The organism is Pseudomonas baltica, assembly GCF_014235765.1.
Lineage (GTDB): Bacteria > Pseudomonadota > Gammaproteobacteria > Pseudomonadales > Pseudomonadaceae > Aquipseudomonas > Aquipseudomonas baltica.
Genome location: NZ_JACMYH010000001.1, coordinates 165,632 through 627,004 on the forward strand (window position 1 = coordinate 165,632; position 461,373 = coordinate 627,004).

At 62.6% G+C, this 461,373-nt stretch carries 394 protein-coding genes, 1 tRNA gene, 4 pseudogenes and 2 riboswitches (2 of these 401 only partly in view); of the genes and pseudogenes, 192 read left to right on the plus strand and 207 right to left on the minus strand.

The genetic code is table 11. The features are described 5' to 3' along the window. A protein-coding gene (locus H7993_RS00895; RefSeq protein ID WP_342345024.1) for an undecaprenyl-diphosphate phosphatase crosses the window boundary here: on the plus strand, positions 1-82 show its 3' end. The gene continues 758 nt to the left of window position 1, outside the view; only the last 82 of its 840 coding nucleotides appear in the window; its start codon lies beyond the left edge, outside the window; the stop codon is at positions 80-82. 83 nt (positions 83-165) lie between these two features. Continuing rightward, entirely contained in the window at positions 166-348 is a 183-nt protein-coding gene (locus H7993_RS00900) for a hypothetical protein (protein ID WP_122477426.1), read from the plus strand. Positions 349-393: 45 nt separating this feature from the next. Here H7993_RS00900 and H7993_RS00905 read toward each other — a convergent pair whose 3' ends face one another. The 3 genes from H7993_RS00905 to H7993_RS00915 form a co-directional block, all read right to left on the minus strand. After that, positions 394-2,823: a TonB-dependent siderophore receptor gene (locus H7993_RS00905; protein WP_425311985.1), complete on the minus strand. Its 2,430-nt coding sequence runs from the start codon at positions 2,821-2,823 to the stop codon at positions 394-396. Between the two features lie 85 nt (positions 2,824-2,908). Then, positions 2,909-3,865: a FecR domain-containing protein gene (locus H7993_RS00910; protein ID WP_185793120.1), complete on the minus strand. Its 957-nt coding sequence runs from the start codon at positions 3,863-3,865 to the stop codon at positions 2,909-2,911. Beyond that, positions 3,862-4,377, minus strand: a complete 516-nt coding sequence (locus tag H7993_RS00915; protein ID WP_185793121.1) for a sigma-70 family RNA polymerase sigma factor — start codon at positions 4,375-4,377, stop codon at positions 3,862-3,864. Before H7993_RS00915 ends, H7993_RS00910 begins: the two co-directional genes overlap by 4 nt. 282 nt (positions 4,378-4,659) lie before the next feature. Between H7993_RS00915 and H7993_RS00920 the strand changes: the two genes are divergently transcribed. Then, the gene (locus tag H7993_RS00920) at positions 4,660-5,880 is read left to right on the plus strand and encodes a GGDEF domain-containing protein (protein WP_185793122.1); all 1,221 of its coding nucleotides are present in this window, start codon (positions 4,660-4,662) and stop codon (positions 5,878-5,880) included. Between the two features lie 16 nt (positions 5,881-5,896). Here the strand turns inward: H7993_RS00920 and H7993_RS00925 are convergent, their stop codons facing one another. Beyond that, positions 5,897-6,139 carry a hypothetical protein gene (locus H7993_RS00925; RefSeq protein WP_122477434.1) on the minus strand — a complete coding sequence of 81 codons (243 nt, stop codon included), beginning with the start codon at positions 6,137-6,139 and terminating at the stop codon, positions 5,897-5,899. 50 nt (positions 6,140-6,189) lie between these two features. Further along, on the minus strand, positions 6,190-7,050 hold the full coding sequence (locus H7993_RS00930) for a DHH family phosphoesterase (protein ID WP_122477435.1): 861 nt from the start codon (positions 7,048-7,050) through the stop codon (positions 6,190-6,192). Between the two features lie 64 nt (positions 7,051-7,114). Here H7993_RS00930 and H7993_RS00935 point away from each other — a divergent pair, with 64 nt between their 5' ends. Together H7993_RS00935 and H7993_RS00940 are read left to right on the plus strand one after the other, a co-directional pair. After that, positions 7,115-7,468 (plus strand): hypothetical protein, encoded by a 354-nt coding sequence (locus H7993_RS00935; RefSeq protein WP_185793123.1) that lies wholly within the window; start codon positions 7,115-7,117, stop codon positions 7,466-7,468. A 55-nt stretch (positions 7,469-7,523) separates the two neighbouring features. Further along, positions 7,524-8,369 (plus strand): NAD-dependent protein deacetylase, encoded by an 846-nt coding sequence (locus H7993_RS00940; protein ID WP_185793124.1) that lies wholly within the window; start codon positions 7,524-7,526, stop codon positions 8,367-8,369. Here the strand turns inward: H7993_RS00940 and H7993_RS00945 are convergent. Continuing rightward, on the minus strand, positions 8,361-9,278 hold the full coding sequence (locus H7993_RS00945; protein WP_185793125.1) for a ZIP family metal transporter: 918 nt from the start codon (positions 9,276-9,278) through the stop codon (positions 8,361-8,363). The two genes, H7993_RS00940 and H7993_RS00945, sit on opposite strands and share 9 nt — an antisense overlap. Positions 9,279-9,466: 188 nt before the next feature. Here H7993_RS00945 and H7993_RS00950 point away from each other — a divergent pair, with 188 nt between their 5' ends. The 3 genes from H7993_RS00950 (at position 9,467) to H7993_RS00960 (ending at position 11,340) form a co-directional block, all read left to right on the plus strand. After that, positions 9,467-10,003, plus strand: a complete 537-nt coding sequence (locus H7993_RS00950; RefSeq protein WP_185793126.1) for a DUF3455 domain-containing protein — start codon at positions 9,467-9,469, stop codon at positions 10,001-10,003. Between the two features lie 96 nt (positions 10,004-10,099). After that, on the plus strand, positions 10,100-10,636 hold the full coding sequence (locus tag H7993_RS00955; protein ID WP_185793127.1) for a sigma-70 family RNA polymerase sigma factor: 537 nt from the start codon (positions 10,100-10,102) through the stop codon (positions 10,634-10,636). A 26-nt stretch (positions 10,637-10,662) separates the two neighbouring features. After that, positions 10,663-11,340 (plus strand): anti-sigma factor, encoded by a 678-nt coding sequence (locus H7993_RS00960; RefSeq protein ID WP_185793128.1) that lies wholly within the window; start codon positions 10,663-10,665, stop codon positions 11,338-11,340. Positions 11,341-11,356: 16 nt separating this feature from the next. Here the strand turns inward: H7993_RS00960 and H7993_RS00965 are convergent, their stop codons facing one another. Together H7993_RS00965 and H7993_RS00970 are read right to left on the minus strand one after the other, a co-directional pair. Continuing rightward, on the minus strand, positions 11,357-11,647 hold the full coding sequence (locus tag H7993_RS00965) for a YkgJ family cysteine cluster protein (RefSeq protein ID WP_185794146.1): 291 nt from the start codon (positions 11,645-11,647) through the stop codon (positions 11,357-11,359). Between the two features lie 110 nt (positions 11,648-11,757). Then, positions 11,758-13,659: a DNA topoisomerase III gene (locus tag H7993_RS00970; protein WP_185793129.1), complete on the minus strand. Its 1,902-nt coding sequence runs from the start codon at positions 13,657-13,659 to the stop codon at positions 11,758-11,760. Positions 13,660-13,815: 156 nt separating this feature from the next. On the opposite strand from H7993_RS00970, the gene H7993_RS00975 reads away from it, so the two are divergent. Next, on the plus strand, positions 13,816-16,182 hold the full coding sequence (locus H7993_RS00975) for a DNA polymerase II (protein WP_185793130.1): 2,367 nt from the start codon (positions 13,816-13,818) through the stop codon (positions 16,180-16,182). Between the two features lie 2 nt (positions 16,183-16,184). Here H7993_RS00975 and H7993_RS00980 read toward each other — a convergent pair whose 3' ends face one another. The 4 genes from H7993_RS00980 to H7993_RS00995 form a co-directional block, all read right to left on the minus strand. Beyond that, on the minus strand, positions 16,185-16,703 hold the full coding sequence (locus tag H7993_RS00980; protein WP_185793131.1) for a sigma factor-like helix-turn-helix DNA-binding protein: 519 nt from the start codon (positions 16,701-16,703) through the stop codon (positions 16,185-16,187). Positions 16,704-17,070: 367 nt separating this feature from the next. After that, a complete protein-coding gene (locus H7993_RS00985) occupies positions 17,071-17,538 on the minus strand; it encodes an Lrp/AsnC family transcriptional regulator (protein ID WP_122477453.1) in 468 nt (155 codons plus the stop codon). 111 nt (positions 17,539-17,649) lie between these two features. Then, entirely contained in the window at positions 17,650-18,516 is an 867-nt protein-coding gene (locus H7993_RS00990; protein ID WP_185793132.1) for a pirin family protein, read from the minus strand. Between the two features lie 68 nt (positions 18,517-18,584). Then, complete coding sequence (locus H7993_RS00995; RefSeq protein WP_185793133.1) at positions 18,585-19,958, minus strand: aldehyde dehydrogenase family protein; 1,374 nt, start codon at positions 19,956-19,958, stop codon at positions 18,585-18,587. A 100-nt stretch (positions 19,959-20,058) separates the two neighbouring features. On the opposite strand from H7993_RS00995, the gene ptrR reads away from it, so the two are divergent. Further along, complete coding sequence (gene ptrR / locus H7993_RS01000) at positions 20,059-20,946, plus strand: putrescine utilization regulator PtrR (RefSeq protein ID WP_185793134.1); 888 nt, start codon at positions 20,059-20,061, stop codon at positions 20,944-20,946. A 245-nt stretch (positions 20,947-21,191) separates the two neighbouring features. After that, positions 21,192-22,586: a Si-specific NAD(P)(+) transhydrogenase gene (gene sthA / locus H7993_RS01005; RefSeq protein WP_049859964.1), complete on the plus strand. Its 1,395-nt coding sequence runs from the start codon at positions 21,192-21,194 to the stop codon at positions 22,584-22,586. A 42-nt stretch (positions 22,587-22,628) separates the two neighbouring features. On the opposite strand, the gene H7993_RS01010 is transcribed toward sthA, so the two are convergent. After that, positions 22,629-23,351, minus strand: a complete 723-nt coding sequence (locus tag H7993_RS01010; RefSeq protein ID WP_185793135.1) for a glycerophosphodiester phosphodiesterase family protein — start codon at positions 23,349-23,351, stop codon at positions 22,629-22,631. Between the two features lie 27 nt (positions 23,352-23,378). After that, positions 23,379-23,966: a PilZ domain-containing protein gene (locus H7993_RS01015; RefSeq protein WP_122477463.1), complete on the minus strand. Its 588-nt coding sequence runs from the start codon at positions 23,964-23,966 to the stop codon at positions 23,379-23,381. A 95-nt stretch (positions 23,967-24,061) separates the two neighbouring features. On the opposite strand from H7993_RS01015, the gene H7993_RS01020 reads away from it, so the two are divergent. The 4 genes from H7993_RS01020 (at position 24,062) to queF (ending at position 28,211) form a co-directional block, all read left to right on the plus strand. After that, positions 24,062-25,312, plus strand: coding sequence for a lipoprotein-releasing ABC transporter permease subunit (locus tag H7993_RS01020; RefSeq protein ID WP_122477464.1), 1,251 nt, complete (start codon positions 24,062-24,064; stop codon positions 25,310-25,312). A 7-nt stretch (positions 25,313-25,319) separates the two neighbouring features. Further along, positions 25,320-26,003 (plus strand): lipoprotein-releasing ABC transporter ATP-binding protein LolD, encoded by a 684-nt coding sequence (lolD, locus tag H7993_RS01025; RefSeq protein WP_185793136.1) that lies wholly within the window; start codon positions 25,320-25,322, stop codon positions 26,001-26,003. 29 nt (positions 26,004-26,032) lie between these two features. Next, on the plus strand, positions 26,033-27,277 hold the full coding sequence (locus H7993_RS01030) for a lipoprotein-releasing ABC transporter permease subunit (protein ID WP_185793137.1): 1,245 nt from the start codon (positions 26,033-26,035) through the stop codon (positions 27,275-27,277). A gap of 103 nt (positions 27,278-27,380) precedes the next feature. Beyond that, positions 27,381-28,211 carry an NADPH-dependent 7-cyano-7-deazaguanine reductase QueF gene (queF, locus tag H7993_RS01035; RefSeq protein ID WP_185793138.1) on the plus strand — a complete coding sequence of 277 codons (831 nt, stop codon included), beginning with the start codon at positions 27,381-27,383 and terminating at the stop codon, positions 28,209-28,211. Between the two features lie 48 nt (positions 28,212-28,259). Here the strand turns inward: queF and H7993_RS01040 are convergent, their stop codons facing one another. Continuing rightward, positions 28,260-28,523 carry a DUF4404 family protein gene (locus H7993_RS01040; RefSeq protein ID WP_122477471.1) on the minus strand — a complete coding sequence of 88 codons (264 nt, stop codon included), beginning with the start codon at positions 28,521-28,523 and terminating at the stop codon, positions 28,260-28,262. 270 nt (positions 28,524-28,793) lie between these two features. Here H7993_RS01040 and H7993_RS01045 point away from each other — a divergent pair, with 270 nt between their 5' ends. Next, positions 28,794-29,495 (plus strand): MlaA family lipoprotein, encoded by a 702-nt coding sequence (locus tag H7993_RS01045; protein ID WP_122477473.1) that lies wholly within the window; start codon positions 28,794-28,796, stop codon positions 29,493-29,495. Positions 29,496-29,551: 56 nt separating this feature from the next. Here the strand turns inward: H7993_RS01045 and H7993_RS01050 are convergent, their stop codons facing one another. Further along, positions 29,552-29,854, minus strand: a complete 303-nt coding sequence (locus H7993_RS01050; RefSeq protein WP_122477474.1) for a PilZ domain-containing protein — start codon at positions 29,852-29,854, stop codon at positions 29,552-29,554. A 287-nt stretch (positions 29,855-30,141) separates the two neighbouring features. Here H7993_RS01050 and rssB point away from each other — a divergent pair, with 287 nt between their 5' ends. Further along, positions 30,142-31,326: a two-component system response regulator RssB gene (gene rssB / locus H7993_RS01055; protein ID WP_185793139.1), complete on the plus strand. Its 1,185-nt coding sequence runs from the start codon at positions 30,142-30,144 to the stop codon at positions 31,324-31,326. After that, complete coding sequence (gene rssC / locus H7993_RS01060) at positions 31,323-31,805, plus strand: anti-sigma factor antagonist RssC (RefSeq protein ID WP_122477478.1); 483 nt, start codon at positions 31,323-31,325, stop codon at positions 31,803-31,805. The genes rssB and rssC overlap by 4 nt, the downstream gene beginning before the upstream one ends. Before the next feature lie 77 nt (positions 31,806-31,882). Here the strand turns inward: rssC and tal are convergent, their stop codons facing one another. The 3 genes from tal to H7993_RS01075 all read right to left on the minus strand — a co-directional run bounded on the left by tal (position 31,883) and on the right by H7993_RS01075 (position 36,644). Further along, on the minus strand, positions 31,883-32,812 hold the full coding sequence (tal, locus tag H7993_RS01065) for a transaldolase (RefSeq protein ID WP_122477480.1): 930 nt from the start codon (positions 32,810-32,812) through the stop codon (positions 31,883-31,885). Between the two features lie 180 nt (positions 32,813-32,992). Then, positions 32,993-34,003 (minus strand): tRNA dihydrouridine(20/20a) synthase DusA, encoded by a 1,011-nt coding sequence (gene dusA, locus H7993_RS01070; RefSeq protein ID WP_185793140.1) that lies wholly within the window; start codon positions 34,001-34,003, stop codon positions 32,993-32,995. Between the two features lie 469 nt (positions 34,004-34,472). After that, complete coding sequence (locus H7993_RS01075; protein ID WP_185793141.1) at positions 34,473-36,644, minus strand: TonB-dependent siderophore receptor; 2,172 nt, start codon at positions 36,642-36,644, stop codon at positions 34,473-34,475. Positions 36,645-37,038: 394 nt separating this feature from the next. Between H7993_RS01075 and H7993_RS01080 the strand changes: the two genes are divergently transcribed. The 4 genes from H7993_RS01080 to H7993_RS01095 are packed head-to-tail and all read left to right on the plus strand — an operon-like array spanning position 37,039 to position 39,974. Further along, positions 37,039-37,704 carry an amino acid ABC transporter permease gene (locus tag H7993_RS01080; protein ID WP_185793142.1) on the plus strand — a complete coding sequence of 222 codons (666 nt, stop codon included), beginning with the start codon at positions 37,039-37,041 and terminating at the stop codon, positions 37,702-37,704. Further along, a complete protein-coding gene (locus tag H7993_RS01085; RefSeq protein WP_185793143.1) occupies positions 37,685-38,344 on the plus strand; it encodes an amino acid ABC transporter permease in 660 nt (219 codons plus the stop codon). Before H7993_RS01080 ends, H7993_RS01085 begins: the two co-directional genes overlap by 20 nt. Beyond that, positions 38,341-39,102, plus strand: coding sequence for an amino acid ABC transporter ATP-binding protein (locus tag H7993_RS01090; protein ID WP_122477586.1), 762 nt, complete (start codon positions 38,341-38,343; stop codon positions 39,100-39,102). The genes H7993_RS01085 and H7993_RS01090 overlap by 4 nt, the downstream gene beginning before the upstream one ends. Further along, positions 39,099-39,974: a transporter substrate-binding domain-containing protein gene (locus tag H7993_RS01095; RefSeq protein ID WP_122477588.1), complete on the plus strand. Its 876-nt coding sequence runs from the start codon at positions 39,099-39,101 to the stop codon at positions 39,972-39,974. The genes H7993_RS01090 and H7993_RS01095 overlap by 4 nt, the downstream gene beginning before the upstream one ends. A gap of 19 nt (positions 39,975-39,993) precedes the next feature. On the opposite strand, the gene H7993_RS01100 is transcribed toward H7993_RS01095, so the two are convergent. The 4 genes from H7993_RS01100 to H7993_RS01115 form a co-directional block, all read right to left on the minus strand. Continuing rightward, positions 39,994-40,212, minus strand: coding sequence for a hypothetical protein (locus tag H7993_RS01100; protein ID WP_185793144.1), 219 nt, complete (start codon positions 40,210-40,212; stop codon positions 39,994-39,996). Positions 40,213-40,327: 115 nt separating this feature from the next. Further along, positions 40,328-42,571, minus strand: a complete 2,244-nt coding sequence (locus H7993_RS01105) for a putative bifunctional diguanylate cyclase/phosphodiesterase (RefSeq protein WP_185793145.1) — start codon at positions 42,569-42,571, stop codon at positions 40,328-40,330. 214 nt (positions 42,572-42,785) lie between these two features. Further along, positions 42,786-43,991, minus strand: a complete 1,206-nt coding sequence (locus H7993_RS01110; protein ID WP_425311953.1) for an acetyltransferase domain-containing protein — start codon at positions 43,989-43,991, stop codon at positions 42,786-42,788. Positions 43,992-44,219: 228 nt separating this feature from the next. Beyond that, positions 44,220-44,912, minus strand: coding sequence for a type 1 glutamine amidotransferase domain-containing protein (locus H7993_RS01115; RefSeq protein WP_185793147.1), 693 nt, complete (start codon positions 44,910-44,912; stop codon positions 44,220-44,222). Between the two features lie 214 nt (positions 44,913-45,126). Between H7993_RS01115 and H7993_RS01120 the strand changes: the two genes are divergently transcribed. Further along, positions 45,127-45,408, plus strand: a complete 282-nt coding sequence (locus tag H7993_RS01120) for a hypothetical protein (protein WP_244646807.1) — start codon at positions 45,127-45,129, stop codon at positions 45,406-45,408. Here H7993_RS01120 and H7993_RS01125 read toward each other — a convergent pair. Together H7993_RS01125 and H7993_RS01130 are read right to left on the minus strand one after the other, a co-directional pair. Then, positions 45,359-46,477 carry an HPP family protein gene (locus H7993_RS01125; protein WP_342345025.1) on the minus strand — a complete coding sequence of 373 codons (1,119 nt, stop codon included), beginning with the start codon at positions 46,475-46,477 and terminating at the stop codon, positions 45,359-45,361. The genes H7993_RS01120 and H7993_RS01125 overlap by 50 nt on opposite strands. Before the next feature lie 2 nt (positions 46,478-46,479). After that, positions 46,480-48,477, minus strand: a complete 1,998-nt coding sequence (locus H7993_RS01130; protein WP_185793149.1) for a peptidase U32 family protein — start codon at positions 48,475-48,477, stop codon at positions 46,480-46,482. Between the two features lie 195 nt (positions 48,478-48,672). Between H7993_RS01130 and H7993_RS01135 the strand changes: the two genes are divergently transcribed. Both H7993_RS01135 and H7993_RS01140 read left to right on the plus strand, forming a co-directional pair. After that, complete coding sequence (locus H7993_RS01135) at positions 48,673-49,098, plus strand: HhH-GDP family DNA glycosylase (RefSeq protein ID WP_185793150.1); 426 nt, start codon at positions 48,673-48,675, stop codon at positions 49,096-49,098. Positions 49,099-49,109: 11 nt separating this feature from the next. Beyond that, entirely contained in the window at positions 49,110-49,838 is a 729-nt protein-coding gene (locus H7993_RS01140; RefSeq protein WP_425311986.1) for a DUF72 domain-containing protein, read from the plus strand. Positions 49,839-50,367: 529 nt separating this feature from the next. Here the strand turns inward: H7993_RS01140 and H7993_RS01145 are convergent. Continuing rightward, positions 50,368-51,522: a MalY/PatB family protein gene (locus tag H7993_RS01145; protein WP_185793152.1), complete on the minus strand. Its 1,155-nt coding sequence runs from the start codon at positions 51,520-51,522 to the stop codon at positions 50,368-50,370. Between the two features lie 214 nt (positions 51,523-51,736). On the opposite strand from H7993_RS01145, the gene H7993_RS01150 reads away from it, so the two are divergent. Further along, a complete protein-coding gene (locus H7993_RS01150; RefSeq protein WP_122715619.1) occupies positions 51,737-52,765 on the plus strand; it encodes a hypothetical protein in 1,029 nt (342 codons plus the stop codon). Positions 52,766-52,881: 116 nt separating this feature from the next. Here the strand turns inward: H7993_RS01150 and H7993_RS01155 are convergent, their stop codons facing one another. Then, complete coding sequence (locus H7993_RS01155) at positions 52,882-53,232, minus strand: helix-turn-helix domain-containing protein (RefSeq protein ID WP_185793153.1); 351 nt, start codon at positions 53,230-53,232, stop codon at positions 52,882-52,884. Further along, positions 53,232-53,531, minus strand: a complete 300-nt coding sequence (locus tag H7993_RS01160) for a type II toxin-antitoxin system HigB family toxin (RefSeq protein ID WP_185793154.1) — start codon at positions 53,529-53,531, stop codon at positions 53,232-53,234. The genes H7993_RS01155 and H7993_RS01160 overlap by 1 nt, the downstream gene beginning before the upstream one ends. 285 nt (positions 53,532-53,816) lie before the next feature. Between H7993_RS01160 and H7993_RS01165 the strand changes: the two genes are divergently transcribed. From H7993_RS01165 to H7993_RS01245, 17 genes are all read left to right on the plus strand, one after another. Continuing rightward, positions 53,817-55,916, plus strand: coding sequence for a TonB-dependent receptor family protein (locus tag H7993_RS01165; protein WP_185793155.1), 2,100 nt, complete (start codon positions 53,817-53,819; stop codon positions 55,914-55,916). A gap of 94 nt (positions 55,917-56,010) precedes the next feature. Further along, the gene (locus tag H7993_RS01170) at positions 56,011-56,652 is read left to right on the plus strand and encodes a GNAT family N-acetyltransferase (protein ID WP_185793156.1); all 642 of its coding nucleotides are present in this window, start codon (positions 56,011-56,013) and stop codon (positions 56,650-56,652) included. Between the two features lie 227 nt (positions 56,653-56,879). Then, positions 56,880-59,075: a TonB-dependent receptor family protein gene (locus tag H7993_RS01175; protein WP_185793157.1), complete on the plus strand. Its 2,196-nt coding sequence runs from the start codon at positions 56,880-56,882 to the stop codon at positions 59,073-59,075. Between the two features lie 429 nt (positions 59,076-59,504). After that, complete coding sequence (locus H7993_RS01180; protein WP_240998762.1) at positions 59,505-61,652, plus strand: TonB-dependent receptor family protein; 2,148 nt, start codon at positions 59,505-59,507, stop codon at positions 61,650-61,652. A 14-nt stretch (positions 61,653-61,666) separates the two neighbouring features. Beyond that, complete coding sequence (locus tag H7993_RS01185) at positions 61,667-63,385, plus strand: ABC transporter substrate-binding protein (protein ID WP_185793158.1); 1,719 nt, start codon at positions 61,667-61,669, stop codon at positions 63,383-63,385. After that, complete coding sequence (locus H7993_RS01190) at positions 63,382-64,317, plus strand: ABC transporter permease (RefSeq protein ID WP_185793159.1); 936 nt, start codon at positions 63,382-63,384, stop codon at positions 64,315-64,317. The genes H7993_RS01185 and H7993_RS01190 overlap by 4 nt, the downstream gene beginning before the upstream one ends. Before the next feature lie 49 nt (positions 64,318-64,366). After that, the gene (locus H7993_RS01195; protein WP_185793160.1) at positions 64,367-65,653 is read left to right on the plus strand and encodes an acyl-CoA dehydrogenase family protein; all 1,287 of its coding nucleotides are present in this window, start codon (positions 64,367-64,369) and stop codon (positions 65,651-65,653) included. Between the two features lie 20 nt (positions 65,654-65,673). Further along, the gene (locus tag H7993_RS01200) at positions 65,674-67,005 is read left to right on the plus strand and encodes an LLM class flavin-dependent oxidoreductase (RefSeq protein WP_185793161.1); all 1,332 of its coding nucleotides are present in this window, start codon (positions 65,674-65,676) and stop codon (positions 67,003-67,005) included. A gap of 33 nt (positions 67,006-67,038) precedes the next feature. Next, positions 67,039-68,091 (plus strand): NADP(H)-dependent aldo-keto reductase, encoded by a 1,053-nt coding sequence (locus tag H7993_RS01205; RefSeq protein ID WP_122799810.1) that lies wholly within the window; start codon positions 67,039-67,041, stop codon positions 68,089-68,091. A 27-nt stretch (positions 68,092-68,118) separates the two neighbouring features. After that, entirely contained in the window at positions 68,119-69,009 is an 891-nt protein-coding gene (locus tag H7993_RS01210; protein ID WP_185793162.1) for an ABC transporter permease, read from the plus strand. Next, positions 69,006-70,664, plus strand: coding sequence for a dipeptide ABC transporter ATP-binding protein (locus tag H7993_RS01215; protein WP_185793163.1), 1,659 nt, complete (start codon positions 69,006-69,008; stop codon positions 70,662-70,664). Before H7993_RS01210 ends, H7993_RS01215 begins: the two co-directional genes overlap by 4 nt. A gap of 261 nt (positions 70,665-70,925) precedes the next feature. Next, entirely contained in the window at positions 70,926-72,749 is a 1,824-nt protein-coding gene (locus H7993_RS01220; protein WP_244646809.1) for an ABC transporter ATP-binding protein, read from the plus strand. 474 nt (positions 72,750-73,223) lie between these two features. Beyond that, a complete protein-coding gene (locus tag H7993_RS01225) occupies positions 73,224-74,891 on the plus strand; it encodes an ABC transporter substrate-binding protein (protein ID WP_185793164.1) in 1,668 nt (555 codons plus the stop codon). After that, complete coding sequence (locus tag H7993_RS01230) at positions 74,888-75,880, plus strand: ABC transporter permease (RefSeq protein WP_185793165.1); 993 nt, start codon at positions 74,888-74,890, stop codon at positions 75,878-75,880. The genes H7993_RS01225 and H7993_RS01230 overlap by 4 nt, the downstream gene beginning before the upstream one ends. Then, positions 75,877-76,740 (plus strand): ABC transporter permease, encoded by an 864-nt coding sequence (locus tag H7993_RS01235; RefSeq protein ID WP_185793166.1) that lies wholly within the window; start codon positions 75,877-75,879, stop codon positions 76,738-76,740. Before H7993_RS01230 ends, H7993_RS01235 begins: the two co-directional genes overlap by 4 nt. Beyond that, the gene (locus H7993_RS01240) at positions 76,737-78,449 is read left to right on the plus strand and encodes a dipeptide ABC transporter ATP-binding protein (RefSeq protein WP_185793167.1); all 1,713 of its coding nucleotides are present in this window, start codon (positions 76,737-76,739) and stop codon (positions 78,447-78,449) included. The genes H7993_RS01235 and H7993_RS01240 overlap by 4 nt, the downstream gene beginning before the upstream one ends. A gap of 46 nt (positions 78,450-78,495) precedes the next feature. Next, the gene (locus tag H7993_RS01245) at positions 78,496-79,716 is read left to right on the plus strand and encodes an acyl-CoA dehydrogenase family protein (RefSeq protein WP_185793168.1); all 1,221 of its coding nucleotides are present in this window, start codon (positions 78,496-78,498) and stop codon (positions 79,714-79,716) included. A gap of 157 nt (positions 79,717-79,873) precedes the next feature. On the opposite strand, the gene H7993_RS01250 is transcribed toward H7993_RS01245, so the two are convergent. Then, on the minus strand, positions 79,874-80,974 hold the full coding sequence (locus tag H7993_RS01250) for a sigma-54 interaction domain-containing protein (RefSeq protein WP_185793169.1): 1,101 nt from the start codon (positions 80,972-80,974) through the stop codon (positions 79,874-79,876). Between the two features lie 474 nt (positions 80,975-81,448). On the opposite strand from H7993_RS01250, the gene H7993_RS01255 reads away from it, so the two are divergent. The 4 genes from H7993_RS01255 (at position 81,449) to H7993_RS01270 (ending at position 84,255) form a co-directional block, all read left to right on the plus strand. Continuing rightward, complete coding sequence (locus H7993_RS01255) at positions 81,449-82,261, plus strand: energy transducer TonB (RefSeq protein ID WP_185793170.1); 813 nt, start codon at positions 81,449-81,451, stop codon at positions 82,259-82,261. An 80-nt stretch (positions 82,262-82,341) separates the two neighbouring features. Next, a complete protein-coding gene (locus H7993_RS01260) occupies positions 82,342-83,067 on the plus strand; it encodes a MotA/TolQ/ExbB proton channel family protein (protein ID WP_122477649.1) in 726 nt (241 codons plus the stop codon). 1 nt (position 83,068) lies between these two features. Continuing rightward, positions 83,069-83,470: an ExbD/TolR family protein gene (locus tag H7993_RS01265; protein ID WP_122477651.1), complete on the plus strand. Its 402-nt coding sequence runs from the start codon at positions 83,069-83,071 to the stop codon at positions 83,468-83,470. A 326-nt stretch (positions 83,471-83,796) separates the two neighbouring features. Next, entirely contained in the window at positions 83,797-84,255 is a 459-nt protein-coding gene (locus H7993_RS01270) for a YfcE family phosphodiesterase (RefSeq protein ID WP_185793171.1), read from the plus strand. Positions 84,256-84,265: 10 nt separating this feature from the next. On the opposite strand, the gene lldD is transcribed toward H7993_RS01270, so the two are convergent. Next, entirely contained in the window at positions 84,266-85,399 is a 1,134-nt protein-coding gene (gene lldD / locus H7993_RS01275) for an FMN-dependent L-lactate dehydrogenase LldD (protein ID WP_122477655.1), read from the minus strand. Between the two features lie 255 nt (positions 85,400-85,654). Here lldD and uvsE point away from each other — a divergent pair, with 255 nt between their 5' ends. Beyond that, positions 85,655-86,674, plus strand: coding sequence for a UV DNA damage repair endonuclease UvsE (gene uvsE, locus H7993_RS01280; protein ID WP_185793172.1), 1,020 nt, complete (start codon positions 85,655-85,657; stop codon positions 86,672-86,674). 148 nt (positions 86,675-86,822) lie between these two features. Further along, complete coding sequence (locus H7993_RS01285) at positions 86,823-89,180, plus strand: glycoside hydrolase family 65 protein (protein WP_185793173.1); 2,358 nt, start codon at positions 86,823-86,825, stop codon at positions 89,178-89,180. A 24-nt stretch (positions 89,181-89,204) separates the two neighbouring features. On the opposite strand, the gene H7993_RS01290 is transcribed toward H7993_RS01285, so the two are convergent. Then, positions 89,205-89,903, minus strand: a complete 699-nt coding sequence (locus tag H7993_RS01290; RefSeq protein ID WP_185793174.1) for an SOS response-associated peptidase family protein — start codon at positions 89,901-89,903, stop codon at positions 89,205-89,207. Positions 89,904-89,998: 95 nt separating this feature from the next. Between H7993_RS01290 and H7993_RS01295 the strand changes: the two genes are divergently transcribed. Both H7993_RS01295 and umuC read left to right on the plus strand, forming a co-directional pair. After that, positions 89,999-90,427 (plus strand): LexA family protein, encoded by a 429-nt coding sequence (locus tag H7993_RS01295; RefSeq protein WP_122477662.1) that lies wholly within the window; start codon positions 89,999-90,001, stop codon positions 90,425-90,427. Next, the gene (gene umuC / locus H7993_RS01300) at positions 90,414-91,691 is read left to right on the plus strand and encodes a translesion error-prone DNA polymerase V subunit UmuC (protein ID WP_185793175.1); all 1,278 of its coding nucleotides are present in this window, start codon (positions 90,414-90,416) and stop codon (positions 91,689-91,691) included. The genes H7993_RS01295 and umuC overlap by 14 nt, the downstream gene beginning before the upstream one ends. Positions 91,692-91,748: 57 nt before the next feature. Here umuC and norR read toward each other — a convergent pair whose 3' ends face one another. Next, positions 91,749-93,335: a nitric oxide reductase transcriptional regulator NorR gene (gene norR / locus H7993_RS01305; protein WP_185793176.1), complete on the minus strand. Its 1,587-nt coding sequence runs from the start codon at positions 93,333-93,335 to the stop codon at positions 91,749-91,751. A gap of 123 nt (positions 93,336-93,458) precedes the next feature. On the opposite strand from norR, the gene hmpA reads away from it, so the two are divergent. Further along, a complete protein-coding gene (gene hmpA / locus H7993_RS01310; protein ID WP_185793177.1) occupies positions 93,459-94,646 on the plus strand; it encodes an NO-inducible flavohemoprotein in 1,188 nt (395 codons plus the stop codon). A gap of 55 nt (positions 94,647-94,701) precedes the next feature. Continuing rightward, complete coding sequence (locus H7993_RS01315) at positions 94,702-95,784, plus strand: NAD(P)H-dependent flavin oxidoreductase (RefSeq protein WP_185793178.1); 1,083 nt, start codon at positions 94,702-94,704, stop codon at positions 95,782-95,784. A gap of 43 nt (positions 95,785-95,827) precedes the next feature. Here H7993_RS01315 and H7993_RS01320 read toward each other — a convergent pair whose 3' ends face one another. Further along, the gene (locus H7993_RS01320; protein ID WP_122477671.1) at positions 95,828-96,865 is read right to left on the minus strand and encodes an LLM class flavin-dependent oxidoreductase; all 1,038 of its coding nucleotides are present in this window, start codon (positions 96,863-96,865) and stop codon (positions 95,828-95,830) included. A gap of 72 nt (positions 96,866-96,937) precedes the next feature. Further along, positions 96,938-97,423 carry a flavin reductase family protein gene (locus H7993_RS01325; RefSeq protein WP_122477673.1) on the minus strand — a complete coding sequence of 162 codons (486 nt, stop codon included), beginning with the start codon at positions 97,421-97,423 and terminating at the stop codon, positions 96,938-96,940. 237 nt (positions 97,424-97,660) lie between these two features. Between H7993_RS01325 and H7993_RS01330 the strand changes: the two genes are divergently transcribed. Further along, positions 97,661-99,064, plus strand: coding sequence for a purine-cytosine permease family protein (locus H7993_RS01330; protein ID WP_122477675.1), 1,404 nt, complete (start codon positions 97,661-97,663; stop codon positions 99,062-99,064). Positions 99,065-99,149: 85 nt separating this feature from the next. Here H7993_RS01330 and H7993_RS01335 read toward each other — a convergent pair whose 3' ends face one another. The 5 genes from H7993_RS01335 to ribBA all read right to left on the minus strand — a co-directional run bounded on the left by H7993_RS01335 (position 99,150) and on the right by ribBA (position 104,322). Beyond that, positions 99,150-100,304 (minus strand): ABC transporter ATP-binding protein, encoded by a 1,155-nt coding sequence (locus tag H7993_RS01335; protein WP_122477677.1) that lies wholly within the window; start codon positions 100,302-100,304, stop codon positions 99,150-99,152. A gap of 9 nt (positions 100,305-100,313) precedes the next feature. Next, positions 100,314-101,123 (minus strand): ABC transporter permease, encoded by an 810-nt coding sequence (locus tag H7993_RS01340; protein ID WP_122477679.1) that lies wholly within the window; start codon positions 101,121-101,123, stop codon positions 100,314-100,316. A gap of 6 nt (positions 101,124-101,129) precedes the next feature. After that, the gene (locus H7993_RS01345; RefSeq protein ID WP_122477681.1) at positions 101,130-102,068 is read right to left on the minus strand and encodes an ABC transporter permease; all 939 of its coding nucleotides are present in this window, start codon (positions 102,066-102,068) and stop codon (positions 101,130-101,132) included. Further along, a complete protein-coding gene (locus tag H7993_RS01350; RefSeq protein ID WP_185793179.1) occupies positions 102,053-103,078 on the minus strand; it encodes an ABC transporter substrate-binding protein in 1,026 nt (341 codons plus the stop codon). The genes H7993_RS01345 and H7993_RS01350 overlap by 16 nt, the downstream gene beginning before the upstream one ends. Positions 103,079-103,173: 95 nt before the next feature. Further along, complete coding sequence (gene ribBA, locus H7993_RS01355; RefSeq protein ID WP_122477684.1) at positions 103,174-104,322, minus strand: bifunctional 3,4-dihydroxy-2-butanone-4-phosphate synthase/GTP cyclohydrolase II; 1,149 nt, start codon at positions 104,320-104,322, stop codon at positions 103,174-103,176. Between the two features lie 88 nt (positions 104,323-104,410). Here ribBA and H7993_RS01360 point away from each other — a divergent pair, with 88 nt between their 5' ends. After that, complete coding sequence (locus H7993_RS01360; RefSeq protein ID WP_122477686.1) at positions 104,411-104,713, plus strand: DUF1330 domain-containing protein; 303 nt, start codon at positions 104,411-104,413, stop codon at positions 104,711-104,713. Here the strand turns inward: H7993_RS01360 and H7993_RS01365 are convergent. The 6 genes from H7993_RS01365 to H7993_RS01390 all read right to left on the minus strand — a co-directional run bounded on the left by H7993_RS01365 (position 104,710) and on the right by H7993_RS01390 (position 109,579). Continuing rightward, a complete protein-coding gene (locus tag H7993_RS01365) occupies positions 104,710-105,273 on the minus strand; it encodes an NUDIX hydrolase (RefSeq protein WP_185793180.1) in 564 nt (187 codons plus the stop codon). The genes H7993_RS01360 and H7993_RS01365 overlap by 4 nt on opposite strands. Positions 105,274-105,278: 5 nt before the next feature. Continuing rightward, complete coding sequence (locus H7993_RS01370) at positions 105,279-106,031, minus strand: GntR family transcriptional regulator (protein ID WP_122477690.1); 753 nt, start codon at positions 106,029-106,031, stop codon at positions 105,279-105,281. 125 nt (positions 106,032-106,156) lie between these two features. Then, complete coding sequence (locus H7993_RS01375; protein WP_185793181.1) at positions 106,157-106,642, minus strand: flavin reductase family protein; 486 nt, start codon at positions 106,640-106,642, stop codon at positions 106,157-106,159. Positions 106,643-106,653: 11 nt separating this feature from the next. After that, positions 106,654-108,135: an aldehyde dehydrogenase gene (locus H7993_RS01380; RefSeq protein ID WP_122477694.1), complete on the minus strand. Its 1,482-nt coding sequence runs from the start codon at positions 108,133-108,135 to the stop codon at positions 106,654-106,656. Next, a complete protein-coding gene (locus H7993_RS01385; protein WP_122477695.1) occupies positions 108,132-108,965 on the minus strand; it encodes an alpha/beta fold hydrolase in 834 nt (277 codons plus the stop codon). The genes H7993_RS01380 and H7993_RS01385 overlap by 4 nt, the downstream gene beginning before the upstream one ends. A 23-nt stretch (positions 108,966-108,988) precedes the next feature. Then, complete coding sequence (locus tag H7993_RS01390) at positions 108,989-109,579, minus strand: amino acid synthesis family protein (RefSeq protein WP_185793182.1); 591 nt, start codon at positions 109,577-109,579, stop codon at positions 108,989-108,991. 351 nt (positions 109,580-109,930) lie between these two features. Between H7993_RS01390 and H7993_RS01395 the strand changes: the two genes are divergently transcribed. Next, positions 109,931-111,274 (plus strand): MFS transporter, encoded by a 1,344-nt coding sequence (locus H7993_RS01395; protein WP_185793183.1) that lies wholly within the window; start codon positions 109,931-109,933, stop codon positions 111,272-111,274. Between the two features lie 59 nt (positions 111,275-111,333). Here H7993_RS01395 and H7993_RS01400 read toward each other — a convergent pair whose 3' ends face one another. Beyond that, a complete protein-coding gene (locus tag H7993_RS01400; protein WP_185793184.1) occupies positions 111,334-112,233 on the minus strand; it encodes a LysR family transcriptional regulator in 900 nt (299 codons plus the stop codon). A 98-nt stretch (positions 112,234-112,331) separates the two neighbouring features. Between H7993_RS01400 and H7993_RS01405 the strand changes: the two genes are divergently transcribed. From H7993_RS01405 to H7993_RS01425, 5 genes are all read left to right on the plus strand, one after another. Then, complete coding sequence (locus H7993_RS01405; RefSeq protein ID WP_185793185.1) at positions 112,332-112,958, plus strand: RraA family protein; 627 nt, start codon at positions 112,332-112,334, stop codon at positions 112,956-112,958. Between the two features lie 16 nt (positions 112,959-112,974). Next, positions 112,975-113,844, plus strand: a complete 870-nt coding sequence (locus tag H7993_RS01410) for an NAD(P)-binding domain-containing protein (RefSeq protein ID WP_185793186.1) — start codon at positions 112,975-112,977, stop codon at positions 113,842-113,844. A gap of 178 nt (positions 113,845-114,022) precedes the next feature. Further along, positions 114,023-114,874 (plus strand): LysR family transcriptional regulator, encoded by an 852-nt coding sequence (locus H7993_RS01415; RefSeq protein ID WP_185793187.1) that lies wholly within the window; start codon positions 114,023-114,025, stop codon positions 114,872-114,874. 110 nt (positions 114,875-114,984) lie between these two features. Continuing rightward, positions 114,985-115,980 (plus strand): aldo/keto reductase, encoded by a 996-nt coding sequence (locus tag H7993_RS01420; RefSeq protein WP_185793188.1) that lies wholly within the window; start codon positions 114,985-114,987, stop codon positions 115,978-115,980. 39 nt (positions 115,981-116,019) lie between these two features. Further along, entirely contained in the window at positions 116,020-118,095 is a 2,076-nt protein-coding gene (locus H7993_RS01425; RefSeq protein ID WP_244646811.1) for a hybrid sensor histidine kinase/response regulator, read from the plus strand. A 9-nt stretch (positions 118,096-118,104) separates the two neighbouring features. On the opposite strand, the gene H7993_RS01430 is transcribed toward H7993_RS01425, so the two are convergent. From H7993_RS01430 to H7993_RS01455, 6 genes are all read right to left on the minus strand, one after another. Next, on the minus strand, positions 118,105-119,103 hold the full coding sequence (locus H7993_RS01430; protein ID WP_185793189.1) for a lysylphosphatidylglycerol synthase domain-containing protein: 999 nt from the start codon (positions 119,101-119,103) through the stop codon (positions 118,105-118,107). Further along, positions 119,100-120,338: a cardiolipin synthase ClsB gene (gene clsB, locus H7993_RS01435; RefSeq protein WP_185793190.1), complete on the minus strand. Its 1,239-nt coding sequence runs from the start codon at positions 120,336-120,338 to the stop codon at positions 119,100-119,102. Before clsB ends, H7993_RS01430 begins: the two co-directional genes overlap by 4 nt. After that, positions 120,335-121,117: an endonuclease/exonuclease/phosphatase family protein gene (locus H7993_RS01440; RefSeq protein WP_122477706.1), complete on the minus strand. Its 783-nt coding sequence runs from the start codon at positions 121,115-121,117 to the stop codon at positions 120,335-120,337. Before H7993_RS01440 ends, clsB begins: the two co-directional genes overlap by 4 nt. 196 nt (positions 121,118-121,313) lie before the next feature. Next, entirely contained in the window at positions 121,314-121,739 is a 426-nt protein-coding gene (locus H7993_RS01445) for a VOC family protein (protein ID WP_122477711.1), read from the minus strand. A gap of 122 nt (positions 121,740-121,861) precedes the next feature. After that, the gene (locus H7993_RS01450; RefSeq protein ID WP_185793191.1) at positions 121,862-122,725 is read right to left on the minus strand and encodes a LysR family transcriptional regulator; all 864 of its coding nucleotides are present in this window, start codon (positions 122,723-122,725) and stop codon (positions 121,862-121,864) included. A gap of 194 nt (positions 122,726-122,919) precedes the next feature. Next, positions 122,920-123,888, minus strand: a complete 969-nt coding sequence (locus tag H7993_RS01455; RefSeq protein WP_185793192.1) for an AraC family transcriptional regulator — start codon at positions 123,886-123,888, stop codon at positions 122,920-122,922. A gap of 102 nt (positions 123,889-123,990) precedes the next feature. On the opposite strand from H7993_RS01455, the gene H7993_RS01460 reads away from it, so the two are divergent. Further along, positions 123,991-125,241, plus strand: coding sequence for an MFS transporter (locus tag H7993_RS01460; protein ID WP_185793193.1), 1,251 nt, complete (start codon positions 123,991-123,993; stop codon positions 125,239-125,241). Between the two features lie 6 nt (positions 125,242-125,247). Here H7993_RS01460 and H7993_RS01465 read toward each other — a convergent pair whose 3' ends face one another. The 3 genes and pseudogenes from H7993_RS01465 to H7993_RS20745 form a co-directional block, all read right to left on the minus strand. Next, entirely contained in the window at positions 125,248-125,604 is a 357-nt protein-coding gene (locus tag H7993_RS01465) for a type II toxin-antitoxin system RelE/ParE family toxin (RefSeq protein WP_185793194.1), read from the minus strand. 2 nt (positions 125,605-125,606) lie between these two features. Continuing rightward, entirely contained in the window at positions 125,607-125,897 is a 291-nt protein-coding gene (locus H7993_RS01470; RefSeq protein ID WP_122477720.1) for a type II toxin-antitoxin system ParD family antitoxin, read from the minus strand. 246 nt (positions 125,898-126,143) lie between these two features. Next, positions 126,144-126,347, minus strand: a pseudogene (locus tag H7993_RS20745) (His-Xaa-Ser system radical SAM maturase HxsB); the annotation flags it as partial. A gap of 376 nt (positions 126,348-126,723) precedes the next feature. Here H7993_RS20745 and H7993_RS01475 point away from each other — a divergent pair. Beyond that, positions 126,724-126,972, plus strand: coding sequence for a hypothetical protein (locus tag H7993_RS01475; RefSeq protein WP_185793195.1), 249 nt, complete (start codon positions 126,724-126,726; stop codon positions 126,970-126,972). Then, positions 126,969-127,703, plus strand: a complete 735-nt coding sequence (locus H7993_RS01480) for an ATPase (RefSeq protein WP_185793196.1) — start codon at positions 126,969-126,971, stop codon at positions 127,701-127,703. Before H7993_RS01475 ends, H7993_RS01480 begins: the two co-directional genes overlap by 4 nt. Positions 127,704-127,741: 38 nt before the next feature. Here the strand turns inward: H7993_RS01480 and H7993_RS01485 are convergent. From H7993_RS01485 to H7993_RS01495, 3 genes and pseudogenes are all read right to left on the minus strand, one after another. Continuing rightward, positions 127,742-128,575 (minus strand): annotated as a pseudogene (locus tag H7993_RS01485) (hypothetical protein); the annotation flags it as partial. A gap of 280 nt (positions 128,576-128,855) precedes the next feature. After that, positions 128,856-129,245: an SDR family NAD(P)-dependent oxidoreductase gene (locus tag H7993_RS01490; protein WP_244646813.1), complete on the minus strand. Its 390-nt coding sequence runs from the start codon at positions 129,243-129,245 to the stop codon at positions 128,856-128,858. 195 nt (positions 129,246-129,440) lie between these two features. After that, a complete protein-coding gene (locus H7993_RS01495; protein ID WP_122477722.1) occupies positions 129,441-130,355 on the minus strand; it encodes a LysR family transcriptional regulator in 915 nt (304 codons plus the stop codon). A gap of 231 nt (positions 130,356-130,586) precedes the next feature. Between H7993_RS01495 and H7993_RS01500 the strand changes: the two genes are divergently transcribed. The 5 genes from H7993_RS01500 (at position 130,587) to H7993_RS01520 (ending at position 138,629) form a co-directional block, all read left to right on the plus strand. Further along, a complete protein-coding gene (locus tag H7993_RS01500) occupies positions 130,587-131,600 on the plus strand; it encodes a zinc-dependent alcohol dehydrogenase family protein (protein WP_122715562.1) in 1,014 nt (337 codons plus the stop codon). A 332-nt stretch (positions 131,601-131,932) separates the two neighbouring features. Continuing rightward, positions 131,933-133,246, plus strand: coding sequence for a hypothetical protein (locus tag H7993_RS01505; RefSeq protein ID WP_185793197.1), 1,314 nt, complete (start codon positions 131,933-131,935; stop codon positions 133,244-133,246). Further along, the gene (locus H7993_RS01510) at positions 133,243-134,646 is read left to right on the plus strand and encodes an aminotransferase-like domain-containing protein (RefSeq protein ID WP_185793198.1); all 1,404 of its coding nucleotides are present in this window, start codon (positions 133,243-133,245) and stop codon (positions 134,644-134,646) included. The genes H7993_RS01505 and H7993_RS01510 overlap by 4 nt, the downstream gene beginning before the upstream one ends. 84 nt (positions 134,647-134,730) lie before the next feature. Then, entirely contained in the window at positions 134,731-136,383 is a 1,653-nt protein-coding gene (locus H7993_RS01515) for a VRR-NUC domain-containing protein (RefSeq protein ID WP_185793199.1), read from the plus strand. After that, entirely contained in the window at positions 136,380-138,629 is a 2,250-nt protein-coding gene (locus tag H7993_RS01520) for a helicase C-terminal domain-containing protein (RefSeq protein ID WP_122477731.1), read from the plus strand. Before H7993_RS01515 ends, H7993_RS01520 begins: the two co-directional genes overlap by 4 nt. Positions 138,630-138,724: 95 nt before the next feature. Here the strand turns inward: H7993_RS01520 and nuoN are convergent, their stop codons facing one another. The 23 genes from nuoN to cspD all read right to left on the minus strand — a co-directional run bounded on the left by nuoN (position 138,725) and on the right by cspD (position 166,015). Beyond that, on the minus strand, positions 138,725-140,209 hold the full coding sequence (nuoN, locus tag H7993_RS01525; RefSeq protein ID WP_122477733.1) for an NADH-quinone oxidoreductase subunit NuoN: 1,485 nt from the start codon (positions 140,207-140,209) through the stop codon (positions 138,725-138,727). Between the two features lie 7 nt (positions 140,210-140,216). Continuing rightward, complete coding sequence (gene nuoM / locus H7993_RS01530; RefSeq protein ID WP_185793200.1) at positions 140,217-141,749, minus strand: NADH-quinone oxidoreductase subunit M; 1,533 nt, start codon at positions 141,747-141,749, stop codon at positions 140,217-140,219. A 39-nt stretch (positions 141,750-141,788) separates the two neighbouring features. Then, complete coding sequence (nuoL, locus tag H7993_RS01535) at positions 141,789-143,642, minus strand: NADH-quinone oxidoreductase subunit L (RefSeq protein ID WP_185793201.1); 1,854 nt, start codon at positions 143,640-143,642, stop codon at positions 141,789-141,791. Beyond that, the gene (nuoK, locus tag H7993_RS01540) at positions 143,639-143,947 is read right to left on the minus strand and encodes an NADH-quinone oxidoreductase subunit NuoK (RefSeq protein ID WP_043190115.1); all 309 of its coding nucleotides are present in this window, start codon (positions 143,945-143,947) and stop codon (positions 143,639-143,641) included. Before nuoK ends, nuoL begins: the two co-directional genes overlap by 4 nt. A gap of 4 nt (positions 143,948-143,951) precedes the next feature. Beyond that, entirely contained in the window at positions 143,952-144,449 is a 498-nt protein-coding gene (gene nuoJ / locus H7993_RS01545) for an NADH-quinone oxidoreductase subunit J (RefSeq protein WP_049860090.1), read from the minus strand. A gap of 9 nt (positions 144,450-144,458) precedes the next feature. Continuing rightward, positions 144,459-145,007 carry an NADH-quinone oxidoreductase subunit NuoI gene (gene nuoI / locus H7993_RS01550; RefSeq protein WP_122477739.1) on the minus strand — a complete coding sequence of 183 codons (549 nt, stop codon included), beginning with the start codon at positions 145,005-145,007 and terminating at the stop codon, positions 144,459-144,461. Positions 145,008-145,018: 11 nt separating this feature from the next. Further along, on the minus strand, positions 145,019-146,026 hold the full coding sequence (gene nuoH / locus H7993_RS01555; RefSeq protein ID WP_122477741.1) for an NADH-quinone oxidoreductase subunit NuoH: 1,008 nt from the start codon (positions 146,024-146,026) through the stop codon (positions 145,019-145,021). Continuing rightward, positions 146,023-148,740, minus strand: a complete 2,718-nt coding sequence (nuoG, locus tag H7993_RS01560; protein WP_185793202.1) for an NADH-quinone oxidoreductase subunit NuoG — start codon at positions 148,738-148,740, stop codon at positions 146,023-146,025. Before nuoG ends, nuoH begins: the two co-directional genes overlap by 4 nt. Before the next feature lie 130 nt (positions 148,741-148,870). After that, on the minus strand, positions 148,871-150,229 hold the full coding sequence (gene nuoF / locus H7993_RS01565) for an NADH-quinone oxidoreductase subunit NuoF (protein ID WP_122477744.1): 1,359 nt from the start codon (positions 150,227-150,229) through the stop codon (positions 148,871-148,873). Then, positions 150,226-150,723, minus strand: coding sequence for an NADH-quinone oxidoreductase subunit NuoE (gene nuoE, locus H7993_RS01570; protein WP_122477746.1), 498 nt, complete (start codon positions 150,721-150,723; stop codon positions 150,226-150,228). Before nuoE ends, nuoF begins: the two co-directional genes overlap by 4 nt. A gap of 2 nt (positions 150,724-150,725) precedes the next feature. Further along, on the minus strand, positions 150,726-152,513 hold the full coding sequence (nuoC, locus tag H7993_RS01575) for an NADH-quinone oxidoreductase subunit C/D (protein ID WP_185793203.1): 1,788 nt from the start codon (positions 152,511-152,513) through the stop codon (positions 150,726-150,728). A gap of 79 nt (positions 152,514-152,592) precedes the next feature. Next, entirely contained in the window at positions 152,593-153,267 is a 675-nt protein-coding gene (locus H7993_RS01580) for a NuoB/complex I 20 kDa subunit family protein (RefSeq protein ID WP_122477749.1), read from the minus strand. A gap of 10 nt (positions 153,268-153,277) precedes the next feature. Then, on the minus strand, positions 153,278-153,691 hold the full coding sequence (locus tag H7993_RS01585; protein ID WP_043190089.1) for an NADH-quinone oxidoreductase subunit A: 414 nt from the start codon (positions 153,689-153,691) through the stop codon (positions 153,278-153,280). Positions 153,692-154,394: 703 nt separating this feature from the next. Further along, positions 154,395-155,720: an isocitrate lyase gene (aceA, locus tag H7993_RS01590; protein ID WP_122477751.1), complete on the minus strand. Its 1,326-nt coding sequence runs from the start codon at positions 155,718-155,720 to the stop codon at positions 154,395-154,397. 283 nt (positions 155,721-156,003) lie between these two features. Next, a complete protein-coding gene (locus H7993_RS01595; RefSeq protein WP_185793204.1) occupies positions 156,004-156,759 on the minus strand; it encodes a secretin N-terminal domain-containing protein in 756 nt (251 codons plus the stop codon). A 224-nt stretch (positions 156,760-156,983) separates the two neighbouring features. Further along, positions 156,984-157,409: a GNAT family N-acetyltransferase gene (locus H7993_RS01600; protein WP_185793205.1), complete on the minus strand. Its 426-nt coding sequence runs from the start codon at positions 157,407-157,409 to the stop codon at positions 156,984-156,986. Continuing rightward, on the minus strand, positions 157,402-158,571 hold the full coding sequence (locus tag H7993_RS01605) for a ribosomal protein uL16 3-hydroxylase (RefSeq protein ID WP_122477757.1): 1,170 nt from the start codon (positions 158,569-158,571) through the stop codon (positions 157,402-157,404). Before H7993_RS01605 ends, H7993_RS01600 begins: the two co-directional genes overlap by 8 nt. Positions 158,572-158,655: 84 nt before the next feature. Continuing rightward, positions 158,656-160,026 (minus strand): adenylosuccinate lyase, encoded by a 1,371-nt coding sequence (gene purB / locus H7993_RS01610; protein ID WP_122477758.1) that lies wholly within the window; start codon positions 160,024-160,026, stop codon positions 158,656-158,658. Between the two features lie 89 nt (positions 160,027-160,115). Next, positions 160,116-160,736 carry a high frequency lysogenization protein HflD gene (gene hflD, locus H7993_RS01615; protein ID WP_122477760.1) on the minus strand — a complete coding sequence of 207 codons (621 nt, stop codon included), beginning with the start codon at positions 160,734-160,736 and terminating at the stop codon, positions 160,116-160,118. After that, the gene (mnmA, locus tag H7993_RS01620; RefSeq protein WP_185793206.1) at positions 160,733-161,854 is read right to left on the minus strand and encodes a tRNA 2-thiouridine(34) synthase MnmA; all 1,122 of its coding nucleotides are present in this window, start codon (positions 161,852-161,854) and stop codon (positions 160,733-160,735) included. The genes hflD and mnmA overlap by 4 nt, the downstream gene beginning before the upstream one ends. A gap of 58 nt (positions 161,855-161,912) precedes the next feature. Beyond that, positions 161,913-162,353: an NUDIX hydrolase gene (locus H7993_RS01625; protein WP_185793207.1), complete on the minus strand. Its 441-nt coding sequence runs from the start codon at positions 162,351-162,353 to the stop codon at positions 161,913-161,915. Positions 162,354-163,064: 711 nt separating this feature from the next. Continuing rightward, on the minus strand, positions 163,065-165,293 hold the full coding sequence (locus H7993_RS01630) for an NADP-dependent isocitrate dehydrogenase (protein WP_185793208.1): 2,229 nt from the start codon (positions 165,291-165,293) through the stop codon (positions 163,065-163,067). A gap of 437 nt (positions 165,294-165,730) precedes the next feature. Continuing rightward, positions 165,731-166,015 carry a cold shock domain-containing protein CspD gene (gene cspD, locus H7993_RS01635; RefSeq protein WP_185793209.1) on the minus strand — a complete coding sequence of 95 codons (285 nt, stop codon included), beginning with the start codon at positions 166,013-166,015 and terminating at the stop codon, positions 165,731-165,733. A 229-nt stretch (positions 166,016-166,244) separates the two neighbouring features. Between cspD and clpS the strand changes: the two genes are divergently transcribed. Together clpS and clpA are read left to right on the plus strand one after the other, a co-directional pair. Then, complete coding sequence (gene clpS, locus H7993_RS01640) at positions 166,245-166,607, plus strand: ATP-dependent Clp protease adapter ClpS (protein ID WP_043190060.1); 363 nt, start codon at positions 166,245-166,247, stop codon at positions 166,605-166,607. Positions 166,608-166,636: 29 nt separating this feature from the next. Next, positions 166,637-168,907 (plus strand): ATP-dependent Clp protease ATP-binding subunit ClpA, encoded by a 2,271-nt coding sequence (gene clpA / locus H7993_RS01645; RefSeq protein WP_122477768.1) that lies wholly within the window; start codon positions 166,637-166,639, stop codon positions 168,905-168,907. A 140-nt stretch (positions 168,908-169,047) separates the two neighbouring features. Here clpA and infA read toward each other — a convergent pair whose 3' ends face one another. The 4 genes from infA to H7993_RS01665 form a co-directional block, all read right to left on the minus strand. Continuing rightward, the gene (infA, locus tag H7993_RS01650; RefSeq protein ID WP_002553999.1) at positions 169,048-169,266 is read right to left on the minus strand and encodes a translation initiation factor IF-1; all 219 of its coding nucleotides are present in this window, start codon (positions 169,264-169,266) and stop codon (positions 169,048-169,050) included. Positions 169,267-169,365: 99 nt separating this feature from the next. After that, entirely contained in the window at positions 169,366-170,073 is a 708-nt protein-coding gene (locus tag H7993_RS01655) for an arginyltransferase (RefSeq protein ID WP_185793210.1), read from the minus strand. A 58-nt stretch (positions 170,074-170,131) separates the two neighbouring features. After that, the gene (gene aat / locus H7993_RS01660) at positions 170,132-170,812 is read right to left on the minus strand and encodes a leucyl/phenylalanyl-tRNA--protein transferase (RefSeq protein ID WP_185793211.1); all 681 of its coding nucleotides are present in this window, start codon (positions 170,810-170,812) and stop codon (positions 170,132-170,134) included. A 150-nt stretch (positions 170,813-170,962) separates the two neighbouring features. Continuing rightward, a complete protein-coding gene (locus H7993_RS01665; RefSeq protein ID WP_185794219.1) occupies positions 170,963-171,238 on the minus strand; it encodes a hypothetical protein in 276 nt (91 codons plus the stop codon). Here H7993_RS01665 and H7993_RS01670 point away from each other — a divergent pair. The 6 genes from H7993_RS01670 to cysG are packed head-to-tail and all read left to right on the plus strand — an operon-like array spanning position 171,217 to position 178,775. Continuing rightward, a complete protein-coding gene (locus H7993_RS01670; protein WP_244646815.1) occupies positions 171,217-173,697 on the plus strand; it encodes a DNA translocase FtsK in 2,481 nt (826 codons plus the stop codon). The two genes, H7993_RS01665 and H7993_RS01670, sit on opposite strands and share 22 nt — an antisense overlap. Before the next feature lie 37 nt (positions 173,698-173,734). Beyond that, on the plus strand, positions 173,735-174,358 hold the full coding sequence (gene lolA, locus H7993_RS01675; protein ID WP_122477774.1) for an outer membrane lipoprotein periplasmic chaperone LolA: 624 nt from the start codon (positions 173,735-173,737) through the stop codon (positions 174,356-174,358). Positions 174,359-174,379: 21 nt separating this feature from the next. Next, positions 174,380-175,705, plus strand: coding sequence for a replication-associated recombination protein A (locus tag H7993_RS01680; protein WP_122477775.1), 1,326 nt, complete (start codon positions 174,380-174,382; stop codon positions 175,703-175,705). Next, positions 175,702-176,076, plus strand: coding sequence for a fluoride efflux transporter CrcB (crcB, locus tag H7993_RS01685; RefSeq protein WP_122477777.1), 375 nt, complete (start codon positions 175,702-175,704; stop codon positions 176,074-176,076). Before H7993_RS01680 ends, crcB begins: the two co-directional genes overlap by 4 nt. Before the next feature lie 26 nt (positions 176,077-176,102). Then, the gene (gene serS, locus H7993_RS01690) at positions 176,103-177,383 is read left to right on the plus strand and encodes a serine--tRNA ligase (RefSeq protein ID WP_185793212.1); all 1,281 of its coding nucleotides are present in this window, start codon (positions 176,103-176,105) and stop codon (positions 177,381-177,383) included. Next, the gene (gene cysG / locus H7993_RS01695; RefSeq protein ID WP_122477780.1) at positions 177,384-178,775 is read left to right on the plus strand and encodes a siroheme synthase CysG; all 1,392 of its coding nucleotides are present in this window, start codon (positions 177,384-177,386) and stop codon (positions 178,773-178,775) included. Between the two features lie 43 nt (positions 178,776-178,818). Here cysG and H7993_RS01700 read toward each other — a convergent pair whose 3' ends face one another. Next, positions 178,819-179,121, minus strand: a complete 303-nt coding sequence (locus H7993_RS01700; RefSeq protein ID WP_185793213.1) for an RcnB family protein — start codon at positions 179,119-179,121, stop codon at positions 178,819-178,821. A gap of 389 nt (positions 179,122-179,510) precedes the next feature. Between H7993_RS01700 and H7993_RS01705 the strand changes: the two genes are divergently transcribed. After that, positions 179,511-181,976 carry an autotransporter outer membrane beta-barrel domain-containing protein gene (locus tag H7993_RS01705; protein ID WP_185793214.1) on the plus strand — a complete coding sequence of 822 codons (2,466 nt, stop codon included), beginning with the start codon at positions 179,511-179,513 and terminating at the stop codon, positions 181,974-181,976. An 84-nt stretch (positions 181,977-182,060) separates the two neighbouring features. Here H7993_RS01705 and H7993_RS01710 read toward each other — a convergent pair whose 3' ends face one another. The 3 genes from H7993_RS01710 to H7993_RS01720 all read right to left on the minus strand — a co-directional run bounded on the left by H7993_RS01710 (position 182,061) and on the right by H7993_RS01720 (position 185,318). Further along, positions 182,061-183,242 carry an acetyl-CoA C-acetyltransferase gene (locus H7993_RS01710; RefSeq protein WP_185793215.1) on the minus strand — a complete coding sequence of 394 codons (1,182 nt, stop codon included), beginning with the start codon at positions 183,240-183,242 and terminating at the stop codon, positions 182,061-182,063. Positions 183,243-183,427: 185 nt separating this feature from the next. Continuing rightward, positions 183,428-184,432 (minus strand): GTP 3',8-cyclase MoaA, encoded by a 1,005-nt coding sequence (gene moaA / locus H7993_RS01715; RefSeq protein ID WP_185793216.1) that lies wholly within the window; start codon positions 184,430-184,432, stop codon positions 183,428-183,430. 163 nt (positions 184,433-184,595) lie between these two features. After that, positions 184,596-185,318, minus strand: coding sequence for a pirin family protein (locus H7993_RS01720; protein WP_122477788.1), 723 nt, complete (start codon positions 185,316-185,318; stop codon positions 184,596-184,598). 269 nt (positions 185,319-185,587) lie between these two features. On the opposite strand from H7993_RS01720, the gene H7993_RS01725 reads away from it, so the two are divergent. The 3 genes from H7993_RS01725 to H7993_RS01735 are packed head-to-tail and all read left to right on the plus strand — an operon-like array spanning position 185,588 to position 187,678. Further along, the gene (locus H7993_RS01725; protein WP_122477789.1) at positions 185,588-186,373 is read left to right on the plus strand and encodes a sulfite exporter TauE/SafE family protein; all 786 of its coding nucleotides are present in this window, start codon (positions 185,588-185,590) and stop codon (positions 186,371-186,373) included. Between the two features lie 45 nt (positions 186,374-186,418). After that, a complete protein-coding gene (locus tag H7993_RS01730; protein ID WP_185793217.1) occupies positions 186,419-186,922 on the plus strand; it encodes a GNAT family N-acetyltransferase in 504 nt (167 codons plus the stop codon). Between the two features lie 57 nt (positions 186,923-186,979). Further along, the gene (locus H7993_RS01735) at positions 186,980-187,678 is read left to right on the plus strand and encodes a dihydrofolate reductase family protein (RefSeq protein WP_185793218.1); all 699 of its coding nucleotides are present in this window, start codon (positions 186,980-186,982) and stop codon (positions 187,676-187,678) included. A gap of 17 nt (positions 187,679-187,695) precedes the next feature. Here H7993_RS01735 and prpF read toward each other — a convergent pair whose 3' ends face one another. The 10 genes from prpF to H7993_RS01785 form a co-directional block, all read right to left on the minus strand. Continuing rightward, on the minus strand, positions 187,696-188,880 hold the full coding sequence (prpF, locus tag H7993_RS01740; RefSeq protein WP_185793219.1) for a 2-methylaconitate cis-trans isomerase PrpF: 1,185 nt from the start codon (positions 188,878-188,880) through the stop codon (positions 187,696-187,698). A gap of 10 nt (positions 188,881-188,890) precedes the next feature. Then, positions 188,891-191,506: a Fe/S-dependent 2-methylisocitrate dehydratase AcnD gene (gene acnD, locus H7993_RS01745; protein ID WP_185793220.1), complete on the minus strand. Its 2,616-nt coding sequence runs from the start codon at positions 191,504-191,506 to the stop codon at positions 188,891-188,893. A 162-nt stretch (positions 191,507-191,668) separates the two neighbouring features. After that, the gene (gene prpC, locus H7993_RS01750; RefSeq protein WP_122477797.1) at positions 191,669-192,796 is read right to left on the minus strand and encodes a bifunctional 2-methylcitrate synthase/citrate synthase; all 1,128 of its coding nucleotides are present in this window, start codon (positions 192,794-192,796) and stop codon (positions 191,669-191,671) included. 41 nt (positions 192,797-192,837) lie between these two features. Further along, entirely contained in the window at positions 192,838-193,725 is an 888-nt protein-coding gene (gene prpB, locus H7993_RS01755) for a methylisocitrate lyase (RefSeq protein ID WP_185793221.1), read from the minus strand. After that, positions 193,722-194,474, minus strand: a complete 753-nt coding sequence (locus H7993_RS01760; RefSeq protein WP_244646817.1) for a GntR family transcriptional regulator — start codon at positions 194,472-194,474, stop codon at positions 193,722-193,724. Before H7993_RS01760 ends, prpB begins: the two co-directional genes overlap by 4 nt. 130 nt (positions 194,475-194,604) lie before the next feature. Then, the gene (locus tag H7993_RS01765; protein WP_185793222.1) at positions 194,605-195,681 is read right to left on the minus strand and encodes an alkene reductase; all 1,077 of its coding nucleotides are present in this window, start codon (positions 195,679-195,681) and stop codon (positions 194,605-194,607) included. Between the two features lie 33 nt (positions 195,682-195,714). Further along, complete coding sequence (locus H7993_RS01770; protein WP_185793223.1) at positions 195,715-196,278, minus strand: type 1 glutamine amidotransferase domain-containing protein; 564 nt, start codon at positions 196,276-196,278, stop codon at positions 195,715-195,717. A gap of 147 nt (positions 196,279-196,425) precedes the next feature. Further along, on the minus strand, positions 196,426-198,153 hold the full coding sequence (gene ggt / locus H7993_RS01775) for a gamma-glutamyltransferase (protein WP_185793224.1): 1,728 nt from the start codon (positions 198,151-198,153) through the stop codon (positions 196,426-196,428). Positions 198,154-198,229: 76 nt separating this feature from the next. Continuing rightward, entirely contained in the window at positions 198,230-198,952 is a 723-nt protein-coding gene (locus H7993_RS01780; protein WP_185793225.1) for a GNAT family N-acetyltransferase, read from the minus strand. 47 nt (positions 198,953-198,999) lie between these two features. Further along, positions 199,000-199,425 carry a 3-isopropylmalate dehydratase gene (locus tag H7993_RS01785; protein ID WP_185793226.1) on the minus strand — a complete coding sequence of 142 codons (426 nt, stop codon included), beginning with the start codon at positions 199,423-199,425 and terminating at the stop codon, positions 199,000-199,002. Positions 199,426-199,620: 195 nt separating this feature from the next. Between H7993_RS01785 and H7993_RS01790 the strand changes: the two genes are divergently transcribed. Both H7993_RS01790 and H7993_RS01795 read left to right on the plus strand, forming a co-directional pair. Continuing rightward, positions 199,621-200,505: an EamA family transporter gene (locus H7993_RS01790; RefSeq protein WP_197975811.1), complete on the plus strand. Its 885-nt coding sequence runs from the start codon at positions 199,621-199,623 to the stop codon at positions 200,503-200,505. Positions 200,506-200,536: 31 nt separating this feature from the next. Further along, positions 200,537-201,070: a DUF4174 domain-containing protein gene (locus tag H7993_RS01795; protein WP_122477809.1), complete on the plus strand. Its 534-nt coding sequence runs from the start codon at positions 200,537-200,539 to the stop codon at positions 201,068-201,070. Positions 201,071-201,114: 44 nt separating this feature from the next. On the opposite strand, the gene H7993_RS01800 is transcribed toward H7993_RS01795, so the two are convergent. Continuing rightward, a complete protein-coding gene (locus H7993_RS01800) occupies positions 201,115-201,936 on the minus strand; it encodes an aldo/keto reductase (RefSeq protein WP_122477810.1) in 822 nt (273 codons plus the stop codon). A 74-nt stretch (positions 201,937-202,010) separates the two neighbouring features. Continuing rightward, positions 202,011-202,907, minus strand: coding sequence for a LysR family transcriptional regulator (locus H7993_RS01805; RefSeq protein WP_122477812.1), 897 nt, complete (start codon positions 202,905-202,907; stop codon positions 202,011-202,013). A gap of 129 nt (positions 202,908-203,036) precedes the next feature. On the opposite strand from H7993_RS01805, the gene H7993_RS01810 reads away from it, so the two are divergent. The 4 genes from H7993_RS01810 to H7993_RS01825 all read left to right on the plus strand — a co-directional run bounded on the left by H7993_RS01810 (position 203,037) and on the right by H7993_RS01825 (position 206,306). After that, complete coding sequence (locus tag H7993_RS01810; RefSeq protein WP_122477814.1) at positions 203,037-203,735, plus strand: CoA transferase subunit A; 699 nt, start codon at positions 203,037-203,039, stop codon at positions 203,733-203,735. Between the two features lie 38 nt (positions 203,736-203,773). After that, positions 203,774-204,430 (plus strand): 3-oxoacid CoA-transferase subunit B, encoded by a 657-nt coding sequence (locus H7993_RS01815; protein ID WP_185793227.1) that lies wholly within the window; start codon positions 203,774-203,776, stop codon positions 204,428-204,430. Between the two features lie 60 nt (positions 204,431-204,490). Next, positions 204,491-205,909: a short-chain fatty acid transporter gene (locus H7993_RS01820; RefSeq protein WP_122477817.1), complete on the plus strand. Its 1,419-nt coding sequence runs from the start codon at positions 204,491-204,493 to the stop codon at positions 205,907-205,909. A 166-nt stretch (positions 205,910-206,075) separates the two neighbouring features. Next, entirely contained in the window at positions 206,076-206,306 is a 231-nt protein-coding gene (locus H7993_RS01825; RefSeq protein WP_163007557.1) for a hypothetical protein, read from the plus strand. Between the two features lie 30 nt (positions 206,307-206,336). On the opposite strand, the gene H7993_RS01830 is transcribed toward H7993_RS01825, so the two are convergent. The 3 genes from H7993_RS01830 to H7993_RS01840 all read right to left on the minus strand — a co-directional run bounded on the left by H7993_RS01830 (position 206,337) and on the right by H7993_RS01840 (position 208,366). Continuing rightward, positions 206,337-206,564: a hypothetical protein gene (locus H7993_RS01830; protein ID WP_185793228.1), complete on the minus strand. Its 228-nt coding sequence runs from the start codon at positions 206,562-206,564 to the stop codon at positions 206,337-206,339. Positions 206,565-206,598: 34 nt separating this feature from the next. Further along, positions 206,599-206,934 carry a hypothetical protein gene (locus H7993_RS01835; RefSeq protein WP_185793229.1) on the minus strand — a complete coding sequence of 112 codons (336 nt, stop codon included), beginning with the start codon at positions 206,932-206,934 and terminating at the stop codon, positions 206,599-206,601. Positions 206,935-207,070: 136 nt separating this feature from the next. Continuing rightward, positions 207,071-208,366, minus strand: coding sequence for an Nramp family divalent metal transporter (locus tag H7993_RS01840; protein ID WP_185793230.1), 1,296 nt, complete (start codon positions 208,364-208,366; stop codon positions 207,071-207,073). A gap of 209 nt (positions 208,367-208,575) precedes the next feature. On the opposite strand from H7993_RS01840, the gene H7993_RS01845 reads away from it, so the two are divergent. Beyond that, complete coding sequence (locus H7993_RS01845; RefSeq protein ID WP_425311956.1) at positions 208,576-209,118, plus strand: hypothetical protein; 543 nt, start codon at positions 208,576-208,578, stop codon at positions 209,116-209,118. A gap of 52 nt (positions 209,119-209,170) precedes the next feature. Here the strand turns inward: H7993_RS01845 and H7993_RS01850 are convergent, their stop codons facing one another. The 3 genes from H7993_RS01850 to H7993_RS01860 form a co-directional block, all read right to left on the minus strand. Further along, positions 209,171-210,559, minus strand: a complete 1,389-nt coding sequence (locus H7993_RS01850; protein WP_185793231.1) for an MFS transporter — start codon at positions 210,557-210,559, stop codon at positions 209,171-209,173. Between the two features lie 526 nt (positions 210,560-211,085). Then, on the minus strand, positions 211,086-212,501 hold the full coding sequence (gene mapR, locus H7993_RS01855; protein ID WP_185793232.1) for a GntR family transcriptional regulator MpaR: 1,416 nt from the start codon (positions 212,499-212,501) through the stop codon (positions 211,086-211,088). Positions 212,502-212,600: 99 nt separating this feature from the next. Beyond that, positions 212,601-212,774, minus strand: coding sequence for a hypothetical protein (locus tag H7993_RS01860; RefSeq protein ID WP_163007558.1), 174 nt, complete (start codon positions 212,772-212,774; stop codon positions 212,601-212,603). A 208-nt stretch (positions 212,775-212,982) separates the two neighbouring features. On the opposite strand from H7993_RS01860, the gene H7993_RS01865 reads away from it, so the two are divergent. The 3 genes from H7993_RS01865 (at position 212,983) to glgB (ending at position 220,669) form a co-directional block, all read left to right on the plus strand. Then, a complete protein-coding gene (locus H7993_RS01865; protein WP_185793233.1) occupies positions 212,983-215,010 on the plus strand; it encodes an alpha-1,4-glucan--maltose-1-phosphate maltosyltransferase in 2,028 nt (675 codons plus the stop codon). A gap of 95 nt (positions 215,011-215,105) precedes the next feature. Next, positions 215,106-218,429, plus strand: coding sequence for a maltose alpha-D-glucosyltransferase (treS, locus tag H7993_RS01870; RefSeq protein ID WP_185793234.1), 3,324 nt, complete (start codon positions 215,106-215,108; stop codon positions 218,427-218,429). Further along, positions 218,426-220,669, plus strand: coding sequence for a 1,4-alpha-glucan branching protein GlgB (gene glgB, locus H7993_RS01875; protein ID WP_185793235.1), 2,244 nt, complete (start codon positions 218,426-218,428; stop codon positions 220,667-220,669). Before treS ends, glgB begins: the two co-directional genes overlap by 4 nt. Positions 220,670-220,741: 72 nt before the next feature. On the opposite strand, the gene H7993_RS01880 is transcribed toward glgB, so the two are convergent. The 9 genes from H7993_RS01880 to glgA form a co-directional block, all read right to left on the minus strand. Then, positions 220,742-221,350, minus strand: coding sequence for a class I SAM-dependent methyltransferase (locus H7993_RS01880; protein ID WP_185793236.1), 609 nt, complete (start codon positions 221,348-221,350; stop codon positions 220,742-220,744). Next, on the minus strand, positions 221,347-222,105 hold the full coding sequence (locus H7993_RS01885; protein ID WP_185793237.1) for a PIG-L deacetylase family protein: 759 nt from the start codon (positions 222,103-222,105) through the stop codon (positions 221,347-221,349). The genes H7993_RS01880 and H7993_RS01885 overlap by 4 nt, the downstream gene beginning before the upstream one ends. Further along, positions 222,102-223,109, minus strand: coding sequence for an acyl-CoA dehydrogenase family protein (locus tag H7993_RS01890; protein ID WP_185793238.1), 1,008 nt, complete (start codon positions 223,107-223,109; stop codon positions 222,102-222,104). The genes H7993_RS01885 and H7993_RS01890 overlap by 4 nt, the downstream gene beginning before the upstream one ends. Continuing rightward, positions 223,106-225,268 (minus strand): glycogen debranching protein GlgX, encoded by a 2,163-nt coding sequence (gene glgX / locus H7993_RS01895; RefSeq protein ID WP_122477839.1) that lies wholly within the window; start codon positions 225,266-225,268, stop codon positions 223,106-223,108. The genes H7993_RS01890 and glgX overlap by 4 nt, the downstream gene beginning before the upstream one ends. A gap of 222 nt (positions 225,269-225,490) precedes the next feature. Further along, positions 225,491-225,841, minus strand: a complete 351-nt coding sequence (locus H7993_RS01900) for a DUF2934 domain-containing protein (protein WP_185793239.1) — start codon at positions 225,839-225,841, stop codon at positions 225,491-225,493. Between the two features lie 14 nt (positions 225,842-225,855). Further along, the gene (locus H7993_RS01905; RefSeq protein WP_185793240.1) at positions 225,856-228,645 is read right to left on the minus strand and encodes a malto-oligosyltrehalose synthase; all 2,790 of its coding nucleotides are present in this window, start codon (positions 228,643-228,645) and stop codon (positions 225,856-225,858) included. Further along, complete coding sequence (malQ, locus tag H7993_RS01910) at positions 228,642-230,726, minus strand: 4-alpha-glucanotransferase (RefSeq protein ID WP_185793241.1); 2,085 nt, start codon at positions 230,724-230,726, stop codon at positions 228,642-228,644. The genes H7993_RS01905 and malQ overlap by 4 nt, the downstream gene beginning before the upstream one ends. After that, positions 230,723-232,516: a malto-oligosyltrehalose trehalohydrolase gene (gene treZ, locus H7993_RS01915; RefSeq protein ID WP_185793242.1), complete on the minus strand. Its 1,794-nt coding sequence runs from the start codon at positions 232,514-232,516 to the stop codon at positions 230,723-230,725. The genes malQ and treZ overlap by 4 nt, the downstream gene beginning before the upstream one ends. Before the next feature lie 35 nt (positions 232,517-232,551). Next, entirely contained in the window at positions 232,552-234,114 is a 1,563-nt protein-coding gene (gene glgA, locus H7993_RS01920) for a glycogen synthase GlgA (RefSeq protein ID WP_122477847.1), read from the minus strand. 640 nt (positions 234,115-234,754) lie between these two features. On the opposite strand from glgA, the gene gnd reads away from it, so the two are divergent. Genes gnd through nudC form a run of 5 tightly spaced genes read left to right on the plus strand, consistent with a single transcriptional unit; the run spans position 234,755 to position 240,795 of the window. Continuing rightward, positions 234,755-235,732 carry a phosphogluconate dehydrogenase (NAD(+)-dependent, decarboxylating) gene (gene gnd, locus H7993_RS01925; RefSeq protein ID WP_122477848.1) on the plus strand — a complete coding sequence of 326 codons (978 nt, stop codon included), beginning with the start codon at positions 234,755-234,757 and terminating at the stop codon, positions 235,730-235,732. After that, a complete protein-coding gene (gene zwf / locus H7993_RS01930) occupies positions 235,729-237,237 on the plus strand; it encodes a glucose-6-phosphate dehydrogenase (protein WP_185793243.1) in 1,509 nt (502 codons plus the stop codon). The genes gnd and zwf overlap by 4 nt, the downstream gene beginning before the upstream one ends. Then, positions 237,234-238,061, plus strand: a complete 828-nt coding sequence (locus H7993_RS01935; RefSeq protein ID WP_185793244.1) for a Cof-type HAD-IIB family hydrolase — start codon at positions 237,234-237,236, stop codon at positions 238,059-238,061. Before zwf ends, H7993_RS01935 begins: the two co-directional genes overlap by 4 nt. 57 nt (positions 238,062-238,118) lie before the next feature. Further along, the gene (locus H7993_RS01940; protein ID WP_185793245.1) at positions 238,119-239,933 is read left to right on the plus strand and encodes a glycoside hydrolase family 15 protein; all 1,815 of its coding nucleotides are present in this window, start codon (positions 238,119-238,121) and stop codon (positions 239,931-239,933) included. Between the two features lie 31 nt (positions 239,934-239,964). Then, positions 239,965-240,795 carry an NAD(+) diphosphatase gene (gene nudC / locus H7993_RS01945; RefSeq protein ID WP_185793246.1) on the plus strand — a complete coding sequence of 277 codons (831 nt, stop codon included), beginning with the start codon at positions 239,965-239,967 and terminating at the stop codon, positions 240,793-240,795. Here nudC and H7993_RS01950 read toward each other — a convergent pair. Next, positions 240,763-241,554, minus strand: a complete 792-nt coding sequence (locus H7993_RS01950; RefSeq protein WP_185793247.1) for a TSUP family transporter — start codon at positions 241,552-241,554, stop codon at positions 240,763-240,765. The two genes, nudC and H7993_RS01950, sit on opposite strands and share 33 nt — an antisense overlap. Before the next feature lie 255 nt (positions 241,555-241,809). Beyond that, entirely contained in the window at positions 241,810-243,879 is a 2,070-nt protein-coding gene (tkt, locus tag H7993_RS01955) for a transketolase (RefSeq protein WP_185793248.1), read from the minus strand. Positions 243,880-244,106: 227 nt separating this feature from the next. On the opposite strand from tkt, the gene hemB reads away from it, so the two are divergent. Then, positions 244,107-245,081 carry a porphobilinogen synthase gene (gene hemB, locus H7993_RS01960; RefSeq protein WP_185793249.1) on the plus strand — a complete coding sequence of 325 codons (975 nt, stop codon included), beginning with the start codon at positions 244,107-244,109 and terminating at the stop codon, positions 245,079-245,081. 9 nt (positions 245,082-245,090) lie between these two features. On the opposite strand, the gene H7993_RS01965 is transcribed toward hemB, so the two are convergent. Next, positions 245,091-245,513: a DUF4174 domain-containing protein gene (locus tag H7993_RS01965; RefSeq protein ID WP_185793250.1), complete on the minus strand. Its 423-nt coding sequence runs from the start codon at positions 245,511-245,513 to the stop codon at positions 245,091-245,093. A 127-nt stretch (positions 245,514-245,640) separates the two neighbouring features. Here H7993_RS01965 and H7993_RS01970 point away from each other — a divergent pair, with 127 nt between their 5' ends. The 17 genes from H7993_RS01970 (at position 245,641) to H7993_RS02050 (ending at position 272,055) form a co-directional block, all read left to right on the plus strand. Next, positions 245,641-245,970: a hypothetical protein gene (locus H7993_RS01970; protein WP_185794152.1), complete on the plus strand. Its 330-nt coding sequence runs from the start codon at positions 245,641-245,643 to the stop codon at positions 245,968-245,970. Positions 245,971-246,184: 214 nt separating this feature from the next. Beyond that, positions 246,185-247,123 (plus strand): hypothetical protein, encoded by a 939-nt coding sequence (locus tag H7993_RS01975; protein WP_185793251.1) that lies wholly within the window; start codon positions 246,185-246,187, stop codon positions 247,121-247,123. A 318-nt stretch (positions 247,124-247,441) separates the two neighbouring features. Further along, positions 247,442-248,362 (plus strand): aldo/keto reductase, encoded by a 921-nt coding sequence (locus H7993_RS01980; RefSeq protein WP_185793252.1) that lies wholly within the window; start codon positions 247,442-247,444, stop codon positions 248,360-248,362. Positions 248,363-248,374: 12 nt separating this feature from the next. Beyond that, positions 248,375-249,676, plus strand: coding sequence for an NTP/NDP exchange transporter (locus H7993_RS01985; RefSeq protein ID WP_185793253.1), 1,302 nt, complete (start codon positions 248,375-248,377; stop codon positions 249,674-249,676). Between the two features lie 82 nt (positions 249,677-249,758). Beyond that, positions 249,759-251,738, plus strand: a complete 1,980-nt coding sequence (locus tag H7993_RS01990; protein ID WP_185793254.1) for a putative bifunctional diguanylate cyclase/phosphodiesterase — start codon at positions 249,759-249,761, stop codon at positions 251,736-251,738. A gap of 178 nt (positions 251,739-251,916) precedes the next feature. Next, positions 251,917-253,194: a serine/threonine transporter gene (locus tag H7993_RS01995; protein WP_185793255.1), complete on the plus strand. Its 1,278-nt coding sequence runs from the start codon at positions 251,917-251,919 to the stop codon at positions 253,192-253,194. 88 nt (positions 253,195-253,282) lie between these two features. Beyond that, positions 253,283-253,777 (plus strand): hypothetical protein, encoded by a 495-nt coding sequence (locus H7993_RS02000; protein WP_122477871.1) that lies wholly within the window; start codon positions 253,283-253,285, stop codon positions 253,775-253,777. Between the two features lie 251 nt (positions 253,778-254,028). Further along, the gene (locus H7993_RS02005) at positions 254,029-254,292 is read left to right on the plus strand and encodes a DUF1652 domain-containing protein (RefSeq protein WP_185793256.1); all 264 of its coding nucleotides are present in this window, start codon (positions 254,029-254,031) and stop codon (positions 254,290-254,292) included. Positions 254,293-254,418: 126 nt separating this feature from the next. Beyond that, the gene (gene tpx / locus H7993_RS02010; RefSeq protein WP_185793257.1) at positions 254,419-254,919 is read left to right on the plus strand and encodes a thiol peroxidase; all 501 of its coding nucleotides are present in this window, start codon (positions 254,419-254,421) and stop codon (positions 254,917-254,919) included. Between the two features lie 432 nt (positions 254,920-255,351). Next, a complete protein-coding gene (locus H7993_RS02015) occupies positions 255,352-256,647 on the plus strand; it encodes an MdtA/MuxA family multidrug efflux RND transporter periplasmic adaptor subunit (protein ID WP_185793258.1) in 1,296 nt (431 codons plus the stop codon). Beyond that, a complete protein-coding gene (locus H7993_RS02020; RefSeq protein WP_185793259.1) occupies positions 256,644-259,799 on the plus strand; it encodes an MdtB/MuxB family multidrug efflux RND transporter permease subunit in 3,156 nt (1,051 codons plus the stop codon). The genes H7993_RS02015 and H7993_RS02020 overlap by 4 nt, the downstream gene beginning before the upstream one ends. Further along, positions 259,796-262,903, plus strand: coding sequence for an efflux RND transporter permease subunit (locus H7993_RS02025; RefSeq protein WP_185793260.1), 3,108 nt, complete (start codon positions 259,796-259,798; stop codon positions 262,901-262,903). Before H7993_RS02020 ends, H7993_RS02025 begins: the two co-directional genes overlap by 4 nt. Further along, complete coding sequence (locus tag H7993_RS02030; protein WP_122477882.1) at positions 262,900-264,339, plus strand: efflux transporter outer membrane subunit; 1,440 nt, start codon at positions 262,900-262,902, stop codon at positions 264,337-264,339. Before H7993_RS02025 ends, H7993_RS02030 begins: the two co-directional genes overlap by 4 nt. Before the next feature lie 169 nt (positions 264,340-264,508). Further along, complete coding sequence (locus H7993_RS02035; protein ID WP_185793261.1) at positions 264,509-266,599, plus strand: putative bifunctional diguanylate cyclase/phosphodiesterase; 2,091 nt, start codon at positions 264,509-264,511, stop codon at positions 266,597-266,599. A gap of 26 nt (positions 266,600-266,625) precedes the next feature. Continuing rightward, complete coding sequence (locus tag H7993_RS02040) at positions 266,626-267,372, plus strand: SDR family oxidoreductase (RefSeq protein WP_185793262.1); 747 nt, start codon at positions 266,626-266,628, stop codon at positions 267,370-267,372. 421 nt (positions 267,373-267,793) lie between these two features. Further along, entirely contained in the window at positions 267,794-270,628 is a 2,835-nt protein-coding gene (locus H7993_RS02045) for a bifunctional diguanylate cyclase/phosphodiesterase (protein ID WP_244646880.1), read from the plus strand. A 29-nt stretch (positions 270,629-270,657) separates the two neighbouring features. After that, positions 270,658-272,055: an FAD/NAD(P)-binding protein gene (locus H7993_RS02050; RefSeq protein ID WP_185793264.1), complete on the plus strand. Its 1,398-nt coding sequence runs from the start codon at positions 270,658-270,660 to the stop codon at positions 272,053-272,055. A gap of 346 nt (positions 272,056-272,401) precedes the next feature. Here the strand turns inward: H7993_RS02050 and H7993_RS02055 are convergent, their stop codons facing one another. Then, the gene (locus tag H7993_RS02055) at positions 272,402-273,508 is read right to left on the minus strand and encodes a Gfo/Idh/MocA family protein (RefSeq protein WP_185793265.1); all 1,107 of its coding nucleotides are present in this window, start codon (positions 273,506-273,508) and stop codon (positions 272,402-272,404) included. Between the two features lie 108 nt (positions 273,509-273,616). Then, positions 273,617-273,702: transfer RNA gene (locus H7993_RS02060), tRNA-Leu, on the minus strand. A 239-nt stretch (positions 273,703-273,941) separates the two neighbouring features. On the opposite strand from H7993_RS02060, the gene H7993_RS02065 reads away from it, so the two are divergent. The 3 genes from H7993_RS02065 to H7993_RS02075 all read left to right on the plus strand — a co-directional run bounded on the left by H7993_RS02065 (position 273,942) and on the right by H7993_RS02075 (position 279,168). Next, on the plus strand, positions 273,942-276,212 hold the full coding sequence (locus tag H7993_RS02065) for an ATP-binding protein (RefSeq protein ID WP_185793266.1): 2,271 nt from the start codon (positions 273,942-273,944) through the stop codon (positions 276,210-276,212). 3 nt (positions 276,213-276,215) lie between these two features. Beyond that, positions 276,216-276,677, plus strand: coding sequence for a response regulator (locus tag H7993_RS02070; protein ID WP_122477893.1), 462 nt, complete (start codon positions 276,216-276,218; stop codon positions 276,675-276,677). A 112-nt stretch (positions 276,678-276,789) separates the two neighbouring features. Next, positions 276,790-279,168, plus strand: coding sequence for a hybrid sensor histidine kinase/response regulator (locus H7993_RS02075; RefSeq protein WP_185793267.1), 2,379 nt, complete (start codon positions 276,790-276,792; stop codon positions 279,166-279,168). Positions 279,169-279,186: 18 nt separating this feature from the next. On the opposite strand, the gene csrA (H7993_RS02080) is transcribed toward H7993_RS02075, so the two are convergent. Next, a complete protein-coding gene (csrA, locus tag H7993_RS02080) occupies positions 279,187-279,381 on the minus strand; it encodes a carbon storage regulator CsrA (protein WP_185793268.1) in 195 nt (64 codons plus the stop codon). A 209-nt stretch (positions 279,382-279,590) separates the two neighbouring features. Between csrA (H7993_RS02080) and H7993_RS02085 the strand changes: the two genes are divergently transcribed. Further along, positions 279,591-279,908 carry a hypothetical protein gene (locus H7993_RS02085; protein ID WP_163007559.1) on the plus strand — a complete coding sequence of 106 codons (318 nt, stop codon included), beginning with the start codon at positions 279,591-279,593 and terminating at the stop codon, positions 279,906-279,908. An 87-nt stretch (positions 279,909-279,995) separates the two neighbouring features. Here H7993_RS02085 and csrA (H7993_RS02090) read toward each other — a convergent pair whose 3' ends face one another. The 3 genes from csrA (H7993_RS02090) to H7993_RS02100 form a co-directional block, all read right to left on the minus strand. Next, positions 279,996-280,193 carry a carbon storage regulator CsrA gene (gene csrA, locus H7993_RS02090; RefSeq protein ID WP_122477900.1) on the minus strand — a complete coding sequence of 66 codons (198 nt, stop codon included), beginning with the start codon at positions 280,191-280,193 and terminating at the stop codon, positions 279,996-279,998. Positions 280,194-280,449: 256 nt separating this feature from the next. Next, entirely contained in the window at positions 280,450-282,267 is a 1,818-nt protein-coding gene (locus tag H7993_RS02095) for a glycoside hydrolase family 15 protein (RefSeq protein ID WP_185793269.1), read from the minus strand. Further along, a complete protein-coding gene (locus H7993_RS02100) occupies positions 282,260-283,060 on the minus strand; it encodes a glucose 1-dehydrogenase (RefSeq protein ID WP_122477903.1) in 801 nt (266 codons plus the stop codon). Before H7993_RS02100 ends, H7993_RS02095 begins: the two co-directional genes overlap by 8 nt. A 153-nt stretch (positions 283,061-283,213) precedes the next feature. Between H7993_RS02100 and H7993_RS02105 the strand changes: the two genes are divergently transcribed. Then, positions 283,214-283,357 (plus strand): hypothetical protein, encoded by a 144-nt coding sequence (locus tag H7993_RS02105; RefSeq protein WP_163007541.1) that lies wholly within the window; start codon positions 283,214-283,216, stop codon positions 283,355-283,357. Between the two features lie 60 nt (positions 283,358-283,417). Here the strand turns inward: H7993_RS02105 and H7993_RS02110 are convergent, their stop codons facing one another. Beyond that, entirely contained in the window at positions 283,418-285,922 is a 2,505-nt protein-coding gene (locus H7993_RS02110; protein ID WP_185793270.1) for an excinuclease ABC subunit UvrA, read from the minus strand. 81 nt (positions 285,923-286,003) lie between these two features. Then, positions 286,004-287,041, minus strand: a complete 1,038-nt coding sequence (locus H7993_RS02115) for a DNA topoisomerase IB (RefSeq protein WP_185793271.1) — start codon at positions 287,039-287,041, stop codon at positions 286,004-286,006. 230 nt (positions 287,042-287,271) lie between these two features. Between H7993_RS02115 and H7993_RS02120 the strand changes: the two genes are divergently transcribed. The 8 genes from H7993_RS02120 (at position 287,272) to H7993_RS02155 (ending at position 298,967) form a co-directional block, all read left to right on the plus strand. Then, entirely contained in the window at positions 287,272-287,772 is a 501-nt protein-coding gene (locus H7993_RS02120) for a CS1 type fimbrial major subunit (protein WP_122477908.1), read from the plus strand. Between the two features lie 82 nt (positions 287,773-287,854). Then, positions 287,855-290,377 (plus strand): TcfC E-set like domain-containing protein, encoded by a 2,523-nt coding sequence (locus H7993_RS02125; RefSeq protein WP_185793272.1) that lies wholly within the window; start codon positions 287,855-287,857, stop codon positions 290,375-290,377. Beyond that, positions 290,374-291,555: a hypothetical protein gene (locus H7993_RS02130; protein WP_185793273.1), complete on the plus strand. Its 1,182-nt coding sequence runs from the start codon at positions 290,374-290,376 to the stop codon at positions 291,553-291,555. Before H7993_RS02125 ends, H7993_RS02130 begins: the two co-directional genes overlap by 4 nt. A gap of 17 nt (positions 291,556-291,572) precedes the next feature. After that, complete coding sequence (locus H7993_RS02135) at positions 291,573-292,304, plus strand: molecular chaperone (protein WP_122477911.1); 732 nt, start codon at positions 291,573-291,575, stop codon at positions 292,302-292,304. A gap of 126 nt (positions 292,305-292,430) precedes the next feature. Then, entirely contained in the window at positions 292,431-293,057 is a 627-nt protein-coding gene (locus H7993_RS02140; RefSeq protein WP_185793274.1) for a response regulator transcription factor, read from the plus strand. Between the two features lie 366 nt (positions 293,058-293,423). Beyond that, positions 293,424-294,050 (plus strand): response regulator transcription factor, encoded by a 627-nt coding sequence (locus H7993_RS02145; RefSeq protein ID WP_185793275.1) that lies wholly within the window; start codon positions 293,424-293,426, stop codon positions 294,048-294,050. After that, on the plus strand, positions 294,050-297,670 hold the full coding sequence (locus H7993_RS02150) for a transporter substrate-binding domain-containing protein (protein ID WP_185793276.1): 3,621 nt from the start codon (positions 294,050-294,052) through the stop codon (positions 297,668-297,670). Before H7993_RS02145 ends, H7993_RS02150 begins: the two co-directional genes overlap by 1 nt. 88 nt (positions 297,671-297,758) lie before the next feature. Continuing rightward, entirely contained in the window at positions 297,759-298,967 is a 1,209-nt protein-coding gene (locus tag H7993_RS02155; protein WP_163007560.1) for an EAL domain-containing protein, read from the plus strand. A gap of 471 nt (positions 298,968-299,438) precedes the next feature. Here the strand turns inward: H7993_RS02155 and modC are convergent, their stop codons facing one another. From modC to tusD, 11 genes are all read right to left on the minus strand, one after another. Continuing rightward, positions 299,439-300,518, minus strand: a complete 1,080-nt coding sequence (gene modC, locus H7993_RS02160) for a molybdenum ABC transporter ATP-binding protein (RefSeq protein WP_185793277.1) — start codon at positions 300,516-300,518, stop codon at positions 299,439-299,441. Between the two features lie 4 nt (positions 300,519-300,522). Continuing rightward, the gene (modB, locus tag H7993_RS02165; protein WP_122477920.1) at positions 300,523-301,203 is read right to left on the minus strand and encodes a molybdate ABC transporter permease subunit; all 681 of its coding nucleotides are present in this window, start codon (positions 301,201-301,203) and stop codon (positions 300,523-300,525) included. Continuing rightward, positions 301,203-301,952: a molybdate ABC transporter substrate-binding protein gene (gene modA, locus H7993_RS02170; RefSeq protein WP_185793278.1), complete on the minus strand. Its 750-nt coding sequence runs from the start codon at positions 301,950-301,952 to the stop codon at positions 301,203-301,205. The genes modB and modA overlap by 1 nt, the downstream gene beginning before the upstream one ends. Positions 301,953-302,067: 115 nt before the next feature. Beyond that, positions 302,068-302,910, minus strand: coding sequence for a bifunctional DNA-binding transcriptional regulator/O6-methylguanine-DNA methyltransferase Ada (ada, locus tag H7993_RS02175; RefSeq protein WP_185793279.1), 843 nt, complete (start codon positions 302,908-302,910; stop codon positions 302,068-302,070). A gap of 73 nt (positions 302,911-302,983) precedes the next feature. After that, positions 302,984-303,634, minus strand: a complete 651-nt coding sequence (gene alkB, locus H7993_RS02180; protein WP_185793280.1) for a DNA oxidative demethylase AlkB — start codon at positions 303,632-303,634, stop codon at positions 302,984-302,986. A gap of 5 nt (positions 303,635-303,639) precedes the next feature. Beyond that, entirely contained in the window at positions 303,640-304,647 is a 1,008-nt protein-coding gene (locus H7993_RS02185; RefSeq protein ID WP_185793281.1) for a glutathione S-transferase family protein, read from the minus strand. A gap of 262 nt (positions 304,648-304,909) precedes the next feature. Then, entirely contained in the window at positions 304,910-305,926 is a 1,017-nt protein-coding gene (locus tag H7993_RS02190; RefSeq protein ID WP_185793282.1) for a glycosyl transferase family protein, read from the minus strand. After that, a complete protein-coding gene (locus H7993_RS02195; protein WP_185793283.1) occupies positions 305,923-306,258 on the minus strand; it encodes a TusE/DsrC/DsvC family sulfur relay protein in 336 nt (111 codons plus the stop codon). Before H7993_RS02195 ends, H7993_RS02190 begins: the two co-directional genes overlap by 4 nt. Continuing rightward, positions 306,255-306,548 (minus strand): sulfurtransferase complex subunit TusB, encoded by a 294-nt coding sequence (gene tusB / locus H7993_RS02200; RefSeq protein WP_185793284.1) that lies wholly within the window; start codon positions 306,546-306,548, stop codon positions 306,255-306,257. Before tusB ends, H7993_RS02195 begins: the two co-directional genes overlap by 4 nt. Beyond that, positions 306,548-306,907 (minus strand): sulfurtransferase complex subunit TusC, encoded by a 360-nt coding sequence (gene tusC / locus H7993_RS02205; protein ID WP_122477932.1) that lies wholly within the window; start codon positions 306,905-306,907, stop codon positions 306,548-306,550. The genes tusB and tusC overlap by 1 nt, the downstream gene beginning before the upstream one ends. 1 nt (position 306,908) lies before the next feature. Beyond that, positions 306,909-307,301, minus strand: coding sequence for a sulfurtransferase complex subunit TusD (gene tusD / locus H7993_RS02210; RefSeq protein ID WP_185793285.1), 393 nt, complete (start codon positions 307,299-307,301; stop codon positions 306,909-306,911). An 837-nt stretch (positions 307,302-308,138) separates the two neighbouring features. Here tusD and H7993_RS02215 point away from each other — a divergent pair. Then, complete coding sequence (locus tag H7993_RS02215) at positions 308,139-308,423, plus strand: hypothetical protein (RefSeq protein WP_185793286.1); 285 nt, start codon at positions 308,139-308,141, stop codon at positions 308,421-308,423. A 12-nt stretch (positions 308,424-308,435) separates the two neighbouring features. On the opposite strand, the gene H7993_RS02220 is transcribed toward H7993_RS02215, so the two are convergent. Further along, complete coding sequence (locus H7993_RS02220; RefSeq protein WP_185793287.1) at positions 308,436-309,971, minus strand: sensor domain-containing diguanylate cyclase; 1,536 nt, start codon at positions 309,969-309,971, stop codon at positions 308,436-308,438. A 205-nt stretch (positions 309,972-310,176) separates the two neighbouring features. On the opposite strand from H7993_RS02220, the gene H7993_RS02225 reads away from it, so the two are divergent. Next, positions 310,177-311,136 carry a 2-hydroxyacid dehydrogenase gene (locus tag H7993_RS02225; protein WP_185793288.1) on the plus strand — a complete coding sequence of 320 codons (960 nt, stop codon included), beginning with the start codon at positions 310,177-310,179 and terminating at the stop codon, positions 311,134-311,136. Positions 311,137-311,252: 116 nt separating this feature from the next. Here H7993_RS02225 and H7993_RS02230 read toward each other — a convergent pair whose 3' ends face one another. Beyond that, positions 311,253-311,513 carry an Ogr/Delta-like zinc finger protein gene (locus H7993_RS02230; protein WP_122477941.1) on the minus strand — a complete coding sequence of 87 codons (261 nt, stop codon included), beginning with the start codon at positions 311,511-311,513 and terminating at the stop codon, positions 311,253-311,255. Positions 311,514-311,815: 302 nt separating this feature from the next. Between H7993_RS02230 and H7993_RS02235 the strand changes: the two genes are divergently transcribed. Beyond that, positions 311,816-312,196: a helix-turn-helix domain-containing protein gene (locus tag H7993_RS02235; protein WP_185793289.1), complete on the plus strand. Its 381-nt coding sequence runs from the start codon at positions 311,816-311,818 to the stop codon at positions 312,194-312,196. A 5-nt stretch (positions 312,197-312,201) separates the two neighbouring features. Here H7993_RS02235 and H7993_RS02240 read toward each other — a convergent pair whose 3' ends face one another. From H7993_RS02240 to H7993_RS02275, 8 genes are all read right to left on the minus strand, one after another. Next, complete coding sequence (locus H7993_RS02240; RefSeq protein ID WP_185793290.1) at positions 312,202-312,552, minus strand: hypothetical protein; 351 nt, start codon at positions 312,550-312,552, stop codon at positions 312,202-312,204. A gap of 195 nt (positions 312,553-312,747) precedes the next feature. Next, the gene (locus H7993_RS02245; RefSeq protein ID WP_185793291.1) at positions 312,748-314,199 is read right to left on the minus strand and encodes a SulP family inorganic anion transporter; all 1,452 of its coding nucleotides are present in this window, start codon (positions 314,197-314,199) and stop codon (positions 312,748-312,750) included. Between the two features lie 117 nt (positions 314,200-314,316). Then, the gene (locus tag H7993_RS02250; RefSeq protein WP_185793292.1) at positions 314,317-315,153 is read right to left on the minus strand and encodes an aldo/keto reductase; all 837 of its coding nucleotides are present in this window, start codon (positions 315,151-315,153) and stop codon (positions 314,317-314,319) included. Positions 315,154-315,230: 77 nt separating this feature from the next. Next, the gene (locus H7993_RS02255) at positions 315,231-316,487 is read right to left on the minus strand and encodes a dihydrolipoamide acetyltransferase family protein (RefSeq protein ID WP_185793293.1); all 1,257 of its coding nucleotides are present in this window, start codon (positions 316,485-316,487) and stop codon (positions 315,231-315,233) included. Further along, a complete protein-coding gene (locus H7993_RS02260; protein ID WP_122478262.1) occupies positions 316,488-317,537 on the minus strand; it encodes an alpha-ketoacid dehydrogenase subunit beta in 1,050 nt (349 codons plus the stop codon). Positions 317,538-317,547: 10 nt separating this feature from the next. Continuing rightward, the gene (locus H7993_RS02265; RefSeq protein ID WP_185793294.1) at positions 317,548-318,780 is read right to left on the minus strand and encodes a thiamine pyrophosphate-dependent enzyme; all 1,233 of its coding nucleotides are present in this window, start codon (positions 318,778-318,780) and stop codon (positions 317,548-317,550) included. A 284-nt stretch (positions 318,781-319,064) separates the two neighbouring features. Then, the gene (locus H7993_RS02270) at positions 319,065-320,258 is read right to left on the minus strand and encodes an NAD(P)-dependent oxidoreductase (RefSeq protein WP_244646886.1); all 1,194 of its coding nucleotides are present in this window, start codon (positions 320,256-320,258) and stop codon (positions 319,065-319,067) included. A gap of 176 nt (positions 320,259-320,434) precedes the next feature. Next, complete coding sequence (locus H7993_RS02275; protein WP_122477953.1) at positions 320,435-321,517, minus strand: glycosyltransferase; 1,083 nt, start codon at positions 321,515-321,517, stop codon at positions 320,435-320,437. Between the two features lie 803 nt (positions 321,518-322,320). On the opposite strand from H7993_RS02275, the gene H7993_RS02280 reads away from it, so the two are divergent. The 8 genes from H7993_RS02280 (at position 322,321) to H7993_RS02315 (ending at position 331,739) form a co-directional block, all read left to right on the plus strand. Continuing rightward, positions 322,321-323,868, plus strand: coding sequence for an MBOAT family O-acyltransferase (locus H7993_RS02280; RefSeq protein ID WP_185793295.1), 1,548 nt, complete (start codon positions 322,321-322,323; stop codon positions 323,866-323,868). A gap of 38 nt (positions 323,869-323,906) precedes the next feature. Next, a complete protein-coding gene (locus H7993_RS02285; RefSeq protein ID WP_185793296.1) occupies positions 323,907-325,829 on the plus strand; it encodes an HAD-IIIC family phosphatase in 1,923 nt (640 codons plus the stop codon). Continuing rightward, positions 325,822-326,073: an acyl carrier protein gene (locus H7993_RS02290; RefSeq protein WP_122477958.1), complete on the plus strand. Its 252-nt coding sequence runs from the start codon at positions 325,822-325,824 to the stop codon at positions 326,071-326,073. The genes H7993_RS02285 and H7993_RS02290 overlap by 8 nt, the downstream gene beginning before the upstream one ends. A gap of 3 nt (positions 326,074-326,076) precedes the next feature. Next, positions 326,077-327,090, plus strand: coding sequence for a hypothetical protein (locus H7993_RS02295; RefSeq protein ID WP_185793297.1), 1,014 nt, complete (start codon positions 326,077-326,079; stop codon positions 327,088-327,090). 132 nt (positions 327,091-327,222) lie between these two features. Next, entirely contained in the window at positions 327,223-329,589 is a 2,367-nt protein-coding gene (locus H7993_RS02300; RefSeq protein WP_185793298.1) for an ATP-binding protein, read from the plus strand. Between the two features lie 91 nt (positions 329,590-329,680). Then, positions 329,681-330,085 carry an antitoxin Xre-like helix-turn-helix domain-containing protein gene (locus H7993_RS02305; protein ID WP_122715433.1) on the plus strand — a complete coding sequence of 135 codons (405 nt, stop codon included), beginning with the start codon at positions 329,681-329,683 and terminating at the stop codon, positions 330,083-330,085. Then, on the plus strand, positions 330,079-330,771 hold the full coding sequence (locus H7993_RS02310) for an RES family NAD+ phosphorylase (protein ID WP_185793299.1): 693 nt from the start codon (positions 330,079-330,081) through the stop codon (positions 330,769-330,771). Before H7993_RS02305 ends, H7993_RS02310 begins: the two co-directional genes overlap by 7 nt. A gap of 98 nt (positions 330,772-330,869) precedes the next feature. Next, entirely contained in the window at positions 330,870-331,739 is an 870-nt protein-coding gene (locus H7993_RS02315; RefSeq protein WP_185793300.1) for an EthD domain-containing protein, read from the plus strand. Positions 331,740-331,831: 92 nt separating this feature from the next. Here the strand turns inward: H7993_RS02315 and H7993_RS02320 are convergent, their stop codons facing one another. Then, complete coding sequence (locus tag H7993_RS02320) at positions 331,832-334,240, minus strand: DUF3772 domain-containing protein (protein WP_185793301.1); 2,409 nt, start codon at positions 334,238-334,240, stop codon at positions 331,832-331,834. 237 nt (positions 334,241-334,477) lie between these two features. On the opposite strand from H7993_RS02320, the gene pstS reads away from it, so the two are divergent. The 6 genes from pstS to H7993_RS02350 all read left to right on the plus strand — a co-directional run bounded on the left by pstS (position 334,478) and on the right by H7993_RS02350 (position 339,675). Further along, positions 334,478-335,509, plus strand: a complete 1,032-nt coding sequence (gene pstS, locus H7993_RS02325; RefSeq protein ID WP_122477972.1) for a phosphate ABC transporter substrate-binding protein PstS — start codon at positions 334,478-334,480, stop codon at positions 335,507-335,509. Between the two features lie 76 nt (positions 335,510-335,585). Next, the gene (pstC, locus tag H7993_RS02330; protein ID WP_122477973.1) at positions 335,586-336,551 is read left to right on the plus strand and encodes a phosphate ABC transporter permease subunit PstC; all 966 of its coding nucleotides are present in this window, start codon (positions 335,586-335,588) and stop codon (positions 336,549-336,551) included. Next, complete coding sequence (gene pstA / locus H7993_RS02335; RefSeq protein WP_185793302.1) at positions 336,551-337,444, plus strand: phosphate ABC transporter permease PstA; 894 nt, start codon at positions 336,551-336,553, stop codon at positions 337,442-337,444. Before pstC ends, pstA begins: the two co-directional genes overlap by 1 nt. 76 nt (positions 337,445-337,520) lie before the next feature. Beyond that, positions 337,521-338,282, plus strand: coding sequence for a phosphate ABC transporter ATP-binding protein PstB (gene pstB / locus H7993_RS02340; protein ID WP_010210300.1), 762 nt, complete (start codon positions 337,521-337,523; stop codon positions 338,280-338,282). 44 nt (positions 338,283-338,326) lie between these two features. Continuing rightward, positions 338,327-339,028: a hypothetical protein gene (locus tag H7993_RS02345; protein WP_185793303.1), complete on the plus strand. Its 702-nt coding sequence runs from the start codon at positions 338,327-338,329 to the stop codon at positions 339,026-339,028. A 92-nt stretch (positions 339,029-339,120) separates the two neighbouring features. Continuing rightward, complete coding sequence (locus tag H7993_RS02350) at positions 339,121-339,675, plus strand: HAD family hydrolase (protein ID WP_240998767.1); 555 nt, start codon at positions 339,121-339,123, stop codon at positions 339,673-339,675. A gap of 1 nt (position 339,676) precedes the next feature. On the opposite strand, the gene H7993_RS02355 is transcribed toward H7993_RS02350, so the two are convergent. Further along, a complete protein-coding gene (locus H7993_RS02355) occupies positions 339,677-341,644 on the minus strand; it encodes a sigma 54-interacting transcriptional regulator (protein ID WP_185793304.1) in 1,968 nt (655 codons plus the stop codon). A 229-nt stretch (positions 341,645-341,873) separates the two neighbouring features. Between H7993_RS02355 and H7993_RS02360 the strand changes: the two genes are divergently transcribed. The 4 genes from H7993_RS02360 (at position 341,874) to H7993_RS02375 (ending at position 345,523) form a co-directional block, all read left to right on the plus strand. Beyond that, complete coding sequence (locus H7993_RS02360; protein WP_185793305.1) at positions 341,874-342,755, plus strand: DUF1932 domain-containing protein; 882 nt, start codon at positions 341,874-341,876, stop codon at positions 342,753-342,755. 10 nt (positions 342,756-342,765) lie between these two features. Continuing rightward, complete coding sequence (locus H7993_RS02365) at positions 342,766-343,470, plus strand: RraA family protein (RefSeq protein WP_185793306.1); 705 nt, start codon at positions 342,766-342,768, stop codon at positions 343,468-343,470. Positions 343,471-343,554: 84 nt separating this feature from the next. Next, positions 343,555-344,916: a CitMHS family transporter gene (locus tag H7993_RS02370; protein WP_185793307.1), complete on the plus strand. Its 1,362-nt coding sequence runs from the start codon at positions 343,555-343,557 to the stop codon at positions 344,914-344,916. Positions 344,917-345,130: 214 nt separating this feature from the next. Beyond that, positions 345,131-345,523: a VOC family protein gene (locus H7993_RS02375; RefSeq protein ID WP_185793308.1), complete on the plus strand. Its 393-nt coding sequence runs from the start codon at positions 345,131-345,133 to the stop codon at positions 345,521-345,523. 329 nt (positions 345,524-345,852) lie between these two features. Here H7993_RS02375 and H7993_RS02380 read toward each other — a convergent pair whose 3' ends face one another. Beyond that, entirely contained in the window at positions 345,853-346,749 is an 897-nt protein-coding gene (locus tag H7993_RS02380; RefSeq protein ID WP_122477989.1) for a carbohydrate kinase family protein, read from the minus strand. 23 nt (positions 346,750-346,772) lie between these two features. Next, complete coding sequence (locus H7993_RS02385; RefSeq protein WP_122477991.1) at positions 346,773-347,669, minus strand: AraC family transcriptional regulator; 897 nt, start codon at positions 347,667-347,669, stop codon at positions 346,773-346,775. Positions 347,670-347,956: 287 nt separating this feature from the next. Between H7993_RS02385 and H7993_RS02390 the strand changes: the two genes are divergently transcribed. Both H7993_RS02390 and H7993_RS02395 read left to right on the plus strand, forming a co-directional pair. Beyond that, entirely contained in the window at positions 347,957-349,267 is a 1,311-nt protein-coding gene (locus tag H7993_RS02390; RefSeq protein ID WP_122477992.1) for an ABC transporter substrate-binding protein, read from the plus strand. Between the two features lie 34 nt (positions 349,268-349,301). Continuing rightward, the gene (locus H7993_RS02395; protein ID WP_185793309.1) at positions 349,302-350,075 is read left to right on the plus strand and encodes an L-iditol 2-dehydrogenase; all 774 of its coding nucleotides are present in this window, start codon (positions 349,302-349,304) and stop codon (positions 350,073-350,075) included. 31 nt (positions 350,076-350,106) lie between these two features. Here the strand turns inward: H7993_RS02395 and H7993_RS02400 are convergent, their stop codons facing one another. The 3 genes from H7993_RS02400 to H7993_RS02410 all read right to left on the minus strand — a co-directional run bounded on the left by H7993_RS02400 (position 350,107) and on the right by H7993_RS02410 (position 354,027). Beyond that, positions 350,107-352,233, minus strand: coding sequence for a TonB-dependent siderophore receptor (locus tag H7993_RS02400; protein ID WP_185793310.1), 2,127 nt, complete (start codon positions 352,231-352,233; stop codon positions 350,107-350,109). Positions 352,234-352,329: 96 nt separating this feature from the next. After that, positions 352,330-352,740 (minus strand): DUF7693 family protein, encoded by a 411-nt coding sequence (locus tag H7993_RS02405; RefSeq protein ID WP_244646821.1) that lies wholly within the window; start codon positions 352,738-352,740, stop codon positions 352,330-352,332. 324 nt (positions 352,741-353,064) lie between these two features. Further along, positions 353,065-354,027 (minus strand): DNA replication terminus site-binding protein, encoded by a 963-nt coding sequence (locus H7993_RS02410; RefSeq protein WP_185793311.1) that lies wholly within the window; start codon positions 354,025-354,027, stop codon positions 353,065-353,067. Between the two features lie 112 nt (positions 354,028-354,139). Between H7993_RS02410 and H7993_RS02415 the strand changes: the two genes are divergently transcribed. After that, positions 354,140-354,286 (plus strand): DUF2256 domain-containing protein, encoded by a 147-nt coding sequence (locus tag H7993_RS02415; protein ID WP_185793312.1) that lies wholly within the window; start codon positions 354,140-354,142, stop codon positions 354,284-354,286. A 20-nt stretch (positions 354,287-354,306) separates the two neighbouring features. Here the strand turns inward: H7993_RS02415 and H7993_RS02420 are convergent, their stop codons facing one another. Then, complete coding sequence (locus H7993_RS02420; protein ID WP_122478000.1) at positions 354,307-355,326, minus strand: substrate-binding domain-containing protein; 1,020 nt, start codon at positions 355,324-355,326, stop codon at positions 354,307-354,309. Positions 355,327-355,531: 205 nt separating this feature from the next. Here H7993_RS02420 and H7993_RS02425 point away from each other — a divergent pair, with 205 nt between their 5' ends. The 4 genes from H7993_RS02425 to H7993_RS02440 all read left to right on the plus strand — a co-directional run bounded on the left by H7993_RS02425 (position 355,532) and on the right by H7993_RS02440 (position 359,909). Further along, positions 355,532-356,707: a Gfo/Idh/MocA family protein gene (locus H7993_RS02425; protein WP_244646823.1), complete on the plus strand. Its 1,176-nt coding sequence runs from the start codon at positions 355,532-355,534 to the stop codon at positions 356,705-356,707. Then, complete coding sequence (locus H7993_RS02430; protein ID WP_185793313.1) at positions 356,704-357,780, plus strand: sugar phosphate isomerase/epimerase family protein; 1,077 nt, start codon at positions 356,704-356,706, stop codon at positions 357,778-357,780. Before H7993_RS02425 ends, H7993_RS02430 begins: the two co-directional genes overlap by 4 nt. 52 nt (positions 357,781-357,832) lie before the next feature. Then, positions 357,833-359,059 carry a nucleoside permease gene (locus H7993_RS02435; RefSeq protein WP_185793314.1) on the plus strand — a complete coding sequence of 409 codons (1,227 nt, stop codon included), beginning with the start codon at positions 357,833-357,835 and terminating at the stop codon, positions 359,057-359,059. Between the two features lie 217 nt (positions 359,060-359,276). Then, entirely contained in the window at positions 359,277-359,909 is a 633-nt protein-coding gene (locus H7993_RS02440; protein WP_185793315.1) for a dTMP kinase, read from the plus strand. Between the two features lie 5 nt (positions 359,910-359,914). On the opposite strand, the gene H7993_RS02445 is transcribed toward H7993_RS02440, so the two are convergent. The 9 genes from H7993_RS02445 to H7993_RS02485 form a co-directional block, all read right to left on the minus strand. Beyond that, on the minus strand, positions 359,915-360,898 hold the full coding sequence (locus H7993_RS02445) for a M14 family metallopeptidase (protein WP_185793316.1): 984 nt from the start codon (positions 360,896-360,898) through the stop codon (positions 359,915-359,917). Positions 360,899-360,981: 83 nt separating this feature from the next. Next, entirely contained in the window at positions 360,982-362,292 is a 1,311-nt protein-coding gene (locus H7993_RS02450) for an MFS transporter (RefSeq protein WP_185793317.1), read from the minus strand. A gap of 296 nt (positions 362,293-362,588) precedes the next feature. Further along, on the minus strand, positions 362,589-363,488 hold the full coding sequence (locus H7993_RS02455; RefSeq protein ID WP_185793318.1) for a LysR family transcriptional regulator: 900 nt from the start codon (positions 363,486-363,488) through the stop codon (positions 362,589-362,591). An 81-nt stretch (positions 363,489-363,569) separates the two neighbouring features. Next, complete coding sequence (locus tag H7993_RS02460; protein ID WP_185793319.1) at positions 363,570-364,730, minus strand: acyltransferase family protein; 1,161 nt, start codon at positions 364,728-364,730, stop codon at positions 363,570-363,572. 355 nt (positions 364,731-365,085) lie between these two features. Then, the gene (locus tag H7993_RS02465) at positions 365,086-366,000 is read right to left on the minus strand and encodes a LysR family transcriptional regulator (protein ID WP_122478024.1); all 915 of its coding nucleotides are present in this window, start codon (positions 365,998-366,000) and stop codon (positions 365,086-365,088) included. A gap of 28 nt (positions 366,001-366,028) precedes the next feature. Then, entirely contained in the window at positions 366,029-368,239 is a 2,211-nt protein-coding gene (gene paoC / locus H7993_RS02470; RefSeq protein ID WP_185793320.1) for an aldehyde oxidoreductase molybdenum-binding subunit PaoC, read from the minus strand. A 15-nt stretch (positions 368,240-368,254) separates the two neighbouring features. Beyond that, positions 368,255-369,235, minus strand: a complete 981-nt coding sequence (locus tag H7993_RS02475; protein ID WP_185793321.1) for an FAD binding domain-containing protein — start codon at positions 369,233-369,235, stop codon at positions 368,255-368,257. Then, complete coding sequence (gene paoA, locus H7993_RS02480; protein ID WP_185793322.1) at positions 369,232-369,900, minus strand: aldehyde dehydrogenase iron-sulfur subunit PaoA; 669 nt, start codon at positions 369,898-369,900, stop codon at positions 369,232-369,234. Before paoA ends, H7993_RS02475 begins: the two co-directional genes overlap by 4 nt. Positions 369,901-370,814: 914 nt before the next feature. Next, positions 370,815-371,977, minus strand: a protein-coding gene (locus tag H7993_RS02485) for an IS3 family transposase (protein WP_185793323.1) whose coding sequence is annotated in 2 segments (ribosomal slippage) — positions 370,815-371,725 and positions 371,725-371,977 — 1,164 coding nt in all. Because the reading frame shifts where the segments join, the coding sequence is not laid out codon by codon here. Positions 371,978-372,964: 987 nt separating this feature from the next. On the opposite strand from H7993_RS02485, the pseudogene H7993_RS20850 reads away from it, so the two are divergent. Together H7993_RS20850 and H7993_RS20855 are read left to right on the plus strand one after the other, a co-directional pair. Beyond that, positions 372,965-373,651 (plus strand): annotated as a pseudogene (locus H7993_RS20850) (PAS domain-containing protein); the annotation flags it as partial. A gap of 102 nt (positions 373,652-373,753) precedes the next feature. After that, positions 373,754-374,221 (plus strand): annotated as a pseudogene (locus tag H7993_RS20855) (methyl-accepting chemotaxis protein); the annotation flags it as partial. A 1,097-nt stretch (positions 374,222-375,318) separates the two neighbouring features. Here H7993_RS20855 and H7993_RS02495 read toward each other — a convergent pair. Further along, on the minus strand, positions 375,319-377,814 hold the full coding sequence (locus H7993_RS02495) for a mechanosensitive ion channel family protein (RefSeq protein ID WP_185793324.1): 2,496 nt from the start codon (positions 377,812-377,814) through the stop codon (positions 375,319-375,321). A 193-nt stretch (positions 377,815-378,007) separates the two neighbouring features. Here H7993_RS02495 and H7993_RS02500 point away from each other — a divergent pair, with 193 nt between their 5' ends. Then, positions 378,008-378,208 carry an OprD family outer membrane porin gene (locus H7993_RS02500; RefSeq protein WP_244646888.1) on the plus strand — a complete coding sequence of 67 codons (201 nt, stop codon included), beginning with the start codon at positions 378,008-378,010 and terminating at the stop codon, positions 378,206-378,208. Between the two features lie 40 nt (positions 378,209-378,248). Here H7993_RS02500 and H7993_RS02505 read toward each other — a convergent pair whose 3' ends face one another. The 10 genes from H7993_RS02505 to H7993_RS02550 form a co-directional block, all read right to left on the minus strand. Further along, positions 378,249-378,719: an Lrp/AsnC family transcriptional regulator gene (locus tag H7993_RS02505; RefSeq protein WP_122478066.1), complete on the minus strand. Its 471-nt coding sequence runs from the start codon at positions 378,717-378,719 to the stop codon at positions 378,249-378,251. Positions 378,720-378,746: 27 nt separating this feature from the next. Next, complete coding sequence (locus H7993_RS02510; protein WP_185793325.1) at positions 378,747-380,045, minus strand: NAD(P)/FAD-dependent oxidoreductase; 1,299 nt, start codon at positions 380,043-380,045, stop codon at positions 378,747-378,749. Positions 380,046-380,111: 66 nt separating this feature from the next. Next, positions 380,112-380,951: a transporter substrate-binding domain-containing protein gene (locus H7993_RS02515; RefSeq protein ID WP_122715385.1), complete on the minus strand. Its 840-nt coding sequence runs from the start codon at positions 380,949-380,951 to the stop codon at positions 380,112-380,114. A 97-nt stretch (positions 380,952-381,048) separates the two neighbouring features. Then, positions 381,049-381,819 carry an amino acid ABC transporter ATP-binding protein gene (locus tag H7993_RS02520; RefSeq protein WP_185793326.1) on the minus strand — a complete coding sequence of 257 codons (771 nt, stop codon included), beginning with the start codon at positions 381,817-381,819 and terminating at the stop codon, positions 381,049-381,051. Between the two features lie 18 nt (positions 381,820-381,837). Continuing rightward, positions 381,838-382,803 (minus strand): amino acid ABC transporter permease, encoded by a 966-nt coding sequence (locus H7993_RS02525; RefSeq protein ID WP_185793327.1) that lies wholly within the window; start codon positions 382,801-382,803, stop codon positions 381,838-381,840. Between the two features lie 183 nt (positions 382,804-382,986). Next, positions 382,987-384,036, minus strand: a complete 1,050-nt coding sequence (locus tag H7993_RS02530) for an AraC family transcriptional regulator (protein ID WP_342345027.1) — start codon at positions 384,034-384,036, stop codon at positions 382,987-382,989. A gap of 129 nt (positions 384,037-384,165) precedes the next feature. Continuing rightward, a complete protein-coding gene (locus tag H7993_RS02535) occupies positions 384,166-385,353 on the minus strand; it encodes an acetyl-CoA C-acyltransferase (RefSeq protein ID WP_185793328.1) in 1,188 nt (395 codons plus the stop codon). Positions 385,354-385,385: 32 nt separating this feature from the next. Further along, complete coding sequence (locus tag H7993_RS02540) at positions 385,386-386,147, minus strand: SDR family NAD(P)-dependent oxidoreductase (protein WP_185793329.1); 762 nt, start codon at positions 386,145-386,147, stop codon at positions 385,386-385,388. A 15-nt stretch (positions 386,148-386,162) separates the two neighbouring features. Continuing rightward, the gene (locus tag H7993_RS02545; protein ID WP_185793330.1) at positions 386,163-387,803 is read right to left on the minus strand and encodes an AMP-binding protein; all 1,641 of its coding nucleotides are present in this window, start codon (positions 387,801-387,803) and stop codon (positions 386,163-386,165) included. 129 nt (positions 387,804-387,932) lie between these two features. After that, on the minus strand, positions 387,933-388,913 hold the full coding sequence (locus tag H7993_RS02550) for a DNA-binding protein (protein ID WP_185793331.1): 981 nt from the start codon (positions 388,911-388,913) through the stop codon (positions 387,933-387,935). An 87-nt stretch (positions 388,914-389,000) separates the two neighbouring features. Here H7993_RS02550 and H7993_RS02555 point away from each other — a divergent pair, with 87 nt between their 5' ends. Together H7993_RS02555 and H7993_RS02560 are read left to right on the plus strand one after the other, a co-directional pair. Then, the gene (locus H7993_RS02555; protein ID WP_185793332.1) at positions 389,001-390,080 is read left to right on the plus strand and encodes a site-specific integrase; all 1,080 of its coding nucleotides are present in this window, start codon (positions 389,001-389,003) and stop codon (positions 390,078-390,080) included. Between the two features lie 138 nt (positions 390,081-390,218). Continuing rightward, positions 390,219-390,542: an RcnB family protein gene (locus H7993_RS02560; RefSeq protein WP_163007563.1), complete on the plus strand. Its 324-nt coding sequence runs from the start codon at positions 390,219-390,221 to the stop codon at positions 390,540-390,542. Positions 390,543-390,682: 140 nt separating this feature from the next. On the opposite strand, the gene H7993_RS02565 is transcribed toward H7993_RS02560, so the two are convergent. Then, positions 390,683-391,150: an Lrp/AsnC ligand binding domain-containing protein gene (locus tag H7993_RS02565; RefSeq protein WP_185793333.1), complete on the minus strand. Its 468-nt coding sequence runs from the start codon at positions 391,148-391,150 to the stop codon at positions 390,683-390,685. A 182-nt stretch (positions 391,151-391,332) separates the two neighbouring features. On the opposite strand from H7993_RS02565, the gene H7993_RS02570 reads away from it, so the two are divergent. From H7993_RS02570 to aroQ, 3 genes are all read left to right on the plus strand, one after another. Beyond that, positions 391,333-392,475: a cysteine desulfurase family protein gene (locus H7993_RS02570; RefSeq protein WP_185793334.1), complete on the plus strand. Its 1,143-nt coding sequence runs from the start codon at positions 391,333-391,335 to the stop codon at positions 392,473-392,475. A gap of 259 nt (positions 392,476-392,734) precedes the next feature. Beyond that, positions 392,735-393,082: a hypothetical protein gene (locus H7993_RS02575; RefSeq protein WP_122478087.1), complete on the plus strand. Its 348-nt coding sequence runs from the start codon at positions 392,735-392,737 to the stop codon at positions 393,080-393,082. A gap of 212 nt (positions 393,083-393,294) precedes the next feature. Beyond that, positions 393,295-393,747 carry a type II 3-dehydroquinate dehydratase gene (aroQ, locus tag H7993_RS02580; protein WP_122478089.1) on the plus strand — a complete coding sequence of 151 codons (453 nt, stop codon included), beginning with the start codon at positions 393,295-393,297 and terminating at the stop codon, positions 393,745-393,747. Between the two features lie 237 nt (positions 393,748-393,984). Here the strand turns inward: aroQ and H7993_RS02585 are convergent, their stop codons facing one another. Beyond that, positions 393,985-395,703, minus strand: a complete 1,719-nt coding sequence (locus H7993_RS02585) for a thiamine pyrophosphate-dependent enzyme (protein WP_185793335.1) — start codon at positions 395,701-395,703, stop codon at positions 393,985-393,987. Between the two features lie 166 nt (positions 395,704-395,869). Between H7993_RS02585 and copC the strand changes: the two genes are divergently transcribed. Continuing rightward, positions 395,870-396,229, plus strand: a complete 360-nt coding sequence (gene copC, locus H7993_RS02590) for a copper homeostasis periplasmic binding protein CopC (protein WP_185793336.1) — start codon at positions 395,870-395,872, stop codon at positions 396,227-396,229. Between the two features lie 2 nt (positions 396,230-396,231). After that, a complete protein-coding gene (gene copD / locus H7993_RS02595) occupies positions 396,232-397,083 on the plus strand; it encodes a copper homeostasis membrane protein CopD (protein WP_185793337.1) in 852 nt (283 codons plus the stop codon). Between the two features lie 135 nt (positions 397,084-397,218). On the opposite strand, the gene H7993_RS02600 is transcribed toward copD, so the two are convergent. Continuing rightward, a complete protein-coding gene (locus tag H7993_RS02600; protein WP_043189662.1) occupies positions 397,219-397,434 on the minus strand; it encodes a TOBE domain-containing protein in 216 nt (71 codons plus the stop codon). A 139-nt stretch (positions 397,435-397,573) separates the two neighbouring features. Further along, positions 397,574-398,116 carry a DUF4946 domain-containing protein gene (locus tag H7993_RS02605; RefSeq protein WP_122478094.1) on the minus strand — a complete coding sequence of 181 codons (543 nt, stop codon included), beginning with the start codon at positions 398,114-398,116 and terminating at the stop codon, positions 397,574-397,576. 104 nt (positions 398,117-398,220) lie between these two features. On the opposite strand from H7993_RS02605, the gene H7993_RS02610 reads away from it, so the two are divergent. Together H7993_RS02610 and H7993_RS02615 are read left to right on the plus strand one after the other, a co-directional pair. Then, the gene (locus H7993_RS02610) at positions 398,221-399,243 is read left to right on the plus strand and encodes a GlxA family transcriptional regulator (RefSeq protein ID WP_185793338.1); all 1,023 of its coding nucleotides are present in this window, start codon (positions 398,221-398,223) and stop codon (positions 399,241-399,243) included. 77 nt (positions 399,244-399,320) lie between these two features. Further along, on the plus strand, positions 399,321-400,445 hold the full coding sequence (locus H7993_RS02615; RefSeq protein ID WP_185793339.1) for a mechanosensitive ion channel family protein: 1,125 nt from the start codon (positions 399,321-399,323) through the stop codon (positions 400,443-400,445). Positions 400,446-400,448: 3 nt separating this feature from the next. On the opposite strand, the gene H7993_RS02620 is transcribed toward H7993_RS02615, so the two are convergent. Continuing rightward, positions 400,449-402,272: a monovalent cation:proton antiporter-2 (CPA2) family protein gene (locus H7993_RS02620; protein WP_185793340.1), complete on the minus strand. Its 1,824-nt coding sequence runs from the start codon at positions 402,270-402,272 to the stop codon at positions 400,449-400,451. Between the two features lie 105 nt (positions 402,273-402,377). Further along, positions 402,378-402,601, plus strand: a riboswitch (cobalamin riboswitch). 130 nt (positions 402,602-402,731) lie between these two features. Here H7993_RS02620 and H7993_RS02625 point away from each other — a divergent pair. Genes H7993_RS02625 through H7993_RS02645 form a run of 5 tightly spaced genes read left to right on the plus strand, consistent with a single transcriptional unit; the run spans position 402,732 to position 405,846 of the window. Continuing rightward, positions 402,732-402,926: a CbtB domain-containing protein gene (locus tag H7993_RS02625; RefSeq protein WP_122478101.1), complete on the plus strand. Its 195-nt coding sequence runs from the start codon at positions 402,732-402,734 to the stop codon at positions 402,924-402,926. Between the two features lie 11 nt (positions 402,927-402,937). Continuing rightward, positions 402,938-403,621, plus strand: coding sequence for a CbtA family protein (locus tag H7993_RS02630; protein ID WP_185793341.1), 684 nt, complete (start codon positions 402,938-402,940; stop codon positions 403,619-403,621). A gap of 5 nt (positions 403,622-403,626) precedes the next feature. Then, complete coding sequence (locus H7993_RS02635) at positions 403,627-404,052, plus strand: cobalamin biosynthesis protein (RefSeq protein WP_185793342.1); 426 nt, start codon at positions 403,627-403,629, stop codon at positions 404,050-404,052. A 34-nt stretch (positions 404,053-404,086) separates the two neighbouring features. Then, positions 404,087-404,833 carry a precorrin-4 C(11)-methyltransferase gene (cobM, locus tag H7993_RS02640; RefSeq protein ID WP_122478107.1) on the plus strand — a complete coding sequence of 249 codons (747 nt, stop codon included), beginning with the start codon at positions 404,087-404,089 and terminating at the stop codon, positions 404,831-404,833. Positions 404,834-404,847: 14 nt separating this feature from the next. Beyond that, the gene (locus tag H7993_RS02645) at positions 404,848-405,846 is read left to right on the plus strand and encodes a GlxA family transcriptional regulator (RefSeq protein WP_122478274.1); all 999 of its coding nucleotides are present in this window, start codon (positions 404,848-404,850) and stop codon (positions 405,844-405,846) included. Positions 405,847-405,922: 76 nt separating this feature from the next. Here H7993_RS02645 and nfuA read toward each other — a convergent pair whose 3' ends face one another. Continuing rightward, a complete protein-coding gene (gene nfuA, locus H7993_RS02650; RefSeq protein WP_185793343.1) occupies positions 405,923-406,507 on the minus strand; it encodes a Fe-S biogenesis protein NfuA in 585 nt (194 codons plus the stop codon). Positions 406,508-406,584: 77 nt separating this feature from the next. Then, a complete protein-coding gene (locus H7993_RS02655; RefSeq protein ID WP_185793344.1) occupies positions 406,585-407,607 on the minus strand; it encodes an acyltransferase family protein in 1,023 nt (340 codons plus the stop codon). Positions 407,608-407,881: 274 nt separating this feature from the next. Here H7993_RS02655 and metH point away from each other — a divergent pair, with 274 nt between their 5' ends. Further along, positions 407,882-411,574 carry a methionine synthase gene (gene metH / locus H7993_RS02660; RefSeq protein WP_185793345.1) on the plus strand — a complete coding sequence of 1,231 codons (3,693 nt, stop codon included), beginning with the start codon at positions 407,882-407,884 and terminating at the stop codon, positions 411,572-411,574. A 221-nt stretch (positions 411,575-411,795) separates the two neighbouring features. Here metH and otnC read toward each other — a convergent pair whose 3' ends face one another. Continuing rightward, on the minus strand, positions 411,796-412,434 hold the full coding sequence (otnC, locus tag H7993_RS02665) for a 3-oxo-tetronate 4-phosphate decarboxylase (protein ID WP_185793346.1): 639 nt from the start codon (positions 412,432-412,434) through the stop codon (positions 411,796-411,798). After that, positions 412,431-413,720, minus strand: a complete 1,290-nt coding sequence (gene otnK / locus H7993_RS02670; protein ID WP_185793347.1) for a 3-oxo-tetronate kinase — start codon at positions 413,718-413,720, stop codon at positions 412,431-412,433. Before otnK ends, otnC begins: the two co-directional genes overlap by 4 nt. A 241-nt stretch (positions 413,721-413,961) precedes the next feature. Between otnK and H7993_RS02675 the strand changes: the two genes are divergently transcribed. From H7993_RS02675 to H7993_RS02695, 5 genes are all read left to right on the plus strand, one after another. Beyond that, positions 413,962-415,335 (plus strand): homoserine dehydrogenase, encoded by a 1,374-nt coding sequence (locus H7993_RS02675; protein ID WP_185793348.1) that lies wholly within the window; start codon positions 413,962-413,964, stop codon positions 415,333-415,335. Between the two features lie 74 nt (positions 415,336-415,409). After that, a complete protein-coding gene (locus H7993_RS02680) occupies positions 415,410-416,759 on the plus strand; it encodes a GntT/GntP/DsdX family permease (protein ID WP_185793349.1) in 1,350 nt (449 codons plus the stop codon). A gap of 41 nt (positions 416,760-416,800) precedes the next feature. Next, a complete protein-coding gene (locus tag H7993_RS02685) occupies positions 416,801-417,610 on the plus strand; it encodes a DeoR/GlpR family DNA-binding transcription regulator (RefSeq protein ID WP_185793350.1) in 810 nt (269 codons plus the stop codon). Between the two features lie 74 nt (positions 417,611-417,684). Continuing rightward, positions 417,685-418,116 carry a DUF1810 domain-containing protein gene (locus tag H7993_RS02690; protein ID WP_185793351.1) on the plus strand — a complete coding sequence of 144 codons (432 nt, stop codon included), beginning with the start codon at positions 417,685-417,687 and terminating at the stop codon, positions 418,114-418,116. Between the two features lie 330 nt (positions 418,117-418,446). Continuing rightward, complete coding sequence (locus H7993_RS02695) at positions 418,447-419,628, plus strand: MFS transporter (RefSeq protein WP_185793352.1); 1,182 nt, start codon at positions 418,447-418,449, stop codon at positions 419,626-419,628. On the opposite strand, the gene H7993_RS02700 is transcribed toward H7993_RS02695, so the two are convergent. Continuing rightward, positions 419,622-420,659: an alpha/beta hydrolase family protein gene (locus tag H7993_RS02700; protein WP_185793353.1), complete on the minus strand. Its 1,038-nt coding sequence runs from the start codon at positions 420,657-420,659 to the stop codon at positions 419,622-419,624. The genes H7993_RS02695 and H7993_RS02700 overlap by 7 nt on opposite strands. 246 nt (positions 420,660-420,905) lie before the next feature. Between H7993_RS02700 and H7993_RS02705 the strand changes: the two genes are divergently transcribed. After that, entirely contained in the window at positions 420,906-421,667 is a 762-nt protein-coding gene (locus H7993_RS02705; protein ID WP_185793354.1) for an OBAP family protein, read from the plus strand. A 23-nt stretch (positions 421,668-421,690) separates the two neighbouring features. Here H7993_RS02705 and H7993_RS02710 read toward each other — a convergent pair whose 3' ends face one another. Both H7993_RS02710 and H7993_RS02715 read right to left on the minus strand, forming a co-directional pair. Continuing rightward, on the minus strand, positions 421,691-422,068 hold the full coding sequence (locus H7993_RS02710; RefSeq protein ID WP_122478275.1) for a DUF1294 domain-containing protein: 378 nt from the start codon (positions 422,066-422,068) through the stop codon (positions 421,691-421,693). Positions 422,069-422,120: 52 nt separating this feature from the next. Then, the gene (locus H7993_RS02715; protein ID WP_122478277.1) at positions 422,121-422,951 is read right to left on the minus strand and encodes an undecaprenyl-diphosphate phosphatase; all 831 of its coding nucleotides are present in this window, start codon (positions 422,949-422,951) and stop codon (positions 422,121-422,123) included. 242 nt (positions 422,952-423,193) lie between these two features. Between H7993_RS02715 and pnuC the strand changes: the two genes are divergently transcribed. Then, positions 423,194-423,757 carry a nicotinamide riboside transporter PnuC gene (pnuC, locus tag H7993_RS02720; protein WP_185793355.1) on the plus strand — a complete coding sequence of 188 codons (564 nt, stop codon included), beginning with the start codon at positions 423,194-423,196 and terminating at the stop codon, positions 423,755-423,757. Beyond that, positions 423,754-424,281 (plus strand): AAA family ATPase, encoded by a 528-nt coding sequence (locus H7993_RS02725; protein WP_185793356.1) that lies wholly within the window; start codon positions 423,754-423,756, stop codon positions 424,279-424,281. Before pnuC ends, H7993_RS02725 begins: the two co-directional genes overlap by 4 nt. A gap of 7 nt (positions 424,282-424,288) precedes the next feature. Here H7993_RS02725 and H7993_RS02730 read toward each other — a convergent pair whose 3' ends face one another. Further along, positions 424,289-425,218 carry a sigma 54-interacting transcriptional regulator gene (locus tag H7993_RS02730; RefSeq protein ID WP_185793357.1) on the minus strand — a complete coding sequence of 310 codons (930 nt, stop codon included), beginning with the start codon at positions 425,216-425,218 and terminating at the stop codon, positions 424,289-424,291. Between the two features lie 211 nt (positions 425,219-425,429). Between H7993_RS02730 and H7993_RS02735 the strand changes: the two genes are divergently transcribed. After that, positions 425,430-426,122 (plus strand): DUF421 domain-containing protein, encoded by a 693-nt coding sequence (locus H7993_RS02735; protein WP_122478126.1) that lies wholly within the window; start codon positions 425,430-425,432, stop codon positions 426,120-426,122. Between the two features lie 2 nt (positions 426,123-426,124). Here H7993_RS02735 and H7993_RS02740 read toward each other — a convergent pair whose 3' ends face one another. From H7993_RS02740 to H7993_RS02780, 9 genes are all read right to left on the minus strand, one after another. Continuing rightward, positions 426,125-426,856 carry a VWA domain-containing protein gene (locus H7993_RS02740; protein ID WP_185793358.1) on the minus strand — a complete coding sequence of 244 codons (732 nt, stop codon included), beginning with the start codon at positions 426,854-426,856 and terminating at the stop codon, positions 426,125-426,127. Continuing rightward, positions 426,781-427,788: a magnesium chelatase ATPase subunit I gene (locus tag H7993_RS02745; protein ID WP_122478279.1), complete on the minus strand. Its 1,008-nt coding sequence runs from the start codon at positions 427,786-427,788 to the stop codon at positions 426,781-426,783. The genes H7993_RS02740 and H7993_RS02745 overlap by 76 nt, the downstream gene beginning before the upstream one ends. A gap of 13 nt (positions 427,789-427,801) precedes the next feature. Next, positions 427,802-431,554: a cobaltochelatase subunit CobN gene (gene cobN / locus H7993_RS02750; RefSeq protein ID WP_185793359.1), complete on the minus strand. Its 3,753-nt coding sequence runs from the start codon at positions 431,552-431,554 to the stop codon at positions 427,802-427,804. Positions 431,555-431,557: 3 nt separating this feature from the next. Further along, a complete protein-coding gene (gene cobW, locus H7993_RS02755; RefSeq protein ID WP_185793360.1) occupies positions 431,558-432,622 on the minus strand; it encodes a cobalamin biosynthesis protein CobW in 1,065 nt (354 codons plus the stop codon). 90 nt (positions 432,623-432,712) lie between these two features. Beyond that, positions 432,713-432,908: riboswitch (cobalamin riboswitch) on the minus strand. A gap of 31 nt (positions 432,909-432,939) precedes the next feature. Beyond that, positions 432,940-433,695 carry an ABC transporter ATP-binding protein gene (locus tag H7993_RS02760; RefSeq protein WP_122478131.1) on the minus strand — a complete coding sequence of 252 codons (756 nt, stop codon included), beginning with the start codon at positions 433,693-433,695 and terminating at the stop codon, positions 432,940-432,942. After that, a complete protein-coding gene (locus H7993_RS02765) occupies positions 433,692-434,732 on the minus strand; it encodes a FecCD family ABC transporter permease (protein ID WP_122478133.1) in 1,041 nt (346 codons plus the stop codon). Before H7993_RS02765 ends, H7993_RS02760 begins: the two co-directional genes overlap by 4 nt. Then, positions 434,729-435,757, minus strand: a complete 1,029-nt coding sequence (locus H7993_RS02770; protein WP_185793361.1) for an ABC transporter substrate-binding protein — start codon at positions 435,755-435,757, stop codon at positions 434,729-434,731. The genes H7993_RS02765 and H7993_RS02770 overlap by 4 nt, the downstream gene beginning before the upstream one ends. A 219-nt stretch (positions 435,758-435,976) precedes the next feature. After that, positions 435,977-437,149 (minus strand): HlyD family secretion protein, encoded by a 1,173-nt coding sequence (locus tag H7993_RS02775; protein ID WP_185793362.1) that lies wholly within the window; start codon positions 437,147-437,149, stop codon positions 435,977-435,979. Beyond that, positions 437,146-438,807, minus strand: coding sequence for an MFS transporter (locus tag H7993_RS02780; RefSeq protein WP_185793363.1), 1,662 nt, complete (start codon positions 438,805-438,807; stop codon positions 437,146-437,148). Before H7993_RS02780 ends, H7993_RS02775 begins: the two co-directional genes overlap by 4 nt. Before the next feature lie 174 nt (positions 438,808-438,981). On the opposite strand from H7993_RS02780, the gene H7993_RS02785 reads away from it, so the two are divergent. From H7993_RS02785 to H7993_RS02795, 3 genes are all read left to right on the plus strand, one after another. Beyond that, the gene (locus tag H7993_RS02785; RefSeq protein WP_185793364.1) at positions 438,982-440,037 is read left to right on the plus strand and encodes a tetratricopeptide repeat protein; all 1,056 of its coding nucleotides are present in this window, start codon (positions 438,982-438,984) and stop codon (positions 440,035-440,037) included. 135 nt (positions 440,038-440,172) lie between these two features. Further along, positions 440,173-441,657, plus strand: coding sequence for an ATPase domain-containing protein (locus H7993_RS02790; RefSeq protein WP_185793365.1), 1,485 nt, complete (start codon positions 440,173-440,175; stop codon positions 441,655-441,657). Between the two features lie 2 nt (positions 441,658-441,659). Next, complete coding sequence (locus tag H7993_RS02795) at positions 441,660-443,687, plus strand: response regulator (RefSeq protein ID WP_185793366.1); 2,028 nt, start codon at positions 441,660-441,662, stop codon at positions 443,685-443,687. A 1-nt stretch (position 443,688) separates the two neighbouring features. Here H7993_RS02795 and H7993_RS02800 read toward each other — a convergent pair whose 3' ends face one another. The 5 genes from H7993_RS02800 to H7993_RS02820 form a co-directional block, all read right to left on the minus strand. Then, the gene (locus tag H7993_RS02800; RefSeq protein ID WP_342345028.1) at positions 443,689-446,067 is read right to left on the minus strand and encodes a UvrD-helicase domain-containing protein; all 2,379 of its coding nucleotides are present in this window, start codon (positions 446,065-446,067) and stop codon (positions 443,689-443,691) included. A 383-nt stretch (positions 446,068-446,450) separates the two neighbouring features. After that, positions 446,451-448,091 (minus strand): phosphoglucomutase (alpha-D-glucose-1,6-bisphosphate-dependent), encoded by a 1,641-nt coding sequence (gene pgm / locus H7993_RS02805; RefSeq protein WP_185793367.1) that lies wholly within the window; start codon positions 448,089-448,091, stop codon positions 446,451-446,453. Between the two features lie 148 nt (positions 448,092-448,239). Then, a complete protein-coding gene (gene garD / locus H7993_RS02810; protein WP_185793368.1) occupies positions 448,240-449,793 on the minus strand; it encodes a galactarate dehydratase in 1,554 nt (517 codons plus the stop codon). A gap of 87 nt (positions 449,794-449,880) precedes the next feature. Beyond that, positions 449,881-451,242 carry an MFS transporter gene (locus tag H7993_RS02815; protein ID WP_122478149.1) on the minus strand — a complete coding sequence of 454 codons (1,362 nt, stop codon included), beginning with the start codon at positions 451,240-451,242 and terminating at the stop codon, positions 449,881-449,883. 326 nt (positions 451,243-451,568) lie between these two features. Continuing rightward, positions 451,569-452,309 (minus strand): FadR/GntR family transcriptional regulator, encoded by a 741-nt coding sequence (locus H7993_RS02820; protein WP_122478282.1) that lies wholly within the window; start codon positions 452,307-452,309, stop codon positions 451,569-451,571. A gap of 214 nt (positions 452,310-452,523) precedes the next feature. Here H7993_RS02820 and H7993_RS02825 point away from each other — a divergent pair, with 214 nt between their 5' ends. The 7 genes from H7993_RS02825 to H7993_RS02855 all read left to right on the plus strand — a co-directional run bounded on the left by H7993_RS02825 (position 452,524) and on the right by H7993_RS02855 (position 458,480). Next, a complete protein-coding gene (locus H7993_RS02825; protein WP_122797656.1) occupies positions 452,524-452,886 on the plus strand; it encodes a YkgJ family cysteine cluster protein in 363 nt (120 codons plus the stop codon). A 136-nt stretch (positions 452,887-453,022) separates the two neighbouring features. Next, positions 453,023-453,874: an STAS domain-containing protein gene (locus H7993_RS02830; protein ID WP_122478153.1), complete on the plus strand. Its 852-nt coding sequence runs from the start codon at positions 453,023-453,025 to the stop codon at positions 453,872-453,874. Positions 453,875-453,878: 4 nt separating this feature from the next. Then, positions 453,879-454,241 (plus strand): STAS domain-containing protein, encoded by a 363-nt coding sequence (locus tag H7993_RS02835; protein ID WP_122478154.1) that lies wholly within the window; start codon positions 453,879-453,881, stop codon positions 454,239-454,241. Further along, positions 454,238-454,642 (plus strand): anti-sigma regulatory factor, encoded by a 405-nt coding sequence (locus H7993_RS02840; protein ID WP_185793369.1) that lies wholly within the window; start codon positions 454,238-454,240, stop codon positions 454,640-454,642. Before H7993_RS02835 ends, H7993_RS02840 begins: the two co-directional genes overlap by 4 nt. Beyond that, positions 454,633-455,649 (plus strand): ATP-binding protein, encoded by a 1,017-nt coding sequence (locus tag H7993_RS02845; protein ID WP_185793370.1) that lies wholly within the window; start codon positions 454,633-454,635, stop codon positions 455,647-455,649. The genes H7993_RS02840 and H7993_RS02845 overlap by 10 nt, the downstream gene beginning before the upstream one ends. Beyond that, a complete protein-coding gene (locus tag H7993_RS02850; RefSeq protein ID WP_122478158.1) occupies positions 455,642-456,517 on the plus strand; it encodes a sensor histidine kinase in 876 nt (291 codons plus the stop codon). Before H7993_RS02845 ends, H7993_RS02850 begins: the two co-directional genes overlap by 8 nt. Further along, positions 456,507-458,480 carry a response regulator gene (locus tag H7993_RS02855; protein ID WP_185793371.1) on the plus strand — a complete coding sequence of 658 codons (1,974 nt, stop codon included), beginning with the start codon at positions 456,507-456,509 and terminating at the stop codon, positions 458,478-458,480. The genes H7993_RS02850 and H7993_RS02855 overlap by 11 nt, the downstream gene beginning before the upstream one ends. 390 nt (positions 458,481-458,870) lie before the next feature. Here H7993_RS02855 and H7993_RS02860 read toward each other — a convergent pair whose 3' ends face one another. From H7993_RS02860 to H7993_RS02875, 4 genes are all read right to left on the minus strand, one after another. Beyond that, the gene (locus H7993_RS02860; protein WP_185793372.1) at positions 458,871-459,329 is read right to left on the minus strand and encodes an REP-associated tyrosine transposase; all 459 of its coding nucleotides are present in this window, start codon (positions 459,327-459,329) and stop codon (positions 458,871-458,873) included. Between the two features lie 84 nt (positions 459,330-459,413). Next, a complete protein-coding gene (locus tag H7993_RS02865) occupies positions 459,414-460,259 on the minus strand; it encodes a glycosyltransferase family 2 protein (protein ID WP_206682951.1) in 846 nt (281 codons plus the stop codon). A 15-nt stretch (positions 460,260-460,274) separates the two neighbouring features. Further along, positions 460,275-460,925 (minus strand): glycosyltransferase, encoded by a 651-nt coding sequence (locus tag H7993_RS02870; RefSeq protein ID WP_185793373.1) that lies wholly within the window; start codon positions 460,923-460,925, stop codon positions 460,275-460,277. Between the two features lie 107 nt (positions 460,926-461,032). After that, a protein-coding gene (locus tag H7993_RS02875) for a PQQ-dependent sugar dehydrogenase (protein ID WP_122478163.1) crosses the window boundary here: on the minus strand, positions 461,033-461,373 show its final stretch. 805 nt of this gene lie beyond the right edge of the window; the window shows 341 of its 1,146 coding nt (coding positions 806-1,146); the start codon falls outside the window, past its right edge; the stop codon is at positions 461,033-461,035.

Genomic DNA, 461,373 nt, shown 5'->3' on the forward strand with positions numbered 1-461,373 from the left:
CATGCCATTCGTGTACTACCGCATCGCGCTTGGCCTGGGCGTCATCGGGCTTCTGAGCATGGGCGCGCTCAGCGCTGTGTGACTTGTTGCGACGCGCAGGATGCGCCCTCGCTTCAAGCTGGCAAAGCTATGTGGTTCAATGGAAAGAAATCAGGAGGATCCGTTATGGGCAAGAATGCCAACAAGCCTTTCTACATCGCCGCTGTCCCTTTGCTTGCAGTCGGTTGCGTCTTTGCCGCGCTTGGCGCATCGGGTCAGGAAGCGTTCGGATGGACAGCAATCGGGCTGCTCGTGCCCGGCATCGTCATGCTGATCACAGGCGCCATGCGTAGGCGTCGAGCTGCCTGAGAGTTCATCGGACAGCCCGTGCAGTCAGAACGGCGTGGGCTGTCGTCAGAAGTCCCATCGGGTGGTGATCATCACGTTCCTGGGCTCGCCATAGACGGCCGAGTTATAGAAGCCGATGTTGGTGTAGTAGTACTTGTCGAACAGGTTGTTGAGATTGACCGTGGTCGATAACGCCGGAGTGATCTGGTACTTGGCCATGAGGTCCACCACCCAGTATTGCTTCTGGGCGAAGGTTTCGTAGGTATCGCGCGGCGAATTCCAGATCTCTTGCCACGCCTTGCTCTGCCAGCGTCCACCGCCGCCCACTGTCCACTGGTCGAGCGTACCGGGCAGATTGTAGGTAGTGAACAAGGTGAACTGGTTTTCCGGCTCGAACGTCGAGATTTTCACGCCACTGTCGTCGCGTACCACTTTATGGGTAAAACCGGCCTGCATCTGCCAACCTTGCGCCAGCTCCCCGGAGACTTCGAGTTCAAAGCCCTTGGTTTGCGCATCGGTACCCTTGAACGCGTAGTTGGAAGGCGTTGGGGTGAGGTTGTTGTAGTCGTCATCGGGCACTGACCGATTGCTTTCCTTGACTTGAAAGTAGGCCAGGCTGGCATTCAGCCGGCCTTCGAAAAACTCGCCCTTGATGCCCACTTCGTAGTTCTCGCCTTCATCGGGCTCGAGCAACTTGCGGTTTCGATCCAGGTTGTAGGAATCCTGCGCCATGAAGATGTCGGTGTAGCTGGCATACACCGACAACTGTTCGTCCAGGTCGTAGATCACCCCTGCATAAGGGATCAGTCGGCCGCTTTCGCGATAGGTGTCGGTATTGCCTGTCACGGTGTAGTTGACCAGGCGCCCGCCGAGAATGAAATGCAGATCGTCGGTCGCGTTCAAGCGCGTGGTCAGGTAGACGCCGGTCTGCCGAACGACATCGTCGCTGATCTGCTGCGCGGCGCCCCAGGCCGGTTTGTCGACGTTGCCGTGCCAGTTGAAAAAGTCGAGCTGGTTGCCGTTGGGATAGGTCACGTCCCAGAAGCCCTTGCCATCCCAATGCGCCTTGCTGATCGAACCGCCCAGAACCACCTCGTGTTCGCGGCCCAGGAACTGGAAAGGACCGCTGACATAGGCGTCGGCTGAATCGCTGCTGGTTTCGCCACGGTAGCGCTGGCCATTGAGCCGGGCCGTGCCGTCGACGGCTGGGGCATCGCCCTGGATCGAGCCCAGTTGTGCGTCATAGCCGTTGATCTTGTGGTCCAGTTGCAACTTGGTTACCCAACCATCACCGAACTGGTGCTCCAGCGTCGCGAATACCGTGCGCGTGTATTGCTTCCAGCTGCTCCAGTCGGCTGCGTTGCTGAAGGAGCGCTTGACGTCGTTGCGCTCGCCGGCGGCGTTGAGCAAAGGGAAGCTGCCAGACCAGGTCGAGCCGCGCGGATCATTGTTCTGGTAGTCGCCGCCCACGGTCAGCAACGTGTCCGGGGAAAGATCGAACTCCAGAATGCCGTAGTACACCTCGGCCTGGCTGCCGTAGCGGTCCATGAAGGAATTCTTGTCCTGATAGGCCGCCACGGCACGCCCGCGTACGTTGCCGGTCGACGTCAGCGATCCGCTGACGTCGACTTCGCTGCGGTAGTTGTCCCATGAGCCTGCGCCCAGGCTCAGATGCCCCTGGAAATCGGTGGTGGGCTTCTTGCGGATCAAGTTGATCGTGGCACCCAGCGAGCCTGCACCCACCAGCAGGCCGGGTGACCCCTTGAGCACTTCGATGCGGTCGTAGACCGCCATGTCGCTGAGCGAGTTGCCGGCCGAATAGCCGACATTGCGCACCGCAGATGGAATGCCATCGTACTGAAAGTTGTTGATCGAGAAACCGCGAGCGTAGTAGTTGGAGCGATCACTGTCATAGGCCGAGACGGTAATGCCTGGGGTGTGCCGCATCACGTCGTCGACATTGTCCAGCGCGAAGTCATCCATGTGCTGACGGGTGACGACGGTGACCGACTGCGGTGTCTGCCTGGGGCTCAGTACCAGCCGGGTGGCCGTGGCGATCAGGCCGGGTGTGTAGGAGCCGGTGCCTTCGGTGATATTGCCCAGTTGGTTGCCGGTGATCTGGGTGGGCGCCAGGTCGAGCCCGACACCGGCGGTCGTCAGGGCAATCAGGACGAAACCATCGCCCTGTTTCACGGCGCCGATTCCGCTGGCGCCCAGCAGCTCGTCCAAGGCCTGGTCGGTACTGAATCGACCGTGCAATCCTGGGCTGCGCTTGCTGCCCAGCAGTTGCGGATCGAACACGATGGTCACACCGGTGCTGCGGCTGAGTTCGGTCAAGGCGCTGTCCAGGCTGCCCGGCTGGATATCGATCTGTTGCAGGTCGGCTGCCTGCACCGCAGAGGCGGCGATACCGGCGAGGCTCCAGCAGATCACGGCAGGGAAGACGGTTCGACCTAACAGGCGAGGGTGGAGGCGAGGCGAGGGGCGCTGGGTCACTTTGAGGATCTCGAACGGATTGAGTGAGGCATTCACTGAGCTATGCCGTCCCAGATTCGAAATCCCATCACGGCGCATCGATGTTTCACGCTGCCTTGCCGACGTGGGACCAATAGCGGGTGATCTTTCGCACGTGCAGGCCATGGGCGCCGGCGATCAACGCCACCGACTGATCGGCGTGCAAGGTACTGAAGTTACCGCTGACAGGCAGCGCGGCAATGCGTTGTTCCCAGTTCAGGTAACCGACCCGGTAGCGTGACAGCTCGCCGAGCACCTGAGCCAATGGCAGGTTTCGAACGATCAGCATACCGTTGCGCCAGGCACCGTGGTCGGGGGCAGGCCCGGGTGTGCGCCGCAGCGTTGAGTGACTGACGAGCCACTGCTCTCCTGCGTGCATCTCGAGCGCTGCGTGCCCGGCACTCGCCTCCAGCTTGACGGTGCCCTCGGCGATTGTCAGGCACGTGTGGTCCCCGAACAGCCTGGCTTCGAAGCGTGCATGAAGCGCATCCACCCGGCAGTGCGGCGTTGTCAGCTGCAGGGGCAAACCACTGCCGGCTGTTGTCACACCCATCTCGCCGCGCAACAGGGTGACGCGTTGCACGCCTTCGAGGTCGGCTTTCACCGCGCTGTCGGTGTTGAGTTCGAGCAAGGTGCCACTGGGAAGTTTCCAGCGACGGAATTCCCCCGTGCGGGTGCTGTAGTCGGCGAGCAGGCGTTGCCAGGGCGCATACCGTTGGGTGCCACAGCCAATCGCGGCGGTGCCTGAACCCAGCACCAGCAGCTTGAGCAGTTGCCGCCGCTGCAGGCGTCCGGTGGGTAGTCGGTTCAGGGCGCTCATCGCGGCACTGGCGGGCAGCCGCGCAAAGGGCTCATTCAGACCTTGCAGGCGTTGCCAGGCCAGGGCATGCCGGGCGTCGGCCGCCAGCCAGTGCTGGAAGGCATCGTGGGTCGCTGCGTCGGCTGTGTTGAAGCTGATCTTGAGCGACCAGTCGATGGCCGCATCGAGTATCTGCGGCGACACCAGGGTACATGGCGTGCTCACTGCGTTTCCTGTGCGAAGGTCGCGGTGTAGCAAGCGCGCAGTGCCTGGGCGAGGTAACGCTCCACGCTTGGCACGGATACCCCAAGCTCCCTGGCGATGGCGGGACACTTCAATCCTTCGAGCTGGGCGAGGAGGAAAGCCCGGCGCACGATGGGGCGCAGGCTGTCCAGCAGGCAGTCGATGGCCACCAGCGCCTCGATCACCAGAAGTCCCGTTTCAGGAGAGGGGGCCTGTTCGCAGGGCAGTTCCGCCAGCGTTTCCAGCCAGGCCCTTTCGATATCCCGACGCCGCCACAGGTCGATGACCAGACCCCGGGCCACCGTTCGCAGGTAGGCACGCGGCTGCTCCATGGTTTGCACGCTACGACGCTGCAGCAAGCGCACGAAGGTATCCTGCGCCAGATCGGCGGCGTCGGCGGTATTGCGCAATCGGCCATACAACCACGCCCGGAGCCAGGAATGGTGATCCTGATAGAGTCTTTCCAAGCCTGGGCCGGTGTGCGAAAGGTGCATGCAGGATCTCGTGGAGCATCAGATGATAAAGTCTCGCATTATCATCTGATGACCCGCAGTTTGAAACCTGCGATTTGAATCTTCGTCTCTTCGCCGGGCACATCCAGGAAAACTGATCCCTGACCAGAACAGCGGACGCAGTAAAAGACCGCACACGCCCGACCGCTGGTGCAACCCGACGACCGTTCATTCCATTGGCGCCAAACTAATGCCCCACAATAATGGCACTAAGATATCATGGGGTAGTCTAGTAAAATTCTGAATCATATTTTCCGGTGCCCCATGCAAGCCGTTCAAGCTCAACCGGCTCATTCCCCCGAACCGCACACCATGGCACTGGTCGAGCAGGCCATCGCAAGCGGCATGGGTGGTCTGACGTTCGACCGTGAACTGGAGCGTCGCTACGAGGCCGATACCCAACGCCAGCGCCTGCAGTTCCTGACGTCCACCGGTATCTGCGGTGCAGTGATCTACAACCTGTTCCTGATCAGCGACTGGTTGGCCCTCGAAGATGTGTTCGCCTATGTGGCTGTAGGGCGCCTGCTGCTGATCACCCCAATGATCATTGCCATCCTGCTGCTGGCCCAACGCCTGACCTCACGTCGAGCGCTGGAGACGGTGTCGGCGCTGGCCACGGTATTGTCCTCGTTGATGCCGCTGGTGGTGATGATCTACAGCGACAGTCCCTATCGCCTGCACTATCAGTTAGGCATGCTGTTGTTGATGGTGTATTGCACGATGATTCAACAGTTACCATTTCGCTTCGCGGTGGCTGCCATGGCCAGCATGCTCGGCATCCAGTTGCTGACCACTCACATCGCGGGATTCATGGACCCGGTGACATGGCGCGCCAATGCCTTCTTGTACGGCTCAACAGTGGTGCTGTTGCTGATGGCTTCGTATTTCCTCGAGCGTGCGAGCCGACTCAGCTATCTGTTTGCCTTGCGCGGGCGCCTGCTGGAAGTGCAACTGACCGAAATGGCCCGCACCGACCCACTGACTCAACTGTTCAACCGTCGGCACCAGGGCGATGTCACCGCCCAGCTGTGGCAGGCAGCAGGGACCGAAGCGACCTGCGTGACGGCGATCCTCATCGACATCGATCACTTCAAGCTCTACAACGACAGCTATGGCCACCTGCAAGGGGACAGCTGTCTCAAGCAGGTCAGTGCAACCATCAAGGAGTTGTCCCGGCAATCCAATGCCATGCCGTTCCGTTTCGGTGGCGAGGAGATGCTGGTGCTGCTGGTGGGGGCCGATAGCCAGCAGGCCAGGCAGTTGGGGCAGGACCTGTGCACGGCGGTCGCGGACCTGGGGCTTGCCCATCCCGCTCTGGGCGCCGGGGCACGCGTGACCATCAGCGTGGGAATAGCGATGGGCATCGCGCCCTACGTCACGGCGCACAACCTGATAGGTGCTGCCGACAAGGCCCTGTATGCCGCCAAGAACGCCGGGCGCAACTGCCTGCGGCAGGCTCCTTTCGAAGGCAGCGCGGCGGCTTGAACGGCAACCTGAACGGTCACTTCTGCAACGCCTGCAGGCGTGCCTCCTTGGCGTCGTCGAAAATCATGTAAAGCGCCTCGATATCGGCCGGCTTGAGTTTGCGCGACTGTTCGAGTCCCAGGATCAGGGCGATTTCAAGCGCGCCTTCGCGCTCTACATCCGCTTTGGTGCTGGCGGCATTCAACGCGCGGACCAGGCCATTAACCGAGCCTCGTACGTCCTTGGGCAGTTTCAGTAGATCCAGTCGTTCCTGCGGCATGTGACGCTCTCCAGCAAAATAGGGGTGGTCGGTGGTCATTCCACCTGTGCTCAGCGCGTCAATTCGTGGCCGTACGGTACGCGGAAGCCCGACGCATTGCGATGACCGCCACCGCCGAACTGTTTGGCGACTTCCGACACGTCCATGCCTTCATCGGTGCTGCGCAACGAAAACGAGCGACCCTTGGGGCCATCCGAGTAGCACGCGGCAAACGGCTCGCCTTGGGTCATGATGTTGCCGGCATCGCTGGCGAACAGTGAGGGTATGTTGGCCACCGGCACGTCGTGACCGCCGATCGACATTCGTCGCGCGGTGGCGCGCAGCAGATCGGCCACGGTTTTCTGTCGCTGCCGTTCGATCGCAATGCCGTCCGCCAACAGCGTCTCGACGGGCGCAGCCAGCAGCGCATCCCACACGGCAAACTCCTGCGGATAACTGAACAGATTGGACAGCACTTCGCGCGTGCCCGGCAGGTTGAACCGCCACAAGTCGCGGTCCTCGATATGGTCGATCAGGGCAGGGCGCGGCTGGCCGGCGAAGAAGTAGTCCCAGGCCAGGCCGGCACCCGAGCGGCTCATGTCGAACAGGGCATGCACGTTGCCGCCTTCTGCCTGTTCACCAAAGGCTGCGGCCGGCGGCACCTGGAGCAGGTCGGCCTGGGCGGTCTTGTGGTGATCGAGCACGAGGATCGAAAGGGCTTGGGCGGCCATCGCCATGAGCGTCTGGTAATCGTAGGCGAAGTCGACGATGAACACATGCCTGCCGGTGACATCGGGTGGCGGCTGGCCGTGTCCGGCGGCATGAAATTCGACGTCAGGCCCAAGTGCCTTGCGCACTACCCAGGCTGCGCCGAAGCCGTCGGCACAGTTTCCGTGGTAGATGCAAAGCGTGGTTGTAGGGGCTGCGATCATGTAAGGCTCCGGAAATCGACGGGTATTGCAGGCGGGCATTCTAAGCGATTGCGGGGCCCTGCGCGTGATTGCCAGCGCCGAACCGTTCAATGTCCGGCGACCGTCCATCGCCACAGCGAAGTATTTCGCCGGCCCCGGCAGTCATTGTCATTTCAAGCAGCGCATTTCACACAGGCACTTTATCGTGGAAAAAAATATGTCGATTTCAACGTCCAGTCCGGATCAGCGTCACCATGCGATGCAGGCGTTGCTCGAGGAATTTTCGTTGCGCGGGGTCGACATGCAAGCGGTTGCCGAAGCGGCGAAGCTCAGGCTCCTGGGCAGCCCGCAGTTGTGCCTGCTGCCTGCCGACTATCGCGTCCAGTGCGCCAAGGCGGTTGACGAGCTGATGGACCAGGCTACCCCCTCGGAATCCTGAACCTGCGCTTTTGCTCGGCCGTGTGGCCTCCCGCTAACTCGAGGTAATTGCAGCCATGGTCGAACTCGCCGATGACCTTTACCAGCAGATGGCGCAGGCGCCTTATCTGGTACTGACCGGGGCAGGTATCAGTACCGCGTCCGGCATTCCCGATTATCGCGACAGCGACGGGGTCAGGCGGGGCAGCGCACCGATCATGCATCAGGACTTCATCGCCAGCCCCGCCACGCGCAAGCGCTACTGGGCACGGGCGATGGTGGGCTGGCGGGGTGTGCACCAGGCCACGCCCAACGCGGCCCACCAGGCGCTGGCAGCACTGCAGGGGCAGGGCCTGATCAGCGGGGTGATCACCCAGAATGTCGACGGGCTGCACGATGTGGCTGGCAGCCGCAACGTGGTCGAACTCCATGGCAACCTGCATCGAGTGGTCTGTCTGGATTGCGGCATGCGACTGCGGCGCGATGACGTGCAGTTGCTGCTCGAAGAGCAGAATCCTTACCTGCAGGACGTGCATGCGGTACTCGCGCCTGATGGTGATGCACAACTGGCAGCACGCTTTCTCGAGGCATTCCACATGCCCCATTGTCCATGCTGTGGCAGCGATCTGCTCAAGCCTGACGTGGTGTTCTTTGGCGGAGGCGTCGAACCGGAGCAGGCTCGGGCTGCGTGGAAGGCAGTGGAAGCGGCGCCTGGCATGCTGATCGTAGGCACATCACTGATGGCCTATTCGAGCTTTCGCCTGTGTCAGGAGATGTCTCGCCAAGGCAAACGCCTGCTGGCGATCAACATGGGCCGCACTCGCGCCGATGGACTGCTCAGCATCAAGGTCACGCAGCCGTGCGAGCAGGTTCTGCCCCAGATAGCGCAAAGGCTGGTCCAGGGCAGCCAGTCGTCAACCTAACGCGGTATCCATGAACATCATTACCGCGAACCCCAGCATCAGGCCCAGCGTTGCCGGTGTCTGGTGACCATTGCGGTGGGTCTCCGGAATCACTTCGTGAGACACCACGAAAATCATGGCGCCTGCAGCCAGTCCCATGCTGATCGGGTAGGACAGCGCGAAGCCGCTCGACAGTCCGAGGCCAACCATCGCGCCCAGCGGTTCCATCAGGCCAGAGCCCATCGCCACCAAGGCAGCCTTGCCCGCGCTCAGCCCCGTTGCCCGCAGCGACATGGCCACGGCCAGGCCTTCGGGAATGTCCTGCAACAGAATCGCGCTGGTCAGCGGAATGCCTACTGCAAGGTTGCCGTCGGACAGGCTCACACCGATGGCCATGCCTTCAGGCAGATTGTGCAGAGTGATGGCCAACACGAACAGCCACACCCGGTGGATTCGTTCGGAATTGGGGCCGTGCCTGCCGGCGTTTTCATGTTCGTGGGGAATGACCTTGTCCAGTGCCAGCATCAAGCCCACGCCAAGCCCCAGGCCGAGGATCACCACCAAGGCGGCGACCGCAGAGCTGTCAGTGTGGGTATTGGCGGCTGCCAGGCCTGGCAGCAACAGCGAGAAGGTGCTCGCTGCCAGCATCATGCCGCCAGCGAAGCCGAGCATCACATCCTGTACTTTGGAGGATATTTCCCTGAGTGCCAGGGCGATCAATGCGCCCAGGGCAGTCGCTGCAAAGCCACCGGTGCCGCCCAGCAGTGCATACCAGGCATGTTGACGGTCGGCGTGCAGCAGGGCATTGACGATGCTCCATACCACCACCACCGCACTGACGGCCAGAAGCAGGCCGGTGAGGGTCCATAACCAGGGTTTGTCGCGAAAACGCTGTGGCCAGCTGTCGTTGGTGGCGGTGTTGGAAGGCATAGGGCTCTCTGGAAATTGCTGCGGGCTTAAGCATGGACCCGAATAAGCGACAGGGGTTGCGCTGCATGTGAATGGGCGTTGTAGGAAAAATCTTTTTTTAACTGCATCCAAATGCCCCGCTGATGAGTAGTACCTACAGCAGCTACACAAGGCGCTGCCGGTTCGATCACTCTTATGGAGCTTACGACATGAACAGCACACACCGTTTCTGCCTGGCCAACGTCCTCTTTGCCGCCACCTTCGCCCTGGCCACCACTGCCCACGCGCAGATGGATCTGCCTGCTCCGGTTCAGGTTCCGGCTGGCAACAAGGTCGCGATGGAAACCGTCGGCATGGGCGAAATCACTTATGAATGCCGTGACAAGGCCAATGCCGCTGGCCAGACAGAGTGGACGTTCGTTGGTCCCAAGGCCGTTCTCAATGATCGCTCCGGCAAGCAAGTAGGCACCTATTTCGGCCCGCCCGCCACCTGGCAGTCGGCAGACGGCTCCAAGGTGACCGGCACTCAGGTTGCTGTCGCACCGGCCGGTGACGGCAATCTGCCTTACCAGTTGGTCAAAGCCAATCCGGTCGAAGGCAAGGGCGCCATGCAGGGCGTGACCTACATCCAGCGCACCGCACTCAAGGGCGGCGTTGCCCCGACCAGCGCGTGTACCACCGCGCAGAAGGGTCAGAAAGAAATCGTCAAATACCAGGCCGACTACATTTTCTGGTCCGCCAAGTAAAAGTCGTATAGACACAGCGCGCGGAACGGCAAGTCCGCGCGCTTGGTCTACACTGCCGAGCGAGCTTCATTCTTCCACTTGCCATGGCGGTCTTTCTTGTCCTTGCCGGAAAATCCATTCGATTACGAAGTTGCCCTGCAGAACTGTACCCGTGGCGATCGCCAGGCACTGCACGGCTTGTATCAGCGCGAAGGCGGGCGCCTGTTGGCCGTCGCTCTGCGCATTGTCGGCGATCGAGCGTTGGCCGAAGATATCGTCCACGATGCGTTCCTGCGGATCTGGACGCAAGCCGCCAGTTTCGACGCGCAGCGAGGTTCGGCGCGGGGGTGGATGTTCACCATTACCCGGCACCTTGCGCTCAACCACATTCGCAGCAACGCGCGGTTGCGCGGGCTGAACGAGGACGATCTGCAGTCGTTGTTCACCGACGAAGCCGCAGATGCGGCACTGGGCAGTGCGCGAATCGACGGGTGCCTGGAGCAACTGGAGCCGCAGCGACGCCAGTGCCTGTACCACGCTTATCTGGATGGCTACACCCATGCCGAGATCGCCCAGCGGCTGGAAACGCCGCTGGGCACGGTCAAGGCGTGGATCAAGCGCAGCCTGGCATCACTGCGTGAGTGCATGGGATGAGCGAACGAAGCGAGACGGTAGAGCCCATGAATACTGAAGAACTGGCCAGCGAGTATGTGCTGGGAACGCTCGATGCAGAGCGGCGGGCAGAAGTCGAACGGCGATTGCCCACTGACCTGGAACTGCGCGCGGCGGTCGATGCATGGGAAGCGCGCCTGTTGCCCCTGGCTGAGCGCGTCACGCCTGTGCAGACGCCGGCGACGCTGTGGCCACGGATCCAGCACAGCCTCGACAGCGCAGGCGCGCAGCCCATCCCGATCTGGTGGAATCGCCTGGGTGTCTGGCGCGGGTTGGCGGGCGCCGGGCTGGCGGCAACGCTGGTGCTGGGCGCGTTGTTGTTCAACGTTCGCGCGCCGGTGCCGGGTCCAGCCTATGTCGTCGTGCTCATCGCGCCTCAGGACAAGGCGCCAGGTTGGGTGGTGCAGGCCAGTGACTCCAGGGAGGTCCAGCTGATTCCGTTGAACGATACGGCGGTGCCGGCTGACCGCGCCCTGCAGTTCTGGACCAAGGCCGATAGCTGGCAAGGTCCTGTCTCGCTGGGTCTGGTGGAACCGGGGCAGAGCGTACACGTAGCCCTGGACAAGCTTCCGCCGCTGGAGAACAACCAGTTGTTCGAGCTGACCCTGGAGCCCAAGTCAGGCTCGACAACCGGCAAGCCAACCGGCCCCATCCAGTTCATCGGTCGTGCGGTCAAGGTGATATGACCCGGAACCGGGCTGCTTAAGGGCGCATGCGCTCTTCTTGGCAGTCCGGCCCGCCCATGTCGAACTCGCGACAGATCAACGGGCGATTCAGGTAGATACTGCAGCTCATGGAGCGTCGGTCCAAGGCGGCACACCACCCATCGTCCAGGCGCGACATGGTTTCCGAACCCCATTCGTCCACTTCAATGAAGCGCTCCGGTACGCCGGTGTCGGTGATCAGCATGACTTCCAGGCGACAGCACTTGGCGGCGCAGCGGTCACAGCTGATGGAGGAGTCGATGTCGCTGGTTACAGCGATGTCATGCAGCGCAATCAAGGGCAGTGCCTGGCAGGAAATGATCGGCGCAGCGTACCGTTAGTTGCGCCGTTTCACAAAGCAAGCCGTGCACCTTCAGGCTTAAGGCGACGGATTGCAGGTCAGGCTGCCTTTGAAGACTTGCGCTTGCGCTTGTTTTTCCACGGCGTCGCGCCTTTTGGCGCAGGACCGCTGATGACCATGCGCAACCCGGCGCAACGCTCCACCAACTTGCTCATCCAGGCCGATTGTTTGGCGACGAAGGTTTCCAGCGACATCTCACCGCTCTGCACCATGTCCAGCGCCTGCTCCCAGATGGCAGTGGTGCCTGGGTCGGCGATGGCTCGAGGTACCGCGTCGATCAAACTGAAGGCGGCGGGTGCTGCGGCCAGAGCCTTGCCCTGCTTGGTCAGGTAGCCGCGATCCAGCAGGCCCTGGATGATGCCGGCGCGGGTGGCCTCGGTGCCGATTCCGGTGGTGTCCTTGAGTTTCTGCTTCAGGCGCGGGTCTTCGACCAGCTTGGCGACGTTTTTCATCGCCTTGATTAAATCACCTTCCGTGAAGGGTTTCGGGGGTTGGGTCCACAGGTCCTTGAGCTTCACGTCGCGTACCACGCAGCGCTGGCCCTCGATCAGCCGCGGCAATGGCTGCGGAGCCGGCGCTTCGCGACCCTTGGCAGCGCCGAGCGCCTGCGGTATGGCGCGCTTCCAGCCGGGTTCGACCACCTGCTTGCCGACCGCGCGCAACGCCTGACCGCTGCAGTCGAAGTCGGCCTGGGTGCGGTCGTATTCGTGATTGGGCAGAAACTGCGCCAGGTAGCGGGCGCGGATCAGGGTATAAACCGCGCGGTACTTGCCCTGCAGTTTGTCGAACGTAGCGGCGACGGTAGTTGGAATGATGCCGTGGTGGGCGCCGACCTTGGCGTCGTTCCAGGCGCGTGAGCGCCGCTGCGCATCGAGGTGGGGGAGCAACACTGCCAGCCCTGGGTCGGCGCGGCCCAGGGCTGCAATGATCGCCCCGGCATCACCGTGCTGGCTGACCGGCAGGTAGCCGCAGTCGCTGCGTGGATAGGTGATGACCTTGTGGGTTTCATACAGTGCCTGCGCCACGTCCAGGGTTTCCTGTGCCCCCAGCCCGAGCTTTTTCGAGCAGACCTCCTGCAAGGTGCCCAGGTCGAAGGGCAGGGGGGCGGCCTCCTTGACGCGCTCGGTACGCAGTTTGCGCAGCGTTGCGTGGCTTGCCTGGCTGAGCGCTGCAGCGGCCTGCTGCGCCAGCGCCTGGTTGAGGCAGCGTCCTTGATCGTCGCAACTGTCCGCTGGCGGTATCCACTGCGCAGTGAACTCGGTCTCCTCGCCAAGCAGTTGCACATCGATGGCCCAATAGGCGGCGGGGACGAAATCGGCGATGCTTCGGTCGCGGTCCACCACCAGGCGCAGGGTCGGGGTTTGTACCCGCCCCACGGGCAACACGCCCTGGTACCCCGCCTGACGGCCGAGCAGGGTGAACAGCCGGCTCATGTTCATGCCGATCAACCAGTCGGCCCGCGAGCGCCCCAGGGCGCTGTGATACAGGGAGAACGTCTCGGCGCCCGGCTTGAGAGCCGCCAGCGCCTTGCGAATCGAGGCGTCGTCCAGGGCCGACAGCCACAGCCGCTGCACCGGCCCGCGGTAGCGACAGTGATCGACGAGCTCGCGGGCGATCATTTCGCCTTCGCGGTCCGCGTCCGTTGCGATCACCAGAGCCTGGGCTTCACTCAACAAGCGCTTGACCGCCTTGAACTGGCTGGCCGTCTTGCGTTTCACCTGCATTTTCCATTGCTGCGGGATGATCGGCAGATCGGCCAGCACCCAGCGCTTGTAGCGCGCGTCGTAGGCGTCGGGCGGCGCGGTTTCCAGCAGGTGCCCGATGCACCAGGTCACCGTGACGGCATTGCCGATCCAGCAGCCATCACCGCGGCGCGTGGCGCCCAGCACCTTGGCGATGTCTTTTGCCTGGGAAGGTTTTTCGCAGAGAAACAGCCGCATAGGTACCTTGATGAAGAAGCCGTGCAGAGCCGTAGCATGCCAGACGTATCAAGACAGGCAAGCTTTATGTGTATGGATGTACAGTTTATGATGTTGCCTCATATGAGCTCGGCCTGCAGCCGCCGCGCCTACTTTCCTTGTTAAAGGCCCGCCGCCGTGACCCCACAACAGGGTTTCATCCTGACGCGACATTGGCGCGACACTGCCGAAGGCACCCAGGTCGAACTGTGGCTGGCGACCGATGCCGGGCCGCGGCTGGTACGCCTGCCGCTCCAGCCTTCGGTCGCCTTCCTGCCCACACTGCAGCAGGAACACGCGCGGCGTCTGCTCGAAGGCGAGGTCGGTGTGGAGCTCAAACCGCTGGCGCTGCGCGATTTCGACCAGCAACCGGTGTCGGGCCTGTATTGCCGGCAGTACGGCCAGTTGCAACGTCTGGAAACCATGCTCAGGCAAGCCGGCATAGCAGTGTACGAGGCTGACATTCGTCCACCGGAGCGCTACCTGATGGAGCGCTTCATTACGGCGGCCGTGGGCTTCGATGGACAACTGCAAGCCGACGGCCAATACCACGAGGCCAGGCTCAAGCCGGCGTCGGCCTACCGTCCACAGCTACGGCTGGCGTCGCTGGACATAGAAACCACCGCCCAGGGTGAGTTGTACTGCATCGGCATCGAAGGCTGTGGCCAACGTGATGTGTTCATGTTGGGACCGCCCAACGGCGATGCGCGCACGCTGGATTTTGCCCTGCATTACCGGCAGAGCCGGGTGGAACTGCTGCAAAGCCTGAATGCCTGGTTCGCCGAACACGACCCGGACGTGATCATCGGCTGGAACGTCGTGCAGTTCGACTTGCGCGTCCTGCACGAACACGCCAGACGCCTCAACGTACCCTTGTTGCTGGGCCGCGGTGGCGCGGAGATGACCTGGCGCGAACACGGCAGCGGCAGCGACCACTATTTCGCCGGCGCGCCGGGCCGGCTGATCATCGACGGGGTCGAAGCGCTGCGTTCGGCGACTTGGACCTTTCCCTCGTTCAGTCTCGAAAACGTGTCGCGGACGCTGTTGGGCGAGGGCAAGGACATTTCCACGCCGTACCAGCGCATGGACGAAATAAACCGCATGTTCGCCGAGGACAAACCGGCCCTGGCGCGCTACAACATCAAGGATTGCGTGCTGGTCACGCGGATCTTCGCCAAGACGCAACTGCTCACCTTCCTGCTCGAACGCGCCAGCGTCACCGGCTTGCCAGCGGACCGCAGCGGTGGCTCGATTGCCGCCTTCACCCATCTGTATCTGCCGGCGATGCACCGCCAGGGGTTCGTAGCGCCCAATATCGGCCAACGCCCACCCGAGGCCAGCCCTGGCGGTTTCGTCATGGAATCGCGGCCCGGCCTGTACGAGTCGGTGCTGGTGCTGGACTACAAGAGCCTGTATCCGTCGATCATTCGCACGTTCCTGATCGACCCGGTAGGGCTGGCGGAAGGTCTGGCCAACCCAGACGATCAACACTCGGTTCCAGGCTTTCGCGGCGCGCGCTTTTCACGTACGCGGCATTGCCTGCCCGCCATTGTCGCCAGCGTCTGGAAGGGGCGCGAGACGGCCAAGGCGCAGGGCAACGCGCCGCTGTCGCAGGCGCTGAAGATCATCATGAACGCGTTCTACGGTGTTCTGGGGTCCAGTGGCTGTCGCTTTTTCGACACACGCCTGGCGTCGTCGATCACCCTGCGCGGCCACGAGATCATGCGCCGTACCCGCGAGCTGATCGAGGCACGCGGTTACCAGGTGATCTACGGCGACACCGACTCCACGTTCGTCTGGCTCAACAGCGCCCACGACGAAGCCGAGGCCAGCCGCGTCGGCAAAGAGCTGGTGGCCGAGGTGAATCTTTGGTGGGGGCAGCATCTTCAGCGTGAATATGGAGTGAACAGCGCTTTGGAGCTGCAGTTCGAAACCCATTTTCGGCGGTTCCTGATGCCGACCATCCGGGGTGCGGAAGAGGGCAGCAAGAAGCGCTATGCAGGATTGGTCAGACGCGCCGACGGCCAGGACGAGATGGTCTACAAAGGACTGGAAAGCGTTCGCACCGATTGGTCGCCGCTGGCCCGTGAGTTCCAGAAGTCGCTGTACTCGAGAATTTTCCACTATCAGGGTTATCAGTCGTATGTTCGCGATTACGTGAAACGAACCCTGGCAGGTGAGCTGGACGACTTGCTGGTCTACCGCAAGCGACTGCGCAGGCCCTTGCACGACTATCAGCGTAACGTGCCGCCTCACGTTCGAGCGGCGCGCATCGCCGATGAACACAACCGCTCTACGGGGCGGCCCCTGCAGTATCAGCGCGGCGGCTGGATCAGCTACGTCATGACGGTGGCGGGGCCCGAACCTCTGGAAGTACGAGATTCAGCCATTGACTACGACCATTACCTGACCCGGCAGCTGCAACCTATTGCCGATGCGATCCTGCCGTTCGTCGACGACGACTTCAACACGCTGATCGGTGGCCAGCTCGGTCTGTTTCAGTAGGCTCAGAGGCTCTGGCTGATGAGCTTCATCGCCAGCGCCATGGCCAGGCCTGCTGTCACCCAGCCCCGCAGCCCCAGCCCCTGGCGTGCCTTGTGGTGCCAGCGGTCGTGGCCCAGCAGCGTGGCTGGCGCGAGCAGCTGGCGCCATTGCAGCTCGGTGGCATGGAAAGCGGACAGATGAGCGCCGTCGCTGTCCAGCCAGCGGCGGAAGTCGATGCGCTCGCTGGCGGTGGTCCATGGGCTTTGCAGCTTGACGTACCAGTGGATGGCCATGTTCTGGCCAGCAAGGAGAGGTGTACAGCAGGCACGCAGCGCGGCCTGCATCCTGGCTTCGACGTCGCCGACTGTCGTATGCAAGCGCTGGGCGATGTCCAGGTAGGGAAGTTCGTCGAGGCGGCTGTAGAGCAGGACTTGTCGAGTCCGCCTTGGCAGATCCAGCAATTGTCGATGAAGACGGTCCGGGTGTGGCTGGTCGTGAATGAGGTCTGACAGATCATGCGAGGGCGTGAGCAGCGGGGTCATCGGTGACACCTCCATTTGCGCGAAACCTGGTCATCTGTAGAGAGAAAGCGAGTTCGGACTTCCGTTTTCCGATGTTCTTTTGATATCATGCGCGCCATCTTTGCAGTAGCGCCTTCAAGTCGGTGAAGTTCGAAACCGACGGCGTGCAACGCTCTTCATTAGCCTGAAGATCCAAAAAAAAAGACCCGGCAAAAAGCCGGGTCAAAAACCGTGATTAGCCTGATGAGGAGATAATCTGAAGGTCCGACCTAAGGCCCTTCGGATTATCCAACCGATCTCTCGACCGGTTGAGCTCAATAATAATCGTTATCATTTGCATGTCGAATGATTTGTCTGTGGTTTCCTGTTTTTCTTGTGCGCCCATCCCTCACTCCAGCGGCAGTTCGGTGGTGCGCTTGACTTCGCTCATGGCGATATTCGAGTAGGCTTCCTGCACATGCGGCTTCTGCAGCAGATGGTCGCGTAAAAACCGCTCGTAGCTGGCAATGTCCTTGGCCACCACCTTGAGCATGAAATCCATGCCGCCTGCCATCGTGTAGCACTCGAGCACCTGCGGGTAGCCGATGATGGCTTCCTCGAATTCGGTCAGGTGCCGCCTGCCGTGCCCCGACAGCTTGATGCTGACGAAAATGGTCATGCTCAGGCCGAGTTTTTTCGGGTTGAGCAGGGCAACCTTGCGTTCGATCAGCCCTTCTTCCTGCATGCGGTGGATGCGTCGCCAGCAGGGTGACTGGGACAGCTCCACACGTTCGGCGACCTGGGCCGCCGAGAGGTCCGCGTCGTGCTGGAGCAGGCGTAGGATGCGCCGATCGATCGGGCTGAGGCTGGTTTGCATGAATGAGTCCGGTTCTTGTGGTTATCGGGTCGACTTCATGCAGAGTATGGCTCGTTTCCGACGTTCTGCTCCAGTCACCGTCCCTGATTCGCTCAATGCAGCGCGGCGCACTCAGCTTGCAATATGACCGAACTTGCCCGCCTGATAATCGGCAAACGCCTGCTGGATTTCCTCGCGAGTGTTCATCACGAACGGACCGTAGCTGGCCACTGGTTCGCTCAGTGGCGCGCCGTGGCCATAGAGCAGCGTGGCTGGGCCGGTGGCTTCGACCGTTACCGTGTCGTGCGTGTCACTGAGTTTGATCAGGTGATGGGATTGCAGCGGGGTCCCGGCGATCTCGGCCTCGCCGTCGACCACATAGAGAAAGACGTTTTCCCCCAGCGGTGCCGGCAGCGAGAGGCGGGCGCCGGGTTGCAGGTGCACGGTCATCAGGCACAGGCCGGTGAGGGACTCGACAGGCCCGCGCCTGGTGCCATGCCCATCGGACACATACTCGCCGGAAATCAGGCGGACCTCGGCCAGAGGCTCGGTGATCGTGGCGATGTCCGCGCCTTGCAGGCCGACATAGGCCGGGGGTGTCATTTTCAAACGCCCTGGCAGGTTGACCCACAGCTGGAGGATCTCCAGCGGGCCGCCTTCGCGCTTGAACGACTGCGGCGACAGCTCGGCATGCACCAGCCCGGAACCCGCCGTCATCCACTGCACGCCGCCGGCACCGATGATGCTTTCATGGCCGCCGCTGTCCAGGTGCGACAGCTCGCCCTTGAGGATGAACGCGACCGTCTCGAAGCCACGATGGGGATGCGGCCCGAACGGCAGCCCCTGGTTGTTGGGAGGGTAGGTCTGCGGACCGTGGTGATTGAGCAAAAGAAACGGATCGAGCTGCTCGATGCCGGGGCCAGGCAGCGGGCGACGGGTGATCAGGTCACCGATGTCGTCGCGCTGCGCGGGAAACTGCTGGAGGACGGTTCGGGTCATGGGGCCTCGGGGTGCGGAGAGTCACTGCGGTGCATGACTATGCCGCACAAGCCCGCCGCCTGAACAGCTCAGCGGCGATCAAGCCAGACCGTCTGCGCGTTGCAGAACTCGCGCAGACCGAAGTGCGACAGCTCGCGTCCGTAGCCGCTTTTCTTGATGCCACCGAAGCCCACGCGGGCATCCGAGGCACCGTAGCCGTTGATGAAGATCGCACCGGTTTCCAGGCGCTCGGTGAAATATTCGATCATCTCCACATCCCCGGTCCACACCGTTGCCGACAGTCCGAAATCACTGTCGTTGGCCAGTGCCAGCGCGTGGTGCGCATCGCGCGCCTCGACGATGGAGGCCACGGGGCCGAACAGCTCCTGATCGAAGGCGGTCATGCCCGGCTGCACGTTGGCAAGCACGGTGGGCGCGTAATAATTGCCGTCGCCGGCCAGCTTTTGTCCGCCCAGCAGCAACTGGGCGCCTTGCTCGATGGAAGCCTGTACCTGGCCATCCAGCTCGTCGCGCAGATCGAAGCGAGCCATGGGGCCGATATAGGTGTCGTCGAGCTGCGGGTCGCCCACCTTGAGGGCGCGCGTTGCGGCCACGAAGCGTTCGGTGAAGGCCGGCAGGATGCTCGACTCGACGATCAGGCGCTTGGCGGCGGCGCAGACCTGGCCGGTGTTCTGGAAGCGGCCGAGCAGGGCAGCGTTGACCGCTTCGTCCAGGTCTGCATCGGCCAGAACGATGAACGGGTCGCAGCCGCCCAGTTCCAGTACGCACTTCTTCAGCGCCGCGCCGGCTTGTGCGGCAATTGCCGAGCCTGCACCGACGCTGCCGGTCACGGTCACGGCAGCCACCCTCGGGTCGGCAATGGCCCGCGATACACCAGCGGGCTCGACGTTGAGCACAGCGAACAGGCGTTGGGGCAGGCCCGCCTGGTCGAACGCCTCCCGCAGCAGTGTGGCGCTGCCCATCACGTTCGGCGCGTGCTTGAGCAAATAGCCATTGCCGGCCAGGATCACCGGAATGGCGCCGCGCAAGACTTGCCAAAGCGGGAAATTCCACGGCATCACTGCCAGCACCGGCCCCAACGGACGGTATTCGATGCGGGCTTTCTGGCCGGGCACCTGGGTGGCCTCGGCGGCGAGCATCGCCGGGCCGTGTTCGGCGTACCACTGGCACAGTCCGGCGCATTTCTCGACTTCGGCGCGCGCCTGGGTGATGGGCTTGCCCATCTCCCGAGTGATCATCTGCGCCAGCGGCTCACTCATTTCGCGTAGCACGTCTGCCATGCGCGCGATGACTGCGGCGCGCTCACCCAGCGCGACGTAGCGCCATTGTTCGAAGGCAGCGAAATTGTCGGCCAATGTGTGCTCGAGCTGCGCCTCGCTGTCGAACGGGTAGCGTTGCAGCTCGGCGCCGGTGGCGGGATTCATGGAAATGGCATGCGTCATGGCGTTTACCTGTCGAAGGAATATGTCAGCCACGATACGGGCATGGTTAAATCATGAAAACTGAATAATAATCATCGAAACCATCTCGTTTGGAGAATTTATGGACCTCACCCAACTGGAGCTGTTTCGCGCGGTGGCCGAAGAGGGCAGCATTGCCGCCGCCGCTCAGCGGGTGCATCGAGTGCCTTCCAACCTCACGACGCGGATCAAGCAACTGGAGAGCGAGCTGGGGGTCGATCTGTTCATCCGCGAAAAGCTGCGCTTGCGCCTGTCGCCCACTGGCTGGAGTTTTCTCGACTACACGTGCCGCATCCTCGATCTGGTCGAGGAAGCGCGCCAAGCGGTCTCCGGCACCGAACCGCAGGGCTCGTTCGCACTGGGCTCGCTGGAAAGCACGGCGGCCGTGCGCATTCCCCCGTTGCTGGCGGCATACCATCATCGTTATCCCAAGGTCGAGCTGGACCTCTCCACCGGGCCGTCGGGCGACATGCTCGACAGCGTGCTCGGCGGGCGCCTGGCCGCCGCTTTCGTCGACGGCCCGCTGCGTCATCCACTGCTCGACGGCCGGGTGGTGTACGACGAGGAAATGGTTCTGGTGAGTGCGCGCAGTCATGCGCCGGTGTCCCGAGCCCAGGACGTCAATGGCGAAACCATTTATGCCTTTCGCGCCAACTGTTCCTACCGGCGGCATTTCGAGAACTGGTTCGTCGCCGACGGCGCCGCGCCTGGCAAGATCTTCGAAATGGAGTCCTATCACGGCATGCTCGCCTGCGTCAGTGCCGGCGCCGGCCTGGCCTTGATGCCGCGCAGCATGCTGGAGAGCATGCCCGGCAGCAGCAACGTCAGTGTCTGGACCCTGGCCGAAGATTTTCGCTGGCTGCACACCTGGCTGATCTGGCGTCGAGGCGCGGGCTCGGCAAACCTGGCGGCGATGCTCGAATTGCTCGACGACAGCGCCCTGGCGACCTCTACCGTCGCCAGGGCCTAGGTACCTCTCATTCCACAGGTCTGGTCGCGCAACGCGCAGGGGTTTTCGACGGCCCAGGGTGGCGAAATGTCGCAGGCAAACGTTGACGTTGCCGGCCACGGAAAATAGGCTACGCGCCGACCCAGGGTAAATGTTCGCGGTGCCTGCGCTTGCTATAGAATGCACCGCAAGTTTTTCGATGCCTGATGAGGGCACGCCAGCCGCTGGCGCCGTCGTGGCGCCCGGCCAGATTTGAAGGAGTACGCATGGCTGTCTACAACTACGACGTAGTGGTGCTGGGTTCCGGCCCCGCCGGAGAAGGGGCGGCGATGAACGCCGCCAAGGCCGGGCGCAAGGTGGCCATGGTCGACAGTCGGCGCCAGGTCGGCGGCAACTGCACCCATCTGGGTACCATTCCTTCCAAGGCGCTGCGCCATTCGGTCAAGCAGATCATCCAGTTCAACACCAACCCGATGTTTCGTGCCATTGGCGAGCCACGCTGGTTCTCGTTCCCGGACGTGCTCAAGAGCGCCGAGCGGGTGATCGCCAAACAGGTGGCCTCGCGCACCAGCTACTACGCGCGCAACCGCGTCGACGTGTTCTTCGGCACCGGCAGTTTCTCCGACGAGCAAACCGTCGAAGTGATCTGCGCCAATGGTGCGCAAGAAAAACTCATCGCCAAGAGCGTCATCATTGCCACCGGTTCGCGGCCTTACCGGCCCGCCGACATCGACTTCAGCCATTCGCGCATCTACGACAGTGATACCGTGCTGAGCATCACCCATACCCCACGCAAACTGATCATCTACGGCGCCGGCGTCATCGGTTGCGAGTACGCGTCGATTTTCAGCGGCCTGGGCGTGCTGGTCGAGCTGATCGACAACCGCGAGCAGTTGCTCAGCTTCCTCGACGCGGAAATTTCCCAGGGCTTGAGCTATCACTTCAGCAACAACAACGTGATGGTCAGGCACAACGAGGAATACGAGAAAGTCGAAGGCCTAGAGAACGGGGTCGTGCTGCACCTCAAGTCCGGCAAGAAGATAAAGGCCGATGCCTTGCTCTGGTGCAACGGCCGTACCGGCAACACCGATCGCCTGGGCCTGGAAAACATTGGCATCAAAGTCAATGGCCGCGGCCAGATCAGCGTCGACGAGGCCTACCGCACCTCGGTGCCGACGATCTATGGGGCAGGCGATGTGATCGGCTGGCCGAGCCTGGCCAGTGCTGCCCACGACCAGGGCCGCTCGGCAGCCGGCAGTGTGGTCGACAACGGCAGCTGGCGCTTCGTCAATGACGTGCCGACCGGGATCTATACCATTCCCGAGATTAGTTCGATCGGCAAGAACGAGCACGAACTGACCCAGGCCAAGGTGCCATACGAGGTGGGCAAGGCATTCTTCAAGGGCATGGCCCGCGCGCAGATTTCCGGCGAGCCGGTGGGCATGCTGAAGATTCTCTTCCATCGCGAAACCCTGCAGGTGCTGGGCGTGCATTGCTTCGGTGACCAGGCCTCGGAGATCGTGCACATCGGCCAGGCGATCATGAACCAGCCCGGCGAACTCAATACCCTGAAGTACTTCGTCAACACCACCTTCAACTACCCGACCATGGCCGAAGCCTATCGGGTTGCAGCCTACGACGGCCTCAACCGGCTTTTTTGAGCGGCTCCGGCCGGTGGCCTGAGCCGGCCGGGGAAACCGATTTCAGCGATTCTCGAGGGTGGCGCTGGCCAAACCGGGAAAGTCTGTAATCAGGCTGTCCACGCCGAAGTCGGCGAGCCTGCGCATCAATGCAGGCTCGTTGACCGTCCATACCGACACATGCAGACCCTGGCGCTGGGCCTTGAGCAGGCGCTCGGGTGTGCACAGCGTCCAGTTCAAGGCGAGCATCTCGCAGCCGTAGCCCTGGGCAACCTTGATCGGGTCCAGCCAGGCGTATTCGGCCACCAGACCGCGGGCGACGTCCGGGGTCAACTCCAAAGCGGCGCGCAGCACTTCCCGTGAGCTGGAGGTGATGGTGATCTTGTCCAGCAGATTCATGCGCTGTGCCAGTTCGCGGATTGCCAGCACAGTGCTGGCAGCGCGCGTGCGCGATGCGCTCTTCACTTCCAGTTGCCAGTGCTCGAAGGCGCATTGCTCGAACAGTTCCTCGAGGCGTGGAATGGGGCAGGGCGACACCCATCCCGGCCCACCCTTGCGCGCGTCGTAGCGGGTCAGCGCCTGGGCGTCGTGCTCGACGACCTTGCCGCCACGGCCAGTGGTGCGCTTGAGGGTCGGGTCATGGATGACCATCAGCTCGCCGTCCCTGGACAGATGCAGGTCCAGCTCGCATCGGCGCACACCGTGTTCCAGGCATTGCGTGAAGCTTGCGAGGGTGTTTTCCGGGGCTTCGCCCTTGGCACCGCGATGGCCATAGATAAGCGTCACGTTCGCTCCTTGAATGAGAGTAGTGGATCAATCGGTGGTCGCGTCTTGCCGCTCGCGCGCCTGACGTCGTTGAACCTGCTGCTTGTGCAGAATGTAACGGGCGAGCAGCTGACGCTGGGCATCGCTGATGTCGACGAACTGGGTGCCGATCTCGAACTGGTCGTTACCCACTGCGATGCAGTTGGTGACGCTTGCCTTGAGCGATAGCCCTAGCGCCTGGGGCATCAGCGCGATCCGCAACGCCAGGCGCGTATTTTCCTCCATCGGCTGTTGCTGGAAGAACGCCAGGCCGCCTTCGGACAGCACCACTGGCCGGGCCTCGCCGATACGCTCCACAAGTGTCTGCGCAACCACTTGGCCAAGCAGGTCGATACGCTTGTTCTGGGCCTTGAGCACGGCTTCCACGGCACGGTCGGCTTCGCCGAGCTGGCGCAGCAGATGCTGGGTTTCGAACTCGGCCAGGTGCATCTCGCCAAGCAGGTCGAACAGCGGCGACGCATCCTGCAACATGTCTTCACCCGCCGTCTCGCTGGCCGGGAGTATGGTGATTTCCAGTGCGATGCGGTCATCGATGCGATAGTATTCGCGGCGATCTTCTTCATCTGATGTCGACATGACGAACCCAGGGTAGAGGCGATGGTCCGAGTGTAAAGCTGCTCGTCACGCCCTGCCAGCAGGACGTCTCCTCTTTCACCCGAACAAGCCCCGACATGTTCAGACCTCTTTTCGTTTTCATTGGCGCGCGTTACACCCGTGCCAAGCGGCGCAATCATTTCGTGTCGTTCATCTCCCTCACTTCGATGATCGGACTCGCCCTGGGCGTGGTCGTGATGATCGTGGTGCTGTCGGTGATGAACGGCTTCGATCACGAGATGCGCACCCGCGTGCTGGGCATGGTGCCCCACGCCACCGTCGAATCCGGCCAGCCCATCGCCGACTGGCCGGCGCTGGCGGCTCAGGTTCGGCAAAACCCGCAGGTGGCGGCAGTTGCGCCGTTCACCCAGATGCAGGGTTTGCTGACCCACGCCGGCCAGGTGCAGAAAATCCTGCTCAATGGCATCGACCCTGCGCAGGAACACAACGTCTCGATCATCGACGCCTTCGTCAAGCAGGGCAGGGTCGATGACCTCAAGGCCGGCGAGTTCGGCCTGATGATCGGCGACAAGGCCGCGACCAAGCTGGGTGTGGGTGTGGGCGACAAGGTCACCTTCGTCGCACCTGAAGTCACGGTCACCCCGGCCGGCATGTTCCCGCGCATGAAGCGCTTCACCGTGACCGGCATCTTTCACGTCGGCGCCGGCGAGCTCGACGGCTACCTGGGCCTGGCCAACCTCGAAGACCTGGGCAAGCTGCACCGCTGGAAAGCGGGCGAGGTTCAGGGGCTGCGCTTGAAGTTCGAAGATCTGTTCCAGGCTCCGCGAGTGTCCTGGCAGATCGCCAAGCAGTTGGGGGACCAGACCTACTATGCGCGCGACTGGACCCGTACCCACGGCAATCTCTACCAAGCCATCGGCATGGAGAAAGCCATGATCGGCCTGCTGTTGCTGCTGATCGTGGCCGTGGCCGCGTTCAACATCATTTCCACGCTGGTGATGGTGGTCAACGACAAGAAGGGCGATATCGCCATTCTGCGCACCCTGGGCTCGACGCCCGGGCAGATCATGCGCATTTTCATGGTGCAGGGCACGGTGATCGGCGTGGTCGGCACCTTGATCGGCGCCGTGGTCGGCATTCTGGCGGCCTTGAACGTCAGCGCGGCCATTGCCCTGCTGGAAAAAGCCATCGGTCACAAGTTTCTCAATGCCGATGTCTACTTCATCGACTACCTGCCTTCGCAGCTCATGGCCAACGATGTGTTCATGGTCTGCGGCGCGGCATTGGTCCTGAGTTTCCTCGCCACCCTGTATCCGGCCTGGCGTGCTGCGCGTACCCAGCCGGCGGAGGCGTTACGTTATGAGTGAGTCGGGCATGAGTGAACAAGCAGTACTGAGTTGTCGCAACCTGGGTAAATCCTACGAGGAAGGCCCTGAATCCGTGGTCGTGCTGGACAACCTGCAACTGGAGCTGCACGCCGGTGAGCGCGTGGCTATCGTCGGCAGCTCCGGGTCGGGCAAGAGCACCTTGCTCAACATGCTTGGCGGGCTCGATACGCCCAGCCGCGGCAGCGTGTGGCTGGCGGGTGAAGAACTTTCGGCGCTGAACGAGCGGGCGCGCGGGTTGCTGCGCAATCGTGCCCTGGGCTTCGTCTACCAGTTTCACCACCTGTTGCCCGAATTCACTGCGCTGGAAAACGTCTGCATGCCGCTGCTGATCGGCAGGACCGCCATCCCCGAGGCGAAACAGCGCGCCACTGCGCTGCTCGAGCGGGTAGGCCTGGGGCACCGTCTGCAGCACAAGCCGGCGGAGCTGTCCGGCGGCGAACGTCAGCGCGTGGCCATTGCCCGGGCCTTGGTAAACACGCCGGGGCTGGTGATGCTCGACGAGCCCACAGGCAACCTCGACAACCACACCGCGCAAGGCATTCAGGACTTGATGCTCGAGCTCAGCGTTTCGCTGCGCACCGCGTTTCTGGTGGTCACCCATGATCTGAGCCTGGCACGACAGATGGACCGCGTACTGCGTCTGGAAGACGGGCGTCTGGTGCCGATCTAGCTTCTTCTTTTCTAACGGGTTACCTCTGCATGTTCAGACCCTTGTCAATTTTCATCGGCTTGCGCTACACCCGCGCCAAGCGGCGCAAGAACTTCATTTCGTTCATCTCCATGACCTCGATGATCGGCCTTGCCTTGGGCGTGCTGGCGATGATCGTGGTGCTGTCGGTGATGAACGGCTTCCAGCGCGAAATGAGCTCGCGCATCCTAGGCATGGTGCCCCACGCCATGATCCAGGGCGTGAAGCCGCTGGACGATTGGCGCCCCGTCGCTGCCGCCGCCATGAAAAACCCCGAGGTGCTGGCGGCCGTGCCGTTCACCGAGCTCGACGGCATGCTCTCGTACAAGGGCATGATGCAGCCGATTCAGATCAGCGGTGTCGATCCGGCCCGCGAGGGCGAGGTGTCGATCGTCGCCGACCATATCGTCCAGGGACGCCTGGAGGATCTCAAACCGGGTGAATTCGGCGTTGTCGTCGGTGAAATCACCGCCAGGCGCTTCCGCTTGAACGTGGGCGACAAGATCACCCTTATCGTTCCGGAAGTCAGTACTGCGCCGGGTGGCATCACCCCGCGCATGCAGCGTCTCAACGTGGTCGGCGTGTTCAAGGTTGGCGCCGAACTCGATGGTTCCATGGGTCTGATCAACGCGGCGGATGCGGCGGAAATGCAGCGTTGGCAGCCGGGGCAGGTGCAAAGCGTACGGCTCAAGCTGAAGGATTTGTACACGGCGCCCGAGGTCAGTGCCGCCATCGTCAAGGACCTCGGCACGGCCTACAAGGCCGACGACTGGACCCATACCCAGGGCAGCCTGTTCAGTGCCATGAAAATGGAAAAGACCATGATTGGCCTGTTGCTGCTGATGATCGTTGCGGTAGCGGCGTTCAACATCATTGCCACCCTGATCATGGTAGTGAACGACAAAGGCGCGGATATCGCCATCCTGCGTACCATCGGCGCTACGCCGAGGCAGATCATGGGGATCTTCATGGTCCAGGGTACGGTCATCGGCGTGGCCGGCACCGTGATCGGGGGTGTGCTGGGCGTAATCGCCGCAATCAACGTCAGCGCCATCGTCGGCTGGGTGGAGCGCATCAGCGGCCAGCACATCTTCACTTCGGACGTGTATTTCATCAGCAATCTGCCCTCCGAGCTGCAGGGTGGGGATGTCATGCTGATCTGCGGGGCAGGGCTGGTGCTGAGCTTCCTTGCGACTATCTACCCTGCCTATCGGGCTTCACAGATCGAACCGGCGCACGCCCTGCGCTACGAGTGATCCATGACGACCGCGGTGCGGCCTTGCAGCCGCGCCGTCGTCGCCATGCAGCAACGCGGCAAATTCGCTAAACTGCCGTCGTTCATTCAGTCAGGTTTATTTCATGCATCCCGCAGCCGAACATTCTCCCCTGGGCAAGTCCAGCGAGTACGTTTCCACCTACACCCCCTCGTTGCTGTTTCCCATTCCCCGCGCAGCAAAGTGGGCCGAGTTGGGCTTGAGCGCGGAAACCCTGCCCTATACCGGCGTGGACGTGTGGAATTGCTTCGAGCTTTCCTGGTTGCTGCCTTCGGGAAAGCCGGTCGTAGCCATTGGTGAATTCACCATTCCTGCGGATTCACCGAACATCATCGAATCCAAGTCGTTCAAGCTGTACCTGAACTCGCTTAACCAGACGGCGTTTGCGTCGATCGATGAGCTGCAGGCCGTGCTGGTGGCGGACCTTTCCGGGGCTGCCGGTAAGCCGGTGGGCGTCAAGGTGCGCCGCTTGGAAGATGTGCAGGCGGAGGGCGTGGTTCAACTGCCTGGAGTGTGCATCGACGAGTTGGACATCACGGTCAGCAGCTACGATCACCCACAGCCTGAGCTGCTGCGTTGCGACCCGAGCTCCATTGTGGAAGAAACCATCCATAGCCATCTGCTGCGGTCCAATTGCCCGGTCACCAGCCAGCCGGACTGGGGCAGTGTGTGTATTGCCTACAGCGGTCCGGTGCTGGACCACGCCAGCGTGCTGGCCTACCTGGTCAGCTTTCGTCAGCATTCGGATTTCCACGAGCAATGTGTCGAGCGGATTTTTACCGATCTGCAGCGACTTCTGCAGCCAGAAAGACTGACCGTGTTCGCCCGCTACGTACGCCGCGGCGGCCTGGACATCAACCCCTACCGCAGCACTGACACGCTGCCCGCGGCCAATGGCCGGCTGGTTCGCCAGTAAGGGTGCATCCAGCAGCCGCTTGGGCAGGCGGCTGCAGTTGTACAGTCTTCAGATACCGATGTTGCCGAGCGTCTGCACGATATTGCGCAGTGCGCCAGCCACACCAGGGTGATCGACTTCGAAGCGCTCGACGGCCAGGTTCACGCTGTCGGCGACGGAAGGGTCCGCCGTGGCATTTTCCAGCTCCATGCGCGCCTTGATCTGCTCCATCAGGACGCGCATGTCTTCACGCTCCTCGAGCGACAGCGTCTGGTTCTTTTCCAGTTGCTCGCGCAGTTCATCGAGTTGTTCCTGCAATTCGCGGGCTGGCATGACGTTCTCCTTGAGTGATAGGCACTTACATGGACCGCGCCCCGTGCGCAAAGGTCCGTGTCGGCTCGCATCATTGGAATTCCATGCCGTTCCAGACGGCCGCGCGAATGAACTTGAGGGCGGGCCTGAAGTCTGGCATGGGTACGTTCAGATTGATCGGCAGCGCTGCGTTCGCCAGCGCACTGCCTAATCCGGCCTGGACACTTTATACTGGGCCACATTTTGTTGGCGGTCGCATGCGACCCAATCGTATCTCAAGGAGTAACACGTATGCGTCTGACCGGTTCAGCTGTCATCGACCGAGTGGCTGGAGCCTGTCTGCTCCTGGGGCTTGCCGTGGCGCCCGTGGTAGCACAGGCCGCCGAAGAGGATCCATGGGAGCCGGTCAACCGTGCGATTTTCCGGGTCAACGATACCTTGGATACCTATGCGCTCAAGCCTATCGCCCAAGGCTACCAGTGGATCACCCCGCAGTTCCTGGAAGACGGCATTCATAACGTGTTCAGCAACATCGGCGACGTCGGCAACCTGGCCAACAACGTCATGCAGCTCAAGCCTGCCGCTGCCGGTACCGACACTGCGCGCCTGATCTTCAACACCACCTTCGGCCTGTTCGGCTTCTTCGATGTGGGCACCAAGATGGGCCTGCAGCGCAGCGACGAGGATTTCGGCCAGACCCTGGGCTACTGGGGTGTAAGCAGTGGGCCTTATGTAGTCCTGCCGCTGATGGGGCCAAGCACCGTGCGCGATGCGTTCGCCAAGTATCCCGATACCTATACCTCACCGTATCGCTACATCGACCACGTGCCGACCCGCAATACCACGCTGGGCGTGAACCTGGTGGATACGCGCGCGAGCTTGCTGTCGGCTGAAAAGCTGATCAACGGCGACAAGTACATCTTCTTGCGTAACGCTTACTTGCAGAACCGTGAATTCCGGGTCAAAGATGGCCAAGTGGAAGATGATTTTTAATTGTAACCAGGCATGAAAAAGGCGACCCGAGGGTCGCCTTTTTTCATGCGCGGCGTTCAGTCCATGCTCAATGTGTGCAGGCCTATGATCTGCATACCATCCTGCTTCGAGCTTTCTACGCGTATCACTTCCGCCTGGATGTCCAGATCGCTGAGCGTGGGATGGTTGGAAGGCAAATGGACGCCAACCTGATCTCCTACGCTTAATTGAGTCTGGGCTTCCAGCTGCATACCGGTGCTCGAAAGATCCTTGCATACGGCGGGAACGACAACGTCGCCGACCCTGAGGTCGACCTTTGCATCCACAGTCATGCGGATGAAATCACGTTTCTCACTGTAGTCACGATCACTGTGGCTCATGGTTTGTCCTTCGATCTAGTTGCTATTGTTAACGTTCTTATAACCCAAGGTAATAGGCCAATCGGCCCGCCCTGGCCCGTGTCGCAACACCCTTGAAACGCTTGCCGGATGGGAGTACCGTCTGCGCCTTACAAGGCACCTCTGCATCCGAATGCTCAGGGCACCCAGCGCTTGTATTCGCCTCTGCGAGAGGCTAGAAGTAAAGGTAGGCGACCCATTGCTTGCATCGCCAGTTTTTACCTTGCTGACCTACTTACGACAACCAATTTCTGGCGCCGTTTGCCCACATGCAGAAAACCAGTGCAACGCTGCTGATCATCGATGACGACGATGTGGTGCGCGCAAGCCTTGCGGCCTACCTCGAAGACAGCAGCTTCAGCGTGCTGCAGGCGAACAATGGCCTGCAGGGCCTCCAGGTCTTCGAGCAAAAACAGCCCGATCTCGTCATCTGCGACCTGCGCATGCCGCAGGTGGGCGGCCTTGAATTGATTCGCCAGGTGACCGAGCGTTCTCCCGATACTCCAGTGATCGTGCTGTCCGGTGCCGGAGTGATGAACGACGCAGTCGAAGCATTGCGCCTGGGTGCCGCCGATTACCTGATAAAGCCTCTTGAAGATCTGGCCGTGCTTGAGCACTCGGTTCGCCGGGCCCTGGATCGCTCGCGGCTGCTGCTGGAGAATCGTCGCTACCGCGAGAAGCTGGAAACGGCCAATCGTGAACTGGAAGCCAGCCTGCATCTGCTGCAGGAAGACCAGACTGCCGGCCGGCAAGTGCAGATGAACATGCTGCCTCAGAGTCCCTGGAGCACCGACGGATTCAGTTTCGAACACCAGATCATCCCGTCGCTGTACCTGTCGGGCGACTTCGTCGACTATTTTCGGGTCGACGAGCACCGCTTGGCGTTCTATCTGGCCGACGTATCCGGTCATGGCGCTTCATCGGCATTCGTCACGGTGCTGTTGAAATTCATGACCACCCGCCTCATGTTCGAATCAAGGCGCGGTGGTGCGATGCCCGAATTCAAACCGTCCGACGTGCTGGGCCATATCAACCGGGGTTTGATCAACACGCGTTTGGGCAAGCATGTCACCATGGTCGGCGGGGTGATCGACGAGCACACCGGGCTGTTGACCTACAGCATCGGCGGGCATTTGCCGCTTCCGGTGCTGTACACCCCCGAGCAAACGCAGTACCTGCAGGGACGCGGCCTGCCGGTGGGTCTGTTCAACGAAGCCACGTATACCGATCACGTCATGGCGTTGCCGGAGCAGTTCAGCCTTACCCTGCTTTCCGATGGGATACTGGACTTGCTGCCAGGCGAAACGCTTAAGGAAAAAGAAGCTGCATTGCCTGAGATCGTCAGTGCAGCGGGCGGCAGCCTGGATGGCTTGCGGCAAAAGTTTGGACTGGCCACACTCGGGGAGATGCCGGATGATATCGCCCTGATGGTGCTGAGCAGGAACCTTGCATGAGTACTGGTAGAATCCAGTTTGCTGAACAAAGCGGCACGTTCGTGTTGAAATTCGTGGGTGAGGTGCGCCTGACGCTCTGCTCGGCGCTGGATGCGACGATCGAGCGGATCTTCACCGCCCTCGATTTTTCAGCCATCGTGATCGATTTGACCGAAACCCGCAGCATCGACAGCACCACCTTGGGCTTGCTGGCCAAGTTGTCGATCATGTCTCGTCAAAAAGTCGGATTGCTGCCAACGGTGGTGACGACTCACGAGGACATCACGCGCCTGCTGCAGTCCATGGGTTTCGATCAGGTGTTCAACATCGTCGGTCGCCCGATTCCTTGCCCCGACTGCCTGACGGACCTGCCTTCGCAGGATCTGTCCGAGGATGTGGTTAGGGCCAAGGTGCTGGAAGCGCACAAGATTCTCATGGGCCTGAACGAGTCCAACCGCGAAGCCTTCCACGATCTGGTGAACGCGCTGGAACGCAGCTGAGTACCTTCGGGTGACTCGCTCGGCTATAAAAAAAGGCGACCTTGCGGTCGCCTTTTTTTGTGTGCGGCAGACTGGAATCAGGAAACCTTGGCAGTCAGCAGGGTTTCGAGTTTTTCCTGATCGCGAGCGAATTGACGAATGCCTTCAGCCAGCTTTTCAGTGGCCATCGCGTCTTCGTTCGACGCCCAGCGGAACTGCGCTTCGGTCAAAATCTGCTTGGGTTCGCCGGCATTGCCTGGCTTGAGCTTCTGCTCCAGCGTGCCTTCATCTTCAGCCAGCTTGTGCAGCAGTTCCGGGCTGATGGTCAGGCGATCACAACCGGCCAACTGCTCGATCTGGTTGATGTTGCGGAAGCTGGCGCCCATGACCACGGTCTTGTAGTCGTTGGCTTTGTAGTAGTTGTAGATGCGCGTCACCGACTGCACGCCTGGATCGTCGGAACCGGTGTATTCCTGGCCGGTGGATTTCTTGTACCAGTCGTAGATGCGACCCACGAACGGCGAGATCAGGAACACACCAGCGTCGGCGCACGCCTGTGCCTGTGCGAAGGAGAACAGCAAGGTCAGGTTGCACTGAATGCCTGCCTTTTCCAGCTTCTCGGCGGCGCGGATACCTTCCCAGGTGGAGGCCAGCTTGATCAGCACACGCTCGCGACCGACACCGGCCTTTTCGTACAGGTCGATGATCTGGCTGGCCTTGGCCAGCAGGGCCTGCTCGTCGAAAGAGAGGCGCGCGTCGACTTCGGTGGAGATGCGGCCGGGGATGGCCTTGAGGATCCCGGTACCCACGGCGACCGCGAAAGTGTCCGACGCCAGACCGACATCACCGTTGCTGTCGCTGATGGTCTTGCGCAGCATGTCCTTGTAGGCTTCCAGCGAGGCAGCCTTGAGCAGCAGCGACGGGTTGGTGGTGGCGTCGACCGGCTTGAGCTTGGAGATGGCGTCGAAGTCGCCGGTGTCGGCCACCACGGTGGTCATTTGCTTGAGTTGTTCCAGCTTGGAAGTCATGAGCGTGCTCTGTCCTGTGCGAATGAATGACGTTACCCGAGCGCTGCGTCCGGCTCAAGGGCCAAGGGCGTGCAGCAGGGGGAGGGCGGCGGAAAGACCTACGTTCGAGTGTCGCGCCGCGCGACGGTTCAATGGATCGAGTATGCGCTCCTATCGGGTCAATGATGCGTCGTTGGGCGATCAGCGCCCTTCGAGCAATGCCCCGGCCTGATCGAGCAGCGCCAGTGGGTCATCGGCCTTGTGGATGTCCACCGACAGCAGCTGGCGGAACTTGCGCGCGCCGGGAAAGCCCGTACCCAAACCGAGCATGTGCCGCGTAACGTGGTGCATGGCACCGCCTGACGCGATATGCGCGGCGATGTACGGCCGCATCTGCCGCAGCGCGTCGAAACGGCTGATCACCGGCGTGTCGCTGCCGAACAACTGTTGGTCGACCTGCGCCAACAGGTATGGGTTGTGATAGGCCTCGCGTCCCAGCATCACACCATCGAAGGTCTGCAGATGCTCGGCGCAGGCTTCCAGCGTCTTGATGCCGCCGTTGAGTATCACTTCCAGGTCCGGAAAATCCGCCTTCAAGCGCTCGGCAATGTCATAGCGCAGCGGGGGGATGTCGCGGTTTTCCTTGGGCGACAGGCCCTCAAGGATGGCGATCCGTGCGTGCACGGTAAAACTGCGGCAGCCAGCTTCGCGCACCTGCCCGACGAAATCGCACAGCGCCTCATAGCTGTCGCGCCCATTGATGCCAATGCGGTGCTTGACCGTGACCGGAATCGACACCGCATCGCGCATGGCCTTGACGCAGTCGGCCACGAGCGCAGGGTGCGCCATAAGGCAGGCGCCGATCATGTTGTTCTGCACGCGATCGCTGGGACAGCCCACGTTCAGATTGACCTCGTCGTAACCGTGCGCCTGCGCCATGCGCGCGCACGCGGCCAGATCGGCCGGCGTGCTTCCACCCAACTGCAGCGCGATGGGGTGCTCGGCATAGTCGTAGCGCAGAAAGCGCTCGTGATCGCCATTGAGCAAAGCGCCGGTGGTGACCATTTCGGTGTAGAGCAGGGTGTGCCGCGAGAGCAGGCGCAGGAAGTAGCGACAGTGGCGGTCGGTCCAATCCATCATGGGTGCCACGCTAAAGCGGCGGGAGGTCTCCAGGCTAGGCGTGGCGGGCGTTTCAGCTACATTCTGTACCATTTTACTCTGCGCGTTTTGTACCAGTTTTCGGGCGTTTTCGGACGTTTTCGTGGGGTGAGTGGTAAGTTTTACCACTGTGAGAATGACCTTAACCACTTTCGCCGGGGCCACTATTCGAGGACGAAAAAGGGCTGGCGAGGTGTTTGCTATGCAGGTCGGCTCAGTACGAAACGTGACGGGAGACAAGTCTACCAAGACACTCGGTCGTTCGTGCGAAAACAGGTCGCTTATCAAGCGCTGCAGGATGACCTTGAGGATCTGCGTTCTGAACGCCTGGCCATCGAACGTCTGTCTGGCATAGACACTGACTTGACCTTGAGCCTGGAAGAAATGAACGCCCGGTTCAGATAGGCATGTGTGCCGTACACCTGTGTTCTTCGTTTCCAGTGCGTGACAGATACAAAGCCCAATCTACCAGGCGAACCTGATACTAACCAAAGAGGCTGGTCGACGTGTCAATGACCAGCCCTTACCAGCGATAGTTGACCGAACCGATCAGCGCTCGCTCGTCGCCGTAGCGGCACGAGACGTTGCAGAACAGGTACTTCTCGTTGGCGACGTTTTGCGCCTTCATGGCCACGGTCCAGTTCTTGTCGACTTCATAGGTGACTTTCGCGTCGAACAGGGTGTAGGCGGAGACCTTCTCGTTGGCGTCCGAGCTGGACGTACGGCTGGTGCCCATGTAGCGGGCGCCGCCGCCGACCACGACCTGAGGCAGGCCCAACGCAATCAAGCGGTAGTCGGCCCACAGGTTGGCCATGTGATACGGCACGCCGTCGATGCGCGTACCTACGCGGGTCGACACCGCATCGTCGGTGATCTTCGCGTCGGTGTAGGTGTATGACGCAGTGGCGCTCAGGTTCGCGGTGATCTCCGCTTTGGCCTCAAGCTCCACACCGCGTGAGCGGGTTTCACCGAACTGCACGGTGTTGCCGGTCAGGTCGGTGCTCAGTGAGTTTTTCTGCTTGAGGTCGTAGACCGCAGCGCTCAGCAGCGATGTGGTACCGGGCGGGGTGTAACGTACGCCGATCTCGTACTGCTCGCCCTCGGTCGGATCGAACGAGGTGTTGGCGTTGGCGTTGAAGACGTTGGCCGGCAGGAACGACTGGCTCCAGCTGACATAAGGCGCCAGCCCGTTGTCCGCCTGGTAGACCAGGCCGATACGACCGGTGGCTTTCTTGTCATCGCGCGGCGTGCGAGCGCCAGTGGCGAAGCTGTAGGTTCGGCTTTCGGCCCAATCCTGACGACCGCCCAGCAGTAGAATCCACTTGTCGTCGAACTTGATCTGGTCTTGCAGGTAGACGCCGGTCTGAGCGCTGTGCAGGTCCGAGCCGGTGTTGGCAGTTGTGACGTTGGTCGCAGCGCCGTACACCGGATTGGCCGGGCTGAACATGGAGTTGGCGCCAGCGAAGCGATGAGAGTCGTAGGTCTTGTGGTAGTAGTCCACGCCCGCCAGCAGGGTGTGCTGCCAGCGGCCGCTGTCGAGGGTCCATTGCATGTTGTTGTCGCTGGTCCAGCCTTCTGAGCGCTCGCGGCGGATGCTAGCTCGGCGCGCTAGCTGGCCTCGGCTGCGCAGGGCGCCGCTGCCGGTATCAGCGATCTGCATGTAGTCCCAGCTCAGGTCCGCCTCGAAGTGGCGTAGCGAATGGCGGATTTTCAAGTCGGGTGTGAAATCGTGTTCGAACAGGTAGCCCAGACTGGTCGAGTAGTTGTTGTAGTGATCGAAGCCGCGCTCGCCGGTGAACAGGTCGCGGTCGACCTTGGGGTAGCGAGTGCTGGACGAGGTGGTCAGGTCGAAATCCAGCGGTGGTGCAAAGCCGGTACGGGTTTCCTGGTAGTTGGCCAGGACCGTCAGCGAGGTGCTCTCGTTCGGGCGCCAGGTGAAGGCGGGTGCGATGTAGCGGCGGTCGTCGTCGGTATCGGTGGTCTGGGTGCCACTGTCGCGCCAAAGGCCGGTCAGGCGATAGGAGAACTGTCCGGCGTCGTCGATCGGGCCGCCCAGGTCGAAGCTGTACTGTTTGCGCGCATGGCTGCCGTATTCGACATTGACTTCATGCAGGGGCGTGTCGGTCGGGCGCTTGGTGATGGTGTTGAGCAGACCGCCTGGCGACAGTTGGCCGTACAACACAGAAGAAGCACCCTTGACCACTTCCACGCGCTCCAGGCCGTAGGGCTCGATGCCTCCGTCATACACGCTGCCTTGCAGTTTCATCCCGTCGCGCAGGATGCCGCCGGTGCCTGAGCCGACGTTGAAGCCACGGATCACGAAGTCGTCGGCTACACGGCTGAACCCGCCTGGCTGCGCGATCACGCCTGGCGTGTAGCTCAAGGCCTCGGCCAAGGTGTCGGTCTTGCGGTTGTCCATCTCGTCGCGGGTGATGACCGAAATCGACTGAGGAATATCCTTGATCGCCGAGTCGGTCTTGCTTGCGCTGGTGCTGCGAGTCGCCACAGGTCCACGGATCTGGCCATTCGGGTTTTCCAGGGCCTGGGCATCGATGGTGGTTTCCTGCAGCTCCAGGGTGGCGTTGGATATGGCAGCGCTGGCGCTGTCGGCGGCGTAGGCCGTGCTCAGTGGCGGGCCACTGAGTAGCATCGCCAGTGTCAGCGGGTGATAGGCAAAGATTTTTTTTGCCGGCATGGGGACTCCTGTTCGTTAAACGTTGTTTGCCTGAAGGACGAAATCAGGCCGCGCCTCCGTCTCGACGATCAGCACAAGCAGAACTGTAACAAATAGGAATGGTTATTATTCATATTTTGTTGCGAATATCTGTTGGAAAGCTACACCCCTTAGATGCTCGACCCGAGGGCAGGGCGCCTCGCATTGCCCTCTTTCACTGTCACTATAAGCGCTAGTGGCGATCATGACCGTCAAGTCCGCCACGCAAGAGGGGCCTGACGATCACTGTCTAAGCTTATGTTTATTCAGTATTAATTGGATTGAAAACGGTCGATTACACTCAGCGACCGCAAGCCAGACGCAGGCGCTTTCCGATGTTCGCTTTATCTATTTCAACACGTCTGGAGGTCAACCGATGACCTTCGACTACGCGTTCGCGTTGTCCACGCTTCCCGCTTTTGCGCGCGCCGTGGGGGTCACTTTGCAAGTCGGCTTGATCGCAATCCTGAGCTCACTTGCCGTCGCGGTGCTCAACGCGGCCATCGCCACGTTTCGGGTCCCGGTGCTGCATCGGCTCGTGCCGCTGTACGTCGAGCTTGCGCGGAATACACCGCTGCTGATTCAGCTGTTCTTCATCTACTTCGCCTTACCCGCTCTGGGCGTGCGGATTTCCGGTTTCGCGGCGGCGGTCATTGCCATGACGTTCATGGGCGGTGCGTACCTGACCGAAATACTGCGCGCGGGCATCGAAGCGGTGCCCAAGTCGCAGATCGAGTCTGGCCTGTCCATCGGTCTGTCGCGCTGGCAGCTGTTGCGCCAGGTAGTGCTGCCCCAGGCAGGCATTCTCAGCTTGCCTGCGCTGTTCGCCAACTTCGTGTTCCTGCTCAAGGAGACCACGGTGGTGTCGGCCGTTGCCGTGCCGGAAATTCTCTACACCACCAAGAGTTACATCGCTCTGTATTACAAGACCTACGAGATGCTGGCAGTGATGACCGGGTTGTGCGTGCTGTTGTTCTTGCCGCTGTCGTTGCTGCTGGGCCTGCTGGAAAGGAGGCTCCAACATGGCCAGTTCGGGTCTTGAGCTGCTCTGGGTATCGGCACCTCAACTGCTGACCGGGGCCGGTCGCACCTTGGGTATTTCCGCGCTTGCGATCGTGTTCAGCAGTGTCGGCGGCCTGTTCTATGGCGTGCTGCGCAGCATGGGCAAGCGCTGGCTGGACGTGCCGCTGAGGGTCTACCTGGAGCTGTTTCGCGCCATTCCGGTACTGGTCTGGTTGTACCTGTTCTTCTTTGGCCTGCCGATCTTCTTCGGCGTCAGCCTGCCTGCGTTCTGGTGCGCGGTGCTGGTGTTGTCGCTGTGGGGCGCCAGCGAGATTGGCGAAGTCGTGCGTGGCGCGCTGCGCTCCATACCCCGCGGGCAGCGCGAGGCAGGACTGGCCATCGGCCTGGGCCTGGGCCAGTTGTACGGTCGGGTATTACTGCCCCAGGCGCTCAAGCGCCTCACGCCGCCGGTCATCAACGTCTGCACCCGTTTGCTCAAAACCAGTTCGCTGGCGGTGCTGATCGGCGTTGTCGACATCACCAAGGTGGGCCAGCAGATCATCGAGCGCACCTACGAGTCAGTGCTGATCTACGGCTTCCTGTTTGTCTTCTTTTTTATCGTCTGCTATCCGCTGTCGGCCGCTTCCCGCGTGCTTGAACGGCGCTGGAATCACGCATGAGCGCATTGATCGAACTCGCAAGCTTCAGCAAGAAATTCGCCGATACACCGGTGCTGACTGACATCGATCTGCGGGTGACCGAAGGCGAGGTGGTGGTGATCCTGGGCCCCAGCGGCTGCGGCAAGAGCACTTTGCTGCGCTGCCTGAACGGCCTGGAACTGGGCCACAGCGGTACCTTCACTTTCGATGGGCAGTTGCTGCCTGCCAATGCCGACTGGCGCCGCGTGCGTCAGCAGATCGGCATGGTGTTTCAGAGCTATCACCTGTTTCCTCACATGACCGTGCTGCAGAACGTGCTGCTGGGGCCGCTGCAAGTGCAGAAGCGCGATGCCCAGGAAGCGCGGCAGCAGGCCGAGGCGCTGCTGGCTCGGGTTGGCCTGGCCGAACGCGCCAACGCCTACCCCCGCGAGCTGTCGGGCGGCCAGCAGCAACGGATCGCCATTGTGCGGGCACTGTGCATGAACCCCAAGGTCATGCTGTTCGACGAAGTCACCGCTGCGCTGGATCCGGAAATGGTCAAGGAAGTCCTCGAGGTGATCCTCGACCTGGCGCAGGGCGGCATGACCATGCTCATCGTTACCCACGAAATGGCCTTCGCCCGCGCGGTGGCCGACCGCATTCTGTTCATGGACCGCGGCCGTATCGCGGAACAGAACGATCCCGAAACCTTCTTCAGCGCCCCGCAGACCGCACGCGCGCAGCAGTTCCTGGAAAGGTTTTCCTACGTAGAAAACATGCCGAAAAGGAAAGCATCGTGAACTTCAAAACTGCCCTGGTTCTACCCGTACTCGCTCTTGGATTGCTGGCCGGTTGCGATAAACCGGCCGAACCCAAGGCCGCCACCCCAGCCGCGACGGCGAAACCTGCCACCAGCTACCTGGAAACCATCAAGGCCCGCGACAAGCTGATCGTCGGGGTGTTCAGCGACAAACCGCCCTTTGGTTTCGTCAATGAGCAGGGCGAATACGTCGGGTTCGACACCGACCTGGGCAAGCGCTTCGCCAAGGACCTGCTGGGTGACGAGAAGAAAATCGAGTTCGTCAGCGTCGAGCCGGCCAGCCGCATCCCGTTTCTGCAGAGCGACAAGGTCGACCTGATCCTGGCCAACATGACCGTGACACCCGAGCGTAGCCAGGCGGTGGACTTCACCAACCCGAACCTGCGTGTCGCCGTGCAGGCGTTGGTGGCGGACGGCAGCAGCGTACAGAAGCTCGATGACCTGGCCGACAAGACCACCATCGTCACCACCGGCACCACGGCCGATCTGTGGTTGACCAAGAATCACCCTGACTGGAAGCTGCTCAAGTTCGAAAAGAACTCCGAATCACTGCAAGCCCTGGCCAGCGGCCGCGGCGACGCCTATGCCCAGGACAACCTCGTGCTGTTCAACTGGGCCAAACAGAACCCCGGTTACCGCGTACTCGCCCAGAAGCTGGGCGATGAGGCGCCTATCGCACCGGCGGTGAAGAAAGGCAACACCGAGCTGCGCGATTGGGTGAACGACGAATTGGCCAAGCTGGGTGAAGAGAAAGCCCTGCTCAAGCTTTATGACCAGTACGTGCGCAAGGACTTGCCAGCGGACACCGACCCTAATCTGGTCATCGTGGAGGGAGGTCGCTGGAAGCCGTGAAGGCGGCCGATCTTGCGGATCAGTTCTGCCCAAGCTTGAGATGGAAATTCTTCATGAAATTCCACGAATAGGAGGGCGGCGGAGAATAGCAGCCAGGTTGATTGGCGGGCGTGGCGTCACAGCGCACCGTGTAGCCCTTGCTGCCGATCTCGCGACCGCCTTCGCCGGTGCCTTGGTCGCTGTAGGAGGCACAGCCGCTCAGTACGCTCAGGATCAATAGTGCAGACAGTGTTTTCATTCCAGACTCCTTCCGTAGAGCGCGCAGCTTAGCCTCGATCCGTTTTCAAAAGCTATCCACCTGCGAACATGCCTCCACCGCCGCGCGCCTGATGTGATCAGGCGCGCGGTAGCTTTCAGGTATCGTTGCGCGCTGCCATCAGCTGCCGCATTTCCTCGCCGCGCAGCGGCGGGCTGAGCAGGTAGCCCTGGACGAACGGGCAGCCCAATGCCTGCAGCCGGTCCAACTGGTCCTGGGTTTCCACGCCTTCGGCGACGATGTCGACATCCAGGGCGCTGCCCAGCGACAGGATGCTGGTGACGATGGCGATGGTGCGTCGGTGGGTCATCATGCGCGTGACGAACGAGCGGTCGATCTTGATCGAGTCGATCGGGTAGCGGTCGATGTAGCCCAGCGAGCTGTAGCCGGTACCGAAGTCATCCAGCGCAATGTGCACGCCCAGCTCGCGCAGGTCGGCGAGGGCGATCGCCACGGTTTCCGGTTCGTTGAGGAAGACCGATTCAGTGATTTCGATCTGCAGGTTGTGGGCGCTGAAGGAGGTGTCCTTCAGTATTTCCGCGACCTTTGCCACGAACCCGACATGGTTGAGCTCGGCACCCGAGACGTTGACGTTGAGCTTCAGTGTGCAAGCCGCGTTGGCGTTCCAGCGCTTGAGCTCGGCACAGGCGGTCTGCATGACCCAGCGGCCCATTTCATGAATGATGCCGATGTCTTCCGCCACTGCGATGAACACGTCGGGCGGCACGTTGCCGAGCACGGGGTGCTGCCAGCGGACCAGTGCCTCGACGCCTTCGATGCGGCGTGAGCGGGCGGCGAAGATGGGCTGGTAGACCAGGTAGAACTCTTCCCGCGCAAGTGCATGCTTCAGCGCGTTGCGCATCAGCAACAAGTCGACCGCCGCTTGGCGCATGGACAGGTCGAACAGCGTCCATTTGCCTTGGCCTCGTTTCTTTGCCGCGTACATGGCGACGTCGGCATCGCGGACCAGATCTTCGGCGCTGGTGTGGGCGGCGTCGAGTGTGACGATGCCGACGCTGCAGGAGGTGAAGATCGCCTGGCCCTCGACGTCGACGGCGACTCCAAGCGCCTGGATGACCCGTTGCGCGGTCTCTATCGCAGCGTGCTTGGAGTCATTGCCGGTGTGGAGGATAGCGAACTCGTCGCCACCGATGCGCGCCAGCACGGCGTTGCCGTTGAGGCATGACTCCAGCCGCTGCGCCACGATCTGCAGCAGGATGTCGCCGGCACGGTGGCCCATGCCGTCGTTGATGTATTTGAAGCGATCCAGGTCCATGTACAGCACTGCCGCTTCGCGCTCGGCATGGTCAAGGTTGAACACTTCCTGAATCTTGGCCATGAAGTAGGCGCGGTTCTTCAGCCGGGTCAGGTCGTCATGGAAGGCGGCATAGGTCAGCTCTTCCTGGATTCGTTCACGCTCCACCAGGCGCGAGCGCAGCGCTACCTGTTCCTCGCGGTCGATCTGCGCCTGCTTGAGGCTTTCTTCGGCTTCCTTGCGCTCGGTGATGTCACGCTGCACGGACACCCAATGGGTGAACCAGCCTTTTTCGTTGGCCACCGGCACGATGCTCAGCTGCACCCAGAAGCGGGTACCGTCACGGCGCGTGTTGATCAGTTCGACTTCGATCGGCTGCCACGTGGACAGGGCGCTGCGGATCTGATCCAGGGTGCCGCGATCGGTTTCCTCGCACTGCAGGATACGCGGCGTCTTGCCGACGATATCTTTCAGGCTGAACCCGGTGGTGGCCAGGAAGGCCGGGTTGCAGTAGACGATCCGCGGGCCGGGCTGGTCGATCGGCTCGGCCTCGGTGATCAGGATCGCATCCTTGGCATGGACGACCACCGACTCGAGCAGGCGCAGACGCTCGATCACTCCGGCAGGACCGGTACTGGCGGCCACCGGCAGGGACGGCGCCGAGTGATAGAGAGCAACGGAGTGAGTCTTGAGTGCGTAGATCTGGGCGGCGCTGAGCAACTTGAACGGTGGCGTCAGCGCCAGCAGAACGATACCGACGAGCGCGTCGCTGTGGTCTTTGACGGCGATGCACACGCGGTAGGTGTCCGCCAGCGAACCAAGGAAATCCGGGATCGAGTGGATGAAAGGCGAGCCGTCGCCGATGTCGACCACGTCGCCGTAGGACATCAGCATGCGCAGCCAGGACTCGGTGGCGGCATCGACCGGCACTTCGCGCGTTGTGCCGCAGGCGGCAGTCACGTGCCAGGCGCCGGGTGCGCCTTCGATGAGCAGGGCGCCGCAACAGTGGGTGATGGCCGCTGCCGCCTGAACCAGACCTTGAAGAGCGGTGTGCTTTGAATCTTTTTCAGGGACAGCTGCGAGCATGTGAAGGACCCAGACAAGGACGAGAAACGGCGACCTCCTGTCACTCGATGTCATTTTGACATCATTGTGATAGTGATACCACGCCTTCCGGTCGGACTGCCTCAGCGTCGTTAAAGTGCATCTGTGCGTTCAAATATCGGCGCAAGAGAGCGGGGTGGCGATCAACGGTCGTCTACCCGGTTCAAGCGGTAGCGCAGGCGCGATTCGAACGCGCTCAGAAGTACTTCAGCCAGCCGATGTCGCGCCGACGCTGCTTGAGGTGCGCAAACCAACGAGTGGGAAAGTACAAGGCAATGGCCAGCACCGCAGTCCACAGCCAGATTCCGCCCAAGCTGTCGAAACCGTAGTACTTGCCCTGGTTCAAACCCCAGATCTGCACGGCGAGCAGGTACATCGCCTTGAGCACCAGCAGGTGCAGCACGTAGAAAAACATCGGTGCGCCACCGTAGCGCGACAGCACCTCGAGCACTTTCCGCCCTTCGAGGCGCTGGAACAACGCAAGCAGCAGCAAGCCTGCGCCCATGGTCGGCATCAGGTACAGCAGCGACGGCGGGTATTTGGTCAGCGACATGAAGCTCATGAAGGTACGCACGTTGTCGTCCAGCACGCTCCAGGGTTTTTCGCCGTAGCCATTGAGATAGCGAATGGCGATGAAGCCCAGGATCAGGCCAATCCCCCAATTGAGTAGCAGGCGCTGGCGTCGTGCCGGGTCGGCGCCGCGGGCGAACCAAGGGCCGGTGCAATAGCCCAGGGCGATCAGGCCGATCCACGGAAGGATGGGGTAGGTGGTGCGGGCGCGAGTGTATTCGGTGATTTCCAGAAAAGCGCGCTGGTGCAGGATCGACCAGATCTCGAAGAATGGTGAGTCGGCGGTCAGGACGATGCCGTCCAGCAGATTGTGCCCGGCGACGATGACTGCGCCCACGATCGCCAGGGCGGTGAGCGGCATGTGAATGAGTGCCGCCAGTGCGATCATGCTCAGGCCGATGGCCCAGATCACTTGCAGCCACAGGGTGGTCGGAACCAGTGTCGCGTTCCAGGCAAAGTTGACCAGGGTGAGTTCGAGGAAAACCAGGAACAGGCCGCGTTTCAACAGGAAAATCGACACTTCCCGAGGGCTGTGAGACTGCCCGTACAGCCAGGCGGAAAGGCCGGTGAGAAAGACGAACACAGGCGCGCAGACCATGCTGCTGATACGGGTGAAGAACAACTCGGGCGGGGTATTCAGCGGATCCATGGGGTCGCTGACTTGCACGTGGAGGAAGAAGGTTTCCCGGACATGGTCGACGAGCATGAAAAGCATGACCAGTCCACGCAATGCGTCGATCGCGAGCATGCGGGTGCGTGACACCGCCTGGGTCGAGGCAGCGGAAAGCGAGCCGGGGAAGGGTGGTGAAGCGGCGGCGTCGGCCATGGGCATGCATCCAAAAATAAATCGGGATGCTAATGTTACGATATAACGTGAGGATTGGAAATCGTTATGGCGAGGGGCGTCTAACCGCCTCAAATGCAAGTAAGGCGCAGTGGTGCGTCAGATAGACCGTGTAAAGCTTCGCGGGCAGAGCCCGCTCCCACAGGGGATCAGCTCATGTGTGGGAGCGGGCTCTGCCCGCGAAAGTGGTGGCGCAGGGTATCAGGCAGATACCAATCAGGCGCTTTCTTCCTGTTGCAGGCGCTTGATCAGCGCCTGTGCGGCGGCTTCGGAAGACGCAGGGTTCTGGCCAGTGATCAGGTGACCGTCTTCGACCACATAGCTGCCCCAGTCCGGCCCTTTGGAGTACTCGCCGCCATTGGCCTTGAGCATGTCTTCGACCAGGAACGGCACTACATCCGTCAGCCCGACCGCCTCTTCTTCGGAGTTGGTGAAGCCGGTGACCTTCTTGCCCTTGACGATGGAATCGCCGTCCGGCGACTTGACGTTCTTGAACACCCCAGGCGCATGGCACACAGCCGCAACAGGTTTGTTGGCGGCGTAGAAGGCTTCGATGATGGTCTTCGAATCGGTGTCTTCGGCCAGGTCCCACAGTGGTCCGTGGCCGCCTGGGTAGAACACGGCATCGAAGTCGTACGGGTCGGCCTCGCCGAGGGGAAAGGTATCCGCGAGGACTTTTTGAGCCTGCGTATCCTGAGCGAAGCGGCGGGTAGCGTCGGTCTGCGCATCCGGCTCGTCGCTCTTGGGGTCCAGCGGTGGCTGGCCACCCTTGGGCGAGACCAGGGTCACTTCGGCGCCTGCATCGATGAAGGCATAGTAGGGTGCGGCGAATTCTTCCAGCCAGAAGCCGGTTTTCTTGCCGGTATCGCCCAGTTGATCGTGGGACGTCAAAACCATCAAGATCTTCATGCAAACTTCTCCAGCAGGTATAGGGACGCAACGCATCGCATTGCCCGGTTCTGTTTTCAGAAAGCACTTGGCCGCAGACGTTCAAGACAATCCGCGTCTGGTACGCTTTGGGTCGGATGGAACGCTGGCGCATCACCCCAGTCATTTCCTTCAGGACCGACCCTTTGCGGCCTTCCAGAACGGGCTCGCGCCCACCATCGAGAGGATTTGGCCAATGGCAACTGCAACCGTGCGATACCTGTTCAACGGCGCCCCGCGCAACTGGACCCCGCCGGACGAGGTCGAACAGAGTCTTCACAGTATCGTGATGCATCTGTTGCAATTGCATTTCGGCGACGGCGAAAACAGCCTGGTGATGCCCACTGCAGAGGACACCGACGAGCAGGTTCTCGAGCAGGCGGCGCGGATGGGGCTGACCGACATCGAAGTGACGAAGGCGCCGTGCGCTAGGCCCTCACGGCCCGGTACAGCGCGCGGATCAGATCGGACTGGGTGATGATGCCGACCAGATGGCGTTCGCTGTCGATGATGGGGATATGTCGGTGGCCATTTTCCGAGAACACCGGCACCAACTCGGTCAGCAGGCGGTCCGCGCTGGCTACGCGCACTGAACGCGTCATGATCTGCCCGACGATGCTCGTCGTCGGCTGATTCCGGCGGGGTCGCAGAAGGGCGCGCAGGTGCCAGGCCACACCGTCATGGGCATCCAGATCCAGTTGCTGCATGAAATCGGCCACTGTGACAATGCCCAGCAGATGACGCTGTCGGTCGATAACCGGCAGTGCCTTGATCTTGTGTTTGCGCATCAGCGCCCAGGCATCGCGCAGCGGCATTTCCTGGCGAGCGGTGATCGGTTCGCGGCTCATGACTTCGGCGCAGCGCAGCTCACCCATGTTGCGCTGGTACGCTGATGCCTCGGCGTGCTCGAGCAGTGCCTGCAGATCGTTGCGATCGACGTCCAGCACTTGGTTGTAATGCACCAGTGCGGCGTCGAGGTCGGCATGGCTGAAACGGCTGGGGCCGGACGGCGTGCTGGTGGCGGGTACATGGGGCCATGGCCGACGTGTCAGGTTGTTGTAGATCAGCCCGGCGGCGACCAGCAGCAGCGAATCGATCAGCACCGGATTCACCGCGTAGGTGAACTGCTCGCAGCCCATCACCACCATGAGCAGCGCTGCCGCGCCGCCGGGTGGATGCAGGCAGCGGGCCGCGAGCATCAGTGCGATCGCCAGGCCAACTGCAAGGGCCGCAGCGAACGTGGGATCGGGGATCCACTTGACGCAAGCAATGCCCACCAGCGCGCTCAGGGTGTTGCCGCCCGCCACCGACCAAGGCTGTGCCAGCGGGCTTGCGGGAAGGGCAAACACCAGCACCGCGCTGGCGCCGATGGGCGCCACGATGGCCAGTCCCAGTGCGCCATGTTCGGCAGCCCAGTGTCCTTGCAGGCCCAACGCCGCTAAGGTGCAGACCACCAGCACGCCCAGTGCCGCGCCAATGCAGGCGCGCCATTTTTCTCGAGCGTTGATCGGTTGGCGGCTGGGCCAGAGTGCGCGCAGTCGAGTCACTGTCAATGCGGGGCGCGGCGGATGGTCTTCATCAAGTCCTGCGGGCTGATCTGACCGACCACATGGACCCCGCTACCCGGCAACGGCAGGTCGAGGATATGCCCCTTCATCTTGCCGATCACATGCATCTCGCACGGTTTGCAGTCGAACTTGAGCGTCAACACTTCATCGCCGTGAATCAGCTGCATGGGCGCGACCTTGGTTTTCACGCCTGTCACCCCCTTGGCCTGCTTGGGGCACAGGTTGAACGAGAAACGCAGGCAGTGTTTGGTGATCATCACCGGCACTTCGCCCAGTTCTTCATGGGCCTCGTACGCGGCATCGATCAGCTCGACCCCGTGCCGAAGGTAGAAGTCGCGGGCCTTCTGGTTGTACACGTTGGCCAGGAACGACAGGTGCGATTCCGGATAAACCGGCGGCGGCGTCGTTTCGGCCTTGCGGCTGCCACGAGGATGGGCCTGGACACGCGCGGCCGTCAGCGCCTCGATGGCCTCGCGGCGCAACGCCTTGAGCTGCGAGTTGGGAATGAAGAACGCCTGCGGCGCATCCAGTTCGATGGCCGTCGCATGGTACTGGGTGGTGCCCAGTTGACCCAGCAGGTCATGCAGCTGCTCCAGGGCCTGCTCGGGTTTGTTGGCCGGGCCGAACGGGCCTTCCAGCGCAACGTCCACGCGCACACCTTCCTCGCTGGTAGCGGTCAGTTGCAGGCGCTGCTCGGTCAGCTGAGCGAGCCAGGCCAGGCCTATGCGTCGCTCGGCGGACGTCTTCTGCAGTGCCTGCTGCCAGTTGTGGTCCAGGTTACGGTTGAGCGGGTGGTTGGGCCGTAGCTGAAACAGACCTGCAGGCATCTCATTGGGCTCGACGCGATAGCGGTAGCGCTTGTGGCCGTCCTCTTCGAACTCGCCCTTGAGCTCGGCGATGTTGGCGCGAAAGCCCACGACTTCGCGCTTGACCAGCACGTTCAGACCATCGCCGTTGGACAGTGGCTGCTCGCTGACCACCAGCATGTCGCGCTTGCCGACTTTCTCCACCAGCCCCACCGGCAGGCCGGTGAAGGTCGGCGAGTCGAACGCGCCGATGTCGATCTTGCGCTCGCTGACGAAATAATCGGTGCTGCCGCGGTGAAAAGTCTTGTCCGGGTCTGGTACGAAAAAGTGCGCAGTGCGGCCGCTGGAGGCGCGGGCCAGGTCCGGGCGGTCTTCCAATACGTCGTCCAGGCGCTGGCGGTAGTAGGCAGTGATGTTCTTCACATAGCCCATGTCCTTGTAGCGGCCCTCGATCTTGAACGAACGCACGCCGGCTTCGACCAGCGCACGAATGTTGGCGCTCTGGTTGTTGTCTTTCATCGACAGCAGGTGTTTTTCATAAGCCACCACGCGACCCTGGTCATCCTTGAGGGTGTAGGGCAGGCGGCAGGCCTGGGAGCAGTCGCCACGGTTGGCGCTGCGTCCGGTGTGGGCATGGGAGATGTTGCATTGACCGGAGAAAGCCACGCACAGGGCGCCGTGAATGAAGAACTCGATGGCCGCGTCGGTTTCCGCGGCAATCGCGCGGATCTCGCTCAGGTCCAGTTCGCGCGCCAGCACCAGTTGGGAGAACCCGGCTTGGTCGAGAAACTTGGCCCGAGCCAGGGTGCGGATGTCGGTCTGGGTGCTGGCGTGCAGTTCGATCGGTGGAATGTCCAGTTCCATGACGCCCAGGTCCTGCACGATCAAGGCGTCCACCCCGGCGTCGTACAGCTGGTGGATCAGCTTGCGCGCTGGCTCCAGTTCGTTGTCGTGCAGGATGGTGTTGAGCGTGGTGAACACTCGCGCGTGATAGCGGCGAGCGAAGGTCACCAACTCGGCGATGTCGCTCAGCTCGTTGCTGGCGTTGTGACGCGCGCCGAAGCTGGGGCCGCCTATGTAGATGGCATCGGCGCCGTGCAGGATGGCTTCGCGGGCGATGGCGACGTCGCGTGCGGGGCTGAGCAGTTCGAGGTGGTGCTTGGGCAGGGACATGTTTTTCTGGTCTGAGTCATCACGGTCAAGGCCGCCATTGTAGCGGCGAATGAGCGGGACGGCACGGTCCGCGCGTCGCGGCGCCGTTCGCGGGCGCTGGCTGGGGTCGACTGGCATGCAGGCGGATCGAACCTGTCGGCCGTGGCCAGCGTCTACCTAACCTTACCTGCATGACGCCGATGGGGGACCCAGCCGATGAGCAAGCACGCTACCGCCCATGAACTGGGTATCGACATCAACGAGCAACACGGCCTGTTCAAATGGTTGTTGGCCAGCTTTCTGATGGGCAAGCGGATCCAGGCGGACATTGCCGTGGAGGCCTATCGGGTGCTGGTCGACAAACATAACCGCGACACGCCCCGCAAGCTGAGCAATTGCACGCACCGCGAATTGGTGGCCATGCTGGGCGAGGCGCATTACGTGCGCTATGACGAAAGTACCGCAACGCGCTTGAGCGCCTTGGCGAAAAAACTGCAAGCCGAGTATGACGGTACGATCGGTGGGATGCGCGCGGCAAGCACGGATCGCCGTGACTTCGAACGCAAGCTGGAAGCGTTCGAGGGTGTCGGGCCCAAAACCGTCGAGATTTTCATGCGCGAGGCGGGCGGGGTGCTGTTTTGAACAGTCACTCCATACGGGTAGGCTGCGCCGGCTGGAGCCTGTCACGCGAACATGCCGAGCGCTTCGCGGCTGACGGTACCCATCTGCAGCGCTACGCGTCGAAGTTGAACTGTGTCGAGATCAACAGTTCGTTCTACCGTCCGCATCGGCCGCAGACCTATGCGCGATGGGCGGCTTCGGTGCCCGATGATTTCAGTTTCTCGGTCAAGGTACCCAAACAGATCACTCATGTTCAGCGGCTTGAAGAGTGCGCTGTGGCCTTGGACGAATTCCAGGCGCAGTGCGGACAGCTTGGCGACAAGCTCGGTTGCCTGCTGGTGCAGTTGCCGCCTTCGCTGGTGTTCGACGCTCAGGTTGCCGAGGACTTTTTCAGTTGCCTGCGCGAGCGATTTGTCGGGCCGGTGGTGGTCGAGCCTCGTCACCCTTCCTGGGTCGAGGCCGAGCCGCTGCTGCAGGCACAGCGCATTGCGCAGGCGGCTGTCGATCCTTCGCGCATCGCCACCGACCCCACCCCCGGTGGCTGGCGCGGCTTCCGATATTGGCGGCTGCATGGCTCGCCGCGCATCTACCACGACGCGTACGACGCCGAATATCTCTCACGCTTGCGCGTGATTCTGGCTGAGGCCGCCGCAGACGCCGAGGTCTGGTGTGTGTTCGACAACACCGCCTCGGGCGCCGCGCTCGCCAATGCATTGGATATACGGTATCCGCCCCGGCGGTGCTGTGGTGTGCCTGGGTGAATGGGTTGAAGCCGGACGCGGCTTGCGCCGCTGCTACAGGGGGTGCGTTGGGTGCGGATACGGCTGCTGTGCGTGTAGCAGCGGCGCGAGCCGCGTCGGCGGTACCTGCGGTGTGTCTGGGTGAATGGGTTGAAGCCGGACGCGGCTTGCGCCGCTGCTACAGGGGGTGCGTCGGGTGCGGATGCGGCTGCTGTGCGTGTAGCAGCAGCGCGAGCCGCGTCGGCGGTGCCTGCGGTGTGTCTGGGTGAACGCGTCGAGGCCGGACGCGGCTCGCGCCGCTGCTACAGGGGGTGCGTCGGGTGCGGATGCGGCTGCTGTGCGTGTAGCAGCGGCGCGAGCCGCGTCGGCGGTACCTGCGGTGTGTCTGGGTGAATGGGTTGAAGCCGGACGCGGCTCGCGCCGCTGCTACAGGGGGTGCGTCGGGTGCGGATGCGGCTGCTGTGCGTGTAGCTGCTGTGCGAGCCGCGTCGGCTGTGCCTGCGGTGTGTCTGGGTGAACGCGTCGAGGCCGGACGCGGCTTGCGCCGCTGCTACAAGGGGCGGTTTTGCAGGCTGCGTTCGATGCGGGCGAGGCCTTCGGTCAGCAGTGAGCGCGGGCAGCCGAAATTGAGCCGCACGAACTGTTCCAGGCCTTCGCCGAAATCCGTGCCGGCGCTCAACCCCACGCGCGCCTGTTGAAGGAAAAAGCGGTGAGGATTGTCCAGGCCCAAGGCCGAGCAGTCCAGCCAAGCCAGGTAGGTACTTTGCGGCGCATGGACGACGATGCCCGGCAGGCGCGCGCGAATCGTTTCCAGCAGATAGTCGCGGTTACCCTGCAGGTAGATTTTCAACTGCTGCAGCCACTCGCCTGGCTGCGCATACGCGGCGTGGGTAGCCTCCATGCCCAGCGGGTTGACGCTGTCGACCATGCCCACCCGCGCAGCATCGAAGCGCGCGCGCAACTCAGCATTCTGAATCACTGCGAAGGCCGTCTTCAACCCAGCCACGTTGTAGGTCTTGCTGGCTGACATGAGGGTGATGGTGCGCTCGGCGACCTCAGGCGACAGCGAGGCAATCGGGACATGACGGCGGCCGTCGAACTGCAGGTCGGCATGGATCTCGTCGCTGATGATCAACACATTCTGCGCTACGCAGGTGTCGGCGATGGCCTGGAGTTCGTCGCGCGAATAAGTCTTGCCCAGCGGATTGTGTGGATTGCTGAGAATGAACGCTGCGCTGTCGCCCAGCGACTGTTGCAGGCGGTGTGGGTCGCACGACCATTCACCTTGCGCATCGGCGGTCAGCGGGACTTCGATGCTGCGCATCTTCCAGTGCCCGGCCGCTTCGCGCAGCGGCGGGTAGTTTGGCGTATGCACCACCACACCGGCGCCTTCGGCCACCAGACCATGCAGGGCCATGTTGACCCCCGGCACCACGCCCGGCAGGACCACGATGTCCTGCGTCTGCACCTGCCAGTCATAGTGATCGCGCAGGTAATCGACCAGCACCTGACGCAGCGCTTCGGACGGCATGCTGTAACCCAGGACAGGGTGCGCCAGCCGCGCCTGCAGTCGTTCGATGACTGCCGGTGGCGCAGCAAAATCCATGTCGGCCACCCACATGGGCAGTACGTCTTCCGGGTAGCGGCTCCATTTGGTGCTGCTGGTGCCGGTGCGGTCGAACAGCGTGTCCAGGTCTGTGCTCATCATGTGCTCGGGGCTGCAATACGTGAAAATTGAAGGGCTTGTAGCGGCATACTACTCAGCGCAAAGGTGACAGGCTACCGATGGCGGACGATATGGCACATTCGTACGTAAAAAGATATTCAGGGTTTTTTTCAAACTTTTTCACTTGCGCCTGGGTCATTGCAGTAAGCGGGTGCTCGTACCCGCTCTGCCATTGACCCCAAGGACTACCATCATGATCCGCGATGACCGTATCGCTCCAGACGGCTACACCACCCCGGTCTACCATGACCACGCCACGACCGCGCCGTTGCTCAAGCGAATTTCGTGGAGTGCCATTCTGGCCGGTGTGGTACTGGCCATGGTTGTTTCGCTGTTGTTGAACCTGCTGGGCACGGCCATCGGTACGGCCACCATCGATCCGATGCAGGAAGCCAATCCGCTGTCCGGGATTGGCACCGGTGCCGGCATCTGGGTGGTCGTCAGCGCCGTCATTTCGCTGTTCGTAGGTGGTTGGGCTGCGGGTCGTCTGGCACAGCGCGAAGGCGCGTTCCACGGTCTGCTGGTATGGGCAAGCGTTTCGCTGATCACCGTCTACCTGGTGTCCAGTGCAGTCACCGGTGTCGTCCGTGGCGGCCTGAACCTGGCCGGCAGCGGCATGTCGGCGCTGGGCAGCGGTATCGCCCAGGTGGCTCCAGCGCTGGGCGACAAGATCCAGGATCAACTGCGCGCACAGGGCATCGACTTCAACCTGGACGATATCCAGGGTGAAATCGAGTTGGCCATGCGTCAGACCGGCAAAGCCGAACTGAACCCGGACAACGTCAAGCAGGAAGCTCAGGCTACTCAGCAGGATGCTCAGAACACTGCTCAGCGCAGCGCCGAGAATCCTCAGCAAGCCGACAACCAGTTGGGTGGTCTGATGGACCGCATCAAGGCCAAGGGTGACCAGGCTTGGGATGCTGCCGACCGTCAAGCACTGGTCAACCTGATCAAGGCTCGTGGCAACAAGACCGACGCCGAAGCCAACCAGATCGTCGATCAGGCTCAGGCCAGCTATCGTCAGGCTTACGCCAAGTATCAAGAGCTGAAGGCTCAGGCCGAGCAGAAAGCCCGTGAAGCTGCCGAAGTGGCTGCCAAGCGTGTTTCGCAAGGCGCCTGGATCCTGCTGATCACCCTGGTGATCTCGGGTCTGGTATCGGCCGGTGCCGGTGTACTGGGTCGTCGCACTCAGCCACCTGCCAAGGTTGTTGCTGCGGTCTAATCAACCGCCCGCAATACCACGGTTATAGAAAAGCCCGCGCTGACCTGGTCATCGCGGGCTTTTTCTTGGGCTACGAATATGCGATTCGAAGCCAGTAACATTCGACTGAAGAAAGGCTAGCCCAGTAGGCTTTCGTAGGGAATGTTCATCCCGACATGCAGGCGCTTGATCATCGCAAGACTCAAGGAGCGTTTGGCATTCAATACCTCAGACACACGCCCACTCGAGCCGATGAAGGGCTCCAGATCGCGCATACTCAGGCCTTGCTGGTCCATTCGAAATTTTATCGCTTCGATAGGATTGGACGGGCCGATAGGGTAATGCTGGTCCTCGTATTTCTCGATAAGTATCGCGAGGACTTCCAATTCGTCGGCACTAGCAGTACCGGGCTGCGCACCCCACAGCTCCTCCATGCGAACAAATGCCTTCTGAAGGTCTGTCTCGCTACGGATGGGTTTGAGATTCATCAGATGGTCTCCACGTCGATCTGGTCATACTGGGCATGAGTGCCAACGAACTTCAACCATGCAATCTGGTGGTTGTAGTCGATCGCTACGACCAGGCGATATTTGTTGCCTGCTATGTTGAAAACGACCCTGCCTGCTTTGATGATGCTCGCTGTGCCGATCTCAGCTTTTAGCGCCTGAGGGGTAAGCCAGTTGGCGTTGATCATGAGATTGTGCCACTCGATCAACGGCCGTTGCGCGTCACCGTGTCCGCTCCGCTCCCAGAATTCCCGCAATGTTCGCTTGGCAATGACTCTCATGATAAATGCGGATCTCCCTTTTTGGGAGGATTTTCTGGATCAATTGCATGAGGGTCAAGTGTTGTTCTGGTGCCGCATGTGTCCCGACCGATCCCTTTGCACCGCCGGTACTGTCGCTGAGCCAACAGCAGAAGGACAGGTTGCACGATAACGATCGCTGCGCTGCTATCGCGAGCCCAGCCTATGGGGTTTTACCTTTGGCACGATAGCTGCTGAAGCCCCCTGCGAGCGCGACTATACGAATAGAGGCTCCTTCTCTTTTCGTAGCGTTCAGGAGCTTCATTCATGGGTTCAACATCGGGCCGCAAGCCCAGTGGTTCATATCGCGCTTTTGTATCGAGCAGCGTGACATTGTTCACCGCCACCAGTTTGGGTCTGGCCCACGCGGAGGATACCCAGCTGTCCACGGTGATGGTGACGGGCGCGGCGCGCAGCGAAGCGCAAAAGGCCAAGGTCGAACTGGACAAGACCCCCGGTACCACCGCGGTCGTCGACATGAAAGAAGTCGAGAAAGGCCGTGCCTCCAATGCCGAAGACGTACTTGCGCTACAACCGGGGGTGTTCGCGCAGGCCACCAGCGGCACCGGTGCCAACAAGATTTCGATTCGCGGTTCGGGTTTGAATACCTTCTATCAGGGCTATGCCCTGGGCATCAAATTCCTCTACGACGGACTGCCGATCACCGGGCCGGGCGGCACTCAGGAAGACCTGCTGAACATGGCCGCAGTCGATCACACCGAAGTGCTGTACGGCGCCAACGCCTTCAAGCACACGGCGCTGTCGCTGGGTGGCGCGATCAACTTCGTCAGCCGTACCGGACGCACGTCCCCAGGCAACTACGCACGGTTCGAAGTCGGCAGTTTCGGCTACCGCAAGCAGCAACTGAGTACCGGTGGCGTGGTCGGCGACAGCGACTACTACGTCAGCGTGCTGCACAACGAACGCGACGGCTATCAGGACAACACGGCCAACAAGGGCCGCGACCTGATTGCCAACTTCGGCCATGTGTTCAGCCCCAAACTGGAAACGCGTTTCTTCCTGCGCTACCGCGAAGAACAGCTCACCAACGGCAACACCCTGACTCGAGCCCAGCTCAAGCACGATCCGCGCAGCAACGACGTCCCCACTGGTCGCAAGAAGGATGGCACCACCTTGCTGGGCAGCAACACCACCTACAGGTTCGACGACGACTCGACCCTGGAAGTGGGCCTGGGTTACAACGACTACCCGTTGCTCAACGGCTGGCGGTATTCGGTCTCGCCGCAGGACTGGCGCTCGAAGGACACCAGCGTGGTGCTGCGCTATCGCCGCGCCCATGATGAGCTGTTCGGCCTGCCCAGCGACAGCAGCATCACCTTCAGCAATACCCTGGCCTACCTGGGCGATGTCAAATCCCACAGCCGCAGTACCGGGCAACTGTTGCAGTACACAAAGTACACCGGCTCGCGCGACAGCGTGCTGGCGCTGGGCAACGAGTTGCAGCTCAACGACAGAACCTGGCTGTCCACGGGGCTTTCTTTCATCAACATCAAGCGCAAGGCCGAGATCGAATACACCACCGGGGTGAACACCAGCGAGTTTCCCGATGGCGTGAACTACTCCGAATGGGACACCGCTCCGCGGCTGGGCCTTCGTTACGAACTGACTCCAGACATCCAGCTGTTCGGCAACGTCAGCCGCTCCATCGACCCGCCCGTGACCTGGCAGCTGGGCAGCACCGGCTCGCCGTTCATACGCGACGTCAAACCACAGAAGGCCACCACGGCCGAGCTGGGCGTACGTGCCAGTGCCGGGATTTTCGATGGCAGCCTGACCTTCTATCGCTCGTGGATCGATGACGAGATTCTGTCCGTGGTGGTGCGTCAGGCCTCCGCCAGTCAAGACCAACTGGTGGCTTCGTCCAACGCCAGCCCGACCATTCACCAAGGCGTCGAGGCGGGCTTGAATGCACTGCTGTGGGAAGGCGACAACGGCGACACCCTGAACCTGCGCCAAGCCTACACCTTCAACGATTTCTACTATCGCCACGACAACACCTTCGGCGGCAACGAACTGCCCAGCCTGCCACGCCACGTGTACCAGGCCGAGCTTCAGTACCAGCAGGCCGGAGGCTTTTACGCCCAGCTCAACCTGCGTTCGGCCTCTAGCTATTTCGTCGACTACGCCAACAGTTTCAGCGCACCGTCCTACACCATTCTCGGCGCCCGCATAGGCTTCGAAGCCCCGAGCAGACGCTGGGACGTGTTCCTGGACATGCGCAACCTGACCGACGAACGCTACGCCACCGCAGCCAACACCACCTACGACGCCCGCGGGCAGGATTCCGCCAACTTCTATCCGGGCGATGCGTTCAATGTCACCACTGGCGTTGCGTTTCGGTTTTGATTGACCGATTCTGCATGGCGCATCGGGCGCCGAATGGCTTTGGTGCACCACTCACACGGACGTTACGCGGACCGATCCAGGACGAGGCGATCACATGCAGGAAACGGAATTCAAAGCGTTTGAACTACAAAGCGGGCAGGGCAAGGTTCAGTTCATGGATGTGCAGACACCGCTGCTGACGCCACATCTTGAAATAGTCGCCCCGAATGTTGCCCTGGCACAGCTCTTGGCGGATGCCTTGAACGCGAGTTACGAAACCCATCGTCTGTTTCTGGTTTGGAGCCGGCCACGCTGGGAGCTGACCGATACGCTGGACACCCTGCAGCGAGCGCAGAGCGATTTCGTCCGCCACGATGCGGAGAAAAAGTTCTTCCTGCTGACTCGCGAGCACCCGCAGCAACTGGTGGGGTGTATCGGCTTCACCCCCAAGGCCGATGGCTCCCACGAAATAGGCTATTGGGCGAACCGATCATTTCAGGGCCGGGGTTTGATGCGCGAGGCATTGACGGCACTGATTGCCCAGTTGCCTGGAACACGTTTGTACCTGACTACGTCTTCTGCCAACGCCGCTAGCCGCCGGCTCGCGGAGTCGGTCGGGTTTCGCCTGGTTCGTACCTTGATCGGTGATCGTCGATCTGATGTCTTCGGGGTGTGTGACACGCTGGTGTTCAAGCGTGGCGCCGCTGATTGGTTAAGAGAGTCTTCCTGCGCCGCCGATGACTGCTCGTGCAGGTAAATATCGTCAATGCCAAATGACAAACGTTAATACTGTCCAAGTGTTCGTATCTGGGCAGTCGTCCATCAGCAAGTGTGTGCTGGCAGCCACTTGGCCGCTCTAATGTACGGTTTTAACGCGTTTCAACTGCTCAATAGCTGGCACGCTCTCTGCTATCACCCTGTTGCCAATAAATAAGCACCGGCTTTTTTCAGGGCGGTGTTATATGAGTCAAGCAGGAGCAGGGAATGAACGGGGAAGTCATTGCAACAACCACGGCACGCAGTCGCTTGCCGTCGGCGCTGGGCGCTGGGGCGACATTGCTGTTTATCGGCCAACTGCATGCCGCACCAGTCAGCGAATCGGCCGAGCAGAAGCCGACCAGTCAACTGAGTACCGTAGTTGTTCAGGGTGCCAGACTGGACGAGAACCAACGCGCCGAAACGGCTTTGAAGGAAGTGGCAGGCGGGGTCAACTATGTCGATTCCGCGACCGTTGAAAAGGGGCGCGTGTCGACCAGTACCGATATCTTCGCGCTGCAGCCCGGTGTAATCGCCACCCAGGGCGGCGGCAGCAACGACGGCACACGGATTTCCATTCGTGGGTCGGGTATCAACAAGGGCGTGGGTTATTTCCGCGCCGGCATCTTTTACCTGTTCGACGGCCTGCCGGTGTCCGGGCCCGGCGGTACCCCCTACGAACTGTTCGAACCGCTGGGTCTGAGTCATACCGAAGTGCGGCGCGGCGGCAATGCTTTCGATATCGGCTCGTTGTATCTGGGGGGTGCAATCAACTACGTGACCAAGACCGGCTACAATTCCGCGCCCTTGCAAGTGCGCTACGAGGCCGGTAGTTACGGTTATCAAAAACGTCAGATCAGTTCAGGGCAAGTGCTGGGGCCGCTCGACTATTACGTCAGCCTCACCGACTCGGCGTCGGACGGCTTTCAGGATCAGACCCAAGGCAAGAGCGCCGGGTTTGTCGGCAACGTCGGCTACCAGTTTTCGCCGCAGTTGAAATCCCGTCTGTACTATCGCTACCGAACCACCGACAACGAGACGCCGGGTTATATCACCCGCGCGCAACTCAAGGACGATCCCGAGCAGGCCAACCCGGCCAGCGTGAACGTGCGCGCCCATCGCAAACAGCCGGGCTCGACCTGGGTCGCGAGCAAGACCCAGTACACCTTCGATGACGATTCCAACCTGGAAGTAGGATTGGTCTACCACGACTATCCAATCGACGCGCGACAGGGTGTCAATCGCACGGCCTGGGGCTTCAGCGATTACTCCGCCAGTTTGAAATACGACCGTCTGGACACTTTGTTCGGCAAGAACAGCATCACCCGATTCAACGTGCTGCGTACCGAGCATTTGAATGCCTATGCCAAGACCAAGGTGCGGATTCCTTCCGGTATCACCGCCAACCTGCCGTCCGGCGCGTTGGTGCGCAAGGCCGAATACGAAGGCTCCGATACCGTGTTGAGCGCCAGCAATGAAACCGAATGGATCGACAACACACTGTGGTTGAGTGCAGGACTTTCCGCCGTGGAGTTCCAGCGCAAGGCCAAGGTGTCGTATCCGGTGGGTGGCGAGGCGGACAACCCCAACAACCCCATCGAAAAGAACGACTGGGAGTTTGCGCCCAGGCTGGGGGTGCGTTACCAGATCAACCCCAGCTGGCAGCTGTTCGGTAACCTCAGTCGCACGGTTGAGGCGCAGCAATCGTGGGCCTACGTGTCCGGTGCGCAGGTGTTCACGTCCGGGCCGGCCACCGGGCTCAATTCCGGTGGGCAGAAGCTCGAACCGCAGATCGCCGATACGTTGGAGTTCGGTACCCGTGGGCAGTTGGGCAACAACACTTGGGACCTGACGTTCTATCGCTCCCATGTGCAGGACGAACTGCTCTCGGTGATCATCAGGGAGGCGACTTCCAGCGCCGATGCATTGACCTCCGAATACAACGCCAGCAAGACCATTCATCAGGGTGTGGAGCTGGGTCTGGATTCTCTGCTGTACCAGAACGACGGCGATGCGTTGCACCTGCGTCAGTCCTACACCTACAGCGACTTCTTCTACCGTGACGACGAGCAGTTCGGCAGCAATCGGTTGCCGGGTATTCCCAAGCACAACTATCAGGCTGAGCTGCGTTATGACTTCAGCAATGGCGTGTATGTGGGGGTGAACACCTACTACGCTTCCAAGACACCGATGGACTTTGCCAATACCAAGGATGCCGGCTCCTACAATCTGTGGGGCGCGATCCTGGGATGGGACTCGCCGAAGAAGGATTGGAATGTCTATCTGGACCTGCGCAACCTGACGGACGAGAAGTACGCCGCGTCCATCAGTCCGGCGTTCAATGCCGGCGGCAATGATGTGCGGGCAATCATCCCAGGGGATGGGTTCGGCGCGTATGCAGGGGTGCAGTACAGTTTCCGGTGATTCGATGCCTGCATAGGAGCGGTCATCGGCCGCGAAAAGGGCGCTGCGGTGTGTCAGGCATACCGAATCGCGCCCTTCGCGGCCACGGACCGCTCCTACAGGGTCATTTGCCTATCGCGGTAGGAGCGGTCATCGGCCGCGAAAAGGGCGCTGCGGTGTGTCTGGTGTATTGCGGGACCTTCTTCGCGGGCAGAGCCCGCTCCCATAACGATGATAAGTGTTGCTGGAACAGCAGTCATTAAGCAGTTGCGGCCATTTCAAACATCCAGCCGCTACCTGATATCAATGAAATTCCCTGTTCAGGGCACTTGGCGATTGGCACGAACACTGCAATCTACAACGTTATCGATGACGTCGCAGACCTCATCACTCGAGTCCGACTATACCAATAGAAGCTCGCCTTATATTCATTGGGTGGGAGCAACACATTTGAAGTTACATGCCTATACGCCGTCGTTGAACAGTCGGCGCAGTACCGCCTATCGCTATACCGAATTCGCTTCAGGCCTGAGTGCCTGCCTGTTGTTCACTGTCGCTCCTGCCTTCGCCGATACACCAGAGCAACGCTTGCAAACGGTCACTGTGCAGGCCGCCAAGGCGACACCGGTCGAGCAATCCCGTGCGCAGCTCAAGGAAGTACCCGGGGGCACCAGCCTGGTCGAACAGGCCGAGGTCGACAAAGGGCGCTCCGCCAGCCTCGAAGACACCCTGGCTTACCAGCCAGGGGTGTACGCGCAGTCGGCCGGTGGCAACGACGCGGTCAAGATTTCCATCCGCGGCTCCGGCGCCAACGCGTCTCCGGGTTACTTTCGCGAGGGCACCAAGTTTCTCTTCGACGGATTGGCGTTGACCGGCGCCGGCGGTACGCCGTACGAGCTGCTGGACGGGCAGGGCTTGCAGTACACCGAGATCCTGCGTGGCGCCAATGCCTTCGAGTACGGCGCCTTGTCTCTGGGTGGCGGCATCAATTTCATCACCCATACCGGCTACAGCGCGCCGGGCAGCCAGATCAAACTGGAAGGTGGCAGTTTCGGTTGGCAGAAACAGACCCTTCGCACCGGCGGTGTGGTCGGTGATGCAGACTATTTCGTCAGCGTCGACAACGCTCGACGCGATGGTTATCAGGATTACACCTTCAGCAAGTCCAAGGGAGTCGTGGGTAACTTCGGCTACCGGTTCAATCCGAAACTTCAGACGCGTCTGATCGTGCGCTACCGCGAGGAATTTCACGAGAACGCCGGTGCGCTGACGCGCGCCCAGCTCAAGCACGACAGCACCCAGACCAACGCGGCCACGCGCGCCAGCCGCGGCGACTCGACCAAACGCGGCTCAACCTGGGTAGCCAGCAAGACCACCTACACCTTCGACGACGACGCCACCCTGGAATTCGGCGTTGGGTACCACGACTATCCGCAGATCTTGAACCGTCGCAGCACGGTCAACCCCAACTACTGGGACTGGAGCGACATCAACGCATCGCTCAAATACACCCGCTACGACCAACTGTTCGGCCTCGACAGCACTACCACCCTGGGCTTCACCAGCACCGAGCACTTGAACGCAGGCGCCAAGACCTATCGCGGCGACAAGGACCTTGGGCTCCTGCAGAAAAACGTCAAGTACGACGGCTCCTTCGACCATGTGTTCACCGTCGGCAACGACCTGGGCCTGACCGATCGGTTGTACCTGACCACCGGCGTCTCGGCGATCCAGATCAAGCGCGACATCGACGTGTCTTTCAGCGATCGGCCCAACACCAGCGGCTTTCCCACGCGCTACGACTACGACGACTGGTCCCTGGCACCGCGTGCGGGACTGCGTTTTGAACTGACCCCAAACTTGCAAGTGTTCGGCAACGTCAGCCGCTCCGTCGATCCGCCCAGTTCGTGGTCGATCTCCAACTCCGGGGTGACCAACAACTACATCAAGCCGCTGGTACCACAAACCGCGAACACCGTGGAATTCGGTGTCCGCGGCCAGTCCGAGCGTTTCGACGGCAGCCTGGTGCTGTACCGCTCCTGGGTCAAGAACGAGTTGCTGACCACCCAGATTGCCGCCGCCACCGGCACCAGCGCGGCGATTGTCTCGACATCCAATGCCACCCCGACCATCCACCAAGGTATCGAAGCGGGCCTGACCACCAAGCTCTGGCAGGGCAGCAACGGTGATGTACTCAGCTGGCGCCAGGCCTACACCCTCAACGACTTTTACTACCGCCACGACCCTGCCTTCAGCAAGAACGAGTTACCGGGCCTGCCCAAGCATATCTACCAGGCCGAACTGCAATACCAGTACGCCAATGGTTTCTACGCCGGCGTCAACGTTCGCTCCGCGTCGAGTACGGCGGTGGACTACGCCAACACGTTCAACGCACCGTCGTACACGATCTTCGGCGCACGCCTGGGATACGACGCGCCGAGCAAGAAGTGGCAGGCCTACGTGGACCTGAAAAACCTCGGCGACAAGGATTACGTGACCGCCATCGTACCGGGCTACAACGCTCAGGGGCAGGACACCGCAGCGCTGTATCCGGGGGACGGCTTCGGTGCGTTCACCGGCGTGACCTACAACTTCTGATGGCTGCCCGACCCATGACCTCGACCTTCTTCGGCTGCGCCTTGATCGGCGTGCTGTTCACGCTCTCGGCCTGCTCGCCCGCTACCGATGCGCCAGCCACGCCGGTGGCGCAGGCACCGAGCACCGACGGTATCGTCAATGGCGATCTGATCAGCTACCCCGCTTCCGACTACCACGAAGAGGAACCCGGCAAGCGCGGCGGGACGCTGCGCGTGACCACGGCCGCCGACACCGGCACCTTCGACGTCCATTCGATTTCCCATGGCAACGTGCAGTGGTTGGGGCGAGTGTTGTACGACTGCCTGGTTTACCAGGACGAGGAGGGCAGGGTCTCGCCCTGGCTGGCAAAGTCCTGGGAAGTGTCCGAAGACGGCAGGACCTACACCTTTCACCTGCGCGAGGGCGTGACCTTCAGCGACGGGGAGAAATTCAATGCCCAGGCGGTGAAGATCAACCTGGAACACATGCGCGATCCCGCGACCAAGTCGCCCTTGGCGGCAGCCTATATCGCACCGTATGACCAGGGTCGAGTGATCGACGAGTACACCTTCCAGGCGACTTTGCGCGAACCCTATTCGCCGTTTCTCGACGTGCTCGCGCAGTCCTGGCTGGGGATGATTTCGCCCAAGCAGATCCTCGAAGCACCCAAGTCGATCGCCGAGCACCCCGTAGGCTCCGGGCCGTTCGTGCTGCAAAGCTATACCCGCGACCAGGGTGCGGTGTTCACCCGTCGCCCCGGCTACGACTGGTCGCCACCGGTGACTCGCCATCGAGGCGAGGCCTACCTGGATCGCATCGAGCTCAGCTTCGTGCCCGAGGCGATGATCCGCTTCACCTCACTCCAGGCTGGGCAGTCGGACCTGACGCTGGATGCGCCGCCGCAGAACGCCAAGGCCATTCGCGCCTCCACCGACCTGACCCTGCGCAGCCGAATTCGCAAGGGCAACCCGTTTCGCAGCCTGACGTTCAACGTCGAAAAGGCGCCGTTCGATGACGTGCGGGTACGTCGCGCGGTAGCCAAGGGCATCGACCGCGAGGGCCTGGCCTGGATCATCGGGTTCGGCGAATACCGGGTGAAGGCGGATTTTCTCGCCGCCAACACGCGCTACTACGACCCCACGTACAAGGATGTGCTGGCCTACGACGTCAAGGCCGCCAACGCCTCGCTCGACGACGCCGGCTGGACCGCGCGCGACGAGCAGGGCTATCGCACCCGCAACGGTGAGCGGCTGGGCGCGACTCTGCTGGCAACCGAAAGCGCGAGCTTCTCCAGCAGTGTTGCGGTGGCGATTCAGGCGGACCTGAAGAAGCTCGGTTTCGAGTTGCGCATCGAACTGCTGCCGCTGGCCCAGGTTACCGACCGCCGTTATGCCGGCAACTTCCAGGTCATGGGCGGTGGTTACTGGCACACCAACACCCCGGACGGTCTGTACATCCTGTACCACAGCGATTCCATCACTTCGGAAAAACGCATCGGCCAGAACGGCGGGCGTTTTCGCGATGCCGAACTGGATCGACTGTTGGCCGCAGCCCGACGCAGTCATGACACGGCTCGTCTCGAACGGCTGTACAGCAAGGCCCAGCAGCGCATGGCCGAACAGGTGCCGGTGGTGCCTTCGTTCGAGAGCCATGTGCTGGTCGCCTACTCGAACCGCCTTGCCGGGGTGATTTTCGACACCTCGCACAACACGGTCTTTCTGCCCAGCCTGTGGCTGCAAACGGAGGCGAAATGAACACTGCTCTGCGCAAGGTGCTCTGGCGCCTGCTGGCTGGTGTCGGCGTGCTCTGGGGAGCCGCGACCCTGACTTTTCTGGCCATCAACCTGAGTGCCGGTGACCCTGCACTGGCCATTCTCGGCGGTCCGGAATCCATGCCGACCCCAGAGATGATCGTGCGGGTACGCGCCGAATACGGCCTCGATCAGCCGCTGATCGTGCAGTACGGCCACTATATCGCTCGCTTGGCTCAAGGCGATCTGGGCGAGTCCTACCGTCTGCGCATTCCGGTCACCCGGGCTATCGGCGCACAGATCGGCGCCACCGTGCAGCTGTCGATCTGCGCGGCGCTGGTAGCCGTGATCCTGTCGGTCATCAGTGCGATCACCACGGCCAAGCGCAGCCCATGGGTGCGCTCGCTGGTATCGGGATCTGAGCTGGTGTTGTCGTCGGCGCCCTCGTTCGTCATCGGCATTCTCCTGCTGCTGGTGTTCGCCTTTCACTGGCACGTGCTGCCACCTTCGGGGTCGGGTAGCTGGCAGTCGTTGATCCTGCCGACCCTGGCGCTGGCCCTGCCGATTGCCGCCGTACTGACCCAGGTGTTGCGCCAGGAGCTGGAAGACATTCTCGACCAGCCTTTCATTGCCATGGCCCGCGCCCGCGGCATGTCCGAGACCGGTGTGCGCCTGCGCCACGCACTGCGCCATGCCCTGGTGCCGCTGGTGACCCTGGCCGGTTTCGTCTTCGCCAGCCTGCTCGGCGGGGCGGTGGTGGTGGAGCTGCTGTTCTCCCGCCAAGGCATCGGCCGGCTGATGCTCGATGCGGCCAATGCCAAGGACGTGCCCATGGTGCTGGGCATCACCCTGTTGGCAGCGGCGATCTATGTGGCGGTGAACCTGGTGGTGGACCTGGTGAACCACTGGATCGACCCGCGAGTGAAGTCCGCATGACCCGAATTTTCACGGCTGCCAGGCGGCCCGATGACGCAAGGAAAAGACCATGAGTGTTGAACAGCGTACCGGCGGTTTCCCGCTGGCCCCCGACTATGCCCGCCTGCGGGCCCCCTTTGCGCCAATCTTCACGCGCATAGAGGAGACTGCACTGGCCCGCGAACAGCAGCGCGAACTGGCCTTCGAAGCGGTGAGCTGGCTGCGCGAGGCCGGTTTTGGTGCCTTGCGTGTGCCAAGCGAGCAGGGCGGCGCGGGCGCCACCCTGCCGCAGTTGTTCGAGCTATTGATCGAGCTGGCCGAGGCGGACTCCAACCTGCCGCATATCCTGCGCGCGCATTTCGGCTTCGTCGAAGGCCGCCTGTCCCGCGATGAAGCGGAGTCCCAGGCGTACTGGCTGGCCAAGGTGGTGGCCGGTGACCTGTGGGGCGCGGCCATGGCCGAGCGCACCGACACCAGCAAACAGAGCGTGACCCTGACGGCCGACAGTGAGCAGAGCTGGCGCCTGGACGGCAAGAAGTTCTACTGCACCGGCGCCCTGTACGCCGACTGGATCGCCGTGTCGGCGCTGACCGGTGAAGACTTCGTCAGCGTCTCGGTGCCCACCACCGCGCCAGGCGTGAGCCGCGACGACGATTGGGACGGTTTCGGCCAGCGCCTGTCGGGCAGCGGCACCACGCGTTTCGACAATGTCCCGGTGCCGTCCGAGTACGTGTTGCGTCGCTATGCGGCCGGCGAGCAGCGTCCCGAGTCCTATATTTCTGCCTTCTATCAGCTGTTTCACCTGGCGACATTGGCCGGCATTGCCCGTGCGGTGCTGCGCGACGCCAGCGAGTTCGTCCAGGGCCGGACCCGTGCCTTCGGTGTGCCGGGCCAGTCCAGTCCCAAGGACGATCCACTGGTGCAGCGTGTCGTCGGCCGCCTGTCGAGCCTGGCCTATGCCGCGCAGACCCAGGTACTGGCGGTGGCGCAGGTGCTGCAGAACGTCCACGAAGCCGAACGCGCCGGGCAGGCCAGTGAAGCCCACTACACCGAGGCCGAGGTGCGCGCCTTTCAGGCTCAGCAGATCGTTCTGGAGCAGGTACTGGAAGCCACCACGTTGTTGTTCGAGGTGGGCGGTGCATCGGCCACCAGCCAGTCGCGGCGCCTGGACCGGCACTGGCGCAACGCGCGCACGCTGGCCTCGCACAACCCGGCGATCTACCGCGAACGGGCGCTGGGCAACTACTACCTCAACGGCATCAGCCCGAATGCCGCCTGGCGCGCCTCGCAGGCCGAGCACGCCGCCGCCCGATCCGAACCGGTCGCTGCTCTGCACGATGAAGCCAGCGCCGTCTGAACCGCCTTCAAGGAACCGCCATGAGCCCCAAACCGCAAATGAGCATCGGCATGAACATCCTCGGCTTCGGCTCGCACTCCGCCGCCTGGCGAATGGGCGAGGTGCCGGCCAATGCCTACCTGGATGCCGAGTACTACTGCAACATCGCGCGCATCTCCGAGCGTGGCACGCTGGACGCGATCTTCCTCGCCGACGGTCCGGCATTGGGCGGCGACGTGGCGCAGCACCCGGCCGGGCGCCTCGAGCCCACGGTGCTGCTGACGGCCGTGGCCCTGGCTACGCAACGCATCGGCGTGATTGCCACGGCATCGACCACCTATAACGACCCGTTCAACCTGGCCCGGCGTTTCTCTTCGCTGGACCATATCAGCGGCGGCCGAGCGGCGTGGAACGTGGTGACCAACGCTGGCGATGCCGCCGCGCAGAACTTTGGCCTGGCCGGTGCGCCGCTGCACGTGGACCGCTATGCACGCGCCGACGAGTTCATCGACATCACCCTCAAGCTGTGGGACAGCTGGGAGGACGACGCCATCATCGGCGATGCCGTCAGCGGCCGTTTCGCCGATCCGGCCAAGGTGCACACGCCCGATTTCGTCGGCAAACACTTTTCGGTCAAGGGTCCGCTCAACCTGCCGCGCTCGCCCCAGGGCCGGACGGTGTTGGTGCAGGCCGGCTCGTCCGAAGGTGGCAAGGCGCTGGGCTCGCGTTATGCCGATGCGATCTTCACCACCCAGACCACCCTGGAAGACGGCCAGGGCTTCTATCAGGAGATGAAACACCGCGCCCGGCAATGGGGGCGCAACCCGGCGCACCTGAAGATCATGCCAGGGCTGTCGACGGTGATCGGCAGCACCGAGGCCGAAGCCCATGCACGTTTCGATCGCCTCAACGATTTCTACGGCGAAGAAGGGCTGCTGTATCAGGTGGCCGCGCGGGTGGGGTTGAGCGTCGCCGAGTTGGACCCCGATGCGCCGTTGCCCTGGGACAGGATCGGCCCGGTGGCATCCTTCGAGCGCGGCTCGCACGGGTTTCTCGAAGCCCAGCTGAACCTGGCGCGCCGGGAAAACCTGAGCATTCGCCAATTGTCGCGGCGCATTCTGGTCGGCCACCGCTTGCTGGTCGGCACCCCGGAGCAGGTCGCCGACACCCTCGAACACTGGTTCCTGGCCGGTGCTGCCGACGGCTTCAACATCATGCCGGACATGTTTCCGTCCGGCGTCGAAATCTTCGTCGATGAGGTGGTGCCGCTGCTGCGTCAGCGCGGTGTGTTCCGCCACGAGTACACCGGCCACACCCTGCGCGATCATCTGGGCCTGCCGTATCCGGCCAGCCAGTACGCACGCAGCGCCTGAACCTTTCATGCCCGCACCGGACCGATTCGAACCATGAAATATCGCACCCTTGGCAATACCGATCTCAACGTCAGCCTGCTGGGCCTGGGCACCATGACCTGGGGGCATCAGAACAGCGAGCAGGACGCCCATCGGCAACTGGATCTGGCCCTGGCGCACGGCGTCAATCTGATCGACACCGCAGAGATGTACCCCACCCCGACCCATGCCGAAACCTGGGGCAGCACCGAGCGCTTCATCGGCACCTGGCTGCAGCGCAGCGGGCGCCGTGCCGACATCGTGCTGGCCAGCAAGATCATCGGCCCACCGCGCCAGCCGGGCACCGGCGGGCATATCCGCGACGGCCTGACCCGCCACGACCGCGCCAACATCACCGCAGCACTGGACGGCAGTCTCAAGCGCCTGCAGACCGATTATCTGGACCTCTACCAACTGCACTGGCCCGATCGCACCACCAACATCTTCGGTCAGCGTGAATACCCTTACGTCGACGACAGTGGCAGCGTCGCCATCGAAGAAACCCTGGAGGTGCTCGGTGAACTGGTCAAGGCCGGCAAGATCCGTCACATCGGTGTCTCCAACGAGACCCCTTGGGGCGTTGCACGTTTTCTGCAGCAGGCCGAGCAGCGCGGCCTGCCGCGCATCGCCAGCGTACAGAACCCCTACAGCCTGTTGAATCGGCTGTACGAAGGCGGGCTGTCGGAGTTCAGCCATCGCGAAGGGGTAGGGCTGCTGGCCTATTCGCCGCTGGCGTTCGGCACGCTTACCGGCAAATACCTGAACGGCGCGCGACCACAGGGCTCGCGGCTGACGTCGGTGTATCGCACCTTCAACCGCTACGACAGCGAGTCGGCCAGCCGCGCCATCACTGCCTACGTGCAGTTGGCCAATGACTATGGCTACACCCCTGCGCAATTGGCGCTGGGCTTCGTCGCCCGGCAGCCGTTCGTCAGCAGCGTGCTGACCGGGCAGACCAGCGAAGCGCAGTTGCAGGACAACTTCAGTGCGCTGGACATCGAGTTCACCCCGACCCTGCTGGACAAGATCGCCGAGATCCATCGCGCGACCCCCAACCCGGCGCCTTGATCGGTACCTGCCCTACGGAGAATCGCCATGGCAATCAGCTCATCACTCACGGTGCTGGGTCCGGTACCCGCAGGCACGCTGGACGCAGGCATCGATCGCCCTCGTGCGCGCACCCGGCTGCGGCCGGGACTGGTGCTGGCCGGCGCGTTCGTTCTGCTGCTGATCGTGGCAGCCATCGCCCCAGGCCTGCTGACCACGGTCGATCCACTCGACGCTGTGGCACGCCATGCGTACCGAGCGCCCGACGCCGTGCACTGGTTGGGCACCGACGAAAACGGCCGCGACGTGCTCAGCCGCCTGATCCATGGAGTGCGTCCGTCGCTGCTGCTGGGCTTGGCGGCCACGGCCATGGGTTTGGCGCTGGGCACCTTGCTTGGCCTGGTTGCAGGCCTGGGGCCGCGCTGGCTCGACGCCGCAGTGATGCGTGCGGTGGACGTGCTGCTGGCGTTTCCGGATCTGTTGCTGGCCTTGGTGATCATCACCTTTTTTGGCCAGGGCACGTTGAACCTGATCATTGCCGTCGGGATCGCCAGCGTGCCGCGCTACGCCCGCCTGGTGCGTGCGCAAACCCAGGTGGTGCGCGGTGCTGGCTACGTGGAAGCGGCGACGACGCTGGGCCTGGGTCGCGCGGCGGTGATCTGGCGACACGTGCTGCCCAATGCGATCAAGCCGATTCTGATCCTGGCCACCATCGGTATTGGCGGCAACATCACGGCCGGCGCGGCGTTGAGCTTCCTGGGTTTCGGCGCGCCGCCGCCCGCGCCGGAGTGGGGCACCATGCTCGCCATCGGCCGCAACTTCCTCGCCAACGCATGGTGGCTGGTGGCCTGGCCGGCGCTGGCGATCACCTTCACCGTCATCTCCATCACTGCCATTGGCCGTGAACTGCTGCGTCGCAGCGAAGGGAAACGCTTATGAATGCCATCGTCAATCCGCCGCAGCCGCTGCTCGACGTGCAAGACCTGCACGTGGCGTTCAGCGCCCACGCGCAACCGGTGATCCGCGGCATCAGCTTTCAGCTGGCCGCCGGTGAGTGCCTGGCGCTGGTGGGCGAGTCCGGCTCGGGCAAGAGCGTCACTTCGCGTACGCTGGCCGGACTCACCGGCGCGCATTCCGAAGTGCAGGCCCGGCGCTTGTCGTTCGCCGGGCATGATCTGCGCACGTTTCGCGAAAAGGACTGGCTGCAGTTGCGCGGCGCCCAGTTGGGTTTCGTCATGCAGGATGCGTTGGGGGCGCTGGACCCGCTGCGGCGAGTCGGTCAGGAAATCGCCGAGCCGTTGCGCCTGCACACCGAAATGAAGCGCCGGCAGCGCGAGTTGCGAGTCATCGAGCTGTTGCGTTCGGTCGGCGTTCCCGAGCCCGAACTGCGCGCACGCCAGCATCCGGGCCAGTTGTCGGGAGGGCTGCGCCAGCGCGCGTTGATTGCCTCGGCCATCGCCTGCAACCCCCGCTTGCTGATCGCCGACGAACCCACCACGGCGCTGGACGCGACCGTTCAGGCGCAGGTCATGAGCCTGCTCGAATCGCTGCGCGGCGAGGACACCGCCATGCTCATCGTCAGCCATGACCTGGCGGTAGTCGCGCGCCTGGCCACGCGCATAGCAGTGATGTACCGCGGGGTGATCGTGGAGCAGGGCAGTGTCGATCAGATTCTGCGCGACCCTCGCCATCTCTATACCCAGAGCCTGTTGGCAGCCGGTACCGCGGTGCATTTCCGCCGCGCCTACGGCGACTCGGCCGCGGCCGCTGCGACGCCTGCAGCCGGTGAAGTCCTGCTGCGAGCCGAGCACCTGAGCAAGTCTTTCCAAGGCCCGGACGGGCGTGTGCGCACGGTGGTGGCGGATGTTTCCCTGCGCCTGGAGCGCGGCCGTACGCTGGGTATCGTCGGCGAGTCCGGTTCGGGCAAGACCACCCTGACGCGAATGATTCTGGGGCTGGAGCGTCCCGACAGCGGCGACGTGTGGATCGACGGCCAGCGCTGGTCCGATCTGGACAACGCCCAGCAAGCTCGGGTCCGGCACAGCATTCAGGTGGTGTTCCAGGATCCGCTCGGCTCGTTCGATCCGCGCTATACAGTGCAACGGGTCTTGTTCGAAGCGCTGCAAGTGGCGGGGCATCCACGGGCGACCTGGGACGCTCGGGCCGAGCGTTTGCTGGCGCTGGTGAAAATGGATGCTGCGGTGCTCGATCGGCGGCCCATCGAATTGTCCGGCGGGCAGCGTCAACGCGTTGCGATCGCCCGCGCGCTGGCGGCCGAGCCACAGATTCTGGTGTGCGACGAGCCGGTGTCGGCGCTGGACGTGTCGGTGCAGGCGCAGATTCTGCAATTGCTCGACGATCTCAAACACCGGCTGGGGCTGGCGTGCCTGTTCATTTCCCATGATCTGGGGGTGATCAACCACGTCAGCGACCACGTGCTGGTGATGAAGGACGGCGAAGTGGTGGAGGCGGGCGCAGTGCGCCAGGTCCTCGACCGGCCGCAACACCCTTACACCCAAGCCCTGCTCAGCGCCGTACCGACCTTGCAGACCGGCGCCTTGCGCGCGCTCACCTATCTGCCCCTGGCGATCTGAGCCGAGCCCCTACACGGTCCGCTCGCCACACCGGACGCGGCTGGCGCCGCTGCTACACGATCCGCTCGCAACACCGGACGCGGCTCGCGCCGCTGCTACACGATTCGCTCGCCACACCGGACGCGGCTCGCGCCGCTGCTACACGATTTGCGCGTTCCTCTGTAGCAGCGGCGCAAGCCGCGTCGGCGGCATACGCGGTGCACCAGTAGAAACGCAAAACCCCAAACGCGGCTCGCGCCGCTGACACTTGGAGACTATCGTTTGAAACCCTCGTACAAGGATCGTCAACACGCCCTGCGCAGCTGGAACATCCAGTCGCTGCCGGACACGCCCTTTGCCTTTGCCCGCTTCTTCGTCGGCCATTTCCGCGGCTGGTACCTGGCGATTCTCCTTTTGCAGGTCGTGGCGGTCACCTGCACGGTGCTGGTGCCGTGGGTGCTGGGGCAGATCACCCGGGTGGTGAGCAACGCCAGCGCGGCGACCCTCGACTGGCAGACATTGAGCCAACCTCTGCTGCTGTTCGTCGGCCTGTTGCTGCTGGAAATGCTGTGCACCCGTGGCGCCACCGGTGCGCACATCCGGGTGCTGCCGCTGCAGCGACGCACCGTGACCCATGCGGTTTATGCTTACCTGCAGCGTCACTCCCATCGCTTCGTCAGCAGCGAATTCGCCGGCGCCCTGGCGCACAAGATCTCCGAAGTCTCCATGGGCGTAGGCCAGGCGCTGGCGCTGTTGCTGTTCGACCTGATTCCGTTGCTGGTCACCCTGACGCTCGCCGTGGCGGTGCTGGCTACGGCCTCGGTCTGGCTGGCGCTGTTCATGTTCGGCTGGTCGGTGGCGTTCATTGCCGTGTGCTATTTCCTGGCCAAGCGCAGCCATCCGTTGTCCCAGCAATACTCGGCGGCGCGCAGCACCAGCAACGGCAAGGTGGTGGATGCGGTGTCCAACCTGACCAACATCCGCCTGTTCGCCCGGCACTCGTTCGAGCATCGCTACCTGGGCGATTACCTGGACCGCGAGCTGAAAGCCGCAGGCCGTTCGTTTGGCTACATGGAGAAGATTCGCTGGTTCCAGTCGATCTGCGGGTTGTCGCTGAAGGTCGGCATGCTGCTGATCGCCCTGTACCTGTGGCGCCTGGGCAGCATCGACATCGCGACCTTCGTGATGGCTACCAGCCTGTCGCTGTTGATCATCACCGACGTGGCCAACCTGTCGCGGCGCTTCCTGGACTTCTTCGAGGCCACCGGCAACATCGCCAATGGCGTGCGCACCTTGATCCGCCCCCATGAGGTGGTCGACGAGCCCGATGCGCAGCCGCTCGCCGCCGTGCGCGGCGCCATCGAGTTCCGCGATGTGAGCTTCGGCTATTCACCGCAGAAACCGGTGTTCGAACACCTGCAGTTGTCGATCCCGGCGGGACAGCGGGTGGGTTTGGTCGGCACGTCCGGTTCGGGCAAGTCGTCGCTGCTCAATCTGCTGTTGCGCCTGTACGACGTCAATCAGGGCCAGGTGTTGATCGACGGCCAGGATGTGCGCAGCGTAACCCAGCATTCGCTGCATCAGCAGATCGGCCTGATTCCTCAGGAGCCGGGCCTGTTTCACCGCAGCATCGCCGAAAACATCAACTACGGTCGTCTGGATGCCAGCCCGCAGGAACTGGCACAAGCCATCCACCGCGCCGGCGCCAGCGCGTTCATCGACGGCATGGACCAGGGCGCGGATTCGCTGGTCGGCGAACGCGGTGTGAAGCTTTCCGGCGGCCAGCGCCAACGGATCGCCATCGCCCGCGTGCTGCTCAAGAACGCACCGATCCTGGTGATGGACGAGGCGACCTCGGCGCTGGACTCGATCACCGAACGTTTCATTCAGGCGAAACTCGACGAAATCATGCAGGACAAGACCGTGATCGTCGTGGCCCACCGGCTCTCGACCGTCGCCCACCTGGACCGCATCCTGGTGTTCGAGGACGGCCGTATCATCGAAGACGGCTCCCACGATGACCTGCTGGCAAAGCAGGGCCAATACTTCCGCCTATGGAGCCGCCAGGCACAGAACGCGTACGACGAAGAAGTCGCATCGGCTTAGCCTGGTAACAGCGCGGGATCACGCGTGCTGACGTGGCTTTGTCACGTGCAAGCGCGCTAGTGCCGACGTAAGCGCTGGGCAGGCCAGGCGTCTTCGCGGGCAGAGCCCGCTCCCACAGAAGTTCCCCCCTATGTGGGGGCGGGCTCTGCCCGCGAAGACATCTTCGGTAGTTAAACATCAGGTAGCGATTTCCTTGTCTCACAGCTATACCAGATCAATGACGCGGAACCCCTGTGGGAGCGGGTCTCTGCCCGCGAAGAGGGTTTTCGATTCACCGATGAATCCCGGATCTGCAACACAGACTAGGCTCCGGCGCAGCAACTGTCTGCCAGGCAACACCCATTCAACAAAATGCCTCGTCACTTCATTCACCCAGCGCTGGAAAGCCCCGCAACAACGGGGCGGAGCAGTCGGCATGGCTTGTGCAATCACCCCTTGTGAGCTTCAGCATCGACACAAGGCGCAACCCGACCCATGCCAGACATTCATTCGCGTTCCCCCGCAACACCCCCCGCAGGCATCGCGTGGGCCAGCCTGTTGGCCGTCAGCTTGCTGCTGGGCGGTTGCGACAACCATCCCACCAATGCCGCACGCACCGACACCCCCGTCAGCGGCGGCACGTTGATCTATGCCACCGACCGCGAGCCGACCTGCCTGGACCCGCATGTAGCCGGCGACATGCCGCAAGTGTTTCTCGCCCAGCAAGTCCTCGATTCACTGGTGTCGATGGATGCCGAAGGTCATATCGGGCCATGGCTGGCGAAAAGCTGGGAGATCTCTCCCGACGGCCTGACCTACACCTTCCACCTGCGCGACGACGTGCGCTTCACCGACGGCACGCCGTTCAACGCCGCGGCGGTGAAGGCCAACCTCGACCACATGGCCAACCCCAAGACCCAGTCGAGCACCGCGGGCGGCTACATCCGTCAATACCAGCGCACCGATGTCCTCGACAGCTACACCGCCCAAGTGCACCTGGCCACACCCTACGCGGCATTCCTGGAAGTGCTGGCGCAAGGTTTTCTCGGCATCGAATCCCCCGAAGCGCTACTGCGCTCGCGTGATGTGAACTGCGAAAGCCCGGTAGGCACCGGCCCCTTCAAGGTGGTGCGCTGGGACCGTCAAAGCCAGGTCGTGCTTGAACGCAACCCGCAGTACAACTCGGCGCCGCCCACGGCCCGGCACCAGGGGCCCGCGTATCTGGAGCGCATCGTCTGGAAGTTCATCCAGGAGCCGTCCGTGCGTTTCGCGTCGCTGCAGGCCGGTGAAGTGGACGTGATCGAAGCGCTGCCACCCGAATCCCACGAAGCGGCGCGGCGCAACCCGGACCTGCAACTGATCATTGCCCAGCGCCCCGGCAACCCCACCAACGGCACCCTGAACATCCGCCGTGCGCCGTTCAACGATATCAAGGTGCGCGAGGCCTTCGTGCGCAGCGCTGACATCGAAGGTGCCTTGAAAAGCGTCTACTTCGGCGAGTTTCCCCGCGCCGGTGGTCCGCTGAGCAACGCCACGCGCTTCTACAGCCCCGACTTCGAACACGCCCAGGATTACCATCCGGCACGTGCGGCACAACTGCTCGACGAAGCCGGCTGGACCGGTCGCGACGAGGACGGCTATCGCCTCAAGGACGGCAAGCGCCTGCAGGTGAGGGTGATCCTCGGCAACCGCACGCCGCCATCGGAATTCACCTTGTGGGAGCAGGTTCAGGCCACCACGCGGCAGGCCGGCATCGAACTGATCATGGAGCAGATGAGCGATGTGCAGGCGACCAAGCGCCAGGCCGATTGGGATTACGACATCCGCGTCGGCTACTGGAATACCAACACCGCCGACGTGCTGCGGATCATCTTCAGCAGCGCGTTCATCCAGCCTGCGGGTGTCGGCGGCTATCACCAGAACACCGCAGGCTTCAGCGATCTGCAGTTCGACGAGCTGGTGCAACAGGCACTGGCCACTCAGGACGCCAGCCAACGCCAGGCGTTGTACCGCCAGGCGCAAGCCGTTGCCTCCAGCCACTACCTGCAACTGACCACCTACCCGCAAAGCACTCGGCTGGGCATCTACAAGACGACCCAGGGGGTTCGTCTGGAACCCTCGCTGGCCGTGACCTACCTCTATGACGCCTGGGTGAACAAATGACCACGACCCGCGTAACCGTCGCGCCGCCGGACCCGCGCCGCCAGCGTTTGCTTCGCCTGGGCCGCCGCGCGGCCGTGCGCCTGGGCGGTGGACTGCTGGTGTTATGGGCGGTCGCGACGCTGACCTTCTTCGCCCTGCGGCTGATGCCGGGCGATCCGGTGCAAGCCATTCTGGGTGGACCCAGCGGCAACCCGACCTCGGAAACCATCGCCGAGGTCACCCGCGAGTACGGCCTGGACCGGCCCCTGGCGGTCCAGTACGGGCTGTATCTGCTGCGCCTGGTGCAAGGCGACCTGGGCGTTTCCTACTCCCAGCACATGCCGGTCACACGAGTACTCGCCGAGCAGGCTGGGGCGACGCTGGAACTGACGCTCAGCGCGCTGCTGCTGGCGTGGCTGCTGGTGCTGGCCCTGACCGTGTTCAGCGCAGGTCGCCGCAGCTGGGTCGGGCGCCTGGCGTCCCTGGCTGAAACCCTGTGCGCGGCCCTTCCGCATTTCTGGCTGGGCATCGTGCTGCTGGCGGTGTTCGCCTTCGGCCTGCGCCTGTTCCCACCGGCAGGCAGCGACGGCTGGCGGACCCTGGTGCTGCCGACGATCGCACTGGCGGTACCGCTGGCCGGGTTCATCGGCCAGGTCACCCGCGAATCCCTCGAGCTGACCCTGGAGCAACCCTTCGTGCTGACCGCGCGCACCCGTGGCCTGAGCGACGCGGCAGTGCGCTTCAAGCACGCGCTGCGCCATGCCGTCTTGCCGGGGGTGTCACTGTCGGGCTGGGCGATCGGCGCGCTGATCAGCGGTGCCGTGGTGATCGAAGTGATCTTCTCGCGCAGGGGGCTGGGCCGTCAGTTGTATCAGGCGGTGCAGCTTCAAGACTTGCCGTTGACCATCGGCATCAGCCTGGTGGTAGCCGCCGGTTACGTGCTGGCCAACATTCTCGTCGACCTGGTGTACCAGTGGATCGACCCACGGCAGAAGGAGACCCTGGCATGAGCGATCTGACCCTCGAAAGCCCGGCGCTGCCGCTGCGCAGCCAACGTCGACCGCGTCGGATTCACCTCGGTGCAAGCCTGTCCATCGCCTTCCTGGCGCTGGTGATCGTGGCCGCGCTGGTACCGCAGCTGTTCGCTCACGGCGACCCGCTGGCCATCGTCCCGCGCGACGCCTTTCATCCACCTGGGTGGGCGCATTGGTTCGGTACCGACCAATCCGGTCGCGACATCTATTCACGGGTGATCCACGGCGCGCGCCTGTCGCTGTTCGTTGGCCTGGCCGCGACGGCCCTGGCGATGAGCATCGCCATTGTCCTCGGTCTGCTGGGCGGCCTGGGCGGGCTGCGCACCGACCGCGGCGTGGGCTGGTTGCTGGAAGTACTGTTCGCCTTTCCCAGCCTGGTGCTGGCGTTGCTGTTCGTGGCCATCTTCGGCAGCGGTATCGGCCCGCTGATCATCGCCACTGGCCTGGGCGCGGCGCCCGGGTATGCGCGGATGGTCCGTGGCCAGGTGCTGGCGGTGCGCAACGCCGGCTACATCGAAGCGGCGCGCGCCCTGGGCCACCCGACCCGCCGCATCATCCGGCGACAGCTGCTGCCCAACGCCATGCGCCCACTGATCGTGACCCTGACCATGGGCGTCGGTCAGGCCATCGTCTGGGCCTCGGCGTTGAGCTTCCTCGGTCTGGGCGCGCGGCCGCCGACGCCGGAGTGGGGCACCATGCTGTCCATGGGCCGCGACTTCATTGCCAACGCCTGGTGGCTGACGTTTTTCCCCGGTCTTTTCATCGTTCTCACCACCTTGTCGACCACCGTTGCCGGTCGCTATCTGCAACAACGCCTGGAGGGTCGCCTGACATGAGCCACAAGACGCTGATCGTCGAAGGCCTGAGCGTCGAGTTCGCCGGGCAGAGTGTGGTGCGTAACCTGTCGTTCACCTTGCCGCCGGGCAAGACCCTGGCCTTGGTCGGCGAATCCGGATCGGGCAAGAGCGTCACTGCGCGCAGCCTGATCGGCCTGGCCGGGGAGGGCGCGCAGGTGCGGGCACGGCGCCTGCAATACGGCGATCTCGACCTGCTGGCCTTGAGCGACCGCCAGTGGCGTCGGGTGCGCGGCAAGGACATCGGCTTCGTTCTGCAGGATGCCTTGGTTTCGCTCGACCCGCTGCGGCCGGTCGGCAAGGAAATTCTCGAAGTGCTGCACACCCATGGTTGGGGCGACCGTGCCTCCCGTGCCGGGCGGGTGCTGCAACTGCTGGAACGGGTCGGCGTACCGGAACCGGCCCTGCGTGCCCGCCAGCGCTCTGGCGAGTTGTCCGGCGGCCTGCGCCAGCGTGCGTTGATCGCCAGCGCCCTGGCCCTGGATCCTGGGCTGGTGATCGCCGACGAGCCGACCACCGCACTGGACGCTACCGTCCAGGCGCAGATTCTCGGGGTACTGCAGGAGATCAAAGCCCAAGGCAGTTCGTTGCTGATCATCAGTCACGATCTGGCGGTGGTGGCGCAATTGGCCGACGAGGTACTGGTGCTGCAGCACGGTGAAGTGGTGGAGCAGGGCAGCATGCATCAGGTGCTGACCGCGCCGCGCCATCCCTACGCGCGCAGCCTGCTCGATGCGGTGCCGGCCGAGCATGCGCGTGGCACTCGGCTCAGCCCAGGTGAGCGTACCGCCACGATCGCCCGCACGCCGTGCCTCGATCAGCCGGTGCTGTTACACGCCCGTGGCCTGGGCAAGCGCTACGCAGGGCCTGATCAACAGGTACGCCAGGTGGTCGACGGCGTCGATTTCGAACTGCGTGCCGGCCAGACCCTGGGCATTGTCGGCGAATCCGGTTCGGGCAAGACCACCGTGGCGCGCATGGCCCTGGGGCTGCTCGAGACAGACGATGGCCAGGTGCGTTTCCTCGATCAGCCGTGGAACGGCAGCGCCGACGCACGGGTCGCCGAAAGCCAGCGCCGAGCGCTGCGGCGTGACATCAGCGTGATCTATCAGGACCCGCTCAGTTCGTTCGACCCGCGCTGGAACGTTGGGCAGATTCTTGCCGATGCGCTGGACGTGGCCGGCGTCGTCACCGCCGAACAAGCGCCGCACATCCGCCGCCTGCTGCAACAGGTGCGCCTGCCTGCCGAGCTGGCCGCGCGTCGGCCCCTGCAGTTGTCCGGTGGCCAGCGCCAGCGGGTGGCGATTGCCCGGGCCATTGCCAGCAACCCCAAGGTCATCGTCTGCGACGAGCCGGTATCGGCACTGGATGTCTCGGTCCAGGCCCAGGTGCTGGATCTGCTCGCTGATCTGCAAGCCGAGCTGGGCCTGGCCTACCTGTTCATTTCCCATGATCTGGGCGTCATCCGCCATGTCAGCGACGAGGTGCTGGTGATGCGCCATGGCCAGGTGGTCGAGCACGCGCCGGTCGAGCAGTTGTTCGAGTCGCCCCAGCACCCGTATACGCAACGCTTGCTGGGTGCGGTGCCACGGCTGCCCAGTGCCGGCGTGCCGTTGCAGGTGCCCCCACTGGAGCCGGAAAACGCCGTGCTGCTGTTCGATGAATCCCGCTTGTGGAAGATCGCCATCTGAAGGCGTCGCGCTGCTCCTTACACCCATTTCAAGACAGGAACCGTTCATGACTCAAGCTGCGAAAGTCACCCCTTCCACTGCACCCGAAGCGCCGCTGAGCGTGGCACAGTTGCTGGCACGCGCGGAGCAACTGCTGCCGGACATCGCTGCCGGCGCCGCGGCGCGCGAACGTGATCGTCAACTGCCTTACGAGGCCGTCGCGCAGATTGCCCAGGCGTTGCTCTATACCCTGCGTATTCCCGCTCGTTACGGCGGCCCTGGCGGCTCGGTCAAGGACGTCATCGGCCTGCTGGTGCGCATCGCTTCGGCAGATTCCAATGTGGCTCAAGCGCTGCGGCCAGGTTTCGCTTTCATCGAAGGGCTGCTGGTGTCCCGAGCCGAAGGCGCCGAGCAGGAACGTCAGCTCTGGTTCGCCCGTTACCTGCAAGGGGCAGTGCTGGGCAATGCCGGATGGGAAGTAGGCGGTGTCAACGGCGCGATCAGTACGCGCATCGTGCGCGAAGGCGACCACTACCGCGCCAACGGCAGCAAGTTCTACAGCACCGGGTCGCTGTACGCCGACTGGATCAGCGCGGTGGCGTTGGACGAGCACGACCAGCCAGTGTCATTCATGCTGCCCCGTGACCGCGAAGGGTTGGTGCTGCTGGATGACTTCGATGCCATGGGCCAACGCTTGACCGCCAGTGGCACGACGCGCCTGGACAACGTGCAGGTGTATGCCCATGAAGTACGCGCACGCACGGTGGAAGAGGGCAAGCGTACGCTGGTGACGCCGTTCCTGCAGTTGTTCCTGGCCTCGGTGCAGGCCGGGATCGCGCGCAATGCGCTGAACGATGCAGTGGCGTTTGCGCGCAATCATGCGCGTCCGATCAAGCACAGCAGTGCCGCTCAATCGGTGGATGATCCGTATGTTGCGTTGAGCGTGGGCGAGATTTCAGGGCGCGCCTATACGGCCGAGGCGTTGGTGCTCAAGGCTGCCGAAGCGATTGATCGCGCCTGGGGGGCCGAGCTCGACCCGGCGGCGGTGGATGAGGCGGCGATCGAGGTCGCGCAGGCGCAATACATCGCGGCCGAATGCGCGCTCAAGGCGGCGGAACGGGTATTCGATGTGGGCGGTGCCTCCACCACAGGGCGTGGTCACAACCTGGACCGGCATTGGCGCAATGCCCGCACGGTGGCCAACCACAACCCTCGCGACTGGAAGGCCGCAGCAGTGGGCACCTGGCAGCTCAAGGGCACGCCACCGCCAACCTCGGGATTGTTCTGAAAGACAGTCGACCCGACATCCACCGTAGGAGCGGTCAGCGGCCGCGAAGGCTTCACCGCGCAGTGCCTGCTACACCGCAACGTCCTTTTCGCGGCCGATGACCGCTCCTACGGTTTTCTCTGTATGCAGGAACGGTCAGCGGCCGCGAGTGGCTGGTTCAGATTGACAGCCTGAACACCCGAGCATCGGGCTGATCGGAAACAGCACGCCTTTTGTTCACCGCCAGTTCGCCCATCTTGATCAGCCTGGTGCGGGTCACGTTGCGGCTCAGGCCGAGCAGGTTGGCGGTGTGCACCTGGTTGCAATGGCTGAAACGATAGGCCGAGCGCAGCAGGGCCTCTTCGACTTTCTCGTGGAGATCGCCGACCTGCTCGTCGAACAGCCGCTGGAACAGCCGATCCAGTGAAGCCTCCACCGAATCGTCCACTGCCGGGCTGTCATCGGCGCGTTCGATGCGCATGTTCGACAAGCGCAGATCATCGCGCTCGATCACGCCGTTGCGGCAGATCAACAAGGTATGGTGAATGACGTTCTCGAGTTCGCGAATGTTGCCCGGCCAGCTGTAGTGCAGCAGCTTGTGCTCTGCTTCGGGTGACAGCGTCGCCTGTTTGTAGCCCAGACGCTTGCAGTACACATCGAGGAAGTGCCGGGTCAACGCGATGATATCGCCAGGCCTTTCGCGCAGTGGCACCAGCTCCAGGTTGACCACGTCCAGCCGGTAATAAAGATCCTCGCGAAAGTTGCCGGCATTGATGGCTTTTTCCAGCAGCACATTGGTCGCCGCCAATACCCGAACATCAATGGGGATGCTCTTGCGCGAACCCAGGCGTACCACTTCGCGCTCTTGCAGTACGCGCAGCAATTTGACCTGGATGGGCATCGGCAGGTCGCCGATTTCATCGAGAAACAGAGTCCCGCCGTTGGCCTCCTCGAACCATCCGGCTTTGGCTGTCAGCGCGCCGGTGAAAGCGCCTTTTTCGTGACCGAACAGCTCGGCTTCCACCAGCGACTCGGAAAACGCTCCGCAGTTGACGGCCACGAACGGCTTGTTACGCCGCCCACTGAGGTTGTGGATATGGCGCGCGACCAACTCTTTGCCGGTGCCGGTTTCACCGATGATCAGCACGCTCGCCTCGCTGGGCGCGACTTGCTCGAGATGCGCCAGCAAGGCCCTGGACTTCGGGTCTTCGAACACCTGGGCAGTGGCGCGAATGGAGGTGGCGAGGGCGGGCGATGGGGGGAGTGTCAAAAGCTGCATGGCGACGCCTTCAAAGTGCAGAGTAAAAAAGAATGAGTCGATCTAAAGCCACATCTGCGCTGCCTGGGCAGCCACTGCGACACTGAAGGGGATACTAAAGGATATAAAAAACGATCGTTAAATACCTTATGAGCATTAGCTTATGTCGTGACGTAAAAAACGTGACAGTCCGTCGATGCACCTGCTCGGCTTGCAAGGTCGTTGTCGGTAGAGCGCAACTGGTTAATTCTGCTGGAGAAATGAATATTTCTCGAATCAACCCGTTGTTGCCTGCGCAACAGCTAAGTTGTTCAGCTGTTCTGCAGTCAACAGTGAATTGCACGCGCTAAATCACAAACTTTCCCTTATGCCAGATAGGCAGTTTGGGATAACAAACAATTACTTTTCGAACCCGTCGAGTTTGACCATCATTCGCCCGCCGAAGAGGCCGATTGGACTTGTCTCTTCACGATCACCCGTCAACAGGAGTAACTGATGAATAACCTCAAGGCCGCCCTGGAGGTGCGGTGGCATCCGGTACCCGGCGATGTGCTCGACCTGGGCCGGGTGTTCCGCGAGCCCTTGGGCGAGCTGCGTCTGCAACGTGCGCCGAAGCGTATCCTTGGTCGTCGCGAGGGAGTGCTGCTGGGGGTGTTCGCGCTGGTGCTGCATGGGGCGGTGATCTATTGGATCGGTCAGACCCCGACACCGGCGCTGCCTACAGTGCCGCCGGAAATTCCACCCATGACGATCGAGTTTTCGCAGCCAGCGCCACTGCCGGTGGTGGAGACGCTGACGCCGCCGCCCGACCCGGTCGCACCGGTTGTCGAGCCGCCACCGCCTGTCGAGGATGAACTGGCGGCCAAGCCAGCACCACCGCCGCCGCCCAAGCCCAAACCCCAGCCCGTGGTCAAGAAGCCGGTGCCAAAGCCTGCGCCCAAACCGGTCGTGCAACCGCCTGCGCCGCCGCAACCCGTGGCCGCACCGACGCCGCCCACGCCGCCTGCACCCCCTGCGCCGCAACCGGTGACACCGGCCTCGGCCAATGCCGGCTACCTGCACAATCCGGCGCCCGAGTATCCGGCCCTGGCCATGCGTCGCAACTGGGAAGGGACCGTGCTATTGCGCGTTCACGTGCTGGCCAGCGGCAAGCCCAGCGAGGTTCAGGTACAGACCAGCAGTGGTCGCACCCAGTTGGACGACGCTGCGCTGGCAGCGGTGAAACGCTGGAGCTTCGTCCCGGCCAAACGGGGCTCCGACCCAGTCGACGGCTGGGTCAGTGTGCCAATCGATTTCAAACTGCGCTGAACAACGTTTCTTGCACCAAGCGGGCTACCTGACCAAAGGCGCGTCGCATTACTTATTGCCTTGCCACAGAGAGCCTCACCATGAATCTTCTGACAGAATCGCCATTCACTTCCGTCGAGCACTCGGTCATCTGGCTGCTCATCCTGTTCTCCGTTGCCACCTGGGGCCTGGCCTTGCTCAAAGGGCTGCAGTTCGCCCGGCTCAAGGGCCAGGATCGCAAGTTTCACAAGCAGTTCTGGGCCGCTTCCAGCCTCGATTCGGCCGCCCACCTGGCGCAGGAACAACCCGGTGCAGCGGCCCGTGTCGCACAGTCGGGCTATGCCGCCATTCAGGTCAACGAGCAGGCGCACACCGATCTGAGCCAGGCCATCAATCATCAGGATCGGCTGGAGCGTGCCCTGCGTCAGCAAATCGTGCGTGAGCGGCGCTCGCTGGAGACTGGCCTTGCGGTACTCGCCAGCATCGGCAGTACCTCGCCTTTCATCGGCTTGTTCGGCACGGTGTGGGGGATCATGTCGGCGCTCAAGGGCATCAGCGCAGCCGGTTCGGCCAGTCTGGAAACCGTGGCAGGTCCCATTGGCGCAGCCTTGGTGGCGACCGGCGTGGGGATTGCCGTCGCGGTGCCGGCGGTGCTGGTCTACAACTATTTCCTGCGGCGCCTGAAGCTGACCGCGGCAGACCTCGATGACTTCGCCCATGACTTCTACAGCCTGGCGCAGAAGCACTCCTTCCGCGTACTGCAACATCCGGCGTTGGCTCGCAGTGGTGCTGCGGCTTCCGGCCACAAAGTGAAGGAGGCATCCTGACATGGCCTTTTCGACTCAGGACACGGACGAAGTGCTCAGCGAGATCAACGTGACGCCGCTGGTGGATGTGATGCTGGTGCTGTTGGTGGTGTTCATCGTCACCGCACCGTTGCTGACCAATTCGATCCCGATCAACCTGCCCAAGACCGAAGCGGTGGCGCCTGCCGAGCAGAAGGATCCGCTGGTGGTCAGCATCGACGGGCAGGGGAAACTGTTCATCAACAAGGACGAAATCCAGCCGGACCTGCTTCAGGTCAACCTGCAGAACGCCCGGCAGAAGGACCCTGATGTGCGGGTACAGCTGCAGGCCGATGACGGCGTCAACTACGGCGAAGTGGCCCGGGCCATGGCCTCCATCGAAAAGGCGGGCATCACCAAATTGGCGGTGATCACAGCCAAGTAGCGTTATCGCCCTGTACCTGACACATCGCAGCGCCTGTTCGCGGTCACTGACCGCTCCTACAGAGGTATTGGGTCCCCCGTAGGAGCGGTCACCGGCCGCGAAGGGCTGAACGCAGGATACCTGACACGCCGCAGCGTCTGTTCGCGGCCACTGGCCGCTCCTACGGAAGTGTCGGATCCCCCGTAGGAGCGGTCACCGGCCGCGAAGGGTTCACCGCTCAGTAGTGGCAGGATTGCGGTAGGTTTTGCGGTCGATGGATGATCTTGGGGGAACCTGTCCAGGTCGTTCACAGTCCAGATCCACACGGCTCACCCAGGATATCGACAGTGAAAGTAGGCATCATTTCCGACACGCACGGCCTGTTGCGGCCCGAAGCGGTAGCGGCACTGCAGGGCTGCGAGCGCATCGTTCATGCCGGCGACATCGGCAAGGGCGACATCGTCCAGCAACTCTCCGCGATTGCCCCGGTGCAAGTGGTGTCGGGCAACAACGACGTCGGCATGGCCTGGGCCGACTCGCTCGCCGAGGTACTGCATTTCGAGCTCGAAGGCTGGCCCACCTTGTTGGTACACGACATCGCCGATGTACCCGCGGCGCTGCGCGAAGATACACGCCTGGTCATCACCGGTCATTCGCACAAACCGCTGATCCAGTGGCGCGGCGAGTGCCTGTACATCAACCCCGGCAGTGCCGGCCGTCGCCGCTTCAAGCTGCCCGTCACGCTGGTGGTGCTCGACGTACAGCCCGACGCGGTGCACCCGCAACTGGTCCACCTGCTGCCGTGATGCCTATCGCTCAACGCACCAGCGAATCCGAACCGATCTCGCTGATCGACTTGGCCCCGGTCAGCACCATGGCCACCCGCATCTCCTTCTCGATCAACCCCAGCAGATTGCTTACACCCGCGCCCCCGGCCACCGCCAGGGCGTAGATGAATGCCCGACCCAGCAGCACCGTGTCGGCCCCCAGCGCGATCATCCGTACCACGTCCAGCCCGCTGCGAATCCCCGAATCGGCCAGGATTGCCAGATCGCCCTTCACCGCATCGGCAATCGCCGGCAAGGCCCGTGCGCTGGACAACACGCCGTCGAGCTGACGCCCGCCATGGTTGGACACCACGATACCGTCGGCACCGAAGCTCACGGCGTCGCGGGCGTCCTCGGGATCCAGAATGCCCTTGATGATCATCGGCCCGTCCCAGAACTCACGAATCCACTCCAGATCCTTCCAGGAAATCGACGGATCGAAGTTGCTCCCCAGCCAACCGATGTAGTCGGCAAGCCCGGTGGGATTGCCGCGGTAGGTGGAAATATTGCCCAGATCGTGCGGACGACCGTGCAGGCCAACGTCCCAGGCCCACGCCGGGTGCGTGACGGCCTGCCACATGCGCCGCATCGGCCCGTTGGCGCCGCTCATGCCCGAATGCGCATCGCGGTAGCGAGCGCCGGGCACCGGCATGTCCACGGTGAAGATCAGCGTCTTCACCCCGGCGGCGCGGGCGCGCTCCAGGGCGTTCTTCATGAAGCCGCGGTCCTTGAGCACGTACAGCTGAAACCACATCGGCCGGGTAATGGCCGGTGCGACCTCTTCGATGGGGCAGACCGATACCGTCGACAGGGTGAACGGAATGCCCTTGGCATCCGCCGCCTTGGCTGCCTGCACCTCGCCACGACGGGCAAACATGCCGCACAGGCCGATTGGAGCGAGCGCCACCGGCATGGCCAGCGTCTCGCCGAACAGCTGGGTTTCCAGGCTCAGCTCGGACATGTTGCGCAGCACCCGCTGACGCAGGGCGATGTCCGCCAGGTCACTGACATTGCGTCGCAAGGTGTGCTCGGCGTAGGCGCCACCGTCGATGTAGTGGAACAGAAACGGCGGCAGGCGGCGTTGCGCCGCGGCACGGTAATCGGTAGAGGCAGAAATGATCATGGGCGCGCCATCTCCCGGACGTGAAGAACGGCGCAGGCAGGACTGTTCGTTGGCATGGGTCGGATTCCCTGATTGTTGTTGGAGATCTGCCGGGAGCAAGCTGAATTGGTAATACCAATTTACAATGTGTTAGCTACAGATTAAGAGTGGCGCAGGGCGTCTGTCAATTTGTGCAGTCGCGTGCACGGTTGCGGGGAAGGAACGGCGCGCGTCGTTGTCTATCGGCTACCCATTGAATGCCAGGCTCCTATCCCAATGACCATTCCGCGCATCGGCTTCGCCTGCCAATACCGACACGCGATCCGCGCCCTGACCCTCGCCGAACTGAAGCTCATCGAGGGCGCCTACAACCCTCGGACCACCACCTTGCGCTGGATGAACAGCGTTGCCACGCAAGTGGCTCACGAAAAGCTGCAAGAGGTCGTCCGCCACAATCTGCAGGCGCAACTGCAACTGCTCGACTATGTGGCGCAACTGCCCGAAGCCATGCGCATGCTGCGCCTGAGCAGCGACCTGCTGCCGTTCTACAGCCACCCGCAGGTGGCGGCGTTCTACCAGCAGCCCGAGCGCCAGGCGTGGCTGGCCGAACACTTCGCGGCCATGGGCCAGTTGGCACGCGATTCAGGCATCCGCCTGTCTTTCCATCCCGGCCAGTTCTGCGTGCTGGGCTCGGACAAGCCACCGGTGGTGGAAAACAGCCTGGCGGAATTCGAGTACCACGCCGACATGATCCGCATGATGGGCTACGGTGTGCAGTTCCAGGACTTCAAGTGCAACGTGCACATCGCCGGTCGCCTTGGCGCCGAAGGCATCCGCGCGATCTGGCCGCGCTTGTCCAGCGTGGCGCGCCACTGCATCACCTTCGAGAACGAAGAGAAAACCTACGGCGTCGACGACTGCCTGCAGCTCGCCGACCTGGCCCCCGTGGTGCTGGATATCCACCACTGCTGGATCAACGAGAACGACTACATCGACCCGAACGATTCCCGCGTGGACCGCATCATCGACAGCTGGCGCGGCGTGCGCCCGGTGATGCATTACTCGCAGCCCCAGGAGCGCCTGCAGGAACTAGGCTTCAGCGCCGAGCAGAAGCTGGAGATGCCAGCGCTGCTGCAAGTGGTGTCCAAGCGCGACCTGTATGGCCACAGCGAGCTTATGTGGAACCACTGGACCAACCTCTACGCGCTGCAGTTTCTCGAGCGCTTCGACATCATGTTCGAGGCCAAGCACAAGAATCAGGCCACCCTGGAGTTCCATCGGCGTTACATGATGTAACCACTGCGCACCCCCCAAGAGGCCGAACCTAGAGCCTGCGCATGGGTCTGCATTGAGGACTATCGACGCCTGCACACTCGAGGAATCCTTGCATGACGCTCACGCCGGTTACCGCTCTCGCCCCGTTGCACGCTCGTGGGCAACGCCCATGAAGGATCGCCCGACCCATTCCCTGGTCTTCGACCATTTCGACCTCGACGACGAACAGCGCCGCGAAGCGCTGTTCACCCTGGCCAACGGCGTGATCTCATGGCGCGCCTGTTCGCCCGAGGCCTGCGCCGTGCCACGGCCCGAAGGGCATTACCCCGGCCTGTACCGGGCGGGCTGGTACGACGATGCCGCACGCCAGGTCAACGGCACCACCACCCATACCGCGGCGTTGGTCAACCTGCCAGACCCCTTCGGCTTGACGCTGTCGCTCAATCACCAGCCGTGGTTAGAGCTTGGGCCGGACACCCTGCAGTCCTATCACCAGCATGTCGACATGCAGCGCGGTGTTCTGACCCGTCGGCTGTCGTTGCTGCTGGACGATGTTCCGGTGGAACTCGTCGAGACCCGTTTCGTCAGCCTCGCCAATGCACAACTGGCGGTGCTGCGCTGGGAGCTGCATGCCCAGAAACCGCTGACCGGCCTGCGCGTGCGTACGACGCTGGACAACAGCCGCGGCAATTATCTGATCGAACGTGACCGCGACTACGAGGGGCGTCGTTTGCACAGCCATCGCTGGGAACACCTGGCGGATGGTCGGGCAGGGGTCGTGGCGACCCTCGATGACTCGTCGCGCAAGGTCGCCGTGGCCGTGCAGACCTGCGCCCCGTGCCAATGGCAGGGGCAAGTGGCGGACGACCGTCTGGTGCAGGAAGCTGATGTCGAGTGGCCCGAGCATGGCCCGCTGGTACTGGAAAAGCGTGTCATCGTTCAAGTCGACGACGAGTTTCACGGACTGTCTAGCAGCATGGCGGCACTGCCCGACGCCAGCCATGCGCAATTGCTGGCTGCCCATGAGCAGGCGTGGCAGGACACGTGGGAATACGGGCGCATCCGCGTTGCCGATCCGGCTGTCGACCACCCCCTGCAGTTCGCCGGCTGGCATATCCAACAGACGGTTTCTCCACTGAGCATGAGCCATGACCTGGGTTTTCCGGCGCGCGGCTGGCAGGAGGGCTACTTCGGCCAGGTGTTCTGGGACGAGCTGTTCGCCTTTCCGTTGTTCGCCACCCACCGTCCGCAGCTGGCCAGCTCGTTGCTCGACTATCGCCATGCGCGTCTGCCGGCAGCACGGCGCCGAGCCGCTCGGCTGGGCTGTTCCGGCGCAATGTTTCCGTGGCGCAGCGCCCACGATGGCGAGGAACAGACCCCGCCGTTCCAGTATTACCCCCTTTCCGGCCATTGGGTGCCCGACCCGACGCACCTGCAGCGTCACATCGGCTCGGCCGTGGCCTACGACGCCTGGACGCTGTACCTGGCCACCGGTGACGAACAGCAACTGGCCGGAAAGATCGGCGACCTGATCATCGAGGTCGCGCGCTACTGGGCCAGCGTGGCGCGCTTCGATGAATCCCGGCAGCGCTACGTCATCGAAGGCGTGATCGGCCCCGACGAATACCACAACGCCTATCCCCATGCCGAGCAACCGGGCCTGGACAACAACGCCTACACCAACCTGATGGCAGTGTGGACGCTGTGCCGTGCACTGGACGTGCTGCAGCGATTGCCGACGGCGCTGCGCGAAGACCTCGTCGAACGCCTGGCACTGCGTCCCGACGAGGCATCGCACTGGGAACATGTCAGCCGCAACATGTTCTTGCCATTCACTGCCGACGGTGTGCTCGACCAATTCGAGGGCTTCGAACGATTGCAGCCCGCCCCGGATGAGTGGAAAAGCGAGGACAACCCACGCCTGGACTGGATGCTCGAAGCCCGCGGTGATCATTGCGACCACTATCAGGTCAGCAAGCAGGCCGACACCCTCATGCTGTTCTACCTATTGTCCAATGAGCAGTTGCACGCCCTGTTCGCTCGCTTGCGCTACCCGTTCGACGACGACATCGCACGGCGCACCATGGACTATCACCTGGGCCACGTCTTCCACGAATCCAGCCTGTCGAAAACCGTCTGCGCCGGTGCGCTGGCTCATACCGACAGTGATGCCTCGTGGATGTACTACCAGCACTGCCTGCGCACCGATCTGGACGCCAAGCCCGACAGCGGCGTGCGCGAAGGGGTCCACCTGGCAGCCATGTCCGGCGCCCTGGACGTCATGCAGCGACATTACCTGGGTGTGTGTCCGGCCGTGGAAGGGCTGCGGGTGTTCCCGGCGCCACCGCCTGGTCTGGGCGACGTCAGCCTGGCAGTGCAGTTTCATGGGCAGTGGGTGGATGTGACGCGTATCGATGAAGTGATCACCGTGCACTTGCGTGCGTTGTCCACCCGAGCAATCACCTTGATCCACGCGCTGGGCACGGAACAGCTCGAACCCGGCTCGTCGGTCAACGTCAGCGGCTGAGTTCAGCAGGCGGCGAGCACGGCATCAGGACGCCTCATCAATGGGCGCAATCAGCTCCGCACCCTGGTTGCGCACATTGCCAACGGCCTTGCTCACCGTATGCCATCGGAAGTCGGCCACCGGCCGGCCTTCATGCTGGGCGATCTCCAGACTGCGCTCGGCACTCACGTCGGCTTCCAGCCATTCCCGCGCCTGCTCCGGTGCCAGCACTACGGGGCGGCGATCGTGGATATCGACCATGCCTTCGTTGCTGGCATCGGTGATGATCACGAAGCCATCGCCTTCACCAGGCTCAAGCCCAGGCGTGACCTGCGCCAGGGCGGCGAAGAACATCGGTGTCTCGTCCGCAAGATGAATGAACCACGGCTGCTTCTTTTTCGGGTCGTCGGCATCCTTGACCCACTCGTACCAACCGTTGGCCGGCACCAACACACGCCCATTGGGCCACAGTTGCTTGAAGAACTTGCCGGTGGCCACGGTTTCGACCCGGGCGTTGATCGGGGCAGGGCGCTTGCCCTGAGCCCAGAACGGCGCCCAGCCCCATTTCACCGAATCGATCGACAAACCTTGCTCAGTACCCTGCAGTACCAGGGCGCGCTGCGCCGGCGCAATGTTGTAGCGTGCCTGCGGCTGTGGGTCGACATAGCTGATGACCTGCTGACGCGGGGCCAACTCGCGCAGATAGACCTCCATCGCTTCGTACATCGAGTAGCGACCACACATGGTGTTCTCCGTCAGATTGTCGCGGTCTTTGGTTGACCTCGAGGTTCTTACAAAGTTAACTGTATATTCGTACAGTATCAATACCAGGCAATCCCATGATCACCATTCTTGGCCCGCTCGCCCAGGGCAGCACTGCGCATCCGCTGTATTCGTTCAAGGTCCCGGCCGGTTTTCCCTCGCCTGCGGCCGACCACATGGAACAGCGCATCTCGCTGGACGAGCTGCTGGAAATCCGCGCACCGCACATCTACCTGGTGCGCATCCAGGGCGATAGCATGCAGGGCGCCGGAATCTTCTGCGGCGACCTGGTGATCGTGGATCGCTCGATCGAGGCCGAGCATGGCCATGTCGTCATCGCCGCAGTGAACAGCGAACCGGTGTGCAAGCGTCTGCACAAGCGGGGGCGCGAGGTGATCCTCAAGTCGGCCAATCGCGATTACCCGCCGCGCTACATCATGGAAGGCGACGAGCTGCTGATCTGGGGCGTGGTGACCTTCAGCGTACGTGCACATGAAAAGGAATGAGCCGGTCTTCGCGCTGATCGACTGCAACAGCTTCTACGCCAGTTGCGAGCGGGTGTTTCGCCCGGACCTGGCGAAGACCCCGATCGTGGTCCTGTCCAACAACGATGGCTGCGTGATCGCTCGATCCGCCGAAGCCAAGGCGCTGGTGAAAATGGCCTCGCCTTATTTCCAGATCAAGGACCTGCTGCGCCAGCATGGCATCGTGGCGTTTTCCTCCAATTACGCGCTATACGGTGATATCAGCGAACGGGTGATGTGCATCATCGAGTCCATGGTGCCGGCCCTTGAGGTCTACAGCATCGACGAAGCATTCGCCGACCTCACTGGCATGCACCAGGACTTGGATGCACTGGGCCGAGACATTCGCGAACAGGTCTATCGGCGCACTGGCATCCCCGTAGGCGTGGGTATTGCTGGCACCAAAACCCTGGCCAAGCTGGCCAACCACGCCGCGAAGAAATGGCATAAACAGCTGGGCGGCGTGCTCGACCTGCGCGAGGCGGGACGCCGCGATCGTCTGTTGAAAGTCACCCCGGTGAGTGATGTGTGGGGCATCGGGCGCAAGATGAGCGCACACCTGCAAGGCATGAACATCGCCACCGCCTGGGACCTGAGCTGCGCCGATCCTGCGCTGTTGCGCAGCCGATTCAGCGTAGTGATCGAAAAGACCGCCCGCGAGCTGGGCGGCACGCCCTGCCTGGCGCTCGAAGACCCCGATCCGCCCAAGCAGGAAATCTGCTGCAGCCGGATGTTCGGCAAGCGCCTGACCGAGATCGCGCCGATCCGCGAGGCGGTGGCCAGCTACGTGATGCGCGCTTCGGAAAAACTGCGGGCACAGCATTCGTTGTGTCGGCAGCTGCGCGTGAGCGTGCGCACCGGCATGCTCAACCCGCTGGAAGCCAAGTACGCCAACGGCGTGGTGGTGCAGCTGCCATACCCCACCGACGATGTACGCCTGTTGACCAAGGCGGCGGTGCAGGGCCTGGAATTCATCTTTCGCAGCGGCTTCACCTACAGCAAGGCGGAAATACTCCTGCTGGGCCTGTGCCAGCGCGGCGAGTTCACCGACGATCTGTTCGCCAGCGCCCAACCGGCCGCCGCCGAGCGGCTGATGCAGGTGCTCGACCAGGTCAACGGTCGCTGGGGCAGGGGCACGCTGCGCCCAGCAGCGGTGCCGACCAACCCGGACTGGGGCATGCGTAGGGAGATGATGAGCCAGAGCTATACCACGCAGATCGAGCAGTTGTGGACGGTCAGAGGGTGAGCGTTCCGTCGCGCCTGTAGTTGGGCGCGGCAAACGATGAGGTGGCCGGTGTCGTTCCTAGACGCGCCGAACACTGACACCCAGCCGAGCCGCAAGCCTTGCCAGATTGGCGCGATCCAGGCCGAGGCTCTTGGCCGCAGCGGTGATATTGCCTCGGTGCTGCATCAATGCGTTTTCCAGGAGCTCTTTCTTGTAGTCATCAACGGCGGCCTTGTAGTCGAGGGGCATCGACCGAACGGAATCGCTTGAACGCGTGGGCTCGGTTTCCAGGACTCTGGCGGTGGTCGGGAGGTCGAAATCGTCTGCCAGCAGAACGAGCATGTCTTTACGGGCTGAACCTGAAACCCGCTTTTTCGCCTTCAACACGGCTCTGGCGATCTGATGCTCCAGTTCGCGAACATTGCCCGGCCACGTGTATTGCCCAAGCGCACTTTTGGCGTGGGTAGCGAACCGCACCGGAGGCAGTGCCATGCGGTACTGGTTTTCCTCGGCGAACGCGCCGGCCAGAAGAAGGATGTCCTCCTTGCGCTCTCGCAGCGGCGGCACGCGCAGCGGATACACCGTCAGGCGATGATAGAGGTCGGCGCGAAATCGCCCTGTCCGAACTTCTTCGGCCAAGTCGCGGTTGCTCGCGGCCAGCAAACGAATATCCACCACGTGTGAGCGGTCGGAGCCCACGCGCTGCACATCACCGCCTTGCAGCACCCGCAGCAGCTTGGCCTGCACCGACAGCGGCAGCTCGCCGATTTCATCGAGGAACAGCGTGCCCCCACTGGCCATTTCGAATTTGCCGAGGCGGCTCTCGACGGCGCCTGAAAACGCGCCTTTGACGTGACCGAACAGTTCGCTTTCGACAAGGTGTTCCGGCAAGGCGGCGCAGTTGACGCTGATCATCGGCTTGTCGGCACGGTGAGAGTGGCTGTGGAGCCGACGCGCCACCAGTTCTTTGCCAACGCCCGTTTCACCAGTAATGAGTACGGTCAGCTCGCTGGGCGCCACCAGGTCGATTTCCCCCAGCAACTGTTTGAATGCCTCGCTGGTACCGATCATCCGTTGCGGTCCGCCCTGGTGGGCCAGTCGGTAGGCTTCGGCGCGCTTGCGTTCGCCCTCGAGAGTGCGCATCAGCTCGTCGAAATGCCCGGCGGCCACCACCGTGGCGGCGGCCAAGCGCGCGAACGTTTCCACGGTCTGCAGATCGTCCTCGGAAAATTGACCCACCTTCAGCGCGTCCAGGGTCAGAACACCCCAGATTTTCTCGTTGATGCGCAGGGCGCAGCCCATGCAGTCGTGCACAGGCAACGCGCTGGCGCCGATCAGGCCGTCGTAGGGGTCCGGATAAGGACAGTCGGGTGCAAACAGTATCGCTCCGGGTGCCTCGACGATCGCTTTCAAACGCGGATGGCTGTCCACCGGGTACCGTCGCGCCATGGCATCCACCGCCAGCCCATGGGCGGCTTCGGGTATCAGCACGCGATCTTCAAGGCGCAGGATGGCGACGGCATCGGTGGGTACCAATTCACGCAGTGCATCGAGCACACGCTGGTAACGGTGTTCTGCGCTGATCTGCGCGGTGAGGTCGCTCAGCAGGGGCAGAAGCGCTTGAAGAGCCCGTGAGGACTGAGTCGAAATGACCTTGCGTTTCATATTCGAGTCTTTTTAACCGAGTCTTAAAGACTCTTAAAATAGATGAAGGACTGATTTTATTGGATTTTCTGTATGGCATAGCGGTTGCTATGAGGATAGCACCCATCTGCATCCGGAGTTCACATGCTCACTCAAGCTCAGCGCGACATCATCAAGGCGACCATCCCCCTGCTGGAAACGGGGGGTGAGGCACTGGCTACGTATTTCTATAACATCATGCTGGATGGCCATCCAGAGGTCAGGCCTTTGTTCAATCAGGCGCATCAGGCAAACGGCTCGCAACCTCGGGCGCTCGCGAACGGGGTGCTGATGTATGCCCGCAAAATCGATCGCCTGGAAAACCTGGGACCGCTGGCAAGCCAGATCGTCAACAAGCACGTTGCGCTGCAGATCCTTCCCGAGCACTACCCGATCGTGGGCGCTTGCCTGTTGCGCGCGATTCGTGAAGTGCTGGGTGAAGAAATCGCCACGGATGAAGTGATAGCAGCATGGGCGGCAGCCTATCAGCAGTTGGCCGACATTTTGATCAGCGCTGAAGAACAGGTGTACGAAAACGTCGCCGCCGCACCCGGTGGGTGGCGCGGCGGGCGCATGTTCCGGGTCGCCGGCAAGGTGCCTGAAAGCAGCGAGATCACATCCTTCTACCTGGAGCCGGTCGATGGCAAACCGGTCATCGCTCACAAGCCGGGGCAATACATCAGCCTGCGCCTGAACATCGATGGGAACGAGTGCCGGCGCAGTTACTCGCTGTCGGCGCCATCCTCTGGGGTGGGGCTGCGCATCAGTGTGAAGCGCGAGCCCGATGGTGTGGCTTCCAACTATCTGTACGACCAGATCGTCGCCGGATCAGTGCTCGAGCTCTTTCCACCTTCCGGCGACTTCACACTGGCAGCGGATACCAAGCCATTGGTGCTGATCAGTGGCGGGGTGGGTATCACGCCGATGATCGCTATGGGTGAAACTGCGCTGCAGGCAGGTGATCGTCCTGTGGTATTCATCCACTATGCAAAAAATGCCCAGGCTCAAGCGTTCAGAGACCAGCTTCGTGAATGGCAGCAGCGTTTCCCACAGTTCAGGGCATACATCGTTTACAACGAGGCCAGTGCCGACTCAGCAGCACAACCTGACGCCGTCGGCATGCCTTCGGTAGAGCAGCTGCAGCAATGGCTGCCCGCTGACCGAAACGTGGAAGCCTATTTTCTGGGCCCCAAGCCGTTCATGGCGTTCATTAAGCGAAGCCTGCATGAAATGGGCGTACCGGACGGCCAGGCGCATTATGAGTTTTTCGGACCTGCAGAAGCGTTGGTCTAGCACTGGTCAGGTCGGATCGCTAACCGGCACGACCAATCGAGAGGAGGGATGAGAAATGCCGAAACCCGACATGCTGTCCGAATGGGGAATCACGCATCCGATCGTTCAAGCGCCCATGGTAGGTGTCTCGACGCCGGCATTGGCAGCGGCTGTTTCCAACGCTGGGGCATTGGGCTCCATCGGTCTGGGGGCCAGTACGCCAGAGCAGGGGCGTGAGTTGATCCGGCAGACCAGGGCGCTCACCCAGAGGCCCTTCAACGTCAACATGTTCTGCCATCGCCCGGCTGCGTTCGACCACGCCAGAAACGATGCGTGGTTGCAGTATCTTTCAAGTTTCTTTCCCGAGTTCGACGCTGCACCTCCGCCGGTCTTGAAAGAAATCTACAAAAGCTTCGTCGATGATCGAGCCATGCTCGAGATGCTCGTCGAAGAAAAACCGTCGGTCGTCAGCTTTCATTTCGGCGCGCCGCCTGTGCAGTGGATCGATGAGCTCAAGTCGGCGGGTATCTACGTCATCGGTTGCGCAACGACGTTGTCCGAAGCGCAGCAACTGGAGCGTGCAGGCGTTCAGGCGATCATTGCGCAAGGGTACGAAGCCGGCGGGCATCGTGGGGTGTTCGATGATGGGTTCGGGCAAGACCAGCAGATGGGCCTGTTCGCGCTGTTGCGCATCATCGGTGAAAGCATGGATCTGCCGGTCATTGCCGCAGGCGGGATCATGGATGGTGCCGGGATAAATGCAGCGATGATGCTCGGCGCAAGTGCCTGTCAGTTGGGAACGGCGTTCATCCTGTGTCCGGAGTCCTGTGCAACCCCAGAGCACCGGCAGGCGCTGAAAAGCGCCAAGGCGAGTCAAACACGGGTTACCAGCTATGTATCGGGCCGACCGGCCCGCGGAATTCCGAATCGTCTGTACCTGGAGTCTGGAACCGACAGCGTTCCCATGCCAGCCGAGTACCCGTTGGCCTACGATGTTGCCAAAGCCCTCCATGCAGCAGCCAGCGCCAAGGGATGCCACGATTTTGCAGCCCAGTGGGCGGGTCAGGGCGCACCGCTGGCTAGGGAGCTGCCTGCGCAAAGGCTCGTTCAGGCCCTTGTCGAAGAAATGCAGGCGGCCTCTCGCTTCAGTCATTCATGAAAAAACCGGGCAAGTGCCCGGTTCTTTCACTGACGCTTCAAGCTTATCGAAAGGCCGGCACTACTTCATTGATGAACAGCTCCAGCGACTTTTTCTTTTCTGCATGGGGCAGGCTGTTGTCGCACCAGAAGCTGAACTCGTCGACGCCCAGTTCCTGGTAGTACTTGATGCGCGCGATGATTTGTTCGGGCGTGCCGATCATGGTGTTCTTGCGGATGTTCTCCAGTTCGAACTCGGGGCGCTCGGCGAACTTGGATTCCGGGCTGGGTTCCAGGAAGCCGTTGACCGGAGTGGTCTTGTTGCCGAACCAGGCGTCGAAGGTGCGGTAGAAGCGCGAGATCGCCGTGGCGCCGACCTTCCAGCCGTCGGGGTCGTCACTGGCGTGAACGTGGGTGTGACGCAGCACCATCAGTTGCGGGCGAGGTACGTCCGGGTTGTTCGCCAACGCCGTTTCGAACTTGTTCTTGAGATCGACCACTTCCTCGTCGCCCTTCATCAACGGCGTGACCATGACGTTGCAGCCGTTGGCGACGGCGAAGTTGTGCGAGTCGGGGTCGCGCGCGGCGATCCACATCGGTGGCGTCTTGATCGGCTTCGGCACGCTGGTGGAGGTGGGAAACTTCCAGATCTCGCCATCATGGGCGTAGTCGCCTTCCCACAGTTTGCGCACCACCGGCACCATTTCGCGCAGGGCGTTGCCGCCACTGCTGGCCGGCATACCACCGGCCATGCGGTCGAATTCGACCTGGTAGGCGCCGCGAGCCAAGCCGACTTCCATGCGCCCGTTACTGATCACATCCAGCAGTGCGCATTCGCCTGCAACACGCAGCGGGTGCCAAAACGGCGCGATGATGGTACCGGCGCCCAGATGGATGGTGGTGGTCTTGCCGGCCAGATACGCCAGCAGCGGCATGGGGCTCGGGGAGATGGTGTATTCCATGGCGTGGTGCTCGCCGATCCATACCGTGCTGAACCCGCCTTTTTCGGCCATCAGGGTCAGTTCGGTCAGGTCTTCGAACAGTTGCCGGTGGCTGGTCTTGTCGTCCCAGCGCTCCATGTGCACGAACAGCGAAAATTTCATCTTGCCTACCTCGGATCTGTTGGCGGTGATTCGTCCCGGCCGGGGGCTTGCCGCAGCCTGGGTATGGGAGTGTCAGGCGAACGCGGGAAGGGCGCCCATCTTGCCGCGGCAGTAGACCAACGGGCTTTGCGGGGCGCTGGGTACCAGCAGATTCTTCACCGCGCCAACCATGATTGCGTGGTCACCACCCTCGTACTCGCGCCACAGTTCGCACTCGATGACCGCAATGGCATTCTTGAGTACCGGATTACCGAGAGCGCTCATGCTCCACTCGATCCCGTCCGCCTTGTTCTTGCCTTTGCTGGCGAAGGCATAGGCTTCGGCCTGCTGGTCGCTGGAAAGCAGATGGATGGCGAAGCGCTTGCTGCGAATCAAGTGGGGGTAAGAGTCGGCTTTGTAGTTGGGGCAGAACAGCACGAGGGCCGGATCGATCGACAGCGAGCTGAAGGCACTGGCGGTCATGCCGACCAGTTGGCCTTCGTCGTCCAGCGTGGTGATCACGGTCACGCCAGAGGGAAACGAGCCCATGACTTGTTTGTAGATTTCGGCATCGATCATCAAAGGCACCTCTCGTTTATTCGAATATTTGTTGGTCTGATGGTATACCAAAGAAATGTTTGTGCAACCCTGAATTTCAGTCGCGAGATACACAACTGGCAACGGCTTGGGGGTGGCGGGACCGAGCGATCCACTTGCGTTTTCTTGGTATACCGTAATATGGTCTGTCTATCAGAAGCGGGTCGTTGTATCGATCCGGATTCCTACAAGAACAACAACAGACTCGAGTGAAAGACTATGTCCGAGCGTTCATCGCAAGACCCATTGATCGAGAGCTACACCGTCGAGCAGGTCCCTTCCACCGAGCGCCATGGGCGGGCTCGGGACCTGTTCACACTGTGGTTCAGCACCAACATTGCGCCCCTGCCGATCGTGACCGGCGCCATGGTGGTACAGGTGTTCAACCTCAACCTCGCCTGGGGGTTGCTGGCCATCGTGCTCGGGCACTGCCTGGGTGGGCTGGTCATCGCCTTGTCCTCGGCCCAGGGGCCGCGGCTGGGCATTCCGCAGATGGTCCAGAGCCGCGGACAGTTCGGCCGCTTCGGCGCGCTGCTGATCGTGTTTTTTGCCGCATTGATCTATGTCGGCTTCTTCATCTCCAACATCGTGCTGGCCGGCAAGTCGATCCACTCGATGGTCGAGCCGATCTCCCTGCCCGTAGGCAGCGTGATCGGCGCCTTGGCCGCCACCGCCATTGGTGTGCTGGGCTACCGGTTCATCCATACCTTGAACAAGATCGGTACCTGGGTGATGGGCGGCGCACTGCTCGCCGGATTCGCCTATGTGTTCAGCCAGCCGTTGCCGGTCGACTTCCTTACCCGTGGTGGTTTCACCCTGGCGGGGTTCATCGCCACGGTGTCGTTGGGAGTGATCTGGCAGGTCAGCTTCTCGCCCTACGTGTCGGATTACTCGCGCTATCTGCCGACCGATATCGGCATCGCCAAACCGTTCTGGGCCACCTATGCCGGTGCCACCCTGGGGACCATCCTGTCGTTCAGTTTCGGCGCGGTGGTGGTGCTCGCAACGCCGCCGGGCACCGAAGCGATGACTGCCGTGGCGCAGGCCACCGGGGCGCTGGGCCCGTTGTTGATGCTGCTGTTCCTGCTCAACATCATCAGCCACAACGCCCTGAACCTGTACGGCGCGGTCCTGGCCATCGTCACCGCCGTGCAGACGTTCGTGGCCCACTGGACGCCCAGCGTGAAAGTACGCATCGTTCTGTCGGCGCTGGTGTTGAGTGGCTGCTGTCTGGTGGCGGTGGGCGCCTCGGGTGACTTCATCCAGGACTTCATCGGCTTGATCCTGGCACTGCTGCTGGTGTTGGTACCCTGGGCCTCCATCAACCTGATCGACTTCTACCTGATCAAATACGGCAACTACGACATCGAGTCGATCTTCGCCGCCGACGGCGGGCAGTACGGGCGCTTCAACTGGCACGCGATCATCGCCTACGCTTGTGGCATTGCCGTGCAGCTGCCGTTCGCCAACACCGCCTTGTATGTCGGCCCCTACGCCCACCTGGTCGAAGGTGCCGACCTCTCCTGGCTGGTCGGCATCGTGGTGACCTGCCCACTGTTCTACTGCCTGGCCACGCGCAAGCAACAGCGCGCAGAGCGGGTACGCGCCGGATACGCCAAGTAGTTCGAACCAACAGAAACAGCACCTGCAAAAAGGCCCCGATCACTCGGGGCCTTTTGCGTTGCAGGGTAGAAGGCGCGTTTCAGGCTCAGTGCGCGCCAGCCGCCTTGTTGAGGTCAGCGTCTTCCCACTGGGTGTACACGCAGGCATCCGCCGCCGCCCAGCGCACCTGGACCTGCTCACCGGCCTGCAAGGGCATGCCGGCTGCAGACAAGGCCTTGACCGTCATCGGCGTGCCACCCTGGGTCACGACGCTGCAGGTCTGGCTCTCGCCGAGAAACAGCGTCTCGGTGACCGTGGCGGCGATCTGGTTCCAGCCCGGCAGCAGCGGTTGCTCTGCAGCCTGCGCGGCGCTCAATGCCTGGGCTTTCTCGGGACGTACCATCAGCAGTACCTGCTGGCCCGTATTGGCGCCGGGTGTCAGGCGCATGCCCAGGCTGGCGCCTTCGAAGGTGCCGGAACCGTTGCTAGTGGTGGTCAGCTTGAGGAAGTTGGAGTTGCCCAGAAACGAGGCCACGAAGGCATTGGGCGGGTTCTGATAAAGGTCGTAGCCGCTGCCCAGCCCGACAATCTTGCCGTGGCTGAAGATCGCGATACGCTGCGACAGGCGCATGGCCTCTTCCTGGTCGTGGGTCACGTAGACGATGGTGATGCCCAGGCGCCGGTGCAGCTGGCGCAGCTCATCCTGCAGGTCTTCGCGCAGCTTCTTGTCCAGCGCGCCCAGCGGCTCGTCCATCAGCAGAATGCGCGGCTCGTAGACCAGGGCGCGAGCGATGGCAACGCGCTGCTGCTGGCCACCGGACAGCTGCGAAGGGCGACGGTGTGCGAAGGCCTCGAGCTGCACCAGCTTGAGCATTGCGTCGACCTTGCGATCACGCTCGGCGCGGCCCAGCTTGCGGATGTCCAGGGGGAAGGCAATGTTGTCGCGCACCGACAGGTGCGGAAACAGCGAATAACGCTGGAACACCATGCCGATACCGCGCTTGTGCGGCGGCACGTTGACCAGCGACTGGCCGCTGACCAGGATCTCGCCGGAACTGGGCGTCTCGAAGCCTGCCAGCATCGACAGGGTGGTGCTCTTGCCCGAGCCACTGGAACCGAGGAAGGTCAGGAACTCGCCGTTCTTGATGTCCAGGTCGATATTGTCGACCGCAGCGAAGTCGCCGTAATGACGGTTCAGGCCGCGGAGGCTGACCAGGGTGTCGCCGGCCTGCACGGCCTGTTGTTTGATCACAGCACTCATGTCCAGCTCCTAGGCGTTGACGGGGTTACGGCGACGAATGATTTCGGCAGCCACCATGACCAGCACCGACAGGGCGATCAGCAGCGTCGAGGCGACGGCGATCACCGGCGTCAGGTCCTGGCGCAGGGTGGTCCACATTTTCACGGGAAGAGTCTGCAGGGTGGGGCTGGCCATCATCACGCTGAGGACCACTTCATCCCAGGAAACCAGGAACGCGAACAGGCCACCGGCGACCATGCCCGGACGAATGGCCGGGAACGTGACCTTGAAGATTGCCTGCAGGCGCGACGCACCACAAATCACCGCAGCGTCCTCGATGGACTGGTCGAACAGCTTCAGCGAGTTGATGATCGAAATGATGGTGAAGGGCAGGGCGACGATCACGTGGCTGACCACGAACGAGAACACCGTGCCGGTGTAGCCCAGCTTGAGGAACAGCGCATACACGGCCACCGCGATGATCACCACTGGCACGATCATCGGCAGGGTGAACAAGGCATACAGCAACTCGCGGCCCGGAAACTTGCCACGCACCAGCGCGAAGGCCGTCGGCAGGCCCAGCAGTACCGCGAATACGGTGGTCAGTGCAGCGACTTTCAAGCTCGACCAGGCCGCCGCCATCCACTCGGGGTTGGCGAAGAACTGCAGGTACCACTTGGTGGTCCAGCCCGGTGGTGGAAACACCAGCCACTGGGATGAGCCGAACGACAGCAGCACGATGAAGACGATCGGCAACAGCAGGAACAGGCCGATCGACCCCGTGGTGAGGTACAGGCCCACGCGCAGGCGTCGACTCATGGCATTGGGGGTAAGAAGCATGATGACTTACCTCGAATTGCTGGAGCCGACCGGGGATTCCGGTTGCAGCTTCAGATAGAAATAGAACAGCACCAGGGTGATCAGCACCAACAGTGCGGCAGCAGCGCTCGCCAGACCCCAGTTGAGGAAGGATTGCACCTGTTGCACGATGAACTCGGGCAGCATCATGTTCTGCGCGCCACCCAACAGCGCCGGAGTCACGTAATAGCCCAGCGACATGACGAACACCATCAAGGCACCGGAGAACAGTCCCGAGCGGCACAGCGGCAGGAATACCCGGAAGAAGTTGGTCCACGGACTGGCGCCGCAGATGGCGCCGGCCTGCAGCACCATCGGGTCGATGGCCTGCATGGTGGCCTGCAGCGGCAGAACGATGAACGGAATCATGATGTAGCTCATGCCGATCACCACCCCGGTCAGGTTGTGCACCATCTCCAATGGCTGGTCGATGATGCCCAGGGCCATGAGCAACTTGTTGACCACCCCCGACGCCTGCAGCAGCACCAGCCAGGAGTAGGTGCGCGCCAGCAGGCTGGTCCACATCGACAGCAGCACGATGCTGAAGATCCAGCGGCCCCAGCCCCGTGGCACCAGGGTGATAACCCAAGCCAGTGGAAAGCCCAGCAATACGCTGAACAGGGTCACCAGCCCGGCCACCGAAAAGGTGTTGAACAACACCCGCGCATAGGCCGAGTTGGCGAACAGTTCGCGGTAGTTGTCCAGCCCCGGTGTCGGCTCCAGCACGCCGCGCAGCAGCAGGCCAATGAGCGGGGCGAAGAAGAACAGGCCGAGGAACACCAGCGCCGGGATCAGGTTGCTCGACCCGCGCCAGCGCTGGATCAGGCTCGGGCGCGGCTGGGCGGCACGCAGCGCACCAGGGCCGCCGGCGGCGCCCCCGGTGCTGCCGAGGGCGGAGGGCGAGGACAGCTTCACTTGACCAGCCATTCGTTCCACCGTGTCGCGATAGAGGGGCCATTCTTGGCCCAGTAGGCGAAGTCCAGAGTGATCTGGTCGTCAACGTGCGCGGTCGACAGGTTGGGCGCCAGGACCGAATCCAGGCGCTGCACGCTTTCAGTGTTGACCGGGGCGTAGGCCGTCAGATTGGAGAAATCGGCCTGGCCCTTGGCACCGGTGGCGTTGGCCACGAAGCGCATGGCCGCCTCCTTGTTTTTCGAGCCCTTGGGCACGACCAGGAAGTCGGCCATCGCCAGGTTCTGCTTCCAGCTCACGCCCACCGGAGCGCCATCCTGTTGCAGGGCGTAGACCCGACCGTTCCAGAACTGACCCATGGTGACTTCGCCCGAGGCCAGCAGCTGCTGGGACTGGGCGCCGCCGCCCCACCAGACGATGTCCTTCTTGATCGAATCGAGCTTCTTGAAAGCGCGGTCGAGGTCCAGTGGATAGAGCTTGTCGGCAGCGACGCCGTCGGCCAGCAGGGCGATCTCCAACACGCCTGGGCTGGGCCACTTGTACAGTGCGCGTTTGCCGGGATAGGCCTGGGTGTCGAACAGTGCAGTCCAGTCCTGGGGTTTGCCGGCGCCGACCTTGCCTTCGTTGAAGCCCAGCACGAAGGAGAAGTAGAACGAACCCACGCCGTAGTCGGAGACGAAGCGCGGGTCCAGCTTGGTGCGGTCGATGACCTTGAAGTCCATGGGTTCGAGCAGGCCTTCGCTGGCCGCACGCAAGGCGAAATCGGCTTCCACGTCGACCACGTCCCACTGCACGTTGCCGCTCTCGACCATGGCCTTGAGCTTGCCGTAGTCGGTGGGTCCATCCATGACCACCGCAGTGCCGCTGCTCTTGCTGAACGGATCGGCCCACGACGACTTCTGCGCGTCCTGGGTGGTGCCGCCCCAGCTGACGAAGCTCAGCGTCTCGGCTGCCACGGCAGTGCCTGCCGTGAACGCCAGCGTCGCTACGGCCAACGCCGCTATCGCACGTTTTTTGAATACCATCTTGTACGCCCTCATTTGTCATTGTTTGAGCGGGCTGTTTCCACACCCGCGTATCGGGAGCAGTCAGGTCGTGGCGACCTGGACGATCGTTTGTTTCAGATGCCGTTGCCGTCCATGGCGGATGCATCCGGTCCGGGTGCCTGGAATGCGATGCTTTCGACCACTTCGAGGTCGTAGCCCGTGAGACCTGCGTACTTGAGCGGCGGGCCCAGGTGACGCAGTTTGCCGACGCCCAGGTCTTGCAGGATCTGCGCGCCGGTACCGACTTCCGAGTAGATGCGTGTCTGCGTACGCGAATAAGGGCGCACCGGCTGGGTCAGGTGCGGTACCCGCTCGAGCAGGGCCTGGGAAGACTCGTGATTGGCCAGCACCACCACCACGCCCGCACCGTGCTCGGCGACTTTCTGCAGCGCCGCCCACAGCGTCCAGTTGGCGGGACCTGTGTACTCGGCGCCGACCAGGTCGCGCAGCGGGTCGATGACGTGCACCCGCACAAGAGTCGGATCTTCGCGGCGGATGTCGCCCATGACCATGGCCATGTGCACGCCGCCCTGGATGCGGTCTTCATAGCTGACCAGGCGGAACGTGCCGTGCACGGTAGGCAGCTCGCGCTCGCCCATGCGCGTCACCGTGTGCTCGGTGCTCAAGCGGTAGTGGATGAGGTCGGCGATGCTGCCGATCTTGATGCCGTGACGGGCAGCGAACAGCTCCAGATCCGGACGACGCGCCATGGTGCCGTCGTCTTTCATGACTTCGACGATCACCGCGGCAGGGGTGAAGCCGGCCAGCCGCGCCAGGTCGCAGCCGGCTTCGGTATGCCCGGCGCGGGTCAGTACACCGCCTTCGCGGGCGCGCAGGGGAAAGATGTGGCCCGGTTGCACCAGGTCGGCGGCAACCGCCTGAGGCGCCACTGCGGCGGCAACGGTGCGCGCCCGATCGGCGGCGGAGATACCGGTGGTGACCCCGCTGGCGGCTTCGATGGAAACCGTGAACGCGGTGCCGAACCCGCTGCCGTTGCTGGGTACCATCTGCTCCAGCCCCAGCCGCTGGCAGCGTTCCTCGGTGAGGGTGAGGCAGATCAATCCGCGTGCTTCGCGGGCCATGAAACTGATGGCCTCCGCCGTGCAGCAGTCAGCGGCGAGCAGCAGGTCACCTTCGTTTTCGCGGTCTTCGTCGTCCACCAGCAAGACCATCTTGCCTTGACGAAAGTCCTCGATGATTTCTTCGATGCTGTTGAACGCCATGCCTGCACTCTCTGGGATGACTGGTCTGGGATAACTGGCCTAATCGTGGTATACCATAATACGTACATTACCCCCTGTCGAGGTGAAAATGAAGGCTTATTGGATTGCTCATGTAGACGTTACCGATCCTGCGCAGTACGTGCTTTACACCCAGCGCGCGCCAGCGGTTTTCGCCCAGTTCGGGGGTCGCCTGCTGGCCCGTGGGGGGCGTTCGCAAGCCATGGAAGGCAGGGCCACGCCGCAGCGCAGCGTGGTGATCGAGTTCGATTCGTACGCCCAGGCGCAAGCCTGTTACGAGTCCAGGGAATACCAGGAAGCAGCCGCCCTGCGTGCGGGCGCCGCGAAGGCCGAAGTGATCATCGTCGAAGGTTGCGAGGCGGTCGCCGGCTAGCGCATGAAGTGGATGCGGCCGGTATCGTCGTTGCCTATGTAGATGCCGTAGGTACCGGTCGCGCGCTCCTGGATGTAGCGCTCCAGGATCTGCCGGATGGCAGGGTAGTAGATGCTGTCCCAGGGAATGTCCTGCGGCGCGAAGAACTGCCGTGCGGCAGTTTCCGGGCCGAATTCGTCGGTGATCTCCAGGGCCATCGCGCGAAAGATGATGTACACCTCGCTGATCCGCGGGACGCTGAAGATCGAGTACGGCGAGAGGATTTCGGCGCGCACTCCGGCTTCTTCCCACAGCTCGCGCAGGGCGCCTTCCTCGGTGGTTTCTCCGCTTTCCATGAAGCCTGCGGGCAGCGTCCAGGTGCCGGGGCGCGGCGGGATCGCGCGCTGGCACAGCAGGTACTTGCCGTCGGTTTCGACGATGCAGCCGGTAATGACCTTCGGATTGACGTAATGGATGTGGCCGCAACCGGAGCAAAAGGTCCGCTCATGGGTATCGCCCGCAGGGATTCCTAGGCTCAGGCCGCAGGCACCGCATTGGGGGCAAAACCGTGGAGTGGCCATGTCGGTCAGCGTCCGATGCGCGGTTCGTTGAGGGCTATGGGCGCGGCGATGTCGCGCACCTTGTGGTCGTCGTTGCGCTGCTGACGCAATGATTCCAGGGCGACCTTCGCAGCGGCGCGGACGTGATCGACGGACGCCTGGTGCGCCGCCATCGGATCGCCGCTCTTGATCGCGGTGACGATGCGTTCCATTTCGTCGCTACTGACGCCGCGGCGGTTTTCCTGAGACACCGAGGTGGCGCGCAGGTAGCTGATGCGGGCCTGCAACTGGCGCAACTGGGTAGCGGCGACCTGGTTGCCCGAGCCTTCGAAGAGCACGTCGTAGAAGCCCTGGACCGAGCTCAGGACGTCGGACAATGCACGCTCTTCGAGCGCCTTGCGGTTGACCGCCAACGCTTTTTCCAGGGCGCGGATGTCCCGGGCCTTGGCATTGAGGGTGAACAGCTGGACGATCAGGCCTTCGAGCACGCAACGCAGCTCATAGATGTCGCGGGCGTCTTCCAGGGTGATGATGGCCACGCGTGGACCCTTGGCGTCGGCGAATTCCACCAGGCCTTCGGATTCCAGGTGTCGCAGCGCCTCGCGCACCGAGGTACGGCTCACGCCCAGGCGCTCGCACAGATCACGCTCGACCAGGCGATCGCCCGGCAGGAGCTGGAAGTTCATGATGGCGCTGCGCAACTTGTCGAGCACGATTTCGCGCAGGGTGACGGGGTTGCGATTGACCTTGAAGCTGTCGTCGAGGGGCAGGCGTTTCATCGGGTCCGCTCTGTTGAAAAGGCAAAAAAACAGCGGCGAGTCTAGCACGCCACCCGGCCTTGCTGCCCAACGGCGACAGGCCAGGTGCCCAGGTGCGGCCGGCCTGGTGGGTCAGCGCAGGTCGATCATCCCAGGGTCGGCAATGCGCCCAGTTTGCCGCGGTGGTAAAGCATGGGCGTCAACGGCTCGCTGGGCAGGATCAGGTTCTTCACTGCACCGACGATGATCGCGTGATCGCCACCGTCGTACTCGCGCCACAGTTCGCACTCGATGATGGCCGTGGCTTTCTCCAGCAGCGGGTTGCCCAGCTCGCTGAGGTGCCAGGCGATGGCCCGCGCCTTGTCCTTGCCCTTGCTGGCAAAGGCGTAGGCCTCCGCCTGCTGGTCTGCGGACAGCAAGTGAATCGCGAAGCGCTTGCTGTCACGCAGGATAGGGTAGGTGTCCGACTCGTAGTTGGGGCAGAACAATACCAGCGCCGGGTCGATCGACAGCGCACTGAATGCACTGGCAGTGATGCCGACGATGCCGCCTTCCGGGTCCAGCGTGGTAACCACCGTCACGCCGGATGGGAACGAAGCCATCACTTCTTTGTAGATGCCGGGTTCGATCATTTCAAATTACCTCAACGCATCACGAATGGGTCGGGCATGGGTGCCTGAGACAGGTTGATCCATACCGTCTTGAGTTCTGTGTAGGCCAGCACCGAATCGATGCCGCTCTCGCGGCCATAGCCACTGTTCTTGAAGCCGCCGATCGGCGCCATGGCCGATACCGCGCGGTAGGTGTTGACCCAGATGATACCGGAACGCACGTCACGGGCCAGGCGGTGGGCACGGCCCAGGTCGCGGGTCCAGATGCCGGCGGCGAGGCCGAACTGGGAGTCGTTGGCCATGGCCAGCGCTTCTGCTTCGGTGGAGAAGCGGATGACCGACGCCACCGGACCGAAGACTTCCTCCTGCATGATCTTCATGGAGTGGTTGTCGCATTCGAACAGGGTCGGCTGGTAGTACCAACCGTCGCTGTCGGTCTGTGCGCGCTGACCGCCCATGCGCAGGGTAGCGCCTTCTTCCAGCGCCTGCGCGACCAGGCTTTCGACCACGGCCAATTGCTGGGCGGTGGCCATAGGGCCCATTTCGCTGGCTTCGTCCTGGGGGTTGCCGATCTTGATGCGCTTGGCGCGCTCGACCAGACGCTCGACGAACTCGTCGTAGATCTCGTCCTGCACCAGCAGGCGCGAGCCGGCCACGCAGCTCTGCCCCGAGGCGGCGTAGATGCCGGCCACCACGCCGTTGATGGCGCTGTCCAGGTCGGCATCGGCGAAAATGATGTTCGGCGACTTGCCGCCCAGCTCCAGGGACAGCTTGGCGAAGTTTTCGGCGCTGCTGCGTACCACATGGCGCGCGGTGGCGGCACCGCCGGTGAAGGCGATCTTGCGCACCAACGGGTGGCGGGTGAGGGCAGCGCCGGTGCTCGGGCCGTAGCCGGTGACGACGTTGACCACGCCCGGCGGAATGCCGGCTTCCAGAGCCAGGCGCGCCAATTCCAGCAAGGTGGCGCTGGCATGCTCGGAGGGCTTGAGAACGATGGTGTTGCCGGCCGCCAGGGCCGGCGCCAGCTTGATCGCCGTCAGGTACAGCGGGCTGTTCCAGGGAATGATCCCGGCCACCACGCCGATCGGTTCGTGCACCGTGTAGGCGAACAGGTCAGGCTTGTCGAGCGGCAGTGTGCCGCCCTCCAGCTTGTCTGCCAGGCCTGCGGTGTAGTGGAAAAATTCGGGCAGGTAGCCCACCTGTCCGCGGGTTTCGCGGATCAGCTTGCCGTTGTCACGGCTTTCGAGCTGAGCCAGCGCTTCCTTGTTCTCGCCGATCAGGTCGCCCAGTCGGCGCAGCAGCTTGCCCCGGGCGGTGGCGGTAAGCCCGCGCCATGCCGGCGCCTCGAACGCCCGCTGTGCGGCCTGCACGGCGCGGTCGACGTCGGCCTCGTCGGCGTCGGGCAACAGCGCCCAGGGTTGGGCCAGGGCCGGGTTGTGACTCTCGAAGGTCTTGCCGGACAGCGCATCGACCCACTGGCCGTCGATGCACATCTGAAAGCGTGAAAGGGTCATGCGACGATCCCCTGTGCCTGGTTGTCCAGGCGCTGGGCCCGGGTGAGAAAATCCAACAACATCTGGTTGACCAGCCGGGGTGATTCCACCGGCATCATATGCCTTTGCTCGTGGAGTATCGCTACCTCGGCGTGGGGAATGCGCTCGGCCATTTCCCGGGCCATCTGTGGCGTGGAGCCCGGGTCGAGCTCACCCGTGGCGATCAGCGCCGGCGCCGCGATGCTGCCGAGGTCATCGGCGCGGTACATGTCCTGGGTGGCGAACAGCTCATAGGTGGTCAGGTAGCCCTGAGGATCATTGCTGGCCAGGGTCTCGCGCAGCGCGGCAATCTGCGCCGGGTTGGCCGCCTGATACTCGCGGCTGAACCAGCGCGACAACGCCGCCTCGGCGTTCGCGTTCGGGCCATGCTCGGCAGCCTGCCCGGTGCGCGCTATCACCCCGGCGCGCTGTTCGGCGCTGCGGTTGAACACGCTGTTGAGCACCACCAGAGCCTGCAGGCGTTCGGGGTAGTGCAGGGCGAACGCCCGTGCCACCAGCCCGCCCATGGAGAAACCGATGACCGTCGCTGCGGGCACCTGCAAGTGGTCCAGCAGTTCGAGCAATTGGTCGGCATAACCGAGCAACGCCGTGCCTGGCGCAGGCAACGCACTGGCGCCATGCCCGAGCATGTCGTAGGCGATAACCCGATAGTGCGGCAGCAGCCCGACGAACTGGCCCCCCCACATTTCCTTGTTCAAGCCCACTCCATGGATGAACACCACGGGCGGGCCGTCACCCGCGGCCAGGTAACTGGTACCGGCCGCAGTGCGTTCAGCGGTAAGCCGAATCATGGAGCGCTCCTGAGTCAAGTGGGTCACTGGGCCTTTTCGGCAGCCAGCTCTTCCAGGTCGATGTAACGGTTGCCGATCCGCGGGTGCAGACGCCCGCCGTTGGCGCAGCCCAGGACGACGACGATCTCGTCGGCGCGCGGCGAATCTTCGATCTGCATTTCCAGGGTGACGTAGTGGGAGCGCAGGCCTTCGTCGTCCTTGTGCATCATCGGGATCTGGATCGAGGTGCCAGGGCCGCCGCGCTTGTTGGTGAAGCTCAGGTAGCTCTTGGCTTGCACCGCCTCGCGGTAATGGTTGCCGAAGCGCAGGGTGTGGATGACGGCCGAGGCGTGCTCGATTTCGCCGTCGGCACCGACCACCGCCGCCTTGCCGTAGGCCTCGATCTTGTCCGCGCCACCGATGCTGGCCACCAGGCGCTCGACCATCAGGGCTCCGAGGTCCGAACAGTTGGCCTTGATCTCCGGTTTCAGGTCATCGACGAAGCCGCGGCCCAGCCACGGGTTCTTCATGACCACCGCGAGGCCAACCATGGTCACGGGAGTGTCGGTGGCCTTGCCGCCTTCGATGAGGGTCTCTTCGGAGTAAGTGACGATTTTGCGGATCTCGAAGCTCATGCCTGTTTCCTTCTTGGAGGGTTTGTATCTGGTATTATGGTATACCAAGAACGAGCTTCGGCAAGTGTTTTTTTGTGGCACGGGCGGTCTCGTCTGACTGCCCGTAGAACTGGGGATAGAACCCGGCTGAAAAGCCAACCATGCTCGGCGCGCGTGGCGCAGGTGATCGGATTCAACCTCGCGTTGTTGTCGGGAAGCACGGTTGGCGGTGCATCGGCGTGAACGACGCGGGCACACTTGTGCGCCGTGTCATGCCAATAGAGAATGAATGAATGTGCTTATTTATCGCTTTTTCTATTTCGCGCAGCTGGCCAAGATTGACCATCGAACAAACATAATAAAGGAACGCTCATGGTCGAATTAGCCCACACCGAGGCCGCCGCTCGGTCGGCCAGGTCGAAGTATCGCTGGATAGTGCTGTCGGTGATCGTCGTGGTGTACATGCTGGCCGCTGCCGATCGCGCTAATATCGGCATCGCTCTGCCGTATATTCAGAAGGAATTTGGCGCCAGCAACGCGCAGGCTGGCATGCTCGTCAGTGCGTTTTTCCTGTTCTATTCACTGGGTCAGATTCCGGCAGGCTTCATCATTAGCCGGTTTGGCGTGCGGCTCGTCGCGCCGGTGTCGATCACGCTGACGTCGATCGTCACCCTGTTGATCGGAACCGCGCATAACTTCGGCATGATCAAGCTCTATCGGTCCGCCTTGGGCATCGCCGAAGCCGCACTCCCGCTGTCCATGCTCAGCACCATCAATCGCTGGTTTCCAGCGGGTGAGAAGGGCTTGGCCACGGGCGCATTCCTTTCTGCCGCCAAGATGGGCGCCGTCATAGCCCCACCCGTGGGCGCCGCCATCATCATGCTTTACGACTGGCGCACCATGTTCATCGTCTTCGCCATCCCCGGCCTGCTGCTGGCATTGATCTGGTGGTGGGTAGTGCCAAACGATCCCCGTGCCTGCAAGCGGGTCAACGGTGCCGAAGCCGATCATATCGAAGATCAGACCCCGGCCGAGAGCGGGCCCAAGCGCCGTCAGCGAGATTTCGGCGCGTTGGACAAAGTGCTGCGCTACCAGCGAGTGGCACCCCTGGCTTCCTCTAAATCGGTATTTGCCTCCTGGAACATCTGGGGCTGTGGCCTGGGTTATTTGCTGATGACAGGCGTGGTCAATGTGCTGCTGGCCTGGCTACCCAAGTACCTGAGCGAAGTAAAGCACTTCGAACTGATGCAGGTTGGCTTCATCGCCGCACTGCCGTTTGCCGGTGGAGTACTGGGCAACATCGTCGGCGGCTGGTTCTCGGACCGGATTCTGGACCGTCGTCGCAAGCCCACCATGATGATCAGCGCGGTGGCCACTTGCGTGATGATGGTGGCCTTGGTTTATGCGCCCAACGGGCTGTTGGCAGTAAGCTTGCTGTTGTTCGGCACGGGCTTCCTGCTGAACATCGGTTACTCGTCGTTTTCGGTCTATTCCATGGGCCTGACCAGCCGCTCCACTTACCCGGTTGCGGCCTCGTTGGTCAACAGCGCAGGGCAGGCGGGCGGAGCAATAGCACCCCTGGTCACCGGCTTTCTGCTGGACAGCTACAGTTGGACAGCGGTCTTCATTTTCCTGGGGATCTGCTCGCTGGCGGCCCTGGCCTTCGTGCTGACCATTGCCGAACCGGCTGATCAGGTCGAGCCCGCCGCGCAATGACAACGTTGCGTTGATCCTGGTAATACGCAATGGGGCGCCGAATGCACGGTGCCCCGGGCTCATCGTTGCAACTGGCGAGTGAAGTCGCACAGCTCTACTGCCAGCCCCGACACCTCGGTCATGAACGCTGAAGGGCGATCGTTTCGATACATCGCCTTGTAGGGCACTGGGGGTAATGTGGGGGTTGTGCGGATGATGTTAAGTTTGCCCTCGTCCACCAATGGCCGAAAGCATTCCAACGGCAGATAAGTCACACCCAAGCCTGCGGCTGTCAGTCCGAGCATGGCGGTCAGACTGTCCGAGGACAGCGTCTTGGGCAGGTCGACGCCCAAGGTACGCAGCCATTTGTTCACGAACAGTCCCGAGCCCGATTTCTTGCCTTGAACCAGCATTGGGTATTTCGCCAGTTCCGCGAGGTCCAGCACCTCATCGTGGCCTATCAGGCCCGGTGCGGCCATCCAGGCATTCTCGACCTCGCCCAAGGCGACAGAGGTCACTTCCGGCGCGGTAAAGGTGTCGGGAATGATGATCAGGTCGATCATGTCGTCCATGAGCTTTTCATGGAGGTTGCGGCTCATGTCGACCTCTGGCTCGATAATGAGTCCCGGATAATCGGTTACCAGCCGCGTCACCAATCGCGGCAGCCAAGTCCATGCGGTCAGTTCGGTCACACCCAACCTGAGCCGGCGCTTCACCACTTGGGTACCGTCCTTGAGGGAGTCGATGCGCTCGGCGAGCCCGAGCATTTCCCGCGCTATCACTAACAGTTCCTCGCCAGCGCTGGTCAACCGGGCGCCGCGTTGCGAACGGTCGAACAGCTGCATGCCGGTCGACGCCTCGAGTTCCTGAACGCGTTTGGATATGGCGGACTGAGTGGTGCTCAGGTGCTCTGCAGCGCGCTCGAAAGTTCCGAGCCGCTCTATCCAGTGTAAAGCAAGCAATTGGCGCAGGGTGATCATGTCCATTCCTTAATAGAATGATTGGATATTGAATAATATCGCTTTTTCTATTTCATAGCCTGTTTATGCTGGTGTTATCTGCCATCGGAGAACTGTCTATGACTGCCGTACTCGCCTCATCCGAACGTGAAGAACTGGTAACCGCATTTGCCCGCACCTCCACTTCGATCATCAGTGACTGTCTGGATCGTTTGCCGGGCGCAGCGTTGCGCCCCTTTCACAAGATCGAAGGGACCATGGCTGGTATCGCTTTGACGGTAAAAGTAGCCAATGGCGATAACCGAGCCATTCATCAGGCCCTTGAACTGCTCGAACCTGGCCACGTACTGGTGGTCGATGGCGGCGGCGATGTCAGCCGTGCATTGATGGGCGACATCATGGCGGCGATTGCTGAAAAACGTGGCGCGGCGGGTGTGGTGATTGACGGCGCGATTCGCGATCTGGCAACCATTGGCAAGGGTATGTTTCCGATGTTCGCGCGGGCCGGCATTCATCTGGGCCCCTACAAGAACGGACCTGGTGAGATAAACGTTCCAGTGAGCATCGATGGGATGATCGTGTCGCCGGGCGACTTCGTCGTCGGTGACCATGATGGCATTGTCGCCTTCGCCGCATCGCGCGCGGCCGAGCTGTTGAGCGCCTGTCATGCGACCGAACAAAAGGAAGCGGAAATGATGGCGCAGATCGCCGCAGGCACTTACAAGGGCGCCTACGCCGCTCACTGATTGCAGGAGATACAGCATGAAAATCGGAATTATCGGTGCAGGCGAAGTCGGACTGACCTATGCAAGACCCTGGGCGGCAGCTGGGCACGAAGTCGTTTTGTGCGATCTGAAGCCGTCCGCTGCTGCGGCGGCCTTTGCTGCGCAGGCAGGCAGCGATATCTGTACATCGGTTGCAGACATCGCGCCAAGCTGTGACGTACTGGTATCGTGCGTGTTTGGTACGGTGTCGCTGTCCGTCGCCGAGCAGGCGCTCGCGCATATGGCCAAGGACGCTTTATATGTGGACATGACCACTGCCGATCCCGCATTGATCAGGACGGCGGCGCAACGTGCCGCAGAATTCGACGTGAGTTATGTCGATGTGGCCATCCTCGGTGCGATTGCGCTGACGCACGAAAAAACCAACTTGCTGGGCGCCGGCACTGGTATCGAGCGCGCCCTGACGTTGTTCGCCTTCGCCGGCGCGCCGCTCAAACCAGTGGAGCACGGCGCAGCCGGTGATGCGGCGGCCCTGAAGATCCTCAGAAGCGTATTCACCAAAGGCTTGGAAGCCCTGACTATCGAATGTTTCATGGCCGCGGAGAAGCAAGGCGTCAGTGACAAGTTGCACGACGCTTTGAGCGACATCGATCAGGCAAGCCTGCGCGATTTTCTCGGTGCCCTGATCCGCACCCATGTACTGCATGCGCCGCGTCGCTTGAAGGAAGTCGAAGAAGCTGAGCGGCAGTTGCGTGCCGCTGACATGCCGGTCGCGGTGCTGCCGGGGGTCAGGGATCTCTTCCAGCGCACGACCGACCAGATCGCCGCGAATCCGATCGATGTGGCAACACCCACGTTGCCGCAGGCATTCGAGTGGTTGTTCAAGGTCAACGAAGTATCCAGATGACTGCGCGGTGACGTAGCTTGTGTTCCCTGTGGGAGCGGTCATCGGCCGCGAAAAGGGCCCCGTAGTTTGCCTGATGCTCCGTGGCGTCTGGTTCGCGGCCGCGGACCGCTCCTACAGGGCATTTGCGCGTTTTGAAGGGGGGTGGGGGTATCATGGGCTGATCACAGGCGAGGTATCCATGTTCGATTGGGAAGATCTGAGGCACTTTGCGGCCTTCGTGCGGGCGGGCTCGTTGACGGCGGCGGCCAGGGCGCTGGCGGTGGACCATGCCACCGTGGCGCGGCGCATTGCGTCACTGGAAACCGCGCTCAACCTCAAGCTGGTCGATCGCCGCTCGCGTGCCTACGTGCTGACCCACCAAGGGTTACGGATTGCCGAGTTCGCCGAGCAGATGAGCACCTCTTCGTTCGCTCTCGAGCATTACGCGGGCGCCGATCAGCCGGACGTGCAGGGCGAAGTGGTGCTGTCGGCACCGCCCGTATTGCTGGGCAGCCTGATTGCGCCCCACGCCGGTACCCTGCTGGCGCAGCATCCGGCGTTGTCGCTGCGCCTGGTGGGCACCAAATCGCGCACCTCGCTGGCGCGCCGGGAGGCAGACGTCGCCGTCAGCCTGGCCCGGCCGCTGGAGTCGACATTGGTGGCGAGTCTGCTCGGGCACCTGGACTATGCGCTGTACGCCAGCCCTGCCTACCTGGCGCAGGCAGCGAAGCCGCGCTTCATTGGCTACGACGCTTCGCAGGCCAAATCCCTTCAGCATCGCTGGCTGGTCGAGCAGGCCGAGGACGGCGAATTCGTGCTGTGCAGCAATGACCTGCGCGTGCAGGCACTGGCCGCCGCCGGCGCCGCGGGTATCGTCTGCCTGCCGGCGTTCATTGCCGCCGAACATGGCCTGCAACGGGTCGACCCTGAAGCGGCCACCTTGAACATCGAGGTCTGGATGGCGTTCCACGAAGACGTGCGCGCCACGCCACGCATCCAGGCGGTCAGCGAATTCGTGCGGCATTGCATGGCAGTGCTGCCACGCTTGTGAATTTCTGCATAGCTCAGGTGCGACGCCTGGGGGTTATATCCGATAGGAGTGGGCGCTAAGGTAAAGGCATCGGACCGGCATGTCGCGCGGTCCTCCGCAGGAGCCTCTCCATGAACTACGTCAAGCTGGGCAACACCGGCCTGGACATCTCCCGCCTGTGCCTGGGCTGCATGACCTTCGGCGAGCCCGATGCCGGCACCCACCCCTGGACCTTGGGCGAGGATGCCAGTCGGCCGATCATCAAGCATGCGGTGGAGCAGGGCATCAACTTCTTCGACACGGCCAACAGTTACTCGGCCGGCACTTCCGAAGTCATCGTCGGCAAATTGCTCAAGGAGTTCACCCGTCGCGAGGAAACCGTGATCGCCACCAAGGTGTTCTTTCCGGCCAACATGTGGGAAGGCTCGAAAAAGCCCAATGAGCAGGGCCTGTCGCGCAAGGCGATCATGGCCAGCATCGATGCCAGCCTGCAGCGGCTGGGCACCGACTACGTCGATCTTTATCAGATCCATCGCTGGGACTATCACACGCCCATCGAAGAAACCATGGAAGCCCTGCACGACGTGGTGAAAGCGGGCAAGGCGCGCTACATCGGGGCCTCGTCGATGTACGCCTGGCAGTTCGCCAAGGCCCAACAGGTCGCGGCCAGCCACGGTTGGAGCCGGTTCGTCTCGATGCAGAACTACCTCAACCTCATCTATCGCGAAGAAGAGCGCGAAATGATTCCCCTGTGCCTGGATCAGGGCGTCGGCCTGATGCCCTGGAGCCCGATGGCCCGCGGCCGGCTGACGCGCCCGCACGGCGTGCAGACCGAACGCACCCGCACCGACATTTCCGGGCAGTCGTTCTATGCTGCCACCGAGGTCGAGGATGGCAAGGTGATCGACGTGGTCGAGCAGATCGCCAAGGAACGCGGCGTGCCCATGGCGCAGGTGGCGCTGGCGTGGGTGTTGAACAAGCGCGGCGTGTCGGCGCCCATCGTCGGTGCTTCCAAGGCCGTGCAGTTGGACGATGCCCTGGCTGCACTGCAACTGTCGTTGAGCGAAGAGGAAACGGCGCGCCTCGAAGGCCCCTACGTGCCACACGTGGTGACCGGTTTTGCCTGACAGCGCTGGGCGCAGGTGGGTCGCCGAAGAATCGCGCGGATGCTATCGTTGCTGGGCGATCCACTGCCCGAGTTGAACATGACCCACCCGTTTCCCTTTTCCCGAGAGGGCATGAGCGAGAAAGTACGCTGCCACGACTGGGCCGGGACGCCGCTGGGGCCGATCCACAGTTGGCCTGCCGTGTTGCGCATTGCCGTCGATATGCTGCTGGCATCGCGGTTCCCCGGCTGCCTTGCCTGGGGAGCCGAGCGCATCATGTTCTACAACGATGCGTTCAAACCTCTGCTGCAAGGCAAGCCACAAGCACTGGGCTTGCCGCTCAGCACTGTCTGGAGCGAGGTCTGGGACGACATCGAGCCGATCGTGACGCGCGCCTTCGAGGGCGAAGCGACCTTCATCGAGGACTTCCCGCTGGTCATCCAGCGCAACGGCAGAGCCGAGCAGGCGTATTTCACGTTCTGCTACAGCCCGGTACGCGACGAACATGGCACCATCGTGGGCATGCTCGACACGGTCATCGAAACCACTGCAACATTGCAGGCCAGGGACAAGGCCGAGCAGGCAGCCGAAGGCTTCGAGCGTGAAGCCATGGCGCGCACGGCCGAACGCAACCGCTTCTGGGACCTTTCATCCGACATCATGTTGGTGGCCAGCCGCAGGCTCGAAATCACAGCCATCAATCCGGCCTGGTCGCGGGTGCTGGGCTGGAGCGCCGAGGACCTGGTTGGCCGGCACGCCATCGACCTGATCCACCCCGACGATCATGAAGCGGTAGCGGTCGCGATGGTGCCGCTGTATCGCGGCGAACGCCTGCATGACATGACCTGCCGCCTGCGCCACCGCGACGGCAGCTACCGTTGGATCGCCTGGGCAGCGGTGCCTGCCGAAGACTCGTTCCACTCCGTAGGCCGCGACGTGACCGAAGAGCGCGAGCGTGCGCTGCTGCTGCAGCAGGTCGAAGAGCAACTGCGCCACAGCCTCAAGATGGAAGCGGTCGGGCAGTTGACCGGCGGGCTTGCCCACGACTTCAACAACCTGCTGACCGGCATCAGTGCCAGCCTGGAACTGCTGCGTCAACGTGTCGAGCAGGGCCGCATCGGCGAGCTCAAACGTTACATCGACGCTGCACAGGGGGCCTCGGCCCGGGCCGCCACCCTGACTCATCGGCTGCTGGCGTTCTCGCGTCGTCAAACCCTGGCACCACGGGCTGTCGAGCCCAAGGCCCTGATCGCCGACCTCGAAGACCTGGTACGCCAGACGCTGGGCCCGAGCATCGAGTTCAGTGCCCAGAGTGACGACGATGTCTGGTGGGTGCGCGTGGACGCCAACCAGTTGGAAAGCGCGCTGCTCAACCTCTGCATCAACGCCCGTGATGCAATGCCGGGGGGCGGCAGCCTGTGGTTGCGCGCGCGCAATCACCATCAGTTCGCCCGAGCCCGCACCGAGAACGATCTGCAGCCGGGCCAGTACGTGTGCCTGAGTGTGACCGACAGCGGCACCGGCATGGATCCGCAGACCATCGCACGGGTATTCGATCCGTTCTTCACCACCAAGCCATTGGGTCAGGGCACCGGCCTGGGCCTGTCGATGGTGTACGGCTTCGTACGCCAGTCGGGCGGGCAGATTCGCGTCGATTCCTCACTGGGGCAGGGCACCGCAATGCACCTGTTCCTGCCGCGACACACCGGCGAGATCGGTGCGACGCTGCCGGTACTGACCGGAGCCCTGATAGACACCGAAGCCACCGGTGAAACCATCGTTTTGATCGACGACGAAGGAACGTTGCGGCAGATGGTGGGCGAGGCGTTGCGGGAGAAGGGCTATCGAGTGCTGGAAGCGGCCAATGGCGTAGAGGGCCTGTCACTGGTGCAAGGCGGCCTGAAGGCCGACCTGTTGATCACCGATATCGGCTTGCCGGGTGGGCTCGATGGTCGTCAGGTGGCGGATGCTGCCTGGGCGATGGAGCCGGGTCTGAAGGTACTGTTCATTACCGGCTATGTGGATCAGACCGCAGCCATGGACGAGTTGCCCGAAGCTGTTGCTCATGTGCTGACCAAGCCGTTCAGCCTGGACCACCTGACCCACACCGTGCGCTCGATGTTGGTCAGGCGTTAGCTCATACCGCTATCCGGCGCCGCTGCTGGCGCCCGATTCGCGGTCTTTCTCGATGGTTCGGGTGCGTTTCTCCAGCACCAGGTACACCACGCAGGCAATCGCCAGCGGCAGCAGGAAATACAGCGCCCGGTAGGCGATCAATGCGGCCAGCAGCGCACCTTTGGAGTATTGCCCTTGCAGCAGGGTGATGAAGATGGTCTCCAGCACACCCAGGCCGGCTGGGATATGGGTGATCACACCGGCAATGCTGCTGATCAGCAGGATCGCCAGAATGGTCGGGTAGCCGACTTTCTCGGGCAGCAGCGACCACACCAGCAAGCCCATCAGGCTCCAGTTCAACGCTCCCAGACAAGCTTGGGTCAGCGCCATCTTGAACGACGGCAGGAGGATCTCCTGCTTGCGTATCGTCCAGGTGCGTTTCTTCGAGAAGCGGCAGGCCGCCAGGTACGCCAGGCCAAGCAGGATGATCACCACGCCGATGATCTGCAGCCCGGTACTGCCGATCTTGAAACCTTCGGGAAGCGCCGGCAGGCCCATGGCGAACAGTGTACCGGCCACGAACAGGTAGCCCAGCCAGTTGGTGATCAGACACAGGCTGAGAATCTTGGTAATGGCCGGCACATCCAGACCCAGCTTGGAGTACAGGCGATAACGCAGGGCAATCCCACCGACCCACGAGCCCAGGTTGAGGTTGAACGCATAGCACACGAAGGCCAATGGCAGTACCTGCCGACTGGGCACTTCGTGGCCGATATAACGCTTGGCCAGCAAGTCATAGCTGGCGAACGTCAGGTAGCTGGCTGCGACGATGCCGGCACCGATCAACAAGGTACTCATCTTGTAGGAGCTCAGCGCATGCTTGACCTCCTGCCAGTCGAGGTTTTTCACCAGCATGAACACCAGCACCGGGACCAGGATGAAGCACAGCACGGTCATGATGCGCTTGGCCCATACCCACTTGCTGGATTTCGGCGAGGCCTTCGGCGCGCTCTGCGATGAAGTCGTCATACCGTCTCCTTGTGATCCAGCGACGGCGCCTGGCAATGCTGCGGTTCGACATCGATCAACGGCACCAGCTTGGGCGAGTGCGCTGGAATGAACCCCACCATGGCCGGAAAGTGGCGCAGGAAGTGGAAGGTGAGGAAGATGATCGGCGCGCGCCACCAGTACCCACGCAGAACCCGTTGCAGGCTGATCGACTTGCAGGTGCTTTCGGCCAGTTCCTGCAGGTGATCGTGCAGCCGCTGGTTGAAACGGCGGTCGTTGATGATCAGGTTGCCTTCCAGGTTGAGCGACAGGCTCAGCGGATCGAGGTTGCTGGAACCAACGGTCGACCATTCCCGGTCCACCACCGCGACCTTGCCATGCAGCGGACGCTGGCAGTACTCGCGGATGACCACGCCGTCACGCAGCAGATAGTTGTAGAGCAGGCGCGAGCACAGGCGCACCAGCGGCATGTCGGGCATGCCCTGCAGAATCAGGGTCACGTGGACACCGCGGCGGGCCGCGTTGCGCAGTTCGCGCAGAAAACGGTAGCCGGGGAAGAAGTAGGCGTTGGCGATGATGATCCGTTCACGCGCACCACGAATCGCCTTGAGGTAATGGTCCTCGATATCGGTGGTGTGCTCGTTATTGTCGCGAATGGTCAGCAGCAGCCGCGCGCTGGCGCTGTCGGCATCGGGCGACGGGCTGCGCGAGCGCCATGGCGCACGATCGCGCACGACCTTGCTGGTGCGGTCGAGCAGTGCCAGGGTGGCTCGGTGCAGGTCGGCCACGATGGGGCCTCGTACACGCACGGCATAGTCCTGCTTGGCCATTGGGTCGCCGGAGTCGGCCAAGTGGTCGGAACTGTAGTTGATGCCACCGACGAAACCGATTTCGCCGTCGATGACCGCAATCTTGCGGTGCAGCCGACGAAACAGGTTGGTGCGTACGCCCATTACCCGCGGCTGCGGGTCGAAGGCCAGCAGTTTCACGCCCGCATCGGACAGCTCGCGCAGGAACTGCGTGCTCAGCTCCGCCGTGCCGTAACCGTCCACCAGCACTTCCACACGCACACCGCGTTGCGCCGCTTCGATCAGCACCCGCTGCAAATCCTTGCCTACTTCATCTTCATAGATGATGAAGGTTTCGATCAACACTTCGTCTCGAGCCTGGCCGATAGCCTCGAACACCGCCGGGAAGAACTCCTCGCCGTTGATCAGCAACTGGATTTCATTGTTGTCACGCCATTGCTCGCTCATAGGCGAACCTCCACTGCGAGGGGCACATGATCGGAAAGATGGGACCAGGGTTTGCGCGACAGCACCTTGGGCAGGTGGGCTGTCGCGTTGCGAATGTAGATGCGGTCGAGCCTGAGCAGCGGCAGCCGGGCCGGGAACGTCTTCGCCGCGCTGCCGAAGGCTTCGACGAACACTTCGGTCATGTGGCAGCTCGCCAGGGCTTCGTCGGCACGCACGCGCCAGTCGTTGAAGTCGCCGGCGACGATGACGGCAGCTTTTGGATCAAGGCTGTCGAGCAACTGGCAGAGCAACTTCAGTTGCTGCTGGCGCTGGCCTTCGCGCAGCCCCAGGTGCACGCAGATGGTGTGCACTTCTCCATGCCCCGGTACGGCCAGCACCGAATGCAGCAGGCCACGCTCTTCGGTGCCATTGACGCTGACATCGAGGTTTTCGTGGCGCACGATGGGAAACTTGGACAGCAGCGCGTTGCCGTGGTCGCCGTCCGGGTATACCGCGTTGCGGCCGTAGGCGTACACCGGCCACATGCTGTCGGCGAGAAATTCGTATTGGGGAACGTCCGACCAGTTGTCGTAGCGCTGCCCATGGGAGCGATGCATCCCGAGCACTTCCTGCAGGAACACCACGTCGGCGCCCAGCGTGCGAACAGCCTCGCGCAACTCGGGCAGCACGAAGCGCCGGTTCAGCGGGCTGAAGCCCTTGTGGGTATTGACCGTCAGAACATGCAGGGAAGTTACCGCCACAGCGTCCTGGGGTAACGGCTGAGGATTGGGGGTGGTCATTCTGAAGCTCCTGAGGGGACGACAGGGGCACTTTGGCCCCTATGGTCCGACTCGGAAGCGATTGTGAAGGTTCAACGGTGCCATCATTGGAGACCAGGCCCATGTCGGAGCGACCTGATGCTGTAGAAAATGCGTTTCACAGACGCGCTAAAATGATCGAGGGTATTTGTGGAGCAACAGTCAGCTGAACCATGAATCACTTGGCAAACAGCTGGCTCATGTCCTTGAAGGCCTTGAACTCCAGCGCGTTGCCGCAGGGGTCGAACAGGAACATGGTGGCCTGCTCGCCGACCTGGCCCTGGAAGCGGATGTAGGGTTCGATCACGAACTCGGTTCCGCGCGCCCTCAAGCGCTCTGCCAGGGCCTCCCACTGCGCCCATTCCAGAATGATGCCGAAGTGCGGGACCGGTACGTTGTGCCCGTCTACCGCGTTGCTGTGCACGCTTTCCTGTGAAGCCGTCTTGGGATGCTCATGGATGACCAATTGATGGCCGTAGAAATCGAAGTCTACCCACTGTGCGCTCGAGCGGCCTTCGGCAAGACCGAACACCTCGCCGTAAAAGTGACGGGTGGCGGCCAGGTCGTACACGGGGATTGCAAGGTGGAAGGGCGAAAGGCTCACGGTGATTTCCTTTGGACTGGTTTTGATTTTTATCAATTCTTATCCGGAAATACCCCGAGTGAAAGCGCAAATCTTGGGTTCCGAGCTCCAATTATTCTGATGAATCAAGCGTTCGTTAAGCCTTATACCGCCTGCAAAACGCAGTCTCGAAACAGATTGAACAGCGGTGAATGCTTTTGTCGGTACTTGGCTAGCAGCACGATTTCTCTGAAAAACGTCAGCTCACGCAGCTCCAGCACTCTCACGTTCTCCGAATGTTCGAGCCATAGACCCGCTTTGGGTACCAACGAAACACCCAGCCCACTGCGCACCATCTTTACAATTGCATCCAGCTCATCCAATTCCAGGGTTTGGCGAACGTGGATCTTTTGTTCCTTGAGAAACTGGGTGACCAGGCGGCCGCCGAACGATCCGCGGTCATACCGCACGAAGGGCTGTTCTGCGAGAAGCTTGAGCGGATCATCGCCTGCTACATCCTTGGCGGTGATCAGCACGAACGCCTCGCGCGCGATCACTTCGGCCTGCAGATCCTTGGGTAGCGAGAAGGGCGGTTTGATCATGATGGCCAGGTCCAGCTCACCTGCATCCACCTGGCTGAGCAGGTTCAACGAAACGCCTGGCACCAGGTGGGTTTCAATGAACGGCGCCTGGGCTTTCAAGGCCACCAATGCCTGCGGCAGGATACCGGTCTGAACCGTGCCGATGGCGCCGATGCGCAACGAGCCCTGGAAACCATTGGCACTGTCGGCCGCGCCCATTTGCTCGAAGAGGCGCAGGATTTCTTCGCCCATTGGTATGGCGCGTTGGCCTGCCGAATTGAGGGTGGCGGAGCGGCCTGTGCGGTCGAACAGCTTGACGCCGAGTGTTTCCTCGAGACTTCTGATCTGCGCACTGACGGCTGACTGGGTCAGCCCGACCTGCTGGCCGGCGGCGGCGAACGTGCCTCGTTGGGCAACGCAGATGAAGGTCTTCAGTTCTCGGATCATGGGGTGCCTTGGTGTGTTGTCGGATGGTTGCGCGATGACGGGATATTCAGAAACTATCCTGGTCCTCGAAAAGCGTTCTGACTGTACTTCAGGGCGGCATTTACAGCCTGAAAAAGCCTATGTTGCTCGCAGTTTCGCCCCTCATTTTCACCGGGTGTAGCAGCATTCACGAGTTGCTATTTCTGTTGCTTCCACTACCTGCGTTCGGCTTGCCTCACCTTACGGCTCAGTCCAGGCGTTTTGCCGGTAATGCGTTTGAATGCGCGGCTGAACGCGGCCTGGGAGGTGTATCCCAAGCGCTGCGCCACCTCTTCGATCGGCAGCCTGTCCAAGGTTAGCCACTGGCTTGCAAGGCGCATTCGCAGCTCGGTCACGTAGCGCAGCGGCGTCATGCCAACCGTCACCTGGAAGCGCTCCGCGAAGGCTGAACGCGAGGTATTGCAGTGCTCGGCCAACTGCGCGACGGTCCAGTCCCGACCCGGTTGTTGATGAAGCGCCAGCAGTGCACCGGCGAGGCGTGGGTCGCGCAAGGCCGCGACGAGCCCAGAGGCATTGCCGCAGGCGCACTCGACCCAGCCTCGAACGACCATGGCAGCCACCACGTCGGCCAACCGCGCAAGGATACCGGCGAAACCGATACGGGCGGCGCTGACCTCGCGCTCCATGGTGGCCAGAATCGGCACCAGCCCCGGGTAACGCTGGCCGCCGGCATCGATCAGCATCAGCCCCGGCATCAACCGGCCAAGGCCATGGAGGCTGCCCAGTTCAAACTCCATGCAAGCGCTGAACAATATTGTGCTTGGCGTGGCGCTGGCATCGGTTCCGGTATCCACTTCGCTGACGGTATCACCGAGCGGTGCGCTGTCCAGACGGTCGATGTCTTGAACAGGCGCGTGCGGATGAGAAAGCAGTTGATGGGCTGCCCCATGGGAGATGAACACGGCATTGCCGGCAGATAGCGCGTAGGTGCTGCCATCCTCCATTTGCAGCACCGCATCGCCGACGGCGATGAAGTGGAACCAGGCGTGCCCGGACTTTTCCGCGAAACCCAAACCGAAAGTGGGGCCCGCCTGGATACGCCGGTACTCGACGCCACGCAATCGCATGCCGCGCAACAGTTCGTTGATGAGATCCGAGGAAAGAGCAAACTGATCTGCAGACATCGTTCAGGTGTTTCGGTCAAAAACCAGAGATTCCAGATCATAGATCATCCAGATCTCGGCGCCTAGACTTCCGCTCGTAATCAAGATTGGGAGATCTGAGCAATGACTGAAGGTGTATGCAACACCGTATCCGACCGCCATACCGGTATCGATGCGGACGTAGAGCCTGCGACGCCGGCGTGGATGGCCGTCTTCTCGTTGGCAATGGGGGTGTTCGGATTGCTGACCGCCGAGTACCTTCCGGCCAGTTTGCTGACGCTGATGGCTACCGACCTGGGCGTATCCGAAGCGCTGGCTGGCCAGGCAGTAACAGTGACCGCAGTGGTGGCACTGTTCGCTGGCTTGCTGGTGCCAGGTCTGACCCGCAGCATCGACCGGCGCTGGGTATTGCTGGGTTTTTCTACCTTGATGGTCGCCTCCAATCTACTGGTCGCCGTGTCCTCCAGCTTCGCGGTGCTGTTGTCGATGCGCATTCTGTTGGGCGTCGCCCTGGGCGGGTTCTGGAGCATGGCAGCGGCGGTAGCGATGCGCCTGGTGCCAACTGCCTTGTTGCCCCGGGCGCTGTCGATCATTTTCAGCGGCATCGCTATCGGCACGGTCGTTGCGGTGCCGCTGGGCAGCTATCTGGGCGGGCTGTATGGCTGGCGCAGCGCGTTCTTTGCAGCGGCGGCGGTGGGCATGGTGACCCTGGCTTTCCAGTCGTTCACTTTGCCGCGGCTGGCGCCGCGGCGGCCGGCAAGACTGCGTACCATTTTCGAGGTGTTGCAGCGTCCGGGCATTGCCATGGGGATGTTCGGTTGCGTGCTGGTGCACAGCGGCCACTTCGCGATGTTCACTTATGTTCGGCCGTTCCTTGAAGGCACGACCGGCATCGGCGCTCAAGGGCTGTCGCTGATGCTGCTGGGCTTCGGTGCGGCGAACTTCGTCGGCACGCTGTTGGCCGGCAAGCTGCTGGAACGAAACCCGCTGGCCACCCTGGTGCTGATGCCCGCACTGGTCGGCCTTGCAGCACTGGCATTGGTGTTGTTGCCAGCCTCGGTGCCGGGACAGGCGGTACTGCTGGCAATCTGGGGCTTGGCCTTCGGTGGTGTGCCGGTAGCGTGGTCGAACTGGGTCGCCAGCGCGGTCCCTGATCAGGCGGAAAGCGCCGGAGGCATGGTCGTGGCTTCCGTGCAATCAGCCATCGCCACCGGCGCCGCCGCTGGCGGTGCGATGTTCAGCCTCGGCGGCAGCTCAGGTGTATTCGCAGCGGCGGCTGTGGTGATGCTGCTGGCTGCGTTGCTGATTGCGCTGCGGGTGCGCGTTCCTTCTCGCCGCGGGGTTGGCCAGCGGGAGTCTGCGCTGCATCTGTGATTCTGATCAGTCGTCCAGCAAATGCAACTGCACTTCCATGGCGTCATGAAGGAGTCTGACGACCTCGATCACATGGTCGTTTGCCACACGATAGAACACGATATGGCGAGGGCTTTTCACCGTTCCGTGGGTTTGTTTGGCCTGCTGACGCGAATAGATGAGGTGATAGCTTCGAAGGCCCGGTGCAAGCTCATCGCGGTCGTGGCTGCCAATGCGATGAGGCGTGTCGGCAAGCGCTTGCAGCGCCGCGAGGATCAGCGCTTGGTAACGCTGGCGTGCTTGATCGCCGAACTGCGTCTGGGAGAGCCTGAGGATGTCGACAATGTCGGCGCGCGCCGCGTTGGAAATCCGATACTGCGGCATGCTCAGCGTTTCTCACGCGCGGGGAGGGTGGCCTCCAGGCTCAAGTCCTCGAGGTAGTGATCCAGCTCCCCTTCGTTCACCTGAGTGAAGCGACCGTGCTCAAGGTCCATGATGCCGATCGAAGTCGCCTGACGCAGGGCCTCGATTTTGGCGGTGTCTTCGGCGACGCGCTGTTCCAATAGACGCAAACCTTCTCGCATCACTTCGCTGGCATTCTGATAACGGCCGGACTGCACCAGGTCATGGATAACCTGTTCCTGGTGAGGGGTGAGCACAACGTTTCGCGTCGCCATGATGAGCTCCAGCTTTTGGTAAGAGGTTTCTTCCGCTCATTGGCATATTATGCCATTTCGCTTGCGAACACATGGCTTGAGGTTTGGAACTGACGAGCTGCGACGTATGGGGTCACCCGTTGCGTCATGCGCACAACGTCAAAAAAGTGTGGCGTAGGGGGCAAGGGCGATACCTGTCATTGGCAGTAGGCTGATCCTACTCACTCCACAATTCTTCGTAGTTGTTCCTGGCCAGGCCGGTACTTTCGATCGCCTGTTCAACCAGGACAGCAGTACTCTTTGTACGTTGTTGTCGCTATCGCCAAGCAGGCCGACAATATGCTTCAACAGCCCCATGTTCTTCTTGCAGAAGCTGCTGAACACTCGGTGGCCGATCGGGTCAGCTTGGCGGACATAGTGCTCGATCAGGTCAGCAACACCGTATGGGACAAGTGCGCAGTCATCCGAACCATGGCCTCCAGATGTGCCTCATGTGGCTATCCACCAGGATTGCAGTGCCATGGTTTGTGGAAAGCAAAAAAATCATCAGATAAACAGCCTGCCCGACGACACCTAAAGACTGTCCGGATCCCCAAAAAATATTTTGACAGGGTTCTAGAACGGCAGTGCTTCCCTTATTTGGGCGCTTCACCAAGGGCGGCACTTGCTTCAAATGCCACCGGTCATGCATCGAACGTGAAAATCTCTTGAAAGGTATGGTTCCAGACGCCATTCCTCTAGAATGGAGGCTGGCAGAAGTAGCTTTCGCCCTGTTACAAACAGGTTCACGTAGCTAAGATTCTGATTAAGTGCAGATTCTGCACGCTCTGAGAACGTGGAGCGCGATATGAAAGCCAAACGAGTGTTGAGTGACGATCTGCTGAGTCGACTGGAGGATAAGATCCCGGTCATGGCTGAAGGCGCCATTAATACCGCCTATATCAACGCCCTGGCTGCCGGCCGCAGTGTGATGGAAGTCATGAATGGCATGCTTGTTGAAACGACTGCTGACGGTAAGCACAAAGTCATTCGAGTGGCCAAGCCCAAGCACAAAGTGACTCTGGGTGGCGTCATTAAGGTGCGCCGTTGCTCATGACTGTCCCTCGGTTGAGGGTCTTTGCTGGACCCAACGGCTCCGGCAAGAGCACGATGAAAAGTGCCATCCCTTCCCACCTGATCGGTATCTACATTAACCCGAATGAAATCGAGAAGGCTGCCAAAGACAGCGGTCGTCTGGAGTTCAGTGATTTTCAACTGGAAGTTGAGGGTGATGAGGTCCTCGGTTTCATTAGGGAGCATCGGCTGGTCAGGTCTGCCCGGCTCAATGAGGAGGCGACCAACATAGGCTTTAGCAGCAACGGCCTGAATTTCCAGACGGTCGCTATGAACTCCTATTTTGCCTCCGTGCTCTCTGACTTCATCCGGAACAAGCTCCTCGAAGACCAGCTGTCTTTCACCTTCGAAACGGTGATGTCTAGCGACGACAAAATCGCCTTTATGCTCAAGGCAAGAGAGTCTGGATACCGAACCTACCTGTACTTTGTGGCAACTGAAGACCCTGACATCAATATCAACAGGGTCAGGAACCGTGTCGCGGCAGGTGGGCACCCAGTTCCCACAGAAAAAATTGTACAGCGCTACGGCCGTTGCCTCAGCCTGCTGCCTGTGGCTATTGCTGCTTCGGACCGGGCCTACATCTTCGATAACTCCGGTGCCGATCTGGTGCTGTTGGCCGAAGTTACGGATGGGACGGACCTTGAGTTCAAGGTTGATGAGGTCCCTGACTGGTTCATGGATGCCTATGTTGAAAAGGTGTCCAACGGCTAGCTGCCGGATTGGCCAAAGCTGGGAGCGCCACACCTCCCTTATATGGGCTCTATTCCTCGTGCGCTATCGATCCGTTCAGCTACCCGGTAAGCCGCTTCCAACTCCGAACAGCCATTCTCCTGCATCAGTGTCCAGCGTTCGGCTTTTTCCTCGGGCTCTGTCATGGCCAAGGCGAGGTAAAGACTGGGTGGCACGGCTCGAAACAGCGTCTCGAGCTTTTTCGACAGCACCACTCCCTCGGTGTATTTCCCCGGCTCTTTGCTGGCGGAGAGCAACAGGGCTTTCTGCGCAGGTGAAAAGCTTCTTGAACCGTGCGATTTCTTCGATTTCCGCGGGCGGCATATTCAAACAAATCCACCATTCGATCATGTTGAGCATGGTCTGCGCAGCCGTGGGGAAATCAGCAAGGTTCTGCGTCGCCAGCCAGAACCAAGCGCCGAGCTTGCGCCACATCTTCGTCCCCTTGACCACGAACGGCGCCAGCAACGGGTTCTTGGTGATGATATGACCCTCGTCGGTGACCATGATGATCGGTCGGCCCAGGTACTGGTCGCGCTCGGAGAGGTTGTTCACGGTGTTCATCAAGCTGATGTAGCTGATGGACATCTGTTCTGCGCCGCATCGAGAATGCACTCGCGGATCAAGCTGCGATCGGCTCGACTCAGGCGCGCCTCTTCTTTGGCCTCGCCGCCGGTGATCATCAGGCGGGCAGTGATTTCCAGTTCGCCGAGAACATCGCGCTGGTCTTCGTGACTGGTTACCACCTCATCGTCCAGCTCATCGATCGACAGACTCGCCACCTGATCCGGCTGCTCGACCAGGCGCGAAGCATCGGTGAACGGGGCGAGACTGACCGAGGCGCCAGGTTTCAAAGCCTTCGCCCTTGACCAACCCAGCGTCCATGCAACGATGCAGCACCTCGTTGAACAGCCAGCGAAAGAGATCGCTGCCCCGAGAGCCAGCGATACGCCAGGTTCAAATGGGCCTCTTGCCGCAGGCCAGATAGGGGAGCTACCTTTTCAACAGAATCGGCCAGCAGCGGACGTTGAAGTGCTAGCTCTGATGAGGCTGCAACTCAGCACTCACCGCCAGCACTCACTTGTCCACAGCGGGTGCCTTGCCCTTTTGCACAACCGGCATTGCGAGGCATGCTTAGAAAATCATCCCGCCTGCCACATCCAGCGTGCTGCCCGTCACCCAGGCGGAATCGTTGGAAACCGCGAACGCCACGGCACCGGCAATGTCTGCAGGTTTGCCGACACGACCCAGCGGCGTTTTGGCGATGAAAAACTCATCCATTCCTTGTGCGGATTCTGCATTACCTTCGGTGTGAACCAAGCCCGGCGCGATGCCTATCACGCGAATGCCACGGGGGCCCAGTTCCATTGCCAGTGAGCGGGTCAGGGTGTTGACCGCGCCTTTGGTGGCGCAATACACATGGACTTGGGGGTAAGGGCTGTGGGCCATTCCTGAACTGATATTGACTATGGCTGAACCGGCTTCCATCACCCGGGCAGCTGCTTGCGTAGTTAACAAAGGCATCGCTGAGTTTTCGTCCGAAAACAACCCCATTATATGGGGGCATCGGTGGGGGCATCCTTTTTAAGGAACCGAAATTTGCCCCCAATTATGCCCTCATAAGTCGTAGAATCCATTGGATTAGACAGGCGGCAGTAGACTAAAAATCTCAATAAGTAGTTGTTATAAAAGGACTTTATGGAATTCAGTAGAATTCCATCACAGGCTATCCGGATCCCCAAAAAACATCTGAATCCGCGACCTCAACCACCGCTCCCCAGGATCATTATCCTGTGACCCCCGCCAAGCCAGGTGCAGCTCGAACGACGGCGTGTCCAGCGGCAGCGGCTCGGCGCGGACGCCGCCGGCAGCGGTCAGCGAATCGGCGGTGTAGTCGGGCACTGTGGCGACGATGTCGGTACCGGCGAGCAGGGTGCTGAGGCCGTTGAACTGGGGCACGGCGAGCACGACGTGCCGTGTGCGGCCGTGCTTTTTCAACTCTTCGTCGATGAAGCCGCTCAGGTCGCCGGCGAACGACACCAGCGCATGGGGGCGGGCGCAGAACTCGTCGAGGGTCAGGTTGCCCGGCTTGGTGTCGGCGCGCAGCAGCATGGGGCGGTTGCGCCGCAGCACCTTGCGCTTGGCGTTGGCCGGCAGGTCATCGGTGTAGCTGACGCCGATGGAGATTTCCCCAGAGGCGAGCAGGGCGGGCATGAGGATGTAGTTGGCGCGACGGATCACCAGCACGATGCCGGGTGCTTCGGCGCGGATGCGCTTGAGCAGCATGGGCAGCAGGGCGAATTCGACGTCGTCGGACAAGCCGATGCGAAATACCGCGTTGCTGGTGGCCGGGTCGAAGTCGGCGGCGCGGCTGACGGCGGTGGAAATTGAGTCCAGTGCCGGCGACAGCAGGGCGAAGATCTCCATGGCCCGCGCCGACGGTTCCATGCTGCGCCCGGTGCGCACGAACAGCGGGTCGTCGAACAGGCCGCGCAGGCGTGAAAGGGCGGCACTGATGGCCGGCTGGCCGAGAAAGAGCTTCTCGGCGGCGCGGGTGACGCTGCGTTCATGCATCAAGGTTTCGAACACGATCAACAGGTTCAGGTCGACGCGACGCAGGTCGTTACGGTTCATCTATGGGCCCGCTGGAACATGAAGAAGAGGTGCAGGCGTGAATCTTAAGGGCAAAGGCTGCTACCCTGCACCGGAAAATTTCGGTTTGCGTCATGCGCGTGCCTGCCGCGCAGAGCGGCCGCAGGGTCGAATCAATGGCAAGCATGTCGACTATTAACAGGCGCTGATAGCTTAAGCGCGAATGCCCAGATAAAGTTCATGGCATTAGAGGTTTACAAGGCGAGGTTTGCGATGTCCCGCACGATCCGTTTTCATAAATTTGGTCCGGCGCAGGTCTTGACGTGCGAAGAGCATGCAGTGGCATCGCCCGCTCCGGGCGAAGTTCAGGTACGTGTCGAGGCGATCGGTATCAGCTGGTACGACGTGCTCTGGCGGCAGAACCTGGCGCCCTCGCAAGCACGCCTGCCGGCGGGCCTCGGTCAGGAAATGGCCGGCGTGGTCACGGCGCTGGGTGAAGGGGTCGAGGGTTTCGCGGTGGGCGACAAGGTCGCCAGCTTTCCCGCAGAAAGCCCCAACGAGTACCCGGTCTACGGCGAAATGATTCTGCTGCCGGCCACGGCCCTTACGCGCTATCCCGACATTCTCTCGCCGCTAGAGGCAGCGGTGCACTACACGCCGTTACTGATCGCCTACTTCGCCTATGCCGAACTGGCCCGTGCCAAGCCAGGGCAGACTGCGTTGGTAACCGACGCCAGCCACTGCGCGGGACCTTCGTTCGTGCAGTTGGGCAAAGCTTTGGGCCTGAAGGTGGTCGCCGCCACGCGCAATCCGGCCGAGCGCGATTACCTGCTGTCGCTGGGCGCCGAGAAAGTCGTGGTGACCGAGGAGCAGGACCTGCTCATGCAGATCGACAAGTTCACCGGCAATCGCGGCGTGGACATGGTTCTGGATGGGCTGGGCGGGCCGCAGATGTCGGTACTCGGCGACGTCCTGGCACCGCGTGGCAGTTTGATCCTGTATGGCCTGCAGGGCGGCAACCAGACGCCGTTTCCCGCGTGTGCCGCGTTCCAGAAGAACATCCAGTTCCATGTGCATTGCCTGGGCAACTTTCTCGGCAAGCCGGAACTGGGGATCGTCCAGGATGCCGAGGCCTTGCAGCGCGCGCTGCGTGATATCAACCAGATGACGGCTGACCGCGTGCTGGTGCCACAGATCGCCAAGGTGTATCCATTCGACCAGTTCGTCGAGGCGCACAAGGCCATGGATGAATGCCCCTGCGGCGGTCGCATCGCGCTGCAGCTGTAACCGGCCGACACGGCAGACCAGGCGTCCCTGCGCGGGACGCCTGGTTTTCAAAGCATCTGCATCGCTGATTCGCGCAGATTTGTAAGACCTTTCCACTCTTTTCTCAGACCTGTCCGATTGCGCCCGGCGTCGGCATGGGCGCCTCATGGTGCTCGTGCGGATTCGCCGTACGCCCGCCAATCTGCATTGTCCGTTGCCTGCTTTCTGTATCTTTTAATCGGAAAACGGCCCTTCATAATGCGCGCTCCATGCCCGTCTCCGGGGCTTTGCAAGCACGTTTCGAAGTGTGGCAGTCGTCCGGCGGGTTCTCGGCCAGTACTCGGAAAGCAGCCATGAGCGCAATGCACCAGCAAGCCATGAATCGCGTCTACCAGCAGGTGCTGTCGCGTTTGCTCGGTTCCTTTTCGCCAGCGCGGCGGGTGGCGGTACAGCCACTGATCCAGCGCTTGATGACCGCCGCCGGCGGCGCCCAGCGGCTGGGCGGCTATCGAGTCGTTTATAGGCTCTGCGGCAGCACGGCCGGCCATGCCGGTCTGGGGTTGCTGCGGGCAGCGCAACTGACCTTGGCTGCCCGTCATCAACCGACGTTTTTCATCCGTGCGGCGGTGAGCAGCCAGGCCCTGCTCGACGATGTCCGCAACGGCAATGTGCAGCGGGCCTGCAATGCGCTGTTTCTGCACGACGATCCGCGCATCGAACTGTTGACGTTCGCCGACGATGCCCTGCGGCCGTACGAGTATCGCCTTGCAGGCGTCGACGCCCAGCGCTCGAGCTGTCGCAGCGAATTGTTGAATGCTGCCCACGAATTCGCCCCCTCTGGATCCGCCGAGCTGCAGCATCGGGGCTATCGAACGATCGCGCGGGTTTATCAGCGACTGCTGGGCTACTCGGCCCCGGCCGATGCCATCGTGCTCGACCAACCGGTGTTGCAGCGGCGACGTTTCGTTGCCTGGGCAATGCGTGAGCGACGCCGGGCGGGCGCATCGCCCGCGACTCGCGACCATTGGCAGGGCAGTGGCTGTCTGCAAGGGCTGGGTGCTGCTGTCGTGGGTATGCCACGCGGCCAGCGCGTCGATCCTCTCGACAGGGCGCGATTGCTGGGTATGCATGATCTGCTCGGCGATCCGTCGGCGTCCGATGACGCCATGTGGCAGTTTCTGGGCTGCCAACCCGTGCGCCCGCTATTCGATCCACACGAAATCCGCCATCCGCAACTGGCCTGGCTGGCTTACCTGCACGGCCTGCGCAGCCAGTGCTTGCACGGGGGTAGCTTCGAGCAGGGGTTGGAAGCCTTCCGCAACACCGTGGGCCGAACGGCGGCGAACCAGGTCCGGCCTGCTACGCACCTGCCCAGAGCACTTGTGCAAGACGCCGCCGAGCAGATGCAGGCCCGCTTGACCACGTGGTACGGCATGACTCCAGCGGAGCTGAACTGTGCGGTGTACGCCCCGTTCAGCGATCGTGGGGCACGCCTGGAGGCATTCCTGACAGCGTGCCATCCGGGTATGCAGGTGGCTCTGCCCCACCTGCACCGCGCGCTGCGTGGTTCCAGGGTTGCAGCGCAGGTCTCGCAGTGGCTGGAATCGGTCAGCGGGCTGTCTTTGCCAATTCTGCAAGGGCTCTACCAGCGACCCAGATTGCCATGAACGGCGCTGCCAGGGACAAGGCCGGCGCGTTCGCTTATCAAGGTGTGTACCGCTACCTATTGCGTCTGATCGACGGGATCGAGCCAGGGCTGCGTGTCAAGCTCCCATCCCTCCGTGCGCTGGGGCGAACCCTGGATGTTTCGGTTTCGACCGTGCAGGCCGCCTACGGGCTGCTCGAAGCCGAAGGGCGAATCGAGCCGATCGCCAAGTCCGGTTACTACGCACGGGGCTCCACAGCCTTCGGGCCGGCGCTGGTCAGCCCCGATCTGCTCCAGCAGGTACTCGCCGGCGCCTGCCAGTCCAGTGTGGACGTATTCAGTGGCGCCGCACCACCGCCGCGTACCGATGCCCTGAAGACCCTGCTCAGGTTCGAAGTCGAACTGGCCAGGCGCTACCCGGCGGGGCTGGGGAGCATCCCCCAGCCGTGCGGTGAACTGGAGCTGCGCCATGCGCTGGCGGCGCGCTACACCCGCTGCCTGGACCACCACTGGTGCGCCGACGATGTCTACATCGGCGGTGACCTGCTCAGTGTGCTGCACATGACCTGGACCGCCATGCAGCTGCAAGGCGCGGTGGTGGTGGTATTGGTGCCGTGCGGCTGGCGCATTCTGCGCACCTTGCAGCAGGCCGGGGCGCGGGTGGTCGAGCTGGCGCTCGATGAGCGCGGCCGGGTGCCGATGCAGCGCCTGCGCGAAGTACTTGCCAGGCGCCAGGTGCGTCTGATGGTGCTCGGCGCGTCTTTCCATGGCCCGCACGGCACCTGCATCGGTGACGCCGACAAGCGCACGATTGCCAGCCTGCTGGAGCGGCACGGGGTGTGGGTGGCCGAGGACGACACCGAGGGCGACCTGTGCTTCGAAGCAGTGCTGCGTTTTCGCGAGCTGGTAGCGCCGCAACGCTTGCTGATCTTCGGCTCGCTGCAACCCGTCTTTGGTGCCGAGGCGGCTTTCGCCTACCTGCTGTCGCGGCATTGGCCGAGCCGCCTGCAGCAGTACTGCCTGCAACGCGTGACTGCGGCGCCACCCTTACGCCACAAGGCGCTTGCTCGGTTCATCGGCAGCGGCGCCTACGACGCTCAGTTGAACCTGCAACGTGAAGCCCTGCAGCAACAGGTGACAGTCTTCACCACGCTCCTGCACATGCGGCTGAACGAACGATTGCAACTGACACGCAGCGCCGGTGGCGCCTGCGTGTGGGCGCGGGCGCGCTACCCGGTGGACATGCGCGGCGTCCACGAGGACCTGCGCAGGCAGCGCCTACTGATTGCCCCGGGTGACATCTTCAGCCTGCAGGGCCATTGCCATCAACACCTGCGCCTCAATGGTTGCGGGCACTCGGCGATGCAGTGGGAGCGCTGCGCCGCAGCGCTGGCAGTGGCCCTGAAAGTGCACGAGGTGTAGTCCACCATCGGTCCATTTCCGATTGCCTTGGCTTTTTTCTGTATGTATAAACAGTGGCTTTCATGACACTGGTTTGGCGAAAACGTGGCATTTGCAGCGCTCGAAGACCCTTTCTATTACTTGGCCAATTTCCGTCGCGTACTGGCGTGGCTGGAGCAACGCTACCTGGACGTGCTGGATACCGAGGAGCTGAGCTTCATCCAGCGTTTCGACGCGCTGCCGCAGCCGTCCCAGGCGCTGTTGGTGCGCATGATCATGCGCAAGGGCGAGATGTTCCGCGCCAGTCGCCTCGAGTACGCCGAGATCGGTTGTCCAGACGAAGCAGCGCGACCGCTGCTGGCCAGCGGTTATCTCACCGATCAAGCCCCGCTGACGCTGCAGCAGGTAGGCGAGGTGCTGCTCAAGCCGGAAATCGTCAGCTGTTTCGCGACCCACCTCGCCAAGCCATCGTTGCCCAAGCCGCAACTGCTGCTGGCCCTTGCCGAACACGACTGGCCCGTGCAGCCGTTTCGGGGCTGGTGTCCAACGTTGGCCGACACGCTCTACTGCCTGACGGTGCAAGCGCTCTGTGACCGTCTGCGGTTGCTGTTCTTCGGCAATCTGCATCAAGGCTGGACCGAGTTCGTGCTGGCCGATCTGGGGGTGTATCGCTACGAGGCAGTACAGCTGGCGCCCGAGTCACGGGGGCTGACCCATCGCGACGACGTGGCGGCCGGGCTGGCGTTGCATGCGTGCAGCGAAGCAATCGAAGCCGGGCTGCCGTGCGAAGACATTCACCGTCAACTGCTGGCGGTGACCACGGACAAATCCTGGTTGCAGAGCCGTCGGCAGAAGCTGCTGTTCCGCCTGGGCTATGCCTGCGAGCGTCAGCAGGATCTGCAGCAGGCCCTGGTGGTGTACCGCAGCTGCGCGTTTGCCCAGGCCCGTGCGCGGATCATTCGCGTGCTCGAGTTGCGCGGTGAATACAGCCAGGCGCTGGAATTGGCCGAGCAGGCTAGCCTGGCCCCGCTCAATCCGGCCGAGGCGCAGCAACTGCCGCGCATGCTGCCGCGCCTGCGTCGGCACTTGGGTTTGCCTGCGCAACCCAAGCGCCAGGCCGCAAAGGTCGCGCGCCTGGACCTGACTCTGGTGCTCTGCGAACAGCGCCTGAGCGTCGAGCGGCGGGTCGCCGCGTCGCTGCACAGTGAAGATGCGCCGGTGCATTATGTCGAGAACACCTTGTTCAACGCCTTGTTCGGCCTGCTGTGCTGGAAGGCGATTTTCGCGCCGTTGCCCGGGGCATTTTTCCACCCGTTCCAGAACGGCCCGGCCGACTTGCATCAGCCCGACTTCCGCCAGCGTCGCAGTGCGCTGTTCGACGCATGCCTGGGCGAGCTGGACGACGGCCGCTACAAGCACACCATCCGCCGGACCTGGCAGGAAAAACGCGGCCTGCAATCGCCTTTCGTGCACTGGGGCATGCTCGACGAAAATTTGCTAGAGCTCGCATTGGGCTGTATTCCCGCGCAGCACCTCAAACACTGTTTCGACCGGGTGCTGGAAGACGTCAAGGCCAACCGCACCGGTATGCCCGACCTCATCCAGTTCTGGCCCGCCGAAGGTCGCTACCTGATGATCGAGGTCAAGGGGCCCGGCGACCGCTTGCAGGATAACCAACTGCGCTGGCTGGAGTTCTGTGCCCGCCATGCACTGCCGGTGCAGGTCTGCTACGTGGAGTGGGCAGGACAGCCCGCGTGAGCTACACCGTGGCCGTACGGGCCTTGTGCGAGTTCACGGCCAAGGTGGGTGACCTCGACCTGCGCTTCACACCTTCGCCGTCGGCTCAGGAGGGCATGCTCGGCCATCGCCGGGTGACTCAGGGCCGCGAGGCCGGCTACCAGAGCGAAGTCACCCTCAGCGGCCAATACCATGAGTTGCAGGTGCGCGGCCGCGCCGACGGCTATGACCCGGCACTGAACCGCCTGGAAGAGATCAAGACCCACCGCGGCGACCTCGATCTGCAGCCTGACAATCATCGCCAATTGCACTGGGCCCAGGCCAAGGTCTATGCCTGGCTGATGTGTCAGCAACTGCAGCTGACGCGCATGGACGTTGCCTTGGTGTATTTCGATGTCGATTACGACAAGCAGACGGTGTTCAGCCAGCAGTGCCAGGCGCAGGATCTGGAAGCACATTTCGAACGGCTGTGTTCGCGCTTCCTGCAATGGGCGCGTCAGGAACTCGCCCGTAGCGCCGAGCGCGACGCGGCGCTGCGTGCACTGACCTTCCCCCATGCGGCCTTTCGCGTCGGTCAGCGCGAATTGGCGGAAACCGTCTATAAGGCGGTCAGCACCGGGCGCTGCCTGATGGCCCAGGCCACCACCGGTATCGGCAAGACCCTGGCGACGCTGTTTCCGTTGCTCAAGGCGATGGTCCCGCAGCAACTGGACAAGATTTTCTTTCTCAGCGCCAAAAGCCCCGGTCGTGCCCTGGCGCTGGAGGCCGTGGCGCAATTGCATCGCCAGCCGGGGCTACCGCTTCGCACGTTGGAAATGGTCGCGCGGGACAAGGCCTGTGAGCACCCGGACAAGGCCTGTCACGGTGAATCCTGCCCGTTGGCCAAGGGCTTCTACGACCGCCTGCCGGCAGCTCGCGAAGACGCCGTGCGCTTGCAGATCCTGGATCAGGCACAGGTGCGCCAGACCGCCCTGGCGCACCGCATCTGCCCCTATTACCTGAGCCAGGAACTGGCCCGTTGGGCGGACGTGGTCATCGGCGACTACAACTATTATTTCGACCTCAATGCCCTGCTGTTCGGTCTGGCTCAAGAGCGCCAATGGCGTGTGGCAGTGTTGGTCGACGAGTCGCACAACCTGGTCGACCGCGCGCGCGGCATGTACAGCGCCACCCTCGAGCAGCGCACGCTGCAGGCCGTGCGCGCGGCGCCGCCAAGCAAGCTCAAGAGTCCGCTGCAACGTGTGAATCGGGAGTGGAACGCGCTGCACGCCGAGCAATCGGGGCCATACCAGGCGCACGCGCGTCTGCCGGACAAGTTGATCCTGGCGCTGCTGCGCTGCATCAGTCTGATTGGCGACGAGATGAATGCGCAGCCCCAGGGCATCGATCCGCAACTGCTGGACTTCTATTTCCAGGCGTTGCAGTTCACCCGCGTGGCGGAGCTGTTCGACGAGCACTATGTATTCGACGTGACTCGCCGCGACGGTTCGGGCAAGCGTGTGCAGTCGCAGCTGTGCCTGCGCAACATCGTCCCGGCGCCCTTGCTGGGGCCGCGCATCGCCGCAGCGCGCAGTGCCATTCTGTTTTCCGCCACGCTCAGCCCGCGACGCTACTATGCCGACCTGCTCGGGCTACCCAAGGACCATGCGTGGATCGACGTGCAGTCGCCGTTCAGTGCCGAGCAGTTGGAGGTGCGCATCGTCGATGACATCTCCACGCGCTTCAACCATCGGCAGGCGTCGCTGGGGCCCATTGTAGAACTGATTGCCAAGCAGTATCTGGCGCAGCCGGGTAACTACCTGGCGTTCTTCAGCAGTTTCGATTACCTGCAGCAGGTCGAGGCACTGTTGGCCGAGCGCTACCCGAACATCGAGCAATGGGCACAGGCACGCAAGATGGATGAAGGCGCACGGCGTGACTTTCTTGCCCGCTTCACCTCGACCAGTCAGGGCGTCGGTTTTGCGGTGCTTGGCGGTGCGTTTGGCGAGGGCATCGATTTGCCCGGCAAGCGCTTGATCGGCGCCTTTATCGCTACCCTTGGATTGGCCCAGTTCAACCCGGTCAACGAGCAGATCAAGGGACGCATGAATACCCTGTTCGGTTCGGGGTACGACTACACCTACCTGTATCCCGGTTTGTGCAAGGTAGTGCAGGCGGCAGGACGGGTCATCCGTGGTCAGGACGACAGGGGGGTGGTAGTGCTTATCGACGACCGCTTTGCCGAGGCGCGGGTCAAGAGCCTGTTTCCGCGATGGTGGGCGGTTTAGTTTTCGGCTATGTGTGAGCGGGCTCTGCCCGCGAAGAGGCCGCCACGGAAACATAAAAAAACCCGCCGAAGCGGGTTTTTTCATGCAGCCGATCTTCAGCCTTTTACAACCACCGAACCCAACTGGAACCCGGCATGCTGCACCAGCTCCAGCAGCGGTTGCGGGTACACCCCCAGGAGGAAGGCGAGGGCGGCGATGGCCAGCAGCATCACGCCACCAGTGCGCTGTTCCCACTTGAGCGGGGCATCGGTGCGACGCAGGTTCTTTTCCATCAGGAACAAGGTCACCATCACGCGCAGGTAGTAGAAGACGCCGATGGCGCTACCGATCACCAGCGCACCGGTCAGCCACCACAGTTGCGATTCCACGCCCGTGGCGATGATGTAGAACTTGCCGATGAAACCGGCGGTCAGCGGAATGCCTGCCAGCGACAGCATCATCACGGTCAGCACCGCAGTCAGGTACGGACGGCGCCAGAACAGGCCGCGGTACTCGTACAATGCATCGGCGTCGCGGCCGTTGTACGGCGACGACATCAGGGTGATCACGCCGAACGCACCCAGGCTGGTGATCACGTAGGTCACCAGATAGACGCCGATGGCTTCCAGGGCCAGGCCCTTGCTCGCTACCAACGCGATCAGCAGGTAACCGAAGTGGGCGATGGACGAATAACCCAGCAGGCGCTTGAGGTTGCTCTGGGTCACCGCCAGCAGGTTGCCGATCAGGATCGACGCCACCGCAATCACCGCCAGCACATCGCTGAGCACACCGCTGCTGGCTGCCGGCGACAGCTGGAACAAGCGCACCACCACGGCAAACACCGCGACCTTGCTGGCAGTGGCCAGGAACGCAGCGACAGGCGCCGGGGCGCCTTCGTACACGTCGGGTGTCCACAAGTGGAAGGGCACCAGCGACAGCTTGAACGCCAGGCCCACCAGCATCATCGCCAGGCCCAGTTGCGCCAGCGCACTCGGCACGCCGGTGGCGGCCAGGGCCAGGCCGATGCCCGAGAAGCTCAGGCTGCCGGCATCGGCGTACAGCAGCGCCATGCCGAACAGCAGGAACGCCGAGCCTGCGGCCGACAGCACCATGTACTTGATGCCGCCTTCCAGCGAGCGCTTGTTGAAGAAGGCGTAGGCAATCAGTCCGTACGTGGGTACCGAGAGCAGTTCCAGGCCGATGAACAAGCCGGCCAGGTGCTGCGCGCAAACCAGTACCAGGCCACCCAGCGCGGCCATCAGAATCAGCAGGTAAAGCTCTTCACGGTTGCCGGGATAGCCGGTGGCGCCATCACCCAGGTAGGCGTGTGCCAGGGTCACGCAGGCCAGCGTGGCCACCAGGATCAGCGCCATGTACAGCGCGGCGAAGTTGTCGACCTGCAGCAACGGCGTCACGGTCATGGGCGTCAGCTTGAGCACCGGCAAAATCGACAGCAGCGCCAGGTTCAAGCCCGCACACGAGAGCAGGAAGGTTTGCGAATGGTTGCGCCGCCAGGCGATCGCCAGCATCACCGCAACGACGGTGACGGTAGTGATCAGCAGCGGCGCAAGCGCAATAAAGTGTTGAATCGTCAGGTCCATAGCGCTCTTACCGGGCCGAAGCGAGTTGAGTGAAGGCGGTGCCGAACCACTGCTGCACACCGGTCATGGTGGCGGCGGAGGTGTCGAGGAAAGGCTGCGGGTAGACGCCAAGCAGAATCAGCAGGCCCGCAAGGCCCAGCACCATGATCAGTTCGCGGTTGTCCATGCCGGCCAGTACCGCGTCCGACTTGGAGGGGCCGAAGTAGGCTCGGTGAATCATGATCAGCGAGTACACCGAACCGAACACCAGCCCGGAGGTGGCGATGGCGGTGATCCACGGGGCGACGGTGAAGCTGCCCAGCAGGATCAGGAACTCACCGACGAAGTTGCCCGTGCCCGGCAGGCCCAGCGAGGCAGCGGCAAAGAACAGGCTGATGGCCGGCAGGTAGGCAATGCGCGACCATAGCCCGCCCATTTCACGCATGTCGCGGGTGTGCAGGCGCTCGTACAACTGGCCGCTGAGGATGAACAGCGCCGCTGCCGACAAGCCGTGGGCGAGCATCTGGATCACCGCGCCCTGCAGGGCCTGCTGGGTGCCGGAGTAGATACCGATCAGCACGAAGCCCATGTGGGAGACGCTGGAGAAGGCGATCAGGCGCTTGATGTCGCTCTGCGCGAACGCCAGGAAGGCGCCGTAGAAGATGCCCACCAGACCGAGGGTCATGGCGATCGGTGCGAACTCTGCCGAGGCATTGGGGAACAGCGGCAGGGCGAAACGCAGGATACCGTAGGCGGCGGTTTTCAGCAGGATACCGGCCAGGTCCACGGAACCTGCGGTAGGCGCCTGGGCGTGAGCATCGGGCAGCCAGGAGTGGAACGGCACCACCGGCAGCTTCACCGCGAAGGCGATGAAGAAGCCGAGCATTAGCAGGTATTCGACATGTTCCGGCAACTGCGCCTTGAGCAGGTCGCTGTAGTTGAACGTCATCACACCGGTGTTGCTGTAGTTGAACAGCACCAGGCCCAGGATCGCCACCAGCATGATCAGGCCGCTGGCCTGAGTGAAGATGAAGAACTTGGTGGCGGCGTAGATCCGGGTCTTCTTGCCATCCGAGGAACTGTGACCCCAGAGCGCGATGAGGAAATACATCGGCACCAGCATCATTTCCCAGAAGAAGAAGAACAGAAACAGGTCCAGCGCCAGGAACACACCGACCACACCGCCCAGAATCCACATCAGGTTGAGGTGGAAGAAGCCGACGTGGCGCTGGATCTCTTTCCACGAGCACAGTACCGAGAGGATACCCAGCAGGCCGGTGAGCAGGATCATCAGCAGCGACAGGCCATCCAGCGCCAGGTGCACGCTGATGCCGAAGCGCTGGATCCAGTTGAGCTTGAACTCGTAGGCCCAGACAGGTTCCGCGCCGGGTGCAGGCGCCAGTGTGTAGTCGCCATTGGCCCACAGCCAGAGGCCGAGCGCGAGTTCCAGGGACATGGTCAGCAATGCGATCCAGCGGGGCAGAGTAGCGCTGCTGCGCTCCGCTACCCAGCACAGAAGGCCGCCGATGAAGGGGATCAGGATCAGCCAGGGCAAAATCATGACGGGCTCGTTTCCTTTCGCAAAGTCACAGGATTCATATCAGACCGCCGCCAGCACGACGGCGCCGAGCACCAGCACGGCGCCAGCGGCCATCGAAGCGGCATACCAGCGCAACTGACCGGTCTCGGTACGGCTCATGGCGTTGTTGCCGCCCTTGGCCGTACGCGGGATCAAGCCAATCACCTGGTCAACCGGGTCCTTGCGCAACAGGTGGCTGATCAGCAGGTAGGGTTTGACGAACAGCTTGTCGTAGATCCAGTCGAAGCCCCAGGCGGCGAACCACCAGGCCGACAGCATCCGGCCGATGCCACTGTTGGCCACGGCCGTGGCAACGCGGCGCTTGCCGAGGAACAGCATGGCTGCCAGCAGGATACCGGCCAGGGCAATGGCGCCCGAGGCGATCTCCAGGCTGTGCTTGGCCTCGCCGCCGGCATGACCGACGCTCTGCGGCAGCACGCCCGCCAATGGCGGATGGATCCAGGCACCGATGAAGGTCGACAGCACGATCAGCACGCCCAACGGCAGCCAGTGGGCAACGCCGTGGCCGGCGTGCGCTTCGGTCTTGGCTTCGCCATGGAAGGTGATGAAGATCAGGCGGAAGGTGTACAGCGAGGTCATGAACGCACCGACCAGGCCGGCGTACAGCAAGCCGTTGTTGCCGCTGGCGAAGGCTTCCCAGAGGATCTCGTCCTTGGAATAGAAGCCGGCCGTCAGCAACGGCAGGGCCGCGAGGGCAGAGCCGCCGACGATGAAGCTGGCGTAGGCCAACGGCAGCTTCTTCCACAGCCCACCCATCTTGAAGATGTTCTGCTCGTGATGACAGGCGACGATCACCGCACCCGAGGCGAGGAACAGCAGCGCCTTGAAGAAGGCATGGGTCATCAGATGGAAGATCGCGCCGTCCCAGGCACCGACGCCCAGGGCCAGGAACATGTAGCCGATCTGGCTCATGGTCGAGTAGGCCAGGATACGCTTGATGTCGGTCTGCACCAGCGCGGCGAAGCCGGCCAGGACCAGCGTGACACCACCGATCACACCGACCAGATGCAGGATGTCCGGGGCCAGGGCGAACAGCCCGTGGGTCCGGGCGATCAGGTAGACACCAGCGGTTACCATGGTGGCGGCGTGGATCAGTGCCGATACCGGGGTAGGACCGGCCATGGCGTCTGCCAGCCAGGTCTGCAGGGGCAGTTGCGCGGACTTGCCGACGGCACCGCCGAGCAGCATCAACGTGGCCAGCACGATCCAGAAGTCACCGACCTTGAAATGTTCCGGCGCCCGCACCAGCAGTTCCTGGATATTCAGCGTGCCTAGTTGCTGGAACAGGATGAACAGGCCGATGGCCATGAACACGTCGCCGATACGGGTCACGATGAACGCCTTGAGCGCTGCGTTGCCGTTGTTGCGATTGCCATAGTAGAAACCGATCAAGAGGTACGAGCACAGGCCCACGCCTTCCCAACCGAAGTAGATGAACAGCAGGTTGTCGCCCAGGATCAGGAACAGCATGCTGGCGATGAACAGGTTGGTGTAGGCGAAGAAGCGCGAGTAGCCTTCTTCACCGCGCATGTACCAGGAGGCGAACAGGTGGATCAGGAAACCCACGCCTACCACTACGCCGAGCATTGTGATCGACAGGCCGTCCAGGTACAGGGTGAAGTTGGGTTCGAACCCGTCCACCGCCATCCAGCGCCACAGCAGTTGGGTGTACACGCCACCCTCGGGCGGCGCGACGTTGAACTGCCAGATAACGTAGGCGGCAACCACCGCCGACAGGCCGATGGAGCCGACGCCGATCAGCGCCGAGAGGTTTTCCGAGAAGCGCCCGCGCGAGAACGACAGCAGCAGGAAGCCGATCAGCGGGAATACGAAGGTCAGAAAGATCAGGTTCATCCGCGCATCTCACTGGCAGCGTCGATGTCGAGCGTGTGGAAGCGGCGATACAGCTGCATCAGGATCGCCAGGCCAATGGAGGCCTCGGCCGCGGCCAGGGTGATCACCAGGATGAACATGATCTGTCCATCGGGCTGGCCCCAGCGTGCGCCCGCCACGATGAACGCCAGGGCAGAGGCGTTCATCATGATTTCCAGACTCATCAACACGAAAAGAATGTTACGGCGGACCATCAGGCCGACCAGACCAAGGGTGAACAGGATGCCGGCGACAGCCAGGCCATGCTCGAGAGGGATAGCGGGCATCTGTTTACTCCTTTTCCGTACGGCCGAGATGGAACGCCGTCACGGCTGCAGCCAGCAGCAGCATCGACGCCAGTTCAACCACCAGCAGGTAGGGGCCGAACAGACTGATGCCGACCGCCTTGGCATCGACCGTGGTCTGGCCGATACCGGCAGCGCTGGGGTTGGCGAACAGCACGTACAGCAATTCGAGCAGCAACAAGGCGCCGAGGAATACCGGGCCAGCCCAGATACCCGGCTTGAGCCACACGCGTTCCTGCTGCACCGAGGCCGGGCCCAGGTTGAGCATCATCACCACGAAGACGAACAGCACCATGATGGCGCCGGCGTAGGCGATCACTTCGAGCACGCCGGCGAACGGCGCACCCAGGGCGAAGAAGGTCATCGCCACGGCGATCAACGAGATGATCAGATAGAGCAGGGCGTGTACGGGGTTGGTATTGGTGATCACCCTGAGGGTGGACACCACCGCGATACCCGACGCGAAATAGAAAGCGAATTCCATCTTTCTTCCTTAAGGGAGCAAGCTCTTCACGTTGATCGGCTGGGCTTCGTTCTGCGCGGCGCCCTTGGGCTTGCCGGCTACGGCCATGCCGGCTACGCGGTAGAAGTTGTAGTCAGGGTTCTTGCCGGGGCCGGAGATCAGCAGATCTTCCTTTTCGTAGACCAGATCCTGACGCTTGAACTCGGCCATCTCGAAGTCCGGCGTGAGCTGGATCGCGGTCGTCGGGCAGGCTTCCTCGCACAGGCCACAGAAAATGCAGCGCGAGAAGTTGATCCGGAAGAAGTCCGGGTACCAGCGACCGTCCTCGGTTTCTGCCTTCTGCAACGAGATGCAACCTACCGGGCAGGCCACGGCGCACAGGTTGCAGGCCACGCAGCGTTCCTCGCCGTCGGGGTCGCGGGTCAATACGATGCGGCCGCGATAGCGCGGCGGCAGGTACACCGCCTCCTCGGGGTATTGCAGGGTGTCGCGCTTACGGAAACCGTGGCCGAACACCATGATCAGGCTGCGCAGCTGCGTGCCCGTTCCTTTTACGATGTCACCGATATATTTGAACATGGGTCAATTCCTCACTGAACCGTGCCGGCGGGCGTGTTCAACAACACGATCGCGGCGGTCACCAGCATGTTGATCAGGGTCAGTGGCAGGCAGAACTTCCAGCTGAAATCCATTACCTGGTCGTAGCGAGGGCGCGGGATGGAGGCGCGCAGCAATACGAACAGCATGATGAAGAACGCGGTTTTCAGTGCGAACCAGACGAACGACAGTTGCGGCAGAATTCCGAACGGACCGTGCCAGCCGCCGAAGAACAGCGTCACCAGCAAGGCCGAGATCAGGATGATGCCGATGTATTCACCGACGAAGAACATGCCCCATTTCATGCCGGCGTATTCGATGTGGTAGCCGTCGGCCAGTTCCTGTTCCGCTTCCGGCTGGTCGAACGGATGACGGTGAGTCACCGCCACGCCGGCGACGAAGAAGGTACAGAAGCCGAAGAACTGCGGAATGATGAACCACAGGTTCTGCGCCTGGTACTCGACGATGTCGCGCATGTTGAAGGAACCGGCCTGGATCACGATGCCCATCAGCGACAGGCCCATGAACACTTCGTACGACACCGTCTGCGCGGAGGCCCGCAAGCTGCCCAGCAGGGCGTACTTGTTGTTGCTGGCCCAGCCGGCGAACAGCACGGCATACACCGACAGACCGGCCATGGCGAAGAAGAACAGCAGCCCGATGTTCAGGTCCGCAACACCCCAGGTGGGGGTGATCGGAATGATCGCGAAGGCGATCAGCAAGGCACTCATGGCCACCACCGGCGCCAGGGTGAAGATCACCTTGTCGACGAAGGGCGGGTTCCAGTCTTCCTTGAAGAACATCTTCAGCATGTCGGCGGCAATCTGGAACATGCCGAACGGACCGACCCGGTTCGGGCCGTAGCGATCCTGCCACCAGCCCAGCAGGCGACGCTCGACGAAGCTGAGCAACGCGCCGCAGACGACCACCGCCAGCATGATGACCAGGGCCTTGACCACACCGATGATGATGTCGATCACTTCAGGGGTGAACCAGGTCATTGTGCTGCCTCCTGCAGGCCTTCGACGGATGCGCCGGCAAACGCCGGCGGGATGCCCGCCAGGCCAGCGGGCAGACCCACCAGGCCTGCGCCCAGTTCTTCACTGATGCGCAGCGGCAGGCGCAAGGCCCGGCCGGCGACGGTGAGGCTCAGCAGCGCGCCATCGTTGACGCCCAGACGATCGGCCTCGGATTTGGCCAACGCGACGTAGGGAGCCGGAATCCGCTCCTGCACCGGTGCGGAGCGGGAAGAGTTTTCTTCGCTGCCGAACAGGTGATAGAACGGCACTGCCTGCCAGGTGCCGCGAGCGGGCGAGAAGGCCGCCGGCACGCTGGCGAACCAGCCCAGGCCGTCGCCCTGGCTTTCGATCAGACGTGTGCCTGGGTCACCGGCACGCAAATGGCCGCCCACTTCGTCCTGGAACTTGTTCCAGGCCTGTGGCGAGTTCCAGCCTGGCGACCAGGCGAAGGGCACCTGCTGGCGCGGCTCGACCGAGCCCGAGTAGCCTTCCATGGAGAACGAGAAGGCGGTGTCGGTATCCTGCGATGTGCGTGGCTCGTGCACGCTGATGTTGGCGCGCATGGCGGTACGGCCGCTGTAGCGCAACGGTTCGCGGGCCAGTTTCAGGCCTTTGATGCGGAACGAGGCCGACGGCGCGGCGTCGACGATGCGGGCCAGTTGCGCGGTCCTGTTGGCCACTGCAGCGGTCACGTGGTCGAGTTGGGTCCAGTCCACCGGCTGGTTCAGCAGCGTGCTGCGCAGCGCGTGCAGCCAGCGCCAACCTTCGTGGATCAGAATGCTGGAATCCAGGTAGACCGGATCGAACACCTGGAAGAACCGCTGTGCGCGGCCTTCCTGGCTGACCAGGGTGCCATCGCCTTCGGCGAAGCTGGCCGCCGGCAAGACCAGATGGGCGCGCTCGACGGTGCGGGTGTGCTGGTGATCGGCAACGATGACCACCTTGGCAGCGTTCAGCGCGGCGTCCACCTTGGCGGCATCGACACGGGTGTACAGGTCGTTTTCCAGGATCACCAGTGCGTCGGCGTGGCCATCGATCACGGCTTGCAGCGCGTTGTCGACCGAGTCGCCGCCGAGCATCGCCAGGCCCATGCTGTTGGCTTCCGGCACGATCAGGCTGAGCGAGCCGGCCTTGTCGCGACCCTTCAAGGCCTTGGCGATGTTGCCTGCGGCTTCGATCAGGGCGTTGCAACCCAGCGAAGTGCCGCTGACGATCAGCGGACGCTTGGCGGCCACCAGGGCATCGGCGATACGCTGCGCCAGCTCCAGTGCTTCGCTGTCCAGACCGGCCACGGCCGGTGCGCTGGCATCGATCGCGTGGGCCACGGCGAAGCCGATACGTGCCAGATCTTCCGGCGCGGCGTGGACGCATTCCTCGGCGACGTCGTCGAGCTTGGTGTCGCTCAGGCTGGCGATGAACAATGGATGCAGCTCATGTTGACCGATGTTCTTCACGGCAGCGTCGAGCCAAGGTTGAACGCGCATGGCCTCGGCCATCGCCTCTGCCTTGCCCTTCACCGATTGACGCAGCGCCAGCGCCATGCGCGCGGCGGTCTGGGTCAAGTCTTCGCCCAACACGAACACCGCGTCGTGGTCTTCGACCTCGCGCAGGCTCGGGATCGGCAACGGGCTGTTCTGCAGCACCTGCAAGGCCAGGCGGATGCGCGACAGCTCGCCGGCTTCGATGCCGCTGTAGAAGTGCTTGGCACCGACCAGTTCCAGCAGGGCGTAGTTGCTTTCCAGGCTGGCCCGTGGCGAGCCGATGCCGACGATGTTGCGGCCGCGCAGCAGCTCGGCAGCCTTGTCCAGCGCCTCGTCGAGGCTCAGCTTGCGGTTGCCTTCGGCCAGCAGCGGTTGCCGTGGGCGGTCGGTGCGGTTGACGTAGCCGTAGCCGAAGCGGCCACGGTCGCACAGGAAATAGTGGTTCACCGAACCGTTGTAGCGGTTCTCGATGCGGCGCAGCTCACCGTAGCGCTCGCCCGGGCTGATGTTGCAACCGCTCGAGCAGCCATGGCAGATGCTCGGGGCAAACTGCATGTCCCACTTGCGGTTATAGCGCTCGGAGTGCGTCTTGTCGGTGAACACACCGGTCGGGCAGACCTCGGTGAGGTTGCCGGAAAACTCGCTTTCCAGGGTGCCGTCCTCGACCCGTCCGAAGTAGACGTTGTCGTGGGCGCCGAACACGCCCAGGTCGGTGCCGCCGGCGTAGTCCTTGTAGAAACGCACGCAGCGATAGCAGGCGATGCAGCGGTTCATCTCATGCGCGATGAACGGGCCCAGTTCCTGATTCTGGTGGGTGCGCTTGCTGAAACGATAGCGACGCTCATTGTGACCGGTCATCACGGTCATGTCTTGCAGATGGCAGTGACCGCCTTCCTCGCAGACCGGGCAGTCGTGCGGGTGGTTGGTCATCAGCCATTCGACGACGCTGGCACGGAATGCCTTGGATTCGTCGTCTTCGATGGAGATCCAGGTGTTGTCGGTGGCAGGGGTCATGCACGACATGACGATACGACCACGGGTGTCGTTCTCGTCGGTGTACTGCTTGACTGCGCACTGGCGGCAGGCGCCGACGCTGCCCAGCGCCGGGTGCCAGCAGAAATACGGGATGTCGAGGCCCAGCGACAGACAGGCCTGCAACAGGTTGTCTGCGCCATCGACCTCGAGCGCTTTGCCGTCTACGTGGATAGTGGCCATGGTTCAAGTTCTTCGTTGGCCCGTTGTCAGCGGGCGTGGCTAATGGAAATCTTGTCGTTCGCCCGGCGCAGCCGGAAAGGGCGCGTCAACGGGCGATACCGGCGGCACGGGCCGCCGGGCGTGCTGTTGGTCAGGCGCCGGCCATGGTGGGTGTGGCCACCTGGGTCAGGCTGCCCGGCGTGACGGGCTTGATGCCCGCCTCGAACTCGGCACGGAAATATTTGATCGCGCTGCCCAAGGGCTCCACGGCGCCGGGCGCGTGCGCACAGAACGTCTTGCCGGGGCCGAGAAAACCGACCAGGCCCAGCAGGGTTTCGATATCCCCCGGCTGGCCGTTGCCGGTCTCGATGGCGCGCAGCAGCTTGACGCTCCACGGCAGGCCGTCGCGGCAAGGGGTACAGAAGCCACAGGACTCGCGCGAAAAGAACTCTTCCATGTTGCGCAGCAGCGAGACCATGTTGACGCTGTCGTCCACGGCCATGGCCAGGCCGGTGCCCATGCGGGTACCGACCTTGCCGATGCCGCCGGCGTACATCTGCGCGTCGAGGTGCTCGGGCAGCAGGAAACCGGTACCGGCGCCGCCTGGCTGCCAGCACTTGAGCGTGAAACCGTCGCGCATGCCGCCGGCATAGTCTTCGAACAACTCGCGGGCGGTGATGCCGAACGGCAGTTCCCACAGGCCGGGGTTCTTGACCTTGCCGGAGAAGCCCATCAGCTTGGTGCCGTGGTCTTCACTGCCCGGCATGGCCAGCGCCTTGTACCAGTCGATGCCGTTGCCGACGATGGCCGGCACGTTGCACAGGGTTTCGACGTTGTTCACGCAAGTCGGCTTGCCCCACACGCCCACGGCGGCGGGGAAGGGCGGCTTGGACCGCGGGTTGGCGCGGCGGCCTTCCAGCGAGTTGATCAGCGCGGTTTCTTCACCGCAGATGTAGCGGCCGGCACCGGTGTGCACGAACAGTTCGAAGTCGAAGCCCGAGCCCAGGATGTTCTTGCCCAGCAGGCCGGCGGCTTTCGCTTCCTGTACGGCACGATTCAGGTGCTTGGCAGCGGTGGTGTATTCGCCGCGCAGGAAGATGTAGCCACGGTAGGCCTTCAGCGCGCGCGCGGAAATCAGCATGCCTTCGATCAGCAGATGAGGCTGCTGCTCCATCAGCATGCGGTCCTTCCAGGTGTTGGGCTCCATTTCATCCGCGTTGCACAGCAGGTAGCGGATGTCCATGGATTCGTCTTTGGGCATCAGGCCCCATTTGACGCCGGTGGGGAAGCCCGCACCGCCGCGGCCCTTGAGGCCGGAATCCTTTACCGTCTGCACGATGTCGTCCTGCGACATGTCGGCAAATGCCTTGCGCGCGGCGCTGTAGCCGTCCTTGGCCTGGTACTCGTCGAGCCAGATCGGCTCGCCGTCGTCACGCAGGCGCCAGGTCAGCGGATGGGTTTCAGCGGCGCGGGCAATGGTATTGGCCGGGCCGAACGAGGTGAGCTTCATACGTAGCCCTCCAGCAGTTGGGCCACGCCAGCGGGCTGGACATCGCCAAAGGTATCGTCGTCGATCATCAGCGCCGGGGCCTTGTCGCAGTTGCCCAGGCAGCACACCGGCAGCAGGGTGAAGCGGCCGTCGGCGGTGGTCTGGCCCAAGCCGATGCCCAGCTTGCTCTGGATTTCGCTGACCACCGATTCATGCCCGCCGATGTAGCAGACCATCGAGTCGCAGACGCGAATGATGTGGCGGCCCACCGGCTGGCGGAAAATCTGGCTATAAAAGGTGGCCACGCCTTCGACGTCGCTGGCCGGAATGCCGAGCAGTTCGCCGATCGCGTACAGCGCGCCATCAGGCACCCAGCCGCGTTCCTTCTGGACGATCTTGAGGGCTTCGATGGACGCCGCGCGCGGGTCCTCGTAGTGGTGCAGCTCGTGCTCGATGGCCGAGCGCTCGGTTTCGCTCAGGGCGAAACGGTCTGTCTGGATGAGCGTGCTGTTCATGCTTAACGGTCCACGTCGGCCATAACGAAATCGATGCTACCCAGGTACGCGATCAAGTCCGCGACCATGCTGCCCCTGATCACCGAAGGGATCTGTTGCAGGTGCGGGTAGCTTGGGGTGCGTATGCGGGTACGGTAGCTCATGGTGCCGCCGTCGCTCGTCAGGTAATAGCTGTTGATGCCCTTGGTCGCTTCGATCATCTGGAAGGATTCGTTGGCCGGCATCACCGGGCCCCACGAAACCTGCAGGAAGTGCGTGATCAAGGTTTCGATGTGCTGCAGCGTGCGCTCCTTGGGCGGCGGCGTGGTCAGCGGGTGATCCGCCTTGTACGGGCCTTCGGGCATGTTGCGCATGCATTGGTCGATAATGCGGATGCTCTGGCGCATCTCTTCGACGCGGACCATGCAGCGGTCATAGGCATCGCCGTTGTGCGCGAGCGGCACTTCGAACTCGAAGTTCTCGTAGCCCGAATACGGACGCGCCTTGCGCAAGTCGAAATCGCAGCCGGTTGAACGCAGGCCGGCACCGGTGACGCCCCACTCCAGGGCTTCCTTGGTGTTGTAGGCGGCGACACCGATGGTACGGCCCTTGAGGATGCTGTTCTGCAATGCAGCCTTGGTGTATTCGTCGAGGCGCTTGGGCAGCCATTCGACGAAGTCCTTGACCAGCTTCTCCCAGCCGCGCGGCAGGTCGTGAGCCACGCCACCGATGCGGTACCAGGCCGGGTGCAGGCGGAAACCGGTGATGGCTTCGATCACCGTGTAGGCCTTCTGGCGGTCGGTGAAGGTGAAGAACACCGGGGTCATGGCGCCGACGTCCTGGATGTAGGTACCCAGGAACAGCAGGTGGCTGGTGATGCGGAAGAACTCGGCCATCATGATGCGGATGGTGTCGACCTTCTGAGGCACCTTGATGCCGGCCAGCTTCTCGACGGCCAGCACGTAGGGCAGGTTGTTCATCACCCCGCCCAGGTAGTCGATGCGGTCGGTGTAGGGGATGAAGCTGTGCCACGACTGGCGCTCGGCCATTTTCTCGGCACCACGGTGGTGGTAGCCGATGTCGGGCACGCAGTCGACGATCTCTTCGCCGTCCAGCTGCAGGATGATGCGGAATGCACCGTGCGCGGAAGGGTGGTTGGGGCCCAGGTTGAGGAACATGTAGTCCTCGTTGGTCCCGGAGCGTTTCATGCCCCAGTCCTCGGGCTTGAAGCGCGCCGCTTCCTCTTCCAGCTGCTGCTTGGCCAGGGTCAGGCTGTAGGGGTCGAACTCGGTCGCGCGCGCCGGGTAGTCCTTGCGCAGTGGGTGACCTTCCCAGGTCGGCGGCATCATGATGCGCGACAGGTGAGGGTGACCGGCGAAGTCGATGCCGAACATGTCCCAGACTTCACGCTCGTACCAGTTGGCGTTGGGCCAGATACCGGTGATGGTCGGCAGGTTCAGGTCGCCTTCGTTCAAGGCCACCTTGAGCATGACGTCGCTGTTACGCTCGACCGACAGCAGGTGGTAGAACACCGTGAAGTCGCCCGCGCCAGGGATGGCGCGGCGATGGGTGCGCAGGCGCTCGTCCACGCCGTGCAGGTCGTAGAGCATGCTGTACGGCTTGGACACGTTGCGCAGGAACGTGAGGATCTCGACCAGCTTGGCACGGGCCACCCACAGCACCGGCATGCCGGTACGGGTTTCCTGGGCGAGGAACGCCTCGGGGCCAAAGCGCTGGTTCAGTTCGACGACCACATCTTGGTCGTCAGCCTTGTAGGGCGGGATATACAGAGCGGTGTCCGCTGTTGTCATGGTCTCGGTCGCTATCGGTCAACTACGGTGTGAAGCCAGGGGTTCTCGGCCTGCATCGGCAGGCGTGACAAACGCTGGATCAGACTTCGTCGGGGCTGCGCAGGTGGGTTACCGCAATACGCTGTTCGCGGCGCTGTTCCTTCTGCGACGGCATCTCGGCGCGGTAGACGCCTTGATCACCGACGACCCAGGACAACGGGCGACGCTCCTGGCCAATCGACTCCTGCAACAGCATCAGGCCTTGCAGGAATGCTTCAGGGCGCGGCGGGCAGCCAGGCACGTAGACGTCCACGGGGAGGAACTTGTCGACCCCCTGGACCACCGAGTAGATGTCGTACATGCCACCGGAGTTGGCGCACGAACCCATGGAGATGACCCACTTGGGCTCGAGCATCTGCTCGTAGAGGCGCTGGATGATCGGCGCCATCTTGATGAAGCAGGTGCCGGCGATGACCATGAAGTCGGCCTGACGCGGCGAGGCCCGAATGACTTCGGCGCCGAAGCGGGCGATGTCATGGGGTGCCGTGAAGGCCGTGGTCATTTCCACGTAGCAGCACGAAAGACCGAAGTTGTACGGCCACAGGGAGTTCTTGCGACCCCAGTTGACCGCGCCGCTGAGGACGTCTTCGAGTTTGCCCATGAAGATGTTCTTGTGAACCTGATCTTCTAGGGGGTCGGAAACAGTTTCCCTGGTGCCGATGGGATACTGCTCGTTGGGAGCATCGGGGTCGATCCGGGTGAGATTGTATTGCATTGCCAAAGCCTCATTGTTTCAGCTTCGCCTGCCGCTTGCGACGAGCTTCCGGTGCCCAGTCAAGGGCGCCCACTCGGAACAGGTAGACAAGACCTGCCAACAGAATTGCTATGAAAACGAGAGCTTCGACGAATCCGGTCCAGCCGCTTTCGCGGACGGACACAGACCAGGCAAAGAGAAAAAGGGCTTCGATATCGAAGATCACGAACAGCATCGCGACCAGATAGAATTTGGCGGAAAGGCGCAGACGGGCGCTGCCGACCGGCAGCATGCCGGATTCGAAAGGTTCGTTCTTGCTGCGTCCGAAGGCTTTGCTGCCCAGCAGGCTGGAGAGCCCGAGCATGAACGCACACAGACCGGCAACACCGAGAAGGAAGATGGCAAAGCCCCAGTTGTGGGCGATGAGTCCTGTCGAATCGGGCATGCTGGTTTCCTTGGCAGGGGCCGGGGCCTCTGGGTTGAATGAAGTGTCGCAGTGACGATATGTCGCAGCAGAATCAATCGCGATGATTTTATGGGTAAAAGCCGGGCAAGTAAATTTCGGATCGCAAATTAATTCGTATCATTACGCACATAGGCTTATTCAATGTAGCTCACTGAGAGGATTTAGGTGGGTGAAACACGAAAATATCAAGCAGGCCAAGCTTTTACCGTGAGTACGTGAATATCTTAATGATAACTAATATCATTTAGCGTCTTGGATTGACCGTGCAAGTTGGCTCAATTAACTGTGCGCAGTGTTTTACCCGCTTATTCGGTTGCCGGCATTGCGCTGGATCAATCGGACGCATAAAAAAGCCGCCGGCAACTGCATGCGGCGGCTTTGGATTCAACACCCATCCCTGTGGAAGCGACGATGACCCTGTGGGAGCGGGTTCTACCCGCGAAGGCCATGCTGCGGTCTGGCGGGTACACCGCGCCGAGTTCTTCGCGGGCAGAGCCCGCTCCCACAAGGAGCGACGGTGACCCTGTGAGAGCGGGTTCTATCCGCGAAGGCCATACTGCGGTCTGGCGGGTACACCGCGCCGAGTTCTTCGCGGGCAGAGCCCACTCCCACAGTTACCTCGCCGCACAGGCATTTTGACCCACAGACGCTGCTCCCTCGCGAGAGCAGCTTGCCTGGGGGATCAGTGGAACTGCTCTTCCTCGGTCGAGCCGGTCAGGGCGGTGACCGACGAAGCGCCGCCCTGGATCACGGTGGTCATGTCGTCGAAGTACCCGGTACCCACTTCCTGCTGGTGGGCGACGAAGGTGTAGCCCTTTTCGGCATCGGCGAATTCCTGCTCCTGCAGCTTCACATAGGCCGTCATGTCGTTGCGCGCGTAGTCGTGCGCCAGGCTGAACATGCCATGCCACATGTTGTGGATCCCGGCGAGGGTGATGAACTGATGCTTGTAGCCCATTGCCGACAGCTCGCGCTGGAATTTGGCGATGGTTGCGTCGTCCAGGTTCTTCTTCCAGTTGAAGGAAGGCGAGCAGTTATAGGAAAGCAGCTGGTCCGGGTACTCGCGCTTGATGGCCTCGGCGAAGCGACGCGCCTCATCGAGGTCCGGCTTGGCGGTTTCGCACCAGATGAGATCGGCATAGGGCGCGTAGGCCAGGCCGCGGGCGATTGCCTGATCGAGGCCGGCACGTACCTTGTAGAAGCCTTCGGGTGTGCGGGTGCCGGTCACGAACGGCTGGTCGTAAGGGTCGCAGTCCGACGTCAGCAGGTCCGCTGCGTTCGCATCGGTGCGCGCCAGGATGATCGTCGGCACACCAGCGACATCGGCGGCCAGGCGCGCAGCGGTGAGTTTCTGAACGGCTTCCTGGGTCGGCACCAATACCTTGCCGCCCATGTGCCCGCATTTCTTCACCGAGGCCAACTGGTCCTCGAAGTGAACGCCGGCGGCGCCCGCTTCGATCATGTTCTTCATCAGTTCATAGGCATTGAGCACGCCGCCGAAGCCGGCTTCGGCATCGGCCACGATTGGCGCGAAGTAGTCGATATAGCCTTGGTCGCCCGGATTCTTGCCAGCCTTCCATTGGATCTGGTCGGCACGTCGGAACGAGTTGTTGATGCGCTTGACTACGGTCGGCACCGAGTCCACCGGGTACAGCGACTGGTCGGGGTACATCGATTCGGCCGAGTTGTTGTCTGCTGCAACCTGCCAGCCGGACAGGTAGATGGCCTGGATGCCGGCCTTGACCTGCTGCACGGCTTGGCCGCCGGTAAGTGCGCCCATGCAGTTGACGAAATCTTTGTCGGGGCGGAATGAAGGCTTGGCGCCCTGGGTCACCAGGTCCCACAGTTTTTCTGCGCCCAGGCGGGCCAGCGTGTGTTCGGGTTGGACCGAGCCGCGCAGGCGCACCACATCGGCGGGCGAGTAGTTGCGCGTCACACCTTTCCAGCGCGGATTTTCGGACCAGTCTTTTGCAAGGGCCGCTTCTTGTTGTTCGCGTGTCAGTGCCATGGAGATAAACCTCGTGCATAGGTTCGATGATGGGGTTGCTGCGCCAGGCGCTGCTTGTGCCGAACTGCCGGTCGGCCTTCACCGTGCGGTGCGTTTGCCAGCGTGGCAAAGGCGCGGATCAGTGAAGGCGAGGCCATCATGCCCCATGGATTTTCTGCACGTCAAACGTTTTGTAGTGAAATCTACGAAGCACTACATAAAGGCCGATTTCGCGACTGTGGAGTCAGTTTTCGAGGCTGCGGTCGCTGATTCGCGACAGGGGTGGCGCTGTCGTGCCTCAGGCTCAGTCAAGGGTGTCGACCTTTACTCGAACGGTAGTGTCGTTACGCCCCTGGGTGCTGTATTGCCGGGCGATGCCCTGTTGGTTGATGCTCGAATGCTCGTTCATGCCGGCCACCGTGATCCACTCGCCGAGCCGGCCGCTGAGGGTCGATTGCGTACTTTGCACGTTGACCACGTCGGCCCTTTCCTGGCTCAGTCGGTCGTTGTTTGTAGCGATTTTGAGGTGCACTACATCACCGGTCAGGCTGGCTGTCACGTAGAAACCCTGGGTGACATCGCGGTACTCGGTCTGCGCTTGCAGGCGACCGTAGGCGTCGGTGCCTGCAGTGGTCAGGGGTACGCTTTGGCCGATCTGGATGAGTGCCGGGCTGCCTTCGCTGGCCTGAACCTGCTGCACTCCGCCGCTGCGGTTGTCGGTGCCGTACTGGATGATGCGCGTGCTGCCACCGCCGTTGACGCGATAGCCGCGCTGGTTGGCGGTGTTGCTGTCGCTGGTGTCGACACTGATCAGCAGCCGTCGCGCCGGCTTGTCCAATTGCTCGAGCAATGCAGTGAGCTCGTCCAGCTTGTCGGGCTCGGCGTTGACCACCAGTTGGTTGCCATAGGCCGCGACGGTGCCTTCACGGCCCACCAGTTGTTGGGCGATGGGGAGGATATCGGCACTGGTGCGATAGTGAAGGGGCATGACCTGGGTAGCCGCTTGGGCACTGGGCATCAGGCACAACAGCAGGCTGGCGAGCAGAAGGTGCAGCGGCATGTCCGTGATCTCCGCATTGGATGTGCGGACAAGTATGGCATGCGCGCTGAATGTACAGGATGCAGCGTATCAGCCGAACCACGTCGCCGCTTTCGCGGTCGCTGACCGCCCAAAGGCGGATGCGAGCCTCCGTAGGAGCGGTCAGCGGCCGCGAAAGGGTCCCCGCAGTCCAGCAGGCGTATCACCATGCGCCGTTCGCGGCCGACGGTCACGCTCACACGTGGTCAGCTTGGACTGCGAACCATGTCCACATGGGGCAGGCCGGCTTCGAGAAACTCACCGCTGACGACGCGAAAGCCATGGTGTTCGTAGAACGCCGTGGCATGCACCTGAGCGCTGAGTTTCTGCTCGTGCAGGCCCAGTGCATTGGCATGGGCGATGACCGCTTGCAGCAACTTGTCGCCCACCCTCAGGCCGCGCCAGTCCTTGAGCACGGACACCCGGCCGATTTCACCGTCGGCGAGCAGGCGGGCAGTGCCCACCGCATAGTCGCCTTCGACAGCCAGGAAATGCACCGCGCTCAGATCGTCCTCGTCCCATTCCAGCTCGGCCGGAATCGCCTGCTCGGCGATGAACACCGCCTCGCGAATGCGCCGGATGTCGCGATTGTCCTTGTGCCAGTCAGCCACGCGCACGCCAATGCTATTCATCGATGGCGAACCCCAGGCTCCCTTGCTTCACCAGCTCGCAGAGCAGCGCGCGACCCTGTTCGTCGTGCATCCAGGGGCCCAGGTTGTCGATGTGCAAGGCGTCGGCCGCGCAGATCAGCTTCAACAGATCGCGCAGTTCGCCGGGCAACAAGCGGCTTTGGCCACTGGCGAACAACAACAGGTCTGCGTCGACTTCCGACCAGGCCAGGCGGGCGCTCGGGTTACGCACCAGCAGCGCACCCTGTTCCAGTTCGGCAAGCAGATCGGCCTCGGCCATGTCTTCGCCGGCGACCAGCTCCGGATAGCGCGGCTCGGTCATGAACTGGCCAAACCAGGTCAGCAACAGGCGCTCGTCGCTCATGTGCTCGGCCAGCAGGCGCTTGAGCCGATCCAGGGCGTCGTGCTGGATCTGGTGCGGGTCGGCCGCAGGCACGGCATCGGCGTCGCTGTAGCGCTCTTCGTCCGGCAGGAACTGGCTGAGGAAGTCGGTGAAGTGAGTCAGCACTTCGGCAGCGCTCGGTGCACGGAAACCGACCGAATAGGTCATGCAATCGTCCACGGCAACGCCGCAATGGGCCAGGCGCGGCGGCAGATAGAGCATGTCGCCGGGCTCCAGGGTCCACTCTTCGCTCTGCTGGAAGTCGGCCAGGATGCGCAGATCCGGATGATCGAGCAGCGGGCTCTGCGAATCGCACATCTGCCCGACCTTCCAGTTGCGCTTGCCCAGGCCCTGCAGCAGAAACACATCGTAGTTGTCGAAGTGCGGGCCCACACCACCGCCTGGTGCGGCAAAGCTGATCATGACGTCATCGATGCGCCAGCTGGGCAGGAAGCGGAAGTGCTCGAGCAGCTCGGCGACTTCCGGAACGAACTGGTCAACAGCCTGGACCAGCAGGGTCCACTCGGTTTCAGGCAGCTTGCTGAATTCATCCTCGGCAAAGGGCCCACGGCGCATTTCCCACGGCTGGGCGCCGTGTTCGATGACGATCCGCGACTCGACTTCTTCCTCGAGCGCCAGGCCGGCGAGTTCATCGGCGCTCAGCGGATTTTCGAAATCGGTGAAGGCCTGGCGTACCAGCAGGGGTTTCTTCTGCCAGTAGTCGCGCAGGAATTCAGCGGCAGTCAGGCCGCCCAGTATTTGAAGTGGGGTATTAGCTTTCATGTGTAACCTGCTGAATTATATTGCTTTTATAACTGGAATAAAAACGCCCGGCGAGGCCGGGCGTCAAAGCGTCGGTAGCGAATGTCAGACGCGCTTGGCCTGCGCTGCTGCATTGCCTATGTAATTCGCCGGGGTCAGTTGTTTGAGTTCGGCCTTGGCTTCTTCAGGCATGTCCAGCCCGTCGATGAAGGTCTGCAGAGCTTGTGGGCCGATGCCCTTGCCGCGGGTCAGTTCCTTGAGCTTCTCGTACGGATTCTCGATGTCGTAGCGGCGCATGACCGTCTGAATGGGCTCGGCCAGCACTTCCCAGCAAGCGTCCAGATCTTCAGCTATTTTCTGAGTATTGATCTCTAACTTGCTGATTCCCTTGAGACTTGCTTCGTAGGCGATCACGCTGTGGGCGAAACCGACACCGAGGTTGCGCAGCACGGTGGAGTCGGTCAAATCGCGCTGCCAGCGCGAGATCGGCAGCTTGCTGGCCAGGTGCTGGAACAGCGCGTTGGCGATACCCAGGTTGCCTTCGGAGTTCTCGAAGTCGATCGGATTGACCTTGTGCGGCATCGTCGAGGAACCGATTTCGCCAGCGATGGTGCGCTGCTTGAAATAGCCCAGGGAGATGTAGCCCCAGATATCACGATCGAAATCGATGAGGATGGTGTTGAAGCGGGCGATCGCGTCGAACAGCTCGGCAATGTAGTCATGCGGCTCGATCTGCGTGGTGTAGGGATTGAAGCCCAGGCCCAGTTCGTCTTCGATGAAGGCGCGGGCATTGGCTTCCCAGTCGATCTGCGGGTAGGCCGACAGGTGCGCGTTGTAGTTGCCCACCGCGCCGTTGATCTTGCCCAGCAGGGGCACGGCTGCCACCTGCGCGATCTGCCGCTCCAGGCGGTACACCACGTTCGCCAGCTCCTTGCCCAGGGTCGTCGGCGAAGCCGGCTGGCCATGGGTGCGCGACAGCATCGGCACGTCGGCGAAGCGATGGGCCAGCTCGCGGATCGACCCGGCGATCTGGCGCATCAGCGGCAGCATCACATCGTCGCGGCCTTCGCGCAGCATCAGCGCGTGGGACAGGTTGTTGATGTCCTCGCTGGTGCAGGCGAAATGGATGAACTCGCTGACCTTGGCCAGTTCCGGCAGCTTGGCCGCCTGCTCCTTGAGCAGGTACTCGATGGCCTTGACGTCGTGGTTGGTGGTGCGCTCGATTTCCTTGACGCGCTCGGCGTGCTCCAGGGCGAAATCACTGGCAAGCACATCCAGTACGGCGTTGGCCTCTGCCGAGAAAGCCGGTACTTCGGCGATTTGCGGGTGCGCGGCCAGGCGCTGCAACCAGCGCACCTCGACCAGGGCGCGGAAGCGAATCAGGCCGTACTCGCTGAAAATGGTGCGAAGGGCCTGGGTTTTGCCGGCGTAGCGGCCGTCTACAGGGGAAACCGCAGTGAGCGAAGAAAGCTGCATGGGTATTCTCGGACAGTCGGGCTTTGAAAAGGGCGCGAATTATACATGAAAAAAGCCGGTTGGGCGGCCCGGGCCAACCCTCCGGTCGTTCATCCGCGCATCAGGGGGTACAGCTCTCGCAACAGCTTGCGGCGGCTGATCACCAGCTGCCAGCGATGCCCGCCCAATTGTCGCCACAGGCGTGCGGCACGGATGCCGGCCAGCAGCAGGGCACGAATCTTGGAAGCGTTGTTGGGCTGCTGCAGGTGGCGCGTATCGCCATGCACCTGGATGCGTTGGCGCAGCGTGCTCAGGGTGTCCTGGTACAGCGCACCAGTGGCGGCGATGACGTTCTCATGGCCCTGGCCGAAGTGCTCGACCTGGTTCTGGATCTGCGGAATGCGCTTGCCGATGATCTCCAGCATCTCGCCGCGCTTGGCCAGCTGCCGCTCCAGGCCCAGCATCGACAGCGCGTAGCGCAGCGGCTCGCGCTGCAGGCTGCCGGGGTCTCGCTCCAGCGCGCTGGACAGCGCGCCATAACCTTCGCGCAGATGACTGTCGTCGCCACCGAACACTTCAAGCGTGTTCTGCGGATCGACCACCAGCAGGCTGCCCAGCAGGCAGGCGACGTCAGCCTCGGCGGCGGAACCGGTCTTGGCGATACGGTCGACCAGCACCGCCGCCTGGAACACCGCGCCCAAGGCTACCAATTGTTCCTGCAGGTTGTTCATGGCTGGCTCCAGGGCTCGGCGACTTCGATGACGCCGCCACCCAGGCAGATTTCGCCGTCGTAGAACACCACCGACTGACCTGGGGTGACAGCCCGTTGCGGCTCGTCGAATACCGCGCGATAGCCCTCGGCAGTGCGTTCCAGGGTGCATGCCTGGTCGCTTTGACGATAGCGGACCTTGGCTGTCAGGCGGCGCGGCTCGGCCAGGTCCACCGGGTTCACCCAGTAGATTTCCGAAGCGAGCAGGGCGCCGGAAAACAGCAGCGGATGCTCGTTGCCCTGGCCCACGATCAATTCGTTGGCGACCAGGTCCTTGGCCAGCACGTACCACGGGTCGTCACCGGCGTCCTTGAGGCCGCCGATACCCAGCCCCTGGCGCTGGCCGATGGTGTGGTACATCAAGCCGTGGTGCCGGCCGATGACCTCGCCGCTGGTGGTCTTGATCTCGCCTGGCTGCGCTGGCAGGTACTGCTTGAGAAAGTCGCTGAAGCGGCGTTCGCCGATGAAGCAGATACCGGTGGAATCCTTTTTCTTGGCGGTCGCCAGGCCGTGCATTTCCGCGATGGCGCGCACTTCGGGCTTTTCCAGTTCGCCTACGGGAAACAGCGTGCGAGCGATCTGCTCACCGCCGACGGCGTGCAGGAAGTAGCTCTGGTCCTTGTTCGGGTCCAGGCCCTTGAGCAGTTGCGTCTGCCCGTCGCTGTCGCGGCGACGCACGTAGTGGCCGGTGGCAATCAGGTCGGCGCCCAGCATCAGTGCGTAGTCCAGGAACGCCTTGAACTTGATCTCGCGGTTGCACAGGATGTCCGGGTTTGGCGTACGGCCGGCCTTGTACTCCTCGAGGAAGTGCTCGAAGACGTTGTCCCAGTATTCAGCCGCGAAGTTGGCGGTGTGCAGCTTGATGCCCAGCTTGTCGCAAACGGCCTGGGCATCCGCCAGGTCCTCGCGCGCCGTGCAGTAGTCAGTTCCGTCGTCTTCCTCCCAGTTCTTCATGAACAGGCCTTCCACGTGGTAGCCCTGCTCCATCAGCAGAAGGGCGGACACGGACGAGTCGACGCCGCCGGACATGCCGACGATGACGCGCTGTTTTGCGCAGTGGCGGGGAGCTGGCTCACGCATGGGATTCGATGGGGTCTCTGAAAAGGACGCGATTCTAACAGGGTAAGCTGCAAAACGCTCAGGTGCGAATCAGCTCCAGGCTGTGCAGCGGTCCGTTCAGGTAGTCGTCCAGGCATTGCATGACCAGCTCGCTGCGCAGTCGATGGCCCTGTGCGGCCAGCTCGTCGCGGTTCAGCCAGGTGGTACCGCTGATGTCTGGATCCAGCTCGCGCTCGGGGTTCAGGTGCAAGGGGCGGGCACTGAAGCAGATGCGCTGGTAGGTCACGCCGTTGCTGGGTGCCGTGTACAGGTAGATGCCGACCACGCCGGTCAGCTCGACGTCCCAGGCGGTTTCTTCGAGGGTCTCGCGCAGGGCGGCCTGCATGAGGTTTTCGTCAGGCTCGAGATGGCCGGCAGGCTGGTTGAGCACCAAACGTCCGCCTTTCATTTCCTCGACGAACAGAAAACGCCCGCTGTCCTCGATGATAGTGGCGACAGTGATATGCGGTTGCCAGGTCATGATGGAATCTCCCATTGATGGACCCCTCGTAGGAGCGGTCCGTGGCCGCGAACCAGGCGCCGCGGTGCATCGGTCGATTCGCGTCGCCCTTTTCGCAGCCGATGACTGCTCCTACGGGAGCATGCGATCTTCCGTAGGAGCGGTCCGTGGCCGCGAACCCGGCACCGCGGTGCATCGGTCGATTCGCGTTGCCCTTTTCGCGGCCGATGACCGCTCCTACGGGTGCATGCGATCTTCCGTAGGAGCGGTCAGTGGCCGCGAACCCGGCACCGCGGTGCATCGTTCGATTCGCGTTGCCCTTTTCGGGGCCGATGACCGCTCCTACGGGCGCATGCGATCTTCCGTAGGAGCGGTCCGTGGCCGCGAACCCGGCACCGCGGTGCATCGGTCGATTCGCGTTGCCCTTTTCGCGGCCGATGACCGCTCCTACGGGTGCATGCGATCTTCCGTAGGAGCGGTCCATGGCCGCGAACCGGGCACCGCGGTGCATCAGACAATACGCGTTGCTCCTTTCGCGGCCGATGACCGCTCCTACGGGCGCATGCGATCTTCCGTAGGAGCGGTCCGTGGCCGCGAACCAGGCGCCGCGGTGCATCAGACAATTCGCGTTGCTCCTTTCGCGGCCGATGACCGCTCCTACGGGAGATCGCCTGCGCTGAAAAAGTCAGCCCCGGCACAGGGCCAGGGCTGGGGGTGTTACCGGTTCAAACCTTACACCAGCGAAGCGATCGCGGCGTTCAGGGTTTCGCTGGGGCGCATGGCCTTGCGGGTCAGTTCGGCATCGGCATGGTAGTAGCCGCCGATGTCCACTGGCTTGCCCTGCACGGCGTTGAGCTCGGCGACGATCTTCGCCTCGTTCTCGGCCAGGGTCTTGGCCAGCGGCGCGAACTGCGCTTGCAGGGCGGCGTCGTCGTTCTGCTCGGCCAGGGCCTGGGCCCAGTACAGTGCCAGATAGAAGTGGCTGCCACGGTTGTCGATGTTGCCGACCTTGCGCGATGGCGACTTGTTGTTGTCGAGGAATTGGCCGGTGGCCTTGTCCAGGGTCGCTGCCAGTACCAGCGCCTTGGGGTTGTCGTAGGTGCTGCCCAGGTGCTCCAGCGAAGCGGCCAGGGCCAGGAACTCACCCAGGGAATCCCAGCGCAGGAAGTTTTCTTCGACCAGTTGCTGCACGTGCTTGGGCGCCGAACCGCCAGCGCCGGTTTCGAACAGGCCGCCGCCATTCATCAGCGGCACGATCGAAAGCATCTTGGCGCTGGTGCCCAGTTCCATGATCGGGAACAGGTCGGTCAGGTAGTCGCGCAGCACGTTGCCGGTCACTGAAATGGTGTCTTGCCCGGCACGAATGCGCTTGAGCGAGAAGGCCATGGCATCGACCGGAGACATGATCTGGATGTCCAGGCCATTGGTGTCGTGGTCTTTCAGGTATTTCTGCACCTTGTCGATCATCACCGCGTCGTGGGCGCGTGCCGGGTCGAGCCAGAACACCGCAGGGGTGCTGCTGGCACGGGCGCGGTTGACGGCGAGCTTGACCCAGTCCTGGATCGGCGCGTCCTTGGTCTGGCACATGCGGAACACGTCGCCAGTCTCGACCTTCTGCTCCATGAGCACGCGGCCATTGCTGTCGCTGACGCGGACCACGCCGTCGGCGGCAATCTGGAAGGTCTTGTCGTGCGAGCCGTATTCTTCGGCCTTCTGCGCCATCAGGCCAACGTTGGGCACACTGCCCATGGTGGTCGGATCGAATGCGCCGTGCTTCTTGCAGTCTTCGATGGCCGCCTGGTAGATGCTGGCATAGCAACGATCCGGGATCAGTGCCTTGGTATCCTGCAGCACACCCTCGGTGTTCCACATCTTGCCCGAGTCGCGGATCATGGCCGGCATCGAGGCGTCGACGATGACGTCGCTGGGCACATGCAGGTTGGTGATGCCCTTGTCGGAGTTGACCATGGCCAGGGCAGGGCGAGTGGCATAGACGGCCTGGACATCGGCTTCGATCTGCGCCTGCTGCTCGGCGGGCAGCGACTTGATGCGTGCGTACAGGTCACCGATGCCGTTGTTCAGGTTGAAACCTACCTGCTCCAGCACGTCGGCGTGCTTGTCCAGCGCCTCCTGATAGAACTCGGCGACGATCTGGCCGAACATGATCGGATCGGAGACCTTCATCATGGTGGCTTTGAGGTGAACGGAGAACAGCACGCCCTGTTTCTTGGCGTCCTCGATCTCGGCGGCCACGAAGGCGCGCAGGGCTTTTTTGCTCAGGGCGGCGCAGTCGATGATCTCGCCAGCCAGGACCTTGGTCTTTTCTTTCAGTACGGTGGTGCTGCCGTCGCTGCCGACCAGTTCGATCTTGACGCTGCCGTCGGCTTCGATCAGGGCACTTTTCTCGCTGCCGTAGAAATCGCCGCTGCTCATGTGCGCAACGTGGGACTTCGAGTCGGCGGCCCAGGCGCCCATCTTGTGCGGGTGCTTGCGCGCATAGTTCTTGACCGACAGTGGTGCGCGGCGGTCGGAGTTGCCTTCACGCAGTACCGGGTTCACGGCGCTGCCCTTGACCTTGTCGTAGCGGGCGCGGGTGTCCTTGTCGGCATCCGACTCGGCGCTGTCTGGGTAGTCGGGCAGGTCGAAGCCTTGGTCCTGCAGCTCTTTGATCGCCGCCTTCAATTGCGGCACCGAAGCGCTGATGTTCGGCAGCTTGATGATGTTGGCTTCAGGCGTGGTGGCCAGGGTGCCCAGCTCGGCGAGATCGTCCGGCACGGGTTTGCCGGCCTGCAGACGCTCGGGAAAGCTTGAAAGGATGCGCGCCGCCAGGGAGATGTCGCGGGTCTCGACGGCGATGTCCGAAGAAGCGGTGAAGGCTTCGATGATCGGCAGCAGCGAATAGGTGGCCAGGGCTGGCGCTTCGTCGGTGAAGGTGTAGATGATCTTTGAGCGGGTGGGCATAATCGAATTAACTCTCTTCTTTGCTGAGCGTGCACAGAATCTCGAGATGCGCAGGATAGGCGCTTTCGCTCGTTGTCATCAATGAGGCGAAAAATCGAGCATTGGTCGCGGTGATGTGGGATGCATCAGTAGAGCGTCAAGCGGTCGACCGGCAACAACGGCCCTCTCGCGACTCGCATGGGCGGTGCACGCGGGCGGACCGGTCCGACCAAGGTGACCCTGCGGTCACTGCGGCAGTATACCACTGGTCGCGGCGATGAATACTGTGTAGGGGGCACAAAGCTGGGCGGGTCGGCAACTGCCGGAAACGAAACAGGCCATCCGTGTGGATGGCCTGTCCGGGTGCACATTCGCAGCAATGACGGCGAGCAAGCGCTCACGTTGCACAGCATGCGCCCGAGGAACGCTTGCTCGCGATCACTGTTCCTGCGCCGCGATCATGCGTTCGCGGACTCTCGGGTCTCGTCACTGGTCGTCGCAACGCTGGCTTGCGTGACTTCCGCCTGCGTGATTGCGGTCTCCGCTGCCTGGATCTTTACGGCGTGCAGGCCCTTGGGGCCCTGGATAATCTCGAAAGCGACGGCCTGGCCGGCCTTCAGCGTCTTGTAACCCTCCATGGTAATGGCGGAAAAATGGGCGAAAAGATCCTCGGCCTGACCGTCTTCGATAATGAAGCCGTAGCCCTTGGCATTGTTGAACCACTTGACTTTACCACTGCGCATACCCATATCCCTCTGCAAAGGACTCCAGCTCTGGAGTATCATCCACTTCGTGCGCAACACAACCGATTGAAAAAATTTGGTTGACTGCGCGGACCTTTCTTCCCCAATGTGGGTTCTACTGTTTGTAACACCGTTTTGCCGATAGTCAAGGTCATGCGGCGACCGAGTCAAGATTCGGTCACAAGGTCAACCCACCACTTCTATTCGCTCAACGATGAATCTTCTTTCCATGCATGCATTCAGTCAGATTCGACTAACCTTCAATCAAGACCGCCCGCAGTCGCACGAGGACGATTCGGCAGGCATTGCCGTCCAGGAATCCAAGCCTGCATTGCAGGCCCCACCGATGTATAAGGTGGTTCTGTTCAACGACGACTACACCCCGATGGATTTCGTCGTCGAGATCCTCGAGGTTTTCTTCAATCTGAATCGTGAGCTGGCGACCAAGGTCATGCTGGCCGTCCACACAGAAGGACGGGCAGTATGCGGATTGTTTACCCGAGACATCGCCGAAACCAAGGCCATGCAGGTCAACCAGTACGCCAGGGAAAGCCAGCATCCGCTACTCTGTGAAATCGAGAAGGACGGTTAACGCCGACCACTTGGGTATGAGGTGAAGCTATGTTAAACCGCGAGCTCGAAGTCACGCTCAATCTTGCCTTCAAAGAAGCGCGCTCCAAGCGTCATGAATTCATGACCGTGGAACACCTTCTTTTGGCGCTATTGGACAACGAGGCAGCCGCCACCGTATTGCGGGCGTGCGGCGCCAATCTCGAAAAACTCAAACACGACCTGCAGGAGTTCATCGACTCCACCACGCCGTTGATCCCCGTGCATGACGAGGATCGTGAAACCCAGCCGACGCTGGGCTTCCAGCGTGTGCTGCAGCGTGCCGTGTTCCATGTACAAAGTTCGGGCAAGCGAGAAGTCACCGGCGCCAACGTGCTGGTGGCGATCTTCAGCGAGCAGGAAAGCCAGGCCGTGTTCCTGCTCAAGCAGCAGAGCGTGGCGCGCATCGATGTGGTCAACTACATCGCGCACGGTATTTCCAAGGTCCCTGGTCACGGTGACAGCTCCGAAGGCGAGCAGGAAATGCAGGACGAAGAAGGCGGTGATACCTCTTCGTCGAGCAACCCGCTGGATGCCTATGCCAGCAACCTCAACGAGCTGGCTCGCCAGGGTCGCATTGATCCACTGGTCGGTCGCGAGAGCGAAGTCGAGCGCGTCGCGCAGATTCTCGCTCGTCGCCGCAAGAACAACCCGTTGCTGGTAGGCGAAGCAGGCGTCGGCAAGACGGCGATTGCCGAAGGCCTGGCCAAGCGCATCGTCGATAGCCAGGTGCCTGATCTGCTGGCGAACAGCGTCGTGTATTCCCTCGACCTGGGCGCACTGCTGGCCGGTACCAAGTACCGCGGCGATTTCGAGAAGCGCTTCAAGGCGTTGCTTGGCGAGCTGAAGAAGCGTCCGCAGGCGATCCTGTTCATCGACGAGATCCACACCATCATCGGTGCGGGTGCTGCGTCGGGCGGGGTGATGGATGCGTCCAACCTGCTCAAGCCGCTGCTGTCCTCCGGTGATATCCGCTGCATCGGTTCGACCACCTTCCAGGAATTTCGTGGCATCTTCGAGAAAGACCGCGCCCTGGCACGTCGTTTCCAGAAGGTCGACGTGTCCGAGCCTTCGGTGGAAGACACCATCGGCATCCTGCGTGGCCTCAAGGGGCGGTTCGAGCAGCACCACAACATCGAATACAGTGACGAAGCACTGCGTGCGGCCGCCGAGCTGGCGTCGCGCTACATCAATGACCGACACATGCCCGACAAGGCCATCGACGTCATCGACGAGGCAGGTGCCTACCAGCGCCTGCAGCCTGAAGCCAATCGAGTCAAGCGTATCGAAGTGCCTCAGGTCGAAGACATCGTGGCCAAGATCGCGCGGATTCCGCCGAAGCACGTAACCAGTTCCGACAAGGAGCTGCTGCGTAACCTGGAGCGTGACCTCAAGCTCACTGTGTTTGGCCAGGACGCTGCCATTGACTCGCTGGCCACGGCCATCAAGCTGTCGCGCGCCGGGTTGAAGGCGCCGGACAAGCCCGTGGGTTCGTTCCTCTTCGCCGGCCCTACCGGTGTCGGCAAGACCGAGGCTGCGCGCCAGCTGGCCAAGGCCCTCGGCGTGGAGCTGGTGCGTTTCGACATGTCCGAGTACATGGAGCGTCACACCGTATCGCGTCTGATTGGTGCGCCACCGGGTTATGTCGGGTTCGACCAGGGCGGTCTGTTGACCGAAGCCATCACCAAGCAGCCGCATTGCGTGCTGCTGCTCGATGAAATCGAAAAGGCTCACCCCGAGGTCTTCAACCTGCTGCTGCAGGTCATGGATCACGGCACCCTGACCGACAACAACGGACGCAAGGCGGATTTCCGCAACGTGATTCTCATCATGACCACCAACGCGGGTGCCGAAACCGCTGCGCGGGCCTCGATCGGGTTTACCCATCAGGACCACTCATCCGACGCCATGGAAGTGATCAAGAAAAGCTTCACGCCGGAATTCCGCAACCGCCTGGATACCATCATCCAGTTCGGTCGCCTCAGCCACGAAGTCATCAAGAGCGTGGTCGACAAGTTCCTCACCGAACTGCAGGCGCAGCTGGAAGACAAGCGTGTGCAGCTTGAAGTCACCGATGCCGCGCGCGGCTGGCTGGCGGCAAGTGGCTACGACGTGCAGATGGGCGCACGCCCGATGGCGCGCTTGATCCAGGACAAGATCAAGCGTCCGTTGGCGGAAGAGATCCTGTTCGGCGAGTTGGCCGAGCATGGTGGTGTGGTGCACATCGACATCAAGGATGGCGAGCTGACCTTCGATTTCGAAACCACGGCTGAGATGGCATAACGGCTCGACGCGGCTTGCGCCGCTGCTATAGGGGTTTGTACGGTCCCTGTAGCAGCGGCGCAAGCCGCTTAGCTTTTGGTGTCCAAATCCCACGCAAGCAAAAACGCCCGGCAATGCCGGGCGTTTTCATGTGTCTCGGTTCAGCGAGCGCGGTAGGTGATGCGCCCTTTGCTCAAATCATAGGGCGTCAGTTCAACACGCACCTTGTCACCGGTCAGAATACGAATGTAGTTCTTGCGCATCTTGCCGGAGATATGCGCGGTTACGACGTGCCCGTTTTCCAACTCCACGCGAAACATGGTGTTGGGCAGGGTGTCGACGACAGTGCCTTCCATTTCGAAGCTGTCTTCTTTCGACATGCAGTAAAACCCTCGGTATCCAGTTGATGGCCCGGTGCAACTGCGCCAGGCAAAAGCGGCGTGCATTGTGCCCGAAAAAGGGGGCTCAAGCCAAGGGGTTCAGTTAAGTGTTACCCATCTCTGGTTGATAAGCAGCTCGATGGGTCGATATTGGGTCTTGTAATTCATCTTCTGGCAGTTCTTGATCCAGTAGCCCAGATAGACCGCATCCAGGTTCAATCGCCGTGCTTCCTCGATCTGCCACAGGATCGCCAGACGGCCCAGGCTGCGCCGCTCTTCGGTCGGCTCGTAGAAGGTATACACGGCGGACAGCCCGTTGGGCAGCAGGTCGGTCACGGCCACCGCCAGCAGCCGGCCTTCCAGGCGAAATTCGTAGAAGCGCGAAAACGGCAGGTCTCGGACCAGAAACGTCGAAAACTGATCACGGCTGGGCGGAAACATGTCGCCATCGGCGTGGCGCTGTTCGATATAGCGCTGGTAGAGGTCGAAATACTCTTCGCTGAAGCGGGGGGTGGCACTCGTCACCTGGACGTCGTGATTGCGCTTGACGATGCGTTTCTGCTGGCGCGAGGGGGTGAAGCCTGCCGTGGGAATGCGTGCCGGCACGCACGCGTTGCAGCGCTGGCAGTGCGGCCGGTAGAGGTGGTCACCGCTGCGGCGGAAACCCATATCCGAGAGGTCGGCGTAGACGTGGACGTCCATCGGCTGGCTCGGATCGAGAAACAAGGTCGTGGCTTGCTCGTCGGGCAGGTAGCTGCACGAATGGGGTTGAGTGGCATAGAACTTCAGGCGCGCCAACTCAGTCATGATGAACCCTCGGAATGAAACCATTGCATCAAGTGTAAGCCAGTGCCGGAGAACTCGCCTAGCGCTGCCATGTCGCGCTATTGGGTTGGTCGAGGTATTGGCTCAGATAATCGGCGAACTGATCTCGGGCGATGCTTCTTGCGCCCAGGCTGTGCAAGTGCTCGGTGGGCATCTGGCAGTCGATCAGCACGAAACCGGCCTGGTGCAGATGCTCGACCAAGGTTACGAAGCCAACCTTGGAGGCGTTGTCGGTGCGGCTGAACATGGATTCGCCGAAGAACAGTTGGCCCATGGCCAGGCCATAGAGCCCACCTACAAGCGTCTCGCCGTCCCACACCTCGACCGAGTGCGCGTGCCCTTGCTCGTGCAGGGTGAGGTAGGCGCGTTGCATGTCGCCGGTTATCCAGGTGCCGTCGGTGTAGTCGCGCGGCCCTGCGCAGGCAGCGATGACAGCGGAAAAGTCCTGGTCGAAGGTTACCGTGAAGCGTTGCTGGCGCAGTACCTTGCGCAGGCTGCGTGACACGTGCAGTTCGGCGGGCATCAGCACGGTACGCGGATCCGGCGACCACCAGAGAATCGGCTGGCCGTCCTCGAACCAGGGGAAGCAGCCATGCCGGTAGGCCTGCACCAGCCGCTCGGGGCTGAGGTCACCACCGGCTGCCAGCAGCCCATTGGGCTCGCGCATCGCCTTGCTCAGGGGAGGAAAGACCAGTTCGTTTCGTTTGAGCCACGTCAGCATGATTGTTCGCTACGGCAGGGGAGGGTGGTACCAAGGGCAGTGAGTTCATCCTGCCATGATCCGGTCGGCACGCCAATGCGCGGCAGCAAGGCCAGGCAGCCAGGGCGACCGAGCTTTCATGTAACTTTTTCAGGCAATTGCAGTCCCATGTCACTGTTCTTCAAGATTGGCTCGTAAGGCCTTGTCGGCAAACACAAAGCACCGCTGAATCGCATTTCGTGCGTCGCCTGATTCGAAGCTGAATGGCGCACGGCAAGCGACGCTTATATTGCAGATGCGCGAATTGCCGACAAAGCCGTACAATGCGATCTTTGCAGGGCCTGTTGTCCACCGATAGTGGCCATTTGCTGTATTTTTGTCATCCATCAGTTGCGTGCTTTGACAGGCGCAGGAAATCAAGCGTTTTGAAGAAATCCACTGCCTCATCCGCTCCCGCATCGGTGCCCGTCTGGCGCCAGCAAATGCATTATCGCCTCAAGGAAGGCGCACTGATCGCCATGGGCGCGCTGTGCCTTTATCTGTGGATGGCGTTGTTGACCTACGACCAGACCGATCCTGGCTGGAGCCACACCAGCAGCAACATGGACCAGGTCCAGAACGCTGCCGGCCGGGCCGGTGCATTCGCCGCCGACATTCTGTTCATGGTCCTGGGCTATTTCGCCTACATCTTCCCCCTGCTGCTGGCCGTCAAGACCTGGCAGATCTTCCGTCAGCGCCACGAGCCCTGGCAGTGGAGCGGCTGGTTGTTCTCCTGGCGCCTGATCGGGCTGGTGTTCCTGATCCTCTCCGGCGCGGCCCTGGCCCATATCCATTTCCATTCCGCCGGCAGCCTGCCGGCGTCCGCCGGGGGCGCGCTGGGTCAGAGCCTGGGTAACCTGGCGCTCAACGCGTTGAACATCCAGGGCAGTACGCTGTTGTTCATCGCATTGTTTCTGTTCGGCCTGACCGTGTTCACCGACCTGTCCTGGTTCAAGGTCATGGACATGACCGGCAAGATCACCCTCGACCTGCTCGAGCTGATGCAGGGCTCGGCCAGCCGCTGGTGGGCGGCGCGTGCCGAACGCAAGCAACTGGTTGCCCAACTGCGGGAAGTCGACGAACCGGCCTACGCTGCGCCCAGGGTCAGCGAGCCGCGCGATGTCGCCAAGCCCAGGCCGGTGCGGCCTGCGCCTGTGGAACCGACCCTGCAGAGCCGTCCGGTGGCGCCCATCGCGCCGGTCGCGATGGCGGCGCCGGTCGCGGCCAGCCAGCCCGTGCGGCCTGCAGTGCCGATCAAGCCGTTGAGCGAAGAAAGTACCCAGGGCGCGCCCAGCGGCAAGCCGCCCGAGCAGAGCGCGCGGGTGCAGAAGGAGAAGCAGGCTGCATTGTTCGTCGATAGCGCCGTGCAGGGCACCTTGCCGCCGATTTCCATTCTCGATCCCGCCGAAGAGAAGAAGGTCAACTATTCGCCGGAGTCGCTGGCGGCCGTGGGCCAGTTGCTGGAGGTGAAACTCAAGGAATTCGGCGTGGAAGTAACCGTCGACTCCATTCACCCCGGCCCGGTGATCACCCGTTACGAGATCCAGCCGGCGGCCGGCGTCAAGGTCAGCCGCATCTCCAACCTGGCCAAAGACCTGGCGCGTTCGCTGGCGGTGCTCAGTGTCCGTGTGGTCGAAGTCATTCCCGGCAAGACCACCGTCGGTATCGAGATTCCGAACGAAGACCGGCAGATCGTGCGTTTCTCCGAAGTGCTGTCCTCGCCCCAGTACGACGAGGCCAAGTCGCCTGTGACCATGGCGCTAGGCCACGATATTGGCGGCAAACCGGTGATCACCGACCTGGCCAAGATGCCTCACCTGCTGGTCGCCGGTACCACCGGTTCCGGCAAGTCGGTGGGGGTCAACGCGATGATTCTGTCGATCCTGTTCAAGTCGGGCCCGGAAGACGCCAAGCTGATCATGATCGACCCGAAGATGCTCGAATTGTCCATCTACGAGGGCATTCCGCACCTGCTTTGCCCCGTGGTCACCGACATGAAGGATGCCGCTAACGCGTTGCGTTGGAGCGTTGCCGAGATGGAGCGACGCTACAAGCTGATGGCGGCCATGGGCGTGCGCAACCTGGCAGGCTTCAACCGCAAGATCAAGGACGCCGAAGAGGCCGGGACTCCCCTGAGCGACCCGCTTTACAAGCGCGAAAGCATTCACGACGAGGCGCCGCTGCTCAAGACCCTGCCGACCATCGTGGTGGTCGTGGACGAATTCGCCGACATGATGATGATCGTCGGCAAGAAGGTCGAAGAGCTCATCGCGCGTATCGCGCAGAAGGCCCGTGCCGCCGGTATCCACCTGATCCTCGCCACCCAGCGACCCTCGGTGGACGTCATCACCGGCCTGATCAAGGCCAACATCCCCACGCGCATGGCGTTCCAGGTATCGAGCAAGATCGACTCGCGTACCATCATCGACCAGGGCGGTGCCGAACAACTGCTGGGTCACGGTGACATGCTCTACATGCCGCCGGGCACCAGCCTGCCGATTCGCGTGCACGGCGCCTTCGTTTCCGACGAAGAGGTGCATCGCGTGGTCGAGGCGTGGAAGCAGCGTGGTGTGCCCGACTACAACGAAGACATTCTGGCCGGCGTCGAGGAAGCCGGCAGTGGCTTCGAGGGCAGCAGTGGCGGCGGCGATGGCGACGACAGCGAAAGCGACGCGCTCTACGACGAGGCAGTGAACTTCGTGCTGGAAAGCCGTCGTGCGTCCATCTCGGCGGTACAGCGCAAGCTCAAGATCGGCTACAACCGCGCGGCGCGCATGATCGAGTCCATGGAAATGGCCGGTGTGGTCACGCCGATGAACACCAATGGCTCGCGCGAAGTGATCGCGCCGGGCCCGATGCGCGACTGATGCAACGCTCGCGCCTTACCCTAGAACGAGGATTCCCATGCGCCTGATTCGCATGCTGTTGGTTTCTGCCCTGGCCCTGGCCAGCCTGTCGGTACATGCCGACCAGAAGGATGTGGCGCGCTTGACGCAACTGCTGGAGAAATCCCAGACGTTGACCGCGCGTTTTTCCCAGCTGACCCTGGACGGCAGCGGTACCCAGTTGCAGGAGACCGCCGGGCAGATGGCCCTGCAGCGGCCTGGCCTGTTCAACTGGCACACCGACGCGCCGCAGGAGCAACTGATGGTCTCCGACGGCAAGAAGGTTTCGCTGTGGGACCCGGACCTGGAGCAGGTCACCATCAAGACCCTCGACCAGCGCCTGACCCAGACCCCGGCGCTGCTGTTGTCCGGTGACGTGTCGAAGATCAGCCAGAGCTTCGACATCAGTGCCAAGGAAGCCGGCGACGTGATCGATTTCGTGCTCAAGCCCAAGACCCGCGACACCTTGTTCGATTCGTTGCGCCTGTCGTTCCGCAAGGGTGTGATCAACGACATGCAACTGATCGACAGCGTGGGCCAGCGCACCAATATCCTGTTCATGAACGTCCGGGCCAATGAGCCGATCGCCGCGAACAAATTCAAGTTCGACATCCCCAAAGGGGCGGACGTGATCCAGGAATAATTCGAGGTCGATTGTCGCCCCATGGACCTGTTTCGCAGTGATCCCATTGCCCAGCCGCTGGCCGCGCGTCTGCGCGCCAGCAACCTGGACGAATACGTCGGCCAGGAGCATCTGCTCGCCCGCGGCAAGCCGCTGCGCGAGGCACTGGAGCAGGGCGCCCTGCACTCGATGATCTTCTGGGGGCCACCGGGCGTGGGCAAGACCACCCTGGCACGGCTGCTGGCGAAGGTGTCCGATGCTCACTTCGAAACCGTGTCGGCGGTGCTCGCCGGGGTCAAGGAGATTCGCCAGGCGGTCGAGGTGGCCAAGCAGCAGGCGGGCCAGTATGGCCGTCGCACGATTCTGTTCGTCGATGAAGTGCACCGTTTCAACAAGTCCCAGCAGGATGCGTTCTTGCCCTACGTGGAAGACGGTACGCTGATCTTCATCGGCGCCACCACCGAAAATCCCTCGTTCGAACTCAACAACGCCTTGCTCTCGCGAGCCCGCGTGTATGTGCTCAAGAGCCTCGACGAGGCGGCGCTGCGGCGTCTGGTCGACCGTGCGCTGAACGAAGAACGCGGCCTGGGCAAGCGCCGACTGCGCCTGGGCGACGAGGCCTTTGCCATGCTCATGGCCGCTGCCGACGGTGACGGACGCAGGATCCTCAACCTGCTGGAGAATGCCTCCGACCTTGCCGAGGACGGCGAGGAAATAGGCGTCGAGCTGTTGCAGAGCCTGCTCGGCGATACCCGCCGACGCTTCGACAAGGGCGGCGAGGCGTTCTACGACCAGATATCGGCCTTGCACAAATCGGTGCGCGGCTCCGATCCGGATGCGTCGCTGTACTGGTTCGCACGCATGCTCGACGGCGGTTGCGACCCGCTCTATCTGGCGCGGCGGGTGGTGCGCATGGCCAGCGAAGACATCGGCAATGCCGATCCGCGGGCGCTGCCGCTGTGCCTGTCGGCGTGGGATGTGCAGGAGCGCCTGGGCAGCCCCGAAGGCGAGCTGGCGGTGGCCCAGGCCATCGTTTACCTGGCGTGTGCACCCAAGAGCAATGCCGTGTACATGGGCTTCAAGGCGGCGATGCGCGAGGCGGCCGAACATGGCTCGCTGGAAGTGCCACTACATTTGCGCAACGCCCCGACCAAACTGATGAAGCAGCTGGGCTACGGCGACGAGTACCGCTATGCCCACGATGAGCCCGACGCCTATGCAGCCGGCGAAGACTACTTCCCCGAGCAATTGAGCCCACGCCACTACTATCGTCCCGTGCCGCGCGGCCTGGAATTGAAGATAGGCGAAAAGCTCAAGCACCTCGCCAGCCTGGACGACAGCAGTCCACGGCGGCGGAGAAAGGCGTGATCCCGACCATTGTCGCGGTATCCCTGGGTGGGGTGGTCGGCACACTGCTGCGCCTGTTCACCGCGACCTACATCAATGCGAACTGGCCACGTCTGTTCTATACCGGTACGCTGGCCGTCAATATCATCGGTTGCCTGATCATCGGCTACCTGTATGGCCTGTTCATGATTCGCCCGGACATTCCGGTCGAGATCCGTTCGGGATTGATGGTGGGGTTCGTGGGTGGCCTGACCACCTTCTCGTCATTTTCGCTGGACACCGTGCGCCTGCTCGAAAGCGGCCAGGGGCTGGTTGCCATGGGCTACTGCGCTGTGAGCGTATTCGGCGGCCTGCTGGCCACCTGGGCCGGCCTGGCACTGACTAAAATCTGACCAATACTGATAAACGAGAGACCGACATGCTCGATTCCAAACTGTTACGTAGCCAGCTTCAGGACGTAGCGGATCGCCTTGCCAGCCGTGGCTATGTCCTGGATGTGGCGCGCCTCGAGGCGCTGGAAGCCCAGCGCAAGACCGTGCAGACCCGCACCGAACAACTGCAGGCCGAGCGCAATGCGCTGTCCAAGTCCATTGGCCAGGTGATGAAAAGCGGCGGCGATGTCGACGCGCTGAAAGCGCAGGTCGAGTCCATTGCCGAGGAGCTGGGTCGTGGCAAGGCGGAGCTGGAACAGCTGCAGGGCGAGCTCGACGGTATTGCCCTGGGCATTCCCAACCTGCCCCACGAATCGGTGCCGATCGGCGAGGACGAAGACGGCAACGTCGAGGTCCGCCGCTGGGGAACGCCGACCACCTTCGATTTTCCGGTGCAGGACCACGTTGCCCTCGGTGGCAAGTCGGGTGGCCTGGATTTCGAGACGGCTGCCAAGCTGTCCGGCGCACGCTTTGCCATCATGCGTGGGCCGATTGCGCGCCTGCATCGCGCACTGGCGCAGTTCATGATCAACCTGCACGTCAGCGAACACGGCTACGAAGAAGCCTACACCCCGTACCTGGTGCAGGCCCCGGCCTTGCAGGGCACCGGTCAGTTGCCCAAGTTCGAGGAAGACCTGTTCAAGATCAGCCGTGAAGGTGAAGCCGATCTGTACCTGATCCCCACAGCCGAAGTGTCGCTGACCAACATCGTGGCCGGCGAAATCCTCGATGCCAAGCTGCTGCCACTCAAGTTCGTCGCCCACACGCCGTGCTTCCGCAGCGAAGCCGGCGCGTCGGGCCGCGATACCCGCGGCATGATCCGTCAGCACCAGTTCGACAAGGTCGAGATGGTCCAGGTGGTCGAACCGTCGAAATCCATGGAAGCCCTCGAAAGCCTGACTGCCAACGCCGAGCGCATCCTGCAGGCGCTCGAGTTGCCGTACCGGGTACTGGCCCTGTGCACCGGCGACATGGGCTTCAGTGCGGTGAAAACCTACGATCTGGAAGTCTGGGTGCCGAGCCAGGACAAGTACCGCGAGATATCCTCGTGCTCCAACACCGGGGATTTCCAGGCGCGGCGCATGCAGGCACGCTTCCGCAACCCCGAGACAGGCAAACCCGAGCTGGTTCATACCTTGAACGGTTCGGGCCTGGCAGTCGGTCGCACCTTGGTGGCCGTGCTGGAGAACTACCAGCAGGCCGACGGCAGCATCCGCGTGCCCGAAGTACTCAAGCCCTATATGGGCGGCCTCGAGGTCATCGGCTAAATGGAGTTTCTGCCGCTGTTCCACAAATTGCGCGACAGCCAGGTGCTGGTGGTAGGCGGGGGCGAGATCGCCCTGCGCAAATCGCGCCTGCTGGCCGAGGCTGGCGCGGTGTTGCGCGTGGTCGCTCCGAGCATCGACCCGCAGCTTGCCGATCTGGTGCGCGGCAGCGGCGGGCAGATGCTCGACAGGGGTTACCTGAGCAGCGATCTGGACGGCTGCGTGCTGGTGATCGCCGCCACCGATGACGAACCGCTCAACGCCCAGGTGTCGGCCGATGCCCGCGCGCGCTGTGTGCCGGTCAATGTGGTCGATGCGCCAGCACTGTGTACGGTGATCTTTCCGGCCATCGTCGACCGCTCACCCTTGGTGGTGGCAGTGTCCAGTGGCGGCGACGCACCGGTCCTGGCGCGGCTGATCCGCGCCAAGCTGGAAACCTGGATTCCATCCACCTATGGCGAGCTGGCCGGCCTGGCAGCGCGCTTTCGGCAGAAGGTCAAGGCGCTGTACCCGGATGTTACCCAGCGCCGTGCGTTCTGGGAGGAAGTGTTCCAGGGCCCGATCGCCGATCGCCAGTTGGCCGGGCAGGGCGCCGAGGCCGAACGCATGCTCCAGGCGAAGGTCGACGGTGCACCGCCCCATGCCCCCGGTGAGGTCTATCTGGTGGGCGCTGGCCCCGGTGACCCGGACTTGCTGACCTTCCGCGCCCTGCGCTTGATGCAGCAGGCCGATGTGGTGCTCTACGACCGCCTCGTCGCGCCGGCGATCCTCGACCTGTGTCGTCGGGACGCCGAACGTGTGTATGTCGGCAAGCGTCGCGCCGAGCATGCCTTGCCGCAAGACCAGATCAACCAGCAACTGGTGGCCTTGGCCAAGCAGGGCAAGCGCGTGCTGCGTCTCAAGGGCGGCGATCCGTTCATATTCGGCCGGGGCGGCGAAGAGATCGAGGAATTGGCGGCCCACGGTATCCCATTCCAGGTGGTACCGGGCATCACCGCAGCCAGCGGCTGTGCGGCGTATGCCGGCATTCCCCTGACCCACCGCGACTATGCGCAATCTGTGCGTTTCGTCACCGGGCACTTGAAGAACAACACCAGTGATCTGCCGTGGCACGATCTGGTGTCCCCAGGGCAGACGCTGGTGTTCTACATGGGCCTGATCGGCCTGCCGATCATCTGCGAACAGCTGATTCGCCACGGTCGCGGCGCGGATACACCGGCGGCGTTGATCCAGCAGGGCACCACGGTAAACCAGCGGGTGTTCACCGGCACCCTGGCGGACCTGCCGCGGATGGTCGCCGAGCATGAGGTGCATGCACCTACGCTGGTCATCGTTGGCGAAGTGGTGGTGCTGCGCGAGAAACTCGCCTGGTTCGACGGCGCGCAGTATCGCTGACGAGCACAGACCGGCGCCGGGTGTCGCTGACAGGCGACAGCCGTTACTTGGGAATGGGCTGGATGTCCTGAATCACCGCGTTGCTGCGTCGGACCAGTACGAAGTTGTCGCCGATCTGCACCCACTGGCTGTCCGGGTCGGGTTGCTTGAGCCCCGAGGATTTCCACCCGATGAAAGCTGAATCGGGTTGGGCATAGGCTGCCGGAACACGGTCGCCCTTGCCCAGGGAAACCAGCTCGGTGGCGTTGCCGGGCGGGCGGAATACCTCGATGGCAAGCGTGACAGGCGATGCGGCCGACAACAGAGCGCCGGTGATGCACAGCGAAGCGAACAGCATGCGGGTCATGGGGGAACTTCCTCTAATCAACCTATTGGCCAAGCTGCAACGATCAACGCGGAACCAGAGGCCACGCAATGTGGTGAACAGGTTCCGAAGAGACGGCTGAGCTTGACGTCTTCCAGTCTGAGATCTCGATTTTTTCAACCGAATCAACCTTAGTATGCCAATTGTACAGCATGCCAAGCGTACTTGAAAAAGCTTCGACAGCAAGTAAGAAAATGCGCAAAGGCAACGCACGCAAGCTCCCATCTGTTCCAAAAATGTAACTTTGCATTACATTAGCTAAGCATGGGAAATTTCCTCTATTTTTCTCCGCCTTGCGACGATTAAAGTTGTTGAAAAATAAATGCGTCATTTTGCGTGTGTGTCATGTATGGAATACAGGATGCCAGTGAGTGCTGAATTTCGTCGGTTTCAAATATTGGTGGGCGGTTGAAATGGCTATAAAAAACAAAATTCTACAATGCTCTGGGCTGGCGTGGATGTTTGTGATGCCGCAAGATGTTGTTGCTCTATCTGTCAATGGCCCTGATCCGTTGAATTTTAATATTCCCTTTAGTCCGACTATCGGGAATGGGTTGAATGTCGGTACGTATGGGTACGGACGAGTGAATATTACAAACGGCGCAAAAGTGACAAGTCATTCAGTGGGAGTTGGATCTGGTCAACTGGGTGTTGACGCCGGTTCTGAGGGAGTGGTGGTTGTCTCCGGATCAGGTTCTCGCTGGAATAGTACAGGAGACACCAAAGTGGGGGTCAATGGTAAAGGCCTCCTGGTTGTAGATAGCGCGGCGCGTGTTTCTGTAGGTGAGTCGCTCGAGGTCGGAGTAGAAGGGGATTCGATCGGTAGCGTAGTGGTAAGTAATGGCAGCTCTCTATCTGTCGAGAACACGCTAGATGTCGGTGGGGAAGACTTTTCGCAGGGTAGCGTAAGCGTTACTGGAGGGAGCGTTATAAATGTTGTGGGGGCAGGTGTAGGCTCTATAACGCTCGGTAGAGCAAGCAACTCGGCTGGGGACTTAATTGTTTCGGGGGACGGCTCGACCGTGAATGCGGCTGAAGTTACGGTTGTGGGTAAAGGTGGCAGTGGCATGCTCACGCTTCAGAATAAAGGTGAGCTACACACCAATAAGCTGGTTTTGGCGGATGCCGCTGGTTCAAGCGGAGTGCTTTACATAGGTTCTTCAAATATTGACGCTCCGTCCGAAGCGGGTTCGCTGAACTCAACCGAGGGCGTTTGGCTCGGTGCCGGCGATGGCAGTATTGTTTTTAACCATACTGCATCGGATTATGAGTTTGCAGCGGCTATTAAAGGAGGTGGTTCAGCGTTGATTGCAAAAGGCCGAACGATATTGACCGGTGAGAGCACATACAGTGGGTTGACTAAATTAGTGGGTGGAGTGCTTGAGGCAGGAGGTATGAATGTCTTCAGTAAGAACTCTGATTACACTGTATTTGAAGGCGGGGCCTTATCGCTCAATGGATACGGCCAAACGTTGGGAGGGTTGACCAATAGTGGTGTTGTTTCGTTGCAAGGGCCGCGTGCTGGTGCGGTACTCACAATTGATGGGAATTATACAGGAGGCAATGGATTGTTGATTTTCAACTCAGTGCTAAATGGCGATGAATCCGTGACGGATCGCTTGGTAGTCTTGGGGGATACTTCTGGTCTTACAAAAGTTAGCGTCAATAATTTGGGCGGATCAGGTGCCTCGACACTGAACGGGATAGAACTTATCACCGTCCAGGGCAATTCTTTAGCTCAGTTCGAGCAGGCCGGCCGAATCGTAGCCGGGGCTTATGATTATCGTCTCGTAAGGGGGGAAGGCGCCAATAGTGGGAATTGGTATTTGGACAGTGGAACTTCTGAGGTGCCAGAAATACCTCAGTCGCAAACTATTCGGCCTGAGGCGGGGTCTTACTCTGCAAATCTCGCGATGGCAAATGCTTTGTTTGAAACCAGGTTGGAGGATCGGCCCGGCTCGCGAGATTACACTGATCCACTGAGTGGCGAGCAAAAGACAACGCGTTTGTGGATGAAAACTATCAGGGGGTATGCCCAGGGCGTAGATGTCAGCGGTCAGCTGAGTACTCACTCCGACCGTCAGGCTGTGATGATAGGTAGTGATATTGCATCAGGGGCGACAGGGAAAGGAGGAGGGTGGCGAGTAGGCGCATTGGCAGGTTATGGCAGCGGCACCAACGACACTTCATATAAACTTAATTCATACGACTCAAAAGGGCGAGTTTCAGGCTACTCAATAGGCGTTTATAGTACTTGGTACGAAGATGCCGTAGATGAAATGGGTGCTTATATCGACGGTGTACTTCAGTACAGTTGGTTCGATAATTCGGTAAAAGGTGAGGGTTTAAATGGCGAGCAGTACAAGTCTCGTGGTCCCGTTGCTTCGGTAGAAGTTGGCCGTGTGATGGAGGTTTCCAAGTTCCGCGGTTTTTCATTTTACATTCAGCCCAAAATGAAATTGGCTTGGTCCAACATAAAAGCTGAAGATCACATTGAGCGGAATGGAACCGTGGTGAGATTTGGTAATGAGAGCGGTATTTACACTCATTTGGCAGTGAGAGCATTTCTGAAAAATATAGATCGCGGCTCATCAGCAGGGACTGAGATCAAGCCCTACGTAGAGGCGGGATGGATTCACAGTGACAAGGTATATAGTGTCAATATGGATCGTGTGAAAATCTCCCAGGATGGGTATCGGGATGTTGGAGAAATAAAGCTGGGTGTGGAGGGCGAAGTAACTTCTCGACTTGGCCTGAGCGGGGCAGTTGGCCATCGATTCGGTGGCCGAAATTACAGCGACAGTGTTGCCGAGGTGAGTTTGACCTACGGGTTTTAGGTAGGTCGAACTACACCAAGGCTGAGCGTGCCATTCTCCATCCATTCACCACACGCTGGCCAGTGCGTGTTGCCTGCTGCCGGATCAGTCTCGCGCCAGAGCCAGGGCTACACCTTGCCCACCGCCAATGCACAGGGTGGCCAGCCCCTTGCTGGCATCGCGACGCAGCATCTCGTGCAGCAAGGTGACCAGTACCCGGCAGCCGGAAGCCCCTATCGGGTGACCCAGGGCAATGGCGCCGCCGTTGACGTTGACCTTGTCGGCGTCCCAGCCCAGCACTTGGCCAACCGACAGCGCCTGCGCCGCGAAGGCTTCGTTGGCTTCGATCAGGTCCAGTTGCTCGAGGCTCCAGCCGGCCTTCTCCAGGCAGCGGCGAGTGGCCGACACCGGAGCGATGCCCATCACCGCCGGATCCACGCCGGCATTGGCATAGGCGGCAATGCGTGCCAGCACCGGCAGGCCCAGTGCCTGGGCCTTGGTCGCACTCATCAGTAGCACGGCCGCGGCGCCATCGTTGAGCGACGACGCATTGCCAGCGGTGACGCTGCCGTCGGCTTTGAAGGCCGGCTTGAGCTTGCCCAGGCTTTGCGCCGTAGTGTCGGCACGGGGCTGCTCGTCTACAGCGAACTGCACGGGCTCGCCTTTGCGCTGGGGCACGGCAATGGGGGTGATTTCATCGACGAAACGACCGGCTTCGATGGCCGCCACGGCCTTTTGCTGGGACTGCGCAGCGAACGCATCCTGGGCTTCGCGGCTGATGCCGTGCTGTTCGGCCAGGTTTTCTGCGGTAATGCCCATGTGATAGTCGTTGAAGACATCCCACAGGCCGTCCTTGATCATGCTGTCGACCAGCGCGGCATTGCCCATGCGCAGACCGGTGCGTGCGGCCGGCAGCAGGTAAGGCGCCAGGCTCATGTTCTCCATGCCGCCGGCGATGATCACCTCGGCGTCGCCGCAGCGGATGGCCTGGGCGGCCAGGTGCACGGCTTTGAGCCCTGAACCGCAGACCTTGTTCAACGTCATGGCCGGCACGGCGCTGGGCAGGCCGGCGAACATCGCCGCCTGGCGCGCGGGGTTTTGCCCGGCGCCCGCGGTAAGCACCTGCCCAAGAATGACCTCGTCGACCTGTGCAGGATCCAGATCGGTCTGTGCGATCAGTCGGCGAATCACCGCAGCGCCCAGCTCGACGGCGGGTACGCTCGCCAGCGAGCCCTGGAAACTGCCGACGGCGGTGCGTGTGGCGGCAACGATAACGACGTCTTGCATGAAGGAGTCCTCGGTAGGGCGGCCGGTGGCCTTGTTCTTGTAGGAAGCGGATGGCACCGCTCAACGTACCGGACACACAGCGACGGCACAGAGTGATTGTCGGCCCTGTGCACTGATTTGATAAGTTGCATTTTCAAACGGGTTTATAAGAAAAGCAGAACAATGCCACAGACCAGCGCCCGCACTCAGCCGCCAGTCATGTTCATGAAGCGCACTACCTGCACGTCATCGTCGAGGCGAAAGTTGTGGCTCCACGGCTTGAGCTGCATGGCCTGAATAATCGCCTGCTCGAGCAGCTCGGGTTGGCCGGGGTGCTCGCGCAGCACGCTTTTCAAGTCTGCCGAATGCTCGTTGCCCAGGCACAGCAGCAGACGGCCTTCGACGGTCAGGCGCACGCGGTTGCAGGTCGCACAGAAGTTGTGGCTGTGCGGGGAAATGAAACCGATGCGCGTGCCCGGCGCCTGGGGGATGCGCCAGTAGCGCGACGGGCCCTGGGTGGAGTCGGCGGACGGCAGCAGCTCGTAACGCTCGGCGATGCGTGCGCGTACCTGATCACTCGAGTAGAAGGCTTCGGCGCGGCTGTGCTCGCTGATGGCCCCCAGGGGCATCTCCTCGATGAAGGAAATGTCCAGGCCGCGGTCGATGGCAAAGGTCACCAGGTCGACGACTTCGTCGTCGTTGCGACCCTGCATGACCACGCAGTTGAGCTTGGTATGGTGGAATCCGGCCGCGTTGGCCGCGTCGATGCCGGCAATTACCTTGTTCAGGTCGCCGGTACGAGTGAGCTCACGAAAACGCGCTGGATCGAGGCTGTCCAGGCTGATGTTCAGGCGCTTGACGCCGGCGTCGAACAACGGCTGGGCCAGGGCTTCCAGGCGCGAGCCATTGGTGGTCATGCACAGTTCTTGCAGGCCGGGCAGGGCCGCGATGCGTCGGCACAGGTCAACGATGCCCGAGCGCACCAGCGGTTCCCCTCCGGTCAGGCGAATCTTGCGAGTCCCCAGGGCGACGAAGCTTGCGGCCACCTGCTCGAGTTCCTCGAGGCTGAGGATCTGCTGGCGCGGCAGAAACGTCATGTCTTCGGCCATGCAGTACACGCAGCGAAAATCGCAGCGATCGGTGACCGACAACCTCAGGTAATCGACTTTGCGGGCGAAGCCATCGTGCAGGGTGCGCTCAGGGGTGTGCATCGGGGGTACCAGTAAAGGGCATGACCATTTCGACTGCCAACGCCATGCAGGCGTTGCAAAAAAAATACAGACCTTGAAGGTACGCGCCACACCGGGGTCAAGCCAATCGCTTTTTTCAATGCGGTCATCGACAGGATTGATCGGCCCCCGGTGCACTGCCCGATCATGGCATCTGCGGCAACTCGTTGGGGCGCAGGTCGAATACCAGCACCTCGGCGTCGACCCCGTTGGTCAACCGCAGCACGGTTTCCTCGCGCAGGCGCACGCCATCCCCTTCATTCAGACGCTGGCCGTTGAGTTCGACGCTGCCCGTGGCGACGTGCACATAGGCGTAGCGGTTGTCCGCCAGCGTCAGCGTGGCCTGTTCCGCGCCGTCGAACAGGCCGGCGTAGACCCGCGCATCCTGGCGCACTTCAAGCGAGCCTTGCGCGCCATCGGGCGAGATGATCAGTTGCAGGCGGCCACGTTTCTGCTCGGGCGAGAAGTGTTCCTGCTGGTAGCGAGGCTCGGCGCCTGCTTGCTCGGGTACGATCCAGATCTGCAGGAAATGCACGGGGTCGACATCGCTGTGGTTGAACTCGCTGTGGGCCACGCCGTGGCCAGCACTCATCAACTGCACGTCCCCTGGGCGAATGACCGAGCCGGTGCCCAAGGTGTCCTTGTGCGCCAGCGCGCCTTGCAGCACGTAGGAGAATATCTCCATGTCGCGGTGCGGGTGCTGACCGAAACCCTTGCCGGCGCTGACCCGGTCGTCGTTGATCACCAACAGGTCGGAGAAGCCCTGCTCCTGTGGGTTGCGGTAGTGGCCGAAGGAAAAGGTATGGAAGGATTGCAACCAGCCATGATTGGCGAGACCGCGGTCCGAAGCTTTGCGAAGTGCGAGCATGGTGTTCTCCCGATTCTGGTGGGGGCGCAGCGTTGGAGGTGCTGTGCGATGGGTAGAGATTATGCGTTCGCCGCGCCGGGATAAATCGTCCCTGCAGCGCAGGACTGTCGCGCTCAGGTTGACAGTCATGAAGTGCAGGCTTGCTTTGCGTGATCGAGTGGCGGTTATAAGCTAATGCTGCATAGTTATAATTGGCTATATCAGAAATTGTTATCCTGCCGCCCGGCTACCGCTCCCGCGATGCTGAATCTGATGTGTAGGACGTAAGAATGGACGTAGGTACCTGGGGTTTCACCGTGGCCGGGCTGGTGGTCGGTTTCATCGTCGGCATGACGGGTGTGGGCGGCGGCTCGCTGATGACGCCCATCCTGCTGTGGTTCGGCATCAATCCGGCCACGGCCGTCGGCACCGACCTGTTGTACGCCGCCATCACCAAGGCCAGCGGCGTCTGGGTGCATGGGCGCAACAAGAACATCGACTGGAAGATCACCGGCTGGCTGGCGCTGGGCAGCGTGCCCGCAGCGGCGCTGGTGCTCTGGTATCTGAAAAGCCTGGATGCCGAACCGCAGGCCATGGGCGCGGTGATCAAGCAGGCATTGGCTGCGGTGCTGTTCCTGACCGCGTTCGCCATCCTCTTCAAGAAGCGCCTGCAGGCCTTCGCCAGCCGCCATGCCGGCGACCGCTACAACCTCAGTGCCAGCACCCTCAACGGGCTGACGGTGATCACCGGCGTGGTCCTTGGTGTGATGGTTTCGCTCACGTCCATCGGCGCCGGTGCGCTGGGCACGGTGGCCCTGTTCCTGCTGTATCCGTTCCTGGCGACGCGGCGCCTGGTCGGCACCGAGATCGCCCACGCCGTGCCCCTGACCCTGGTGGCGGGCATGGGCCACGCCAGTATGGGCAACATGGACTGGTCGTTGCTTGGCCATTTGCTGCTTGGCTCGCTGCCGGGCATCTGGCTGGGCAGCCATCTGTCCGGGCGGGTGTCGGACGACATCCTGCGGCCTTGCCTGGCGGTGATGCTGCTGCTGATCGGTTTCAAGCTTGCTTTCTGAGCCCCTCCCACCGGCGCGGGTTATCTCATGTGCAGAGCAGATTCCATGAACGCGATAGACATTCGCCCAGTGCGATCGGATCAGGTCGCTGCAACCCTGGATTACGTCATGGCTGCGCGGGCCTCGATCTTTCCGCAGCTGGATGCCACGCAAGTGCCGCATGACCTGGCGCGCTTTGCCGAGGTTTACCTGGGCTCCGCCCAAGGCTGTTTTCTGCTGGCCTGGCAGGCGGGTCAGATCGTAGGCAGCATCGGTTACCTGCCCTACGACCAGCGCTTCAATCAGCTGCAGCTGCCGCTCGAGGCCACCGTCGAGGTCGTCCGGTTGTTCGTTTCGCCCAGCTGTCGTGGCGCCGGCGTGGCCAAGGCGCTGTATGCAGCCCTGCTGGCGCAGGCGCGTGCGGCAGGTGTGCGAACCCTGTACCTGCACACTCACCCATTCCTGCCCGGAGCCATCGCCTTCTGGCAGAAACAAGGGTTCGAGGTGCTCGACGTCGAGTCCGATCCAATCTGGCAGACGACGCACATGAGCTGCGCCGCTTCAAGCTGAACCAACGGCCAGGGGCGCCGGTCGGTGATAGACATACCGAACGCCTTGGAGCCGCTAATGAAGCCCTATGTAATCTGCCACATGATGTCTTCCGTCGATGGTCATGCGCTGACCGACGGTTGGGCGCGGCCGTTCAAGAACGCCGCAGGTGAGCTGTACGAGCAGTTGGCCAAACAGTTCGAGTTCGATGCCTGGGCCTGTGGCCGGGTGACCATGCAGGAGATCGCCCACGACGAGGGTTATCCGTCCGGCCTGGCCACCGGGCCGATTGCGCGCACCGCGTACTTTGCCGATCGCGCGGCGAGCGCCTATGCCATTTCCATCGACCCGAAGGGCAAGGTCGGTTGGAAATCCAACACGGCGCTGGACTCGCACATCGTGGAAGTACTGACCGAAGGCGTCAGCGACGACTACCTGGCCTATCTGCAGTCGATCCAGGTGTCCTACATTTTCGGCGGCCAGGACACCCTAGACTTGAGTCGAGTGCTGGACATTCTCGGCCGTGAATTGGGCATCAAGCGCCTGGTCGTCGAAGGCGGACCGCATGTCAGTGGCTCCTTCGTGAATGCAGGACTGGTCGATGAAATCAGTGTCCTGCTGCTGCCCTTGGTAGACGGCCGCGGCGAGCACCCGGCGTCGTTCGAGATCGACGCCGGGCAATGGCAGCAGCCGACCTACCTGGCCCTGGACAGTGCCGAAGTGCAGGAGGGCGGTGCGGTGTGGCTGCGCTACCGGCAGCAAGCACTGCCGGGCTGAAGGCCGGACGCGCGTAGCTAGGCCAGGGTCTGCGCGGGCACGCGTACCCAGCCTTCCATCAAGACTCGCGCGCTGCGGCTCATGATCGCCTTGGTCACTTGCCACTGGCCCGCGACTTCGTTGGCCTGGGCGCCGACACGCAAGGTGCCCGATGGATGGCCGAAACACACCGTACTGCGCACGCCACCCCCGGCCGCGCGGTTGACCACGGTGCCGGGGATGGCCGCGGCGGTACCGATGGCCACCGCCGCAGTGCCCATCATCGCGTGGTGCAGCTTGCCCATCGACAGGGCGCGTACGGTCAGGTCGATATCGCTAGCGGCAACGGGTTTGCCGCTGGACGCAAGGTAGTTGGCCGGTGGTGCGACGAAAGCGACCTTCGGCGTGTGCTGGCGCGTCTGTGCATCCTCCAGGCGAGTGATCAGGCCCATGCGCAGCGCGCCATGGGCGCGGATGGTTTCGAAACGAGCGAGGGCCTGTGGATCGCCGTTGATCGCCTCCTGCAGTTCGCAGCCGTTGTAGCCCAGGGCGACGGCGTCGATGAAGATGGTCGGAATGCCCGCGTTGATCAGGGTCGCCTCGAAACGACCCACGTTCGGCACGTCCAGCACGTCGATAAGGTTGCCGGTGGGAAACATCGCCCCCGCCGCGCCCTCGGCCTCGGCAGCCGGATCGATGAACTCCAGTTGCACCTCGGCGGCCGGGAACGTCACGCCGTCGAGTTCGAAATCACCGGTTTCCTGTACCACTCCGCCGCTCATGGGCACATGGGCGATGATCGTCTTGCCGATATTGGCCTGCCACACGCGAACCGTGGCGATGCCGTCGTGGGGGACGCGGGAAGGATCGAGCAGGCCAGTACTGATGGCAAAGGGGCCGACGGCTGCGGACAGGTTGCCGCAGTTGCCGCTCCAGTCGACGAACGCGCTGTCGATGGACACCTGGCCGAACAGATAGTCGACGTCATGCCCCGGCTGGCTGCTCGGGCTGACGATCACCGTCTTGCTGGTGCTCGAGGTGGCACCGCCCATGCCGTCAATCTGCTTGGCGTACGGGTCCGGGCTGCCGATCACCCGCAGCAGCAGGGCGTCACGCAGCGGCCCTGGCTGGCGCGCCGGCTCGGGCAGGTCGGCGAGGTTGAAGAACACGCCTTTGCTGGTGCCGCCGCGCATGTAGGTGGCGGGAATGCGAATCTGCGTCATGGAGCTGTCCTCAGTGAGCGCCGGCGGCATGGGGAGCAGGCGCGGTGGCCTGCAGGAAATCCTGGGCGAAGCGCTGCAGCACACCACCGGCTTCGTAGATCGAGACCTCTTCGGCAGTGTCCAGTCGGCAGGTCACCGGCACTTCCAGGCGCTCGCCATTACGCCGTTCGATGATCAGCGTCACCTGCGCCTGGGGTGTCAGTCGGCCGATCACGTCGAACACCTCGGTGCCGTCGATACCCAGGGTCTTGCGGTCGGTGCCGGCAGCGAACTGCAGCGGCAGCACACCCATGCCCACCAGATTGGTCCGGTGGATGCGCTCGAAGCCCTCGGCGGCAATTGCCTCGACCCCGGCCAGGCGTACGCCTTTGGCCGCCCAGTCGCGCGAGGAACCCTGGCCGTAATCGGCCCCGGCAATGATGATCAGCGGCTGCTTGCGCAGCATGTAGGTTTCGATCGCTTCCCACATGCGCATCACCTGGCCTTCGGGTTCCAGGCGGGTCAGCGAGCCTTGGCGAACCTTGCCGTTTTCCACCACCATTTCATTGAACAGCTTGGGGTTGGCGAACGTCGCGCGCTGGGCAGTCAGGTGGTCGCCGCGGTGGGTGGCGTAGGAGTTGAAGTCTTCTTCGGGCAGACCCATTTTGGCCAGGTATTCGCCCGCAGCACTGTCGAGCATGATCGCGTTGGACGGCGACAGGTGATCGGTGGTGATGTTGTCCGGCAGCACGGCCAGGGGGCGCATGCCCTTGAGCGTGCGCTCGCCGGCCAGGGCACCTTCCCAGTAGGGCGGACGACGGATGTAGGTGCTCGCCGGGCGCCAGTCGTAGAGGGGCGCGACCTTCGGCCCGGTGTCCTCGTGAATGGCGAACATGGGGATGTACACCTGGCGGAACTGCTCCGGTTTCACCGACGACTTGACCACGGCGTTGACTTCTTCGTCGCTGGGCCAGATGTCCTTGAGCCGAATGGGGTGACCCTGCGGATCGAACCCGAGCACGTCTTTTTCGATGTCGAAGCGGATGGTGCCGGCGATGGCATAGGCGACTACCAAAGGCGGTGAGGCGAGGAAGGCCTGCCGGGCATACGGGTGGATGCGCCCGTCGAAGTTGCGGTTGCCCGAGAGCACCGCCGTGGCATACAGGTCGCGTTCGATGATCTCCTGCTGGATCACCGGGTCCAGCGCGCCGGACATGCCATTGCAGGTGGTGCAGGCGAACGCCACGATGCCGAAGCCCAGGGTTTCCAGTTCCTCGGTCAGGCCGGCTTCGTCCAGGTACAGCGCCACGGTTTTCGAGCCCGGTGCCAGGGATGATTTTACCCAGGGCTTGCGGGTCAGGCCCAGGCGGTTGGCATTGCGCGCCAAGAGGCCGGCGGCGATCACGTTGCGCGGGTTGCTGGTGTTGGTGCAGCTGGTGATGGCGGCGATGATCACCGCGCCGTCCGGCATCTGCCCTGGCACGTCTGTCCAGGGGCCGGCGATGCCTTGGGCGGCCAGGTCGCTGGTCGCCACCCGCGCGTGGGGGTTGCTCGGGCCAGCCATGTTGCGCACCACGCCCGACAGATCGAAGCTCAGGTCGCGTTCATAGACGGCGGCGTCCAGGCTGTCGGCCCACAGGCCGGTAAGGCGCGCGTAGTCTTCGACCAACTGCACTTGCTGCTCCTCGCGGCCGGTCAGACGCAGGTAGTCGATGGTCTGCTGGTCGATGGCGAACATCGCCGCCGTGGCGCCGTATTCCGGGGCCATGTTGGAGATGGTGGCGCGGTCGCCCAGGGTCAGCTCGCGCGCGCCTTCGCCGAAGAATTCCAGGTAGGCACCGACGACTTTCTGCTGGCGCAGGTATTGGGTCAGGGCCAGCACCATGTCGGTGGCGGTGATGCCGGGTTGCAGCTGCCCGGTCAGTTCGACGCCGACGATCTCGGGCAGGCGCATCCACGAGGCACGACCGAGCATGACGCTTTCGGCTTCCAGGCCGCCGACACCGATGGCAACCACCCCCAGCGCGTCGACGTGGGGCGTGTGGCTGTCGGTACCGACGCAGGTGTCGGGGAAGGCCACGCCTTCGCGAACCTGAATGACCGGCGACATCTTCTCCAGATTGATCTGGTGCATGATGCCGTTGCCCGGTGGAATGACATCGACGTTCTTGAAGGCCTTGCGCGTCCAGTCGATGAAATGGAAGCGGTCTTCGTTGCGACGGTCTTCGATGGCGCGGTTCTTCTCGAACGCCTGGGGGTCGAAGCCGGCACTTTCTACCGCCAGCGAGTGATCGACGATCAATTGGGTCGGCACCACCGGGTTGACCAGCGCCGGGTCACCGCCCTGGGAGGCAATCGCGTCGCGCAGGCCGGCGAGGTCGACCAGCGCGGTCTGGCCGAGGATGTCATGGCACACCACGCGCGCCGGGTACCAGGGGAAGTCCAGGTCGCGCTTGCGCTCGATCAGCTGGCGCAACGAGGCGTCGAGGGTGGTGGGGTCGCAGCGTCGCACCAGGTTTTCGGCGAGTACGCGGGAGGTGTAGGGCAGGGTGGCGTAGGCGCCTGGCTGGAGGGCTTCGACGGCTTCTCGGGCGTCGTAATAGTCCAGTGGCGAGTTCGGCAGGGACTTGCGGTGTTGTGTGTTCATCAGGTCGGCTCACGGTGCAAGGCATGGTCAGGCATGGCAAAAGTTCGGCGGGGCGGCCTTCGCGGGCAGAGCCCGCTCCCACATAAAACCCAGCTCCAGATTCGGAGGATTGTGGGAGCGGGGCGGGCGGCGAGCCATCTACCCGCGAAGAGGCCCGCCAGGTCAGCGACGATCCAGGGGCACGAATGCGCGCTGTTCCACGCCGACATACTCCGCGCTGGGCCGGATGATGCGGTTGTTCGCGCGCTGCTCGAATACGTGCGCCGCCCAGCCCGTCACCCGCGAGCAAACGAAGATGGGGGTGAACAGTTCGGTGGCGATGCCCATGAAGTGGTAGGCCGAGGCATGGTAGAAGTCGGCGTTGGGAAACAGCTTCTTCTGTTCCCACATGGTCTTGTCGATGGCCTCGGACACCGGGTAGAGCACCTTGTCGCCCGCTTCTTCGCTCAGCTTCTTCGCCCAGCCCTTGATCACTTCGTTGCGCGGATCGTTGTCCTTGTACACGGCATGGCCGAAACCCATGATCTTGTCCTTGCGCTCCAGCATGGCCAAGGTGCCGCGCACCGCCTCCTCGGGCGAAGCGAACTTCTGGATCATCGCCATCGCCGCCTCGTTGGCGCCGCCGTGCAGCGGGCCGCGCAACGAGCCGATGGCGGCGGTCACGCATGAATACATGTCCGACAGGGTCGATGCGCAGACGCGGGCGGTGAAGGTCGAGGCGTTGAATTCGTGCTCGGCGTAGAGAATCAGCGATACGTCCATCACCTTGCTGTGCAATTCACTCGGCGACTTGCCATGCAGCAGGTACAGGAAGTGCCCGGCGAACGTCTCTTCGTCGCTGCTGCAGCTGATACGCACGCCATGGTGGCTGTAGCGGTACCAGTAGCACATCATCGCCGGGAAAGCCGCCAGCAGGCGGTCGCTCACGTGTTCCTGCTGGCCGAAGTTGCGCTCAGGCTCCAGCGTGCCGAGGAACGAACAGCCGGTGCGCATCACGTCCATCGGATGGGTGCTCGACGGAATGCGTTCGAGCACTTCCTTCAACGGCTGCGGCAGGTCGCGCAGGCTGCGCAGCTTCCCCTGGTAGGCAGCCAGTTCGGCAGGCGTGGGCAGCTCGCCATGCAGCAGCAGGTAGGCGACTTCCTCGAACAGGGCATGTTCGGCCAGTTCGCGCACGTCATAGCCACGATAGGTCAGCCCGGCACCGGGCATGCCGACGGTCGACAGGGCGGTCTGTCCGGCCACTTGGCCACGCAGGCCAGCGCCACTGAGTACTTTTGCTTCGGCCATGGGTTTTCTCCGATCTTGGATTTGTTATTGGAATGCAGTGATCATTTTTTCTGCGCAAACAGTACGTCCAGCTTGCGCTCGAAGTCGTGGTAATCGATTGCCTCATACAGCTCCATGCGAGTCTGCATGGTGTCGATGACATTCTGCTGAGTGCCGTCGCGGCGTATCGCGGTGTAGACGTTCTCGGCCGCCTTGTTCATGGCGCGGAACGCAGACAGTGGGTAAAGCACCAGGCCCACGCCAACGCCACCCAGTTGCTCGGTGGTGAACAGCGGTGTGGCGCCGAACTCGGTGATGTTGGCCAGGATCGGCGCCTTCACCCGGCTGGCGAACAGCTGGTACATCTGCAATTCGGTGATGGCTTCGGGAAAGATCATGTCCGCACCTGCCTCGATGCAGGCGGCGGCGCGGTCCAGGGCGGACTCCAGTCCTTCCACCGCCAGGGCGTCGGTGCGCGCCATGATCACGAAGCTGTCGTCGGTGCGGGCGTCCACGGCCGCCTTGATGCGATCGACCATCTCCTGCTGTGAGACGATTTCCTTGTTCGGCCGATGGCCGCAGCGTTTGGCGCCCACCTGGTCCTCGATGTGCATGGCCGCCGCGCCGAACTTGATCATCGACTTGACGGTGCGCGCAACGTTGAACGCCGACGAGCCGAAACCGGTGTCGACATCGACCAGCAACGGCAGCTCGCAGACGTCAGTGATGCGGCGCACGTCGGTGAGCACATCGTCCAGGCCGGTAATGCCCAGGTCGGGCAGGCCCAGCGAGCCCGCCGCGACGCCGCCTCCAGAGAGGTAGATGGCCTTGAAGCCGGCCCGCTGCGCGAGCAGTGCGTGGTTGGCGTTGATGGTGCCGACCACCTGCAGGGGTGACTCTTCGGCGAGTGCCTGGCGGAAACGTTGGCCGGGGCTGGACGGCTGATTCATGGTTGGGCTCCTGGGGTGTTGTTGTGGTTGGGTTCCAGGTAATGGCGCTCGATGTTGCGCTTGGACGCGGCGATGTGCCTGCGCATGAGCAACTCGGCCAATTCGCCATCGCGCTCGGCGATGGCGTCGAGAATACGGTGGTGTTCGGCAAAAGCCTGATGGGGGCGGTTGGGCGTGGCCGAGAACTGGATCCGGTACATGCGCACCAACTGGTAGAGGTCGTCGCACAGCATCTGCACCAGCGTGCTGTTGCCGCTGCCCTGGATGATCCGGTAGTGGAAGTCGAAATCGCCTTCCTGTTGGTAGTAGCCGACGCCGGCCTGGAACGCGGCATCGCGCTCATGGGTGGCCAGCACCTCGCGCAGTTCGTCGATCTGCACCTGGCTCATGCGCGTGGCGGCCAACCGGCAGGCCATGCCTTCAAGCGATTCGCGGATTTCGTAGAGTTCGATGAGTTCGGCGTGGTTGAGCGATACCACCCGCGCACCGACGTGCGGAATGCGCACCAGCAGGCGTTGGCCTTCGAGGCGGTGGATGGCTTCACGCAGGGGACCGCGGCTGATGCCGTAGGTGCGTGCCAGTTCGGGCTCGGAAATCTTGCTGCCAGGGGCTATTTCGCCGTTGACGATGGCCGCCTGGATACGTCGGAAGACGTTTTCCGAAAGCGTCTCGGTTTCACCCGCAACACTGGAAACGTGCGGAGCGTCATTGTTGGGCAGGACGTGCAACGAAACAGACGTGGCAGACATATTGTCGACACCTGGGCAGGTAGTGACAAAAAAATAGCCCTGTTTAAGCGGCCAGTCAATACGTCACAGGTCAAGTGTCGACAATCCTTGGTAGTGACCGGGGGCACTGGCCCCCGATACCGTGCTGCGCTCACTCGGCTGTGGGGTAGTCCACGTAGCCTTCGGGCCCCTGGCTGTACCAGGTTTCCATCACGTCCTTGTTCAGCGGCAAGCCTTCGGCGAACCGATGGGGCAGGTCAGGGTTGGCCAGGAACGGTCGGCCGAAAGCGATGGCGTCTGCTTCACCTGCGTCCAGCGCGGCCTGCGCCTTCTCATGGGTGTAGTCGGAGTTGAGCACCAGTGTGCGGCTGAAGGCCTTGCGGATGACCGGATGCACGGGCGGGCGGTCGGCCTTGCCGAAGGTACCGTCGAGCGGTGGCTCACGCAGTTCCAGGTAGGCGATGCCGATCTTGTCCAGCGCAGCGGCTGCAGCCGAGAACAGGGTTTCCGGATCGCTGTCGTTGACCCCCTGCGAATCACCGTTGGGCGACAGGCGCACGCCGGTGCGCTCGGCACCGATGGTGTCGACAACCCGCTGAGTGACCTCGGTCAGCAGGCGGATGCGGTTTTCCACCGAGCCGCCGTAGGCATCGTCACGGAAGTTGCTGTTGTCGCGCAGGAACTGATCGATCAAATAACCATTGGCCGCATGGATCTGCAAGCCATCGAAGCCGGCACGCATGGCGTTCTTCGCGGCATGCTCGTAGTCGTCGAGCAACCGTGGAATTTCGTGGATGCCCAACGGACGCGCCTGCACATAGGGCTGCTTGCCATCGTAGGTATGGGTCTGACCTGGCGCAGTGGTTGCCGATGAGGAAACCGGCTGCGCGCCACCGAGGAAGCTGGGGTGAACGATGCGGCCCATATGCCACAGCTGCAGGTCGATGCGGCCACCGACCTCATGCACCGCTGCAGTGATCTTCTTCCAGCCCTCGACCTGCTCGTCGCTCCAGATGCCTGGCGCGTAGGGCCAGCCCAGTCCTTCCTGAGTGATGCCGGTGGCTTCGGTGATGATCAACCCGGCGCTCGCACGCTGGGTGTAGTACTCGATCATCAAGTCGGTGGGTACATGGTTGCGCGTGGCACGGCCGCGGGTCAGCGGCGCCATCAGGATCCGGTGGGGCAGTTTCTGCGCGCCGACCTGGATCGGGTCGAATAAAGAAGGCATCTGGTCTCCCTGGTCTGTGGGTTGAAAGGCGGCTCAGGCGGTGGCGAGGGCTTTGATGATGGCGTCATTGAAGGCCGGGATATCCTTCGGGTTGCGCGAGGTAATCAAGGTCCAGCCGTTGGCACCGCACTGCTTGACCTCTTGATCCACCCAGCCAGCGGCACCGGCGTTGGTCAGGTCGAGGCTGACGCTGGGGTACGAGGTCAGGGTTTTGCCGGGGATCACGCCAGCATTGATCAGCAGCCATGGACCATGGCAAATGGCAGCCACGACCTTGCCAGCGTCGGCGAATGCCTTGACCAGTTGCTGGGCATCGGTGTCCTGGCGCAGGGTGTCGGCATTCACGGTGCCGCCGGGAATCACCAGTGCGTCGAAGTCGCTGGCGTTCAGGCCCTGGATTTTGCCGTCGGATTCAACGGTACGGTCTTTCTCGGTGTCCTGCTGGAAGGTCTGCACGGTGCCGCCTTCGCTCGAAGCGTGGGTCACGGTGGCGCCTGCTTCGCGCATCGCTTCGAGAGGCTTGAGCAGTTCGTCGCGTTCGATGCCGGTGTTGGCAGTGATGAACAGGACTTTCTTGCCTTGCAGTTGAGTACTCATGAAGGTCTTCCTCGGCTCAGTGGGTGCCTGGCACGCCAGGCGATCAGAAAATCTGAGCACAGGGGAAAATGGAAAGTTCAGGCGGATTCGTCTTCGGTGCGGTGGGCGGGCAGGCCTGGCTGCAGACCTGCCCGTGCGCACGCCGGGTCAGTAGCCAGCGGCCAGACCGGTGTTACGGCGGGGATCGTTGGCGCCGTAGAAACGGTTGTTGGCCACCGGTTTGGCGCCCAGTGCCGGCGCGCCTACCAGGATGGCGGCCAGGTGGTTGGCGTCCTGGGGCTCACCGAACTTGTGCCCCCAGCTTTCGAGAATCTTGCGTGTGTCGGGGCTGATGGCGAAGTTTTCCAGATTGGTGACGTCGGGCATCCACTGCTGGTGGAAGCGCGGTGCATTGACCGCCTGCTGAATGTCCATGCCGTAGTCAATCACGTTGAGCATGGTCAGCAAGGTGGCGGTGATGATCCTGCTGCCGCCGGGCGTGCCGAGCACCATGACTGGCTTGCCGTCCTTGGTGACGATGGTCGGGCTCATGGACGACAGCGGCGTCTTGTACGGCGCGATCGCGTTGGCCTCGCCCTGGACCAGCCCGTACATGTTGGCCACGCCGACCTTGGAGGTGAAGTCGTCCATTTCGTCGTTGAGCAGGATGCCGGTGCCGCTGGCCATGACCCGCGCGCCGAACCAGCCGTTGAGGGTGTAGGTCACCGACACCGCGTTGCCCCATTTGTCGACGATGGAGTAATGGGTGGTGTTGCTGCCCTCATGGGGAGCCACACCGGGCTTGATGTCGGCGGAAACGCCGGCCTTGTTCGGTGCGATGCTGTCGCGCAGCTTGGTCGCGTAGTTGGCGTCGAGCAGGTGCGCGATGGGGTTCTTGACGAAATCCGGGTCGCCCAGGTAGCTGTTGCGGTCCACGTAGGCGTGGCGCATGGCTTCGATCTGGTAGTGCATGCCCTGCGCCGAGCCATAGCCCAGCTCGGCCATCGGGTAGCCCTGGAGGATGTTCATGATCTGGCAGATGACCACGCCGCCGGAACTGGGCGGTGGCGCGGACACCACATGGTAGCCACGGTAGTCGCACTCGATCGGGTCCAGTTCGCGGGTCTTGTACTTGTCGAGGTCGGCCTGGGTGATGATGCCCTTGCCCGCCTGGCTCGAATCGACGATGGCCTTGGCCACCCAGCCTTGGTAGAACCCGGCGTTACCCTTCTCGGAGATTTCCCGCAGGGTGCGCGCCAGGTCCTTCTGCACCAGCTTTTCGCCGGCCTTGAACGGCTGGCCCTGTTTGAGAAAGATCTTTGCCGAATCCTGGCTGTCCTTGCGGAAGTCCTCGGTGGCGGTTTCCAACAGGTCGACATCGCCCTGGGCCAGGGTGAAGCCTTCGTCTGCCAGCTTGATGGCCGGCGCCAGCAGATCGGCGCGTTTGAAGGTGCCGTACTTCTGCAACGCCAGCTCCATGCCCGACACCGTGCCGGGTATGCCTACCGACAAGTGGCCATCGGTGCTCAGGCCCTCGATGACATTGCCGGCCTTGTCCAGGTACATGTCAGCGGTGGCGGCCAGCGGTGCCTTCTCGCGGAAGTCGAGGAAGGTCTTGCGGCCATCGGCCATCTGCAGGGTCATGAAGCCACCGCCGCCGATGTTGCCCGCAGCCGGGTAGACCACGGCCAGGGCATAGCCTACGGCCACGGCGGCATCGACGGCATTGCCGCCGTCCTTGAGCACATCCACGCCAATGTGGGTGGCCAGTTGCTGTGCGGTGACGACCATGCCGTTCTCGGCAGCGACGGGGGCGGGAGAAGCGGCGAACGTACAGGCGGGCACCAGCGCGAACGCAAGGGCGATCAGCGACTTGGGCAAGGGTTCGAGTTTCAAGAGGTGGCTCTCTTCTTCTGCGGATGGGGAGCAAAAAAGCGAATGGCTTCGCCAATCGCAAGAATAGCCGTGTTTCTCAATGTTGCTGGCGGCCGGCGGCCAACGCCGTCAGCTGCTGGCCGGCAGCATCGAAGTTATCCGTCGCCAGCCACCGCTCGAAGGCTGCGCGCAGCGCCGGCCATTCGCTGTCGATGATGGAAAACCAGGCCGTATCGCGGTTGCGACCCTTGTACACCAGCGCCTGGCGGAAGATGCCTTCGAAGCTGAAGCCCAGCCGTGCCGCGGCCTTGCGCGAGGGCTCGTTGAGGGCGTCGCATTTCCACTCGTAGCGGCGGTAACCCAGTTCGTCGAACACCCGGCGCATCAACAGGTACTGCGCTTCGGTCGACAGAGGGGTGCGTTTCATCAGCGGCGAGAACGTCACATGGCCGACCTCGATGACGCCATTGGCCGGGTCCATGCGCATCAAGGCCAAGGTGCCCACCGCGCGCTGGGTGCGCAGGTCGATCACCGCCCAGTGTTGTGGATCCTGGCTGGCTGCCGCGTGTTGCAGGTGACTGCGGTAGCTGTCCAGGTCGGCAAACGGGCCGACCGGCAGGTAGGTCCAGTCGCTGCCATCGGTCTGTTGGCAATAGCCGCTGAACAGCTCTTCGGCGTGGGCCGCAGCGTTCAGTGGCTCGAGCCGGCAATAGCGTCCTTCGATGACGTCGTGGGCCGGGCGAGGGCGAGGGCTCCACTCGGGAAGGGCGTGACCGACAGGCTGGTGGTGCTCGTTGCGGCTGTTCTGGTTGCTGGGCATGACGACTCCTGACGTGAGCAGAGTGAGGCAATAAGGTTGCACCGACCTCAGCGCGGATCCAGCACGATGCCGAAGCCTGTCTTGGCTTCGCTGACGATACGCAGGTGCTGGCGCTCGCCGGGCTGCGCCTGCAGGCGCAGTTCGCGGTTCAGGCGGCCTTTGCTGCACAGCAGGCCACCCTGCTTGTCGGTGGTGATGCCGACGATGTGTTCGCCCGGTGGCAGGTGAAAGGTCGCCACTTCACCCACGGCCAGCAGCGCGGCGGGTTCACGGTCGATCAGCAGTGCCACGTAGCAGCCGCCGCCCAGCATGCCGATATCACGGTCCACCACCAGCTCGCTCGATGGCGACAGCGTTTGTTGCCAGGCCGACAGCCGTTCGGCCGGCACGGCTTTCAGGTGCTCCGAATCAGCGCGAAACGAGGTACAACCCGACAGGCTTGCCGCGGCCAGCATCATCCAGAACACACGCATCGTTCGATTCCTCATAGGGCACTGTGCTCCCACTCTAGCTCAAGCGAGAAGGGGTGCCGAACACTCGCAACGTGGCCAGCTTCAGAAAAGTTTTGAAACAGGTTCCCGCCAGGGTCCGCGATAGGCAAGAATGGTTGGGCTTATCCGTACGGACTGACCTGAACCTGTGGAGGTACCGTGGCACCTAGAGACCTGATGTTGGCCCTGGTCGTGATCGTTGTCTGGGGTTTGAATTTCGTGGTGATTCGCTACGGTCTCGATGGCTTGCCGCCGATGCTGCTGGGCGGCCTGCGCTTCACCCTGGTGGCGATTCCCGCGGTGTTCTTCATCCGCCGGCCGAACCTGCCACTGCGCTGGCTGATTGCCTATGGCGCGACCATTTCCCTGGGCCAGTTCGCGTTTCTGTTCGAGGCCATGGCCAATGGCATGCCCGCCGGCCTGGCCTCGCTGGTGCTGCAATCCCAGGCCTTCTTCACCTTGTTCTTCGCTGCGCTGTTCATTGGCGAGCGCCTGCGCGCCGCCAGCGTGGTGGGCTTGCTGGTGGCGGCTGGAGGGCTGGCGATGATCGGCCTGGAAAGCGATCAGGCCACGCCGTTGATGGCGGTCTTGCTGACCCTGTGCGCAGCGTCGATGTGGGCGATGGGCAATGTCATCACCCGCCGCTTCGGCAACATCGACCTGGTCGCTCTGGTGATCTGGGGCGCATTGATTCCGCCCTTGCCGTTCTTCGCCTTGTCGCTGTGGCTGGAAGGTCCGGCACTGATCCAGCAATCGCTGTTGGGCATCGGCTGGAAATCCATCGGTAGCCTGGTCTATCTGGCTGCGGTAGCTACGGTGCTTGGCTACAGCTTGTGGAGCAAGCTGTTGTCGCGCTATCCGGCCGGCAAGGTAGCGCCGTTTTCATTGCTGGTGCCGGTGGTAGGCTTGAGTTCTTCGGCCTGGATTCTTGGCGAGCGCCTGGGTGCCCTGCAGTGGTGGGGTGGAGCGCTGGTCATGGTCGGGCTGTTGATCAACGTGTTCGGCAGCAGCCTGTTCAGCCGCCTGGGCACGGGTCGCACCGAGGCGAAATCTCTGCAATGATGAGGCCATCGATACGTCAAGGAGATGCAGCATGATGATCCGGTCGCTGACCCTCGCCACACTGTTCGCGTTCGCGGCGCCCTTGCTGGCCGCCGATGGCGACAGCCCCCTGGCCCAGGACCGCGGGAGGGCCCGGCCGCTGGTGGTCATTGCTCCCAGCTCGGTGGATCCCAACCTGCTGAAGCTGCGCAAGGCGCTGGAAGAACCCGCCAACCGCGACGGCTTCAAGCAGCGCGGCATGGTCCTGTACACCGTGATCAATACCATCGGCCAGCGTGACGGCAAGGATCTCGACCCACAGGCCACCATGTCGCTGATCCGCGACTTGAAACTGGGTGCCGGGTCCAGCCAGAAGTTCGTGCTGTTGGGCAAGGATGGCGAGAAGAAGCTCGAACAGGCGGGTTACGTCGAGCCTTCACAGCTGTTCAGCACCATCGACCAGTTGCCGGCAGCGGAAAAGGACGCCAGTGCACCCGCGGCGGCAGTGCCTGCTGCACAGGAGCCCGCCAGCAAGCCGGGCAAGGCGGCCAAGCCGAGCAAGGCGCCGCAGCCGCTCGACGATTGATCCGTCAGCGCTCTACGCCGCGTTGCGGCCTCGGATTCCTGCGTTCAAACCATGTTGAGGCGCTGCTTGCGCAGGGGTGGTGGGTAAGCGGCATCCAGCGAGGCTAGATCTGCTTCGTCGAGCTTCACCTGCAAGGCCGCCGCATTCAGCCTTACGTGCTCGGGCGTGGAAGCCTTGGGGATCGCGATCACGTTGTCGTGGCGCACGACCCAGGCCAGGCATGCCTGGGCCGGCGTGATGCCGTGACGCTCGGCTACCTGGCGCAAGGCGGGTTGGTCCAGCAGGCGACCGCCCTGGGCAATCGGACAATACGCCATCAATGGCATCGCCTGCTTCGCGCACCACGGCAACAGGTCGAATTCAATGCCGCGCTCTTCCAGGTTGTACAGCACCTGGTTGGTCGCGCATCCGGCGTCGTCCAGCTCGGTCATGTCATCGACATCGAAATTCGACACGCCCCAACGGCCGATCTTGCCCTGGGCCTGCAGCCGCTCGAACGCTTCCACCGTTTCGCTCAGGGGATACTGACCGCGCCAGTGCAACAGATACAGGTCGATGCGCTCGGTGTTCAGACGCTGCAGGCTGCGCTCGCACGCCTTGATCACGCCCTGGCTGCTGGCGTTGTGCGGGTAGACCTTGCTGACCAGCATGACTTCGTCACGACGCCCTTGGATGGCTTGCCCGACGATTTTTTCGGCGCCGCCTTCGCCGTACATTTCAGCGGTGTCGAGCAGGGTCATGCCCAGGTCGATACCTTGCTGCAGCGCGGCGATTTCCTGTTGCGCACGGGCAGGATCCTCGCCCATGCGCCAAGTGCCTTGGCCGATTCTCGCGACCGGCCTGCCGGCCAGGCTGATGCTGTTCATCGCAATGCTCCGTGATTGATAACATGGTAAACGCGCCATCGCTGCAGGGTTGGGCAGTGCGATGAAGCTGCGGTTCAACCCAGTCGGCGCTGCGCCGTGTGCTCCAGCAGCACCTCCATCAACGCGTGCGCGGCGGCCGACAGCTTGTGATCGGGCAGGCGCATCAGGCCGATGCGCCGTTCGATGCGCGGTGACTCCAACGGCACGCAGCGCGCACCCAGTTCATGCATCTGCTCGATGCACAATGCCGGCACCGCGCTCACCCCCAGGCCGTGGGCAACCATGCGGCCGATGGTGCTCAACTGGTGGCTCTCGAATGCCACCGCAAGCTTGCCGTGCTGCTCGCTGATGGCGCTTTCCAGCAGCAGGCGAACCGCAGAAGGGCGCTGCAGGGCAATGAAATCGTGAGCGAGCAGGGTCTCCCAGGTGAGCATCGGTTGCTCGGCCAGCGGTGAATCGGCCGCCACCACCGCCACGAACCGATCGGTGTAGAAGGGGGTGAACACCAGCGACGAGGTGCTTTCCGGCTCGAAGCCTATGCCCAGTTCGACCCGCCGATGGCGGACCATCTCCACCACGTGCTCGTTGATCACATCATGCACGGCAACATTGACCCTCGGGTGCCGGTCGCGAAAGATCCGCAGTGCTGCCGGCAGCAGGTTGCCGGCGAACGACGGCATGGCCGCGATGGACACTTTGCCCAACTGCAGGGTGAAGTGCTGGCGCAGCAGCTCTTCGGTATTGTCCCAGTCCGCCAGCAAGCGGCGGGCCAGAGGCACCAGCACCTCGCCTTCCGGCGTCAGGCTGACGCTGCGCGTGGTGCGGATCAGCAGCGCGCCGCCCAGGTCTTCTTCCAGGCCTTTTATCGTCAAGCTCAGGGCGGGCTGCGAGAGATGCAGTTTTTCACCAGCCTGGGCAAAGCTCAGGGCTTGGGCGACGGCGAGAAAAGCGCGCAGTTGTTTGACGTTCATCTATTTGCAAAACCAATCAATCCCCAAGAAAAACAAAATTAACAAATTACCACCGTGGGGAGAAGATACCGTCACGCTTGCCGTTGCCGACGTGACGGCGCCATAACAAACAAAACAAGGCGAACAATCATGGCTGGACTCGATAAACGAGTGGCAACCTATGCCCAGGCACTCGAAGGCCTGCGTGATGGCATGACCGTACTGGCCGGTGGGTTCGGCCTGTGTGGCATTCCGGAAAACCTCATTGCCGAAATCAAGCGACTGGGTGTCCGCGACCTTACGGTGGTGTCCAACAACTGCGGCGTCGACGGCTTTGGCCTTGGCGTGCTGCTCGAAGACCGGCAGATTCGCAAGATGATCGCCTCTTATGTCGGCGAAAACGCCCTGTTCGAGCGACAGTTGCTCGATGGCGAGCTGGAAGTCGAACTCACCCCTCAAGGCACCCTGGCGGAAAAGATGCGCGCAGGCGGCGCCGGCATCCCCGCGTTCTTCACGGCTACCGGCTACGGCACACCGATAGCGCAAGGCAAGGAAATACGTGAATTCAATGGCCGCCAGTACATTCTCGAGCAGGCCATCACCGGCGACTTCGCCATCGTCAAGGGCTGGAAGGCCGACCATTTCGGCAACGTCATCTATCGTCACACCGCCCAGAACTTCAACCCGCTGGCGGCAAGCGCCGGGCGCATCACCGTGGTCGAGGTCGAAGAAATCGTCGAACCCGGCGTGCTCCTGCCCGAGCACATCCACACGCCAGGCATCTACGTCGACCGAGTGATCCAGGGCACCTTCGAGAAGCGCATCGAAAAGCGCACCCTCAAGGCCTGATTGCTCCCATCTGCTCTGCTCCACAAGAGGTTTTCCAAATGGCACTTACTCGCGAACAGATGGCCCAGCGCGTGGCGCGCGAACTGCAAGACGGTTTCTACGTGAACCTGGGGATCGGCATACCTACCCTGGTGGCCAACTACGTGCCGGCCGGCATCGACGTCATGCTGCAGTCGGAAAACGGTCTGCTGGGCATGGGCGAATTTCCCACCGAGGCTACCGTCGACGCCGACATGATCAACGCCGGCAAACAGACCGTGACGGCACGCGCCGGCGCGTCCATCTTCGACTCTGCGCAGTCGTTTGCGATGATCCGCGGCGGCCATGTCGACCTCACCGTGCTCGGTGCTTTCGAAGTGGACGTACAGGGCAACATTGCCTCGTGGATGATCCCCGGCAAGCTGGTCAAGGGTATGGGTGGGGCGATGGACCTGGTGGCCGGCGCAGAGAACATCATCGTCACCATGACCCATGCCTCCAAGGATGGCGAGTCGAAGCTGCTGCCGTTGTGCACACTGCCGCTGACCGGTGCCGGGTGCATTCGCAAGGTACTCACGGACCTGGCCTACCTGGAGATCGAAGACGGCGCGTTCATTCTCAAGGAGCGTGCGCCCGGTGTCAGTATCGATGAGATCAAGGCGAAGACGGCCGGCAAGCTGATCATCGCCGACGACGTCGTTGAAATGAGTTTCTGATTACGTTCCACCACTGCCTTCAGCCGATCTCATACCTATAAGAACAAGGGAAACACCACCATGTCTGCACAACTTGAAGAGAGCCGCTACGCTCGCTTCGCCCTGCGCTGTTCGAGCTGGGCCGAGCGCTGGTTCCCTGATTCCTACGTATTCGCCGCCGTTGCGGTGTTGCTGGTGGCACTGGGAGCACTGGCCATCGGCGGCACGCCGACCGCAACGGCAACAGCCTTTGGCGACGGATTCTGGAGCCTGATCCCGTTCACCATGCAGATGGCCTTCGTGGTGATTGGTGGCTACGTGGTCGCCAGTTCGCCACCTGCGGTGAAGCTGATCGATCGCCTCGCGCGCATCCCTCGCAATGGCCGCTCGGCCGTGGCCTGGGTGGCGCTGATATCGATGGTGGCGTCGTTGCTCAACTGGGGGCTGTCGCTGGTTTTCGGCGGGCTGCTGGTGCGGGCATTGGCACGACGGACCGACCTGCGCATGGACTACCGCGCGGCCGGCGCGGCGGCGTACCTGGGGCTGGGTGCGGTTTGGGCGCTCGGGTTGTCGTCGTCGGCGGCGCAGTTGCAGGCCAACCCCGCCAGCCTGCCACCGTCGATCCTGTCGATCACCGGTGTGATTCCGTTTACCCAGACGATTTTCCTCTGGCAGTCGGGTGTATTGCTGCTGGCACTGGTGCTGGTTTCGTTGGTGGTGGCCTACGCCACGGCCCCGGGCCCCAACTCTGCCCGGGACGCCGAGGCCTGTGGCATCGACCCGGCTTTCAGTCTGCCGCCCCTGAACAAGCGCAGTCGACCTGGCGAATGGCTGGAATACAGCCCGCTGATCACCATCTTTCTGGTATTGCTGGCCGCGGGGTGGCTGTTCCACGAGTTTTCCACCAAGCCGGCGATCACCGCGATCTCCGGGCTCAATACCTACAATTTCCTGTTCATCATGCTGGGCCTGCTGCTGCATTGGCGTCCGCGCAGCTTTCTCGATGCAGTGGCGCGTGCAGTGCCGACCACCACCGGGGTGCTGATCCAGTTTCCCCTGTACGGCTCGATCGCCGCGATCATGACCACGGTCAAGGGTGGCGATGCACAGACCCTGGCTCACCATATCTCCACTTTCTTCGTACAGATCGCCTCGCACGATACCTATGCACTGTTGATGGGCGTCTATTCGGCAGTGCTCGGGTTCTTCATCCCGTCGGGCGGGGGCAAGTGGATCATCGAGGCGCCCTACGTCATGCAGGTGGCCAACGAGCTGCAATATCACCTGGGCTGGGCCGTGCAGATCTACAACGCTGCCGAAGCCTTGCCGAATCTGATCAATCCGTTCTATATGCTGCCTCTGCTCGGCGTGTTGGGCTTGAAAGCGCGTGACTTGATCGGTTTCTCGTTTGTGCAGCTGCTGGTGCATGCGCCCCTGGTGCTGTTCCTGCTTTGGGCGCTGGGCACGACCTTGGCCTATGTGCCTCCCGTTGCACCCTGAGACAGGCGTGATCTGCGCGCGACGTTGATCGGGAATATGCTCCCGCCGAGCGATTGTTTGCGTAGTGGCTATTGCGAAGTAGCCAGCGCTCGGGGTACACATCTAGGTTGAATGGGATATGGGCTGGACGCCCACCCATCGTGAACCGATGAAGGGAGATCTTGAAATGCTTGATAACGGCGCGGGCGGGGGTCCGGACCAGGGTGAACAGGTCAGTCGGATCATTTCCCAGGAAATACGCAACCTGCATACCGCAGCGTCCAGGGACCTGGATCAGGCAGCGGTGCAGATCATTGGCAAGGTCGAGGGTTTCAGGGAGCAGGGTCTGATCAGTTCGGAGGTCGCTCGGCAGCTGATATTCGACGTGCGCAACGAGCGCAGCCGTATCAGCCGCTGAGCGAACGGTCAGCCGAGGTGGCGGCGTGGGTCAGCCGCCTGCTGTGTCGATATCGGCGTCGGTTTCTTCGTCGTCCGCACTGCCGGGGTCGACTTCAGGGTCCGATTTGAAATCGGGACTGAAGCGATTGCCTTCAGGGGTGGTTGGATCCCCGGTCTTGTCAGGCTTGGAGTCGAGTAGCGGATCTTCGGGGTGGTTGCCCTGCGAATCGTCGGTATCACGCTCGACCGTGTTCGGTGCAGGTGTGTGTTCGCTCATGGTGTTCTCCCGAGGTGGCTGGATGCGTGGCCGATCAGCGCTTGCCGCCTTCGGACCCGGTGCCGTCACCACCGTCCATGGCGCCCGAACCAGGTTCGGTCGTTGCGCCACCCATTGAACTGCCTTCGGGGTTGCCGGTGTTCTGCGGCTTGATGTCGGTGCTGGTGCCGTTTCGCGGCGCGGCAGTGCCGTCGGTATTACGATTAGCCATACCGGCATCGGTCCCCGCCGGCACACCTACCGCTGAAGGTACGGTGCCCTTGGCGGCTGGGTTGGTCGGACCGGTGCTGTTGTCGGCCATGGCCGGTACGGCTGCAGCAGCCAACAAGCCTGCGAGCAACGCTGTGGTGATGTATTTCTGGCTTTTCATGGAGCTCTCCTTGTTCGTGAATGCTTCAGGCATTGGGCTATGGGGGAGGCCAGGAGGTGCCCGCATGCCGACGAACGGCATGCTTGGCTAACTTGGTGGGGGCGGCCGTCGGCCGCTCACAGGGGGGAAGGGGCGATCAAGCGAGCAATTGCATGCCCAGCTGGAAAGCGACCCATACGGCGAGGATGGTGGCGAAGCCCAGCGCGATGTTTTCGAACCAGTTGTTGCGATATTTACCGAGCAGCTTCTTCTGGTTGGACATGATCAGCAGGCCAAGGGAAATCACCGGCAAACCAATGATGTTCAGCGCGTTCACGCCGATGGTCAGGGTCACGAAGTCGGGCATGCCTGGCAGCGACCACACCAGTGGCGTGACCAGAATGAACAGCATGAACCATTTGTGCATCGGGTCATGATGGAACTCCTTGCCGTACTTCTCGCGACGCTCCGGACGGATGTGCTGGAAGGCATCGGTGATCAGCATCGGGAAGGCAGTGGTCTTGCCAGCGATGCTGGCGAACAGCGTGGCGAACACGCCGACGAAGAAGATCAGCCAGCCGCCGGTGCCGAAGAACATCTGCAGTGCCGAGCCCAAGTCGTCCAGGGTCTTCACTTCGATACCGTTGGGACGCAGGATTTCCGCACCCACCACCCAGATGGCCAGGTTGATGATAATGCCGACGAACACCGCGAACAGCAGGTCGTTACGCTGGATGCGCTTGTGTTCAGGGCCTACCCAGCCTTTCTGGCGCATTACGTAGGGGTGGACGAAGTTGGCGATCGAGCCGGCCACCGCACCGATCACCGATACCGCGACCAGCAGCGCGCCATGCACGCCTTCATCCGGTGGAATGCTGAAGCCGATGGTCCCGGCCAGGATGCCGCCCACGTCCGGTTTGGACATGATCGCCAAGGCCATGAAAGCCAGGGTCATCAAGGCCAGCAGCCCTTTCATCACGCCTTCGATCAGCGAATAGACGTTGCGTCCCACCAGCAGCCACACACCCAGTACCACGGCAAAGGATGCCAACAAAGGCTGATTGATGTGCAGCAGGGTGGCCAATGCTTCGCCAGCGCCCTTGATCATGTAGGCGTTGGTCAAGTGGCCCATGATCAATGCGTAGCCCAGCATGAACCAGGCGAAGAAAGGGTGCAGTTGTGCATAGCCCTGCAGGATGGTCATGCCCTGGTTGTTGCACAGTTGGAAGCGGGCAATGATGTTGACGATGAGGAATCTGAGCAGTAGCGATACTGCCAGCACCCACATCATGGCATAGCCGTAGTTGGCGCCCGCCACGGAGGAGGTGATCAAGTCACCGGCGCCCAGCCATGACAGCACGGCGATAATGCCCGGTCCGATGATCTTGGCAAGGCGGCCCATGCGAGTCGTGGGAGCGGCCGCCTTTTTTTCGAGCGAGTGGGTACTCGTCATTGGGTGAATTCCCTTTGTTGTTTTTGTGGATGGATCAGGGGGTCATTCAATCATGAGTTAGGATGTCATATGACCTGACAAGTTGCAAAAAGGTGTAGGGGGATATTTCACATTTTTACGATTTCAATGACCGTACCCGCCGGTCGGCTGCGCTGAACCAATCCCGCCGCAGGCTTTCCGATGAGCCTTACCGCAAAAGGAATGCAGACATGTCGCAGATTATCGTCGATGACATTCAGACGCCTGCCAGAGCCGACGCGGCAGCCGATGTGCTGATGTTCGGCAGCCCCAAGGATCGCCTGGACTTCTACCGCAAGGAGATCCAGTACGAAACCTCCATTCTTTCCAACCGCACCGACGCCTATCTGTCCGCACAGTCTTTCCTGGTCATTGCCTATGCCTCGTCCATGGCCAACCTGAACCCGGAGTGGGGCAAGCTGTTCACCCTGGTCGTGCCGCCGCTGCTGGCGCTGTTCGGCCTGGTCAGCTCGCTGCATGCCTGGCCGGGCATCCGCTCGGCCTACGACATCATCGACCATTGGCATTTCAAGCAGAGCCAGTTGCTGGACAGCGAGCCGGCGATGGGCGCGGCCTATGACGAGTCGCCGCTGTTCAGCGAACGCGAGTCGAGTGAAAAGCGCTGGCGCGGAGCGTTGCTGTTCTCCATGAGATCGCCGTTCCTGTTCAGTGTGCTGTGGGTGTTGCTGGGTGTGTTCGCGGTGTATGCGCAGTACACCAATCCGGGCGGTTAGAACGAAAAAGGCCCCTGCATGTGCAGGGGCCTTCGGGTGATGCGGGGGTAGATCAGCGCACCGAACTGAAAGCCTCCTGGCGACTGCGCTCATACGCCTGCGGGTCCACTGCAGCGGCGCCTGGCTTGCCCAGCTCGTTCAACGGGATGCGATAGGTCTCCTTGGCACAGAACGCTGCCAACGCTGCGATGCAGCACACACCCAAGGCCAGTGAACCCACTACCATGGGGATGTTGGCGGAGCCCGGTGGAGCCATCGCGGCGAACAGCACCGGAAGCATGGCGGTGATCAGCGTGCCGACATTCTGCGAAATGGCCATGGCCGAGACGCGGTAGCGGGTTTCGAAAAGCTCAGGGTAGAAACTTGGAAACACCGCGTTGTAGCCCTGGTAGAACACGCCCCACATCAGAATCGACATGCCGATGGCCAGCGGTACGTTATGCACGCTGATCGCATACAGGTAGAAGAACGACAGGATGCCGGAGCTCAGTGCGCCACCGATGATCATCGGACGGCGGCCGATCCGGTCCGAGAGGTTACCCACGAACGGGATCACGCACACCGCCACGATGTTGCCGATCACCGGGATCCACAGGTACACGCTCTTTGCGAAACCGATGCCGTAGGCCGGTTGCACCGCGTACGCGGCGCCGAAGATGGTCGCGACCACCGGAATCACGTTCATCAGCGCCATGCACATGACCAGGCCCATGTTCCGCCAGCTGTGCTTGAAAGCCTCCAGGACCGGCGACTTGGTGATGGTGGCCCGCGCTTCCTGAGTTTCGAAGGCCGGGGTTTCACTGACCTCGCGGCGAATGATGTAGCCGGCGATCAGCACCACGGCACTGAGCAGGAACGGAATACGCCAGCCCCACGAGTTGAACGCTTCGTCCGGCATGAAATAGGCCAACGGAAGGAAAATCGCTGCGGCGAAGATTTGCCCGGCCTGCACGCCCTGCAAGGTGAAACTGGCGTAGAAACCTCGCCGTCCGAACGGCGCGTGTTCCAGGACCATGGAACTGGCTCCGGAGATCTCCCCCGCGACCGCGAAGCCCTGGATCAAGCGCAGTACCACCAGCATGGCCGGTGCCCAGAGGCCGACCTGGCTGTAGGTCGGCAGCAGGCCGACGGCCATGGTGGCGAAGCCCATCAGGAACATGCACAACAGCAATACGTTCTTGCGGCCGCGGGTATCGCCCCAGTGGCCGAGGAAGAACGCGCCGATGGGGCGTGCAACGTAGCCTACGCCGTAGGTCGCCAACGAGGCGACAATGGCGACCTTGGGGTCGGTGTTGGGAAAGAAGATTTGCGGAAAGATCAACGCCGCGGCCTGGGCATAGATAAAGAAGTCGTAGTATTCCAGAGCGGAACCGACCCAACCGCTGGCGGTGGCCTTCTTGGTTTGCTGCGAGCCGTGCGATTCTGACTGAGCATGCGCCATGCTGTGTCTCCGTTGTTTTTATTATGAAGCATTGGAACCGTTGGCTTCGTTTTCACCCCGGTGCAGGCGACGCTGCGTGCGCTGGAGTGAGGCAAAACTAACTGGGTAGTTAATGTTTAGCAGTGGTGCCGAATGGGTGTCAATACGGCTGCATGCCAGGGTTGGAGCGGTCCGTGAGCCGGGCTGCATGCAAGACTGCCCCAAGTGGGTTCGGGTTTCAACCGACAGTGCCGGAATAGAGCGCTGCGCAGGCGCATGGAACGGGTTGCGCGCGGGTGTGATCGGTGCCTAGCTTGCTTGCTATTGTAGCCGCTGATCGCACACATTTGATTTTTGATCCACACCAGTGCGCGGCGCTCCCGGACGCGGCTTGCGCCGCTGCTACAGGTTCTCGGTTCCACCGCATCCCCCGGTCGGCCAAGAACCCGAATCCCCCGTAGGAGCGGTCAGCGGCCGCGAAGAGAGCGCCGCGGTACGTCGTTCAATGCACGGTGTGTCATTTGCTGCAGCTGATTGCGCGTGCGGCTCAGGCCAACTCGCGGACCAGATTGCCCAGCGTCTGCATGGCGGCCAACTGAACCTTGCCCATCGGCGAGCCGTAGTTCAAACGAATGCAGTTGCCGAATCGGCCGCTGGCGGAAAAGATCGGGCCCGGCGCAATGCTGATGCCTTGCGCCAACGCCAGGCGAAACAACTGCAGCGAATCGACTCTTGTCGGCAATTCGAGCCACAGGAAGTACCCACCCTCGGGGCGACTTACCCGGGTGTCTTGGGGAAAATAACGCGCGATGGCCGCCATCATTGCTTGCTGCTGGCCCTGCAGTGCACCGCGCAACCGATGCAGGTGTCGATCATAGCCGCCGTGTTGAAGGTAGTCGGCAATGGCCGCCTGACCCGGCACCGAAGCGCAGATCGAGGTCATGATCTTCAGGCGCTCGACTTTCTGCGCAAAGCGTCCGGCAGCGACCCAGCCGATCCTGTACCCGGGTGCCAGGCTTTTGGCGAACGATCCGCAATGCAGCACCCAGCCATCGCTGTCATAGGCCTTGGCCGGGCGCGGCGCGTGTTGGCCGAAGTACAGCTCGGCGTACACGTCATCTTCGATCAAGGGCACCTGGTGTTCATGCAGCAGCGCTACCAGTTGACGCTTGCGCGCCTCCGGCATGCTTGCACCGATCGGATTCTGGAACGTCGGCATGCACCAGCATGCCTTGATCGGCAGGCGCTGCAGAGCGTTGGCCAAGGCATCCACGTCCAACCCGTCGCGCGGATGGGTGGGAATTTCAACCGCCTTGAGCTTGAGCCGTTCCAGCACTTGCAGGCAGGCGTAGAACGCCGGTGCCTCGATCGCCACCATGTCGCACGGCTCGGTCACCGCCTGCAGGCACAGGTTCAAGGCTTCCAGTGCGCCGTTGGTGATCAGCAACTCATCGACCGGCAGGTTGATGCCGGCTATGTTGTAGCGCAAGGCGATCTGCCGGCGCAGCTCGGGGCTGCCCGGCGACAGATCGGTGACCGTTTCGCGCGGGTGCATGGCTCGGCTGGTACTGGCCAGCGAGCGCGCCAGGCGCGGCAATGGAAACAGGTCAGGGCTGGGAAAGGCAGACCCCAGTGGCACCGTGTTCGGATCCTTGATCGAATCGAGGATGGAAAACACCAGCTCACTGACGTCGACATCGGTCGACTCGGCCAGCACCTGCGAGGTCGCCGAGGGCTCCTCCAGCGATCGTTCGGCCAAGGCATTGACGAAGTAGCCGGAACGCGGACGGGCGCGGATCATTCCGCGTCGCTCGAGCAGGTAATAGGCCTGGAACACCGTAGAGGGGCTGACACCCTGAGTCTGGCTGGCATGTCGCACGGAGGGCACGCGCTCGTCGGGCTTCAGCACGCCGGTGCGAATGAGCTCGGCGATGTGGTGGGCAAACTGCTCGTAGCGTTTCATGACCGGCCTGGGTCCATGGGCGAGGGCCGCACTATGCCACAGCGGTGCGCACAGCCGGCAGGCCATGCGCACATGGCTTGCCGGTGACCAGTGCCGGGTTCAGGCCTGGATCGGCGCAGGGTCGATGGGAGGGTCGCCAATCGGGGTGGGTGGCACGGTCGGTTGCACCGGGACACCGTCCGGATCGTCTTGAGGCACCGTGGGTGGCACGTCCGGCAGGGGAGGTTCGTCGATGTTCGGATCCGTTGGTTCAGGCGGAAGGGGAAGGTTCATAGGGCGGCCTCTGGTGGGTAATGGACATATGCCTGTGGTAGACATCGTTTACAACGATTTCGGTCCGTCCAAGCGCGTTGCAACGTGTAAAAGCATATGAACTTTCCCTCGAGGCTTGGCTCCGAACCTAAGCGAAAGACAAACCCGGTTCACTTCACCGCTTGCACAAGCACAACAGCGTCCAGGTGACGCACAGGAGCGAGGCTCGATGACGGCTGATCAGACTTTCCAAGCGGACCAGAACGCGACCGACGAACAGACGCCAGACCACGTGCTGAGCCTGTCCCAGGCGCTGCTGCTGCCTCGGATCGTGATCGAAGACACGCAGCCTGTCATTGACGGTGGTCAATTTGCCGTCAAGGCCATCGTCGGCCAGACGGTCACGGTCAGCACCAAGGTCTACGCCGACGGTCACGACAAGCTGGCCGTGGTCCTGCGCTGGCATGAGGCGGGCACCGACACCTGGCACAGCACTGCCATGCGCGAGCTGGGCAACGACAGCTGGGAAGCCGAGCTGGTCGTCGACAGCGTCGGCACCCATGCCTATTGCATCGACGCCTGGATCGACCAGTTCGCCAGCTACCGCTACGAACTGGAAAAGAAGTACGCCGCTGGCGTGACCATCGACCTAGAACTTGAAGAAGGCCGCGTGCACCTCGAGCAGGCCGCCAGCCGCAGCCAGGATACCCTGGCACGCCAACTGCGCCAGTTGCACGACGAATTGCAGGGGCTGGATCAGGACGCCAAGGTCGCGCTGCTGTTGCAGCGTGACACCCAAGCCTTGATGTCCCTGGCGGACTCGCGCGCGTTCCTCTGCTCCAGTGTCGAATATGCCCTGGACGTAGAACGCGAACTCGCGCAGTTCGCCAGCTGGTACGAGTTGTTTCCGCGCTCGATCACCGATGACAAAGCTCGTCATGGCACCTTCAATGACGTGCACAGCCGTCTGCCGATGATTCGCGACATGAATTTCGACGTGCTGTATTTCCCGCCGATCCATCCCATCGGACGCGCTCACCGCAAGGGCCCGAACAACTCCCTGACCGCCGGCCCGGACGATCCAGGCAGCCCTTATGCCATCGGCAGCGCCGAGGGTGGGCACGAGGCCATTCACCCGCAGCTGGGCACGCGTGAAGACTTCCGCAGGCTGGTGGCCGCGGCGGCCGAGCACGGTCTGGAAATCGCGCTGGACTTCGCCATCCAGTGCTCCCAAGACCACCTGTGGCTCAAAGAGCACCCGGGCTGGTTCAGCTGGCGCCCGGACGGCACCATCCGCTATGCGGAAAACCCGCCGAAGAAATACCAGGACATCGTCAACGTCGACTTCTACGCTGCCGACGCAGTGCCGGGCCTGTGGACCGAGCTGCGCGACGTGGTGTGGGGCTGGGTCGAGGAAGGCGTGAAGATCTTTCGCGTCGACAACCCGCACACCAAGCCGCTGCCATTCTGGCAATGGCTGATCGCCGATATCCGCAGCAAAGACCCAAGCGTGATGTTCCTTGCAGAGGCGTTCACCAAGCCAGCCATGATGGCGCGCCTGGGCAAGGTCGGTTACTCGCAGAGCTACACCTACTTCACCTGGCGCAATACCAAGCCGGAGCTGACCACCTATTTCACCCAGCTCAACCAGGCACCGTGGGCGCACTGCTACCGGCCGAACTTCTTCGTCAACACGCCGGACATCAACCCGTTCTTCCTGCACGACAACGGCCGCGCCGGGTTCCTCATCCGCGCGGCGCTGGCGACCATGGGCTCCGGCCTGTGGGGCATGTATTCGGGTTTCGAACTGTGTGAATCGGCGCCCATCCCTGGCAAGGAAGAGTATCTGGACTCGGAGAAGTACGAGATCCGCCCGCGTGACTTCACCGCCCCCGGCAACATCATTGCCGAGATCGCCCAGCTCAACCGGATTCGCCGTCAGAACCCGGCGTTGCAAACACATCTGGGCGTCGAGTTCTTTCAGTGCTACAACGATAACGTCCTGTATTTCGGCAAGCGGACCGCTGACCGCAGCAACTATGTGCTGGTCGCCGTGAGCCTCGATCCACACAACGTCCAGGAAGCCCATTTCGAGCTGCCGCTGTGGGAGTTGGGCCTGGACGACGATGCGGCCACCAACGGCGAAGACCTGATGACCGGGCATCGCTGGACGTGGCACGGCAAGAATCAGTTCATGCGGATCGACCCTGCCTATCAACCGTTCGGTATCTGGAGGATCACCCGCGTACAGCCGTAGGCAAGTGCCACGTCGTACGCCGCACTCGGTGTCTCACGCTGCTCCAGGCGATGTCCAGCCGCTCCAGACACGCTGCTCACTACAGGGAATCCACAATGGCGAAAAAGCCTCGGTCGCAAGCGTTCATCGATGATCCGCTCTGGTACAAGGATGCGGTTATCTATCAGGTCCACGTCAAGTCGTTCTTCGACTCCGACAACGACGGCATCGGTGACTTTCCGGGGTTGATCGCCAAACTCGATTACATCGCCGATCTGGGCGTCAATACCATTTGGCTGCTGCCGTTCTACCCGTCGCCGCGTCGCGACGACGGCTACGACATCGCCGAGTACAAGGCGGTGCACTCGGACTACGGCACGTTGGCCGATGTGCGACGTTTCATCAGCGAGGCGCACAAGCGCGGCTTGCGTGTGATCACCGAGCTGGTGATCAACCACACTTCCGACCAGCACCCCTGGTTTCAGCGCGCGCGCAAGGCCAAGAAGGGCTCCAAGGCTCGCGATTTCTATGTGTGGTCCGACAGCGACGAGAAATACGACGGAACGCGAATCATCTTTCTCGATACCGAGAAGTCCAACTGGACCTGGGACCCCGTCGCAGGCCAATACTTCTGGCACCGTTTCTATTCGCACCAGCCGGATTTGAATTTCGACAACCCGCAAGTGATGAAAGCAGTCATTGACGTCATGCGCTACTGGCTGGACATGGGCATCGACGGCCTGCGCCTGGATGCCATCCCGTACCTGATCGAGCGCGACGGCACCAACAACGAGAACCTGCCCGAAACCCACCAGGTGCTCAAGCAGATCCGTGCCGAGATCGACGCCAACTACCCGGACCGCATGCTGCTGGCCGAGGCCAACCAGTGGCCCGAGGATACCCAGCTGTACTTCGGCGATGCTCACGGCGACAACGGCGACGAGTGCCACATGGCGTTCCATTTCCCGTTGATGCCACGCATGTACATGGCACTGGCGCAGGAAGACCGCTTTCCGGTCACCGACATTCTGCGCCAGACGCCTGCCATTCCAGCCAACTGCCAATGGGCGATCTTCCTGCGCAACCACGATGAACTGACCCTGGAAATGGTCACCGACCGTGAGCGCGATTACCTGTGGAACTACTACGCGGCCGACAGCCGCGCGCGGATCAACCTCGGCATTCGTCGTCGCCTGGCGCCGCTGCTCGAACGTGACCGCCGCCGGGTCGAATTGCTCAACAGCCTGCTGCTGTCCATGCCCGGCACACCGACCCTGTATTACGGTGACGAAATCGGCATGGGCGACAATATCTACCTGGGTGACCGCGACGGTGTGCGCACGCCCATGCAGTGGTCGATCGACCGAAACGGCGGCTTCTCTCGCGCCGACCCGGCCAGCCTGGTGCTGCCGCCGATCATGGATCCGCTCTATGGCTACCAGTCGGTCAACGTCGAAACCCAGGCCAACGACCCGCACTCGCTGCTGAACTGGACCCGGCGCATGCTCGCCGTGCGCCGTCAGCAGAAAGCGTTCGGCCGCGGCACCCTGACCATGCTCACGCCGACCAACCGCCGCATCCTGGCCTACGTGCGTGAATACACCGGCAGTGATGGCAAGACCGAGATCGTGTTGTGCGTAGCCAACGTCTCGCGTGCCGCCCAAGCGGCTGAATTGGATCTGTCCCCGTACGCCGGCATGGTGCCGGTAGAGATGCTCGGCGGCAGCGCCTTCCCACCCATCGGTCAGCTGAATTTTCTGCTGACCTTGCCACCCTACGGCTTCTATTGGTTCCTGCTGGCCAGCGAAACCCAGATGCCGAGTTGGCACGTCGAACCGGCCCAAAGCATGCCTGACTTCCAGACCCTGGTTTTGAAACAACGGATGGAGGAGTTGCTCGACGAGCCGTCGCGCAGCACTCTGGAAAACACCTCTCTGCTGCAGTACCTGCCCAAGCGACGCTGGTTCGGCGGCAAGGACGTGGCCATAGACAACCTGCGCATCGCTTACGGCGTGCGCTTCGGCACGCCGCAAAGCCCGGTGCTCCTCAGTGAGCTGGAGGTCACCGCCGGTGGCCAGACCAGCCGCTACCAGTTCCCGTTCGGCTTCATTCCCGAGGAGCACAGCGGCTCGCCGCTGCCCTTGCAACTGGCGCTGTCGCGTGTTCGGCGCGGCCGTGAAGTCGGCCTGATCACCGACGCCTTCGTCCTGGAAAACTTCATCCACTCGGTGATCGAAGGGCTTCAGGTCGAGAAGACCCTGGCGACCGGCGAAGGCGAGATCCGCTTCCAGGCCACCGAGCATCTGACGGCCCTGAATCTCGACCAGACTTCGGTGATCCGCTACCTGTCGGCCGAGCAGTCCAACAGCTCGGTCGTGGTCGGCGGCAGCCTGGTGCTGAAGATGATTCGCCGCGTCAGCGGTGGCATCCATCCAGAGCTGGAAATGGGCGCCTACCTGACCGCCGCGGGCTACGCCAACATCTCGCCGCTGATGGGGTCCGTCAGCCGTGTGGATGCCAGCGGAACACCGCACTTGCTGATGATTGCCCAGGGTTACCTGAACAATCAGGGCGACGCCTGGGAATGGACCCAGAACAACCTCGAGCGCGCGATTCGCGACGAGATGGCCTTCGCCCATTCCGAACAAGGCCAGCGCTACGACGCACTGGGCGAGCTGGCAGACTTTGCCGGCATGCTCGGCCAGCGCCTGGGCGAGATGCACGTCGCCCTGGCGGCGTCCGGCGCCCAGGCCGATTTCCTCGCCCGGGTGAGCAACCAGAAAGATGCCCAAGGCTGGGCTACAAGCATCGCCAGCCAAGTCGAGCGGGCGCTGGGCCTGCTCGAGCAGCGCCACACCGAATTTGCCGAGCAGGACCAGGCTTTGGTGGCCGAGCTGCTGGGCCGACGCGAAGAGTTGCTGGCCCAGGTCGAGCGCCTCAGCGCGCAGGCCACTGGCGGTCTGATCATGCGGGTCCATGGCGACCTGCACCTGGGCCAGATGCTGGTGGTGCAGGGTGATGCCTACCTGATCGACTTCGAGGGTGAGCCTGCACGGCCACTCGAAGAGCGCCGCGCCAAATACAGTCCTTACAAGGATGTAGGAGGCGTATTGCGTTCGTTCGACTACGCTGCGGCCATGGCGATCCGCAATGTACAAAGCACCGATGCCTCCGAGGAAGCAGCATCGGCGCGCCAGCGCGTGGCCCAGCGCTACCTGGCCGAGGCCCGCCATGCGTTCATCGGCGCCTACGACCTGGCGACCCAGGCCGTGCCACATCAGTGGCAGGACCCGGACGGCGCGCGCGCGGCACTGGATTTGTTCAGCCTGGAAAAGGCTGCCTACGAGATCGCTTATGAAGCGGAGAATCGCCCGAGCTGGTTGGCCGTGCCCTTGCACGGACTGTTCGGGCTCTTGAGTACGAGGGAGAATAAGCAATGAGTGCGCACAGCGAACATGGCAAGCGCGATTCCGGCGCGTTGCCGGCAAAAGCCGATATCGAGGCGCTGATCCGTGCCGACCATTCTGATCCGTTCTCGGTTCTGGGTGCCCATAGCGATGGCGGCACAGGCAGCTACATCCGTGCCTACCTGCCGACGGCCCTGAGCGTGCAGGTATTGGCCAAGGACGGGGGGCATCCACTGACGACCCTCGACCAGGGCGACGTGCCCGGGCTGTTCACTGGCCATATCGAGCAAAGCCAACCCTACCTGCTGCGCGTGCAGTGGGCCGGGGGGGTGCAGGTCAGCGAAGACCCGTACAGCTACGGCAATCTGCTCGGCGACATGGACATCTACCTGTTTGCAGAGGGCAAGCATCGCAACCTGGGCAGCGTCTTCGGCGCCCAGTTCATCGAAATCGAAGGCGTGCAGGGCGTGCGCTTCGCCGTCTGGGCACCGAACGCCAAGCGGGTGTCGGTGGTCGGTGACTTCAACGTCTGGGACGGTCGCCGTCATCCAATGCGCCAACGCTTCCCGGCCGGCGTCTGGGAGTTGTTCATCCCCGGCCTGCAGCCTGGCGAACCGTATAAATACGAGATTCTTGGCCAGCACGGCATTCTGCCGCTCAAGGCCGACCCGATTGCCCTGTGCACCGAGTTGCCGCCGTCCACCGCCTCGCGGGTGGCCAAGCCGATGCAGTTCGCCTGGGACGACAACGCTTGGCTGGATATCCGCGCCGAGCGCCACGCGCTGGGTGCACCACAGTCAATCTATGAACTGCACGCCGGTTCATGGATGTGCGAGCTCGACGAAGCAGGCGAGGTGGTTCGTCCCTACAACTGGCATGAACTGGCCGAGCGCCTGATTCCGTACGTGCAGAAGATGGGCTTCACCCACATCGAGCTGCTGCCGATCATGGAGCACCCATTCGGCGGTTCGTGGGGTTATCAACCACTGTCGCAGTTCGCGCCGTCGGCCCGCTATGGCACGCCGGAAGACTTCGCGGCGTTCGTCAATGCCTGCCACAAAGCCGAAATCGGTGTGATCCTGGACTGGGTCCCGGCGCATTTCCCCACCGACGAGCATGGCCTGGCGCGTTTCGACGGCACTGCGCTGTACGAATACGACAACCCGCTGGAAGGTTTCCATCAAGACTGGAACACGCTGATCTACAACCTGGGCCGCACTGAAGTGCATGGCTTCATGATTGCCTCCGCGGTTCACTGGCTCAAGCAGTTCCATATCGACGGCCTGCGCGTCGATGCCGTGGCGTCGATGCTGTACCGCGACTATTCGCGCAAGGCAGGGGAATGGGTGCCCAACGAGTACGGCGGCCGTGAGAACCTGGAAACCATCGCGTTCCTGCGTCACCTCAATGACGTGGTGAAACAGGAAGCACCGGGGGCCATGGTCATAGCCGAAGAGTCCACCGCCTGGCCGGGCGTGACTCAGCCCACACAGGAAGGCGGCCTGGGTTTCGACTACAAGTGGAACATGGGCTGGATGCATGACACGCTCAACTACGTCCAGAACGATCCGATCCACAGGCCGCATCATCACGGGCAGCTCAGTTTTGGTTTGGTGTATGCCTATTCAGAACATTTCGTGCTGCCGATTTCCCATGATGAGGTCGTGCATGGCAAACACTCGCTGATCGACAAGATGCCCGGTGACCGCTGGCAGAAGTTTGCCAACCTGCGTGCCTACCTGAGTTTCATGTGGACTCATCCGGGCAAGAAGCTGTTGTTCATGGGTTGCGAGTTCGGCCAGTGGCGAGAGTGGAACCACGATCATCAGCTGGATTGGTACCTCACCGAGTACTCCGAACACAAGGGTGTTCAGCAGCTGATCGCCGACCTCAACAGGCTGTACCGCGAAGTACCGGCACTGCACCAGCAGGACTGCCAGCCCGAGGGCTTCCAGTGGTTGATCGGCGACGACGCCACCAACAGTGTCTTTGCCTGGCTGCGCTGGAGTGCCAATAACGAGCCGGTGCTGGTGGTTGCCAACTTCACGCCGGTTCCGCGCGAGGCCTACCGCGTAGGCGTGCCGTTCGGTGGCGAGTGGGAAGAGCTGCTCAACAGCGACGCCGAGCAGTACGCTGGCTCCAACTACGGCAACGGCGGCAAGGTCTTCGCCGAAGAGGAGGGCAGCCATGGCCAACCTCACGCCATCAGCCTCAACCTGCCGCCGCTGGGTGTATTGATCCTGCGTCCTACGCGGGCCGATATCCAGGGCTGACGGTAATGAAAAGGAGCTCCTTCACGGAGCCCCTTTTTTTCGACTGAGTATCAAGTCTGCGTGTTCCAAGGGTCAGCGCAATCCCTCGTGCTGGGCGACGGTCGTCGACTCGCAGCTCCACAGTTCCAGTAGAAAATCACCCTCCCTGTGTTCCACCAGCCGGTGCATGCCCAATTCCGCGTGCAGCTGTTCGTGGACCTGCGTGGCCGTCTGCGGCGCACCCTCGATGCTCGCCAGCCAGTGACAGGCAACCACCTGGCCACCGGGGTTCAAGCAAGCACGAGCTTTCTCGATGACCTGGCTGAGGTCGGCGCGACTCAGGTAGTAACCCAGTTCATTGAGCACGATGAGGTCGAAGCGCTCGCCTGGCCAGTCGGCGGGCAGGGCAGCCTGTCGCGCCTGGGCGTGGGCGATGTCGCTCAGGCGCGCCTGGGTCAGGCCCACCGCGCGGGTATTCATGTCGCAGCTGAGCAGGGCGTCGCAGCGCGTGGCCAGTGCCAGGCTGGTCTCGCCGTTGGCACAACCGGGCTCGAAGATCGCGCCATAGCGCTCCTGCGGCAGGCAGGCGAGCAGCAATGCCCGCTTGCGCCGCTCGTACCAGCGATGACGCATGGCCCAGGGGTCGTCGTTGCCCTCGTAGAGCTTGTCGAAATACTGGTTGTCGACGCTTTGTCCGCTCATAGAAACACCACCTCGAACGGCTGCAGCAACCGCTCCAGAACGTAGGGGGGCAGCACAGGCGCCAGGCCTATCTGTGGATCGCCTTCCAGCTGACTGGCGAAGGCATGCACCGCATGGCTCTTGCGCGCCACCATCACCTTGTCCAGCGGCAGCTTACGCGCGCGCGACCATGGGATCCGATCGTCTTCGGGCTGCGCCCAGTGCCAGGTCCAGATCGGCAGTTCATGATGGCTCGCGCCAGCAGCCGCGGCCGCCGTTGCGCCCGCACGGCCTACCGCCTCATGGTCGGTGTGGCCATCGTTGCACCAAGTGCTGAACACCACATCTGTGGGCTTGAGGTAGCGCTGAATGAACTCGGTCAGTCGTTGCTCTTCGTGCGCCACACCGCTGTCGGCAAAGCCTCCGCGAATCCATTGCAAGCTGTGCAGGGGTAGGCCCAGACGGTGTAGCGCCTCGGCGCTCTCCTGCGGCCGCACGGCGCTGAGGCGTTCGGCGGGCCACGTCTGCGAGCCCGGATGGCTGGCGCTGCCGTCGGTGACGGAAATGATCAGGATCTGCCGATCCAGACCTGCCAGCAATTGCAAAAGCCCACCACAGCCGAGCACTTCATCGTCCGGATGCGGGGCGATGATCACCGCCCGCGAGCCAGTCGGTACCAGTGTCTGGGCGTCGATCAATGGCAGTTCGGCCAAGTGCCGCGAGCCGCGCCAGGCCTGCAGGGGCGTGCCCTGGCCTACGATAGGGTTTTCTTTCATAAACTCCAGGTCCGCGTCGTGGGGGCACCGAGCAACTGGCCCAGCGCAGCGAGGTCGCGCTCGGCATGGCTCTGTCGCAGGTATACCGGCAGATCGGCGATCAACCGGGCGAAGTGAGGATCCTTGCAGTACGGGGCCGCGCCCAAGGCGCGGCCGACATGGCTGATGACGGTGTCGGCGGTGTGTTCAGCCACCGCGCGGCACAGTCGCGCCGAATGCTCGAAATGGCCATCGGGCTGCAGATCGGCAGCAATGGCGGCCTGGCGCAGGACGGCAATGCAGGCCGCCAATGCCCGGTCCACTGCGCCCAGGTGCGCCAGTGCATGAGGTTCGGGCCGGGCATGGCAGTGCTGGGCCAGATAGCGCCCAAGCTCACGGGCGGCACCGAACCAGCACGCGGCGATGCCGATGCCGCCCAGCCAGAAACCGGGGCGGTTGAGGTAGCTTCCTGCGGTTCCGACGCACCAGCCCTCGGCGTTTTCCAGCAGGATCTCGACGCTGCCGGTGTTGGCCATGCCCACGGCGTTCCAGCCGTCGTCGGTGACGCACAGGTTGGCCTGGTCCATCGGCACCGCGACCAGTTGTTGCTGGCCATCGTCATCCCAGGCCGTAAGCAGGCCATGGGTGACGACGCTGGCGCCCGAACACCAGGCCTTGCGGCCGCTGAGCAGCACGCGGTCACCTTCGTGGCGAACCATCACCCGTGCCTGGGGCGGCTCCGAGGCCCAAGTGCCCCAGATCGAGCCCTCGGGCGCGAGATCGGCACCCAGTTCCTGCATGATGGCCAACGCGTCAGTGTGGCCTTCGTACAGTTTGCACAGGCCCAGATCATGCCCGGCCACGGCCGCCAGGCACTGCCAGCGCTGCAAAGTGTCGCCACCGGCGGGCAGCGGCAGGCTGTCCAGGCCCGAGGCGCACAGCCGCCGCAGTTCCTTGCCCAGCGCTGCAGTGTCGGCGTAACCCTGCGCCGGCCATTTCAGAGCCTCGGTCAGGGTCGGTTTCATTCTTCGACATCCCGGTGCAGTTCGAACATCAGCATCGAGCGACCGGTCACCTGGAATTCGCTGCCGAATTCCAGACGCTCATGCTCACCCAGGTCCGGGCGGTTGGTGTCGATGCGGCAATTCCAGTATTCACCTTCCGGTACTTCGGGAAGGGTGAAGTTGACGACGTCATGGTGAGCATTGACGATCAGCAGCAGGGTCGCATCGGCGCCCGGTTTGCGAATGCCACTGGGCTGCGCGCGGCCATCGAGCATCATCCCCAGGCAGCGGCCATGGGCGTCTTCCCATTGCTCGGCGGTCATCTCGTTGCCCAGCGGGTCAAGCCAGGTCACGTCCTTGACGCCGATGGCTTCGTTGTACTCGCCGACCAGAAAGCGATTGCGGCGCAGGATCGGGTAGCTGTTGCGCAGCTTGATCAGGCGTTTGACGAAACGCAGCAGGCCCTTGCCGTCTTCGTCGAGCTCCCAGTTGACCCAGCCGATCTCGCTGTCCTGGCAGTAGGCATTGTTGTTGCCACCCTGCGTGCGCGAGAACTCGTCGCCGGCGACGATCATCGGCGTACCTTGGGAGAACAACAGGGTGGTAAAGAAGTTGCGCATCTGGCGCAGGCGCAGTTCGATGATTTCCGGATCGTCACTGGGGCCTTCGACACCGTGGTTCCAGGAGACGTTGTTACTGGTGCCGTCCTGGTTGTCTTCGTCGTTGTCTTCGTTGTGCTTGTCGTTGTACGACACCAGGTCGCGCAGGGTGAAGCCATCGTGCGCAGTGATGAAGTTGACCGAAGAATAGGGCCGGCGACCGCGCTGGTTGAACATGTCGCCCGAGCCGGTCATGCGCGCGGCGAAGTCGGCAAGCTGGCCGTCGTCACCTTTCCAGAACGCCCGTACGGTGTCGCGGAAGCGATCGTTCCATTCGGCCCAACCCGGCGCGAAGCCGCCCACCTGATAACCACCGGGGCCACAGTCCCACGGCTCGGCGATGAGCTTCACCGAGCGCAGCACCGGGTCCTGGCGACAGGCGACGAGGAAGCTGTGCCGTTCCGAAAAGCCGTCGTGGTAGCGGCCGAGGATGGTTGCCAGGTCGAAGCGGAAGCCGTCGACGTGCATTTCCGAGGCCCAGTAGCGCAGCGAGTCAGTGACCATCTGCAACACGCAGGGATGGCTCAGGTCCAGCGTGTTGCCGGTGCCTGAGTCGTTGATGTAATAGCGCTTGTTCTCGGGCATCAAGCGATAGTAGGAAGCGTTGTCGATGCCGCGCATCGACAGCGTCGGCCCTTGCTCGTTGCCTTCGGCGGTGTGGTTGTAGACCACGTCGAGAATGACTTCCAGGCCGGCGTCGTGCAGGTGCGCGATCATCTCCTTGAACTCGGCTATCTTGCCGCTGGCGATGTAGCGCGAATGCGGCGCGAAGAACGCAATGCTGTTGTAGCCCCAGTAGTTGTTGAGGCCTTTCTGCAACAGGTGCTGGTCGTTGACGAAGCCATGGATCGGCAGCAACTCGATCGACGTCACCCCCAGGTTCTTCAGGTGGTCGACCACTTCCGGCACGGCGAGGCCGGCGAAGGTCCCGCGCAGGGACTCAGGCACGGCAGGGTGCTGCATGGTCAGGCCGCGCACATGGGCCTCGTAGAAGATGGTCTTGTCCCACGGCACACTGACGCGATGGTCACGGCCCCAGGTGTAGGCCGGGTCGATGACTTTGCTCTTCGGCACGAACGGAGCGCTGTCGCGTTCATCGAAACTGAGGTCACCATCGGGATGGCCGATGGTATAGCCGAACAGGGCCTCGGACCACTTGAGTTCGCCTACCAGCTGCTTGGCATAGGGGTCGATCAGCAGCTTGTTGGGGTTGAAACGGTGGCCGTTCTCGGGGTCGTAAGGGCCATGCACACGGTAGCCGTAGATCAGCCCTGGGTGGGCGTCGGGCAAGTAGCCGTGGTAGATCTCGTCGGTGTACTCGGGCAACTCGATGCGCTCGATTTCCTCTTCGCCACTGGCATCGAAGATGCAAAGTTCGACCTTGGTGGCATTGGCGGAAAACAGCGCGAAGTTCACACCCAGACCGGTCCAGGTGGCGCCAAGCGGGAAGGGCAGGCCTTCGCGAATACGCGACGGTTCGGTCGGTTCTGGCGCGGGTGCAGCTTTCTTGTGCGGACTCATGGTCGATCCTTGCTCTTGGTTTGCACGCATACGGCGCAGGCAGATGTCATAGCATCATCGGTGTCTTCAGAGTCGGGAGGTGCTGAGGCAGGCAACGGGTCGGTGAACGTGCCGTCCGGGTGACGGGCACGTGAAGTTCGGTAACTGCAGCCATCCAGCCCTGGGGCTGGACCGACGGAAGATGTGCCCGCGTGCCAGGTAGCGGCAGTACGCGGGCGGGTGTCACTTTGCGGTGGGCTTTTTCGGTGGACGCGGCTTCTTCGGTGCCGGTGGCTTGCCAGCACCGTCGGCCTTGGCGGCGGGATCCGCTGCTGCATCGGCTGGGTCAGCAGCCTTGCCCGGGGCCTTGGGTTTGGCAGCAGGACCCTCGCCAGCTGGCTTGGGCTTGGGCTGAGCGGCCGCCTTGGGCTTGGCCGCAGCTTTGCCCTTGGCGGGCTTGGAAGGCGCTAGCGCCTCAGCCTCGGCCAGCTTGCGTGCCATCTCCCAATGGCGCTCGTCCTGCCCTTCGGGCTGACCTTCGGATTCCCAGATCTGATAGGCGAATTCGCGGACTCGTTTATCGTCGGCACTCATTTCAACGCTCCTTATTACAGCTCACTTTGTAGGAAGAGATTGACGGGAAACTCTTTCAGCGCAGTGCTCACCAACAATTCCTTCTCTGCTGTGACTGCGTGGTCGGAGAAAAGTCCCTTCAATGTAGCCCCGGATTGCACCGATGGCAAAACGACACGGGTGTCGCCCCAAGCGCTGGCATCGATCAAAGGCGTCTGGGCATCGGCCAACAGGCCGCTGGCCAGACGGGGCACGATCACTATGGCCGTCGTGCCGTCCAGTACGCGAGCGAACGCGTGAATGCGATCGGCATGCACACCCTGGACGTCGAGCTTCTGGTAGCTGCCGTCCCGGAATAGCGCCGGGTGTGCGGCACGCGCCTGAAGCGTGCGCTGGATCATGGCCTGCTTGATGCGACCATCGTGCCAGTCTTGCAGCAATTCGCTGACCGCAGGGCGGGCATCGAGCGAATGTTCGCGTGCGGCGTAATCCACCGGACGACGGTTATCCGGATCGACCAGGCTGAAATCCCAGTACTCGGCGCCCTGATACAGATCGGGGATGCCGGGCACGGTCATGCGCAGCAGGGTTTGCGCCAGGCTGTCCAGCGCGCCGCTGGGCGCAATGGTGCGACTGGCGGCGGCAATGGCATCGCGCAGCGGGCGACCCTTGTCGCTCAGCAGCAATTGCTCGAGAAAGTCGCGGCAGGCTGTTTCGTAGGCCTCGTTCGGCGCACTCCAGCTGCTGATCAGCTTGGCTTCGCGCAACGCCTTCTGCTGCCATTGGTACAGGCGCTCGGCGTAGGCGGTCAGGCCTTCGACGTCGTCACTGCGCAGGTCCAGCGGCCAGCTGCCCAGCAGTGCCTGGTAAAGCATCAGCTCGTCGCCACCACTCGGTGCATGGCCGTCGCCGAAGGCACTGCGCAGGGGCGCAGCCAGCTCCAGCCATTGCTGCACTTGCTCGACGTACCAGGGTGCGCGCTCGCTGAGCACGGCCAGGCGCGTACGGGTGTCTTCGCCACGCTTGTGGTCGTGGGTGGCAGTGGCCAGCAGATTGTCCGGGAAATGCTCGAGGCGCTGCTGACAGGCCTGGTCGAACGCTTCCGGGGTGCCGGCGAACAGTTCGGTCTCGAAACCGACGTCGTTGCGCGAAAGCAATACGGCAGAGCGGTAGAATGCAGTGTCCTCGACAGCCTTGGCCGCCGCCGGCGATGTCAGTTGCTGGAAGCGCACGCAGGCGTGGCGAATCAGCTTGCGTCGACGGCCGATGGGCAGCGCGCGCCAGCGTTCGCCACCCAGCCAGCGCTGCAGGTAATCGAGTACCGGCCAGTCGGCTTCGCCCAACGTACCGCGTGCGCCGTCCATAGCCTTCTGGAAGAAAGCTTCGTCTTCAGCCGGGCGTCCGCACGGGTTGATATAGGTACGGTACACCGGGAAGTGCACGATCAGCTCTTGCAGCGCTCGGCGGATGGCGCCCAGGGTCAGGTCGCGGCTCATCAAGTCGCCGCGGGCCACTTGCAGCAAGGCCTGGGCCACGGACTCGAAATCGCCGGCGAGGGAACCGTTGAGTACCAGGTTGCGAGCCACGTGGGCTTCTTCGATGAACTCGCTGGGGCGGCCACTGACGCGGCTCCACAGCTCGCCCAGTGGCTGCTCGCCGTCAGGATCATGCTGCAGCAACGACACCTGGTTCATGAACTCGTAGCCGGTGGTGCCATCGACCTGCCAGTCACGGTGCAGTGTTTCGCCTGCGCCCAGAATCTTCTCGACGTAGATCGGTACGTGATCGATGCGCGCGGACTCCGGGCGCTGCTGCAACAGGGCGTTGACCCGACGTCGCAGTTTGCGCGAGTAGCCACGCGGGTCGGCCAGGCCGTCGATATGGTCGATACGCAAGCCGTCCACCAGGCCTGCGCCGATCAGTTCGAAGATCTTCGCGTGGGTCGCTTCGAATACCGCCGGCCGCTCGACACGCAGGCCGCCCAATTCGTTGACGTCGAAGAAGCGCCGCCAGTTGATGTCGTCACCGGCGGTGCGCCAGCTTGCCAGGCGATAGGATTGTCGCTCCAGCAGCTCGTGCAGGCGGTTGAAGCCTTCGTCGCTGGTGGCATCGAACTGGGCCAGGGAGGCTTTAATGCCATCGTTCAGGCCGCCGCTGGCGACACGGGTCGCCAGGTCGGCTTGCAGCGCGCGAGCCTCGCCGTACGCGTCGTCGCTGCCATGCAGATTGGCGAAGCGCGCGCCCAACTCGCTGACCGGTGCATTGCCCGACGCCGCCAGGATGTGCGGGTAGTCGATCGGACAGATCGGAAAGCGATGCTCGTAGTGCTCGACGAAAAAGCTGCCTTGCTCCGCGTCGAACTTGAGCACCAGTTCACCGCCCTGCAGGGCCGCGCCGTAGTCACTGCCGAGAAAGGGCAACAGCAACTGGCCTTCGAGCAATGGGTCGGGCGAGTGCCACTGAATGTCGAAGAACTCCGAATACGGGCTGCGACGCCCCCACTCGAGCAGGTCGAGCCACCACGGGTTGTGCGCACCCCCCACGGCCATGTGATTGGACACGATGTCGAGGATGAAACCCATGTCCTGCTCGCGCAGCGCTGCGATCAGCCGCTCCAGCGCGGGCTGGCCACCCAGTTCGGGGTTGACCTGGGTCGGGTCGACGACGTCGTAGCCGTGCATCGAGCCGGGGCGGGCCTTGAGAATGGGAGACGCGTACACATGGCTGATGCCGAGCCGGGAAAAATACGGCACCAGGCGAGCGGCATCATCCAGGGTGAAATCCTTGTGCAACTGCAGCCGAACGCTGGCCGTCATTTTTTTCATCGGTAACGCTCACTGGCTTGTTGGCGGGCGCAGGCCAGCAGCTCTAGGCGTCTGGCAGCGTCTTCATCGTCGAGAAGATTCTGGGCATGGGCGCTGTAGCGGCGGCGCCAATTGGGATGACTGTCTATGGTGCCCGGCAGGTTGGCCTGTTCCTCGATACCCAAGGCATCGTCGATCGGCAGCAATACCAGCGGAGCAGGGGTCTGGCCAAGGAAGCGGGTACTGGCGTCGATCATCGCATCGATGTCGTCCACGCCCTCCACCTGGCTCTGCTGCAGTTCGTGTGCAAGCACCTGGCGCAAAGCGCGACGCTCGTGTTCGCGGGTCTCGCGCCAGTGTTTCTCGGTCGGCTCGTCGATCAGTTCCAGGTCGCGGTTCCAATCGATGTCACGCCCGCGCCACCAACCGTTGAGGGTCGGCAGGTCGTGGGTGGTCGAGGTGGCCAGGGCGTTATCTGGCCACGCTTGATTCTCGATGAACACGCCGTCGTTCTGTTCGAACAGCAGCACGCGCATCCCCAGCATCTGCCGGGCTGCCAGCTTCTCACGCAAGCCATCGGGCACCGTGCCGAGGTCTTCGCCCAGCACCACGGCCTGGTGACGGTGGGATTCGAGCGCGAGCAGGCGCAGCATGTCGTCGATGGGAAACTGCAGGTAGGCACCTTCGCCGGGCTTGGCGTCGGCCGGAATCAGCCACAGGCGCTGCAGGCCCATGATGTGATCGATGCGCAGGCCACCGGCATGGGCGAAATTGGCCCGCAGCATCTCGATGAATGCGCGGAAGCCATTGCGCTGCAGACCCTCGGGCGAGAATGCCGAGATGCCCCAGCTTTGCCCCGAGCGATTCAGAATGTCAGGCGGCGCGCCCACGGTCAGGTCGGCGAGCAACTCGTCCTGACGGCTCCAGGCCTGGCTACCGGCGCCGTCGGCACCCACGGCAAGGTCGGCGATCAGACCGATCTTCATGCCGCTGCTGCGCGCCGCTTGCTGCACCTTGGCCAGGCAGCGGTCGATCAGCCATTGGCAGAATGCATGAAAGGCGATCTCATCGCAGTGGGCTGCAGCGAACTCGGCCACGGCCGTGCCGCGTGGGTCATGCCACTGCTGGGGCCACTGGCGCCAGTCCAGGCTTTCACCGCGAGCCTTGAAGTCGGCCTGCAAAGCCTCGTAGCGGCAGTGATTCTCCAGCGCTTCGCCACCGGTGTGGCGGAACGCGTTGAAATCCGCATTGAGGGGGTGTTCGTTCTGGCAGAAGCTGTCATAGAGCGCACGCAGCAAGCGCTGCTTGGCCCCGGCGGCAGCTGGCCAGTCCACCAAAGGCAACGCTTCCAGCGCGTGCAGGGTATCGCCCAACCTGGAAGTTTCGATAGCGGTGCGCACGGCGTCTTCACCGAGCACCGCGGCAGGTGCCGCGTACAGGCTGTTGAGAAACAGCCGGCTCGAAGGCGAGTAGGGGCTGTAGCGCGTGTTGTCGCTGCTGCTCATGGCGTGCATGGGGCTGATCGCCAAGGCATCGGCACCGCGCTCGCCGGCACTGCGCACCAGCGTTTCCAGGGCTTGGGTATCGCCGAAGCCGCCATCACCGCTGCGGCGCACTGCGTACAACTGAACACCCAGCCCCCAGGCGTGGGCGGTGTCCTGGCCATAGGCGTCGGCGACGCTGAAGCAGCGTGGTGGCGCTACAGCCAGGGTGAAATGCTGCTGCTCGATGTGCACGTCCTGATAACCGACGGGCAGCAGGCCGGGCAGGGCGCCGTTTTTGTCCAGGCTCAGCGACAGCGTACTGCCGTCTTCCAGCTTGACTTCGCAGGCCGTACCCGGCTCGAAGAACCGCGCAAGATCGAGCGGCTGGCCGTGTTCGACCGTCAACAGTGGGGGCAGGCGATGCGACTGTGCCGTCTTGCGCAACTCGTCCAGGCTTTGCTCGACCTCTTGCACTGAATCGGCAGGATGGCCCAGGCCACGCAGCACCTTGCGCAGGACACCGTCGGCAACCGTCTGCGGCTTGCCATTGGCATCGGTCCAGTCGACGGCGATGCCGGCGCGCTCGGCAAGATCGTGGAGTTGGCGTTGTTCGGTCATACCGCTGTCTCCGAGTCACCCGCCGGAATCAAGCTGACCAGAGCGGTAAAGGCGGGCAGTCCTTGGTTCAGTACGGTGGTGGTGTCGTTCTGGGGCCGGCTGTCGAACAGCAGGTGTTCGGTCTGCAGATGGGCCGGCACGGTCGCCTCGCTCAGGTTCAGATCGATGCGCAACACGCTGCCATCGCCCATTCGCCATTTTGCCGTCACCGCCTTGTCGGCCAATACCTGCGCACCCAGTGACTGGGCACCATCGAGCCGCGGCACGATCTCGTCGCGGCGCAAGGCCAGCAACTGGCGATACAACTGCACCCAGGCCCCGTCCTGGCGGAACTGGAATTCGGCGAAGTCCGGCCGCGACGCTTCGAACGTGCTGGCAGCGTTCGGATCGGGAATCTTCGCCCGGGTTGCTTCGTTGGCGAAGGCGTCGAACGCGGCAAACTCGGCGCGACGCCCCTCGCGGACCGCTTCGGCCAATTCGCCGTGGTGATCGGTGAAAAACAGGAACGGCTCGTCGGCGGCCCACTCGTCGCCCATGAACAGCATGGGAATCATCGGAGACAGCAACAGCAAGGCAGTGGCGGCGCGCAGGGCCGGTTCGCTGCACAGCAGACTCAGGCGCTCACCCATGGCGCGGTTGCCGATCTGGTCGTGGTTCTGCAGAAACAGCACGAAGGCAGTGGGCGGCAGATGACCGCTGGGTTCGCCACGCGATTCGCCCTTCTGGTTGGTATCGCCCTGATAGATGAAACCCTGACTCAGGCAACGCGCCAGCTTTTCGGTCGACTGTTCGCTGAAGTCGGCGTAGTACGCCTCGTCTTCGCCGGTCAGCAGTGCATGCAGCACGTTATGACCGTCGTCGTTCCACTGCGCGTCGTAACCCTGCTCGAGCAGATGAGCCTGGTTGTGCTCGTTCTCCAGCATCAGCCAGACGTGTCGATCGGCGCCGACCTGCTCGCGCAGGGTGGTGGCCATCTCCTGCAGGAAGGTCGGGTCCTGAATGGCATGCACGGCGTCGAAGCGCAGGCCGTCGAAACGGTATTCGAGCAGCCACATGGCGGCGTTATCGATGAAGAAACTTCTTACCTCATCGCGGCGGAAGTCGATGGCATCGCCCCACGGGGTTTTCTTGTCGTGGCGGAAGAAGCCCTTGGCGTAGCGGCCAAGGTAATTGCCATCGGGGCCGAAGTGGTTGTAGACCACATCGAGGATTACCATCAGGCCATGGCCATGGGCGCAATCGATCAAATGCTTGAGCTGTTCGGGTGTGCCGTAGGAGGCTTCCGGAGCATACGGCAGGACGCCGTCATACCCCCAGTTGCGTTCGCCCGGGAATTCGGCGATGGGCATCAACTCGATCGCGGTGACGCCCAGGGCTGCAAGGCGTGCCAGGTGGGATTCGACACCGGCGTAGCCGCCCAGCGCACCCACGTGCAGTTCATAGATGACCGCCTGGGACCATGGTCGGCCCAGCCAGCTGGTGTTCTGCCAACTGTAGGCCAGCGGGTCGACTACAAGGCTGGCTGAATGCACGTCGTCCTGCTGGGCGCGGGACGCCGGGTCAGGCACTGCCATCTCGCCATCGATATCGAAACGGTAGGCGGTACCGGCCGCGCACTTGTGTTCCAGGGTGAACCAGCCGTCGTTGCCGGCGAGCATGGGCAACGATTCGCCGTCGGCGACCTGCAGCCCGACCGAGAAAGCGTCCGGTGCCCACAATGCAAAGTGAGTGAGCCCGGAGTCCTGCATTACTGCACCGTGGGACCAGGTTTCAGTTTTCCGTGAAGGCATCGATGAAACCTCTTCCATTTATTGATTGATCGCCGTTATTTATGATTCGCAGAAGTCTTGCTGCCATGGACCAGCGCCTGATAAAGCTCGGCGTAAGGCTCCACCGCCTCGCTCCAGTTGAAAGGCTGGGTCATCGCGCGGCAGCGCATGGCGTTCAGCAGTTCGGGCTTGCCGAAGACATAAAAGGCGCGCGCCAGGGCGGCCTTGTAGCTCTCGATGGTCGACTCGCCGAACAGAAAACCGGTTACCCCGTCCTCGATGGTGTCGGCCAGGCCCCCGGTGTTGCGCGCCACAGGCAGCGAGCCGAAGCGTTGTGCATACATCTGGCTCAGGCCGCAGGGCTCGTAGCGTGACGGCATCAGCAGGAAGTCGCTGCCGGCGAACATGCGTCGCGCATCGGTTTCGTTGAAGCCGATGCGTACACCCACGCGACCGGGGAAGCGCAGGGCGAGCTCGCGCATGGCCTGCTCTTCCTCGGGCTCGCCGCGGCCGATGATGATCACCTGGCCACCGTTTTCGACGATGAACTGTGTCACGCCTTCGGTAAGGTCCAGGCCTTTCTGGTAGACCAGGCGGGACACCACGGCGAACAGGGGGCCATCAGATTCTTCGATTTCGAACAGCTTGCGCACGTGGGCCGCATTGACCGCCTTGCCTTCCCAGTCGTTCAGGCTGAACGGGCAGACCAGGTGCGGGTCGGTGGCCGACTCCCAGCTGGCGTCGATGCCGTTGGGAATGCCGCTGAGTTTGCCTTGCTGCGCCTTGCTGCTGAGGAAGCCTTCCAGGCCGCAACCGAATTCAGGCGTGGTGATCTCTTCGGCATAGGTCGCGCTCACCGTGGTGATGTGGTTCGCGTAGGCCATGCCGGCCTTGAGAAACGACAGCTTGCCGAAGAACTCCATGCCGTCCTGCTGCATCGCATGGTTGGGAACGCCCAGCTCGGGGCAGCAGCCGCGGCTGAACACGCCTTGGTAGGCCAGGTTGTGGATGGTGAACAGGGTAGGCGTACGCAGACCACGCCAGTGCATGTAGGCAGGCGCCAGGCCGGCAGGCCAATCGTGGGCGTGCACCAAGTCGGGCTTCCAATGCACCATGCCCTGGCCTGCGGCGATGTCGGCGGCTGCCAGGCCCAGGCGGGCGAAGCGGATATGGTTGTCCGGCCAGTCGCGACCGTTGTTGGCGCCGTAGGGGGTGCCATCGCGCTCATACAGTTCTGGGCAGAGCAACACGTAGATGACCAGCCCGTCGGGCATGTCCATGCGGCCGATCTTGCACGGTGGCAGGGCGGCATGGCCGCTGAGTTCGCCGACCACGTGAATCGGGTTGTCGCTGTTGAGCACTTGCGGGTAGCCGGGAATCAGTACGCGAACGTCATGTACCTGACTCATGGCGCGTGGCAGCGCCGCCGACACGTCACCCAGGCCGCCGGTCTTGACCAGGTCGGCAATTTCCGATGTCACGAAAAGAACTTTTTGTTTGTGGGCGCCAGACGGCGTCTGCAGTGCTTTGCTGGTAGGCGTGGGAACCTGCAAGTGGGCGGGTTCCGCCGCTTGCCTGTTGAAACGCTCTCCGTGGTTTTCGACAGCGGCACTGATCATTGTTCTCTCCCGTGCATTACGTACTTGTATGGCAGATCCTGACTCTAAAAAAAGCGCTGATCGATTAGCGCTTCCCGCTGACACACGCACAGGCGCCGCAGGCAACGGCGTTCCTGCCGCAGGCTGCAATGATTCACGGGATGGCAGGCTTGGCGGACAAGAAACAGCAAATAACCTGCTCCCTATCCTGACCTGTCTGATTTGCAAAAAGTTTCGAGTTTTTTGCATCGGATTTCCAAGCGATACATCGCCTGTGGCCTGAGTGTAGGAGATCCGCCATTTTTTTGGGCCAGGCGCGCGACTGACGGCCGATAATTATTGGCACACTCGTACTACAGGCCTCTGCCAGAGGGCTTCCAGCGCACTTTGGCTGTGCGCCGAAAGCGCTTTTGCGCGGTCGTCCATGCCTGCCTCGCAAACCGTTGCGATTTGTGTCGGATCCCAGGTATGGACGTTGATGAAATCGACAAAAAAAGCCAAGTTTTGCCCAGCGTCGCAATCGACCAAAGGTATACTCGGAAACTTACCGGTATCGTCCGGGACTAACTTGGAAGCTCGATCGGGCAATACCCGTACAGGCTTTCAGGACAACACCGTTCAAGAAATATCTTCTTCAAGCAACATAGAGTGGAGCTCTCGCATGCAACTGGGAATCATTGGGCTGGGCCGCATGGGCGGCAACATCGCCAGAAGGTTGATGCGCGCGGGTCATCAAACGGTGGTCTTCGATCGCAATCAGGATTCAGTGCATGGCCTGGCCGGTGAGGGCGCCATCGGGGCCGCCGATCTAGCCGATCTGGTGAGCAAGATGGACACGCCGCGCGCGGTCTGGGTCATGCTGCCCGCCGGCGCTCCGACCGAGGCGACCATCGCCCAGCTGGGCGATCTGCTCGAGCCGGGCGACGTGATCATCGACGGGGGCAACACCTTCTACAAGGATGACATCCGTCGCGCACGCGAGCTGGCGGCACGCCAGTTGCACTACGTCGACGTCGGCACCTCTGGCGGCGTGTGGGGCCTGGACCGCGGCTATTGCATGATGATCGGCGGCGAGCCGGACATCTTCGAACGCCTCGACCCACTGTTCGACTGCCTGGCGCCGGGCATGGGCGACATCCCGCGTACCCGTGATCGCAACAGTTCGGACGATCGTGCCGAGCGTGGCTACATCCATGCAGGTCCGGCCGGTTCCGGGCACTTCGTCAAGATGATCCACAATGGCATCGAGTACGGCATGATGCAGGCCTTCGCCGAGGGCTTCGATATCCTCAAGACCAAATCCAGCAGCGAGCTGCCGGAAGATCAGCGTTTCGACCTCAACCTGGCCGATATCGCCGAAGTCTGGCGTCGCGGCAGCGTGGTGTCGTCGTGGTTGCTCGATCTGACGGCCGATGCCCTGGCCAGCGATCAGCAGCTGAGTCAATATTCCGGCGTCGTGTCGGACAGTGGTGAAGGCCGCTGGACCATCGACGCAGCGGTCGAGCAGGCCGTTCCGGTACCGGTGTTGTCCAGCGCCTTGTTCGCGCGTTTCCGCTCGCGTCAGGACGCGACCTACGGTGACAAGATCCTCTCGGCGATGCGCTTCGGCTTCGGCGGTCACGTCGAGGTTCCCAAATGAGTAGAGCGACCTCGAAAGTAGATGCCGCTCCACCGTCAACCCTGTTTCTGTTCGGCGCCCACGGCGACCTTGTCAAACGCTTGCTGATGCCGGCCTTGTACAACTTGAGCCGGGATGGACTGCTGGACAACGGCCTGCACATTGTCGGGGTCGATCACAACGAGGTGAGCGACGCGGATTTCGCCGCCAAGCTCGAAGCCTTCATCATCGAACAGGCGCGCGCCAAGGGCATCGACGAGCCGGACAAAGTGCTGGATCCGGCGCTCTGGGCCAAGCTGCGCAAGCGCATCAGCTACATTTCCGGCGACTTCCTCGACGACGCCACCTACCAGGCGATTGCCGAGCGCATCGAAGTCAACGGTACCGGCAATGCCATGTTCTACCTGGCCACCTCGCCGCGCTTCTTCAGTGAAGTCGCGCAGCGACTGGGCAGCAGCGGGTTGCTCAAGGAGCAGCCTGACGCCTTTCGCCGGGTGGTGATCGAAAAACCCTTCGGTCACGACCTGGCGTCCGCCGAAGCGCTCAACGCCTGCCTGTTGAGCGTGATGAGCGAGAAGCAGATCTATCGCATCGATCATTACCTGGGCAAGGAGACGGTGCAGAACATTCTGGTCAGCCGTTTCTCCAACGGTATTTTCGAAGCGTTCTGGAACAACCACTACATCGACCACGTGCAGATCACTGCCGCCGAAACGGTCGGGGTTGAAACCCGTGGCAATTTCTACGACCAGACCGGCGCGTTGCGCGACATGGTCCCCAATCACCTGTTCCAGCTGTTGGCGATGATTGCCATGGAGCCCCCGGCGGCCTTCGGCGCCGACGCGGTCCGCGGCGAGAAGGCCAAGGTGATCGGCGCCATTCGCCCCTGGTCCAAGGCCGATGCCTTGAAGAATTCGGTCCGTGGCCAGTACACCGCGGGGCAGGGCGACAAGCCCGGCTATCGCGAGGAGCCCAAGGTCGACCCGCAGAGCAGCACTGAAACCTACGTGGCGCTCAAGGTCATGGTCGACAACTGGCGCTGGGTCGGTGTGCCGTTCTATCTGCGCACCGGCAAGCGCATGAGCGTGCGCGACACCGAGATCGCCATCTGCTTCAAGCCGGCGCCCTACGCGCAGTTCCGCGATACCGAAGTAGACCGGCTCAAGTCCAACTACCTGAAGATCCAGATCCAGCCAGACGAGGGCATGTGGTTCGACCTGCAGGCCAAACGCCCCGGCCCGGCAATGGAGCTGGAGAACGTCAAGCTGGGCTTCGCCTACAAGGACTTCTTCCAGATGCAGCCGTCCACGGGCTACGAGACGTTGATCTACGACTGCCTCATCGGCGACCAGACCCTGTTCCAGCGCGCCGACAACATCGAAAATGGTTGGCGCGCCGTGCAGCCGTTCCTCGACGCCTGGCGCGAGGGCGGCAGCATTGCCACCTACGCGGCGGGCGAAGACGGTCCGGAGGCGGCCGACGAGTTGTTGGCACGCGATGGCCACCACTGGCATCGACTGGGATGAGTGCGGCTTCGCAAGACCTCATCCAGTTCGTCCTCAGCGACATGGACGGCACCCTGCTGATGCCCGATCACAGCCTGAGCCCCGCGGTTATCGAAGCGGTGGCGCAGCTGCGCGAGGCAGGGGTGCGGTTTACCCTGGCGAGCAGCCGCCCGCCGCGGGCCATGCGCCAACAGATTCAGACCTTGGGAATCGACCTGCCGACCGCTGCATTCAACGGTGGCGTATTGGTCAATCCCGACGGCAGTGAGCTGCAGTCCCACTGGGTGGAGCGCGCGGCGGTCGATATTTGCCTGGCGTTGTTTGCCCAGCACCGGCTGGACGTCTGGGTGTTCGCCGACGACCAGTGGCTGGCACGCGACCGCGACGCTCACTATTTTCCCAAGGAGCTGCACGCTCTGGGCTACGAGCCGTTGATCGTCGACGATTTCACGCCCTATCTGGACCGCGTGCACAAGATGGTCGCCACCTCCAGCGACTTCCAACTGCTGATCGATCTGGAACGGCAGCTGCAGGGGCCGCTGAGCGGCAAGGCGATTGCGGCACGCTCGCAGCAGTATTACCTGGACATCACCGCGGTGTTGGCCAACAAAGGCGAAGCCCTGGCAACCTTGGCTGCCGGTTTGAGCATTGACCTGGCCAACACCGCCGTATTGGGTGACGGCGCCAACGATGTGGCCATGTTCAAGCGGGCCGGTTTTTCCGTGGCCATGGGCCAGGGCGAGCAGGCGGTGCGCGACCAGGCCGATGCAGTGACCGCCAGCAATGCGGCAGACGGCGTGGCGCAAGCCATTCATGAGCTGATATTGCCCCGCGCTCGACGTTGATACAGTTTTCCGGCGTGGCACCGACTTCCGGTCCGCGCCCGTGGTCATGAGGGTTCCATGCCGGCACTGATCGAAGACTATGCCCTGTTGGGCAACTGCCGTACCGCTGCTCTGGTTGACAAGTCGGGTTCGCTGGATTGGTTGTGCTTTCCTCGTTTCGATTCCCCTGCCTGTTTCTCGGCCTTGCTGGGTGACAGCGAAAACGGCCGCTGGCGTATCTGCCCCAGTGATGCCTTGACCGCTACCGAGCGCCGCTACCGCGACAGCACGATGATCCTGGAGACGGTGTTCCATACCGAGCACGGCAGCGCCATGCTCGTCGACTGGATGCCGGTGGGTGACCAGGACTGCGTAGTGCGCACGGTGGTCGGCCTGAGCGGGAAGGTCGCTTTCGACATGGAGCTGGTCATGCGCTTCGACTACGGCAGCAGCGTGCCCTGGGTCGAGCAGGCCCATCCCCGGACCCTCACTGCGGTGGCCGGCCCCGACATGCTGGTGTTGCGCAGCGCGTCCGACCTGCACGCGGTGGACCACCGCACCGGCAGCCGCTTCACGGTCGCCGCCGGCGAGCGGCTGTGCTATCGCCTGAGTTTCCAGGCCTCGCACCTGCCGCTGCAACCGGCCGTGGATGCCGACCGCTGCCTGGCCGAAACCGAGCGCTACTGGCATGAGTTCGCCGAGCGCTGCCCCGACGTGGGGGCATGGACGCCGCTGGTCAAGCGCTCGCTGTTGACCCTCAAGGCCATGACCTATGCCCCCACGGGCGGCATCGTCGCTGCGGTCACCACCTCGCTGCCCGAGCAGTTGGGCGGCGAGCGCAACTGGGATTATCGTTACTGCTGGCTGCGCGATGCCACCATGACCTTGCTGGCCTTCATGAACCTGGGCTACTACGAAGAAGCCGCTGCCTGGCGCAAGTGGTTGATGCGTTCGGTTGCCGGCAACCCCGAGCAGATGCAGATCATGTACGGCCTGGCCGGCGAGCGCCGATTGCCCGAGCAGACCCTGCCATGGCTGGCGGGCTACGAGGGTTCGGCGCCGGTGCGCATCGGCAACGGCGCCGCGACCCAGCGGCAGCTGGATGTCTACGGCGAAGTGGCCGACGCCATGAGCCAGGCCATCCGCGCCGGACTGCCGCGACACCCCCGTGGCGCCGCGATTTTCCGCGTCATACTGCCGTACCTGGAAAGCATCTGGGAGCAGCCGGACGAGGGGATCTGGGAGATTCGCGGTGCGCCGCAGCACTTCACCCACTCCAAGGTCATGGCCTGGGTAGCTTTCGACCGTGCGGCGAACCTCGCCGAGCCCACAGAGGAGGGACGGGAGCAGGCCGCGCGTTACCGCGCCGTCGCCGACCGCATCCATGCCCAGGTCTGCAGCCGAGGCATCGATGCGCAGCTGGGGCATTTCGTTCAGGCCTATGGCTCGACCCATACCGATGCCAGCCTGCTGCAGATTGCCTTGACCGGTTTCCTGCCGCCGGACGATCCGCGGGTGGTGGCGACCGTGGCACGTATTGAGAGCACGTTGATGCGCGACGGTCTGCTGCTGCGTTACGACACCGCCCACGGGGTCGATGGCTTGGACCCTGGCGAAGGGACTTTTCTGGTGTGCTCTTTCTGGCTGGCCGATGTCTATGTGCTGCAAGGCCGCATGGCCGACGCCGAACGGCTGTTCGAGCGCCTGGCCGGTCTGTGCAACGACGTTGGCCTGCTGGCCGAGCAGTACGACCCACAGGCGGGGCGCATGCTGGGGAATTTTCCCCAGGCGTTCAGCCAGTTGGGCATCATCAATACCGCGCTCAACCTGTACCGCGCGCAGAACCCGGCCCAGGCCCGCGCTGCCGCCGCCGTGGGCGCGCGCGTGGAATGATCGCGCGGCTGCAAAACGAGGATTCGATTCGATGAGTGAACGCTGGACCACAGCGGTGCTCGATACCGCACAACCCGGTGGCTGGGCCGTGGCTCGCAGCAGTCAGGGATTTCTCTGCAACGCCCAAGGCGTACTGTTCGAGCGTGACTGGCTCAGGCAGCAACCCATCGATGTCCTGACCGAACACGGCATCGGGCATTTCGACGGCCGGCCGGTGTACCTTCTGGAGCTGCGCAGCCCGGACGCACCGGACGGCTGCCACTGGCAGGGCCTGCGGCAGTTCATGCTCGAAGGCGATTTCCAGGTCTACCGCATGCTCGGCTATGCCGCGCAGATTGGCACCTGGGCGCGTGAGCATCGGTTTTGCGGCAGTTGCGGCGGCCCGACATTGCAGGTGCCAGGTGAACGTGCGATGCATTGCGCGCGCTGCGAGTTGCGCAGCTATCCGCGGATCTCGCCGAGCATGATCGTACTGGTCACCCGCGGCGATGAAGTCTTGCTGGCTCGCTCTCCACGGTTCGTGCCGGGTGTCTACAGCACGTTGGCCGGCTTTGCCGAGCCGGGCGAGTCTGCCGAAGACTGCCTGCGCCGTGAGGTGATGGAAGAGGTGCAGGTGAGCGTACGCAACATCCAGTACATCGGCAGCCAATGCTGGCCGTTTCCGCATTCGATGATGCTGGGTTTCCATGCCGAATACGCCGCCGGCGAGATCGTGCCCCAGCTCGACGAAATCGAAGACGCCCAGTGGTTTCGCATCGATGCATTGCCGGCCCTGCCGGCCGGGCGCTCGATTGCCCGGCATCTCATCGACCTGTACGTGGGGCGCCGCTCAGGCCTGCCCGAACCAGTGCTGCCAGGCTAGCCGCACGGTCAGGGCCAGCACGATGGTAATGAACACCGGGCGGATGAACTTGGCGCCGCCGCCGATCGCCGTGCGTGCGCCGAAGAACGCACCCACCGTCACTGCCAGGCCCATGCTCAGGCCGATCAGCCAGTCGACCTGACCGCTGATGATGAACACCGTAAGTGCGGCGATGTTGCTGACGAAGTTCATGCTGCGCGCCACGCCGCTGGCGCGGACCAGGTCCAGTGGGTACAGCAGCATCGTGCTGACGGTCCAGAAGGCCCCGGTGCCGGGGCCTGCCACGCCATCGTAGAAGCCCAGCGTCAAGCCTTGGGGCAATTGCCATTTGCGCTTGATCGGCGCGTGGCTGTCCAGCGGCGCCTTGGGTGTACCGCCGAACAGCAGGTACAGGCCGCAGGCGAAGACGATCACCGGCAGCATCCGGTTCAGCCATTCGGCAGGCATGTAGTGCGCCGCACCCGCACCGAGAAACCCGCCGACCAGGGTGCCCAGCAGCGCATTCTTCCATTGCTGCGGATGGAACAGCTTGCGTTTGTAGAAGGTATAGCTTGCAGTCGCGGCGCCAAAGGTCGAGCTGAGCTTGTTGGTGCCCAGCACCAGGTGCGGTGGCAAGCCTGCAGTGAGCAGGGCCGGCGTGGTGAGCAGGCCACCGCCGCCAGCGATGGCGTCGATGAACCCGGCCACGAATGCTACCAGCACGAGAATGAGCAGGACGCTCGGCGTGACGCTGAGATTGGACAGAAGATCGAAAGACATGGGGTCGGCTTCACGGCAGGGTGCATGCGAAAGGCGCAGGCGAATGCAGCCATTCTAGCCGGTGCGCGGCGCTGCATGCATCCGTAGGAACGGTCTTTGGCCGCGAATGGGAAGCCGCGGAGCCGCAGATGAACCGCGCCGCCCGTTTCGCGGCCAAAGACCGCTCCTACACAGAAGCCTGATACCGTAGGAGCGGTCAGCGGCCGCGAAAGCAACGCCGCGGAGTTCCAGGTTCACCGCGCCGCCGAGATGGGGCTAGCCGATCTGCTCTTTCGCCAGCTTCACCACATTGTCCACGGTGAACCCGAACTTGGCCTGCAACTTGTCGATCGGCGCCGAGGCCCCGAAGCTGTTCATCACCACCTTCGCACCGGTGGCACCCACGTAGCGATCCCAACCCAGCGGTCCGGCCTGCTCGATGGCCACGCGCGCAGTCACCGTAGCCGGCAGCACCTGTTCGCGATACTGCGCATCCTGCTCCTCGAACAACTCCCAGCACGGCAGGCTGACCACACGCGCCGCGATACCTTGCTCGTGCAACTGCTCATAAGCCTGCACAGCAAGGCCCACTTCACTGCCAGTGGCGATCAGAATCACCTGCGGATTCTCGCTGTCGGCCAATACATAGCCGCCACGGGCGACGCCCTCGGCACTGCCGAAGCGCTCGCGATCCAGGGTCGCCATAGGCTGACGCGACAGCACGATGCACGACGGCCGATCGGTCTGTGCCAAGGCAATCTTCCAGGCCTGGGTGGTTTCGTTGGCGTCGCCTGGGCGCAACGTCAGCAGCCCTGGGGTGGCACGTAGCTGGGTCAGGTGCTCGATGGGCTGATGGGTAGGGCCGTCTTCACCGACACCGATGGAATCGTGAGTGAAGACGAACACCACCGGCAACTCCATGATCGCCGCCAGGCGAATCGGCGGTTTCATGTAGTCGCTGAACACCAGAAAGGTCGAGGTGTACGGACGGATGTAGCACAGCGCCAGGCCATTGGCGATCGCGCCCATGGCGTGCTCGCGGATGCCAAAGTGCAGATTGCGCCCCCCAGGCTGGGTTGCCGAAAAACTGCCGGCACCGTCGAACGTCAGGTTGGTCTTGGTCGACGGCGACAGATCGGCCGAACCGCCCAGCAACCAGGGAATCTTCTTGGCGAACGCGTTCAGCACCTTGCCGCCCGCGGCACGCGTCGCCACACCCTTGGCGTCGGTGTCGAAGGCTTCCAGTTCGGCCTGCCAACCTTCGGGCATTTCCCCAGCGCGCATGCGCCGCAGTTCTTCGGCCAGGTCGGGTTCGCGTTCTGCCAGTGTCTGCAACTGCTGTTCCCACTGCGCATGGCGTTCACCATGGCTGTTCAGCAAAGTGTCACGCAGATGATGGGCCACGCTGTCAGGCACCGAGAAGCTGCTGTTCTCATCCCAGCCGTAGGCTTTCTTGGCCAGCTTGATTTCATCGTCACCCAGCGCTTCACCGTGGGCAGCGGCGGTGTTCTGTTTGTTCGGCGCGCCGTAGCCGATCACGCTGTCGACCATGATCAAGGTCGGCGCGTCGCGGTTCTGGGTGAACTGCTCGAAGGCTTTGGCCAACGCTTCGGTGTCGTTGGCGTCGGTGACGTGCAAGGTGTTCCAGCCGTAGCCCTTGAATCGGGTCAGCACGTCTTCGCTGAACGCCAGTTCGGTGTGGCCTTCGATGCTGATCGTGTTGTTGTCGTAGATCCAGCACAGGTTGGCCAGCTTCAAATGGCCGGCCATCGACGCGGCCTCGCTGCTGACGCCTTCCATCATGTCGCCGTCGCCGCAGATCGCGTAGACGTTGTAGTCGAACAGCTTCAGGTCGTCGCGGTTGAAGCGCGACGCCAGCCAGTGCTGGGCCATGGCCATGCCCACGCTGTTGGCGCAACCTTGGCCCAGCGGCCCGGTGGTAGTCTCGACACCGGTAGTGAAACGGTATTCGGGATGCCCGGGAGTCTTGGAGTCCATCTGCCGAAACTGCTTGATGTCGTCCAGGCTGACTGCAGGCTGGCCGGTCTTGGTCCCGTGCTCGTCGATTTCTTCGACGCCCGCCAAGTGCAACAGCCCGTACAGCAGCATGGAAGCATGGCCGGCGGAGAGCACGAATCGGTCGCGGTTGGGCCAGTCGGGATGCTCGGGGTGGTAGCGCAAGAAGCGGCTCCACAGGGTATAGCCCACCGGCGCCAGGGCCATGGGTGTGCCGGGATGCCCGGAATTGGCTTTCTGCACGGCATCCATGGCCAGCGTGCGCAGGGTATTGATGCACAGCTGGTCGGTGGCGGTGGAACTGGCTGGGTTGGAAACCTGATTTGTCATATTGATTCGATCCCACATTGAGTTCGCGAGGAAATCGCGGTGAAGATGTCGTCAGGGTTGACCCTTGAGCGGCCGGGTAAGTTGCGTTGCAAGGCTACCCTCTGCACTCCAACCAATTGTTACCTGCCGTGCAACTCAGCTTTATCGAAATCCGGTTTGCCCGGCGCCCGTCTCCCGGCCTAAGCTTGCCCGCTCGATGCCGTACGCCCTTATCAGTGGAATCCATGATGCCCAGCCAGTTTCCTTCCGCCAGGCCGCGCCGCCTGCGCCGCAACGCTTCTTTCCGCGATCTGTTCCAGGAAGCCGAATTCAATCTTGGCGACCTGGTGCTGCCGATTTTCGTCGAAGAAGAGATAGACGACTTCGTGCCCATCAACAGCATGCCGGGAGTCATGCGCATTCCCGAGTCGAAGCTTGCGGGCGAGATCGAGCGCTACGCGCGTGCCGGCATCAAATCGGTGATGACGTTCGGTGTGTCTCACCACCTCGATGCCGATGGCAGCGACACCTGGAACGAAAACGGTCTGGTGGCGCGCATTGCCCGTATCTGCAAGGACACCGCTCCCGAGATGGTGGTCATGGCCGACACCTGTTTCTGCGAGTACACCTCCCATGGCCATTGCGGGGTTCTGCACGGTGACCATGTCGACAACGACGCCACCTTGATCAACCTCGGCAAGCAGGCCGTGGTTGCGGCCCGCGCCGGTGCCGATTTCATTTCACCGTCGGCGGCCATGGACGGCCAGGTGCAGGCGATCCGTGCTGCGCTGGACGAAGCCGGTTTCTTCGACACGTCGATCATGGCCTATTCGACCAAATTCGCGTCGTCGTTCTACGGCCCGTTCCGCGAAGCCGGTGGCACGGCCCTCAAGGGTGATCGCAAGACGTACCAGATGAACCCCATGAACCGTCGTGAAGCCGTGCGCGAATCGCTGCTCGACGAGCAGGAGGGCGCGGACGCCTTGATGGTCAAGCCTGCAGGGGCCTACCTCGACATCATTCGCGATATCCGCGAGGCGTCGCGCCTGCCGCTGGCTGCGTACCAGGTCAGTGGCGAATACGCGATGATCAAGTTTGCCGGCCAGGCAGGCGCGGTGGACGAGCAGCGTATCGTGCGCGAGAGCCTAGGCGCGATCAAGCGCGCCGGCGCCGACCTGATCTTCACTTACTTCGCCATGGACATCGCCCGCGAAGGCATCTGAATCGTCGATTCACTCGCCCTGGCGCATCGGCATGCGGTCGATGGTGCTGAACAAAGCCTGCGGATCGACAGGCCCCGGCTGGTCGACCTTGATGCCGCCGTCCTTGCCCACCAGCAAGACCCGGGCCTGGGCATCGGCCGGGTGCCTGAGCGCCTTGAGCAGCGCCGCGCTGGCCTCATTGCTCAACGGCTGGCCATTGCGGCTGGCCCGGCCGCCGACGATTTCGTAGAGCACCATTTCACGTTCGACGAACGCCTCGCGGTTGACCGGCTTGGCCAGCGCGGTGCGCAGGTCGACCAGGGTGGCATCGCGTGCATCAGGCGCAATGACGATCAGTGGACGACTCTGCCAACGTTCGGCAACCAGCGGGTTGGCGTCGCTGGCATGGGCCAGCGACGCGCCCAGCGCCAGGGCGGTGATCAGGTTTTTCATGTTCCATTTCTTTTCAACGAGCGGGGTCTGGCCCGACAGGGGCATTCTCGACAATGGCATTCCCGGTAGAACTTGGGCATGCGCGATGGGTTCCAAGCCGTATCGCTCCTGCGCAATGGGTAATGCAATGCCACTTAGAATCCAGCATCACGACATCGAACAAACCAACTTGCGCACCGTTAGTGAGATCTGGCTGGCGGGCCCGGCATGCACATTCAGTGCTGAAAGCGAGCTCGACACTCTGTGTTTCTGGCGTGGAAGGCCGGCTGTCAGCCACGACATGCTCAGCGAAGGCACCCATGAGCAGAATCTGCAGCGTCTGTGGCTGGTCATTCCTGACGTTGCCGATAATTCCGCCGTTGCGGCGGTAGAGGCCAGGCTGCGGACTGCTCTGGAAAAGCAGTACATGGAAGGTGAGTTCTATCCTGCGCAGCAGAAAACTACGACTGAGTTGTAGTCAACTCTATTTACGTTTCCAAACAATGCAGAAAGCCCGGTCAGTCATTGACGGTTCGGGCATATTGCATGAGCCTGCGTCTAGGTTTGCATCGTAACCTAATGATTTAAAAAGTTATTGTTTTTAAGTGGCGTGGCACGCGTGGTGCATTGTTCTCCCCGCAAGCATTACGTGAGCGATCACACACGTTGAACCTGCTAGGAGCACGACAATAATGATGACCCCTGCTGACCACCTTCCTCCTGCCGCGCTGTCCGCTTCGACGGACAGTTCCAATCACTCCGGTGTATCCTGGGCCGCGATTTTCGCCGGCGCAGCGGGTGCCGCCGCCTTGTCGATGATCCTGGTCGTGCTGGGCTTCGGCCTCGGATTTTCAGCCATATCGCCTTGGGCCGACAAAGGGGTCAGCGCAACGACCCTGGGCGTCTCCACAGTAATCTGGCTGACATTCACGCAAATCGTCGCTTCCGGAATGGGCGGTTATCTGGCCGGCCGCCTGCGGGTGAAGTGGGCCAACATGCACGGCGACGAAGTGTACTTCCGCGATACCGCGCACGGCTTCCTGGCGTGGGCAGTGGCCTCGCTGGTCACTGCGATGCTGGTGTTGGGTTCGGTCGGCAGTGCGATCGGCGGCGGCGTGCAGGCCGGTGCCAGCGTTGCCTCCGGTGCCGCCGTGGCAGCGGGCAGTTCCGCGAATGACAACGCCAGCGACCCGTACGGCTACTTCGTCGACATGCTGTTTCGCGACAACCGCCCGGTAGCGGTCAGCGATGACGCAGCCCATGCCGTGGTGACCCGTATTTTCGCCCGGACTGTGAGCAACGACGGTCAGCTCGCCGGTGAAGACCGCGCCTACTTGGCGCAACTGGTCAGCCAGCGTACCAACTTGACCCAGGCTCAGGCCGAGCAGCGCGTCGATCAGGTCTACGGTCAGGCGTTGAAGTCGGTCGAAGACGCTGAAATGGCCGCCCGCCAGGCCGCCGATACCGCCAAGAAGGTTGCTGCCGCCACGGCGCTGTGGACGTTCGTCGCCTTGCTCTGCGGCGCGTTCTTCGCCAGCTTCGCGGCGACCTTCGGTGGCCGCAGCCGGGATGCCGTGGTCTGGCATGAACGCGACCGCACCCGCACTCACACACCCACTTCGATTCGCTGATCAAGGAGTAATGCCATGCGCTCGATTCTCTTGTTTTTCCTCGGTGTGCCTATCCCGATCATCATCTTGATCGCGCTGTTCATGCACTGATTCATCCAGCAGTTGCATGACAAAAAACGCCCCCGGCGCAATTACATTGCCCGGGGGCGTGTCGTTTGAGCCTGCTGTAATGCAATCGCGCGGTCGAAAATTTGTTGTCCTGATGTTTCATTCGTCATGGATGGCGCCCCGAGTCCTGTGTGCTTGGCCATACTGGGGTCTGCCATCTTCGTGGGAAATGTCTTCCCGACTCGCGTGAAAACCCTGAGGGGCTACTCCATGCCGACCCGCCGCCAATTCGTTCAGTACACTGCCATGTTGAGCGCAGCCGCCAGCTGGGGCTCGCTCATGTCACCCCTGGCATTCGCCGCACAACCCTTGTTGCAGCGCAAGATTCCCGCCTCCGGGGAACAGCTTCCGGCTATCGGCCTGGGTACCTCGCAGACATTCAACGTCGACCCCGCTTCGGCAGACATGGCGCCGCTGCGCGATGTGCTCAGGGCCTTCGTCGACGGTGGCGCCAGGGTGATCGACACGGCGCCCAGCTATGGTCGCGCCGAGCAGGTGACCGGCGACCTGGTGAACCAGGCCGGCGCGCGCGACAAGGTGTTTCTCGCAAGCAAGGTATCTGCGACCGGACGCGAGGCCGGCATGCGCCAGATCGAAGCCAGCTTCAAGGCCCTGCAGACCGACAGGATCGACCTCATCCAGGTTCATAACCTGCAGGACACCCGTACCCAGTTGGCATTGCTGCGTGAACTCAAGGCCCAAGGCCGTATTCGCTACATAGGCGTGACGCATTACGTGGGATCGGCTCACGACGAGCTGCTGGCCGTGCTGAAGAAAGAGCCGGTCGATTTCGTCCAGGTCAACTACTCGATAGGCGCGCGCAACGCCGAGCGTACCCTGTTGCCGTACTGCGCCGATCACGGCATAGCCACCTTGATCAACCGCACGTTCGAAGCTGGCCGGCTGTTCGCCAAGGTCAAAGGCCGCGCTCTTCCCGAGTGGGCTGCGGCCGAGCTGGATGCCAGTTCATGGGCCCAGTTGATGCTCAAGTTCGTGCTGGCCAACCCTGCGGTCACCACGGTGATTCCAGCCACCTCGCAGCCGCGCTATGTCCTCGACAACCTGTTGGCCGGCCAGGGCCGCCTGCCCGATGCCGGCCAGTTGCAACGCATCGCCGCCGAATTCGCCTGAGGTGCGCTACCTATGATCAGCGTCAGTGCGCGTCTGCGTCAGGCGATCAATGCCCGACCCGATGAAGGGCGGGCAGCGCTGGCCGCGTTCGCGTTGTTTTTCTGCCTGTTCTGCGGCTATTTCATGCTGCGGCCGATCCGCGAATCCATGGGCATCCAGGGCGGTGTGGAAAACCTGCAATGGTTGTTCACGGCCACCTTCGTCGCCATGCTGGTGGCCGTGCCGCTGTTCGGCTGGCTCAACTCCAGGGTGCCCAGGCTTCACTACATCGACTGGGTATACGGATTCTTCGGCGGCAACCTGTTGCTGTTCGCCGCCGCCTTCGCTGCTGCCGAGCAGGGCATCTGGCTGGCGCGAGTCTTCTACGTATGGATCTCGGTCTATAACCTGTTCGTCATCTCGGTGGCATGGAGCTTGATGGCCGATGTGTTCGATGGCGCCCAGGCCAAGCGCCTGTTCGCGTTCATCGCCGCTGGAGCCAGCGTCGGCGGCCTGGCGGGGCCGGCCACGAGCGCGCTGCTGGTCGGCGTCATCGGCGCCAGCGGGTTGTCGATACTGGCGGCAGCATTGCTTGGCGTCGCGATCTTGCTGAAACACCGATTGATGAGCTGGCGTGCCGAGCACGGGGCAGGGCGGCCGGGTGCCGCGCACGCCGAAAGCCCGCGCAAGCCGGTGGCCGGCAACCCGTTCAGTGGGCTGACGCGTGTGCTGCAATCGCGCTACCTGCTGGGCATTTGCGCCTTCGTCGTGCTGTTGGCCACGGTCAGCACCTTTCTGTATTTCGAACAGGCCCGTCTGGTCGCCGAACGCTTCCCCGGTCGCGAGGAACAGGTGCGGGTATTCGGCATCATCGATTTCGTGGTCCAGGCCGGTGCGCTCATCGCCCAGTTGTTCATCACCGGCCGGCTGGCGCAACGGCTGGGAGTGAAGACCTTGCTGGCGCTGGTGCCGGCGCTGGTCTGCCTGGGCTTCGTCGGCCTGGCGCTGGCACCCACTTTCGCCATGCTGGCTGGGCTGATGATCGTGCGCCGCATCGGCGAATACGCCTTCGTACGTCCCGGTCGCGAAATGCTCTTCGCCCCATTGGACGCCGAAACCAAATACAAGGCGAAGAACTTCATCGACACGGTGGTCTACCGCGGCGGCGATGCCTTCAGTGGCTGGGTGAAGAGCCTGCTCGACCTGCTCGGACACGGCGTGCTGCTGATCGCCCTGGTGGGCGCTGCCTGCGCGGCGCTGTGGGGAGCGGTGGGCTGGTACCTGGGTGGCAAAGCGGATGCAGCCTCAGCAGAACATTCGGACGCTCGCAAATAAACTGCCTGGATGACCCACGGTTGGCTACAGTAAAGCTGAGTTCGGCCGACAACTTCTGATTACACCCATACGTTCGGACATGATGTCTACGACCAGACGCTTCACCTGCACCGGCCTGTTCGCGCTGATCAAACGGTTGTGCAGCGTACCTCAAGGCAATTCGCGTCTGCTGGCGGCCCAGTACCAGGCCCTGGCCAGGCAGATTCCCCTGATGTACTTCATCCTGCTCATCAACAGCTGGGCGCTGGCCTTCACCCACATGGCCAGCTCGCCCGTGTGGATGACCGTGCACATACCGCTGGTACTGACCCTCATCAGCCTGGTACGAGCGCTGGCCTGGCGCCGCGGTTGGCAGCACCAGCCAGACGATGTCGAAGTCGCCCAGGCGCTGGCACGGACCAACCGTATCTGTTGCGTGGTAGCCATCGGTTTCACCGTGTGGGCGCTGGCCCTGTTTCCCTATGGCGACAGCTACGCCAAGGCCCATGTGGCGTTCTACATGGCCATCACGGTGATCGGCTGCATTTTCTGCCTGATGCACCTGCGCTCCGCCGCCCTGATGACGGCCGCCGTGGTCAACGTAGCCTTCATTGCCTTTTTCGCCTCCACCGATAACCCGACGTTCATCGCCACCAGCGTCAACGTGATGCTGGTCACGGGCATCATGCTGGTGGTGTTGCAGAACAACTACCGCAACTTCACCGGCCTGGTGAACGCCCAGGCGCACAGCGAAGCGCTGAGCGACGAGAACTTCCTGCTGGCCAACAAGGACAGCCTGACCGGGCTACCCAATCGCCGCTGGTTCTTCAACTGCCTGGACACCTGTCTGGCCCAGGCAGGGGAGCAGGGGCACAGACTGGGCGTGGGCATTCTCGATCTGGACGGATTCAAGCCGGTCAACGACCTGTACGGACACAGTGTCGGCGACCGCCTGTTGGCCGAGGTCGGCACGCGCCTCGCTGCGCTGCTGCCGGACGGCGTTCACGTTGCGCGTCTGGGTGGCGACGAGTTTGCCTTGATCCTGCCCGATTGCGGCGACAACGCGCAGATTGCAGCCTTTGCCGAACGCATCTGCATCGAACTGGGCAAGCCCTACCTGTTGGTCGATGTGCCAATCCAGGTCGGTGCTTCGATGGGCCTGGCGACCTTCCCGGACCTTGCCACCGATGCGCACGAGCTGTTCGAGTACGCCGACTACGCGCTGTACCACAGCAAGCGCCATGTCGTCGGTCACATGTCGCTGTTCTCGGCGCTGCACAGGAAGCAGTTGCAGAGCGCGATCCTCACCGAGCAGGCGCTGCGTCGTGCCGATCTGGATCGCGAGTTCAGCGTCGCCTTCCAGCCCATCGTCGAGTTGCAGACCGGCGCCACCGTGGCGTTCGAAGCCTTGGCTCGGTGGCAGAGCGTGGAGCTGGGGCCTGTGCCGCCCGGCCAGTTCATTCCGGTCGCCGAGCGCAGCGGCATGATCAATCGTCTGACCCTGCCACTGTTGGCCAAGGCCCTGCAGGGTGCATGCACCTGGCCGGCGCCGATCCGTTTGTCCTTCAACCTGTCGGCCCACGACTGCGGCTCCCCCGAAGCCGTGCAGGCCATCGTCAAACTCCTGGCCAACGGCCCGTTCGACCCCAGCCGAGTCGACCTGGAAATCACCGAAACGGCGACCCTGCAGGATCTGGACCTGGTTCAGGAAGCAATCGCATCCCTGCGGGGCCTGGGCTGCGGTATTTCGCTCGACGACTTCGGTACCGGCTATTCGAGCCTGAGCCATCTGCACGCGCTGGCCCTGACCAAGCTTAAGGTGGACCGCAGTTTCGTCGCCCGCCTGCACGAGAAACCGGCCAGCTACAAGATCGTCAAATCGCTGCTGGCCTTGACCCAGGACATGGACCTGGATTGCATCTTCGAAGGGGTGGAAACCCGCGAGGAGGCGCAGGCGCTGGCATTGCTGGGTTGTCGCTATGTCCAGGGCTATTACTTCGCCAGGCCCATGCCCGCGGACACTACCGCGACCTGGCTGGTGCAGAGCCTCGTACCGGAGAAATGGCTGGCAACCTCGACCTAAGCGCGCCATTGTCGTGCCGGATGGCCGTGCACCGACGGACCGTTGCTCGAGTAACCCTTTGCTTTCCTTGCACAATCTTGGACAATCACGCCCCTTTTCAAGGCCGGGGCGCTGCCAGCTGCACGTTTTTCCCGCTTCCGGCCATCAGTTGAACACAGGCAAGCGGAGATTCGACCGGATGAACGAGCAGGCCAACAGCCTCGACCCACGCTACGCCCAGGCGCCCGCCGCCCTGACCCCCTGGAGCCGCCACGACACCACCTGGATGCTCGGCCTGTTCGGCACTGCGATCGGCGCCGGCACCTTGTTCCTGCCGATCAACGCCGGCCTGGGTGGTTTCTGGCCGCTGGTCATCCTGGCCGTGCTGGCGTTCCCGATGACCTACTACGCGCATCAGGGCCTGACCCGCTTCGTGCTTTCCGGCCGCGCCGGCACGGACATCACCGATGTCGTGGAGGAGCACTTCGGCCTCAAGGCGGGGGCGTTGATAACGCTGCTGTACTTCTTCGCCATCTTTCCGATCCTGCTGATCTACAGCGTGGGCCTGACCAACACCGTCGGCAGTTTCATGGAGCATCAGTTGCACATGGATACGCCGCCACGGGCGGTGCTGGCGCTGGTACTGATTCTCGGTCTGTTGATCGTGGTGCGCTGCGGCGAACAGTTCATCGTCAAGGCGATGAGCCTGATGGTCTATCCGTTCATCGTCGCGCTGGTGTTGCTCGCGCTGTACCTGATTCCGCACTGGAATGGTGGCATCTTGGCGACCGCCGGGGACCTGCCCACACCCGGTGCGCTGATCCATACCCTGTGGCTGGCGATCCCGGTGATGGTGTTTTCCTTCAACCATTCGCCGATCATCTCGGCCTTCGCCGTGGACCAGAAGCGTCGCTACGGCGAGCACGCCGACCAGCGCAGCAGCCAGATCCTGGCGCGCGCCCATGGCTTGATGGTGGTGCTGGTGCTGTTCTTCGTGTTCAGTTGCGTGCTGACCCTGTCGCCTGAGCAGCTTGCCGAAGCCAAGGCGCAGAACCTGTCGATCCTGTCCTATCTGGCCAACCACTTCAGCAATCCGGTGATCGCGTTCGCCGCACCGCTGATTGCGATCGTGGCTATCGCCAAATCGTTCCTGGGCCACTACATCGGTGCCAGCGAAGGCATCAAGGGCCTGGTTCTGAAATCCGGCCGTCGGCCCAATGCCAAGGCCCTGGATCGTTTCACCGCACTGTTCATGTTGTTGGTCTGTTGGCTCGTGGCCACGCTCAATCCGAACATCGTGCGCATGATCGAAAGCTTCGGCGGGCCGGTCATTGCCGCGCTGCTGTTCCTCATGCCGATGTACGCGATCCGGCGTGTGCCGGCCATGCGCAAGTACGCCGGGCACGTGTCCAACGTATTCGTGACGCTGGTAGGCCTGGTGGCGATTTCGGCGCTGGTCTATTCGCTGAGCGCCTGAGCAAGCCTGTTACACTGACCCTCGATGCCCGACCTGCGGCCGCCGATTTGCGGCATGCCCAGGGCGGGCGCGCACCGAGGTGGTCGTGATGGACGAAGTACAGCAACTGGCTGACATGCTCAAGGAACACGCCGCAGCCCAGCAACGCCTGCAGCAGGCGTTCAAGGACCAGTGCCAGCACTGGCAAGCCAGCATCCAGGCACTGTTCGGTCAAATCGAAACCTGGCTGGCGCCCCTTACCGATCGGCAACTGCTGGCGATCGAACGTTCTCCCTGGGTCGCCACCAGCAGCAATTACCCCAGCGAGCACTCGCCTTTCATCAGTGAATCGCTGGCAATCATTCTCGCCCAGCGCCGGGTCGAACTGGTGCCGCAGGTGATGGGGCAGGGTGGGGCGATGGTGATAGCCGTCGCTGGTCTGACTTCGGATCGTCACGGCAGCATTTCCATCGTCAAGGACTCGGCGGATGGTGCCTGGTACTGGCGCAAGGAACGTGGCACCAAGGAAGCGGAGTCCAATGTGCTGGATGCCGATTTCTTCGCCCAGCAGCTTCAGGGGCTGATTCCCAAGCCGCGCGACTGAGCAGCGCGGCGCCGTCGACTGCAAGCGTTGTAGGGCTTTCACGGTGCTGAAACGCTTCTTTGAAATTTCTGTACAAGTATTTTATTTCTATTGATTTCAGTGGGTTGTGCTGATTTTTCGCTGAGCCGCAAACTCTCGTTGCACCTGTTCGAGCGCGGGTATATATCTCTTGGAACGAAACTGTTCTGTAGTCCCGAGGCCTAGTCCGCCGCGGGTAGGACGCCGATCACAGGCTCTACAGGAGATAGACCATGCTTCCCCCCGGACTCAGCGCGCTGGAGCTGCGCAATATTGTCGAACTGGCGTTTTTGCCACGCAAATGCGTGTGCACAGTGATCGACGATGAATCGCTGTGTATCAAGCTGTTGAACGAGCAGACCGATGAGGTCGAGCTCTTCAAGGCGGATATTCCCTTCCAACGAGTGGTCAGCGCTGTCGAACGGGCACGGCTCGTTCTGGAACTGGAAAAGCCGCAACCTGCCACCACTGTCCATGCCCGTGCCAGAGCCGGTTGAGCCTCGTTTCAAGAGTGCCAGGGCGTCTGTGTGGCTGGAACACTTATTTTCAATCTACGCATAGGCCGTGCGTCACTTTTCATGGTTAACTTTGCCCTTTCTCAATCCCGAAAAAGGACAAGGCTCATGGCTCAAGTGACGCACAAAGGCAACGCGATCAACGTCAGTGGCGAGCTTCCCCAGGTCGGTGCCCAGGCGCCGGCGTTCACCCTGGTCGGCGGTGGCCTGGCCGAGGTGTCGCTGCAAAGCCTGGCCGGCAAGCGCAAGGTGCTGAACATTTTCCCAAGCATCGATACCCCGACTTGCGCCACTTCCGTGCGCAAGTTCAATGCCCAGGCCAACGACGTGGCCAATACGGCCATCCTCTGCATCTCCGCCGATCTGCCGTTCGCCCAGGCCCGTTTCTGCGGCGCCGAAGGCCTGGAAAACGTCCAGAACCTGTCGACTTTCCGCGCCCATGATTTTCATCACGCCTATGGCGTCGACATTGCCGACGGTGCCCTGAAGGGGCTGACCGCGCGTGCAGTCGTGGTACTCGACGAGAACGACAAGGTGCTGCACAGCGAGCTGGTCCCCGAAATCGGCCAAGAGCCCAATTACGAGGCCGCCCTCGCTGTCCTGAAGTGATCCGTCGCAGTATCTGACAGCCCGCAGTGACCCCGGACGCGGCTCGCGCCGCTGCTACAAAGGTTGTGGCGCTCCCGTAGCAGCGGCGCAAGCCGCGCCCGGCGACACCGCGCTCCCGTAGCAGCGGCGCAAGCCGCGTCCGGCGACACCGCGCTCATGTAGCAGCGGCGCAAGCCGCGTCCGGCAGCACCACGCTCCCGTAGCAGCGGCGCAAGCCGCGTCCGGCGACACCGCGCTCCTGTAGCAGCGGCGCAGCCGCGTCCGGCAGCACCGCGAAGTGTCTGCCGCTTGCGCGTAAGCCACGATGCGGCTCGCGCCGCTGCTACAGTGCGTGTTATTCCCTGCCAAGGTAAATTGCCCGTAAAGGCGCTTTGCTTATGCATCCCGACTCCTTATCGTTCAGCCTCCTCAAAGTAGAAGCCCACCCGCACAATGGTCGATCATTCAATGCAGTCCCCAGGTCCCCGTAAATCGCGTCGCTGGCTGTTCGGCCTGTTGATGGTGGTGGTTGTCGCCGTGTTGTGCTGGTGGTTCTGGCCAGCCACCAAGAATTCCCAGAACGACGCGGCCTCGGCGCCCGCCGCCGGGCGCAATGCAGGTGCCCCGCGGCCCGGCTTCGGCGGCTCTGCCGAGCCCACTCCGGTGCGTGTCGCCGAGGTGATCACCGGCGACTTCCCGGTGTATTACAAGGCCCTGGGTACGGTGACAGCGACCAATACCGTGAATGTGCGCAGCCGTGTCGCAGGCGAATTGATCAAGGTCAACTTCCAGGAAGGGCAGCGAGTCAAGGCCGGGGACCTGCTGGCCGAAATCGACCCGCGCAGCTATGAAATCGCCCTGCAGCAAGCCCAGGGCACGCTGGCGCAGAACCAGGCACAGCTGAAGAACGCGCAGATCGACCTGCAGCGTTACAAGGGCCTGTTCGCCGAAGACAGCATCGCCCGCCAGACCCTGGATACCCAGCAGGCACTGGTGGGCCAATATCAGGGCACCATCCAGACCAACCAGGCTGCGGTCAACGACGCCAAGCTCAACCTCGACTTCACCCGCATCCGCGCGCCCATTGCCGGCCGTCTGGGCTTGCGCCAGCTGGACATCGGCAACCTGGTGGCCGCCAACGACACCAATGCGCTGGTGGTGATCACTCAGGTGCAGCCGATCACGGTGGCCTTCACCTTGCCTGAAAGCCAGCTCACCCCGGTGCTGGCGCGCTATCGCAGCGGCGCGAAACTGGCAGTTGAGGCCTGGGACCGAGGCGACACGCGCAAACAGGCCACCGGTGTGCTTGGCAGCCTGGACAACCAGATCGACACCACCACCGGCACGCTGAAGTTCAAGGCGCGCTTCGAGAACCAGGACGAAGCCCTGTTCCCCAACCAGTTCGTCAACGTGCGGCTGCTGTCCGATACCCTCAAGGGCGTGGTGCTGGTGCCCTCGGCGGCCGTTCAGTATGGCGTCGACGGCACCTTCGTCTACGCCATGGATGGCAACGACAAGGTCAAGATTCGCCAGCTCAAGGTAGGCGCCACCGATGGCAGCAATACCGTAGTGGAACAGGGCCTGGCGCAAGGCGACCGGGTGGTGCTCGAAGGCACCGACCGCCTGCGCGACGGCAGCCGTGTCGAAGTGGTCGATGACAGCGCCAAGGTGCCGACCTCGCCTGGGCAACACCTGCAGGGGCAGGACGGGGCCGCTGTGCCTGGAACGACGGGCAAGACCGGCGCATGAATATCTCGCGGCTGTTCATCCTGCGGCCTGTCGCAACGACGCTGACCATGCTCGCCATCGTTCTGGCGGGTGTGCTTGCGTATCGCTTGCTGCCGGTGTCGGCGCTGCCGCAGGTCGACTACCCGACGATTCGGGTCATGACGCTCTATCCCGGCGCCAGCCCGCAGGTGATGACCAGTGCGGTCACCGCCCCCCTCGAACGCCAGTTCGGGCAGATGCCCGGCCTGACCCAGATGGCCTCGACCAGCTCGGGCGGCGCGTCGGTGCTGACCCTGCGCTTCAGCCTGGAAATCAACATGGACGTCGCCGAGCAGCAGGTGCAGGCGGCGATCAATGCGGCGAGCAACCTGTTGCCGTCCGATCTGCCCGCGCCGCCGGTGTACAACAAGGTCAACCCGGCCGACACCCCGGTGCTGACCATAGCCATCAGCTCCAAGACCATGCCGCTGCCCAAGCTCAACGATCTGGTCGACACCCGCATGGCGCAGAAGATCGCTCAGATCAGCGGCGTGGGCATGGTCAGCATCGCTGGAGGGCAGCGCCAGGCGGTGCGCATCAAGGTCAACCCTGAAGCCCTGGCGGCCAACGGCCTGAACCTGTCCGACGTGCGCACCCTGATCGGCGCCTCCAACGTCAACCAGCCCAAGGGCAACTTCGATGGGCCCACGCGGGTATCGATGCTCGACGCCAACGACCAGCTGCGCTCCCCCGAGGAATACGCCAATCTGATCCTGGCGTACAACAATGGCGGGCCGCTGCGCCTGCGTGACGTCGCGCAGATCGTCGACGGCGCCGAGAACGAGCGGCTGGCTGCCTGGGCCAATCAGAACCAGGCGGTACTGCTCAACATCCAGCGCCAGCCGGGCGCCAACGTCATCGACGTGGTCGACCGGATCAAGGCACTGCTGCCGACCATCACCGACACCATGCCGGCCGGGCTCGACGTCACGGTGCTGACCGACCGCACCCAGACCATCCGCGCCTCGGTCACCGACGTGCAGCACGAACTGCTCATCGCCATTGCCCTGGTGGTGATGGTCACCTTCCTGTTCCTGCGTCGATTCAGCGCCACCCTGATTCCGTCCATCGCCGTGCCGCTGTCGCTGGTGGGCACCTTCGGCGTGATGTACCTGGCCGGGTTCTCGATCAACAACCTGACCCTGATGGCGCTGACCGTGGCCACCGGCTTCGTGGTCGACGACGCCATCGTCATGCTGGAAAACATCTCGCGCCACATCGAAGAAGGCGAAACACCGATGCAGGCTGCGCTCAAGGGCGCGCGGCAGATCAGCTTCACCCTGCTGTCGCTGACGTTCTCGTTGATCGCGGTGCTGATCCCGTTGCTGTTCATGGCCGACGTGGTCGGGCGCCTGTTCCGCGAGTTCGCCATCACCCTGGCGGTAGCCATCCTCATTTCTCTGGTGGTCTCGCTGACCCTGACGCCGATGATGTGCGCGCGCCTGCTCAAGCGCGAGCCGAAGGAAGAGGAGCAGGGCCGCTTCTACAAGGCCAGCGGCGCCTGGATCGACTGGCTGATCGCGCGCTACGCCGGCGGTCTGCGCTGGGTGCTGCGCCACCAGCCGCTGACCCTGCTGGTGGCGGTTGCCACCCTGGGCCTGACGGTGCTGCTGTACCTGGTGGTCCCCAAGGGTTTTTTCCCGGTGCAGGATACCGGGGTCATCCAGGGCATTTCCGAGGCCCCGCAATCCATTTCCTTCAAGGCCATGAGCGAGCGGCAGCAAGCTCTGGCCAAGATCATTCTGCAGGATCCAGCCGTCTCCAGCCTGTCTTCGTACATCGGCGTGGACGGCGACAACGCCACGCTCAACAGTGGCCGGCTGCTGATCAACCTCAAGCCCCACGGCGAGCGCGACCTCACGGCCAGCCAGATCATTGCGCGCCTGCAACCGGAGGTCGACAAGCTGCTGGGCATGCGCCTGTTCATGCAACCCGTGCAGGACCTGACCATCGAAGACCGGGTCAGCCGCACCCAATACCAGTTCAGCCTGTCGTCTCCGGATGCCGACCTGCTCGCCACCTGGAGCGCACGCCTGGTGGACGCCCTGAAGCAGCGACCCGAGCTCACCGATGTCGCCAGCGACCTGCAGGACAAAGGCCTGCAGGTGTACCTGGTGATCGACCGCGATGCTGCCAAGCGGGTCGGAGTGGACGTCGCCGATATCACCGATGCGCTGTACGACGCCTTCGGCCAACGGCAGATTTCCACCATCTATACCCAGTCCAGCCAATACCGCGTGGTGCTGCAAGCCACCGATGCCAGCACCCTGGGACCGCAGGCGCTGGAGCAGATCTACGTCAAGGCCAGTGTCAACGGCACCGGTACCACCAACCAGACCGCCGACAGCGACACCACGGCGACCAGCGGCACCCAGGTGCGCCTGTCGAGCCTGGCGCACATCGAACAGCGCCAGGCGCAACTGGCAATCGCGCACATCGGTCAGTTTCCGGCGGTGATGATGTCGTTCAATCTGGCCGAGGGCGTGGCCCTGGGCAAGGCGGTCGACGTGATTGAACAGGTGCAGCGCGACATCGGCATGCCGTTGGGTGTGCAGACCCAGTTCCAGGGTGCGGCGGAGGCCTTCCAGGCGTCGCTGCAGAGCACCTTGCTGCTGGTGCTGGCGGCCATCGTCACCATGTACATCGTGCTGGGTGTGCTCTACGAGAGCTACATCCACCCCATCACCATTCTGTCGACGCTGCCCTCGGCGGCGGTGGGGGCCCTGCTGGCATTGCTCATCAGCGGCAACGACCTGGGCATGATCGCCATCATCGGCATCATCCTGCTGATAGGCATCGTCAAGAAAAACGCGATCATGATGATCGACTTCGCCCTGGAGGCCGAGCGCAATCAGGGTCTGGACCCGGAAACCGCAATCTACCAGGCCGCGCTGCTGCGTTTCCGGCCGATCCTGATGACCACCATGGCCGCGCTGTTCGGCGCGGTACCGCTGATGCTCGCCAGTGGCTCGGGTGCGGAACTGCGTCAGCCGCTGGGTCTGGTGATGGTCGGCGGGCTGTTGGTGAGCCAGGTGCTGACCCTGTTCACCACCCCGGTCATCTACCTGTACTTCGACCGCCTGGGGCGGCGCTGGGGACGCCAGCCGGCCGCCGTGGAACAGGCTGAATCATGAACCTGTCCGGACCTTTCATCCGCCGCCCGGTGGCGACCTTTCTGATGAGCGTGGCGATCATGCTGCTCGGCGGGGTCAGCTTCAGCCTGCTGCCAGTGTCGCCTCTGCCGAGCATGGACTTTCCGGTGATCGTGGTTTCCGCCAACCTGTCCGGTGCCAGCCCCGAGGTCATGGCCTCGACCGTGGCCACGCCCTTGGAACGCTCGTTCGGGGCGATTCCGGGCGTGACCACCATGAGCAGCCGCTCAAGCCAGGGCTCGACGCGGGTCATTCTGCAGTTCGACCTCGACCGCGACATCAACGGCGCGGCCCGTGAAGTGCAGGCGGCGATCAACGCTTCGCGCAACCTGTTGCCCAGCGGTATGCGCAGCATGCCGACCTACAAGAAGATCAACCCCTCGCAAGCCCCGGTCATGGTCCTGTCGCTGACCTCCAATGTGCTGGAGAAGGGCAAGCTCTATGACCTGGCCTCGACCATCCTGTCGCAGAGCCTGTCCCAGGTGCCCGGGGTAGGGGAGGTGCAGATCGGCGGCAGCTCGCTGCCCGCAGTGCGCATCGAGCTCGAACCGCAGTTGCTCAACCAGTACAACGTCTCGCTCGATGACGTGCGCACGGCCATCGACGGCACCAACGTGCGCCGGCCCATCGGTTTCGTCGAGGACGGCGAGCGCCAGTGGCAGGTGCAGGCCAACGACCAGTTGGACAAGGCCGACGACTACAAGCCACTGATCATTCGCTACCAGGACGGCTCGGTGCTGCGCCTGAGCGATGTGGCCAAGGTCACCGACGGTGTGGAAGATCGCTACAACAGCGGCTTCTACAACGACAACTCGGCCGTGCTGCTGGTGATCAACCGTCAGGCTGGCGCCAACATCATCCAGACCGTCAGCCAGATCAAGGAACAGCTGCCGGCCCTGGAAGCGCTGTTGCCCGAAAGTGTCGAATTGAACATCGCCATGGACCGCTCGCCGGTGATCACCGCCACCCTGCACGAGGCCGAGATGACCCTGCTCATCGCCGTGGTGCTGGTGGTGTTGGTGGTGTTCCTGTTCCTGGGCAATTTCCGCGCCTCGCTGATTCCCACCCTGGCCGTTCCGGTGTCGCTGGTCGGCACGTTCGCGATCATGTACCTGTGGGGTTTCTCGCTGAACAACCTGTCGTTGATGGCGCTGATCCTGGCGACCGGGCTGGTGGTGGATGACGCCATCGTGGTGCTCGAGAATATTTCCCGGCACATCGACGACGGCGTGCCGCCGCTGCGCGCCGCCTACCTGGGCACGCAGGAAGTGGGCTTCACCCTGCTGTCGATGAACGTCTCGCTGGTGGCGGTGTTCCTCTCGATCCTGTTCATCGGTGGCATCATCGAGAGCCTGTTCCGCGAATTCTCCATCACCCTGGCCGTGGCCATCGTGGTTTCGCTGTTCGTTTCCCTGACCCTGACCCCGATGCTTTGCGCGCGCTGGTTGAAGCCGCATCGGCCCGAGCACGACAACCGCTTGCAGCGCCTGAGCAACCGCATCAATCAGCGCATGGTCGCTGGCTACGACCGCAGCCTTGGCTGGGTCTTGCGTCATCGTCGGCTGACCCTGCTCAGCCTGTTGCTGACCATTATCGGCAACGTGGCACTTTACGTGGTGGTGCCCAAGACCTTCATGCCGCAACAGGACACCGGCCAATTGATCGGCTTCGTGCGTGGCGACGACGGCCTGTCGTTCTCGGTCATGCAGCCGAAGATGGAAACCTATCGCCGCGCGCTGCTCGCCGACCCTGCGGTCGACAGCGTGGCCGGTTTCATTGGCGGCAACAACGGCAGCAACAACGCGACCATTCTGGTCCGCCTGAAGCCGATCGAAGTGCGCAAGATCAACGCGCAGCAGGTCATCGAACGGCTACGCAAGGAACTGCCCAAGGTGCCCGGCGGCCGCCTGATGCTGATGGCCGACCAGGACCTGCAGTTCGGCGGCGCACGCGAGCAGAGCACCTCGCAGTATTCGTACATCATCCAGAGCGGCGATCTGTCGGCCTTGCGCACCTGGTACCCGAAAATCGTCGCGGCCTTCCGCGCACTGCCGGAACTGACCGCCATCGATGCGCGCGAAGGGCGTGGCGCCGCGCAGGTGACGCTGATCGTCGACCGCGACAAGGCCAAGCGCCTGGGCATCGACATGAGTACTGTGACCTCGGTGCTCAACAACGCCTACAGCCAGCGGCAGATTTCCACCATCTACGACAGCCTCAACCAGTACAAGGTGGTGATGGAAATCAACCCCAGGTACGCCCAGGACCCGATCACCCTGGAGCAGGTGCAGGTGATCACCATGGACAACAAGCGCGTACCCCTGTCGAGCATCGCCCACTACGAAAACAGCCTGGCCGACGACAGCGTCAGCCATGAAGGGCAGTTCGCCTCGGAAAGCATCTCCTTCGACCTGGTCAACGGGGTGACCCTCGACGTCGCCACGCCGTTGATCGAGCGGGCGCTGGTGCGAGTCGGCCTGCCCGAAGACATCATCGTCAAGGTCGCCGGCACCGGCGATGCCTTCGCGGCGGCGCAGAAGAGCCAGCCGTTCATGATTCTCGGCGCGCTGGTCGCGGTCTATCTGGTGCTCGGCATTCTGTACGAAAGCTACATCCATCCGCTGACCATCTTGTCGACCTTGCCCTCGGCGGGGGTGGGCGCGCTTTTGAGCATCTACCTCACCGGTGGCCAGTTCAGCCTGATCTCGCTGCTGGGCCTGTTTCTGTTGATCGGCGTGGTGAAGAAGAACGCCATCATGATGATCGACCTGGCGCTGCAGCTCGAGCGCAACGAAGGGCTGGGCCCGGCCGAGTCGATCCGCCGCGCGTGCCTGCTGCGCCTGCGCCCCATCCTGATGACGACCATGGCGGCCATTCTCGGCGCACTGCCATTGATGTTCAGCACCGCCGCCGGTGCCGAGATGCGCCGGCCGCTGGGCCTGACCATCATCGGCGGCCTGGTGTTCAGCCAGATCCTCACGCTTTACACCACTCCGGTGGTCTACCTCTATCTGGACCGCCTGCGCCACCGCTTCAACGCGTGGCGCGGCGTGCGTACCGATGCCGCTCTGGACACTCCGCTATGACCGATTCCGTTTTTCCGCGCGTCTCGCGCCTTGCCAGTGTGGCGCTGTGCAGCCTGATGCTGGGTGCCTGCACCCTGGGCCCGGACTACCAACGCCCGACCATCGCCACGCCGGTGGCATTCAAACAGGCCGATGGCTGGCGCCAGGCCAATCCCAGCGATGCCCTGGCGCGTGGCGCCTGGTGGGAACTGTACGGTGATCGCCAACTCGATGCGCTGGTGGTCAGGCTCAACCGTTCCAACCAGACCGTTGCCCAGTACGAAGCGCAATACCGGCAGGCCCAGGCGCTGGTCCGCAGCACCCGCGGCGCGCTGTTTCCCACCGTCGATCTGAGCGCCGGCAAGACCCGCTCCAGCCAGGGCACCGGCAGCAGCGGTTCGAGCCTGAGCCAATCCAGCAGTGGTATCCGCGACACCTACAACACGCAGCTGGGCGTGAGCTGGGAAGCTGACATCTGGGGCAAACTGCGCCGCGGGCTGGAAGCCGACCGCGCCAGCGCCCAGGCCAGCCTGGCGGATCTGGCGGCGATGCGCCTGAGCCTGCAGTCGGAGCTGGTACAGAACTACCTGCAGTTGCGCGTGATCGATGAGCAAAAGCGTTTGCTAGAGGCGACCGTCCAGGCGTATCAGCGCTCCCTCGACCTGACCCAGAATCAGTACCGCGCGGGCATTTCCGGCAAGGATGCGGTGTTCCTCGCGCAAACCCAGCTGAAATCGACCCAGGCCGACCTGATCGATCTGGTCTGGCAGCGGGCGCAGTTGGAGAACGCCATCGCAGTGCTGATCGGCATGGCACCTTCGGAATTCAGCCTGGCCGGCAGTACCGACATTCCGTCGTTGCCGGCCATTCCTCTGGCGCTGCCGTCGCAACTGCTTGAGCGCCGTCCCGACATCGCCGCCGCCGAGCGCTCGGTGATGGCCGCCAATGCCGAAATAGGCGTGGCCAAGACGGCCTATTTTCCCGACCTGACCCTGAGTCTGGCGGGCGGCTACAGCAGCAGCAGTTTCAGCAACTGGGTATCGTTGCCCAATCGCTTCTGGTCGGTCGGCCCGCAGTTGGCGATGACCCTGTTCGACGGTGGGCAGCGTGCGGCCGAAGTGGACCGCAGCGAGGCGGCCTATGACCAGACCGTCGCGCAGTATCGGCAGACGGTGCTCGATGGCTTTCGCGAAGTGGAAGACTACATGAGCCAGTTGAAAGTCTTCGACGAGGAAGCCTCGGTGCGCAACGAGGCGCTGCAGGCTGCGCGGGAGTCGTTGCGACTGACATCCAACCAATACAAAGCCGGCCTTATTGGCTATCTTGATGTGGTCAACGTGCAGGCCACGGCGTTGAGCAACGAACGCAGCGTATTGACGTTGATGCAAAGCCGGCTGGTCGCCAGCGTACAGTTGATCGCGGCGCTGGGCGGCGGCTGGCAGGAACCGGCACAATAGCGGGTTTGCCACGCGCACGTCCCTGGCAGCGGCGCAAGCCGGGTCAACGGTGGGCGCCTTTCGTCGGATTCACCATGGCGTTCGTGACGCGGCTTGCGCGGCTGCTACAGGATGGCTGCGCAGAGTCACGTCACCCTTTGAAACCCCGCACGGCCTTGTCGAGATATCGATGCTAATTGGTACTTATTCTTCCGCTCTTGTCGTCGTATCGCTGTGTGTTGCCATCCTGGCGTCGTACACCGCGCTTGATCTGGTCGGGCGTATTGCCACGGCGCAGGGCCGGGCTGTGTACCTGTGGATGAGCGGCGGGGCGCTGGCCATGGGCATCGGCGTGTGGTCGATGCATTTCATCGGCATGCTCGCTTTCGAACTGCCGATCCAGTTGGGCTACGACCTCAGCCTCACGGCAGCTTCGCTGCTCATTGCCGTGCTCAGTTCCGGCTTTGCCCTGTGGCTGGTCAGCCAGCCGCAGCTGCCGGGGCCGCAACTGGCCGTCGGCGCACTGATCATGGGCGCCGGTATCAGCAGCATGCACTACACCGGCATGGCGGCGCTGCAGATGCAGCCAGGCATCGTCTACGACCCTGTGCTGTTCGTTGCGTCGCTGGCGATTGCCGCAGGGGCTTCCGGTGCCGCGTTGTGGATTGCCTTCCGCCTGCGCCGCAACCGCCCTAATGTACGCGTGGCCCGTGCCGGAGCCTCGGTGGTAATGGGCATCGCCATCGTCGGCATGCACTACACCGGCATGGCTGCCGCCGAATTCCCGGCGGGCAGCGTCTGCGGCGGGGCCCTGAACGGCTTGACCGGCGACGGCCTCGACTACCTGGTGCTGGTGACCACCCTGGCGGTGCTGGGCATGACCCTGTTGACGTCGGTACTGGATGCGCGCATGGAGTCGCGTACCTCGGCGCTGGCCAACTCCCTGACCCTGGCCAACCAGGAACTGACGCAACTGGCCCTGCACGACAACCTGACCGGGTTGCCCAACCGCATACTGCTGGCCGACCGCATTGGCCAGGCGATCAGCCAGGTCGATGCCGTCGGCGGCTACCTGGCGGTGATGTTCATCGATCTGGATGGCTTCAAGCCCGTCAACGACGCCTTCGGCCATCACATGGGCGACCAGTTGCTGCGTGCCGTGGGCTCGCGTCTGCGCGGCGGTCTGCATGGCCAGGACACCCTGGCGCGGATCGGCGGCGACGAGTTCGTCCTGCTCGTCAGCCTGGAAGAGCCGGCCTATGCCAAGGGTATCGCCGCGCAGCAGGTGCATCTCATCGGCCAGTCTTTCGAGGTGGCAGGGCACACATTGCAGATTTCAGCGAGCATCGGTATTGCCCTGTACCCAGGCAACGGCGCCGATCAGAACGAGTTGCTGATGAATGCCGACGCGGCCATGTACCACGCCAAGAGCATCGGCAAGAACGGCTACAGCTTTTTCGAAAGCTCGATGAACACCAATGCCCGCAAGCAACTGCAGCTGCTGCAGGAACTGCGCATGGCAGTCACCGAGCAGCAGTTGCGTCTGTTCTACCAGCCCAAGTTCGGTGCCCGCAGCGGCGAGCCGATCGGCGCCGAAGCGCTGCTGCGTTGGCAGCACCCGCGAATGGGCCTGCTGGCGCCTGCCGCCTTCATCGACCTTGCGGAGAAAACCGGGCTGATCATCGACATTGGCAGCTGGGTGCTCGACGAGGCCTGTCGGCAGATGCGCGAGTGGGTCGACCAGGGCTTCGGGCACTGGCGCATCGCGGTCAATCTTTCCGCCCTGCAGTTCGGCCATGCCGGCCTGGTCCGCGGGGTGGCCAGCACCCTGGATCGGCACGGGCTCGACGCGGCCAACCTGACCCTGGAAATCACCGAAACCACGGCGATGAGCGACGCCGACGCCAGCATGAACGTGCTGCAGCAGCTTTCGGACATGGGTGTCGATCTGTCCATCGACGATTTCGGCACGGGTTATTCGAGCCTCATGTACCTCAAGCGGCTGCCGGCCAACGAGTTGAAGATCGACCGCGGTTTCGTCCGTGACCTGGAGCAGGACAGCGACGATGCCGCCATCGTGTCGGCGATCGTCGCGCTAGGTCGGGCGCTGGGCCTGCGGATCGTGGCCGAAGGGGTGGAAACCAGCAATCAACAGCAGTTCCTGACCCGCCTGGGCTGTGATTCCCTGCAGGGCTATCTGCTTGGCCATCCGCTTCCGGCCGAGCGTTTCATGCACGACATTCAGGCGGCCAGGCAGGTCAAGAGCGCCAGCCGCGCCTGAATCCGTCTTTGGAGGCTAGGTATTTCATGGAAAAAGTCATTGTCATCACAGGTGGCAGCCGAGGTATCGGCGCTGCGACCGCGCTGCTGGCGGCAAGCCAGGGCTATCGTGTGTGCATCAACTATCGCAGTGACGACGCAGCGGCCGGGGATGTGCTGCAGCAAGTGCGGGCGCTGGGCGTGCAGGCCATCGCGGTGCGTGCCGACGTCAGCCGCGAAGATGGCGTGTTCCGTTTGTTCAGCCAGGTGGATGCCGAGTTGGGCCGGGTCACTGCGCTGGTCAACAACGCGGCCACCAACGGCCCCAGGGCGCGATTGGACGAGATGTCCGAGCAGCGCCTGCTCGGGTTGATGACGACCAACGTAGTCGGCCCCATGCTGTGCGCCAAGCATGCGGTAGGGCGGATGTCGCGGCGGCATGGCGGCCAGGGTGGGGTGATCGTCAACGTGTCGTCGATCGCCGCTCGGCTGGGTTCCGCGGACGAGTACATCGACTACGCAGCGTCCAAAGGGGCTATCGATAGCTTCACCATCGGCTTGGCCAAGGAGGTGGCCGGCGAGGGCATACGGGTCAATGCGGTTCGTCCCGGAATGATCTTCACCGATTTCCATGCCCTGTGCGGCGAACCGGGCCGGGTTACGCGCAAGGAAGGCGCCGTGCCCATGGGCCGCGGTGGCCAGCCGGATGAGATTGCCCAGGCGATCATGTGGTTGGTGAGCGATCAGGCCAGCTACACCACCGGCGCCCTGCTGGACGTCGGCGGTGGCCTGTAAACCCGACCCCCTCCGGTAGGAGCGGTCATCGGCCGCGAAAGAATCGCCGCCGTGTATCTGAGACACCGCGGCGCCTGGTTCGCGGCCACGGACCGCTCCTACAGAGATTGCATTTACCCCTCCCGTAGGAGCGGTCATCGGCCGCGAAGGGCTGGCACCGTATACCTGGCACACCGCGGCGCCGGGTTCGCGGCCACGGGCCGCTCCTGCAGATCCGACAACAGAGCGTCGATGTTGTGTCGCTTGTGGCGGGACAAGGGGTTTGCGACACAAAGGTTTGCCGTAAACGTCAGGGCCGTTCGTGGGGCTTGCCATTAGATGGCCATAGGCTCGAAGATGTACGCCGTTGGTTTTCTGGCATGGAGCGTCTATGAGTTCCGATTCCCCGACCTTTGCCGAGTTCGGCAAGGGCTCTACGCCCATGCTCGAGGCAGCATCGCTGGAAGCGATTCTGCAGCAGGCCCGTGAATGGCCCCACAGCACTGCGTGGGCGTGGTATCGGGCGGGCGAACAGCTGCATCTCGAAGGCCAGGGCGACCTGCAGCGACACTGGCCCCTGGTGCTGGCCAACCACGAACTGCAGCGTTTCTGCGAAAGCTGCAGCCTCCAGTTGTGGCCGACCGGGCAGGGCGAAGGGGTACTCGGCTGGCTGATGGCCCCTGTGCACGTCACCCACGACGGGGCCCTCGCCGACCTGGCCGCTGCCATCGGTCGCCAGGTGCAGACCGACGCTCTGGCCCGCGCGCAGATCACTCAACGCGTACTTTACGAAATCACCTACCTGGCCAGCTCGACCCGCGACCGCGGGATTTTCCTGGTGGGTGTACACAAGCTCCTGGCGAGCCTGATCGATGCAGAGAACTTCTACCTGGCGCTCTACGATGCGCAAAGCGGCAAGATCACCTACCCCTACTACGTGGACGTCATCGACGTCGAAGCGCTGGAAGCGGAAAACTACGAGTACCTGACCCCCGAACATCTGTCGCTGACCGGCCAGGTATTGACCAGCGGCCAGCCCCTGCTGATCGACGCCAAGGGTATCGCCCTGGCAGGGCGGCAGGGGCGTTTCCACTGCGTGGGGCACATCCCCGAATTCTGGATGGGTTCGCCGCTCAAGAACGCCCGCGATGAAGTGTTCGGCATGATCGCCATGCAGGTCTACGACGTGGAGCGGGCCTACAGTGCGGAAGACCGTGCCCTGTTCCTGGTGGTCGCCCGGCACGTTGCCATGGCTCTGGATCGGATTCTGCATCGTGCCGACCTGGAAGAAACGGTGTCGCGGCGTACCCAGGAATTATCCCAGCTCAACGCCGCGCTGCGTCTGGAAGTCTCCGAGCGCAAGCGCGCAGAGCACCTGCAGGTCGCGCTGTTCCAGATCGCCGAGCTGTCGAGCAAGCCAGGCGAAATCGACGGCCTCTATCACAGCCTGCACGTGATCGTCGGCGACCTCCTGTATGCACGCAACTTCTACATTGCGATCTTCGACGGCGAAAGCGGCGAAGTCAGCTTTCCTTACTATGTCGATGAGCAGCTCACCGGCCGCCCGCAGCCGCGCCGGGGGCGGCGTGGCCTGACCGAGTACGTGATTCGCCAGCGCTGTGCCTGCCTGATCGACTTCGACGCCGCGACGCGTCTGATGATCCAGGGTGAAATCGAAGACAGCCGCGAGCTGGTCCGCTCGCAATCCTGGCTCGGTGTTCCGCTGTTCGACGATGATCGCGTGCGCGGCGTACTGGTGGTGCAGAGCTACGCCAGTGACGTGCACTACACCCTGCGCGACCAGGACCTGCTGACCTTCGTCTCGCGCCACATCGACACCGCGCTGTCGCGCCGCAGCGCTGCCGAAGCCATCTACGAAGCCAACCTGCGGCTGGAAGCGCGGGTGCAGAGTCGAACGCGCGAGCTTGACCATGCCAACGCCAAACTGCAGTACGAAAACGCCCACGACGCACTGACCGGGCTGCCCAATCGCATTCACCTGCAGCAGCGTCTGGCCCAGGCCTGGGACCAATACTGCTCAGATGGCCGTGAACTGGTGGTGATGTTCATCGACCTGGACCGTTTCAAGATGGTCAACGACAGTTTTGGTCATCACTTCGGCGACCAGTTGCTCAGGGAAGCCGGTGCGCGCCTGCGCAGTTGCCTGCGTGAAGATGACCTGCTGGCCCGCCTGGGTGGCGACGAGTTCGCCGTGCTGGCGCCGGATTCGAACCTGGAAGCTGCCGTGGAAATTGCCGAGCGCATTCTGGTGGCGTTCGATCGGCCCTTTTTCATCAATGCCCACGAGGTGTTTTCCTCGTGCAGCATCGGCATCGTCGGCGCCGACAGCCAGTTCCACAGCGAGACGGCCGACTTGCTGCGTGACGCCGACAAGGCGATGTACCGGGTCAAGAATGCCGGTCGCGACAGCTACGCAGTGTTCAACCAGGCATTGCGCCGCGAAGTCTCCGACCAGGTCGAACAGGAGGGCGCGTTGCGCAATGCGCTCAAGCGCAGCGACGAACTGCTGCCCTATTTCCAGCCCATCGTCGACGTACAGACCGGCGAGGTGCGGGCGCTGGAGGCCTTGATCCGCTGGCACCAGCCGGACGGACGCATCATCGCCCCCGGGCATTTCCTGCCCGCGCTCGAAGGCCTGCGGCTGATCGGCCGCCTCGACCTCTACATGCTGACCTGCGTAGCGGAAATTCTCGCCCAGCCGGCGCACGCAGACTGGCCGCCGGTGCACGTGAACTGCTCCAGCTACAGCATTACCCGCAGCGGGTTCGCCGACGAAGTGCTGGCGGTGCTCGCGCGGCATCACGTAGCGGCCTCGCGAATCTGCCTGGAACTCACCGAGGGCGCGCTGGTGGCCGAGCCGGCCATGGCGCAGCGGACCATGCAGCAGCTGGCCGAGCACGGCATGAGCGTGGTGCTCGATGATTTCGGAGCCGGTTTTTCATCGCTCAGCTACGTTCACCAATACCAATTCAACGGGTTGAAGATCGACAAGTCGTTCATTCTCGAATTGACCAGCAGCGCGCGCAGCCGGGCGATCGTCCGTGCCATCGTGCGCATGGCCGAATCGCTCGGGCTGACGGTCGTCGCCGAAGGGGTGGAGGACCTTGCCACCCTGCAGTTGTTGCGCGAGATGGGTGCTTCCCAGGCCCAGGGCTATTACTTTGCCCGGCCCGCAGCGCTGCACGATCTCGATCTGGCCGCTTGCCGGGGCATCGTGGCGGCGTCGCAGCGGCCGGGTGCCTTGCATGACGTATGATCGGCGCCATCGTCCTTGAGAACTTACCCATGACCGATGTTGTATCCAGGCACGCCGATGTAGTGATCATCGGTGGCGGCTTGAGCGGGACCCTGCTGGCGGTGCAGTTGCTCAGGCAATCTCACGCACGGCGGATCGTCATCATCGAGCCGCGCCCCGAGCTCGGCCGAGGTGAGGCTTACAGTGCCACCGAGTTGGGGCACACCCTCAATGGCAATGCGGCGCGCATGAGCGTCGACCCCGGCAACGCCGACGACCTGACCGAATGGCTCACCCGGTTCATCGACGACGGCGGGTGGCCGCAGTCGGCCGAGCAGTCGCTGCCGGTGGCGGAGCTGTTCCCGCCGCGCGGCATCTTCGGGCTCTATGCCCAGCAACGCCTGGCCGAGGCACGTGCAGCGGGTGCCCGGTACGGGGCCACGGCAGAGCATGTGCGCGCGCAGGCGATCGATCTGCAGACCCATGCCGAGCAGGTCGAGATCACCCTGGACAACGGCCAAGTGTGGTACGGGCGCCAGGCGGTGCTGGCCACGGGCATGTTTCCCGCCGCGCGCACCGCCTTGAAGGCGCCGGGTGGTCTGAACGCTGGGGCGGTCGACCCGTGGGACGTGCAGGCCATGCGTGGCCTCGACCGTCAGGCCCGGGTGTTGATCATCGGCTCGGGACTGACCATGGTCGATGCCGTGGTCTCGCTCGACCAGGCCGGCCATCGCGGGCCGATCACGGTGATTTCGCGGCACGGTCTGTGGCCTCATGTTCGTCGCCAGCCGCCGAGCTGGCCGGATTTCCTGGCGGCGGCCGACAATGTGCGCAGCCCGCGCCAGCTCATGGCCGAGGTGCGCAAGCAATGCCGCCAGGCGCTGCAGCAAGGCGTCGACTGGCAGGCGCCGCTGGACACCGTGCGCGTGCATATCGCCCGGCTCTGGAGCCAGGCCAGCGAACGCCAGAAACGCCAGTTCGTACGCCATGTACGGCCCTGGTGGGAAAGCCACCACCATCGGTCACCGCCGCCCAGCGACGCGCTGGTGCAGAGGCTGATACGCGAGGGGCGGCTGACCCTTCAGGCGGCCAGCTATCAGCGCGCCGACGGCACGACCCTGACGATCCGCCGGCGGGGCGAATCGACATCTGTGCAGCTGCAAGGGGATGCGTTGATCAATTCCAGTGGTATCGAGTATGACTGGCGGCGGGTCGACAAGCCGTTGCCGCGCCAGCTTCTGGCGCGTGGCTTGATCCGGCCGGGACCCTTGGCCCTGGGCATAGAGGCTGACGTCGATGGTGCTGTCTTGGACGCCCAAGGGCTGGTCGCCGAGCGACTGTTCGCCATGGGCCCGCCGTTGCGGGGGATGTGGTGGGAGAGTACCGCTGTGACCGACGTCGCGGCGCAGGCCAAACGCCTGGCAACGACCCTGCTGAGCCGCTGCTGAACCCGCAGTGCACTCGCTACACCGCAGCGCGCCCTTCGCGGCCACGGACCGCTCCTACGGGGATTGCGGTTCCTCTTTTCGGGCGGTCATCGGCTGTGAAAGGGGTGTTCGGTACAGCCTACGGACCGCAGCGCGCCCTTCGCGGCCACGGACCGCTCCTACGGGGGTTGCGGTTCCTCTTTTCGGGCGGTCATCGGCTGTGAAAGGGGTGTTCGGTACAGCCTACGGACCGCAGCGCGCCCTTCGCGGCCACGGACCGCTCCTACTGGGGAACCCCAATCTTCGTAGGAGCGGTCGTCGGCCGCGAAGCAGGCGCTGCGGTCATTCAGGCAGATCGGTGCACTGCTCAGTCGTTGGGTTCAGTGGTATTGACGTACGGCGGCACCTTGGCCAAGGTCAGCGATCGCGCCTGATCGGCCTGAATGCCCTGGCGCGAAGCCAGCGGCTCGAGCTTCTGGATCTCGCCGGTCTGCAGCGAGCGCTCGATGGCGGCCAGCACTCGCACGTCACGCCAACCTTCGTCACCATCCGCTTCAGGCTGGCGATCTTCGAGAATGCACTGAGAGAAGTACTCCGTCTCGCCGCCGAACTGATCGACCACCGGGAAGGTATGAGCCTGCGTTTCGCCGTCGATGATCGCGCGATAGGCAATGGCGACGCCTTCACCGAAACCGAAGCAAGGCGATGCCTCGAACTCCCCCTTGGTACCGATCAACTGGAACCGCTCGGTTGCCGGCAGGCTGTAGCTGACGGTGAACGTAGCCTGACGCTGCTCGGAGAACCGCAGAGTCACACTGACGGTGTCTGGCGTGTTGATCGGTCGTCCGGGTGTCTGCGCGCCTACAGCATGCACTTCCAGCGGCTCGCCGCCGAACAGGTTGCGCACGGCATTGAGCGGGTAGGGCCCCATGTCCGCCGCCGGGCCGGCCCAGAAACCGCTTTTCATCCGGTGGTTCTCGGCATCGGTGTGTTGCGTGAAGGTAGCGGTAAACAGCCGTGGCTCACCAATATCACCCCTGCGCACGCGCTGGACCATGTCCACCGTGCCAGGCTCGCAATGCAGACGGTAGGCGATCATCAGCTTGGCCTTGCCACGCTCGGCAGCCGCATTGATCGCCAAGCAGTCTTCCTCGCTGGCAGCCATGGGCTTTTCCAGCAGCACATGGATACCGGCTTCGAGCGCCGGGACGGCGAATTCGCGATGACGGAAGTTGGGCGTGGCCAGGTAGATCGCATCGATCTCGCCCGACGCCAGCAGTTCGGGAAACTGCTCGTAGCTGTAGCTCTTGAGGTCATACATCGCAGCCAGTTCATCGGCCTTGATCGGGTCGCCGGTCACCAGTGCAGTCATCACCGAATTGCTGGTCTGGTCCACACCGGGCATGAACGCACCTTGCGAAATCCAGCCACCTGCAACCACGGCGTAACGAATTTTTCCCTGAGCATCAGGCATGGGTCGGGCCTCCTTGTGTCACCAGGCGAAATGCGTGGCGTATAGGAAGTCGGCAAGCTGAGAGGACAGGAGTTCCCGAAGATTGGGAAGAAGGGGGAGAAATCGAGATGGTGCGAGGTGCGGGAATCGAACCCGCACAACCAAAGGTCGTCAGATTTTAAGTCTGATGCGTCTACCAATTTCGCCAACCTCGCATAGTCGCGCATCATACTGATTAGGCTGAGAAATGTCATGCGCTAATGGTTCGATGGCGCGGCCTGCCAAACATGCACTCGCGGTGGCTAAAATCAATTTGCCATTATTGAACGTAAAGCCTACACGGCGCGTCCTAATTTGCTAAGGTGGTAGCCGATTGTAAGTTTTTCACATGCCACGGTTGGCGACCATGCAATGGCTTGCAGCGCTGCGCTGATAGGCCGCCAGGAGATTCACTGTGACATCACGCGAGACTTCGGTCCTGCTCGCCGCTGCCATCGAGCAGTGCGCGAGCGAGCCCATCCGTACGCCGGGCAGCATCCAGCCGCAGGGTTTCATGCTGGTGCTCGACGCCGCCGCCCAGCGTGTGCTGCAGGTCAGCGACAACGTCCGCCATTGGCTGCAGCTCGAGCCTGCGCATCTGCTGGAAACGCCGGTCGCCGACCTGATCGAGCGAGGTGCGGCACTGTCGGCGCGCCTGGCCGCCTGGTCCGGGGAAGAACAGCAGCCATTTCATTTCGCCGATGTGCGCTTCGCCCAGGGCAGCCGTCGCCAGATTGCCACGGCGATGATGGTGCACCGCGTCGACGGGGTGATCGTCGCCGAGTTCGAGCCCGCTGCCGATGAGGCCCATGCCTATGGCGCCTTGTACCCAATGGTGCGGACGTTCATTGGCCAGTTGCACAACGCCCAGGACATTCTCGAGTTGTGCGAGCGCTCGGTGGTCGAGGTGAAGCGCGTGACCGGCTTCGGTCGGGTCAAGGCCTACAGTTTCGACGAGACGGGCAACGGCACCGTGCTGGCCGAGGCACGGGACGAGGGCTACCCCAGCTACCTGGGGCTATGCTTCCCGGCGTCCGATATTCCGCGTCAGGCCAGGGAGCTGTACTGCATCAACCGCATCCGGGTGATCGAAGATGCCAACTACCAGGCATCGCCGCTGATGCCGGCCAACAACCCCCTGACCGGCGAGCCGTTGGACCTCAGTCATGCAGCACTGCGCAGCGTTTCACCCGTGCACGTGCAGTACATGCGCAACATGCAGACGATGGCGTCGATGTCGATTTCCATCGTGGTCGACGGTCGGCTCTGGGGTCTGATCTCCTGTCACCACGACCAGCCTCATGCGGTCGGTTTTCAGACCCGTACCGCCTGTGAGCTGCTGGGCAGCGTCCTGTCGCTGCAGATCGAAACCAAAGCCATCCATGCGCAGCATGAGCGCATGCTCGAACTGCGTCGGCAGATCGTCCAGCTGCTTTCCGCCATGGCCGACAGCGACAGCGTGCGTGCCGGCCTGCTGACGCTGCCCGAGACCTTTCTGGGCTTCGTCCGCGCCAGCGGTGCGGCGATCATCGCCGAGGCTCGCTGCGAGTTGCTGGGTGACACACCTCCGCAGGCGTTGGTCGATGCGCTGGCAGTGTGGCTGGCCGAGCGCGGCGGGCAGGAAATATTTCACAGCGACAACGTCGGTCGGGACCTGCCCGAGCTGCCCGAACTGGCGCGTTACTGCGGCGGTGTGCTGGCCGTGGCGATTTCCGAGATTCATTCCCACTATTTGATCTGGTTCAAGCCGGAGCAATCGCACACGGTGACTTGGGCAGGGCGGGCAGAAAAAAGCCTGGACAGTGCCGGTGTGCTCAATCCACGCGCCAGCTTCGATAGCTGGAAGCAGGAAGTCAGCGGCTTCTCAAGCCCCTGGGACGCACTCGAGATCGAAGGCGTACACGAACTGCGCACCGCCGTGCTGGGCATCGTCCTGCGCAAGGCCGAGGAACTGGCGCAGTTGGCGGGTGAACTGAAGAAATCCAACAAGGAGCTCGAGGCGTTCTCGTACAGCGTGTCCCATGATCTGCGTGCACCGTTGCGCCACATTGCCGGCTACGCCGAATTGCTGGCCGATTTCGAAGGCCCCAAGCTGTCCGAGCGAGGCTTGCGTTTTCTCGAACACATCGGCGAGTCGGCGCGGTTTGCCGGCACCCTGGTCGACAACCTGCTGAGCTTTTCCCAGATGGGCCGTTCGGCCCTGCGTTTCACCGACGTCGACCTCAACGCGCTGGTCGAGTCCATCCGCCTGGAGATGCAGCCCGATTACGAAGGTCGCGATCTGCAATGGCAGGTGGCGGCACTGCCGCGCCTGGTGGCCGACGCCGCGTTCGTGCACCTGGCGCTGCGCAACCTGTTGTCCAATGCCATCAAGTACAGCCGCACCCGCGAGCATGCGGTGATCGAAGTCGGCGCTTACCAGCAGGACGCCGAGACGATCATTTTCGTGCGTGACAATGGCGTGGGCTTCGACATGGCCTACGCCGGCAAGCTGTTCGGGGTGTTCCAGCGCCTGCACCGCATGGAAGAGTTCGAAGGGACCGGGATTGGCCTGGCCAGCGTGCGCCGCATCATCGAACGACACGACGGCCGGGTGTGGGCCGAAGGCGCCCTGGATCAGGGCGCCACTTTCTACATGGCGTTGCCGCGACGCGCACATTCCGCCAGCACGAATTCACCGAGGTAAGCGATGCTCAAACCTATTCTTCTGGTCGAGGACAATCCCAAGGACCTGGAGCTGACACTGGTGGCGCTGGAGCGCAGCCAGCTGGCGAACGAAGTCATCGTCATGCGTGACGGTGCCGAAGCGCTGGACTACCTGCTGCGCCGCGGCAGTCATGCGGCGCGTGACGCGGGCAACCCGGCAGTGCTGCTGCTGGATCTCAAGCTGCCCAAGGTCGACGGGCTGGAAGTGCTCAAGGTCGTCCGCGAAACCGAGCAGTTGCGCAGTATTCCGACGGTCATGCTGACCTCTTCCAGGGAAGAACCGGATCTTGAACGCGCCTACTCACTTGGAGTGAACGCTTACGTGGTCAAGCCGGTCGAATTCAAGGAATTCGTGTCAGCCATTTCCGACCTGGGTATTTTCTGGGCGGTGTTGAACGAGCCGCCACCTGGCTCGTCACGAATCGTTCGTCGTCCCGGCTCTTGAGTCCTGCTCGCGCTGTGTGACGGTCGGGACCCAACCACACCCAGCGCGCCCCACCCAATGGCGCACGGATGGCGCACAGCGCGCCACACTCCAGCCACGTATTCGGATCTCTATGCCGCCCAAGCCTTTGCAACTGCTGTTCGTGGAAGACAGCCCCCTCGATGCCGAACTGGCGCTGATGACCCTTGAGCGCGCGGGCGTGGCCGTCGAGTCGACCCTGGTGTTCAATCATCAGGGTGTGGAGCAGGCGCTGGCGGACGGTGCGTTCGACCTGATTCTGTGTGACTACATGCTGCCAGGCTCATCCGGCCCTTTGGTGCTGCAGGCAGCGCAGCGCCTGGCGCCGATGACGCCGTTCATCTTCCTGTCCGGGGTCTACGGCGAAGAGCATGCGGTCGAGATGATGCGCCAGGGCGCCATCGACTATGTGCTCAAGCAGAACCTGAGCCTGTTGCCCCGTGCCATCCAGCGTGCCATGGACGAAGTCCACGAGCGTCATCGTCGGCGCGACGCAGAGCGTTCCCTGCAGCACGCCGAAGTGCGTGCGCACATCGCCACCAACGCAGCGCGCATGGGGGTCTGGGACTATGCGCCGCGCAGCGATACGTTGCTCTGGGACGAACGCTGCCGGGCACTGTACGAGCTTGACCCCGCTACCGAAGTCAACCTGGCGCTGTTTCTCGACTACTGCCACGACGAAGATCTGCCCGTGGTTCAGGAACGCATGACTGCGGCCCTGACGGTCGACGATGGGCGGTTGTTTCACATCGAGTATCGCGTGCGTCTGGCCAGCGGTACCCTGCGCTGGATTGCCAGCCACGGGCAGGCCTTCTTCGAAGAGGGTGCGTGCGTGCGTTTCACCGGCGTCATTCAGGACATCACCGAGCAGAAGCAAGCCACCCAGGCCCTCGAGCAGCTCAACGAGATGCTCGGTGAGCGGGTGGTCAAGCGTACCCGCGAGCGCGACCGCACCTGGGAGCTGTCCCGCGAGTTGCTGGGGGTAATGCGCTTCGACATGTCGCCGGTGTCGCTCAACCCCGCGTGGGAATCCACACTGGGCTGGACCCGTGAGCATCTGGGCAGCATCCAGTTGTGGGAGATCATTCATCCCGACGATCTCGCGGCAACCCGCCGCGAGACCGAGAACATCGCCAACGGCAATGTCTCGACCCGCTTCGTCAACCGCATGCGCCACGCCGACGGAAACTACCGTTGGTTGTCCTGGACCATCGTTCCGGACGAGGGGCTGATGTACACCGCCGTGCGCGACATCACCGGTGAGCGTGAAGTGCTGGATGAGCTGGCCGGTGCCAACCATCAGCTGCGCGAGCAGATCGACGAGCGCCAACGCATCGAGGCCACGCTGCACCAGCTGCAGCGCCTGGAAGCGGTCGGCCAGCTGACGGCGGGTGTGGCGCACGACTTCAACAACCTGCTGACGGTGATCCTGGCCAGTACCACCTTCATTGCCCGCGATTTCGAAAAGGGCAGGACCGAACGCATTCAGGGCCGCCTGCAGAACATCAAGGAGGCGGGCGAACGCGGTGCCAAGCTCACCGGTCAGTTGCTGTCCTTCTCCCGCCGCCAGCGCCTCGAGCCGGTGGCGGTGAACCTCAACGGTACCGTGGAAGGCATGATCGAGCTGTTGCAGCGCACCCTGGGTGGCAGCATCTGGATCGAAACCGACACCGCGCCCGACCTGTGGAATGCATTGGTGGATCCGACCCAGACCGAGATGATCATTCTCAACCTGGCGATCAACTCCCGCGATGCCATGCCCGGTGGCGGCACCTTGCGCCTGTCCACGGCCAACGAAACGGTAAGCATGGCGGCGCAGCGTCCGGAAGACCCGGAGCCCGGCAACTACGTGGTGCTGTCGATCCAGGATTCGGGTACTGGCATGAGCCAGCAGGTGGTGGCCAAGGCCTTCGAGCCGTTCTTTACCACCAAGGAAGTGGGCAAGGGGTCAGGCTTGGGTCTGGCTCAGGTGTTCGGCTTTGCCAAACAGTCGGGTGGGGGCGTGGCCATCATGACCTCGCCGGGCTACGGCACCACTGTGAAGGTCTACTTGCCGGGCGTTCCGGATCAACTCGTAGCGCAGGCAGACGAGCCCGCCTATGTCGCTGCCGCTCATGACGAAAGCGAGCGCCAGACTATACTGCTGGTAGACGATGATCACGACGTGCGGGAAGTGACGGCGACCATGTTGCAGGGCCTCGGCTACAGTGTGATCGAGGCCGACAGTGCCGAGCAGGCGCTGAACAAGTTGGACCCCAGTGTCGACCTGGTACTGACCGACTTCGCCATGCCTGGCACCAACGGCGGCGAGTTGGCGCATATGATCCGCCGCCGTCACCCACGATTGCCGATCGTGTTCGTGACCGGTTATGCCGAGCTCGAGGGCCTCGATTCCGAGCACTATCCTTTGGTCCAGAAACCCTTTCGCGAGCAGGACCTGGCGAGCAAGATCAGCGCTGCATTCCGTGCCTAGCAACGGCTGCCAGCCGACTCAACGGCCAGCTGCCTTGGGTACCATGGGTACGCCGGCCTTGATGCGTTCGTAGATTTCCTGACGATGCACCGCCACGTCCCGTGGCGCATCTATGCCCAGGCGGACCTGACCGCCCTTGACGTCGATGATGGTGATACGAATATCGTCTTCGATAACGATGCTTTCGTCAGTGTTGCGCGTCAATATCAGCATGATGGAATCCTTGCGCTCGAGGGATTTCGTTCCTGGCATCTCTGATTAGTGACGTATGCCGTGTGGGAATAATTCCCTTGGATGCGCATTTGTCGTCGGCGAGATTTCCTACCGCTGGGTTGTACTGAACCACGGCGCTTGTAGAGGGTCGGTTATATAAGGCATCGCCTTGATTACCCACAAGAGGTAGGCATATGACAGACGTAGAATTGGAAACCACCAAGCAGTTCATGGAATGGGAAGACTCGTCAGCGAACTATCTGGACGAGCAGGTTCGCCATGAGGAAACGCTCAAAAACGGCTGCCGTATCGTGGTGCGTGCGCGCAAGATCGGCGAAGACAAAATTTCGGTGTTCTTTGGCACCTACGGCGTGGATGGCCGGGTGATCAAGGAACAGACCGAAATACGCGATGGATTGACATGTGCCAAGGATGCACTGGCGTTCGCCACGGACAAGGCAAAGCGTCATGCAGGGGGTGGGGCAGGGGCTCCAGACGACAATCATCACCAGGCAACGCCTGTCTGACCGTGTGAGCGGTGACTTCGCGCCGCTGTGCAGCTTGGCTGAAGCCAGCTGCATGGCGGCGTTCGAAGGACCGCGGCAAGTGGCCGATCAGGCCTGGCCATCTCCCTTTTCCGGTGCAGGGCTGCCTGCCTGGATACGCTTGAAGATTTCTTCGCGATGTACCTGTACATCCTTCGGCGCATCGATGCCGATTCGCACCTGCATCCCTTTCACGCCAAGGATAGTGATCTTGATGTCGTCATGAATGACGATGCTTTCGCCTACCTTGCGGGTGAGTATCAGCATGAACGGCTCCTTGATTCCTTTGCTTAGAATTTATCCGGTGTTTGTAGGGTGTCGATTGCTACCTGAATACGGACGCAACGTGACAAATTTAATTCCCTCGAAGCGCCCTGTTTGTGGATACGCGGCAGTCATGGCACAACGAGTGGCACTAGGCGCCAGTATGGCGTGGTTCTGTACAGGCGCCTAGCAGATTGGCATTACGTTTGGTTTATCGGGGCGATAGTGGCACTCTTGCCACCATCGCTGAAACGAAACCCTAGGGTTGCCACTGGGTACGCTGGCCACTCAGCTTCCTGTCAAGAAAGCTGGCGGCGCTGATCAGTGCCAGATGGCTCAATCCCTGGGGGGTATTGCCGAGATGATGGCCATGCCGATCGAACTCTTCGGCGAACAGACCCAGCGGGTTGGCATAGCGCAGCAACTGCTGGAACTCCAGATGCGCCTTTTCTACCTGTCCAGCCCGCGCCAGGCACTCCACATACCAGAACGAGCAGGCGGTGAACGCACCTTCATCGCCGGGCAGGCCATCATCCTGGCGGTAGCGGTAGACCATGCCGTCACGCACCAGGGTGCGCTCGATTGCCTCCAGTGTGCTCAGCCATTGCGGGTCGCTGGCACCCACGAAACGCACCAGTGGCATCAACAGCATGGAACCGTCGAGCTCGACGCTGCCCAGCTTCTGTACGAAATGCCCAGCATCGGCGTTCCAGAAATTATTCCAGATGTCGTCGTGAATCGCCTGGCGTTCCTTGTCCCAGCGCTCGAATGGAGCTGGCAGCGAACGCTTCTCGGCCAGACGCAGGGCCCGATCCAGAGCAACCCAGCACATCAGGCGTGAGTGCAGGTAATGCTCGGGCGGGTTGCGCATTTCCCAGATGCCGACGTCCTTCTGATGCCAGCTGCTGCACACTTTGTCGACGATGTGGGTAACGTGTTTCCAGCCTTGGTGGGAGATCGCCTCGCCGTACTTGTTGGCCAGGTACACGGCGTCCAGCAGTTCGCCGTAGATATCCAGCTGAACCTGATCATGGGCGCCGTTGCCCACCAGCACCGGCTTGGCACCGCCATGCCCGCTCAAGTGATCGAGCTCGGACTCTGGCAGCTCTTCGCGTCCGTCCAGGCCATACACCACGCCCAACCGGGCTGGCTCATCGCAGCATTCGCCGACGCGATCGCGCACCCAGCGCATGTAGTCGTTGGCCTCGGTGGTGAAACCCAGGCGCATGAAGGCATACACGGTGAACGATGCATCGCGGATCCAGGTATACCGATAGTCCCAGTTGCGCACGCCGCCGGGGGCCTCGGGAAGGCCGAACGTGGCGGCGGCAATGATCCCGCCATGACGGCGCGACGTCAGCAGTTTCAAGGCCAGTGCAGAGCGATCGACCATCTCGCGCCAGCGACCCTTGTAGTTCGAATGGCCGATCCAGTTGCGCCAGAACGCCAGGGTTTCGTCCAGGCATGCCTGGCCTTCACCGGCACGCACCATCGGGTCTTCGGCGCCGCCGAGGATGAATTCGGCGCATTCGCCTTCCTTGAGTTCGAACACGGCGATGGCGCTGTGCGCCTCGATGCGCAAAGCCTGGGTTGCCGACAGCCGCAAGGTGGGCTGGCCTTCGGCGCTGAAGCAGACGTCCTCGCCGCTGGCGTGGGCCTGGGTATCGGCGCGGCTGTAGTCGTGCCGAACCCGGCAGCGCAAGCGGATGGTGGCAGTGCCGTTGCGCACTTCTACCCGACGTATCAGCCGGGGCAGGGCGTCGGCCTCTGCGGCGACCGGCATCAGGTCGGTGACCTCGACCACTGCGTCCTGGTCGATCCAGCGGGTTTGCAACACGTTGCTGTCGGGCAGGTAGATCTGCTGGCGACGCGCGCCGGGCAGGTCCGGGGCGAGTTCGAACACACCTGCGCGATCGCAGTCCAGCAGGGCCGTGAAAATGGAAGGGCTGTCGAATTCCGGCCAGCAGCAGAAGTCGATACTGCCGTTGTCCGCGACCAGCGCGGCGCTGCGCATGTCGCCGATGATGCCGTGGGCCTCGATCGGGCTTTGCAGGGTGCTGCAGACGTCTTCAGCCATTGTTTCGGAACCCCGGATACAAGCTCATGCCACCGTCGATGAACAGCGTGGTGCCGTGCACGTAGTCACTCAGATCGGATGCCAGCCAGACGACCGCGTTGGCGACGTCGTCGACCTCGCCGACACGGCCGTAGGGAATCAGTTCGAGCAGCTTCTTCTCGGCGTCGCCTTGGGTGTTTTCTTCGTTGATGGCGGTGCGAATCGCGCCAGGGGCGATCGAGTTGACGCGAATGCGCTGCTCGCCGACTTCCTGGGCGATGCTGCGCATCAGCAGATCGATGCCGCCCTTGGAGGCGGCGTAGTTGACATGGCCGGCCCAGGGAATCAACTGGTGCACCGAGCTCATGTGGATGATCTTGCCGGCCGCCCGCGACAGCCAGGAGCGCGGGCCCTGTTTCTGGAACTGTCGCAGGGCGGCGCGCGCGCAGAGGAATTGGCCGGTGAGGTTGACCTCGATCACCTTGTTCCAGTCGGCCAGGGTCATGTCGACCGTGGCAGCATCACGCTGCAGGCCCGAATTGGCGACCAGAATATCCAGTGCGCCGTAGGTGTCGATGGTGGCGGCGAAGAGTCGCTCGACGTCGTCTTCCTTCGACACGTCCGCGCCCACCGCAATGGCTTTGCCACCCGCTTCGCGGATCTCTGCAACCAGGCGTTCGGCGGGCTCGGCGTGGGAATTGTAGTTGACGACCACAGCGGCCCCGGCGGCGGCCAGTGCCTTGGCGGCAGCGGCGCCCAGGCCGGAGCTGGCGCCGGTGACCAGGGCAACCTGTTTGTCCAATGAAATCTGCATCCGGGATGATCCTCCAATAATGGCGTTTCAATGCTGACTGGCGATGCGGTGCGGGAGTTCAGCGCAGAAACGTTTGGGCACGAATGCCGAAGGCAGCTGCCTAAATCAAGTACCGGCTCGATGAGCCGTCCAGCCCCTGCCAGGAGAGACACCGTGGACAAAGAATCCAAGCGTGAAGACCTCGACCACAAGCCGGAAAATGCCGGCAAGGTGGGTGAGCAACACAAGCGCGCCAACCAACAGGGCGAAAAGGCCCGCAGCCCGTCCGACGAAGGCCAGAGCAAGCCGGTCGGTTGAAGCAACCCTGGGCAGCCCCGCGCGCTGGGGCTGCCGCTAGGTGCACTCGGTGGACAGCCGCTATGCAGGTTCCGCCAGTGCGCTTTGCAGGTAGGCCGCAGTGCGGCTGGCGCTGACCTTGGCCACGTCTTCCGGGCGTCCGGCGGCCACGACTTTGCCGCCTTGGTCACCGGCCTTCGGGCCGATGTCGATCACCCAGTCCGCCTGCGCAACCACGCGCATGTCGTGCTCCACCACGATCACGCTGTTGCCGGCATCCACTAGATGATTGAGTTGCTGCATCAGCCGGTCGACGTCGCTGGGGTGCAGCCCCGTGGTCGGCTCATCGAGCACGTAAAGCGTGGCGCCCCGCTGGTTGCGCTGCAGCTCGGTAGCCAGTTTGATGCGCTGTGCTTCACCGCCGGACAGTTCGGTGGCCGGTTGGCCCAGGCGCAGGTAACCCAGGCCGATGTCACGCAGCACGATCAGTGGCCGCAGCACTGCCGGCTGTTCGGCGAACACCTCGCACGCCTGGTGGACCGTGAGCTGCAACACGTCGGCAATGCTGCGGCCTTGCCATTTCACTGCCAGGGTCTTGGGGCTGTAGCGCGCGCCGTGGCAGGTCGGGCAGGGGCTGAACACGCTGGGCATGAATAGCAGCTCGACGCTGACGAAGCCTTCGCCTTCACACTCGGGGCAGCGCCCCTTGGCGACGTTGAAAGAAAACTGCCCGGCATCGAAACCGTGCCGCTGCGCATCGGGGGTGGCCGCGAACAGCTTGCGTACGGCGTCGAACAGCCCGGTGTAGGTGGCCAGGTTCGACCGCGGCGTGCGACCGATAGGCTTCTGGTCGACCTGCACCAGGCGCTTGATGCTGTGCATGCCTTCGACGATATACCCCGATTCGGTCTGCGGTACGGCGTCTTCGAGCACGTCCTCGACGTCTTCGCGAGCCTGGCCCAGATGCTCGCCCACCAGTTCCAGCAGCACCTGGCTGACCAGGCTCGATTTACCCGAGCCGGAAATCCCGGTAACGGCCGTGAAGCACTGCAGGGGAAAGTCGGCAGCGACTTTGTGCAGATTGTTGCGGCTGACGTCGGCCAGCTTCAGCCAGCTTGCGGTAGGCCGACGCGGGCGCGGCAGCGGCACGGCGCTGCCGTACAGGTAGGCACGGGTCTGCGACGCGTCGACCTGGGCCAGCCCTTTGGGCGGTCCGCTGTAGAGCACCTGGCCGCCTTGCTCGCCCGCCAGTGGCCCGACATCCACCACCCAGTCGGCGCGGCTCATGGTGTCCAGGTCGTGTTCGACCACGAACAATGAATTGCCTGCCGCTTTCAGCCCTTGCAGGGCGGCGTGCAACGATTCGCCATCGGCGGGGTGCAGGCCGGCGGTCGGTTCGTCCAGCACATAGACCACGCCGAATAGCTGCGAGCCCAGCTGGGTGGCCAGGCGCAAGCGCTGCAGCTCGCCCGAGGACAAGGTGGGCGTACTGCGCTCCAGCGCCAGGTAGCCCAGACCAAGGTCGATCAGGGTGTTCAGGCGACCCAGCAGGTTCTGCGCAAGCTGCTCGGCGGCCATGCGCTTCTCTTCACTGAGCTTCTTGCCGACTTGCTTGCCATCTGCCACCGGCTTGAGTTTCTGCGCCAGCTGGGTGAGCGGCAGTCGCGAGAACTCACCAATGTCCAGCCCGGCAAAGGTCACGCTCAGTGCTTCCGGCTTGAGCCGCTTGCCTGCGCAGACTTCGCACGCGGCACCGATCATGAACTGACTGACGCGCTTCTTCATCAGCGCGCTTTGCGAGTGGGTGAAGGTGTGCAGCACATAGCGTCGTGCGCCGGTGAAGGTGCCCTGGTAGCTGGGCTCCAGCTTGCGCTTGAGCGCGTCGCGGGTCTGCGCCGGGGTCATTCCGCCGTACACCGGCACCGTCGGCGTTTCCTCGGTGAAGAGAATCCAGTCGCGCTGCTTTTTCGGCAGGTCACGCCACGGCACGTCGACGTCGTAGCCCAGGGTCACGAGGATGTCGCGCTGGTTCTGGCCCTGCCAGGCTGGCGGCCAGGACGCGACCGCGCGCTGGCGAATGGTCAAGCTGTCGTCGGGCACCATGGTTTTTTCGGTGACCTCGTACACCCGGCCCAGGCCGTGGCAATGCGGGCATGCCCCCTGTGGCGTATTGGCCGAGAAATCTTCGGCGTAGAGCATGGCCTGGCCAGGCGGATAGGCGCCGGCCCGCGAATAGAGCATCCGTACCAGGCTGCCCAGGGTGGTGACGCTGCCCACCGACGAGCGTGTGCTCGGCGTGCCGCGCTGCTGCTGCAAAGCCACGGCCGGCGGCAGCCCCTCGATGCTGTCGACATCGGGCACCCCGACCTGATCGATCAAGCGCCGGGCGTAGGGCGCCACCGATTCGAAATAGCGTCGCTGGGCTTCGGCGTACAGGGTGCCGAACGCGAGAGACGACTTGCCCGAGCCCGACACCCCGGTGAACACCACCAGGGCATCGCGGGGAATATCGACGTCGACGTTCTTGAGGTTGTGTTCGCGCGCGCCGCGAACTTGGACGTAGCCGCTGGGAGCGGTAGGTTTCATGAAAAGCCTTGGAATGTATGAGCGTTGCTATAACCGACCGCAGTGGCCACGCACAATTCCGGCGGTCGTTGCAGCGCTCGCTCAGGCCGCAGCCACCAGCCGCTCCAGGAACGTGGCCAGGGCCACTTCTTCCAGGCGCAGTCCTTTGCGCTGACGCGGCTTGGGCAACTTGGCCAGCTCGCCCATGACGAAGTGCTCCAGCACCTTGGGGTGGATGTAGCACTTGCGGCACACCGTAGGGGTATTGCCCAGCTGCCTCGCCACGGCCTTGACCATGTCGACGATGTGCTGCTTGGCATCGGGTTCGGGCTGCCAGTGCAGCTCGCGCAGCATGGCCAGCGCCAGCGCGCTGCCGGCCCAGGTGCGGTAATCCTTGGCGGTGAAATGCGCGCCGGTGATCTGGTGCAGATAGGCGTTCACGTCATGGGAGCTGACGCTGTGGCGTTCACCATGCTCGTCCAGGTACTGGAACAGGTTCTGCCCAGGCAGCTCCATGCAGCGCTTGACGATGGTGGCCAGCCGACGGTCCTTCACCGTGACCGCGTGTTCGACGCCACTTTTGCCGCGAAACTGGAACGCAATGGTATGCCCCTTGACCTCCACGTGCTTGTTGCGCAGCGTGGTCAGCCCATAGGACTTGTTGTCCCGGGCGTACTGGCTGTTGCCAACCCGAATCAGCGTGTTGTCGAGCAGCGAGACGACCGCGGCCATGACCTTGTTGCGGTCCAGGCCCGGCGCAGCCAGATGCGCTTCCAGCTGCCGGCGCACCTTGGGCAGCATCTTGCCGAACTCGATCATGCGCGAATACTTGTCTTCGTCGCGCACCTCGCGCCAGCGCGGGTGGTAGCGGTACTGCTTGCGGCCGCGGGCATCGCGCCCGGTGGCCTGCAAATGGCCTTGAGGGTCGGCGCAGATCCACACATCGGTATAGGCCGGAGGAATCACCAGTGCATTGATGCGCTTGATCTCGTCGGCATCGGTGATGCGCTCGCCGCTGGCATCGAAGTAGGCAAATTTGCCGCGCAGGGTCTTGCGGCGCAACCCTGGCTGGTTGTCGTCCACGTAATGCAGGTCTGGCGGGAGTACAACGGTCTGAAGGTCGTCTTCGATGTCAGGCATGGCTCGGCTCAGTGAAGGTACTTAGCCTTGTAGACAGTAGGAATCTTTCGCCGTGCAGTCAGACAGATCGCCCGTATTGTCAGACTCGTCACTTCATCGGTCAGACCTGTCTGACAGCCAAGCCAGCGAGGCTTCGGGACAATGTTGCCCATCGAGTTGAACGCCGCTCAGCCGTGAACGCTGCGGCCAATTCGATCCATCGTCCCTATGCCCAAGCTGGAGAAGTACCCATGAAGAAAATCTACGCCGCGTTCCCATTGGCTTGTTGTCTGGCCAGCCCGGTGTGGGCTGCCGATCAGATCGAAAAGCAGGTCACGGTGACCGCAACGGTTCCCACCGCTGCCTTCTTCGTCGAGCCCATCGGCGGCAACTGGATGAACGACCCACAGGACATGGCCTACAACTCGTTCACCAAGACCTTCGCACCGATCCGCAAGCAGCTGCAGGCCAAGAACACCGCCGCCGGCGGTATCAGCGCCAAACTGATGCGCCCGGCGGTGATCGTCAGCGGTGCCGACCAGATCCCTCTCACCGTGTCGGTAGGCGGCAAGAGCCTGAACCACACCACTGCGCAGTTGGTGGTCACCCAGGCCGATGCCCAGGCCGGCAACGGCGCCGTGGTGGACTTCCAGATCGCCTCGGCACTGGCGGCCGGTACCGCACCGAACGCAGGCAACTACCAGGGTGAAGTGAACATGATGTTCGAGCCCGGTCCAGTCGTTGCGCCCTGACCCAGGATAGACCCCACCACCCACGCGCTTCCTGGCCATCCACCCGTGCTGGGCCGCGAAGCGCGTTCACGAAAAGACCTGCATGTTCAAGACTACCTCATTGGCCAACGCCATCGGTGTGGCGCTAGGCGCGGGCTGGCTGCTGCTCGGACCCGTGCCGGCGCACGCCGCCAACACGCCGCCTGCCCTGGGGATCCTCGGCCAGGCCCAGGGCCTGCCGGCAGATTTCGCCGAGCATTTCTTCGATGTCCCGCTGGCAGTGCGTGTCGATCTGGACGGCCGCCTGCTGGGCGAGGCGCTGGTGGTGCTCGGCCGTGACGACACGCTGCAGTGGCTCGAGTACACCGATACCAGTGAAAGCCGGGAGACCCCGGTGGTACGGCAACGCTGGGCACAACGGTTGAGCGAGGGCGTGAGTCTGGGCAGCTGCACGACACAGTGCACCGATGGTTTGGTGGCCGTGCATTACAGCCTGGTCAACTCGCAGCTCTCGTTGCTGACGCGCGCCGTCGAGCAGTCCACCGATGTCCAGCGCTACCATGCCTTGCCCGAGCAGGCCGAGCACGGGCTGATCCTGCGCAACCAGCTCAACCTCAGCCAGGCAGGCGATGAAACCGTTGGCCGCTACGCCGTGCAAGGGGTGGGCAGTGTCGGCGACTGGAGCACCCAGGCCAACCTGCAGATGGACAAGACCAATTTTCATGGCCTGCGCCATCGCGTTGACCAGCTCTATGCCGAACGCACCGAGCGCGATCGTTTCCTGCGCCTGGGGTATTTCGACCCGGTCGCCCAAGGCCTGATACGCCAGCCTCGGTTGATGGGCAGCACGGCGCAAACCGCATTGGGGGTCATGCTCGGCAGCAGCGACACGCTGTACATCGACAATGGCACAACCAGTACCACGCCCATCTATGTCACGCCCAGCCGACCCGGTACGGTCGAGATCTACCGCAATGGCCAGCTGATCAACACCCAGGCGGTGCAGCCGGGCCTGCAGACCCTGGACACACGGGTATTGCCCGGTGGCATCTATGCGGTGGAAGTGCGCTTGCTGGAGGACGGCCAGGTGACGTCGCGCAGCAACGAATTCGTGTACAAGCCCAGTGCCTGGCGCAACCCGGAACAGCGCTGGCGCTACAACGCCTACGTGGGTCGGCAGAGCACGCTGTTCAGTAACTGGGAGCAAGACCCGAACGGCGGGCTGGCTGCCGGCGTGATGACCAACTACCTGATGCATCCTCGGGCAATCGTGGGGCTTTCGGCGCAGCAGGTCGATACGCAGACGCAAGTGGGCACTTCACTGGACTGGGATGCCCTGGACCGCCTCAAGCTGTATGGCAACCTGTACCGCACCGACCGTCGCGGCAATGGCTACGACCTGCAGGGCGTGTGGAGCCATGGCTCGGGCAATGTGGTGCTCAACCACAACCGTGCCTGGCTGCACCCCCAGCGCGAACGCGGCGACAGCTACTACGTGGACCGCCGCGAGCCGGCTCGGCTCACCACCCAGACCTCGCTGTCGGTCAGCCATCGGCTCACCCGCAACAGCACGCTCACCGCCCGGCTCAGCCGAACCGACGGGATTGAAGCCGGCAATGCACTGGACCTGGGCTGGGCACGTTATGGCCAGTTCATGGGCACCGACGCCAACTGGCGAGTTTCGCTGTTCGACCGCCCCGGCACCGCCAGCACCGACGACCAGCGCAACCGCGGTATCAACCTCACGCTGAGCATGGCGCTGGGTGGGCCGGGCAAGCGCTTGTCTGCCAGCCTGGGCACCCGCACCGGGCGCGACGGCGAACGCGATCGCAATGCCTCGCTCAGCTACCAGCAGGACATGGGGCAAGGCACGCTGCGTACCTTGGGCGGGACCCTCAATGCCGACCGCTACGGCACCGGGCTGGGGGTCAACGCGGGGTTCCAGAACAGCGCCCTGTACGGCGATGCGTTTGCGCTCAGTTCTTCCTACAACGGCCAACTGTCTTCGGGCCTGAACCTTGAAAGCACCTTGGCGCTGGGTGATGGCAAGGCTGCGTTCAGCGGCGAAGTCATGCCCCACGACGCCAGCCTGATCGTCGACCTGGAGTCGGACGTTCCTGGGCTCGAGCTGCGTGCCGATGACCACCTGGGCGGCGCCGCGCTGCTGCGTCCCGGGCGCAACGTGCTGCCGGTGGGTGCCTATCGCGCTGGTCACGTGCAGCTGGGCTTCGACAAGCAGGACCACCTGGCGGCCGACATCCAGCCGCCGACCCTGGACTACCACCTCAACAAAGGCGCGGTGCAGTACCGCCAGTTGAAGGTGGTGCGTACCGTCACCGTACTGGGTCGGGTCGTCGACCACGAGGGCAGGGCACTGAAAGGGGCGCAGGTGATCAACCATGCCAGCCGCAGCGTGACCGAAGCCGATGGCTTCTTCGCACTGGAAATGAGCGAGAGCAATCCGACCCTGGAGATCCGCCAGGGCGGCGTCCAGCGCTGCCTGCTGACCCTCGACACCCACACCAGCAAGCGCGAGCAGGATGTGCTGCTGCTGGGTGATCTTTCATGCGTCGCCGAGGGCGTTGCCGCCCTGACGACACCGAAACCGACAGGAGAGGCCGGATGACTCGCATGACTTCACGTTACTGGAAACGCCTGGTGTCGATGCTGATCTCCATGGCCTTGGCAGGTCCTGTGCTGGCGGGCGATGTGTTGCTTTCCGCTGAGTTCACGCCCACCTCGCAGGGCTTCGTGCATACCAACCCCAAGGCTTCGATCTGCTCGAGGTTTCCGCCGTTCTGCAATTCGAGGGGCTCGGCAAACCTGCCGATCACCTACCGCAAAGGCACCGAGCATTCCGCCGCAGATCCGCGGGATCAGTTCTACGTAGCCTTGCCCAAGCCCGTGACCGTTCAGGTTCGAAACGAACGCGGCGATGCCCATGACGTGCTGCTTACGATCAACTACGTCACCCATCGTGCGGACACTCTGCCGGACGGGCCTCCAAACACCACACCGCAAACCAATACCTGTTCGCAATCAGCCTCTGCATCGGATACCACATTCGCAGCTGTGCTTTGGTGGCTACGTAATCCCGGTAGCGGTGCTCCTTGTTATTCGAGCAATAACCGAGGTCGCGCGGGCGATGTGCGAAGCAGCACGGTTCGTCAGTTCGGCATCTTATACTCGCTGGGAACCCCCTCGCCCTGGAGAATGAAGAACGGCCGCTACACCGGTGAAGTCACCTTCACCGTGGGCAACGGCGGGCAGATCGACCTGGGCAACCAGGTGACCGAACTCAACGACGACACCCTCACCATCAAGTTCCAGCTCGACGTGCAGCACCCCTTCATCGTGGAAACCCCGCCCGGTTCCGAGCTGGCCGTGCTCGAACCGCAGGGCGGCTGGTTGAACTGGAGCGGCGGCTCGCGGACGCCACCGCGTCTGTACCGCGACCACCCCCTGCGACTGTGGTCGGCGGGCCCGTTCAAGGTGCATACCCTGTGTGAATTTCCCATGGCTGGCCAGTGTGCGATCCGCAACCCCGGCGACGACCACCGGGTGCCGGTGGAGGTTGCTCTGTCTCTGCCCAGCGGCGCCGAGCACAACGGCGCACCGGCGCGGCGAGTTGCGCTGCCGGTGGAGGCGGTGAACGCCCTGGAGTTCGACGCTCAGGCACCGCTGCTCAATCGCCCGGGCATGCTGCATTACCAGGTGGTGCAGCCTTACGTCGCGCAGATGATGCAGCGCGCCGGAGCTCGTTATGAAGGCTGGGTGCGGATTGTCTTCGATGCACAACTGTAAACAAGGAGATCCAACCCATGCACAAGACTCTGGGGGCATTGGCCCTGATGATGGCCAGTAGCGCCGTGCTCGCCGGCCCCGAGCTCAATATCGGTGCCTTCTACGACTATCTGGAAGGCCCGCGCAGTACCTTGGTCAAGCGCGTGCGCAACGGCGGCGATGCCACCGCATTCGTCAAGGTCGAAGTGGTTGAAATCATTCATCGCCCGGGCCAGCCCGATCTGGAGCGATCCCTGGAAGGCTTGCCCGTGGCCGAACGGCCCTTGATCGCCAGCCCGGCGCGGTTGATCGTGCCGGCCAACGGCATGCAAAGCGTGCGCTTGCTGCACCGTGGCGAGCGCCAGCAGGAACGCTACTTTCGCGTGCGCTTCATGCCAGTGATGCCCACCGGCAACGACGACTTCGCCATGACCGACCAGCAGGCGCAGCAGTATCGCGAGTCACTGCGAGCCGGCGTGCAGGTGCTTTCCGGTTACGGTGCGTTGCTCTTCGTACAGCCGCAGGACACCCGGTACGCCACCGATATCCGTGAAACCCCCGGCAGCCTTCAGGTGCGCAATGACGGCAACGCCACCATCGTGATGGACCACTTCAACGACTGCGATCGCAGCGGCAAAAGCTGCGCAACCGCCACCCTGCATCACGTACTGCCCGGCCTGGAAAGGCGTTTCGACAAGCAACCGGGGCGCACCTACAGCTTCGAGCTGATCGAGGGTCAGGCGCGGCGAAAGGTGATCAGTGAAGGGTAGGGTGCACACAGTCGGAAACGCCCTGCGCACACTGGAGCATCTACCTACATCGCAAGCGGAAAAGTCCGGATTTGTGCCACTGGCCGATGCGCTATACAACACTCACCCACTCCAAGGAGGTGTTCCATGCGCAAGGCATTGATCGTGGATGACCATCCGTTTATCCGCGCCAGTGTCAGGACGCTGCTGGCTCAGGAGCTGCAGTACCAGGTCATCGAAAGCGGCAACAGCACCGAAGCGGTGCGGTTGTATCGCGACGAGCGGCCGGACCTGGTCATCCTCGACCTGTCGATGCCCGGCCTCGACGGCTTCGATGTGCTCAGGCGCATGAGGGAATCGACCTCGCCGGGCAAGATCATCGTGCTCACCTCCATGCCTCCCGGCTACTACTCGATGCGCAGCATGAAAGCCGGTGCGACCGCTTTCGTCTCCAAATCCGATGCGCTCGACCAGCTGCGCAAGGCAATCGCCGCGGTGCAATCGGGATACACCTATTTTCCGGACTGCACCGACGTGTCCCTGGGCCGCGCGGACAGCGACAGCGCCGAGGCGGCACTAATCTCCAGCCTCACCGACCGCGAGATCCTGGTGCTGGTGAACCTGGCCAAAGGCCTGTGCAATCAGGACATCGCCCACACCATGCTGCTCAGCCACAAGACCGTCAGCACCTACAAGATGCGCATGATGCGCAAGCTGCGGCTCAACTCGGTGATGGAAATGACGGACCTGGCCAGGCGTCACGAATTGATTTGAGCCCCGTGCCGAAACGGTCGGCTCCGTAGGAGATTTCGCCGAAAGCTTGGGAAATGTCCGGCTTCAATGTCATCCCGGCGCAGCAATACTGCCGCCGCCGAACACGGAGGGTGACACGGACACGGACATCCTACGGTGCGCGGGAAAATTTCCTTCAGGTATCCCGGAACCTTCCCATCGCTAATTCAGAATTTGACGACCGACTTCGGCCTGAATTTACGGAACACTCCTACGGTAGATGGCCTCGTCTGCGCTTGACAGCTGTCTCCTGATCCAGAACCAACAGAGTCGATGCAGAACGCTGCAAAGGAAGCCCGCGCCGGGCATGCAGGCGCCGTCCCGCGCTCACGCACTCAGGAGAAAGACATGCGTACAGCACTGATAATCGATGATCACCCGTTCATTCGATCGAGCGTCAAACTCTTGCTCAAACAGGAACGCTTCAGCGTAGTGGCGGAGGCCCAGGACGGTGTCGACGGAGTCCTGATGGCAAAGACTCACCAACCCGACCTGATCGTCCTGGATATTTCCCTTCCCGGGCTGGACGGCATGGAAGTCATCGCCAGAATCAAGGAGCTGGGAACCAGCAGCCGTATCGTCATTCTCACTTCCCAGGCCGCCGAGCACTTCTCCCTGCGCTGCATGAAGCTGGGCGCCATGGGCTATGTGTCCAAGCGTGATGACCTCAACGAGCTGCGCAAGGCGGTGACGGCCATCGGCTCCGGGTTCACCTATTTTCCGGTAGTGGCTTTCAGCTCGGTGCGCAGCAGTGACGGGCTGGGCAGCGAAACGGAGTGCATCGCGCGCCTGACCAATCGCGAGCTGACCATCCTCCAGCACCTGGCTCGCGGGCTGAGCAACAAGGCCATCGGCGAATTGATGCTGCTGAGCAACAAGACCGTGAGCACCTACAAGTTCCGCCTGATGGACAAGCTGCAGATGAGCTCGCTGGTGGAACTGGCCGAGCTCGCCAAACGTAACTTCCTGGTGTGATGAGCCTGATCGCGTGGGTCGGCCGCAGCACTCGCTGGGTGCTGGTGTGGCTGGCCGGCACAGCACTCGCCCATGCCCAAGTGCTGCCGTTGCACGGACGCTCGCAGCCCGAGCCTGCCTGGTTCGAGCGGTTGCACATGCAACTGGCCGACCGCGACCGACAGTGGCTGCGCGCACGACGCGTTTTGCGCGTCGCCGTGAGCCGTCCGGACTACGGCCCTTTCGACCTCTCCGCCAATGGCGGCAGCTATGAGGGAATCAGCGCCGACTACCTGGCGCTGGTGGCTCGGCTGCTCGAACTGGATGTCGAGGTGCAGGCCTATCCTTCCCGCGAGCTTGCGCTTGCCGCGCTCGAAGCGGGCGAGGTGCAAGTGTTGGGCACCACCAGCCGCCGTGAAGCCTTGCGTCACGGCCTGCTGCTTTCCGACGCCTACATACAGGATCAGCCTGTGCTCGCCATGCGACCCGGCCAGTCGCTCGACGCGACCGCGCCGCTGCGCATTGCCCTGGTGCGCGATCACGTCGCAGCGAGCGAGGTCCGCGAACGCTTCCCGGAGGCCCAGCTGCAATTGCATCCGACACCCTCGAACGCCCTGGCAGCGGTGGCCTATCAGCAGGCCGATCTGTTCGTCGGTGGCGCGCTGGCGGTGTTCCACCAGGCCGACGGCAGCCAGCTGCCCGGCCTGCGCCTGCAACCGGCCGAGGGCATTGGCGGCAATGCTTTCGGCTTCGCCGTGAACCCACGCGATGCGCGTCTGCTGCGGCTGCTCGACAAGGCCCTGGCGGTGGTGCCCGACGAGGCCCGGGCGGCCATCGCTCGGCGCTGGAGCGTCGAGCGCCCGCGCGTGGCGGAACCGGCTGCACTGCCCCTGACCGCCACGCAGCGCCAATGGCTGGCCGGGCGTACCGAACTGCGGGTGCTGATGGATCCGCGCTTCGTGCCGGTCAGCTACCGTGACGATCAGGGCCGCTTCGCCGGCGTGGCCGCCGACGTGCTGCACCAGATCGCGCGGCGCACCGGGCTCGCCATCGAGGTGATCGAAAGCACCTCGCTCACGCGCATGAGCGAAATGATCGAGCGCGGCGAGGCCGATCTGATCGCCGCGATGATTCCCAGCCCGGAGCGCCAGACTCGCCTGGCGTTCAGCCGCGGCTACCTGAGCAGCTCCCCGGTGCTGGTCACGCGCGAGGGCGGGCGCGAGCCGGTTTCGCTGGAGCAATCGGCGGGCAAGCGGGTGGTGCTGGTGGAGGGCAGCCTGCTGCATGAGTGGCTGCAGGAACACTACCCCTCGATCGACCGCCTGCGCGCGGCAAGCTCCGCCGAGGCCCTGGCCATGCTCGACCGCGGTCAGGCCGACGCGGCGGTGCTGCCATTGATCGCGGCGCGCTACATGATCGCGCGGCAGTACCGTAGTCGGCTGCGCGTCAGCGCGGCGCTGCCGGTGGCGCCGGTACATTTCGCGTTCGCCGTCTCGCCCCGGGCCCAGGTGCTGCAGTCGATCCTCGACAGCGCCCTGCAGGACATTCCGCCGCCACACATGAGCGAGCTGACGCGCCATTGGCGCACCGAAATGATCGTCGCCGATGGCCTTTGGCAACGTTACCGCTGGGCCATCATCCAGGGGTTCGCCGCCGCCTCGCTATTGTTGCTGCTGGCACTGGGCTGGGTCAGCTACCTCAAGCGTCTGATCCGCCAGCGGGTCGATGCCGAACGGGCCCTGACCACACAGCTGGAGTTCATGCGGGTAATGATCGACGGCACACCCCATCCGATCTACATCCGAGATCGCCAGGCACGCCTGATCAACTGCAACACCAGTTACCTGCAAGCCCTGGGTGTGACCCGCGAGGCGATCCTGAACAAGCCGCTGACCGGCTATGGCCTGCTCGAAGAACGGCACGCCCAGCTGGCCCAGGACGCGTATCTGCAAGCCATGGAGCACGGCGAGCCAGTGGTCGAGGATCGCACGCTGACCTTGCCGTCGGGCGAGGTGCTGATCATTCACCACTGGATGCTGCCGTACCGCGGCGGCGACGGACGAATCCAGGGTCTGATCGCCGGGTGGGTCGACATCACCGAGCGCCAGCGCCTGTGCCAGGCGTACCGTGACGCCCAAGCGCAGGCCGAAGCGGCCAACCAGGCCAAGACCACCTTCCTGGCAACCATGAGCCATGAAATCCGCACGCCGATGAACGCCGTGCTGGGCATGCTCGAACTGGCCCTGAAGAAAGCCGAGCAGGGCATGCTCGACAAGCCTGCGCTGGAGGTTGCCTCGCAGTCGGCCAACGGTCTGCTGGCGTTGATCGGGGATATCCTCGATGTCACGCGCATCGAGGCCGGTCGCCTGGAACTGCTGCCGGCGCCGTGCCAGTTGGGGCAACTGGCCGGTGAAACCGTGGGGCTGTTCCAGGCCCAGGCGCGGGAGAAATACCTGCGGCTCAAGCTGGAGGTGCTCGGTGCCCCCGACACCTGGCTCAGCGTCGACCCGGTGCGGTTCAAGCAGATCATCGCCAACCTGCTGAGCAACGCCATCAAGTTCACCCGCGAGGGGCAGGTCTCGGTGGTGCTCGGGGTCTGGCCGCAGGCGCACGGCGCGCGGGTCGAACTGAGTGTGGAGGACAGCGGGCAGGGCATTGCCCAGGCCGACCTGTTGCGCCTGGGCGCGCCTTATCGACAGGCCGCAGGTGGCCGCGGCAGCCGCGTCGGTGCCGGTCTGGGCTTGAGTATCTGCCGCAGCCTGGCCGACCTGATGGGTGGCAGGCTGGAATTGCACAGTGTGCTTGGCTGCGGCACGCGGGTGCAGCTGCAGTTCGACGCGGTGCCTGGCGCGAACGCACCGCCGTCGGGCGCTCGCGAGCCTGCGCGCATTGACCTGCCGGCGTTGCAGGTGCTGGTGGTCGACGACTACCCCGCCAATCGGGTGCTGCTTGAGCGCCAACTGACATTCCTCGGCCACCGCGTAACGGTAGCCGAGCACGGTGCCGCCGGGTTGCGCGCCTGGTTGCGCGGCGCCTACGACGTGGTCATCAGCGACTGCAACATGCCCGGCATCAATGGCTATCAGTTGGTCAAGGCGGTGCGTGAGCACGAACGGCGCAAGCATCAGGAACCGTGCCTGTTCCTCGGTTGTACGGCGAATGCCCAGATCAGCGAGCGCCGCCGTTGCCTGCAGCAAGGCATGGATGACTGCTTGTTCAAACCATTGAGCCTGGAAACTCTGGCACTGCACCTGGACCCGCACCGCGCCCGTCGCATGCTCGGTGCGCCGGAAGACGACGTCGACCTGGGCAGTCTCGATCAGCTCACCGGCGGCGATGCCAGCCTGTTGCTGCGCCTGCTCGATGATTTGGCCGAGAGCAACCTGCAGGACCTCAAGCGCCTGCATTCGCTGTCTCAGCCCTACCAGACCGGCGAAGTCGCCGACCTGGTGCACCGGATCAAGGGCGGCGCCCGCATCGTTCGGGCGCGACGCCTGCTGGCGGCCTGCGAAGCCCTGGAACAGGCCTGCACGGCAAGCTCTTCGGCCGAGCGGATGCGGCGTGGCGTCGACGATCTGGCGGCGGCCATGGTTGGCCTCGATGACTACCTGGCACGGCACGGCACATCCGGCAAACCGTAGGAATTTTCCGATGCGTATTGGGAAATTGCCTGCATCCCGGTCATTGCACGGAGTTGAACATAGGCATGAAGAAACAGGGGAAGTGATCGTGTCAGACATCAAGCCAACGGTGTTACTCGTCGAAAGTCATGGGTTCCAGCGTGCGATCGCGGTGCAGATGCTCAGCCAGTTGGGTTGCTCGTGCGTGTACCAGGCGCAGACCAGCGAGCAGGCGCTGCAGTTGCTGCGCGAGCACCAGCCCATCGATGTGCTGGTGTGCAACGTCGACGTACTGGGCGTGGGTGCATTGCGCATCATCCAGGAAGCGGTTACCCGCAAGCGTGTGCGCGCCGTGCTGATCGGCGGCGGGATCGAGCCGGAAGTGCGCACCGGGCTGTACCAATGGGTGTCGATGCTCGGCCTGGAGTACCTGGTCGACGCTGGCAGCCCGTTGGACTTCAACCGCTTGCAGCGATTCTTCGAGGCCTTGAACACGCCTCGCGGCGCGCTCGTACCAGCGCCTGCGAAGGTGCGGATCGGGCGCGTGGAGGTGCAGGCGGCGATCGCTGGCGGCCAGTTCGAGGTGTGCTTCCTGCCGCGCTGCACGGTGGCCGACGGACGCATCCGCAGCGTCGATGCGCAACTGAGCTGGCAGCATCCACGCCATGGCCTGCTGGCCATGCCGCAGTTCTGCCCGGCGGTGGAGCGGGCCGGGCTGGGCAATGCGTTGCTGTTGTACATGGCCGAGCAGGCGGTCGAGGTGCAGCAGCAGCTTGCCCAAGCCGGATTGCAGGTGGGCCTGAGCCTGGGTATGCGGCTCGAACAACTCGGTCACCAGCCGCTGATGAACGAGTTGTTGGGCATATTGCGTGGGCACCTGACCGGCAAGCACCGCGTGGCACTGGAGCTCAGCCATGTCGGCCTGGCTCGGCCCAAGGCGGAATACCTGGAAACCCTGTTGCGCGTGCGGTTGATGGGCTGTGACCTGGGCATGCAGGGGTTCGGTTTCGGCGGTGCCTCGCTGCAGCGCCTGTGTCAGTGGCCGATCAACCAGTTGCGTCTGGCGTCACCCTTTCTGCTGGAAGCCCCGCACCAGTCGCGCCATTTGGCGGTGGTGCAGCACATGTCGGTCGCCGCGCGCACGTTGGGTATCGAACTGACGGTGGCCGGCGTGCAGAGTGCGGTGCATCATCTGCTGTTGTTCGACCTCGGCTGCCTGCGCGGACAGGGCGATTACTTCGCCAAGCCGCTGAGCGCCGACGCTCTGCGCGAACGTCTCCAGCAACCGAAAACGCTGCAACCGATACGCCGCGAGTAGCCCCGTCCGCGTGCGCAAGACCTGTAGCAGCGGCGCAAGCCGGGTCCGGGTGCGCTGCGGAGTGTCAGGTGGATCGCATGCGCAGATGACGCGGCTAGCGCCGCTGCTACAGGGGATCGCGGTCTGTAGCAGCGGCGCAAGCCGCGTCCGGGTGCGCTGCGGGGTGTCAGGTGGGTTGCGTGCGCCGATGACGCGGCTAGCGCCGCTGCTACAGGGGATCGCGGTCTGTAGCAGCGGCGCAAGCCGCGTCCGGGTGCGCTGCGGGGTGTCAGCTGGATCGCATGCGCCGATGACGCGGCTCGCGCCGCTGCTACAGGGGATCGCGGTCTGTAGCAGCGGCGCAAGCCGCGTCCGGGTGCGCCGCGGGGTGTCAGGTGGGTTGCGTGCGCCGATGACGCGGCTCGCGCCGCTGCTACAGGGGATCGCGGTCTGTAGCAGCGGCGCAAGCCGCGTCCGGGTGCGCTGCGGTGTTCAGGCCAATACCGCCACAGCCTTGATCTGCGCCCACGCCTGCAGGCCCGCCACCACGCCCAACTGGTCCGCGGAATAACGGGTGATTCGTGCCAGGATCAATGTCTCGCCGGCGCGCAGACTCAGCTGCACATGGGCCGGATTGTGCGCTGTCGACACCTGCTCGACGGTGACGGCGAAACGATTGAGGATGCTGCTGGCTTCGTCCGGGCTCAGGCTGAGGCTGACGTCACGGGCCTGGATCTTGACCCGCAAGCGGTCGCCAACCGCCCGAGGGGTATGGGCGACGCGCAGCGGTTCGACGGCCCCCGGCAGTTGCAGGGACAGCAGCTGATAGACCGGATCGTAGCCGCGGACCGTGGCCTGCACGACCACACCGGCGTCGGCTTCGCGCGCCATGGGCAGATCGAGGCGCTCCAGCGTCGGCCCCAGCGGCCCGCTGCCCAGCACGCGGCCGTGCTGCAGCACCACCAGGTGGTCGGCCAGCCGCGCGACCTCATCCTGGGCATGGCTGACGTACACCACGGGAATGTCCAGTTCGTCATGCAACCGTTCCAGATAGGGCAGGATCTCGGCCTTGCGGCGGCTGTCCAGCGCCGCCAGCGGCTCGTCCATCAGCAGCAGCCCGGGGCTGGTCAGCAGCGCGCGGGCGATGCCCACGCGCTGCCGTTCGCCGCCGGACAGGTTGGCCGTCTGGCGTTCCAGCAGATGTTCTATGCCAAGCAGGTCGCACGCCTGATCGAGCGCGACCTTGCGTTGACCAGGCTTGATCCGCCGCCAGCCGTATTCAAGATTGCCGCGCACCGACAGGTGCTCGAACAGGCTGGCTTCCTGGAACACATAGCCGAGCGCACGCTTGTGCGGCGCCAGGAAAATGCCCCTGGCGCTGTCCTGCCAGACCTCGCCATTGACCTCGATGCAGGCATCGGGCGCTTTCACCAACCCCGCCAGGCAGCGCAGGCAGGTGGTCTTGCCGGATCCGGAGTCACCGAACAGCGCGCTGACACCGCGTCCGGGCAGTTGCAGGTCGACGTCCAGCGAAAACGCGCCATAGGTCATGTCGATACGGGCACGGATCATTCCATCAACTCCACGCCGAGCGCGATTGACGGCCGCGGTGCAGCAACAGCAGCACGGCGAAGGAAAACACCAGCATGGCGCCGGCCAGCCAGTGTGCCTGGGCGTATTCCATGGCTTCGACATGGTCGAAGATCTGCACCGATACCACCCGCGTCTTGTCCGGTATGTTGCCGCCGATCATCAGTACCACGCCGAATTCACCCACGGTATGGGCAAAGCCCAGAATGCTGGCCGTGACGAAACCGGGCTTGGCCTGCGGCAGCACCACGGTGAAGAAACAATCCCAAGGGCTTGCACGCAAGGTCGCGGCCACTTCCAGAGGTCGCTCGCCGATGGCCTTGAATGCGTTCTGCAACGGCTGGACCACGAAAGGCATGGAGTAGATCACCGAACCGATCACCAGCCCGGTGAAGCTGAACACCACCGAGCCCAGGCCCAGCGCTTGCGTTGCCTGGCCGATGAAACCGTGGGGGCCCAGCAGCAGCAACAGGTAGAAACCGATGACCGTCGGCGGCAATACCAGGGGCAGCGCGACCACTGCGCCGACAGCGCCGCGCCAGGGCGACGCGGTGCGCGCCAGCCACCAGGCGACGGGCGTACCGACCAGCAGCAGAATCACCGTGGTCAGGCTGGCCAGCTTCACCGTCAGCCAGATCGCACCCAGGTCGCTGGCGTCCAGCGGCATCAGATCTGGTAGCCGTACGACTTGATGATGGCCGCAGCTGCCGGGCCTTTCAGGTATTGCATGAGCGCCTTGGCGGCTTCGCTGTCACGACCTTTGTTGAGAATCACCGCGTCCTGCTTGATTGGATCATGCAAGGCCGCCGGGACGATCCAGGCCGATCCTTGCTCGACTTTGCCATCCTTGTAGATCTGCGACAGTGCCACGAAACCCAGCTCGGCATTGCCGGTCGAGACGAACTGGAAGGCCTGGGTGATGTTCTGCCCTTCGACCAGTTTGGGCTGGGTGGCCTGGGTCAGGTTCATCTTCGCCAACACCTGGGTCGCCGCCAGCCCGTAGGGTGCAGCCTTGGGGTTGGCGATGGACAGGTGCTGATAGCTGTTGCCCTTGAGCACGGCGCCTTCGGCGTCGACGTAGCCAGGCTTGGCCGACCACAGCGCCAGGGTGCCGGTGGCGTAGGTAAAGCGTGAGCCCGGAACGGTTTCCTGCTCGCTTTCCAGTTTTGCCGGGGTGCTGTCGTCGGCGGCCAGGAACACTTCGAACGGCGCGCCGTTCTTGATCTGGGTATAGAACTGGCCGGTCGAGCCATAGGCGGCGACGAGCTTGTGCCCGGTGTCGGCCTCGAAGGCTTTGGCGATGGCCTGTATGGGGGCGGTGAAATTGGCGGCGACAGCCACCTGTACCTCATCGGCGTACGCACTGTTGAGGGCCATGGCGGCGCCGAGGGCAAGCAGGCGGGTGGTGAACTTCATTGGACGGCGCTCTGTGGGAAAAAAGACTACCGTCATATAGCAAAATATATAGCGCTTTGCCAGTCCTGCACGCTGGTGTCCGCAGCCTGCGAGAAGTCCACTGACGAGATCGGCGTCAAGGCGTGTCAGGCCGACGCTCGCGCTCGAGCAGTTCGCGCTTGCGCTCGATACCCCAGCGGTATCCGGAAAGCCCACCGTCGGTGCGTACCACTCGATGACAGGGTACCGCCACGGCCAGGGCGTTCGCCGCGCAGGCCCCGGCCACCGCACGTACCGCGCTCGGCGCGCCGATGCTGGCCGCAACCTGCGCGTAGCTGGCGGTAGTGCCCGGTTCGATCTTGCCCAGCGCTTGCCATACCCGTTGCTGGAAAGCCGTGCCGCGAATGTCCAGGGGCAAGTCCAGACCCGCCCTCGGTGCCTCGATGAAGCCCAGCACCTTGGCCACGATCGCTTCGAAGTCTGAGTCGGCGCCTATCAGTGCTGCCTTGGGAAAGCGCCGTTGCAGATCATCGAGCAAGGCTTGCGGCTCGTCACCCAACAGGATCGCGCACACACCGCGCTCGCTGCAGGCCACCAGCACCGCGCCCAGGCTGCATTGGGCAAGGGCGAAATGGATCGAAGCCTTGCTGCCCCCTTGGCGGAAGGCCGCTGGGGTCATGCCGAGCATGCCATTGGCGGCCTCGTAGAACCGCCCGGATGAATTGAAACCGCTGGCGTACAGGGTTTCGGTGACGGATTTGCCCTGCTGGAGCTGCTCGCGGACTTTCTGCGCCCGTCGGGCACTGGCGTAGCTGCGCGGCGTCAGCCCGGTCACGGCCTTGAACACCCGGTGGAAGTGCCATGGGCTCAAGCCGGCCCGTTCGGCCAGCGCGCTCAACTCGGGAAGAGCGTCGCTGGCCTCGATCTGGCGGCAGGCGGCGGCAACCAGTTGGCTGTGGTGAGCGGTCGGGGTGGGCATGGCGCGATTCCGTGGATCGTCGAAGCGGCCATGTTAGCCGTTGCTGCGGGCGCTGACACTCCGCTGCTTGCGCTCAGCCAGCCTTGCGCAGGGTGAAGTTGATCCGTTGTGGGCCCATCACCGGGTGCACGCCTTCCTTGAGCGGCAGCACGCCGTGAAAGCGCAGACGGTCGACACCGCCCCATACCATTACATCGCCGTGCAGCAGGGGCACGCGCAGCGGACGGTCGCTGCGCTGCAGGCCACCGAGCTGGAACATCGCCGCGAGGCCCAGTGAAACCGAAACGATGGGCGCGCCGTAGTCACGCTCATTGCGATCCTGGTGCAGGGACATCCTGGCGCCCGGCACGTAGCGGTTGAGCAGGCAGGCATCGGGTATGAAATCATCGAAACCGGCCGCTGCCGCTGCTTCCCGAGCCAGCGTGCGCAGCACTTCGGGCAGCACCGGCCACGGGCGACCGGTGAGAGGATCGTCGCTGACGTAGCGATATCCTCGCGCATCCGTGCTCCAACCGAACTGCCCGCAGTTGCTCAACGCCACCGACATGGTGTGCCCACCAGGCGTTTCCATGCGCCGAAACGGGGCTGCCTTGAGCACTTCGCGCAAGGCCGGCAGGATGTCGTCCAGCCAGGGCAGGGCGAAGCCACGCAGGACGAAGGTCTGCTCGCCCAGGGATTCGCGACGACTGGGTTGTTGTGGCTCATCGAACAGTGAGGACTGCACCGGGCTCACCCCTCGCTGTGTTGCCAGATACCCCGGCCGTGAAGGCGCTCACGGTCATGGGCAGCGTTGAAATCCTGCGCGGGCCCCTTGGGCACGATACCGGTCGGGTTGATGGTCGGATGGCTGGTGTAGTAGTGGCCTTTGATGTGTTCGAAGTCGACCGTCTGGGCGATGCCCGGCCATTGGTACAGCTCGCGCAGCCAGTTCGACAGGTTCGGGTAATCGGCGATGCGCCGCAGGTTGCACTTGAAGTGTCCGTGGTACACCGCGTCGAAGCGGATCAGGCTGGTGAACAGGCGCCAGTCGGCTTCGGTCAGGGACTCCCCGGTCAGGTAGCGCTGAGTGTCCAGCGTGGCTTCGAGGCGGTCGAGTTCGGCGAATACATCGTCGAACGCCCTGGCGTAAGCCTGCTGCGAAGTGGCAAAGCCGGCGCGGTAGACGCCGTTGTTCACATTCGGGTAAACCGCGTCGTTGACGCGGTCTATGGCTGGGCGCAGCGACTCGGGATAGAGGTCCAGGCGATTGCCGGTGAGGGCATCGAAGGCGCTGTTGAACATGCGAATGATCTCGGCCGACTCGTTGCTGACGATACGGCTCTGCTGCTTGTCCCACAGCACCGGCACCGTGACCCGGCCGGTGTAGCGCGGATCGTCGCGGGTGTAGCGTTCGTGCAGGTAGCGCAAAGGCTCGAGGTGATCACCGCTCGAGCCTGTCTGGCTGTCGAACGTCCAGCCGTGCTCGCCCATGTGCCAGCTCACCACCGACACATCGATCAGCGCTTCCAGGGCTTTGAGCTTGCGCACGATCAGGGTGCGATGGGCCCACGGGCACGCCAGCGAGACGTACAGATGGTAGCGACCGGCTTCGGCCTTGAAGCCGCCCTGGCCACTGGGGCCGGGTTGGCCGTCGGCCGTGACCCAATGGCGGCGCTGCGAGGTTTCGCGCTGAAACGCGCCGTCCTCGCTGCTTTCGTACCACTGGTCGTGCCAGCGTCCTTCGATCAGCAAACCCATGGTCGTCTCCCGAGTGCGTATCGGCGAACTGTATCACGCTGCTCCGCCGCAGCGGCCCATACCGGGTGTGCCGCCGACGCGGCTTGCGCCGCTGCTACACGCGTAATCAGGGCACAGCGCGTGTGCCGCCGACGCGGCTTGCGCCGCCGCTACATGCGTATTCCGGGCAGGGGGGGCGCCGTCGCGGCGGCATGAACCCTGTAGCAGCGGCGCGAGCCGCGTCGGCGGCATGTGCGGTAGGTCTGACATCACGCCGCTGCCGTTACAAGGACTTCGTACACGCCGCCAGGTCACGTGCCGCCCACAGCGCGCGGGCTTCGTCGAAGGCCTGCTCGCGGGAGCTGCCCAGCCCTCGCAGGGCCAGGGCCATGGTGGAGATCAAGGCCATTTCGCCGTAGCTGTCCTGGCGCTCACCCTGCCAGAACTCAACCAGGTGGCCGACTTCGAGAGTCGGCGGCTTCACGTGGCGCTGGGCGGCCAGGGCCGGCCACTCCTCATCCCAGGGCAGGTGGTCGCCGGTGCCATAGAGATGGCTGGCGCTGTCCGGGTTGATCTCGATTTCGCCACCGTCGCCCTTGACCACGATCGCCGTGTCACCGAGCAGGCCGCTGGCATCGCGATGCACTGCCTGGTAGCCAGGGTGGAAGATGCTCTGCAGGCCACAGCGTGCCCCGAGCGGGTTGAGAATCCGCGCCAGCGAATGAATGGGCGAGCGCAGGCCCAAGGTGTTGCGCAGGTCGATCATGCGTTGCAGTGGCGCTGCCCAGTCCATCAACGGGGAAAACGCCAGGCCGTGCTGGTCGAGCGCCTGGCCGACGGCATCCCAGTCCCGACACAGCGCGATGTTCAAGGTCCCGAGCAGTTGTTCGCTGTACAGCCGCCCGGCGGTGTGGGCGCCCGCGCCGTGCATGAATATGCGCCGGCCGCTGCCGCCCAAGCATTTCGCAGCCAGCAGGTACCACGGCAAGTGGCGCTTCTTGCCAGCGTAGGTCGGCCAGTCCAGATCGACTGCCAGCGCCGGCGCCTGCAGGCGTTCGCGCAGGGCGAGGGTGAAACCGGCGAGTTCCTCGGCGCTTTCTTCCTTGTGCCGCAGCAGCATGAGGAAGGCACCCAGCTGTGCGTCTTCCACCCGGCCATCGAGCAGCATGCCCATGGCCTCGCGGGCTTCCTCACCGGTGAGGTTGCGTGCGCCGCGCTTACCCTTGCCCAGGGCTCGCACGAATTGGGCGAACGGGTGCTCTTCGGGGGTTTCCAGCATCAGTGCAGGGTAGTCGGTCATATGCAATTGGTCGGTTTGGGCAGGCCCGCCAGCTTGGCAGCGAGTTTGGCAGGAGTGCCATTGAATAGGCGATTGAGGTGCAGACTGTTGCCCTTGTCAGCGCCCAGTTGCTGCGCCACGTACTTGATCAGCGGCCGGGTGGCAGGCGAAAGCTGGTACTGGGCATGGAAGCGGCGCAGCAGCTCGATGATCTGCCAGTGGTCAGGGGTCAGTTGCAGATCCTCGGCGCCGGCCAGCGCCTGGGCGACTTGCGGACTCCAGTCGGCGAGCGACTGCAGGTAGCCGTCCTGATCCAGCGCGATGCTGCGCCCGTCGACGATGAGTGTCGTCATAGCCAGCTATTGACCTTTTCATAGGCCAGCGTCAGCTCGACGAACGCTGGGTAATCGAGCAGCTCGACCCCGGGGTTGTTCGGCAAAGCGCGTGCCTGCGCATCTTCGGCCAGGGCAAAGACGACGACGCCGGCGCTTGCCAGCGCTGCCCAGGGCTCGCTGCCGGGCGCCAGGGCGTAGACCGCATCGCCGCTGAGCAGAATGGCGTCGTCGTCGCCCAGCAAACGCAGGCAACTGTGCAGGCGCTGGTCGCTGAACGGCGAGTGTGACAATACGTGAAGAGTACTCATTACAAGGTCACCACAAGGTCGAAGCGCGCCAGCAGCTCGCGCAATTGCGCATCTGCAAGTGCCTGCGCGGGCAGGGCCAGCCCTGATTGGGCCAGGCCACGTTGGGCGAGGCTGGCGCTGCAGACGAACACCTCCTCGACACCGAACAGCGGCAGCGCCTGCAGGTTGGCCGCAAGATTCTTTTGTTGCACGGCATCCGGCGCCTGGTCATCCAGCAGCTGGTAGACACCGTCGTCGAGAAACAGCATGGCCAGCGGCAGGTCGTAGGCACCGCCGGCCAGGGCGATGTCCAGCGCCTCGCGCGCGGCGGGGCCTGCCCAGGGGGCTTGGCGGCTGATGATCAGCATGGACTTGGCCATGTCAATGGCCCCCGAAGCTGACGAGCCGATCGGCCTGCTGGGCGGCTTCGTGCAATTGCCCCAACCCGGACAGCTGCCAGGGTTGGCTCAGGTTGGCGGCCGGGCGCTGGTAGCGACGTGCTTCTTCGTCGTCGAGCACACCGCGCCGCAGGGCGGCGGCGATGCACACCACCGCGTCTATCTGATGTTCGACGACGAAAGCGCGCCACTGCGCCGCCGTGTCGGTTTCATCCTGGGCGGTGACGATGTTGCTGGAAGCCGTGTGCACGCCGTCCTGGTAGAAGAACACCCGCAGCAGTTGATGGCCTTGAGCCAAGACCGCTTGGGCGAACAGCAGCGCGCGCCGCGAGGCCGGCGAGTGGGCGGGCGAATAGACAGCGATGGCAAACTTCATGGTCGGCTCTGGTGTGGAACTGTGGCCATGATAAAGGCTGCCTTTGCAAAAAGCCTAGCAAGAAGCGCCGCGCGGGGAATCAGTGCTCGCACATTTCCCGTAGGAGCGGTCAGCGGCCGCGAAAAGGGCGCCGCCGATGGGCTGATACACCTCGGCCCACGGTTCGCGGCCACGGACCGCTCCTACAGAGGTTGTCCATGGTTGCCAAGGATGCGTTTCCCGTAGGAGCGGTCAGCGGCCGCGAAAAGGGCGCCGCCGACGGGCTGATACACCTCGGTCCCCGGTTCGCGGCCACGGACCGCTCCTACAGAGGTTGTCCATGGTTGCCAAGGATGTGTTTCCCGTAGGAGCGGTCAGCGGCCGCGAAAAGGCGCCGCCGATGGGCTGATACACCGCGGCGCCCGGTTCGCGGCCACGGACCGCTCCTACAGAGGTTGTCCATGGTTGCCAAGGATGTGTTTCCCGTAGGAGCGGTCAGCGGCCGCGAAAAGGCGCCGCCGATGGGCTGATGCACCTCGGCCCCCGGTTCGCGGCCACCGATCGCTCCCACAGGAGGCCTGTCGTGGCCGGTGTGACAGCGTGCCGCAGTGCCACCGCGCGCCGCTCTGGGCCGTGCGATTGCGCAGACGAGCGGGCTTGGTTGTCATACATCTGCGCCTCGGTGCGGTTTACAGCGCCCAAGCAGCTGCCTAAAATTCACCCCAAGCGTCGGGGCCTGACCGGTCGACAGCACGCTACCCATAAAAAAAGCCCGTCCAAGACGGGCTTTTTGCGTTTCCAGCGCGCCTTTTTCCAGGCTGCCGCCCACACACCGCCACCCACCGAGGCCTTTTTTCCATGTTGCGCCTGTTTCTGCTGTTGCTGTCCTATTGCTACAAACGTGTCACCACCAGCCTGGCCTCCATGCGCGATCAGCGCATCGAAAACGCCTACTCGACCTATGAAGAAGCCGAGGAGGGTGGCCGTTGGTCGTGGTTGACGCTGCTGACCATCGCCGTGCTGAGCTTCTATATCCTCGGCAGCCTGGGCGTCTACGCCAAGGTGCATATCTGGGACGCGCTGTCCGAAGATCAGAAAAGCATGGTCATCGAGTCCATGGCCGCCAACCAGCAGATGCTCTGAAGCGGCCTTGCGCTAGACCACCAGCGGTTGCAGCGGATAGACCCGGTTGCGGCCCGAGCTCTTGGCCCGGTAAAGCGCCTGATCCGCCGCTTCCACCAGGCTCTGCGCGCGTACGTCCGGGTCGCTGTTGCGCCATACGTGAACACCGGCGCTGATGGTTACGATTCCCAGGTCGCTGCCCGCATGGGCAATCGCCAGCGCGCGCACCGCCAGCAGTACCTTCTCGGCGACCTGCCAGGCACCGGCCTCGTCACTCTCGGGCAGCAGCACCAGAATTTCCTCGCCGCCGTAGCGCACCACCAGGTCTCCCGAACGGCCCACACAGCTCAGCACCGCCTGGCCCACGGCCTTGATGCACTCATCCCCTGCGGGATGTCCATACAGGTCGTTGAAGCGCTTGAAATGGTCGATGTCGAGCATGATCACGCCCAGCGGCCGGGCGTTGCGTCGCGCCCGACCGATCTCGTCGGGCAGCGCCGCGTCCAGCTGGCGGCGGTTGGCCAGGCCAGTCAAGCCGTCCTGCATCGCCAGCTTCTGCAGCGCGGCGTGGGCATTGCGCAGTTCCGCCTCGGTGCGCAGGCCATGGCGAATCTGCCGGATCAGTGTCATCGCGCACAGACCCAAGGCTATCCCGACCACCAGCACGAAGACTGCCGAACGCAGCAGGTTCTCGTACCAGTTGGCCAGCAGTGACGCCTTGGATTCGGCGGTTTCCAGCACCAGCGGGTAATTGCGCAGCGCCTGGTAGCTGTACATCCGCTCGACATCGTCCACCAGCGAGCGCTGCATCAGCGTGCCATGGCTAGATTGCGGCAACATCTCGCTGAAGATCCTGCCCTTGGCCATGCTGCTGCCGATCACGTTCTCATCGAACGGGCGGCGCAGCAAAATGGTGCCGTCGTTGAGCAGCAGGGCGATGACCCCGCGCTCGTCCAGGTCGAAGCCGGCGTAGAACTGGTTGAAATATTCCACTTTCAAGGTAGCCAGCACCACGCCGGCAAACTTGCCGTCGGCACTGCTCAGGCGCCTGGAGACAGGAATCACCAAGGCGTTGGTGGAACGACTGCGAATGACCGGCCCGACATGCACCCCGGGGTCGGGATTGTCCTGGTGAAAGCGGAAGTATTCTCGGTCGGCGTTATTGATGCCTGGCGGATCCGCGAGATTGGAGCTGGCCACCCAGCGCCCTTGGCTGTCATAGATGAACAGCCCCTGCAACTGCTCCATCGAGCGCGTCCAGCCCTGCATCAGGTTGCGCAGACGCTGCACTTCGGCAGGCGCCGTGCCGTCGACCTGGATGCGCTCGATCAGGCCCAGCAGTACCGTGTCCGATTGCTTGATGGTGTCTTCGGCATGCTGGGCCAGCGAGCGGGCCAGGTTGGACGTGGTGATCTCGCTGACATGCATGGCCTGCGCGCGCGCGGTGAGGGTCTGCCATACATCCAGCACGATCAGCGAGACGACCACCAGCGCCACGAAGAGGATAGCCATGCGCTGGGCCGAACTGTCGGACTTCAGGGCGGGTCGATACTGTGCGTCGTCTGGCATCAGGGGCTTCTTGATCGGCAGGTAGGTGCAGTCTAGTGGGTTACGCTCAGCATACAACCGCTGTCTGCGATGCAGGCCTGTGTGGTTGTAATCACATTGGAGCAGGTTGTACGATGACCTTGGTCGTCCATCATACGGGCTGCGTGGCGTCGTTGCGCCACGCCTGGCTTCCATAACAATTTCAACGATGCAAACAGGAGGTTTCATGACACAGCCATCGACCCGCGACGTTCCCGTCTTGATCATTGGCGCGCTGCTGCCCAGCCTGCAGGAGGCCGTGGAAACCCACTTCGACGCGACCCGCTTTTGGGAACTGCCCGATCAGGACGCCTGGCTGGCGCAGCACGGCGAGCGAATCAAGGCGATCGTCACCTCGGGTGCCCTGGGCGCCAGCAGCGAAGTGATCGCCCGCCTGCCCAAGCTCGAGGCCATCTTCAGCTTCGGTGTCGGCTACGATTCGATCGCCGTCGATGCCGCCCGTGACCGCGGCATCGTGGTCACCAACACCCCGGCGGTGCTGGATGATTGCGTCGCCGATACGGCCATGGCCCTGACCCTGGATGTGATGCGCCGCTACAGCGAGGCCGACCGCTTCGTGCGCGCGGGCAAGTGGACCCAAGGCAAGTTTCCGCTCGCCAGCAAGATCGGCGGCAAGAAGATCGGCATCGTCGGCCTGGGCAATATCGGCGAGTCCATCGCCAAGCGCGCTGCGGCGTTTGACATGCAGGTGCTTTACCACAATCGCAAACCCAAGGCCGGTGTCGCCTACCAGTATTACGCCGACCTGGATACGATGATCGCCGACTGTGACGTGCTGGTGCTGGCGGTGCCCGGTGGCAAGTCCACCGAAGGCCTGATCGATGCCAAGCGCATCGGCCTGTTGGGCAGCAAGGGGTTCCTGGTCAATATCGCCCGCGGCAGCGTGGTCGACCAACCGGCGCTGATCGAGGCGCTGCGCGAGGGTCGGATTGCAGGCGCCGGCCTGGATGTCTATGAAGACGAGCCCAATGTGCCCCAGGCGCTCATCGACCTGCACAACGTCGTCCTGCTGCCACACCTGGCCAGCGGCACTCACGAGACACGCCAGGCCATGGGCGACCTGGTGTGGAGCAATATTCAGGGTTATTTTCACGACGAGCGCAAAGTGCTGACGCCGGTAGGCTGATACACATCCGAAAGCTGCCCGCGCAACGCGGGCATGCCGATGGTTGCTTGTTTGCTTGTTTGCTTGTTGGCACCGGCGCCGGCCGCCCTGATTGGGTGCCCGGCGCAGGCAGACGGTCAGGCGGCGCCAGCCGTCTCGGCCGGTTTGCTTGCCGCGCGACGCAGGGCGATGGGCGCGCTGGGCAAATGAATATCAGGGTTCGCCACCCCGCTGGGCGACAACTCATGGGTCATCTCGAACTCCGCCCGCACCGACCAGCCACAGATCTCGTTCGTACACTGCAGGTATGCCACGCGCAGGAACACATGGGTGCCCTCGCTGGTGCGGATGCGCATTCTGTTCTTGCAGTGAGGGCAAACCATCTTGTAAGTGCTCATTCTTCAAACCTTATGACCCGCGCCGTGCTCGTACCACTGAGACACCGGGATCAACTACAAAATTTTAAGTAAGTCTTCCTTGAGTGAACTGCTGGCGCTACCTGCGTCTTGCCTTTGCACAACGGGCGGCTAAATACATTGAGTCTAAGTAGCCACGCCATGTAGGAAATTTCGTTATGATGTATGTAAGTTGTAGGGCTGCATCTTCGATATCCTTGATTTATGAACTAGGGTTAATATTAATATGCAATTCGAATAAATTAATATACTCAAATTGAGTGGGTCAAGCGGAAGTTCCCAACGTGTGTACCTCTGAAACAACCGAAGTGCTGAATCGGCTCAAGCATCTGTTGGCGGCTTCCAACGACGCAGCGCTGGCCAAGGCCCTGAGCATCAGCCCGCAAACCCTGGCCAGCTGGCGCGCTCGCTGCAGCATTCCGTACGCGTTGTGCATGGAGCTGGCGCGCACCGACGGCATTTCTCTCGACTGGTTGCTGTTGGGCCGCGGTGCCATGCTGCTCGAACCGCAGACCCTGCTCGCCGACGATGCGGTGGTTGCGGTGCTGGCCACCCTGCAAGGGCTGTGTGCCCAGGACCTGGAACATGTGCACCAGGTTGCGCTCGAGCGCAAACGGCTGCGTGAGCTGGAACGGGAAGTTGCCAGCCTGCGGCGCCCGAACTGACGGGCTCAGGAACCTCTGAAACGGCGCAGAATGTCCTCGATGTCCAGCCGCCGAACCCAGTCTCGCAACTTCACGCTCAGCGGAATCACCAGCAGTGCGCAGCCGAAAGCGGCAATGCCCCCGGTAAGTTGCGGTACCTGATCGTGCACCATTGGCGCGAAGAGCAGACCGACGCCGGCCGACAGCAGCAGGTTGGTCAATTTGCGCGTGCAGCTCGCGCCTTGTTGTCGGCTGATCACCAGGCAGGCGCCCAGTGCCGCGCCCAGCAGGTTATCGAAGACTGGCCAGGAAGCTGACGCAGCCAGTGCCAGGCCCGATGCCGCGGCGGCGCCAGCGACCAGGGTGTCCTGATTCATGACGCGTCTCCCGGGGCCGGTGACCCGTCGCAATGGCACGATCCGTATTGTTCAAGCACTTGGCACCTCGCCTCGGGTCTGGAGCCGCAACCAGCGGCACTGGACCCATCCTCGCCCGGCGACTCTCAAGGCTCAAGGATCGAGCCTTGTAGGAAAGCCGGACAGAGGTACCCCGCTTGAACGGCGCAGATGAACTCAGCCGATGGTCACGGCGGCGTGAGCCTTTTCCAGCAGGCGCTGGTTGCGCGAGGACAGCTGGCGCAGCTGGAGCTGCTTGCCGAACTTGCTGTAGCGGGCGGCGAGATTCTCCATGGTGGCGATGGCCGAATGATCCACCAGGTGCAGATGACGGCAGTCGATGTAGACCTGGTCCGGGTCGTTCTGCGGATCGAACAGTGCCTGGAAATGCGTGGTCGAGGCGAAGAACAATGTGCCGTGCGGGGTGTAGACGCGTGCCTCGTCGCTGTCGTGGACATCGCTGCGCATGTCGCGCGAGTGCTGCCAGGCGAAGGCCAGCGCCGCGATCAGGATGCCGCACAGCACGGCAGTGGCGAGGTCGGTGAACACGGTGATGATGGTCACCGCAATGATCACCACGGCATCGTTGGCGGGCACCTTGCCCAGCACCCTCACCGAACCCCAGGCAAAGGTCTGCTGCGCGACCACGAACATCACCCCGGCCAGGGCGGCCAGCGGGATGCGCTCGATCAGCGGTGACAGGAACAGAATGAACAGCAGGATCATCACCCCGCTGACGATCCCGGACAGCCGCCCGCGGCCCCCGGAACTCAGGTTGATCACGGTCTGCCCGATCATCGCGCACCCTCCCATGCCGCCGAACAGGCCCGAAGTGATGTTGGCCACGCCCAGCGCCACGCATTCGCGGTTGGGCTGGCCACGGGTCTCGGTGATCTCGTCGGTGAGGTTGAAGGTCAGCAAGGTTTCCAGCAATCCGACCATGGCCATCAGCAGGGCATAGGGAGCAATGATTTTCAGCGTCGCCAGGTCCAGCGGGATGCTGGGCCACTCGAAGCTGGGCAGGCCGCCGGCGATGGTCGCCATGTCGGCCAGGGTGCGCGTGGGCAGGTGCAGCCATTGCACCAGCAGACTGACGCCGATGATCGCCACCAGCGCGCCGGGTACGGCCTTGGTCAGGCGCGGCAGCAGGTAGACCACGGCCATGGTCAGCACCACCAGCCCGGTCATGATGCCCAGCTCACCGAACGGCAGCCATTGGCCGTCGTGGGTCTTGAAGTGTTCGAGCTGCGACATCGCAATGACGATCGCCAGCCCGTTGACGAAGCCCAGCATGACGGGGTGAGGCACCATGCGCACCAGCTTGCCGAGCCGCAGCACGCCGAAAATCGCCATGATCAGGCCGCTGAGCACGACGGTGGCCAACAGGTATTGCACGCCGTGCTGTACCACCAGCGCCACGATGACCACGGCCATCGACCCGGCAGCACCGGAAATCATCGCCGGTCGGCCGCCCAGCAACGCGGTGAGAGTACAGATGATGAAGGCGCCATATAAACCCATCAATGGGTTGACCTGGGCCACCAGGGCAAAGGCGATGCACTCGGGCACCAGCGCGAACGAGGACGTCAGGCCAGCCAGTACGTTACGGCGAATATCGGTCAAGGACATGCAATACCTATCAGCACAAACACCCCGCGGCGTGGCAGCCGTGGGGTGTGTCTAGCGTTGTTTTGGGAGACGATCAGTTTAACAGGTGTTGCGGGGTGTGTCTGTTGAGCGCCCGTGTCACGCGCCCATGTCGAAGGTGTCGGGGTTGGGGCCAAGCCGCCCGGTCTGCGGGATGTGGGCGATGGCCTGCATGTCCTGCTCGTCGAGCACGAAATCGAACACGTCGAGGTTCTGCGCAATGCGCTCCGGGTTGCTCGAGCGCGGAATGACCACGTGCTGGTTCTGGACATGCCAGCGCAGGATCACCTGGGCGGCGCTTTTGCCATGCTTCTCGGCGATCTGCGACAGCACCGGCTGGGAGAGCAGGGCGCCGCCCTGGCCCAGTGGGCTCCACGACTCGGTCACGATGTTCAGGCCCTTGCAGAATTCGACCAACTCGATCTGGGCGAAATCGGGGTGCAGTTCGATCTGGTTGACCGACGGCGTCACCCCGGTATCGGCAATGATGTGCTGCAGGTGCTCTGGATGAAAGTTGGACACGCCGATAGAGCGCACGCGGCCTTCTTCCTGGAGCCGTACGAAAGCTTTCCAGGTGTCGCGGTAGGCGGCCTTCTTGGGCAGCGCCCAGTGGATGAGGTACAGGTCGAGCTGCTCCAGGCCCAGCTTGGCCATGCTCGCGTCGAACGCGCGCAGGGTGCTGTCGTAGCCCTGGTCGGTGTTCCACAGTTTGGTGGTGATGAAGATCTCGTCGCGCGCCAGTCCGCTTTCGGCCACGGCGCGGCCGACGCCGGCCTCGTTGCCGTAGATCATGGCGGTGTCGATGTGGCGGTAGCCGGCCTTGAGGGCGGCCACGCTCGACGCGTAGGCCTGATCGTCATCGAGCTGCCAGACGCCCAGACCCAGTTGTGGAATCTGCACGCCGTCGTTGAGGGTGATCAGTGGTGCATGTGGCATGGGAGGTTGCTCCTGATAGCGGTGAGTCGATGGGGATGTCGACCCGCCGCTACCCGGCATAGTTCACGCCAGCAGCGCTAGACGAAGAGCATCGCCGGCTGCTCCAGCAGGCGCTTGACCGCCTGGATGAAGCGCGCCGCGTCCATGCCGTCGACCACACGGTGATCGAAGGAGCTGGAGAGGTTCATCATCTGTCGGATCGCGATCTGGCCATTGACCACCATGGGCCGTTCCACCACGCGGTTGACGCCGACGATGGCCACTTCAGGCCGGTTGATCACGGGTGTCGAGGCGATGCCGCCCAGGGCACCCAGGCTGGTCAGGGTGATGGTCGAGCCGGACAGCTCGTTGCGCGCCGCCTTGCCACTGCGCGCGGCATGGGCCAGGCGGTTGATTTCCCCTGCCGTGAACCACAGGTCGGCAGCTTCGGCATGGCGCAGTACCGGCACCATCAAACCGTTGTCGCTTTGCGTGGCGATGCCCATGTGCACGGCACCGTGGCGAGTGATGACCTGCTGTTGATCGTCGTAGTGCGCGTTGATCTGCGGGAACTCGCGCAACGCCACGACCAATGCCCGGATCAACAGCGGCAGCAGGGTCAGCTTGCCGCGGCTCTCACCGAACTGCGCGTTGAGGTCGGCGCGCAGCGACAGCAGCGCAGTAACGTCGATCTCCTCGACATAGCTGAAATGCGCCACCTGCCGCGTGGCTTCCTGCATGCGCTGGGCGATCTTGCGGCGCAGGCCGATGACGGGGATGCGTTCCTCGTCGATTCGCGGCGTGCCGGTTGTCGCCTGTGGCACGGTGCGGCTGCCACTCAGGAATGCGTCCAGGTCTGCATGCCGAATGCGCCCGGCAGGGCCGGTGCCGCGCAGGCCGGCCAGGTCGATGCCTTCGTCGCGCGCGCGCTGGCGCACGGCCGGCGAGGCCAAAGGCCGCGAGGTCGCTTCGGCGGTGGGCTTGTTGCAAGCGGCCCTGGCCATCGGTACGGGGTTCGTCGGCGCGCTGGCTGGTACAGGCGCAACCGCCACTTCGGCGTCGTCGCTTGCGTCCACGGCTACCGGGGTCTGGGCCTCGTGATGATTGCCGGTGCCCTGGACCTCGATGCGGATCAACTCGGCCCCTACCGCCATGACTTCACCCGGCACGCCCCCAAGGGCGACCACGGTGCCGGCCACCGAGCTGGGAATTTCCACGGTCGCCTTGTCGGTCATCACATCGGCCAATACCTGGTCTTCACTGACGGTGTCGCCGACCTTGACGAACCATTCCACCAGCTCGACCTGGGCGATGCCTTCGCCGATGTCCGGCATACGGATTACATGCGTGCCCATTCAGACCTCCATCACACGTTGCAAGGCAGCGCCGACACGCGCAGGGCCTGGGAAATAGGCCCATTCCTGGGCGTGCGGGTACGGCGTGTCCCAGCCGGTGACGCGTTCGATGGGCGCCTCCAGGTGGTGGAAGCAATGCTCCTGCACCAGCGCCACCAGCTCGGCGCCGAAGCCGCAGGTGCGGGTGGCTTCGTGGACCACCACGCAGCGTCCGGTTTTCTGCACCGAAGCGACGATGGTGTCCAGGTCCAGCGGCCACAGGCTGCGCAGGTCGATCACTTCGGCGTCGATCCCGGTCTCCTCGGCGGCGGTGACCGCCACGTAGACGGTGGTGCCGTAGGTCAGCACCGTGACTTCGCTGCCCGGCCGCACGATGGCGGCGCTGTCCAGTGGCACGCTGTAGTAGCCCTCGGGTACCGCGCTGGCGGCGTGCTTGGACCACGGCGTCACGGGCCGGTCGTGATGACCGTCGAAGGGGCCGTTGTAGAGCCGCTTGGGCTCCAGGAAAATCACCGGATCGTCGTTCTCGATCGCGGCGATCAGCAGCCCTTTGGCGTCGTAGGGGTTGGAGGGCATGACGGTGCGCAGACCGCAGACCTGGGTGAAGATCGCTTCCGGGCTCTGGCTGTGCGTCTGGCCGCCGTAGATGCCGCCGCCGCAGGGCATGCGTACGGTCATCGGCGCGCTGAACTGCCCGGCCGAGCGAAAGCGCAGGCGCGCGGCCTCCGATGCCAGTTGGTCGTAGGCGGGGTAGACGTAGTCGGCGAACTGGATCTCGGCCACCGGGCGCAGGCCATAGGCGCCCATGCCGACCGCGATGCCGACGATGCCACTCTCGGAAATCGGCGTGTCGAACACCCGCGAGCGCCCGTACTTGGCTTGCAGCCCTTCGGTGCAGCGGAACACCCCGCCGAAATAGCCGATGTCCTGGCCGAAGGCGACCACGTTGGGGTCGCGCTCGAGCATGACGTCCATGGCCGACCGGATGGCCTGGACCATGCTCATGATGGCCGTGCTGTTTGCTTTCTCGACCGGTGTTTCTGTAGGCATGTTCATGATGTCAGGCTCCCATCTGCTGACGTTGCCGACGCAGATGCTCGGGCATGTCCTTGTACACGTCTTCGAAAATGGTCGCGGCGCTTGCGACCCGACCACTGACCAGCGTGCCGAATTGTTCGGCCGCCTTCAGCGCGGCAATGACCTGTGCCTCGATCTCGCTTTCCAGCGCGGCGTGGCGCTCTTCGCTCCAGACACCGGTAACGATCAAATGCTGCTTGAGGCGGGCGATCGGATCACCCAGCGGAAAGTGCTGGCCATCGTCGGCAGGGCGGTATTTGGAAGGATCGTCTGAGGTGGAGTGGGGGCCGGAGCGGTAGGTGACCCATTCGATCAAGGTCGGCCCGTGGTTGCGTCGGGCGCGCTCTGCGGCCCAGCGCGAGGCGGCGAACACCGCGAGGAAATCGTTGCCGTCCACCCGCAGCGAGGCTATGCCACAGCCCACGCCGCGCCCGGCGAAGGTCGTGGCTTCACCGCCAGCGATACCCTGGAACGACGAGATCGCCCACTGGTTGTTGACCACGTTGAGAATGACCGGCGCGCGGTAGACGTGGGCGAACGTCAAGGCGGTATGGAAGTCGGCCTCGGCGGTGGAACCGTCGCCGATCCACGCCGACGCGATGCGCGTGTCGCCCTGGATGGCCGAGGCCATGGCCCAACCTACCGCCTGGACGAACTGGGTGGCCAGGTTGCCGGATATGCTGAAGAAACCTTCGTTTTTGTACGAGTACATGACCGGCAACTGGCGACCCTTGAGCGGGTCTTTCTCGTTGGAGAACAGCTGGCAGATCATGTCCACCAGCGGCAGCTTGCGCGCCATCAGGATGCTCTGCTGGCGGTAGGTGGGAAAGCACATGTCGTCGGCGCGCAGTGCCAGCGCATGGGCGCTGCCAATGGCTTCTTCACCCAGGCTCTGTATATAGAAAGACATTTTCTTCTGGCGCTGGGCGGTCACCATCCGCGTGTCGTAGATGCGCGTGGTGAGCATGGCGCGCAGGCCGTCGTGCAGCACCTGTTCGGGAATGTCTTCGGCCCACGGCCCCTGCGCCTGGCCGTCCTCGCCGAGCACTCGCACCAGGCTTGCGGCCAGGTCGGCGGTGGCTTGCGGGTCGACATCGACGGCGGGCTTGCGCACAGCGCCCGCGGCGCTCAGCTGCAGATAGGAGAAGTCGGTCTTGCAGCCGGGACGGCCGCTGGGTTCAGGCACATGCAGCCTGAGGGGAAGATAGTCGTTCACGTCGTCACTACCCTTGATCTTGTTGTTGTGGGTGCAGCGTTGGGGTTGAGTCTAGTCGGCGTTTGCCGACCGCTCGCAATGCAGGCCCCTTGAAACCAATGCTACGGCGCGGCGCAGGCAAAATCATGCCGAAAACGGTAAACGGCGTCAGCGCAATTGCATGAATCATGCGCTTATGAGCCGCTTTCGCGATGATTCATGCCGAGTCAGCAGTGGTGTTTCGGCAGGCCCGGAAACGCAAAAACCCGCCGAGGCGGGTTCTTGTGGTTGCAGCGGGCTGCGTGTCAGGCCAGGACGGCTTCGGCGCCGGTGAACAGCGGCTGTGCAGCAGAGCGGCCGGTGACCAGGGACAGGTCCTCGACCAGGATGCGTGTACCCCTGCGTTGTTGCAGAACGATGTCCAGCGCGCGGCTGGGCTGCAGCTCGACGTCGTCGAAGGTGATCATCTGGCCCGGCTCGACGGCGCGCTTCATGACCGCGTGGCTCATCAGGCCGATCGGTACGTGATCCTCGTGACGATCGATGATCACGCTCTCGCCGCGCAGCTGGAACCCGCCGATGCCGCGGCTGATCAGCTCGCCCGCCGGCATGGCATGCTTGGCGATGGCGGCGACGCCAACGGTGGGGTTGGTCGAGTTGTTCAGCAGGATGCCACCGCCATTGAGTACGCGGCGCAGTGTCTTGCCGACCTCCAGCGAACACAGGTGGAAAGGGCGCAGCAGGGCGTAGTAGGGGCCCGCACCCAGCTTGAGGTATTGCAGCGCCTGGCTTTGCACGCGGTCATGGCGACCGACCAGGAACACACCGCCGGCAGCGTAGCCGCTGGGAATCACGTAGTCGACGATCGACTGGCCCAGGCTGTCGGCAAGGGCGCCCAGTATGGCCGAGCTCTCGTCGAGGTTGGTCGAAGGCAGGCCTTCCATGCCCTGGCGGGTGATGGTCGCGCCGAAACCGTTGGCCACCAGCGCCTGTTCGATCTGCACCTTGGTGCCGTCGGTGAATGAGGTGGTCTGCTCGATGCTGATGCCCTGACGCGACGACCAGTAGGCCATGTCCTCGTGACTGGGGTTGTGGTTGAGGTAACCCTTCATGTTGCCGTACACCAGCGGTTCGAAGCCCATCATGATGGCCTCTTCACGCAGGGCTGCCAGCGAGCCGGGCTGATCGCCCTCGGCTTCGGTGATGAAACCCTTGCCTGCCAGGTACGAACCGGTCGTCACCTGCAGCTCGGCGTTGACGGTGATGACCCGCAGACCGGCACTGAAAGCGCGCTCGATGACCACGGTGCCGTGGCACACATCGCCGCTGCATTCGATGATCAGGTCGCTATGGTCGATCAAGTCGTCGAGCGAGTTGGTGAGTACGCCGTCCAACGGAAAATTCGCCAGCTCACGCACCGGGCGACGGGTCAGGACCCGCGTCACCTGTACGTCCTTGTAATGTTTGGCCAGAAGCAGAACCAGCGCGCGTGCAATCATGCCGGTACCGCTAACACCGATTCTGGTAACAGTCGTTTTGTCCATGGGGCGCACTCTCGAAAAGTTGAACAGCAGGAAACAGCTAGGCACAGCAGGCCGTCCGCGATCCTTGGTCAGGGACGGCGCCTGGGGTGTGCAGGTCCATCAGGGCAAAGCAAAATCCGGGTAAAACGTCATCAGCGCAGCGGGAACGTCGAACTCATGCCCAGCTTCGAGTTCTCGCCGTCATGAATGGCCCGCTGCAGCAGCGCCAGGCGATCCTGGGCGTTGCGGCGACGAGCGAAGTAAGTCAGCAGCGAATTGAAAATCTTGCGGTTCAGGCGGTACATCAGCGGTGATGCCAGCCACACGTGCTTGTCGAACCAGGCCTGGTTGCGCGCCGAGTAGTAGGCGCGAAAATCCGAGTTGCCCAGCAGGAACGATTCATAGATGTTGCGAGTGTTGGCCTTGTTGTTCCAGGAATCCTCCAGCTCGTCGATGACCGCATCGGTGAGCAGATAGAGGTGCCCGCCGTTGGCAGTGATACGCCGGGTGTATTCGGTGTCGTCCACGTACAGGACCAACTCGCGGCGCGGCACGCCGATGCTTTCGTACAGGCTGCGATGGCCGAGCATGCCGCCATAAGGCGCGAAGGGCAGGCTGAGCATGGCCGCCGGTTTGCTGCGACGCTTGCCCCAGGGGCGACGGCGCCACAGTTTGTAAGGGATCTGCGCAACGTGGAAACCGAAGTAGCTCGAAGGCCGCTGCGTGGCGAAACGCAGTGGCACGCCCTGGGCGATGTCCTCCTGCTGGCCGGGGCGGAAGCCCAGCACGGCGACCTGGCTGCTGCCGTGCACGCCTTCCAGGCGTTTGAGCTCTGCGTGCAGCAGTTCGACCGCGGCCGGCGTTGGCGTGTTGTCGTCGTCCATCATCCAGATGTACTCGGCGCCATTGGCCAGCGCGGCTTCGATGCCCACTGCGTAACCGTTGGCCGAGCCGCTGTTTTCCGCCAGCTGTATGACCCGCACGCGTCCCGGCCAGCGCTCGGCGAGCTGGTCCACCGGGGCGGTTGCAGCGTTGCTGACGATCAGCACTTCGTCGATTTCTGCAAAGCTCAAGGCATCGCCGACCAATTGCTCGAGGTAACCCAGGCGATCGCCGTAGGTCACGGTAACGATGGTCGTCCCCTCTTTGGGGCTTTTTTCCGCACCCGAGAACACTTCCAGGTAGGAGTAGCCATCAATGAGGATTGTCGAGTGTTGTTGCCGAGTATCGACCATGTGGATGCCTTCGCTTGAAAAGAGGAGGGGGTTTGCACCGCCCGTTGGTTAATGCTTTTTTCCGCGTGCTGCAGCGGAGCGCATTGAAACGAGTTTCAAGCGAGGCGAAAACTCTGCATGTTCTGTACTTGTGCTCGACATTTCTGTGCCCCATTCCATTTCGAGTTCAACTCTGTCAATCCGGATTCGTCAATCTGAATCCGTCAATCAGAAGTTAAAGCTACCGCCGGTCCATGCAACGCAGTGGGCGTGGTGTTTCATTTATTTGAATGGCGCTTTCACCGGAACCGGCTAGACGCTCTTCTTGCCTTCGGAAAGTCTCTGGAACGAGGTTTCATGGGCGTTGAAGCGAATTTAAGGTGGTGCTGGCATGTAAGTCAATGCAGCGAATCATGATTTTTGACAAAAATTTTACATTTGCCTTGTGTTTCGCATAAGTCATTGATTTATATAGCAGTCAATGTTCTGTCGTGGCCATCTGTCAAGAATCCGTGCGCCAAATCAGGCGCGTCAAAAAACTAATTGGCTGTATTTCAACGGCTTTAACAGGGCGGCTTGCGATAAGAACTATCTTCTTATTGGAAGACTTGCGCAGCGCATAAGTTTGCGACATTCTTCTTTCCGTTCGTCAGGGGCAGTGAACTTTCTTCGTGCCCCGTTAAAAGTACCGTTTTCCTACTGCCCCGTTTCATGAATCTGCCACCGGCCGGACATGTGCGTGGGGCGTCTGGCCGTGTGCGCATCTGGACGACCGTTTGTTCCGAAAGACTTTTCAATGTCGCGCCACGTGTGGGGTATTACCGATGTTGTTCAACTCGATGGTCTTCATCGCCGGGTTTCTGCCGGTGGTCTTGCTGGGGTTCTTTCTGCTTGCCGGAACGGGACGCCAGCGCCTGGCTGCCATATGGCTGACCTTGGCGTCGCTGGTGTTCTACGGCTGGTGGAACCCCGCCAACGTCCCTTTGCTGCTGGGCAGCATCGCGTTCAATTATGTACTGGCCGGGCAACTGCTGCGTACGCGTTCCAAAGCACTGTTGATCATGGGTGTCAGCGCCAACCTGGCGTTGTTGCTGTATTTCAAATACACCGGTTTTCTGTTCGGAAATATCAACGAAGCGTTTGGTCTGGGCTGGACACTGCAGAACATCACTCTGCCGCTGGCCATCTCGTTCTTCACCTTCCAGCAGATTGCCTACCTGGTCGACACCCATGACGGCGAAGTGGTTGAACATGACTTCGTCAACTACTGCCTGTTCATCACGTTCTTTCCGCATCTGATTGCCGGCCCCATCACTCACCACCGGGAAATGCTCGAGCAGTTTCGCCATGGCGACAACTTTCGTCCGCGGCTGGTCAACCTATCCATTGGCGCCAGCATCTTTCTGATGGGCCTGTTCAAGAAAGTCATCATGGCCGACCCCATGGGCGAGAAGGCCGCTCCGGTATTCGCCATGGCGGCAGACGGAACCGTACCCGCCCTGCACGAGGCCTGGATTGGAGCGTTGAGCTACACCCTGCAGATCTACTTCGACTTTTCCGGTTACACCGACATGGCCATCGGCCTGGGGCTGCTGTTCGGCATCAGCCTGCCGGCCAACTTCAACAGCCCGTTCAAGGCACGCAATGTCATCGACTACTGGTCGCGCTGGCACATGACCCTGACCCGCTTTCTCACCAGCTACGTCTACAACCCGATCGTGCTGCGCATCGCCCGTCGACGCATGGCGGCAGGATTGCCGATGCCCAAGCGCGGCAAGATGAGCCTGGGTACGTTCTGCATGGTGGTGGCCTATCCGACCGTGCTGACCATGTTCATTTCCGGCGTGTGGCACGGCGCGGGCTGGCAGTTCGTGGCGTTTGGCCTGGTGCACGGCTTCTACCTGGTGGTGGCGCACGGCTGGCGCGCCTGGAAGGCTCGCCGGGGCTGGGCCGTGGACAGTGATCACTGGATGCACCGGATACCGGCCGTGCTGCTGACCTTCACCTGCGTGGTGGTGGCCATGGTGTTCTTCCGCGCGCCGACCCTGGCCAGTGCCCTGGCGGTACTGGGCGGCATGCTCGGCTTGAGCGAGCTGCCGGCACAACTGGCGGCCAACCACCTGCGCAGTCTGATCATGATCGCCGCCTTGCTGGCGTTCGTCTGGACGCTGCCGAACATCCAGCAATGGATGGGCCATTTGCGCACCGCCCTCAATGCCAAGCCGGAGCTTCACTGGTTGCAGCGCCGAGTGCCGGCCAGTGCCTGGCAACCCAGCGCCACCGTTGGCGTGGGCATCGGCGTGCTGGGCTTCTTCGCGCTGGCCACGGCGTTCTCGGTTGCCCCCAGCGAATTCCTTTACTTCCAGTTCTGATCAATCACCCCGTTCTGATCAATCACAAGGTGCCGACCATGGAACAGTTAGCCTGGCTTGCCCAACACCCCGACCTGGGTGCGGCGATTTCCCACGCCAAGTCGCTGAGCGATCCTCTGGCGCGTCTGTATGAAACGGCGAGGCTGGCCGCCTACCGTCGCGATTTCACCCAGACGCTGCGCCTGGATCGCCTTGCGCAGCAGGGCATCGAGCTGCTCGTTGGTGAAGGTGAACAAAGCGTACCGGGCTTCACCGCGTTGCGCATGGCCGTGCTGGCGTCGCATACCGTGGACCATTTGCTGCCGGCTATCCGCGTCGCCGCGTTGCAGCGTCAGGTCGGCGTGTCGGTGTACCTGGCGCCCTATGGCCAGTATCGCCAGGCGTTGCTCGGTGATGATCCCGCGCTGAAGGCGTTTGCCCCGCAGGTCATTCTGCTCGCCCTCGACGCCATGGATTCGCCACCCAGTTGCGCCCTGCATGCCAGTGCCGAAGAGGCCGAAAACGCCGTGCAGGCGCGGGTTGAAGAACTGCGCCTGCTCTGGCGCCAGGCCCGTGCGCGCTACGCTGCGCAGGTCATCCAGCAAACCCTGGTGCCCGCGACCCCGGCGCTGTTCGGTCACTTCGACGCGCTGGTGCCAGGCTCGCCGCGCGCCTTGCTCGAACGGCTGAACAACGAGATCCGTCGTGCCGCCCGCGAAGACGGCGTGTTGCTCATGGACCTGGCCTGGAGTGCGGCCGGCGGCCAGTACGGCGACGGCCTGGCCAACCCGGTCCGCTGGCATCAGGCCAAGCAACTGGTGAGTCCGATCTGGGCACCGTTGTACGGCGACCAACTGGCGCGCATCGCTGCCGCAGTGGTGGGTCGCTCGCGCAAGTGCCTGGTGCTGGACCTGGACAACACCCTGTGGGGCGGCGTGGTGGGTGACGACGGCGTCGACGGCCTGTACCTGGGGCAGGGCAGTGCCACCGGTGAAGCCTTCCTCGCTTTCCAGCAGTACGCGGCGCAGCTGGCGCGCCGCGGTGTGATCCTGGCGGTGTGCAGCAAGAACGACATGCAGATAGCCGAGGCGGCGTTCGATCATCCGGAAATGGCGTTGAAGCGCAGCGACATCGCCGCCTTCGTGGCCAACTGGGAAGACAAGGCGAGCAACCTGCGGCGCATCGCCGAGCAATTGAACATAGGCTTGGACAGCCTGGTGTTCGTCGACGACAACCCTGCCGAGCGCGACATCGTGCGCCGTGAATTGCCCCAGGTGGCGGTCCCGGAACTGCCCGATGACGTCGCCGACTACCCGGCACGGGTGGCTGCCGCGGGTTACTTCGAGGCCATTGCCTTCACTGCCGACGACAGCGCCCGTGTCCAGACCTACCGGGCCAACGGCGAACGCCAGGCGGCGCTGGGTCAGGCCACTGACATGGCCGGTTACCTCAAGGGCCTGGAAATGGTCATGCAGGCGCGGCCCATAGGCACTGCGGAACTGGCGCGGGCGACGCAGCTGATCAACAAGACCAACCAGTTCAACCTCAGCACGCGGCGCTACAGCGAGGTGCAGGTGCAACAGTTGGCAGACACTCCCGGCGCGGTCGCCTTGAGCCTGCGCCTGACCGACAAGTTCGGCGACAACGGCCTGATCAGCGTGGTGCTGGCGCGTCCCGACACCACTTGTGCCGACGACGAGCTGTTCATCGACACCTGGCTGATGAGCTGCCGTGTGCTGGGCCGCCAGGCCGAACAGGCGGCCCTGCAGGTACTTGCCCAACACGCCGCTACCGCCGGCTACAGCGCGTTGATCGGCGAATACCGCCCCAGCGAGCGCAATGCGATGGTCGCCGAACATTATCCGCAGCTGGGCTTCGTCCCTGCGCCAAACCCCGATGCCAGTTCGCCGGCCACGCTGTGGCGTTACCCACTGACCGCGTCTTCCACGTTCAACCATCACATCGAGATCCGCCATGACTGAAACCACTACCGTGTTGCACGAACTGACCGACCTGTTCCGTGACCTGTTCGACGACGAAGGCCTGGTGCTGAGCAGCGACACCACGGCCGATCAGGTCGAGGGCTGGGACAGCCAGATGCACGTGATGCTGATCGTCGCCGCCGAGCAGCGCTTCGGCATCAAGTTCCGCACCGCGGAGCTGGAGTCGTTGCGCAACGTCGGCCAATTCACCCAGTTGATCGAAAGCAAACTTTCCGGGAGTTGACCGATGCAAACGACCGCACAGCCACACGCATCGCCGCCTGCGGGCGCCGCGATGGGCCCTGCCTACCTGATCTGGATGGGTGTCGGGCTGTTCGGCAGTCTGGCGCTTTTCGCCGGCTTGATTCTGGGGCTGCGCGCCACCGGCAACCTGCCGCCGCCGGCGTTTTCCAACAGCCTGTGTGCGGACGAAAAGCTCTCGTTCATGCGTGAGCACCCGGCGCAGGCGCCGAACCTGCTGGTGGTGGGTTCGTCGGTCGCGTGGCGGCACTTCGACGGCCAGACGGTCGCCGACAAGGCCCCTGGGGTGCGGCCTCTCAATGGTGCGTTCTGCGGACTGCGCGCCAACCAGGCGGTGTACGTCGCCAACTGGCTGCTGGACCGCGAAACCACCGTCGAGCAAGTGCTGATGATCGTCGACCCACTGGACTTCGCGGGTTGCAGCACGGTTGCCGCGGCCGTGTTCGACCGCCGCGACGCCGATGCCTATGTGTACGGACAGGGCTCGGCCTGGCTGCCCTACATGCGCTACTTCACCCCCGGCTCGCTGCTGCGCAACGCACGCACGGTCAAGGCCCAGCGCGCCGGGCAGGTCGAGTTCGACCCGTTGGTGTTCAACCGTTACGGCGACGGCCCGCTGGACACCCGCAATTCTCGCGCGCTGCTGTACGGCCAGCCCGACGCGCTCGACCCGACCTGCTTCGCCGCGCTCGACAGCCTGGCCCAGCGTCTCAAGCGCGAAGGGCGGCCATTGACCGTGGTGGCGACTCCGCTGCATCCGCAGTGGAAGGCCGAACACGACGGCGACGGTCGCCTGCTGGCCGCGTTCGACAGTGCGCTGCGCCAGACCTTGGATCGCAGTGGCGCGCAGTTGTGGAACGCCGATACCGAATACCAGGTCGGCGAGACCGCTTTCGTCGATGCCATTCACTTGCGCTGGAGCGCGGCTCAGGCGCTGTCCGTCGACCTTGCGGCGCGCCTGGCGCCGGTTGCCGAGGTGGCGGTGGTGCAACGCCAATAGCCGTCGCCACGGGCTGTTGGGAGGGGAGCTTCGACGCTGAAAATAACCGTTCACATACCCCCGAAACGTTAAAAACCTGTCATGTCTCGGCCCTGCTAGTCTGCCCGTACGCACCCCACGGACAGCTGCACCATGAAGCCTTGGGCCTTTCCCCTGATCGCGCTGTGCTACAGCGCTTCGCTCGACGCTCGAACGCTGGCGTTGACCGAGGCCGAGCGCGGCTGGATCCGTGACCACCCGGTGGTGGAGTATGCGGTGGATCCCTACTGGCCCATCGAGTACGTGGAAAATGGCCAGCATCAGGGGCTGACCCGTGACTACATCGATCATATCCAGCGCAGCACCGGCCTGCGTCTGGTCCGCGTGCCCAGTCCCGACTGGCAGTCAACGCAGCAGAGCCTGGCCAGCGGCCGACTGATGCTGGCTTCGGCAGTGTCCGAGCGTTTGCTCGACGCACAGCCACGCAGCCAGTTGTTGTTGAGCCAGCCGTATTTCTTTGGCGCGACGGTGGCGATCACCCGCGCCGGCAAGCCCATGCTGTTCACTGCCGGCCGGCTGGCAGGGCAGACCGTGGCGGTGAAAGGCGGTGGTGGCTATGAACACTACCTTCGCCAGCACCATCCCGACGTTCGCCTCCTGTTGCTCGGTGATGCCGAACAGGCCCTGGCCGCGGTGGCCGAACAACGCGCCGACGTGGCAATCGGTCTGGACGCCGTGCTGCAACCGGTGTTGCGCCGCAAGTATGCCGGTCGCCTGCACCTGGCCGGCGTGGTGGCCGACATGCCGGTGGTGCTGGCCATGGGCGTGACACCCAGCGAGCCGCTGTTGCGCGCCATCGTCGACAAGGCGCTGGACAGCCTCACCTCCAAGGCCACCGATGACATCTATGACCGTTGGTTGGCGCAGACCGATTTCGGCGCACCCACCTGGCAGACCCTGGCGCAGTATTACTGGCTGGAAATCGTCGTCGGACTCGGGCTGTTGCTGCTGCTCGCCACGCTGGCCCGCCGCGCTCGCGTGGCGCAACGCCGCGCGCAACGCAGCGAACGGCGCATGGCGCGCTTTTTGGCCATGCTCGGCCACGAGATTCGCACGCCGATGAATGCGGTGCTATCGGCCATCGAACTGTTGTCCCGCAGCCATCTGGGTGCCCGTGAACAGCAGTGGGTTGGCCTGGCCAACGATTCGGCCGTGAACCTGCTGGAGCTGCTCGACGACATTCTGGAAATCACGCGCCTGGACGCCGGCGCGGTACGTCTGCACCTGCAGCCCACCGACCTGGCCGCGTTGGGCCGCAGCGTCGCCGAGCTGTACCGCCTGGAAGCCGAGCGTAAAGGCCTGCGCCTGGATTACCGCGCGCTGGGGTTCGATCAAACGCTGCTCAGCGTCGATCGCCTGCGCGTGCGGCAGATTCTCACCAACCTGCTCTCCAATGCGGTCAAGTTCACCCACCATGGCCAGGTCAGCCTGGCCCTCGAATGCCGCCCCACGGCCAGTGGCGCAGGCGGGTGGCTCGAGATCCGCGTCAGCGACAGTGGTGTCGGCATCGCGCCGGATCGCCACAACGCTGTGTTCGAAGCATTCACCCAGGCCAATGGCAGCACGACCGAGCGCTACGGGGGCAGCGGCTTGGGTCTGGCCATCTGCCGCGAGCTGATCCAGCTCATGGGTGGCAGCATCGCCCTGCGCAGCGAAGTGGGCTGCGGCACCGTAATTAGCTGCCGGTTGCCGGTGACGCTGCAAGCGCTGTCGCCGACACTGGCAACGGCGCTGCCTGCCGCTTCGGTGGACACGTTGGTGGCGCTGCGCAAGACGGTACTGGTGGTCGAAGACCATGTGCTCAATCAACGCGTCATCGCCCAGCAACTGGAATTGCTGGGCTACCGCTGCGAAGTGGTCGGGAGTGGTACGCAGGCCCTGGGCACCCTCAGTGCGCATGACGATTTGGGTCTGGTATTGCTGGATTGCCAGCTGCCGGACCTCGATGGCTACGCCCTGGCCCGCAAGATCCGGCAGATACCCGGCGGCTACGGGCACGTTCCCATCGTCGCCATTTCCGCCGCCAGTGATCCCGAGCACGTGCAGCGCTGCTATGCCAGCGGCATGAACGATGTGTTGCTCAAGCCCTTGCAGCTGTCGGAGCTGGCACGGGTCTGCGGCCAATTCCTGCGGGTCGCCGAGCGATCGGTGGCGCCGCTTGCGCCAGCACTCGATGCAGCGACCCGGCGAACGCTCGAGCAGCTTCTGGTAACGACCTGTCGAGACGATTTGCGCGAGCTGACCCAGGCCTTGCAGGAGCAGCGTCTGCAGGCGGCCATCGGCCTGGCCCATCGCATGGAGGGGGCCGCGCGCATGGCGGGCGCGCTGATGCTGGCCGATGCCGCAGAGCACCTGCAGCAGCGCCTGGAGGCGTGGCCGCTGCCGCGCGAAGCCTGGCAGCACGGGGTGGATGAGGTCTACCGGGCACTGGATGACATCGACAAGCTGCCATCGCGCTGAGCTTATATCCGGACATAAAGTGCGAAGATTGATTCTACAGACCTATAAGTGCTAATATATGCTCTGTAGATCAGAAAAAAAGGGCCTGACCATGACTGCCTCGCTGCAAACCGCCGAGTTCACCCGCGACCAATGCGTGGCGGGTCTGCGCACCGCCTTGCGCATTCTGGACAAATGGAATGCGTCGGGCGAGCAGGCCTGCAAGATCCTGCGCATCTCGCGCAGCACCTATAGCCGTGGCCGGCAGGGCGATGCCCAATGGTCGGTGAGCCTGGACATGGACCAGATGCATCGCATCAGCTTCGTTCTGAACATTCACGCGGCCTTGCGCACGATCTTCGATAACCCGGAAAACGTTTATGGCTTTGCCAACATGGAGAACGCCAACGCTTTCTTTAACGGCCGCAAACCGCTCGAGGTGATGGCCCAGGGCGATTTCATCTCACTCTACGAAACCTTTCGTCGAGTGGACGCCTTGCGTGGCGCGCAATGGTGACGGCCGCTCGATTGCCTGCCGTGGCCGGTGCTGCCGTGCAGGCTTATCGCCTGGTGAATTCGCGGTTTCCGCCCATCGCGCTGTTCGACGATGTCGCCGATGCCGATGAGTTCGACATGCTCTATCGACTCCAGGCGCTGACCAATCCCAGGCTGCAGAACGAGGTCGGCGCGCTGCAGCTGATCCCCCTGGATCAGATTCCATTCGGCATCGTGGGTTGTTCCTACGCGACGGCGCCGTTCACCCATGTGAATGCCGATGGCTCGCGCTTCAGTGATGGCAGCTATGGGGTGCTGTACCTGGCCGATACGGTGGAGACGGCGATTGCCGAAGTGCACCACCATCAAAACCGCTACTGGGCAAAGGTGGCCGGCTTGAACTACGATCGTTTTGTCTTCCGCAGCCTGGTCTGCGCTTTCAATGATGCCGCTTGCCGCGATGCCACCGGGCTGTCGTTGCAAGACCCGGTCTATGCCCCGGACGACTACAGCGCCGCCAATGCGCTGGGTGCGCACGTTCGGCAACTGGGCGCCACGGGCTTGCTCTACCATTCTGTACGCTCGCCGGGCAACCATTGCTGGGCATTGATGACGCCCAGGCCTGTTGCCTCGATCATTCAGGCGGGGCACTACGAAATGATCTGGAACGGCGGGATCACCAGCGTCAACCGGATTTCCAATCCCTAGCGGCGTACCGTTCGCCCGTCATTGCACCCAGTCAGGTTGAACCCGTGCAGCGTCACCGGGCTCTGAACAGACACTGTTTTCAATCCCACGGGTGCCCCATGATCCAAATCAACAGCTACACCACCGTCAAACGTCGACCACGGGTACCGCACGACATATTCGCCCACTACTGGCGCGACGTGCATGGTCCGCTGTGCGCACGGCTGCCGGGATTGGGCCTGTACATCCAGCACCATCTTTCCCGCGAGCAGGATGCCCATCTGTGGCCGCTGGCCGAAGGTATCCAGGAAATCAGCGACTACGAGCTCGACGGCGGGGTAGAGATCGGTTTCCTCTCTGCGGCTGACCAGAAGCAGTTCCAGAACGCCAGCTCGTTGTTGTTCAGCGACGAACAGAACATGTTCGAGGAAACCCTGGCCTATGATCTGCCCGAAGGCTCGATCAATCTGGTCAATCGCACCGGCGACGAAGTCATGAATGGCCTGGATCAGGCCGATCGCATTCACCTGCACCTGAGCCCGCGCGGCACCCCGGAAAGCCTGCATCAGTACCTGCGCGACAAGCTGGGCCCGCTGCTGGCAGCCAGCGATGCGGTGCTCAAGGTGCGCCTGCACCTGTGTGCGCCCTTCGAGAACGATGGCATGCACCCACCGGCCCCGGATGTGGCGCATATGGCGACACCGGTGCGGGCACAGCTGGCCGTGCTGGAGATCGCCTTCGCCAGCCCGCTGGCGCGTCGACGGTTTTACCAGAGTGACGAGTTCCAGCAATCGCAGGCCGAGCAGGCTCGGCATATTGCCCAGCTCAAGGCGTTCGCGGTGTCCGGGGTGTACACGTACGTGCATGACGGCAAGATCACCACCGCAGGCCTGCGTGGCAGCCGTGCCGCAGAATTGATCGATTACCTGGGTGCTACCAACCAGCTGACTGCGGATGTGAGCGCGTTGTTCGTGCAGCATTCGAGCTGATACGCCGAACCCCGGATGTACAAACGCTCCCCCTCGGCCACATGCCGAGGAGGAGCGTTTTTTTTGCCTTGCTGTCCACTACCCGGTGACGATCAGCTGATCGAGCCATTCTCCGGCGCGGGGCTGGCTTCGCCTTTTTCGTTGATCAGCAACATGCTCTGTGGCGCCGAAAGGGCTACGCCCATGGTGCGCAGGCGGTCGAGGATGGTGAACAGCAGGTCACTGCGCGCGGTTCCCACCGAACGCGGGCTGTTGACGAAGCCGCTGACGCTGATCAGCAGGCCAGCGCTGGTCAGGTCCTTGAAGGTGACCGAAGGAGCCGGCTCGGCCAGGACCGCTTCATGCTCGGCGTAGGCGGTCATCAGCAGCTCGCGGATCTTCAGCACGTCGGTGTCCAGTGGCAGGGTGAGGGTGATGCCCACCACGCCCAACGCGTTGCCCATGGTCACGTTGCGCACGTTCTGGGTAATGAACTGCGAGTTGGGAACGATCACCGTCGAACGGTCGCCCATCTGGATTTCCGTGGCGCGCACGTTGATGCGGCGGATATCCCCCTCCACGCCAGCCAGGCTGACCCAGTCGCCGACCTTGACCGGCCGCTCGGTGAGCAGGATCAATCCGGAGATGAAGTTCTGCACGATTGCCTGCAGGCCAAAGCCGATACCGACCGACAGCGCGCTGACCACCCAGGTCAGGTTGGTCAGGCTGATGCGCAGCGTCGACAGCACTGCGATGCCCAACAGCACGAAGCCGATGTAGCCGACCAGGGTCACCAGCGAGGCGCGCATGCCGGCGTCCATGTTGGTTTCCGGCAGCAGCCGATCCCCCAGCCAGTTCTTCAGGACGCGGATACTGAACAGGCCGCCAACCAGCAGCAGCACCGCAATCAGGATATCGCCCGGCACGATGTTGAAGGCGCCGAGGGATTTGCTGCCCACGTCCAGCCGGGCGAAGCTGGCCAGCAGTTCGCTGGGGTTCGATCCCGACGGCATGAAGGCCAGAATCAGCGCAACGCACAGCAGCAAGGTTCGGCCCACGCCGGCCAGCAGGGTACTGGCCTGGGCCTGATGCCGTGGCGACAGCCCGAGCATGGCGCCCAGGGCCTGGCCGCCGGACTGCTTGGGCGAGAGCAGGGTTTCGCAGATGTCGACGAAGAACACCGTCAGCAGGTACGCGGTCGAGGTGACCAGGCTGATCCACAGCAGCTTGACGGTCAGCACGTAGGCCAGCGTCAGGTAGCCGCTCAGCAGCCCGAGCACGATGATGCCGATCCACACCGAGAGGATGAACGGAATCAGGCCGACGAAGCCTGCGGTGCGCTCGAGGGTGAAGCGGCGACGCGTTTGGCGCACACGCACCAGGCCGTAGACGAAGATCGACGCTACCAGCAGCGCGGTCAGGCCGTTGACCGCGACCGACAGCGCCAGGCTGCTGGCGATCACGCTGTTGATCCGTTCGAAAGTGCCGGTGAACATCAGTGCGAGGGCAAGCACGGCTGGCAGGTTGCCAATGGCGCTGGCGATCGGGTCGGGAATGTTGGGCAGGCGCCAGGACGGGTTGGGCAGCATCAGCAGGGCGCGGCCCATGCCGACGATGAAGGCGCAGAACAGGATCAGCGTCTGCACCTGTTCGATCAGGTTCAACACATTGGCGCTGGGTTGCGAATGGCTGACGATGCCCCACTGCAGCAGCGAGGTCGCCGCGCTGATGGTCAGCACCGTGGTCAGCCCGGTGGCCATGGCCAGCGTACTGCGGCGCAACCGACCTTCGGGGAACCAGCGAATCATGGCCCGCACCAGCAGCCGCTCGATCAGCCGTCGGGCCACCACCCATATCAGCAGGGCGCCCAGCACAATCGTGATGAACGTGCCGCGCGAGCCGGGTGCCAGGGCGCTGTCGAAGACTTGAGAGACGTCCTGCCAGAGGCTGCCCAGCTTTCTGACGTCGTCATCGGTGGGCTGGATCAGGCTGGACCAGAACGCGGAGCTCAAGGGGCTGGCGGACCGGGTGCTGATCTGGGTGTCCAGCAGGTTGCGCCGCAGGTTGAGGATCTGGATCGCCAGGTCACCGGCCGAGGTACTCAACGCCGTGGTATCGGCCTGGTCGGTGGTCAACGCCTTCTTCTGGTTGGTCAGCGTGCGGCGCTGGGCCGTCAGGGTCTGCGGCTCCTCCGGTTGCGCTGCGCCCAGCACGTTGAGCTGGTCATCCAGATGCCCCATGTCCACGCCCTGGCGAGCCAGCAACGCATCGGCCTGACGCTGCACCTGCAGCGCTGCCTGGCGCAGGCTGGCAAGCAGGTCATCGTTGGCGGCAGTCGAGACCTTCTGGCGAATCTGGTCGAGCTGGTCGCTGAGCTGTGCGGGTGTGGCCAGCACTTCGACCGGGGCGCTGGCGGTATTGGCCGGCGGTGCCGGGGCAGGCTCGGCATGGGCGGGCAGGGTGGCCCACAGGCACAGGGCCAGCAAGCCCATGCACCAACGGTTGATCATGGAATGCCGCATGTTCGGATTCTCTTTGAGCGGTTGCCAGCTCCGGCGAGCAACCAGGCGTAAAAATGATGGAGGCCTGAGCCAGGACAACAGGCATTGCCCGCGCTGGCGCCGGGCGAGGTTACAACAACTCGATGAGATTTACGCACTCGTCATCCGCGAACGGGTCACTGCCGGTCGTCGGATTCATCAAACCGTAACAAAAGCTGTGCACAGTTCCGTTGCCCTTTATCTCAGTGAGTTCCTTAGATGAAAAGTTTGATGAAGTCTGCCGCGCTCGCCGTCGCCGTTTCGCTCAGCGCCAGCTCCATGGCCTTCGCTGCCGAAAGCGTGCGGCTGACCGGCTCCGGCGCCAGCTTTCCGGCCCCGATCTACCTCACCTGGTTCAAGGACTTCAGCAAGAAAACCGCTGGCGTTACCGTTGACTACCAGTCCAAGGGGAGCGGTGCGGGCGTACAGGACTTTTTGAACAAGACCGTCGATTTCGCTGCCAGCGACTCGGCCATGAAAGATGAAGACATCGCCAAGGTGGCCGAAGGCGCGCAACTGCTGCCGATGACCGCGGGCGAAATCGTCCTGGCCTACAACCTGCCGGGCAGCCCCAAGGGCCTGAAACTGCCGCGTGAAGTCTACTCCAACATCTTCCTGGGCAAGATCACCAAGTGGAACGATCCGCAGATCGTCGCTGCCAACCCGGATCTGAAACTCACCGACATGCCCATCACCGTGGTCGTGCGCGCCGACTCCAGTGGCACCACCGCAGTGTTCACCAAGCACCTGGCAACCATCAACCCGGCGTTCAAGCAGACCCTGGGCGAGGGCAACACCGTCAACTGGCCTGCCAGTGACAAGTTCATCAAGTCGCCCAAGAACGACGGCGTGACCGCCACCGTTCGCCAGACCCCTGGCGCGATCGGCTACATCGAGTATGGCTTCGCCAAACTGGCCAAGGTCGACTTCGCCGAACTGCAGAACAAGGCCGGCAAGTACGTGGTACCGAATGCCGAAAGCGGTGCCGAGGCCCTGGCCGCGGTGAAGATGCCGGAAAACCTGGTGGCCTGGCTGCCGGATCCAGAAGGTGAGAAGTCCTACCCGATCACCACCTACACCTGGATGATCTTCCGCAAGCAGAACGAAGATCCGGCCAAGGCCAAGGCCATGCGCGACATGATCGAGTACAGCCTGACCGAAGGCCAGAAGATCGCCGATTCGATGGGCTACATCCCGCTGCCGCCGTCGGTTGTGGAGCAGGTTCGCAAAGCCAGCGCCAATATCCAGTGACATGCGCGAGACCTCTCCCGTCCTGGCTTCGCTGCCGGGTCGGGCGAGGTCTACTTCCACACCCCGGAATTAATCAATGAACAGCCCTTTCGTTGTACCGGATAACCCGGACTCAGCCTGCCAGCCGCCTTCGACGAAGGACTTTCTGGTCGATCGCACGTTCCGTGCGCTTGCGCGCGTCGGTGTGGTGCTGATTCTGGCCGTGGTATTTGCCCTGGTATTCGAAGTAGGGCGCAAGGCACTGCCCGGCATGGAAAAACACGGCTTCGACGTGCTGTTCGGCACCGTGTGGGATGTCAACCAAGGCAAGTACGGCATTCTCCCGGCCATCTGGGGGACGCTGTACAGCGCCTTGATCGCCCTGGTCATCGCCGGTTTCTTCGGCATCAGCATGGCGATCTTCCTGACCCAGGATTTCCTGCCTGCCAAGCTGGCGGCGGTATTCCGCACAATCGTCGAACTGCTCGCGGCCATTCCAAGCGTCGTCTACGGCCTGTGGGGCATCTATGTAGTCATCCCGGCGATTCGCCCGCTGACCACCTGGCTGCACACCGAACTGAGCTGGATTCCCTTTTTCGGCACATCACTGAGCGGGCCCGGGCTGCTGCCAGCTGCGCTGGTGCTGGCCATCATGATTCTGCCGACCATCGCTGCCGTGTCCCAGGACGCCCTGACCGCCGTGCCGATGAAAACCAAGCAAGCCGCCTACGGCATGGGTACTACCCACTGGGAAGCGATCCTGAAGGTCATGGTGCCCTCGGCAGCAACCGGTATCTTCGGTTCGCTGGTACTGGGCCTGGGTCGAGCCCTGGGTGAAACCATGGCCCTGGCCATGCTGGTGGGCAACGCCAACAACATCTCGCTGTCGCTGTTCGCTCCGGCCAACACCCTGGCAGCGTTGTTGGCACTGAACTTCCCGGAGGCCGGGCCCAGCGAGATCGAAGTGCTGATGTACGCGGCACTGGTGTTGATGCTGATCACCCTGATCGTCAACCTCATCGGCTCCATGCTCATGGTCTACGCGCAACGGGGTAGCAAATAATGACAAGCCTGAGTAAGCCTACCGCCGCGTTGCCCAGCCTGCAGCGCAAGTTCGAAGGCCGCGCCCTGCGCAGTCTGGTATTGACCACACTGGTCTGGAGCGGCGCGCTGATCGCCAGCGTGCCCCTGCTGTCGGTGTTGTACATGTTGATCACCCGTGGCGGCGCGCGCCTGAGCCTGGAAGTGTTCACCGAGCTGCCACCGACCGGTTTCGAAACCGGCGGTGGCTTCGGCAACGCCATGGCCGGCACCTTCGTGATGGTCGGTATCGCGGCGGCGATCGCAGTACCTGTCGGCATCATGGCAGCGGTGTTCCTCGCCGAACTGGGGCCCGACAGCAAACTGGCCAACGCCGCGCGGTTCGCGGCGAAGATGCTCACTGGCCTGCCGTCGATTCTGGCCGGGGTGTTCGCCTACGCGCTGGTGGTGATGACTACCGGTACCTATTCCGCGCCTGCGGGCGGGGTGGCCCTGGCCGTGCTGATGCTGCCGATCGTGGTGCTGACCGCCGAGGAGTCCATGAAGATGGTGCCCAAGGTGATGAAGGACGCCGCCTATGGCATGGGCTGTACGCGCTCCCAGGTGATCTGGAAGATCATCCTGCCCACCGGCATGCCGGCGATTCTTACCGGGGTCATGCTCGCCGTGGCACGGGCTGCGGGCGAAACCGCTCCGCTGTTGTTCACCGCGCTGTTCAGCAACTACTGGATCTACCACGAAGGCAACCTGGCGGTGATGAACCCCACCGCGTCGCTGGCCGTGCTGATCTACAACTTTTCCGGCATGCCCTTCGACAACCAGTTGGAGCTCGCCTGGGCGGCCTCCCTCGTGTTGGTGATGATCGTGCTGTTTGTGAACATTGTCAGTCGTGTTTTCGGCAAGCCCAAGTTCTGAGAATGGGAGCACCTATATTGTGAGTGTACTATCCGTGCAAAAAGCCGTCCCGTTCGCGACCCAGGCACCTGTGGTCATGGACTGCAAGCTCGACAAGATTTTCTACGGCAACTTCATGGCCGTGCGTGACAGCCACGTGCCCATCGAGAAGAACAAGATCACCGGTTTCATCGGCCCCTCGGGCTGTGGCAAGAGCACCGTGCTGCGCAGCCTGAACCGCATGAACGACCTGGTGAAGGGCTTCCGTTTCGAAGGCCACGTGCATTTCCTCGGCCAGGACGTGTATGGCAAGGGCGTGGATCCGGTGGTGGTGCGCCGTTACATCGGCATGGTCTTCCAGCAGCCCAACCCGTTTTCCATGAGCATTTTCGACAACGTCGCCTTCGGCCTGCGTCTGAACCGCTACAAGGGTGACCTGGGTGATCGGGTCAAGCATGCGCTGCAGGGCGCCGCGCTGTGGGACGAGGTCAAGGACAAGCTCAAGGTCAGCGGCCTGTCGCTGTCCGGCGGCCAGCAGCAACGCCTGTGCATCGCCCGTGCGATTGCCACGGAGCCTGAAGTGCTGCTGCTCGACGAACCTTGCTCTGCCCTCGATCCGATCGCCACGCGCCGCGTCGAAGAGCTGATGGTGGAGCTCAAGAAGGACTACACCATCGCGCTGGTTACCCATAACATGCAGCAGGCAATACGCGTCGCCGACACCACCGCGTTCTTTTCGGTGGACATTTCCCAGGGGACCCGCACTGGTTACCTGGTGGAGATGGGCCCGACCGCGCAGATCTTCGAGAACCCACGCGAACAGATGACTGGCGACTACATCAGCGGCAAGTTCAGCTAGACAGCGGCAGGATGCCGTTTCACCCACCGAGTCCAGGAACATTCATGTCTGCAACGCGTCGTCTTGATCTGCCCGCCATCGAAGTAGCCCTGCGCGAAGTGCAGGGCCGCTTTGCCGAGCTCAGCGAGCACTTCACCGAGCAGCGTGATCCGTTGACGGACGAGGTGGTGGAGAACGTCCTGGCCGGCTATGCCCTGGTCGACGAATACGTGGCAGCCGGGGTTGACCTGTTCGACCTGCAACAGGTGAACCTGATGCTGGAAATCAATGCCACCGTGCTGTGCGGGCGTGATCCGGCGCGGCGTGTGGAGTTTGCCCAGCATCTGGCCGCCACCGAAGAGCATTTCTTCAACAACACCGAAGGTGGCATCAAGGATCTGTACAACTGGTACTGCACGTACCGCAGCGAGTCGGTGTGGAAGCGCGCCGCCGGCGTCTACGTGCGCATCCTCAGCAAGCCGCAGCTGTTCATCGAAGGCAACAATCGCACCGGTTCGCTGATCGTCAGCTATCTGCTGATCCGCGCCGGGCTTCCGCCTTTCGTGCTGTCGTTGGATAATGCGCAGGGTTATTTCAACCCTTCGTCGGTGATCCGCAACTCCGCCAAGCATGGCGTCAAGGCGCTCTACGAATTGCCCAAGATCAAGAAGAAATACGCCGCCTTCCTCGAAGAGCAGGCACCGGACCCGAAGAAGTTCTTCCTCAGCCACAAGCAGCTGGCCATGCACGAGGGCAGGGGCCGATGAACCAGACACACCGCGCTGACGGATGCGACCGCAGCGCTTCAACCCAAACGTCGCCCAATCCGATGTGGCAAGCGATCACAGGTCTCAATCCGATGAATCCGTTCAACCGTCCGCGCGTGCGTATCTCGTTCGACATCGACGACACCCTGGCCTGCCTGCCCCATCACAGCGAAGCCGAACAGAGCTGGCTGCCCGGCTTCGTGCACCGCTGGCTGGGCGAGCCGCTGCGCATCGGTACCCGCTCGCTGACGCGTGAACTGCGTCGTCAGGGCTGCAGCATCTGGGTGTATACCTCTTCCGGGCGCACACCGGCCTATATCAAGCGCTGGCTGTTGCTGCACGGTATCCGCGTGGACGGCGTGGTCAACAGCGAAGTCCATAGCCGCGCCCTAGCCAGCCATGGCATGAGCCTCTCGCCTTCGAAGTTTCCGCCGGCCTTCGACATCGATCTGCACGTCGACGACTCCGAGGGTGTGCAGAGCGAAGGCCACGAGCATGGTTTTCGCGTGGTCGTGGTGCGCCCGGATGACCAGAGCTGGACGCACCGCGTGCTCGAGGCGGTCGCCACGGTCCAGGCGCAGCTGGCGCGACAGCAGACGCTGCGCCACAAACAGCCGGTGGGGCAGGTTTCCCAAGCCTACTCCTGAGCTATTCCAGCGCCGCAACCTGGCGCTCGGCAGATGCATCCTGGGACCCGCACAGACGAGTCACCGCGAATGCATCCGGGTCCAGGTCCTGGTACTTCTTCATGCGCCGCCACAGCGTGGTGGTACTGATCTGCAACAAGCGGGCGGCCTGTTCGCGATTGCCCCGCACGCTGTGCAACGCCTCGAGCAGGACCTGCCGTTCGCTGCGGTTCAGCGTTGGCGGTGCTTGAGGTAGGGGCTGGGCGGGCGAAGGCAGGTCTTCCAGCGCTTCTTCCACCCACGCTCCGGTCATTTCGCGGCCCTGGCCCATGACCGCCAGGCGCTCGACGATGTTGCCCAGCTGGCGAATGTTGCCTGGCCACTCATGCTCGCTAAGGCGCGCCAGCAGGGCTGCTCCAGGGGCGGCGGCTGGCATGCCGAAGCTGGCCAGCAAGTGGGCCACCAGTTCGGGAATGTCCTGGCGCCGTTCGCGCAGGGCAGGCAGCTGCAGCTTGAGTACGCAGATGCGGTAGAAGAAATCCTCGCGGAACAGCCCCTGCGCCACCAACTGCGGCAGGCGTTTGTTGCTGGCCGTGATGATGCGAATGTCCACTGGCGTGACCTTGTCGTCGCCGATACGCACTACCTTGCGCTCCTGCAGCGTGCGCAACAGCTTGAGCTGGATTTCCGCCGAAGTTTCGCTGATCTCGTCGAGAAAGATCGTCCCGGTGTGGGCCAACTCGAACACGCCGGCCTTGCCCTCGGTCAAGGCCCCGGTGAACGCCCCCTTCACGTAGCCGAACAGCTCGCTCTCCAGCACGCCGGGGGCGAACGCCGCGCAGTTGATCGCCACGAACGGGCCATGGCGTCGCTTCGAGGCGTTGTGGATACCCTGGGCGAACAACTCCTTGCCGGTGCCGGTTTCGCCTTCGATCATCACCGTGCTGTCCACTGCGGCGAAGGTCTGCGCCAGGCGCTTGGCCTTGGCCAGTGCCGGGCTGCTGCCGATGATCGATGCGAAGGTATTCTCGGCCACGTGCTGGCGCGCCAGCTGACGGCGCATTTTCTGCTCGATGGCCTTGATTTCGGTCTGCTTCTGCAGGGTCGCGACGGCGCCGATCACCTGGTCGCCCAAGGTGATCGGCGCGATGCTCAAGGTCAGTGACAGGCGCCCCAGGTTGATCAAGGCACCGCGCACCGCCTCGCCCTTGTCCAGCACGCGGCCGAAGTAGTCCTGCGCGAGCAGGCCGGCCACATTGTCGCCACAACGCACGCTGCCCAGGTAGTGGGTGGCAACGCTGTTCATGTTGGTGATCACGCCGTGGCTGTCGATGCTGAAGATGCCTTCGGAGACACAGTCGAGGATGGACCGGATCATCTCGTAGCGTCCCTGCAGCTCAAGACGCTTGTGCAGTCGTTCCTGCTCGATGCGCAACAGGTGCAGGGCTTCGTCGATGGCATCGAAGGCGGCGTCGACATCGGCATCGGACATGATGTAGTGCAGGCCGCGAGCTTTGACGGCCTGCTCCAGGGACAAGCCGCCGATAGCCACCTCGATACCCTGTTCCTGCAAGCGGTCGAGTTGCGCGTCGGTGCTTTGCGCGCTGCCGAACGGGTCGATCGGGCAGATGGTCACCGCCGGCATGAACGGCCTTGCCTTCGCGAGGATCGCGGCATAGCCGTCGGAGGTGGCCAGGAAGGCGATGCGGTCCGACACCACCAAGGCTTTGTGGTAGGCATTGATGCAGTCGAAGAACGTGTGGCGCACCTCCACGATCGGTACCTGAAAGTGCTCGCGCAGCACGCTGGCAGTCTTGCCACGGCTGATCAGGACGCTGGCACCTTCGTCGATCGCCCGTTGCGCCATCAGTACCGCCTGATGCTGCGCGGCTTCCACCACGGCCACGCGCAGTCCACGTTTCTCCAGCACCTGATTCATTACCGCGGTGAGGGTTGTGGAAGGAGAAATGACAGCCAGTTTGCCGAGCATGGAATCGCTCCTGGTGGATGGGCAGTTGTTGGAGCGTAGTCATTGCACGCTAAAGGCTGATGAAAGGTTTTGCAATGAAATGCAATGTTGCTGCAATGCAATCGTTAAACCGTTCTGGTGCTTTGTTGCTGCAAGTCATTGATTGCGAGGTGTAAAAGAGTTTTCTTCAGAAATTGGCACAGGCCTTGCTCCAGTCCCATCAATAACAATACAAACAAGGAACACGCTGATGGAACTGCTTTTCATTGGGTTTGGCGAAGCGGCCTACCACCTTGCCACCGGCTTGCGCACTCAGGGCGATCTGCAGATTGGCGCCTTCGATGCCCAGGCAGATGACCCCCAGCGCGGCGCGACGATCCGCCAGCGCGCCGAGCGCACTCGCGTCACACTCTTCGATTCGCTGGAAAGCGCCTGCCAGGGCGCCCGTTTCGTGGCCTGCCTGACCAGTGCCAGCAGCGCACTGGCCGTGGCCGAGCGCGTGTTGCCGCTGCTGGTGGCCGGGCAGACCTATGTCGACATGAACTCGGCCGCGCCCACCGTCAAGCAAGTCATCGCCGCGCTGCCCAGGGCCCCCGGCGTGGCCTTCTGCGACGCTGCGGTGATGGGCACGGTGCCTGGCAACAACCATCGGGTACCCATGCTGCTGGCCGGCGACGGTGCACGTGCGTTCGCCGACGCGTTCAATCCTTATGGCATGCGCCTGACCGTGCTCGACGCCGAGGCCGGCGCCGCGTCGGCGATCAAGATGCTTAAAAGCGTGGTGATGAAAGGCCTGCCGCAACTGCTGCTCGAAGCCTTCCAGGCAGGGGAGAAGTTCGGAGTGCTCGACACGCTGGTCGATTCCCTCGGCGAATCGCTCAACGGCAAGACCGTCGAGCAACTGGCCAACACCTTCACTGCGCGCACGCTGATCCACGCCAAGCGGCGCAGCGCCGAGATGGACGACGTGGTCACCACCCTCGAAGACGCCGGGGTCGACGCCACCATGTCCAGGGCCAGCCACCAGCAGCTGGAAAAGCTCGCCGCCACCGACTGGCAAACCCTGCTGGGCGCCGATGGCAGCGATCTCGGTTACCGCGACGCCATTCGCCAGCTGGTCAAACACTCCTGAGGAAGACGCCATGAATACCGAACACTACCTGCCCCTGCCCGAGCTGATTCCCCAGGACCTGCTCGACCGATTCCGCAAGCTCAGCCCCGCACAGCTGTGCGATGGCATGGCCAAGCTCGGCATTGCCCGCAACGGCGCCATGGACGCCGATCTGATGCCGCTGGACGACCGCAAGGTCATGCTCGGCACCGCCTACACCGTGGACACCGAAGATGGCGACAACTTTCCGATCCACGTGGCGGTGTACCAAGGGCAGCCTGGCTATGTTCTGGTGGTCGCTGGCAAGGGTTATCCCGGGCGCGCGTACATCGGTGACCTGATGGCGGGGGCGGCGCAGGCCGTTGGCCTTGCCGGGCTGGTCATCGATGGTTGCGTGCGTGACAAGCTGCCGCTGGCCGAGCTCGACATTCCTGTGTATGCCAAGGGTTTCATGCAGCGCAGCCCCGGCAAGCAGGGGCCAGGCAAGATCAACACCCCCGTCACCTGTGCCGGTGTCGAGGTGGCCGCCGGTGACCTGGTGTTCGGTGACTACGACGGTGTCACCGTGGTACCCCGTGCGCGGCTGCTGGAAGTGCTGGAAGCGTCGGAAAAGAAAGGCATCTATGAAGAACAGCGTCGCGAGGTGATCGACCAGTACGTCCGCTGCCGCGACAACGGCGAACCACTGCCGGAGCTGGCCCCTGATTGGGTCACCCGGTTGCTGCAGGGCCGGTAGGGCCCCGCAGGCTCGGTGGCCAAGACCGAGCCTGCGCAACAGACGCTGCCTCTCTCGATAAAAATAATATGTGGAGACGTTCGGATGCTGACCATTCTGGGCTATACGTTGATCACCTCGTTCCTGCTGCTGGTGATCAAGCAAAAACTTTCGCCCTTTACCGGCCTGATCGTGGTTTCGCTGGCGGTCGGCGTGCTGGTCTGCCTGCTCAGCGGCGTGCCGCTGGACATGATCATCAAGTGGATCAAGGAAGGCTTGTTCTATTCCCAGGGAGCGGACGGCAAGATCTCCCTGGGTACCGTGAACCCCACGGTGATGATTCTTTTCGCGGTGCTGTACTTCAGCCTGATGATGAACGTAGGGCTGTTCGATCCGTTGTGTACCTACCTGATTCGCAAGGCCAACGGCGACCCGCTGAAGATCATTCTGGTGACCGCGTTCACCTCGTCGGTAGTGACCCTGGATGGCGACGGCACCACCACCATCCTGATCATCACCACCGCCTTTCTGCCCCTGTACAAACAGATGGGCATGAAGCTGTCCAACCTGGCCATGCTGATCATCCTGCCTTGCGGGCTGGGCAATTGCCTGCCGTGGGGTGGGCCGCTGGCGCGCGCAGCCGCAGTGCTCAACCTTGAGGTGAACACGCTGTTCGTGGCGATCCTGCCGATTCTCGGGGTGTCGTTCATCTATGTGTTCGGCATGGCGTACCTGATGGGCATCAAGGAGCGCAAGCGCCTGGGCTTCGTCGCTGGCGAGAAAGTCATCGTTACCCCGCAACAGATTGCCGACATGGTCACGGTCATCGAAGACCACGACAAAGAGCTCAAACGGCCCAAGCTGTTTCTCTTCAACCTGGCGCTGACGGTGGGCATGCTGGTGATCCTGATCGCCGGCTGGGCCAGTGGCGCGGTGGTGTTCATGCTGGGCACGGCGCTGGCGCTGACCGTCAACTACACCGCGGTGGAACAGCGTGAGCGGATCACTGCCAATGGCGGCGATGCGGTGGCAGTGGCTTCGATCATTCTGGCGGCAGGGTGTTTTCTTGGGATCTTCAATGGCAGCGGGATGGCCGCTGCGGTGGCCGAGCACATGGCCAGCCTGATTCCCGAGTCGATGGGCAGCCACACGGCGCTGATCTTTGCGTTCCTCGGCGCGCTGGCCTGCTATGCGTTGCCGGTGGACGCCTATTACTTCGGCATCCTGCCGGTGGTTGCGCCCATTGCCTACAGCTTCGGCATCACGCCCACTGAAATCGGCGTCGCCTCGTTCATGGGCCAGGCGCTGCGCTACGCCAGCCCTACGGTGGCCTGGCTGTTCCTGCTGATGAACCGCACCGAAATGACTTTCGGCGAATACCAGAAGGAGTTCTTCAAGTGGTCGTTGCCGATGTTCGGGATCTTCCTGGTCACGGCCATCGTCACCGGTCAATTGCCAATCGGTTGAGGCTGCCCATGGACGTTCACCGCGCCGCCGGTGAACGTCGATTAAACGGCTGTGGCGGGCGATGGTCTATTGGTAGACATCAAGTGCAGGGATGTAACCTGCGCACTGACTTTGCACGGGTTCAACGCGTTCGGCATGATTGATCAATCGCGGGCCAGCGTAGCGCGATGCGCTGGATCGTTGAGTCAGGTACCGTAAATGAAAAGGGCCCTAGATGATCGATCACCTCGACCACATCGTCCTTACCACCATCGATCTTGAGGCCTGCAAGGGTTTCTACATCGACGTGCTGGGCATGCGACTGGAAACCTTTGGGGAAGGGCGCGTGGCGTTTCGCTTCGGCCATCAGAAAATCAACGTGCATGTGCGGGGGCATGAGTTCGAGCCCAAGGCGCACTTGCCTGTGCCCGGTGCACTGGACCTGTGTTTCATCGCCAGTTGCAGCCTGGAGCAGGTGATCGAACGGCTTGAGGGTCATCCGTGGCCCATCCTCGAAGGGCCGGTCAAGCGCACCGGTGCCACCGGCCCCATCCGCTCGGTGTACGTCCGCGATCCGGACCTGAACCTCGTCGAGATATCCGAATACCTTCAAGCGCCTTCAGCCTGATACACCGCGCCGTCCTTTTCGCGGCCACAGACCGCTCCTACATGCACACCGCGCATGTGCCCTGTGGGCATGCCTCCCTGTAGGAGCGGTCATCGGCCGCGAAGGGCGCAGCGCAATTTCCCTGACACACCACGCTGCCCTCCTGTAGGAGCGGTCCGTGGCCGCGAAGGACGCAGCGCAATTTCCCTGACACACCACGCTGCCCTCCTGTAGGAGCGGCCCGTGGCCGCGAAGCGCGCACCCCAATTTCCCTGACACACCACGCTGCCCTCCTGTAGGAGCGGCCCGTGGCCGCGAAGGGCGCACCACGGTCTACCTGACAAACCGCTTCAGCGCGACAGCAGTTGCTCAACTTCGTCGCGGCTTGGCGCATAGGCCCCGGCATTGGCGCAGGACACCGAGGCACAGGCCGCAGCAAACGCCAGCCGTGCCTGGGGGGCTTCGATACCCAGCAGGCTCGACGCCAGCCAGCCGGCCATGCTCGCGTCGCCGGCGCCAACGGTGTCGGCTACCTCCACGGCGATTGCCGCCTGTTCGACCTTGCTGTCGAGCGTAAACAGCACCATGCCCTCGGCGCCGCGGGTAAATAGAACCTGTGCCCCTTCATTCATCTCGCGCAACTGCTGCAGGGCCTGCTCTTCGCTCAAGCCAGGATAGATCTGCCGCAGATCCTCATCCGACAGCTTGATGATGTCCGCCAGTGCGACCATCGCGGGGAACGTCACCTCGCGGTATCGAGCATCCATCAGGTTGCGCCAGTTGGGGTCATAGCTGATCAGCTTGCCGTGCTGCTTCACCTGCCGAGCGACCTCGACCAGCCTGTCACCCAGCGGTTGTCGGGCCAGGCTGATGCAGCTGAAATGACACAACTGCGCAGCCGCCAGCCACCCCGAGGGCAACAGCAGCACATCGAAATGCAGATCGGCCTCACCGGCGAAAAAATAGCGGGGAGGGTGGCTGGAAGGCACGATCGCCACCAGTGGATCGGCCTCGACGCGCTGCAGGTAACGCAGGTCCAGCCCGGCAGCTTCGGACTGTCGGTACAGCTCATCGCCCAGCGAATCGGTACTGATCGACCCCGCGAACGCCGTCGATACCCCCAATCGGCTCATCGCCCGCGCCACGTTCCACGGCGCGCCGCCTGGATAGCCTTGCCAGCGACCGGGCGTGGTCTGGACCAGATCGGTGAGTGCTTCACCGAACACCACCACTGAAGGTAACTGCATGTCGATTGTTGCTCCTGTATGGGTCAGACGGCTGTAAGACGTCGATACTCGCTGGGCGTCTGCTGCATCTCGTGGCGAAAGTGCCGGTTGAAGTTGGACAAGTTCTCGTAGCCGACTTCGAAGCAGATATCGGCCACCGATCGCTGGGTCTGGGCGAGCAGCCTGCAGGCTCGCTGGACCCGCAGCTTGCGCATAAGGTCGATGAAACCATGGCCGGTCATGCGTTTGAAAAAACGCGAGAAACCCGCCTCGCTCATGCCCAGCTGCGCGGCGATCACCGACATGCGTACCTCGGCAGTCAGTTGCCGGGTGAGGTAGTCGAACGCCTGATTGATACGCTGTGTGCTGTATTCGTCGAGGGACGGGGAATAACAGGCGCTGGCCAGAACGCGGAATTCACTGGCCGGCGCGTTTGCCAAGGTATCGATGAGCTGCAGGAACAGCGTCAGGCGCCTGAGGCCATTCGCTTGCCCTATACGTTCCAGCAGGACCGCTGCCTCGACCGCTGTCGCCGCGTGAAACTCGATTCCGCGCTGAGCTCGGTCGAACAGGCCTTTGAGCTCCGCCAGTTCGGGCCACACACTACGACACTCCAGCAGCGTGGTGCCGTCGAACTGCAGTACGACGTCGCGAGCGACCAACCGTTCACCCGTTGCCAGATCGCCCATCCAGTCGTGGGGCAAACCGGGGCCGATCAGTGCGACGTGACCGGGTCCGAAGGGGCCGATGTAATCACCTGCCACTAGCTTGCCGCTGCCTTGCCGGATCAAATGAATTTCGAACTCGGGATGATGGTTCCAGCGTGCCAGGGAATAGGGGTAGTCATGCTCGTACCAGCGAAAGGTCTGGTCTGGTCGTGCCAGGATCACTTCCAGATCTGGCTGACGGTACTCGAACACAGTGGCGCGGTCATCAGGCATCGAGTGCCCCTTTTATCGTTGTTTTTTTCATGATTCTGCAGGTCGACGGGTTCAACCATACTCTGAAATCCCGCTCCATCGGTAGCCCGTCAATGACAGCGTTCCGATACTTTTTTGCCTCGAAACCCAACGGTGCAAAAGATCAAAAAAGTACCGATCGCCCATTCGCCGTTCGTTTGAGTACAGATCGGGCAGCTGCTTTACTCGACCTGTCGCTGATCCAACGGCTCGGCGCACCAGAACAATAACAACGGCTCCGGTCGAACCGGCTGGACGCGGAGAACTTCATGAAGATTACCAATGCGTTGATCCTGTCCGCGAGTGTTTCATTCGCCGTCGCCGGACAGGCCGCTGAGACGTTGACCATTGCCACCGTCAACAACGGTGACATGATCCGCATGCAGCGGCTGTCCAAGTTCTTCGAACAACAGCACCCCGACATCACGCTTAACTGGGTCGTGCTCGAGGAGAACGTGTTGCGGCAACGCTTGACGACCGATATCGCGACGCAGGGTGGCCAGTTCGACGTGCTCACGATCGGTACTTACGAGACGCCACTGTGGGGCGCAAAAAACTGGTTGGAACCGATGAAGGATCTGCCAGCCGACTACGACGTAGACGACATCTTTCCCGCCGTCCGCCAAGGCCTCTCGGTGAACGGCACGCTGTACGCGTTGCCGTTCTACGGCGAAAGTACGGTCACCTACTACCGGACCGACCTGTTCAAGGCCGCCGGGCTGACCATGCCGCCAGCGCCAACCTGGTCACAGCTAGGCGGTTTCGCGGCCAGGTTGACCGATGCATCCAAGGGCCAATACGGTATGTGCCTGCGCGGCAAGGCTGGCTGGGGCGAGAATATGGCCTTGCTCAGTACCATGGCCAATGCCTTCGGTGCGCGTTGGTTCAACGAGCAATGGCAGCCTCAATTCGACAGTCCCGAGTGGAAGGCGGCTGCTACGTTCTATGTCGAAACGCTGAAGAAGTACGGGCCGCCCGGCGCTTCGAGCAATGGTTTCAACGAGACGTTGGCGTTGTTCAACAGCGGCAAGTGCGCGATCTGGGTCGACGCCAGCGTGGCCGGTTCCTTCACCACCGACAAAGCGCAGAGCAGGGTAGTGGACAGTGTTGGTTTCGCTGCGGCGCCCACTGAGGTGACCGACAAGGGCTCATCGTGGTTGTACGCTTGGTCGCTGGCGATTCCCGCCACCTCTCGGCACAAGGACGCGGCGAAGGCGTTCGTCACCTGGGCGACGTCCAAACAGTACATCCAGCTGGTCACCGACAAGGACGGTATCACCAACGTTCCGCCGGGCACTCGCATGTCGACCTACAGCGACGCCTACCTGGCAGCGGCGCCGTTTGCTCAGGTCACCTTGCAGATGATGCAGCATGCCGATCCTTCGCAGCCTTCCGCCCAGCCCGTTCCATACGTGGGCATTCAGTATGTGGTAATTCCCGAGTTCCAGTCGATCGGTACATCGGTCGGCAAGCTGTTCTCCGCCGCGCTCACCGGACAGATGTCCGTGGATCAGGCCTTGGCGTCCGCTCAGTCAACGACCGAGCGCGACATGAAGAGAGCCGGTTATCCCAAGCCGTGAAGCCCTTGTTTCCACGAACTCGAAGGTTGACTCGATGAACCGACTAAACGATAAAAGTGCACTGATCACTGGCTCTGCGCGAGGCATTGGTCGCTCGTTCGCGCAAGCGTACATTCGTGAAGGTGCCATTGTCGCGATCGCCGACATTGATCTGGACCGAGCCCAGGCAACGGCTATCGAACTCGGCCCCCAGGCTTACGCGGTGGAAATGGACGTCACCCAACAAGCTTCCATCGACCGAGCGATCGCCAGTGTGGTGACACACGCGGGCAAGCTGGACATTCTCGTCAACAACGCGGCGCTATTCGACCTGGCGCCCATCACCGAAATCACCCGGGCGAGCTACGACAGGCTGTTTGCGATCAACGTCGGGGGAACGCTGTTTACCCTGCAGGCGGCCGCGAGGCAGATGATCGGCCAGGGGCACGGGGGCAAGATCATCAACATGGCCAGTCAGGCAGGACGGCGAGGTGAGGCTCTTGTGGGTGTGTACTGTGCGACCAAGGCGGCTGTGATCAGCCTGACCCAGTCCGCCGGGCTCAATCTCATCAAGGAGCGGATCAACGTCAATGCCATCGCCCCGGGGGTGGTCGAGGGTGAACACTGGGATGGCGTCGACGCGTTGTTCGCCAAGTACGAAAATCGCCCACTGGGCGAGAAAAAGCGTCTGGTCAGCCAGGAAGTCCCCTTCGGTCGCATGGGCACGGCCGAGGACCTGGTGGGCATGGCGCTCTTTCTGGCAAGCGACGAAAGCGACTACGTCGTGGCCCAGACCTATAATGTCGATGGCGGCAATTGGATGAGCTGAAAATCTCGCCCTGGGCAGTCATCGCTCTTGGTCAGAACGTATACGCCACGCCCGCCTGAACCGTACGCGGTGCGCCAGGATACGCGTACGTGTTGAACGCGCCTTCGTCGTAGCCCTTGTTGAACACATTCTGCAGTTCCAGGTTCAGGCGTACGTGAGGGTTCACCTGATAGAAACTCAGCAGATCGACCACGCTGTAGCGCTCCATGGTGTAGGTCTGGGCTGCGGTCTGTCCGGCGCGGTCGTCGATGTATTTCAAGCCCACGCCCAGGCCAAGTCCTTTGGCTGCGCCGTCCTGGAACTCGTAGGTGTTGAGCAGGCTGAAGCTGTTGCGCGGAATGTTGGCAAGGCGGGTGCCGTTGGGCAGGTTGTTGTCGTCGGTCACCCGCGCATCGACGTAGGCGTAGCCACCGATCATCCGCCATTGCGGCGTGAGGTTGCCGGCGATGGTGATGTCCAGGCCACGGCTGGTGACTTCGCCGGCCGCGACGCTGTAGGTCGGGTCGACCGGATCACGGGTGAGCACGTTTTCCTTGACGATGTGGTAGACGGCGCCGTCGATGCTCAGCTGCTGATCGAGGGCTTCCCACTTCATGCCCAGCTCGTAAGATTTACCTTCTTCCGGGTCAAACCCGCTGCCATCGCGGCTCGCGCCGCTGTTGGGTTTGAACGACCGCGCGGTGTTGGCGTACAGCGCCAGTGTATCGGTGAGGTCGTAGATCAAACCCAGCCGTGGTGTTGCCGAGGTCTGCGCGGCCTTCCAGTCCACAGAGCCTGGCAAGCGGTTGTCGTAGTCCTGTTCGAAGCGTTCCAGACGCACGCCTGCGAGCACTTTGAAGCGCTCGGTCAAGGCGACCTGGTCTTGAATGAACGCGGCTAAGGTTTTCAGGTTTTCCGTGTCGTGGGTGGTGGTGCGGGTGAGGGCTGGGCGTGGCTGACCGAGCACCGGGTTGTAGAGGTCGATGGGGTAGGTGCCGGTCGCCGCGGACGAGCGCTGGATGATCGAGCGGTAGTCATAATCTTCATACTCCACGCCGGCCAGCAAGGTGTGGGAAAACCCCGCGGTATCGAAATGGCCGGTAAGGTTCAGCTGATAGTCGCGGTCGGTCCATTCCAGTTTGCGGTAGTTGAAGTTGCGCTGCAGGGTACGTCCATCCAGCGGGGCTGCGTTGGCCTCGACCGCATTGCCCTTGAGGCTGCCGTCAAGCCACTGCATCCCGCCGGCCAGGGTCCAGTCGTCATCGAGGCGGTGCTCGAACCTGACTTGGGCCATGTCGTTGTCGTTGTGCAGCAGGTTGTCACGGCCTTGCTCCCAAACATTGGTGTCGCGCGAAGCGCTGCCCCGCTGGGTGGCGTAGCGAGTCAGGCCGCGATCGAGTGGATGGTTGTTGCGCATGAAATCGCCTTCGAAGACGATTTTGGTAGCGTCGCTGGCTTGCCAGCTGAGCACGGGCGCGATGTCGTAGCGTTCGGTTTCCACATGGTCACGAAAGCTCTCGCCGCCTTCGCCCAACACGTTCAGCCGATAGGCCAGGCGCCCATCCTCGCTGAGCGGCCCGCCGGCATCCAGCGTGGCGCGGTGCATGCCCTGATCGTTCAGCTGGCTGCCAATCGTCACCTTGCGCTCGGCCAGCGGTTGCTTGCTGACGACGTTGAAAGTGCCGCCCGGATCACCGCGGCCATACAGGCTCGTCGCCGGGCCGCGGATCACTTCCAGGCGTTCCACGGTATTGGCGTCCGGCGCATTGGGGTAGCCGCGATTGATTGGAAAACCGTTGCGGTAGAACTCGCCCGTGGTGAAGCCGCGTACGGTGAAAGTGGTCAGGCCCTGACCACCGAAGTTGTTGGCGCGGCCGACACCCCCTGCGTAATCCAGCGCGTCCTGCAAGCGAGTGGAGGCGGTGTCTTCCAATACGTCACGGGGCACTACGCTGATCGACTGAGGCGTCTCGTGCAGGGCCGTGTCTGTGCGCGTCGCACTCATGGAGCGGGTGGCTTTGTAACCCGTGACCGGACCATCCGCGCGTTCATAGTCACTGTCGGCCTCGATGTTCACCGCTTCGAGCTGGAGGTTTCCGCTGGCTTCGACGGGTTCGGAAGCCCAGGCAGACACCGGGGCAGCTTGCAGCAGGCACAGCGAAAGTAACGTGCGACGCATGGGTTCATCGTTCCAGGCAGGGGAGGCTAGCGAAATGGCAGCGGATTCTATCCGCAAACGATTCGCATTGACAGTTGCCGCCATCGAAAGCTTGCTTTAAACAGTCGCCAGTATTTCCGCCAGCCTGGTGTGCTCCCAGGTACTTAGAAGCTCGATAGGGTCGGTGCCGTAGTGGTGGGATGAATCGAAGAGGTAGGTGCGGCCGTCCGGGCTTTCACAACGCTCGCAATGAAAGCGCCCGTTTTCATGGTTGTGAAAGGTGATGATCCAGCCGTCGGCGCCGACGGTCATCGCTGTGCCGTAGGCATCGGCCCAATCCGTTTCGTCGAGACGGTGCAAGGTGCGAATACCTAGAGCGACGTCACGAAGCAGTTGGCAAGTTTCTCGTGCAGAGAGGGCGGCGGCGGACACTTGAAGAGCCTGGTCAAAGTGAAGAGCAGCTTTATAGGCGATGCAGAAGGGGCGGCAACCTCGTTGAATTAACCGTAAAACCATAGATAACATCATGACGCGCCGTCGCACATGGTTTCCTCCGTGAATCTTCCTCAAAGGTGATCAGTAAGGAGCACCAGGCTGCTTTGCTGCGTTCACCAGGATGCCTTTAGCCATAAACAATAACATCATGACGAGGCTCCGCTACGAGTTGCTTTCATTTCCGTATTATCAACTTAGTAATCACCAAGCGGGGCAGGGTGCCAGGCGCAGGTTTTAATTCAATGTGGCTACGTCGAGAGGGAAGGGGCTAAGTCAAAATCTTTACCCTATCATGATGTTATTAATAGACAGCACGGCGTCAGCCTTCCTTGCTAGCTGGCTTCAAGCATCAACTCCCTAGCCCTCTTCAGCTGACTTTTTTTGCAGAGGTCCATAAACCCGATGCCTATCCTTATAACGATAGAGATTCATTGCCTCCACATAAGGCTCTTCCTCCAGCAACGCCAGACGGGTGTTCTTGCGGATCACAACTTTAGGTTCGTAACTCGAGAGCGGCTTTATCTTGGGCGGTGCGATACCCGTTTCATACACGAAGGGCACTGGCGCGATGATGGGTTTGACCTTCGAGTCGCCGTTCCTGACCCGTGCCCGGATATGAGGCTGAACCAAGCGGCGAATGGCAACCTGTTCTTGCGGGTCCAGCTTGCCCAGCATGTCAATGCCGTAGACGAGAGCATTCTCGGCAGCGGCTTCCGAGGAGTGGTGCACCGTTGCCTGTTTGTCATGATATTGATCGAGTAGCTCGTGCCACTCTTGCAGCAGATCACCGGCCATCTTGCGGGCGCCGGACGAACCGGTGTCATCCCAATAAAAGTTGATGTTCGACGGCGCAGTGAGCACGTTGGTCAGACGCAGGGCTTGCTTGGGCACGATGCCATTTCCGCTGCCTTTGAAGCGGTTCCACACGTTGCGGCGGTCGTTGGTTTTGTCGATGGCACCGATCAACTTGCCCAGTTCGACACGCGTCGCATTGGTCTGCAGGATCTTGTCGATGGCAGTGCGGGGCAGGGCGATGGCACCAGGCACACGCAATGTTTCCCGCGGGTGCTGACCCACTTTGACCCATATACTGGTCAACGCCTCGAACGCCGCCTGTACCGCCTCGTCACCTTCCAGTACACGCACTTCTATGGGTTCGTTGCGCACCGCATCCTCGGGCCTGAAATCCAGACCAAACATGGCATCGACACGTACGTGGTCTGCTGCAGTTCGCAATACTTCGCCCAAATCGGTCAGTTCGGCTTGAAGCCTGTTGACCATGGCGATAGCTGCGCTGGTCTGGCTAAGATGAAGATCCATGCGTATGTCCGGATAATGGGCAGGTGCGGTATTCTAGCTGAGCACTGTATCTTTATACAGCTCTGTCGGTTGGCTACCCAAATAGTCCGTGAACGTTGCCATGGAGAGGGTCTTGAGGAAAAGTGAGTTACCGGTAAAGCACTGCGTCACCTGTGGTCTTGCGTTCACTTGGCGCAAGAAATGGGCGCGCTGTTGGGACGAGGTCCGCTACTGTTCGGAACGTTGCAGGCGGCAGAAGAAGCCGGTTTCCGGTGGTTGATATTTCAAAGCCCGTGTCTGTCACCCGCTAGCGATATCACCGTTGGGCACGCCAGCGGTGCTCTGCCGAACGACCAGGCTGTGGGGCAGCGTCACGTGCCGCACTTCAAGGGGGCGTTTCTCGATCAAACTGATCAGCATGTCCACCGCGTGCTGGCCGAAGCACTCGGCTGGCTGGGCGATGGTCGTCAGCGGTGGGTCGCAATAGGCAGCCAGTTCGATGTCGTCGAAGCCGGCCAGGGAAACGTCCTGGGGAACTCGCAGGCCCATTTCCTTGATGCGCTTCAATGCGCCAATGGCCATCTCATCGCTTTCACAGAACAATGCAGTAGGGCGCTCGGGCATGCCGAGCAACTGCAGTGCTCCGTTATAGCCTGCTTTCAGGCTGAAATCCCCTGGGCAAATCAACTTGGCATCGGGTGTGATGCCTGCTGCACGCAAGGCTGCCTCGTAGCCCGCACGCCGATCACGGGTCAACGGGCTGGTGGCAGGCCCGTTGATCAAACCCACACGTCGGTGGCCCAGGGCAAGCAGGTGTTCTGTGACCGCTCGCGCAGCGCCATGGTTATCCAGACTGACGGTGGGATGACGGCCCCCCTCGAGTATTTCGCAGGCGTTGACGATAGGGGGCAGGTCGGCTGCGTCGGTAGTCGACGCGAATGGATCGTAGGCGCGCAGCTGCAGGACGCCGTCGGCTTGATGGGCGTGCACCAGGTCGGCATATTCGCGCTCGGTCGCTTCGCAGCCCAACGTGTCGCACAGCAATACACGATAGCCCGCCGACTGGGCAGCTTTCTGCGCGCCGCTGATGACACGAGCAAAAAAACTGTTGGCAATATGCGGCACGAGGATGACCAGGTTGAACGTGCGTCGCGAACGGAACTGCACGGCCATCAGGTTTGGCCGGTACCCGGCCTGTTCCACCGCAGCATTGACCCGCTCGCGCGTTGCCAGCAGTACCCGTTCGGGTGATTTCAGCGCACGCGATACGGTTGCCACCGAAACGCCGGCCAGCCGCGCCACTTCACGAATATTCGACACGCCTACCTCGTCCCCGGTAATCCCGACGCAAAGCTTACCTCAGTTTGCCACTGCCTCCGGTACCGCGATGATCCGCCCGATGGTGTTTGACAGGGGACGCGTTGACGCCTAGATTCCATGAACGAATGTAACCGGTTACATCGCCAGATCATTGATTGCTGATCTGACCAGCGCTGAGCTGACAAGGATCTAGAGGCTGGATGTCATGCAAAAAACCAGAATGGGTTTCGTCGGTGGCGGGGAAGGGTCGTTCATTGCCTTGGCACATCGGCAGGCGGCGGCGCTGGATGGGCGATTCGATCTGGTGTGCGGCGCTTTCAGCCGCGATTCGCTGAACAATCAGCGTACTGGAAACGCGTTGGGGCTCGCGCCACAGCGTGTCTATGGCGACTGGCGGGAGATGATCGAGGCCGAAGCGCGGCTCCCCGAAGACCAGCGCATGCAGTTGCTGGTCAACGTCACGCCCAATCATCTTCATGCACCCGTCGCACAGCGCGCGATCCAGGCAGGCTTCCATGTGTTCAGCGAAAAGCCCGCCGCTTTGAACCTGGCCGAGCTGCAGGCGCTGGACCAGACCTTGCTCGGCAGTGACCGGCTCTATGGCCTGGCCCACGTGTACCTGGGCTACCCCATGGTCTGGGAAGCCCGCGAGCTGGTACGCAATGGCCTCATCGGTGCCGTGCGCAAAGTCATCGTCGAATACCCGCAAGGCTGGCTCAGCCAGGACATCGCCAGCCAAGGCAACAAACAGGCCGACTGGCGCGACGATCCGCAGCGGTCGGGCATCGGCGGCTGCATTGGTGACATCGGTACGCATGCGTTTAGCCTGGCTGAATTCGTTGCCGATCAGCAGGTGTACTGCCTCAGCGCCATGCTCGGCTCCCATGTCGAAGGTCGCCAACTGGACGACGACGTCAGTGTGCTGATCAAGATGAGCGGCGGGGCCAGCGGAGTTCTGATCGCCAGCCAGGTCTGCGCCGGCGAAGAGAATCCGTTGAAGATCCGCGTCTATGGCGAGTTGGGCGGGCTGGAATGGCGGCAGGAAGAGCCATCCAGCCTGATCCACCGTTCGCTGGACCAGCCCATGCGCATCCTGCGTTCGGGTCTTGGCCAACCTTGGCTCAGTGACGCCGCCACGCGCCGGATGCGTTTGCCCGCAGGGCATCCCGAAGGTTACCTGGAGGCGATGGCCAATCTGTACGTGGATTTTGCCGACGCCATCCAGGCGGGCGGGGCCGGCAACCAGGTGCCAGGCGTACCCGGCATGGACATCGGCCTGCGTGGGATGGCCTTCATCGAAGCCGCACTCATCAACCACCGCGGCGACGCCAAGTGGACCGAACTGATCTGCCCATCTTCCTCACGGAGTATTGCACAATGAACCCTCCTGCCGAGACGGGGCTGCGTGGCCCAGGTATATTCCTGGCGCAGTTCATGTCGTCCGAAGCGCCCTTCGACAACCTGGCCAACATCGCTGGCTGGGCTGCGTCCCAAGGTTACAAGTCGATTCAACTGCCCACGCTCGGCACGCGCTACATCGACCTGGAGCGCGCAGCGCAAAGCCAGGCGTACTGCGACGAGCTGAATGCGGTGTGCGCCAAAGCCGGCGTACAGATCAGCGAGCTGTCCACGCACCTGCAAGGCCAACTGGTGGCTGTGCATCCAGCTTTCGACGCGGTGTTCGACGAATTTGCGCCGGTGCATTTGCGTAATGCTCCACAAGCCCGCACCGAGTGGGCCATCGACCAACTCAAGCTTGCTGCACAGGCAAGCCAACGGCTGGGCCTGACCGCCCACGCGACCTTTTCCGGCGCCTTGCTCTGGCCCTATGTCTATCCGTGGCCGCAGCGGCCCAATGGTCTGGTCGAGCAGGGTTTCGCCGAGCTGGCCAGGCGCTGGTTGCCGATTCTCGATTGTTTCGAAGAGGCCGGTGTCGACCTGTGCTACGAGATTCACCCCGGTGAGGATCTGCACGACGGTGCCTCGTTCGAGCGCTTCCTGCAGGCAGTCGACCACCATCCGCGCGCCGCCATCCTGTATGACCCCAGCCACCTGCTGCTGCAGCAGATGGACTACCTGGGTTTCATCGATCGTTACCACGCGCGCATCCGCATGTTCCACGTCAAGGACGCCGAATTCCGTCCCGATGCCCGCTCCGGCGTGTATGGCGGCTACCAGGACTGGGTCGATCGGCCGGGCCGCTTCCGCTCGCTGGGTGACGGCCAGGTGGACTTCAAATCGATCTTCAGCAAGTTGACTCAGTACGGCTTCAACGGTTGGGCCGTGCTCGAGTGGGAATGCTGCCTGAAGGATTCGGCGCAAGGCGCAGGTGAGGGTGCTGCCTTCATCGAGCGACACATGATCAAGCGCACGCAACGCGCTTTCGATGATTTCGCCGGCGTGTCCGCCGACGTGCAATCCAACCGAAGATTACTGGGTTTGCCCGAAGACTGAACCGCCCAAGCTTTCGACCGACACCTGCCATAACAATAAAACGGTGAGCGCAATGAAAACGATGAACGCCCGACTGAGCGTGATGATGTTCCTGCAGTTCTTCATCTGGGGTGGCTGGTTCGTCACCCTGGGAACATTCCTGGCGACGGGCCTGGGCGCCAGCGGCAGCCAGATCGGGCTGGCATTCTCGACGCAATCCTGGGGTGCGATCATTGCGCCCTTCGTCATCGGTCTGATCGCCGACCGCTGGTTCAACGCCGAACGTATCCTTGCCGTGCTGCACTTGCTGGGCGCGGTGCTGTTGTATCAACTCTATCGAGCAGCGGATTTCGCCGCGTTCTATCCCTATGTCCTGGCCTACATGGTGGCCTACATGCCGACCTTGGCCCTGGTGAACTCGGTTGCCTTCCGCCAGATGAAAGAGCCGGCTCGCGAGTTTTCCCGCATCCGGGTATGGGGCACCATCGGCTGGATCGTCGCCGGCGTGGTGATCAGTATGGTTTTCGCCTGGGATTCTGCTCAAGGTATCGCCGGTGGCGCACTGCGTAATACTTTCCTGATGTCGGCCGTCGCTTCGCTGCTTCTTGGGCTGTACAGCTTCACCCTGCCCAGCACGGCACCTTTGCAGGCCACCAGCGAGCGCAAGGGACTGAGTCAAGTGCTGGGCCTGGATGCTTTGGGGCTTCTGAAGGATCGCAGCTACCTGATCTTCTTCCTGGCCTCGATCCTGATCTGCATACCACTGGCTTTCTACTACCAGAACGCCAACCCGTTCCTGGCCGAGATCGGCATCGCCAATCCCACCGCGAAGATGGCCATCGGGCAAGTGTCCGAAGTGCTGTTCATGCTCCTGCTGCCGCTGTTCATTGCCCGCTTCGGCATCAAGATCGCGCTGCTGGTCGGCATGTTCGCCTGGGTGCTGCGCTACTTGCTGTTCGCCTATGGCAGCGGCGGGGAAGAAGTCGCCATGCTGCTGATCGGCATCGCGTTGCATGGTGTCTGCTACGACTTCTTTTTCGTCTGCGGGCAGATCTACACCGACGCCAAGACGCCTGAACGCTTCCGCAGCTCGGCACAGGGCCTGATCACCCTGGCCACCTATGGGTTGGGCATGTTGATTGGCTTCTGGGTAGCGGGGCAGGTGACCGATCACTATGCAACGGGCATGCAACATGACTGGAAAAGTATCTGGCTGTTTCCAGCCGGGTTCGCTGCGGTGGTGTTGGTAGGGTTTGCGTTGACCTTTAAAGCCAGACGCACGGAGCAGGCCGCAGGGTAATCGGCATACTGTTAGTCGGTCATCTGCGCCCACAGTCCTGCTTCATCTGCGGTACCACCAGCGGGGCGTTAGGCGACGGCCGTCCACGCCCACTCCACGCAGATGAACTCCAGCCACCTCTGGCCGTCTGCTAGCCATGGTGCGCTGCTGTATCATTACTGGCAGCGCTTTACCCATGCCACCGCATTTAAACCGTATCTCCATCGTTACGTGAACAATGAATCTTCCATTATTCGTTTCTCTCGACGGGCCCAAGGGCACCGGAAAAACCACGCTGTTGGAGGCCGTAACTAAACTATTGAGGGCCGACGACAAGAAAGTGATCCGTTTATGCGAGCGCAAGAGCGATCCGTTCAGGGCTGGAACCATGATTCTGGTCAACCAACTGGCGAGAAGTCCCGGTGAGGATCTGGAGTGGGAGATCTGTGAGCGTTTTGCCCAGAGCCGGGCCTGGATCTCCCAGCACGTGCTGACCCGGCAGCCACGCGACAGCATCATCCTGATCGATCGCTGGTACCCATCGGAGGCCGCTTTTCGCCGGATGATCCCATTCGCGGACATTCTGCAGCTGAACCTCGATCGAAACGTGCGAGTGCCCGACCTGCATGTTGGGGTTGTCACAGACCCGGATATTTCATGGGCGAGGGCAGCAGCACGAAGGCGCGGACTCAGCAGTACGGTGATCCATACCCTGCAAGAACATGCCGCTTGTACCCACGCGTTCGAACGGGCGATTGCAGATCACGGCTGGGTTTGCTGCCGTAATGACGGCAGCCTCGAACAGGCGACGATGCAGGTGGTTTCCGCGATCAACAGGGTCCTTGGGTCGGCGCGGGAAGGGAGCGTGTGATCCCACTACCGCTCGACCACACGCGCCAACCTCACCACCGTCACGCCATTGCCCAAATGCCGTAGCGACGGTTGCACCAGTACACAATCATCGTATGGCGTGACCACTGCTTGGTCGCCATCCCAAGCCAGTACACTCCCAGCCTCGCCAATCAACTCCAACCCACGAAAGTCCTCGACGAACGCGAACTCCATGCTTCGGGCCACCACCGGCTCGGTAACCTGCAAGAAGCGCTGGGCTTGCGGCGCACTCGTGCTGATGTAGTTAGCCATGTCTGCTGGCTCCACCACCCCCGTCGTCACAAGAAAGCGAGCCGTTACGTCCATGGCTACCTCACAGCTACGTTGGGAGAAGTGCTGCCCGGTCTCGATCAGCAAGGCATTTTTCTGGCTCAACGGGTCTGCGAAATCCTGGTAGTCGCGCAGGCGGCGGCCATTTGGGTGGCCGGCATCGGCGGCCACGGTTCGCGGAACACCCAGTGTGGCGGCGAAATCCATCCCTTTGGTCTGGGCGCCACACATCATGATCGGCGGCGCTTCCTCGTGCATGGAATGGATATCCAGCAGCAGGTCCACCGTATCGACGATGGGGCGTAGTTCCCGTGCCCGGCGCAGTTCAATGGAGTCCTCTGGTCCATCGAGTTTGCTCGGCAACCAAACCCGGTTCATGTCCTCATCGAGATAGCGAGTGGCGTCGATGTCATCCGGGTCGAAGGCGTGATAGGCGGCGACGTTGCCAAACGCCAGTGTCAGGCGACCGCGTACCGGGCGCACTTCATCCTTGAGCAACCTGTCCAAGGCAATCGCGCCGCTGACCTCGTTGCCGTGGGTCAACGCCATCACCATGACGTGAGGGCCGGCCAGGCCGCTGTCGAAAGAATGCACGTAATCGACGCCGCAGTTCCCTTCCTGCCATGGGCGAATGTCGGGAAATTCCACCTCGATGGGGTAGGGGGTCAGGGTAGCGCGTACTTGTTCCAAGGTCTTCATGCAGGTCTCCTGCGGACAAAAGGTGTTTTGGCAGTAAAGGGCAGCGTGGATGTCAGGGTATTGAGTTTTTGCAAGCACACGGCTCAGGTGGGGCGATGATTACGCATGCGTCTACCCAGAACGATCACCGCAATCACGCTGACTAGCGAGGTGGCCACCACATAGAAGCTGGGCGCGAGTTTGCTGCCGGTAGCGTCGATCATCCACGTCACGATCAGCGGAGCGAAACCACCGAACAGGGTCACGGAAAAGTTGTAGCTCAGCGCGAGTCCGGTGCCGCGGATGCTGGTGGGGAAAATGTCGGCGAGCATCGCCGGGATCGGCCCCAGGCAGGCGGCGATCAAGATCCCCACCACTGCTTGCACCATCAGCAGGGTCGTGACGCTGGGGTACAGATTCAGCCAGACGAACATCGGATAGGACGACAGTCCGGTGATCAACAGCGCCAGAGTGAGCACGCGGAAGCGACCAAAGCGGTCCGACAGGCTGCCGAACACCGGCGCCATGAACATCAACATCACACCAGTGACCAGCGCGCCCAGATAGGAGGAGGTGGCAGTAATCTGCAGTTGTTTCAGGGCGTAGGTGGGCATGTACAGCTTGTGTACGTAGTTGAACGCCGTCGCGCCAGCCACCACGCCAATGGACAGCAGGAGGCTGGTACGGCCCTTGACCAGTACGTCGCGCAGCGGGGTCTTGGCTTCGCCCTTGGCGGCGACTTTCTGAAAATCAGGGGTTTCGTCGATCTGGCTCCGAATGTAGAAGCCGACCGGGCCGATCAACAAGCCGACCCCGAATGCCACGCGCCAGCCCCAGTCGTTCAACTGCACATCGCTGAGCAGGTAGCTGAGCAGAGCACTGACGCCCGCCGCCAGCACGGTGGCAAGGCCTTGGGTCGCCAACTGCCAACTGGCGAAGAAGCCTCGGCGGCTGGGGTCGGCATGCTCGACCATGAAAGCGGTGGCGGCGCCGAACTCTCCGCCGGTGGAAAAGCCCTGGAGCATGCGCGCGACGATGATCAACAACGGCGCGGCGATACCGATCTGTTGGTAGGAGGGGGTAAAGGTGATCATGGCGGTGCCGATCAGCATGATCAGGATCGACATCGTCAGCGATGCTTTGCGCCCCGCGCGGTCGGCGTAGGACCCCAGCACGATGGCGCCCAGTGGACGCATCAGGAACGAGATGCCGAACGAGCCCACCGCGAGCAGCAGCGAGGTGGTCTCGTTGTCGGACGGGAAGAACAGTTTGCCAATCACCACGGCGAAGTAGCCGTAGATCAGCAGGTCATAGAATTCCAGGGCGTTGCCGAAGCTGGCGGCAATGATCTCTTTCCATGGCCCGCGCCGGGTAGTGGCCGGGGTCGCGTGCAGAGTGGTCGAGGCTGTACTCATGGGTGGTTTCCGGGTTCGTTTCACGATTATCGATCCGTCCACCGGGCACAGGCAGTTGGTGGACACGATGGCAGTCATTGTTATGGGTGAAAACGACCGGGCAGCGGTGGAAGGTCTGCGCCTTCGTGGCTACCTGGCCCGAGACCAAGGTGAATCAACGTTGCGTCGCGGACAATTGCTGATTGGGCACAAGCCCGAGCCTATCCGGCACGGGCTCGTAATCGCGGGTGTGACAGACTTGCCGCAGGGCCGGTGTTTTTTGTTAATGCGCCGTAACAGTGCGCGCAATGGGCGACTCAAACCGGATCCAGGCCTTCCCAGATGCGCATCACCTGTTCGCTTCGATTGGCGCGCAGTCGATGCAACGAAACATCGAACGGGATGTGCAGTTCGCTGCCCCCCGCGAGCACCAGCTCGCCAGCAGCCAATGCATCCTTGACCACCATGCCAGGCAGCCAGGCGAGTCCGGAACCGCGCTTGGCCATTTCTAGAATCGCCTCGTAGGAGTCGGCTTGGTAGATCATGCGCAATGCCAGGCGCTGCGGCAGCTTGGCCAGGTGCTGAGCCAGCACGCCACGCAGTGACAACGAGGGCGACAAGCCCAACCATGCGATGCTGGAGTCGTCGCTGTCCGGACCGATGGCGAATCGCGGCTGGCCGCTTTCATCGGGAGCGCTTACCGGTACAAGTTGTTCCTGCGCGAGCACCTTGGAATCAAAGCGTTCGGCGTCCACCAGAATTCGCGTCAGGGGGCTGGAGTAGATGAGTTGCAAGTCGACCTCGCCGGCGGTCAGCTTGAGGATGGCTTCTTGCGCGCCGCCGGTAACCAGTGATACGGGGAACGCGCCGAAGCGCTGGTGCAGCGACTGGTACCAGTCGGGAAAAAACACACGTGCCAGGGTGCGTCCGGTGGCGATGCGCAGTGGCTGGTCACGGTTGAGACCGATGGTCTGGAACTGCGCACGGGCTGCCAGCAGCAGCTCCATCGATTGGCTCGCCGCGTCCAGAAACAATAGGCCGGCGGGGGTGAGGGACAATGGCTGTTTGCGTTCGATCAGGGGGACGCCAACCCAATCTTCCAAAGCACGGATGCGTCGACCGAAAGCGGGATGGGTCACACAGCGTATCTCGGCGGCCCGCGACAGGCTGCGAGTGCGCGCCAGTTCGATGAAGTCTTCCAGCCATTCCAGTTGCATCGATGCTCCTCATGGCGTCAAGAGCGACCGCGGGCTGCAACACGCCACCCCAAAAGGGATGGCGTTAGGCTGCTTTAAAAGTTACTGCGCGGTGCCTTGCAGGGTAGGGCCCGGCGTTGCGCCTTTGCGGCGAGTCAGTCGCTTGCCCAATTGCACGCCCGGCATCTCGACATACTTGTACGTCAATGTCGAGACCAGCAGTACCGCCGCCAACTGCAAGACCACGATGCCGTTGTCGAGCCATATGCTGTGGGTCGAGATGTACTTGACCATGTTGGGCATGTCATGGCCCTGCAAGGTCTCTGTCAGGTCGGTGTGCAGCACTTTCGACAGCACGATCACGGCGCTCTTGAAAACAAACAGAATGGCGGCGTGGGTCAAATAGATGGAGAACGACAGGGCGCCCAGCCAGACGAAAAAGCGCTGGTGCAACAGTCGCGAAACCACGCCGCGCTCGAACGCAAATACCAGAATCAAGACACAGAACAGCAGGCTGGCATACACGCCCTTGTGATCGATGTTCGACACCAGCAGACGATAGCTGCCCAGCACCAGGGCAATCTCCAGCAGATTGAAGTCCACGGCGTCCAGGTCCAGGTCCTTGATGCGATCGTAGAGCACGTACAGGCAGGCACCGGCGAAGAAACACGAAGCGCCGCGGAAGATTTCCAGCTTCAGCCAGGATTCACCGTTCCACAAGGTGATGAACGCTGCCAGGGACACCATTGCGAAGACCTTGACCTTGCTGGTGCGCGCCAGCAATGCCATGACGCCAAATATCAAGTACAGGTAGTACTCGATGCTGATACTCCAGGAGGGGTAATTGAACGAGCCAGTCATGGCGCTGTTCAGCCAGGATTGCAGCAGGAGCAGGTTGGGAAGAAATTCGTCCATCGAAGTGGCGCCACTGAACGCCGGTTCGTTGAAACTGAAGCCTTTCCTCTCAGCCAGCGAGCGACCCATTTCCAGTACCAGGTAAACGCCCAACATGGTCAAGTGCAGGGGATACAGGCGAGCCGTACGACTGATGAAGAAATTTTTATAATCGGTCGCGTTGTTCAAACGCTGGCCATAGGTGTGAAACAACACAAAACCACTGAGGATAAAAAAGAACTCCACGAGCAGGAAGGCGTTCTTGAAAAACTCGAGTTCGGCAATGCTTTGCACCACGTAAGTGTGGAACAGCACGACGGCAACCGCGCAGAGGCCGCGGAAACTGTCGAGTACGACAAATCTTTTCATGAGTAGTCCAGGGCGTTGTAAGTATTGCTACCCGGTGTCATGCCGAAGAGGCATGGCCCGTAGCCATCACACGAGCTAAGCTAAAGCAAGTCATCGGTAGGCACAAGGGCAATTTGGTCGATTCTATAGGCCAGGTAAAAAGTATGAATCTGACCAACAGCGCCTTCTTGGGATTGAGCAGGCCGCCGTTCTTCTGGATGCTCCTGAATCAATGCTTTGCCCAACCTGTGTCAGTCATTTTGTGGAGAAGTAGATCCCTGTATAGCTTAAGAGTCGGTACAAGCAGTCAGTGACCTCCAAGAGCTTTCGTCGAGTATCAAGCACGACTTATCCTCTATGGATCAACGAGTAGCGGCTAGGGGAGTGGCCCCATCGGCTCAAGCTCACGTATGAGGTCAATGAGCAGGCGCAGACCAACAGGTATCTGTCTGAAACTTGAGTAGTAAATGTGAAAGCCTGGGTCATAGTGAGTCCAATCCACAAGGACCCGCTGCAGAGATCCTTCCGCAATCTGCCGCTCGACTACCTTCTGCGGGACGTACATCAAGCCTACGCCGCGCATAGCCATCGCCACACCGACGCGACCCTCATCAATAGTGATGGGCCCCGGCACATCTATCTCCATCTGCTGACCGCCTTTCGAGAACTGCCAGTGGTAGATGCGTGCATTGCCCAGGCGCACACGCAGACACCGATGATGGTGCAGGTCGTCCGGATGCATCGGAATTCCGAAACGCTGCAGGTAATCCGGCGCGCCAACGACGGCCCAAGCGACATCGGGAGAGAGTCGCTGGGCGATCATGTCTTCGGGCACCGTCCCGCCGTAACGTATCCCCGCATCATGGCCGTCACCAATGACATCTACCATTCGATTCGTGACGGTGAGGTCAACCTCTATATCCGGATAGCGATCAACGAAGACTGGGAGGACCGGGCCGAGGATGAGTTTCGCGCCGTCGCTCAAGACGTTTAGTCTGATGCGTCCGGCAGGCTCGTCGCGCAGCCGGTTCAGGGCCTCCAGCGCCTGACCGATATCATTTACCGGCGCGCTGATGAGGCCCTGCAGCTCTTCGCCAGCTGCCGTAAGCGTCACGCTTCGTGTTGTGCGGTTAAGCAGTCGAACGCCCAACCGTGTCTCTAGCCCTTTCATGGCATGGCTTAGCGCAGACGCGCTGATCCCCACGTCCAGCCCAGCTTTCCTGAAGCTCTGGTGCCGAGCGATGGCAAGGAAATAAATGATATCTGCCAGGTTCGTGCGGCTCAGCTGCATTGATGACTCCGATGGTAAAGCGTTAAGGTCAGCCGACTTCCGGCAAGTGGTCAATCAGCTTATCGAGCGTAATGGGATAGTCACGGACTCTAATGCCGGTCGCGTTATAGATAGCGTTGGCAATCGCCGCAGCGGCGCCAGAAATACCTAGCTCGCCGACGCCTTTAGCCTTCAACGGCGTGGCATAGGGATCAACCTCATCCAGGAAAATAACCTCCTGATGGGGGATGTCGGCATGTACCGGCACTTCATAGCTGGCCAGATCGTGATTAACAAAAAAACCTAGGCGATGATCCACGACCATTTCCTCCATGAGCGCAGCACCGGCGCCCATGGTCATTCCCCCGATGATCTGACTTCGTGCCGTTTTTGGATTGAGTATCCTGCCCGCTGCGCACACTGCCAGTTGACGACGAATACGGATCTCGCCAGTGGCAGCATTTACTCCAACCTCAACGAAATGGGCGCCAAAAGTTTGCTGAGCGTACTCCTTGGCGAGGTCGCCAAACTCCATGAAGTCTTCGGACACCAGCTCGCCGTCCTTTGTCGCAGTGGTCAATGGCAGACTTATCGACCCTTGACGAACGTGGCCAGCGACAAATTCGGTGAGGGTCGGATCAAGGCCCAGCTTCATCGAAACGGCTTCCCTGAGCTTCACACAAGCAGCGTAGACGCCTGCCGTAGATGAGGCAGCGCCCCATTGACCGCCCGAACCGGATGATTCCGGGAAGTGCGAGTCGCCCAAGTTTACGTTTACCTTGTCCATATCCACGCCCATCATTTCCGCAGCAGTCTGGGCAATAATCGTGTAAGAGCCGGTGCCGATGTCGGTCATGTCAGTTTCGACGGTGACTATGCCTTCGCGGTCAAGCCGGACTCGAGCAGCGGACTTTGTCGTAGGTGCACCTCGGATCGCGGAGGCCATTCCCAAGCCAACCCACCATCCGTCACGGAGTTCTTTGGCCGGATGGGTGTTACGTCGCGCCCAGCCGAAATGATCAGCCCCCTTATTCAGGCACTCTACTAACTGGCGTTGAGAGAACCGGCGATCCGGCTGCTCGGGATCTACTTGGGTGTCGTTGATAACACGAAATCTTACGGGATCCATCCCCAGTTTCTCTGCCATCTCGTCCATGGCAATCTCCAGAGCCATCATGCCCGGCGCTTCACCGGGCGCACGCATGGCGCTCCCTTCAGCAAGGTCGAGTTGGGCAAGATAGAGGCGGGTCATGCGGTTAGCACCCGCATACAATGTTCGGGTCGATGCGGTGGCGGCTTCAGTGCGCCCACCTCGCAGATTGCCCGACCAGCTCTCATGACCAACGGCAGTGAGCTTGCCGTCGGAGTTGGCACCGAGCCTGATTCTTTGAATCGTCGCAGGCCTATGGGTCAGGTTGTTGAACATAAGCGGTCGGGGAAGTGCGACCTTCACCGGGCGTCCAGCCTCTTTCGAGGCAAGAGATGCCAATACCGCGTCGCACAAGATAGTGCCTTTGCCGCCAAAGCCGCCGCCGATGTAGGGCGAAATGAGGTGAATGTTCCCTTTGGGAATCCCCAGTGTTTTAGCCAGGTCTCTGACGCCCCAATTCATCTGTTGGATCGACGTCCAAAGCGTCAGTTTGTCACCCTGCCATTGAGCAATGGTAGCGTGAGGTTCCATCATCGCGTGCGCATGATCCGGAGTGGTGTAATGGCCGTCGAGTGTCACTGCGGCCTGCGTAAATGCGCCTTCAAAATCCCCGATCTCAGTGTGTGGGGGAGGGCCAAACGCGCCCGCCGCTGGCGTAGTGGCAGACGCTCGCTGTGCTGAGAGGTCGTAGGCGCCAGTTTCTCTGACGTAGTAGACCCTCAGCAATGCCGAAGCCGCCCTGGCTTGTTCGAACGTCTCTGCCACGACGATTGCTACGGCTTGGTGATAGTGATCGACTTTCGGCCCGGCAAGTGCCCGATCAACGTAAAATATACCCCTGTCCAATTGACCTGCATTTTCGTGGGTGACGATGGCGATGACACCGCTGGCTTGCCGTGCCTCGCTTGAATCGATAGACGATATCCGACCTTTGCCGATTGCCGAGCCGACAACATAGCCGTAGGCGGGAGGGCTTAGTGCGGCTCGTTGTTCGTAAGCATAGGTGGCTGTGCCGGTCGTCTTCAGTTTGCCCTCAACACGATCCTTTGGCTGACCGATCACCTTCATCTGATCTATCGGGTTTGTGCTCGCGGGCGTATCAAACTTCATTAGGCATACTCCTGGTCAATCGACCGCAGCCGTGCGAGGCCGTTGTGAAGAAGACGAACTGGACAAAGCCAGACCGATCGTCCGTTCCGCCAGTTTGATTTTGAAAGCGTTTTGGGTAGTTGGATTAGTGCCAGCCAGCAAGTGTGTTGCTACGGCTTTAGCGCCGTCAGGCAGAAAAGCGTCGGCCGCTTCACTTCGCCAGGGCTTGTATGAGACACCCCCAAGGGCTAGTTGCCCCGTCCCATCGGGCAGCACGATCGCAGCGACTGAAACCAGCGCAAACGCATAAGACGCACGGTCACGAACCTTGTAGTAGATGTGCTCGCCGCCAACAGGCTTGGGCAAGGTCACAGCGGTAATCAGCTCGCCTGGCCCAAGGACGTTTTCGATATGAGGGGTGCTCCCTGGGGCACTGTAGAGGTGGTCGATCTCAATCGTTCTGACGTGACCGTCTGAATTGAGTGTTTCTACCTTGGCGCCCAATGCTCGCATCGCCACCGCCATGTCGCTGGGATGGCTGGCAATGCAGGCATCGCTGACACCTATGACCGCTTGTTGCCGACTGGCACCGCCCATTGCAGAGCAGCCAGTTCCCGGGCGACGCTTGTTGCAGGGCTGATTAGTGTCGTAGAAGTACGCACACCGGGTGCGCTGCAACAGATTGCCTGCCGTCGTGGCTTTGTTGCGCAATTGTCCTGACGCGCCGGCAAGCAGCGCCCTGGAGAGGACGGCATAGTCTCGACGCACCTGTGGCGCAGCCGCCAGATCAGTGTTGCGCACCATGGCGCCAATCCTTAGCCCGCCTTCGTTCGTCGCGGTGATTTTGTCGAGCGCCAATCCGTTTACATCAATCAGATGCTGCGGGGTCTCGATCTCCAGTTTCATCAGATCGAGCAAATTGGTACCACCGGCGATGAATCGGGCTCCCTCGTGGCTTACGCAAGCGTTAACCGCTTGCTGCATAGATGCGGCGCGTTCGTACGTGAAGGACTTCATGCCTCGCCTCCTGCTGATTCCTGGATGGCGTCGACGATGTTGGAGTACGCACCGCAACGGCAGATATTCCCACTCATGCGCTCCCGGATTTCGACGGCGCTGACTTGGCTCTTGGCAATCAGATCACCGCTGACGTGACTGGGTATGCCGGCTTTTATTTCTTCAAGCATCGCGACTGCCGAGCAGATCTGGCCAGGCGTGCAGTACCCGCACTGGTATCCGTCATGCTTGATGAACGCTGCTTGCAGTGGGTGCAGGTTGTCCGGGGTACCGAGGCCTTCAATGGTGGTGATGCTGTCGCCTTCGTGCATGACCGCAAGTGTCAGGCACGCGTTGATTCGTCGACCCTCAACGATCACCGTACAGGCGCCGCACTGGCCGTGGTCACAGCCTTTCTTGCTGCCCGTCAGATGCAGCCTTTCTCGAAGGGCGTCCAGAAGCGTGGTGCGGTTGTCGACATCCAGGGCAACTCGCCGCCCGTTGAGGGTAAACGTCACATGACTGACTGGCGGAGTTTGCGCTGTCGATTTGATATTGGCGGTCGCTTGGGCGTGATCGACCTTTGCCAAAACCGCAGTGACCGCAGTGCCTGCGGTGCCAATGAGCACTTGTCGGCGGGACATCTCTATTCCCGCTCCGGATGCGGTGGGATTTTCGGGGTTCATGAACGTCTCCGATCGCAATGTGTGTGGCATAAGCGGGTATCAGTTACTGATGACTTACCGGCGCACGTCTAATGTGAGGGCAATGACGGCACGCAGTGCCGTATTTTCATGACTAGAGCCTATGGCACTGCGTTCTAGCTGATAACTGCGATTTTAAGGATGAATCCATGAGTAGCGCTCAGTAATGTCCACAAAGGCCCGGAATTGGCGGGTATTAAGGTATCGGGGATTGAATACAGCTGCCGGCCGCGGCTTGACCACTCCTAACGGTTATCTGGTTTAATCAGGGACAATCGTGAGCGATGGCTGAGGCAAGGCTTCGCAGTCCTTCATAAGAGAAGTATAAATGCGAATATCAATCCTCAAGGCCATGTTTTTTTAGTGGTGTTTGGGTGGGATCAGCGGTTGCCGCACTACCTTCTGAGCAAATTGTGCGTATTGCGCAGCTTGTCATCGATCCTTCTCAACTGGCGGCTTGTCAAGTTGCCGTCAAAGAGGAAATGGCCGACTCCGTCCGTCTTGAACTGGGTGTGCTGACTCTCTACTCAGTTGCAGAAAAAGGACACCCGAATAGGCTCCATTTCTTTGCAATCTAATCGGATGGAGCGGCATATCAAAGCCATATTGCTTCACCGCATTTTCAAGAATACGTGAAAACGACTCAGTCGATGATCCTGTCTAAAGAGTTGATCGAGACCTTCCCGGTTCAACTCAGCATTCAGCCGGGTCGATGATAGATCTGTTCGAACTGACGGGTCATTAGGGAGTCGTGCGCAGAGCCAAGTTTTTTCAAATGGGGGAAATGTGATGAAGAGTTTAAGAGTGATGGCGCTTGCAGCAGCGGGTCTTGCGTTTGTCTCAATGAATAGTTTTCAGGTAATGGCGTCTGAGGCTTCGTACGCACATTGTAGTGGTCAACTGATCCCGGACACTGAATTGAGTTTTTCCTCAGCGACCGCAGGCGCTAGCCCTTCGTTGAACTGATGCGGTCGCCGCCAGTTGTATCGCTCCATCAGGAACCGGCCGATGTCCTGTTGCGCTAGCGCAGCGCTCATGTAGCCCACCGTCGGTATCCATTCAGTTTTCAGGCTGCGAAATAGCCGCTCCATCGGCGCGTTATCGTGGCAGTTGCCGCGCCGACTCATGCTCTGTGTGAAGCGGTATCGCCATAGTCTTTGGCGGAAACTCCTGCTGCCATACTGGCTGCCCTGATCGCTATGAAACATTACGTTTTGCGGCCTGCCACGCTGCTCGTAAGCCATGTCCAACGCCTTGATCACCAAGTCGGCGTCGGGCTTGGATGAGAACGCCCAACCCACAACACGGCGGGCACAAAGGTCGATGACAGCCGCCAGGTAGTGCCATCGACCCTCAGCCCAAACGTACGTAATGTCACCGCACCAGACCTTGTTCGGGGATGTAACGTTGAAGCCCCGATCAAGCACGTTCGGAATATCAGGCCGCTCCACAGTAGCCTTTTTGTAGGCATGTGAGCCCGGCTGTTTGCTGATCAAGTTCATCTCGCGCATCAACCTACGTACCTTGAATCGCCCGATCTGCATGCCGTCCTCTTTCATCATCAGCATGATGCTTCGGCTGCCCGCAGCGCTTCGGCTTTGCGTGAACAGCTCGTTCACGCGACTACGCAAAACCACCCGTTCGGCATCCGGATACCGACGTTTTCGGCAGTACGCGTAGTAGCAAGATCGGGTTACTTCAAATACCGAGCACAACAGATCAATCGGCTCTTGAGCCCGCAGTTGATCGATTAACGCGAACGCTCGTGTTCCTCGGCCATCAAGAGCGCGGTGGCCTTTTTTAAGATCGATTTTTCCCGTTCGAGCCGATTGATACGAGCTTCGAGTTCCTGGATTTTTTGCTGCTCAGGCGTCAGGGCTTTGCTGGTTGGAGTAACACCGCCACGTTCTTGCTGGAGCTGGTTCACCCAACGACGCAAGGCCGACTCAACCAGCCCAAGCGAACGGGCTGCTTCGGTATGGGTGTAGCCTTGGTCGAGCACCAGGCACGCCGCCTCGCGCTTGAACTCAGGGGTAAAGGTACGACGTTGCTTGGTCATCAGACACCTCTCTGTGGCGAGCATTCTCGCCTAAATGGGTGTCCGGTTTCATTAGACCACTACACATTGCAGCTCAATAAAGGTGCCGAAAGCTAAAGCAAATGTATTGATGTTCAAGTCAAAATTAAAGCTGTAGTGAGTATTTTCGGTAACTGCAGAGATTAAGCTTATATCGGCTAGCTATCAATTTCGATGCCCGCGAGACAGTAATTCTCGTCGAATACGATGTGATGGATGAAGAGCGCGCTTTGCGATGGCAGCGTTTAATTCGGGCGTAGAGTTCTGATAAACAGCGAGCACGATAAGAAAATGCTATCGGATGAGCTGAAGGCTGGAAGATATGGCATCACGCATGTTGTTCGGAGTAGGTACTCAAGAGGAGCCAGCTCGATTGGACGCAATCTACGAAGTACACTAAATGTTGTTTGAAACCAAGAAGCTATTAATAGTCAGTCGGGATTCGATGTGGTTGGAAAGGGCATGGCTGAGTGTTTTGGTACGGCATGGCGTACATGTCGGCGTAGTCGTAGATCTGACCTCTCTTGAACACATCGCAAGTCGCTATGGGATTCGTGACGTCCGATGGAATAAAGCAGTTCCAGTCACGTTAAGTTTTCAAGAACGTAGCGCACTGCAGCTGGATATCCAATATATGCTGAGCAAGGTGCCCAAACACTAGCACGTTGTCGATTCGAGATAGATTTCATATCACCACAAGGTGTGGCGAGGCTAGCCATTTCGCAAAATCTGTCGCGATTTCGTAGCCAATCGATAAATATGACTACCGGCTTATAACGCACCGTTCGTCTGACCAGGCGAGTAGTCGCTCCAGCTTTATTGTGTTAAGCCGATACCTTCACAACAACGAGTTTCCTATGAACCAAAAAGAGGCACGTTATGTTCGGACGTAAAGATAGAACTGAACTGGCAGCCATGAAGGCCGAAGTAGCGGAACTCAAAGGATTGATGGGCGCGTTGGAAAAGTCGATGGCTGTTGTCGAGCTGGAGCCAGACGGAAAAATTATCCGCGCTAACGATAAATTTCTCACCATTATGGGGTACCACGCAGAGGAACTGACGGGTAAAAAACATCGTGATTTCTGCGATTCGGAAATGCTAAGTAGCACTGAGTACGCAGACCTCTGGGCGTCTCTGCGTGCAGGTAAATTTATATCCGGCACTTTCGTGCGTATTGACAAGTCGGGCAGAAGCGTATGGCTCGAGGCAAGTTACAATCCTGTGACCGACGCCCAAGGCCGTGTTGTCAAAGTAGTCAAATACGCTTTGGATGTTACTCAAAAAGTCCTTCTGGAAAATGAAACCCGCAGCAAGCTCAACGCAGTGGATCGCGCCATGGCAATTTGTGAATTTGACCCATCCGGGCAGGTGTTGGTAGCCAATGGTAATTTTCTGCAAGTCATGAACTATTCGTTGGCAGATATTAGCGGCAAACATCATAGAGCTTTCTGTGAGCCATCTCTGGTCAACAGTGCCGAATACGCCGAGTTTTGGCGTAAGCTAAACCGAGGGGAATTTGTGGGCGGTCAGTTCAAAAGAATTGGCAAAAATGGCCACGTCGTTTGGTTAGAAGCGACCTACAATCCTGTTTTCGATACGGATGGCAAAGTCTATAAAGTTGTCAAATTCGCGAGCGACATTACGTCAAAGGTAGAGACGCAAGAAGCGGACGCGCATGGGGCTTCAAAAGCCTATCACATTTCAGCCGAGACCGAAAAGGTCGCTGAGCAGGGCACGCTTGTGATCCAGGAAACTGCGCGAGAGATGCGCCAGATTGCGGAAAACATTGGCTCTTCCGCTAGATTAGTAGGGCAACTGGGGGATCGCTCGGAGCAGATCACGGCGATCGTTAATACTATTCGCGGTATTGCTGATCAGACTAACCTTCTAGCGCTAAATGCTGCTATAGAAGCGGCTCGGGCGGGCGATCAAGGGCGGGGATTTGCAGTCGTGGCCGATGAGGTAAGGCAGCTCGCCGGACGTACTAGCGGCTCCACCAAGGAAATCGCAGAGATGATTGGCAAGATTCTCGCGGAGACACGTGAGGCAGTTGCGAGCATGAACGCCACTCAAGAGGGTGCCAACCGAGGCGTTACCCTAGCTGATCAAGCTGGGCAAGTGATTGTCCAGATCCGGGACGGTGCAAGTGATGCCGTGGAAGCGGTTAGCATGTTTGCCAACCGCATGGATGAGGCTGACTTTATTTCAAGGCACGGGAAAAAGTAGCTGGTTAAAGGTCAGTGTCGATTACGCAGCGGACAGCGATACCGTTAATCCCTAAGCGCATTCGCGTAGAAAGTGGAGCTCTCGCTTCGATGTATGCTTACGATTTGTACGCCAAAGCTGCTGCCGGTCGGCAACAGCTGGCGGTTGGCGCTAAGCCAGGATCAGGCGAAGTCCGCCGATGTGACGTTGGACAGTTGAATGCAGCTTAAGACAAACACGTAATTTAACATAATATACATTATGCGTAATGCCGCATCCTGCAATCTCCACAGCAGGGTTGGCTCTGCAAGCCAGGGATCGGCCTTTGCCATGAACCTGCCACACTTGCAGTCCAGCTACGCCCATTCCTTGGCTTGCGGAAACTACGTTCACTAGACGCTGGTGGTCTGAACCCTCCTGGTTGCCTAAAGGCTGGTTACCTGTGCAAGCGTTCTTGCCCACTTTCACAATACGTATCTGCAGATCAATCCACGCCTCGCGTGGTAATCAACCAGCTTGTCATGCGCGATCTGAAGCATCGCCTGTCCGCCAGGACATTCAGGCCTCCATACTACGCACCGTCTGTTCAGCTTCGTCCAACGATGGCCGCCAGGCTACAGGATGCGTTATCAGACACCTGAACCGGATGAGCCAAAGCCATGCGCAATCGCTCACAACACGAGCCCTATGCGTTGATCAGCCAGCTGCACGAACGCTGTGGAGTGTTCGTTCCATACAACACAAACAACCTTGACCAACAGTGCTGGTCAGGCCAGGGGGAATTTGACGCCGAGATACTGGGCGGTTTTCTGATTCTGTCGCTTGGATGGCTACCCGCCTGAATGCTAGCGGCTTGGCGTGGATCAGCCAGTCGGCGTTAGCGACATGAATAGACCCGACTCATAGTGTCACTGCGTGGAAAGCACCCTATCATGATGCTAAAATCGGCTAAAATACGCTAACTCTACTAAATAGTCATTTAGTTTAGTTAGTCCAGTGTGTTCTATCCGGCACTCAGAGAGTACTTACCTTCACCAGCGCACCGCCGCCGAGCAACGGACACAGCCCGCGCTGCACGTTCGTCCAGCGGACTCGGCATCCCTGCCCATTGTGGCCGTTCAAGACGATGAGGTTAGCGTGGTTTGTTTTCCCATCTCTAGCAGATTCACATCGACCCGCTTGCAGGGCACCGAGATTCCGGCCTGCTCAAGCGTGGCCAGCACACGGCTCAGTATCTCACCACGCAGCCTTGCCCAACTGCTCAGATCCTGAGTCCATGCACTGACCGTGAAGTTCAAGGCGCCCTCCCCGTACCCAACCAATACCACGACAGGGGCAGGCTGCTCGGCCAGACCTGGTATTTCTTCCAAGACAGCGTTCAATAAGGCGATCACTTTGCCAGGGTCTGCGCCGTAGGCCACGCCTATGGGGATTTCGATACGTCGACTTCTGTCGAACAGGGTCCAGTTGGTGAGGTTGCCATTGAGCAACAAGCCGTTGGGTACCACCACGTCGGCGCCATCCGATGTGCGCAGGATGGTCGCGCGCAAGCCTATCTCGCGCACGGTGCCTGAAGTCCCAGCAGCATCGACCAGATCGCCAGGTTGTATCGGCCGCTCGAACATCAATACCAGGCCAGAGACGAAATTGTTCACCACATTCTGCAGCCCGAACCCTATGCCCACGCCGAGCGCGCCGAATATGAGTGTCAGCTGACTGACTTTGAACCCAGCCGCTGAAAGTGCAACCAGCAAGCCTAGTAGCAGAACGCCGTAATAACTGAGCGACGCGATGCTGTTACCTACACCCCGCGGCAAGCTGCCATGGTTGGGCAGCTCGGCGCGGAGCAGACGCCTGACCGTGCGGGCCGCCCAGAAAGCGATCCAGGCCGAGAAAACGAACACCAGCAGATGGCCTATGTTTATCGACACCTCGCCGACATCGATCCCAAACTCCATGACTGCGTGAGTTGCGCTATAGAGCGGCCGCAAAACGCGAAAGCGATCCATACTGTAAAGAAGCCAGCCGATGACGGCGCCGAACATCAGCAGACGAGTGAAGCCCGATTGCAAGGCCTTTTCCTGATGCCGGACGAAGTTTCGATTGGCAATTTCCGGCTGTCCCAGCAACGCCTGGAACAGCCCCACGCAGGCGCCGATGCCTGCATAGAGCAACAGCGCCATGTAGCCACTGTCGGTTACGCCACTGGTCAGCGTCTCGGCCAAAGAGGTATTGCCTACGATGTTCGCGACTAGCGCTACAGACAATAGGGCTGCAGCGACCCATCCGACCGGACGCATGATTCGCTGCAGCCGATTGTCAGGACGCTTGAGGGCAGGCATCGCGCGGCACAGTAGCCAGAGGGTCAGTACCAGGGCCAGGCTGTTCATCGCCAGAAGGTAGAGCCGGTAAATCCCGCCATTGTCGACTGCCAGGATACCGAGGCGATCCAGCCCATACATGGCAATTGCAATGTAGGGCCACACGCCAAGTGCACGTAACGCTCCACTGGGTAGCAAACGCAGTACAGGTACCAGCGCCACCAGCAGAGCGACCTCCTGGACCAGGAGCGGAGCATCCGGCTCCAGCACCAGTACGGCCAGCATGCACAGCAGCAGCCAGGCCGAGAAAGGACGGCGCAGGGCACGCGTCGGTTTTTCCGGTTCTGCCTGTTGCTGTCTTGTGCGTCGGCTGCGCACCACCAACCATAGAATCAGGGGTAGCAGCAATAGTTGAATCAACGTGAGCGCCAGCTGGTTACGGGTGCCTGCCGAATTGTAGTCGCGAGCGAACTGCCCTTCTATCTCGAGTCCCCGCCACATGGCGTCCCAGGTCGACGCTTGATCCATGCTCGACCCAAGGCCCTGCCAAAGCGGGGCCACATCGATACGGAGCAACCGACGGTCAAGGTCATCCAGCGCCGAAGCTACCTCTCGAGTCCCTGCTTCGATACTGGCATTAAGCTCGCTTGCGCGCTGCATCAGCGCAAACTGCCGGGCAAGCTCCCCGCCCAGGGCTGTTTGGCTCGCATCAATCTGTGCCAGCATGCTGTCGATGCGCGCGGACACAACCACAGGTAGCCCGTCGAGCACGCTCGCCTCTTGCGTCGAGGCCCACACGGCGCGGCGCTGAGCCAACTGCAGGGCGCTGTCGGAGTAAGGGCTGAACGCTCTGCGCGCTTGCGCGTTCCACCGTTCCAGGCGGCGGACGTCGAACTCCCAGTGCCTGGCCAGGCTTTGGATGCGCATGGCTGGCAACTCACCGAACACGACGCTATGGGCCGTCTGCTGCTTCGCCGTGACCGGAAATGCAATGTTGTCGAGCTGGGCGCCCAAGTAATCGACTGGATCCGGCGCGGCGAGTAGTCGCTTTACACTGTCCACGCGTTGTTGATCTTCGTCGGCCCGTTCAAGAATGTCCGTCAGCGCGATGGGCAGAGCATTCGTAGGGGCCAGGTTAGGCGTTGTAGATCCACTTCGTGGATTATCGGCGTTGGCAAACCCTGCAAAGCCTAGAAATGCCAGCATTGCCCAGCAGCCAAGGGCGTTATACAGCGCTGAGGTGAGCATCATGCGCATTGATTGACACGTCCGGATGGTGGATTTCTCGGGCATGTATCGCACCAATACCGAGGTTGATTTCGTCAATCACTATCATAGACGACGCTGCAAAGCGAAGATTAAGGTCGCACAGGCCGTGGTCGAGTAGAACCAGACGCGTTTCCCCAACGATCCCTGCTCTCATCTCGCGCGCCACCGCGGCGGTGAAGCTCAAACTATCAAAGACAGTACTCAACTCGCACGTTACCTGCGCGGCGACAACATCACCCTCGCCAACGGCGCGAGCGGTCAAAGTGAATGGGAGCGCGACCTGGAGGCGGCTTACACAGTGCAAAGCGGTCCGCTGAAAGACCTTAGCTTCCGGGTGCGACAGGCCACCTACCGCAACTCGTTCAGCGGCGACCTTGACGACGTCAGGTTCATCACCCAATACCCGATCAACCTCTAGGTACCCTGCCCGGTGAATCATTCACCGGGCATCCACTTTCCTACACGCTCAGCTTCCGACTGAACTTGGTCTCCATCACGATGTGCGACGCCGTGTGCGCCACGCCCTTGATCATGTTGATCCGGGTCAGCTCGGCGTTGAGTTCGCCCAGTGTCCCGGTGGCCAGGTGAATGATGAAGTCCGACTCCCCGGACACCGCGTACACGGCCTGCACTGCCTCGATCTTGCGCAAGGTGGTCATGACGTCGGTGTAGCTCTTGTTGGTGCAGGAGGTCATGGTGAAGCAGTTGATGGTGGGCTGTATCCGGTCGTGGTCGATGCGCACGCTGTAGCCGGTGATGACGCCGGCCTTCTCCAGCCGCTGGATACGCTCCTGCACCGAGGAGCGCGACACTCCGAGCTTGCGCGCCAGTGAAGCGGTCGGCTCGCGGGCGTTGGCTTGCAGCAACGCCAGCAGTTGCCGGTCGTTCTCGGTGAGGTTGAACAATGTGCCGGGTGGGTGTGCGTCCATGCCGTGTCGACCTTGCCTGTAAAAGTGTTAGCGCGGCCCTGCGCCGGCGTTTCGTTCCTGGAACTTGTCCATGATCTTCAACCCGGTATACACCAATTGCGCCGCCGGGGGGCCGAATGGGCCCCCGTTCCACTGCAGCCCGTAGCGGTCGAACAAGCGGTAGCGGTCCGATTCGCCGCAGATGGCCTCGGCAATCACCCTTCCCCCGGCCGGCGCGGTGTTCATGCCGTGCCCGCCGAACGATGCGCAGGACCACAGTCCGGGGCCCAAAGGGCCGATGTGGGGCATTTTGTGCCTCGCGTAGCCCATCAGTCCAGACCAGGCCTTGTCGATTTTCAAGCCTTGCAGCTGTGGATAGACATCGAGGATATCGGCGCTGAGCAGTTGCGCCAGACGCTGCTCGTCTTGCAGGTTGTGGGTGGTGATGTGGCCACCCCACAGCAGCCGATCGCCATCCACGATACGGTAGTAATCCGAGGCTCGCCGAGAATCGCCGACGGCTTCAGTGGTACGTACTGCCTGCTGCAGGCGTGCGCCCAGCCGTTCGGTGAGCACTACGTAGGTGGCGATGGGCAGGAAGGCACGGTGCAACTTGCCGAATTCCGGGCCGCCGTAGCCGCCGCAGCAGTACACCACATCCACGCAATCGACGCTGCCGTGGGCCGTTGACACCTGGGAGCGCCCAGCTCGGCTGTCGACCTGGAGCATGGCGCACTGCTCATGGATCACGCCCCCTTTTTGCTCGATCAGATCGGCCAGGCCCAGGCAATAGTTCAGTGGGTGGAAATGGAAACCATGGGTGTCGCGCAGCCCCTGGTGGTAGCGATCGGTATCAAGCAGGGTGCGCAGGGTGTCGCGGTCGAGGTAATCCAGGGTGAAGCCGAAATCGCGGTCCATGCGCTCGCTGAATCGCTGGAGGCTATCCGCGTTGTCGAAGCGGCTGACGCTCAGCTTGCCCCGGCTGGGTGCGCAACCCGGCAGTGAATGCCGCTCAATGGTCTCGCGCACGCTGTCCACGCCTTCCAGGGACAGCTTGAACAGGTCGGCAGCCGTGTCCTTGCCGCAGCGCTGCTCGATGGCCGAGAGGCCTTCGGACCAGCCTTGCAAGACGAACCCGCCGTTGCGCCCGGAAGCGCCCCAGGCCACCCTCGCCGCCTCCAGCACCACCACGGACTTGCCGCGCGACACCAACTCCCAGGCGGTGCTCAGCCCTGCCAGGCCGCCGCCGACGATGCACACATCGACGCAGACCTTGCCGGCGAGCGGCGGCCGCACGGGTGCCTCGCGCATGGTCGCGGTGTAATAGTTGTCGATATAGCTGAACATGAGGTCCGTCATCCTTCATCGGGCGGGTGCGTGCCGAGTGCTCCCGGCACACGGCACGCCGGCAGGTCACTGCACCTTGGTGAGGTCGGCGCCGTACCATTTTTCGGAAAGCTGCTTGAGAGTGCCGTCGGCTTTCATCTCATCGACGATCTTGGTCAGCGCACCGTTGAAGGCGTCGTCGCCCTTGTCGACGGCGATGGCCAGCGGTTCGTAATAGGCCGGCTTGCCCTCGACCTGGACGATCGGGTAGCCATTCTTGATGGCGGCACTGATGGTCGGCAGTGCGGACAAGGTAGCGTTGAGGCGCACCCCGTTGCCCATGCGCAGGTCGTCCAGCGGTCCCATGCTGTCGCCGTAGGTTTTTACCTCGCCAGGCTCGACGTCGTAGGTGAAGGACGGCACGTCGGCCGCATCGATGGTCAGCCGGCGGTTGATGTAGTCCTCGGACGTGGTGCCGGCCTCGACGCCGATGATCTTGCCATTGAGGTCGGCGGTCTTGGTACCCGCGGCGGCCTTGTGCACGGCGAACACGTACGGCGTGTAGTAGTAGACCGCGGGGAAGTCGAGCACCCTGCCCCGCTCACGGGTCGGCGTCATCGAACCGACCGAAATGTCCCAGCGGTTCGACCAGCGCCCGGCGGTGATGATGCCGTACTCGGGCGTGACGAACGCCACCTTGCTGCCCAGGCGCTTGCCGATCTCGGTGGCCACGTCGATATCGAAGCCCTGCAGGGCATTGTCCGGCCCCAGGAACGATTGCGGTGGCCAGTTGGCCGCCGTGGCCACTTTCATGACCTTGGTCGAGTTGATGCGGTCCAGGGTGGTGCCTGCCCAGGCAACCCCGGCTCCGGCCGTGAAGACGCCGGCCAGTGCGGCGGCGGTGAACAAGCGGGTCAGCGACGTCATGGTGAACCTCCAGAGAGCAGCGGTACGCGGTTATCGTTCTTGTGGCGTGTGCAGCATGGGTGAATCCGTGACCGGTTCCGGCGCGCAGCTCGCGCGCTCAGTGGCTGAGAATCTGCGAAAGGAACTCGCGCGCACGTTCGTGTCTTGGGTTATCGAAGAAATCCTGCGGTTTGGCCTCTTCGATGATGCACCCCTGGTCCATGAAGATGATCCGGTCGGCCACGCGGCGTGCGAAGCCCATTTCATGGGTCACGCAGAGCATGGTGATGCCGTCCTCGGCCAGCTCGCCCATTACGTCGAGCACCTCCTTGACCATCTCGGGGTCGAGCGCCGAGGTGGGCTCGTCGAAGAGCATGATGCGCGGGCGCATGCACAGCGCCCGGGCAATGGCCACGCGCTGTTGCTGGCCACCGGACAACTGGCCCGGGTATTTGTCGGCCTGGTTGCCGATGCGCACCCGTTCCAGGTATTCATGGGCCAGGGCACGGGCGTCGGCATCGCTCAGCCGGCTGACCAGCCGCGGCCCCAGCATCAGGTTGTCGAGCACGGTCAGGTGCGGAAACAGGTTGAATTGCTGAAAGACCATGCCGACCTGGCGGCGTATGCCGGCCACGCAGGCGGCACTGCGAGTGAGCGGGGTCTCGCCGATGATCACCTCGCCCTGCTGGAAGTCTTCCAGCAGGTTCAGGCAGCGGATCAGCGTCGACTTGCCCGAGCCCGAGGGCCCGCAGATGACCACGATCTCGCCGCTGGCAATATGCAGGTCGATATCCTTGAGCACGTGGAACTCGCCATACCATTTGTTCAGCTTGCGCACACGAACACCGGCTTGCTGGGGAAGATCGTGGGCAACGTTCGATCGATTCATCTCAAGCTCCTGGACGGCTCAGCGGTGGGCACGGTTGAAGTGTTTTTCCAGGCGGGCCTGGACCGTTTCCAGAACGATCGACAGCAACCAGTACAGCACCGCGGCGGTGATCAGCATCTCCAGATGGCGAAACTCCGCGCGGCCCTGGGTGCGTGCCAGAAACATCAACTCCCAGACGCCGATCACCGACACCAGCGAGCTGTCCTTGAGCATGGAGATGAACTGGTTGCCGGTGGGCGGGATGATCAGGCGCATGGACTGCGGCAGAATCACCCGCAACATGGTTTGCAGTGGCGACAGGCCAATGGCCCTGGACGCCTCCCATTGCCCGCGCGGAATGCTGCTGATGCCGGCGCGGAAGATTTCGGTCATGTACGCGCCGTAGCACAGCGACAGCGCCAGGATGCCGGCCGGCACGGCACCGACTACATAGCCCAGTTGCGGGATGCCCAGGTAGATGAGGTAGATCTGGATCAGCAGCGGCACCCCACGGAAGAACGAGGTGTAGAAGCTGGCGATCGCGATGGCGAAACCGTTGGACGACAGGCGCGCGGTGGCGCCCAGCAAAGCGAGTACGAACGCGATGGCAATGGAAATTGCAGACACGTAAACCGTCGTGAATACCCCTTGGGTAATCATGAAACCGACTTTGGTGGCGATGAACGCGTAGGAAAGGTCGAAGGTGTCGAAGAACAGCAGGAACATCAGCAACAGCTCGCACCACACCGTGATGATCTGCGCCCGCAAGGGGAACCGTCCCAACACGAACAGGTTCAGCACCAGCGTCAGGGTGAAGGTGACTGCCACGGCCAGGTCACGGGCCAGCGGTGCGTGCAGGTCCTGCAGGATCGGCGCCATCAGGCGGCCGAGGCCGCTCTCGCCGAGGCCGGCGAACAGCGTGACGGCGAAGGTGACGGCAGCCACGGTACCCATGAACGTCAGGTTGTCGGTGGCGCGGGGCTTGACGATGTGGTCCTTGAACATGGCATGGACACCTTTGTTGTTGTGTTTTCATTATGGGCGCGCAAAACGCTGGCGAGCACCCTGCGCTTTGCATTGATTCGATGGTGGATCCGGCAGATTTGGCGGGCAGGCCCTGACAAACGCAGTAAAGCGCGAACGATTCGCCGCTACGGTGGCGTTTTCCACGTCACTGGTACGGCCTGGCTAGGCGCCGTCTGGGCCAATCCCATCGAGGATGAGGCTGCGATAGTGGCCGGGGCTTGCGCCGGTCCACTTGCGAAACGCTTTGTAGAAGGAACTGGCGTCGGCGAAGCCCAGGCGCTCGGCGATGTCTTCGAAGGTCGCTTGCGGCTCGGCCAGCCAGAGCACTGCGCGTTCCCGGCGCACGCTGTCCTTGAGCGCCTGGTAGCCAGCGCCCTCCTCGGCCAGGCGCCGACGCAGCGTGGCCACCGAAGCACCGCACTGGCTGGCCATGGTCTCGATGGCGGGAAACTCTGCGGCCGGCAGATTGCGCAGCCTCTGGCGTATGCGCCAGCCGAGGCTGTCCGGATCGCGGTAGCGCACCAGGATGTTGGCCGGGGCACGGGCAAGAAAACGCCTCAACTCGGTCGCACTGCGCCGCACGGGAATGTCCAGGTGCTCGGCGGCGAAGATGAGCCGGGTGCGGGGTCGTTCGAAGCGCAGGTTGGGCGAGAACATCACCTGATAATCGCCTACGTAGCGAGGCGCCGGCCCGCGCAGTTCCATGGCCAGAATCGGAATGCGCCGTCCCGCCAGCCAGCAGGCGATGCCATGCACGATCATCCAATAGGTGAAGCAGGAAAACGCCCGTTTGGGTTCAGCGCTGTGCTCGTGGATGACGATCTCGGCCAGCGACTGCTGGGTCGCCAGACGCCCGTCGTAGGCGGCCAGCATCAGTGCGAGGAACTCCAGGGCGCGCTGCAGCGCGGCGCCTACCGTGGGCTGATGCATGCAGGCTCGGCACAGAAACGCGAAGCTGCCGCGCCGCAAGGGCCGCGCGTCCATGCCGAAGAATTCGTCGTCGAGCGCCCTGGCCAGTTGTCGCCAGAGTCGGGCGTAGCTGTGCACCGGGATCCGAGCCTGGTCATTGCCCAGCAGCATGGGGTCGATACCCGCCGATTGCAGCAAAGGCTGCAGAGGCAGATGACAGTCACGCGCGGCTTCACGCACCAGGTGAATCGAGATCGTATCGCGCAGCGATGGAGCGTCGAGCGGGTTTCGGGTCAGGTTCACTCATCCTCGCTAACCGCTTCTGGGCGAAACGGACCGAACGGCCTGTAGGGCACTCATTGCCCTACCCTTGCGGCCGTCAGTTCTAATCCATCCGTTGGCGCCGAGCAAGCACCCTGACCAAAGACCTGCCTAGTAGACGCATTCGACGGCAATGGCCGTTGCTTCACCGCCGCCAATACAGATCGCGGCGATGCCGCGCCGCAGGTTGCGCTGGCGCAGTGCCGCCAGCAGCGTGACGACGATACGGGCACCCGATGCACCGATGGGGTGACCGAGTGCGCAGGCGCCGCCATTGACGTTGACCTTGTGCGCCGGCAGTTCCAAGGCCTGCATGGCGGCCAGGGTGACCACGGCGAAGGCCTCGTTGATCTCGAACAGGTCGACCTCGTGCAACGCCCACCCGGTGCTGTCCACCAGCTTGCGGATGGCGCCGATGGGCGCGACCGGAAACAGGTGCGGGGCGTCGGCGAAGGCGGCGTGCCCGTGGATGATCGCCAGCGGTTCGAGGCCACGTGCCTGCGCCTGGCTGCGACGCATCAGCACCAGCGCGGCGGCGCCATCGGAAATGGAGCTGGAATTGGCCGCGGTTACCGTGCCGCCCTCGCGAAACGCAGGCCTGAGCGAGGCAATCTTCTCCGGATTAGCCTTGGGCGGTTGTTCGTCGTCGCTGATCAGCAGCGGCTGTTTGTTGCGCATCACCTGCACCGGCACGATCTGCGATGCGAAGCTGCCATCGGCGATGGCCTGGCGCGCGCGGGTCAACGACGCCAGGGCGAATTCATCCTGCACCTGACGACTGAAACCGTGGGCCTGGGCGCAGTCTTCGGCGAAGGTGCCCATCAGTCGTCCGGGTTCGTAGGCGTCTTCCAGGCCATCGAGGAACATGTGGTCGAGTACCCGGCCATGCCCCATGCGATAGCCGTCGCGCGCGCGGTCCAGCAGATATGGCGCGTTGGACATGCTTTCCATGCCACCGGCCACGACCACGCGGGCACTGCCTGCCAACAATGCGTCATGCCCCATGATCATGGCCTGCATGCCCGACCCACACATCTTGTTCAAGGTGGTGCAGGTGGTAGCGTGGGACAGCCCGGCACCGAGTGCCGCCTGCCGCGCCGGTGCCTGGCCGAGCCCTGCCGGCAGCACACAGCCGAACAGCACCTGGTCGACGGCACTGGCATCGACACCGGCACGCTCGACGGCGGCGGCGATGGCGGCGGCGCCCAGTTGCGGTGCGGTCAGGCTGCGCAAATCGCCCTGGAACCCGCCCATGGGCGTGCGTACGGCACTGACGATGACGATCGGATCTTCATGCATGGGTGTTCTCCCTTGATCTGCCCTGCCCCGGTTCACTTGGCGGCCATGCGCAGCGCGCCGTCGAGACGGATCACCTCGCCGTTGAGCATGCTGTTTTCTATGATGTGGCACACCAGTGCCGCGTATTCGTCCGGCTTGCCCAGGCGCGGCGGAAACGGCACGTCGGCGCTCAGCGCGGCGCGCACGTCGTCGCTCATGCCGGCCATCATCGGCGTCTCGAAAATGCCTGGCGCGATGGTCATCACGCGAATGCCATAGCGGGCCAGCTCGCGCGCCGCCGGCAAGGTCATGCTCGCCACCGCGCCTTTGGAAGCGGCATAGGCTGCCTGGCCGACCTGTCCATCGAAGGCAGCCACCGAGGCGGTGTTGATGATCACCCCGCGTTCGCCCTCGGCGCTTGCAGTGCTCTTGGCAATGGCCCCGGCGGCCAGGCGCAGCAGGTTGAAGGTACCGATCAGATTGATGTTGATGATGCGACTGAAGCTCTCCAGCGAATGGGCGCCCTGCTTGCCGAGGATCTTCTCGCCGGCGACCACGCCGGCGCAATTGACCAGCCCGTGCAGTTCGCCAAAGCTGTGCAGGGCCATGTCCACGGCCGCCTGGGCGGCGTCGGCCTGGGTGATGTCGGCCACTGCAAAGGCCGCCTCCAGCTCGCTCGCCTGGGCCTGCAGCGCCTCGGCGTTGAGGTCCACCAGCAGCAAACGGGCGCCAGCCCGGGCAAGCATCCGCGCGGTGGCGGCGCCCAGGCCGGAGGCGGCGCCGCTAACCATGAAAACCTTGTCTTGAATGTGCATGAAGCTGTCTCCCTGTCAGGCGCTGGGCGCCTGCTGCTTGGCGATTTCCTGGTTGCGCAGGATGAAGCGCTGCAATTTGCCACTCGGCGTTTTCGGCAGCTGCTCGACGAATTCGATTTCCCGCGGATAGGCATGGGCCGCCAGCCGCTGGCGGACGTGCAGGCGCAGGGTCTCGGCCAACTCGGGGCCGGCTTCGAAACCCGCCTGCAACACCACGAACGCCTTGATCACTTCGGTACGCTCGGCATCCGGTTTGCCGACGACGGCGGCCTCGACCACGGCAGGGTGTTCGATCAACGCGCTTTCCACGTCGAACGGCCCTACCCGATAGCCTGAAGTGGTGATGACATCGTCATTGCGGCCAACGAAACTGATGCTGCCGTCCGCATTGAGCTCTACCGTGTCACCGCTCAGGTAATACTTGCCTTTGAACGCCTTGGTCGGCATGCCCAGGTAGCCGCCGAACCAGCACAGCGGCGAGCGTTCGCGATCCACGGCGAGCACGCCCGGTTGTCCGGCTTCCAGCTCCTGCAACCGAGCGTCGAGCACCACGATGCGATGGCCGGGCACGGCAAAGCCGGCAGAGCCCTCGCGAACGGGATGGTCGAGACCGTGATGGTTGCACAGGACCATGCCCAGCTCGGTCTGGCCATAGTGGTCATGGACCACCACACCCAGCTGCTCGGCGAACCAGCGGATCACCTGCGGATTGAGCGGCTCGCCGGCACTGCTGGCGATGCGCAGACGGCCGCGCACACCGGCGGCGAAACGTTCGCCGGCCGCAATCAGCATGCGGTACGCGGTGGGCGACCCGGCGAGGTTGGTGATCGCGTACTTGTCGATCACCCGGCAGGTGCTGTCCACGGTGAAGCCGCCGTCGTAGAACAGCGTGGCATGCCCCAAAGCCAGCGGACCGGCGACCGCATAGTAAAGCCCGTAGGCCCAGCCCGGATCGGCCAGGTTCCAGAAGCGATCTTCGGCGCGCAATTGCACGGCGTCGCGCAGGTAACCCTTGAAGGCCAGCAGCGCCCGCAGCGGCACTTCCAGGGGTTTGGCCGGGCCGGTGGTACCCGAGGTGCACATCAGCATGAACGGCGCGTTGCCATCGAGCAGCGTCGGCGGGCACTCCTCGCTCTGCTGCTTGAGGGCGGTCCAGAAATCCTGTTCATCCGCAGTTGGCGAAGCGCAGCCCACGGTCAACACACTGGGACGGCATTCGACCTCATCGAGCTTGGGCCGATTGTGCAGGTCGGTGACGACCCAGCGCGCCTGCGAGCACTGCAGGCGCTGTTCGATGGCCTTGGGGCCGAAGGCGGTGAACAAGGGCTGGTAGACGGCGCCGATGCGCCAGGTACCCAGGATGGCGATCAGCAATTCGACGGTGCGAGGCATCAGCCCGGCAATGCGATCCCCGGGCTTGACGCCCTGGTTGCGCAGAAAGTTGCCAAACTGCGCTGCATGGGCCTGCAGTTGTTTGAAGGTGTACTGCGTGGCAACGCCGTGCTGCGACTCGCAGTACAGGGCAACCGCCTGCTGGCCGAGGTGGCGATCGCAGCATTCCACGCAAGCGTTGAGCTGATCGAGGGTGCCGTGCAGATCCTGCGCGGCGGTGTCCAGGTAATCGAAAGCCTGGGCGGTACTGGAATAATCGCGCATCACATGTCCCTGCTTGTTGTTATGGGATCTTGTTGATCTGGGCTCGTTGCGACCTCAAGGGCACCGCTCGATAGTGATCCGCGGACGGCTTCGCGACAATGTTGTCAGCGCTCAGGCTGAGTGAGCGGTTTAGCCACCAGGGGCCGGATTAGGTTTCCTGACTCTGCTGCGCCTTGGCTTGAGCGCGTGTTGCTGAATCAGCTGTCGTTCCAGGGTGTCGGCGCGCGCTTGCTGCGCGATGGCGGCCTGCAAAGCCGCCTCCTGCGCCTCGCGGGCACTTCGCAGCTGGGTTTCGAGCTGCTGCAGCGCGTGTTGCCCCTGCTCGGCGGCCAGCGCCGACCGTGCTTCTCTGGCGGCTGCCTGAAGTTGCGCGTCACCGAGCGCGCTGCGGGTTTCCTCCAGACGCTTTTGCAAGGCTTCGAGCTGTTTCTGTTGCTCGCGAGCTTCGAGCTGGCGCGCTTTCAGGTCTTCACGGACGCGGTCCACCTCACGGTGCGAGCGCTCCTCGACGCCGCGCACGTAGGCCTCCTGGGCCAGGCGATTGTGCTCGGCCTGCTGCCGCTGATCGCGCAAGGCCTGTTGCAAGGCCGCAACATCGGCTTGCAGCTCGCTTCGCGCGCCTTGCAGTTCGACACGCTGCTGCTGCAAGTCTTCGATCTGCACCTGACGCTGCGCCAACAGCTTGTCCAGGTCGGCCAGCCGGGTTGCGGCGTTTTCCCGGGCCGTTTCAGCCTCGCTCACTTGCCGCCGGGCCAGTGCGATATCGCGGCGGGCCTGTTCTTCCACCCCTGCAACCCGCTCGTATTCGGCCGCCAATACTTCGCGCTGGGCCGCGACCGAGTGTTCGACCACCCCTTGGGCGAGCACGCTTGCCTGTTGCCAGACGGCCACGAATGCCTGCGCCACCTCGGCAGGCAGCCCCGGCAGGCGGGTCTCGCCCCGCAGCCGTTGCGCCAGTTGCTCCCACCACTGATCGAGCAAGGCGCCTACTCGCGCCGGGCTACCCCGGCCCAGCTCGAGGCGCACGCGCTCGACTGTCGGCCGCTCGCCGCGGGCCAGCACGGCGTCCGCTGCGGCAAATACGTCGGTTTCCGGTACGCCCACTGCCATGCCACACACTCCACAGGATTAGGTATGATAATAAAAGATTATCCGACTCTAAATAACATTATTCTAGAATATAATACGTTGAACGTAATGGAAAATACATTTGATGTTGCGCTAATCGAAACCCAGCCCCTGGATCTGCACTTTCTGGCAGAAAACACTGCACACGCGGCTCAAGCGTTCATCGCAGCAGGAACCGCTGCCAACACGGTCCGCAGCTATCGCAGCGCACTGAGCTATTGGTCGGCGTGGTTGAAGTTGCGCTATGGACAGGTGTTGGGAGATGCGCCGTTGCCTGCGGCCGTGGCGATTCAGTTTGTCCTCGATCATCTGGCGCGACCCGTCGAGGACTGCAGCTGGAGTCACCTGCTGCCGGTTGCCATCGACCACGCACTGGTCGATGGCCGGGCCAAGTCCCGCCTGGGCCCGCTGGCCTATAGCACCGTTCAGCATCGGCTGGCGGTGCTGGGCAAGTGGCACCGGGTCAAGGGCTGGGATAGCCCGACCGATATGCCTGCGCTGAAAACGCTGCTGCGCAGCGCGCAGAAGGCCCAGGTACGTCAGGGCGTGACCGTGCGCAAGAAAACCGCCATGGCCCTGGAGCCCCTGCAGGCCATGCTGGCCACCTGCACGGACGGCGTGCGCGGCATACGTGACCGCGCCCTGCTCCTGCTGGCCTGGAGTGGCGGCGGCAGACGCCGCTCCGAAGTGGTCGCGCTGCAGGTGGGCGATGTGCGTCGGCTGGATGTAGACACCTGGGTCTATAGCCTGGGCGCTACCAAGACCGATACCGCCGGCGCACGACGCGAGAAACCGTTGCGCGGCCCTGCCGCCCATGCGCTGGCCGCGTGGCTGGCCGCCGCGCCGGTGACTACCGGCCCGCTGTTCCGACGTCTGTACCGTGGCGACAAGGTGGCCAGCCAAGGGCTTGGCGGCGACCAGGTGGCCCGCATCGTCAAGCGACGGGCCCAACTCGCAGGCCTGGAGGGGGATTGGGCTGCACACAGCTTGCGCTCGGGCTTCGTCACCGAGGCCGGTCGCCAGGGCGTGCCGTTGGGGGACGTGATGGCGATGACCGAGCACCGCAGCGTGGCGACGGTGATGGGTTACTTCCAGGCCGGGTCGCTGCTGGGGAGCAAGGCAGCGGACCTGATCAAGGGCGACGACTAGCTCCAGGCCAAGACAAGGATGTCGCAACCGGATGTTGAAACTTCTGCGGAAACATCGGCTCCGGCGCCGGTCAATAGCATGTCAACGCTGACATTTTGGCTGAACCAGAGCCTTATTCGACCATCAAGGATAATTATCATGACCACTTCCAAGCTGCTGCCCCGCCTCGCTCTTGCTGCCCTGTGCGCGCTGAGTGTGCCTGCCTTCGCAGCCCAGACCGACACCAAGGAAGAAAGCGTGACCCTGGATCGTCCGGGCAATGGCATGCACGAAATCAAGGAAGGCGACAAGGTGCCGGATTCCTACAAGCGCAAGGAACTGGCGATCGACCCGGCCAAGCACGGCCTGGCGCAGCCTGAAGAGAATGAACAGTGGGTCGAGATCAAGGACAAGTACGTACGCGTGAACATCCCGAACGGCACCATCGTGGAAATGATCGACAAGTCTTCGGTCAAGAAGTGAGATTTGCGCTCTAGTCCGGGTATTCCAGGATGTCTGGGCCGGTAATAACGCGTTGTTTCATCGCGGCCGGTGACCGCTCCTACAGGTAGGAGCGGTCACCGGCCGCGAACCAGGCGCCGCGGTCTGCCAGGCGCTACGCGCTAGATACGTCTGGCGTAGTGCAAGGGCAACACCGTGGTCGACTTGATGCGCTCCATGGCAAAGGTCGAACTGATATCGGTGATGCCCTCTACTTGGATCAGTCGCTTGTACACAGCGTCGTACCCGGCGATATCAGGCACCACGATGCGCAGCATGTAGTCCGTATCCCCTGCCATTCGATAGCATTCCACGACCTCGGGCAGTTCGCCGATAACGGTGTGGAAGTCAGCCAGCCACTGGGCATTGTGTCGCTGCGTGCGCAACTCGGCGAACACCGTCACGGCCACATTCAACTCGCTGGCATCGAGCAGTGCGACCCGCTGGGTGATCACGCCCTGCTGTTCCATCTTCTGTATGCGGCGCCAGCAGGCGGTACCACCCAGACCAATCTGCTCGGCAATGTCTGCCAGCGGGCGGGTGCAATCGGCCTGAAGTATCTCGAGGATTGCCATGTCGAACTTGTCCACGGTAGGTCAGGCCTGCTTGAGTGGTTGATAGGGGTAAGCACGGGATGCAATGTTATTCTCTTTTACGGCCACTCTAGGCAAATTATTTGCTCTAAATCAGGTTGGGCTAGCGTAGAAGTCAATTTTTTTCCCTCCATGCATGGCTAACATAGGCAGCACTGAATCAGACCTGGTCGACACGCATGCCCACCCTCCCCGTATACCTGGATTACGCCGCCACCACGCCCATTGACGATCACGTGGTCAAAGCCATGCTCGCCTGCATGGGGCGCGATGCGCTGTTCGGCAACCCTGCATCGAGTGCCCACGCCTACGGCCAGCAGGCACGCCAAGCCGTCGAATTGGCCAGGCGGCAAGTGGCGGAACTGCTCAATGCTCCCGCCGAAGACATCGTCTGGACTTCAGGCGCAACCGAGTCGAACAACCTGGCGATCAAGGGCTGCACCCGTCCGGGTGACCATATCGTCACCAGCGTGCTGGAGCACAAGGCCGTCATCGACACCGTGCGCGAGCAACACGCCGCTGGCTGCGAAGTCACCTGGCTCACTCCGGACGCCAACGGCCTCATCCAACCGGAGGCCGTTGCTCGAGCGCTGCGAGCCAATACCCGGGTGGTGTCGCTGATGTGGGTCAACAACGAACTGGGCACCCTGACCGATATCGCCCGAGTCGCGCAGCTGGTGAAGGACCACGGCGCACTGCTCCATGTGGACGCCGCCCAGGCGGCCGGCAAGGTCGACATCGATTTGTCCGGCATGGCCATCGACCTGCTGTCCCTGTCGGCGCACAAGCTTTACGGCCCCAAGGGCATCGGCGCCCTGTACGTCGGACCGCGAGCGCGACCTTCGTTGCGCGCCCAGATGCATGGCGGTGGCCATGAGCAGGGCCTACGCTCGGGCACCTTGCCCACCCACCAGATCGTTGGCATGGGTGCGGCATTTGCCCAGGCCTCGGCGCAGATGCACGCCGATAACGCGCACATCGCGCAACTGGCCCAGGGCTTGCGCGAAGGGTTGCTGGCGTTGACCGGTGTAACGCTCCATGGCTGCGCGGAGCAGCGGATTCCCCATACCTTGAACGTCTGCATCGCCAGCCCGTCTTTTTCAATGCAGGCCGTTGCTGGCCGTATCGCGGTGTCGTCGACCTCCGCCTGCAATTCGGCAAGTGCCACGGCATCCCACGTGTTGCTGGCACTGGGCTTGAGCCAGGCTCAGGCTGTGAACAGCTTGCGAGTGAGTCTGGGCCGCTACAGCACCCAGGAGGATGTCGACCAGGCCATTGCCGTGATCGCCGCCGCCCTGCAGGCCCCCGCGCCATTCTGGTGAAATCGAAGGCCTGGTAACCGCGTCGTTCTTTTCGCGGCCACAGACCGCTCCTACGGCATGAGCGTCCCGTAGGAGCGGTCCGTGGCCGCGAAAAGAACGACGCGCATTGACTAACGTCCCACGATGACGGGTTCGTAGCCATGAACCCGCCCTGAGAGCGTCAGAAGGCTTCCAAACTACCGTTCGTCGGCTTCAGGGCACCGACGATGGCAATCCGATGCCCAAATCTTCGTACCGATTCCTATAACGGAGAAATACCATGGTCACTCGCACGATCACTCGCTTTGCCCTTGTTGGCCTGCTGTCTGCCACCAGTATGTATGCGTTGGCCGGTTCGGTGCCTCCAGGCAAGGAACCCACCCCTTCGACTCCAAGCACCAGCACCGACACCCGCACTGGCAACCAGATGGGCAACGGCCGCGCTAACGATGCCAACAGCAGCAGCGGCAGCACCACGTCGGGTACCCCGAACGGCCAGGGCACATTCAGCAACGGCACCGGCAACAGCAGCGGCGCCAACAGTGGCTCGATGGGTTCGGGTTCCGGTAACGGCGCAAGCTCGGGCAAAGGTGCAGGCAGCGGCGCAGGCGGCACCAGCGGTAACTGATCCTGAGGCAGACGGGCATTAGCCGCCCCTGCCGTCAGCGTTACCGAAATCGAAGGCGGGTGGGTGTCAGAAGGTGCGTAGAACCGCATCAGGACATGCCACCCGTTTTCACATCCCTCACATACAGCGTCTTTTTCGGTATTCTTCCGGTCCCATCGCCCCAGTGCGGCGCCCTGCCCGCACGGCTCGATCCCATCTGACCAGGAAGCCTCATGTCCCAGATCATCCTCGTACTCAACGGCCCCAATCTCAACATGCTGGGTTTGCGCGAACCTGCGGTCTACGGCCATGAAACCCTGGCCGATGTCGAAGCCATGGCCGTGCAGAGCGGACAGGAACTGGGCTTTGCGGTCGAATGCCGCCAGACCAATCATGAAGGACAGATGATCGACTGGATCCATCAGGCCCGCCAGCGCGTTGCCGGCATCGTCATCAACCCGGGTGCCTGGACCCATACCTCGATCGCCATTCATGACGCCCTGATTGCCTGCGAAGTGCCAGTGCTGGAAGTGCATATTTCCAACGTTCATCGGCGCGAGGAATTTCGCCATCAATCATTCGTATCGAAGGTAGCGGTGGGCGTCATTGCCGGCTTCGGTACCCACGGCTACAAGCTGGCCATTGCCCACTTCGGCAAACTGCTCGGCGGCAAGACGGCCATCTGATCCGGTTTTTTTACCGCTTTCTGAATCTGTTTTTACTTGCCTTCAACGCTCATAGTCACCTGAACGAAATTTCATTTTCTGGAGGTGTGTCATGGACGGTGTGATCATGTTGACCATCATAACCGCGACCCTGGGTTCGTTCGGTTACGTCATGTACCTGATCCATAAAGAGAGCAAGGAAAACAAATAGGCCGCCGAGTCTGACTCGGCGGCCTGGTCACACTCGCTTGCAAGCGTCTACTTGATGAAGTTGTCGACCAGCATGTGCGCCACATCGTCGGCGCGACCGCTGAGCATGGCCTTGGCCGAATACAGGGCCATATTGGACACCTGCGAGAACTCGATCTTCGGTGGCATCACCAGTTCTTCGGGATTGACCTTTACATCCAGCAGCGCCGGGCCAGGATGGTTCAGGAAGCGCTGCACCGCCGCTTCGAGGCTGGCGCCATCGGACACCTGCTCACCGTAGAAGCCCATGACTTCAGCCAACTTGGCGAAGTCCGGGTTGTGCAGGTCGGTGAAGTTATCCAACAAGCCTTCAACTTTCTGTTCGATCTGGACGAAGTTCAATGAACTGTTGTTGAACACCACCACCTTGATCGGCAGCTTTTCCTGAACGGCTGTGAGCAGATCACCCAGCAGCATGGCCAAGCCACCGTCGCCCGACAGCGAAATGACCTGGCGTTGCGGGTAGGCTTTCTGCAGGCCCAGTGCCTGGGGCATGGCATTGGCCATGGTGCCGTGGCGCAGGCTGGTGAGCGTACGGCGCTGACCGTTGGTGTTGATGTGACGCAGCACCCAGACCATGGGTGAGCCACCGTCGGCGGTGAACAGCGCGTCTTCGCTGGCGTGTTTGTCCAACAGGTGGGTCAGGTACTGCGGGTGAATCAGATGCCCGTCGGTATGGCGCTGGTCATGGGCCAGGGTCTTCAAGGTTTTCTGCCGCACCTTCAGGCAGTCTTCCAGGAAGCTGTGTTCGCTACGCTCGGCCAGCAGTGGCAACAACGCCTGCAAGGTCGGCACGACGTCGCCCACCACCCCCAGTTCGATCGGGTGGCGACGACCCAAGTGAGCGCCTTTGCGGTCGACCTGAACGATCCGCGCATTCTGCGGGTAGAACTGGCCCCAGGCGAAGTCGGCGCCCAGCAGCAGCAGGGTGTCGCACTCCATCATCGCGTGGTAGCCGGATTCGACCCCGAACACGCCGGTCATGCCCATGTTGTATGGGTTGTCGTATTCGACGAAGTCCTTGGCCCGTGAGGTGTGGGCAATGGGCGCCTTGAGTCGGTGAGCCAGCTCGATCAGCTCGTCGTGGGCACCTTCACAGCCGACCCCGGCGTAGATTGCGATCTTCTTGCCTTCGGCAAGAATGGCGGCGATCCCAGCCAGTTCGTCGGGGCTGGGTTGCAGTACCGGACGAGGCTGGTGAACGCTGAACGGGCGGTCATTCTTGACCTCGGCAGCACTGATGTCCGATGGCAGGATGATCACCGCCACTCCCCCTTCGTTCAAGGCGGTTTGCGCGGCCAGGGTAGTCACTCGGCGCGCCTGCTCCGGCGTGTACACCTGTTCGCAGAACACCGTGCAACTGCCGTAGATGGCCTTGAAGTCCACTTCCTGGGGAAAGTCCATGCCCAGCTCGCTGGTCACGATCTGGCTGGCAATCAGCACCATGGGCGCCTTGTTGCGCTGGGCTTCGAAGATACCGTTGATGAAATGCAGGCCACCGGGGCCGCAGGAACCGGCGCAGGCCGTCAGTCGACCGCTGATGAACGACTCGGCGCCCGCGGCGAATGCCGCAGCTTCTTCATGGCGCACGTGGACCCATTCGATCTCGCTGCGCTTGATCGCATCGGTGACGTGGTTGAGCGTGTCGCCGACGATGCCGTAGCAGTTGCGAACCCCGGCCTGCTGCAGGGTCTGGATCACGATGTCGGCTACTTTCTTGCTGGCCATGAAGGCCTCCTGGTCAGAGAGTCATGCTGCTTAGGCTTGAGCTCGCGCAGGGAGTTCAGCCCGGCTGGTGCCGCCGAGCCGCAACCACATGACCGGTCGACGACGTTGCCCGGCGCGCAGGATCATGCTTTATTGGCGGCCTTTTTCAGTGTTCAAGGCCATTGCCATGTCTGCTCGCAAGTTGCTCAGCACCGCCCTGCTCGTTCTCGTATCGCCCCTGGCCATGGCACACGCCCATCTGACCCACCCTGTGCCCGCCGCGGATACCACCGTCGTTGCCCCGGCGCAATTGAGCCTGGGTTTTTCCGAAGCCATTGAACTGGGTTTCAGCCAGGTGAGCGTGACTGCGGCGGACGGCGACGCGGTAGCCTTGCAGCCCTTGGCCAGTGCTGCGGACGATGCCAAGACCCTTGTGATCAAACCTGCCGCGCCCCTGGCAGCGGGTCAGTACACGGTGCACTGGCAGGTCGTGTCGGTGGATACCCACAAAAGTGCGGGTGAATACAGCTTCACCGTGAGTCCGTGACCATGAGTGTATTGATCGCTCTGCGTTTCCTGCATTTCACCAGCCTGATGCTGGTGTTCGGTGCGTGCATGTTTCGCCCGTTGCTGCTCGTGCACCCCAGCCAGATGGGTCGGTTGCGTAACCTGATCGATCCGTTGGTGTGCCTGCTGGCTGCACTGGCCCTGATCAGCGGCGTGGCCTGGCTGTTCGCCGTGGCTTATGAGCTGGACGGCTCGCTGGACATGGCGCTGGTTCGACGGGTGCTGGCGGAAACCTTTTTCGGCAAGGTCTGGACGCTGCATCTGTTTGCCTGCGTGGCGGTCCTGGTGTGTCTGCGCCTTCCCCATCCGAAACTGCAAGTAGTGGCCAGGCCCTTGAGTGCACTGGCGCTGGCAACGCTCGCGCCGGTAGGCCACGCAGCCATGCTCGAAGGCGCCGCTGGCACCTGGCTGGTGATCAATCAGTTGATCCACCTGCTGTGCGTCGGTGCCTGGCTGGGCGGTCTGATGTTGCTGATGTTCGTACTGGCTCGACCCGGCGACCAAGACTTGCGCATGGTGCTCGGTCGCTTCAGTGGCGTGGGTTGTGTGCTGGTGGCCGGGATGCTGATAACCGGGCTCATCAACACCCGAGCGCTGACCGGGACGTTCCTCCCGCTGCCTGGCCAATCCGGGTTCGCCACAGTACTGGCGATCAAGCTGGCGCTGGTGTTGGCCATGCTCGGCCTGGCCCTGTGGCACCGGCGTCAATTGGCCCGGGGCCCGCTGGACATCCATGGGTTCAAGCGTACCGTTACACTCGAATGGGCATGCGGGCTGGGCGCCGTGGCTGCAGTGGCTTTGCTCGGCACCCTGGCGCCTACGCCGCTGACTTGAGCCATCCCTGGCGCAGACAAAAAAAAGGGTCGTGCTCCCCTGCAAGAGCACGACCCTCAAGATCTTTCCGGCTTCAAACTTGACAAGACACCACGGTATAAGACGTGAATGCGTGATCAGTATGCGAGGCGTTTGTTACAGTTTGGCGATGGACACTTCAGTCGATTTCACGAAAGCGATGACTTCGCTGCCGATCTGCAATTCCAGCTCGTGCACCGAGCGCGTGGTGATCACCGAGGTGACGATACCGGCCGGGGTCTGCACGTCGATTTCCGACACCACCGGCCCTTCGATGATTTCCTTGACGGTGCCCTTGAACTGGTTGCGTACGTTGATCGCTTTGATGGTCATGCAGTCATCCTCGTTAGACATTCGGTCGCACCGCAGTGCGTGAGGTAGAGATTGCACCTACAACCGGATATTTAAAAAGAATGAATAATGCTTTTTATATGCCTTCAAAGAATATGCAGCATCAACCTGGCCCGCCTCGCTATTCGGGCTCGGCAAATCGCAGTGCCTGGCGTATGCCCATGACCTCGGCCTCCAGTTGCGGATAACCCACGGCAGAACCCGCATAGCTGAACCCGTAGGCCATGCCGGGCTGTACCGCTGCGACCAGGGTCTGGGTAATGGCGAGTGTTCCGTTGCGGGTGACCTTGCAGGTGGTCTGCGCAGCTGGCAGGTTGCCCAGCCGGGTCGCTTTGACCTTGGTGCACACGCTCTGGTAGCCGGAGCGGGAAAAGTTGATCTGGATGGCCTTGCGCATCTCCAGCAACACCGCTTCCAGGTTGACTGCATGGTCCTGGGCCAGCGCGCCACGGGTCATCTCGACGATCATCAACGGATCGCCATTGGCATCGGTCTTGGTGGCACGCTGGCGGCTGCCGCTGGGCTGGCCCTGCGCATCGGCCGAGTCGGGCAGGATCTGCACGTCCCAGTCGGCGGGCCAGACGATCACGCTGTCGTCGGCCCACACCGGTGTGCCGATCAGCCAGCACAGCAGCAGGCAGTGGGCGTGGCGCAGGTAGGGCATGGGGCTTGCTCCAAGGCAAAAGGGCCGTCAGTCTCGCAGACCCGTGGCCGCAGCACTACGCTAATATCCGCTGTGATCAGCGGCAATCCAGGGAGCAGGCAGCAATGACGCAACGGATTTTCAGCGGTGCCGGGCAAAGCAAGAACCTGCTGTACCTTGCCTCAGCCAACGGGCGCCTGCGCAACACCGACCAGGCAAGCCTGCGCGTGGGGTTCGTGCTGCTGGAGCATTTTTCCCTGGCGGCCTTCACTGCCAGCCTGGACACCTTGGTCACTGCCAATCTGATCAGCCCGGCGGCCTACGCCATTCGCTCCTATGGCCTGGCGCCCGGCCAGGTGATCAGTGATCTGGGCATACTGCTGCAGCCGGATGCGCCACTGATGCCAGGCATGCACGACGAAGTGGACCTGTTGATCATCTGTGGCGGCTTTCGCACACCGCTGCGGCCTTCCCTGCTGCTCAGTCGAATACTGGCGGACTGCGCGCGTCGCGGCATTGCCCTGGGCGGGCTGTGGAACGGCGCCTGGTTTCTCGGCCAGGCAGGCCTGCTCGATGGCTATCGCTGCGCGGTGCATCCGGAAAACCGCGCTTCGCTGGCAGAACTCAGCCCGCAGATCACCGTCACCCCCGCCAGCCAGGTTATCGACCGCGACCGCGCCACCGCCGCGAGCCCCAACGGCGGTTTCGGCATGATGATGGAAATGATCCGCCAGCAGCGCGGCGAGACCCTGGCCAATGGGGTGGAACACATTCTTGCCTTCGAAGGGCTGCGCTTCAAGCGCACCGGTGGCCAGGCGACCGGCAAGCTCAGCCAGCCGCTGCGCAACATCATCGACCTGATGGAGAGCAATCTGGAGGAACCGCTGTCGCTGGACCAACTGGCCGAGTTCGTCGGCCGCTCGCGGCGCCAGATCGACCGGCTGTTCCAGGACCAGCTTGGCACTTCGCCGCACCGTTACTATATGGAACTGCGGGTCACCGAAGCACGTCGTCTGTTGCAGCATTCGACGCTGTCGATTATGGACGTGGCGATTGCCTGCGGCTTTGTCTCGGTGAGCCATTTCAGCAAGTGCTACAGCGGCTATTTTGGCCACTCGCCCTCGCGTGAAACCCGCTTGGCAGACTGATCGGCTGCGGATGACGGGGAACCGTGTCGAGCTTTGCCGGTCGACTCCAGTTCATGCCTCAAGCGAGCACCCGCCCCATGGAATACGCCCTTCCCGATTCCTTGCTGGCCCGCGTGCCGATGCCCTGGCTCAGTACGCTGATCGCCGCCGCGCTGGCCGTATGCGTCATTCTGCTGATCCGCTGGGTCGGCCTGATCATCCTGCGACGCGTCTCCAAGTCCTTCGTACTGGCGCAGCAACTGGTCGCCCGTGCCGAGCAGCCGACCCTGTGGCTGATGCCGCTGATGGCCCTGCAGGCGGTGTGGACTTCGGCGCCCGACGACCTGCTGATGATCAATACCGTGCGCCACCTCAACGGCATGCTGGTCACCGCCTGCCTGACCTGGCTCGGCCTGCGCTGTGTCAAGGCCGTGGCTACGACCATGACCCTCAAACACCCGCTGGACATCGAGGACAACCTTGCCGCCCGGCGCATCCAGACCCAGGTACGGGTGCTGGTGCAGTGCCTCAACGTACTGGTGCTGATTTTCGGCATCGCCCTGATCCTGATGACGTTTCCAGCGGTGCGCCAGATCGGCACCAGCCTGCTGGCGTCGGCGGGCCTTGCGGGACTGGCTGCCGGCTTTGCTGCCAAGCCGGTGCTGGGCAACCTCATCGCTGGCCTGCAGATCGCCATTTCACAGCCGATCCGCATCGACGACGTGGTCATCGTCGAGGGCGAATGGGGGCGTATCGAAGAGATCACCGGCACCTACGTGGTGGTGAAGATCTGGGATGAGCGGCGCATGGTCGTGCCTCTGCAGTACTTCATCGAGAAGCCGTTCCAGAACTGGACCCGCAGTACGTCCAGCATCATCGGCTCGGTGTTTCTCTGGGTCGACTACTCGGTGCCGCTGGAAGCGCTGCGCGTCGAGACCAAGCGTCTGTGCGAGGAAATCCCGCACCTGTGGGACGGCCGTGTGGTGGTTCTGCAAGTCACCGATACCAGCGACAAGGCGATGCAATTGCGCATCCTGCTCAGCTCGCTGGATTCGTCGCGCAACTGGGATGCGCGTTGCCATGTGCGCGAGCGGCTGATCACTTTCGTCAACAACCGCTACCCCGAGTGCCTGCCGCAGCTGCGCGCCGAAATGTCGACCCGCACGCCGCATCCGGCCAACGAAGACGGGCCGGCCGACGTCGCCCGCCAGCCGCCGGTTTGATTCTCAGCGCCGCGGCGCGCCCTTGGCGGCAGCCTTCTCGTCCTGACGATCGGATTCGAACAGCCGGGCCAGCTCGGCGCGTGCTTCCTGGGCGGTCTGCATGACCTTGGCTTCATCGTCGTAGATCGCATGCTGGGCCTGCAGCACCTGTTCGTCATGGCGCTTGAAGCGGCTGATCCGCGCATCGGCCTGGGATTGGCTCAAGCCCAGGCCGACCAGCGTTCGGCGGGTGATTTCCAGGCTCGAGTAGTAGGTTTCGCGAACCGCCTGGGCGCCATGGTCGACCAGCCGGTGCACATGCTGGCGGTTGCGCGCGCGGGCGATGATCTTCACGTGCGGGTACAGGCGGTTGACCAGTTCGGCGGTCTTGATGTTGATTTCCGGATCGTCGGTGGCGATGACGAAATACTCGGCCTGCTCGACCTTGGCCGCGCGCAGGATCTCCGGCCGCAGCGGGTCGCCATAGAACACCGGCAAATGGCCGAAGCTGCGCGAGAACTCGATGGACTCCACCGAGGTGTCCAAGGCTACGAAGCTGATCTTCTGCGCCCGCAGGATCCGCGCAACGATCTGCCCCATCCGGCCCATGCCGGCAATCACCACGCGCGGCGCGTCGCTTTCGATCTCGCGGTAGGCGTCCGGCACTTCCACCGGCGGGGTCTTGACCCGCAGCAGGCGTGCGCACAGCAGCAACAGCAATGGCGTGAGCGCCATCGACAGGGTGATGGTCAGCAGCAAGGTGTCGTACAGGCGCGCGTCGAACAGGCCCTGCTCGCGGCCTATCTTGAACACCACGAAGGCGAACTCGCCGCCGGCGGCCAGCACGATACCCAGGCGCACGGCGCTGAGCCGGCCCAAGCCGCCGGCCAGACGCCCGATCAACACCAGCAATGGCAGCTTGATGCCGATCAACAGCAGCGTCAGCCCCAGCACCAGTGCCGGGCTTTCGAGCAGCAGGCCCAGATTGGCGCCCATGCCGACACTGATGAAGAACAGCCCCAGCAGCAGCCCCTTGAACGGCTCGATCTGCGATTCCAACTCGTGCCGGTATTCCGAATCGGCCAGCAGCAAGCCAGCGAGAAAGGCGCCCAGGGCCATGGAGACACCGGCCAGTTCCATCAGCCAGGCGGTGCCGATCACCACCAGCAAGGCCGTGGCGGTTGACACCTCCTGCAGGCCAGTGCGGGCGACGACGCGAAACACCGGACGCAACAGGTAGCGCCCACCGACCACCACCACGGCGATGCTGCCCAGCACCCGCAAGCCGTGATCCAGCGTACTGCCCTCGCCCGCATCGCCGCCACTGCCAGCCAGCAGCGGCACCATGGCGATCAGTGGAATCGCGGCAATGTCCTGGAACAGCAGCATGGCAAAGGCCAGGCGACCGTGGGGAGCGTTCAGCTCCTTGCGTTCGGCCAGGCTTTGCAGGCCGAATGCAGTGGACGACAAGGCCAGGCCCAGACCCAGCACCACAGCACTGTTCAACGGCTGGCCGAAGCCGAGCAATGCCACCGCGCCGATCACCACTGCGGTCAGCAGCACCTGTGCCAGGCCAACCCCGAACACCGCCTTGCGCATGACCCACAGCCGCTTGGGCGACAGCTCCAGGCCAATGATGAACAGCAGCAGGACTACCCCCAGTTCCGAGATGTGGCTGACGCTCTGTGGGTCGCCGACCCAGCCCAGCACTTGCGGGCCGATGACCACCCCGGCGAACAGATAGCCCAGCACCGCGCCCAATTGCAGGCGTTTGGCCAACGGCACGGCAATCACCGCGGCCAGCAGGAACACCACGGCGGCTTGTAGCATGTTGCCTTCTTCGGGCATGGGGAACTCCTTGTCGGATGGGAAAGTGCGGACCGCGGCAGCATTCTACAGGCGCCGGCGCTCGCTGGCATGGGCACGGATTGACGGCCCCGCGTCGACATGATTTGCTAGGCGCTTCGTTTGGGTGCCCTTCACAGGGTGAAACGGGAAACCGGTGAGTGCCAGCTTCGATTGGATGCTGGCGCAAGTCCGGTGCTGCCCCCGCAACGGTAAGCGAGAGAAGTGTCAGATCCACTGCGCCTGTCATGGGTGTGGGAAGGCGACGCTTTCAAGGCTGGCTCACGCCGCCCCTCGCAAGCCCGGAGACCGGCCCAGACTGTCTGTGATCGACAAACCCGCGGTGGGCGGGCGCTGTTGCGAGCATGGCGCGCCTGCGCCAGGCTTTCTGCGTGCGCGTGCCCGATTGTCGGAACCACATACCGTGGAGCCGCCACCGTCGGGACCACCAGAGGGAACGCCATGTCCAGCACCGTCTCAACCAGCCCTGAACACGCCCAAACGCATACCGCCACCCTCGCCCAGCGCATTGCGCTGGCGACTGGTACGTTCCTGCTGGGCTGCTGCCTGGTCGGCTTCGCCGGTTTCTCGCATATCGAAGCCGTGCACAACGCCGCTCACGACACCCGGCACAGCGCCGCCTTTCCGTGCCATTGAGGAATACCGAGATGATCAGGCACATCGTACGTACCGCCGGGTTCAGCGGGCTGCTGGCCGCTTTGTTGTTGACGCTTCTGCAAGCCCTCTGGGTCGCCCCGCTGATCCTTGAGGGTGAAACCTATGAAACACCTGCCGCGCAGCATGAGCATGCCGATGCCGCAGGCGCCGAGCACGAGCACGAGCACGCCGAGGCCTGGGAACCCGAAAACGGCTGGCAGCGCGTGCTGTCCACGGCCGGGGGCAATCTGGTAGTAGCCGTCGGCTTCGCCCTGATGCTGGTCGCGCTCTATACGCTGCGGGCACCCGGTCGCAATGCCCAGGGGCTGTTGTGGGGGTTGGGTGGATTCGCGGTGTTCTGCCTGGCGCCGAACCTGGGCCTGCCGCCGGAACTGCCCGGCACGCAGGCGGCAGACCTGGCATTGCGGCAAACCTGGTGGATCGGCACGGCGGCGTCGACAGCTGCGGGCCTGGCGTTGCTGGTGTTCGGCCGCGGCATGCTGCTCAAGGCGCTGGGCCTGGCCATCGTGCTGGTACCGCACCTCATTGGCGCGCCCCAACCCGAACAGCATGCGAGCCTGGCGCCCGAAGCGCTGGAACAGCAGTTCGTGATTGCTTCACTGGTAACCAATGCGGTGTTCTGGCTGGCCCTGGGCCTGATCAGTACCTGGTTGTTTCGCCGAGCCCGTGGCTGAATCCGATGACGGCGCTGTGGGTAGGGTTCGGTTGTCGCCGGGGCTGCAGCGCGCAGGCGCTGCACGAACTGCTGGAACAAACCCTGCTCGAACACCGGCTTGACTGGGCGGATGTGCAGGGGCTGGCCAGCATCGACCTCAAGGCACACGAGCCAGGGCTGCTACTGCTGGCCGAACGCCTTGGTTTGCCTTTCGCCACCTACAGCGCGCAGGCGCTGGGGCGCTTTGAGGATCGACTCAGCCATCGTTCCGCGCGCTCATTCGCAGCGACCGGTTGCCAGGGTGTGGCCGAAAGCGCCGCCCTGGCCATGGCCGAGCACTGCACGGCGTCTGCGTCGATACTGCGTGTCAAACGGCGGCACACGGCGGTGGTGACCCTGGCCATCGCCAGCATGATGGAGCAGACCGGCTGCGCTGTGCGTTCAACTTGAATATCATTCACCCCTCCGCCTGTCAGGAATCCCCATGACCGTTTATTTCATCGGCGCCGGACCGGGCGATCCGGAGCTGATCACCGTCAAGGGCCAGCGCCTGATCCGTCGTTGCCCGGTGATCATCTATGCCGGCTCGCTGGTGCCCGACGCGGTGCTCGAAGGGCACACCGCGCACCAGGTGCACAACAGCGCCGAGCTGCACCTGCAACAGATCATCGAGCTGATGCGCCAAGCCCATGACCGGGGCGAAGACGTAGCGCGGGTGCACAGCGGCGATCCCGGCCTGTATGGCGCGATCGGTGAGCAGATTCGCTGCCTGCGTGAACATGGCATCGACTACCAGATCATTCCTGGCGTGACCGCTACGGCCGCTTGCGCAGCGCTGCTGGGCGTGGAGCTGACCCTGCCCGATGTGGCGCAGACGGTGATTCTCACCCGCTATGGCGACAAGTCGCCGATGCCGCCGGGTGAAAGCTTGGGCAGCCTGGCCCGGCACGGCGCGACGTTGGCCATTCACCTGGGTGTGAAGAATCTGGATCGAATCGTCGCCGAGCTACTGCCCAGCTACGGCGCGGATTGCCCGGTTGCCGTGATTCACAAGGCTAGCTGGCCGGATCAGGACTTCGTGCTGGGCACCCTGGCGGATATCCAGCTCAAGGTCGCAGCCAAGGACTTCCGGCGCAGTGCGCTGATTCTCGTGGGGCACGTGCTGCACACGGACAGTTTCGCCGACTCGGCGCTGTACCGTGCGGGCCATGCCCACCTGTACCGTTCTTGAACGACATGGACTGCATGGCTGATTCCACCAAAGTGATTGCTTGCCTGATCTATCCCGGGGTGATGAGCCTGGATGTGACCGGCCCGATGCAGGTGTTCGCCTCGGCCAACGTCGAGCTGGCCCGCCAGGGCCTGGCGCCACTCTACCAATTGCAGCTGCTGGGGGAGGCAGCGGGCGCCGTGGCGACCTCCGCCGGGTTGAAACTGCATGCCGACGCCAGCTGGCTGTCGGTGGACTGCAGCACCCTGGACACGGTGCTGCTGCCCGGCGGCAGCAGCGATGCCGAACAGTGCGCGAACACTGCCCTGCTCGCCTGGTTGCGCGAGGCCGCGCCCACGGTCCGACGCTTGGGTTCGGTATGCTCGGGAGCGCTGATGCTCGCCAGCGCGGGCTTACTGGACGGCTTGATCGCCACCACTCACTGGGACGATGTCGAGGCCTTGCAGGCCTTTGCCAATGTGCAGGTGCAAGGCGATCGGCTGCACACCTACGATCCCTCGGACAAGGACGGGCACAGCCACATTTTCACCTCGGCAGGCGTCACCGCCGGGATCGACCTGGCGCTGGCGTTGATCGAGGCCGACCTGGGCCGCCCCCTGGCCCTCGCCGTCGCTCGCCGCCTGGTGCTGTTTCTCAAGCGTTCGGGTGGACAGACGCAATTCAGCCCACACCTGGCGCGCTGCAACGGAACGACGTCGAGGCTGACCGAGTTGCTGGAATGGATCGCACTGAACCTGAGCGCCGATCTGTCCCTGGAAGCGCTGGCACACAAGGCCAACATGACGCCGCGGACGTTGTACCGGGTTTTCTTCGCCGAACTGAACATCACACCGGCGCGGCATATCGAGCGCGTCCGCCTGGAAGCGGCCCGGGCGATGATCCAGGGCGGGCAATTGTCGTTGCAGAGCGTGGCGCGCCTGTGCGGCTATGGCCATGCGGAAAACCTGCGGCGCAGTTTTCAGAAGGTGCTTGGGGTGAGTCCGCAAGGTTACGCCCAGCGCTTCGGCCAGTAGCCGCCCGCATCGTGCTGCTTGGGCGCAGCGAATCGGATGCGGGCCCCGCGTCCTGGCGCGGGGGCAGCCTGCCTAGCTAGTAGTAGGCGTTTTCTTTCTGGGTGTGGTCGGTGACATCGCGAACGCCCTTGAGCTCCGGGATGCGCTCGAGCAGGGTGCGCTCGATACCGTCCTTGAGGGTGACGTCGGCCTGGCCGCAACCCTGGCAACCACCGCCGAACTGCAGCACGGCAATGCCGTCTTCGACCACGTCGATCAGGCTGACTTGCCCGCCGTGGCTGGCCAGGCCGGGGTTGATCTCGGTTTGCAGATAGTAGTTGATGCGCTCGTTGACGGGGCTGTCCCCGTTGACCATCGGCACCTTGGCGTTGGGCGCCTTGATGGTGAGCTGCCCGCCCATGCGGTCGGTGGCGTAGTCGACCACGGCGTCGTCGAGGAAGGCTTCGCTGACGGCGTCGATCCAGGCGGTGAAGCTTTTCAGGCCCAGGGCGGTGTCTTCCGGCTTTTCTTCACCCGGTTTGCAGTAGGCAATGCACGTCTCTGCGTACTGGGTGCCTGGCTGGGTGATGAACACGCGAATGCCGATTCCGGGCGTGTTCTGCTTGCTCAGCAGATCGGCCAGGTAATCGTGCGCAGCGTCGGTAATCGTTATAGCGCTCATAGTGGTTCCTCACAGACTTGCCAGCAGTTTACGCGAATCCGACGACGCTGACAAAGCCTGACTGTTTTGGTCGGGAATCACCCCGTACGGGCCATCGAGGTCGAATCCAGGCGAGCGTCGGTCCAGTGCTTGACCCGTTGGTACAGACGCTTTTCGATCCACACGTAGCTGGCCCACGACACCAGGGCGATAGTGGGCACGCAGAACGCAAACACCCAATACGGGTTCAGATGCCAGTGGACGCTGGCCAGCCAACCGGCGTAGAGCACCAGCACGTGCACCAGGTACACCGAATACGAACAATCGCCCAGGGTCTTGAGCAGGCGGCTGCCACGGAAGTGCGGCTCCATGGCCACGCAGGCCAGGACGATCAAGGCGCTGGGCAAGCCCCAGTGCAGCAGCCGGTCGCTGGAGTCCAGGTGATAGATCAGCACCGCCGACACGATGATCACGGCCAGGGGTAGCCACAAGCCCTGGGCGATCCAGCCGCGGCGATAGAGCATGCCGATGCCGATGCCCAGCAGGAACTCGTAGATGATGTTGTTCTGATAGAAGCGGCTGACCACCCCATAGCGGCCGAGTACTTCGCTGACCGCGACCAGCGCGGCGGCGACGATCAGCGGGCGGTAACGCTGCGGCACGGTGAACACCAGCGAGAACAGCAGGTAGAAGAACATCTCGTAGTTGAGTGTCCAGCCCACGTTCAGCGTCGGGTACAGGCCGTAGCCACCGGGATTTTCCGAAGGAATGAACAGCAGCGAGAGGATGAAGTGCGGCAGGTCGATCGCGGCATGAGGCAGCCATTGGCCCAGACTGACCAGCATCAGCCCCATCAAGGCGGTGTACAGCCAATAGGCCGGGACGATGCGAATGACACGGTTGAGCAGGAAGCGCCCCGCGGGCATCTGCTTGTCCTGGGTCGACAGGTAGATGACCAACCCACTGATGACGAAAAAGATATCGACGCCCACCGCGCCCCGGTCAGTGAAGAACTGACCGATGGGGCCTGCGGCATGGAAGTCGAAGAAAATCTGCATGAAGTGATGGCAGACTACGATCCAGGCGGCCAGGGCCCTTAAAGCTTGAAGCGAAATCAGCATGCGTACCGCCTTTTGAAACGAGAATTCGCGCCCCTTTTCAGGGCATTCCGAGGGGTGGGACTGCAAAAATCTCGAAAAGGTCGCGACACGCGTCAACGACTGACCGGCTGCAAGCCTCTTTCGGGGTTTCGTGCAAGGGATTGAAAAGGCACGAGCCCGGCGTTCTCAACATGAGTGAAATTCATGGCAATCCTTGTGATGATCAAATAGCGCACAGGTTTGCTATTATCCGCCACCTGTCACAGTGTCCGAATTTTCTGAAAGAGTGGTTCCCATGTCCGACCGCAGTGCTCGCCTTCAAGCCCTCCAGCAAGCCCTCAAAGAGCGCATCCTGATTCTCGACGGCGGCATGGGCACGATGATCCAGAGCTACAAGCTCGAGGAAGAGGATTATCGGGGTGAGCGCTTCGCCGATTGGCCAAGCGACGTCAAGGGCAACAACGACCTGTTGCTGCTCAGCCGCCCGGATGTGATCGCCGCCATCGAGAAGGCCTACCTGGACGCGGGCGCCGACATTCTGGAAACCAACACCTTCAATGCCACCCAGGTGTCCCAGGCCGACTACGGCATGGAGTCGCTGGTGTACGAGCTCAACGTTGAAGGTGCGCGGGTGGCCCGTCGCGTCGCCGACGTCAAGACCCTGGAAACCCCGGACAAACCGCGCTTCGTTGCCGGCGTGCTGGGCCCGACCAGCCGCACCTGCTCGCTGTCCCCCGACGTCAACAACCCCGGCTACCGCAACGTCACCTTCGACGAGCTGGTGGAAAACTACACCGAAGCCACCAAAGGCCTGATCGAGGGCGGCGCCGACCTGATCCTGATCGAGACCATCTTCGACACCCTCAACGCCAAGGCGGCGATCTTCGCCGTGCAGGGGGTGTACGAGGAACTGGGCTTCGAGCTGCCGATCATGATTTCCGGGACCATCACCGATGCGTCCGGTCGCACCCTGTCAGGGCAGACCACCGAGGCCTTCTGGAACTCGGTAAGCCATGCCAGGCCGATCTCGGTAGGCCTGAACTGCGCGCTGGGTGCCAGCGAGCTGCGCCCCTACCTGGAAGAGCTGTCGAACAAGGCCGGCACCTACGTTTCGGCGCACCCCAACGCGGGCTTGCCGAACGCCTTTGGCGAATACGACGAGTTGCCTTCGGAAACCGCGAAGATCATCGAAGAGTTTGCCCAGAGCGGCTTTCTCAACATCGTCGGTGGCTGCTGCGGCACCACCCCGGGGCATATCGAAGCCATCGCCAAGGCAGTGGCCGGCTATGCGCCGCGGGCGATCCCGGACATTCCCAAAGCCTGCCGGTTGTCGGGTCTGGAGCCGTTCACCATCGACCGCCAGTCGTTGTTCGTCAACGTCGGCGAGCGCACCAACATCACCGGCTCCGCGCGCTTCGCGCGGCTGATCCGCGAGGACAACTACACCGAGGCCCTGGAAGTCGCCCTACAGCAGGTAGAAGCCGGCGCGCAGGTGATCGACATCAACATGGACGAGGGCATGCTCGACTCGCAGAAGGCGATGGTCACCTTCCTCAACCTGATCGCTGGCGAGCCGGACATCTCGCGGGTGCCGATCATGATCGACTCCTCCAAGTGGGAAGTGATCGAAGCCGGGCTCAAGTGCATCCAGGGCAAGGGCATCGTCAACTCGATCAGCATGAAGGAAGGCGTGGAGGCCTTCATCCATCACGCCATGCTGTGCAAGCGCTACGGCGCGGCGGTGGTGGTCATGGCCTTCGACGAAGCAGGCCAGGCCGACACCGAGGCGCGCAAGAAGGAAATCTGCAAGCGCTCCTACGACATTCTGGTCGACCAGGTCGGCTTCCCCCCGGAAGACATCATCTTCGACCCGAACATCTTTGCCGTGGCCACCGGCATCGAAGAACACAACAACTATGCCGTCGACTTCATCAATGCCTGCGCCTACATCCGCGACGAGTTACCCCATGCATTGACCAGCGGCGGCGTGTCCAACGTGTCGTTCTCGTTCCGTGGCAACAATCCGGTGCGCGAGGCGATCCATTCGGTGTTCTTGCTGCATGCCATCCGCAACGGCCTGACCATGGGTATCGTCAACGCCGGCCAGCTGGAAATCTATGACCAGATTCCGGCCGAGCTGCGTGACCGCGTCGAGGACGTGGTGCTCAATCGCACCCCGGAAGGCACCGACGCCCTGCTTGCCATCGCCGACAAGTTCAAGGGCGACGGCAGCGTCAAGGAAGCCGAGACCGAAGAATGGCGCGGCTGGCCGGTCAACCAGCGTCTGGAACACGCGTTGGTCAAGGGCATCACCACGCACATCGTCGAAGATACCGAGGAGTCGCGACAGTCGTTCAAGCGCCCGATCGAGGTCATCGAAGGCCCGTTGATGTCGGGCATGAACATCGTTGGCGACCTGTTCGGCTCGGGCAAGATGTTCCTGCCCCAGGTGGTCAAGTCGGCGCGCGTGATGAAGCAGGCCGTGGCCCACCTGATTCCGTTCATCGAGCTGGAGAAAGGCGACAAGCCCGAAGCCAAGGGCAAGATCCTGATGGCCACGGTGAAAGGCGACGTCCACGATATCGGCAAGAACATCGTTGGCGTGGTGCTGGGCTGCAACGGCTACGACATCGTCGACCTGGGCGTCATGGTGCCCGCCGACAAGATCCTGCAGGTCGCCCGCGAGCAGAAGTGCGACATCATCGGCCTGTCCGGCCTGATCACCCCTTCGCTCGACGAGATGGTTCACGTTGCCCGGGAAATGCAGCGTCAGGACTTCCACCTGCCGCTGATGATCGGCGGTGCCACCACCTCCAAGGCGCACACGGCGGTGAAGATCGAGCCCAAGTACAGCAACGACGCGGTCATCTATGTGACCGACGCCTCGCGGGCGGTGGGGGTTGCCACCCAGTTGCTGTCCAAGGAACTCAAGCCGGCGTTCGTCGAGAAGACTCGCCTGGAATACATCGAGGTTCGCGAGCGTACGGCCAACCGCAGTGCGCGCACCGAGCGCTTGAGCTATACCAACGCCATCGCGGCCAAGGCCACCTTCGACTGGAGTACCTACCACCCCGTGCAGCCGACCTTTACCGGCGCCAGGGTACTGGATGACATCGACCTCAACGTACTGGCCGAGTACATCGACTGGACACCGTTTTTCATATCCTGGGACCTGGCCGGCAAGTACCCGCGCATTCTCACCGACGAGGTGGTGGGTGAAGCGGCCACCGCGTTGTTCGAGGACGCGAAGGTGATGCTGCGCAAGCTGATCGACGAGAAACTCATCCGCGCCCGCGCGGTGTTCGGTTTCTGGCCCGCCAACCAGGTGGAACACGACGATATCGAAGTGTATGGCGACGATGGCCAGCCGCTGGCGCGCCTGCATCACCTGCGCCAACAGACCATCAAGACCGATGGCAAGCCGAACTTTTCCCTGGCCGACTTCGTCGCACCCAGGGACAGTGGCGTGACCGACTACGTGGGCGGCTTCATCACCACCGCTGGCATCGGCGCCGAAGAAGTCGCCAAGGCCTATCAGGACAACGGCGACGACTACAACTCGATCATGGTCAAGGCCTTGGCCGACCGCCTGGCCGAGGCCTGCGCCGAGTGGTTGCACCAGCAGGTGCGCAAGGAGCATTGGGGCTACGACCCCGAAGAGACACTGGACAACGAGGCGTTGATCAAGGAGCAGTACAAAGGCATCCGCCCTGCCCCTGGCTACCCCGCGTGCCCGGACCATACCGAGAAAGGCACGCTGTTCGACCTGCTCGATGACAACGGGCAAAGCGGCGTGACCCTGACCGAGCACTACGCGATGTTCCCCGCGGCTGCGGTCAGCGGCTGGTACTTCGCCCACCCACAGGCGCAGTACTTTGCCGTGGGCAAGGTCGATCGCGATCAGGTGCAGGCCTACACCGAACGCAAGAAACAGGAGCTGGCAGTCAGCGAACGCTGGCTGGCGCCGAACCTGGGTTATGACAACTAACGCAGATTCCGTGGCGGGTACGGGTTCAGCCGCGACTGAACCAGTACACCGCCGTCGCCACGATCACAACGATCATGAAGCCTATGGCCCAGGCATCGACATGGCTGTCGCTTTTGCGAATCTTCACGGAATTGCTCATCAGCTTCGTCTCTTGTGATTTTTGTAGGACGCTGGTTCCAGTAAAGCCCAACGATGGCCTTTTCACAAGTAGGGTCAATGCCTCACCAGGCGCAACCGAACACCCTCTTGAGTTCTTCGACGGCTGCCTGGCTCAAGGGCGCAGGTCGTGGCTCGGTCATCAGCCACAGCCGTGCGGTTTCCTCCAGTTCTTCCAGCGCATGGCTGGCCTTTGACACCGAGCTTTCCCAGACAACCGGGCCAAGCCGTTCCAGCATGACCCCCCTCACCTGATCGGCCAGTGCGGCAACTTGCGTCGCCACGTCGGGCGAGCCTGGGCGCTGGTACTGGATCAACGGGATGCGGCCCACCTTCATGACCTGATAAGGCGTGAGCGGCGGCAAGATGTCCTGCGCGCTCCACACCCCAGCCAAAGTGAGGGCCACCAGATGAGTGGAGTGGGTGTGGACCACGCCGTTGACTCCTGGGTTTCGGTCGTAAACTTGCCGGTGCAGGGCCAGGGTCTTGGAAGGTTTGTCACCGCTGACCCATTCACCCGCCGTGGTGACCTTGGCAATGGCGTGGGGCTGCAGCCTTCCGAGACAAGCATCGGTAGGGGTGATCAGCCAACCGTCGTCAAGGCGTGCACTGATGTTGCCGGCGCTGCCGACGGTATACCCACGCCCGAACAGGCTCAGGCCGACTTCACAGATTTCTTCGCGCAGGTCGTTTTCATTTCTCACGAAAAATCTCCCGCCAGGCAAGCCAGCGCTTTGGGAAAAAAGTCCACGCTGCCAAAGTTGCCTGACTTGAGCGTCAGCGCAAGCGCATTGGAGCCGCCAAAGGCTACGGTAGCCGGCACGCCAGGATCGATCTGCCGGCCGATACGCAAGCCTTTGACGCGCAACGCCTGCACCACCGAACCGGAAGTTTCCCCGCCCGCGATGACGAACCGGCGCCAGCCCTTGCCTTGCAGTTGTGTCGCGACCTCGCCCAGCGCCGCTTCGATCATGGCGCCTGCGTGTTCGGCACCCAACTCCCGTTGCACGGCAGCCACTCGCTCGGGGCTGCTGGTGGCGTAGATCAGCACCGCTTGGTCACGGTCGGCGAACGCTACAGCCTGGGCTACGACCGGTTCGCCTCGTGCGATTGCAAGTGGGTCGATGCGAAAGGCCGGGCGACCTGCTTCCAGCCAGGCAGCGACCTGCCCGTTGGTAGCCTTGGAGGTACTGCCTGCCAACACCACGGCACGGCCTTCGATGACCGGCATGGCGGATGCGTCGCCTGTGCGCAACAGGCCCTGGCGGCGGAAGTTCTCCGGCAGGCCCTGAGCGACGCCCGAGCCGCCGGTGATCAACGCCAGCCCGGCGCAGGCACGCCCCAGCGTCTGTAGATCGTCGTCACTCACGGCATCGGCAATGGCCACGCGCACGCCTTCGGCTCGCAGTTCGTCCATACGCATGGCCACCGCAGAGGCGCCCTGCCCAACCACGTCGTAGCGCAGCAGACCCACCGCGCCGGTGGTTTGCTCGTCCAGCACGCGGACCAGGTTGGCATCTTTCATCGGTGTGAGCGGGTGGTGCTGCATGCCGCATTCATTGAGCAGGCTGTCCTGAACGAACAGATGACCGCGGAACAGGGTGCGGCCGGTCTCCGGGAACGCCGGACAGGCGATGGTGAAATCGCTGCCGAGGGCTTCCAGGAGTGCCTCGGTGACCGGGCCAATGTTGCCCACTGCGGTCGAATCGAACGTCGAGCAGTATTTGAAGAAGAACTGTTGGCAGCCACGCTCGCGCAGCCACGCCAGCGCCTGCAACGATTCGGCTACGGCGCTGGCCGCCGACGTGGTACGGGATTTTAGAGCAATGACGATGGCATCCGCCTCGGCGAACTCGGCCAGATCACTGTCTGGAACGCCAATCGATTGCACCGTGCGCATGCCGCCGCGCACCAGGATGTTGGCGAGATCGGTAGCACCGGTGAAGTCGTCGGCAATGCAGCCGAGCAGCGGGCGATGGACAGCGGTCATGAGTGGCATCTCCTGCACAGGTCACCGTGGCGGGCACGGCGCATGTTAATTATTGGTTCATCTGAGCGATTCAATGACCCAATACTACAAGCGAAAGCAAGCCTAGTGTTAATCCATGTTAAATAAATTGACCTTACTGTGAAAACCGCACTATCGTGCTGTCACTCGGGAGCTACGAATCCATAACAAATATTGTTCATCCGGTGGTCGCTGCCGATTTTCCCTTCACCGAGGACGAACCATGAATTTCGAATTGCTGTTCGCTGCACAAGCCGGCCAGGCCGTACGTTACGCACTCACCGGCGCCAAGGGTGGTTTCTCGCGCACCTTGCTGGCCCAGACGCAGCTGATGCCCAACCTGGTCCCCGCCGTTCTGTGCGACCTGGACGTGCCCGGCCTGCATGGGTTGTGCGTCGAACTAGGCTTTGCCGCAGAACAGCTGTACATCTGCAAGGATGCGGCCGCGGTTGCCAGCGCACCGTCCGATGCCATTGTGCTGGTCGCCGACGTCGCCCTGCTGCAGGCTGCCCGCTACGACATCCTGGTGGAAGCCACCGGCAACCCTGCGATTGGCTACCAGGTCGCCCGGCGCGCCATCGAGGACGGTCGTCACGTCGCCATGGTCAGCAAGGAAGTGGACTCTGTTGCGGGTATCGCCCTGTCCCGCCTTGCCGCACAACACGATGTGGTCTACACCACCGCCGACGGCGATCAGCCGGCCAACCTGATCGGCTGGGTCAGCTGGGCGCGTGTGCTCAAGCTGGACATCGTCGCGGCGGGCAAGTCCAGTGAATACGATCTGGTGTTCAACCCCGAGGACGGCAGCATCACCCAGCTTGATACCACCATTTCCGCGCCAGCCATGGGCGAATTGCTGCGCCTGGGCGATGACATTCCAGCCACCCTTGCAGCACGCCGCGCCGCCTTGAATGGCCTGAAGACGTCCGCCACCGCTGACTATTGCGAAATGTCGGTGGTGGCTACCAACACCGGCCTGGTGCCGGACGTGGAACTGCTGCACTACCCGATTGCTCGTACCAGCGAACTGGCCGACATCTACGCCTTGCGTGAAGACGGTGGTGTGCTGGGTCGCAGCGGCGTGATCGAGGTGTTCAACGTGCTGCGTCTACCCGACGAGGCGAGCTTTGCCGGGGGTGTGTTCGTGATCATCCGCACCCACGACAAACCGACCTGGGAATTGCTCGCGCAGAAAGGCCACGTGGTCAGCCGCAACGGACGCTACGCCTGCCTGTACCTGCCCTACCACTTCATGGGTGTGGAAACGCCGATCACCCTGCTCAACGCCGTGCTGCACAAACGTGCGTCGGGCACCGACAAACCGAGCCAGTCGACCATTCTGGCCGGACGCGCCACGATCGATATCGCTGCAGGCACCGTGCTGAAAATGGGTGGCCACCACCACGATGTCACCGGTGTGCAGGCCGTGCTGATCGGGCGTTCGGATGCCCCCGACGATATCGCTCCGTTGTACCTGGCAGCCCACGCAACCGCCACGCGGGACATCAAAGCTGGCGAGTTGCTGCTGATGGGTGACATCGAGCAGTACAACGATGAATTGCACCGCGCCTGGCAGACCGGCCTGCAATCGGCCTGATCGCACAGCGGCTTTCAGCCGATACCGGTGCCCGACACGGGCACCGACGTCCACTTCACAGGTTCCATAAAAACATGAATAGCGAACTGCTGATTTTCGCGATGGCCGCCGGCGCCATCGTGGTGTTGATCCTGCTCATCACCAAGCTCAAGCTCAACCCGTTCCTGGCCCTGACCCTTACCGCGATCGGCCTTGGCCTGCTCAGTGGTGCGGGCGCCGGCGAGACCATCGACAGCTTCGCCAAGGGCTTCGGCTCGGCGCTGGCCAAGACCGGCCCGGTGATCGGCCTGGGTACGCTGCTGGGCGGTATCCTGCTGGGCTCGGGCGGCGCCGACCGCATCGCCAATGCCTTTATCGGCCAGCGTCCGGTGCAGTACGCGCCCTGGGCGATCTGCGCCGCCGCCTTGCTGATCGGCATGCCGCACCTGTTCGACGTCAGCTTCATCATGCTGGCCCCGCTGGTCTATACGGTGGCAAAACGCACCAATAGCCATCTGCTTTACATAGGTCTGCCCCTGGCCGCCGGCCTGTATGTGTCTCACGGTCTGCTGCCGCCGCACCCGGCCCCGACGCTGGCGGTCGCAGCGTTCCATGCCAATACCGGACTGACCATCTTTTATGGCCTGCTGATCGCCGTGCCGACCGCGATCATCTGCGGCCCGATCTTCACCCGCCTGATCAGCCCCTGGTTCGGCCCGGCGCCCGACCTCAGCGCAGGCCCAGTGGGCGCGCGGGAAGTCAGCCCGGATCAAAACCAGGTGTCGCTGCTGTCATCGATCATCGCCGTGCTGCTGCCGCCCGGCCTGATGCTGGTCGGCACCCTGGGCTTGGCCTTCAGCGTCAAGGGCTCGATGGCCTACGGGGTATTCAACGCCCTGAACAACCCGATCCTGTCGTTGTTGATCGCGGTCATCTTTGCCTTCTTCGCCTTGGGCCTGCGCGCCGGGTTCAACCTGGGCCAGGTGCAGAAGATGGCCAGCCAGGGCCTGGCACCGCTGGGCGCGATCGTGATGATTCTGGGCGCTGGCGGTGGCTTCAAGGAAATGCTCACTACCATTCACCTAGATGCACTGATCACTCACCATGCTTCTGGCTGGGCGGTCAATCCGCTGATTTTAAGCTGGGGCATTGCGGCGCTACTGCGCATCTGCGTCGGTTCTGCGACAGTCGCCACCGTCGCTGCCACCGGGATCGTCGCGCCCCTGGCACTGGCCTATCCGGGCCTGTCACCGGAGCTGTTGGTACTGGCCACCGCCTCGGGTGCCGTGATGCTCTCCCACGTCAATGACTCGGGTTTCTGGCTGTTCAAGGAGTACTTCCAACTCAGTGTGGCTCAGACCTTCCGCACCTGGACCCTGATGCTGTGCCTGCAATCGGTGATCGGTTTGATCGGCGTTCTATTGATCGAGGCGGTGATTCGCTAAGATGGCCGCCTGACCATCTGCCTGCACGCCCCGGAGCCTGAATGCCCACCGACGAGGACCTCGCCATCACTGGCGCCGCACCGATGATTCCCGACCAGCGCCGGGAACAGATCCTGCGCCAGTTGCGCAAGCACCAGGTGCTCAGCGTGCACCAACTGACGGAAATGTTCGATTGCTCGCACATGACCGTGCGCCGCGATATCAGTGTGTTGGAGCAGGAAGGCCGCGCCTACTCGGTGCCCGGTGGCGTGCGCATTGCCAGCCAGTTGCACAGCGAACCCAGCCATCAGTCCAAGGCGGTCGCCGAGCAGCCGCAGAAACAGGCGATGGCAAGGCTCGCCGCAGGTTTGTTACACGATGACATGACGGTGTATCTGGATGCTGGCACCAGCACACTGGAGGTTGTTCCGCATATCGCGGCCCTCTCGGGCATGACCGTGGTGACCAACGACTTCGGCATCGTTCATGCTCTGGCCGAAGCGCTGCATGTGGACGTGATTCACACCGGCGGGCTGCTCGACCATCCTAACCGCTCGTGCGTGGGTGGTTTGGCAGTGGCCACATTGCGCCAGCTGGCGACCGATATTGCATTCATGTCCACCAGTTCCTGGGACCTGCAACGGGGCATCACCACGCCTTCGGCGCTCAAGGTCGAGGTCAAGCAGGTGGCGATGCAGTCGGCGTCTCAGCGGGTGCTCATCACCAGCAGTTCCAAATACGGTACGTTCGGGATGTACAAGATCGCCGGGCTCGAGCAGTTCGATGTGGTCATCAGCGACAGCGAGTTGACTGACGTGGCCGCCGAGGCGATCCGCAAGCTGGGTGTGGAAGTACTGTTAGCTCAAGAGTGACGATACGGGTAGATGGAACTCCACTGCCTGATAGCGGCCACAATTGCACACAATTCCTGGGGGAAGTACCTGCCATGAACGACACCTTCGATCTGAACCGCTTCATCGACGCCCAACGCGTGGTGTACTCCGATGTCCTCGAAGAATTGCGCAGCGGCCGCAAGCGCACTCACTGGATGTGGTTCGTCTTTCCCCAACTGGCCGGCCTGGGGCGGAGCGAGACGGCGCGTTTCTACGCGATCAGCGGCGCTGCCGAAGCAGTGGCCTATCTGCACGATCCGTTACTGGGCGCTCGGCTTCTGGAGTGCACACGGACCGTGCTCGAGCATTCGGGCAAGAGCGTGACAGCCATGTTCGGCAGTCCCGATGATATGAAACTGCGTTCATGCATGACCTTGTTTGCCAGCGTCGCACCTGAGCAGGTGTGCTTCCAGCAAGTGCTCGACCGGTTCTTCAATGGTGAGCCCGACGAGAAAACCGTTGCGTTGCTGGAACAGCCCCTGTAGCAGCGGCGCAAGCCGCGTCACCGGCCAGTGCGGTGTGCCTGACGCAACGCGGCGAACCCGGACGCGGCTTGCGCCGCTGCTACAGGGATTCGTGCAAGCTGCGCCACCGGCGAGGCGGTGTGCCTGACGCAGCGCGGCGAACCGGGACGCGGCTTGCGCCGCTGCTACAGGGATTCGTGCAAGCCGCGCCATCTGCGATGACGCGGCTTGCGTTGTGGTTGTAGCAGCGTCGCGTTGTGTCGAAGAGTTGCAAACAATCGATAGCCTGCTTTGCTTTAACCAACGTTCCCTGTCCGAGGGGACCCCAAGCGCACGCCTGCGAACGAGCCCATGACCGAGTCTGCCCACCCTACCCCTTCGTCGTCCATCAACCTGCAAATCATCTCCATCGTCTTCTACACCTTCATTGCCTTCATCTCCATCGGGCTGCCGATTGCCGTGTTGCCGGGCTACGTTCACGATCAGCTGGGCTTCAGCGCCGTAGCGGCTGGCGTGGTGATCGGCGCGCAGTACCTGGCCACCCTGCTCAGCCGTCCGAGTGCCGGGCGTATGGCCGATGCCCTGGGCACCAAACGCACCATTGTCTACGGCTTGATCGGTATCGGTATCAGCGGCGCGCTGACCTTCGTATCCGTGTTCCTGCACAGCGTGCCGCAGTGGAGCCTGGGGGTGCTGATCGCCGGGCGTGTGGTCCTCGGCCTGTCCCAGGGTGCGATCGGCGTGGGTACCAGCAGCTGGGGCATCAGCCGCGTCGGCGCCGAGCACATGGCCAAGGTGATTTCCTGGAATGGCATCGCCTCCTATGGCGCAATCGCCATCGGCGCGCCCCTGGGCGTGCTGATGGTGGGGTTCGCCGGCTTCTGGACCTTGGGCATCGCCCTGATGCTATTGAGCGCGCTGGCGCTGTGGATGATCCACGATACGCCTGCCGCGCCCGTGGTGCGTGGCGAACGCATGCCGTTCTGGGCGGCCTTCGGCCGGGTCGCACCACACGGGATGAGCCTGATGCTGGCGTCGATCGGCTACGGCACCCTCACCACGTTCATCACCCTCTACTACGTGGAACGCGGCTGGGAAGGCGCGGCCTGGTGCCTGACCGCCTTCGGCATCAGCTTCATCGCGGCGCGCCTGGTGTTCATCAACAGCATCAATCACCTGGGCGGCTCGACGGTGGCCATGGCCTGTATCGCCACGGAGGTGGTCGGGTTGAGCCTGCTCTGGCTGGCGCCCTCGCCGACCTTCACGCTCGCGGGTGCAGCGCTGGCCGGCTTGGGGTTGTCGCTGGTCTATCCAGCGCTGGGGGTGCTGGCCATCCACAAGGTACCGGGCACCAGCCGCGGTGCAGGCTTGAGCGCCTTCGCGGTGTTCTTCGATCTGGCCCTGGCGATTGCCGGACCGGTGATGGGCGCAGTAGCGGCCGGATTCGGCTATGGATCGATTTTCGCTCTGGCCGCCGGGCTGTCCCTCGCGGCACTGGGGCTCACTGCGTGGCTGTCGCGCCAGGATCAGTGATCGGCGGTCTGCAGGCCCGCGCGTGAAGGCCGACCCAGGGTGTGCGTGAAGAACTTGCCGGCTTCGTGGATCAGGTCGCGGTGGATACCTTCACGGTCCACGCCGTCGGCATCGGTACACAGGGCCGGCGAGGAGTCGCGTTGCTCGTCCGTGCATGGCGCCATGAAAACAAAGTGACCGGCGCCGGGGAGCAGTCGATAGTCCGTGTTTCCCGGCAGCTTGCGCGCCAGCGCCTCGGCATTCTTGTCGATGGCCACCAGTTGATCGTTATCGCCGCTGTAGATCAGGGTTGGCAAATGGACTTCAGCCAGGGTCTGGCGACCGAACATCAGGCTCAACGGCGCCATCAACAACAGCGCGCGTACCCGTGGGTCGGCTTCGGGGTTCAGGTCGTCGCGGTCGGCTTCCAGTTCACCACGGGTCTGGCAGGCATCGGCGTCGTAGGGCCGCTCTTCGCAGTACTTGCGCAAGCGCTGCAGGTCGGGGCGCGCGCCGGAGAGGATCAATGCCGTCTCGCCACCTGCGGAATAGCCGATCACCCCAACTGCGTTGGCATTGACGAAAGGCGACAACATCGAATCGCCCAACGCTGCGGTGATCGCCTGGGAGATCTGCAGTGGCCGCCCGTACAGATTGCTGAGCTTGCCCAAACGGCTGTGATCCTGGGCGTTGTCACCCGGATGGACCACCGCCACCACCACGAAGCCCTTGCGCGTCAGTGCAGTGATCAGATCGTGCAAGGCCAAGGGGGTGCCGGTGTTGCCGTGGGACAGCATCAGCAGCGGGAAGCGACCGATGGCGATCGGGGCATCCTGCTGCGCGTCGATGCTGTAGCCGCCCAATCGGGCCGGATGCGTACGTCCCTGGGTGGGGTAGAAGGCATAGGCTTGCATGGGCTGGTCGTCGAGCGGGTCGTTGAAGGTCAGCAGGTGATAACCCACGTTCCAGCGGACATGGGGAAGCGCTTGAGCCTGCACCGAAAACAGGCTCAACAGCAGCAGAAAAACCAATACTGCACAACGACGGACCATCGCGGCGCTCTTCCTTGGCAAAACCTCGGGGGTAGGTTCTGACACAGCATAGGATGGGCCAAGTCACACGCCGGTTCCGTGAAATATTACGCAGGCGCGGCTGAAAACCCTCCACTGACCGCAACCAGGGTCTGATCGGCTGAACCCTCGTCCGCGGTCCGGCTCTATGAAGGTGCCCCTGAATTGTTGCCGGCCACTGCTCCCAGAGCCTTGGCTGCGCTTCGCCCCCATGAAAAGGATTCCAGCATGAACACTCGAAAGGCCCTTGCCACGCGCACCTCGTTGACGTGCCTTGCCGCCCTCGCCATCGCGGGCTGCGCCGGCAATAACAGCGCATCCAAGGTAGACGCGCCCGGCGTACCGGCCACAGCGCTGACCAAGACCCTGGACGCTGGCGCCAACGCGCTGCAGTCGCGCCCACCCATCGATGAGTTGAACGCCTACCTGGATGGCTTTCATTTCTACAATGGACACCCCGGCGCGCAGATGGAAGCCCATCACTATTGCGCCATCCTCAATGAAGAAGTGATTCAGTGCGTCATTTATGACGGTAACGTCAAGGATGCAAAACTTATGGGCGTCGAATACATCATCAGCGCCGGGCTCTTCGCCACACTGCCCACGGCCGAGAAAGCGTTGTGGCACAGCCACGTCCACGAAGTGAAGTCTGGCCAACTGATAGCGCCGGGCATTCCCGCGCCGGCCGAACATGCCCTGATGGAAAAACTGGTGAACACCTACGGCAAGACCTGGCATACCTGGCACACCGATCTGGACAAGCAGCTGCCCCTGGGCGTACCGCAACTGATGATGGGTTTCACCGCTGATGGGCAGATCGATCCGGCGCTGGTGCGCGAGCGCGACAAACGCTTCGGTGTCGACAGCGACAGCAAGAAAGCGGCCCGCGCCGATATCCCCGCGCCGGCAATAGACCCAGGCGCCGACGCCTGGAGCAAGGGTCGCGTCATCCAGATCCAGGACCCCACCGGCAGCCGTCACGCGCATTGAGCTTGCAAGTGCAGGCCGTGGCGTCAGAACGTGATACCCAGGTGCTGTCCGGCAAAAATGACCTGATCGAACCAGAACGCCTGATGAAGCGCGACGATCAGCCAGAACACCAGTTGATAGGACACCTTGCGCGTCTTGTGCCGGAACAGTTGCTGGGCGAGCAGCGCACCCGGCCAGCCGCCAAGCAGCTCGACGCCGTGCAGCAGTCTTTCCGGAATGCGCTGGCCCTGCACCGTGGCGCGGCGCTTGTCATGCCAGTACAACCCGGCCGCAAGCAGACTCATCAGGGCATAGACTGCCAGCAGCGCCGGGTGCCCGGCCAGTGCCAGGCGCAATACGCCCAGGAACGGCAACAGGCACAGCAGGATGAAGGCCGTAAGTTTCAGCGCCAGGAATCGCACGGGACGCTGCTGCCCGCCTCGCAGCGGTGACGGCGCCCGGCGCGACGCCGGTTCAGCCCTGCGCACTGGACCAGTCGATCCAGCCGAACTGCCAGGTGGCCAGGATGATCAGGCCGAAGGCGATGCGGTACCAGGCGAACACCGCGTAGCTATGGGTGGCGATGAACTTGAGCAGGCCGCGCACTGCGATCATCGCGAAGATGAACGAGACTACGAAGCCCAGCGCAAACACCGGGAAGTCCGCTGGCTGAAACAGATGGTGGAACTTGTAGCCGGAGTACACCGCGGCGCCGACCATGGTCGGCATGGCCAGGAAAAACGAGAACTCGGTGGCCGTCTTGCGCGACAGACCGAACAGCAGGCCGCCGATGATGGTCGAGCCCGAGCGCGAAGTGCCGGGAATCATCGCCAGGCATTGGGCAAAGCCGACCTTGAGCGCATCGCTCCAGTGCATGTCATCGACGTGGTGAACCCGCACGGCATGTTCGCGCTTCTCGGCCCACAGCATGACGAAGCCGCCAAGCACCAGCGCCACGGCCACGGTGATGGGGTTGAACAGGTATTCGTGGATCTTGTCGGCGAATATCACCCCCAGCACCACTGCAGGCAGAAAGCCGATCAGCAGGTTGATGGTGAAGCGCTGCGCATTGCGCTGGGTCGGCAAGCCGGTGACGACTTCGAGGATCTTGCGGCGAAACTCCCACACCACGGCCAGTATCGCACCCAGCTGGATGATGATATTGAAGGCCATCGCCCGCTCGCCTCCGAAGCCGATCAGGTCGGCCACGATGATCTGATGGCCCGTGCTGGAGATAGGCAGGAACTCGGTCAAGCCTTCCACGATGCCCAGAATCAACGCCTGCATGGCGGTCCAAAAATCCATCATTCCCCCAATTGGACGCGCGCCTGGCGCGGTCCTGTCTGTTTAATAGAACTCATTGCCGTCGGGCCCCGCGATGCTATCAGAGCAGGTCGTGCAAATCCGCATGCCGGCGCCGTCGAGCGTTGATTGAGTTGAAGTTTCATCTTTACGGCAGGTCCACGGCACGCAACGCGCGCCGCGAGTGTGGCGCAGGTTACAATCCCGGCCTTCGATGCATTGCATGCACCTGCCAGGGATTGTCCATGTCGCCTTTGGAATTGTTCGCCGCCACGCTGGGCGTGATCGCGGTGTGGTTGACCGTCAAGCAGAATTGGCTGTGCTGGCCGATCGGCCTGGTCATGGTACTGATCTATTCGTATGTGTTTTATGACTACAAGCTGTACTCCAACATGCTGTTGCAAGTGGTGTACGCGGGCGTGCAGGTGTACGGGTGGTGGCACTGGACCCGTGGTGCGGCGACGGCCAATGGTCGACCGGTCACGCGCCTGGCACCAGCGCCGCTGCTCGGCGGTTTGCTCATCGGCCTGGTCGCAGGGCTTGCGCTGGGAGCGGCGATGGCCACCTGGAGCGACGCCAGCCAGCCGTGGCTGGACGCCCTGCTGACCGGCTTCAGCCTGGTCGCACAGTGGTGGATGGCCACCAAGCGCGAGCAGTGCTGGCCGCTGTGGATCGTCCTCGATGCGATTTTCGTCGGCTTGTTCGTGCATCAGGCGCTGTACCTGACGGCAGGGTTGTACGCACTGTTCCTGCTGCTGGCGATTCACGGCTGGCACCAGTGGCGCAAGAGCGTGGCGGTGGCCGCATGAAGGTCGTGGTGCTGTGCGGGCCCGAATCGTCGGGCAAGAGCTGGCTGGCCGAACGCATGCGCGTGCAACTGGGTGCGGTGGTGGTGGGCGAATACGTGCGCCACTTCATCGACCGCGAACAGCGTGACACCTGCTACGCCGACATCGACGCCATCGCTCGCGGCCAATTGGCCTGGGAAGATGCCGCCCGCCGCGCGCAACCGGCGTTGCTGGTGCTCGACACCCACTTGCTGAGCAATATGCTCTGGAGTGAGACCTTGTTCGGCAACCGCCCGGCGTGGCTGGAAACGGCGCTGCTGCAACGGCACTACGACGCGCATTTGCTGCTCTCGCCAGAGGGCGTGGAATGGACTGCCGATGGCCAGCGCTGTCAACCCGAGCTGTCCCAGCGCCAGGCCTTCTTTGCCCAGAGCCGGGCCTGGCTGCTGGCCCATGCGCTGCCCTGCACCGTCATCAGCGGTGACTGGCGAGCGCGTGAAACACAGGTACTGGCGAGCATTCGGCATGTTCTGGACCAACCCTAGCGTGCGCTCAGCGCATGTGGTGTTTGTGCAGCAGGCGATACAGCGTCGGGCGTGACACGCCAAGCACCCTGGCCGCCGTGCTCAGGTTGCCGCCATGGCGCAACAGCACGTCGCCCAGTGCCTGACGCTCGGCGCGGTGCTTGTAATCCTGCAGCGTCCCCAAAGGCGCAGCGACCAGGGTCTCGGTGCCCAGCCCCAGGTCCCCGGCTTCGATCTGGTTGCCGTGGGCCAGTGCCTGGGCCTGGCGAACCCGAGTGGACAACTCACGGACATTGCCCGGCCAGTCATGCTCACCCATGGCGATCAGCGCCTCCTGGCTGAACGGGCGATGGCGCCGACCGTTCTCGCGGCTGTAGCGTTGGGTGAAATGATTGGCCAGCATGGCCAGGTCGCCGTAGCGTTCGCGCAACGGTACCGCGACGATCTCCAGCACGTTGAGCCGGTAGTAGAGATCTTCACGCAGCTGCCCCTTGCGCATGGCGCCTGCCAGGTCGCTGTCGCTGGTGGCCACCACGCGCACGTCCACCTCGCCTGAGCCCTTGCGCTGCAGAAACCGCAGCAGTTGCTCCTGGATGTCCAGCGGCAAGCCATGTACCTGCTCGAGCAGCAAGGTACCGCGATGGGCGGCTTGCAGCACGCTGCCGGACAACGGGTGCACATTGGTCTCGCCACAGCCAGGCGCGAAGAGTGGCGTCTGGCCCGGGCGGTGGGCACGGGCCTGGCAGTCGAAGACGATGAAGGGCTGCAGTCGGCGCGCAGACTGCTGGTGCAGTGCTCGGGCGATCAACTGCTTGCCGGTACCCGCTTCACCCCGGATCAAGACCGGGGAATCGGTGGTCGAGAACTTGTTGATGAGCTTGTACAAGTCGCGCATGGGCTGACTATCGCCCAACAGTCCGCAAGGCTCGCAGGGGTAGGCATTCGAATTCACAGGCATGGCCTTTCCTTGCTGGGACGTGTTCGGGAAAATACATCAAAAACAGCGGCTTGCAAGTTGTGCCAAAACGGTAACGGAAAATTGACGTTTAACCCCTTCGGGCTGGTCATGGATCGTCGTCGCGCGACATTGGCGCGTCAGCGATACGTCTCGCGGAGCCCGCGCGACGCCGGTGTACAATCGCCGCTTTTCGGTATCGGCAAGGATGAGCATGAACGCGTTCGATTGGCACCGTGTGCTGCTGGGTGATGTCAACACGGGGTTTCTGGGCGAGGTGGTCGCGCGTACGCTCATGGCCTATGTGGTGGTCTTCCTGTTTCTGAAAATCGCCGGACGGCGCGGGGTGCGCCAGCTGTCGCTGTTCGAGCTGGTGGTGATCCTGACCCTGGGCTCGGCGGCTGGCGATGTGACCTTCTACGAGGACGTACCCGTATTGCCCGTGTTGGTGGTGTTCCTGGCGATGATCATCTTGTATCGCCTCACCACCTTTTTGACCGAGCGCAGCGGCCGCTTCGGCGAATGGTTGGAGGGCAAGCCGTTTCTGATCATTCGCGACGGTGTGTTCGAGCTCAAGGCGCTGCAGAGCGGCAACATCACCCATGCCGAGTTCCTGATGGAACTGCGCCTTCGCGGCGTCGAGCACCTGGGCCAGGTGCGGCTGGGTATCCTCGAAGTGAATGGTGACGTCAGCCTGTACTTCCACGAACGCGAGGATGTGAAGCCGGGGTTGTCGATCCTCCCGCCCGAGCATCGGGAGTCGCTGACCACGGCCGATCGCGAGGACCTGTATGCCTGCGAGTATTGCGGCCACCTGGAAACCCTGGTTCACCAGCAGGCGCTGCCCTGCCCGCGTTGCGACAATCCGGTGTGGAGCAAGGCGCTCTGCAATCCACGGGCGGCCTGAGGCTACCGGCGCGGCAAGTCGTCCAGATGCTGGTACTCGGCGTTCAGCGCCGCGGCCAGAGCGCGGGCGCGACCCAGCCGAATCGGGCCCTTCTCCATGTCCACCAGCAATGCCGGACAGGCCATTGGCACCGCGCCGTCCAGTGACTTCAGACGCCCGTCGGTGAACACCAGGCAGCGTTGTGCTTCCTGGGGGTGCTGGCCTGCGCGTTGTTGCAGCCATTCGCGAGCCTGGTCCAGTGCTGCCAGCAGTGGCGTGCCGCCGCCTGCGCCCAGCTCGGCCAGCCAGGGCTGCAACGCCGCCGAAGCCTTCAAACCGTGACATTGCCAGGCCGGCCCGGTGCCGCTGGCGGTGAGCAGCGCCAACCGGGCGCGTTGCCGGTAGGCGTCGTCGAATACCTGGGCCAGCACGCCCTTGGCCTCGGCCAGGGCGCCATGTCGGCGGGTCGAAGCCGACGCGTCCACCACTATCAGCCATAGCTGCTGGGCGGCACTGCGACGCTGTTGCCAACGCAGGTCGTCACGTTGGCGCGGCCGCCCCTGCAGCAGGGTAGCCGGCCAGTCGACCTTGCCGGCCGATGCCGCGCGCGCTGCGCCTTGCCGCCCTTGTTCGAGGTTGCCCTTGCCGGGCCGAGCATCCGCCGGGCGCGGACGGATGCTCAGGGCTTTTTTGGCCAGCTCGGCACCGTGCGCCGTTCGCCCACCGGAACGGCCTGCGCCGGCATGTCGCCCCACTGGCCTTGACCGGGGTCGGAGGGTTGCGCGGCGCTGGCAGCGGGCGGCGGTGGCGGTGTTGCGCTGGACTCTGGCGGCCGGCTCGCCTGGCGGCGATGGCGCAGGGCGAACTCGGCAACCGCGTCGACGTCTTCGTCGAGGATAGCGTCGCCGCCGCGCCAGGCCGCATGGGCGCGCGCCGCGCGCAGCCAGACCAGGTCGGCGCGCAGGCCGTCCACGCCTTCGGCGAAGCAACGGGTGGTGATCGATTCAAGCGCCTGGTCGCTCAGCGGAATCGACTCAAGACGCTCCCGCGCCTGTTGGCAACGCAGCCGCAGGGCCGCCTGCGCGGCAGCCCACTGCGCGCAGAACGCCTGGGGGTCGCTGTCGAATGCCAGACGGCGGCGAATGATCTGGCTGCGTTCGGCCGGCGCGGGCTGGCCATCCAGGGCAACGTTGAAGCCAAAGCGGTCGAGCAGCTGCGGACGCAACTCGCCTTCCTCGGGGTTCATGGTACCGATGAGCACGAAGCGCGCGGGATGGGCGTGGGAGATGCCATCGCGCTCGATGCGATTGACGCCGCTGGCAGCGACGTCGAGCAACAGGTCGACCAGGTGATCGGCGAGCAGGTTCACCTCATCCACGTACAGCACGCCACCGTCGGCTTTGGCCAGCACGCCTGGCGAGAAGCGTGCCCGCCCTTCGCCCAGCGCCGCTTCCAGGTCGAGCGTGCCGACCAGGCGGTCCTCGCTGGCACCCAGCGGCAAGGTCACCAACTGGCCACCGGCGAGCAGATCGGCAAGCCCGCGCGCCAGGGTGCTCTTGGCCATGCCCCGTGGCCCTTCGATCAACACGCCACCGATGCGCGGATCGATAGCGGCCAGACACAACGCCAGTTTCAGCGAATCGGCGGCGACCACGGCGGCCAGGGGAAAGTGCAGGGTGTCGGTCATTGCAGGGATCTCTTCAGGCATCTTCTTCGGTATCCAGCAGCAGGTCTTCCACGGCTTGTCGGTAGTCGCCCGGTTCAGCCCACAGGCCTCGCAGCTGAGCCTCGAGCAGACGCTCGGCCATGTCGCGCAGCGCCGCCGGATTGTGCTCCTGCAGGAAACTGCGGGTGGAAGGATCCAGCAGGTAGGCGTCGGTGAGCAACGCGTACTGGTGATCGTCGATCAGGTGCGTGGTCGCATCGAAGGCAAACAGGTTGTCGACTGTCGCGGCCAGTTCGAACGCGCCCTTGTAGCCGTGCCGCTTGACCCCTTCGATCCACTTCGGATTGGCCGCGCGGGCGCGCACCACGCGGTTGAGCTCTTCTTTCAGGGTACGCACGCGCGGCACGTCTGGCTGGCTGTGGTCGCCGTGGTAACTGGCGGTCTTCTGCCCGCCCAGGGTTTCCGCAGCGGCCAGCATACCGCCCTGGAACTGGTAGTAATCGTTGGAATCGAGCAGGTCGTGCTCACGGTTGTCCTGGTTCTGCAGCACGGCCTGGACCTGCCCCAGGCGCCGGGCGAAAGGAGCGCGCGCGGCGGTTCCCTCGTCGTCCGCACCGTAGGCATAGGCGCCCCAGTTCAGGTAGGCCTCGGCCAGGTCTTCGCGGGTCTGCCACAGACGGCCGTCTATGGCCCCTTGCACCCCGGCGCCATAGGCACCGGGCTTGGCGCCGAAGATACGCCAGCCCGCCTCGCGGGCGGCCTGCTCGGCAGGTACGCCCTCGGCCAGCAGTTGCGCCTGTTCGGCACGGACCTTGGCTGCCAGCGGGTTGAGATCGTCGGGCTCGTCGAGCGCCGCCACGGCCTGCACGGCCGCATCGAACAGGCGCAACAGGTTGGCGAAGGCATCACGAAAGAACCCGGACACCCGCAGGGTCACGTCCACCCGCGGGCGATCGAGCAGGCTCAATGGCAGAATCTCGAAATCGTCCACCCGCTGGCTGCCGGTGGCCCACACCGGGCGCACACCCATCAGCGCCATGGCCTGGGCGATGTCGTCGCCGCCGGTACGCATGGTCGCCGTGCCCCAGACCGACAGGCCCAGCTGGCGCAGGTGATCGCCATGGTCCTGCAGGTGCCGCTCGAGAATCAGGTTGGCGGAGGCGAAGCCGATGCGCCAGGCAGTGGTGGTCGGCAGGTTGCGCACGTCCACGGAAAAGAAGTTGCGCCCGGTGGGCAACACGTCGAGGCGCCCGCGGCTGGGTGCCCCGCTCGGCCCGGCGGGCACGAAACGGCCCGACAATGCGCTGAGCAGGCCGTGCATTTCCGCGGGTCCGCAGGCATCCAGACGCGGTGCCACGGTGTCGCGCAGGTGGCCCAGGATGAGTTGCACGTCGCTCCAGCCTTCGCCCAGTTCCAGCGGACCGGTCAAGGCCTGCTCGATCAGCTGGGCGGCATACAGTTCGAGCCGTTCGCGGCTGTCGCCGGCACTTCGCCAGGGCTCCTCGCTGATCGCGGCCAGGGCCGTCGGCCGTGGTCCGTCCCAGGGTGCGCCGAGGTCGCAGTCGAGCGGATCGAAACCCAGCTCGAAAGCCTTGGCCAATGCTCGCAGCACACTGGCCTGGGCGCCGCGGCCGTCGCCCCGAGGAATGCGCAGCAGTGCCAGCAGGGTATCGGCACGCAGGCGACCCTGGGGCGACTCGCCGAACACGTGCAGCCCATCGCGTATCTGCGACTCCTTCAAGTCGCACAGGTAGGTGTCCAGGCGCGGCAGCCACACCGCCGCTTCGGCACCCTCGGCCATCTGCAGCTCGTGATCGATGCGGGTTTCGCGCACCAGCGCCAGAATGTCCTGTTCCAGGGCCTGGGCGCGGCGCGGGTCGAGCATCTGCGCGTCGTAGTACTCGTCGGCCAACAGTTCCAGATCGCGCAGCGGCCCGTAGGTCTCGGCGCGGGTCAGCGGCGGCATCAGGTGGTCGATGATCACCGCCTGGGTGCGCCGCTTGGCCTGGGCGCCCTCGCCCGGATCGTTGACGATGAACGGGTAGATATTCGGCATCGGCCCCAGTACCGCATCGGGCCAGCACTGCTCGGACAGCCCGACGCCCTTGCCCGGCAGCCATTCCAGGTTGCCGTGCTTGCCCACGTGGATCAGCGCATCGGCGCCGTAGGTGTGGCGCAGCCAGAAATAGAACGCCAGGTAACCATGGGGCGGCACCAGATCAGGGTCGTGGTAGACCGCGCTGACGTCCACCTGGTAACCGCGCGCCGGCTGGATGCCGACGAAGGTCAGGCCCATGCGCAGACCGGCGATCATCATGCGGCCGTTACGGCACATGGGGTCGGCACCTGGCTCGCCCCAGCGCTCGCGCACGGCGGCTTGATTGGCCGCCGGCAGCAAGGCGAAGGCGGCGAGGTAGTCGTCCAGCGCCATGCTCTGGGCACAGGGGCGCAGGTCCAGTTGCTCCAGATCGTTGGTCACGCCGCCGAGCAGCAGGTGAATCAGCGCCGTACCGCTGTCGGGTAGATCGGCCACCGGATAGCCCTGCTGCTGCATCGCGCGCAGGATGTTCAGCGCCGCAGCCGGAGTGTCGAGGCCTACGCCGTTGCCGATTCGGCCATCGCGGGTCGGATAGTTCGCCAGCACCAGGGCGACACGCTTGTCGGCATTGGGCAGGCGCGCCAAAGCGGCCCATTTGCGCGCCAGTTCGGCGACGAAATCCATGCGCTCGACATGCGCCGTGTAGCACACCACGTCGCTCTGGCTGCGCTCGTTGTGCCAGGCCAGGTCCTTGAAGCTGATGGCCCGGCTGATGATGCGCCCGTCCAGCTCCGGCAAGGCAATGTGCATGGCCAGGTCGCGCGCGCCCAGACCCTGCTCGCTCGCCTGCCACAATGCCTGGTTGTCTTGCGCGCAGATGGCCTGGATCACCGGAATGTCACGGCGAAACGGCCGCAGGTGCGGTGCTTCCGGGCTGGACTGGGCAAAGCCGGTGGTGTTGAGAATGATCGCGGCGCCCGCCTCGTCCATCCAGTCCTGCACCTGCGCCAGGCATGCAGCTTCCTTGAGGCTGGCCACGGCGATCGGCAACGGATTGAGCCCGGCCGCCTGCAGCCTGGCACAGAAGGTGTCGACGAAACCGGTGTTGGCCGCCTGCAGGTGCGAGCGATAGAACAGCACCGGCACCACAGGCCATTGCGCTTGCCACTGCGTCTGCCAGTAGGCCAGGTCGGCGGTCGGTTGCGTCGGATGGTAGATGACCGTGCGCGGCAGCGCCTGAGGCGCTTCGCACGGTTCGGTGCGTCCGAACCAGGTATTGCCGAGGTAGCCGAACAGGTTGCGTGCGTTTTCCATGCCGCCCTGGCGCAGGTACTGCCACAGGCGGTCGGCTTGCTCGGCAGGCACCGTACATAGCTCGGCCAGTTCGGGATCGGGGCGATCGCAGCCTGGCACCAGGATGACCTGCACGCCCCGCTCGGCCAGCTGCATCAACTGCTCGACCCCGTAGCGCCAATAGCCGATGCCGCCGTGCAGGGAAATCAGAATGACCTTGGCGTGGCGCAGCACCTGGTCGACATAGAGGTCGACCGAAGAATGATTCTGCACCTGCATGGGGTTGGCCAGGCGCAGGCTCGGGTAGTCGGCCGGCAGACGCTCGCTGGCCTCGGCCAGCAAGGCCAGGTGCGAATCGCCGCTGCAGAGGATGACCAGTTCGGCGGGCGTCTGGCCGAGGTCGGCGATGCTGTCGTCCGGCACGAAGCCGCCGGGTTGGGTCCTCAGCAGGTGCATCGGTCAGGCTTCCAGCGCGGCGCGCAGTTGCGCTTGCAGCGATGCTGCATCCAGTTCCTGACCGATCAGCACCAGGCGCGTGCTGCGCGCTTCGTCTGCGCCCCAGGCACGATCGAAGTGCTTGTCGAAACGCGTGCCCACGCCCTGGATCAGCAGGCGCATCGGCTTGCCCGGAATGGCCGCGAAGCCCTTGACGCGCAGGATGCCGTGTTGGACCACGGCAGCGTTGAGCGCCTGCAGCAGCTTGGCTTCTTCGGCCTGCGGCAGCTCGATGGAGATCGAATCGAAGGCGTCGTGATCGTGGTCGTCGTGGTCGTCGCCTTCATGGTGGTCGTGGTGGGTCTTGCGGCCGTCGATGTGTTGCTCGGACTCTGCGCCCAGGCCCAGCAGTACCGCCAGCGGCAAACGGCCACTGCTGGCCTCGACCACCTTCACTGCCGCCGGCAGTTCCTCGGCGACCTCGGCGCGCACCGCAGCCAGGGCGTCTGCGTCGATCAGGTCGGCCTTGTTCAGAATGACCAGGTCGGCGCTGGCCAACTGGTCGGCGAACAGCTCGTGCAGCGGCGATTCATGGTCCAGGTTGGGATCGAGCTTGCGCTGGGCATCGACCTGCTCGGGGAAGGCTGCGAAGGTACCGGCCGCCACGGCCGGGCTGTCGACCACGGTGATGACCGCATCGACCGTGCAGGCGCTGCGGATTTCCGGCCATTGGAAGGCCTGGACCAGCGGCTTGGGCAAGGCCAGGCCGCTGGTTTCGATGAGGATGTGATCGAGGTCGGCGCGCCGTGCCACCAGCTCGCGCATGACCGGGAAGAACTCTTCCTGCACGGTGCAGCACAGGCAGCCGTTGGCCAGCTCGTAGACCCGGCCATTGGCTTCTTCTTCGGTACAGCCGATGGTGCACTGCTTGAGGATCTCGCCGTCGATGCCCAGCTCGCCGAATTCGTTGACGATCACGGCGATGCGGCGGCCCTGCGCGTTGTCGAGCATATGGCGCAGCAAGGTGGTCTTGCCCGAGCCGAGAAAGCCGGTGACGATGGTGACGGGTAGTTTGGACAGCGTTTTCATCGGGTCGCCCTGATTGCGCGGCAGGGCACGAGACGAGCGCCGCAACGGCAGGCGCCAGCATTCGTCACCGGATCACCCCGCCCGGTTGAATAGGAAAGAACAGTCGAGGCAGGTCTCCTGGCTCGCGATGCCGGCCATTCTGGCCCAGGCTGCGGCGCCTTCCCGCGAGCGTTCGCAGTGGCCTTGGCGCAGCCTTCATCGCTTACAGTTGCGGGGGCAGCCGCGGCTTGGACCGCGTTCCCGTCTTAGCTCTGCTGGGCAGAGAACCTCGAACGCGCAAGGCTACCACAGGGCACGGGACGTGTCAGTGATACGGCTCAGACCCGATAGCGTACATGGGGGCGGCCGCCGGCCAGGCTAACCTCGGCATGAACACCATAGACCTCGGCGATCAGCCGCTCGGTCAAGACCAGCGCCGGCGCACCACTGGCAACCAGACGGCCGCCCTTGAGCACGACCAGCACGTCGCAGAACATCGCCGCCAGGTTCAGATCATGAATCGCCATCACGCAGGTCAACGGCAGGTTCTGAATCAGTTGCAGCAATTCCAGCTGGTGCTGGATGTCGAGGTGGTTGGTGGGCTCGTCGAGCAGCAGTTCGCTAGGCTGCTGGGCCAGGGCGCGAGCGATCTGCACCCGTTGCCGCTCGCCGCCGGACAAGGTGTGCCAGCGCCGCTGTGCATGGCCGCTCAGGTTGACCTGGGCCAGGGCCTGGGCAATCGCCAGGTCGTCTTCGCGCAGCCACGGTGCGAACGGCGAGCGGTGGGGCGTGCGCCCCAGGCGCACCACCTCCTGTACGCGAATGTCCACCTCGGTGCTGGCGTGTTGTTCCACCATCGCCACCTGCCGTGCGACCGCTCGCCGCGATACGTCCGCCATGGGCTGATCGTCGAGTGTGACCTGCCCCTGGCTGGGACGCCCGAGCCCGGCCAGCAGGCGCAGCAGCGACGACTTGCCCGAGCCATTGGGGCCGATCAGGCCGACCATGCTGCCGGGCGTGATGGCCAGGCTGACGTCGTCGAGAATCAGCAGCCCACCCGCTTTCCAGCTGACTTGGTGCAATTGCAGGCTCATGCTCGACGCCTCGCGCGGTAGAGGATCAAGGCAAACGCCGGGGCGCCGACCAGGGCCGTGACCACCCCGATGGGCAACACCTGGCCGGGCACGATGATGCGCGCGACGATATCGGCCAGCACCATGAAGTTGGCGCCGATCAGCACCGAGGCGAGTAACAGCCGGACGTGGCTGGGCCCCACCAGAAAGCGCGCAATGTGGGGCACCACCAAACCGACGAAACCCACTGCGCCGACGATGCTGACCATGGTCGCGGTGATCAGCGCGGTGGTCGCGAACAACACCAGCCGCACCGCGACCACAGGCACGCCAAGGGTGGCGGCAGCGTCTTCGCCGAACACGAAGGCATCCAGCGCCCGCGCGAAGTACAGGCACAGCACCAGGCCCGCCCCGACCACCACCGCGGCCAGGCCTACGTCGGGCCAACGCACCCCGCCCAGGCTGCCGAGCAGCCAGAACATCACACTGCGTGCCTGCTCGGCATTGGCCGAGGTCGAGACGATATAGGCCGTCAGCGCATTGAACAGTTGCGATCCGGCGACACCGGCGAGGATCACCTGCGCCGGGCCGCTGCGAGTGCCGGCAGCCAGCAGCAGCACCAGGCCGAACGCCAGGGCCGCACCGAGAAACGCGCCCATGGAAATGCCGATCACGCCGCCGCCCAGCCCGAGCAGCATCACCACCACCGCGCCGGTCGAGGCGCCTGCGGAGATTCCCAGCACGTAGGGTTCGGCCAGCACGTTGCGCAGCAGCGCCTGCAACACCGCGCCGCAGATCGCCAGGCCGGCGCCACAACAAGCGGCAACCAGCGCGCGACTCAGGCGGTATTCCCAAATGATGCCCTGGATGATCCTCGGCACCGGGTAGTCGGCCAGGCCCACGCCATTGAGCAGCGCCTTGCCGACCGTGGCCAGGGCAATGCCCATCTCCCCCACCGACACCGCCAGGGCGATCGATACGCTCAACGTCGCCAGGGCGAGCAGCGCCAACAGGAGGCGCCAGACCCAGCCATCTTCACGCGCCAGGCGCTGGATCAAGGTGTGGCCCGTGTACGCTCGAGGCCGGCAGCGATGTCTTCCACCGCGCGCACGACATCCATGGAGGGGTTCAACGACTGCGCATCGACCACGATGATGCGGCCATTGCGCACGGCATCCAGCTCACGGGTCACCGGGTCGCTGCGCAGGAACGCCAGCTTTTTCTCGACATCGTCGGCCGGGTACAGACGCCGCTGCATGCGCGCGACGACGATGACATCGGGATTGTTCGCAGCGATGCTTTCCCAGCTCACCCCAGGCCATTCCTCGTCACTGTCGACGATGTTGCGCAGGCCTAGCAGACGGTTGATATAGCCGGGTGCGCCGCTCTTGCCGGCCACCCAGGGGTCGCCTTCCAGGCGCGTGCTGGAAAACCAGTACACCACCGACAGCGGTGCGTGCCCGGCGCTGCCGGCGCGCTCGCTGGCTTTCTGGATGCGTGCGTGCAACTGGTCAGTCAGGCGCTCGCCGGCCGCCTCGACATCGAAGATGCTCGCCAGCTCGCGGATTTCCTTGTCCACCAGTGCCATGGAAAACACCTGGCTGCGGCTGCCGTCGGCATTGGAGGTGGCGGTGACTTCCTTGCCGTCGCAGTCACTGGGCGACACATAGGAAGGGATGCCAAGGCTGGCCAGTTGCTCGGGCTTGGCGACTTCGCCGTTGGGTCCGACGTGGTAGGTGTACTGCGCCACCACGATGTCAGGTGCGGTATTGGCCACCGCCTCGAAGCTGGGGGCGTTGTCGGCCAGGCGTGGCACCTGGGCATTGGCCGCGCGCAGAGGCTCGGGCAACGGCCCGAACCAGACCCCGGTGCCCACCATGCGTGGCGCCAGGCCCAGCGAGAGGAGAATTTCGGTGCTGGCCTGGCCCAGGCTGACGGCACGCTGCGGTGCGGCCTGGACGGTCAAGGGCGCGCCGCAGTTGGGCAACGTCAGTGGATAGTGGGTGGCGGCGTGACTGGCGACGGCAGCGAAGAGACCGACGGCAGCGACGCTGGCGCGGACGAATACGGCAGGAAGATTCATTGCAACTCCTTGGATGGCGCGTCCAACAGATCGAAGAAATCCCCAAGCAAGGTCTGGCTGACGACATGCAACATGTCGATCACAGTGGCGCGACCGCGCCGGATTCGAACCGGCTTCCTGCTCTGGGCGAAGACAAGCGGCGCAGACGGTAGGCGACCCGTCGGCAAAGATCAAATGGTTTAACCCGCGCAACGCGCTGTGGATACCCCGATTGCCTGCCTAGGGGGCGCCGTCGCGGGGTCGGTCGGTACGGTCCTGCTCGACCACATAGCCCGTGTCTATGCTGACCACCACCGACATGCCGGGGCGAAGCCGATGGGCCCCGTCCTGGTCCGGGTCCACGGTGATGCGCACCGGAATGCGCTGCGCGATCTTGACGAAGTTGCCGGTGGCATTGTCGGCCTGCAACAGGCTGAACTCCGAGCCGGTGGCCGGTGAGATGCGCTGTACATGCCCGCGCAGGCGCAGATGGTCGAGGGCATCGACGGTGAAGCTGACCGGTTGGCCGATGCGTACATCGGCCATCTGGGTTTCCTTCATGTTGGCCATGACCCACAGCGTATCGGGAACCAGCGCCATCAGTTGCGCACCGGAATTCACATAGGCACCCAGGCGCACGCCGACCTGCCCCAGCTGGCCGTCGCGCGGCGCCAGGATGCGCGTGTTGTCCAGATCGATGCGTGCCAGCTCTACCGCGGCTTCGGCGTTGGCGACGTTGGCGGCCAGCGAGTCACGGTTGACGATCACCGTCTGCAGGTCTTCGCGGGCAATGGCCAGCGCAGCCTTGGCCTGTGCCACCGAGGCCAGCGCCTGGGCGTTGGCAGCGCGGGTCACATCGAGCTCGCGGCGCGACACCGAGCCGTCGCTGATCAGGTTCTGGTTGCGCCCCAGATCGGCGGCGCCCTTGCGCGCCTGCGCTTCGCTGTCCGCCACCGCCGCCTGGCGCTGGGTAATGGTGGCTTCGGCACTGCGGCGCTGTTGCAGGTTGTTGGCCAAGGCGGTCTTCTGCACCTGGACCTGCGCCAGCGCCTGGTTCAGGCGCTGGCGGTAGATACGGTCGTCCAGGCGTACCAGCAGGTCGCCTGCCTTGACGAACTGGAAGTCCTGTACCGGCACTTCGAACACATAGCCTGCCAGTTGCGGCCCGATGATCGTCACCTGGCCACGCACCAGGGCATTTTCGGTACTTTCGATGTGGCTGCTGAACGGAGGCAGTTGCCAGGCGTACAGCACGATCGCCACCCCCACCAACGCGATGCTGGCGAAGATCAGGCTGGACAGTACCCGCACCCGCCGCGAGCGCGGCTCGGTGGCCGCTGGATTGGGCGGTGGGGTCTGGCCTTCGGGCGTGGCGGCGATGGCATTGGTGGTCGTGGACGTCGGTTCGGTCATGAAGTGCTGGCGCCGCTGGTGGATACGGTAGGTGTCGCGGCGGTGGTCACCGCCCGGGTGGTGCTCATCAGCCACAGGCTGCGGACGAAGATCCACAGCATGGTCAATACGGCAATGATGCAGATCAGCATGAAGACATCGTTGTAGGCCATGACGTTCGCCTCGCGCGTGGCGGCCGTCGCCAGCGCACGGGTACCCAAAGTGGCCCGCAGGGCCGGGTCGGCGATGTGCGCCAGGTAGCTGGCGGCAGCATTGCTGACCCGCGCCTGGACCAGCGGGTCCATGAGGGTCAGGTGCTCGACGATCATGCTCGAATGGTATTTCTCGCGGACGATCTGGAACGTGCCCAGCAACGCTGCGCCGATCAACCCGCCCAAATTGTTGCAGATACCGAACAGCACCGAGAAGCTGACCAGATTGCGCGGGTTGGTCAACACGTGGCGCATGCCCAGCACCATGGTCGGGCCCAGGAAAAACGTGCCACCGAAGCCCAGCAGGAACTGGCTGACGTACATATTGGCCGGACGCGTCAGGTTGCTGGAGAAACTGTCCATGGCCGAACCCACCGCCATCAGCGCCAGGGCAATGATCAGTGGCATGAACAGATGCTCGGGGTTGATGGTCCAGGCACTCACGGCCAGCCCCGCCACCGCGCCGAAGAGCATCACGCAATAAAGGGTGCGCATCTGCTCCTGGCCCATGTTCAACGCTTGCAACAGACCGACCGCCCCGGTGGACTGCTCCGACAGCACCATGCGCGTCAGAATCACTGCCAGGGCCAGGCGGATGGCGACACCGCTGCCCAGCCAGCGGGTCATCAACATCGGGTTGCTGCGATTGTGTTCCACCGCCAGGCCACCGAGGATCAGCACGATGGCCCCAGCCGAGGCCCAGCCTATCCAGGGTGCATCCAGCCACCAGTCGATCCGGCCCAGGGACAGCACCGCGCAGAGCAGCGCAATGCCGGATGCAAGAATCGCGAAAATGAGAAAATCCAGCGGTTCGAAAGTCTTGAAGCGGTCGCCCGGCGGCAGTTTGAGCAGGAACACGCAACCCAGGGTCAGCAGCGCCATGCCCAATTCGAACAGGTACAGGCCGCGCCACTCGGCGATCTGCAGCAGGTCTTCGGAAAACACCCGCGCCAGCGGCAAGGCCAGCTGCGAGGTGCCCAGGCCCAGCACCAGGGCCTTGAGACGCCACTTGGCAGGAAACGCCTGGATCATGTAGTACAGACCCAGGGAACTCAGCGCCGCCCCGACCATGCCGTGGGCAGCGCGCACGGCAATCGCCGAGCCCAGGTCGTTGACGAACAGATGGCCAAAGGTGACCAGCGCATACAGCATCAGAAACAGTTCGGTGAACGTGCGCAGACCGAACTGCTGGCGAAATTTCACCAGCAGCAGGTTCATCGACACATTGGTCATCACGTAGGCCGCAGGCAGCCAGGCCATCTCCGCCGCCGTGGCGCCGAGCGCGCCCTGCAGGAATTGCAGGTTCGCCACCACCAGCGAGTTGCCGAGGCCGCCGGTCAGTGCCACCAGCAGGCCGACGATACCGAACGCCAGGCGCTTGCGCGTCGAATGCAGAGGCGTCGAGGGAGAGCCCGGCAAGTTCGGCTTTTCGTGGGGCAGCCAATCGCGGCTCGTGTAGCGGGTCATGCGGTGGCCTTGGCGGGGAGCGTAGAAACGACGAAGAAACGACGGAGATTGGGCGCTAGTAAACCTCACCGGCGGGGGGCTTGCCAATGCTCGTCGCTGCCATGATTTGACTGCACCCCGGCAGTGACCCAAGCTGAATGCCCCGGCCAAGCCTGCGCCCTTTCGGATACCCGCATGTTCAAACGCGTTCGCCTTCCGCTGACCCTGCTGCTCGTGGCACTGCTGCTGATAGCGCTCTGGTACGCCTGGCGCCCTGCGGCCCATACGGTTCCGGCAGCGCCGCAGCAGGGCTACAGCAAAGCCCTGAGCCAGGCTCGCCATGGTCAGCCGGGCGCCGCACGAGTGCTTTATCAGCAGTTGGCCCGCACTGACCTCAGCGCCGAGCGGCGCGCTGCGCTGTACGCCGAACTGCCCAACTACCCCAGTCCTCAAGCCCTCAAACTCGCCACTGCCGACTTGCAGAGCGAGCTTGTCGACGTCCGCCATGCGGCAATCGATGCAGTCATCGGTTTGGTCCCCGAGAGCCAGCGCAGCGTACTGCTGGGCCCCTTGCTGGAAGACCGCGACGAGGCAATCCGCTTTCACGCCGCGCGGGGGTTGCTCGGCTTGCCAGCCGACGAGCTGGGCCTTTATTTCGCCCATCTGGACAAGGTGGTGAACGCCTGCATCGCTGCCCTGCAGGGCCAGACCGACAGCGCCGCCGCTCAGTTGGCGCTGGCCCGGCTGTACCTTCACGACGGCGACCACGTCCAGGCCGAGCAGGCGCTGACCCGCTATCGCCTGCTCCAGCCCGATGATCTGGAAGCCATTGCCGTGCAAGTCGAGGTGTTCGAGCACCAAGGCAAAAGCGACCAGGCGCGCCGCCTGCTGGCCGAACAGTTGCTGGTCCATCCTCAATCGGCCCTGTTGCAGCAACAATTGGGCTTGTGGCTGATGGCCCATGACGAGGATGAATACGCCCTGCTCGCCCTCGCCCGTGCGGTGGAACTGGCGCCGGACAACAATGACTACCGCTATGTACTGGCCACCAACCTGCACGACCTGCAGCAGGTGGAAGCGGCGCAGAAGCAGCTCGAAGAGATCCTGCGTCGTGACCCGGCCAACCGCCGCGCACGGGTGTTGTTGATCCAGTATTGGAAAGAAACCGGTCAGCTGCAGAACGTGCAGGTACTGCTGGCCGAACTCGAACAGCAGAATGCCGACGACCCGAGCCTGCAGCAAGGACTGTGAAGTCGCGGCTTTTCCAGCGCCGCTTTGGCCCGTTTTGCCCAGATTAACTCGGAACCCCGGCAACCGCCCGGTGTCCAGTATGATGCTGCGTCGCGTTCTGCACTGCAGCCCCTTCCGCTACCCGAGGACACCTTTTTGACGACGGCCAAAGCAGCCACCGGTATCGCCGGGCTGGACGACATTCTTGGTGGAGGTCTGACCCGCAGCCATATCTTTCTGCTCGAGGGTCAACCGGGTGCGGGCAAGACGACGGTAGCCCTGCAGTTCCTGCTCGAAGGCGTTGCGCAGAACGAAACCTGCCTTTACATCACCTTGTCCGAAACCACCAAGGAACTGCGCGAAGGCGCTCGCTCCCACGGCTGGGAGCTGGACGAACGGGTCACCGTGTTCGAGCTGACGCCGCCGGAATTGGTGCTCGACCTGCAACAGCAGCAAAGCCTGCTTTACAGCAGCGACCTCGAACTGGGCGAAGCGACCCGGCAGATCTTCGATGAAGTCGAACGGGTGAAGCCTTCCCGGGTGGTGCTGGACAGCTTGTCCGAGGTACGTCTGCTGGCTCAGGGGTCGTTGCGCTACCGGCGGCAGATTCTCGCCATCAAACACTATTTTGCGCGCTTCAATGCGACCGTCCTGCTGCTCGACGACATGACCAGCGAGCCACTGGACAAGACCCTGCACAGCATCGCCCACGGCGTGATTCGCCTGGAAGAAACCGCGCCGGACTACGGCGCCGAGCGCCGGCGCCTGCGCATCATGAAGTACCGCGGGCAGAAATACCGCGGCGGTTATCACGACTTCACCATTCAGGCCGACGGGATTCACGTCTATCCGCGCTTGGTTGCGGCCGAACATCGCGCCCGCTACGAGCGTACCCAACTGACTTCGGGCATCCCGGAGCTGGACGCCCTTCTGGGCGGCGGCGTCGAGAACGGTTCGAGCACTTTGATCATCGGCCCCGCGGGTACCGGCAAATCGCTCATTTCCATGGTTTTCGCCGCTGCGGCCGTGGCCCGTGGCGAAAAAGTCGCGCTGTTCATCTTCGACGAAGAGCTCAGCTTGCTGTTCGAGCGCATGAAAAACCTGGGCATCGATCTGGAAGCCTATCAGCGCAGTGGCAAGATGGTCATCCAGCAGGTGGACGCCGCTGAACAGTCGCCGGGCGAATTTGCCCACATGGTCCGCACCAGCGTCATCCTGCACGACATCAAGACAGTGGTGATCGACAGCATCAATGGCTACCACGCCGCGATGATGGGCGAAAGCACACCCGTGCTGCACATCCATGAGCTGCTGCTGTACCTCAACCGCCTGGGCGCCTCGACCTTCATGACCGTGGCCCAACAGGGGCTGGTCGGCGACATGAAGGCGCCAGTGGACATCACCTACCTGGCCGACACCGTCATTCTCCTGCGCTACTTCGAGGCGCTGGGCAACGTGCGGCGTGCGGTGTCGGTGATCAAGAAGCGCTTTGGCGGCCACGAGAACACCATTCGCGAATACAAGATCAGCAGCCAGGGCATGAAGGTCGGTGAGCCACTGAGCGCTTTCCAGGGGGTGTTGCGCGGTGTCCCGACCTACGTCGGCGAAGCCCGTCCCCTGCTTGAAGCAGATGATCAGTGAAGATGTCGATACCCACATCGGAACGAGTGCTGGTGCTTGCCCCCATGGGACGCGACAGCCAGGTGGCCCTGCAGATTCTGGGGCAGGCAGGTATTCAAGGCATCGCCGTGGCCGACGTCGACGATCTCTGTACGCACCTGCAGCGCGAAGGCGCAGGTGTCTGCATTGTCGCCAACGAAGCGCTGTCCGAAGCCAGGATGCAGCCGTTGCTGGTGTACCTGAGCCAGCAGCCGGCCTGGTCCGACTTGCCGATCGTGCTGATGACCCATCAACGCGCGGCCGACCAGGCGCAGTCCATGCTGCTCGCTGCGCGCCTGGGCAACGTCACGTTCGTGGAACGCCCGTTTCACCCGCTGACCTTGATCAGCCTGGCCAAGACGGCCATTCGGGGTCGGCGCCGTCAATATGAAGCGCGTGACCGTCTGCTGGACCTGAGCGAAAGTGAACAGCGTTTGCAGCACGCCATGAGTGCCGGGCGCCTGGGAGCCTGGGAGCTGACCTGCAACCCGCTGCAGTTGAACTGCTCGGACCGGACCCGCACCCACTACGGCATCGAGCCCAGCACCCGTTTCGACTACTCAGACTGGCTGCTGTGCGTGCATCCGGGCGATCAGGCCATGATGCAGGAGGCGCTGATCAACAGCCTGCAGCTGGGCGCCGACTTCGCCTTGCAGTTCCGCAACAGCTGGCCTGACGGTTCAGTGCATTGGGTGGACATGCGCGCCCGCGCCATTCCCGACAGGCAGGGACGCATCCAGGCACTGGTCGGGGTTACCACCGATATCACCGAACAGAAAGCCGCCGAACAACAGTTGCGTGAACTCAACGGCAATCTGGAACAGCAGGTCGAGGAACGCACGGCCCAGGTACGGATCAACGAAGAGGCCCTGCGCCAGGCGCAGAAAATGGAAGCGGTGGGCCAGTTGACCGGCGGTATCGCCCACGACTTCAACAACATGCTCACCGGCATTATCGGCAGCCTGGAGCTGATGCGCCGACGCCTGAGCCGCAACCAGCTCGACGACCTGCCCAAGCTGATCGACATGGGTATCAGCTCGGCCAACCGCGCCGCATCCCTCACTCACCGCTTGCTGGCGTTTTCCCGACGCCAGTCACTGGATTCCAAGCCAGTCCAGGTGAACGGACTGGTGCAGTCGATGGAAGAACTGCTGCACCGCAGCCTCAATGAAAGCATTGCGCTGCGCATGCACCTGGATCCTGAACTGTGGATAGCCGAGGCGGACCCCCATCAACTGGAAAGTGCCCTGCTCAACCTGGTGATCAATGCCCGCGATGCCATGCCAGGGCGTGGCGAAGTGATCGTCGAAACGGCCAACCGGCACCTCGATGAAAGCTTTACCAGTGCGCACCAGAACCTGGCACCGGGCGACTACATCATGCTCAGTGTGAGCGACACCGGGTCGGGCATGGACCAGGCCGTGATCAATCGCGCATTCGATCCATTCTTCACCACCAAGCCCATTGGCCAGGGCACTGGCCTGGGCCTGTCGATGATCTACGGGTTCAGCAAGCAGTCGCGGGGCCACGTGGCGATCCAAAGCACCCCCGGCCAGGGCACTACGGTGCAGCTCTACCTGCCGCGCTGCTATGCCTCGCAACTGCCCCAGGCCACTGCGCCGGTGATCGAATCGCCGATGGCCACCAATGGCGAAACGGTTTTGATCGTCGAGGATGACCATGCCGTGCGCAGCCTGGTGTGTGAAGTCCTGCGCGAATTGGGTTACTGCTATCTGGAGGCAGCCGATGCCAGCGCCGCGCAGCCGATCCTGGCGTCCGGGCAGCGCATCGACCTGTTGATCAGCGATGTCGGCCTGCCCGGCATGAACGGTCGGCAACTGGCCGAAGTCGCGCGCCATCTGCGGCCGGGACTCAAGGTGCTGTTCATCACCGGCTATGCCCAGCACGCCGAAGTGCGCGCCGGCTTTCTCGATGACGGCATGCAGATGATCACCAAGCCGTTCGCGTTCGACGTGCTCACGGCCAAGGTGCGGGAGATGTCCCAGGCCTGAATCAGCGCTTGGGCTTGGTCCGCACATCGTTGAAGCACGGCATTCTGGCGTCCACTCGATCCGAGGCGCGGGCGCCTGGTTTGGCAGCGGTTTCCACATACCAATAGCAGCTGTGGATGGCCCGGGTGATCCCGACATAGGCCAGGCGCAGCGCTTCCTCGTGCTGGGCACTGTCGTAGCCGTCCACCTGCACCGCCTGAGCCAGGCCCGCCAGGGCATAGACCTGGTTCTTGTAGGGCGAGCGACTGGCATACTGGCAATCGCCCAGCAGAAATACCGCGTCGGCCTGCAGACCCTTGGCGCTGTGGAACGTGAGCTGGCGCAAACGGCGCTGCTCGGCTGGCAACGCTTGATCTGCCTGCAACAGGCCCTGGATATGCTCGGCCAAAGCCTGGCGGTCACTGTTGCGACGATAGAGCACCAGAATCGAGTCGCCTGCAGCGTGATGCTCGGCGGCGCGCCGTGCCAGATCGGCAAGGTCTCGACTCAAGAGAATCACAGGCGATGGCTCGCGATCGAATACGCGGCGTGCCAGGGCCTTCTTGCCGGGTATGGCCGGTGCCGACGCCACGATATGCTCGGCGGCGTCGATGATCGCCTGATGGCTGCGGTAGTTGTCGATCAGCAGTACACGCGTGTGCTTGTGAGCGCTGAAGGTGCGGTTGAACTGCATGAAGTAGCTCGGGTTACTGCCACGCCAGCCATAGATCGACTGCCAGTCGTCGCCAACGCACATCAGCGAGCTGTTCTGCGCGGCTCGCTCACCGGCCAACGCGGTGCTGCGGCGCAGGATTTCCGCAAGGCTGGCCCTCAACCAGCCAACGATCTGTGCGGAAATGTCCTGGAATTCGTCGACGAGCAGATGGGACATGGGGCGCAGTGCGTCGTCAGGCAGTTCGCTGACTCGCGAGCCTGGCCCTTCGCCAAGCAAGGCGAACATGCGATTGAACAGCATGACTGGCGGCGTCTGGTTTTGCAGATGCGCTTCGAGTGCCGGCCAGAACAGGCGCAAGGCAGCGAAAAAGTCAGCTTCGGAATCTTCGGCGTTCCAGCTCATCCGGTCGATGGCGTCGACGACCTGCAATCCGAGGTTCTCGATGAAGGTTGCGGCAGCCACGAAACAGTCCAACAGCGGCGCCGGGGTGAGTTCGCCGGGCAACTGGTATTCGAACCCGGGCCCGGTCAACCCTTTGCCGTTCAAGGACGTCAAAACCTTCTTGGCATCGGAAGGATTATCCAGCCATATCAGTGGCTTATCACAGAAAGCTTGAAACAGGGTGCGCTTGACTGCCCATTCGCCCCAGATTGGGATCTTGGCCGTGGGCCGGGTGAGTTGGGCATCGGTACCGGGTTCGAACCCTAGCACGACCCAAGTGTTCAAGCGTGCAGTGTAGCCATGCGTATGAAAGGTAAAACCTTTTATATCAATGGCTTGTCGATCTATCTTGATCCCTTTTATAGGCCAGGCATCCTGCGCACGCCAGTGTTCTTCGATCAAGTCACACAGTTCGGCGTCGCGAGCGCTGGCCAGGCTGAGGGCTTTGAGCCGCTTCTGCACGTCGGGATCCTGCGGGTCCAGCTTGCGCAGTTGGGCGGCGCTCGCGCGCAAGCTTCCGACGTGACCACTGAACGAAGGATCGCTACTCATGAGGCTGCGATAGCATTCGTTCATCAACTGACGCTGGATGTCGTTGAGCCGCAGTTGGAACGGATTCGCTTCCTCGCTACCTGTTGCGGCCGCTCCGAGGTTTTCGAAAGCGCGCACTTCAGCCAGACCAGGCAGCGCGTGAATCAGCGGCAGAACCAGGGAATGATAGGTTCTGACCACTTCACGTACTTTCTCGAATACGTAAGTTACTCCCCACATATCAAAGACTTGGCACAACTTCTTGATAAAGTCTCGACGTGACTCTCGGGTGAAGGTCACCACGCTCATGCTGTCGAGTTCGAAGCCCATGTAGTGGTGCAGCACCAGCACGCGCAGTACCAGCGATGTGGATTTACCTGCACCTGCACCAGCCACCACGCACGTGGCGGGTGTCGTGCTGAAGATCATTTTCCACTGCGCGGCGCTTGGCTGGGCATGTTCGGGCAAGCGGGCAGCGACGTCAGCCTTGATGGTTTTCTTCAGCGCTGGCGTCAGCTCGAGCTGCCAGGGCGCGAACAGCAACGGCTGTGGCGCTTGTGAGGTGACGGATTTTTTCGGCGCGCGGGGCGGCCGTTTCGACTGTGACTCGGGAGGTGATTCGGCAGCCGGGGCGGTAGCTTCCGTGAGCGGCGTGTGAAACCAGGCGTCACGCTGCTGCGAGCGCAGCCAACGCCAGCCCCGGGCGATCAGGCCGGGGGCTTGACGGTCTTTGTCGGTAGGTTGCGATGACACGAAAACTCCTGGGCATATCGCGAGGACCGCAATATACCAAAGATCCCACCTTCAAACGCTGCACACCCTCCGTAGCAGCAGCGCAAGCCGCGTCAGCGGCCTGTGCGGTGTACCTGATCCACCGCAGCGCCCCTTTCGCGGCCGATGACCGCTCCTACGCGATACCGAATTCCCTGTAGGAGCGGTCCGTGGCCGCGAAACGGTCGACTCGGTGTAGCAGAAACTCCGCACCGCCCCCTTCGCGGCCGATGACCGCTCCTACGCGATACCGGATTTCCTGTAGGAGCGGTCCGCGGCCGCGAAACGGGCGACTCGGTCTATCAGATACTCCGCACCGCCTTCTTCGCGGCCGATGACCGCCACCACCGGAGGTGCGTGCGGGATCAACCGATGGCGGAATCCACCAGCACCTGCGCTTCGGCTACCAGACGCTGCAGATGCGCCTCGTCGATGAAGCTTTCGGCGTAGATCTTGTAGATGTCTTCGGTGCCCGAGGGACGCGCGGCGAACCAGCCGTTGGCCGTGATGACTTTCAAGCCACCGATGGCCTGCCCATTGCCTGGCGCATGGCTGAGAATCTGCTCGATCGGCTCACCGGCCAATTCCGTGGACTTCACCTGCTCGGGCGACAGCTTGCTCAAGGCCGCCTTCTGCTGCGGGTTGGCCTTGGCCTCGACGCGCGTAGAGAACGGCTCGCCCAGGCTCTGGGTCAGCGCTTCATACGCCTGACTTGGATCGCGGCCCGTACGTGCGGTCATTTCAGCGGCCAACAGGGCCGGGATCAACCCGTCCTTGTCGGTGGTCCACACACTGCCATCCATGCGCAGGAACGACGCGCCGGCGCTCTCTTCACCGCCGAACCCCAGCGAGCCATCGAACAGACCGTCGGCGAAATACTTGAAGCCCACCGGCACTTCATGCAGACGACGCCCCAGGCGCGCAGTGACGCGGTCGATCATGCCGCTGCTGACCACGGTCTTGCCCACGGCTGCGTCGGCGCGCCACTGCGGACGATTCTGGAACAGATAGTCGATGGCCACCGCCAGGTAGTTGTTGGGTGCCAGCAGCCCGCCCGTCGGGGTGACGATGCCATGACGGTCGTGATCGGGATCGCAGGCAAAGGCCACGTCGAAGCGGTCCTTCAGGCCGATCAGCCCCTGCATGGCGTAGCTGGACGATGGGTCCATGCGAATCTGGCCGTCCCAGTCCACGCACATGAAGCGGAAGGTGGCATCGACTTCGGTGTTCACCACCTGCAGGTCGAGCTGATAGTGCTCGGCAATGGCCGACCAGTAGCGCACACCTGCCCCACCCAGCGGATCCACACCCAAGCGCAGGCCGGCCTTGCGGATAACGTCGAAGTCGATCACGTTGACCAGGTCGGCCACGTAGTGACCGATGTAGTCGTGCCGGTGAGTCGTGGCAGCCTTCAGCGCCTGCTCGTGAGGCATGCGCTTGACCCCGCGCAGGTCATCGGCAAGCAGCTCGTTGGCCTTGGCTTCGATCCACTTGGTCACGTCACCGTCGGCCGGGCCGCCATTGGGTGGGTTGTACTTGAAACCACCGCTTTGCGGCGGGTTGTGCGACGGCGTGATGACCACACCGTCCGCCAGGCCGCTGCTGCGCTCACGGTTGTAGCAGATGATCGCATGGGAGACCGCCGGTGTCGGAGTGTATTCGTCGTCCTTGGACAACATCACCTGCACGCCATTGGCGGCGAACACTTCAAGGGCGCTGGCACCTGCCGGGGTTGACAGCGCGTGGGTGTCGATGCCGACGAACAGTGGGCCGTCGATCCCCTTGCTGCTGCGGTAGAGGCAGATCGCCTGGCTGATCGCCAGCACATGGGCCTCGTTGAAGCTCAAGTCGAACGAGCTGCCACGGTGCCCCGAGGTCCCGAACGCCACACGCTGAGTGGGCTCGCTTGCATCCGGCTGGCCGGTGTAATAGGCCGTGACCAGACGCGGGATGTCGATCAGCAGCTGGGCTGGAGCAGGTTTGCCCGCAAACGGACTGAGCTTCATGCAAAAACCTCTAGTGTAGGTACCGAAACGAAGAATGACAGTTTAGTGGCACTTCGACACTGGAGGTAGCTATTTGATTCCCTTTTTTGACGCTTCTTTTGTCGAACCGACCGGCAGCAGGTTGCCTGCTGCCCTTCGGGACGCCTGATCAGGTGATCGGCGCGGGGTTGAACAAGGTGATGTCGTTGTGCAGGCGATAGCGCTCGGCCCACGTCTGTTGTTCACCGCTGGCCACGGCCAGGTAGTAATGGAACAGCTCCCAGCCCAGCTCCTCGATGGTCGCCCGCCCGGTGGCAATGCGCCCGGCGTCGATATCGATGAGGTCGGGCCAGCGCTCGGCCAGCTCGGTGCGGGTGGACACTTTCACCACCGGCGTCATCGCCAGGCCGTACGGGGTCCCGCGGCCCGTGGTGAACACGTGCAGGTTCATCCCGGCAGCCAGCTGCAGCGTGCCGCAAACGAAGTCGCTGGCCGGCGTGGCACAGTAGATCAGGCCTTTGCGGTTGACCCGTTCGCCCGGACCGAGCACACCGTTGATGGCGCTGCTGCCCGATTTGACGATCGAACCCAGCGACTTCTCGACGATGTTGGACAAACCGCCTTTCTTGTTCCCCGGTGTGGTGTTGGCACTGCGGTCCGCCGCACCGCGTTCCAGATAATTGTCGTACCAGTCCATCTCGCGCACGAGCTGGGTTGCCACTTCGTGGGTTTCGGCCCGCGAGGTGAGCATATAGATGGCATCGCGCACCTCGGTGACTTCGGAGAACATCACCGTGGCCCCGGCGCGAACCAGCAGGTCGGAGGCGAAGCCCAGGGCCGGGTTGGCGGTGATCCCGGAAAACGCATCGCTACCGCCACACTGCATGCCCAGGATCAGCTCGCTGGCGGGCACCGTTTCGCGACGCCGACGGTCCAGCTTGGCCAGCCGAGTCTCGGCCAGCGCCATGATCTGCTCGACCATTTCTCCGAAGCCATGCCCGGAGTCCTGCAGGCGGTACAGCCACGGCTCGCTCAGGTCTACCGAGGGATCGTCCTCGTGCATCACCTGCCCGGCCTGCAACTTCTCGCAACCCAGGCCGATCACCAAGGCTTCGCCACCCAGATTCGGGTTGCGCGCCAGGTTGCGCACGGTACGAATCGGAATGTAGGCATCGCGCGCATTGATGGCCACGCCGCAGCCGTAGCTATGGGTCAGCGCCACCACGTCGTCGACGTGGGGGTACTTGGGCAGCAGCTCTTCGCGAATGCGCTTGACCGCGTGGTCCAGCACTCCGGTCACGCACTGCACCGTGGTGGTGATCCCCAGAATATTGCGCGTACCCACGGTACCGTCGGCATTGCGGTAGCCTTGGAAGGTGAAGCCCTCCAGCGGCGGCAGAGCCGGCGGTACCGCGTCGGACATCGGCAGGCTGTCCAACGGCGGAGCCGAAGGCATGGCCAGTTGGCTTTCCTTGACCCAACTGCCTTGACGGATCGGCTCCAGTGCGTAGCCGATGATCTGGCCGTAACGCACCACAGCGCCGCCTTCGGCGATATCGACGGTGGCAACCTTGTGGCTCTGCGGCACACCTTCGATGACCGTCAGGCCATCGGGAAAACGGCTGCCTTCGGCCACGCCCTGATCGTTGACCACGACCACGACGTTATCGTCTGCGTGCAGGCGCACGTAGCGGGGAGAATCGGAATGTTCGATCAATTGCATGGCTTGGCCCTTCCAATCAATTCAGGCTGAATCCAGAGCCGCGTACCGGCAGTGCCGGCCGCGGTCTTGTCGTTGGCTGCAGACGCTTCAGGGACGAGCGGCATTGAGCTGCGGTGCATCGTCGACGACCGGGTCGCCGTTCTCTTCGCGCAGTACCACGCGCTTGATCGGGCCGACGATCACCAGGTAGCTGAACACCGCTACCAGGGCATTGGCACCGACGTAGACCAGCGCGTACTTGAACGAGCCGGTGGCACTGATGATGTAGCCGATCACGATCGGCGTGGTGATGGACGCCACGTTACCGAACATGTTGAACAAGCCGCCGCTGATCCCGGCGATCTGCTTGGGCGAAGTGTCGGACACCACGGCCCAGCCCAGCGCACCCACGCCCTTGCCGAAGAACGCCAGGGCCATGAACGCCACCACCATCCATTCGGCCTGCACATAGTTGCAGATCACCATGGTGGTCGACAGCATCAAGCCGCAGACGATCGGCGTCTTGCGCGCGAAGGTGAGGGAATGGCCGCGACGCAGCAGGCTGTCCGAGATGACCCCGCCCAACACGCCACCGATGAAGCCGCAGATGGCCGGCAGCGAGGCAATGAAGCCTGCCTTGAGGATGGTCATGCCGCGTTCCTGAACCAGGTACACCGGAAACCAGGTAAGGAAGAAGTAGGTGATGCCGTTGATGCAGAACTGCCCCAGGTACACACCAAGCATCATGCGCGTGGTCAGCAGTTGGCGAATGTAGTTCCACTTCGGCTTGGACTTGCCGCCCTTGGCCTGGTCCATGTCCACCAGCCCGCCGTTCTGCTCGATGAACTCCAGCTCTTCGGCACTGACGCTTGGGTGTTCCTTGGGATTGTGGATGTACTTGAGCCATACGCCCGAAAAGAGGATGCCCAGGCCGCCCATGACCACGAAGACATGCTCCCAGCCCCAGGAGTGCACGATCCAGCCCATCAGCGGAGCGAACAGCACGGTGGCGAAGTACTGCGCCGAGTTGAAGATCGCCGACGCCGTGCCGCGCTCGGCGGTCGGGAACCAGGCCGCAACGATGCGTGCGTTACCGGGAAACGACGGCGCTTCGGCTGCGCCGACCAGAAAGCGCAGCATGAACAGCGCGATCACCGCGTTGGCCATCGGCAGGTAGCCAACGAACCCCTGCATTACCGTGAACAGCGACCAAAGGAAAATGCTCCAGGCGTACACCTTCTTCGAGCCGAAGCGGTCGAGCAACCAGCCGCCGGGGATCTGCAGCAGGACGTAAGCCCAACCGAAAGCGGAAAAGATATAGCCGAGGGTGACGGCGTCGATGCCCAGGTCTTTCTGCAGACTGGCACCGGCGATGGAAATGGTGGCGCGATCCGCGTAGTTCAGTGTTGTCACCACGAACAACAGGAACAGGATCATGTAGCGCACATGCGTCTTCTTCGTCGCTGGCATGCGAAGGTACTCCCACGAGTTATTTTTATGCGGGTAGAGGGTATGAAGCCGGGTATTTCAGGTGTCGCTGACTCAGCCGGGCTGCGAGCCATGGCCCTGTAGGACGGGGGAAGTCGGACAACAGGGGGAGGACATCACGTGGATAATCATGGTTGCAGCACCCTGGACGTTGGAATTATTAGGGGGACACCGGTCTGTGCCGATACTGCAGTTACGTTATCGTACAACGCTGATTATATCCATACCTCGGAGATGAATTATTTCCAAAGATGTAGCGATGTCGGCGGGAAGTCATCGTACTACGTTGCAGGCGCTGACGTGGAGGGTCAGATGGACAGATCTTCATGCGCCTTGACCACGCGCGCCCGGCTGTTGGCCAGATGGATGCGCATCGCGGCGCGTGCGGCGTCATAGTCACAGCGGGCGACCGCTTCGAAGATGTGCGCATGTTCGCGGACCAGCCGTTCGTGTTTCTGCTGGCGGTCCAGACGTGCGATGGCCACGGTGTCCAGGCGTGCACGGGGAAACATGCTGGTGCCGAAATGCGTGATGATGTCGGCGAAATAGCGGTTGTTAGAAGCCTGGGCGATCTGCAGGTGGAACTGGAAGTCGGAGACGATGGACCCGCTGGTGTCGGACGCCTGTTCGAAGCGCTTGAGCGCGTCTTCGATACACGCCAACTGGTCGTCGCTGCGCCGCAGTGCCGCCAACCCCGCCGCTTCGATCTCGAAACTGATGCGCACATCGAGAATGGCGATAACGTCCTGCAGGGTGACGATAGTGGCCGGGTCCAGGCGCGATACGGTCGAACCCGGGACGTTGAGAACGAAGGTGCCGATGCCGCGACGGGTTTCGACGATACCCGACACCTGCAGGCGGGACAGTGCCTCGCGCACGGTAGCCCGGCTTACACCGCCCACCGCCATCAATTCGAGTTCGGTGGGCAGCTTGTCTCCGGGCTTGACCACACCCTGGCTGATCATCCTGCAGACATCGTCCACCAGGCTCTGGGCCAGGTTGCCCGGCCTGCGACGCGTGATGTCGGCGGTGACGATGTCGTTGCTCATGGCGGCGCGATCATGGCTGGAAAAGGAAAACCGATCATATATCAGCAAGTTGTGTGATGACAGCGCGAACATGCCGCCTTTCGAGGTGTTCGCGGTCGGTGGGGCGCCCTTGAAATATACCTTGAGCCCCCCCTTCCCAACCGCCACGGCAGGCCTAGAATGGCGGCGTGGTCGCGGTCCCCAATAACGCTGTTGCCCCCCCTCCCGAGCCTACATGTCCAAAGCCAATCCCTGCCTTGAGTGCGGCGCCTGCTGCGCGCATTTCCGTGTGTCCTTCTATTGGGGCGAATGCCAGTCTGCGGGCGGCCTGGTGCCTGACGAGCAGGTCATTCAGGTCACCCACAATCGGGTGGCGATGCTCGGCACCGACGCCAAGCCCACGCGCTGCGTCGCCCTCGCCGGCGAGGTGGGCAAGGTCGGAATCGGTTGTACGATGTATGCCCAGCGCTCCAGTACCTGCCGCGAGTTCGATGCTTCCTGGGAACACGGCGAACATAACCCGGCGTGCGACAAGGCGCGTGCGGCTCATGGCTTGCCGCCGCTGCCGGAGCCGGTCATGACCCTCCTCGCCAGCTAGCCGATTCAAGCGCTGCGCTCCGAGTCGATGGCGGCCGGATGCCGTGCGCTTTTGGCCATCGACGGGATTCGGCGTTTAGCAGATAATCGGCCATCATTACGCTATCTCGCCCCATCTCTGTACCAGGAGTTCTTGCATGGCCGCGCTGAACACGCAAACCGTTGACGCTTTCAAATCCCAGCAAAATGCCATCGTCGAGCAATGGCTCGCAGGCCTTGAAGCCAGCGGAGCGACGCGCAACATCAAGGAAGCCGACCTCCAGCAGCAGAGCAGCGAGCTGCTCAGCCAGTTGATCAGCGCCCTGGAAACCAGTCAGACCCACAACATCGCCGGCAGCCAATGGGCCGATGTCCGTCAGGTGCTGGAGAAGCTGTCCCACAGCCGCGCGCTGCTGGGCCACGACTCGCACCAGACCGCGCACTTCATCTTTGCCCTCAAACGCCCGCTGTTCGCCGTGCTGCAGGCAGCGTACGCCAGCCATCCGGCCGAGCTTGCCGAGCAGGTGCTGCTGGTCTCGGACCTGCTCGACGGGCTGGGCATGCACACCATCCGCACTTTCCAGAAGTCCCGCGAGATGGTCATCAAGCGTCAGCAGGAAGAACTGCTCGAACTCTCCACCCCTGTCGTCAAGCTGTGGGAAGGCGTACTGGCCCTGCCGATGATCGGCACGCTGGACTCGCAGCGTACCCAAGTGGTGATGGAATCGCTGCTGCAGCGCATCGTCGACACCGGCTCGGAAATAGCCATCATCGACATCACCGGGGTGCCGACGGTCGACACCCTGGTAGCCCAGCATCTGCTCAAGACAGTAACCGCCATTCGCCTGATGGGTGCCGATTGCATCATCAGCGGCGTGCGTCCGCAGATCGCGCAGACCATCGTCCATCTGGGCCTTGACCTGCAAGGCGTGGTCACCAAGGCCAATCTGGCAGACGCCCTGGCCCTGGCCCTGCGCCGCCTGAACCTGACCGTCAGCAAGGCGGTTTGAGCCCATGGAACGCATCCCTATATTGCAGATGGGCGCGTACCTGCTGGTGACCATCCAGGTCGACATGCACGATCAACTGGCGCTGGCGCTGCAGGATGACCTGTCGGAAAAGATCAGCAAGACTTCGGCCCGAGGTGTGTTGATCGATATCTCCGCGCTGGACATGGTCGATTCGTTCATTGGCCGGATGATCGGCACCATCTCCGGCCTGTCGCGGATCATGGACGCCGAAACCGTGCTGGTCGGCATGCAGCCCGCCGTGGCGATCACGCTGGTCGAGCTGGGCATGAACCTGCCGGGCGTGAGCACCGCGCTGAACGTGGAGCGCGGCATGCGCCTGCTGCAGGCACGGGTGAACGGCTCATGAACGTCGAGAGCAGCGGCAGTCAACCGGTGCGCCTCGAACAGGACGTGGTGCTGGCCCGCCAGACCGCGCGCAAGCTGGCCCAGGACTGCGGCATGCGCCTGATCGACCTGACCAAACTGGTGACGGCGGTCAGCGAGCTGGCACGCAACACGGTGGTCTATGGCGGTGGCGGCGACATGGACTGGCAGATTCTCGACGACGGCGTGCGCAAAGGCGTGCGCCTGACGTTTCGTGACGAAGGCCCGGGCATTCCCGATCTGAAACTAGCGCTGACCGATGGCTGGACCTCGGGCAACGGGCTTGGCCTGGGCCTGACCGGTGCACGCCGCCTGGTCGAAGAATTCGAATTGGACACTGCGCCTGGCCAGGGCACCCGCGTGACGATCACTCGATGGACCTGACCTTGCGCAGTGTCATCACCCAGGTGATCGCACTGCAGGACCCCAGCCAGGTCGGCGAAGCCCGCCGTGCCGCGCAAAAGATGGCGCAGGCGCAGGGCCTGGACGAAACCGACTGCGGCCGCGTCGCGCTGCTGGCCACCGAGCTTGCCAGCAATATCCTCAAGCATGCCGGCCACGGCGAGCTGCACCTGCGTGCCCTGCCCCATCCAACTTCACCGGGTGTGGAACTGCTGGCACTGGACCGCGGCACCGGTTTCGAGCTGCACGAGTGCATGGCCGACGGCTATTCCACGCGCGGCACTCAAGGCATCGGCCTCGGCGCGCTGGCGCGGCAATCGGAAGTGTTCGATGCGTACAGCGACGCCCGCGGTTCAGTAGTGCTGGCACGCCTCTACCGCAAGCGCGACAAGCTCGCCGACCTGCGCCTGGGTGTGACCCAGCGCTCGCTGCACGACGACCCGGCCTGCGGCGATGCCTGGCAGGTAACGTTCGCCGGCGAGGGTATCAGCGCCGTGGTGGTCGATGGTCTCGGTCATGGCGAAGAGGCCGAAAAGGCCGCACGCGCAGGCTGCCAGGCTTTCGGGCAGGCACCGTTCGCACGGCCCGAACATGTGCTCGACGACATGCACCAGGCCATGAACGGCACACGCGGTGGCGCAGTGGCCGTTGCCCAGTTCGAATACCACGCCGGGCAACTGCGTTTCGCCGGCATCGGCAACATCGGCGCCACGCTGCTATCGCCGGGCAAGAGCCGCGGACTGGCGTCCCATCCGGGCATCGTCGGCGGACAGTTCCGTCGCGCGCAAGCCTTCACGTTCGACGAGGCGAACGAGCAGTTGCTCGTTCTGTACAGCGACGGGTTGCAGTCGCGCTGGAACATGGCCGACTACCCGGGTCTGGTCCACCTTCACCCCGCCATCATTGCGTCGGTGCTGTACCGCGACTTCTGTCGCGGCCGCGACGACATCACCGTATTGGTCATCGCTCTGGAGCCACCCCATGTCTGAACCCCTCGATCTGGATGCCGAGGCCAGTGCGGCATTGATCGCTCAACTGCGTGCCGAGGCCCAGGCCTTGCGTGACGAACTGGATGAAACCAACCAGGGCGTGCTGGCACTGTATGGCGAACTTGACGGCCAGGCTGAGGAACTGCGCCAGGCTTCGGACCTCAAGAGCCGCTTCCTGTCCTACATGAGCCACGAATTCCGCACCCCGCTGGGCTCGATCCTGAGCATTACCGGCCTGCTTGCCGATGAACTGGATGGCCCCTTGGCGCCGGAGCAGCAGAAGCAGGTGAGTTTCATCACTCACGCCGCCCAGGAACTCAGCGACATGGTCGACGACCTGCTCGACCTGGCCAAGATCGAGGCAGGTCGGATCAGCATATCGCCGGCATGGTTCGACATGTTCGATCTGTTCTCGGCGTTGCGCGGCATGTTCCGGCCGATCGTCAATGCCAGCGCCGTGGACCTCATCTTCGAAGAGCCTGTCGGACTGCCACGCCTCTATACCGATGACAAGAAACTTGCGCAGATCCTGCGCAACTTCATTTCCAACTCGTTGAAGTTCACCCTCGCAGGCGAGGTGCGGGTGTCGGCCAGGCTCGAATCACCATCGCAGATCCGCTTCGCCGTGAGCGATACCGGTATCGGCATTCCCGCCGAGCTGCACGGTACGTTGTTCGAGGACTTTGCCCAGATCGATTCGCCGGTGCAGAAACGCCTGCGCGGCACCGGCCTGGGCCTGTCGCTGTGCAAGCGCTTCGCCGAGTTGCTGGGCGGCACGGTTGGCGTGCAAAGCAGCCCGGGGGTGGGCTCGACATTCTTTGTGATCATTCCGTTGGCCATTGCGCCGGAGCCTGGCCATGACACCTGAAGTGCGGGTACTCATCGTCGACGACAACAGCGCCACTCGCTACGCGCTGCGGCGTCGACTGGAACGCCACGGCATCGTCATTCTGGAAGCCGGCACCGGCGGCGATGGCCTGGCGCTGATCGCCAGCGAGCAACTGGACGCGTTGATTCTGGACGTCAACCTGCCGGACATGAGCGGTTTCGACATCGTCCGACTGCTGCGCGCCAAACCGGCTACAGCCTTGCTGCCGATCATCCATGTGTCGGCGGCGTCGATCCAGACCGGCGACATCATCACAGGCCTGGAAGCCGGCGCGGACGCTTACCTGATCCATCCGGTGGACGCCGACGTGCTGTTGGCCACCCTGCGCACTCTGCTGCGCGTGCGTGACACCGAGAACGCGCTGCGCGAAAGCGAGGCACGCTTTCGCGAGATTTTCGCCAACATCGCCGCGCCCATCGCGGTGATCGACGAGCAGCTGCAGGTGATCGAGTGCAATCATGCATTCTCGCAACTGCTGCCTACCCCGGTGTCCCTGACCAGCCTGCAAGCGCAACTGGCGGCCGGGCAGGAAAGCGTGCTGGACGACCTGCAGGTGCGCTTGAGCAAAGGCGAACGCTGGCGTGGCAACCTGACCATCAGGGTCGACGATCAACTGCGTGAAACCGAATGGCAGGTCTCGCCCTATCGCGCGCCCGGGCACAGCCTGGTGTTCATCGAGGACGTGACCGAGCACCGGCAGCGCGAGCGTCAGCAGCAGATCCAGTTGGCCGACGCACAGACATTGCTGGCGCAGGAAGTGGCCGAGCGCGCGCGCACCGAGACGCAACTGTTGCAAGTACAGAAAATGGACGCCCTGGGCAAGCTCACCGGGGGTATTGCGCATGACTTCAACAACCTGCTGACCGGCATCATCACGGCGCTGGAGCTGATCAAGAAGCGGGTCGAGCCCGCCGGTGTGCAAGGTGCCACCGGCAGCGTCGACAAAGCCGTGTCACGCTACGCCGATGCGGCGCTGCAGTCGGCAACCAATGCGGCCGCCCTCACCCATCGCATGCTGGCCTTCGCCCGCCAGCAGCCGCTCGATACGCGGCCGATCGCGATCAACCAGCATGTGCATTCGCTGGAAGACCTGTTGCGCCGCACCATCGGTGAACGGATCACCCTGAGCCTGGACCTGACCGACAGCGCAGCCATCGCCATGGTCGATCCGATCCAATTCGAGAATGCGGTGCTCAACCTGGTGATCAATGCCCGCGACGCGCTGCCCGAGGGCGGCAACATTCGCCTGTCGACCTTCGCCGCCTATTCGCGGGGCGACACACGCCTGGCCGATGGCGACTACGTGGTGCTGTCGGTGCGTGACGACGGTACCGGGATCGATCACAGCATCATCGACAAGGTCTTCGACCCGTTCTTCACCACCAAGGCCGTCGGCAAGGGCACGGGGTTGGGTCTGTCGACGATCTACGGCTTTGCCCGGCAGTCTGGCGGCGATGTGCGAATCCGCAGCCTGCTTGGCCACGGCACCGAGGTTACCCTGATGCTGCCGGCTGGCCTGGCGCTGCTACCGCAGCCCAGCGAGCCGGTGCAGTTGGAGAACCGCGGTAACGGTGAGCACTTGCTGGTGGTGGAAGACATGGCGTCGGTACGGATGTTCGTGGTTGAGGCGCTGATCGACGCAGGGTACCGCTGCACCGAGGTAGAAAGCGCGCTGGATGCATTGGATATCGTGCGCGATGACCCGTCGATCCAGCTGCTGTTGACCGACGTCGGCCTGCCGCAAATGAACGGCCGCGTTCTCGCCGACGCTGCTCGCGCCTTGCGTCCCGAACTGCCGGTGCTGTTCATGACCGGCTACGCGGAAAACGCCTTGGACCTGCAGACCTTCCTCGCTGAAGGCATGGACATGGTCATCAAACCCTTCCGCATGGGCGACCTGGTCGGCCGCATCGGCCACCTCCTCGAACGCGATCTCCTGTAGCAGCGGCGCAAGCCGCGTCGGTGGTCTACGCATTCCTTCTGACCCACCACACCACCCCCGGACGCGGCTTGCGCCGCTGCTACAGGCGAGTGATTTGTAGCAGCGGCGCAAGCCGCGTCGGTGGTCTACGCATTCCTTCTGACCCACCACACCACCCCCGGACGCGGCTTGCGCCGCTGCTACAGGCGAGCGATTTGTAGCAGCGGCGCGAGCCGCGTCGGCGGTACACGCGTTCCGTCTGACACACCGCAGCGCTCCCGGACGCGGCTTGCGCCGCTGCTACAGGGGTTCTCGGTGCCTGTAGCAGCGGCGCGAGCCGCGTCGGCGGTGTCCGCGTTGCGCCTGACCCACCACCGCGCGAGCCGCGTCGGCGGTGCACGCGATCGCTGATCACAGCCATATCGCGTCCCACAAAGGATAATCGCCAACCTTCTGAACCAGCCCGGCGCGGACCGGGTTCATGATGATGTAGCGGGCTGCGCTTCTGAGATCCTCTTCGCGGCGCAGGGCACGGTCGTAATACCCTTTCTGCCAGAGTCGACCACAGGCGCCGTTGCGGCGATTGATGGCCAGGCTGCTGCGCGCTTTCATCCGGCAAACGATCGTAGCCAAATCGCCTTTTCGCAGTTGAAACAACCAGTGCAGATGATCCGGCATCACCACCCAAGCCAACGACTCTACATCCCCTGCGTCATGCAAGGCGCGCAACTGAGCAATCAGCGCCCGGGCGGTTTGCAAGCAGGAAAAAACGGCAGCCCGATCAGCCGTCACACAGGTGATCGAGTAAATCCGGCCTACCTCGCTGCAGCGCCCCTTGCGCAATACATAGGCTTTCCTGCACGCCGACATTCCCTGCCCACCGAAAAGCCTTCACCGTAGAAAACAGATGGCTCCTGGGCAAGCGCACAATCATTGCCGGATCTGACCAGGCTTTTAGAACCCCGAGCCGGCCTTGTCCAGGCAAGCATCGACCTCGGCATCAGTGGGATGACGCAGGATCTCCAGCGAGTCGGACGTCCAGCTCACCAGGCCCAGCTCCGCAAACTCGCCGAGCCAGCCCTCCATCGGCCATTGCGCCCAGCGCTGGTGAAAGCGCTGAGCATTGGCTACGATCGCCGAAAAATGGTTGAGCGGCGGACGCCAGGTCGGGTGGTATTGATGGAAGGCCAGGGCCGCTGCCACTCGTAGCTCCACGCCTTGGTGACGCGCGCTGAACGCGAAATCCGTGTCTTCGGCGCCGTAGCCCAGGTACCCCTCGTCAAAGCCACCGATGCGTTCGAATACCTCACGGGTGCAAGCGAAATTCAGCGACCAGAACAGGTGATGCGCAAGCAGCGAACCCGGCTTCCCGCGGTATTGGCTGAGCGGATGGGCAACGCCGTCGCGCATCAACGTGGCTTGAGTCCAGTCTTCCATCCGGGCGGTACTGGGCAAGTAACGGACCTCGCCCAGGTGCAAAGCTTCAGGCCTTTCACGCAGCGCGGCCGCGTAATCGGACAGCAGGCTTTGGCTCGGGATGCAGTCCACGTCGAGGAACACCCAATGCTCGCCCCCGCATTGGCGCACGGCATTGCGCGCTTTCGCCAGCGGCAAGCCATGAGAAGCATCGTCGACCACGAGGCAGTGGATGGGAAAGCACTCACTGTGCAAATCACGCGCCGGCTGATTCATGAACACCACCCAGAACGCCTCGGGCATCAGGTTGCCCTGCTCCAGTCCACGGATGACATTGTCCAGCTGTCGCTCGCGGCCATGCACCAGTGTGATCACACTCACCATGTCACGTTCACCTCGTCAGAACCCACTCACCTTGCACAACCCCGGCAACCGCGCCGGCTCGCCGTAACCGCTGCCCGCCGGTGCACACCGGCTGACGCGCACCGATCCGCTCCAGGCAATGCGCCGGCCGCGGGCCTCCACCTGTTCGATCAGATGCCGCTCGTCATGACCCAAGCTCGCATTAAGCCCTCCGGCATCCGTGTAGGCCAGGGTGCTGATTCCGAGATTGGCCATATGCACGTTCGAGCGCCGTTCATCCATGGTCACCGAGCGCCGCCGCCGACCCTGTACGAAGCGGCTGGCACCCGGCTCGGCATCCACCCGCCCGCACACAGCGTCGACTCCGTAGGCCAGCTGCGCGGCCAGCCAGTCATCAGGCACCCGCACATCCGCTTCCGTCCAGGCCAGCCATCGTGCGCCCGCCTGTACCAGGTGTGCGGCGCCTGCGGCCCTCGCCGCTACCTTGTTGGCGGCATTGGTATCGATCAGCCGTACCGGATAGCGCTGGGCGATATCGCGCGACCTGTCGCTGCAGGCGTCGAGCACCACGACGATGCGTACCAGTTCGGTACACAGCGTGCCGTGCTCGGCAGCCAACATGACCGATCGCAGGCATCGGTCAAGACTGGCGTGCTCGTTTTGCACAGGAATGATGACGCCGATCATGCTGAACCTCTTGAAGAGACGAAATCGTCGAGACCATGCTGGCCATTGACCAGCAATCGACTCGAAGATGAACGAGAGGTTTCAGATAAACGATGAAACGTGCAGATTCATTCAAGACCGATCTTGAGCAATTCCCCATCATCGTCGTCGGTCAACACGTACAGATAGCCATCCGGGCCTTGGCGCACGTCGCGGATCCGCTCGCCGCGTTCACCCAGCAGACGTTCCTCGTGAACCACCTTGTCACCCTCGAACTGCAGGCGAATCAGGTCTTCGGAGGCTAACGCACCGATGAACAGATTGTGGTTCCAGCGCTTGAACTTGTCGTTGTCATAGAACGCCATGCCGCTGATGGCCGGTGACTTTTCCCACACATGATACGGATCGGTGATGCCCGGCCCGGTCTTGCCGCGGGCCTCGGGAATCGGCTCCCCGGAGTAATTGATCC

What these genes read in the sequence shown, in the direction of transcription:
- H7993_RS00900 (WP_122477426.1), top strand. Translation starts at nt 166, where the DNA reads ATGGGCAAGAATGCCAACAAGCCTTTCTACATCGCCGCTGTCCCTTTG.
- H7993_RS00915 (WP_185793121.1), bottom strand. Translation starts at nt 4,377, where the DNA reads ATGCACCTTTCGCACACCGGCCCAGGCTTGGAAAGACTCTATCAGGAT.
- H7993_RS00920 (WP_185793122.1), top strand. Translation starts at nt 4,660, where the DNA reads ATGCAAGCCGTTCAAGCTCAACCGGCTCATTCCCCCGAACCGCACACC.
- H7993_RS00925 (WP_122477434.1), bottom strand. Translation starts at nt 6,139, where the DNA reads ATGCCGCAGGAACGACTGGATCTACTGAAACTGCCCAAGGACGTACGA.
- H7993_RS00930 (WP_122477435.1), bottom strand. Translation starts at nt 7,050, where the DNA reads ATGATCGCAGCCCCTACAACCACGCTTTGCATCTACCACGGAAACTGT.
- H7993_RS00940 (WP_185793124.1), top strand. Translation starts at nt 7,524, where the DNA reads ATGGTCGAACTCGCCGATGACCTTTACCAGCAGATGGCGCAGGCGCCT.
- H7993_RS00945 (WP_185793125.1), bottom strand. Translation starts at nt 9,278, where the DNA reads ATGCCTTCCAACACCGCCACCAACGACAGCTGGCCACAGCGTTTTCGC.
- H7993_RS00950 (WP_185793126.1), top strand. Translation starts at nt 9,467, where the DNA reads ATGAACAGCACACACCGTTTCTGCCTGGCCAACGTCCTCTTTGCCGCC.
- H7993_RS00960 (WP_185793128.1), top strand. Translation starts at nt 10,663, where the DNA reads ATGAATACTGAAGAACTGGCCAGCGAGTATGTGCTGGGAACGCTCGAT.
- H7993_RS00970 (WP_185793129.1), bottom strand. Translation starts at nt 13,659, where the DNA reads ATGCGGCTGTTTCTCTGCGAAAAACCTTCCCAGGCAAAAGACATCGCC.
- H7993_RS00980 (WP_185793131.1), bottom strand. Translation starts at nt 16,703, where the DNA reads ATGACCCCGCTGCTCACGCCCTCGCATGATCTGTCAGACCTCATTCAC.
- H7993_RS00985 (WP_122477453.1), bottom strand. Translation starts at nt 17,538, where the DNA reads ATGCAAACCAGCCTCAGCCCGATCGATCGGCGCATCCTACGCCTGCTC.
- H7993_RS00990 (WP_185793132.1), bottom strand. Translation starts at nt 18,516, where the DNA reads ATGACCCGAACCGTCCTCCAGCAGTTTCCCGCGCAGCGCGACGACATC.
- H7993_RS00995 (WP_185793133.1), bottom strand. Translation starts at nt 19,958, where the DNA reads ATGACGCATGCCATTTCCATGAATCCCGCCACCGGCGCCGAGCTGCAA.
- ptrR (WP_185793134.1), top strand. Translation starts at nt 20,059, where the DNA reads ATGGACCTCACCCAACTGGAGCTGTTTCGCGCGGTGGCCGAAGAGGGC.
- sthA (WP_049859964.1), top strand. Translation starts at nt 21,192, where the DNA reads ATGGCTGTCTACAACTACGACGTAGTGGTGCTGGGTTCCGGCCCCGCC.
- H7993_RS01015 (WP_122477463.1), bottom strand. Translation starts at nt 23,966, where the DNA reads ATGTCGACATCAGATGAAGAAGATCGCCGCGAATACTATCGCATCGAT.
- H7993_RS01020 (WP_122477464.1), top strand. Translation starts at nt 24,062, where the DNA reads ATGTTCAGACCTCTTTTCGTTTTCATTGGCGCGCGTTACACCCGTGCC.
- lolD (WP_185793136.1), top strand. Translation starts at nt 25,320, where the DNA reads ATGAGTGAACAAGCAGTACTGAGTTGTCGCAACCTGGGTAAATCCTAC.
- H7993_RS01030 (WP_185793137.1), top strand. Translation starts at nt 26,033, where the DNA reads ATGTTCAGACCCTTGTCAATTTTCATCGGCTTGCGCTACACCCGCGCC.
- queF (WP_185793138.1), top strand. Translation starts at nt 27,381, where the DNA reads ATGCATCCCGCAGCCGAACATTCTCCCCTGGGCAAGTCCAGCGAGTAC.
- H7993_RS01040 (WP_122477471.1), bottom strand. Translation starts at nt 28,523, where the DNA reads ATGCCAGCCCGCGAATTGCAGGAACAACTCGATGAACTGCGCGAGCAA.
- H7993_RS01045 (WP_122477473.1), top strand. Translation starts at nt 28,794, where the DNA reads ATGCGTCTGACCGGTTCAGCTGTCATCGACCGAGTGGCTGGAGCCTGT.
- H7993_RS01050 (WP_122477474.1), bottom strand. Translation starts at nt 29,854, where the DNA reads ATGAGCCACAGTGATCGTGACTACAGTGAGAAACGTGATTTCATCCGC.
- rssB (WP_185793139.1), top strand. Translation starts at nt 30,142, where the DNA reads ATGCAGAAAACCAGTGCAACGCTGCTGATCATCGATGACGACGATGTG.
- rssC (WP_122477478.1), top strand. Translation starts at nt 31,323, where the DNA reads ATGAGTACTGGTAGAATCCAGTTTGCTGAACAAAGCGGCACGTTCGTG.
- tal (WP_122477480.1), bottom strand. Translation starts at nt 32,812, where the DNA reads ATGACTTCCAAGCTGGAACAACTCAAGCAAATGACCACCGTGGTGGCC.
- dusA (WP_185793140.1), bottom strand. Translation starts at nt 34,003, where the DNA reads ATGGTACAGAATGTAGCTGAAACGCCCGCCACGCCTAGCCTGGAGACC.
- H7993_RS01075 (WP_185793141.1), bottom strand. Translation starts at nt 36,644, where the DNA reads ATGCCGGCAAAAAAAATCTTTGCCTATCACCCGCTGACACTGGCGATG.
- H7993_RS01080 (WP_185793142.1), top strand. Translation starts at nt 37,039, where the DNA reads ATGACCTTCGACTACGCGTTCGCGTTGTCCACGCTTCCCGCTTTTGCG.
- H7993_RS01085 (WP_185793143.1), top strand. Translation starts at nt 37,685, where the DNA reads ATGGCCAGTTCGGGTCTTGAGCTGCTCTGGGTATCGGCACCTCAACTG.
- H7993_RS01090 (WP_122477586.1), top strand. Translation starts at nt 38,341, where the DNA reads ATGAGCGCATTGATCGAACTCGCAAGCTTCAGCAAGAAATTCGCCGAT.
- H7993_RS01100 (WP_185793144.1), bottom strand. Translation starts at nt 40,212, where the DNA reads ATGAAAACACTGTCTGCACTATTGATCCTGAGCGTACTGAGCGGCTGT.
- H7993_RS01105 (WP_185793145.1), bottom strand. Translation starts at nt 42,571, where the DNA reads ATGCTCGCAGCTGTCCCTGAAAAAGATTCAAAGCACACCGCTCTTCAA.
- H7993_RS01110 (WP_425311953.1), bottom strand. Translation starts at nt 43,991, where the DNA reads ATGCCCATGGCCGACGCCGCCGCTTCACCACCCTTCCCCGGCTCGCTT.
- H7993_RS01115 (WP_185793147.1), bottom strand. Translation starts at nt 44,912, where the DNA reads ATGAAGATCTTGATGGTTTTGACGTCCCACGATCAACTGGGCGATACC.
- H7993_RS01120 (WP_244646807.1), top strand. Translation starts at nt 45,127, where the DNA reads ATGGCAACTGCAACCGTGCGATACCTGTTCAACGGCGCCCCGCGCAAC.
- H7993_RS01130 (WP_185793149.1), bottom strand. Translation starts at nt 48,477, where the DNA reads ATGTCCCTGCCCAAGCACCACCTCGAACTGCTCAGCCCCGCACGCGAC.
- H7993_RS01135 (WP_185793150.1), top strand. Translation starts at nt 48,673, where the DNA reads ATGAGCAAGCACGCTACCGCCCATGAACTGGGTATCGACATCAACGAG.
- H7993_RS01145 (WP_185793152.1), bottom strand. Translation starts at nt 51,522, where the DNA reads ATGAGCACAGACCTGGACACGCTGTTCGACCGCACCGGCACCAGCAGC.
- H7993_RS01150 (WP_122715619.1), top strand. Translation starts at nt 51,737, where the DNA reads ATGATCCGCGATGACCGTATCGCTCCAGACGGCTACACCACCCCGGTC.
- H7993_RS01155 (WP_185793153.1), bottom strand. Translation starts at nt 53,232, where the DNA reads ATGAATCTCAAACCCATCCGTAGCGAGACAGACCTTCAGAAGGCATTT.
- H7993_RS01160 (WP_185793154.1), bottom strand. Translation starts at nt 53,531, where the DNA reads ATGAGAGTCATTGCCAAGCGAACATTGCGGGAATTCTGGGAGCGGAGC.
- H7993_RS01165 (WP_185793155.1), top strand. Translation starts at nt 53,817, where the DNA reads ATGGGTTCAACATCGGGCCGCAAGCCCAGTGGTTCATATCGCGCTTTT.
- H7993_RS01170 (WP_185793156.1), top strand. Translation starts at nt 56,011, where the DNA reads ATGCAGGAAACGGAATTCAAAGCGTTTGAACTACAAAGCGGGCAGGGC.
- H7993_RS01175 (WP_185793157.1), top strand. Translation starts at nt 56,880, where the DNA reads ATGAACGGGGAAGTCATTGCAACAACCACGGCACGCAGTCGCTTGCCG.
- H7993_RS01185 (WP_185793158.1), top strand. Translation starts at nt 61,667, where the DNA reads ATGACCTCGACCTTCTTCGGCTGCGCCTTGATCGGCGTGCTGTTCACG.
- H7993_RS01190 (WP_185793159.1), top strand. Translation starts at nt 63,382, where the DNA reads ATGAACACTGCTCTGCGCAAGGTGCTCTGGCGCCTGCTGGCTGGTGTC.
- H7993_RS01195 (WP_185793160.1), top strand. Translation starts at nt 64,367, where the DNA reads ATGAGTGTTGAACAGCGTACCGGCGGTTTCCCGCTGGCCCCCGACTAT.
- H7993_RS01200 (WP_185793161.1), top strand. Translation starts at nt 65,674, where the DNA reads ATGAGCCCCAAACCGCAAATGAGCATCGGCATGAACATCCTCGGCTTC.
- H7993_RS01205 (WP_122799810.1), top strand. Translation starts at nt 67,039, where the DNA reads ATGAAATATCGCACCCTTGGCAATACCGATCTCAACGTCAGCCTGCTG.
- H7993_RS01210 (WP_185793162.1), top strand. Translation starts at nt 68,119, where the DNA reads ATGGCAATCAGCTCATCACTCACGGTGCTGGGTCCGGTACCCGCAGGC.
- H7993_RS01215 (WP_185793163.1), top strand. Translation starts at nt 69,006, where the DNA reads ATGAATGCCATCGTCAATCCGCCGCAGCCGCTGCTCGACGTGCAAGAC.
- H7993_RS01225 (WP_185793164.1), top strand. Translation starts at nt 73,224, where the DNA reads ATGCCAGACATTCATTCGCGTTCCCCCGCAACACCCCCCGCAGGCATC.
- H7993_RS01230 (WP_185793165.1), top strand. Translation starts at nt 74,888, where the DNA reads ATGACCACGACCCGCGTAACCGTCGCGCCGCCGGACCCGCGCCGCCAG.
- H7993_RS01235 (WP_185793166.1), top strand. Translation starts at nt 75,877, where the DNA reads ATGAGCGATCTGACCCTCGAAAGCCCGGCGCTGCCGCTGCGCAGCCAA.
- H7993_RS01240 (WP_185793167.1), top strand. Translation starts at nt 76,737, where the DNA reads ATGAGCCACAAGACGCTGATCGTCGAAGGCCTGAGCGTCGAGTTCGCC.
- H7993_RS01245 (WP_185793168.1), top strand. Translation starts at nt 78,496, where the DNA reads ATGACTCAAGCTGCGAAAGTCACCCCTTCCACTGCACCCGAAGCGCCG.
- H7993_RS01250 (WP_185793169.1), bottom strand. Translation starts at nt 80,974, where the DNA reads ATGCAGCTTTTGACACTCCCCCCATCGCCCGCCCTCGCCACCTCCATT.
- H7993_RS01255 (WP_185793170.1), top strand. Translation starts at nt 81,449, where the DNA reads ATGAATAACCTCAAGGCCGCCCTGGAGGTGCGGTGGCATCCGGTACCC.
- H7993_RS01260 (WP_122477649.1), top strand. Translation starts at nt 82,342, where the DNA reads ATGAATCTTCTGACAGAATCGCCATTCACTTCCGTCGAGCACTCGGTC.
- H7993_RS01265 (WP_122477651.1), top strand. Translation starts at nt 83,069, where the DNA reads ATGGCCTTTTCGACTCAGGACACGGACGAAGTGCTCAGCGAGATCAAC.
- lldD (WP_122477655.1), bottom strand. Translation starts at nt 85,399, where the DNA reads ATGATCATTTCTGCCTCTACCGATTACCGTGCCGCGGCGCAACGCCGC.
- uvsE (WP_185793172.1), top strand. Translation starts at nt 85,655, where the DNA reads ATGACCATTCCGCGCATCGGCTTCGCCTGCCAATACCGACACGCGATC.
- H7993_RS01285 (WP_185793173.1), top strand. Translation starts at nt 86,823, where the DNA reads ATGAAGGATCGCCCGACCCATTCCCTGGTCTTCGACCATTTCGACCTC.
- H7993_RS01290 (WP_185793174.1), bottom strand. Translation starts at nt 89,903, where the DNA reads ATGTGTGGTCGCTACTCGATGTACGAAGCGATGGAGGTCTATCTGCGC.
- H7993_RS01295 (WP_122477662.1), top strand. Translation starts at nt 89,999, where the DNA reads ATGATCACCATTCTTGGCCCGCTCGCCCAGGGCAGCACTGCGCATCCG.
- umuC (WP_185793175.1), top strand. Translation starts at nt 90,414, where the DNA reads ATGAAAAGGAATGAGCCGGTCTTCGCGCTGATCGACTGCAACAGCTTC.
- norR (WP_185793176.1), bottom strand. Translation starts at nt 93,335, where the DNA reads ATGAAACGCAAGGTCATTTCGACTCAGTCCTCACGGGCTCTTCAAGCG.
- hmpA (WP_185793177.1), top strand. Translation starts at nt 93,459, where the DNA reads ATGCTCACTCAAGCTCAGCGCGACATCATCAAGGCGACCATCCCCCTG.
- H7993_RS01315 (WP_185793178.1), top strand. Translation starts at nt 94,702, where the DNA reads ATGCCGAAACCCGACATGCTGTCCGAATGGGGAATCACGCATCCGATC.
- H7993_RS01320 (WP_122477671.1), bottom strand. Translation starts at nt 96,865, where the DNA reads ATGAAATTTTCGCTGTTCGTGCACATGGAGCGCTGGGACGACAAGACC.
- H7993_RS01325 (WP_122477673.1), bottom strand. Translation starts at nt 97,423, where the DNA reads ATGATCGATGCCGAAATCTACAAACAAGTCATGGGCTCGTTTCCCTCT.
- H7993_RS01330 (WP_122477675.1), top strand. Translation starts at nt 97,661, where the DNA reads ATGTCCGAGCGTTCATCGCAAGACCCATTGATCGAGAGCTACACCGTC.
- H7993_RS01335 (WP_122477677.1), bottom strand. Translation starts at nt 100,304, where the DNA reads ATGAGTGCTGTGATCAAACAACAGGCCGTGCAGGCCGGCGACACCCTG.
- H7993_RS01340 (WP_122477679.1), bottom strand. Translation starts at nt 101,123, where the DNA reads ATGCTTCTTACCCCCAATGCCATGAGTCGACGCCTGCGCGTGGGCCTG.
- H7993_RS01345 (WP_122477681.1), bottom strand. Translation starts at nt 102,068, where the DNA reads ATGGCTGGTCAAGTGAAGCTGTCCTCGCCCTCCGCCCTCGGCAGCACC.
- H7993_RS01350 (WP_185793179.1), bottom strand. Translation starts at nt 103,078, where the DNA reads ATGGTATTCAAAAAACGTGCGATAGCGGCGTTGGCCGTAGCGACGCTG.
- ribBA (WP_122477684.1), bottom strand. Translation starts at nt 104,322, where the DNA reads ATGGCGTTCAACAGCATCGAAGAAATCATCGAGGACTTTCGTCAAGGC.
- H7993_RS01360 (WP_122477686.1), top strand. Translation starts at nt 104,411, where the DNA reads ATGAAGGCTTATTGGATTGCTCATGTAGACGTTACCGATCCTGCGCAG.
- H7993_RS01365 (WP_185793180.1), bottom strand. Translation starts at nt 105,273, where the DNA reads ATGGCCACTCCACGGTTTTGCCCCCAATGCGGTGCCTGCGGCCTGAGC.
- H7993_RS01370 (WP_122477690.1), bottom strand. Translation starts at nt 106,031, where the DNA reads ATGAAACGCCTGCCCCTCGACGACAGCTTCAAGGTCAATCGCAACCCC.
- H7993_RS01375 (WP_185793181.1), bottom strand. Translation starts at nt 106,642, where the DNA reads ATGATCGAACCCGGCATCTACAAAGAAGTGATGGCTTCGTTCCCATCC.
- H7993_RS01380 (WP_122477694.1), bottom strand. Translation starts at nt 108,135, where the DNA reads ATGACCCTTTCACGCTTTCAGATGTGCATCGACGGCCAGTGGGTCGAT.
- H7993_RS01385 (WP_122477695.1), bottom strand. Translation starts at nt 108,965, where the DNA reads ATGATTCGGCTTACCGCTGAACGCACTGCGGCCGGTACCAGTTACCTG.
- H7993_RS01390 (WP_185793182.1), bottom strand. Translation starts at nt 109,579, where the DNA reads ATGAGCTTCGAGATCCGCAAAATCGTCACTTACTCCGAAGAGACCCTC.
- H7993_RS01395 (WP_185793183.1), top strand. Translation starts at nt 109,931, where the DNA reads ATGGTCGAATTAGCCCACACCGAGGCCGCCGCTCGGTCGGCCAGGTCG.
- H7993_RS01400 (WP_185793184.1), bottom strand. Translation starts at nt 112,233, where the DNA reads ATGATCACCCTGCGCCAATTGCTTGCTTTACACTGGATAGAGCGGCTC.
- H7993_RS01405 (WP_185793185.1), top strand. Translation starts at nt 112,332, where the DNA reads ATGACTGCCGTACTCGCCTCATCCGAACGTGAAGAACTGGTAACCGCA.
- H7993_RS01410 (WP_185793186.1), top strand. Translation starts at nt 112,975, where the DNA reads ATGAAAATCGGAATTATCGGTGCAGGCGAAGTCGGACTGACCTATGCA.
- H7993_RS01415 (WP_185793187.1), top strand. Translation starts at nt 114,023, where the DNA reads ATGTTCGATTGGGAAGATCTGAGGCACTTTGCGGCCTTCGTGCGGGCG.
- H7993_RS01420 (WP_185793188.1), top strand. Translation starts at nt 114,985, where the DNA reads ATGAACTACGTCAAGCTGGGCAACACCGGCCTGGACATCTCCCGCCTG.
- H7993_RS01425 (WP_244646811.1), top strand. Translation starts at nt 116,020, where the DNA reads ATGCTATCGTTGCTGGGCGATCCACTGCCCGAGTTGAACATGACCCAC.
- H7993_RS01430 (WP_185793189.1), bottom strand. Translation starts at nt 119,103, where the DNA reads ATGACGACTTCATCGCAGAGCGCGCCGAAGGCCTCGCCGAAATCCAGC.
- clsB (WP_185793190.1), bottom strand. Translation starts at nt 120,338, where the DNA reads ATGAGCGAGCAATGGCGTGACAACAATGAAATCCAGTTGCTGATCAAC.
- H7993_RS01440 (WP_122477706.1), bottom strand. Translation starts at nt 121,117, where the DNA reads ATGACCACCCCCAATCCTCAGCCGTTACCCCAGGACGCTGTGGCGGTA.
- H7993_RS01450 (WP_185793191.1), bottom strand. Translation starts at nt 122,725, where the DNA reads ATGATCCGAGAACTGAAGACCTTCATCTGCGTTGCCCAACGAGGCACG.
- H7993_RS01455 (WP_185793192.1), bottom strand. Translation starts at nt 123,888, where the DNA reads ATGTCTGCAGATCAGTTTGCTCTTTCCTCGGATCTCATCAACGAACTG.
- H7993_RS01460 (WP_185793193.1), top strand. Translation starts at nt 123,991, where the DNA reads ATGACTGAAGGTGTATGCAACACCGTATCCGACCGCCATACCGGTATC.
- H7993_RS01465 (WP_185793194.1), bottom strand. Translation starts at nt 125,604, where the DNA reads ATGCCGCAGTATCGGATTTCCAACGCGGCGCGCGCCGACATTGTCGAC.
- H7993_RS01470 (WP_122477720.1), bottom strand. Translation starts at nt 125,897, where the DNA reads ATGGCGACGCGAAACGTTGTGCTCACCCCTCACCAGGAACAGGTTATC.
- H7993_RS01475 (WP_185793195.1), top strand. Translation starts at nt 126,724, where the DNA reads ATGAAAGCCAAACGAGTGTTGAGTGACGATCTGCTGAGTCGACTGGAG.
- H7993_RS01480 (WP_185793196.1), top strand. Translation starts at nt 126,969, where the DNA reads ATGACTGTCCCTCGGTTGAGGGTCTTTGCTGGACCCAACGGCTCCGGC.
- H7993_RS01490 (WP_244646813.1), bottom strand. Translation starts at nt 129,245, where the DNA reads ATGCCTTTGTTAACTACGCAAGCAGCTGCCCGGGTGATGGAAGCCGGT.
- H7993_RS01495 (WP_122477722.1), bottom strand. Translation starts at nt 130,355, where the DNA reads ATGAACCGTAACGACCTGCGTCGCGTCGACCTGAACCTGTTGATCGTG.
- H7993_RS01500 (WP_122715562.1), top strand. Translation starts at nt 130,587, where the DNA reads ATGTCCCGCACGATCCGTTTTCATAAATTTGGTCCGGCGCAGGTCTTG.
- H7993_RS01505 (WP_185793197.1), top strand. Translation starts at nt 131,933, where the DNA reads ATGAGCGCAATGCACCAGCAAGCCATGAATCGCGTCTACCAGCAGGTG.
- H7993_RS01510 (WP_185793198.1), top strand. Translation starts at nt 133,243, where the DNA reads ATGAACGGCGCTGCCAGGGACAAGGCCGGCGCGTTCGCTTATCAAGGT.
- nuoN (WP_122477733.1), bottom strand. Translation starts at nt 140,209, where the DNA reads ATGGACCTGACGATTCAACACTTTATTGCGCTTGCGCCGCTGCTGATC.
- nuoM (WP_185793200.1), bottom strand. Translation starts at nt 141,749, where the DNA reads ATGATTTTGCCCTGGCTGATCCTGATCCCCTTCATCGGCGGCCTTCTG.
- nuoL (WP_185793201.1), bottom strand. Translation starts at nt 143,642, where the DNA reads ATGAACCTGATCTTTCTGACCTTCGTATTCCCGCTGATCGGCTTCCTG.
- nuoK (WP_043190115.1), bottom strand. Translation starts at nt 143,947, where the DNA reads ATGCCCGCTATCCCTCTCGAGCATGGCCTGGCTGTCGCCGGCATCCTG.
- nuoJ (WP_049860090.1), bottom strand. Translation starts at nt 144,449, where the DNA reads ATGGAATTCGCTTTCTATTTCGCGTCGGGTATCGCGGTGGTGTCCACC.
- nuoI (WP_122477739.1), bottom strand. Translation starts at nt 145,007, where the DNA reads ATGTTCAAATATATCGGTGACATCGTAAAAGGAACGGGCACGCAGCTG.
- nuoH (WP_122477741.1), bottom strand. Translation starts at nt 146,026, where the DNA reads ATGACCTGGTTCACCCCTGAAGTGATCGACATCATCATCGGTGTGGTC.
- nuoG (WP_185793202.1), bottom strand. Translation starts at nt 148,740, where the DNA reads ATGGCCACTATCCACGTAGACGGCAAAGCGCTCGAGGTCGATGGCGCA.
- nuoF (WP_122477744.1), bottom strand. Translation starts at nt 150,229, where the DNA reads ATGAAGCTCACCTCGTTCGGCCCGGCCAATACCATTGCCCGCGCCGCT.
- nuoE (WP_122477746.1), bottom strand. Translation starts at nt 150,723, where the DNA reads ATGAACAGCACGCTCATCCAGACAGACCGTTTCGCCCTGAGCGAAACC.
- nuoC (WP_185793203.1), bottom strand. Translation starts at nt 152,513, where the DNA reads ATGACAACAGCGGACACCGCTCTGTATATCCCGCCCTACAAGGCTGAC.
- H7993_RS01580 (WP_122477749.1), bottom strand. Translation starts at nt 153,267, where the DNA reads ATGCAATACAATCTCACCCGGATCGACCCCGATGCTCCCAACGAGCAG.
- H7993_RS01585 (WP_043190089.1), bottom strand. Translation starts at nt 153,691, where the DNA reads ATGCCCGATTCGACAGGACTCATCGCCCACAACTGGGGCTTTGCCATC.
- aceA (WP_122477751.1), bottom strand. Translation starts at nt 155,720, where the DNA reads ATGGCACTGACACGCGAACAACAAGAAGCGGCCCTTGCAAAAGACTGG.
- H7993_RS01595 (WP_185793204.1), bottom strand. Translation starts at nt 156,759, where the DNA reads ATGCCGCTGCACCTTCTGCTCGCCAGCCTGCTGTTGTGCCTGATGCCC.
- H7993_RS01600 (WP_185793205.1), bottom strand. Translation starts at nt 157,409, where the DNA reads ATGAATAGCATTGGCGTGCGCGTGGCTGACTGGCACAAGGACAATCGC.
- H7993_RS01605 (WP_122477757.1), bottom strand. Translation starts at nt 158,571, where the DNA reads ATGAAAGCTAATACCCCACTTCAAATACTGGGCGGCCTGACTGCCGCT.
- purB (WP_122477758.1), bottom strand. Translation starts at nt 160,026, where the DNA reads ATGCAGCTTTCTTCGCTCACTGCGGTTTCCCCTGTAGACGGCCGCTAC.
- hflD (WP_122477760.1), bottom strand. Translation starts at nt 160,736, where the DNA reads ATGAACAACCTGCAGGAACAATTGGTAGCCTTGGGCGCGGTGTTCCAG.
- mnmA (WP_185793206.1), bottom strand. Translation starts at nt 161,854, where the DNA reads ATGCGTGAGCCAGCTCCCCGCCACTGCGCAAAACAGCGCGTCATCGTC.
- H7993_RS01625 (WP_185793207.1), bottom strand. Translation starts at nt 162,353, where the DNA reads ATGACCTGGCAACCGCATATCACTGTCGCCACTATCATCGAGGACAGC.
- H7993_RS01630 (WP_185793208.1), bottom strand. Translation starts at nt 165,293, where the DNA reads ATGCCCACCCGCTCAAAGATCATCTACACCTTCACCGACGAAGCGCCA.
- cspD (WP_185793209.1), bottom strand. Translation starts at nt 166,015, where the DNA reads ATGCGCAGTGGTAAAGTCAAGTGGTTCAACAATGCCAAGGGCTACGGC.
- clpS (WP_043190060.1), top strand. Translation starts at nt 166,245, where the DNA reads ATGCATGCATTCAGTCAGATTCGACTAACCTTCAATCAAGACCGCCCG.
- clpA (WP_122477768.1), top strand. Translation starts at nt 166,637, where the DNA reads ATGTTAAACCGCGAGCTCGAAGTCACGCTCAATCTTGCCTTCAAAGAA.
- infA (WP_002553999.1), bottom strand. Translation starts at nt 169,266, where the DNA reads ATGTCGAAAGAAGACAGCTTCGAAATGGAAGGCACTGTCGTCGACACC.
- H7993_RS01655 (WP_185793210.1), bottom strand. Translation starts at nt 170,073, where the DNA reads ATGACTGAGTTGGCGCGCCTGAAGTTCTATGCCACTCAACCCCATTCG.
- aat (WP_185793211.1), bottom strand. Translation starts at nt 170,812, where the DNA reads ATGCTGACGTGGCTCAAACGAAACGAACTGGTCTTTCCTCCCCTGAGC.
- H7993_RS01665 (WP_185794219.1), bottom strand. Translation starts at nt 171,238, where the DNA reads ATGAGGCAGTGGATTTCTTCAAAACGCTTGATTTCCTGCGCCTGTCAA.
- lolA (WP_122477774.1), top strand. Translation starts at nt 173,735, where the DNA reads ATGCGCCTGATTCGCATGCTGTTGGTTTCTGCCCTGGCCCTGGCCAGC.
- H7993_RS01680 (WP_122477775.1), top strand. Translation starts at nt 174,380, where the DNA reads ATGGACCTGTTTCGCAGTGATCCCATTGCCCAGCCGCTGGCCGCGCGT.
- serS (WP_185793212.1), top strand. Translation starts at nt 176,103, where the DNA reads ATGCTCGATTCCAAACTGTTACGTAGCCAGCTTCAGGACGTAGCGGAT.
- cysG (WP_122477780.1), top strand. Translation starts at nt 177,384, where the DNA reads ATGGAGTTTCTGCCGCTGTTCCACAAATTGCGCGACAGCCAGGTGCTG.
- H7993_RS01700 (WP_185793213.1), bottom strand. Translation starts at nt 179,121, where the DNA reads ATGACCCGCATGCTGTTCGCTTCGCTGTGCATCACCGGCGCTCTGTTG.
- H7993_RS01710 (WP_185793215.1), bottom strand. Translation starts at nt 183,242, where the DNA reads ATGCAAGACGTCGTTATCGTTGCCGCCACACGCACCGCCGTCGGCAGT.
- moaA (WP_185793216.1), bottom strand. Translation starts at nt 184,432, where the DNA reads ATGCACACCCCTGAGCGCACCCTGCACGATGGCTTCGCCCGCAAAGTC.
- H7993_RS01720 (WP_122477788.1), bottom strand. Translation starts at nt 185,318, where the DNA reads ATGCTCGCACTTCGCAAAGCTTCGGACCGCGGTCTCGCCAATCATGGC.
- H7993_RS01725 (WP_122477789.1), top strand. Translation starts at nt 185,588, where the DNA reads ATGGACGTAGGTACCTGGGGTTTCACCGTGGCCGGGCTGGTGGTCGGT.
- H7993_RS01730 (WP_185793217.1), top strand. Translation starts at nt 186,419, where the DNA reads ATGAACGCGATAGACATTCGCCCAGTGCGATCGGATCAGGTCGCTGCA.
- H7993_RS01735 (WP_185793218.1), top strand. Translation starts at nt 186,980, where the DNA reads ATGAAGCCCTATGTAATCTGCCACATGATGTCTTCCGTCGATGGTCAT.
- prpF (WP_185793219.1), bottom strand. Translation starts at nt 188,880, where the DNA reads ATGACGCAGATTCGCATTCCCGCCACCTACATGCGCGGCGGCACCAGC.
- acnD (WP_185793220.1), bottom strand. Translation starts at nt 191,506, where the DNA reads ATGAACACACAACACCGCAAGTCCCTGCCGAACTCGCCACTGGACTAT.
- prpC (WP_122477797.1), bottom strand. Translation starts at nt 192,796, where the DNA reads ATGGCCGAAGCAAAAGTACTCAGTGGCGCTGGCCTGCGTGGCCAAGTG.
- prpB (WP_185793221.1), bottom strand. Translation starts at nt 193,725, where the DNA reads ATGAATCAGCCGTCCAGCCCCGGCCAACGTTTCCGCCAGGCACTCGCC.
- H7993_RS01760 (WP_244646817.1), bottom strand. Translation starts at nt 194,474, where the DNA reads ATGTCTGCCACGTCTGTTTCGTTGCACGTCCTGCCCAACAATGACGCT.
- H7993_RS01765 (WP_185793222.1), bottom strand. Translation starts at nt 195,681, where the DNA reads ATGCCTTCTTTATTCGACCCGATCCAGGTCGGCGCGCAGAAACTGCCC.
- H7993_RS01770 (WP_185793223.1), bottom strand. Translation starts at nt 196,278, where the DNA reads ATGAGTACTCAACTGCAAGGCAAGAAAGTCCTGTTCATCACTGCCAAC.
- H7993_RS01780 (WP_185793225.1), bottom strand. Translation starts at nt 198,952, where the DNA reads ATGCCCAGCAACCAGAACAGCCGCAACGAGCACCACCAGCCTGTCGGT.
- H7993_RS01785 (WP_185793226.1), bottom strand. Translation starts at nt 199,425, where the DNA reads ATGCGTGTGTTCTGGATGATGCTGGCCGCGGCAAGCCTGTCGGGTTGT.
- H7993_RS01790 (WP_197975811.1), top strand. Translation starts at nt 199,621, where the DNA reads ATGTTGGCCCTGGTCGTGATCGTTGTCTGGGGTTTGAATTTCGTGGTG.
- H7993_RS01795 (WP_122477809.1), top strand. Translation starts at nt 200,537, where the DNA reads ATGATGATCCGGTCGCTGACCCTCGCCACACTGTTCGCGTTCGCGGCG.
- H7993_RS01800 (WP_122477810.1), bottom strand. Translation starts at nt 201,936, where the DNA reads ATGAACAGCATCAGCCTGGCCGGCAGGCCGGTCGCGAGAATCGGCCAA.
- H7993_RS01805 (WP_122477812.1), bottom strand. Translation starts at nt 202,907, where the DNA reads ATGAACGTCAAACAACTGCGCGCTTTTCTCGCCGTCGCCCAAGCCCTG.
- H7993_RS01810 (WP_122477814.1), top strand. Translation starts at nt 203,037, where the DNA reads ATGGCTGGACTCGATAAACGAGTGGCAACCTATGCCCAGGCACTCGAA.
- H7993_RS01815 (WP_185793227.1), top strand. Translation starts at nt 203,774, where the DNA reads ATGGCACTTACTCGCGAACAGATGGCCCAGCGCGTGGCGCGCGAACTG.
- H7993_RS01820 (WP_122477817.1), top strand. Translation starts at nt 204,491, where the DNA reads ATGTCTGCACAACTTGAAGAGAGCCGCTACGCTCGCTTCGCCCTGCGC.
- H7993_RS01825 (WP_163007557.1), top strand. Translation starts at nt 206,076, where the DNA reads ATGCTTGATAACGGCGCGGGCGGGGGTCCGGACCAGGGTGAACAGGTC.
- H7993_RS01830 (WP_185793228.1), bottom strand. Translation starts at nt 206,564, where the DNA reads ATGAGCGAACACACACCTGCACCGAACACGGTCGAGCGTGATACCGAC.
- H7993_RS01835 (WP_185793229.1), bottom strand. Translation starts at nt 206,934, where the DNA reads ATGAAAAGCCAGAAATACATCACCACAGCGTTGCTCGCAGGCTTGTTG.
- H7993_RS01840 (WP_185793230.1), bottom strand. Translation starts at nt 208,366, where the DNA reads ATGACGAGTACCCACTCGCTCGAAAAAAAGGCGGCCGCTCCCACGACT.
- H7993_RS01845 (WP_425311956.1), top strand. Translation starts at nt 208,576, where the DNA reads ATGTCGCAGATTATCGTCGATGACATTCAGACGCCTGCCAGAGCCGAC.
- H7993_RS01850 (WP_185793231.1), bottom strand. Translation starts at nt 210,559, where the DNA reads ATGGCGCATGCTCAGTCAGAATCGCACGGCTCGCAGCAAACCAAGAAG.
- mapR (WP_185793232.1), bottom strand. Translation starts at nt 212,501, where the DNA reads ATGAAACGCTACGAGCAGTTTGCCCACCACATCGCCGAGCTCATTCGC.
- H7993_RS01860 (WP_163007558.1), bottom strand. Translation starts at nt 212,774, where the DNA reads ATGAACCTTCCCCTTCCGCCTGAACCAACGGATCCGAACATCGACGAA.
- H7993_RS01865 (WP_185793233.1), top strand. Translation starts at nt 212,983, where the DNA reads ATGACGGCTGATCAGACTTTCCAAGCGGACCAGAACGCGACCGACGAA.
- treS (WP_185793234.1), top strand. Translation starts at nt 215,106, where the DNA reads ATGGCGAAAAAGCCTCGGTCGCAAGCGTTCATCGATGATCCGCTCTGG.
- glgB (WP_185793235.1), top strand. Translation starts at nt 218,426, where the DNA reads ATGAGTGCGCACAGCGAACATGGCAAGCGCGATTCCGGCGCGTTGCCG.
- H7993_RS01880 (WP_185793236.1), bottom strand. Translation starts at nt 221,350, where the DNA reads ATGAGCGGACAAAGCGTCGACAACCAGTATTTCGACAAGCTCTACGAG.
- H7993_RS01885 (WP_185793237.1), bottom strand. Translation starts at nt 222,105, where the DNA reads ATGAAAGAAAACCCTATCGTAGGCCAGGGCACGCCCCTGCAGGCCTGG.
- H7993_RS01890 (WP_185793238.1), bottom strand. Translation starts at nt 223,109, where the DNA reads ATGAAACCGACCCTGACCGAGGCTCTGAAATGGCCGGCGCAGGGTTAC.
- glgX (WP_122477839.1), bottom strand. Translation starts at nt 225,268, where the DNA reads ATGAGTCCGCACAAGAAAGCTGCACCCGCGCCAGAACCGACCGAACCG.
- H7993_RS01900 (WP_185793239.1), bottom strand. Translation starts at nt 225,841, where the DNA reads ATGAGTGCCGACGATAAACGAGTCCGCGAATTCGCCTATCAGATCTGG.
- H7993_RS01905 (WP_185793240.1), bottom strand. Translation starts at nt 228,645, where the DNA reads ATGAAAAAAATGACGGCCAGCGTTCGGCTGCAGTTGCACAAGGATTTC.
- malQ (WP_185793241.1), bottom strand. Translation starts at nt 230,726, where the DNA reads ATGACCGAACAACGCCAACTCCACGATCTTGCCGAGCGCGCCGGCATC.
- treZ (WP_185793242.1), bottom strand. Translation starts at nt 232,516, where the DNA reads ATGCCTTCACGGAAAACTGAAACCTGGTCCCACGGTGCAGTAATGCAG.
- glgA (WP_122477847.1), bottom strand. Translation starts at nt 234,114, where the DNA reads ATGATCAGTGCCGCTGTCGAAAACCACGGAGAGCGTTTCAACAGGCAA.
- gnd (WP_122477848.1), top strand. Translation starts at nt 234,755, where the DNA reads ATGCAACTGGGAATCATTGGGCTGGGCCGCATGGGCGGCAACATCGCC.
- zwf (WP_185793243.1), top strand. Translation starts at nt 235,729, where the DNA reads ATGAGTAGAGCGACCTCGAAAGTAGATGCCGCTCCACCGTCAACCCTG.
- H7993_RS01935 (WP_185793244.1), top strand. Translation starts at nt 237,234, where the DNA reads ATGAGTGCGGCTTCGCAAGACCTCATCCAGTTCGTCCTCAGCGACATG.
- H7993_RS01940 (WP_185793245.1), top strand. Translation starts at nt 238,119, where the DNA reads ATGCCGGCACTGATCGAAGACTATGCCCTGTTGGGCAACTGCCGTACC.
- nudC (WP_185793246.1), top strand. Translation starts at nt 239,965, where the DNA reads ATGAGTGAACGCTGGACCACAGCGGTGCTCGATACCGCACAACCCGGT.
- H7993_RS01950 (WP_185793247.1), bottom strand. Translation starts at nt 241,554, where the DNA reads ATGTCTTTCGATCTTCTGTCCAATCTCAGCGTCACGCCGAGCGTCCTG.
- tkt (WP_185793248.1), bottom strand. Translation starts at nt 243,879, where the DNA reads ATGACAAATCAGGTTTCCAACCCAGCCAGTTCCACCGCCACCGACCAG.
- hemB (WP_185793249.1), top strand. Translation starts at nt 244,107, where the DNA reads ATGCCCAGCCAGTTTCCTTCCGCCAGGCCGCGCCGCCTGCGCCGCAAC.
- H7993_RS01965 (WP_185793250.1), bottom strand. Translation starts at nt 245,513, where the DNA reads ATGAAAAACCTGATCACCGCCCTGGCGCTGGGCGCGTCGCTGGCCCAT.
- H7993_RS01970 (WP_185794152.1), top strand. Translation starts at nt 245,641, where the DNA reads ATGCCACTTAGAATCCAGCATCACGACATCGAACAAACCAACTTGCGC.
- H7993_RS01975 (WP_185793251.1), top strand. Translation starts at nt 246,185, where the DNA reads ATGATGACCCCTGCTGACCACCTTCCTCCTGCCGCGCTGTCCGCTTCG.
- H7993_RS01980 (WP_185793252.1), top strand. Translation starts at nt 247,442, where the DNA reads ATGCCGACCCGCCGCCAATTCGTTCAGTACACTGCCATGTTGAGCGCA.
- H7993_RS01985 (WP_185793253.1), top strand. Translation starts at nt 248,375, where the DNA reads ATGATCAGCGTCAGTGCGCGTCTGCGTCAGGCGATCAATGCCCGACCC.
- H7993_RS01990 (WP_185793254.1), top strand. Translation starts at nt 249,759, where the DNA reads ATGTCTACGACCAGACGCTTCACCTGCACCGGCCTGTTCGCGCTGATC.
- H7993_RS01995 (WP_185793255.1), top strand. Translation starts at nt 251,917, where the DNA reads ATGAACGAGCAGGCCAACAGCCTCGACCCACGCTACGCCCAGGCGCCC.
- H7993_RS02000 (WP_122477871.1), top strand. Translation starts at nt 253,283, where the DNA reads ATGGACGAAGTACAGCAACTGGCTGACATGCTCAAGGAACACGCCGCA.
- H7993_RS02005 (WP_185793256.1), top strand. Translation starts at nt 254,029, where the DNA reads ATGCTTCCCCCCGGACTCAGCGCGCTGGAGCTGCGCAATATTGTCGAA.
- tpx (WP_185793257.1), top strand. Translation starts at nt 254,419, where the DNA reads ATGGCTCAAGTGACGCACAAAGGCAACGCGATCAACGTCAGTGGCGAG.
- H7993_RS02015 (WP_185793258.1), top strand. Translation starts at nt 255,352, where the DNA reads ATGGTCGATCATTCAATGCAGTCCCCAGGTCCCCGTAAATCGCGTCGC.
- H7993_RS02020 (WP_185793259.1), top strand. Translation starts at nt 256,644, where the DNA reads ATGAATATCTCGCGGCTGTTCATCCTGCGGCCTGTCGCAACGACGCTG.
- H7993_RS02025 (WP_185793260.1), top strand. Translation starts at nt 259,796, where the DNA reads ATGAACCTGTCCGGACCTTTCATCCGCCGCCCGGTGGCGACCTTTCTG.
- H7993_RS02030 (WP_122477882.1), top strand. Translation starts at nt 262,900, where the DNA reads ATGACCGATTCCGTTTTTCCGCGCGTCTCGCGCCTTGCCAGTGTGGCG.
- H7993_RS02035 (WP_185793261.1), top strand. Translation starts at nt 264,509, where the DNA reads ATGCTAATTGGTACTTATTCTTCCGCTCTTGTCGTCGTATCGCTGTGT.
- H7993_RS02040 (WP_185793262.1), top strand. Translation starts at nt 266,626, where the DNA reads ATGGAAAAAGTCATTGTCATCACAGGTGGCAGCCGAGGTATCGGCGCT.
- H7993_RS02045 (WP_244646880.1), top strand. Translation starts at nt 267,794, where the DNA reads ATGCTCGAGGCAGCATCGCTGGAAGCGATTCTGCAGCAGGCCCGTGAA.
- H7993_RS02050 (WP_185793264.1), top strand. Translation starts at nt 270,658, where the DNA reads ATGACCGATGTTGTATCCAGGCACGCCGATGTAGTGATCATCGGTGGC.
- H7993_RS02055 (WP_185793265.1), bottom strand. Translation starts at nt 273,508, where the DNA reads ATGCCTGATGCTCAGGGAAAAATTCGTTACGCCGTGGTTGCAGGTGGC.
- H7993_RS02070 (WP_122477893.1), top strand. Translation starts at nt 276,216, where the DNA reads ATGCTCAAACCTATTCTTCTGGTCGAGGACAATCCCAAGGACCTGGAG.
- H7993_RS02075 (WP_185793267.1), top strand. Translation starts at nt 276,790, where the DNA reads ATGCCGCCCAAGCCTTTGCAACTGCTGTTCGTGGAAGACAGCCCCCTC.
- csrA (WP_185793268.1), bottom strand. Translation starts at nt 279,381, where the DNA reads ATGCTGATATTGACGCGCAACACTGACGAAAGCATCGTTATCGAAGAC.
- csrA (WP_122477900.1), bottom strand. Translation starts at nt 280,193, where the DNA reads ATGCTGATACTCACCCGCAAGGTAGGCGAAAGCATCGTCATTCATGAC.
- H7993_RS02095 (WP_185793269.1), bottom strand. Translation starts at nt 282,267, where the DNA reads ATGGCTGAAGACGTCTGCAGCACCCTGCAAAGCCCGATCGAGGCCCAC.
- H7993_RS02100 (WP_122477903.1), bottom strand. Translation starts at nt 283,060, where the DNA reads ATGCAGATTTCATTGGACAAACAGGTTGCCCTGGTCACCGGCGCCAGC.
- H7993_RS02110 (WP_185793270.1), bottom strand. Translation starts at nt 285,922, where the DNA reads ATGAAACCTACCGCTCCCAGCGGCTACGTCCAAGTTCGCGGCGCGCGC.
- H7993_RS02115 (WP_185793271.1), bottom strand. Translation starts at nt 287,041, where the DNA reads ATGCCTGACATCGAAGACGACCTTCAGACCGTTGTACTCCCGCCAGAC.
- H7993_RS02120 (WP_122477908.1), top strand. Translation starts at nt 287,272, where the DNA reads ATGAAGAAAATCTACGCCGCGTTCCCATTGGCTTGTTGTCTGGCCAGC.
- H7993_RS02125 (WP_185793272.1), top strand. Translation starts at nt 287,855, where the DNA reads ATGTTCAAGACTACCTCATTGGCCAACGCCATCGGTGTGGCGCTAGGC.
- H7993_RS02130 (WP_185793273.1), top strand. Translation starts at nt 290,374, where the DNA reads ATGACTCGCATGACTTCACGTTACTGGAAACGCCTGGTGTCGATGCTG.
- H7993_RS02135 (WP_122477911.1), top strand. Translation starts at nt 291,573, where the DNA reads ATGCACAAGACTCTGGGGGCATTGGCCCTGATGATGGCCAGTAGCGCC.
- H7993_RS02140 (WP_185793274.1), top strand. Translation starts at nt 292,431, where the DNA reads ATGCGCAAGGCATTGATCGTGGATGACCATCCGTTTATCCGCGCCAGT.
- H7993_RS02145 (WP_185793275.1), top strand. Translation starts at nt 293,424, where the DNA reads ATGCGTACAGCACTGATAATCGATGATCACCCGTTCATTCGATCGAGC.
- H7993_RS02150 (WP_185793276.1), top strand. Translation starts at nt 294,050, where the DNA reads ATGAGCCTGATCGCGTGGGTCGGCCGCAGCACTCGCTGGGTGCTGGTG.
- modC (WP_185793277.1), bottom strand. Translation starts at nt 300,518, where the DNA reads ATGATCCGTGCCCGTATCGACATGACCTATGGCGCGTTTTCGCTGGAC.
- modB (WP_122477920.1), bottom strand. Translation starts at nt 301,203, where the DNA reads ATGCCGCTGGACGCCAGCGACCTGGGTGCGATCTGGCTGACGGTGAAG.
- modA (WP_185793278.1), bottom strand. Translation starts at nt 301,952, where the DNA reads ATGAAGTTCACCACCCGCCTGCTTGCCCTCGGCGCCGCCATGGCCCTC.
- ada (WP_185793279.1), bottom strand. Translation starts at nt 302,910, where the DNA reads ATGCCCACCCCGACCGCTCACCACAGCCAACTGGTTGCCGCCGCCTGC.
- H7993_RS02185 (WP_185793281.1), bottom strand. Translation starts at nt 304,647, where the DNA reads ATGGGTTTGCTGATCGAAGGACGCTGGCACGACCAGTGGTACGAAAGC.
- H7993_RS02190 (WP_185793282.1), bottom strand. Translation starts at nt 305,926, where the DNA reads ATGACCGACTACCCTGCACTGATGCTGGAAACCCCCGAAGAGCACCCG.
- H7993_RS02195 (WP_185793283.1), bottom strand. Translation starts at nt 306,258, where the DNA reads ATGACGACACTCATCGTCGACGGGCGCAGCATCGCGCTGGATCAGGAC.
- tusB (WP_185793284.1), bottom strand. Translation starts at nt 306,548, where the DNA reads ATGAGTACTCTTCACGTATTGTCACACTCGCCGTTCAGCGACCAGCGC.
- tusC (WP_122477932.1), bottom strand. Translation starts at nt 306,907, where the DNA reads ATGGCCAAGTCCATGCTGATCATCAGCCGCCAAGCCCCCTGGGCAGGC.
- tusD (WP_185793285.1), bottom strand. Translation starts at nt 307,301, where the DNA reads ATGAAGTTTGCCATCGCTGTCTATTCGCCCGCCCACTCGCCGGCCTCG.
- H7993_RS02215 (WP_185793286.1), top strand. Translation starts at nt 308,139, where the DNA reads ATGTTGCGCCTGTTTCTGCTGTTGCTGTCCTATTGCTACAAACGTGTC.
- H7993_RS02220 (WP_185793287.1), bottom strand. Translation starts at nt 309,971, where the DNA reads ATGCCAGACGACGCACAGTATCGACCCGCCCTGAAGTCCGACAGTTCG.
- H7993_RS02225 (WP_185793288.1), top strand. Translation starts at nt 310,177, where the DNA reads ATGACACAGCCATCGACCCGCGACGTTCCCGTCTTGATCATTGGCGCG.
- H7993_RS02230 (WP_122477941.1), bottom strand. Translation starts at nt 311,513, where the DNA reads ATGAGCACTTACAAGATGGTTTGCCCTCACTGCAAGAACAGAATGCGC.
- H7993_RS02240 (WP_185793290.1), bottom strand. Translation starts at nt 312,552, where the DNA reads ATGAATCAGGACACCCTGGTCGCTGGCGCCGCCGCGGCATCGGGCCTG.
- H7993_RS02245 (WP_185793291.1), bottom strand. Translation starts at nt 314,199, where the DNA reads ATGTCCTTGACCGATATTCGCCGTAACGTACTGGCTGGCCTGACGTCC.
- H7993_RS02250 (WP_185793292.1), bottom strand. Translation starts at nt 315,153, where the DNA reads ATGCCACATGCACCACTGATCACCCTCAACGACGGCGTGCAGATTCCA.
- H7993_RS02255 (WP_185793293.1), bottom strand. Translation starts at nt 316,487, where the DNA reads ATGGGCACGCATGTAATCCGTATGCCGGACATCGGCGAAGGCATCGCC.
- H7993_RS02260 (WP_122478262.1), bottom strand. Translation starts at nt 317,537, where the DNA reads ATGCCTACAGAAACACCGGTCGAGAAAGCAAACAGCACGGCCATCATG.
- H7993_RS02270 (WP_244646886.1), bottom strand. Translation starts at nt 320,258, where the DNA reads ATGATTGCACGCGCGCTGGTTCTGCTTCTGGCCAAACATTACAAGGAC.
- H7993_RS02275 (WP_122477953.1), bottom strand. Translation starts at nt 321,517, where the DNA reads ATGGTCGATACTCGGCAACAACACTCGACAATCCTCATTGATGGCTAC.
- H7993_RS02280 (WP_185793295.1), top strand. Translation starts at nt 322,321, where the DNA reads ATGTTGTTCAACTCGATGGTCTTCATCGCCGGGTTTCTGCCGGTGGTC.
- H7993_RS02285 (WP_185793296.1), top strand. Translation starts at nt 323,907, where the DNA reads ATGGAACAGTTAGCCTGGCTTGCCCAACACCCCGACCTGGGTGCGGCG.
- H7993_RS02290 (WP_122477958.1), top strand. Translation starts at nt 325,822, where the DNA reads ATGACTGAAACCACTACCGTGTTGCACGAACTGACCGACCTGTTCCGT.
- H7993_RS02295 (WP_185793297.1), top strand. Translation starts at nt 326,077, where the DNA reads ATGCAAACGACCGCACAGCCACACGCATCGCCGCCTGCGGGCGCCGCG.
- H7993_RS02300 (WP_185793298.1), top strand. Translation starts at nt 327,223, where the DNA reads ATGAAGCCTTGGGCCTTTCCCCTGATCGCGCTGTGCTACAGCGCTTCG.
- H7993_RS02305 (WP_122715433.1), top strand. Translation starts at nt 329,681, where the DNA reads ATGACTGCCTCGCTGCAAACCGCCGAGTTCACCCGCGACCAATGCGTG.
- H7993_RS02310 (WP_185793299.1), top strand. Translation starts at nt 330,079, where the DNA reads ATGGTGACGGCCGCTCGATTGCCTGCCGTGGCCGGTGCTGCCGTGCAG.
- H7993_RS02315 (WP_185793300.1), top strand. Translation starts at nt 330,870, where the DNA reads ATGATCCAAATCAACAGCTACACCACCGTCAAACGTCGACCACGGGTA.
- H7993_RS02320 (WP_185793301.1), bottom strand. Translation starts at nt 334,240, where the DNA reads ATGCGGCATTCCATGATCAACCGTTGGTGCATGGGCTTGCTGGCCCTG.
- pstS (WP_122477972.1), top strand. Translation starts at nt 334,478, where the DNA reads ATGAAAAGTTTGATGAAGTCTGCCGCGCTCGCCGTCGCCGTTTCGCTC.
- pstC (WP_122477973.1), top strand. Translation starts at nt 335,586, where the DNA reads ATGAACAGCCCTTTCGTTGTACCGGATAACCCGGACTCAGCCTGCCAG.
- pstA (WP_185793302.1), top strand. Translation starts at nt 336,551, where the DNA reads ATGACAAGCCTGAGTAAGCCTACCGCCGCGTTGCCCAGCCTGCAGCGC.
- pstB (WP_010210300.1), top strand. Translation starts at nt 337,521, where the DNA reads ATGGACTGCAAGCTCGACAAGATTTTCTACGGCAACTTCATGGCCGTG.
- H7993_RS02345 (WP_185793303.1), top strand. Translation starts at nt 338,327, where the DNA reads ATGTCTGCAACGCGTCGTCTTGATCTGCCCGCCATCGAAGTAGCCCTG.
- H7993_RS02350 (WP_240998767.1), top strand. Translation starts at nt 339,121, where the DNA reads ATGAATCCGTTCAACCGTCCGCGCGTGCGTATCTCGTTCGACATCGAC.
- H7993_RS02355 (WP_185793304.1), bottom strand. Translation starts at nt 341,644, where the DNA reads ATGCTCGGCAAACTGGCTGTCATTTCTCCTTCCACAACCCTCACCGCG.
- H7993_RS02360 (WP_185793305.1), top strand. Translation starts at nt 341,874, where the DNA reads ATGGAACTGCTTTTCATTGGGTTTGGCGAAGCGGCCTACCACCTTGCC.
- H7993_RS02365 (WP_185793306.1), top strand. Translation starts at nt 342,766, where the DNA reads ATGAATACCGAACACTACCTGCCCCTGCCCGAGCTGATTCCCCAGGAC.
- H7993_RS02370 (WP_185793307.1), top strand. Translation starts at nt 343,555, where the DNA reads ATGCTGACCATTCTGGGCTATACGTTGATCACCTCGTTCCTGCTGCTG.
- H7993_RS02375 (WP_185793308.1), top strand. Translation starts at nt 345,131, where the DNA reads ATGATCGATCACCTCGACCACATCGTCCTTACCACCATCGATCTTGAG.
- H7993_RS02380 (WP_122477989.1), bottom strand. Translation starts at nt 346,749, where the DNA reads ATGCAGTTACCTTCAGTGGTGGTGTTCGGTGAAGCACTCACCGATCTG.
- H7993_RS02385 (WP_122477991.1), bottom strand. Translation starts at nt 347,669, where the DNA reads ATGCCTGATGACCGCGCCACTGTGTTCGAGTACCGTCAGCCAGATCTG.
- H7993_RS02390 (WP_122477992.1), top strand. Translation starts at nt 347,957, where the DNA reads ATGAAGATTACCAATGCGTTGATCCTGTCCGCGAGTGTTTCATTCGCC.
- H7993_RS02395 (WP_185793309.1), top strand. Translation starts at nt 349,302, where the DNA reads ATGAACCGACTAAACGATAAAAGTGCACTGATCACTGGCTCTGCGCGA.
- H7993_RS02400 (WP_185793310.1), bottom strand. Translation starts at nt 352,233, where the DNA reads ATGCGTCGCACGTTACTTTCGCTGTGCCTGCTGCAAGCTGCCCCGGTG.
- H7993_RS02405 (WP_244646821.1), bottom strand. Translation starts at nt 352,740, where the DNA reads ATGATGTTATCTATGGTTTTACGGTTAATTCAACGAGGTTGCCGCCCC.
- H7993_RS02410 (WP_185793311.1), bottom strand. Translation starts at nt 354,027, where the DNA reads ATGGATCTTCATCTTAGCCAGACCAGCGCAGCTATCGCCATGGTCAAC.
- H7993_RS02425 (WP_244646823.1), top strand. Translation starts at nt 355,532, where the DNA reads ATGCAAAAAACCAGAATGGGTTTCGTCGGTGGCGGGGAAGGGTCGTTC.
- H7993_RS02430 (WP_185793313.1), top strand. Translation starts at nt 356,704, where the DNA reads ATGAACCCTCCTGCCGAGACGGGGCTGCGTGGCCCAGGTATATTCCTG.
- H7993_RS02435 (WP_185793314.1), top strand. Translation starts at nt 357,833, where the DNA reads ATGAAAACGATGAACGCCCGACTGAGCGTGATGATGTTCCTGCAGTTC.
- H7993_RS02440 (WP_185793315.1), top strand. Translation starts at nt 359,277, where the DNA reads ATGAATCTTCCATTATTCGTTTCTCTCGACGGGCCCAAGGGCACCGGA.
- H7993_RS02445 (WP_185793316.1), bottom strand. Translation starts at nt 360,898, where the DNA reads ATGAAGACCTTGGAACAAGTACGCGCTACCCTGACCCCCTACCCCATC.
- H7993_RS02450 (WP_185793317.1), bottom strand. Translation starts at nt 362,292, where the DNA reads ATGAGTACAGCCTCGACCACTCTGCACGCGACCCCGGCCACTACCCGG.
- H7993_RS02455 (WP_185793318.1), bottom strand. Translation starts at nt 363,488, where the DNA reads ATGCAACTGGAATGGCTGGAAGACTTCATCGAACTGGCGCGCACTCGC.
- H7993_RS02460 (WP_185793319.1), bottom strand. Translation starts at nt 364,730, where the DNA reads ATGAAAAGATTTGTCGTACTCGACAGTTTCCGCGGCCTCTGCGCGGTT.
- H7993_RS02465 (WP_122478024.1), bottom strand. Translation starts at nt 366,000, where the DNA reads ATGCAGCTGAGCCGCACGAACCTGGCAGATATCATTTATTTCCTTGCC.
- paoC (WP_185793320.1), bottom strand. Translation starts at nt 368,239, where the DNA reads ATGAAGTTTGATACGCCCGCGAGCACAAACCCGATAGATCAGATGAAG.
- H7993_RS02475 (WP_185793321.1), bottom strand. Translation starts at nt 369,235, where the DNA reads ATGAAGTCCTTCACGTACGAACGCGCCGCATCTATGCAGCAAGCGGTT.
- paoA (WP_185793322.1), bottom strand. Translation starts at nt 369,900, where the DNA reads ATGAACCCCGAAAATCCCACCGCATCCGGAGCGGGAATAGAGATGTCC.
- H7993_RS02495 (WP_185793324.1), bottom strand. Translation starts at nt 377,814, where the DNA reads ATGCCCGAGAAATCCACCATCCGGACGTGTCAATCAATGCGCATGATG.
- H7993_RS02505 (WP_122478066.1), bottom strand. Translation starts at nt 378,719, where the DNA reads ATGGACGCACACCCACCCGGCACATTGTTCAACCTCACCGAGAACGAC.
- H7993_RS02510 (WP_185793325.1), bottom strand. Translation starts at nt 380,045, where the DNA reads ATGTTCAGCTATATCGACAACTATTACACCGCGACCATGCGCGAGGCA.
- H7993_RS02515 (WP_122715385.1), bottom strand. Translation starts at nt 380,951, where the DNA reads ATGACGTCGCTGACCCGCTTGTTCACCGCCGCCGCACTGGCCGGCGTC.
- H7993_RS02520 (WP_185793326.1), bottom strand. Translation starts at nt 381,819, where the DNA reads ATGAATCGATCGAACGTTGCCCACGATCTTCCCCAGCAAGCCGGTGTT.
- H7993_RS02525 (WP_185793327.1), bottom strand. Translation starts at nt 382,803, where the DNA reads ATGTTCAAGGACCACATCGTCAAGCCCCGCGCCACCGACAACCTGACG.
- H7993_RS02535 (WP_185793328.1), bottom strand. Translation starts at nt 385,353, where the DNA reads ATGCATGAAGATCCGATCGTCATCGTCAGTGCCGTACGCACGCCCATG.
- H7993_RS02540 (WP_185793329.1), bottom strand. Translation starts at nt 386,147, where the DNA reads ATGCACATTCAAGACAAGGTTTTCATGGTTAGCGGCGCCGCCTCCGGC.
- H7993_RS02545 (WP_185793330.1), bottom strand. Translation starts at nt 387,803, where the DNA reads ATGCGCGATTATTCCAGTACCGCCCAGGCTTTCGATTACCTGGACACC.
- H7993_RS02550 (WP_185793331.1), bottom strand. Translation starts at nt 388,913, where the DNA reads ATGGCAGTGGGCGTACCGGAAACCGACGTATTTGCCGCAGCGGACGCC.
- H7993_RS02555 (WP_185793332.1), top strand. Translation starts at nt 389,001, where the DNA reads ATGGAAAATACATTTGATGTTGCGCTAATCGAAACCCAGCCCCTGGAT.
- H7993_RS02560 (WP_163007563.1), top strand. Translation starts at nt 390,219, where the DNA reads ATGACCACTTCCAAGCTGCTGCCCCGCCTCGCTCTTGCTGCCCTGTGC.
- H7993_RS02570 (WP_185793334.1), top strand. Translation starts at nt 391,333, where the DNA reads ATGCCCACCCTCCCCGTATACCTGGATTACGCCGCCACCACGCCCATT.
- H7993_RS02575 (WP_122478087.1), top strand. Translation starts at nt 392,735, where the DNA reads ATGGTCACTCGCACGATCACTCGCTTTGCCCTTGTTGGCCTGCTGTCT.
- aroQ (WP_122478089.1), top strand. Translation starts at nt 393,295, where the DNA reads ATGTCCCAGATCATCCTCGTACTCAACGGCCCCAATCTCAACATGCTG.
- H7993_RS02585 (WP_185793335.1), bottom strand. Translation starts at nt 395,703, where the DNA reads ATGGCCAGCAAGAAAGTAGCCGACATCGTGATCCAGACCCTGCAGCAG.
- copC (WP_185793336.1), top strand. Translation starts at nt 395,870, where the DNA reads ATGTCTGCTCGCAAGTTGCTCAGCACCGCCCTGCTCGTTCTCGTATCG.
- copD (WP_185793337.1), top strand. Translation starts at nt 396,232, where the DNA reads ATGAGTGTATTGATCGCTCTGCGTTTCCTGCATTTCACCAGCCTGATG.
- H7993_RS02600 (WP_043189662.1), bottom strand. Translation starts at nt 397,434, where the DNA reads ATGACCATCAAAGCGATCAACGTACGCAACCAGTTCAAGGGCACCGTC.
- H7993_RS02605 (WP_122478094.1), bottom strand. Translation starts at nt 398,116, where the DNA reads ATGCCCTACCTGCGCCACGCCCACTGCCTGCTGCTGTGCTGGCTGATC.
- H7993_RS02610 (WP_185793338.1), top strand. Translation starts at nt 398,221, where the DNA reads ATGACGCAACGGATTTTCAGCGGTGCCGGGCAAAGCAAGAACCTGCTG.
- H7993_RS02615 (WP_185793339.1), top strand. Translation starts at nt 399,321, where the DNA reads ATGGAATACGCCCTTCCCGATTCCTTGCTGGCCCGCGTGCCGATGCCC.
- H7993_RS02620 (WP_185793340.1), bottom strand. Translation starts at nt 402,272, where the DNA reads ATGCCCGAAGAAGGCAACATGCTACAAGCCGCCGTGGTGTTCCTGCTG.
- H7993_RS02625 (WP_122478101.1), top strand. Translation starts at nt 402,732, where the DNA reads ATGTCCAGCACCGTCTCAACCAGCCCTGAACACGCCCAAACGCATACC.
- H7993_RS02630 (WP_185793341.1), top strand. Translation starts at nt 402,938, where the DNA reads ATGATCAGGCACATCGTACGTACCGCCGGGTTCAGCGGGCTGCTGGCC.
- H7993_RS02635 (WP_185793342.1), top strand. Translation starts at nt 403,627, where the DNA reads ATGACGGCGCTGTGGGTAGGGTTCGGTTGTCGCCGGGGCTGCAGCGCG.
- cobM (WP_122478107.1), top strand. Translation starts at nt 404,087, where the DNA reads ATGACCGTTTATTTCATCGGCGCCGGACCGGGCGATCCGGAGCTGATC.
- H7993_RS02645 (WP_122478274.1), top strand. Translation starts at nt 404,848, where the DNA reads ATGGCTGATTCCACCAAAGTGATTGCTTGCCTGATCTATCCCGGGGTG.
- nfuA (WP_185793343.1), bottom strand. Translation starts at nt 406,507, where the DNA reads ATGAGCGCTATAACGATTACCGACGCTGCGCACGATTACCTGGCCGAT.
- H7993_RS02655 (WP_185793344.1), bottom strand. Translation starts at nt 407,607, where the DNA reads ATGCTGATTTCGCTTCAAGCTTTAAGGGCCCTGGCCGCCTGGATCGTA.
- metH (WP_185793345.1), top strand. Translation starts at nt 407,882, where the DNA reads ATGTCCGACCGCAGTGCTCGCCTTCAAGCCCTCCAGCAAGCCCTCAAA.
- otnK (WP_185793347.1), bottom strand. Translation starts at nt 413,720, where the DNA reads ATGACCGCTGTCCATCGCCCGCTGCTCGGCTGCATTGCCGACGACTTC.
- H7993_RS02675 (WP_185793348.1), top strand. Translation starts at nt 413,962, where the DNA reads ATGAATTTCGAATTGCTGTTCGCTGCACAAGCCGGCCAGGCCGTACGT.
- H7993_RS02680 (WP_185793349.1), top strand. Translation starts at nt 415,410, where the DNA reads ATGAATAGCGAACTGCTGATTTTCGCGATGGCCGCCGGCGCCATCGTG.
- H7993_RS02685 (WP_185793350.1), top strand. Translation starts at nt 416,801, where the DNA reads ATGCCCACCGACGAGGACCTCGCCATCACTGGCGCCGCACCGATGATT.
- H7993_RS02690 (WP_185793351.1), top strand. Translation starts at nt 417,685, where the DNA reads ATGAACGACACCTTCGATCTGAACCGCTTCATCGACGCCCAACGCGTG.
- H7993_RS02695 (WP_185793352.1), top strand. Translation starts at nt 418,447, where the DNA reads ATGACCGAGTCTGCCCACCCTACCCCTTCGTCGTCCATCAACCTGCAA.
- H7993_RS02700 (WP_185793353.1), bottom strand. Translation starts at nt 420,659, where the DNA reads ATGGTCCGTCGTTGTGCAGTATTGGTTTTTCTGCTGCTGTTGAGCCTG.
- H7993_RS02705 (WP_185793354.1), top strand. Translation starts at nt 420,906, where the DNA reads ATGAACACTCGAAAGGCCCTTGCCACGCGCACCTCGTTGACGTGCCTT.
- H7993_RS02715 (WP_122478277.1), bottom strand. Translation starts at nt 422,951, where the DNA reads ATGGATTTTTGGACCGCCATGCAGGCGTTGATTCTGGGCATCGTGGAA.
- pnuC (WP_185793355.1), top strand. Translation starts at nt 423,194, where the DNA reads ATGTCGCCTTTGGAATTGTTCGCCGCCACGCTGGGCGTGATCGCGGTG.
- H7993_RS02725 (WP_185793356.1), top strand. Translation starts at nt 423,754, where the DNA reads ATGAAGGTCGTGGTGCTGTGCGGGCCCGAATCGTCGGGCAAGAGCTGG.
- H7993_RS02730 (WP_185793357.1), bottom strand. Translation starts at nt 425,218, where the DNA reads ATGCCTGTGAATTCGAATGCCTACCCCTGCGAGCCTTGCGGACTGTTG.
- H7993_RS02735 (WP_122478126.1), top strand. Translation starts at nt 425,430, where the DNA reads ATGAACGCGTTCGATTGGCACCGTGTGCTGCTGGGTGATGTCAACACG.
- H7993_RS02745 (WP_122478279.1), bottom strand. Translation starts at nt 427,788, where the DNA reads ATGACCGACACCCTGCACTTTCCCCTGGCCGCCGTGGTCGCCGCCGAT.
- cobN (WP_185793359.1), bottom strand. Translation starts at nt 431,554, where the DNA reads ATGCACCTGCTGAGGACCCAACCCGGCGGCTTCGTGCCGGACGACAGC.
- cobW (WP_185793360.1), bottom strand. Translation starts at nt 432,622, where the DNA reads ATGAAAACGCTGTCCAAACTACCCGTCACCATCGTCACCGGCTTTCTC.
- H7993_RS02760 (WP_122478131.1), bottom strand. Translation starts at nt 433,695, where the DNA reads ATGAGCCTGCAATTGCACCAAGTCAGCTGGAAAGCGGGTGGGCTGCTG.
- H7993_RS02770 (WP_185793361.1), bottom strand. Translation starts at nt 435,757, where the DNA reads ATGAATCTTCCTGCCGTATTCGTCCGCGCCAGCGTCGCTGCCGTCGGT.
- H7993_RS02775 (WP_185793362.1), bottom strand. Translation starts at nt 437,149, where the DNA reads ATGACCGAACCGACGTCCACGACCACCAATGCCATCGCCGCCACGCCC.
- H7993_RS02780 (WP_185793363.1), bottom strand. Translation starts at nt 438,807, where the DNA reads ATGACCCGCTACACGAGCCGCGATTGGCTGCCCCACGAAAAGCCGAAC.
- H7993_RS02785 (WP_185793364.1), top strand. Translation starts at nt 438,982, where the DNA reads ATGTTCAAACGCGTTCGCCTTCCGCTGACCCTGCTGCTCGTGGCACTG.
- H7993_RS02795 (WP_185793366.1), top strand. Translation starts at nt 441,660, where the DNA reads ATGTCGATACCCACATCGGAACGAGTGCTGGTGCTTGCCCCCATGGGA.
- pgm (WP_185793367.1), bottom strand. Translation starts at nt 448,091, where the DNA reads ATGAAGCTCAGTCCGTTTGCGGGCAAACCTGCTCCAGCCCAGCTGCTG.
- garD (WP_185793368.1), bottom strand. Translation starts at nt 449,793, where the DNA reads ATGCAATTGATCGAACATTCCGATTCTCCCCGCTACGTGCGCCTGCAC.
- H7993_RS02815 (WP_122478149.1), bottom strand. Translation starts at nt 451,242, where the DNA reads ATGCCAGCGACGAAGAAGACGCATGTGCGCTACATGATCCTGTTCCTG.
- H7993_RS02820 (WP_122478282.1), bottom strand. Translation starts at nt 452,309, where the DNA reads ATGAGCAACGACATCGTCACCGCCGACATCACGCGTCGCAGGCCGGGC.
- H7993_RS02825 (WP_122797656.1), top strand. Translation starts at nt 452,524, where the DNA reads ATGTCCAAAGCCAATCCCTGCCTTGAGTGCGGCGCCTGCTGCGCGCAT.
- H7993_RS02830 (WP_122478153.1), top strand. Translation starts at nt 453,023, where the DNA reads ATGGCCGCGCTGAACACGCAAACCGTTGACGCTTTCAAATCCCAGCAA.
- H7993_RS02835 (WP_122478154.1), top strand. Translation starts at nt 453,879, where the DNA reads ATGGAACGCATCCCTATATTGCAGATGGGCGCGTACCTGCTGGTGACC.
- H7993_RS02840 (WP_185793369.1), top strand. Translation starts at nt 454,238, where the DNA reads ATGAACGTCGAGAGCAGCGGCAGTCAACCGGTGCGCCTCGAACAGGAC.
- H7993_RS02845 (WP_185793370.1), top strand. Translation starts at nt 454,633, where the DNA reads ATGGACCTGACCTTGCGCAGTGTCATCACCCAGGTGATCGCACTGCAG.
- H7993_RS02850 (WP_122478158.1), top strand. Translation starts at nt 455,642, where the DNA reads ATGTCTGAACCCCTCGATCTGGATGCCGAGGCCAGTGCGGCATTGATC.
- H7993_RS02855 (WP_185793371.1), top strand. Translation starts at nt 456,507, where the DNA reads ATGACACCTGAAGTGCGGGTACTCATCGTCGACGACAACAGCGCCACT.
- H7993_RS02860 (WP_185793372.1), bottom strand. Translation starts at nt 459,329, where the DNA reads ATGTCGGCGTGCAGGAAAGCCTATGTATTGCGCAAGGGGCGCTGCAGC.
- H7993_RS02865 (WP_206682951.1), bottom strand. Translation starts at nt 460,259, where the DNA reads ATGGTGAGTGTGATCACACTGGTGCATGGCCGCGAGCGACAGCTGGAC.
- H7993_RS02870 (WP_185793373.1), bottom strand. Translation starts at nt 460,925, where the DNA reads ATGATCGGCGTCATCATTCCTGTGCAAAACGAGCACGCCAGTCTTGAC.